The organism is Massilia niabensis (assembly GCF_042655085.1).
GTDB classification, from domain to species: Bacteria; Pseudomonadota; Gammaproteobacteria; order Burkholderiales; family Burkholderiaceae_D; genus Telluria; species Telluria niabensis.
Map to the genome: position 1 here is coordinate 55728 of NZ_JBHSMU010000003.1, position 461373 is coordinate 517100.

General features: G+C 64.3%; 385 protein-coding genes, 1 tRNA gene, 1 other RNA gene and 1 riboswitch (2 of these 388 running past the window's edge). Of the genes, 141 read left to right on the forward strand and 246 right to left on the reverse strand.

From position 1 onward, the window contains the following. The 12 genes from truB to ACFPN5_RS00575 form a co-directional block, all read right to left on the reverse strand. Window positions 1-59: the start of a tRNA pseudouridine(55) synthase TruB gene (gene truB / locus ACFPN5_RS00520; RefSeq protein WP_379779003.1), read on the reverse strand. Its footprint begins 859 nt before the window's first position; only the first 59 of its 918 coding nucleotides appear in the window; it begins with the start codon at window positions 57-59; its stop codon lies off the left edge, out of view. Further along, window positions 56-496, reverse strand: a complete 441-nt coding sequence (rbfA, locus tag ACFPN5_RS00525) for a 30S ribosome-binding factor RbfA (protein ID WP_379779005.1) — start codon at window positions 494-496, stop codon at window positions 56-58. The genes truB and rbfA overlap by 4 nt, the downstream gene beginning before the upstream one ends. 130 nt (window positions 497-626) lie before the next feature. After that, complete coding sequence (gene infB, locus ACFPN5_RS00530) at window positions 627-3449, reverse strand: translation initiation factor IF-2 (RefSeq protein ID WP_379779007.1); 2823 nt, start codon at window positions 3447-3449, stop codon at window positions 627-629. A gap of 46 nt (window positions 3450-3495) precedes the next feature. Continuing rightward, on the reverse strand, window positions 3496-5061 hold the full coding sequence (gene nusA / locus ACFPN5_RS00535) for a transcription termination factor NusA (protein WP_379779009.1): 1566 nt from the start codon (window positions 5059-5061) through the stop codon (window positions 3496-3498). Then, window positions 5058-5546, reverse strand: coding sequence for a ribosome maturation factor RimP (rimP, locus tag ACFPN5_RS00540; protein ID WP_379779011.1), 489 nt, complete (start codon window positions 5544-5546; stop codon window positions 5058-5060). Before rimP ends, nusA begins: the two co-directional genes overlap by 4 nt. A 301-nt stretch (window positions 5547-5847) precedes the next feature. Next, the gene (gene rluB, locus ACFPN5_RS00545; RefSeq protein WP_379779782.1) at window positions 5848-7818 is read right to left on the reverse strand and encodes a 23S rRNA pseudouridine(2605) synthase RluB; all 1971 of its coding nucleotides are present in this window, start codon (window positions 7816-7818) and stop codon (window positions 5848-5850) included. Beyond that, window positions 7805-8542 carry an SMC-Scp complex subunit ScpB gene (scpB, locus tag ACFPN5_RS00550; RefSeq protein WP_379779013.1) on the reverse strand — a complete coding sequence of 246 codons (738 nt, stop codon included), beginning with the start codon at window positions 8540-8542 and terminating at the stop codon, window positions 7805-7807. The genes rluB and scpB overlap by 14 nt, the downstream gene beginning before the upstream one ends. Before the next feature lie 440 nt (window positions 8543-8982). Next, window positions 8983-9996, reverse strand: coding sequence for a glucokinase (locus ACFPN5_RS00555; RefSeq protein WP_379779015.1), 1014 nt, complete (start codon window positions 9994-9996; stop codon window positions 8983-8985). A 129-nt stretch (window positions 9997-10125) separates the two neighbouring features. Then, complete coding sequence (locus ACFPN5_RS00560) at window positions 10126-11055, reverse strand: DedA family protein/thiosulfate sulfurtransferase GlpE (protein ID WP_379779017.1); 930 nt, start codon at window positions 11053-11055, stop codon at window positions 10126-10128. Between the two features lie 78 nt (window positions 11056-11133). Beyond that, a complete protein-coding gene (locus ACFPN5_RS00565) occupies window positions 11134-12837 on the reverse strand; it encodes an ABC transporter ATP-binding protein (protein ID WP_379779019.1) in 1704 nt (567 codons plus the stop codon). A 7-nt stretch (window positions 12838-12844) separates the two neighbouring features. Further along, the gene (locus tag ACFPN5_RS00570; protein ID WP_379779784.1) at window positions 12845-13816 is read right to left on the reverse strand and encodes an ABC transporter permease; all 972 of its coding nucleotides are present in this window, start codon (window positions 13814-13816) and stop codon (window positions 12845-12847) included. A gap of 40 nt (window positions 13817-13856) precedes the next feature. Then, window positions 13857-14795, reverse strand: coding sequence for an ABC transporter permease (locus ACFPN5_RS00575; protein WP_379779021.1), 939 nt, complete (start codon window positions 14793-14795; stop codon window positions 13857-13859). A gap of 425 nt (window positions 14796-15220) precedes the next feature. Between ACFPN5_RS00575 and ACFPN5_RS00580 the strand changes: the two genes are divergently transcribed. Then, window positions 15221-18079 carry a TonB-dependent receptor plug domain-containing protein gene (locus tag ACFPN5_RS00580; protein WP_379779023.1) on the forward strand — a complete coding sequence of 953 codons (2859 nt, stop codon included), beginning with the start codon at window positions 15221-15223 and terminating at the stop codon, window positions 18077-18079. A gap of 69 nt (window positions 18080-18148) precedes the next feature. Here ACFPN5_RS00580 and aroG read toward each other — a convergent pair whose 3' ends face one another. Then, complete coding sequence (gene aroG, locus ACFPN5_RS00585; RefSeq protein ID WP_379779025.1) at window positions 18149-19207, reverse strand: 3-deoxy-7-phosphoheptulonate synthase AroG; 1059 nt, start codon at window positions 19205-19207, stop codon at window positions 18149-18151. Window positions 19208-19695: 488 nt separating this feature from the next. Here aroG and ACFPN5_RS00590 point away from each other — a divergent pair, with 488 nt between their 5' ends. Further along, the gene (locus tag ACFPN5_RS00590; RefSeq protein WP_379779027.1) at window positions 19696-22557 is read left to right on the forward strand and encodes a TonB-dependent receptor; all 2862 of its coding nucleotides are present in this window, start codon (window positions 19696-19698) and stop codon (window positions 22555-22557) included. A gap of 307 nt (window positions 22558-22864) precedes the next feature. Then, the gene (locus tag ACFPN5_RS00595; RefSeq protein ID WP_379779029.1) at window positions 22865-25531 is read left to right on the forward strand and encodes a TonB-dependent receptor; all 2667 of its coding nucleotides are present in this window, start codon (window positions 22865-22867) and stop codon (window positions 25529-25531) included. A 93-nt stretch (window positions 25532-25624) separates the two neighbouring features. Here the strand turns inward: ACFPN5_RS00595 and tldD are convergent, their stop codons facing one another. The 3 genes from tldD to ACFPN5_RS00610 all read right to left on the reverse strand — a co-directional run bounded on the left by tldD (window position 25625) and on the right by ACFPN5_RS00610 (window position 32195). Further along, on the reverse strand, window positions 25625-27085 hold the full coding sequence (gene tldD / locus ACFPN5_RS00600) for a metalloprotease TldD (RefSeq protein WP_379779031.1): 1461 nt from the start codon (window positions 27083-27085) through the stop codon (window positions 25625-25627). Between the two features lie 114 nt (window positions 27086-27199). Beyond that, window positions 27200-27997, reverse strand: a complete 798-nt coding sequence (locus ACFPN5_RS00605) for a carbon-nitrogen hydrolase family protein (protein ID WP_379779033.1) — start codon at window positions 27995-27997, stop codon at window positions 27200-27202. A gap of 4 nt (window positions 27998-28001) precedes the next feature. Further along, a complete protein-coding gene (locus ACFPN5_RS00610; protein WP_379779035.1) occupies window positions 28002-32195 on the reverse strand; it encodes a YhdP family protein in 4194 nt (1397 codons plus the stop codon). 232 nt (window positions 32196-32427) lie between these two features. Between ACFPN5_RS00610 and glnE the strand changes: the two genes are divergently transcribed. The 5 genes from glnE to map all read left to right on the forward strand — a co-directional run bounded on the left by glnE (window position 32428) and on the right by map (window position 45764). Beyond that, window positions 32428-35157 (forward strand): bifunctional [glutamate--ammonia ligase]-adenylyl-L-tyrosine phosphorylase/[glutamate--ammonia-ligase] adenylyltransferase, encoded by a 2730-nt coding sequence (gene glnE / locus ACFPN5_RS00615; RefSeq protein ID WP_379779786.1) that lies wholly within the window; start codon window positions 32428-32430, stop codon window positions 35155-35157. 310 nt (window positions 35158-35467) lie between these two features. Further along, window positions 35468-38368 (forward strand): TonB-dependent receptor domain-containing protein, encoded by a 2901-nt coding sequence (locus tag ACFPN5_RS00620; RefSeq protein ID WP_379779037.1) that lies wholly within the window; start codon window positions 35468-35470, stop codon window positions 38366-38368. 402 nt (window positions 38369-38770) lie between these two features. Further along, entirely contained in the window at window positions 38771-41653 is a 2883-nt protein-coding gene (locus tag ACFPN5_RS00625; protein WP_379779039.1) for a TonB-dependent receptor domain-containing protein, read from the forward strand. A 347-nt stretch (window positions 41654-42000) separates the two neighbouring features. Beyond that, entirely contained in the window at window positions 42001-44853 is a 2853-nt protein-coding gene (locus ACFPN5_RS00630) for a TonB-dependent receptor plug domain-containing protein (protein WP_379779041.1), read from the forward strand. A 146-nt stretch (window positions 44854-44999) separates the two neighbouring features. Continuing rightward, window positions 45000-45764 carry a type I methionyl aminopeptidase gene (gene map, locus ACFPN5_RS00635; protein ID WP_379779043.1) on the forward strand — a complete coding sequence of 255 codons (765 nt, stop codon included), beginning with the start codon at window positions 45000-45002 and terminating at the stop codon, window positions 45762-45764. Window positions 45765-45966: 202 nt separating this feature from the next. Here the strand turns inward: map and gap are convergent, their stop codons facing one another. Beyond that, complete coding sequence (gene gap, locus ACFPN5_RS00640) at window positions 45967-46977, reverse strand: type I glyceraldehyde-3-phosphate dehydrogenase (RefSeq protein ID WP_379779045.1); 1011 nt, start codon at window positions 46975-46977, stop codon at window positions 45967-45969. An 81-nt stretch (window positions 46978-47058) separates the two neighbouring features. Continuing rightward, a complete protein-coding gene (tkt, locus tag ACFPN5_RS00645) occupies window positions 47059-49056 on the reverse strand; it encodes a transketolase (RefSeq protein WP_379779047.1) in 1998 nt (665 codons plus the stop codon). Between the two features lie 130 nt (window positions 49057-49186). Between tkt and ACFPN5_RS00650 the strand changes: the two genes are divergently transcribed. Next, window positions 49187-49918, forward strand: a complete 732-nt coding sequence (locus ACFPN5_RS00650; RefSeq protein ID WP_379779049.1) for a 16S rRNA (uracil(1498)-N(3))-methyltransferase — start codon at window positions 49187-49189, stop codon at window positions 49916-49918. A 113-nt stretch (window positions 49919-50031) separates the two neighbouring features. Here ACFPN5_RS00650 and ACFPN5_RS00655 read toward each other — a convergent pair whose 3' ends face one another. Beyond that, window positions 50032-52914: a TonB-dependent receptor gene (locus tag ACFPN5_RS00655; protein WP_379779050.1), complete on the reverse strand. Its 2883-nt coding sequence runs from the start codon at window positions 52912-52914 to the stop codon at window positions 50032-50034. A 655-nt stretch (window positions 52915-53569) separates the two neighbouring features. Here ACFPN5_RS00655 and ACFPN5_RS00660 point away from each other — a divergent pair. From ACFPN5_RS00660 to ACFPN5_RS00670, 3 genes are all read left to right on the forward strand, one after another. After that, the gene (locus tag ACFPN5_RS00660; RefSeq protein ID WP_379779052.1) at window positions 53570-55207 is read left to right on the forward strand and encodes an NAD(P)/FAD-dependent oxidoreductase; all 1638 of its coding nucleotides are present in this window, start codon (window positions 53570-53572) and stop codon (window positions 55205-55207) included. 67 nt (window positions 55208-55274) lie between these two features. Next, window positions 55275-56081, forward strand: coding sequence for an EamA family transporter (locus ACFPN5_RS00665; protein WP_379779788.1), 807 nt, complete (start codon window positions 55275-55277; stop codon window positions 56079-56081). A 117-nt stretch (window positions 56082-56198) separates the two neighbouring features. Continuing rightward, entirely contained in the window at window positions 56199-57344 is a 1146-nt protein-coding gene (locus tag ACFPN5_RS00670) for a GGDEF domain-containing protein (RefSeq protein ID WP_379779054.1), read from the forward strand. Between the two features lie 10 nt (window positions 57345-57354). Here the strand turns inward: ACFPN5_RS00670 and corA are convergent, their stop codons facing one another. The 5 genes from corA to glnA all read right to left on the reverse strand — a co-directional run bounded on the left by corA (window position 57355) and on the right by glnA (window position 63116). After that, window positions 57355-58323 (reverse strand): magnesium/cobalt transporter CorA, encoded by a 969-nt coding sequence (gene corA / locus ACFPN5_RS00675; RefSeq protein WP_379779056.1) that lies wholly within the window; start codon window positions 58321-58323, stop codon window positions 57355-57357. Between the two features lie 73 nt (window positions 58324-58396). Next, a complete protein-coding gene (ntrC, locus tag ACFPN5_RS00680; RefSeq protein ID WP_379779058.1) occupies window positions 58397-59860 on the reverse strand; it encodes a nitrogen regulation protein NR(I) in 1464 nt (487 codons plus the stop codon). A gap of 58 nt (window positions 59861-59918) precedes the next feature. Continuing rightward, complete coding sequence (gene glnL / locus ACFPN5_RS00685; protein ID WP_379779060.1) at window positions 59919-60998, reverse strand: nitrogen regulation protein NR(II); 1080 nt, start codon at window positions 60996-60998, stop codon at window positions 59919-59921. Next, the gene (locus ACFPN5_RS00690) at window positions 60995-61534 is read right to left on the reverse strand and encodes a DUF4124 domain-containing protein (RefSeq protein ID WP_379779062.1); all 540 of its coding nucleotides are present in this window, start codon (window positions 61532-61534) and stop codon (window positions 60995-60997) included. The genes glnL and ACFPN5_RS00690 overlap by 4 nt, the downstream gene beginning before the upstream one ends. Window positions 61535-61700: 166 nt before the next feature. After that, window positions 61701-63116, reverse strand: coding sequence for a type I glutamate--ammonia ligase (gene glnA, locus ACFPN5_RS00695; RefSeq protein WP_379779064.1), 1416 nt, complete (start codon window positions 63114-63116; stop codon window positions 61701-61703). 318 nt (window positions 63117-63434) lie between these two features. Here glnA and ACFPN5_RS00700 point away from each other — a divergent pair, with 318 nt between their 5' ends. Further along, window positions 63435-63893, forward strand: a complete 459-nt coding sequence (locus ACFPN5_RS00700; RefSeq protein WP_379779066.1) for a rhodanese-like domain-containing protein — start codon at window positions 63435-63437, stop codon at window positions 63891-63893. Window positions 63894-64070: 177 nt separating this feature from the next. Here the strand turns inward: ACFPN5_RS00700 and ACFPN5_RS00705 are convergent, their stop codons facing one another. The 4 genes from ACFPN5_RS00705 to ACFPN5_RS00720 form a co-directional block, all read right to left on the reverse strand. Then, on the reverse strand, window positions 64071-66035 hold the full coding sequence (locus ACFPN5_RS00705) for a CocE/NonD family hydrolase (protein WP_379779068.1): 1965 nt from the start codon (window positions 66033-66035) through the stop codon (window positions 64071-64073). A 59-nt stretch (window positions 66036-66094) separates the two neighbouring features. Then, complete coding sequence (locus ACFPN5_RS00710; protein ID WP_379779070.1) at window positions 66095-67414, reverse strand: TAXI family TRAP transporter solute-binding subunit; 1320 nt, start codon at window positions 67412-67414, stop codon at window positions 66095-66097. 79 nt (window positions 67415-67493) lie between these two features. Beyond that, window positions 67494-71153 carry a transglycosylase domain-containing protein gene (locus ACFPN5_RS00715; protein WP_379779072.1) on the reverse strand — a complete coding sequence of 1220 codons (3660 nt, stop codon included), beginning with the start codon at window positions 71151-71153 and terminating at the stop codon, window positions 67494-67496. Window positions 71154-71460: 307 nt separating this feature from the next. Beyond that, entirely contained in the window at window positions 71461-72306 is an 846-nt protein-coding gene (locus ACFPN5_RS00720; protein ID WP_379779074.1) for an EI24 domain-containing protein, read from the reverse strand. Window positions 72307-72504: 198 nt separating this feature from the next. Between ACFPN5_RS00720 and ACFPN5_RS00725 the strand changes: the two genes are divergently transcribed. Both ACFPN5_RS00725 and ACFPN5_RS00730 read left to right on the forward strand, forming a co-directional pair. After that, window positions 72505-72861: an FKBP-type peptidyl-prolyl cis-trans isomerase gene (locus tag ACFPN5_RS00725; protein ID WP_379779076.1), complete on the forward strand. Its 357-nt coding sequence runs from the start codon at window positions 72505-72507 to the stop codon at window positions 72859-72861. Window positions 72862-73047: 186 nt separating this feature from the next. Beyond that, entirely contained in the window at window positions 73048-73302 is a 255-nt protein-coding gene (locus tag ACFPN5_RS00730) for an acyl-CoA-binding protein (RefSeq protein ID WP_379779078.1), read from the forward strand. A gap of 27 nt (window positions 73303-73329) precedes the next feature. Here the strand turns inward: ACFPN5_RS00730 and ACFPN5_RS00735 are convergent, their stop codons facing one another. After that, window positions 73330-73611: a polyhydroxyalkanoic acid system family protein gene (locus tag ACFPN5_RS00735; protein WP_379779080.1), complete on the reverse strand. Its 282-nt coding sequence runs from the start codon at window positions 73609-73611 to the stop codon at window positions 73330-73332. Between the two features lie 155 nt (window positions 73612-73766). Here ACFPN5_RS00735 and ACFPN5_RS00740 point away from each other — a divergent pair, with 155 nt between their 5' ends. From ACFPN5_RS00740 to ACFPN5_RS00760, 5 genes are all read left to right on the forward strand, one after another. Next, window positions 73767-75320, forward strand: a complete 1554-nt coding sequence (locus tag ACFPN5_RS00740) for a gluzincin family metallopeptidase (RefSeq protein ID WP_379779082.1) — start codon at window positions 73767-73769, stop codon at window positions 75318-75320. After that, the gene (locus ACFPN5_RS00745; protein WP_379779084.1) at window positions 75317-75598 is read left to right on the forward strand and encodes a protealysin inhibitor emfourin; all 282 of its coding nucleotides are present in this window, start codon (window positions 75317-75319) and stop codon (window positions 75596-75598) included. Before ACFPN5_RS00740 ends, ACFPN5_RS00745 begins: the two co-directional genes overlap by 4 nt. 197 nt (window positions 75599-75795) lie before the next feature. Further along, complete coding sequence (gene fdxA / locus ACFPN5_RS00750; protein ID WP_379779086.1) at window positions 75796-76119, forward strand: ferredoxin FdxA; 324 nt, start codon at window positions 75796-75798, stop codon at window positions 76117-76119. Window positions 76120-76273: 154 nt separating this feature from the next. Next, on the forward strand, window positions 76274-77371 hold the full coding sequence (locus ACFPN5_RS00755; RefSeq protein WP_379779088.1) for an NAD(P)/FAD-dependent oxidoreductase: 1098 nt from the start codon (window positions 76274-76276) through the stop codon (window positions 77369-77371). A 229-nt stretch (window positions 77372-77600) separates the two neighbouring features. Continuing rightward, window positions 77601-78836 carry a polyhydroxyalkanoate depolymerase gene (locus ACFPN5_RS00760; protein WP_379779090.1) on the forward strand — a complete coding sequence of 412 codons (1236 nt, stop codon included), beginning with the start codon at window positions 77601-77603 and terminating at the stop codon, window positions 78834-78836. Between the two features lie 189 nt (window positions 78837-79025). Here ACFPN5_RS00760 and ACFPN5_RS00765 read toward each other — a convergent pair whose 3' ends face one another. Together ACFPN5_RS00765 and ACFPN5_RS00770 are read right to left on the reverse strand one after the other, a co-directional pair. Continuing rightward, complete coding sequence (locus tag ACFPN5_RS00765; protein WP_379779092.1) at window positions 79026-79229, reverse strand: hypothetical protein; 204 nt, start codon at window positions 79227-79229, stop codon at window positions 79026-79028. Window positions 79230-79317: 88 nt separating this feature from the next. After that, entirely contained in the window at window positions 79318-79761 is a 444-nt protein-coding gene (locus ACFPN5_RS00770; protein WP_379779094.1) for an RcnB family protein, read from the reverse strand. A gap of 129 nt (window positions 79762-79890) precedes the next feature. Between ACFPN5_RS00770 and rsxB the strand changes: the two genes are divergently transcribed. Together rsxB and nth are read left to right on the forward strand one after the other, a co-directional pair. Beyond that, on the forward strand, window positions 79891-80634 hold the full coding sequence (gene rsxB, locus ACFPN5_RS00775) for an electron transport complex subunit RsxB (RefSeq protein WP_379779096.1): 744 nt from the start codon (window positions 79891-79893) through the stop codon (window positions 80632-80634). Beyond that, a complete protein-coding gene (gene nth / locus ACFPN5_RS00780) occupies window positions 80631-81320 on the forward strand; it encodes an endonuclease III (protein ID WP_379779098.1) in 690 nt (229 codons plus the stop codon). The genes rsxB and nth overlap by 4 nt, the downstream gene beginning before the upstream one ends. Before the next feature lie 34 nt (window positions 81321-81354). Here the strand turns inward: nth and ACFPN5_RS00785 are convergent, their stop codons facing one another. Next, window positions 81355-81996, reverse strand: a complete 642-nt coding sequence (locus ACFPN5_RS00785) for a hypothetical protein (RefSeq protein ID WP_379779100.1) — start codon at window positions 81994-81996, stop codon at window positions 81355-81357. 324 nt (window positions 81997-82320) lie between these two features. Between ACFPN5_RS00785 and ACFPN5_RS00790 the strand changes: the two genes are divergently transcribed. Further along, a complete protein-coding gene (locus tag ACFPN5_RS00790; protein WP_379779102.1) occupies window positions 82321-83517 on the forward strand; it encodes an acyltransferase family protein in 1197 nt (398 codons plus the stop codon). Between the two features lie 115 nt (window positions 83518-83632). Here the strand turns inward: ACFPN5_RS00790 and ACFPN5_RS00795 are convergent, their stop codons facing one another. The 7 genes from ACFPN5_RS00795 to rplU form a co-directional block, all read right to left on the reverse strand. Further along, the gene (locus ACFPN5_RS00795) at window positions 83633-85249 is read right to left on the reverse strand and encodes a methyl-accepting chemotaxis protein (protein WP_379779104.1); all 1617 of its coding nucleotides are present in this window, start codon (window positions 85247-85249) and stop codon (window positions 83633-83635) included. A 247-nt stretch (window positions 85250-85496) separates the two neighbouring features. After that, the gene (locus tag ACFPN5_RS00800; RefSeq protein WP_379779106.1) at window positions 85497-85859 is read right to left on the reverse strand and encodes a nuclear transport factor 2 family protein; all 363 of its coding nucleotides are present in this window, start codon (window positions 85857-85859) and stop codon (window positions 85497-85499) included. A gap of 8 nt (window positions 85860-85867) precedes the next feature. Continuing rightward, window positions 85868-86986 (reverse strand): glutamate 5-kinase, encoded by a 1119-nt coding sequence (gene proB, locus ACFPN5_RS00805; RefSeq protein ID WP_379779108.1) that lies wholly within the window; start codon window positions 86984-86986, stop codon window positions 85868-85870. Window positions 86987-86996: 10 nt separating this feature from the next. After that, window positions 86997-87371 carry a hypothetical protein gene (locus ACFPN5_RS00810; protein ID WP_379779110.1) on the reverse strand — a complete coding sequence of 125 codons (375 nt, stop codon included), beginning with the start codon at window positions 87369-87371 and terminating at the stop codon, window positions 86997-86999. 67 nt (window positions 87372-87438) lie between these two features. After that, complete coding sequence (obgE, locus tag ACFPN5_RS00815) at window positions 87439-88554, reverse strand: GTPase ObgE (protein ID WP_379779112.1); 1116 nt, start codon at window positions 88552-88554, stop codon at window positions 87439-87441. Between the two features lie 104 nt (window positions 88555-88658). Beyond that, window positions 88659-88940 carry a 50S ribosomal protein L27 gene (rpmA, locus tag ACFPN5_RS00820; protein ID WP_379779114.1) on the reverse strand — a complete coding sequence of 94 codons (282 nt, stop codon included), beginning with the start codon at window positions 88938-88940 and terminating at the stop codon, window positions 88659-88661. Window positions 88941-88976: 36 nt separating this feature from the next. Continuing rightward, the gene (gene rplU / locus ACFPN5_RS00825; protein ID WP_082493710.1) at window positions 88977-89288 is read right to left on the reverse strand and encodes a 50S ribosomal protein L21; all 312 of its coding nucleotides are present in this window, start codon (window positions 89286-89288) and stop codon (window positions 88977-88979) included. A 285-nt stretch (window positions 89289-89573) separates the two neighbouring features. On the opposite strand from rplU, the gene ispB reads away from it, so the two are divergent. Together ispB and ACFPN5_RS00835 are read left to right on the forward strand one after the other, a co-directional pair. Next, window positions 89574-90563 carry an octaprenyl diphosphate synthase gene (ispB, locus tag ACFPN5_RS00830; protein ID WP_379779116.1) on the forward strand — a complete coding sequence of 330 codons (990 nt, stop codon included), beginning with the start codon at window positions 89574-89576 and terminating at the stop codon, window positions 90561-90563. Between the two features lie 56 nt (window positions 90564-90619). Further along, a tRNA-Pro gene (locus ACFPN5_RS00835) sits at window positions 90620-90696 on the forward strand. A gap of 177 nt (window positions 90697-90873) precedes the next feature. Here ACFPN5_RS00835 and ACFPN5_RS00840 read toward each other — a convergent pair. The 23 genes from ACFPN5_RS00840 to ACFPN5_RS00950 all read right to left on the reverse strand — a co-directional run bounded on the left by ACFPN5_RS00840 (window position 90874) and on the right by ACFPN5_RS00950 (window position 125860). Continuing rightward, window positions 90874-92772 carry a DUF4832 domain-containing protein gene (locus tag ACFPN5_RS00840; RefSeq protein ID WP_379779118.1) on the reverse strand — a complete coding sequence of 633 codons (1899 nt, stop codon included), beginning with the start codon at window positions 92770-92772 and terminating at the stop codon, window positions 90874-90876. A gap of 977 nt (window positions 92773-93749) precedes the next feature. After that, window positions 93750-94898 (reverse strand): glycosyltransferase family 4 protein, encoded by a 1149-nt coding sequence (locus ACFPN5_RS00845; protein ID WP_379779120.1) that lies wholly within the window; start codon window positions 94896-94898, stop codon window positions 93750-93752. Window positions 94899-94954: 56 nt separating this feature from the next. After that, window positions 94955-96190 (reverse strand): hypothetical protein, encoded by a 1236-nt coding sequence (locus ACFPN5_RS00850; RefSeq protein WP_379779122.1) that lies wholly within the window; start codon window positions 96188-96190, stop codon window positions 94955-94957. Between the two features lie 93 nt (window positions 96191-96283). Beyond that, window positions 96284-97357, reverse strand: coding sequence for a GNAT family N-acetyltransferase (locus tag ACFPN5_RS00855; RefSeq protein ID WP_379779124.1), 1074 nt, complete (start codon window positions 97355-97357; stop codon window positions 96284-96286). 73 nt (window positions 97358-97430) lie between these two features. Then, window positions 97431-99068 (reverse strand): GNAT family N-acetyltransferase, encoded by a 1638-nt coding sequence (locus tag ACFPN5_RS00860; RefSeq protein ID WP_379779126.1) that lies wholly within the window; start codon window positions 99066-99068, stop codon window positions 97431-97433. Window positions 99069-99154: 86 nt separating this feature from the next. Next, the gene (locus ACFPN5_RS00865) at window positions 99155-100327 is read right to left on the reverse strand and encodes a glycosyltransferase family 4 protein (protein ID WP_379779128.1); all 1173 of its coding nucleotides are present in this window, start codon (window positions 100325-100327) and stop codon (window positions 99155-99157) included. 114 nt (window positions 100328-100441) lie between these two features. Continuing rightward, window positions 100442-102499: an asparagine synthase (glutamine-hydrolyzing) gene (gene asnB, locus ACFPN5_RS00870; RefSeq protein WP_379779130.1), complete on the reverse strand. Its 2058-nt coding sequence runs from the start codon at window positions 102497-102499 to the stop codon at window positions 100442-100444. Further along, the gene (locus ACFPN5_RS00875; protein ID WP_379779132.1) at window positions 102499-103635 is read right to left on the reverse strand and encodes a glycosyltransferase family 4 protein; all 1137 of its coding nucleotides are present in this window, start codon (window positions 103633-103635) and stop codon (window positions 102499-102501) included. Before ACFPN5_RS00875 ends, asnB begins: the two co-directional genes overlap by 1 nt. Continuing rightward, window positions 103632-104669 carry a polysaccharide deacetylase family protein gene (locus tag ACFPN5_RS00880; protein WP_379779134.1) on the reverse strand — a complete coding sequence of 346 codons (1038 nt, stop codon included), beginning with the start codon at window positions 104667-104669 and terminating at the stop codon, window positions 103632-103634. Before ACFPN5_RS00880 ends, ACFPN5_RS00875 begins: the two co-directional genes overlap by 4 nt. Before the next feature lie 287 nt (window positions 104670-104956). Next, on the reverse strand, window positions 104957-106279 hold the full coding sequence (locus ACFPN5_RS00885; protein ID WP_379779136.1) for an O-antigen ligase family protein: 1323 nt from the start codon (window positions 106277-106279) through the stop codon (window positions 104957-104959). Then, a complete protein-coding gene (locus tag ACFPN5_RS00890; RefSeq protein WP_379779138.1) occupies window positions 106269-107447 on the reverse strand; it encodes a glycosyltransferase family 4 protein in 1179 nt (392 codons plus the stop codon). The genes ACFPN5_RS00885 and ACFPN5_RS00890 overlap by 11 nt, the downstream gene beginning before the upstream one ends. Before the next feature lie 49 nt (window positions 107448-107496). Beyond that, window positions 107497-108825, reverse strand: coding sequence for a murein biosynthesis integral membrane protein MurJ (gene murJ / locus ACFPN5_RS00895; RefSeq protein ID WP_379779140.1), 1329 nt, complete (start codon window positions 108823-108825; stop codon window positions 107497-107499). Window positions 108826-108945: 120 nt separating this feature from the next. Beyond that, window positions 108946-109995, reverse strand: coding sequence for an SDR family oxidoreductase (locus ACFPN5_RS00900; RefSeq protein WP_379779142.1), 1050 nt, complete (start codon window positions 109993-109995; stop codon window positions 108946-108948). Between the two features lie 66 nt (window positions 109996-110061). Beyond that, window positions 110062-111273: an MraY family glycosyltransferase gene (locus ACFPN5_RS00905; RefSeq protein ID WP_379779144.1), complete on the reverse strand. Its 1212-nt coding sequence runs from the start codon at window positions 111271-111273 to the stop codon at window positions 110062-110064. A gap of 1063 nt (window positions 111274-112336) precedes the next feature. Further along, window positions 112337-113839, reverse strand: coding sequence for a GNVR domain-containing protein (locus tag ACFPN5_RS00910; RefSeq protein ID WP_379779146.1), 1503 nt, complete (start codon window positions 113837-113839; stop codon window positions 112337-112339). Window positions 113840-113991: 152 nt separating this feature from the next. Next, complete coding sequence (locus ACFPN5_RS00915; protein ID WP_379779148.1) at window positions 113992-114969, reverse strand: LysR family transcriptional regulator; 978 nt, start codon at window positions 114967-114969, stop codon at window positions 113992-113994. A 615-nt stretch (window positions 114970-115584) separates the two neighbouring features. Next, on the reverse strand, window positions 115585-118299 hold the full coding sequence (locus ACFPN5_RS00920) for a molybdopterin-dependent oxidoreductase (protein WP_379779150.1): 2715 nt from the start codon (window positions 118297-118299) through the stop codon (window positions 115585-115587). A 23-nt stretch (window positions 118300-118322) separates the two neighbouring features. Continuing rightward, window positions 118323-119537: an NAD(P)/FAD-dependent oxidoreductase gene (locus ACFPN5_RS00925; protein WP_379779152.1), complete on the reverse strand. Its 1215-nt coding sequence runs from the start codon at window positions 119535-119537 to the stop codon at window positions 118323-118325. Next, a complete protein-coding gene (gene nirD / locus ACFPN5_RS00930) occupies window positions 119534-119884 on the reverse strand; it encodes a nitrite reductase small subunit NirD (RefSeq protein ID WP_379779154.1) in 351 nt (116 codons plus the stop codon). The genes ACFPN5_RS00925 and nirD overlap by 4 nt, the downstream gene beginning before the upstream one ends. Before the next feature lie 11 nt (window positions 119885-119895). Beyond that, complete coding sequence (gene nirB / locus ACFPN5_RS00935; RefSeq protein WP_379779156.1) at window positions 119896-122421, reverse strand: nitrite reductase large subunit NirB; 2526 nt, start codon at window positions 122419-122421, stop codon at window positions 119896-119898. Window positions 122422-122431: 10 nt separating this feature from the next. Beyond that, the gene (locus tag ACFPN5_RS00940) at window positions 122432-123724 is read right to left on the reverse strand and encodes an MFS transporter (protein WP_379779158.1); all 1293 of its coding nucleotides are present in this window, start codon (window positions 123722-123724) and stop codon (window positions 122432-122434) included. Between the two features lie 300 nt (window positions 123725-124024). Continuing rightward, window positions 124025-125203, reverse strand: a complete 1179-nt coding sequence (locus tag ACFPN5_RS00945) for a CmpA/NrtA family ABC transporter substrate-binding protein (RefSeq protein ID WP_379779160.1) — start codon at window positions 125201-125203, stop codon at window positions 124025-124027. Between the two features lie 21 nt (window positions 125204-125224). Continuing rightward, window positions 125225-125860 carry an ANTAR domain-containing response regulator gene (locus tag ACFPN5_RS00950; protein WP_379779162.1) on the reverse strand — a complete coding sequence of 212 codons (636 nt, stop codon included), beginning with the start codon at window positions 125858-125860 and terminating at the stop codon, window positions 125225-125227. A gap of 158 nt (window positions 125861-126018) precedes the next feature. Here ACFPN5_RS00950 and ACFPN5_RS00955 point away from each other — a divergent pair, with 158 nt between their 5' ends. The 3 genes from ACFPN5_RS00955 (at window position 126019) to ACFPN5_RS00965 (ending at window position 132685) form a co-directional block, all read left to right on the forward strand. Next, a complete protein-coding gene (locus ACFPN5_RS00955) occupies window positions 126019-128403 on the forward strand; it encodes a S9 family peptidase (protein WP_379779164.1) in 2385 nt (794 codons plus the stop codon). 80 nt (window positions 128404-128483) lie between these two features. Beyond that, window positions 128484-130832, forward strand: a complete 2349-nt coding sequence (locus ACFPN5_RS00960) for an RIFT barrel domain-containing protein (protein WP_379779166.1) — start codon at window positions 128484-128486, stop codon at window positions 130830-130832. A 119-nt stretch (window positions 130833-130951) separates the two neighbouring features. Beyond that, window positions 130952-132685 (forward strand): vWA domain-containing protein, encoded by a 1734-nt coding sequence (locus ACFPN5_RS00965; protein ID WP_379779168.1) that lies wholly within the window; start codon window positions 130952-130954, stop codon window positions 132683-132685. Between the two features lie 35 nt (window positions 132686-132720). Here the strand turns inward: ACFPN5_RS00965 and ACFPN5_RS00970 are convergent, their stop codons facing one another. Further along, a complete protein-coding gene (locus tag ACFPN5_RS00970; protein WP_379779170.1) occupies window positions 132721-133953 on the reverse strand; it encodes a M20/M25/M40 family metallo-hydrolase in 1233 nt (410 codons plus the stop codon). A gap of 2 nt (window positions 133954-133955) precedes the next feature. Beyond that, on the reverse strand, window positions 133956-135182 hold the full coding sequence (locus ACFPN5_RS00975) for a urate hydroxylase PuuD (RefSeq protein WP_379779172.1): 1227 nt from the start codon (window positions 135180-135182) through the stop codon (window positions 133956-133958). Window positions 135183-135317: 135 nt separating this feature from the next. Between ACFPN5_RS00975 and ACFPN5_RS00980 the strand changes: the two genes are divergently transcribed. From ACFPN5_RS00980 to ACFPN5_RS00990, 3 genes are all read left to right on the forward strand, one after another. Next, window positions 135318-136253: a LysR substrate-binding domain-containing protein gene (locus ACFPN5_RS00980; RefSeq protein ID WP_379779174.1), complete on the forward strand. Its 936-nt coding sequence runs from the start codon at window positions 135318-135320 to the stop codon at window positions 136251-136253. A gap of 96 nt (window positions 136254-136349) precedes the next feature. Then, window positions 136350-138113: an allantoate amidohydrolase gene (locus tag ACFPN5_RS00985; protein WP_379779176.1), complete on the forward strand. Its 1764-nt coding sequence runs from the start codon at window positions 136350-136352 to the stop codon at window positions 138111-138113. A 16-nt stretch (window positions 138114-138129) separates the two neighbouring features. Further along, window positions 138130-138600, forward strand: a complete 471-nt coding sequence (locus ACFPN5_RS00990; RefSeq protein WP_379779178.1) for a GNAT family N-acetyltransferase — start codon at window positions 138130-138132, stop codon at window positions 138598-138600. A 3-nt stretch (window positions 138601-138603) separates the two neighbouring features. Here the strand turns inward: ACFPN5_RS00990 and ACFPN5_RS00995 are convergent, their stop codons facing one another. The 9 genes from ACFPN5_RS00995 to aptA form a co-directional block, all read right to left on the reverse strand. Beyond that, window positions 138604-139485 (reverse strand): DMT family transporter, encoded by an 882-nt coding sequence (locus ACFPN5_RS00995; protein WP_379779180.1) that lies wholly within the window; start codon window positions 139483-139485, stop codon window positions 138604-138606. A 10-nt stretch (window positions 139486-139495) separates the two neighbouring features. Then, the gene (locus tag ACFPN5_RS01000; RefSeq protein ID WP_379779182.1) at window positions 139496-139825 is read right to left on the reverse strand and encodes a hypothetical protein; all 330 of its coding nucleotides are present in this window, start codon (window positions 139823-139825) and stop codon (window positions 139496-139498) included. Window positions 139826-139862: 37 nt separating this feature from the next. After that, on the reverse strand, window positions 139863-141104 hold the full coding sequence (locus ACFPN5_RS01005) for a Zn-dependent hydrolase (protein WP_379779184.1): 1242 nt from the start codon (window positions 141102-141104) through the stop codon (window positions 139863-139865). A gap of 26 nt (window positions 141105-141130) precedes the next feature. After that, window positions 141131-142522, reverse strand: coding sequence for a dihydropyrimidinase (hydA, locus tag ACFPN5_RS01010; RefSeq protein ID WP_379779186.1), 1392 nt, complete (start codon window positions 142520-142522; stop codon window positions 141131-141133). 16 nt (window positions 142523-142538) lie between these two features. Continuing rightward, the gene (locus ACFPN5_RS01015; protein WP_379779188.1) at window positions 142539-144023 is read right to left on the reverse strand and encodes an NCS1 family nucleobase:cation symporter-1; all 1485 of its coding nucleotides are present in this window, start codon (window positions 144021-144023) and stop codon (window positions 142539-142541) included. A gap of 70 nt (window positions 144024-144093) precedes the next feature. After that, window positions 144094-145455 carry an NAD-dependent dihydropyrimidine dehydrogenase subunit PreA gene (gene preA, locus ACFPN5_RS01020; protein WP_379779190.1) on the reverse strand — a complete coding sequence of 454 codons (1362 nt, stop codon included), beginning with the start codon at window positions 145453-145455 and terminating at the stop codon, window positions 144094-144096. After that, complete coding sequence (locus ACFPN5_RS01025) at window positions 145443-146828, reverse strand: NAD(P)-dependent oxidoreductase (RefSeq protein WP_379779192.1); 1386 nt, start codon at window positions 146826-146828, stop codon at window positions 145443-145445. Before ACFPN5_RS01025 ends, preA begins: the two co-directional genes overlap by 13 nt. 89 nt (window positions 146829-146917) lie before the next feature. After that, entirely contained in the window at window positions 146918-148420 is a 1503-nt protein-coding gene (locus tag ACFPN5_RS01030) for a CoA-acylating methylmalonate-semialdehyde dehydrogenase (RefSeq protein WP_379779194.1), read from the reverse strand. Window positions 148421-148431: 11 nt separating this feature from the next. Continuing rightward, window positions 148432-149748, reverse strand: coding sequence for an omega-aminotransferase AptA (gene aptA, locus ACFPN5_RS01035; RefSeq protein WP_379779196.1), 1317 nt, complete (start codon window positions 149746-149748; stop codon window positions 148432-148434). A gap of 330 nt (window positions 149749-150078) precedes the next feature. Between aptA and ACFPN5_RS01040 the strand changes: the two genes are divergently transcribed. The 5 genes from ACFPN5_RS01040 (at window position 150079) to ACFPN5_RS01060 (ending at window position 153084) form a co-directional block, all read left to right on the forward strand. After that, entirely contained in the window at window positions 150079-150666 is a 588-nt protein-coding gene (locus ACFPN5_RS01040) for a GNAT family N-acetyltransferase (RefSeq protein WP_379779198.1), read from the forward strand. 93 nt (window positions 150667-150759) lie between these two features. Beyond that, window positions 150760-151011, forward strand: coding sequence for a hypothetical protein (locus tag ACFPN5_RS01045; protein ID WP_379779200.1), 252 nt, complete (start codon window positions 150760-150762; stop codon window positions 151009-151011). A gap of 2 nt (window positions 151012-151013) precedes the next feature. Next, window positions 151014-151904, forward strand: coding sequence for a sensor histidine kinase (locus ACFPN5_RS01050; RefSeq protein ID WP_379779202.1), 891 nt, complete (start codon window positions 151014-151016; stop codon window positions 151902-151904). Next, the gene (locus ACFPN5_RS01055) at window positions 151904-152665 is read left to right on the forward strand and encodes a LytR/AlgR family response regulator transcription factor (protein ID WP_379779204.1); all 762 of its coding nucleotides are present in this window, start codon (window positions 151904-151906) and stop codon (window positions 152663-152665) included. The genes ACFPN5_RS01050 and ACFPN5_RS01055 overlap by 1 nt, the downstream gene beginning before the upstream one ends. Before the next feature lie 32 nt (window positions 152666-152697). Continuing rightward, window positions 152698-153084: a VOC family protein gene (locus tag ACFPN5_RS01060; protein WP_379779206.1), complete on the forward strand. Its 387-nt coding sequence runs from the start codon at window positions 152698-152700 to the stop codon at window positions 153082-153084. Window positions 153085-153180: 96 nt separating this feature from the next. On the opposite strand, the gene ACFPN5_RS01065 is transcribed toward ACFPN5_RS01060, so the two are convergent. The 9 genes from ACFPN5_RS01065 to xapA all read right to left on the reverse strand — a co-directional run bounded on the left by ACFPN5_RS01065 (window position 153181) and on the right by xapA (window position 165552). Beyond that, the gene (locus ACFPN5_RS01065; protein WP_379779208.1) at window positions 153181-153918 is read right to left on the reverse strand and encodes a hypothetical protein; all 738 of its coding nucleotides are present in this window, start codon (window positions 153916-153918) and stop codon (window positions 153181-153183) included. Then, complete coding sequence (locus ACFPN5_RS01070; RefSeq protein ID WP_379779210.1) at window positions 153906-154475, reverse strand: hypothetical protein; 570 nt, start codon at window positions 154473-154475, stop codon at window positions 153906-153908. Before ACFPN5_RS01070 ends, ACFPN5_RS01065 begins: the two co-directional genes overlap by 13 nt. A 447-nt stretch (window positions 154476-154922) precedes the next feature. Further along, a complete protein-coding gene (locus ACFPN5_RS01075) occupies window positions 154923-157919 on the reverse strand; it encodes a type VI secretion system Vgr family protein (protein ID WP_379779212.1) in 2997 nt (998 codons plus the stop codon). A 258-nt stretch (window positions 157920-158177) separates the two neighbouring features. Then, the gene (locus ACFPN5_RS01080; protein ID WP_379779214.1) at window positions 158178-158582 is read right to left on the reverse strand and encodes a cytidine deaminase; all 405 of its coding nucleotides are present in this window, start codon (window positions 158580-158582) and stop codon (window positions 158178-158180) included. An 8-nt stretch (window positions 158583-158590) separates the two neighbouring features. Continuing rightward, complete coding sequence (gene deoA / locus ACFPN5_RS01085) at window positions 158591-159916, reverse strand: thymidine phosphorylase (protein ID WP_379779216.1); 1326 nt, start codon at window positions 159914-159916, stop codon at window positions 158591-158593. 205 nt (window positions 159917-160121) lie between these two features. Then, on the reverse strand, window positions 160122-162512 hold the full coding sequence (locus tag ACFPN5_RS01090) for an aldehyde dehydrogenase family protein (protein ID WP_379779218.1): 2391 nt from the start codon (window positions 162510-162512) through the stop codon (window positions 160122-160124). Window positions 162513-162530: 18 nt separating this feature from the next. Continuing rightward, entirely contained in the window at window positions 162531-163487 is a 957-nt protein-coding gene (gene deoC, locus ACFPN5_RS01095; protein ID WP_379779220.1) for a deoxyribose-phosphate aldolase, read from the reverse strand. Then, window positions 163484-164677 (reverse strand): phosphopentomutase, encoded by a 1194-nt coding sequence (locus ACFPN5_RS01100; RefSeq protein ID WP_379779222.1) that lies wholly within the window; start codon window positions 164675-164677, stop codon window positions 163484-163486. Before ACFPN5_RS01100 ends, deoC begins: the two co-directional genes overlap by 4 nt. A gap of 20 nt (window positions 164678-164697) precedes the next feature. Next, the gene (gene xapA / locus ACFPN5_RS01105; protein WP_379779224.1) at window positions 164698-165552 is read right to left on the reverse strand and encodes a xanthosine phosphorylase; all 855 of its coding nucleotides are present in this window, start codon (window positions 165550-165552) and stop codon (window positions 164698-164700) included. A 317-nt stretch (window positions 165553-165869) separates the two neighbouring features. On the opposite strand from xapA, the gene ACFPN5_RS01110 reads away from it, so the two are divergent. Genes ACFPN5_RS01110 through ACFPN5_RS01120 form a run of 3 tightly spaced genes read left to right on the forward strand, consistent with a single transcriptional unit; the run spans window position 165870 to window position 168812 of the window. Further along, window positions 165870-166967: a carbohydrate kinase gene (locus ACFPN5_RS01110; protein WP_379779226.1), complete on the forward strand. Its 1098-nt coding sequence runs from the start codon at window positions 165870-165872 to the stop codon at window positions 166965-166967. A 12-nt stretch (window positions 166968-166979) separates the two neighbouring features. Then, window positions 166980-167897: a pseudouridine-5'-phosphate glycosidase gene (locus tag ACFPN5_RS01115; protein WP_379779228.1), complete on the forward strand. Its 918-nt coding sequence runs from the start codon at window positions 166980-166982 to the stop codon at window positions 167895-167897. A gap of 12 nt (window positions 167898-167909) precedes the next feature. Next, window positions 167910-168812 (forward strand): LysR family transcriptional regulator, encoded by a 903-nt coding sequence (locus ACFPN5_RS01120; RefSeq protein WP_379779230.1) that lies wholly within the window; start codon window positions 167910-167912, stop codon window positions 168810-168812. 2 nt (window positions 168813-168814) lie between these two features. Here the strand turns inward: ACFPN5_RS01120 and pcp are convergent, their stop codons facing one another. From pcp to ACFPN5_RS01135, 3 genes are read right to left on the reverse strand one after another with little or no spacing between them, the layout of a single operon-like run. Then, entirely contained in the window at window positions 168815-169471 is a 657-nt protein-coding gene (gene pcp, locus ACFPN5_RS01125; RefSeq protein WP_379779231.1) for a pyroglutamyl-peptidase I, read from the reverse strand. 13 nt (window positions 169472-169484) lie between these two features. Further along, the gene (locus ACFPN5_RS01130) at window positions 169485-170468 is read right to left on the reverse strand and encodes a DUF979 domain-containing protein (protein WP_379779233.1); all 984 of its coding nucleotides are present in this window, start codon (window positions 170466-170468) and stop codon (window positions 169485-169487) included. Then, window positions 170465-171157: a DUF969 domain-containing protein gene (locus ACFPN5_RS01135; protein WP_379779235.1), complete on the reverse strand. Its 693-nt coding sequence runs from the start codon at window positions 171155-171157 to the stop codon at window positions 170465-170467. The genes ACFPN5_RS01130 and ACFPN5_RS01135 overlap by 4 nt, the downstream gene beginning before the upstream one ends. Window positions 171158-171435: 278 nt before the next feature. Between ACFPN5_RS01135 and ACFPN5_RS01140 the strand changes: the two genes are divergently transcribed. Further along, complete coding sequence (locus ACFPN5_RS01140) at window positions 171436-172617, forward strand: SMP-30/gluconolactonase/LRE family protein (protein ID WP_379779237.1); 1182 nt, start codon at window positions 171436-171438, stop codon at window positions 172615-172617. A gap of 10 nt (window positions 172618-172627) precedes the next feature. Here the strand turns inward: ACFPN5_RS01140 and ACFPN5_RS01145 are convergent, their stop codons facing one another. Further along, window positions 172628-172930 carry a YciI-like protein gene (locus ACFPN5_RS01145; RefSeq protein WP_379779790.1) on the reverse strand — a complete coding sequence of 101 codons (303 nt, stop codon included), beginning with the start codon at window positions 172928-172930 and terminating at the stop codon, window positions 172628-172630. Between the two features lie 175 nt (window positions 172931-173105). Between ACFPN5_RS01145 and ACFPN5_RS01150 the strand changes: the two genes are divergently transcribed. The 5 genes from ACFPN5_RS01150 (at window position 173106) to ACFPN5_RS01170 (ending at window position 179037) form a co-directional block, all read left to right on the forward strand. Then, complete coding sequence (locus tag ACFPN5_RS01150; RefSeq protein WP_379779239.1) at window positions 173106-173975, forward strand: alpha/beta hydrolase; 870 nt, start codon at window positions 173106-173108, stop codon at window positions 173973-173975. A 352-nt stretch (window positions 173976-174327) separates the two neighbouring features. Beyond that, window positions 174328-175323, forward strand: a complete 996-nt coding sequence (locus tag ACFPN5_RS01155; RefSeq protein WP_379779241.1) for a BMP family lipoprotein — start codon at window positions 174328-174330, stop codon at window positions 175321-175323. 127 nt (window positions 175324-175450) lie between these two features. Next, complete coding sequence (locus ACFPN5_RS01160; RefSeq protein WP_379779243.1) at window positions 175451-176980, forward strand: ABC transporter ATP-binding protein; 1530 nt, start codon at window positions 175451-175453, stop codon at window positions 176978-176980. Window positions 176981-176985: 5 nt separating this feature from the next. Further along, window positions 176986-178071: an ABC transporter permease gene (locus tag ACFPN5_RS01165; RefSeq protein WP_379779792.1), complete on the forward strand. Its 1086-nt coding sequence runs from the start codon at window positions 176986-176988 to the stop codon at window positions 178069-178071. Window positions 178072-178074: 3 nt separating this feature from the next. Continuing rightward, window positions 178075-179037, forward strand: a complete 963-nt coding sequence (locus tag ACFPN5_RS01170) for an ABC transporter permease (protein ID WP_379779245.1) — start codon at window positions 178075-178077, stop codon at window positions 179035-179037. Window positions 179038-179082: 45 nt separating this feature from the next. On the opposite strand, the gene ACFPN5_RS01175 is transcribed toward ACFPN5_RS01170, so the two are convergent. The 11 genes from ACFPN5_RS01175 to puuE form a co-directional block, all read right to left on the reverse strand. Next, the gene (locus ACFPN5_RS01175; protein WP_379779247.1) at window positions 179083-180453 is read right to left on the reverse strand and encodes a hypothetical protein; all 1371 of its coding nucleotides are present in this window, start codon (window positions 180451-180453) and stop codon (window positions 179083-179085) included. A gap of 121 nt (window positions 180454-180574) precedes the next feature. Then, entirely contained in the window at window positions 180575-181435 is an 861-nt protein-coding gene (locus tag ACFPN5_RS01180; RefSeq protein ID WP_379779249.1) for a MipA/OmpV family protein, read from the reverse strand. 160 nt (window positions 181436-181595) lie between these two features. After that, window positions 181596-182648 carry a S1/P1 nuclease gene (locus tag ACFPN5_RS01185; protein WP_379779251.1) on the reverse strand — a complete coding sequence of 351 codons (1053 nt, stop codon included), beginning with the start codon at window positions 182646-182648 and terminating at the stop codon, window positions 181596-181598. Between the two features lie 24 nt (window positions 182649-182672). Further along, window positions 182673-184373: a bifunctional metallophosphatase/5'-nucleotidase gene (locus ACFPN5_RS01190; RefSeq protein ID WP_379779253.1), complete on the reverse strand. Its 1701-nt coding sequence runs from the start codon at window positions 184371-184373 to the stop codon at window positions 182673-182675. Between the two features lie 168 nt (window positions 184374-184541). Beyond that, window positions 184542-187946, reverse strand: coding sequence for a TonB-dependent receptor (locus ACFPN5_RS01195; RefSeq protein ID WP_379779255.1), 3405 nt, complete (start codon window positions 187944-187946; stop codon window positions 184542-184544). A gap of 538 nt (window positions 187947-188484) precedes the next feature. Next, a complete protein-coding gene (locus ACFPN5_RS01200) occupies window positions 188485-189993 on the reverse strand; it encodes an adenosine deaminase (RefSeq protein WP_379779257.1) in 1509 nt (502 codons plus the stop codon). Window positions 189994-190346: 353 nt separating this feature from the next. Then, window positions 190347-191657 carry a guanine deaminase gene (guaD, locus tag ACFPN5_RS01205; protein WP_379779259.1) on the reverse strand — a complete coding sequence of 437 codons (1311 nt, stop codon included), beginning with the start codon at window positions 191655-191657 and terminating at the stop codon, window positions 190347-190349. Then, complete coding sequence (gene xdhC / locus ACFPN5_RS01210) at window positions 191657-192661, reverse strand: xanthine dehydrogenase accessory protein XdhC (RefSeq protein WP_379779261.1); 1005 nt, start codon at window positions 192659-192661, stop codon at window positions 191657-191659. The genes guaD and xdhC overlap by 1 nt, the downstream gene beginning before the upstream one ends. Then, window positions 192661-195012 (reverse strand): xanthine dehydrogenase molybdopterin binding subunit, encoded by a 2352-nt coding sequence (gene xdhB / locus ACFPN5_RS01215; protein ID WP_379779263.1) that lies wholly within the window; start codon window positions 195010-195012, stop codon window positions 192661-192663. The genes xdhC and xdhB overlap by 1 nt, the downstream gene beginning before the upstream one ends. 10 nt (window positions 195013-195022) lie before the next feature. After that, entirely contained in the window at window positions 195023-196516 is a 1494-nt protein-coding gene (gene xdhA, locus ACFPN5_RS01220; protein ID WP_379779265.1) for a xanthine dehydrogenase small subunit, read from the reverse strand. A 107-nt stretch (window positions 196517-196623) separates the two neighbouring features. After that, complete coding sequence (gene puuE / locus ACFPN5_RS01225; RefSeq protein ID WP_379779267.1) at window positions 196624-197571, reverse strand: allantoinase PuuE; 948 nt, start codon at window positions 197569-197571, stop codon at window positions 196624-196626. A 108-nt stretch (window positions 197572-197679) separates the two neighbouring features. On the opposite strand from puuE, the gene uraH reads away from it, so the two are divergent. From uraH to ACFPN5_RS01250, 5 genes are all read left to right on the forward strand, one after another. After that, window positions 197680-198033, forward strand: a complete 354-nt coding sequence (gene uraH / locus ACFPN5_RS01230) for a hydroxyisourate hydrolase (RefSeq protein ID WP_379779269.1) — start codon at window positions 197680-197682, stop codon at window positions 198031-198033. Between the two features lie 82 nt (window positions 198034-198115). Further along, the gene (locus tag ACFPN5_RS01235) at window positions 198116-198673 is read left to right on the forward strand and encodes a ClpP family protease (protein ID WP_379779271.1); all 558 of its coding nucleotides are present in this window, start codon (window positions 198116-198118) and stop codon (window positions 198671-198673) included. Between the two features lie 321 nt (window positions 198674-198994). Then, entirely contained in the window at window positions 198995-200680 is a 1686-nt protein-coding gene (pilB, locus tag ACFPN5_RS01240; RefSeq protein WP_379779273.1) for a type IV-A pilus assembly ATPase PilB, read from the forward strand. Window positions 200681-200689: 9 nt separating this feature from the next. After that, on the forward strand, window positions 200690-201925 hold the full coding sequence (locus ACFPN5_RS01245; protein WP_379779275.1) for a type II secretion system F family protein: 1236 nt from the start codon (window positions 200690-200692) through the stop codon (window positions 201923-201925). A gap of 249 nt (window positions 201926-202174) precedes the next feature. Beyond that, window positions 202175-203530 (forward strand): transposase, encoded by a 1356-nt coding sequence (locus tag ACFPN5_RS01250; RefSeq protein WP_379779277.1) that lies wholly within the window; start codon window positions 202175-202177, stop codon window positions 203528-203530. Window positions 203531-203865: 335 nt separating this feature from the next. On the opposite strand, the gene ACFPN5_RS01255 is transcribed toward ACFPN5_RS01250, so the two are convergent. Beyond that, the gene (locus ACFPN5_RS01255; protein ID WP_379779279.1) at window positions 203866-204372 is read right to left on the reverse strand and encodes an outer membrane beta-barrel protein; all 507 of its coding nucleotides are present in this window, start codon (window positions 204370-204372) and stop codon (window positions 203866-203868) included. Window positions 204373-204929: 557 nt separating this feature from the next. On the opposite strand from ACFPN5_RS01255, the gene ACFPN5_RS01260 reads away from it, so the two are divergent. Together ACFPN5_RS01260 and ACFPN5_RS01265 are read left to right on the forward strand one after the other, a co-directional pair. After that, window positions 204930-205712: a class I SAM-dependent methyltransferase gene (locus ACFPN5_RS01260; RefSeq protein WP_379779281.1), complete on the forward strand. Its 783-nt coding sequence runs from the start codon at window positions 204930-204932 to the stop codon at window positions 205710-205712. A 940-nt stretch (window positions 205713-206652) separates the two neighbouring features. Beyond that, window positions 206653-206787 carry a hypothetical protein gene (locus ACFPN5_RS01265; protein ID WP_379779283.1) on the forward strand — a complete coding sequence of 45 codons (135 nt, stop codon included), beginning with the start codon at window positions 206653-206655 and terminating at the stop codon, window positions 206785-206787. A 287-nt stretch (window positions 206788-207074) separates the two neighbouring features. Here the strand turns inward: ACFPN5_RS01265 and ACFPN5_RS01270 are convergent, their stop codons facing one another. Then, entirely contained in the window at window positions 207075-207305 is a 231-nt protein-coding gene (locus ACFPN5_RS01270; RefSeq protein WP_379779285.1) for a DUF2798 domain-containing protein, read from the reverse strand. 24 nt (window positions 207306-207329) lie between these two features. Beyond that, window positions 207330-207806 (reverse strand): DUF2938 domain-containing protein, encoded by a 477-nt coding sequence (locus ACFPN5_RS01275; RefSeq protein ID WP_379779287.1) that lies wholly within the window; start codon window positions 207804-207806, stop codon window positions 207330-207332. Between the two features lie 80 nt (window positions 207807-207886). Between ACFPN5_RS01275 and ACFPN5_RS01280 the strand changes: the two genes are divergently transcribed. Together ACFPN5_RS01280 and ACFPN5_RS01285 are read left to right on the forward strand one after the other, a co-directional pair. Continuing rightward, entirely contained in the window at window positions 207887-208282 is a 396-nt protein-coding gene (locus ACFPN5_RS01280) for a helix-turn-helix domain-containing protein (protein WP_379779289.1), read from the forward strand. Between the two features lie 526 nt (window positions 208283-208808). Continuing rightward, window positions 208809-209237, forward strand: coding sequence for a thrombospondin type 3 repeat-containing protein (locus ACFPN5_RS01285; protein ID WP_379779291.1), 429 nt, complete (start codon window positions 208809-208811; stop codon window positions 209235-209237). Between the two features lie 67 nt (window positions 209238-209304). Here the strand turns inward: ACFPN5_RS01285 and ACFPN5_RS01290 are convergent, their stop codons facing one another. Further along, on the reverse strand, window positions 209305-210480 hold the full coding sequence (locus tag ACFPN5_RS01290; RefSeq protein ID WP_379779293.1) for a pyridoxal phosphate-dependent aminotransferase: 1176 nt from the start codon (window positions 210478-210480) through the stop codon (window positions 209305-209307). Window positions 210481-210558: 78 nt separating this feature from the next. Then, a complete protein-coding gene (locus ACFPN5_RS01295; protein ID WP_379779295.1) occupies window positions 210559-211488 on the reverse strand; it encodes a LysR family transcriptional regulator in 930 nt (309 codons plus the stop codon). 133 nt (window positions 211489-211621) lie between these two features. Here ACFPN5_RS01295 and ACFPN5_RS01300 point away from each other — a divergent pair, with 133 nt between their 5' ends. Genes ACFPN5_RS01300 through leuD form a run of 3 tightly spaced genes read left to right on the forward strand, consistent with a single transcriptional unit; the run spans window position 211622 to window position 214713 of the window. Then, window positions 211622-212581: a Bug family tripartite tricarboxylate transporter substrate binding protein gene (locus ACFPN5_RS01300; protein ID WP_379779297.1), complete on the forward strand. Its 960-nt coding sequence runs from the start codon at window positions 211622-211624 to the stop codon at window positions 212579-212581. 19 nt (window positions 212582-212600) lie between these two features. Beyond that, window positions 212601-214001, forward strand: coding sequence for a 3-isopropylmalate dehydratase large subunit (gene leuC / locus ACFPN5_RS01305; RefSeq protein ID WP_379779299.1), 1401 nt, complete (start codon window positions 212601-212603; stop codon window positions 213999-214001). Further along, entirely contained in the window at window positions 213994-214713 is a 720-nt protein-coding gene (leuD, locus tag ACFPN5_RS01310) for a 3-isopropylmalate dehydratase small subunit (protein WP_379779301.1), read from the forward strand. The genes leuC and leuD overlap by 8 nt, the downstream gene beginning before the upstream one ends. Here the strand turns inward: leuD and ACFPN5_RS01315 are convergent. After that, on the reverse strand, window positions 214650-215333 hold the full coding sequence (locus ACFPN5_RS01315; RefSeq protein WP_379779303.1) for an RES family NAD+ phosphorylase: 684 nt from the start codon (window positions 215331-215333) through the stop codon (window positions 214650-214652). The genes leuD and ACFPN5_RS01315 overlap by 64 nt on opposite strands. Further along, window positions 215326-216000, reverse strand: a complete 675-nt coding sequence (locus tag ACFPN5_RS01320) for a hypothetical protein (protein ID WP_379779305.1) — start codon at window positions 215998-216000, stop codon at window positions 215326-215328. The genes ACFPN5_RS01315 and ACFPN5_RS01320 overlap by 8 nt, the downstream gene beginning before the upstream one ends. A 238-nt stretch (window positions 216001-216238) precedes the next feature. Between ACFPN5_RS01320 and ACFPN5_RS01325 the strand changes: the two genes are divergently transcribed. From ACFPN5_RS01325 to yacG, 4 genes are all read left to right on the forward strand, one after another. Next, entirely contained in the window at window positions 216239-217102 is an 864-nt protein-coding gene (locus ACFPN5_RS01325; protein WP_379779307.1) for a prepilin peptidase, read from the forward strand. 4 nt (window positions 217103-217106) lie between these two features. Then, a complete protein-coding gene (gene coaE / locus ACFPN5_RS01330; protein ID WP_379779309.1) occupies window positions 217107-217736 on the forward strand; it encodes a dephospho-CoA kinase in 630 nt (209 codons plus the stop codon). Between the two features lie 78 nt (window positions 217737-217814). Continuing rightward, window positions 217815-218570 carry a cell division protein ZapD gene (gene zapD / locus ACFPN5_RS01335; protein WP_379779311.1) on the forward strand — a complete coding sequence of 252 codons (756 nt, stop codon included), beginning with the start codon at window positions 217815-217817 and terminating at the stop codon, window positions 218568-218570. A gap of 15 nt (window positions 218571-218585) precedes the next feature. Next, window positions 218586-218777 (forward strand): DNA gyrase inhibitor YacG, encoded by a 192-nt coding sequence (gene yacG, locus ACFPN5_RS01340; RefSeq protein ID WP_379779313.1) that lies wholly within the window; start codon window positions 218586-218588, stop codon window positions 218775-218777. A 55-nt stretch (window positions 218778-218832) separates the two neighbouring features. Here the strand turns inward: yacG and ACFPN5_RS01345 are convergent, their stop codons facing one another. Beyond that, window positions 218833-220134 (reverse strand): D-amino acid dehydrogenase, encoded by a 1302-nt coding sequence (locus ACFPN5_RS01345; RefSeq protein WP_379779315.1) that lies wholly within the window; start codon window positions 220132-220134, stop codon window positions 218833-218835. A 32-nt stretch (window positions 220135-220166) separates the two neighbouring features. Beyond that, complete coding sequence (locus tag ACFPN5_RS01350) at window positions 220167-220577, reverse strand: NUDIX domain-containing protein (protein WP_379779317.1); 411 nt, start codon at window positions 220575-220577, stop codon at window positions 220167-220169. Window positions 220578-220751: 174 nt separating this feature from the next. On the opposite strand from ACFPN5_RS01350, the gene ACFPN5_RS01355 reads away from it, so the two are divergent. Then, window positions 220752-221636 carry a YihY/virulence factor BrkB family protein gene (locus tag ACFPN5_RS01355; protein ID WP_379779319.1) on the forward strand — a complete coding sequence of 295 codons (885 nt, stop codon included), beginning with the start codon at window positions 220752-220754 and terminating at the stop codon, window positions 221634-221636. Here ACFPN5_RS01355 and ACFPN5_RS01360 read toward each other — a convergent pair. After that, window positions 221600-222484, reverse strand: a complete 885-nt coding sequence (locus tag ACFPN5_RS01360) for an ATP-binding protein (RefSeq protein WP_379779321.1) — start codon at window positions 222482-222484, stop codon at window positions 221600-221602. The genes ACFPN5_RS01355 and ACFPN5_RS01360 overlap by 37 nt on opposite strands. 7 nt (window positions 222485-222491) lie before the next feature. Further along, window positions 222492-223730 (reverse strand): bifunctional glutamate N-acetyltransferase/amino-acid acetyltransferase ArgJ, encoded by a 1239-nt coding sequence (gene argJ, locus ACFPN5_RS01365; RefSeq protein ID WP_379779323.1) that lies wholly within the window; start codon window positions 223728-223730, stop codon window positions 222492-222494. Window positions 223731-223922: 192 nt separating this feature from the next. On the opposite strand from argJ, the gene ACFPN5_RS01370 reads away from it, so the two are divergent. Beyond that, a complete protein-coding gene (locus ACFPN5_RS01370) occupies window positions 223923-225509 on the forward strand; it encodes a DUF945 family protein (RefSeq protein ID WP_379779325.1) in 1587 nt (528 codons plus the stop codon). A 280-nt stretch (window positions 225510-225789) separates the two neighbouring features. Here ACFPN5_RS01370 and secA read toward each other — a convergent pair whose 3' ends face one another. Continuing rightward, window positions 225790-228570: a preprotein translocase subunit SecA gene (secA, locus tag ACFPN5_RS01375; RefSeq protein ID WP_379779327.1), complete on the reverse strand. Its 2781-nt coding sequence runs from the start codon at window positions 228568-228570 to the stop codon at window positions 225790-225792. A gap of 265 nt (window positions 228571-228835) precedes the next feature. On the opposite strand from secA, the gene ACFPN5_RS01380 reads away from it, so the two are divergent. Then, entirely contained in the window at window positions 228836-229306 is a 471-nt protein-coding gene (locus tag ACFPN5_RS01380) for a DciA family protein (RefSeq protein WP_379779329.1), read from the forward strand. A 6-nt stretch (window positions 229307-229312) separates the two neighbouring features. On the opposite strand, the gene lpxC is transcribed toward ACFPN5_RS01380, so the two are convergent. The 19 genes from lpxC to mraZ form a co-directional block, all read right to left on the reverse strand. Next, complete coding sequence (gene lpxC / locus ACFPN5_RS01385; protein WP_379779331.1) at window positions 229313-230248, reverse strand: UDP-3-O-acyl-N-acetylglucosamine deacetylase; 936 nt, start codon at window positions 230246-230248, stop codon at window positions 229313-229315. Between the two features lie 60 nt (window positions 230249-230308). Further along, entirely contained in the window at window positions 230309-231151 is an 843-nt protein-coding gene (locus tag ACFPN5_RS01390; protein ID WP_379779794.1) for a DMT family transporter, read from the reverse strand. A gap of 71 nt (window positions 231152-231222) precedes the next feature. Continuing rightward, the gene (locus ACFPN5_RS01395; RefSeq protein WP_379779333.1) at window positions 231223-231672 is read right to left on the reverse strand and encodes a GNAT family N-acetyltransferase; all 450 of its coding nucleotides are present in this window, start codon (window positions 231670-231672) and stop codon (window positions 231223-231225) included. Window positions 231673-231727: 55 nt separating this feature from the next. After that, window positions 231728-232231 (reverse strand): peroxiredoxin, encoded by a 504-nt coding sequence (locus ACFPN5_RS01400; RefSeq protein WP_379779335.1) that lies wholly within the window; start codon window positions 232229-232231, stop codon window positions 231728-231730. A 150-nt stretch (window positions 232232-232381) separates the two neighbouring features. Beyond that, complete coding sequence (gene ftsZ / locus ACFPN5_RS01405) at window positions 232382-233575, reverse strand: cell division protein FtsZ (protein WP_379779337.1); 1194 nt, start codon at window positions 233573-233575, stop codon at window positions 232382-232384. Window positions 233576-233734: 159 nt separating this feature from the next. Further along, the gene (gene ftsA / locus ACFPN5_RS01410) at window positions 233735-234967 is read right to left on the reverse strand and encodes a cell division protein FtsA (RefSeq protein WP_379779339.1); all 1233 of its coding nucleotides are present in this window, start codon (window positions 234965-234967) and stop codon (window positions 233735-233737) included. Window positions 234968-234978: 11 nt separating this feature from the next. Further along, window positions 234979-235800 (reverse strand): cell division protein FtsQ/DivIB, encoded by an 822-nt coding sequence (locus tag ACFPN5_RS01415; RefSeq protein ID WP_379779341.1) that lies wholly within the window; start codon window positions 235798-235800, stop codon window positions 234979-234981. Window positions 235801-235804: 4 nt separating this feature from the next. After that, window positions 235805-236758, reverse strand: coding sequence for a D-alanine--D-alanine ligase (locus ACFPN5_RS01420; RefSeq protein WP_379779343.1), 954 nt, complete (start codon window positions 236756-236758; stop codon window positions 235805-235807). Beyond that, window positions 236755-238161, reverse strand: coding sequence for a UDP-N-acetylmuramate--L-alanine ligase (murC, locus tag ACFPN5_RS01425; RefSeq protein ID WP_379779345.1), 1407 nt, complete (start codon window positions 238159-238161; stop codon window positions 236755-236757). Before murC ends, ACFPN5_RS01420 begins: the two co-directional genes overlap by 4 nt. Window positions 238162-238163: 2 nt before the next feature. Then, a complete protein-coding gene (murG, locus tag ACFPN5_RS01430; protein WP_379779796.1) occupies window positions 238164-239243 on the reverse strand; it encodes an undecaprenyldiphospho-muramoylpentapeptide beta-N-acetylglucosaminyltransferase in 1080 nt (359 codons plus the stop codon). A 20-nt stretch (window positions 239244-239263) separates the two neighbouring features. After that, on the reverse strand, window positions 239264-240478 hold the full coding sequence (gene ftsW, locus ACFPN5_RS01435; RefSeq protein ID WP_379779347.1) for a putative lipid II flippase FtsW: 1215 nt from the start codon (window positions 240476-240478) through the stop codon (window positions 239264-239266). Further along, entirely contained in the window at window positions 240478-241995 is a 1518-nt protein-coding gene (murD, locus tag ACFPN5_RS01440) for a UDP-N-acetylmuramoyl-L-alanine--D-glutamate ligase (RefSeq protein WP_379779349.1), read from the reverse strand. The genes ftsW and murD overlap by 1 nt, the downstream gene beginning before the upstream one ends. A 6-nt stretch (window positions 241996-242001) precedes the next feature. Further along, window positions 242002-243171 carry a phospho-N-acetylmuramoyl-pentapeptide-transferase gene (gene mraY / locus ACFPN5_RS01445; RefSeq protein WP_379779351.1) on the reverse strand — a complete coding sequence of 390 codons (1170 nt, stop codon included), beginning with the start codon at window positions 243169-243171 and terminating at the stop codon, window positions 242002-242004. Between the two features lie 2 nt (window positions 243172-243173). After that, complete coding sequence (locus ACFPN5_RS01450) at window positions 243174-244556, reverse strand: UDP-N-acetylmuramoyl-tripeptide--D-alanyl-D-alanine ligase (protein WP_379779353.1); 1383 nt, start codon at window positions 244554-244556, stop codon at window positions 243174-243176. Continuing rightward, window positions 244556-246109 carry a UDP-N-acetylmuramoyl-L-alanyl-D-glutamate--2,6-diaminopimelate ligase gene (locus tag ACFPN5_RS01455; protein ID WP_379779355.1) on the reverse strand — a complete coding sequence of 518 codons (1554 nt, stop codon included), beginning with the start codon at window positions 246107-246109 and terminating at the stop codon, window positions 244556-244558. Before ACFPN5_RS01455 ends, ACFPN5_RS01450 begins: the two co-directional genes overlap by 1 nt. After that, complete coding sequence (locus ACFPN5_RS01460; RefSeq protein WP_379779357.1) at window positions 246106-247884, reverse strand: peptidoglycan D,D-transpeptidase FtsI family protein; 1779 nt, start codon at window positions 247882-247884, stop codon at window positions 246106-246108. Before ACFPN5_RS01460 ends, ACFPN5_RS01455 begins: the two co-directional genes overlap by 4 nt. Next, window positions 247881-248156 carry a cell division protein FtsL gene (gene ftsL, locus ACFPN5_RS01465; protein ID WP_379779359.1) on the reverse strand — a complete coding sequence of 92 codons (276 nt, stop codon included), beginning with the start codon at window positions 248154-248156 and terminating at the stop codon, window positions 247881-247883. Before ftsL ends, ACFPN5_RS01460 begins: the two co-directional genes overlap by 4 nt. Continuing rightward, window positions 248153-249151: a 16S rRNA (cytosine(1402)-N(4))-methyltransferase RsmH gene (gene rsmH, locus ACFPN5_RS01470; protein WP_379779798.1), complete on the reverse strand. Its 999-nt coding sequence runs from the start codon at window positions 249149-249151 to the stop codon at window positions 248153-248155. The genes ftsL and rsmH overlap by 4 nt, the downstream gene beginning before the upstream one ends. Continuing rightward, the gene (mraZ, locus tag ACFPN5_RS01475) at window positions 249138-249566 is read right to left on the reverse strand and encodes a division/cell wall cluster transcriptional repressor MraZ (RefSeq protein WP_379779361.1); all 429 of its coding nucleotides are present in this window, start codon (window positions 249564-249566) and stop codon (window positions 249138-249140) included. The genes rsmH and mraZ overlap by 14 nt, the downstream gene beginning before the upstream one ends. Window positions 249567-249989: 423 nt before the next feature. Between mraZ and ACFPN5_RS01480 the strand changes: the two genes are divergently transcribed. After that, a complete protein-coding gene (locus ACFPN5_RS01480) occupies window positions 249990-250940 on the forward strand; it encodes an AAA family ATPase (protein WP_379779363.1) in 951 nt (316 codons plus the stop codon). A 45-nt stretch (window positions 250941-250985) separates the two neighbouring features. Then, window positions 250986-251687, forward strand: coding sequence for a fumarylacetoacetate hydrolase family protein (locus ACFPN5_RS01485; RefSeq protein ID WP_379779365.1), 702 nt, complete (start codon window positions 250986-250988; stop codon window positions 251685-251687). Window positions 251688-251694: 7 nt separating this feature from the next. On the opposite strand, the gene ACFPN5_RS01490 is transcribed toward ACFPN5_RS01485, so the two are convergent. From ACFPN5_RS01490 to rnpB, 3 genes are all read right to left on the reverse strand, one after another. Further along, window positions 251695-252216 (reverse strand): PH domain-containing protein, encoded by a 522-nt coding sequence (locus tag ACFPN5_RS01490; RefSeq protein ID WP_379779367.1) that lies wholly within the window; start codon window positions 252214-252216, stop codon window positions 251695-251697. 148 nt (window positions 252217-252364) lie between these two features. Then, on the reverse strand, window positions 252365-253852 hold the full coding sequence (glpK, locus tag ACFPN5_RS01495) for a glycerol kinase GlpK (protein WP_379779800.1): 1488 nt from the start codon (window positions 253850-253852) through the stop codon (window positions 252365-252367). Window positions 253853-253901: 49 nt separating this feature from the next. After that, window positions 253902-254253: RNase P RNA component class A (rnpB, locus tag ACFPN5_RS01500), an RNA gene on the reverse strand. Between the two features lie 146 nt (window positions 254254-254399). Here rnpB and ACFPN5_RS01505 point away from each other — a divergent pair. Then, complete coding sequence (locus ACFPN5_RS01505; RefSeq protein WP_379779368.1) at window positions 254400-256109, forward strand: thiamine pyrophosphate-binding protein; 1710 nt, start codon at window positions 254400-254402, stop codon at window positions 256107-256109. 12 nt (window positions 256110-256121) lie between these two features. Here ACFPN5_RS01505 and ACFPN5_RS01510 read toward each other — a convergent pair whose 3' ends face one another. Next, entirely contained in the window at window positions 256122-256658 is a 537-nt protein-coding gene (locus tag ACFPN5_RS01510; RefSeq protein WP_379779370.1) for a hypothetical protein, read from the reverse strand. Window positions 256659-256750: 92 nt separating this feature from the next. Between ACFPN5_RS01510 and ACFPN5_RS01515 the strand changes: the two genes are divergently transcribed. The 3 genes from ACFPN5_RS01515 to ACFPN5_RS01525 all read left to right on the forward strand — a co-directional run bounded on the left by ACFPN5_RS01515 (window position 256751) and on the right by ACFPN5_RS01525 (window position 258235). Next, window positions 256751-257173: a lysozyme inhibitor LprI family protein gene (locus ACFPN5_RS01515; RefSeq protein ID WP_379779372.1), complete on the forward strand. Its 423-nt coding sequence runs from the start codon at window positions 256751-256753 to the stop codon at window positions 257171-257173. A 94-nt stretch (window positions 257174-257267) separates the two neighbouring features. Next, window positions 257268-257810, forward strand: coding sequence for a nuclear transport factor 2 family protein (locus ACFPN5_RS01520; RefSeq protein WP_379779374.1), 543 nt, complete (start codon window positions 257268-257270; stop codon window positions 257808-257810). 44 nt (window positions 257811-257854) lie between these two features. Then, a complete protein-coding gene (locus tag ACFPN5_RS01525) occupies window positions 257855-258235 on the forward strand; it encodes a GNAT family N-acetyltransferase (RefSeq protein WP_379779376.1) in 381 nt (126 codons plus the stop codon). A gap of 6 nt (window positions 258236-258241) precedes the next feature. On the opposite strand, the gene ACFPN5_RS01530 is transcribed toward ACFPN5_RS01525, so the two are convergent. Then, the gene (locus ACFPN5_RS01530) at window positions 258242-258688 is read right to left on the reverse strand and encodes a nuclear transport factor 2 family protein (RefSeq protein WP_379779378.1); all 447 of its coding nucleotides are present in this window, start codon (window positions 258686-258688) and stop codon (window positions 258242-258244) included. 257 nt (window positions 258689-258945) lie between these two features. Between ACFPN5_RS01530 and ACFPN5_RS01535 the strand changes: the two genes are divergently transcribed. Continuing rightward, on the forward strand, window positions 258946-259752 hold the full coding sequence (locus ACFPN5_RS01535) for a DUF4261 domain-containing protein (RefSeq protein ID WP_379779380.1): 807 nt from the start codon (window positions 258946-258948) through the stop codon (window positions 259750-259752). A gap of 21 nt (window positions 259753-259773) precedes the next feature. Here ACFPN5_RS01535 and ACFPN5_RS01540 read toward each other — a convergent pair whose 3' ends face one another. Next, a complete protein-coding gene (locus tag ACFPN5_RS01540) occupies window positions 259774-259971 on the reverse strand; it encodes a hypothetical protein (RefSeq protein ID WP_379779382.1) in 198 nt (65 codons plus the stop codon). 259 nt (window positions 259972-260230) lie between these two features. On the opposite strand from ACFPN5_RS01540, the gene ftsY reads away from it, so the two are divergent. From ftsY to rpoH, 4 genes are all read left to right on the forward strand, one after another. Further along, entirely contained in the window at window positions 260231-261364 is a 1134-nt protein-coding gene (gene ftsY, locus ACFPN5_RS01545) for a signal recognition particle-docking protein FtsY (RefSeq protein ID WP_379779384.1), read from the forward strand. A gap of 19 nt (window positions 261365-261383) precedes the next feature. Next, entirely contained in the window at window positions 261384-262142 is a 759-nt protein-coding gene (locus ACFPN5_RS01550) for a cell division ATP-binding protein FtsE (RefSeq protein WP_379779386.1), read from the forward strand. Next, window positions 262139-263059: a permease-like cell division protein FtsX gene (ftsX, locus tag ACFPN5_RS01555; RefSeq protein WP_379779388.1), complete on the forward strand. Its 921-nt coding sequence runs from the start codon at window positions 262139-262141 to the stop codon at window positions 263057-263059. The genes ACFPN5_RS01550 and ftsX overlap by 4 nt, the downstream gene beginning before the upstream one ends. A 482-nt stretch (window positions 263060-263541) precedes the next feature. Next, entirely contained in the window at window positions 263542-264432 is an 891-nt protein-coding gene (gene rpoH, locus ACFPN5_RS01560) for an RNA polymerase sigma factor RpoH (protein WP_379779390.1), read from the forward strand. A gap of 159 nt (window positions 264433-264591) precedes the next feature. Here the strand turns inward: rpoH and pstS are convergent, their stop codons facing one another. Continuing rightward, window positions 264592-265620, reverse strand: a complete 1029-nt coding sequence (gene pstS, locus ACFPN5_RS01565) for a phosphate ABC transporter substrate-binding protein PstS (RefSeq protein WP_379779392.1) — start codon at window positions 265618-265620, stop codon at window positions 264592-264594. A gap of 192 nt (window positions 265621-265812) precedes the next feature. Here pstS and ggt point away from each other — a divergent pair, with 192 nt between their 5' ends. Then, window positions 265813-267585 (forward strand): gamma-glutamyltransferase, encoded by a 1773-nt coding sequence (ggt, locus tag ACFPN5_RS01570; RefSeq protein ID WP_379779394.1) that lies wholly within the window; start codon window positions 265813-265815, stop codon window positions 267583-267585. 1 nt (window position 267586) lies between these two features. On the opposite strand, the gene ACFPN5_RS01575 is transcribed toward ggt, so the two are convergent. The 3 genes from ACFPN5_RS01575 to ACFPN5_RS01585 are packed head-to-tail and all read right to left on the reverse strand — an operon-like array spanning window position 267587 to window position 270149. Next, entirely contained in the window at window positions 267587-269011 is a 1425-nt protein-coding gene (locus tag ACFPN5_RS01575; RefSeq protein WP_379779396.1) for a hypothetical protein, read from the reverse strand. Continuing rightward, window positions 269008-269754 (reverse strand): ABC transporter ATP-binding protein, encoded by a 747-nt coding sequence (locus tag ACFPN5_RS01580; RefSeq protein WP_379779398.1) that lies wholly within the window; start codon window positions 269752-269754, stop codon window positions 269008-269010. The genes ACFPN5_RS01575 and ACFPN5_RS01580 overlap by 4 nt, the downstream gene beginning before the upstream one ends. After that, complete coding sequence (locus tag ACFPN5_RS01585) at window positions 269751-270149, reverse strand: GntR family transcriptional regulator (protein WP_379779400.1); 399 nt, start codon at window positions 270147-270149, stop codon at window positions 269751-269753. The genes ACFPN5_RS01580 and ACFPN5_RS01585 overlap by 4 nt, the downstream gene beginning before the upstream one ends. A gap of 125 nt (window positions 270150-270274) precedes the next feature. On the opposite strand from ACFPN5_RS01585, the gene ACFPN5_RS01590 reads away from it, so the two are divergent. Then, the gene (locus ACFPN5_RS01590) at window positions 270275-271159 is read left to right on the forward strand and encodes a dienelactone hydrolase family protein (RefSeq protein ID WP_379779402.1); all 885 of its coding nucleotides are present in this window, start codon (window positions 270275-270277) and stop codon (window positions 271157-271159) included. 139 nt (window positions 271160-271298) lie between these two features. Continuing rightward, window positions 271299-272321: a Fe(3+) ABC transporter substrate-binding protein gene (locus tag ACFPN5_RS01595; RefSeq protein ID WP_379779404.1), complete on the forward strand. Its 1023-nt coding sequence runs from the start codon at window positions 271299-271301 to the stop codon at window positions 272319-272321. 75 nt (window positions 272322-272396) lie between these two features. Here the strand turns inward: ACFPN5_RS01595 and ACFPN5_RS01600 are convergent, their stop codons facing one another. Beyond that, complete coding sequence (locus ACFPN5_RS01600; protein ID WP_379779406.1) at window positions 272397-274037, reverse strand: ABC transporter permease; 1641 nt, start codon at window positions 274035-274037, stop codon at window positions 272397-272399. A 55-nt stretch (window positions 274038-274092) separates the two neighbouring features. Here ACFPN5_RS01600 and ACFPN5_RS01605 point away from each other — a divergent pair, with 55 nt between their 5' ends. Then, a complete protein-coding gene (locus ACFPN5_RS01605) occupies window positions 274093-275142 on the forward strand; it encodes an ABC transporter ATP-binding protein (protein ID WP_379779408.1) in 1050 nt (349 codons plus the stop codon). Between the two features lie 45 nt (window positions 275143-275187). On the opposite strand, the gene ACFPN5_RS01610 is transcribed toward ACFPN5_RS01605, so the two are convergent. The 5 genes from ACFPN5_RS01610 to ACFPN5_RS01630 form a co-directional block, all read right to left on the reverse strand. Beyond that, a complete protein-coding gene (locus ACFPN5_RS01610) occupies window positions 275188-277233 on the reverse strand; it encodes a TonB-dependent receptor (RefSeq protein ID WP_379779410.1) in 2046 nt (681 codons plus the stop codon). 248 nt (window positions 277234-277481) lie between these two features. Continuing rightward, window positions 277482-278063 (reverse strand): TerD family protein, encoded by a 582-nt coding sequence (locus ACFPN5_RS01615; RefSeq protein ID WP_379779412.1) that lies wholly within the window; start codon window positions 278061-278063, stop codon window positions 277482-277484. A gap of 24 nt (window positions 278064-278087) precedes the next feature. Beyond that, window positions 278088-278783 carry a TIGR00266 family protein gene (locus ACFPN5_RS01620; protein ID WP_379779414.1) on the reverse strand — a complete coding sequence of 232 codons (696 nt, stop codon included), beginning with the start codon at window positions 278781-278783 and terminating at the stop codon, window positions 278088-278090. 62 nt (window positions 278784-278845) lie between these two features. After that, window positions 278846-279421 carry a TerD family protein gene (locus ACFPN5_RS01625; protein ID WP_379779416.1) on the reverse strand — a complete coding sequence of 192 codons (576 nt, stop codon included), beginning with the start codon at window positions 279419-279421 and terminating at the stop codon, window positions 278846-278848. A 205-nt stretch (window positions 279422-279626) separates the two neighbouring features. Continuing rightward, a complete protein-coding gene (locus ACFPN5_RS01630; protein ID WP_379779418.1) occupies window positions 279627-280694 on the reverse strand; it encodes a DUF475 domain-containing protein in 1068 nt (355 codons plus the stop codon). A 104-nt stretch (window positions 280695-280798) separates the two neighbouring features. On the opposite strand from ACFPN5_RS01630, the gene nhaR reads away from it, so the two are divergent. The 4 genes from nhaR (at window position 280799) to ACFPN5_RS01650 (ending at window position 285606) form a co-directional block, all read left to right on the forward strand. After that, window positions 280799-281707 (forward strand): transcriptional activator NhaR, encoded by a 909-nt coding sequence (gene nhaR, locus ACFPN5_RS01635; RefSeq protein ID WP_379779420.1) that lies wholly within the window; start codon window positions 280799-280801, stop codon window positions 281705-281707. Between the two features lie 47 nt (window positions 281708-281754). After that, window positions 281755-283113, forward strand: coding sequence for a hemolysin family protein (locus ACFPN5_RS01640; RefSeq protein ID WP_379779422.1), 1359 nt, complete (start codon window positions 281755-281757; stop codon window positions 283111-283113). Between the two features lie 112 nt (window positions 283114-283225). Then, on the forward strand, window positions 283226-284029 hold the full coding sequence (locus ACFPN5_RS01645) for an alpha/beta fold hydrolase (RefSeq protein WP_379779424.1): 804 nt from the start codon (window positions 283226-283228) through the stop codon (window positions 284027-284029). Continuing rightward, window positions 284026-285606 (forward strand): hybrid sensor histidine kinase/response regulator, encoded by a 1581-nt coding sequence (locus ACFPN5_RS01650; RefSeq protein ID WP_379779426.1) that lies wholly within the window; start codon window positions 284026-284028, stop codon window positions 285604-285606. The genes ACFPN5_RS01645 and ACFPN5_RS01650 overlap by 4 nt, the downstream gene beginning before the upstream one ends. 56 nt (window positions 285607-285662) lie before the next feature. Here the strand turns inward: ACFPN5_RS01650 and ACFPN5_RS01655 are convergent, their stop codons facing one another. After that, complete coding sequence (locus ACFPN5_RS01655; protein WP_379779428.1) at window positions 285663-287885, reverse strand: hybrid sensor histidine kinase/response regulator; 2223 nt, start codon at window positions 287883-287885, stop codon at window positions 285663-285665. Between the two features lie 170 nt (window positions 287886-288055). Here ACFPN5_RS01655 and ACFPN5_RS01660 point away from each other — a divergent pair, with 170 nt between their 5' ends. Further along, a complete protein-coding gene (locus ACFPN5_RS01660; protein ID WP_379779803.1) occupies window positions 288056-290200 on the forward strand; it encodes an ATP-binding protein in 2145 nt (714 codons plus the stop codon). A gap of 1 nt (window position 290201) precedes the next feature. Here the strand turns inward: ACFPN5_RS01660 and ACFPN5_RS01665 are convergent, their stop codons facing one another. Genes ACFPN5_RS01665 through ACFPN5_RS01690 form a run of 6 tightly spaced genes read right to left on the reverse strand, consistent with a single transcriptional unit; the run spans window position 290202 to window position 295325 of the window. Then, the gene (locus tag ACFPN5_RS01665) at window positions 290202-291275 is read right to left on the reverse strand and encodes an AI-2E family transporter (protein ID WP_379779430.1); all 1074 of its coding nucleotides are present in this window, start codon (window positions 291273-291275) and stop codon (window positions 290202-290204) included. A 30-nt stretch (window positions 291276-291305) separates the two neighbouring features. Next, window positions 291306-291905 carry an SCO family protein gene (locus ACFPN5_RS01670; protein WP_379779432.1) on the reverse strand — a complete coding sequence of 200 codons (600 nt, stop codon included), beginning with the start codon at window positions 291903-291905 and terminating at the stop codon, window positions 291306-291308. Window positions 291906-291920: 15 nt separating this feature from the next. After that, window positions 291921-292811 carry a heme o synthase gene (cyoE, locus tag ACFPN5_RS01675; RefSeq protein ID WP_379779434.1) on the reverse strand — a complete coding sequence of 297 codons (891 nt, stop codon included), beginning with the start codon at window positions 292809-292811 and terminating at the stop codon, window positions 291921-291923. Then, window positions 292808-293956: a COX15/CtaA family protein gene (locus ACFPN5_RS01680; RefSeq protein WP_379779436.1), complete on the reverse strand. Its 1149-nt coding sequence runs from the start codon at window positions 293954-293956 to the stop codon at window positions 292808-292810. The genes cyoE and ACFPN5_RS01680 overlap by 4 nt, the downstream gene beginning before the upstream one ends. 3 nt (window positions 293957-293959) lie before the next feature. Next, the gene (locus ACFPN5_RS01685; protein WP_379779438.1) at window positions 293960-294529 is read right to left on the reverse strand and encodes an SCO family protein; all 570 of its coding nucleotides are present in this window, start codon (window positions 294527-294529) and stop codon (window positions 293960-293962) included. Window positions 294530-294566: 37 nt separating this feature from the next. Next, window positions 294567-295325, reverse strand: a complete 759-nt coding sequence (locus ACFPN5_RS01690) for an SURF1 family protein (protein WP_379779440.1) — start codon at window positions 295323-295325, stop codon at window positions 294567-294569. A 38-nt stretch (window positions 295326-295363) separates the two neighbouring features. Between ACFPN5_RS01690 and ACFPN5_RS01695 the strand changes: the two genes are divergently transcribed. Further along, window positions 295364-295564: a twin transmembrane helix small protein gene (locus ACFPN5_RS01695; RefSeq protein WP_379779442.1), complete on the forward strand. Its 201-nt coding sequence runs from the start codon at window positions 295364-295366 to the stop codon at window positions 295562-295564. Between the two features lie 66 nt (window positions 295565-295630). On the opposite strand, the gene ACFPN5_RS01700 is transcribed toward ACFPN5_RS01695, so the two are convergent. From ACFPN5_RS01700 to ACFPN5_RS01725, 6 genes are all read right to left on the reverse strand, one after another. Then, window positions 295631-296512, reverse strand: coding sequence for a cytochrome c oxidase subunit 3 (locus ACFPN5_RS01700; RefSeq protein WP_379779444.1), 882 nt, complete (start codon window positions 296510-296512; stop codon window positions 295631-295633). A 58-nt stretch (window positions 296513-296570) separates the two neighbouring features. Beyond that, window positions 296571-296792: a DUF2970 domain-containing protein gene (locus tag ACFPN5_RS01705; RefSeq protein ID WP_379779446.1), complete on the reverse strand. Its 222-nt coding sequence runs from the start codon at window positions 296790-296792 to the stop codon at window positions 296571-296573. Beyond that, complete coding sequence (locus tag ACFPN5_RS01710) at window positions 296792-297346, reverse strand: cytochrome c oxidase assembly protein (protein WP_379779448.1); 555 nt, start codon at window positions 297344-297346, stop codon at window positions 296792-296794. The genes ACFPN5_RS01705 and ACFPN5_RS01710 overlap by 1 nt, the downstream gene beginning before the upstream one ends. A 116-nt stretch (window positions 297347-297462) precedes the next feature. Continuing rightward, window positions 297463-299064 carry a cytochrome c oxidase subunit I gene (ctaD, locus tag ACFPN5_RS01715; protein ID WP_379779450.1) on the reverse strand — a complete coding sequence of 534 codons (1602 nt, stop codon included), beginning with the start codon at window positions 299062-299064 and terminating at the stop codon, window positions 297463-297465. A gap of 33 nt (window positions 299065-299097) precedes the next feature. Next, window positions 299098-300285 carry a cytochrome c oxidase subunit II gene (coxB, locus tag ACFPN5_RS01720; RefSeq protein WP_379779452.1) on the reverse strand — a complete coding sequence of 396 codons (1188 nt, stop codon included), beginning with the start codon at window positions 300283-300285 and terminating at the stop codon, window positions 299098-299100. A 394-nt stretch (window positions 300286-300679) separates the two neighbouring features. After that, window positions 300680-301570, reverse strand: a complete 891-nt coding sequence (locus ACFPN5_RS01725; RefSeq protein ID WP_379779454.1) for a methyltransferase domain-containing protein — start codon at window positions 301568-301570, stop codon at window positions 300680-300682. 116 nt (window positions 301571-301686) lie between these two features. On the opposite strand from ACFPN5_RS01725, the gene ACFPN5_RS01730 reads away from it, so the two are divergent. Both ACFPN5_RS01730 and trmL read left to right on the forward strand, forming a co-directional pair. Then, on the forward strand, window positions 301687-302418 hold the full coding sequence (locus tag ACFPN5_RS01730; protein ID WP_379779456.1) for a phosphoribosyltransferase family protein: 732 nt from the start codon (window positions 301687-301689) through the stop codon (window positions 302416-302418). Window positions 302419-302470: 52 nt separating this feature from the next. Further along, window positions 302471-302941, forward strand: coding sequence for a tRNA (uridine(34)/cytosine(34)/5-carboxymethylaminomethyluridine(34)-2'-O)-methyltransferase TrmL (trmL, locus tag ACFPN5_RS01735; RefSeq protein WP_379779458.1), 471 nt, complete (start codon window positions 302471-302473; stop codon window positions 302939-302941). A gap of 59 nt (window positions 302942-303000) precedes the next feature. Here the strand turns inward: trmL and ACFPN5_RS01740 are convergent, their stop codons facing one another. From ACFPN5_RS01740 to ACFPN5_RS01760, 5 genes are all read right to left on the reverse strand, one after another. Then, a complete protein-coding gene (locus tag ACFPN5_RS01740) occupies window positions 303001-304311 on the reverse strand; it encodes a DUF4382 domain-containing protein (protein ID WP_379779460.1) in 1311 nt (436 codons plus the stop codon). Between the two features lie 74 nt (window positions 304312-304385). Then, entirely contained in the window at window positions 304386-308231 is a 3846-nt protein-coding gene (locus tag ACFPN5_RS01745) for a TonB-dependent receptor (protein WP_379779462.1), read from the reverse strand. A gap of 294 nt (window positions 308232-308525) precedes the next feature. Further along, the gene (locus tag ACFPN5_RS01750; RefSeq protein ID WP_379779464.1) at window positions 308526-309272 is read right to left on the reverse strand and encodes an alpha/beta hydrolase; all 747 of its coding nucleotides are present in this window, start codon (window positions 309270-309272) and stop codon (window positions 308526-308528) included. 71 nt (window positions 309273-309343) lie between these two features. Further along, on the reverse strand, window positions 309344-309820 hold the full coding sequence (gene rfaE2 / locus ACFPN5_RS01755; RefSeq protein ID WP_379779466.1) for a D-glycero-beta-D-manno-heptose 1-phosphate adenylyltransferase: 477 nt from the start codon (window positions 309818-309820) through the stop codon (window positions 309344-309346). 20 nt (window positions 309821-309840) lie between these two features. Beyond that, entirely contained in the window at window positions 309841-311028 is a 1188-nt protein-coding gene (locus ACFPN5_RS01760) for a PilT/PilU family type 4a pilus ATPase (protein WP_379779468.1), read from the reverse strand. A gap of 183 nt (window positions 311029-311211) precedes the next feature. On the opposite strand from ACFPN5_RS01760, the gene ACFPN5_RS01765 reads away from it, so the two are divergent. The 3 genes from ACFPN5_RS01765 (at window position 311212) to ACFPN5_RS01775 (ending at window position 313511) form a co-directional block, all read left to right on the forward strand. Continuing rightward, a complete protein-coding gene (locus ACFPN5_RS01765; RefSeq protein ID WP_379779470.1) occupies window positions 311212-312153 on the forward strand; it encodes a hydrogen peroxide-inducible genes activator in 942 nt (313 codons plus the stop codon). 115 nt (window positions 312154-312268) lie between these two features. Further along, a complete protein-coding gene (gene ubiA, locus ACFPN5_RS01770) occupies window positions 312269-313123 on the forward strand; it encodes a 4-hydroxybenzoate octaprenyltransferase (protein WP_379779472.1) in 855 nt (284 codons plus the stop codon). 70 nt (window positions 313124-313193) lie between these two features. Further along, a complete protein-coding gene (locus ACFPN5_RS01775) occupies window positions 313194-313511 on the forward strand; it encodes an ElaB/YgaM/YqjD family protein (protein ID WP_379779474.1) in 318 nt (105 codons plus the stop codon). A gap of 104 nt (window positions 313512-313615) precedes the next feature. Here the strand turns inward: ACFPN5_RS01775 and proC are convergent, their stop codons facing one another. Both proC and ACFPN5_RS01785 read right to left on the reverse strand, forming a co-directional pair. Beyond that, window positions 313616-314422, reverse strand: coding sequence for a pyrroline-5-carboxylate reductase (proC, locus tag ACFPN5_RS01780; RefSeq protein WP_379779476.1), 807 nt, complete (start codon window positions 314420-314422; stop codon window positions 313616-313618). A gap of 9 nt (window positions 314423-314431) precedes the next feature. Further along, window positions 314432-315133 (reverse strand): YggS family pyridoxal phosphate-dependent enzyme, encoded by a 702-nt coding sequence (locus tag ACFPN5_RS01785; protein ID WP_379779478.1) that lies wholly within the window; start codon window positions 315131-315133, stop codon window positions 314432-314434. Between the two features lie 79 nt (window positions 315134-315212). On the opposite strand from ACFPN5_RS01785, the gene ACFPN5_RS01790 reads away from it, so the two are divergent. Genes ACFPN5_RS01790 through ACFPN5_RS01800 form a run of 3 tightly spaced genes read left to right on the forward strand, consistent with a single transcriptional unit; the run spans window position 315213 to window position 317928 of the window. Beyond that, on the forward strand, window positions 315213-316256 hold the full coding sequence (locus tag ACFPN5_RS01790) for a type IV pilus twitching motility protein PilT (protein WP_379779480.1): 1044 nt from the start codon (window positions 315213-315215) through the stop codon (window positions 316254-316256). A gap of 8 nt (window positions 316257-316264) precedes the next feature. After that, a complete protein-coding gene (locus ACFPN5_RS01795; RefSeq protein ID WP_379779482.1) occupies window positions 316265-317401 on the forward strand; it encodes a PilT/PilU family type 4a pilus ATPase in 1137 nt (378 codons plus the stop codon). A gap of 44 nt (window positions 317402-317445) precedes the next feature. Then, window positions 317446-317928: a glutathione peroxidase gene (locus tag ACFPN5_RS01800; RefSeq protein WP_379779484.1), complete on the forward strand. Its 483-nt coding sequence runs from the start codon at window positions 317446-317448 to the stop codon at window positions 317926-317928. Window positions 317929-317934: 6 nt separating this feature from the next. Here ACFPN5_RS01800 and ACFPN5_RS01805 read toward each other — a convergent pair whose 3' ends face one another. The 8 genes from ACFPN5_RS01805 to ACFPN5_RS01840 form a co-directional block, all read right to left on the reverse strand. Then, a complete protein-coding gene (locus ACFPN5_RS01805; RefSeq protein ID WP_379779486.1) occupies window positions 317935-318954 on the reverse strand; it encodes an alpha/beta hydrolase family protein in 1020 nt (339 codons plus the stop codon). 102 nt (window positions 318955-319056) lie between these two features. Next, window positions 319057-321096 (reverse strand): glycoside hydrolase family 97 protein, encoded by a 2040-nt coding sequence (locus tag ACFPN5_RS01810; RefSeq protein ID WP_379779488.1) that lies wholly within the window; start codon window positions 321094-321096, stop codon window positions 319057-319059. A 177-nt stretch (window positions 321097-321273) separates the two neighbouring features. Beyond that, window positions 321274-321705, reverse strand: a complete 432-nt coding sequence (locus ACFPN5_RS01815; RefSeq protein WP_379779490.1) for a hypothetical protein — start codon at window positions 321703-321705, stop codon at window positions 321274-321276. A 167-nt stretch (window positions 321706-321872) separates the two neighbouring features. Next, a complete protein-coding gene (locus ACFPN5_RS01820; protein ID WP_379779492.1) occupies window positions 321873-322559 on the reverse strand; it encodes a pentapeptide repeat-containing protein in 687 nt (228 codons plus the stop codon). 16 nt (window positions 322560-322575) lie between these two features. Then, complete coding sequence (locus ACFPN5_RS01825) at window positions 322576-322890, reverse strand: hypothetical protein (RefSeq protein ID WP_379779494.1); 315 nt, start codon at window positions 322888-322890, stop codon at window positions 322576-322578. Window positions 322891-322928: 38 nt separating this feature from the next. Next, on the reverse strand, window positions 322929-324179 hold the full coding sequence (gene glcF / locus ACFPN5_RS01830; protein ID WP_379779496.1) for a glycolate oxidase subunit GlcF: 1251 nt from the start codon (window positions 324177-324179) through the stop codon (window positions 322929-322931). A 3-nt stretch (window positions 324180-324182) separates the two neighbouring features. Then, window positions 324183-325250, reverse strand: a complete 1068-nt coding sequence (glcE, locus tag ACFPN5_RS01835) for a glycolate oxidase subunit GlcE (RefSeq protein WP_379779498.1) — start codon at window positions 325248-325250, stop codon at window positions 324183-324185. 10 nt (window positions 325251-325260) lie between these two features. Beyond that, window positions 325261-326754: an FAD-linked oxidase C-terminal domain-containing protein gene (locus tag ACFPN5_RS01840; protein WP_379779500.1), complete on the reverse strand. Its 1494-nt coding sequence runs from the start codon at window positions 326752-326754 to the stop codon at window positions 325261-325263. 73 nt (window positions 326755-326827) lie between these two features. On the opposite strand from ACFPN5_RS01840, the gene ACFPN5_RS01845 reads away from it, so the two are divergent. The 3 genes from ACFPN5_RS01845 to cphA all read left to right on the forward strand — a co-directional run bounded on the left by ACFPN5_RS01845 (window position 326828) and on the right by cphA (window position 331208). Then, complete coding sequence (locus ACFPN5_RS01845) at window positions 326828-327382, forward strand: cob(I)yrinic acid a,c-diamide adenosyltransferase (RefSeq protein ID WP_379779502.1); 555 nt, start codon at window positions 326828-326830, stop codon at window positions 327380-327382. A 9-nt stretch (window positions 327383-327391) separates the two neighbouring features. Next, the gene (locus ACFPN5_RS01850) at window positions 327392-328447 is read left to right on the forward strand and encodes a rhomboid family intramembrane serine protease (protein ID WP_379779504.1); all 1056 of its coding nucleotides are present in this window, start codon (window positions 327392-327394) and stop codon (window positions 328445-328447) included. A 139-nt stretch (window positions 328448-328586) separates the two neighbouring features. Continuing rightward, complete coding sequence (gene cphA, locus ACFPN5_RS01855; RefSeq protein WP_379779506.1) at window positions 328587-331208, forward strand: cyanophycin synthetase; 2622 nt, start codon at window positions 328587-328589, stop codon at window positions 331206-331208. A 19-nt stretch (window positions 331209-331227) separates the two neighbouring features. On the opposite strand, the gene ACFPN5_RS01860 is transcribed toward cphA, so the two are convergent. Beyond that, window positions 331228-332160 (reverse strand): LysR family transcriptional regulator, encoded by a 933-nt coding sequence (locus ACFPN5_RS01860; protein ID WP_379779508.1) that lies wholly within the window; start codon window positions 332158-332160, stop codon window positions 331228-331230. A 93-nt stretch (window positions 332161-332253) separates the two neighbouring features. Between ACFPN5_RS01860 and ACFPN5_RS01865 the strand changes: the two genes are divergently transcribed. Then, window positions 332254-333153 (forward strand): DMT family transporter, encoded by a 900-nt coding sequence (locus ACFPN5_RS01865; protein ID WP_379779510.1) that lies wholly within the window; start codon window positions 332254-332256, stop codon window positions 333151-333153. Between the two features lie 52 nt (window positions 333154-333205). Next, window positions 333206-333901: a 2OG-Fe(II) oxygenase gene (locus ACFPN5_RS01870; protein WP_379779512.1), complete on the forward strand. Its 696-nt coding sequence runs from the start codon at window positions 333206-333208 to the stop codon at window positions 333899-333901. 2 nt (window positions 333902-333903) lie between these two features. Here the strand turns inward: ACFPN5_RS01870 and ACFPN5_RS01875 are convergent, their stop codons facing one another. The 5 genes from ACFPN5_RS01875 to ACFPN5_RS01895 all read right to left on the reverse strand — a co-directional run bounded on the left by ACFPN5_RS01875 (window position 333904) and on the right by ACFPN5_RS01895 (window position 336510). Continuing rightward, a complete protein-coding gene (locus tag ACFPN5_RS01875) occupies window positions 333904-334221 on the reverse strand; it encodes a hypothetical protein (protein ID WP_379779514.1) in 318 nt (105 codons plus the stop codon). A gap of 5 nt (window positions 334222-334226) precedes the next feature. Further along, complete coding sequence (locus tag ACFPN5_RS01880) at window positions 334227-334604, reverse strand: hypothetical protein (RefSeq protein WP_379779516.1); 378 nt, start codon at window positions 334602-334604, stop codon at window positions 334227-334229. 64 nt (window positions 334605-334668) lie between these two features. Then, a complete protein-coding gene (locus ACFPN5_RS01885; protein ID WP_379779518.1) occupies window positions 334669-335277 on the reverse strand; it encodes a PH domain-containing protein in 609 nt (202 codons plus the stop codon). Between the two features lie 173 nt (window positions 335278-335450). Further along, the gene (locus ACFPN5_RS01890) at window positions 335451-335954 is read right to left on the reverse strand and encodes a hypothetical protein (RefSeq protein ID WP_379779520.1); all 504 of its coding nucleotides are present in this window, start codon (window positions 335952-335954) and stop codon (window positions 335451-335453) included. A 19-nt stretch (window positions 335955-335973) separates the two neighbouring features. Beyond that, window positions 335974-336510 carry a hypothetical protein gene (locus ACFPN5_RS01895; RefSeq protein ID WP_379779522.1) on the reverse strand — a complete coding sequence of 179 codons (537 nt, stop codon included), beginning with the start codon at window positions 336508-336510 and terminating at the stop codon, window positions 335974-335976. A 296-nt stretch (window positions 336511-336806) separates the two neighbouring features. Here ACFPN5_RS01895 and pepA point away from each other — a divergent pair, with 296 nt between their 5' ends. Next, a complete protein-coding gene (pepA, locus tag ACFPN5_RS01900) occupies window positions 336807-337664 on the forward strand; it encodes a flocculation-associated PEP-CTERM protein PepA (RefSeq protein ID WP_379779524.1) in 858 nt (285 codons plus the stop codon). A gap of 147 nt (window positions 337665-337811) precedes the next feature. On the opposite strand, the gene dxs is transcribed toward pepA, so the two are convergent. Genes dxs through ACFPN5_RS01915 form a run of 3 tightly spaced genes read right to left on the reverse strand, consistent with a single transcriptional unit; the run spans window position 337812 to window position 340837 of the window. Continuing rightward, complete coding sequence (gene dxs, locus ACFPN5_RS01905; protein ID WP_379779526.1) at window positions 337812-339686, reverse strand: 1-deoxy-D-xylulose-5-phosphate synthase; 1875 nt, start codon at window positions 339684-339686, stop codon at window positions 337812-337814. Further along, window positions 339687-340580, reverse strand: coding sequence for a polyprenyl synthetase family protein (locus ACFPN5_RS01910; protein ID WP_379779528.1), 894 nt, complete (start codon window positions 340578-340580; stop codon window positions 339687-339689). Further along, complete coding sequence (locus ACFPN5_RS01915) at window positions 340577-340837, reverse strand: exodeoxyribonuclease VII small subunit (protein ID WP_379779530.1); 261 nt, start codon at window positions 340835-340837, stop codon at window positions 340577-340579. The genes ACFPN5_RS01910 and ACFPN5_RS01915 overlap by 4 nt, the downstream gene beginning before the upstream one ends. Before the next feature lie 367 nt (window positions 340838-341204). Between ACFPN5_RS01915 and ACFPN5_RS01920 the strand changes: the two genes are divergently transcribed. The 4 genes from ACFPN5_RS01920 to ACFPN5_RS01935 are packed head-to-tail and all read left to right on the forward strand — an operon-like array spanning window position 341205 to window position 344541. Beyond that, complete coding sequence (locus ACFPN5_RS01920; protein WP_379779532.1) at window positions 341205-342305, forward strand: aromatic ring-hydroxylating oxygenase subunit alpha; 1101 nt, start codon at window positions 341205-341207, stop codon at window positions 342303-342305. Window positions 342306-342307: 2 nt separating this feature from the next. After that, window positions 342308-343231 carry a DMT family transporter gene (locus ACFPN5_RS01925; protein WP_379779534.1) on the forward strand — a complete coding sequence of 308 codons (924 nt, stop codon included), beginning with the start codon at window positions 342308-342310 and terminating at the stop codon, window positions 343229-343231. 18 nt (window positions 343232-343249) lie between these two features. Then, window positions 343250-344119 carry a sulfurtransferase gene (locus ACFPN5_RS01930; RefSeq protein WP_379779536.1) on the forward strand — a complete coding sequence of 290 codons (870 nt, stop codon included), beginning with the start codon at window positions 343250-343252 and terminating at the stop codon, window positions 344117-344119. Window positions 344120-344172: 53 nt separating this feature from the next. After that, window positions 344173-344541: a Fur family transcriptional regulator gene (locus ACFPN5_RS01935; protein ID WP_379779538.1), complete on the forward strand. Its 369-nt coding sequence runs from the start codon at window positions 344173-344175 to the stop codon at window positions 344539-344541. Here the strand turns inward: ACFPN5_RS01935 and ACFPN5_RS01940 are convergent. From ACFPN5_RS01940 to ACFPN5_RS01965, 6 genes are all read right to left on the reverse strand, one after another. Then, entirely contained in the window at window positions 344538-344930 is a 393-nt protein-coding gene (locus tag ACFPN5_RS01940; protein ID WP_379779540.1) for a MerC domain-containing protein, read from the reverse strand. The genes ACFPN5_RS01935 and ACFPN5_RS01940 overlap by 4 nt on opposite strands. Then, window positions 344930-347011 (reverse strand): TonB-dependent receptor domain-containing protein, encoded by a 2082-nt coding sequence (locus ACFPN5_RS01945; protein WP_379779542.1) that lies wholly within the window; start codon window positions 347009-347011, stop codon window positions 344930-344932. The genes ACFPN5_RS01940 and ACFPN5_RS01945 overlap by 1 nt, the downstream gene beginning before the upstream one ends. Window positions 347012-347249: 238 nt before the next feature. Next, complete coding sequence (locus ACFPN5_RS01950; protein ID WP_379779544.1) at window positions 347250-347834, reverse strand: putative glycolipid-binding domain-containing protein; 585 nt, start codon at window positions 347832-347834, stop codon at window positions 347250-347252. 270 nt (window positions 347835-348104) lie between these two features. Beyond that, window positions 348105-348791, reverse strand: coding sequence for a ZIP family metal transporter (locus ACFPN5_RS01955; protein ID WP_379779546.1), 687 nt, complete (start codon window positions 348789-348791; stop codon window positions 348105-348107). A 163-nt stretch (window positions 348792-348954) separates the two neighbouring features. After that, window positions 348955-349839, reverse strand: a complete 885-nt coding sequence (locus ACFPN5_RS01960; RefSeq protein WP_379779548.1) for a dienelactone hydrolase family protein — start codon at window positions 349837-349839, stop codon at window positions 348955-348957. Between the two features lie 149 nt (window positions 349840-349988). Next, window positions 349989-351212, reverse strand: a complete 1224-nt coding sequence (locus ACFPN5_RS01965) for a DUF4382 domain-containing protein (protein ID WP_379779550.1) — start codon at window positions 351210-351212, stop codon at window positions 349989-349991. Window positions 351213-351584: 372 nt separating this feature from the next. On the opposite strand from ACFPN5_RS01965, the gene ACFPN5_RS01970 reads away from it, so the two are divergent. Further along, entirely contained in the window at window positions 351585-355052 is a 3468-nt protein-coding gene (locus ACFPN5_RS01970) for a bifunctional diguanylate cyclase/phosphodiesterase (RefSeq protein ID WP_379779552.1), read from the forward strand. 52 nt (window positions 355053-355104) lie between these two features. Here the strand turns inward: ACFPN5_RS01970 and polA are convergent, their stop codons facing one another. Beyond that, the gene (polA, locus tag ACFPN5_RS01975; protein ID WP_379779554.1) at window positions 355105-357858 is read right to left on the reverse strand and encodes a DNA polymerase I; all 2754 of its coding nucleotides are present in this window, start codon (window positions 357856-357858) and stop codon (window positions 355105-355107) included. 178 nt (window positions 357859-358036) lie between these two features. On the opposite strand from polA, the gene ACFPN5_RS01980 reads away from it, so the two are divergent. From ACFPN5_RS01980 to ACFPN5_RS01990, 3 genes are all read left to right on the forward strand, one after another. Next, a complete protein-coding gene (locus ACFPN5_RS01980) occupies window positions 358037-358600 on the forward strand; it encodes a DUF2782 domain-containing protein (protein WP_379779556.1) in 564 nt (187 codons plus the stop codon). Window positions 358601-358696: 96 nt separating this feature from the next. Beyond that, a complete protein-coding gene (locus ACFPN5_RS01985) occupies window positions 358697-359662 on the forward strand; it encodes a homoserine kinase (RefSeq protein ID WP_379779558.1) in 966 nt (321 codons plus the stop codon). Between the two features lie 5 nt (window positions 359663-359667). Next, complete coding sequence (locus tag ACFPN5_RS01990) at window positions 359668-360441, forward strand: BPSS1780 family membrane protein (RefSeq protein WP_379779560.1); 774 nt, start codon at window positions 359668-359670, stop codon at window positions 360439-360441. Window positions 360442-360504: 63 nt separating this feature from the next. Here the strand turns inward: ACFPN5_RS01990 and ACFPN5_RS01995 are convergent, their stop codons facing one another. Further along, window positions 360505-362820 (reverse strand): UvrD-helicase domain-containing protein, encoded by a 2316-nt coding sequence (locus tag ACFPN5_RS01995; RefSeq protein WP_379779562.1) that lies wholly within the window; start codon window positions 362818-362820, stop codon window positions 360505-360507. A gap of 379 nt (window positions 362821-363199) precedes the next feature. Here ACFPN5_RS01995 and ACFPN5_RS02000 point away from each other — a divergent pair, with 379 nt between their 5' ends. Next, window positions 363200-363745 carry an SRPBCC family protein gene (locus ACFPN5_RS02000; RefSeq protein ID WP_379779564.1) on the forward strand — a complete coding sequence of 182 codons (546 nt, stop codon included), beginning with the start codon at window positions 363200-363202 and terminating at the stop codon, window positions 363743-363745. An 89-nt stretch (window positions 363746-363834) separates the two neighbouring features. Here the strand turns inward: ACFPN5_RS02000 and ACFPN5_RS02005 are convergent, their stop codons facing one another. Continuing rightward, window positions 363835-365919 (reverse strand): M13 family metallopeptidase, encoded by a 2085-nt coding sequence (locus ACFPN5_RS02005; protein ID WP_379779566.1) that lies wholly within the window; start codon window positions 365917-365919, stop codon window positions 363835-363837. 218 nt (window positions 365920-366137) lie between these two features. Between ACFPN5_RS02005 and ACFPN5_RS02010 the strand changes: the two genes are divergently transcribed. Continuing rightward, a complete protein-coding gene (locus tag ACFPN5_RS02010) occupies window positions 366138-368777 on the forward strand; it encodes a PKD domain-containing protein (RefSeq protein ID WP_379779568.1) in 2640 nt (879 codons plus the stop codon). A 110-nt stretch (window positions 368778-368887) separates the two neighbouring features. After that, window positions 368888-369223 (forward strand): YnfA family protein, encoded by a 336-nt coding sequence (locus ACFPN5_RS02015; RefSeq protein ID WP_379779570.1) that lies wholly within the window; start codon window positions 368888-368890, stop codon window positions 369221-369223. A 16-nt stretch (window positions 369224-369239) separates the two neighbouring features. Here the strand turns inward: ACFPN5_RS02015 and ACFPN5_RS02020 are convergent, their stop codons facing one another. Then, window positions 369240-369446 carry a hypothetical protein gene (locus tag ACFPN5_RS02020; protein WP_379779572.1) on the reverse strand — a complete coding sequence of 69 codons (207 nt, stop codon included), beginning with the start codon at window positions 369444-369446 and terminating at the stop codon, window positions 369240-369242. Between the two features lie 210 nt (window positions 369447-369656). Between ACFPN5_RS02020 and ACFPN5_RS02025 the strand changes: the two genes are divergently transcribed. Beyond that, a complete protein-coding gene (locus tag ACFPN5_RS02025; protein ID WP_379779574.1) occupies window positions 369657-370259 on the forward strand; it encodes a PEP-CTERM sorting domain-containing protein in 603 nt (200 codons plus the stop codon). 46 nt (window positions 370260-370305) lie between these two features. On the opposite strand, the gene ACFPN5_RS02030 is transcribed toward ACFPN5_RS02025, so the two are convergent. Next, a complete protein-coding gene (locus tag ACFPN5_RS02030) occupies window positions 370306-370941 on the reverse strand; it encodes a YidC/Oxa1 family membrane protein insertase (protein WP_379779576.1) in 636 nt (211 codons plus the stop codon). A 140-nt stretch (window positions 370942-371081) separates the two neighbouring features. On the opposite strand from ACFPN5_RS02030, the gene ACFPN5_RS02035 reads away from it, so the two are divergent. Next, the gene (locus tag ACFPN5_RS02035; protein WP_379779578.1) at window positions 371082-372869 is read left to right on the forward strand and encodes a DUF885 domain-containing protein; all 1788 of its coding nucleotides are present in this window, start codon (window positions 371082-371084) and stop codon (window positions 372867-372869) included. 9 nt (window positions 372870-372878) lie between these two features. On the opposite strand, the gene ACFPN5_RS02040 is transcribed toward ACFPN5_RS02035, so the two are convergent. Then, window positions 372879-373532, reverse strand: a complete 654-nt coding sequence (locus ACFPN5_RS02040) for a YggN family protein (protein WP_379779580.1) — start codon at window positions 373530-373532, stop codon at window positions 372879-372881. Window positions 373533-373648: 116 nt separating this feature from the next. Beyond that, window positions 373649-374755, reverse strand: a complete 1107-nt coding sequence (locus ACFPN5_RS02045) for an S-(hydroxymethyl)glutathione dehydrogenase/class III alcohol dehydrogenase (protein ID WP_379779582.1) — start codon at window positions 374753-374755, stop codon at window positions 373649-373651. A gap of 360 nt (window positions 374756-375115) precedes the next feature. Here ACFPN5_RS02045 and ACFPN5_RS02050 point away from each other — a divergent pair, with 360 nt between their 5' ends. Beyond that, window positions 375116-376672, forward strand: coding sequence for a S8 family serine peptidase (locus ACFPN5_RS02050; RefSeq protein ID WP_379779584.1), 1557 nt, complete (start codon window positions 375116-375118; stop codon window positions 376670-376672). A 245-nt stretch (window positions 376673-376917) separates the two neighbouring features. Here the strand turns inward: ACFPN5_RS02050 and ACFPN5_RS02055 are convergent, their stop codons facing one another. The 7 genes from ACFPN5_RS02055 to thiC form a co-directional block, all read right to left on the reverse strand. Then, the gene (locus tag ACFPN5_RS02055) at window positions 376918-377583 is read right to left on the reverse strand and encodes an ion channel (RefSeq protein ID WP_379779586.1); all 666 of its coding nucleotides are present in this window, start codon (window positions 377581-377583) and stop codon (window positions 376918-376920) included. Between the two features lie 127 nt (window positions 377584-377710). Beyond that, on the reverse strand, window positions 377711-378190 hold the full coding sequence (locus ACFPN5_RS02060) for a chemotaxis protein CheW (protein WP_379779588.1): 480 nt from the start codon (window positions 378188-378190) through the stop codon (window positions 377711-377713). A gap of 107 nt (window positions 378191-378297) precedes the next feature. Beyond that, entirely contained in the window at window positions 378298-378915 is a 618-nt protein-coding gene (gene thiE / locus ACFPN5_RS02065) for a thiamine phosphate synthase (RefSeq protein ID WP_379779590.1), read from the reverse strand. A gap of 9 nt (window positions 378916-378924) precedes the next feature. Beyond that, window positions 378925-379686, reverse strand: coding sequence for a bifunctional hydroxymethylpyrimidine kinase/phosphomethylpyrimidine kinase (thiD, locus tag ACFPN5_RS02070; protein ID WP_379779592.1), 762 nt, complete (start codon window positions 379684-379686; stop codon window positions 378925-378927). Continuing rightward, window positions 379683-380480 (reverse strand): thiazole synthase, encoded by a 798-nt coding sequence (locus ACFPN5_RS02075; protein ID WP_379779594.1) that lies wholly within the window; start codon window positions 380478-380480, stop codon window positions 379683-379685. Before ACFPN5_RS02075 ends, thiD begins: the two co-directional genes overlap by 4 nt. 10 nt (window positions 380481-380490) lie before the next feature. Continuing rightward, window positions 380491-380709: a sulfur carrier protein ThiS gene (thiS, locus tag ACFPN5_RS02080; RefSeq protein WP_379779596.1), complete on the reverse strand. Its 219-nt coding sequence runs from the start codon at window positions 380707-380709 to the stop codon at window positions 380491-380493. A 3-nt stretch (window positions 380710-380712) separates the two neighbouring features. Next, complete coding sequence (gene thiC / locus ACFPN5_RS02085; protein WP_379779598.1) at window positions 380713-382638, reverse strand: phosphomethylpyrimidine synthase ThiC; 1926 nt, start codon at window positions 382636-382638, stop codon at window positions 380713-380715. Between the two features lie 62 nt (window positions 382639-382700). Next, a riboswitch (TPP riboswitch) is annotated at window positions 382701-382802 on the reverse strand. A 138-nt stretch (window positions 382803-382940) separates the two neighbouring features. Between thiC and ACFPN5_RS02090 the strand changes: the two genes are divergently transcribed. The 4 genes from ACFPN5_RS02090 to ACFPN5_RS02105 all read left to right on the forward strand — a co-directional run bounded on the left by ACFPN5_RS02090 (window position 382941) and on the right by ACFPN5_RS02105 (window position 388832). Next, window positions 382941-385751, forward strand: a complete 2811-nt coding sequence (locus ACFPN5_RS02090; protein WP_379779600.1) for a valine--tRNA ligase — start codon at window positions 382941-382943, stop codon at window positions 385749-385751. Between the two features lie 148 nt (window positions 385752-385899). After that, window positions 385900-386349, forward strand: a complete 450-nt coding sequence (locus tag ACFPN5_RS02095) for a DUF2147 domain-containing protein (protein WP_379779602.1) — start codon at window positions 385900-385902, stop codon at window positions 386347-386349. Window positions 386350-386416: 67 nt separating this feature from the next. Next, window positions 386417-386758, forward strand: a complete 342-nt coding sequence (locus tag ACFPN5_RS02100; RefSeq protein ID WP_379779604.1) for an SMR family transporter — start codon at window positions 386417-386419, stop codon at window positions 386756-386758. A gap of 52 nt (window positions 386759-386810) precedes the next feature. After that, window positions 386811-388832, forward strand: a complete 2022-nt coding sequence (locus ACFPN5_RS02105) for a hybrid sensor histidine kinase/response regulator (RefSeq protein ID WP_379779606.1) — start codon at window positions 386811-386813, stop codon at window positions 388830-388832. Between the two features lie 25 nt (window positions 388833-388857). Here ACFPN5_RS02105 and ACFPN5_RS02110 read toward each other — a convergent pair whose 3' ends face one another. Further along, window positions 388858-389229 (reverse strand): response regulator, encoded by a 372-nt coding sequence (locus ACFPN5_RS02110; protein WP_379779608.1) that lies wholly within the window; start codon window positions 389227-389229, stop codon window positions 388858-388860. A gap of 56 nt (window positions 389230-389285) precedes the next feature. Next, complete coding sequence (locus tag ACFPN5_RS02115; protein ID WP_379779610.1) at window positions 389286-390500, reverse strand: ATP-binding protein; 1215 nt, start codon at window positions 390498-390500, stop codon at window positions 389286-389288. A 324-nt stretch (window positions 390501-390824) separates the two neighbouring features. On the opposite strand from ACFPN5_RS02115, the gene ACFPN5_RS02120 reads away from it, so the two are divergent. Beyond that, window positions 390825-391034, forward strand: coding sequence for a cold-shock protein (locus ACFPN5_RS02120; protein ID WP_056443212.1), 210 nt, complete (start codon window positions 390825-390827; stop codon window positions 391032-391034). Window positions 391035-391213: 179 nt separating this feature from the next. Here the strand turns inward: ACFPN5_RS02120 and ACFPN5_RS02125 are convergent, their stop codons facing one another. The 15 genes from ACFPN5_RS02125 to tyrS all read right to left on the reverse strand — a co-directional run bounded on the left by ACFPN5_RS02125 (window position 391214) and on the right by tyrS (window position 404803). Next, window positions 391214-391780, reverse strand: a complete 567-nt coding sequence (locus tag ACFPN5_RS02125) for an MgtC/SapB family protein (protein WP_379779612.1) — start codon at window positions 391778-391780, stop codon at window positions 391214-391216. 114 nt (window positions 391781-391894) lie between these two features. Further along, window positions 391895-392500 carry a response regulator transcription factor gene (locus tag ACFPN5_RS02130; RefSeq protein ID WP_379779614.1) on the reverse strand — a complete coding sequence of 202 codons (606 nt, stop codon included), beginning with the start codon at window positions 392498-392500 and terminating at the stop codon, window positions 391895-391897. An 8-nt stretch (window positions 392501-392508) separates the two neighbouring features. Next, on the reverse strand, window positions 392509-393624 hold the full coding sequence (locus ACFPN5_RS02135; RefSeq protein ID WP_379779616.1) for a sensor histidine kinase: 1116 nt from the start codon (window positions 393622-393624) through the stop codon (window positions 392509-392511). 21 nt (window positions 393625-393645) lie between these two features. Next, on the reverse strand, window positions 393646-395454 hold the full coding sequence (locus tag ACFPN5_RS02140) for a CIA30 family protein (RefSeq protein WP_379779618.1): 1809 nt from the start codon (window positions 395452-395454) through the stop codon (window positions 393646-393648). Between the two features lie 99 nt (window positions 395455-395553). After that, window positions 395554-396009, reverse strand: a complete 456-nt coding sequence (locus tag ACFPN5_RS02145) for a YaiI/YqxD family protein (RefSeq protein ID WP_379779805.1) — start codon at window positions 396007-396009, stop codon at window positions 395554-395556. A 16-nt stretch (window positions 396010-396025) separates the two neighbouring features. Continuing rightward, entirely contained in the window at window positions 396026-397087 is a 1062-nt protein-coding gene (gene ruvB / locus ACFPN5_RS02150) for a Holliday junction branch migration DNA helicase RuvB (RefSeq protein WP_379779620.1), read from the reverse strand. 28 nt (window positions 397088-397115) lie between these two features. Then, window positions 397116-397694 carry a Holliday junction branch migration protein RuvA gene (gene ruvA, locus ACFPN5_RS02155; protein WP_379779622.1) on the reverse strand — a complete coding sequence of 193 codons (579 nt, stop codon included), beginning with the start codon at window positions 397692-397694 and terminating at the stop codon, window positions 397116-397118. A 20-nt stretch (window positions 397695-397714) separates the two neighbouring features. Further along, complete coding sequence (gene ruvC, locus ACFPN5_RS02160) at window positions 397715-398251, reverse strand: crossover junction endodeoxyribonuclease RuvC (RefSeq protein WP_379779624.1); 537 nt, start codon at window positions 398249-398251, stop codon at window positions 397715-397717. A 250-nt stretch (window positions 398252-398501) separates the two neighbouring features. Next, on the reverse strand, window positions 398502-400088 hold the full coding sequence (gene purH / locus ACFPN5_RS02165) for a bifunctional phosphoribosylaminoimidazolecarboxamide formyltransferase/IMP cyclohydrolase (RefSeq protein ID WP_379779626.1): 1587 nt from the start codon (window positions 400086-400088) through the stop codon (window positions 398502-398504). 86 nt (window positions 400089-400174) lie between these two features. Then, window positions 400175-400408 (reverse strand): helix-turn-helix domain-containing protein, encoded by a 234-nt coding sequence (locus ACFPN5_RS02170; RefSeq protein ID WP_379747209.1) that lies wholly within the window; start codon window positions 400406-400408, stop codon window positions 400175-400177. A gap of 112 nt (window positions 400409-400520) precedes the next feature. Further along, window positions 400521-401543, reverse strand: a complete 1023-nt coding sequence (gene dusB / locus ACFPN5_RS02175) for a tRNA dihydrouridine synthase DusB (RefSeq protein WP_379779628.1) — start codon at window positions 401541-401543, stop codon at window positions 400521-400523. A 132-nt stretch (window positions 401544-401675) separates the two neighbouring features. After that, the gene (locus tag ACFPN5_RS02180; RefSeq protein ID WP_379779630.1) at window positions 401676-402332 is read right to left on the reverse strand and encodes a histidine phosphatase family protein; all 657 of its coding nucleotides are present in this window, start codon (window positions 402330-402332) and stop codon (window positions 401676-401678) included. Window positions 402333-402363: 31 nt separating this feature from the next. Further along, window positions 402364-403029, reverse strand: coding sequence for a YbhB/YbcL family Raf kinase inhibitor-like protein (locus ACFPN5_RS02185; protein ID WP_379779632.1), 666 nt, complete (start codon window positions 403027-403029; stop codon window positions 402364-402366). A gap of 53 nt (window positions 403030-403082) precedes the next feature. After that, window positions 403083-403541 (reverse strand): D-aminoacyl-tRNA deacylase, encoded by a 459-nt coding sequence (gene dtd, locus ACFPN5_RS02190; RefSeq protein WP_379779634.1) that lies wholly within the window; start codon window positions 403539-403541, stop codon window positions 403083-403085. Beyond that, complete coding sequence (tyrS, locus tag ACFPN5_RS02195) at window positions 403538-404803, reverse strand: tyrosine--tRNA ligase (RefSeq protein ID WP_379779636.1); 1266 nt, start codon at window positions 404801-404803, stop codon at window positions 403538-403540. The genes dtd and tyrS overlap by 4 nt, the downstream gene beginning before the upstream one ends. A 149-nt stretch (window positions 404804-404952) precedes the next feature. Between tyrS and ACFPN5_RS02200 the strand changes: the two genes are divergently transcribed. Both ACFPN5_RS02200 and ACFPN5_RS02205 read left to right on the forward strand, forming a co-directional pair. Next, complete coding sequence (locus ACFPN5_RS02200) at window positions 404953-406317, forward strand: M23 family metallopeptidase (protein ID WP_379779637.1); 1365 nt, start codon at window positions 404953-404955, stop codon at window positions 406315-406317. Between the two features lie 138 nt (window positions 406318-406455). Continuing rightward, the gene (locus tag ACFPN5_RS02205) at window positions 406456-407571 is read left to right on the forward strand and encodes an anhydro-N-acetylmuramic acid kinase (RefSeq protein ID WP_379779639.1); all 1116 of its coding nucleotides are present in this window, start codon (window positions 406456-406458) and stop codon (window positions 407569-407571) included. A 98-nt stretch (window positions 407572-407669) separates the two neighbouring features. Here ACFPN5_RS02205 and erpA read toward each other — a convergent pair whose 3' ends face one another. The 6 genes from erpA to rplM form a co-directional block, all read right to left on the reverse strand. After that, window positions 407670-408038: an iron-sulfur cluster insertion protein ErpA gene (gene erpA, locus ACFPN5_RS02210; RefSeq protein ID WP_379747225.1), complete on the reverse strand. Its 369-nt coding sequence runs from the start codon at window positions 408036-408038 to the stop codon at window positions 407670-407672. 55 nt (window positions 408039-408093) lie between these two features. After that, a complete protein-coding gene (locus tag ACFPN5_RS02215) occupies window positions 408094-408492 on the reverse strand; it encodes a bactofilin family protein (RefSeq protein ID WP_379779641.1) in 399 nt (132 codons plus the stop codon). 145 nt (window positions 408493-408637) lie between these two features. After that, complete coding sequence (gene argC, locus ACFPN5_RS02220) at window positions 408638-409675, reverse strand: N-acetyl-gamma-glutamyl-phosphate reductase (RefSeq protein WP_379779643.1); 1038 nt, start codon at window positions 409673-409675, stop codon at window positions 408638-408640. 55 nt (window positions 409676-409730) lie between these two features. Next, entirely contained in the window at window positions 409731-410777 is a 1047-nt protein-coding gene (locus ACFPN5_RS02225) for a patatin-like phospholipase family protein (protein WP_379779645.1), read from the reverse strand. 179 nt (window positions 410778-410956) lie between these two features. Beyond that, window positions 410957-411349 (reverse strand): 30S ribosomal protein S9, encoded by a 393-nt coding sequence (gene rpsI / locus ACFPN5_RS02230; RefSeq protein WP_027865814.1) that lies wholly within the window; start codon window positions 411347-411349, stop codon window positions 410957-410959. 9 nt (window positions 411350-411358) lie between these two features. Continuing rightward, window positions 411359-411787, reverse strand: coding sequence for a 50S ribosomal protein L13 (gene rplM / locus ACFPN5_RS02235; RefSeq protein WP_192053289.1), 429 nt, complete (start codon window positions 411785-411787; stop codon window positions 411359-411361). A 332-nt stretch (window positions 411788-412119) separates the two neighbouring features. Between rplM and ACFPN5_RS02240 the strand changes: the two genes are divergently transcribed. The 4 genes from ACFPN5_RS02240 to ACFPN5_RS02255 are packed head-to-tail and all read left to right on the forward strand — an operon-like array spanning window position 412120 to window position 415966. Next, on the forward strand, window positions 412120-413565 hold the full coding sequence (locus ACFPN5_RS02240) for an alpha/beta fold hydrolase (protein ID WP_379779647.1): 1446 nt from the start codon (window positions 412120-412122) through the stop codon (window positions 413563-413565). Between the two features lie 11 nt (window positions 413566-413576). Further along, complete coding sequence (locus ACFPN5_RS02245; protein WP_379779649.1) at window positions 413577-414308, forward strand: ABC transporter ATP-binding protein; 732 nt, start codon at window positions 413577-413579, stop codon at window positions 414306-414308. Next, window positions 414305-415501 carry an ABC transporter permease gene (locus ACFPN5_RS02250; RefSeq protein ID WP_379779651.1) on the forward strand — a complete coding sequence of 399 codons (1197 nt, stop codon included), beginning with the start codon at window positions 414305-414307 and terminating at the stop codon, window positions 415499-415501. Before ACFPN5_RS02245 ends, ACFPN5_RS02250 begins: the two co-directional genes overlap by 4 nt. Before the next feature lie 39 nt (window positions 415502-415540). Further along, entirely contained in the window at window positions 415541-415966 is a 426-nt protein-coding gene (locus tag ACFPN5_RS02255) for an OsmC family protein (RefSeq protein WP_379779653.1), read from the forward strand. Window positions 415967-416010: 44 nt separating this feature from the next. Here ACFPN5_RS02255 and coq7 read toward each other — a convergent pair whose 3' ends face one another. Further along, window positions 416011-416655, reverse strand: a complete 645-nt coding sequence (coq7, locus tag ACFPN5_RS02260; protein ID WP_379779655.1) for a 2-polyprenyl-3-methyl-6-methoxy-1,4-benzoquinone monooxygenase — start codon at window positions 416653-416655, stop codon at window positions 416011-416013. Between the two features lie 259 nt (window positions 416656-416914). Here coq7 and ACFPN5_RS02265 point away from each other — a divergent pair, with 259 nt between their 5' ends. From ACFPN5_RS02265 to ACFPN5_RS02275, 3 genes are read left to right on the forward strand one after another with little or no spacing between them, the layout of a single operon-like run. Then, entirely contained in the window at window positions 416915-417808 is an 894-nt protein-coding gene (locus tag ACFPN5_RS02265) for an ABC transporter ATP-binding protein (RefSeq protein ID WP_379779657.1), read from the forward strand. A 3-nt stretch (window positions 417809-417811) separates the two neighbouring features. Continuing rightward, window positions 417812-421354, forward strand: coding sequence for an ABC transporter permease/M1 family aminopeptidase (locus tag ACFPN5_RS02270; protein WP_379779659.1), 3543 nt, complete (start codon window positions 417812-417814; stop codon window positions 421352-421354). Between the two features lie 52 nt (window positions 421355-421406). After that, on the forward strand, window positions 421407-421607 hold the full coding sequence (locus ACFPN5_RS02275; protein WP_379779661.1) for a hypothetical protein: 201 nt from the start codon (window positions 421407-421409) through the stop codon (window positions 421605-421607). 169 nt (window positions 421608-421776) lie between these two features. Here the strand turns inward: ACFPN5_RS02275 and ACFPN5_RS02280 are convergent, their stop codons facing one another. From ACFPN5_RS02280 to ACFPN5_RS02295, 4 genes are all read right to left on the reverse strand, one after another. Then, window positions 421777-424434: a DNA topoisomerase III gene (locus ACFPN5_RS02280; RefSeq protein WP_379779663.1), complete on the reverse strand. Its 2658-nt coding sequence runs from the start codon at window positions 424432-424434 to the stop codon at window positions 421777-421779. Window positions 424435-424754: 320 nt separating this feature from the next. After that, on the reverse strand, window positions 424755-425219 hold the full coding sequence (locus ACFPN5_RS02285) for a Smg family protein (RefSeq protein ID WP_379747256.1): 465 nt from the start codon (window positions 425217-425219) through the stop codon (window positions 424755-424757). 209 nt (window positions 425220-425428) lie between these two features. Next, the gene (gene dprA, locus ACFPN5_RS02290; RefSeq protein WP_379779665.1) at window positions 425429-426556 is read right to left on the reverse strand and encodes a DNA-processing protein DprA; all 1128 of its coding nucleotides are present in this window, start codon (window positions 426554-426556) and stop codon (window positions 425429-425431) included. Window positions 426557-426563: 7 nt separating this feature from the next. Next, window positions 426564-427655 carry a LysM peptidoglycan-binding domain-containing protein gene (locus ACFPN5_RS02295; protein ID WP_379779667.1) on the reverse strand — a complete coding sequence of 364 codons (1092 nt, stop codon included), beginning with the start codon at window positions 427653-427655 and terminating at the stop codon, window positions 426564-426566. Window positions 427656-427945: 290 nt separating this feature from the next. On the opposite strand from ACFPN5_RS02295, the gene def reads away from it, so the two are divergent. Both def and fmt read left to right on the forward strand, forming a co-directional pair. Further along, window positions 427946-428488, forward strand: coding sequence for a peptide deformylase (def, locus tag ACFPN5_RS02300; RefSeq protein WP_379779669.1), 543 nt, complete (start codon window positions 427946-427948; stop codon window positions 428486-428488). Window positions 428489-428496: 8 nt separating this feature from the next. Beyond that, the gene (fmt, locus tag ACFPN5_RS02305; RefSeq protein ID WP_379779671.1) at window positions 428497-429444 is read left to right on the forward strand and encodes a methionyl-tRNA formyltransferase; all 948 of its coding nucleotides are present in this window, start codon (window positions 428497-428499) and stop codon (window positions 429442-429444) included. Between the two features lie 66 nt (window positions 429445-429510). Here fmt and ACFPN5_RS02310 read toward each other — a convergent pair whose 3' ends face one another. Beyond that, window positions 429511-429741: a BrnA antitoxin family protein gene (locus ACFPN5_RS02310; RefSeq protein ID WP_465263161.1), complete on the reverse strand. Its 231-nt coding sequence runs from the start codon at window positions 429739-429741 to the stop codon at window positions 429511-429513. Window positions 429742-430003: 262 nt separating this feature from the next. On the opposite strand from ACFPN5_RS02310, the gene metH reads away from it, so the two are divergent. Both metH and ACFPN5_RS02320 read left to right on the forward strand, forming a co-directional pair. Beyond that, on the forward strand, window positions 430004-433783 hold the full coding sequence (gene metH, locus ACFPN5_RS02315; RefSeq protein WP_379779675.1) for a methionine synthase: 3780 nt from the start codon (window positions 430004-430006) through the stop codon (window positions 433781-433783). A 94-nt stretch (window positions 433784-433877) separates the two neighbouring features. Continuing rightward, window positions 433878-434246 carry an SPW repeat protein gene (locus ACFPN5_RS02320; protein WP_379779677.1) on the forward strand — a complete coding sequence of 123 codons (369 nt, stop codon included), beginning with the start codon at window positions 433878-433880 and terminating at the stop codon, window positions 434244-434246. Window positions 434247-434329: 83 nt separating this feature from the next. Here the strand turns inward: ACFPN5_RS02320 and ACFPN5_RS02325 are convergent, their stop codons facing one another. The 8 genes from ACFPN5_RS02325 to rsmB form a co-directional block, all read right to left on the reverse strand. Continuing rightward, window positions 434330-435616, reverse strand: a complete 1287-nt coding sequence (locus ACFPN5_RS02325) for an EAL and HDOD domain-containing protein (RefSeq protein WP_379779679.1) — start codon at window positions 435614-435616, stop codon at window positions 434330-434332. A 108-nt stretch (window positions 435617-435724) separates the two neighbouring features. Continuing rightward, window positions 435725-436492 (reverse strand): class II glutamine amidotransferase, encoded by a 768-nt coding sequence (locus ACFPN5_RS02330; RefSeq protein WP_379779681.1) that lies wholly within the window; start codon window positions 436490-436492, stop codon window positions 435725-435727. 188 nt (window positions 436493-436680) lie between these two features. Next, entirely contained in the window at window positions 436681-436938 is a 258-nt protein-coding gene (locus ACFPN5_RS02335; RefSeq protein WP_192053224.1) for a BTH_I0359 family protein, read from the reverse strand. Between the two features lie 96 nt (window positions 436939-437034). Further along, entirely contained in the window at window positions 437035-437478 is a 444-nt protein-coding gene (locus tag ACFPN5_RS02340) for a GTP-binding protein (RefSeq protein ID WP_379779683.1), read from the reverse strand. Next, window positions 437475-438197: a response regulator gene (locus tag ACFPN5_RS02345; protein ID WP_379779685.1), complete on the reverse strand. Its 723-nt coding sequence runs from the start codon at window positions 438195-438197 to the stop codon at window positions 437475-437477. Before ACFPN5_RS02345 ends, ACFPN5_RS02340 begins: the two co-directional genes overlap by 4 nt. A gap of 86 nt (window positions 438198-438283) precedes the next feature. After that, on the reverse strand, window positions 438284-440572 hold the full coding sequence (locus ACFPN5_RS02350) for a sensor histidine kinase (protein ID WP_379779687.1): 2289 nt from the start codon (window positions 440570-440572) through the stop codon (window positions 438284-438286). Between the two features lie 3 nt (window positions 440573-440575). Beyond that, window positions 440576-441139 (reverse strand): DUF4390 domain-containing protein, encoded by a 564-nt coding sequence (locus ACFPN5_RS02355; RefSeq protein WP_379779689.1) that lies wholly within the window; start codon window positions 441137-441139, stop codon window positions 440576-440578. A gap of 199 nt (window positions 441140-441338) precedes the next feature. After that, window positions 441339-442883, reverse strand: a complete 1545-nt coding sequence (gene rsmB, locus ACFPN5_RS02360) for a 16S rRNA (cytosine(967)-C(5))-methyltransferase RsmB (protein ID WP_379779691.1) — start codon at window positions 442881-442883, stop codon at window positions 441339-441341. Window positions 442884-443060: 177 nt separating this feature from the next. Between rsmB and argS the strand changes: the two genes are divergently transcribed. From argS to ACFPN5_RS02395, 7 genes are read left to right on the forward strand one after another with little or no spacing between them, the layout of a single operon-like run. After that, window positions 443061-444836, forward strand: coding sequence for an arginine--tRNA ligase (gene argS, locus ACFPN5_RS02365; protein ID WP_379779693.1), 1776 nt, complete (start codon window positions 443061-443063; stop codon window positions 444834-444836). 6 nt (window positions 444837-444842) lie between these two features. Beyond that, window positions 444843-445559 carry an SPOR domain-containing protein gene (locus ACFPN5_RS02370; RefSeq protein ID WP_379779695.1) on the forward strand — a complete coding sequence of 239 codons (717 nt, stop codon included), beginning with the start codon at window positions 444843-444845 and terminating at the stop codon, window positions 445557-445559. 18 nt (window positions 445560-445577) lie between these two features. Then, window positions 445578-446264, forward strand: coding sequence for a thiol:disulfide interchange protein DsbA/DsbL (locus ACFPN5_RS02375; RefSeq protein WP_379779697.1), 687 nt, complete (start codon window positions 445578-445580; stop codon window positions 446262-446264). Then, the gene (locus tag ACFPN5_RS02380) at window positions 446261-447052 is read left to right on the forward strand and encodes an SDR family oxidoreductase (RefSeq protein WP_379779699.1); all 792 of its coding nucleotides are present in this window, start codon (window positions 446261-446263) and stop codon (window positions 447050-447052) included. The genes ACFPN5_RS02375 and ACFPN5_RS02380 overlap by 4 nt, the downstream gene beginning before the upstream one ends. Next, window positions 447049-447840 carry a biotin--[acetyl-CoA-carboxylase] ligase gene (locus tag ACFPN5_RS02385; RefSeq protein ID WP_379779701.1) on the forward strand — a complete coding sequence of 264 codons (792 nt, stop codon included), beginning with the start codon at window positions 447049-447051 and terminating at the stop codon, window positions 447838-447840. The genes ACFPN5_RS02380 and ACFPN5_RS02385 overlap by 4 nt, the downstream gene beginning before the upstream one ends. Next, the gene (locus tag ACFPN5_RS02390) at window positions 447840-448625 is read left to right on the forward strand and encodes a type III pantothenate kinase (protein WP_379779703.1); all 786 of its coding nucleotides are present in this window, start codon (window positions 447840-447842) and stop codon (window positions 448623-448625) included. Before ACFPN5_RS02385 ends, ACFPN5_RS02390 begins: the two co-directional genes overlap by 1 nt. After that, window positions 448625-449359, forward strand: coding sequence for an SPOR domain-containing protein (locus ACFPN5_RS02395; protein WP_379779807.1), 735 nt, complete (start codon window positions 448625-448627; stop codon window positions 449357-449359). The genes ACFPN5_RS02390 and ACFPN5_RS02395 overlap by 1 nt, the downstream gene beginning before the upstream one ends. A 4-nt stretch (window positions 449360-449363) precedes the next feature. On the opposite strand, the gene ACFPN5_RS02400 is transcribed toward ACFPN5_RS02395, so the two are convergent. From ACFPN5_RS02400 to ACFPN5_RS02425, 6 genes are all read right to left on the reverse strand, one after another. Further along, complete coding sequence (locus ACFPN5_RS02400; protein WP_379779705.1) at window positions 449364-450365, reverse strand: septal ring lytic transglycosylase RlpA family protein; 1002 nt, start codon at window positions 450363-450365, stop codon at window positions 449364-449366. A 15-nt stretch (window positions 450366-450380) separates the two neighbouring features. Further along, window positions 450381-451496 carry a rod shape-determining protein RodA gene (gene rodA, locus ACFPN5_RS02405; protein ID WP_379779707.1) on the reverse strand — a complete coding sequence of 372 codons (1116 nt, stop codon included), beginning with the start codon at window positions 451494-451496 and terminating at the stop codon, window positions 450381-450383. Window positions 451497-451506: 10 nt separating this feature from the next. Beyond that, a complete protein-coding gene (gene mrdA / locus ACFPN5_RS02410) occupies window positions 451507-453435 on the reverse strand; it encodes a penicillin-binding protein 2 (RefSeq protein ID WP_379779709.1) in 1929 nt (642 codons plus the stop codon). Window positions 453436-453487: 52 nt separating this feature from the next. Continuing rightward, window positions 453488-454006: a rod shape-determining protein MreD gene (mreD, locus tag ACFPN5_RS02415; RefSeq protein ID WP_379779711.1), complete on the reverse strand. Its 519-nt coding sequence runs from the start codon at window positions 454004-454006 to the stop codon at window positions 453488-453490. Next, entirely contained in the window at window positions 454006-455301 is a 1296-nt protein-coding gene (gene mreC, locus ACFPN5_RS02420) for a rod shape-determining protein MreC (RefSeq protein ID WP_379779713.1), read from the reverse strand. The genes mreD and mreC overlap by 1 nt, the downstream gene beginning before the upstream one ends. Window positions 455302-455417: 116 nt before the next feature. Then, a complete protein-coding gene (locus ACFPN5_RS02425; RefSeq protein WP_193687199.1) occupies window positions 455418-456461 on the reverse strand; it encodes a rod shape-determining protein in 1044 nt (347 codons plus the stop codon). Window positions 456462-456802: 341 nt separating this feature from the next. On the opposite strand from ACFPN5_RS02425, the gene gatC reads away from it, so the two are divergent. From gatC to gatB, 3 genes are read left to right on the forward strand one after another with little or no spacing between them, the layout of a single operon-like run. Next, window positions 456803-457102: an Asp-tRNA(Asn)/Glu-tRNA(Gln) amidotransferase subunit GatC gene (gene gatC / locus ACFPN5_RS02430; RefSeq protein WP_379779715.1), complete on the forward strand. Its 300-nt coding sequence runs from the start codon at window positions 456803-456805 to the stop codon at window positions 457100-457102. Between the two features lie 24 nt (window positions 457103-457126). Further along, window positions 457127-458602 carry an Asp-tRNA(Asn)/Glu-tRNA(Gln) amidotransferase subunit GatA gene (gene gatA, locus ACFPN5_RS02435; RefSeq protein ID WP_379779717.1) on the forward strand — a complete coding sequence of 492 codons (1476 nt, stop codon included), beginning with the start codon at window positions 457127-457129 and terminating at the stop codon, window positions 458600-458602. A gap of 23 nt (window positions 458603-458625) precedes the next feature. Next, window positions 458626-460104: an Asp-tRNA(Asn)/Glu-tRNA(Gln) amidotransferase subunit GatB gene (gatB, locus tag ACFPN5_RS02440; protein ID WP_379779809.1), complete on the forward strand. Its 1479-nt coding sequence runs from the start codon at window positions 458626-458628 to the stop codon at window positions 460102-460104. An 83-nt stretch (window positions 460105-460187) separates the two neighbouring features. On the opposite strand, the gene pyrE is transcribed toward gatB, so the two are convergent. Both pyrE and ACFPN5_RS02450 read right to left on the reverse strand, forming a co-directional pair. Then, a complete protein-coding gene (pyrE, locus tag ACFPN5_RS02445) occupies window positions 460188-460850 on the reverse strand; it encodes an orotate phosphoribosyltransferase (protein WP_379779719.1) in 663 nt (220 codons plus the stop codon). A gap of 72 nt (window positions 460851-460922) precedes the next feature. Beyond that, on the reverse strand, window positions 460923-461373 hold the 3' portion of the coding sequence (locus tag ACFPN5_RS02450; protein WP_379779721.1) for an ATP-binding protein. Its footprint extends 1715 nt past the window's final position; the window shows 451 of its 2166 coding nt (coding positions 1716-2166); its start codon lies beyond the right edge, outside the window — the gene reads right to left on this strand; it ends in the stop codon at window positions 460923-460925.

A 461373-nucleotide genomic window follows, 5' to 3' on the forward strand; every position in this document is an offset into this window, starting at 1 on the left:
TCGAGCAGCAGTACGCCGTCGACCAGGTCACGCGGCTTTTTGGGCGGGCGGGCGTTCACTCTGCGTCTGCATCCATGTCGATGCCAGGGGTCGTATCCGCCTTCGGCGCGTCGTCCACGAAGTCGGCGGCGCGTACCGCGTTCGCCTGGTCGATCAGGGCCGACATCTGCAGGCCGCGCGAGGTCGAGGTGTCATGCACGAAGTGCAGCCGCGGCAGCGTGTGGATGTGCAGGCGCTTGCCGAGCATGTTATGCAGGTAGCCAGATGCTTTATTCAGGCCTTCGAGCGTCGATTTGACTTCTTCCTTGCTGTCTTTCAGCAGGGTGAAGTAGACCTTCGCGTGCGCGTAGTCCGGCGTGAGCTGGACTTCGGTCAGCGTGATCATGCCGACGCGCGGGTCCTTCAGCTCGAAGGCGATCAGTTCCGACAGGTCTTTCTGGATCTGGTCGGCAACGCGCAGGCCGCGCTGGGGAATGGTTTTGCTGTGTTTTGCCATGGTGATATCTAGGTATTTTTCTGGTGATGGTACATCTATCGGGTGCGGGCGGGCGCAAATCTGGCCAATCAAAAAAAACGCCATCGGCTGGGCGTGAGCCCGGCGGATGGCGCTTTTGGCGTCGCTTGGATTACAGCGTACGGGCCACTTCGGTCACTTCGAACACCTCCAGGACGTCGCCGACCTGGATTTCGTTGTTGTTCTTCAGCGAGAGGCCGCACTCGAGGCCGGCGCGCACTTCTTTCGCATCGTCCTTGAAGCGCTTGAGCGAGTCGATTTCGCCGGTCCAGATGACGATGTTGTTGCGCAGCAGGCGAACCGACGAGGTACGCTTGACGACGCCATCGGTGACCAGACAGCCCGCAATCGCGCCGACCTTCGACACCAGGATGACCTGGCGAATCTCGACCTGGCCGGTGATGGTCTCGCGCTTTTCCGGCGCCAGCATGCCCGACAGCGCAGTGCGGATTTCGTCGATCGCATCGTAAATGATGCTGTAGTAACGAATGTCCACGCCGTTGGCCTCGGCCAGCTTGCGGCCCTGGGCGTCGGCACGGGCGTTGAAGCCGATGATGACTGCCTTCGAGGCCACTGCCAGGTTGACGTCCGATTCCGTGATGCCACCAACAGCGGCGTGCACGACCTGCACACGCACTTCCGAGGTCGACAGCTTCTGGAGCGAGCTGACCAGTGCTTCCTGCGAACCCTGCACGTCCGTCTTGATGATCAGCGGCAGGTTCTTCACCTCGCCCTCGGCCATCTGGTCGAACATGTTTTCCAGCTTCGCTGCCTGCTGCTTGGCCAGTTTCACGTCGCGGAACTTACCTTGACGGAACAGACCGATTTCACGCGCCTTGCGCTCGTCGGCCATGACCATGACTTCTTCGCCGGCAGCCGGCACTTCGGTCAGGCCCTGGATCTCGACCGGGATCGACGGACCGGCTTCAGCCACGGCCTTGCCGTTTTCGTCCAGCATTGCACGGACACGGCCATAAGCCGAACCGGCCAGTACCACGTCGCCACGGCGCAGGGTACCCGACTGCACCAGGATCGTCGCAACCGGGCCACGGCCCTTGTCGAGGCGGGATTCGACCACCAGGCCACGGGCCGGCGAACCGACCGGTGCCTTCAGTTCCAGCACTTCGGCCTGCAGCAGCACTTGCTCGAGCAGGTCGTCGATACCGGTACCGATCTTGGCCGACACTGGAACGAACGGCGAATCGCCACCGTATTCTTCCGGCACCACGCCTTCGGCGACCAGTTCCTGCGTCACGCGGTCGGTATTCGCGCCCGGCTTGTCGATCTTGTTGATCGCCACGACGAGGGGAACGCCGGCAGCTTTTGCGTGGGCAATCGCTTCCTTCGTTTGCGGCATCACGCCGTCGTCCGCCGCCACCACCAGGATGACGATGTCGGTGGCCTTGGCACCACGGGCACGCATGGCGGTGAACGCCTCGTGGCCCGGGGTATCCAGGAAGGTGATCATGCCGCGCGGGGTGTCCACGTGGTATGCACCGATGTGCTGGGTAATGCCGCCGGCTTCGCCCGCAGCCACTTTCGCGCGGCGGATGTAGTCCAGCAGCGAGGTCTTGCCGTGGTCGACGTGGCCCATGACGGTCACGACCGGTGCACGCGCGGTCGACTCGAACTCGGCATGCTCGCCCTGGTCGGCCAGCAGCGCTTCCGGATCGTCCTCGGCGGCAGCGAAGGCTTTATGGCCCATCTCTTCCACCACGATCATCGCGGTTTCCTGGTCCAGCACCTGGTTGATGGTGCACATCTGGCCCAGCTTCATCAGTTGCTTGATGACTTCCGATGCCTTCACCGACATCTTGTGGGCGAGTTCGGCCACGGTGATCGTTTCAGGAACGTGGACGTCCTTGACGATCGCCTCGGTCGGCGCCTGGAAATTGGTTTCGCGATCGTCGTGCGAGTTGCGACGGCCACCGCTGCGGCCGCCACTACGCCAGCCGTCACGGCCGCTCGGCGCGCTCGGGGCGCCACGGCCCTTCGCACCGCTTGGCGCGCCACGCTTCTTGGCGTCGTCCGACCAGGTCGAGGACACGTTCGCCGACTTGATCGACTTCTTGTCGGCCGGCTTCTTGTCGCCCGGCTTGGCATCGGCAGGCTTCTTGTCGGCAGGCTTGTGCAGCGTGCCGGCAGGTGCGGCCGGCTTGGCCACGACAGGTGCAGGAACCGGTTCCGGCGCCTTGATCACGCGGCGCGGCTGCGCCATCATGAGCTTGATCTGTGCCACTTCGTCGGCCACGGCCTTGCGTGCCTTCTCGGTGGCGGCAGAGCGCTCGGCGGCTGCCTTGGCAGCTTCCTCGGCCTTGCGCTTGGCGTCGTCGGCGGCGGCCTGCTTGGCCTGCTCGCCGGCAGCCGAACTGGCTGCGGCCGCTGCTGCGGCGTCGCGCTTGGCTGCTTCCGCAGCGTCGCGCTTGGCCTGCTCTTCGTCGGCCTTGGCCTGCTCGGCGCGTTCCGCCTCGAGCTTGGCCAGGCGTTCCTGCTTTTCACGCAGGTCCGCTTCCTGGCGAGCGACGAGCTCGGCATGACGGCGCGACTCTTCCTCGCGGCGTGCGATTTCGGCGGCATCGACGACAGGAGCAGCCGCTTCAGCGGGTGCGGTAGGCGTCGTTGCTACCACGTCATCGCGCTGCACGAAGGTGCGCTTCTTGCGCACTTCGACCTGGATCGTCCGCGACTTGCCTGACGCGTCAGCCTGCTTGATCTCGCTCGTTTCCTTGCGGGTCACCGTGATCTTCTTTTTCTCGGTCCCTTCGCCGGCGCCGTGGGTACGGCGCAGGTGATTCAGCAGCTTGTCCTTATCATCCTTTGACAAGGGATCTGACGTCGAACTCTTGTCGACGCCGGCAGAACGCAGCTGCGTCAGCAGCAAATCTGCAGGCATCTTCAGTTCGGTGGCAAATTGGGCTACGTTGTTACTCGCCATTCAGTCCTCTTTTCTATGTGTCGCGGAGATGATAAAGATTTGCAAATTATGCCTTGGCCGTTTCTGTCAGGCTCCAGGCTTTCGCCTGCAGCGCCTTGACGCGGTCATCATATTTACTGTCGACCAGCTTCATCTCATCGTCGGTCACATCATTAAATTCATTCTTGATCAGTTCACGGGCGCGGTCCGACGACAGGGCCAGGATGGCGCCGAATTCGTCGTACGCGAGACCAGCGAAGGCTTCCACCGTCTTGATGCCGGCCAGTCCCAGCTTGCCGGCAGTGGTACGGTCCATGCCTTCGAGGTTGACCAGTTCCTCTTCCATGCCTTCCAGGCCTTCTTCCGAAGCGATTGCCTCGGTCACCAGGGCGTCGCGGGCACGGGTACGCAGTTCGTTGACGGTTTCTTCGTCAAACGATTCGATTTCCAGCATTTCGGAAATCGGCACGTAGGCGATTTCTTCCAGGCTCGAGAAACCTTCATCCGCGAGGATGTCCGCCACTTCCTGGTCGACGTCGAGCTTTTCCATGAACAGCACGCGAATCGCTGCCGTTTCCTGGGCCACCTTGTTGGCCGATTCCTCGGCCGTCATGATGTTGATCTTCCAGCCGGTCAGCTCCGACGCCAGGCGCACGTTCTGGCCCGAGCGGCCGATCGCAATGGCCAGGTTCTCTTCGTCGACGACGACGTCCATCGCATGCTTTTCTTCGTCAACCATGATCGACGACACGTTCGCCGGCGCCAGGGCGCCGATCACGAACTGGGCCGGATCGTCCGACCACAGCACGATGTCGACGCGCTCGCCGCCGAGTTCGCCGGTTACGGCCTGCACGCGCGAACCGCGCATGCCGACGCAGGTACCAATCGGGTCGATGCGCTTGTCGGACGTGAACACGGCAATCTTGGCGCGCACGCCGGCATCACGGGCCGCCGATTTGATTTCCAGCAGGCCCTGCTCGATTTCCGGCACTTCCAGTTCAAACAGCTTCATGATGAATTCCGGCGCGGTACGCGACAGGATCACCTGCGGGCCGCGCATGTTGCGGTCCACGCGCAGGATGAAGGCGCGGACGCGGTCACCGATGCGCAGGTTTTCTTTCGGGATCATCTGGTCGCGCGGCAGGCGCGCTTCGATCTTGCCCGACTCGACGATCGCATCGCCGCGTTCCATGCGCTTGATGGTGCCGGTCACGAGCGAGTCGCCGCGCTCGAGGAAGTCCTGCAGGATCTGCTCGCGTTCGGCATCGCGCACGCGCTGCAGCACGACCTGCTTGGTGTCCTGGGCGAAACGGCGGCCAAAATCGACCGATTCCACCGGCTCTTCAATGTATTCGTCGACTTCGATGTCGGGAATTTGCTCTTTTGCTTCGAAATGCAGGATTTCCTGGTCCGGCAACTGCATGCCGGCTTCATCGGGTACCACGTGCCAGCGGCGGAAAGTTTCGAACTCGCCCGTGTCGCGATCGATGTTCACGCGAATGTCGACCTCGCCTTCATAGCGTTTTTTGGTGGCCTGGGCCAGGGCGAACTCGAGCGCCCCGAACACCACTTCCTTATCGACATTCTTTTCGCGCGCAAGCGCATCAACCAACAACAAAATTTCGCGACTCATGCTTTGCGACTCCTAAAATCCACCTGCGGCACCAACCGTGCCTTGTCCAATTCGGCCAGCGTAAATTCCAACAACGCGGGCCCATCTTTACCTTCAAATTCCAGACCGATCTTGTCGCCTTCCGGCGCCACCAGGATTCCCGTATAGGTTTTCCGGTTCGCGCTGCCAGGCATGGCGACGCGCAGCTTTACCGTGCATTCGTGGCCGGCAAAGCGCTCGAAATCGGCCAGGGTGCGCACCGGACGGTCGAGCCCGGGCGACGAAATCTCGAGACGTTCGTAATCGACGTTCTCCACGGTCAGCACGTGTGACAACTGGTGACTCACCGTTGCACAGTCCTCGACCGTAATAAGGCCCTTCTCTTCCGCGACGGCAGCGGGAAAATCGATAAACACGCGCAGAACCCCGCGCTCGCCCCGTTCAACATCAACGAGTTCGTAGCCCAGGCCACCGACTGTCTTGGCGATCAAATCAAACTGCTGCACGACGCTTCTCCACGGTGCTAAAACGATTTACCAAAAAAAAAATGGGCATCTGCCCATCTTTTTGTATTTACAACCCAACCAGATGAAAGCACTTGCACCAAATTAATACTCGGGAAGGACTTCTATTAGGCTGCGGATTATAACGTATTCGAGGGCACGCTGCAATCGCCATACCATTTTATGAGCAAGCAAACAACAGCCGCGCACGGTAATGCAAGGTTGACGACGATACAACGGCCAGCTCGGCTTTACGTGGGGTGGCCGGGCGGCGAACCGCTCTTGAACCCACCCTGCAAAAACCTTAACCGCGGCGGCCGCGACGCGGCGCGCCCGGCTCGGCGTTGCGCGGACCCTGGCCGCCACGACGGGCGCCGCCAGCGTTGCCGAAGCCGAAGGTCGTCTGCAGCGGATCGGGCTGGCGCGGACGGCTGCTGCCGCCGGCGTTGCTGCCCGGACGGCCCGAGGAGGCGCCACCGGCGAAGCCGCCGCGGCCCTTGCCGCCGGGACCACCGGCACCACGGCCGACCGGCGCGGCGCCGCCACGCGGTGGCGCACCGACGCGCGCCGCCTGCGGGCCGAACGGATCGACGTTGCGATTGGCGTCGGCGCGGTCGATGCGGTTGCCGTCGGAACGGCGCGGGTCAGGCTGCCCCCCTTGTCCACCCTTGCCCTGGCCCTTGCCGGCGGGACCGGCGGCCCCACCCTTCTTCTCGATGCCGAAGGCCGACATGAAGCTGCGCACGTCGTTTTCTTCCAGCTCTTCCCAGCGGCCGCGCTTCAGGCCCGACGGCAGCGTCATCGCGCCATAGCGGGTACGGATCAGGCGCGAAACGGTCAGCCCGACCGCCTCGAACATGCGGCGCACTTCGCGGTTGCGGCCTTCGCCGATCACCACGCGGTACCACTTGTTGATGCCTTCGCCGCCGCCGTCGACGATCTTGGTGAAGTTCGCCATGCCGTCATCGAGCTCGACGCCGGCCAGCAGCTTCTGGCGCATGCCCTCCTCCAGCTCGCCCAGCGTACGCACGGCGTATTCGCGGTCGATGTTGTAGCGCGGGTGCATCAGGCGGTTAGCCAGGTCACCGGAGGTAGTGAACAGCAGCAGGCCTTCGGTGTTGAAGTCGAGACGGCCGACGGCCAGCCACTTGCCGGTCTTCATGGTCGGCAGGCGGTCGAACACAGACGGACGGCCTTCCGGATCGTCGTGGCTGACGATTTCGCCGGCCGGCTTGTGGTACACCAGCACGCGCGGCGGCTTGCTGCTGTTGACGCGGCGCTGGATGAGCTTGCCGTTGATGCGCACGGCGTCGGTCGGCAGGATGCGCTGGCCGATGTGGGCCGGCTCGCCGTTGACCGACACGCGGCCGGCGACGATCAGGTCTTCCATGTCGCGGCGCGAGCCGAGGCCGGCTTCGGCGAGCACCTTGTGCAGCTTCGGTGCGTCGTCGTCGGCGGTCAGGTCGCGGCGTGCCGGCTTGGCCGGCTGGCCACGGCCGCCTTCGTTCGCGTCGAACGCGTCCGAGGTGACGAACGAGAACACGGCATCCGCATCACTCGGCTTGCCGGCGCCCGGCTTGCCCGGATTCTGGCGGCCGTTCTGCTTGGCGCCCTTGCCCTGCTGGGGACGGTTGCCCTGCTGGGGATTCTGCTGGCCATTCGGCTGCGCGCCCTTCTGGTTGCGTCCCTTGCCCTTGGCCTGGCGGCCGTCGCGGCGTGCTTCGCCCTGGACCGGAGCCTGGACCACGCCGGCGTCACCGCCTTCGGCCGGCGCCTCGGGCGCTGCGGCCGGTGCAGCCTGCGCCACTGGCGCCGGCTGGCGTGCTTCGCGCACGGCGCGCTGTTCGCGCATCTGGCGCGGACCGCGCGGCTTGCGCGCGCCGGCCTCGGCTTGCGGCGCATCTGGCGCGGCAGCGGCTGCCTGGGGCGTCGCCTCTACCGGCTGCGGCCAGGTTTCCATGGTTTCCGGCGCAGGTGCTGCGGCCGGCTTTGCCTTCGTTGCGCGCGGCTTGCGCGGCGCTGCGGCGGCAGGCTCGTTCGGCGCGGCAGCGGCGGGCTCGACCGGCGCGCTGGCGGCGGGTGCAGCGCCGGCATCGGTCGCGGCAGCAGCGGCCTTGGTGCGGCGCTTTGGCTTGGCTTCCGCCTTGGCGGCGAGTGCGGCGTCGCCCGTGACGGGCGCCGTTGCGGCTACCGCCTTGGTGCGGCGCTTCGGCTTGGCCGCGTCGTCCTTGCCCGGCTCGGCGGGAATGGTCTCGGTGGTGTCAGTTGGATTCATCATTCGTTTCGTTGTTGTGCTGACCGGGTACCGAGCCAATGGCCGGTTGCGGGTCATGAATTGGTACTTCAACGGGTGAAGTAACTTGTTCGTCGTCGGCGGGCGCTACGGCATCCGCCTTGTCAAAATTCTGTTGCAGCGCCGCTTCCAGCGCTTCGAGGCTGCGCCCGTCCTGGGCGTCGGCAATGCTTTCCAGCGGCGGCAACCCGCTCAGCGAGGCCAGGCCGAGGTCGTCGAGGAACTGCTTCGTCGTGCCGAGCAGGGCGGGCCGGCCAACCACTTCGCGGTGGCCGACGACATCGATCCAGCCGCGGTCTTCCAGCATCTTGACCGTCTGCGAGTTCACGGCGACACCGCGGATCTCCTCGATGTCGCCACGCGTCACCGGCTGCCGGTAGGCAATGATGGCAAGCGTCTCGAGCGTCGCGCGCGAATACTTCGGCGGCTTCTCGGGCGTGATGCGGTCCAGGTAGGGCTTCATCTCCGGCCGGCTCTGGAAACGCCAGCCCGATGCCAGGCTGACGATTTCGATGCCGCGGTCTTTCCAGTCGTGGCGCAATTCTTCAAGCAGCAGCTTGATGGTATCGAGTCCCACCCCGGGGCCGACCTGGCGACCGCCGCCGTCGACATCGGCGAACAGCTTCTTCATGCCGTGCAGCGACATCGGCTCGCGTGCACACAGCAAGGCGGTCTCGAGGACTCGCTTGGCCTCATCAGTCTTCATTCTCGATGTCGTCAGGCTCGTGCCAAGAAAATATCAAACAAACATTGTTCAACGATCCGCACGCACAAGGCCCGGCGGTTCGGTTCGAGGCATACCGGCAGCCGTCGCGACGGATAGGGCTCGCGCTGGCGGCTCGCGGGTGCTGCTCGTTGAAACAGGAATCAGTGGCCCGCGCTTGGACGCGACGGGCGGAATACGATGGCGGGACAGGACCCGGCCACAGGGCTGCCTGCGTGTCAGGCGGGCTGCCGATTGGTGATTTTCAAGCGAAATTTCAACCGAAACGCGGGCTCGGCATGCGGCTTGGAGGCGTGGCTCGTGGGCGCACCATGACGGCAATCGACATCGTTTCTTCCAACTGCCAGTCATTGTACCCGATAAAACACGGGAACGGCCATTTGCGCAAGGGGTGCGCGGCCACGTGGGCTCAAGCCGACACGTCAAGACGGAAATTTGTCAGACAAAATGGCAGACACGCCAAGGAAAGCCGGATACTCGGCCGTGATCACATAGGTCGGCACCGAGGACAGGTAGGACTGGAACCGGCCCTTCTGTTCGAAGCGGGTCCGGAACGGCGACGCGGCGAAGCGTTCGCCCAGGCGCGGGACGATGCCGCCGCCGATGTACACGCCGCCCTGGGCGCCCAGCGTCACGGCCAGGTTGCCAGCGACACAGCCGAGCATGCCGCAGAAGATGTCGAGCACCTGGCTAGATACCGCGCACTCGCCCGCCAGGGCACGGCGGGAAATTTCCGGCGCGGACAAGGTGCTCGGGGCCAGGCCCTGGATGTGCACCAGCGCCCGATGGATCAGCTCCACTCCGGCGCCCGAGAGGAAGCGCTCGGCCGACACATGCTCGAACTCGCGCCAGGCGTATTGCAGGATGGCCACTTCGAGTTCGTTACATGGCGCAAACGTCACGTGGCCGCCTTCGCTGCTCAGCGCGGTCCAGCTCGTTCCCGCAGGAATCAGGCCCGACACGCCGAGACCGGTGCCGGCGCCCAGCAGGCCGAGCGGCGCACCGGCGCGCGCTCTGCCGCCGCCGACCTGGACCTTGTCGCCGTCATGCAGGTGCGGCAGCGAACGCGCCAGCGCGTAGAAATCGTTGACCACCAACAGCGTCTCGAAGCCGACCTCCTGGCGCAGCGCCTCGATCGAGAACTGCCAGTGGTGGTTGGTCATGCGGATCTGGTCGCCATCGACCGGATTGGCAATCGCCACGGCCGCATGCCTTACCTGCCCCGCAGCGGCAACTTCCGGCATCGCCAGGTAGGCGCGCACCGCATCGGCCAGCGTTGGATAGTCGCCACAGGCCAGCACCTGGACACGCTCGAAACACCCCGGCGCCAGCTCGAGCGCAAAGCGCGCGTTCGTGCCGCCCACGTCGGCAAGCAGGCGTGGAGCGTCGAATTGGCTGGCGGCGGAAGCGATGGTTACGGGCAAAGAAGCAGTCATTGCAGGACACGTGGCTGGGGATGTCCAAGCTTACTGGATTTCTTTACGGACTTACAAGGGAATTTTGTAGTTTAGGTACACAGCATGGGAGTAAATACCACGCTAACCCTAGCAGCTTTAGTAGTACAACTACGCTGCCATTTGATCTCCATGATGGGCGCGCCAGGCGTCGAGCCCGCCCTGCAGCGGCCGCGCCCGGTGGAAGCCGTTGGCCAGGAAGGCTTTCGCTACCTGCGCCGCCGTCACGTCGTTCGGGCAGGAACAATAGACGACGATATGCCGGTCCTTGTCCAGGCCGGCCATCAATTGCCCCGGTTCGCACTCGCTGTACAACAAGGCGCCGGGAATGGCGGACTCGAGCGCCTGTGCCGTGACGCTGCGCGCGTCGATGACGAGCGGATCGTGGCCGCCGTCCATCAGCGCCCGCAGTTCGGAAACGCCAATGCGCGGCACGGCCAGGTTGGCGCGATGGCGTTTGCGCTCGATATATTTATAGAGGACAAACATTCCCAGCAAGATGCCCAGCACGACCAGGGCCGTGCTGCCCAGCGTTTCCAGGGTCGTGAGCACGCGCTCGACGCTGTCGCTGAAAATCGCGCCGACGGCAAGACCGGTGCCGCCCCACAGCAAGGCGCCGGTGGCGGCAAAGCCGAGGAAGGCGCGCGGCGGCGTGCCGAGCGCACCCGACATCGGCGCGGCAATGGTATTGAAACCGGGGATGAATTTCGACACCAGCAGGGACTTGGCGCCGTAACGGCGGAAGCGGTCTTCGGTCTGGTTGACGCAGGAATCGGGCGACAGGGAAATACGGCACAGCAGGCGCAGCACGCGCTTGCCGTAGTAGCGGCCGGCGCGGAACCAGAAGATGTCGCACACCAGGCAGGCCAGCACCACGGCCAGCAGGCACAGCTGCCAGCTGGCGCCGCCCTGCATCGCCATTGCCCCCGCCACCACCAGCACGGGGAAGGCCGGGATCGGCAGGCCGAACTGTTCCAGCAGCACCGTGCCGAAAACGAGCAGGGCACCATGGTTCTGGATCAGGAGCGAGAGCTGGGACATCCGCTCATGGTAGCCGAATTGGCCGTTTCTGGCTGGCGGGTGGCGGGTTTATACAACGGTTGTGTTGCCAAGGCGGCGCTACGCGCCGCGCGGAATCGCCGCCAGCAGGCTTCGGGTGTACGGGTGCTGTGGATTGCGGTACAGCTCGTCGGAATCCGCCATCTCGACCACGCTGCCCTGGTGCATCACCATGACCCGGTCGGCGATATGGCGCACCACCGACAGGTCATGCGAAATGAAGATATAGCTCATCTTGTATTCGTCCTGCAGGTCCTGCAGCAGATTGAGCACCTGGGCCTGCACCGATACGTCGAGCGCCGAGACCGATTCGTCGCAGACGAGGATGTCCGGCTTCATCGTCAGGCAGCGCGCGATCGCGATGCGCTGGCGCTGGCCGCCGGAGAACTCGTGCGGATAGCGGCCGAACGCGGCTGCCGGCAGCCCGACCCGTTCCAGCAAGGCATGCACCATCGCGGTGCGCTCCTTGTCATCGCCGCCGATCCGGTGGATGCGCATCGGTTCCAGCAGAATCTGCCCGACAGTAAACCGGGGATTGAGCGATGCATACGGATTCTGGAAGATGATCTGGATGCGCCGCTTGTAGGCCGCGTAGTCGCGGTCCGGCATGGCGAGCAGGTCGCGCCCCTCGAACAGCACGCTGCCGCCGGTCGCGCGGTGCAGCCGCAGCAGGGTCAGCCCGACCGTGGTCTTGCCCGAGCCCGACTCCCCCACCACGCCCAGTGTTTTCCCGCGCGGGAGCGTAAACGACACATCCTTCACGGCGCGGAACTCGCGCTTGCCGAACAGCCCCTCGCGTAGCCAGAAGCTTTTTTGCAGCTTGTTTACAACCAGTACGTTTTCATCATCAGGCGCATACCCGCGCGTGCGCTGCGGCAGGATGATCTGCGGCTCGCTGCCCGCGTTCAGGAAATCGTCGATGGTCGGCAGGCGCAGCGGACGTTCGCCCAGCTTCGGCCGGCAGTGCAGCAGTGCCTGGGTATAGCAGTCGCGCGGGGCGCCGAATACCTGGGCGGCGCTGCCCTCCTCGCGCACTTCGCCATGGCGCATCACGATCACGCGGTCGGCAATCTCGGCCACCAGCCCCAGGTCGTGGGTAATGAACAGCACCGACATGCGGTGCTTCTTTTGCAGGGACGCGATCAGCTCCATGATCTGCTTCTGGATGGTCACGTCGAGCGCCGTGGTCGGCTCGTCGGCGATGAGCAGCTTCGGTTCGCAGGCAATGGCCATGGCGATCATGACGCGCTGCTGCTGCCCGCCCGACATCTGGCTCGGATAAGCATCGATCTTGCTGGCCGGGTCGGGAATGCCGACCTCTTCCAGCAAGGCCAGGGTACGGGCACGCGCCATTCTCTTGTTCATTCCCATGTGCAGGCGCAGTACCTCGCCGATCTGGAAGCCCACCGCGAACACCGGGTTAAGCGAGGACATCGGCTCCTGGAAGATCATGGCGATGCCCTTGCCGCACAGCGCACGGCGCGCGGACACGGGCATGCTCAACAGCTCGCGGCCCTCGAACAGCACGCTTGAACCCGGATGCACAATGCTCGTATCGGGCGGCAGCAGGCCCATCACCGCGAGCGAGCTGACCGACTTGCCGCTGCCCGATTCGCCCACCAGCGCCACGGTGGAATCGTATGGAATGTCGAACGAGATGCCCTTGATCGCATCAAGCGTGTTCTTCTTGTCGACGCGGAAGGCGATGCGCAGATTGCGTACCTGCAGCAGCATGTCTGGGTCTGGCGAATTTGGCTGATGCATGGCTGCCTTATTTCAGTTTCGGGTCGAGCGCATCGCGCAGCGCATCGGTGAACAGCGAAAACGCGGTCACCAGCAGCGCCATCGCGCCGGCGGCGGCGGTCAGCTGCCACCATTTGCCAAGGATTAGTTCGTTCTGCGCCTCGTTCAGCATGCTGCCCCAGGACACCGTCCCGACCGGCACGCCGAAGCCGAGAAAGGAGAGGATCACCTCCGCCTTGATGAAGCCGACGACCAGGATCGACAACTGCACCAGCGCCACGTGCGACACGTTGGGGAAAATGTGCGAGAACATCTTGCGCCAGCTCGATGCCCCGATGGCGTCGGCCGCCATCACGTATTCGCGCGCCTTGTGCTTGATGTATTCGGCGCGGATCAGGCGGTACGGCCCGGTCCAGCCCGTCAGGCCCAGGATCAGCACGATGGTCATCACGCCCTTCTGTTGGAGCACGGCGGCCACCGTCAGGATCATCAGGATCGACGGGATCGAGGTGAAGATGCTGTAGAACCAGTTGAATACGTCGTCCACCAGCCCGCCGAAAAAGCCGGAGATGGCGCCGAACAGGGTGCCCAGCGCCACCGCGACGAAGGCCGCCACCAGCCCGACCACGATCGAGGTTTCGCCGCCCTTGATGGTTTTCTTGAGCACGTCGTGGCCCCATTTGTCGGCCCCGAACGGCAGGGTCAATGCCTTCGGCCGGGGCGGATGCGCCGCCCTGACCTCGGCCTTGAGCGCCTCGAGTTCGCTTGCTAACGGATCGAAGGCATTCGGCAGCACCGGCCGCGGCGGCTGCGCCAGCGCCGCTAGCGCCGGGTCGGCGCCAACGAAGCCCGGCGGCGCGTAGTTGACGGCGACCTCCTCTTCCCAGTCGGCGGCCAGCAGTCCGCCCATCGAGGCCGCCAGCATCAGCAGGAACAGCCCGACCACGGTCAGGGCCGCCATCGCCACCCGGTCGGCGCGCAGGCGGCGCCAGGCCAGCATCCACAGGCCGGGGGAAACCGTATTGTTCGTCAAACCGCCCTCACTTCAGTTGCACGCGTGGGTCGACTGCGCGGTACAGCAGGTCGGCCAGCAGGTTGAACACCATCGTGGCGGCGGCCACGTACACGGTAATGGCTTTGATCACGGGAAAATCGCTGCGCTCCACCGCCAGGATCACTTCGCGCCCGATGCCGGGAATGCCGAAGAAGCGCTCGAGCAGGAAAGCCCCGATCAGGAGCGCCGGCAGGTTGGCCATCACGTGGGTGATGATGGGAATGGCGGCATTCCTCAGCACGTGGACCCAGACGATGCGCCGCTCTCCCAGGCCCTTGGCACGCGCGGTGCGCACGTAGTCCTGGCCGACCTCGTCGAGGACAAAACTGCGATACAGGCGCAGGGTCGGCGCGATCGACACCGCCAGGCCAATGATGATCGGCAGCAGCGCATAGCGCAGCAGGTTTTCGCCCAGGCTATTGCCCCAGCCCTGGACCGGAAACAGGCCGAGCTTATAGGCAAAAAAGTACTGGAACACGATGATGTAGACCAGGATCGAGATCGACATGCCGACCGTGCAGGCCACCATCACGGCGCGGTCGGTGAGCGAGCCGCGCACGAAGGCAATGGCGAGCGCAAGCGCGATGCCGAAGACGGTTTCAAGCAAGGTGAGCGGCACCAGCACCGTGAGCGACGGGCCCAGCCGGCTGGCGATGATCTGCGCCACCGGTTCGCCCGTGCTCCAGGCGTTGCCGAAGTCGAAGCTGACGATCTGCTTGACGAAAATCCACAGCTGCACCGTGTACGGCTGGTCGATGCCGAGCTGGGCGCGGATGTTGGCGATCGCCGCTTCGTCCGCCATCTTGCCCGCCAGCAGATAGGCCGGGTCGCCGCCCACCCAGTTGAACAGCAGGAAGACGAGCACGATCACGCCCGCCATGGTCGGCAGCATCTGCCACAGCCGACGAAATATGTAAGCCAGCATCAAGGAATCCAGTGAGCGTCCACTCCCGCGGCCAGGCCCCTGCCCGTCCGCTCGGCGGTATCGAAAAGGCGTAACGATAGCGCACATCCGGGGCAAGGCGCTGTGCAAATTTGTGCGGCCCGGCTTTCCAATCCCCCCGCGTAACACGCGTGTAACTTTTTGTAAAACCGTTTCTTTAGCTTTAGCGCAACAGTTGTATTTTCACCAGCGCAACCTTCGTCCGATTGACAACATGTATGTACGAATGTTTGTATTGACATGCATCAATTGATGTCGTTGTTTTTACCGAAAACGACAATGTTATCGAAACAACTGCGCATTCCCTACAGGGTAGCGCAGCGCTCACTGGAAAGATCACGATGATGGTTGAAACAGTTTTATCCCGTTCGGTTCGGTTGATATTTGCCGGCGGCATGGCCGTCGCAATGGGTTCGGCATCTGCACAGCAAACCCAGGACACGGCTGCGGCCGCCCCTGAAGGCATGCAGCGCGTCGAGGTGACCGGTTCGCGCATTCCAAGCGCCAACCTGGAAAGCACCAGCCCGATTTCGGTCGTGAGCGCCAAGGAAATCAAGATGGACGGCGTGCGTTCGGTCGAGAACCTGCTCAACAACCTGCCCCAGGTCTTCGCCGACCAGGGCGGCACGATCTCGAACGGCTCGACGGGCACCGCGACGGTCAACCTGCGCAACTTCGGCGCCGACCGCACCCTGGTGCTGGTCAACGGACGCCGCCTGCCGTCGGGCAGCCCGCGCAATACCGCAGCCGACCTGAACCAGATCCCGGCGCCGCTGATCAAGCGCGTCGAAGTGCTCACCGGCGGCGCCGGCGCCATCTACGGCTCGGACGCAGTGGCCGGCGTGGTCAACTTCATCATGAACGACTCGTTCCAGGGCGTCCAGATCGAAGCCAACCACAGCTTCTACAACCACCAGCAGAACGATGGCCCGGCAGCCCAGGCCGCCAAGCGCCGCAACTACCCGGTCCCGGGCGACAAGGGCGCCGACGGCAGGATCAGCGACGCCAGCCTGCTGATGGGCGGCAATTTTGCCGACGACAAGGGCAATGCCGTCGTGTTCTTCGGCTACAAGAAGGAAGACGCATTGCTGCAGTCCCAGCGCGACTACTCGTCCTGCTCGCTCGACGGCTTCAGCTCCGGCAACACCTTTAACTGCGGCGGTTCCGGCACCAGCTTCCCGGGCCGCTTCTTCACCGCGACCGGCCAGAAGACGGTGGCCGACGCCAACGGCGGCGTGCGCAATTACGTTGCCGCCACCGACCAGTACAACTTCGGCCCGCTGAATTACTACCAGCGTCCTTCCGAGCGCTACACCTTCAGCTCGTTCGCCCGCTACGACATCAACGACACGATGCGCCTGTATGCCGAAGGCAGCTTCCACGACGACCGCACCGTGGCCCAGATCGCACCATCCGGCCTGTTCGGCCTCGATGCTTCGGGCGCGAATGCGATCCGCTTCGAAAACCCGTTCCTCTCGAACGCTTGGCGCAGTGCCCTCGGCCTGACCGGTCCGGGAACCACCGCCGATGCGATCATCTTCCGCCGCAACGTCGAAGGCGGCGGACGCCAGGACGACCAGCGCCACACCTCCTACCGCGGCGTGGTCGGCGTCAAGGGCGAGATCGGCAACTGGAACTACGACATCTTCGCGCAGATGGGCAAGGTCATCTACTCAGAAAACTACCTGAACGACTTCTCGATCAGCCGCAGCGCACGCGCCATCGACGTCGTTGCTGACGCCAACGGCAACCCGATTTGCCGCAGCGTCGTCAATGGCGTCGACCCGAACTGCGTGCCTTACAACATCTGGTCACTGGGCAAGGTCACGCCAGAGGCACTGGCCTACCTGCAAGTGCCTGGCTTCCAGAAAGGCAGCACCTCGCAAAGCGTGCAGGGCATCAACCTGGCAACTGACCTGGGCGAGTACGGCATCAAGCTGCCGACCTCGACGCAAGGCATCGGCATCGCTTTCGGCGCCGAGCACCGCACCGAGAAGCTGGAACTGGCCACCGATTCCGCATTCCAGACCGGTGACTTGGCCGGCCAGGGCGGTCCGACGCAAGGCGTTTCCGGTCAGTTCAGCGTACGCGACTTCTATGCCGAAGCGCGCATCCCCGTGCTGGAAAAGCAGCCGTTCGCCGACCGGCTCAGCCTGAACGCCAGCGCCCGCAGTTCCGACTACTCGACCGGCCAGAAGACCGAGTCCTATGGCCTTGGCATCGAATGGGCGCCGATCGAGATGGCCAAACTGCGCTTTTCGTACCAGCGTGCAGTCCGCGCCGCCAACGTTGTCGAACTGTTCACGCCGCAAGGCCTGGGCCTGTTCGGAATGTCTAGCGATCCATGCGCCGGTGCGGCGCCGACAGCCACGGCCGCTGCCTGCGCCCGTAGCGGCGTCACGGCGGCGCAGTACGGCCGCATCGAAGACAGCCCGGCGCAGCAGTACAACGCCCTGTTTGGCGGCAATGCCAACCTGGCTCCGGAAACGTCGGACTCCTTCACGCTGGGCATGGTGCTGACGCCGATGCGCAACCTGAGCTTCACGGTCGATGCCTTCGACATGAAAGTCAAGGACGTGATCGGCGGCCTGCCGGCATCGACCACGCTGGCGCAGTGCCTGGAGACCGGCGACCCGACCTTCTGCTCGCTCATCACGCGTGACCGCCTCGGTACGCTGTGGGCCCTGCCGACCGCGCAGGTGGTGGCCACCAACCAGAACCTGGGCCTGATGTCGACCAAAGGCATGGACTTCAGCGCCAACTATGGCGCCAAGTTCGGCGCCTACGGCGGCCTGGACTTCAACTTCAGCGGTACCTGGCTGAAAGAATTCCTGCAGGAAGACTTCCCTGGCTCGGGCGTGTACGACTGCGCCGGCCTGCACGGCACCTCCTGCGGCACGCCGATGCCGGAATGGCGCCACAAGCTGCGTGCTACCTGGAGCACGCCATGGCGCGGCGTCGAGCTGGCTGTGACCTGGCGCCACATCGATGAGGTCAAGCTGGACGCCACCAGCAGCAACCCGCTCCTGTCGACCGACTTCGAGCCGGCTGACGAGAAGCTGGCATCACGCAACTACCTTGACCTGGCCGGCAACTGGCAGATCAACAAGATGTTGGCACTGCGCGCCGGCGTCAACAACGTGCTGGACAAGGACCCGCCGATCACCGGCGTGGTGGCCGCCGTCTACGGCAACGGCAACACCTACCCGCAGGTCTACGATGCGTTCGGCCGCCGCGTGTTCCTGAACCTGACCGCCACGTTCTGATCCGTCAGGTGTGGTAACAACGAAAACGGCGGACCTTGCGGTCCGCCTTTTTTTTACTTTTCCCCCCGCCTACTCCTGGCGCAGGCGGCGCTGGCGCACTGCCGCGGCCAGTCCTTCCAGCACCCCGACGCTGGTTTCCCAGTCGATGCAGCCGTCGGTGACCGACTGGCCATAGGTCAGCTCGGCGCCCGGCACCAGGTCCTGGCGCCCGCCCAGCAGGTGCGATTCGACCATCACGCCGACGATGCGCCCGTCGCCGCCCGCGACCTGGGCGGCGATGTCGGCGCAGACCGGCACCTGGTTCTCGGGCTTCTTCGAGCTGTTCGCGTGCGAGGCGTCGATCATCAGGCGCGACGCCAGGCCGAGGGCGGCGATCTGGCGGCAGGCCTCCTCGACGCTGGCGGCGTCGTAGTTCGGCGTCTTGCCGCCGCGCAGGATGATGTGGCAATCCTCGTTGCCGGCGGTCGACACGATCGCCGAATGCCCACCCTTCGTCACCGACAGGAAATGGTGCGGCTGCGAGGAGGCCTTGATCGCCTCCACCGCGATCTTGATGTTGCCGTCGGTGCCGTTCTTGAAACCGACCGGGCATGACAGGCCCGAAGCCAGCTCGCGGTGCACCTGCGACTCGGTGGTCCTGGCCCCGATCGCGCCCCAGCTCACCAGGTCGGCGACATACTGCGGGCTGATCACGTCGAGGAATTCGGTCCCGGCCGGCAGGCCCATCTCGTTGACGTCGCGCAGCAGTTCGCGTGCCATGCGCAGGCCGTCGTTGATGCGGAAGCTGTTGTCCATGTAGGGGTCGTTGATCATCCCCTTCCAGCCCACCGTCGTACGCGGCTTTTCGAAGTACACCCGCATCACGATCTCGAGGTCGCCCTTCAGGCGCTGGCGTTGCTCGGCCAGGCGCCGCGCGTATTCGAGCGCGGCTTTCGGATCGTGGATCGAGCAGGGGCCGATCACCACCATCAGGCGGTCGTCCTGGCCGTGCAGGATGCGGTGCAGCGCAATCCGCGCCGCGCTGGCTGTTTCCTCGGCCGCCGGGGTGACCGGAAACTCGCGGATCAGGTGCGAGGGCGGCGTCAGTTCCTTCATTTCGCGGATGCGTAGATCGTCGGTGCGGGGCATGCGGTACTCCGTTTGCGTGGGTAAAAAAAAACCGCCATCGCTGGCGGTTTTCGGTATCTCGGTCTGGTCGCTGGTACGTCAACCCGCCGCTATTCCACCGCCTGAAGGCCGGAATGGCTAAACCAAAAATAGCGGGTAAAAAAAGCTGCGTTGCGCATGTGCAGATCCAAGTGAGGTCGAACTGACTATAACGCCAACCTGTGAAGATTGGCAAGCTCTTTATCCCGCACTGCACCAAACCCCTTTCCGCCTTGTAAACGGGTCGTTTGCAGCGAGTGGTTGCTTCAAACAGACAGCCTGTCGGCGCGTACGTCTGACCATTGACAGATATCAGACATCCCGTTGTCAGTAATGCAAAAGTCTAGACAAGCCCCCGTCCGGTCTGCACACGTCTTGTACAAGGTCAATTTCCTTCTGTCCAATGTATGAGGTAACGCAAGTGGCAGTTCATTGGACAGGGATCTCACTATGACCCTTGGAGTCCGGACATGATTGAAACTCTGTTATCCCGATCGGTGCGCCGCATGTTTGCCGGCGGCGGCGCGATCGGCCTGGCCCTGCTGTCCCAGCCGCAGGCCGTTGCGCAGGAAGCGGCGGAGCGGCCGATTGCGCGTGTCATCGTTACCGGCAGTAACATCCGCCGGGCCGAAGCCGAAACCGCCTCGTCGGTGCTGACCGTCAACCGCGCCGACATCGAGCGCTCGGGCAAGAGCACGGTGTCCGAACTACTGCAAACCCTGGCGGTGGACAACCAGGGCTCGGTGCCCACCTCCTTCAGCAACGGCTTCGCGGCCGGCGCCTCGGGCATCTCGCTGCGTGGCCTAGGCACAGCCTCGACCCTGGTACTGCTCAACGGCCGCCGCATGGCCCCGTACGGCCTGGCCGATGACGGCCAGAAAGTGTTCTCCGACCTGAACGTGATCCCGACCGACGCCGTCGACCGCATCGAGATCCTGAAGGATGGCGCCTCGGCCATTTACGGTTCCGACGCCATCGCCGGCGTGGTCAACATCATCCTGCGGCGCGATTTCAAGGGCACCACCGTGCGCGGAGTCCTGGGCATCACGGAGGAATGGGACGGCGAAGAACAGAACCTCGCCATCACCCACGGCTTTGGCGACCTCGACGCCGATGGCCACAACGTACTGCTCAATTTCGAGTTCAAGCGCCTCAACGACATCTGGCTGCGCGACCGCGACGACCGCCGCTACATCGGCCGCATCGACCTGCGCAACTGGGGCTTTTCCGCGCAGGAGGCGCTCGGCGGCACCGGCGCCATTACCGGCCCGAATGCCGCCGGCAGCGCCATCAACGGCAACGTGCGCAACCCCGTCACCAACAACTACTACAACCGCGGCAGCCTCGACCCGGCCGCCGGCTTCACCCGCACTTTCCCGGGCGCGGCCTGCTCGAACTTCACCAGCCAGCCGCAGGGCGACCCCGGCGGCGGCTGCCTGATCGACTCGACGCTGGCGTACAACCAGATCCAGCCGGAACAGGAAAACTACAGCATCTTCGGGCGCGGCACCTTCCGCATCACCCCGGCGATGGAAGGTTACACCGAGCTGAACCTCTACAGCAGCAAGTCCGCGTCGTCGACCACGCCGAACAACGTGAGCGCCAACGTCGGCTTTCCGGGCGGCCCGGTCAGCAATGCGGCGGTGCAGCTGGGGCCGGCGCACCCCGACAATCCGTATTTCGGCACGGCCGCGCGCCTGCGCTACCTGGCCGGCGACGTCGGGCCGCGCAGGTCGAAGATCGACTCCTTCTTTGTCCGCGCGCTGGCCGGCGTGAAGGGCACCCTGCTCGGCTGGGAATACGACACCTCCCTGCTGTTCTCGCGCAGCACCGTCACCAACGAGCGCTACGGCTACCTGCAGCGCGACGTCACCTTCGCCATGCTGGACCCGAGCCCGACCAATATCGCTGCCGCGCTCGGCACCAGCCCGGCCTATGCGGCGCTGCCGATCGGCACCGTCTGGCGCATCGCCGAGAACGCGGGCCTGAACAGCCCGGGAGTGTACGCGGCACTCTCGCCGATGATTGCGAACGATGCCCAGACCAAGATCATCCAGGGCGACGTCAAGGGCACGCGCGAGTTCGGCAAACTGGCGGGCGGTGCGATCGGGGTGGCGGTCGGCGCCGAATGGCGGCGCGAGGAAACCGAGCTGAACCCCACCACCGGCACCGAGCGCGGCAATGTAATCGGCCTCGGGTATTCGGCCTACAGCGGCGCGCGCAACGTGTTCGCCCTGTACGGCGAGGTGCTGGCGCCGGTGCTGCCGGGCCTGGAGGTCACCGGCGCGCTGCGCTTCGACGACTTTACCGACGTCGGCCGGTCCTGGACGCCGAAGGCCGGCGTCAAATGGCAACCGGCACGCCAGCTCGCGGTGCGCGCCACGTTTGCGAAGGGCTTCCGCGCCCCGAGCGCGGCCGAAAACGGCGTCGGCGGCCTGGCCGCCTTCTCCACCGCCGCCGACCCGCTGCGCTGCGGCCTGGGCGTCCAGGCCGCCTGTAATCCGGCCTCGATCGCCCTGATCACCTCGCCCAACCCGAACCTCTCGCCCGAGCGCTCGAAGAGCTATAACGTCGGCGTCATCTGGGACCCGCTGCCGCGCACCAGCATCTCGGTCGACTTCTGGAGGATCAAGCGCAGCAACGAGATCAACCAGGAGCTGGTCGACGCGGCCATTGCCGGCGGCCGCGTGGCGCGCGACCCGTCGACCGCCCAGCCGGGCACCGCGGGCGACCCCGGCGCCATCACGGCCGTGCTGACGAACTACGTCAACTCGGCCTCGACCGAGGTGCAGGGCATCGACATCGACGCCCGCCACACGGTGCGCCTGCCTAACGCCTGGGGCAATATCCTGCTCGACGCGAAATGGACCTTCCTCGACAAGTGGGAGCGTACCGAACAGGACGGCACTTCGCGCGACTTCGCGGGCACCCACGGCAACTGCGACGTCAGCAACTGCGTCGGCACCCCGGACCACCGCGCCAACCTGCGCGCGGCCTGGGACCGCGGCGACTGGCGTGTGGCGCTCAATGCCAACTACCGCGGCGCGATCGACAACGTCCTGTTCAAGGGTGACCCCGAGGGCTGCGCCAGCCACTTCGCCAATGGCGACGACGCGCCGACCAACTGCAAACTGGCGTCGTTCACGACCTTCGACCTGGTGGTGCGCTGGAAACCGCGGCCTGGCTGGGAGGTGTTCGGCACGGTCGAGAACCTGTTCGACAAGGTGGCCCCGCTCGACCCGCTGACCTATGGTGCGCAGGCCTACAATCCGCTCGATTTCCTGGGCGCGGTTGGACGCAGCTTCACACTCGGAGCGCGCTACACGTTCTGATGCGGTGGTGGCCGCGTGCGCCTGTCCGGCGCTCGCGGCCCTTCGAGGCCCAGCCCCCTTCCCTGCCTGGTGCGGATACGGTTGTGGCGCCCATCCGGCGCCCGCCCGGCAGCGCTGCCTGTCGAGTCGCAGTTATTCCACAAAACCTGATTCTTTTGGCCGAAATCACCCGCACTGGAGCCTGCAGTGCAAGACTTGTTTCACCAACCCGTCCAACCACGCTTGTTCATGCTAACGGTCAATTGCTTTGGATGGAAACCTGATCTTCTGCAGCAAGGAATACACAACCCGATACCAGGAGCCGGAAATGAATGAAACACTGTTGTCCCGTTCCGTGCGCCGGCTGTTCGGCGCCGCCGCCGGTTTGGGCCTGCTGGCCTGTCCGTTCGCAGTGGCCCAGGACACGACCGGCCAGCCGATGCAGCGCGTCGAGGTGACCGGCTCGTCGATCAGACGCATCGCTGCGGAAAGCTCGCTGCCGATCACCACCATCCGCGCCGCCGACTTCGCCAAGCAGGGCCTGGCCACGGCGCAGGAAGTGCTTAATACCATTCCGATGAACCAGTCTTCCGAAATCGGGTCGTCCGCGGTCGGCTCCGGGACCGGCGGGCGCTCCACGGCCGACCTGCGCGGTCTCGGCGGCGACAAGACGCTGGTGCTGCTCAATGGCCGGCGCCTGGCCAACCACCCCTACTTCGCCGATACGGTGGACCTGAACATCATCCCGATCGCGGCGCTGGAACGGGTCGAGGTGCTGCGCGACGGCGCCTCCGCCATCTACGGCAGCGACGCCATCGGCGGCGTCATCAACTTCATCACCAAACGTTCGGTCGAGGGCGCAGCCCTCACTTTCGAGGGCTACGAGCCGCTGCGCCGGGGCGGCGGCAACGAGCAGCGCCTCAACCTGTCCGGCGGCTGGGGCAACCTCGCCACCGACGGCTGGAGCATGTTCGGCGTGCTCGACTACCACCAGCAGAGCGACCTGCAAGCCACCGACCGCAGCTTCTCGCGCACCGGGGTGCGGCCCGATCGCGGCATGAACGAAGTCAGCCGCACCACCTTCCCGGCTAACTTCTTCTCCGACCTTGGGGTCGCCGGCAACCCGTATTACGCCAGTGGCTGCAATGTGACCGGCACCTCGCGCGACACCGCGCCGGCGGCAGACGACCCGGTCTGCGAATTCGACTACACCCAGTATGTGGACAACATTCCCAAGACGCGCCAGTACAGCGCGATGGGCAAGTTCAACCGCCAGTTCACCCCCGATCACCTGGGCAGCATCGAGTTCATGTGGAGCCGCAGCACCAATGAATCGCGCGTGGCGCCGCCGCCCATGTCGAACCTCGGCATCACCATGACGGCCGCCAGCCCGTATTACCCCGGCAACGGCACCGTACCGGCCTTTCCCGGCCTGAGCGGCGAAAACCTCGACATCAGCTGGCGCCCGATCGAGTCCGGCCGCCGCGTGAACTACGACAGCAGCCAGAGTTACCGCCTCCAGGCCAGCCTGGAAGGCACCCTGGCCGGGTGGGACTACAACACCGCGATCTCGCACTCGCTGGGACGCGCACGCAGCTCTTTCCGTGGCGGCTACCTGGTCGACCAGCGCATCATCGACGGCATCGGCGCCGGCATCCTCAACCCGTTCGGCCCGCAAAGCCCGGCGGGAGCCGACTTCCTGGCAAATTCCCTGTTGCTGGGCGAATACCTGCATGCGCGCATCAACAGCAGCGCCATCGATGCCCGCGCCAGCCGCGAGCTGATGGCGCTGCCCGCCGGTCCGCTTGGCTTTGCCGTGGGCACCGAGTTCCGGCGCGACCGCGCCAAGTATTTCGTCAACCGGGCCCTGGCCGGGCAGGCGTCCAGCTCGGGCTATGCCGATGCCCAGGACCAGGCTGGCCAGCGCAGCATCGCCGCCCTGTTCGCCGAACTGAACGTGCCGGTCATCAAGGACATGGAACTCAACTTCGCCGGCCGCTACGACCACTACAGCGACGTCGGCGATGGTTTCACCCCGAAGGTGTCGCTGCGCTACCAGCCAACAAAGCAGGTGCTGGTACGCGGCTCCTTCAACAAGGGCTTCCGCGCGCCGACGCTGTTCGACCTGTACGGCCCGCAATCGACCACCAACACGTCGGACTCCTATGACGACCCGGTGCTGTGCCCAGGAGGCGCGGCCATCCCGGGCGCCAACCCGAGCATCGTGTGCGGACAGCAGCAGTTCGTGCGCCAGGGCGGGAACGTCAACCTCCAGCCGGAGCGTTCGCGTACCTACAGCGCCGGCATCGTGTTCGAGCCCATCCCGTCGCTGACGCTGTCGGCCGACTACTGGGACATCAGGCTCAAGGACAAGATCGAGACGCTGGACGAACAGATCATCTTCGGCGACTTTGCACGCTACCGGAACCAGTTCGTGTACGACGCCAGCGGCACGCGCCTGAACTACGTGCTCAACATTACCAACAACCTCGGCGAAGTGCGCACGCGCGGGCTTGACCTGTCGATGCTGTACCGGCTGCCGAGCAATCCGTTCGGCAGGCTCAGCCTCAGCATCGATGGCACCTATGTCGACAAGTACGACTTCCAGAACGAACGAGGTGGCGCGTTTACCAAGAACGTCGGGCGCTATGTCGGAGAAGGGCCGGTGTTCCGCTGGCGCCACAACCTGCTGCTAACCCTCGTGCGCGGCGACTATGCGATCAACCTGGCCAACCGCTACATGTCGCACTACGAGGACCAGAACACGGCGGTGGCGCCCGAGTTCGCCAACAACGTCGAGCACTACTCGATCTGGTCGCTGTCGTCGACCTATACCGGCAACAAGCAGTTCGAGCTGACGGCCGGGATCAAGAACCTGTTCGATGAAGAGCCGCCGTTCACCAACCAGGTCACCAACTTCCAGCTGGGCTACGACCCGCGCTTCACGGATCCGCTGGGGAGGACGGTGTATATGCGGTTGACGTACAAGTTCTGAGGAGGCCAACGGTCAAGCGCACACGTTTGCGGGAATTCACGCAAAAAAATGCCCGGCAACGCCGGGCATTTGTTTTCAACGCAGCAGCAACGCTTACGCCGTACCACCCACCGTCACGCCATCGATGCGCAGCGTCGGCTGGCCGACGCCGACTGGCACGCTCTGGCCTTCCTTGCCGCAGACGCCGACGCCGGCGTCGAGCGCCATGTCGTTGCCGATCATCGAGATGCGGTTCATGACATCCGGGCCGTTGCCGATCAGGGTGGCGCCCTTCACCGGGTAGCTGATCTTGCCGTCCTCGATCATGTAGGCCTCGCTGGCCGAGAACACGAACTTGCCGTTGGTGATGTCGACCTGGCCGCCGCCGAAGTTCACCGCATACAGGCCGTTCTTCACCGAGGCGAGGATTTCCGCCGGGTCCTTGTCGCCCGCCAGCATGTATGTATTGGTCATGCGCGGCATCGGCAGGTGCGCGAACGATTCGCGACGGGCGTTGCCGGTGATCGGCATCTTCATCAGGCGCGCGTTCATCGTGTCCTGGATATAGCCCTTCAGGATGCCGTCCTCGATCAGCGTCGTGCACTGGGTCGGGTTGCCTTCGTCGTCCATGTTGAGCGAACCACGGCGGTCCTGCAGGGTGCCGTCGTCGACCACGGTGACGCCCTTGGCGGCCACGCGCTGGCCGATCATGCCCGCGTACGAGGACGAGCCCTTGCGGTTGAAGTCGCCTTCCAGGCCATGGCCGACGGCTTCGTGCAGCAGCACGCCGGGCCAGCCCGGCCCGAGCACGATCGTCATCGGGCCGGCCGGCGCCGGACGCGCATCGAGGTTGACGAGCGCCGACTTGACTGCCTCGTCGGCGTAGCGCTCGAGGATGGCGTCGTCGAAATAGCCGTAGTCGAAGCGCCCGCCGCCGCCGGACGAACCGGTCTCGCGCCGGCCGTTCTGCTCGGCGATCACGGTGACCGACACCCGCACCAGCGGGCGAATGTCGGCCGCCAGCACGCCGTCGCTGCGCACCACCAGCACCACGTCGTATTCGCCGGCCAGGCCTGCCATCACCTGCACCACGCGCGGGTCCTTGGCGCGCGCCATCTTTTCGACGCGCTCGAGCAGTTTCACCTTGGCGGTGGCATCGAGCGAGGCGAGCGGATCGCGCGGCAGGTAGAGCGAGCGCCCGCCGGTCGGCTGAGCGGAGCTTGCCACCTTCACGCGGCCGGCGCCAGCGCGCGCGATGGTGCGCGTGGCCGCTGCCGCGTCCAGCAATGCGCTCTCGGAGATTTCGTCGGAATAGGCAAAGGCGGTCTTGTCGCCGGAGATGGCGCGCACGCCGACACCCTGGTCGATCGAGAAGCTGCCGGTCTTGACGATGCCCTCTTCCAGGCTCCAGCCTTCGCTCTTGGTGAACTGGAAATACAGGTCGGCATAGTCGACCTTGTGGGTAAACATCGTTCCGAGCGTGCGCAGCAGCTTGCCTTCATCGAGGCCAAACGGCGTCAGCAGCACATCGCGGGCGACGGCCAGGGAGGAAAGGTTCGGTTCGAATGGGATCATTTTGCGTATTAGCTCGTGTGGATTCGGGCATTGTGCCATATCCGCCCCGATCATACCGGTGCGGGCACGGGCGGGGCGCAGCTTGCCAGCCCCAGGTTCGTGCGGGCGCTATGATTACATCTTGCGATGCCGCAAGGCCGGCAAACTCTCGCGCACCTTTGCCACGAAAGCTGGATCGAGCTCGCCGCTGACGACGCCCTCGCCCTCGGGCAATACCGCCTTCACCTCGCCCCATGGGTCGACCAGCATGCTGTGCCCGAAGGTACGGCGCCCGTTCGCGTGCAGCCCGCCCTGGGCCGAGGCCAGCACATAGCACTGGTTTTCGATGGCGCGGGCGCGCAGCAGCACTTTCCAGTGCGCCTGGCCCGTGGTGTGCGTGAATGCGGCCGGCACCACGATCAGGGCGCACTCGCCCATCGCCCGGAACAGTTCCGGGAAGCGCAGGTCGTAGCAGATCGACAACCCCACCCGGCCGAACGGCGCCTCGAAGCTGCCGACTGATTCGCCAGGCACGATGGTGCGCGCCTCGTCGTAGGATTCGCTGCCCTTGTTGAAGCCGAACAGGTGGATCTTGTCGTAGCGGCCGATGGCCGAGCCTTGCGGGTCGTACACGAGCGTGGTGTTGAGCACGCGGCCGGCGTCGCTCGAAACGAGGGGCAGCGTGCCGCCGATCAGCCAGATGCCGTGTTCGCGGGCGAGCTCCGCCAGGCAGTCCTGGATCGGACCGCTGCCCGGCTGCTCGGCGTGCGCGACCTTGTCGGTATCCGTCATGCCCATGATCGGCCAGTATTCGGGCAGGGTCACGAGCGTGGCGCCGCCGGCGGCGGCCTCGGCCACCAGCCGGCGCGCGGTGGCAATGTTCTGCTCAACAACAGGCGTGGACACCATCTGGACTGCGGCAACACGTGTCATGTGATTATCCCTCTTTCGCTTTGGCGGCCACCGGGCGTGGCGGCGGATTGTCGATCTTGGTAATGGTAGGCGATTTCCACGGCCCCGTGATCCGCATCTGGTAGGTCAGCGCCTTCATCACCGGCGCGCGCAGAAACAGCTGCGCCAGGAAGGAGCCGAGGCCAATGACCGGATTGACCGCCAGGCCATAGACCAGGGGGCCGGTGCCGAGGTTGAACTCGGGAATCACCACGACGCGCAGGTTGGTCGATTCGTTCGCGATGTCGGCCGTGCCGTCCATCAGGATGGTGGCGGCCACGCCGTGCATTTTCAGGTTGTCGGTCTTGACGACGCCGCGCGTGATCATGGCGTTGGCGCTGATGCCATCAAACGCCAGGCCTTCGGAAAACACGTCGTGGAAATCGAGCTTGAGCAGGCGCGGCAGCGCTTGCAGGCTGAGCACGCCAAGCAGCTTGGCCGCGCCCGGGTCCTGTTTCAGGAACTGGCCGCCGCCCACGTTCATCTCGATCTGGCCCGACAGCGTCGGGATGTCGAGCGAATACGGCAGGCCGTTCCAGGAGATGTCGCCCGACATCTTGCCTTTGCCGCGGCGCAGCGTTTCCGGGAACCCCAGGCGGTCGAGCAGGCGTCCGGCATCGATGATGTCGAGCGTGAAATTCATCCCGGTATTGCTCTTGCCGTCTTTCGTCAGCCAGCGCCCGGTCGCCTTCAGCTCGCCGTCCGGGTTGGCCAGCGTCAGGCGGTCGATGTGCCACTCCTTGCCCGCCAGCGCCGGCACGTTGCTCGCTTGCAGGTCCAGGCGCCCGAACTGCTTGTTGAACAGCTCGAAGCGCTCGGCTACGATGTCGAGCGCCGGAATGGTGGCGCTGGCGCCGCGGCTCGATTCGAGCAGGTCTTTCACCTCGGCGGCCGACGATGCCGGAATCACGAGCGAGGCCAGGCGCGCCGTGACCTTGCCCACCCCCTGCCCCTGGCCCTGGGTCCAGGTGAGGTGGCCGGAAGCCTGGCGCGAATTCAGATTGGCTTGCCAGGCGCTGCCGCGGTGCGAAGCGCCCACCACCACGTCGGCCATGCGCCGCTCGCCGATGAACAGTTCGGTGGCGCGCGCCGCGATCGTCGTCGGCATGATGTATTGCGCGAAATTCGGGCCGGAGGAGCCAGCGCCAACGCTGCCCGCGCCAGGGGCGCCGGCAGCGGCGCTTTCCCCGGTGATCGCGCGCCCGGCCGCCAGCCAGGCGTCGACATTCAGTGACTTCATGTCGACGTTGATGCTCATGCCCTCGTCCGGCTCGGGGGCCGGCACGTTGACGCCGATGCCGCCGCGCTCCACCAGCCAGCCGCTGCGCGGCTGTCGGCTGCGCAGGTAGCGTGCGGCCACCGCATTGCCCAGGGAGAGGCGCAATTCGTCGCGCCCGACGCCATCCACCGCAGGCGCGCCATCGAGCACGAAATGCAGCGGCAGGCTGTCCGCCTGCGGCTTGTTCAGCGGGGCCGGCAGTTCCAGTCCGAGTCCGGCAAGGCTGGAATCGATCGTGACGCCCAATCGGCGCTCGCGCACCGTAATGGCACCCGTGTAGCGCGTGCTGCCCGACAAACGCGTGGCCAGGCGCGCCAGTCCGGGAGGGGCGCTGCGCCCCATGCCGTCGGCCGACAGGGTACCGGCGAGGCGGATGGCGATCGCGCCGTCGCGTCCGGTGCCGCCGGCAAGCGACAAGGGGCCGCCCAGGAAACTCGCGCCGATCCCGTTCAGGTTGAAGCCATGCTCGGTGAACTCGACTTTGCCCAGGGCGGCCTGGAGCGGTGGCAAGTCGGGGAACAATTGAACGTCGTTATTCTGCAATTGCAGCGCGCCCTGCACCTTGGTGTCGACCAGGTTCGCCAGCGGCATCTGCAGCTTCAGGTCGAGATGGGCGTTGCCGCTGCCCTGGGTGTCGTCGGTGAAATGCCCGATCCAGCCGGGCACCGGGCTGGCCGCCACGTAGCGCAGGAAATCCTGCAGCGCGCCGCTTGCGGTGCCATGGATGTCGAGCATCATGCCCTGCCCGCCGAGGTTCGGGATCACGGCGCGTACGTCCTTCAGTTCGAGGCCGAGCGTGCGCAGCGTTTCGCCATGGATTTCCATGCGCGCGCGGTCGAACACGATGCTGCCGTCGATGCCTTCGGCAAGCGGCCACTTGGGCTTGTTCTCGGGCGTGCGGTGGCCCGGCGCATATTCAAGGATTGCACCGGCCAGGCGCCCGGCGACGCGGAACTCGCCGCGCGCGCGTTCCGACGCGCTGTCGGCACGGAACGGGAAGTCGGCGAGGTTGCCACGCAGCCGCAGGCGCACCTCGTTCAAGGTGCCGCCCTGCAGGGCCGAGGTCAGCCAGCCGTGCAGCCCGGGGGGCGTGGCCAGCGGCAGGAAGCGGCCCACCTGTGCAATCTGGAAGCCGTCGAGCGTGCCGGTGATGTCGGCCACGCCGGGGCCGTGTCCGGGTCCCAGGGGCAGTTGATGGCGTCCGGACAGGCTGCCGCGCAACTGCCCTTGCGCGAACTCCAGCTTGTCCACCTCGACCAGCAACTGTTGCCCCGGCTGGTAGCTCCAGCGCGCGCCCAGCGCCAGCCGGTCGAGCGGCATCGCCGGCTCGGCGAACCAGGCCGGCATGCGCAGCGCCAGGTCGTGCGAATCGAGCGTGACGCTGCCGCCCTTGTCCGTGGCGTCGATGCTGCCCGACAGGTTGTCGAAACCCGGCAGGGCCGGCAGGGCGGCCTGCGCAGGACTACCGGGCGCCGCGGCCGTTGCGGCGCGCGCCGGACGCGGCTGCAGGCCCAGGCCCGCCACCCTGCCCTTGACGCGATAGCCCGCCAGGCGCGGATACTGGCCATCCCAGGAAGCGGAAAAATCGAGCAACTGGCCGCGCGGCGCGAAACCGGCGAGCGCCCCCCGCTGCATGGCCGAGAGCGGCAGCTGCATGGCCAGCTCGGCCAGTGCGGCGAGGTCGACCTGGCGCGCCTGGATGTCGACCCGTTGCGGCTTGCCGGCCCGGGCCGGGGTAAAGGTTTCGGTGAAGGTGGCCGGCGGCAGCGCGCGTCCATCGCGGGTAACAACCCGGAAATTGTCCAGGCTCACCGTGTGGCCGTGGATGCCGAAGGTCGGCTTGCCGTCCGCCTTGCCGGGCACGAGCGTCTCTTGCGCCGACAGACGGCCCGACACGCTGGCAAAGCGCAAGGCCGGCAGCTCGGGCTTGACGCGCGTGGCGACGCCGGCCAGCGCCAGGTCGGCGGTGAAACCGGCCAGGCGCGCCCGGTCGAGCTGCATCCAGGCGCGCACCGAGCCGCGCCCGCTGCCGACCTGGAATGGATAGTCGAGGTATTGGCGCCAGGCGGCCAGGTCGGCCTCGCGCAGGTCGGCATACAGTTCGCCCTTCCACAGCGCGATGTCGGACGAGCGGCTGCCGAAACGCGGATGGGTAAAGCGGGCACGCACGTCGAGCGGTTGCGCCAGCGCCGCAGGGGGCGTCGCCTTGAGCGCGAAGCGGTGCGTGGTCCAGCGGTTCTGCAGCACCACCGTGACGTCACGCAAGGCCAGTGGCGCCGCGCCGCGGTGGGCGTCGAGCCAGTCGACCCGGCCCTGGCGGATCAGGATCTCGCGCTGGCGAAACGCCCAGTCGCCACCCGGGCCGCCCTTGTCCTCGTCCCGCGGGTCGAGGCGCATGCCGGCCACGTGGATGACGCCGCCCGCGTCGCGCCGCACCTCCAGTTGCGGGCGGATCAGCTCGAGCGTCTCGAAACGCGGCTCGGCCGCCACCAGGCTCCACCACGACAGGGTCGCCGACACCGACGGCAGCGCCAGCACCTGGCGCCCGGCCGCGTCCGTCAGCGTGACGTCGCCCAGGAACAGCGAGGGATTCAGGCCGCTCCAGGACGCGTAGATGCGCGCGATCGCAACCTGGTTGCCAAGCGCGCGGCTGGCCAGGCGCTCGATGTCGTCTTTATACAGGTCGATGTTCGGAAGGACGGCGTAGCGCAGCGCCAGGAACAGCAGGGCCAGCGCGAAATACACGACCAGCACCAGCTTGACGGTAAAGCCGAGCACGTGATGCGAGGCCAGGTTCGCATAGCGGTAGGTCGCACGCAGGCGCCGCCAGCGCGCCGTCAGCAGCTTCTGCGGCACGTGTGCGTCGATTGCGTCAGCCTCCTGCGGTTCCGGATTGTGCATCAAGGTGCTAATAAAAAAGGCTCGCCGTAAGTGAATCTAAAAGTGGATCTGCAGTGAATATATAAGCAAGGCAAATAAGCAACGGAATTCTTTGAAAGAAGAGCGCTTGCTAGGAATGCGGCGTCTACCTTACCATCGTGCTAACCGGGGAGGCACGGCGGGCAATTTTACCGCAAGCATGCCTGCCGGACCGCTTTTACACTCCTGCCGGACCCGCCTCATGCCGCCTCCTATGCCCCCTGCTTCCACCGCCTGTGCTTCCCGTTTCTACCAACGCTGGATCGATGCGGCGCCCGGCCGCGCCGAGCGTATCGATTCCCTGTCCAGATTATCGCTGGCTTGCCCGGATTTCGGCGCGTTATTGGAACAGGAGTTGTCCGCGGGCATTGGCTTGCCGCGCGCCATGCGGCGTCTGCGCAACCTGGTCGTCTGCTGCCTGATCCGGCGCGACCTCGAGGGGCAAGCCGACCTCGACGAAGTCGTGAGCGCCATGACGGGCCTGGCCGATTTCGCGATCCGCACCATGCTCGCCGACCTGATGGCCGAGCTGGTGGCCGCCCACGGGACGCCGATCGGTGCGGAGTCAAGCCTGCCCCAGGAAATGCTGGTGCTGGCAATGGGGAAACAGGGTGGCGGCGAACTGAACGTCTCTTCCGACATCGACCTGATCTTCGTGTATCCGGAAGATGGCGAGACGGCCGCCGGCCCCGGCCAGCGCCAGCTCTCGAACCATGAATTCTTCATTCGCCTCGGGCGGCGCCTGATCGGCGCGCTGTCGGAAGTCATCGAGGATGGCTTCGTGTTCCGGGTCGACATGGCGCTGCGTCCCAACGGCAACTCCGGCCCGCTCGCCGCCAGCCTCAACATGGTCGAGGAATACCTGATCGTGCAGGGCCGCGAATGGGAGCGCTATGCCTGGGTCAAGGCGCGCGCCGTCACCGGAACGCCTGCCGACATCGCGGCCCTGGACGCCATCGTGCGCCCCTTCGTGTTCCGCCGCTACCTCGACTTCGGCGTGATCGACGCGATCCGCAACATGCACGCCCAGATCCGCGCCGAGGTCAACCGCCAGGAACGCCTGCACCCGGACCGCAGCCACAACGTCAAGCTCGGCCGTGGCGGGATTCGCGAAATCGAATTCCTGGCCCAGGTGTTCCAGTTGATTCGCGGTGGACGCGATCCGGCCCTGCGCGAGCGTTCCACGCGCCAGACGCTGCGCCTGGTGGCCGAGCGCGAGCTGATGACGCATGACACGGTCGAGCGCCTGCTGGACGCCTACAGTTTCCTGCGCAACCTCGAGCACCGCCTGCAATACCTGGAAGACGCGCAAACCCACACCCTGCCCGCGCAGGACGCCGACCGCCTGGTGGTGGCGCAGATGATGGGCTTCCCGGACGTGGCCACCCTCTTCGCCCGCCTGGAGGAACAGCGCGCCTTCGTCGCCGCGCAGTTCGACGACATGTTCGCCGACAAGAGCGCGCCCGTCGACGAGGAGCGTGCCGAACTGGAAGCGATCGCGGCCGACCCGGAGGCGATCAAGGCAATCGAAACCCACCTTGCCGGGCTCGGCTACGACGACCCGGCGGGCAGCGCGCGCCGCCTGGCCGGCACCTGGAACGCCCCGCGCCTGCAGGGCCTGCCCGACGCCAGCCGCGTGCGCCTGCTGGCCCTGGTCAACATGGCGCTGCCGCAGGTGGCCGAGATGGTGGCCGAAGCCAAGGCGGGCGGCAATCCGGGCAGCCACGGCGCCACCCTCGGGCGCCTGCTCGACTTCCTGGAGGCGATCGCGCGCCGCTCGGCCTACCTCTCGCTGCTGACCGAATACCCGCACACGCTCGAGCGCGTGATCCGCATGATGCATGCCAGCGGCTGGGCCGCCACCTTCCTGACTCTGCACCCGATCCTGCTCGACGAACTGCTGGACGACCGCGGCAGCGGCATCGACGAGCCGGCCACGCTATCGGCCAGCCTCGACGCCACATTGCTTGAAGCCGATGGCGACACCGAGCGCCAGCTCGACATCCTGCGCGAGACCCACCACGCCCAGCTGTTCCGGCTGCTGTCGCTGGACCTGGCCGGCGAGCTGTCGGTCGAGCGCCTCGCCGACCATCTGTCGGCGCTGGCCGACGTGGTGGTGGCCGCCACGGTGCGCTGGGCATGGCGCACGATCGCCACCCGCCACATCGAGGAGCCGCGCTTTGCGGTCATCGCCTACGGCAAGCTCGGCGGCAAGGAGCTCGGCTATGTGTCCGACCTCGACGTCATTTTCCTGTTCGACGACGAGGACGACATGGCGCCGTCGAATTACGCGAAGCTGGGGCAGCGCTTCATCACCTGGATGACGGCGCACACGCCGGCCGGCATCCTGTTCGACATCGACACCGCCCTGCGCCCGGACGGCGCCAGCGGCATGCTGGTGAGCTCCCTGCAGGCCTTCGAACGCTACCAGCACAACGCGGCCTGGGTGTGGGAGCACCAGGCGCTCACCCGCGCCCGCTTCTGCGCCGGCGACGCCGCCATCGGCGCGCGCTTCGAGGCGATCAGGGAAAGCGTACTGCGGCGCGACCGCAGTACCCAGGCCGAGGAACTGAAGGCCGAGGTGCTCAAGATGCGCACGCGCATGCACGAGGCCACTCCGAACCGCAGCGCGCTGTTCGACCTCAAGCAGGATGCCGGCGGCATGATCGACGTCGAATTCATCGTCCAGTACCTGGTGCTGCGTTACGCGGCGATGCATCCGCAACTGACGGCGAATGCCGGGAATATCGCTTTGTTGCACCGCAGCGCGGAACTCGGCCTGATCGATGTCGAGCTGGCCCGGGGCGCCGCCGATGCCTACCGCGCGATGCGCAAGCTGCAGCACCAGCTGCGCCTGCAAGGGCGTGAAGCGCGCATCGAACCGGGTGTGGTACGCGCTTATTCAGCCCAGGTCGGGCGTCTCTGGCAAGCCTGTTTCGGCTAAAAACCACGCTGCCAAATTTGGCGGATGCCGCCCTGGCTCAGGGCGACATTCGCCCGAATTCGGTGCATTTCGGCCCGAATCGGCCGAAATCTGCACACTTCGCGGGCGACCAAACGTATGTATCCCATTGCTGACTTTACGGTCACTTTTCTTTGCACTTCGGCATGTTGTTTTCCATACACACAACACTCCTGCCGGATATTGACATTAATCAATATTCAATGCTTTCATAGGGTTGCGTCATTACATAACGCATCGTTGCAGTTTGTAGAAACAGCCGTCACGAGCGGCAAATAAATCCGGAGAGCACATGCAACAACGTACCAAGATCGCGCTGGCCGTGGCGATCGCCCTTCAGTCCATGGTGTCGGTGGCCCAGGCCCAGGACAGCATGCAACGCGTCGAAGTGACCGGTTCGCGTATCCGCACGGTCGACCTGGCAACCTCGCAGCCCATCCAGGTGATGACCCAGGCGCAGATCCAGGCCACCGGCCTGGTCACCGTCGGCGACATCATCAACAACATGTCGTCGGCAGGTTCGCCAGCGTTCAGCAAGGGCGGCGCCCTGACCTCGAACCGCGAGAACGGCGGCCAGTACGCCAACCTGCGCAACCTCGGCGGTCAGCGCCTGCTGGTGCTGGTCAACGGCAAGCGCTGGACCCAGTCCGTCGCCGGATTCACCGACATGTCGACGATTCCGTCGTCGATGATCGACCGCATCGAAGTCCTGAAGGACGGCGCTTCGGCGATTTACGGCTCGGACGCAATCGCAGGCGTCATCAACTTCATCCTGAAGAAGTCGATGGAAGGTGGCCAGCTGAGCGTGTACGCCGGCCAGAACGAAAAAGGCGACGGCAAGAACCGCGACTTCTCCCTGAGCTACGGCGCAGGCAACGACAAGGCATCGCTGATGTTCGGCCTGTCGCACACGGAAGCCGGCGCTGTCTGGGCACGTGACCGCGAGATCACCGCCTACTCGCGCGGCCCGAACTACCCGCTTGAAAACCTCGGCGGCGGTCCATGGGGCCGTATCCGCCAGGTCGGCGCCAGCGGCGGCGCGACCGGCTTCGACAAGATCCTGAACCACACCGGTGGACAGCTCGGCGACGGCACGGGCGCCGATGCGCGCAACCCGGCCAACTACCATGATGTGGCGGCCCTGACTCCGGTCGCGGCTGACCTGTTCAACACCACCCGTCAGATGGTGTTCCAGATGCCGAACAAGCTCGACACCCTGTTCACCAAGGGCGAGCTGGAGATGCCATTTGACACGCGCCTGGTAACGACTGCAATGTACTCGCAGCGCAAGAGCCTGTCGACCACCGCAGGCTACCCGCTGCAGTCCGGCGCACAGAGCAAGTTCCCGGTCTACATCGACAAGGACAGCTTCTACAACCCGTACGGCAACCAGGTTGCCGGCGCCGGCCTCGGCCAGGACCTGTTCTTCTACCGCCGCACCATCGAAGTACCACGCACCACGGAAAACACCAACCGCGCCCTGCATATCGACGCGACCCTGGAAGGCGAATTCAACCTGCGCAACCTGCCGTGGAACTGGAGCATCGGCTGGAACCACAGCAAGAGCGACGGTGGCACCAAGGGCACCGGCAACACCAACCTGCTGAACCTGAAGCGCGCCCTCGGCCCGTCGTTCCGCAATGCGTCGGGCGTGGTCCAGTGCGGCACCGCAGCCGCCCCGATCGCGCTGGGCGAGTGCGTACCGTTCAACATCCTGGGCGGCCCATCGGCTTCGACCCCGGAAGCGCTGAAGTACATCCTGTCGACCGGCCAGGCCACCTACGGCAGCAAGATCGACAGCGGCACGATCGACGTCGGCGGCGAAGTGTGGACCCTGCCAGCAGGCGCGCTCGGCGTTGCCGCGGGCCTGGAACACCGTACCGTGCGCGGTTTCGACCAGCCGGGCCAGTTCGAGCAGTCGGGCTACTCGACCGATCTGGCCGGTAACGCCACCTATGGCGACTACAAGGTCAAGGAAGCGTACGCCGAGCTGAACATCCCGGTTCTGAAAGGCCTGCCGTTCGTCGAATCGCTGAACTTCAACCTGGCTACCCGTTATTCGGACTACAGCAACTTCGGTTCGACCAACAACAGCAAGTTCAGCTTCACTTACCGCCCGACCAAGGATCTCCTGACCCGCGGCACCTGGGCTGAAGGCTTCCGCGCACCGACCGTGGGCGACACCTTCGGTGGCGGCCAGCAGAGCTTCGATACCGGCTGGCTCGACCCATGCGACACGGCCTTCGGCGCTGCCGCCGGCAGCCCTGCCACGCTGGCACGCTGCACCGCCGGTTTCGGCGGCGTGGTCGGCACCCCGGCCGGCTACCGCCAGCGTATCCAGAGCGGTGCGGTGATCACCTCGAGTGCCGGCGCGCAGACGGCCTACCCGTTCAACGCCAGCGCCGGCAATGCCTTCCTGCAGCCGGAAACCGCGGTCACCAAGACCCTGGGCCTGGTGTTCAACCCGAGCTTCGTGCCTGGCTTCTCGGCAGCCGTCGACTGGTACAGCATCGAGATCGACAACCGCATCACGGCTGTCTCGTCGAGCTACGTCGCACGCCAGTGCTTCGAAGAAGGCCTGGCCGAGTTCTGCTCGAGCATCGTGCGTGACCGTGTTACCGGCCAGGTCATCGGCCTGTCGCGCGGCAACGCCAACCTCGGCAAGATCAAGACCGAGGGCGTCGACCTGGAACTGCGTTACCGCCTGCCGCGCACCACGTTCGGCCAGTTCAACGTGCGCAGCGAAACGACCTACTTGGACGAGTACTCGACCCAGGCGTCGGCAACCGCACGCTGGATCGACTACTCGGGCGAGTACGACCTGCACCGCTGGAAGTCGAACCTGACCACCGACTGGTCGCTGGGCAACTGGACCGCAACCTGGGGCATGCGTTACATGAGCGCGGTCCAGGACGCGTGCCTGAGCCGTCCGCGCGGCTGGGAGTGCAACCTGCCGGATACCGTCCGCCCAGGCTTCACCGCACCAGGCGCGAACCGTCTCGGCTCGCTCACGTACCACGACTTCAACGTCGGCTACAACACTTCGTGGAAGGGTCGCATCCTGGTTGGCGTGAACAACGCGTTCAACAAGGCGCCGCGCTTCACCCTGGACGGCGCTTCGTCGGCCACCACGGTGGACGCCGACCTGCCGATCGACCGCTTCTTCTACGTGCGCTACAACCAGTCGTTCTGATTCCGAACGCCTGACTGAAAAGCCCGCTTCGGCGGGCTTTTTTTTGCCCGTCGATATGGGCCCTGCTCCCGCTTGCCGCTTTTCCCGCCGCGTCCTGTGCACGGATTCGCGCCACGAATGACAAATATTCGCCTTTAGAGCATGAGCCCCGAATCGTCAAGAGTGATTCGTTACATCAACTTGATGTAAATACGCATGTTTGCAACAATGACAGAATTTCAAGCGGATTGATTGACAGAATCATTGCGCGGATGCTTCCATGCATCCTGCAAGTCATGCAGAGGTCATAAAGATCTGCTGGTTTTGATCGATCGCGTCACGCGATACTATTCGTCGCGGTAGTGCTGTGCTCAACACGCCGCGTTTTCACCCTAGGAGTTTTGCAAAATGATGGAAACAATCTTGTCCCGGTCGATCCGTACGATCTGCCTGGGCGGTATGGCCCTCGGCATGACCGCCGCGTACGCACAAGAAGCCTCCGCGCCACTGCAGCGCGTTGAAGTTACCGGTTCGCGTATCCGCCAGGTCGACCTGGAAACGGCCCAGCCGATCCAGGTGATGAGCCAGGAACAGATCCAGAAGACCGGCCTGGTTACCGTCGGCGACATCCTGAACAACCTGTCGTCGGCCGGTGCGCCTGACTTCAGCCGCAGCGGCTCGCTGACCTCGAACGCCGAAGCCGGCGGCCAGTACGTCAGCCTGCGCAACCTCGGGGCGAACCGCCTGCTGGTGCTGGTGGACGGCAAGCGCTGGACCCAGACCGCGGCCGGTTACACCGACCTGTCGACCATTCCGTCGGCCATGATCGAGCGCATGGAAATCCTGAAGGATGGCGCTTCGTCGATCTACGGCTCGGATGCGATCGCCGGCGTGATCAACATCATCCTGAAAAAGAACATGGAAGGTGGCCAGCTGTCGCTGTACACCGGCATGAACCAGGAAAAAGACGGCAAGAACAAGGACTTCTCGCTGAGCTATGGCGCAGGCAGCGACAAAGCGTCGCTGATGTTCGGCCTGTCGCACACCGAGCAAGGCATCGTCCGCACCGGCACGCGTGCCATCACGGCAACGACCTACGGTCCCGCCCATCCGTTCGACGGCCTCGGCGGCGGCCCATGGGGTCGCATCACCCCGGTCAGCGCTTCGGGCGGCTCGAACACCTCGGCAGCCAACGGCGGCTTCAACCGCATCCTGAACCACACCGGCACCTATGACGGCGTCGGCGTCGGCCAGGATTCGCGCAACCCGAACAGCTATCACGCGTTCACCGGCGCGCCTGAGGACCGCTACAACTCGAGCCAGGACATGGACCTGCTCTCGCCGAACAAGCTCGACACCCTGTTCGTCAAGGGCGAAATCGCGCTGCCGCGCGACCTGCGCCTGAAGACGACCGCGATGTACTCGCAGCGCCAGTCGACCCGCACGATCGCCGGCTACCCGCTGCAGTCGACCTCGCAGGCCGCCTTCCCGGTCTACATCAGCAAGGACAGCTACTACAATCCGTTCGGCAATCAAGTCGCCGGCGCCGGCCTGGGCCAGGACCTGTTCTTCGCACGCCGCACCATCGAAATGCCGCGCGTCACCGACAACGAAAACCGTACTCTGCACCTCGATGCAGCACTGGAAGGCGATTTCACGGTCCGTGACCTGGCGTGGAACTGGAGCGTCAGCTACAACCACAACAAGGTTTCGGGCACCCAGCAGGACACCGGCAACATCAACCTGCTGACCCTGAAGAACGCCCTCGGCCCGTCGTTCCGGAACGCTTCCGGCGTCATCCAGTGCGGCACCCCGGCCGCGCCGATCGCGCTCGGTTCGTGCACCCCGTTCGACATCCTGGGCGGCCCGTCGGCCTCGACCCCGCAGGCGCTGGCCTACGTCAACACCATGGGCACCAAGACCTACGGTTCGACCATCAACAACGCCAACGCCGACCTCGCCGGCGAACTGTTCCAGCTGCCAGCCGGCGCGCTGGGCCTGGCGGTCGGTATCGAGCACCGCGAAGTCCAGGGCTACGACATTCCTGACCAGTTCTCGCAGTCGGGCTACTCGACCAACCTGTCGGGCCAGGCTACGATCGGCAAGTACAGCGTCCGTGAAGCCTACGCCGAGCTGAACATCCCTGTGCTGAAGAACAAGCCGTTCGCTGAACTGCTGAGCTTCAACCTGGCGACCCGCCACTCCGACTACAGCAACTTCGGCGTGACCAACAACAGCAAGGCCAGCTTCATGTGGAAGCCGGTCAAGGACGTGCTGTTCCGCGGCACCTGGGCTGAAGGCTTCCGCGCCCCGACCGTGGACGACGTCTCCGGCGGCGGTTCGCAGTCGTTCGACACCTTCCTCGATCCATGCGACACTCGCTTCGGCGAAGCATCGCGTAACGCAACGGTGCAGGCGCGCTGCGTCGCCGCTGGCACGAATGCCACCTACCGCCAGCTGCAGCAGGCAGGCACGCCAATCACCAGCACCGGCGGCACCCAGGGCCTGGTCGCGTTCAACTCGGGCGCCGGCAACCAGTTCCTGACCCCGGAAACCGCGGTCACCAAGACCGCCGGCCTGGTCTACAGCCCATCGTTCGTGCCTGGCTTCACGGTCGGCCTGGACTGGTACAACATCGCCATCAAGAACCGCATCACCGCGATTGGTGCGGGCTATGTTGCGAACCAGTGCTACATCGAAGGCAGCCCGAACTTCTGCAGCGTGATCCGTCGTGACCCAATCACCGGCCAGATCAACCAGCTGTCGCGCGGCAACGCCAACCTGGGCGAGATGGAAACCGAAGGCCTGGACCTGGCGCTGAACTACCGCCTGCCACGCACTGCCTACGGTCAGTTCAGCCTTCGTAGCGAAACCTCGTACACCGACAGCTTCCGCACCCGCGGCACCGCCGATTCGGAGTGGAACGAGTACGCCGGCGAGTACTTCTACAACCGCGTGAAGTCGAACAATTCGGTCGACTGGTCGATGGGTAACTGGAGCGCCAACTGGGGCTTCCGTTACTACAGCCCGGTCAAGGACAGCTGCTGGGACACCGACATCGAGTGCAACATGCCAACCGCCGACACCACCTTCGGCACCGGCGCCAACAAGCTCGGTTCGGTCACCATCCATGACATGAGCGTCGGCTACAAGACCTCGTGGAACGGCCGCATCCTGGTCGGTGTCAATAACGTCTTCAACAAAGAGCCACGCATCGTGTACAACACGCAAGCATCGGCTTCGTCGGTCGACGCTGACATGCCACTGGACCGCTTCTTCTACGTCCGCTACAACCAGTCGTTCTAATGGATGAGGCCCGCAAGGGCCTCACCTGAGGAAGGCACCCAAGGCCCGGCCCCTGTACTCAGGGGCCGGGCTTTTTCATTGGCGAGCGCCTTGTAACTCGCCGGAGGCATGGCGCCAAACCGTATGCGGCACGAAGGCAATGTCAATACGCAAATTAACAACATTATCGATTGCTACCCTTGATGAATTGACAAGATCAGACGCTGAATGATTCCATTGCCCAGTTGTATAGCGCAGTCACGCGCATACGAACAATTTGTGCTGTCGATTCGTAACGAAGAGCCAGTGTCAATCGCAGACATTGCCCGTTTTTTACTGAGGAGTTTTGCAAAATGATGGAAACAATCTTGTCCCGGTCGATCCGCGCGATCTGCCTGGGCGGTATGGCTTTCGGCGTCAACGCCGCGTACGCGCAGGAAGTGTCGCAGCCGCTCCAACGCGTCGAGGTCACGGGTTCGCGTATTCGCCAGGTCGATCTGGAAACAGCCCAGCCAGTCCAGGTCATGACCCAGCAGCAGATCCAGGCAACCGGCCTGGTCACCGTGGGCGACATCCTGAACCAACTCTCCTCGGCAGGTTCGCCGGACTTCAGCAAGGGCGGCTCGCTGACCTCGAACCGTGAAAACGGTGGCCAGTACATCAACCTGCGCAACCTCGGTTCGCAGCGCCTGCTGGTGCTGGTCGACGGCAAGCGCTGGACCCAGACCGTCGACGGCTTTACCGACATGTCGACCGTTCCATCGTCGATGATCGACCGCATCGAAGTGCTGAAGGACGGCGCCTCGTCGATCTACGGCTCGGACGCGATCGCCGGCGTGGTCAACATCATCCTCAAGAAAAAACTGGAAGGCGGCCAGCTGAGCGCCTATATCGGCGCCAACGAAAACCACGGCGACGGCAAGAGCAAGGACTTCTCGCTGAGTTTCGGCGCGAACAGCGACAAAGTCTCGCTGATGTTCGGCCTGTCGCACACCGAGCAGGGCGTGGTCTGGGCCCGCAGCCGCGACATTACCCGCTTCCCGCGCACCCCGAAATACCCGACCGAAGGCCTCGGCGCCGGTCCATGGGCGAACATCTTCGATGATGCAGGCACCTTCGACCTGGTACTGAACCACACCGGCAGCGAGATCGGCGACGGCGTCGGCGCCGATTCGCGCAACCCGGCGAACTACCACGACTACAGCAGCAGCATCGCTGCAGACAAGTTCAACAGCGCGTCGCAGATGATGTTCCAGATGCCGAACCGCCTGGACACGATCTTCACCAAGGGCACCGTCGAACTGCCATACGGCATGCAGTTCGCCACCACCGCGATGTTCTCGCAGCGTAAGTCGAGCGCGCAGATCGCCGGCTACCCGCTCAACAGCTTCAGCCAGCCGGCCTTTCCTGTGTATGTCGACAAGGACAGCTACTACAATCCTTTCGGCAGTTCGGTGGCCGGCGCCGGCAACGGCATTGACGTAGGCTTCGTCCGCCGCACGATCGAACAGCCGCGCGTGACCGAAAACACCAACCGCACCTTCCACGTCGACGCCACCCTGTCGGGCGACTTCAACCTGCGTTCGCTGCCATGGAACTGGAGCGTCGGCTACAACCACAGCGCCGTCAACGGCTCGACCTTCGGCACCGGCAACCTGAACCTGCTGAACCTGAAGCGCGCCCTCGGCCCGTCGTTCCGCAACGCCTCGGGCGTGGTCCAGTGCGGCACGCCGGGCGCGCCGATCTCGCTGACCGAATGCACCCCGTTCAACATCATCGGCGGCCCATCGGCCTCGACCCCGGCGGCGATCGCCTACGTGATGTCGACCGGCCAGGCCACCTATGGCTCGACCATCAACAGCGCCACCGCCGACCTCGCCGGTGAACTGTTCACCCTGCCGGCCGGCGCCATCGGCATCGCCGGCGGTATCGAGCATCGTGAAGTGCGCGGCTATGACCAGCCGGGCCAGTTCGAGCAATCGGGCTACTCGAGCGACCTCGCCGGCAACCCGACGCGCGGCCGCTACACCGTGCGCGAAGCCTACGCCGAGCTGAACGTGCCGCTGCTGAAAGGCGTGCCCTTCGCTGAACTGCTGAGCGTCAACCTGGCAACGCGCCACTCGGACTACAGCAACTTCGGCGTGACCAACAACAGCAAGGCCAGCTTCATGTGGAAGCCGGTCAAGGACGTGCTGGTTCGCGGTACCTGGGCGGAAGGCTTCCGCGCACCGGCGGTGGGCGACACCTTCGGCGGCGGCCAGCAGACCTTCGACGACTACCTGGACCCGTGCGACTCGCTATATGGCCAGCGCAGCGCGCCGGGCGTGGAAGCGGCTTGTACCGCGGCCGGCGCCGGTCCGGGCTTCCGTCAGTTCGCACAGACCGGCCCGATCGAAAGCGCGGCCGGCGACCAGTCGCCGTATCCGTTCGTCGGCGGCGCCGGCAATGCCTTCCTGTCGCCTGAAACGGCCATCACGAAGACCGCCGGTTTCGTCTACAGCCCATCCTTCCTGCCAGGCTTCTCGGCTGCGCTGGACTGGTTCAACATCAAGGTCACGAACCAGATCACCGGCATTACCGCAAGCGAAGTGGCGGAATACTGCTACGTGCGCGGCCTGCCGTCGTTCTGCGGCGCGCTCAAGCGTGACCCGGCCAGCGGCCAGATCATCTCGCTGAACCGCGGCAACGCCAACAAGGGTGCCCTGGAAACCGAAGGCCTGGACCTGTCGCTGGGCTACCGCCTGCCGCGCACTGCCTATGGTGCGTTCAACATCCGTTCGGAAACCAGCTACGTCGACAGCCTGCGCGACCAGGCCGAGACCGGCGCTGAGTGGGTCAACTACGAAGGCGAGTACTTCTACAATCGCGTGAAGTCGAACCTGTCGCTGGACTGGAGCCTGGGCAACTGGAGCAGCACCGTCACCGCGCGTTACTACAGCCCGGTGAAGGATCACTGCTACAAGGTCAACGCAACCGAGTGCAACAGCATCGGCGGCACGGCGAGCTGGGGCACGAACTACAACAAGCTCGGCAGCGTGACCTACACCGACCTGAGCGTCGGTTACAAGACGGCCTGGAAAGGCCAGATCCTGGTCGGCGTGAACAACATTTTCGCCAAGGAGCCACGCATGACCGTGGACGGTGCAGCTTCGTCGTCGCTGGTCGACGCCGACTTCCCGCTCGACCGTTTCTTCTACGTGCGTTACAACCAGTCGTTCTGATGGCTGGGGCCCGCAAGGGCCTCTCTTGACGAAGGCTGGTCCAGCCAGGATGCCTGCCGGGGTTTGCCCCGGCGGGCATTTTTCATTCCGGGCTGCGGTATCATGGCGGATTGAGCGGCGCGGCCGCTTTATCGACTACACGAACAATGGCAATCAAACTCAAGAACGACAAGGACATCGCCAAGATGCGCGTCGCCGGCCGCATGGCCGCCGAGGTGCTGGAGATGATCAAGGAATACGTGCAGCCCGGCGTCTCGACCGAGGAGCTCGACCGCCGCTGCAACGAATACATCCGCAAGGTGCAAAAGGCCACGCCGGCCAACGTCGGCTACCACGGCTTCCCGAAGACCCTGTGCACCTCGGTCAACGGCGTCGTCTGCCACGGCATCCCCAGCGAAACCGATATTTTGAAGGACGGCGACATCGTCAACATCGACGTCACCGTCATCAAGGACGGCTGGCACGGCGACACCAGCCGCATGTACTACGCCGGCACCCCGAGTCCTGAAGCGAAGCGCCTGGTCGACACCACCTTCGAGTGCATGATGGCGGGCATCCGCGCGGTGCGCCCCGGCGCGCGCCTGGGCGACGTCGGCCACGCGATCCAGAAGCTGGCGGAAAGCGCCGGCTACTCCGTGGTGCGCGACTATTGCGGCCACGGCATCGGCCGCGTCTACCACGAAGACCCGCAGGTCCTGCACTACGGCCGCCCGAACACGGGCCTGCTGCTCAAGGAAGGCATGACCTTCACGGTCGAGCCGATGATCAACGCCGGCGACGACGAAGTGGCCCAGCTCGAGGACGGCTGGACCGTGGTCACGCGCGACGGTTCGCTGTCGGCCCAATGGGAGCACATGATCGCCGTGACCGGCAATGGCTTCGAGATCCTGACGCCCTGGCCGAAGGGCTGAGGCGTTCCGATGTTGGTTTCGCGGTGTTCTTAGGGTGGGCTCTTGAGCCCACGCGGTACGGCCTTTGATCACAGGTTGCCGTTGCGATCGAGCCGCATGGTATCCACTGCTGAGACCGCGTGGGCACAAGTGCCCACCCTACAAAAAAACCCGCCGATCGGCGGGTTTTTTGTACCTCAGTGACCTACCTGAGTGACGAGAATTACTTGGCGTTCATCAGCGCGACGGTGGTGTCGAGCATGCGGTTCGAGAAGCCCCACTCGTTGTCGTACCACGAGGACACCTTCACCAGGCGGCCCGAGACTTTTGTCAGGGTCGAATCGAAATTCGACGAGGCCGGGTTGTGGTTGAAGTCGATCGAGACCAGCGGTTCGGTCTGGTACGTCAGGATGCCCTTCAGGGCGCCTTCCGAAGCCGTCTTCAGGATCGCATTGACTTCGTCCACGGTCGTGTCGCGCTTGGCGATGAACGACAGGTCGACCAGCGACACGTTGATGGTCGGCACGCGGATCGCGAAGCCGTCCAGCTTGCCGTTCAGTTCCGGCAGCACCAGGCCGACAGCGGCAGCGGCGCCGGTCTTGGTCGGGATCATCGACTGGGTGGCCGAACGCGCGCGGCGCAGGTCTTCGTGCATCACGTCCGACAGCACCTGGTCGTTGGTGTAGGCGTGCACGGTGGTCATCAGGCCGGTTTCCAGGCCGATCGCATCGTTCAGCGGCTTGACCAGCGGGGCCAGGCAGTTGGTGGTGCAGGATGCGTTCGAGATGACCGTGTCGGTCGCTTTCAGCACTTCCTGGTTGACGCCGAAGACGATCGTTGCGTCGACGTCCTTGCCGCCTGGCGCCGAGATGATGACTTTCTTGGCGCCGCCCTTCAGGTGGGCCGAAGCCTTCTCTTTGGTGGTGAAGAAGCCGGTGCACTCCAGGACCACGTCCACGCCCAGCTCGCCCCATGGGATTTCGGCCGGGTTACGCTGCGCGAACACGCGGATCGAATCGCCGTTGACGATCATGTTGTCGCCCTCGACCGTGACGGTACCCGGGAACTTGCCGTGGGCGGTGTCGTAGCGGGTCAGGTGGGCATTCGACTCGGCATTGCCCAGGTCGTTGATGGCGACGATCTGGATGTCCTGCTGTTTGCCGCCTTCGTAGAAAGCGCGCAGGATGTTACGGCCGATGCGGCCGTAGCCGTTGATTGCAACTTTGATGGTCATACTCTTTGCTCCTGATTAAAAAAAACCGTTAGCAGGCGGGAAGGGACCAGCCTCTCCCGCGACCTTATTGTGTGCTTGTTCTTAGCCTGCGATGACCGCTTTGGCCTTCGCCACGACGTTCTCGACAGTGAAGCCGAAGTGCTTGAACAGTACGGGCGCCGGTGCCGACTCGCCGAAGGTGTCGATGCCCACGACCGCGCCTTCCAGGCCGACATACTTGTACCAGAAGTCACTCACGCCGGCTTCAATGGCAACACGTGGCGTGCCGCGTGTCAACACGCTGGCTTTATAGCTTGCGTCCTGGCGCTCGAAGACGTCGGTCGACGGCATCGATACCACACGTGCGGCAACGCCCTCGCCTGCCAGCGCATCGGCGGCCTTCATGGCCAGTTCGACTTCGGAGCCGGTGGCAATCAGAATCACGGCCGGGTTTTCCGCATCCCGCAGCACGTAGCCGCCCTTGGCCACGTTCGACACCGTGGCGGCGTCGCGTTCCATGAACGGCAGGTTCTGGCGCGAGAAGATCAGGGTCGACGGGCCGTCGCAGCGCTGCACTGCCGCGCCCCAGGCAACCTGCGATTCCACGGTGTCGCACGGACGCCAGTTGTCCAGGTTCGGGATCAGGCGCAGCGAGGAGACGTGCTCGACCGACTGGTGGGTCGGGCCGTCTTCGCCCAGGCCGATCGAGTCGTGGGTGAACACGAACAGCGAGCGGATCTTCATCAGGGCGGCCATGCGCAGGGCATTGCGGCTGTAGTCCGAGAAGGTGAGGAAGGTCGCGCCGAACGGGATGAAGCCGCCGTGCAGGGCAACGCCGTTCTGGATCGCGGCCATGCCGAATTCGCGCACGCCATAGTTGACGTGGTTGCCGGCGATGCCGGAACGCACGGCGACGCATTCTTTCCAGTTGGTGAGATTCGAACCGGTCAGGTCGGCCGAGCCGCCCAGGAATTCCGGCAGCACCGGCGCCAGCGCCTGGATCGCATTCTGCGAGGCCTTGCGGGTGGCGATGGTTTCCTTCTTGTCGATGCAGGCGGCGATCGCCGCGTCCAGCGTCTGCTGGAAGTTGCCCGGCAGTTCGCCCTTCATGCGGCGCTCGAGTTCGGCAGCCATGTCCGGGTGCTTCGCCGCATATTCGGCAAACATCGTGTTCCAGGCCGATTCCAGCTCGGCGCCGCGCGCTTTCGCGTCCCATGCGTCGTAGATTTCGGTCGGGATGTCGAACGGGATCGGATCCCATACCAGGTGCTGGCGCACGGCCGCGATTTCCTTGTCGCCCAGCGGGGCGCCGTGGACCTTGTCGCCGCCCTCGAGGTTCGGGGCGCCCTTGCCGATGATGGTCTTGCAGCAGATCAGGGTCGGACGGTCCGACGCCTTGGCCTGCTCGATCGCTGCCGAGACGGCCGCGACGTTGTGGCCGTCGACCTTCGGGATCACGTTCCAGCCATAGGCTTCAAAACGCTTCTGGGTGTCGTCGGTGAACCAGCCTTCGACCTTGCCGTCGATGGAAATGCCGTTGTCGTCGTACAGCCAGATCAGCTTGTTCAGGCGCAGCGTGCCGGCCAGCGAGGCGACTTCGTGCGAGATGCCTTCCATCAGGCAGCCGTCGCCCAGGAATGCGTAGGTGTAGTGGTCCACCACCTCGAAGCCCGGGCGGTTGAATTCATAGCTCAGCAGCCACTCGGCCAGCGCCATGCCGACCGAATTGGCGATGCCCTGGCCCAGCGGGCCGGTAGTCGTCTCCACGCCCGGCGTGATGTGCACTTCCGGGTGGCCCGGGGTCTTCGAGTGCAGCTGGCGGAAGTCCTTCAGGTCGTCCATCGACAGGTCGTAGCCCGCCAGGTGCAGCAGCGCGTAGTGCAGCATCGAGCCGTGGCCGTTCGACAGCAGGAAGCGGTCGCGGTTCAGCCAGCCCGGGTTGGCCGGGTTGTGGCGGTAATGTTTGTCCCACAAGGCGACGGCAATTTCCGCCATGCCCATTGGCATGCCAGGGTGGCCGGAGTTGGCTTTCTGGACAGCGTCCATTGCCAGCGCGCGGATCGCGTTGGCCATCAAGGTAGTGGTTTGCATAGATGTCATGAAAAACGTGGTCTGGATTGAAGGCGGAGGCGATGCGGCTGGCCGTAACCCGGTATTTTACCAGAGCACTCCCTTGCCCAATCGCTGCCGAATTAAAATGCAGGTTTTGCCTGTTTATATAAGGAGCCGCATGCCCCGCTTTTACTGTCCCCAGCCGCTCACGGGCGGCGCCCTCGTCGACCTGCCGGAATCCGTTGCCCATCACTTGCACGTCGTCAGGATGCAGCCGGGCGCCGAACTGACGCTGTTCGACGGCCATGGCGGCCAGTACGGGGCAACGCTGGTCGACATCGGCAAGCGGCGGGCAAGCGCCAGCGTGGGGGCCCATGAGCCGGTCGAGGTCGAACTGCCCTACGCCGTGACCCTGGCCCAGGGCTTGCCGGAGGGCTCGAAAATGGACTGGATCATCGAAAAGGCGGTGGAGCTCGGGGTAGCCGCCGTGCAGCCGCTGGCAGCGCAGCGCAGCGTGGTGCGCTTGTCGGGCGAGCGCGCGGAGAAGCGCCACGCGCACTGGCAGGGCGTGATCGTGGCGGCGTCCGAGCAGAGCGGGCGCAACCGCTTGGCCGCCCTCTCCCCGCTGGCGGACTTCGGGCGCTGGCTGGGCACGGCGCCGGCCGCGCCGCAGCCACGCATACTGCTCAGTCCGCGGGCCACGCAATCGCTGGCGGGATGGGCGCAGGCGAGCTCCCCGCAACCGCTCACGCTCCTGGTCGGCCCCGAGGGCGGTTTTACGCGCGAGGAAGAAGACGCGGCGCTGGCGGCCGGCGCCCTGGCGCTGTCGATGGGCCCGCGCGTGCTGCGCACCGAGACCGCCGCGCTGGCGGCGCTGGCGATGCTGGGCGGGATCTGGAACGGTATATAAACAAGCGGCTGCCAGCATTCGCTACACGAAAAAAACCCCGGTCGCAGGAATCCCTGCTACCGGGGTTTTGTATTCAAGCGGCAGCATCGCTGCCGCCGCATCACATCAGCCGATCAGAACTGGTAAGCCAGTCCCAGGCTGTAGAAGCGGCCGATGGCGCCAGCCTGGTGCAACGAAGCGTTGTACGAGGTCTGCGCACCGGCGTTGCCGTAGGTGCCGACGTCATACGGTGGCTCCTTGTCGAACAGGTTCAGGACAGCGGCGCGCAGGGTCAGGTTCTCGCTCAGCTTGTACTGGACGTTCAGGTTGGTCGTGGTGAACGACGACACGTCGCAGTACGCCAGAGGCTGGGGAAGACCCTGGAAGTAGGTGCGGCCACCGACGTTGAGAGCGGTGCTGTTGCAATCCACGGCGTCGTGCGACGGATCCTTGGTCGAGAAGCCGCTGGTGTAGTTCACCGTCGCGGTCACATCCAGCGGGCCACGGTTGTAGCCGAGGGCGAGCTGGGCACGGTTTTTCGGGTTGCCGGTGGCGCCGCCGACCGACGACGGACCCTGGGTGCCGGCCAGCTGGTAGGTGGTGCCTGCCACGGTGGTTTCATAACCGAAGGTGTGGGCCGCGCTCAGGTTTGCCGTTACGGCGCCCAAGTCGTTCGCCAGGCGCCAGCGGTAACGCACGTCCGCTTCGATACCGTGGGTCTGGGTGCTACCCGCGTTGATGTACGGCGACTCGCCGTACAGGATCGGGCCGACGATCGGGGTTGCCAGCGTCGTGGCCGTGCCGCCAGCCGACACCGTGGTCGGCACCGCCGCGCCGCGTACCCATTGGGGCACGTAGGTCGGATCGTTACCAGCGCGCGTCACGATCAGGTTGCTGATCTCGATGTTGTAGTAGTCCAGGCTCATGTTCAGGCCGCGCATCGGCTCGACGATGATACCGAAGGTGTACGACTTCGATTTTTCCGGCGACAGGTTCTGGTTGGTCGTTGTCTGGACGTACGGCGGGTTCTGGCCGCAGGCCGCGATGACGTTGCCGGCGGTGCTGGTCAGGCCGTTCGGGCACAGGATCGGGTCGTTGATCGCGTTGAAGGTGAAGAACGAACCTGCATTGCCCACCTCGGACGGATTCGGCGCGCGGAAGCCGCGTGCGAAGTTACCGCGCACGCCGACCTGGCGGATCGGGGTCCACTTGAAGTTGGCCGACGGCGTGAACGAGCGGCCGTAGGTATCGTAGTGGTCGTAACGGCCGGCGACGCTGACTTCGAGGTTCGTGATCGGGGTCGCGCGGATTTCGGCGAAGGCCGCGCTGTTGGTCTCTTCGCCGATGGCGAAGGCCGAGGTGCTGGCCACCGCGCCGTTCAGGGTCTGGCTCGACGGCGGCGCGTTCTGCTTCAGGTTGTGCCAGTGGACGCCGGCCGCGACGGCCAGTGGGCCTGCGCCCAGTTGCATCAGCTCGCGCGAACCGGACAGGTCGAAGTAATTGAGGGTGGTTTCCAGCCTGTTGCTGAACGTCGGCGAGACTTCCTGGATCAGCTCAGGCGAGTTCGGGCCCAGCACATTCCAGCGACCCTGGTTGATGGCGTTGTACAGGGCTGCACGGTTGACGTAGCCGCTGTATTCCGCATCGACCTTGACGCGGGTGGCGCCGACGGCGGCGTTGACGTCCCAGCCGTAGGCGCTACCGGTCAGGTCGGCCGAGAAACGCGTGCTCTTCGAGGTGTTGTCCGTGGTGTTGAGTGGAGCGAGTCCCGGGATATAACCGTACAGCGAGGCGGCCTGGCCGAACGGATTGGTCCGCCCAAAGCCGACTGGCGCGCCCGGTGCGAAGCGGGTATTCGCAATGCGGTTCACGCCACCGGTCAGCACGCCGTTGACGAGGGTGGTGCTGCCGGCGAAGTTGTTCGGCGAATAGGCCCCGGGGACGCCACGGTTGTTGATGCTGTCGCGCTTGAACAGCGAGCCCTTGAACGCGATTTCCCAGTCGTCGCTCAGCTTCTTGGTCATGCCGATCACGACGTTGAGGTTCTCGGTTGCAGGCTGGATGTTGGAGACTTCGTCGCGCACCGCGCAGCCGCCGGCGCGGTACAGCTCGTAGTTGCACTTTGGATCCAGGAAGCGGAAGTTGGCCGGGTTGGTAGCACCGGGGTTCGGGTTACCCTGGGCAGCCGTCGCGGAGTTGTACAGGAACGGGGTACTGGCCGCGGTCAGGCCGCCGTTCAGGCTGGTCGGCACGCCGAGGGTCAGGTCGTTACCCCCACGCGAAAGCCAGTTGCGGTTGGCCCAGCCGTACTGGTCGCGCTGTGCAACCTTGATCGCCTCCTGCTCACGCCACTCGGCGGTGATGAAGGTATTGTAGCCATCGGCGTCGATGTCGCCGATGCCGGTGCTGAACGAGGTGCGCCGGGTCCTGCCGCCGCCGCGATCGGTGTCGCCGTATTCGGCGTTCAGGCGGGTGCCCTTGAATTGCTTCTTCAGCTTGATGTTGACCACGCCGGCAATCGCGTCCGAACCGTACAGCGACGATGCGCCGCTCTTCAGGACTTCGATGCTTTCGATGGCGTCGAACGGGATCGACGACACGTCCACGAAGGAGCGCTGTGCGTCATCCGACAGCGGGTACGGAGACATGCGATGGCCGTCGATCAGCACCAGGGTGGCGCCGACGGTCAGGCCGCGCAGCGAGATGCCCGATGCGCCGTTGGCGAATGCGCCGGAGAAGCCGGTGCCCAGGGTGCCGGCGCCGTTGGCGGCCAGGTCGGTCAGCAGTTCGGCGACCGAAGTCTTGCCGCTACGCTGGATGTCTTGCGCGGTCAGCACCTGGACCGGGGTCGGGGTTTCAGTGTTGGCACGGCTGATCAGCGAGCCGGTCACGACGACGCGCTGCATGGCGGCTGTTTCAGGCTGCTGCTGCGCCATCGCCGGATTCATGCCTGCCAGGGCGCCTGTGGCTGCCAGGATCGCGATTGCGTGAGGCATCGACTTCAACTTGAACGTCATGGATACTTCTCCTTCTTGGGCTTTTTTAAAGTGGTTTTTTTCATTCAGCATTCCCGCGGCAAATACCGGGGAAAACTGTCTGTCTCTCTCGACCGTGACGCCCCTTGCGGCGCATCCCTGCCTGTCCGCGCTGACGCGGGCGGCAGGTGAAGTATGTTTGCGGCAAAGCGGCCGAAAATAAGGCAACTGGTTTTTACCGCTTTGCATGCCTGCTGTTTTTTTAGGCCTGGCGGGTTAGCACAGGCACTCTCAATTAACGCTTGAATCAAATCAAACATTATCTGAATGAATACATAAAACCATACCAAAAGTCCGGGTGTCAACAAAACGCGACAGCCCGCTTACATAGAAACAACAGGTTAAATCCAACGCTTTTTTATGGTGCGTCGCAGCAACTGCTGCGCTATCGAAAGAGGCACGCCTGCACCAAAACCGAACATTCTGTCGCGGCGCGCCAAAATGGCGCAATCATCTGCCTCCGGGTGTTAAATCATTGATTTCTTTTTAACTATGCGACTGCAATAAACGCCTGCCGAGGCAGGAATGTCTGTTTCCCACCCTGCGCCGGCGCTTACGGCTCCCCGCCCTGCCCTATGCCTTATACTTGCGCATTACACCGATTCGCCCTCCTCGCGCGGGCGCACCCCTGACTCATATGCTGCGAATTAACGAACTCAAACTTCCCCTCGACCACCCCGACCACGCCCTGCGCGACGCGATTCTCAAGCGCCTTGGCATCGAGGCCGGCGACCTGATCGACTTCAATGTCTTCAAGCGCAGCTACGATGCGCGCAAAAAAGCGGCCATCGTCCTGATCTACGCGATCGACGTCGAGGTCAACAATGAGAAAGCGGTGCTGGCGCGCCTGAAGGGCGACCAGTACATCCTGCCCTCGCCCGACACCGGCTACAAATTCGTCGACGCCGCGCGCCCGCCGGCCGGCACGCCGCGCCCGGTCGTGGTGGGCACCGGCCCCTGCGGCCTGTTCGTGGCGCTGATCCTGGCCCAGATGGGCCTCAATCCCCTGGTGCTGGAACGGGGCAAGATCGTGCGCGAACGGACCGTCGACACCTTCGGCTTCTGGCGCAAGCGCAAGCTCGACACCGAGTCGAACGTGCAGTTCGGCGAAGGCGGCGCCGGCACCTTCTCGGACGGCAAGCTGTACAGCCAGATCAAGGACCCGAAGCATTACGGGCGCAAGGTGCTGACCGAATTCGTGAAGTCCGGTGCGCCGGAAGAGATCATGTATGTCAGCAAGCCGCACATCGGCACCTTCCGCCTGGTGAAAATGGTCGAGCAGATGCGGGCCGAAATCATCTCGCTGGGCGGCGAAATTCGGTTCCAGACGCGCGTTGACGACATCGTCGTCAGCGAGGAAAACGGCGTGCGCCAGGTACGCGGCGTGGTGCTGGCCAATGGCGAACACATTCCGACCACCCACCTCGTGATGGCGGTCGGCCACAGCGCGCGCGACACCTTCGAGATGCTCTACAAGCGCGGCGTGTATGTGGAAGCGAAACCGTTCTCGATCGGGTTCCGGGTCGAGCACCCGCAGTCGCTGATCGACGTCTGCCGCTTCGGCCCGAACGCCGGCAACAAGATTTTGGGTGCGGCCGACTACAAGATCGTGCACCACGCCGCGAACGGGCGCTCGGTCTACAGCTTCTGCATGTGCCCGGGCGGCACGGTGGTTGCCGCCTCGAGCGAGGAAGGCCGCGTCGTCACCAACGGCATGAGCCAGTACTCGCGCAACGAGAGGAATGCCAACAGCGCCATCGTGGTCGGCATCACGCCCGAGGATTATCCCGGGCATCCACTGGCCGGCATCGCCTTCCAGCGCGAGCTCGAGTCGCGCGCCTATGTACTGGGCGGCAGCAACTACGACGCGCCGGGCCAGCTGATGGGCGACTTCGTGCGCGGCGTGCCGTCAACAGAGTTCGGCTCGGTGATCCCGTCCTTCCGCCCGGCCGTGCACCTGACCGACCTCGCCCCTTCCCTGCCCGAATACGCGATTAGCGCGATGCGCGAAGCCTTTGTCGCTTTCGACAAGCAGATCAAGGGCTATTACAAGGAAGACGCGGTGCTGACCGGCGTCGAGACGCGCACCTCGTCGCCGATCCGCATCAAGCGCCGCGACGACGACCTGCAAAGCCTGAACACGCGCGGCCTGTTCCCGGCCGGCGAAGGCGCCGGTTACGCCGGCGGCATCATGTCGGCGGCGGTGGACGGCATCCGCGTGGCCGAAGCGGTGGCGCTGGCGATGGGCGTGCAAGTGCCCGCGCTGCAGGCTTAACTTGCCGCCGGCGGGTGTGGCGGGCGCCGGCCCGGCCCTCGGGCCGGCATTGGCCATCCTGGCGTCGATGGTATCAGTGAACGTCGGCGCGGCCTTTGCCAAAGGACTGTTCCCGCTCGTCGGCAGCGCCGGTGTCACCGCGCTGCGCGTCGGCCTGGCCGCCCTCCTGCTGCTCGCCTTCTGGCGCCCCTGGCGCCGGCTGCCCGGCCGCGCCGACGCCCTCAACCTGCTCGTCTACGGGCTCATGCTCGGCTGCATGAACCTGACCATCTACGCCGCCTTTGCGCGCATCCCGATCGGGGTGGCGATCGCCATCGAAGTCACCGGCCCGCTGGCGCTGGTGCTGCTGTCCTCGCGCCGCCCGCGCGACGTCGCCTGGGTCGGCTGCGCCGCCGTGGGCCTGTGGCTGCTCTCGCCCCTGTATGGTGGCGCTTCGTCTTCGGCGCTCGACCCGGTCGGCGTCGCCTGGGCGCTGGGCGCAGCCTTCTGCTGGGCCATGTACATCGTGTTCGGCAAGCGCGTCTCGACGCTGGAGGGCGGCCATGCGGTCGCCTGGGGGATGCTGGTGGCCTCGCTGTGCGCCGTGCCGGTGGGCGTGGCGCAGGCGGGCACGGCGCTCTTTGCGCCAAGCGTGCTGGCGGCCGGGCTGGCGGTCGCCGTCCTGTCGAGCATCCTGCCTTATTCGCTCGAGATGGGCGCCCTGGCGCGCCTGCCGCGGCGCGTGTTCGGCATCCTGGTCAGCGCCGGCCCGGCCATCGGCGCGCTGGCCGGCTATTTCGTGCTCGGCGAGCGCCTGTCCGGCGTGCAGTGGGTGGCGATTGCGCTGATCATTGCCGCCACTGCAGGCAGCGCGGCCACGGCCGGGCGAAATTAGCGGCGGTCCAACCAAAAAAAGACAGTCGAGCACGAAAAATCGGGACCAACTTACATTTCCAAACGGCAACATCCTATAATGTTTGGTTCTACTCTTCTCGGTTATTCGGTGACAAATATGGAGCGGTTGACTAAATTCCTTCAACACAGCTACTTGTCCTTGCTTGCGCGCGTCACGCCGCCCGAAGTCGACCCGAATTCCGAGGAAGCGGACGACATTGCCAGGCTGCTCAACCTTGCGCTGCTTGCGGTGCCGGTCCTTGCTGGTTTTGTAGCCGAGTTTGCATTTTTCGGGATCTGGCAGCTTGCCTTGTCCCTTGCCCTGGCCGGCGTCGTGATGGTCGCTTCTCCCTGGATTTACTGGAAGAGCGCCAGCCTCGCGGTCGCACGGGAGAGTTTTCTGATCAGTTTGTTCGTGTTCAAACTGTTCGAATCGATGTTCCTGGCAAGTGTCAGTTCTCCCGGCAGCATGTGGTTCATCGCCATGCCGACAATCGCTATCCTGCTTGGAAGTGTTCTCTCGGGAGTGTGCTGGCTCGGCATTACGACCGCCAGCCTGCTCGTTTTATATCACCTGTACGGTGGAACTGTGAGCATGTTCGGAAACGTCCAGCAGAACATGGATTTCATGTACACCTTCAGTATGATCTTCCTGAGCGTCGGCATTGTTTGTTTTGTTGCCATGGTCGACGCCTCGAGGAAGAAGGCATTCCGGCGGCTGCAGGATGCCAACGCCGTCATTCGGCAGCTCGCCATTCGCGATCCGCTGACAGGCATCTTCAATCGCCGTTACATCTGGGAGCGCATGCAGGAGGAGGAGCAAGGCGCGCAGGGGAACGCCGGTACTTTCCATATCTGCCTGATCGACCTCGACCGATTCAAGCAGATCAACGACACCATGGGTCATGCCGCGGGCGACCTGGTCCTGCAAGCGGTCGCCAAGTCCATTCAGAGCGAGGTACGCGAGGAAGACTGCTTCGGCCGCTATGGCGGCGAAGAGTTCATCCTGATACTGAAGAGCTGCGACAGCTTCAACCCTGGAGCGTTTGCGGAAAGAATCCGCCAACGCGTGGCGGCGCTGTCGCTGGGCGAGCTTGGCGCCAAGATCCAGGTGACGGTTTCCATGGGCATTGCCCAGTTCCGTCACGGAGAAAGCTTTTCGGAAACGATCAATCGCGCCGACAGCGCCCTGTACACCGCCAAGGCCTCGGGGAGAAACCGGGTCGTTTCCGCAGAGGCAGCACCGCTGCCCCTGTCCGCCTGAGGTGTTCGCGCTATAACCAGCCCGATTTCTTGAAGCGGTAATACAGGTAGCCGCACACGCCGAACATCATCCCGACGGCGGTCGGGTAGCCATACTTCCACTTCAGCTCCGGCATGAACTCGAAATTCATGCCCCATACGCCGGCAAAGGCAGTGAACACGGCGAAGATCGCGGCATAGGCGGCGAGCTTCTTGTTGATGTCGTTTTCCTCGATGGTGACCATCGACAGCGTGACCTGGATCGCGGTGGCGATGGTGTCGCGGATGGTGTCGAGCCGGCCCGAGATGCGCAGCAGGTGGTCGTGGACGTCACGGAAATATTCCTGGGTATTGCAGGCAACCGTTGGCACCCGGCCGCCGTGCAGGCGCCCGACCGCGTCCATCAGCGGAATGACGGCATGGCGCAGCACCAGCGTATTGCGCTTCAGGTCGTACAGGTGCTCGATGTTGTCGCGCTGCGCGCCCTGGCCGCCGAAAATGCGGTCCTCGATCGATTCCAGGTCGGACTCGAGCTTGTCGACGATCGGAAAATAACGGTCGACGACCGCGTCCATCAGCGCGTACAGCACGAAGCCGGAGCCCATTTTCAGCAAGCGCGGATCGCGTTCAGTGCGTGCCCTGACGCCGAGAAATCCCTGCGATGAATCACGCCGCACCGACAGCACGTAGTTCGGTCCCGCGAAAATCGCCACCTCGCCGGAACACATTTCGTCGCCGTTCAGATTCACGGTATGCACGACCGTAAACACGGAATCGCCGTATTCCTCGAGTTTCGGACGCTGGTGGCCACGCGAGGCATCTTCGACGGCCAGTTCGTGCAGGCTGAATTCCTCCTGCATCTTGACCAGCTCACCAGGGTCCGGATCGCGCAAGGCGACCCAGACAAAGCAGTCCGGTTGTTTCAGGTACTCGCTGATATCCTCGACCGGGATATCGGACAGTTTTTTGCCTTCCTGGTAGGCGACGCAGTTGATCAGCATGGGAGTTGCAATGGATGGGACGGCGGATGCGAGAGCTTACACTATCCGCCGCATATTACTGCAGGGTGGGCGACTACTCTTCCCGCGCCCCGTCGATCCCCAGCTCGACAATCTTGCGCGTGATCGTGTTGCGCCCGATCCCGAGGCGCATCGCGGCGTCGTTCTTGCGGCCGTGCGTGTGCTTCAGGGCGGCCTTGATCAGGACCGACTCGAACTGCTTGCCGAGCGTGTCCATCACCTCGAACTGGCCGGCGCTGAGCATGCTCGCCGCCTGCAGCTCGAGCAGGCCAATCCAGCCGTCCGGCGAAGGCGCGCTCGCCAGCGAGACAGGCAGGGGAGCCGGGCCGTCCATCGGCGCCGCAGCAGGCATGGCGCCGGCTGGCGGCGCCTGGGTCAGGTCGCGCGGCAGGTCCTTGATCTCGACGGTCTGGCCGGGGGCCATCACGGTGATCCAGTTGCACAGGTTTTCCAGCTGGCGCACGTTGCCCGGCAGCTCCAGGCCGGAGAGGAAGCGCATCGCGCTCTCGCTCATGCGCTTCGGTTCGACGCCCAACTGGTGGGCACTCTGCACCAAAAAGTGGCGCACCAACAAGGGGATGTCCTCGCGCCGCTCGCGCAGGCTCGGCAGGCGCAGGCGGATCACGTTCAGGCGGTGATACAAGTCTTCGCGGAACAGGCCGTCGCGCACGCGCTGTTCCAGGTTCTGGTGGGTCGCTGCGATCACGCGCACATTGGCTTTTACGGGCTGGTGTCCGCCGACGCGGTAGAAGTGCCCGTCCGAGAGCACGCGCAGAAGCCGCGTCTGCAAATCGAAGGGCATGTCCCCGATCTCGTCCAGGAACAGGGTGCCGCCTTCGGCCTGCTCGAAGCGGCCGCGCCGCATCGCCTGGGCCCCGGTAAACGCGCCGCGCTCGTGGCCGAAGAGTTCGGACTCGAGCAGGTCCTTCGGGATGGCTGCCGTGTTGAGCGCAATGAAGGGTTGCTGGGCGCGCGGGCTGTGCTTGTGCAGGGCGCTGGCCACCAACTCCTTGCCGGTGCCCGATTCGCCGGTAATCAACACCGTCACGTTCGACTGCGACAGGCGGCCAATGGCGCGGAACACTTCCTGCATCGCCGGCGCCAGGCCCAGGATTTCCGGGGTCTCGGCGGGCGCGGCTTCCACGCTCGCTTCGCGCAGGCTCTCCTCGAGCGCGCGCCGGATCAGGGAGACGGCCTTGTCGATGTCGAAGGGTTTTGCCAGGTAGTCAAAAGCGCCGCCCTGGAACGAGGCGACCGCCGAATCGAGGTCGGAAAACGCGGTGATGATGATGACCGGCAGGCCCGGATGGCGCGCTTTCACGGCCTGCAGCAGGTCGATGCCGGATTCGCCCGGCATGCGGATGTCCGACACCAGCACCTGCGGCGTGTCGGTTTCGAATGCGGTCAGCGCGTCGCGCGCGTTGGAGAAGCTGCGTGTCTCCAGGTTTTCGCGCGCCAGCGCCTTTTCCAGCACCCAGCGGATCGATGCATCGTCGTCGACAATCCAGATTGGTTTCATGTAAGTCGTGCTTTCCGCAGTAGATTCGTCGTGGACACGGCGGAAACACGGCCCCTTCTTATGGAAGCGGCAGCAGGATCCGGAAATCCGTCAGTCCAGGCCGGCTTTCGCACTCGATCATGCCCAGGTGCTGCTGCACGAAGGTTTGCGCCAGCGTCAGCCCCAGGCCGCTGCCGCCATCCCTGCCCGACACCAGCGGGTAGAAGATACGGTCGCGGATCTCCGGTGCGATGCCCGGTCCATTGTCGATGATATGCAAGTCTAATGCCAGCCCGTAGCGGACCTTGGCCAGGGTCACCTGGCGCGCCACGCGGGTGCGTAAAACGATCTCGGCGTCGCCCGCGGCGATGCGCTTGGCCAGGGCCTGCGCGGCGTTGTGGACGATGTTGAGCACGGCCTGGATCAGCTGCTCCTTGTCGCCCCGGAACTCGGGAATCGAGGCGTCGTAATCGCGCCGGATGGACAGGCCGTTCGGGAACTCGGCCAGCACCAGGCTGCGCACGCGCTCGCAGACTTCGTGGATGTTGACGTCGCCGACGATGTGGGGCTTCCTGTGCGGCGCCAGCAGGCGGTCGACCAGGGTCTGCAGGCGGTCGGCTTCCTTGATGATCACCTGCGTATATTCTTTCAGCTCGCCCAGGTGCAGCGGCGGCAGCTCGAGCTCGAGCAGCTGCGCCGCGCCGCGGATGCCGCCCAGCGGGTTCTTGATCTCATGGGCCAGGTTGCGGATCAGTTCCTTGTTGGCCTGGCTCTGGTCGAGGAATCGCTCCTCGCGGTCGAGTTTCAGCTGCTGGACGTTCTCGCGCAGTTCGATCAGCACTTCGCCATCGCCCAGGGCGCTGGCGATGCTGTGCACATGCAGGATCTCGCGCCCGGGACGTTCCAGTGCCAGGTCCTGGCGCAGGTCGGCGTACTGATGGGCGCGCGCCTGCGCGCACAGCGCGGCCAGCTCTTCGCCGTTGGAAAACAGCGCGCCCAGGGTCTGGCGCGACAGCGATTTGAGCGAGGCGTCGAGCAGGTTCTCGGCCGCCGGGTTGGCGTAGCAGACGCGGTCGGACGGGTCGACCAGCAGCACGCTCGAGGCCAGCAGCTCCAAGCCTGCAAAGCGGGCCGGCTGCGCGCTGGCTGGCGTGCTCATCGGACGTTCGCAATCTCGCGCCGCAGCGCTTCGATATTGCGCTCGGTGCGGTTGATATCGTCGCGCATCTGGCCCACGCGCTCCAGGTATTTGGCGTAGTTGCGCTCGTTGCCCTGACGGTCGGGCTCGCCGTTCTTGAAGACCGCTTTCAGCTCGGCCAGCTTCTTTTCTTCCGCACGCAATTCTTCGTTCAGGATGGCGCGGCGGTCGTCGTCGCGCACGCGCTGCTGCGAGGTGTCCACGCGCGGGAAGTTGGACGGGCTCGGCGTGGCCGCCGTTGTCCCGCCGCCGGTGCCGGACGCGGCCGCTGCCGGATTGCCGGGGCGCACGGCCGGGATCAGCGGGGACGCCGCCGGCGGGCGCGGCGCGACGGGCGCGGACTCGATCAGCTCGCAATTGCCCTTCTTCATGTCGGTGTACAGCTTGCCGCCGTTGGCATCGGTACAACGGTAGACCTGGGCCTGGGCTGCCGCGGCAAACTGCAGCGCCAGGCCGCCCGCCAGGAGAGCCGCGCCGCGGCGAAAACCAGTGTTCATCGTTCGCATCGGTAGGAGCAGCACGGTATGCCGTGCAAGTGAAAGTTGAGCCGAATATACCGCATCCAAATAAAAACGCGGGGAAAGCCACTGGCCTTCCCCGCGTTTGTTACCTCGGCTTACAGCTTTTGATGCCGTAGCGCAACAGCTCGGTATTTTCTTCCGATTACGCCGAGTAGTACATGTCGAATTCGACCGGGTGCGGGGTCATGCGCATGCGCTGCACTTCCTGCATCTTCAGTTCCAGGTAGGCATCGATCATGCTGTCGCTGAAGACGCCGCCGCGGGTCAGGAACTCGCGGTCCTTATCGAGCGCTTCCAGCGCTTCTTCGAGCGACGAGCAGACCGTCGGGATCAGCTTGTCTTCTTCCGGCGGCAGGTGGTAAAGGTCCTTCGAGGCGGCTTCGCCCGGATGGATCTTGTTCTGGATGCCGTCCAGGCCCGCCATCAGCAGCGCCGCGAAGCACAGGTAGACGTTGGCCAGCGGGTCCGGGAAGCGCACTTCGATGCGGCGGCCCTTCGGGTTCGGAACGTGCGGGATGCGGATCGAGGCCGAACGGTTACGGGCCGAGTAGGCCAGCTTCACCGGCGCTTCGTAGCCAGGCACCAGGCGCTTGTACGAGTTGGTGCCCGGGTTGGTGATCGCGTTCAGTGCCTTGGCGTGCTTGATGATGCCGCCGATGTAGAACAGCGCCGTTTCCGACAGGCCGGCATAGCCGTCGCCCGCGAACAGGTTCTTGCCGTCTTTCCAGATCGACTGGTGCACGTGCATGCCCGAGCCGTTGTCGCCGTTGATCGGCTTTGGCATGAAGGTGGCGGTCTTGCCGTAGCTGTGGGCGACGTTCCAGACCACGTATTTCAGGTTCTGGGTCCAGTCGGCGCGCTCGACCAGGGTCGAGAAGCGGGTGCCGATTTCGTTCTGGCCGGCGCCGGCCACTTCGTGGTGGTGCACTTCGACAGGGATGCCGAGCGATTCAAGGATCAGGCACATTTCCGAGCGCATGTCCTGGAAGCTGTCGACCGGAGGCACTGGGAAATAGCCGCCCTTGACCGCTGGACGATGGCCGCTGTTGCCGCCTTCGGTTTTCGCGTCGGTCGACCACGAGGCTTCGTCCGAATCGATCTTGACGAAGCAACCCGACATGTCGACTTTCCAGCGGATCGAATCGAAGATGAAGAATTCTGGCTCCGGACCGAAATAGGCGGTGTCGCCCAGGCCGGTCGACTTCAGGTAGGCTTCGGCGCGCTTGGCGATCGAGCGCGGGTCGCGGTCGTAGCCCTTGCCGTCCGACGGTTCGATCACGTCGCACTGCATGAACATCGTCGTCTCTTCCATGAACGGGTCGATGTTGGCGGTGTTCGGGTCCGGCATCAGGATCATGTCCGATGCTTCGATGCCCTTCCAGCCTGCGATCGACGAGCCGTCGAAGGCGTGGCCCGACTCGAATTTGTCGAGGTCGAAGTGCGACACAGGAACGGTGACGTGCTGCTCTTTACCACGGGTGTCCGCGAAACGGAAATCCACGAACTTGACTTCGTTGTCCTTCACCATCTGTATCACATCTGCGGCGGTCTTTGCCATGCGTTTCTCCTGAATGAAATGGGTTGCTGCTGGTAGCGAGGTTTCCAGAAACCGATCAGCTTGCCTGCAGCCTGCTTGCTACCGTTAATGCAGGAACTGTGCCAGCTCCCCAGCATGAACAAATACGCAATCGTTCTTTGGCAACACGAGAGTTTAACCATAAAATCTTGCGGAGTACGGTTTTCCATCGCGGTGCAGCCAACTCATCTTTTGCACCTTTTTGGTGCGGGCTGGACAAAGCGCACCATTTTGAAGCACCACGCACCGTTTCAGCAAGACCGACCCAATTGGGTGCGGATTCACCGAACAGGGAACACCATGACGACGATTGACGACATTCTCGCAACAGCACGTACCCGCACGCCGGGCCAATCCTATGCCGGTGCCGTGACCCCGCAGGAAGCGTTTGCACTGCTTCAGGCCGACCCGAGGGTCAAGATCGTCGACGTGCGCACCAATGCCGAGCGTGACTGGGTGGGCCGCATCGCGGTCCCGGACACCCAGCATGTGGCGGTGCAGTGGGCCACCTACCCCGGGGGCCAGCCGAATCCCCAGTTCGGCGAGCAACTGGCCCAGGTGGCGAACCCGGACGAAATCCTGCTGTTCCTGTGCCGCTCCGGCGTGCGCTCGCGCCACAGCGCGCGGGTGGCGACCGAACTGGGTTACGCCAATTCGTTCGATATCCTGGAAGGTTTCGAGGGCGACCGCGATGGCGAAGGCCACCGCAAGACGCTCGGCGGCTGGTGCAAGGCGGGGCTGCCCTGGGTCGGGGCGTAAAAAATGTAGGGTGGGCGGCTCTGCCGCTCACGCGTTCAGCCATGGGTGATCCGCCGCGAATGATCAACCGAGCGTTGAACGCGTGGGGTGACGCGGGCTAAATGCCCGCGGAACGCAACGCAGGCGTTCGAGCAGCGTGAACGCCAACGTTCGGGTATAGCCGCACACCCTACGTCATCAGCGGGGCAGCACCAGCACCTGCACGCCCGACGCCGTGCCTGGCGCGCGGTACACGCGCTGGGTTGCCTTCTGGAAGTCTTCGGGGCGCGCTTTCGGGATGTGCGTAAACGTCTGCGGGTTCAGGTCGACCAGCGGGAACCAGGAACTTTGCACCTGCACCATGATGCGGTGGCCACGGCGGAAGGTGTGGTTGACCTGGCCGATGTCGAAATTGACTGCCTCCACCTTCCCCGGCGTGAACGGCGCCGGCTTCTCAAAGCTGTTCCTGAACTTGCCGCGCAGCGGGTTGCCGCGCACCAGTTGCTGGTAGCCGCCCATCTCGAGCGTCGGCACGGGCACGTCGCTGCCCTTGCGTTCGTGCGGCGCTTCTGGATAGGCCGCCGGATACACATCGATCAGTTTCACCACCCAGTCGGCGTCGGTGCCGGTGGTGGAGACGAACAGCTTCGGCGTCACGGGGCCGGCGAGCGTCACGTCCTCTTCCAGCACCTCGCTCTGGTAGACCAGCACGTCGGGGCGCGTGGCGGCGAAGCGCTGGTCGGACACCATGTATTCCTGCGGCACGCCGGTGGCCGGGTAAGCGATGAAGGGCACGGGTTTGCGGGGATCGGCCAGGTATTCATCGTACGCCGCACCCGCTGTGGCCGCCGGCTGTTTCCACTCCAGCTTGCCGTTGGGGCCGAAGTACAGCGTAAGGGGCTTGGCCTGCACCGGTGGCCAGGCCGTGTAGCGGCGCCAGACGTTGCTGCCGGTCTCGAAGGCGGTGACCTCGGCAACGCCGGCGGCCGGCTTGACGCCTTTCAGGTGCTGCTCGAAGAACGGGAACTGCAGCTCCTTGCGGAAGTATTCGGAGGTCTTGCTATCGAAACTCACATGCCCGAGGCGCGCGCCCTCGCCGCGCGCCCAGCCGCCGTGCACCCAGGGGCCCATCACCAGGCTGTTCTGGATGCCGGGGTTCTGCTTCTCGATCGCGCCATAGGTCGTGAACGGGCCTTGCGGGTCTTCCGCATCGAACCAGCCGCCGACCGTCAGCACGGCCGCCTTGACATTCTTCATGCGCGGACCGATGGCGCGCGACTGCCAGAACTCGTCGTAGGTGTCGTGCTCGATCGTCGGCACGAGCAGCGCACGCTGCTCTGCGGTCATGGTGGCCAGGATGTTCGGCAGGGTGAGGCGCTTGAGGAAGAAGTCGTAGCCGTCGGTCGTGCCATAATCGAACCCGGCGCGCGTCTTCGGCAGCGGCGTCGGGTTCGGGGCCTCGGTAAAGGCGGCATAGAAGTCGAAGTTCGCTGCCAGCATGAAGGCGCCGCCGTGATAGGAGTCGTCGCCCATGTACAGGTCAGCGATCGGCGCCTGCGGCGAGGCGGCCTTGATCGCCGGGTGGGAATCGATGATGCTGGCCGCCGTATAAAAGCCCGGATAGCTGATGCCGTGGATGCCGACCTTGCCGTTATGGTTCGGCACATTCTTCAATAGCCATTCCACGGTGTCATGCATGTCCTGGCTTTCCTCGCCCTCGCCCGCCTGGCGCTTGGCCTTGCCGTGCGGCGTCATCTCCTGCCACTTCCCTTCCGACATGAAGCGGCCGCGCACGTCCTGCTTCACGAAGATATAGCCGGCGTCCTCGAACTCGCGCGATGGCCCGATCGATTCCGGAAACCAGTCGACGCCGTAGCGCAACTCGCCCTGCGCCTGCACGCCGGCGCTGTAGGGAGTGCGCTGCATGAGGAAGGGATAGGTCCGGCTGCTGTCCTTCGGCACATACACCGCCGTGAACAGCTTGACGCCGTCGCGCATCGGGATCTGGTACTCGTACTTGGTGTAGGTCGCGCGCAGGTTGCGTTTTGCGGCCGGTGCGTCGCTTGCCTGGGCTGCCAGGTTATTCGCCAGCGCAAGGGGAGAGCCGAGGGAGCTGAACCCCAGCGCAATGCTCAGGGCCAGGAGGGGAAGCGGACGGCGCATCGTGAATTCTTTCGGAACGTACAGGGGCCGCCAGTGTAATCGGATTCCCGAGAGAATTGTTATTCGGCCAACCCGCCCGCCGGCAGTGCGGCAGGATCAGCTGCAACCCGCTGGCGCACGATATTGATATGCCCGCGCAGGCCATACAGGCCGTCGGCATAGGCCAGCGGAATCGAGATGTGGTTGACGCTCTCCTCGATCTCGTCGAGCCGGCGCAGCAGATCGGCGCGCACGATTTCTCGTTGTTCGTCGACTACGCCCTCCCAGGCCTGCTCGACCGCGCGCAGTTCGCCGTACCAGCGGTAGACGCGCGAGCGCACGCGCCACACGTACAGCGGCGGCACGATCTTCGACAGGGGGATCACCAGCGCCGCCAGCGCGACCACCACGACCCACAGCCGGTCGAACAGGTTGGCCAGCCAGAAGCTCATGTAGCGCTGCAGGAAAGGCGGGCCGTCGCGATAGTATTTGGCCGCCTCGTCGGACACGGGAATCTCGGTGTACTTCGGCGACGGGAACTGCCCCTGCTGCTGGAACCACCCTGCCCCGCCGTGGATCTCGACGGCCGCCTTCACGAACAGGTCGACCAGCGCCGGATGCAGGTCTTCGCGGGCGACGAGCGTCGCTGTCGGCGCAATCAAGTGATAGTCCTGGGCCGGGATGTCGCGCCCGAGGTCGACGATCGCGCGCGGCAGCGTCACATGGGTGAGGAAAGGCAGGCGCCGCGTATAGGCTTCGGCCTGGCTGAAGTTGAACAGCCGGATGCCGGGCGTTTGCAGCAGCATCTGGATCAGCGGCGCTTCCGGCGCCGAGCTGAAGACGAGCCCGTCGATGCGTCCGGCCAGCAGCTCGACCGTCGCCGGCGTGTTCTCGAGCGCGCCGATGGTCAGCTCGTTCGGTTCGACGCCATTCACCGATAACACCTGGCGGAACAAAGTCGGCACACCCGTGCCTTCCGGCCCGAGGTTGATGCGCAGGCCGCGCAGGCCGGTCAAGTTGTTCGTTTTGACCGTATCGCGCAGGAACAGCCACACCGGTTCCGTGAACAGGCTGCCCAGCGACACGAGGCCGAGCTTGCCGGCCTGCTCTTCGCTGGTCGAGCCGCTTTGCACAAAGGCGATGTCGGCCTGCCCGCGCTGCAGGCGTTCGAGGTTTTCCTGGGAGCCGAGCGAGGGCTGGAGACTGACGACGATGCCGTCGCGTTTCAGTTCCTTCGCATACTGGGTCCCGAAGGCTTCGTAGGCGCTGTGTTCCTGGCCGGTGGCGAGGCGCACCTGGCGCGGGGGCGCCGGGTCGACCAGCAGGTAGGCGACGAAGCAGGCGATGCCAACCAGGAGAATGGTCGGCCCTGCCGCGACCAGCAGATCGCGCAGGGACACGAAACTGAAATTGCGGATGCGGGAAACCGCACGCCGGCTAGCCTGGCGCGCGCGTTCGCCCGTGGGTGTTCCCCTCACCTCAGAACAGGGTCGACTCTGAGCGCGGAGGCTGCGCCTGCTGCTTCGGTTGCGCCGTCTGCGACTCCACCGGTTGCGCCTTCGGCTTCAGCTCCGCCGCCTTCGGGTGCGACTCGGCCGCCTTCGGCTTCGGCTCTGCCGCCTTCGGCTTCGACTCTGCCACCTTCGGCTTCGGCTCTGCCGCCTTCGGCTTCGGCTCCGCCGCCTTCGGCTTCGGCTCTGCCGCCTTCGGCTTCGGCTCTGCTGCCTTCGCCTCCACCGCCTTCGGCTTCGAGTCTGCAGGCTGCAGCTTCGGCTCCGCTGGCTGCGCCTCAGCAGACTCCGGCTGCGATTCTGCATGCTGGGCGAACTGCGGCGCCGGCTTTTGCGGTTTCGGCTGTAGCAGCTGCGCCGCGACGCCGCCCCGGGATGCTTCGATCATCGGCATCAGGCTCGGCGCCAGGGACGTGAGCAGCTGCACCGGCAGCGCGCTGGTGAAGTCGTAGTTTTCCGACTGCGGGCCATGCACATAGGCCGTCATGCTGCCGAAGAAGCGTTCGCCGATGTTGAAGACAAAGGTCGCCGAACGGTTCACGTAGCGTGACTCGATCAGGCGTCCGCCCCGGGCGTACACGTCGAAACGCTGGTCGCCGGTACCGGTCTTGCCGCCCAGGGCAACGATGTTGCCGTCGGCCATGGCAAACGCCGTCTTGACGCGCTTGGCGGTACCGTCCGAGACCACGCCGCGGATGGCGTCGGCCACGGTGCGCGCCACTTCTGGCGACAGCACCACTTCGTGCTCGACTTTGCTTGAGCGCTTGACCAGGGTCTCGTAAGGCGTGTTCTTGGCGAAGTGCAGCGAATTGATGCGCTCGACAGGTTTCCTCACGCCGCCGTTGATGATGATGCCCATCAGTTCGGCCAGCGCGGCCGGACGGTCGGCCGAGGCGCCCAGGGTCGTCGCATACGACGGCACCAGCGAATCGAACGGGTAGCCCATCTTCTTCCACTGCGCATGGATCTTCAGGAAGGACTCGACTTCCAGCAGGCCGGCGATGCGCTTGTCCTGGGCGTTCTTGCGATTGGTCTTGAACAGCCAGGAATACACTTCCTGGCGCTCCTTCACGCTGGCGGCGACTGCTTCGCTCCAGGTCGCTTTCGGGTGGTTGCGCAGGTAACCCACGAGCCACAGTTCCAGCGGGTGGGTCGAGGCGACGTAGCCGCGGTCGGCCAGCGACATGTTGGCAGGCGCGTACATGTCGTACATCTTCTCGATGCGTTCCTGGTCCACCTCGTTGGTCGGCAGCGACTGGTTGATGAAGGCGCCGAACTGCTGCAAGGTCGCGTTCGGGGCGATCGTGCGGTGTGCCGCCGCCAGCTTCGAGGCTGCCGGACGGATGCCGGCCAGCAGCAGCGCATTCACTTCGGCCGGGGTCTTGCCCTTGTACTTGTTCCAGAACTTCGCCAGGAAGGTCTTGCCTTCGCTGTCGGCGAAGCGCGCCAGGTACTGGGCGCGGCGCGGGTCGTCGGCGTCGGCCAGCAGGGCGGCCGAGGAACCCGGCAGCTGGAACATGTAATAGCGGGCCACGTCGCGCATCATGCGCACGAACACCAGGTTCGTGGACTGCTGCAGCGCTTCCTGCACCGTCATGATCTTCGAGTTGTCGAGCTTGCTGAAGTTGCCGAAGTAATGCAGGCCGCCGCCGGTGAAGAAGCCCTCGCCCGGGTTGGCCGAATACTTGCGCTGCATGGCCGCGTCGAGCATTGGCTTCAGGCTGCGGTCGGCATTCGCCGGCAGCGTCAGGAAGTACTCGACCGCCCACTGGCTCATGCGGTCCTTCGGATCGATGCGTGCTTCGCGCAGCGCCTTCGCGTCGAGCGGCTCGTAGCGGCGGTACAGCTGGTCGACGATGTCGAGGTAGGTGACGAGCGTGCGCAGCTTGGCGGTGGAGCCGAGATCGAGCTTGGCCTGCTCGTTGATGTCGAGCGGCTGGTCGTAGTTGTCGGTCTGGATGCGCAGGTAGTTGACGTTGTCGCCACGCTCCATCAGCGTGAAGCTGTAGATCACCTTGGCCGGGTCGCCGTTGCCGAGCAGGCCCTTGCCGGTGAGGCCGGCCGCTTCCGCCGCCTCGGGCGTGGTGAGCTGGCGCAGGACGCTGGTGACGGCCTGCTGTGCCTGGCCGTCCAGCGTCGACACGACCGACATGTCGAGGCGGTCGAGGTTGTACAGGCGCGATTCGCCCAGCATGTAGCCGAGGTGGTTGCGCACCGCGTTGGCGGCCTTGCGCGAGACGAAGGCGTTCGCCGCCGGCGGTTCGACGCCGGACGAGAGGGCCGGATGCAGCTTCGCCCTGAGGGCGGCGTCGCGCAGCTGCGGCGTGATCACGCCGGACTGGGCCAGCACGCGCAGGTGGCTGTCGGTGAGCGTTTCCAGGTCGGCCTTGCCGGCGCCGAGGTAATAGGCCGGACGGCGCTGCGCGATCATCAGCGACAGCGCTTCCTTGTAGATGAGCACGGCTTCGGGCGTGTCGAGGCGGCCCTTCAGGGCGGCGCTCACTTTCGCGAAATCGCGCCCGTACCAGACCCACATGCCGTCGCCGATGCCGTTCACTTCGCCGTAGCCGGGCTTGGCCGACAGCGGCACCGTGTTCAGGTAGTCGAGCACGATCTGGCGCCGGGTGCCGGTGGTGTCTTCGCCGTCGCGGTAGGCGCGCAGCGTGGCCGAGGCCATCTGGATCAGCTTGTCCTCGAGCGAGGCGGTACGCCCTTCCGGAGAGTGGCGGTATTTTTCGATCTGGGTAGCCAGCGTGGAGCCGCCGGCGACGCGCCCGCCGCCGCCAATGCCGACCGAGGACAAGGCCTTGTCGAACACGGCTTTCGAGAAGCGGTCCCATTCGACGGCCGGGTTGCGTTTCGGGTAAGCCGGGTCGAGCAGCTCGCGGTTTTCGATGAACAGCAGGCTTTGCACCAGCAGCTGCGGCGTGTCGTCGAAGCGCTCGTAGGAGCGCTCGGGGAAGCGCGTGCCGAACAGCGGCTCGCCACGGAAATCGAGGATTTCCAGGCCGGTGCGGGTCTTTTCCTGATAAGTGGCGAACAGGCCGTGCTCGGCCAGTTCGAGCATCTTCGGCGACATGCGCGCCTGGGACTCGACGACGTAGTCGCGCGCCTGCAGCTTGGCCAGGTAGGACGGCATGTGCGCGTAGCCGAGGCGCGCGTCATAGGGGCTCATGGCCGGGAAGCGGATGGAGTCGCTCGGCCCCTTGGCCATGCGGAAGTTCACCTCCTCCATCATGTCGGCGAAAATCTTGGCCTGCAGGGTCGAGGTGCGGGTTTCGTAGACGGCATAGGCCGAGCCGGCGGCAACGACCACCAGCAGCAGGCCGAACAGGAGCCGCTTGCCGCGGCCCGTGCCGCGCGGCGGCTCGCCTTCGCGCTCGGGTTCGCTCGCCGGAGGCTCGCCTGCGCCGCCGGGCACAGGGTCGGTGACGACCGCGGCAGCGGCCGTCGCCGAGCCGGTTCCTGACCCTGTCACCAGCGACAGATGGGGGACGGTGTCGTACTGCGCTGCCTCCTGGCCCCCCGCGTCCATGGCGGGCGCGGCATTGCCGTCGGAGCGGGTGCGCAGGTTGCGCACCGCCTGAAATACGTTACGAGGCCGTTTGAAACGGCGAGTGCTTTCCATGATGGCTTAACCGGTTTGAATCGTTTTTCCTGCAATGCCTGTCAACCTGCTCGCCATCCCTGCTACCGGTCTGTTCGAGTGTTCGAGGTCGTCGTTGGTTCACGTTTTGGGCGCCGTAAAACAACTGCAAAATGCTGCGGATTTCACCGCGCCCAAGCCACCATTCCACCACATCAACAGGTCTTGCATGAAGCCCTGTTCAACAAATTTGACCTGCCCTGATTTTTTTCGCAAAAAAACAACGGCAGAGTTATCTGGATGGCATTGATGCCTACAGGCATGGGTATTCGACTCCTACACGGCCGGGTTACAAGGCCCTGTCGCCGTGCATGGGCGCCGGCACTGATCCAGCCGGGCTCGCCAGGCGCAGCTCTTCCAGGGCTTGCAGGCAGTAGTACTGGTACCACAGGCCGGTGAACAGGAAAATCACGAGGTAGAGCCAGGCCGACAGGATCGCCAGGATCGGGAACAGCACCACCGCCAGCACCGCGCCGCCGATCCACGCGATGCCTGGCAAGGCGCCCAGCGCACCCGAGGCCATGCCGATCGCCAGCAGCGGCCAGCGGTGCTTGTGCATGAGGGCCTTGCGCTCGGCCTCGCTGGCGTGGGCGGCCAGCGCGTCGTAGCTCATCACGCGCGACGCCACCCAGCCCCACAGCGCCGCCTGCACCACCACCGCCAGCGGGGGAATGGCGTACAGCGGCACGGTGCACAGCCACAGCAGCGCGAACACGGCCACGCTCGACAGGTTCATCCATACGCTGCCGGCGAAACTGCCGCCCTCCTTCTGCTCGAGCTTCGGGTAGTCGCGCCGGCCGACATGGCGCTCGATGGCGGGCATGGCGAAAATGCCCATGAACAGCAGCGAGGAGGCGATCATCAGCGGCAACAGCAGGATGATCGCCACGATCGGCACCACGATCACCTTCAGCGCGCCCAGGCCCAGGGTCGACAGCATGCTGTTGCTCGACTGGAACCAGCCGTATTCGACGAACAGCGCGTGCAGCCAGTCGAGCAGGCCCGGCAGGAAGGCCCACAACAGGCCGCCCCAGGCCAGCAGCGACAGCAGCAGCGGAACGAAGGAGAGCATGAGCATGCGCCGCGAAAACTGGGCGCGCAGCGCGCGGCGCCAGGCGCGGGCGACGCCGCTCATGCGCGCCTCCCGGGGATGAACGGAACAGGTGCTGGCATGGTGGGACGCTCCCGATAGCAAAAGCACATTGTAGTCAGAATTCACGGGGCCGGTGCCCGCAAGCGGGAGCCGCAAGCGGATGCCGCAAGCGGGTATGAATGGCACGTTGTGAAACCTTGCACTACAATCGCCCCTCAACCCGAATATTGAAGGAAAATCATGACCACTACTACCACCGCTTCCGGCCTGCAATACGAAGACACCGTCGTCGGCGAAGGCGCCGAGGCGAAAGCCGGCGCTTACGTCACCGTCCACTACACCGGCTGGCTGCGCAACGACGACGGTACGCCTGGCGCGAAGTTCGATTCGAGCAAGGACCGTAATGACCCGTTCCAGTTCCCGCTGGGCGCCGGCCACGTGATCCGCGGCTGGGACGAAGGCGTGCAGGGCATGAAAGTCGGCGGCCAGCGCCGCCTGACCATCCCGGCAAACCTGGGCTATGGCGCACGCGGCGCCGGCGGCGCCATCCCGCCGAACGCAACCCTGATCTTCGACGTCGAACTGCTGGCGGTGTAATCATCGCTCCATGCGATGTCAAGCGGCGCCTGCGGGCGCCGTTTGCGTTTCAGGGGCCGCCATGGTCGAGCATGCCCTCTAAAGTGCGGCGCGAAACCGCATGATCCACGGCAGCGTCGGCTAAGATGGCTGGGTGCATTGCCTTAGCATCAATGCTTACTGAACAACCAGCCAACAGGAGTTTTTATGAGCTTGCAAGACCAGTTTACCCAGGCCCAGGCCGATTCGAAGAACCTGCCGGAACGCCCGGACAACATGACCTTGCTGAAGATTTACGCGCTGTTCAAGCAGGCGTCCGTGGGCGACGCCAGCGGCGAGCGCCCAGGCTTCACCGACATGGTCGGCCGCGCCAAGTTCGACGCATGGGATGGCCTGAAAGGCACCTCGAAAGAAGACGCGATGCAGCAGTACATCGATTTGATTGAAGAGCTGAAGGGCTGATCAGCCGCGCGCGCGGCGTGGCACCCCTCACGCCGCCGCGAACACCCGGCGCATCTTGTCGGCCACCTTCGCCTCGATCGCCGGCCCGAACGCACTCATCAGGAACCCGAGCTTGATCCGCAGCGCCGCGCGCTGCTCGCCCAGGGTCAGGGCGCCCTCGACCCCGCTGCGCTCGAAACGCAACACGTCGCCATCCCAGCGGCAGGCCATGCCGAATTCGGTGGCCACCTTGTCGGCCACCTGTTGCGCCGCGGCGCGTGCCCGCTCCGGGCTCAGGTTGTGTTCCTGGACGATCTGGATGTCGGCCATCTGTGTTTCCTTCCTCTGCAAACGCAAGACAATCCGCCATGATGCCAGTTGCATGGGAGAGATACCAGTCCACTGTGCAATTGACGTGGGTCAAAACTCGATCCGCCGGGGGCGCGAGTATCTGCTGATGTATCTCAATCACGCGAGGATGCGCAATGAATCAGAAACGAGCCCTGCTGCCGGATGACCCTGTCACTTTCGAACGCGACCAGCCCCCGGTCGCCTTTATTCCCACCCCAAGCGCGCCCTACCGCGAACACCGCAAGGCGACCAAATTGCTCGACCAGCCGGGCATACCCCGCGCGGTCGACGCCCCGCCCGACTCAAGCGTCCCCCTGCCCTATGCCTTTGGCGCGCGCGTGCTGATGTGGAAGCAGGATCCGTCGGTGCTCGACATGGGCACGCGCAAGGCCTTTTTGCCGGGCATCGTGCTGGCCGGCCCGCGCGACGCCCGCATCGCATCGGGCGATCCGGGAATTTCCCCGGTCGAGCCGAATGCCTTCGGCGACTTCGTGACCATGCCCGACACGCCGCAGTTCGACGCCGTGCACACCTTTGCCGTGGTACGCCAGACGCTGACCATGTACCAGCGCTCGCTGTCGTCGAGCGGCAGTGAGATGCCGTTGCCGTGGCAATGGAACAGCAGTATCGACACGGCGCCGCTGCAGATCTTCCCCTACGGCCTGCCGAACGTGATGAACGCCTTCTACAGCCGCACCCAGAATTGCCTGAAGTTCGGCGACTTCGTGCCGTCCGGCCAAACAGAGCGGGTGTTCACCTGCCGCTCCTTCGACATCGTCGCCCACGAGACCGGCCACGCCGTGCTCGACGGCCTGAAGCCCCACTGGCTGCTGGCCGACGCGCCGCCCCAGACTGGCGGCCTGCACGAAGCCTTCGGCGACCTCACCGCCATCTTCCTGGCGCTGTCGCAGCTGGACCAGTGCGAAGCCGTGGTGGCGCAGACCAAGGCGCGCCTGCACGACAAGACCTTCCTCGCCGACATCGCCGAGCAGTTCGGCCTGGCGCTGGGCGGCACCACGGGCCTGCGCAATGCCGACAACGACCTGACGCTGTCGCAGGCCGGCACCCAGGTGCATGCGATTTCGCAGGTGTTCACCGGCGCCGTGTACGACATCCTGGCCGATCTCTTCGCGCTCGAGCGCAACCCGGCGCTCGAGGACGACGCCGCCGTGCTGCACCGGGTGGCGGCCTGGCTGCGCGGGCTGGTGCTGCGCGCGCTGGTGGCGGCGCCCGACATTGCCGCCACCTATGCCGACGTGGCCAACGAGATGCTGCGCCTGGCGATCGAGGACGGCAAGCCGGCAAGCTACGGTGACGCGATCCGCCACCAGTTCACCATCCGCGAAGTCGTGGCGGAACCGGACTATTCCGGCGAAGCCCCGGCCCCGGTCGACCCGACGGACGCGGCAACGCCGGCACTCAAGCCTCGCTTCAAGCGGCTCGCCGCTGGAGTCTGCGACGCACCCGGCGCCATGCAGGACCGGCGCGCCTGCTGCGGCACCATGAACCTGGCCGAGTACTACAACATCGAACGCGTACTCGAGGCCGAAGCGCAGGCACTGGCGCGCTGGTGCGCCGAACGCGGGCGGAACGGGCCGGCCGGCGAAGGCACAGCGGAAGCGCCGGCGCCCGACGAGTCAGGCGCGCTGGCCGCCGCGGCGATCGCGGCGGCGGCGGACCGGCCGTGAAGATCAGGGCGACCATGGGAGGCGGCTTTGCCGGCCTGGCGCGGCAGGTCGAGCTCGACACGGCCTGCATCGCCGGCGGCCGCGACCTGGAGGCCTTGCTGCACCGGGTCGACTTCTTCGGCGCGCCGCCGCCCTGCGCGGTCGGGGCGGACCTGCCGCGCTGGGAAATCACTGTGGAGGATGGCGGGCGCTGCAAGTCGGTGGTGCTGGCGGACGACGGCTCGCTCGGGGCGACGGAATGGCAGGGGTTGCTGGCGCATTTGCGTGGGGCGGTGTAGGAATGGGTTCCGTCCTTCGGCGTGCGATGGTGCATAACACGTCTGAATCGGGCGTCACGCTCCTCATTTGCTTATGTATATTGTGTCTAAGCGTAATTTGTAGGAAAAGCTGAATTGCCCTAAAATACAGTGCTTTGCCATGTTGGCGGCCTCACCTCGCGCTGACGCCGCGGCACCCCACCATAGATAGGACTGTTATGACCCACGTTGTCACCGAATCGTGCATCCGCTGCCGGTATACCGACTGCGTCGATGTATGCCCGGTCGATTGTTTCCGGGAAGGCCCGAATTTCCTCGCAATTGATCCTGACGAGTGCATCGACTGCGCCGTCTGTGTGGCCGAGTGCCCGGTCAATGCGATCTATGCCGAGGAAGACGTGCCGGGCGACCAGCAGCAATTCATCAAGCTCAACGCCGACCTGTCGCGCGCATGGCCTTCGATCACCAAGACCAAGCCGGCCCTGCCCGATGCGGACGAGTGGAAAGACGTCAAGAGCAAGCTGGAACAGCTGGCCCGCTAAGAAGCAAGCAGCCGCAGCGCCTGCTGGCCGGTTTTCGGCCTTTGCCAGCAGGCTCACGTCATCCATGGCACACTAGCGGCCATCGCACGAACAGGCCCGCATTCAACGGGCCTACCTGCAGCGCCCTCTATTCAAAATCAACAGGATTTAGCGCATGACTATCAGTGCCACCCACGATGCGGGCAGCATCGCCCCTAACAGTTCGTTCGCCGGCGCCATCGACGCCGACGCCGTCATCATTGGCGCCGGTCCCGTTGGCCTGTTCCAGGTCTTTGAACTCGGCCTCCTCGAGATCAAGGCCCACGTCATCGACTCGCTCGCGGCCGTCGGCGGCCAGTGCGTCGAGCTGTATCCGGACAAGCCGATCTATGACATCCCTGCCGTGCCGGTGTGCACCGGCCAGGAACTGACCGACAACCTGCTCAAGCAGATCGAGCCGTTCGAGCCGACCTTCCACCTGGGCCAGGAAGTTACCACCGTGCAGCGCCGCGAAGACGGCCGCTTCAACGTCGAAACCTCGGCCGGCACCCGCTTCATCACCAAGACCATCTTCATCGCGGCCGGCGTCGGTTCGTTCCAGGCGCGCACGATCAAGGTCGATGGCATCGACAAGTTCGAAGGCAGCCAGCTGCACTACCGCGTCAAGGACCCGTCGCTGTTCGAAGGCAAGAACCTGGTCATCTGCGGCGGCGGCGACTCGGCCCTGGACTGGGCCCTGAATTTCGTCGGCAAGGCCGAATCGGTCGTGCTGCTGCACCGCCGCGAAGACTTCCGTGCCGCCCCTGCTTCGGTGGCCAAGATGAAGGCCCTGTGCGAAGAATACGAAATGCAGCTGATCATCGGCCAGGTCACCGGCTTTGACGAAACTGACGGCAAACTGAGCGAAGTGAAGGTCACCGGCGCCGACGGCGTCACCCGCCGCGTCCCGCTGGACATGCTGATGGTGTTCTTCGGCCTGTCGCCGAAGCTGGGCCCAATCGCCGAATGGGGCCTCGACATCGAGCGCCGCCAGCTGAAGGTCGTCGATACCGAAAAGTTCGAGACCAATGTGCCGGGCATCTTCGCCGTGGGCGACATCAACACCTACCCGGGCAAGAAGAAGCTGATCCTGTCGGGCTTCCACGAAGCAGCACTGGCTGCCTTCGGCGCGGCGCCCTACATCTTCCCGGACAAGAAGATCCACATGCAGTACACGACGACCTCGCCGAAGCTGCACAAGATCCTCGGCGTCGAGACGCCGGTCTTCGATTGATTCGTCCAGTATCTTGAAAACCACACTGCCCCGCCTTTGCGGGGCATTGTTTTTTATGTGCGTCGCATCACTGACGCCGTAACAAAAAGGGGTGTATAACCCCGTTAAGCGCACATCAAACGCAGTCTGCCCGGGAACAGATATTTCCACTGGCCAAGCGACTTACCCTATAATGATTTGATGAAATATCGCGTATCAAACGCGACGCGCTCGACAACGAAGGAATACTATGCTCTACCAATTGCACGAGATGCAACGCTCCTTCCTGACCCCGCTCATGCAATGGGCGGATGCGTCATCGAAGTTGTTTTCGAATCCGGTTTCTCCATTCGCCCACACTCCGTTCTCACAGCGTATCGCCGCCGGGTATGAACTGATGTACCGTCTGGGCAAGGATTACGAAAAGCCGGCGTTCGGCATCCCCACTACCACCATCAAGGGCGAGGAAGTCGGCATCGTCGAAGAGGCTGCCGTCACCAAGCCATTCTGCAAACTCGTACATTTCAAAAAAGACCTGCCCGAGGCGGCGATAACAAGCCTGGCGCAGCCGACCGTGCTGCTGGTTGCGCCGCTGTCCGGCCACCACTCCACGCTCCTGCGCGACACGGTGCGCGCCCTGCTGCCCGACCACGACGTCTTCATTACCGACTGGATCGACGCGCGCATGGTTCCGCTGTCCGACGGCGCCTTCCACCTGCACGACTACATCTATTACGTGCAGGACTTCATCCGCACCCTCGGCCCGGACGTGCACGTCATTTCGGTGTGCCAGCCGACCGTGCCGGTGCTCGCCGCGATCTCGCTGATGGCGTCGAACAATGACCCGAAGCTGCCGAAGACGATGACGATGATGGGCGGCCCGATCGACCCGCGCAAGTCGCCCACGGCCGTGAACGACCTGGCCGTCGAAAAGCCGTTCTCGTGGTTCGAGAATACGGTGATCTACTCGGTGCCGGGCAATTACCCGGGCTTCGGGCGCAAAGTGTATCCGGGCTTCCTGCAGCACGCCGGCTTCATCGCGATGAATCCGGGCCGCCACGCCCAGAGCCACCGCGAGTTCTACCAGCACCTAGTGCGCGGCGACGATGATTCGGCGGAGAGCCATCGCCAGTTCTACGACGAGTACAACGCGGTGCTCGACATGCCGGCCGAGTACTACCTCGACACGATCAAGACCGTGTTCCAGGAATTCCGCCTGCCGGCTGGCACCTGGGACGTCGGCGGCCAGCTGGTGCGCCCGCAGGACATCAAGACGGTCGCGCTGTTCACCATCGAAGGCGAGCTCGACGACATCTCGGGCGCCGGCCAGACCCAAGCCGCGCACGACCTGTGCAGCAGCATTCCGGAACACATGAAGCGCGACTTCGTGGCGCCGAAAGCCGGCCACTACGGCATCTTCTCGGGCCGCCGCTGGCGCGAGACGATCTGCCCGAAGATCGGCGAATTCATTCGCGAATTCCGCTGATCGAATGCAGTAGAAACGACAATGCCGCGCCTTTGCGCGGCATTTTTTTATCCGGTTTGGTTCCTGCTACAGGTTCCATCATACCCGTAGGGTGGGCGGCGTCATGGCCGCGGGCCAGGCCAGCACCCGGTCGAGCCGCTTACCCTACGTCCTGCTGCACGCTTCTCGATTACCGCACGCGCCGCCGGCTCAGGGCACGTCCTCGCGCCGGTCTTCGCCGCGCGCGAAGTCGGTGTCGACTTCCTCGTCGTGGTTATCGCGCCGGTCGCCATGACGGCGCTCTTCCTCGGGCTCGTCCTGCTTGTCCCTGGCCACCTCGCTGCCGTTGTTGCCGGGACGGTGTGTCGCCGTTCCATCGGCAGCCACCAAGGGGGCGATGATCCATTCGTTCATTATGTTCTCCGTTATAGGCAAAGGCCGCAGCCATGACATATCGCCATCATAGCAGCGGCCTTCGTAGATGCCCGCTTCAGTTGCCTATTCAGTTGCCAAGCAGGACATTGGCGATGATGCCGGTGGCGATCGCGGCCAGAACGTAGTCGTTCCCGACCTGCACCCAGTGGTGCCCGCGCGGCGGCGCGCTCAGGCGGTGGGAGCGCCAGTTGTCGACCACGTAATGGCGGGTGTGGTACCTCGGTGGCAGGCGATGGCCGCGATACAGGTCGTGGCGCGGGCCGGCGCCCCGGGCCTGGCGGTAGTCGCGGCGGTCGTCACGGGCATCGCGGCTCGCTTCGCGGCGATCGTCGCGGTAGTCGCGGCGTGCGTCTCGCTGGTCGTCGCGGTACTCACGGCGGTCCTCGCGGTAGTCGCGGCGGTCTTCGCGGCGCTCCTGGGCGCGTTCATAACCGCGGTCCTGCGCGACGGCAGGGAAGCTCCCCGCGAGCGCGAGGGCAATCATTGCCTTGGCAATCATGTTCGACTTCATGGTCTTCCTCCCGGAGGTGTTCGGGCCGCGTGCCCAATACCGCTAGTTAGCCATGGATTGTGACCCCGTTCTGTACGTTCCGCCGCCTAAGTGCAGAGCTCGCTTCAGCACATCGCAGGTGTCGCGCTTTTGTCGCTCATTTATTGGATAATGGCGGCTTTAACCCGCCGCCCCGCCGTGACCAAGACCCTTGCCGACCTGATCGAAGACCAGCTGCCGCAGACGCAATGCACCAAGTGCGGCTATCCGGCCTGCCGTCCCTATGCGGAAGCGATCGCCAGCGGCGAAGCCGAGATCAACCAGTGCCCGCCCGGCGGCATGGAGGGCGTGCGGCGCTTGTCGAGCGTTACCGGGCGCCCCGTCATTCCGATCAATCCGGCGAACGGCATCGAGCGCGCGCGTCCGGTCGCGTTCATCGACGAGTCGCTCTGCATCGGCTGCACGCTGTGCATCCAGGCCTGTCCAGTGGACGCGATCATCGGCGCGGCCAAGCAGATGCATACCATCCTGCCGAGCCTGTGCACCGGCTGCGACCTGTGCGTGGCGCCCTGCCCGGTCGACTGCATCAGTATGATGCCGGTCACCGGGGACCTGACGGGCTGGGCCGCCTGGTCGCAGGAAGCAGCCGACGCGGCGCGCGCGCGCCACGATTTCCGCACCGAACGTTTGACACGCGAACGCGAGGAAAACGATGCGCGGCTGGCGGCGAAAGCCGTCGAAAAAATGCGCGCCGTCACCGCCGAGGCGACAAATTCGCCCGAGGAACTGGCCGAGAAGGAGCGCAAGCGCGCCATCATCGCCGCTGCCATGGAACGGGCACGCCTGCGCGCGGCGGAAAGTGCGCCGCCTCCTCCAGACAAGACTGATTCATGAATCCGGCAAAACGTTTAGAAATATTCACGCGCTTTCGCGCCGCCAATCCCCATCCGACCACCGAGCTGGAATACACGACGCCGTTCGAACTGCTGATTGCCGTGCTGCTGTCGGCACAGTCGACCGACGTCGGCGTCAACAAGGCCACGCGCCGACTGTATCCGGTGGCGAACACGCCGCAGAAGATCCTCGAGCTCGGTATCGACGAGCTCAAGACCTATATCTCCACGATCGGCCTGTACAACAACAAGGCGAAGAACGTGATCGCCACCTGCCAGATCCTCGTGGACCAGTACGACGGTGAAGTGCCGCATTCGCGCGAAGCCCTGGAAGCCTTGCCGGGCGTCGGCCGCAAGACCGCCAACGTGGTGCTCAACACGGCCTTTGGCGAACCGACGATGGCGGTTGACACCCACATCTTCCGCGTCTCGAACCGGACGAAAATCGCGCCGGGCAAGAATGTCGACGAAGTGGAAATGAAGCTGCTGAAGGTCGTGCCGAAGGAGTTCCTGATCGATGCGCACCACTGGCTGATCCTGCACGGCCGCTACACCTGCGTCGCGCGCCGGCCGCGCTGCTGGAACTGCGTCATCCAGGACCTGTGCGAGTTCCGCGACAAGACGCCGGCGCCGGATGGGCTGATTGCGCCGGAAGGCACCGAGTCGCCCGTCCTCCCCGAAGGCTGAAACCTGTCCTCCCGGCCGAACTGACCGGCCGGTGTTATGGATACACTATGCTCAGCAGTATCAGGCACCACAGCAGGCCGCCAGCGATCATCCACGCATAGTTAGCCGTGCTGAATGCTGCGTTGCCGCTGCCTTGCGGATCGCCGCAGCTGATGTTGATCATTTCCTGCGCCTGCAGCAGCTGGTGAGCCAGCGGCAGCAGGATCAGCAGCGCAAGGATATCCGTCGTCGGCGAACCCAGCGATTTGTTGGCCGCCCGGTCGAGCCCGTTCGACAGCAGGAGCAGTACGACCAGCACCGTCGCATGGGAACGGTCCTGCCAGGCGCCGACCTCCAGCTTCACGCTGCCGTATGCCTTGATCTTGGCGAACAGGGAGTGGACGAAAAAGACCGCAAACACCGCGCGTGGCAGCGGCCAGACCCCATTTCCGGCCTTCGATGCATGGGGCGAAATCTTGTTGTAGCGGGCCCAGTTCTTGTAGAACCAGTACGCTCCGTACATGCCGAGGGTAGCCAGGTAGAGCAGGACAAACTTGCGTTTGGAGACCACATAAAACAGCGGTTCCTCCTCCAGCGCAATGGCGTCTATCTCGTCGAGGGTCGCTGCGTGGTGAAAATCGGTCATGGCATATTCTCGGGTTGATGCCGGTGGGCGCTGTGCAGCGGGAAGCGTCATGCCATGCGGGTGGCCGGCTGATATTTCTAAAACGAAATATGATACCGAAGAAAACTCTACTTCTGGTGAAATAGTTACGGCAACTGCCGCTGAGGTTGTTGCTCGGCCGCAGGCAAAGGGGGCGTGCCCAGGCGATGGCATGGATGAACAGCGTCGTGGCAAATTGGCATGCCTCCCGCTCGATCTGCCCCGGAGCAAACTGAGCGGACTGAGCAATAAAATTGGATGCATACAGTTTAATTTCAGTAACTTTTTGTACTAGAATGCTTGCGACTGGCGCTCAAGCCGCTCCGCCAACCGGCGACAATCACAGAAAGTACGTACATGGACGGATCACGGCGCCTGCATTCCTTCGATAACCTGCGCGCCATGATGATGTGGCTCGGGATCGTCATCCACGTGGCGATCAACCACATCACCGGCCCCTCCGCCCTGCCGTGGCGCGACACCCAGACGACTCCGATTGCCGACCTGCTGCTGGTCTTCATCCACGCCTTCCGCATGCCCGTGTTCTTCATCCTGGCCGGCTATTTCGTGGCCCTGCTCGTCGCACGGCGCGGCGCCAAGGGCATGCTGGTGCACCGCATGCGCAGGCTGGCCCTGCCCTTTGCCATCTTCTGGCCGCTGCTGATCGTGTGCACGTCGGTATTGATGCTGGTCTATCTGCACCTGATGGCCTACGGCACCTTCGGCATCGACCCGTCGTTGCTGGCGAAGAAAACGGAGGCGACATCCCCGTTCAACACCATGCACATGTGGTTCATTTATTACCTGATCTGGTTCTGCGTTTTCACGGCAGTCCTGGCGCCGCTGGCGTCAAAAGTACCGGCCGGAGTGCGCAGGGCCGCCGACGCCGGCTTTCGCGCGCTGGCGGGCAAATGGTGGGGAGCATTTGTGTTGGCCATCCCGCTTGCGATCATCGGCTCGTCCTACCGGGCCGGCGTGCTGGCGGCGAACGGCTCGTTCATCCCGAACCTCGGCGAGCTGATACACAACGGGATGTTTTTCGTTTTCGGCCTCTACCTGTACCGCCATCAGGATGGCCTCTTTCCGCTGCTGACGGCGAGGTGCTGGCGCAACACGGTCGCAGGCTTCGTGCCCTTCGTACTGGCGCTCGCCGCCTTCAAATCATTTACCGCCAATCCGCAGGGAATCGCGCATATCGAAGCCGTGATCGCCTTCCTCTACAACCTGACCACCTGGCTGTGGAGCTTCGCCCTGATCGGCCTGGCGCTGCGCTACCTGCCGACGCAGAACCGGATCATGCAGTACGTGTCGGACAGCTCGTACTGGGTCTACCTGGTGCACATGCTGGGAACGATCGGCTTCGGTGCGCTGCTGTACGGCCAGCCCTTCGGGCCGCTCACCAAAATGTCCCTGAACATCCTGGCGACGACGGCCGCCTGCCTGCTCAGCTACCAGCTGCTGGTGCGCTACACGCTGATCGGTGTCTTGCTGAGCGGGCAGCGGCGGTCGAAACCGGTGCGGGCGACCGCGCCGGAGGCGGTGGAACCGCAGTAAAGCGACCGTCCAGCTGGCGCCCGCACTATCGCTGCGCCCGCGCCAAATGGCAAAAAGCCGCCGCGCCGGACGGCGCCGCGGCCAAGGAGCATGTTCCGCGCCTGCGTGCCGGTGGTCAGGTGATGTGGACAGGAAGGAAGCCGCCCGGGGTGGTGGCGTGCGCCTGGCGTTGCGCACGCCGCGCCACGGCGCCTGCGACCGCCGCGTCCTCATCGAGCTTGAACACGCTCACCACCCCATTGAGCGCGCTGGTCTGCTCGCGCAGGGCCTGTGCCGCTGCGGCGGCTTCTTCGACCAGTGCGGCGTTCTGCTGGGTCGCAGCATCCATTTCCATGACGGCCATGCTGACCTGTTCGATGCCGGCACCCTGCTCCGCCGTAGCGGCACTGATGTCGGACATGATGTCCATCACCCGTTTCACGCTGGTGACAATGTCGGCCATCGTCGCACCCGCCTCGTTGACGAGCACGCTGCCCGCTTCGACGCGCTCGACCGAGGCGCCGATCAGGGTCTTGATTTCCTTCGCCGCCGTGGCTGACCGCTGTGCCAGGTTGCGTACTTCCGCGGCCACGACGGCAAAGCCGCGGCCCTGCTCGCCGGCGCGCGCCGCTTCCACGGCCGCATTCAGGGCCAGGATATTGGTCTGGAAGGCAATGCTGTCGATGACGCCGATGATGTCGACGATTTGTTTGGCCGATTCATTGATTGATGACATCGTCGCCACAGCACGCTCGACCACCTCGCCACCTTTTACTGCCACGTCGCAGGCGGAAATCGCCAGTTGATTGGCCTGGCGCGTATTGTCCGTATTCTGCTTGACGGTCGAGGTCAGCTCCTCCATCGAGGAAGCCGTTTCCTCGAGGGCGCCAGCCTGCTGCTCGGTACGGCTCGAGAGGTCCATATTGCCCTGCGCGATTTCGTTCGACGCCACGGAGATCGTTTCGGCGCCGCTGCGCACTTTCGTCACGATGGCCTTCAGGCTGGTATTCATCGCGTTCAGCGCGGCCAGCAGCTGACCGGTTTCGTCGTTCGACGTAACCTCGATCCGGGCGCGCAAATCGCCGCTCGCAACGGACTGGGCCACTTCGACGGCGCGGCCCAGTGGACGCACGATCGAGCGCGAGACAAGCACGCCGGCCAGGATCGCAGCGGCGGAAACCGTCACCATCGCCAGCAGGCTCAGCAAGGTAGCGCGCTCGCTACTGGCGTTCGCCTGGGCGACGTTCTTTTCGGTCGTGGCAACGATCTGCTTGCGTACTTTCACCAGCAGCTCGGACGGCGCGCGGTCCTTGCCCTTGACTGCCCCGTCGCCGGCGGCGGGATCGAATCCAGCAGCCTCGAATTCGCCATAGCCCTTACGGTAATCCTGGCCCATCTGCGCATGCGCGCGGCCGAACTCTTCGAGCACCTCGCGCTCCGGGCCGGCCGGCAAACCCTTGACCAGCTGCGCGACTTCGTCCGCGACCTTCCGTTCGCCGTCCTGGAAGGCTTGCCAGTACTTGGCGCGCTGGGCTTCGTCCTTGCCGCGCAGGAGCGTGTTCTTCCACTCCTGGATCTGGGTCTTGAAGCTCGACAGCAAGGTTTCGACCCCCTGGGCCTGGCTGTAACTGGCGACCGCGCCTTCATAGGTGGCGATGGAACGGTTCAGCTCCCACAGGCCGAAGAAACCGGCACAGGCAACCGCCAGGGCAACGGCGGCAAAGCAGAGGGGAAGTTTACGGCTCAGTTTCATACACGCTTTCTTGGGCTGCCAGTCCCGGACAGGATCGGACCACCAGCGCGCAGCAATCGACCCTCCCCGGCAGGCAAATATATTGAGACAGGAATAACAGATAGTCTACGTGACCCGTGTCTTTACAGCAACGAAAATTAGGATATGGAAAGGCTTATGTGGGGCGCCTGTCCGCGCACCGCAACACAATTAAACGAAGAATATCGAAGTTGTTACGCAGGCCACAGATGTGGCCGGGGCCGGAAGATCAGCCTGCGTACAACGTGGCGGGACCGACGGCGAACGAGGCCCGCGCGATGCGGCCCTCCACCACTTCATAAATGCACAGCATCTCGACCGCGCCCTTCCCTTCCGGGAAATTGCGGGTCACGACTTCGAGGTCGATGACGATATTGCCCAGCACGGTACGGCTGAGCAGGCGGGCATGCAAGTCCGGCTCCGCAAAGCGCGCGACGTAGCGCGGCCGGATCTGTTCACTCCCCTCGGCCAGCAGCGGCCCGTGCAGCGTGAACTGCTGCGCATCCGGCGCATAGGTGCCCATCAGGGCGTCGATGTCCTTGGCGTTGTAGGCGTCGAGCTGGGCCTGGACCACGGCGGCGGGAGTTGTCATGTGTGCTTTCAGAGAAGGACCAGGTTATCGCGATGCACGAGTTCAGGCCCTTCGATATAGCCGAGGATGGCCTCGATCTCGTTCGAGGAATGGCGCATGATCCGGCGCACTTCGCTGCTGGTATAGCTGGAGAGCCCGCGCGCGACGGCGAGGCCGGCTTCGCTGACGCAGGTGATGAGCTGGCCGCGCCCGAATTCGCCCTTGACCGCGATGACGCCGATCGGCAGCAGCGACTTGCCTTCCCGGGTCAGCTTCTGCACGGCGCCGGCGTCGAGCACGACCTCGCCCGCCGTGTGCAGGTGGTCGACCATCCACTGGCGCCGTGCGGTCAGGCGCGTGGTGGAGGCGTTCAGTTGGGTGCCGATCGCCTCGCCCTGCGCCAGGCGCGTGAGCACGTCCGGTTCGCGGCCCCAGGCAATCACGGTGTGGGCGCCGGAACGGGCGGCGCGGCGCGCGGCCAGCACCTTGGTCAGCATGCCGCCACGCCCGATGCTGCTGCCGGCGCCGCCGGCCATCGCCACCAGGCTGTCGTCGCCGGCCTGCGCCTGTTCGATCAGCTTTGCGGCTGGGTCCTTGCGCGGGTCGGCGGAATACAGGCCGCGCTGGTCGGTCAGGATGACGAGGGCATCGGCTTCGATCAGATTGGCGACCAGGGCGCCCAGCGTATCGTTGTCGCCGAACTTGATTTCGTCGGTGACGACGGTGTCGTTCTCGTTAATGATCGGCACCACGCCCAGGCGCAGCAGGGTCGTCAGGGTGGCGCGGGCGTTCAGGTAGCGCTCGCGGTCGGCGAGGTCGGCGTGGGTCAGGAGGACTTGTGCGGTCTTGACGCGATGTGCTTGAAAGCTTGTCTCGTAGATTTGGGCCAGGCCCATCTGGCCGCAGGCGGCGCAGGCCTGCAGTTCGTGGATGTCGTGCGGGCGGGCGGCGAAGCCGAGGCGCAGCATGCCCTCGGCAATTGCGCCGGAGCTGACCAGCACGACTTCCTTGCCGAGTGCGCGCAGCGCCGCGATTTGCGCGGCCCAGCGGGCAATGGCGCCGTGGTCGAGGCCGCGGCCCTCGTCGGTGACGAGCGAGGAGCCGACTTTCACGATGATGCGGGCGGCTTGCTGAATGACGGAATTCATGGGGCGAGTCTCATGGTGCAAGGCTGATCTTCCGCGGGCGCAGCGCCAGCAGGGCCAGGCCCACCAGCAACTCGATCCCGCATACGATGAACAAGACCCCGCGCGGCAGGCCGATCGCGAATGCCGCGACCAGGCGCCCGGCCGGCTGGGCCAGCAGGAATAGTGCAACGAGATCGCCGAGCAGGGGCTGGTCGCTCCGGCTCGCCGCCAGCCATGCCAACCCCGCGGTAGCGAGGCGCATGCCAACATAGATGGCGTAGAACTGGCTGTAGCCGTTCACGCCAACGAGAAACAGGCCCATTGCCGCCGCGACCCGGTCCGGGTCGAGCATGGCAATGAGCGCCGCCAGCGAACTGACGGTGGCCACCAGCTGCAGAAGCTTCACGCGCGCCCAGGCGCTCGTGAAGCGTTGCCCCGTACCATTCACCGGGCGCTGCCTGGGGAGGTGATCCTTAGTCTTCAAGGATCTTGAAACGAGGATCGTCCGGGTCGATTGAGGTGATGCCGCGCGCTTCCTCGGTCATCTGGATCGACTCATCCACGCGCAGGTCGGAAGCGCGCTTCGTTTCCAGGTGCAGGTAGATGGCATTGATCAGTTCCTGGCAGCCTTCGCGGTTCAGGGCCGAAATCTCGAAGTAAGGTCCCTTCCAGGCCATCTTCTTGATGAAGTCCTTGACGCGCTTCTTGCGCTCTTCTTCCGGCACCACGTCGAGCTTGTTGAGCACGAGCCAGCGCGGCTTGTTGAGCAAGTCCTCGTCGTATTTCTCGAGTTCCTTGATCAGGGCTTTCGCTTCCTTGACCGGGTCGACCGTGGCCTCGAAGGGCGCCATGTCGACAATGTGCAGCAGCAGACCGGTACGCGCCAGGTGGCGCAGGAACTGGTGGCCGAGGCCCGCGCCTTCGGCGGCGCCTTCGATCAGGCCCGGGATGTCGGCGATGACGAAGCTCTTCTCGTGCGACACACGCACCACGCCCAGGTTCGGATGCAGGGTCGTGAACGGATAGTCGGCGATCTTCGGCTTGGCGTTCGACACGGCCGTAATGAAGGTCGACTTGCCGGCGTTCGGCATGCCCAGCAGGCCCACATCGGCCAGCACCTTCAGTTCCAGGCGCAGTTCGCGGCGTTCGCCTTCTTTACCCTCGGTCTTCTGGCGCGGCGCGCGGTTGGTCGAGGTTTTGAAGTGGATGTTGCCCCAGCCGCCCTCGCCGCCCTTGGCGAGCAGTTCGGTCTGGCCGTGTTCGGTCAGGTCGGCAATGATTTCGCCATTGACGTTATCAATGATCAGCGTGCCGACCGGCATGCGCAGATAGACGTCGTCGGCGCCCTTGCCGTAGCAATCCGAGCCGCGGCCCGGTTCGCCGTGGCGGCCATGGTGGGTTTTCGAATAGCGAAAGTCGACCAGGGTGTTGATGTTACGGTCCGCAATCGCCCAGATCGAGCCGCCCTTGCCGCCGTCGCCGCCGTCGGGACCGCCGAATGGACGGAACTTCTCGCGCAGGAACGATGCGCAGCCGTTGCCGCCGTCGCCCGCGATGACTTCAATTCTTGCTTCGTCGATAAACTTCATTTTGACCGCCAAAAAACTAAAAAGGCCCTACCGTGGGCAGAGCCTTTCGATGGAAGGCTTGCGCCTTACAAGGATGCGCCGCACGAAGCGGCGCTTTACGTCAATTACGCTGCGACTGCTTCAGCAGCCTGGGCAGCAACGACGGTGACGAATTGCTTCGAGCCGACGCCTTGCTTGACGAATTTCACAGTGCCGTCGACCAGCGCGAACAGGGTGTGATCCTTGCCGATGCCGACGTTGGTGCCTGGACGCACTGGGGTGCCGCGTTGACGGATGATGATGCCGCCGGCGTTGATCGCCTGGCCGCCGTACACCTTCACGCCGAGGCGCTTGCTTTCTGAATCGCGGCCGTTACGGGTAGTGCCGCCGCCTTTTTTGTGTGCCATTTAAGTACTCCTTGATGACTTTGAAGAGAGGGGCAATTAGCCGTTGATTGAAACCACTTGGATTTCGGTGAAGTTCTGGCGGTGGCCCTGACGCTTCTGGTAGTGCTTACGACGGCGCATTTTGAAAATGCGGACCTTGTCGTGGCGACCATGGGAAACGACCTTCACCAGAACCGTTGCACCTTCGACCAGTGGAGCACCAAACTTGATGCTTTCGCCCGCGCCAACGGCGAGGACCTGATCGATCGTGAGTTCGGAACCAATGTCTGCCGGTATCTGTTCTACTTTAAGTTTTTCGCCAGCGACAACTTTATACTGCTTGCCACCGGTTTTTATGACCGCGTACATGATTGAAAACCTCATCAATTGTTTAATAAAAATCCCTGCGGCGACGCTTGCGTCGTGCTTCTCTGGTGCCGGGGAACAGGGAATTATACACGGTTCGATCTGATGCGTCAAAAGCCGGCTCCGTCCGCAAGATGGCGTGGCATCGCGGCAACGAAGCCGGCCAGCCCGGCAGGACGGCGGCGGCACCGGGGGCGTGCGCACCGCTTGGTGAAATGGCACGGCTTATGCTTGCATGTCGTATAATCGCCCCACCCTCCGCACATCAACGTCTATTGCAGGTTCGCCTTGTCCGCCGCTACCCCTCCAGCACAACAGAACAACATTACCCAATCGATCGCCGCCGACATGGACGCGGTCAACACGGTGATCCGCCAGCGCCTGCATTCGGAAGTGAGCCTGGTTAACCAGATCGCGGAGTACATCATCAGCGCCGGCGGCAAGCGTATCCGCCCGGTCCTCGTGCTGCTGCTGGCCAATGCCTACGGCTATCGCGGCACTGCGCACCACGAGCTGGCCGCCGTCGTCGAGTTCATCCACACCGCGACCCTGCTGCACGACGACGTCGTCGACGAGTCCTCGATGCGGCGCGGCCGCCAGACCGCCAACGCGCTGTTCGGCAATGCCGCTTCGGTGCTGGTCGGCGACTTCCTCTACTCGCGCTCGTTCCAGATGATGGTCAGCCTGGAAAACATGCGCGTCATGCAGATCCTGTCTGACGCGACCAACGTCATCGCCGAAGGCGAAGTGCTGCAGCTGTTGAACATGCACGACCCGGACGTGTCCCACGAGAGCTACCTGAAGGTGATCCGCTCGAAGACCGCCAAGCTGTTCGAAGCGGCCGCCGAGCTCGGCGCGCTGGTGGCGGGCGCGAGCAATGCGCAAGTCGCCGCGGCCGGCGAATTCGGGCGCTCATTGGGTACCGCTTTCCAGCTGATCGACGATGTGCTCGACTACGCCGGCGACGCCACCGAGATCGGCAAGAACGTCGGCGACGACCTGCGCGAAGGCAAACCGACGCTGCCGCTGATCTACCTGATGGAACACGGCACGCCGGAGCAGCGCCAACTCGTGCGCACCTGCATCGAGCAAGGCGACGAGCAGCATTTCGACGCCGTACTGGCCGCCGTCACGGCGAGCGGCGCGCTCGATTACACCCGCCGCGAAGCCGAAACGGCCGCGCGCCGGGCCGCCGAATCCATCACGGACCTGCCCGACAGCGTGTACAAGCAAAGCCTGCTCCAGCTGTGCAGCTTCGCTGTTGACAGGAACCATTGAGAAAATTATGATTATGCCTATCCCGAGACGTTCGGATCGAGCGTCTCAAACCCAGTCGGGGTGTAGCTTAGCCCGGTAGAGCGCTACGTTCGGGACGTAGAGGCCGGAGGTTCGAATCCTCTCACCCCGACCAGAATCCTCGCATATTCCTCCAGACAGCCGGTCACAGCCCGGCTGTTTTGCTTTCTGCGTCCCCTGCGGTGTCAACGCAAAAAGGCCGGCTCTGTGAGCCGGCCTTTTGCTTGACGGTCCCGGACCAGGTGGGGCGGACAACTGCATCCGCCCTGCCGGTCCCCGCCGCTGGCGCCGCTTAAGGAGCGATGCCGACGGTGTGGTTCAGGTTGTTAAAGCCCGTCGAGGCTTCCCAGGTGCCGGTGTTGGCCAGCTGGATCGAGTACTCCGGACGGCTGTTGAGCGAAGCCATCGGATCTGGCAGGTTCAGCAGCAGCGAATACGTACCCTTGACCATGCCGGCCGGCAGCGTCACGGTCTGGCTGATCGTGGTCGTCTGGTTGGCGGTCCAGCGGCGTGGATCGGTAGCCAGCTTGACGCGGTAGAGTGCGCCGCTTGCCGTGTTACGGAACACCAGTTCCACGTTACGAGCGTTGAACGGTGCAGCCCAACCCGCGTTCTGCACCTGCAGGTTCACGGTGAAACCACCACCCGGCTTGGCGCTGCTCGAGTACGAACCGGTCTTCAGGACAAAGCGATAGCCCAGCTTCTGGTCGACTTGTGCGAAGCAACCCTGGCTTCTCCACTTGTCCAGCACGGTGGTGTTGTAGTCCAGGTTCAGGTACGACCAGTGGAAGCGGGTCATTTCGCTGATGGCGGTCGGGCAATCGCTGCGCGGCGCCGAGTAGCCACAGGTTTCGCCGCCCGAGGCAACATAGTTGGTCTCGGTCACCAGGTACGGGAACTCGACCGACGGATTGATGTAGGTGCCGTAGTCGGACGAATTCGACAGGAAGCAATCGTTGTGGTGTCCCAGGCGTGCCTTGGCCGTGCCGGTGAAGGCTTCAGCTGCGGTCAGCGCGGTTGGGGTGTACAGCTTGGTCTTGAACAGCGGCATGCGCAGCTGGACCATACGTTCGGCAGGCACCACCGCCAGCAGCTTGTCCACCACCGACTTGCGGTCGGCGATGTTTTTCGCCGTCATGTTGTAGCTGTCGCCGTAGTTGTTCGTATTGCCCCACTCGCCCCAGGCGCCGATCAGGCCGGCTTGCACGACGGTGATGACGTCCTTGTTGGCCGCGAGGTAGGGAGCGAGCTGGGTCAGGTGGGTGTTGACCATGGCAGGCGTCGCATCGACTGGCGAATTGGCATCGTTATAGGCGAAACGGATGATCGCTTTCAAACCGGCCTTGCGCACCGTGTCCATTTGCGTCTGGAACAGGTTCAGCGTGGCCTGGTTGATCGGCGAGTTCACGAAGTTACGGAGGTAGAACACGCACAGCATCAGCGATTCGCCGCCCGAGGTGCGGAAGCTGGTCAGCTGGCTCTGGCTCAGGGGCGACTCGCAGCCGACGTGACGATAGAAACCGCGCTCAGGATTGGTGATGATCGCCGTGCTGGCCGTGTAGTTGACCGGGACCGAAGCACCTGGAGGAGCCGTTGGGGTCGGCGTAGGCGTAGGCGTAGGCGTAGGCGTCGGGGTTGGCTCTGGCGTCGGGGTCGGGGTCGGCTCTGGCGTCGGGGTTGGGGTTGGGGTTGGGGTCGGCGTCGGTGTTGGCGTCGGCGTTGGCGTTGGCGTTGGCGTTGGGGTCGGCGTCGCCGTAGTGAATGCCAGACGAATGACAGGCGACACGACCGACGGTGCATCGGTTTGCGTGATGAGGTTCAGGCCAGTGGAAGTGGCAGAACCGATATCGGCGCGAGCCACGGTCACGGCAGCCAGGCCATTGCCCGACGTGTAAGCCAGCGGTTTCACAAAGGTCCAGGCCCATGCGCCCCGGGTACCCGAATAGCGGTACAGGCGGCCATTTTCAATCAAGTAGTTGGCGCCGATGCCATTCATCGGAAAACCGCTCGTTGCGACCCGGTCCGTATCAATGAACACCCGCACCCAGGCCGGAGCGCCGGAATAGCGGATATTGACGGACACATTGGTGCTGTTGCTGGTGGCCGTGGACTGCGCCGTTTGGGCTACTGCAGGAGTGGAAATAGCAGACAGCGCGAACGGGGTGGAAATCAGTCCGGCACAGACCAGCATCAGATTGATTGGGCGGCGAACGAAAGGTGCGGAAAAAGATAACATTTAAAATGGCTTCTATATAAAAGTGCTGAACATTCAGAGCGTGACAATCCAGCTGCCCTCGCAACGCAAGTGGCAGGAATAATCCGCAGGAACCAGTGCGTGACAACCCGACCGCCCACTCGCAGTGCAAGTGGCAGGGATAATCCGCAGGATTACTAAAAGAAACTAACTGATATCTATTTAGTCAGTTAGCGGCGGGAGCGCTTATTCGAGCGCCATGGTGGGTAATTGACGATGTCGAACCAGGAATGTCTCTCCACCACGCGATGCAATAAACATCACGAACGAGACCCTTGAAAAGGATTTTCCGGTGGGCTGAAATGAGTTGCGTTTTGTCACGAAAGTCCTCAATTTCTAAACTGCTGAACTCGTTTGAGTTGCCGGTAGGCGATTTAGTTCCGCAAATCAAATAAAATATTTTCTTCGTGAAACATCAAATGTTGCCGTAAAGAAGCAACCACCTCCAATGTATGTCTACTTGATCACTTCTCCTGACCACTTGAGCTTTTCCAAAAAGCGCGTCGCAGCCGAGCCGATCAGTAACTTGGAGGGTTGCTTCCAGGGATTAGTTCCGCAAATCAAAAAAAATATTTTCTTTGTGAAACATGTAATATTGCAACAAATAGGAAATTGGTTGCCCTGGACCAATTATTTAGAAGGATAAGCGGCGCGCGGGACGTGGCCACGCGCGCTCCGCGTCGCGTGGCAAATGCGTGTATATGAAGGGGGACGAGCCGAGACCGTTAGACTCGACAGAGTGTTGACGGCATCAGTGGCTGTGTGATGGGAACAGCGCAGCGCGCTGGAAGGGTAGCTGGCGGGGAGCGGGCTGTAGCGCCCTGCCCCGCGCAGCTTGTTCGGTGACTGAATCAGGAGCGGCTGGATGCAGGGCCGAGGAGCCGTGGCAAAAGACCAGGGTGAAGTGGGCCGGACTAGTCCAGTGACTGTTTCAATTGATATGGGTACGGCGCGGGCTCAGGCATGAACAAGTTTTCCCACATGCATGAAACCTTCTTCATCGAAAATCGTTCCCTTGCTTCCTTGGCACGAAGGCCGCACCCTGCCCTCAACTGCTCGTCCGCCATGAGCTTGTCGAGCGCGGCCGCCATCCCGTCCGCATCGCCTGGCGGCACCAGGAACCCGTCGACATCGTGGCGGATGATGTCTCGCGGACCGGTGTCGCAATCAAAGCTCACTGCCGGCAGGCCATACGCCATCGCTTCCACCAGCGTATTCGGAAACCCCTCGAAGTGGGAACTCATGGCATATAGGGCCGCGCGCTCGTACCAGTCGCCCATGTTGCCGACGCTACCAGGCAAGAATATACGTTGTGCGAGTCCCGCGGCCTGCACCTGCGCCGTCAATGCCTGGCGCTCGGGGCCCTCGCCAAGGATGACCAGATCCCAGTCCGGATGCCTCGGTGCGAGCCGGGAAAAAATATCGATCAGTGCTGCGAAGTTCTTCTCCTCGCTCAGGCGCCCGACGCCAAGCAGGATCTGCCGCCCGGCCGGACAAGATGCCGCGGGAAGAACGCGTGGCTCATTGCTCGACAGTGGCCAGGCAACGGGATTAGGAATGACCAGGATGCGCTTGGCGTAAGAATGGGCGCCGAGCCAGTCAGCGCATTCCTGCGTCAATGCGACCACGGCCGTCAGCCGGCCGTAGGCATGGCGCCGCAGCGTTTCCCAAATGATGCCCATCGGCGCTTTTGGAGGGAAATTATGCTCCGATCCAATCGTACGCAGGCCAGGCAATCCGCGCGCCGCCAGGGACAGGATGACGTTCGCCGTATGCATGGCCGACAGTGCAACGTCCGGCTGCACGCGCTGCAGGATGCGGCGCAAGGCCTGCGCCCGCCGGGCGGTGCGCGCAAAACCGGCCAGCACATTGCGGCTGCTCCCTGTGAGATCGAGGCACATGCGCGTGACGGTCGGATCGAGCACATAAAAATCGGTCGACTGCGAGGCCACCGTCACGACCGTGATATCCCATCCGATCGAGGCCCAATAGTTGGCAAGGTTGGAGACAACACGCTCGGCGCCACCATTCTCGAGGGAATGAATATAGATAAGTATTCGCATATGAAAGTCAGGTTAGGTTTTCGACACCGACACCAGCGTCACAGCGCGCCACGCTCTCAAGGGGAGCGCACACGAAAGCCGGCACCAAGGACATCCATCTTTCCCATCTCTGTCAGGTTACGATCCAGATATACCGTGCCGGGCGAGGTACTCACGGACCTGTTCGATATCACCCTTCCCGTGAATCTCCCGGTAACGCTTCCATGCAACGAGATACGGTCCCATATCCGTGCAGTTTTCGCCTGTACGCCATCGGTTTCATGGTCGAACACGAACAGGTCCTGCACCGAACTCGCATTGATGACATTGACGGTGGCGTCGATGTCGCGCATATGGCCTTCTCTTTCCGAGCCCTGATGGTAGAAATGCACATAGCTGCTGTGTATGCACTCGCCTGACACCTCCACCCTGACCCGCACGTTTTCCACGTTACCCGTGCTGGCCCCGCCCGAGACAAGCGCCACCAAGCCATTGCTGCCCGGCCAATCCGAAGTGCTGGACGCGACTACCCGGATGGCGGCATTTTTCAGTGAGTAGGCAATGAAGGCGCGCCTGACATTGTGACAAACCAGTTCGACGTGCACCTGCTCCCGGATGAAATTCGCGCCCACTCCATAGTATGCGTGGCGCACTTCGCCATGCACGCTGATGTCCGAAAGGTGCTTACGGCCCGCCGCATTGTTATGGGACGCCAGCAAGCCGACTACCCTCTCCGCACGGCAGTCCACGATCCTCAATCCGCTGCTCGACTTATCGGCCTGAATGCCGACGCAGTACATTCCTTTCCAGTTAAACCACGGGCTGAAGCCCCGGTCGATGAAGCTTGCGCCGGCAAGCGTAATGTTATGGAAATTGAAGAAATAGAAAAAATTCGGCACGACCCTGGCCGTCGTGGTCACCATGAACGTAGCCCCATACGCCGAGATAGCGATGTTGCGCAAATCGCGGCATAAAATAATATCGGCGGCATCTGCATAGCTGCCGAAATCATAGACGCCGGCCGGAACCAGCAAGGTTCCTCCGCCGGCCTCAGTCAGGGCAGCGAAGGCACGGCCGAAGGCGCTGACCAGCACGGCCCGCCCTGCCCCGGGCTTGCCGCCATAGTCGGCGAGACTGACGGTGGCGGGCGGCACCCGGGCATCGCCGCTCCCCCCAGGACTGCCGCTCCGCATCATGCCTGGCGGCGCTTCGGCAAGGTGCACCGGCGCCAGGCCTGCAACGCAGGCGCCCACGCCGCCGAGCAGAAGCGCACGCCGACGCGCAGCACTGCCCGTCCTCCTCTTGATGCACATGTGCGCCGCCTCTCGATCGGGAACGATGATTCTTGGGAGCCTTGCATTCTTCGCGCCGGACTCGTGTACTGCCGTCGACAATGCCGCCGCCACCTATTTCGCCAGCTTATTGCTCAAAAAATAAAACGATTTGAAGATAGCCCTGGCCCACATCTCCTGCTTATGCTGGTGCAAATGCTTCTTCAGACGACCGACATACCGGGCGGCAAACGTCCTTGCCACCCTGTCGAGGTTAACCAGCATTTTGAAGTACGAGCGGTAGATCTGTAATTCATCCATGCTGAGGATGACGCCGGACATCTTGCTTTTGAACTCGAACACCCCTCCGCCCAGGTAAAACCTGGTGCCGCCCCGCGCAATACTTTCGCAAATCGTATGATAGGCCCCCAGTTTTCCGAGGGCGTATTTCTCGTATTCGGGGTCATACCCCGTTACGTCGCCAAAATAGCTCGACCCGATCCGGTAATTCACCGAACCCGCGCAAACACGGCCATCGATCAGCAGCACGTGGATGAACCCGCACATCCGCGCCAGCGCAATGATACGGTCCACATCATGCGAAAGCTTTACCCCTTTGGAATTTATCTTGCGTTCGCTGAATGCGATAATTTCGCGGACATGCTCCTCGCGCACCTCTTCATTGACAAAGAATTGCGAGGTAAACGAAGGGAAATCCCTCAACACGTTCCGCGTCTGGCGCCGTATGTCCGCCCGTGTCGACTTCGCAATACTCTCGGTATATTCTTCCGCCGTTCCGGGCAGCGCAATCACATAGGTGTCCTTCGAACTGTGCCTCTGGACTGGAAAATCAGATTCATGCACGGTCGTCTTCAAGGCCTTGAAACTGATGATGTCCACCTGTTCGAATCGCGTAAAAACATAGCGCGCAAAACAATCGACTTCCGATTGCTCGATCTCGATCATCTCGTTCAGCACATCGATCCGTTTATTGCGGAAGGTGAATAACAGAACGGTCTTCGGATGGCCCTTCCGCTCGCGGACATAACAGTTCACACCGTCGATCGACCTGTACGTCTTAAAGAACGGCAAGGAGGAATGCAGTGTTTCGTATGACTTGACCAGCTCCGCCTCGATAAACGACGGAATCTCATTCAGATAACAAGAAATAGATGTTTCGCCAGCCTCAGCCAATTCATTCATATTCATGATCGCAGTTCCCACAGCGTGAAATGTCACTACTTCCCCAAGGTCCGGCATACGGTTACCAACGGCCGGACCGCTACTTCGCTTCATCGACGAATCCACATCGCTCCACCACCGTTTGCAACTCGTCGTCCAGAGCGCCGCGGTAGAGCACTTCCGCGTCGGATTTTTGTTTTTTCAGCTCAAGCAATATTTGCTCGACAAAACGCTGTACCAGTTCCTTGTTCTCCAGGCGGCGATGCACGTACAAATCGAATAGAACAATGGAATCGGCAGGAGCTGCCGATTCCTGCGCCGGCTGTTGCGAGGCGCGCTCGGCAGTACAGGTCCGCGCCCAGCAAAACATCCGGAGCTGATCCTCGTGTACAAAGGAGTACAAATCGCTGGACCTCTCCATCCGTTTCATCACAAGGTCCGAAAACGCGCGGAACCTGGCTGGAGAGCCCTGCGAATCGAACTTGAATACGTCGTGCAAGCGGTTCTTGGAGATCGGCAGCCTGTCTGTCATGGCGGGCGGCGCGCTGCGACGGTAGCGCAATTCGCATGGCCGCGAATTCGTCGGCAGGCGCAGCTTTCCCAGCAGCTCCCGCCATCCCGATGGCCTGAACCCTTTGACTTTTTCGATCACCGCGAGCACATCGGCGGGACGGTACCCCGCCGTTTGCAAGCTTTTTTTCGAGTACCTGATGACGCTCAGCGTCGCCTCCGTCTTCAGGCGCCGCTTCGTATTGCTGTAAACAGTCAGCTCGCCTACCGCATCGTGCTCCGTGGCGAAGTGTTCCTTGTAGCCGTCTCCACCCGGCGTCAGATCGAGGATGGGCATCTGCTCCGTAGCAAGATGCACCCCGAGCATCGCCAGGAGCAGATTTCCCGGCGAATGCGCGGCAAGCGCGGGGTCGTAGGTATTGATCCCGAGGTGGACCGCGCAGCCCTCGCTCAACAGGCCTATATGGGAAGCCGCCACTTTGCCGCCCACGGTCAGTATCGTTACGTGCAACAAGCCGTTTTTATGCAGCTCGAGGTAAAACGGTTTTTTGGCGGGGTCGCTCGCAAAGGGCATGGTCCGGTAGAGCGCCGCTTGCCTGAAATCGTATTGACGGCATATCTCGTCGAAAACACGAATGAACTGCTCGTGCTCGACGACGCGCTCGAACCTGACTTCGCCCAGCCTTTTCAGCCGGTTATAGTTCTGCCGGTGGTTTTTCTTGTTTCTTTGACGGTCCATTGCGGCCGCATCGATGCGCATCACCGGCCGGACGTGGCTGCGCAGGGAGCAGAATTCTCCGTAATGTCCCTTCTCATCGATCCAGTCCAGGGGAATCCCGGGGGGCAGGTATTTCAGGCAAATATCAGCGCGGGGCAACCGCACCCGGATTTCCCGTATCGCATTGACAATGAAGCTGCTGCCGGCCTCCCCTGCCTGGATCCATCCCTGGTACTCCGCCTGCTGCTCTCCCGCCCCCGTCAGCTTCGTACCATTGCGGCGCAGGGCGAGCGTCAGGAGCCCGGTCAGGGAACCGTCGTCGGCAGTCTCCATGACCACAACGGGCAGGAACCGGGAGTGGTAAAGCCGGTACCAGGGCGCCACGAAATCAGGGTGCAGCGAGCCTGCAGCCCAGGGACAGCGGCCATAGAGCGCCTTCCACTTCGACTGAAATTCTTCCGAATTGACGCGCTCAAGCGCGTCGTCTCCGGTCAGCAGCTCCAGATGCATGTTTACTCCGTTGAAGACGATGAACCGCAGTCGGCTCAGGGTCGTGCAGTGTGCAAGGTAATCCAGGAGGCAGAGGCGGCCCGGCCTTATTCCAGGCTTTCCACAGTGGCCTTCAAACGCTGTACCGAACGCCCCTTGCCGGCGACCTCGAGCTGAGCGATGGCGTTCAGGTATTTGCCAATGACGATGTTCTCGTCAAATTGGGAAATCGCTTTTCTTCTTCCTTGCGCCCCCATTTCCAGACGCTGCTCGTGCGGCAGGGCGACCATTTGCATCATTTTTTCCGCCAGATCGGTGGGGTTCTTTACCTTGCACAGGAAGCCGTTGGAATCATGGTCAACCACATCCTTGCAGCCGACGACATCGGTGGTAATGATGGGACGCCCGATCGCGGCTGCCTCGAGCAGCGAATGCGGCACTCCTTCCCGATAAGATGGCAACACAATGCAATCGGCGTCCGCCATGAACGGGCGTACGTCATCGGTCTCGTTCAAATACTGGACAAGGCCGCTTTCTTCCCACTGCCTGATCCTTTGCAAGGAAATCGAGTTGGGGTTTTTCGCGTCGACAGGGCCGAGCAACTGGAACTGGACGGCGGGTAGAACCCGGCGCACAATCTCCGCGGCCGCGGCGAACTCTTCAACTCCCTTATCCTTGAGCATCCTTGCGACAAGCAGGAAGCGGAAGGGCCGGCCCTGCAGCGGCGCCAGTGGCAGCGGAAGAAAATGCTTCAAGTCGATTCCCGACCCAGGCAACACGTCGGCCACGCTTTCTTGCGTCAAGCCGGCCTGGACGAAGAGGTTGCGATCGTCGGAATTTTGGAAGAAAACCCGGTTGGACCTGCGCAGCGATGTGCGGTACAGCCGCTTCACCACGCAGGTCAACACCGTCCTGTTGATGAATGTCGTACCCAGTCCCGCAATATTGTTGATTACGGGAATATCGAGTCCGTGCGCGGCAATCGACCCGTAGACATTCGGCTTGATCGTATAGCCCAGGTAAACAAACGGCCGCACAGACTGGAATACGCGCCAATACTTGACCAGCAAGGCAAGATCGCGCCCCGGGCTGGTGCCATTGTTATCCATCGAAAGCATCTTGAAACGACAGCCCAGGGGTGCCAGACGCCGCGAGTATTCATCGTCGGGCGCCATCACCATGACGTCGTAACCGTGCCGAGTGAGGGCTTTGACCAGTCCTGCACGAAAATTATGGATATTCCATGCGGTATTCACCGACATTACGATCTTCTTGTTCATAATCTACCGTCCTCGATCAGATGATTTCACCATCGCTTGTAACCAATGCGCTGCGTCGACAATGTCGGAAAGACCGTGCTGATACCGGGGTGATACGAATCTGAGGCGAACCGATCATGATGTTCGCGTTGCAACTTCGGGCATTGGGTGCATGTCATCCGGGCGGATGCGTTCGATGGAAGGGGCGTGATCGCCCCGGTGATCGAGGGACTGCTGTTCGATCCAGGACTGGAACATCAGGACATCCCACAAGTGGTACTGCCAATTACGTTGGCCGGAAAGGTGTTCCTGCCATTTTTTTCTTAACTGGACCGGGTCGAAGAATCCCTCGCGACGCAACCTTGACTCGGCCAGCAAGGCCTCGGACCACTCCCGCAAGGGACCACGCAGCCAGGCGCCGATTGGCACGGCGAATCCCATTTTGGGGCGCTCAATCAGCGCTTTGGGGACGTATTTGTATAACACCTGGCGCAGCGCCCATTTGCTGACGCCGTCCCGCAGTTTGATCGACTGAGGCAGTCTCCAGGCAAACTCGACCACGCGATGGTCCAGGAAGGGAACGCGCGTTTCCAGCGACACGCTCATCGCCGCGCGGTCCACCTTGACCAGGATATCGTCCGGCAGATAAGTCAGCAGGTCGAGCGCCATCATGCGCTGGATGCCGTCCAGTCCGGCAAACGCCGGGGCATTGCCTGTCAACAGGGTGGATGGTTCAGCGCCGCGGAGCACGAGTGAAGCCGGATCCGCCCAATGCGAGGCCAGCCCCAGATACAAAGCATCCAGTGTCGGGCTGGCGATGACCCCGGCGCCTTTGTGCAGTTTGTCCCCGGCGTTGGCGAACCGCATCGAGCGTGGCAAGCATCGCGCCAGCATCCGCGCGATCCTGTTCCAGGATTCGACCGGGACGCCGGTGAGTCCCTTGGCAACGAGCCTGCGCAGGGGCATGGGCACGGCGTTGATGGTGTTCCAGAGACTCGAGGCGAATTGATAGCGGCTGTATCCGCAAAACAGTTCGTCGCCGGCGTCGCCGGACAGCGATACGGTGACGTGCTGCCGGGCGAGCTGGGATACCAGGAAGGTCGGCAACTGGGACGAGTCGGAGAACGGCTCGTCGTACATGGAAGGCAGGCGCGGGATGACCGCCAGGGCCTGCTCGGCGCTGACATACAGCTCGGTATGATCCGTTCCCAGGTGGCGGGCCACGGCCTTAGCATACTCCGCCTCGTTATATTCGGCTTCATGGAACCCGATCGAGAAGGTTTTCACCGGGCGCGAGGACTGCGCCTGCATCAGGGCCACGATCGTCGACGAGTCGACCCCGCCGGACAGGAATGCGCCAAGCGGGACGTCGGCGATCATCTGCGCACCGACGGCTTCTTTCAGCAATTTCTCCAGATCGTCTACGGCCTGGTCCGCCGTACCACGAAACGGCGCAGCGGCCCCGGCCACCATGTGCCGTGCGCCTGACCAGTAGCTTGTCAGCGCCGGTTCGGGTTGCTCCATGGAGACGGTCAGCAGGCAGCCTGGCGGCAACTTGGCGATGCCGTGGTAGATCGAATACGGCGCCGGAATATAGCTGTGCCTCATTTGCAGGCAGAGTGCTCCACGGTCGATGACGTTTTCGAACACAGGATGCGCGCGCAAGGCTTTCAGTTCCGAGCCGAACAGGAAAACGGCCTTGCTCCCCCGCCCCTGCCATCCGTAGTACAGGGGCTTTTCGCCGATCCGGTCGCGCCCGAGCGTCAGCGTGCGGGTTTGCCGGTCCCACACGGCAAAGGCAAACATGCCGACGGCACGTTCGACCGTGCCCTGCACACCCCAGGCATCGAAGCCGGCAAGCAGCGTTTCGGTATCGGAGCGACCGCGCCACGCGGGGGCGTTGCGGCCCGATTCCAGCTCTTTTCGCATCAGCAGGTGGTTATAAATCTCCCCGTTGAATGCAATTACATACCGGCCAGACGCTGAGTGCATCGGCTGTTCGCCTGCCGGAGACAGATCGATAATCGAGAGGCGACGGTGCCCGAGTGCGATTCCAGGTTCGGCGTCGCACCAGTAGCCGCCGCTGTCCGGGCCACGATAGGTAATCGCATCCGTCATGCGCTTGAGTAAAGCTTTGTGTTCTCCCTTTGCTTGAAACGGGGTCGCACCCAGAAAGCCGGCAAGTCCGCACATCAGATTTCCCCTCTCGCCATGACGTTTTCATAAATGAGTTCAAACTGTTGCCGCACACAGGCCATGGTGTACGTCGCGCGAATGCGCTCCCTGGCGCGTTCCCCCAGCTGCCTGCGGTAATCCGGACCGCGCGCCAGTAACTGGGCCACTCCTTGCGCAAGCGCATCAGGGTTAGCCTTCGGCACAAGAACACCCGTGTCGGCCATCAGTACGGCAACGTCTCCGACATCGGTGGCCACGCAAGGCAATCCCATCGCCATCGCTTCGCCCACCACATTGGGAAAAGCTTCCGTCCTCGAGGAGAGACAGAAAATATCCATGGCCGACAGGCACACGGCGGCATCCTTGCGTTCGCCCAGCAGCACGAACCGATCCGCGTATCCCGTTTCATCGATCCAACGCATGAGCTCGGTGTTGCCGGAATCGAGGTCTTTGCCGACCATCAGAAACCGCACACGATCATGCCGTCGAGCGAGCTGACCGGCCGCTTGCACGAAGTTGGCGTGGTCTTTGTCCAGGTTGAACCGGCCCAGGGTACCGAGCACGATGTCGTCCGCGCCGAACCCGCACTGCGCGCGCAACCCGTGTCGCTCGGCCTGGCTTGCCGTCAGCGCCGACAGGTCAAAGCCGTTACCGACGACCACCATGCGGTCCTGGTCGTAACCGATCAGGGAATGCGAGCGGCGCGCCGCCTCCGCGACGCACACGATGGTCTGCGGGACCCTCCGCGACAAGGAGGCACAGAGTTGGCGCACGACCGATGTCGCGCGTGCGCAGCCGCCGTCGACATCGGTGGTCCGCAGACCCCAGATGACGTTGCGGATCCCTGCAATGCGGGCAGCGAGTCCGCCAAAAAAATCGGCGTGGTACATCCAGGTGTGCACGATGTCGGGCCGCAACGACCGCACCAGCCGATACAGCCGCACGAGCTGCGAAACCGGGGAATGCCTGACGTCCAGGACAATCAGTTGGATCCCGGACTCGGTAAAGCGCGGACGCATGCCGCCTTCCGAGGTCAGTGCGATGACCGTATGGATATATGCGCTACCGCGGAACTCGAGGATGAGCCGATAGAGCGCCATTTCGGCACCGCCGACTTCCAGACCGGTAATCACATGCAGGACGTGCCGGCTCATGAACGATCCCCTTGCATGGAATCACCGGCGGCGACCGCCATGTCGGGCAGCGCGCTGCGGCCAGCGTCCCGACTTGCGGGACCTGCCGATGGTGCAAATTCCCCCATGCACTGGGACTGCATCCCGTAGATGTCGGCCACAATGCGGTAGTGCCGGAGAACTTGCTCCAACATCGCCAGGTTCTGTTCAATGTTCACACCAAAATTGTGCGGGTGCCACCAAAGGTGGAAGATGCTGCCCGTCTGTGCGGCCCTCGTTATGCCTTGCTTCAAGCGGTGCAAGCGCATGGTCGACAATGCCCGCTGCCTTGGAGACCAGGGGTACATGAACAGGCTCGCCGGCACATTCACCAGTCCGCAGCTGTGCTGTGCGCGAACGCTGCGTTGACCGCTGAGGGAAATGCAGGCATCCGCAAACCGGGCAACGCGTCCGGCAATCCCGCCGGCCACGGCATCGCCGTTTTTGTACAGCCAATGCTCGGGGTTTCCGCGGTACACCTGGATTCCGGCCCGCGGCAATACGGACAGGCATTTTTCATCGATCTGATTACGCGGCAATACGATGCTACGCAATTTCACCCCCATGTCCGCTGCAATGGTTCGGGCACAATCCAGGTCTGCCGAGAATTGATCAGGGGTGGCGCCTGCTTCCTTGCAATAGAAATGACTGTAAGTATGCGTCGCCAGCTCCTGCCCTTTTGTCGCCAGTATTTGTTCCACCAGGGGCCGGGCAAAAAACAGCTTGGCATTTTCCCTGACCAGGCCGTCTTTGAAATAAGGCGAGATATTCGCGCGCATATACCCTGGCAGGATCGCTGGCCGCAGGTCGCGCCACTGTTTGTAATCGCGGCACATCAGCATTCCGACAGTTGCCCAGGTCACGCTGACGCCATGCCGGGAAAACAGGGCCAGCAAACGGGGAATTGCCTGCCATTCGCCAAGCACATTCTGGCCATAACCAGCAACCGTCTGTGTATCGCTGACTCCCCAAAAAAGCTCGAAGTCCAGCGAGATGACAAATTTTGCAGTACTCATGGTTGTTCACCTAACGCTTGATTCTTCAAGGTGTCCTGGCAGGCGGCATGCGAACGCCTTACGAAGCGCATTCCGGGGATTGCCCCGTCAAATCGGAGAAATCTTTGCAGGGCCGCTATCCATATTACTGAGGCGGGCCATTCGCGACTTGACAGAGATGAATGTTGCTACGAAATTAACGCAGCACCGTCGCCCGATTTCCGTTCCCCGAGCCGCGTGGATTGCCGGAAAATCGATCCAAAGCGAAAAGTCCTGATCATTCTCATGGAATGCCTGCTTTGCTCAGTTTATTTTCGCGCCCGTTCGGACGATGGAGGATTAGTTTTATTTCCTCTGATTGAAATCAATGCAAAAGTCGCCAACCAGTAAAATGCGGAATCAAACATCTGGTGCGTGAACAGCGACATGAATACAAACAGAAACGTCATCGCACACTGCAATCCCCTGTCCTCGAAGAATGTGCCCTTCCACAGAATGACCAGCAGTGACACCCATAGGCCAATACCGCCGATGCCGTACTCCGCGGCAAGCAGCAGCAACTGGTTGTGGGTGCTTCCCCTCTCCGACCAGAACTGCGTGGCGCCAGCCCCTGCCCCGAACACCGGGTTTTGCAAAAAAAGCTCCCACCCGGCTCTGATCACATCGGCGCGCTCTTCGGAGCTATCGTCATCGAAGCTAAAACTCGAGAAGAAATTGAGCCGCGACAGAATATTGCCGAACGCAGCGTCCAGTTCTTCGCGCGAATGAAGATACGTTTCGAAGGTCCCCAGGAAAGCCAGGGCAATCCCGACGACCATCGCCGTGGCGACGATTGCCGTTCTTGGCAATGTCTTCTTCAGGATCAGGATGGCCAATATCAGCACCCACGCGATGATGGACGAACGGGAGAACGTCGCGATTACCCCGGCCCCGGCAAGCAGGAAGAGCGGGACGCGATATTTCATTCTCGTCACCGCGCAACCAAGCAAAAACACGAGCAGGACGGCCTCCCCTGCCATGGTGGGATTGATGAACATCGCCGCGGCGCGGCCAAGTACCGCGCCATCGGTTTCTATGGGATACAAAACGCCAGGCTGAGCGAAGTCGAATATGACTGCGCAGGGAAGCAAAACCATCAGAAAAACCACGAAGTACAGATAGGATTTCGTGGTACTCGTATAGGCGCCGAATCCCAGGACCATCGAGAACAGGATGTATTGAACGCGCGTCGCAACAAGCGAACGCTGGGCCTGCATTTCACTGTCCTCGACATAAATCCCGCCGATATCGCTACTCTGGGAAAATCCCGCAAGGTGAATCAGGTTGAGAACCAAAAATAATGCTGCACATGCAAAGAACGGCGAAGCCAGGTATGCCGGCCAGGCCCGATACTTAATGAGCACCAATGGCATCATCAGGAAAAAAATGCCAAAAAACGCATATTTCGGGAGCAAGCCAGGATTCAGGACGTAACCATAAATTGGAAGATTCGAATAAATAACGGCGAGCGCGATGCCCAGGACCAGGGTGTGGTACCAGACAAGAAAGCTGCTACCTGATCGTGGCGTCGACCGCGAAGCGTGCTTCTCCAGCGAATAAAGATCTGGCTGGGAAAAGAACTTAGAACTCATGGCCCCCGCCTTTCGTCGCCGGAACGTTGTTGGCCAGCTTCGGCAACACGCGGGTATCAGAAAGTTCAGCGAATAGCTCTTCCCACATTCCTGCTATCTTTTCGATGGAGAAACGCGCTCTTGCCTCGGGGGCCCTGGCTGCCAGCTGCTCCCTCAGGTTCGCGTCGCCCATCACACGATCCAATGCCTCCGTTAACGCGGCAGTGTCGTTAGCCGGCACGAGCAGCCCATCCACACCGTGCCGGATAATGTCCCGCGGCCCCGTGTCGCAGTCGAAGCTCACCGCCGGCACCCCGTGTGCAAGGGCCTCTGCGAGGGCCATGGGAAAACCCTCGGAGCGGGAAGTCATCACGTATAAATCGGCGCGTGCATACCATTCGCCAACATTCCCGGCTATTCCGGGAACAAGCACGCGCGTACCCAGCGCCCTGGCACGGATAGTCGACTCAAGCGATGCGCGTTCCGGGCCTTCTCCGAGGATGACAAGGTCCCAGTCCGGATGCTTCCCGGCGAGCTGCGCAAATGCGGCCAGGAGCGCTTCGTAGTTCTTCACCACGTTCAATCGGCCCACTGCAAGCAAGACTTTGCGTTCCGGAGAGCAGAGCGAATGGGGAAGAATTTTTGGCGAGCTATCGGGCAACGGCCAGGTCGCGGCGTTTGGAATGACCGACACGTGTGGCGCCGACGAATGCGTCGCAATCCATTCCGCGCACTCACGCGTCAATGCGACAACCGCGGATAATTTGCCGTACATCCGGCTGCACAAGGTGCCCCAAATTCGCCCTAAGGGCGCATGGGGAGGATAGCAATGCTCGGAGCCGACCGTACACAAATTGGGGATGCCGCGGCTGGCAAATGCCAGCAGGACGTTCGGCGTGCTCATCATCGAAAGGGCCACGTCCGGACGCACCTGCTTGATGACCCGCCGTAGCGCCAGAACGCGCCGTCCATTCTGGCGCAGGGCATCGAACACGTTGGCGCTGGCGCCGGAAAGGTTCAATGTCACCCGTTTGACGGAGGGATTGAGGACGTAAAAATCCTGGCTCTCGGGATCGAGCGTGACGACCGTCACATCCCGGTTTTGCCGGGCCCAGAAGTTGGCAAGCGTGGCGGCCACCCTCTCGGTGCCGCCGCCAGCGAGGCTGTTGGTGAAAATAAGGATTTTCAATTGAACCACTCCATTAGCAAGCATCATTGGAAGAGCCTGTGGCGGAACGTCATCGCGGACGTCTCAAAGTCAAGCAGAAGAAGAGTGCGTTGAGCCCATAGACAAAAATTGTTGCGAGAGCGATGCCATTAATTCCAAGAAGCGGAACCAGCAGCAGATTTCCCACGATTTTTCCCGCGCAGCCGATGACGCCCGACCAGAAAATCAATGTGTATCGACGTTGGCTCAGTGCGTAGCTCACCAGGACCATGCATGAGAAATAAAACGGGAGTTGCGGCAGGCCATAACGAAGCGCCTCGGACACGATCACGGTGTCTTCAGGGAGAAACTGGCCACGTTCAAACAGCAGCTTTACTATCCAGGGCGCGGCCACATAGCTGACCAGCATGACCCCGATCCCAAGCACGAACATCAAGCGTGCCCAGTAGCTGGCGACCGTATACACATCCCCTGCCCCCTCGGGCCTGGACTGCGAGAACACTGGCAGCGTGGCGCGCGACACTGCGACGGCGGCCAAACCAAGGATCAGTGACAGGACGCGATTTGCGTAACCGAGCGTGGCGACCGATCCGGTCCCCAGGCCCACTGCGTAAAACTGGTCGATAATGACGGTAAAGCTGATGAGCGCCTGCCCGCCGAGCATGATCCCGAAGCCCTGCCAGAACCCCCGCCACTGGAGCGAAGCGCGGGTGAAAACAGGTGCCTCAAGCTCCTTGCGCCGTGCGCTGGGGATCAGGAGCGCAATCAGATGAAAGACAGAGCCGGCGACCGTGCCCCACACGAGCGGACCGATACCGCCGCTGGGGAAGACCAGGATGGCCGCAGCGATAAAAAACGTCGGTACGCTGTCCAGCAAGGTATTGACATGCCTGCGTGCCGAGAGCATCCAGGCTGACTGCAGAGCAACGAGCATTCCCAACGGAAGCAGCAGGACCAGGCCGGGAAGCGCGGCCAGCGCGAACTGGGCCGAATTCGGTGGCAATCCGCTGCCGCCAAGCGCCAACATGGTCCGGATGGCCATCCATCCCAGCAGGGCCATCGCGAGCCCCAGCAGAAGTGCAAATCCAAACAGCTCCGAACGAAAATGCGGTATCGCTTCCTTGTCGAGCTCGCGCATCCGCGTTGCCAGGGGCACCAGCACCGCAGTGAGCACGCTGCACCAGATACCGAGCGGCCAGGACACCAGGTTATAGACAAAGTGATAGGCGTCGACCTCTGCAGCCAGTCCATAACGGTAGGCCACCACCATCTCTTTTGCCGCGCTCATCAGCTTGCCAAGCAAAGTGAACAAGGCGACGGTCAACATGCCTTTCACGATGGCCGAATGATGCGGATCGGCCGTCCTGAATCGCGTACTCAGGGTAGTCAGGAAACTCACTTGATCCTCTCGCACGGCATCGTTCGCACAACCGTATCTCGGCCCAAATCTTGTCCGACGATGGGATTCCTGGCGCCGACGATGGCGGCGCCGAGGGTCACGTAGCCCACCGGAAGGCAGTTACTGGCCCGCTTCCAGCGCAGCTTCTTTGCTGATTCGCTGGACGTACCAAGGTATGGTGGCCTCGAGTCCGTCATAAATGCGGCACTCCGGCGCATAGCCGAGTTCCCGCATGGCCTTGTCCACATTCGCCTGGGAATGCCGGACGTCACCGTCGCGAAACGCCCGGTATGCCGGGCTCTTGGTCACGGTGATGCCGTTCGCATTCAAGATCGCTTTCAGATAATCGAAAAGCTGATTCAGGGTGGTGGCATCGCTGACGGCGACGTTGTAAATGCCGCTAGCCGGGCCGTCTGGATTCATCGCCGCCAGCAGGTTCGCCTGGACTGCATTCGCGATGTAACAGAAATCGCGGCTGGTGCTGCCATCCCCGTTAATGACGACCTGTTTGTCCGCGACCATGGTGGCAATCCACTTGGGGATCACAGCGGCATAGGCGCCGTTGGGGTCCTGCCGCTTTCCAAAAACATTGAAATAGCGCAGGCCGGTTGTCCGGAATCCGTAGCACCGTCCGAATACTTCGGCGTACAGTTCGTTCACATATTTGGTCACCGCATAGGGCGACAAAGGCCGGCCAATGCGGTCCTCCACCTTGGGCAAGCCGGGATGGTCGCCATATGTCGAGCTCGAGGCCGCATACACGAATGACTTGACCGATGCGTCTCTTGCGGCGACCAGGATGTTCAGGAAGCCGTTGATGTTCGAATCATTTGTGAGGACCGGATCTTCGATGGACCTGGGGACCGACCCTAAGGCCGCCTGATGCAGGACATGATCGATTCCTGAGACCGCCTGCTTGCAGGCTTCGCTGTCGCGAATATCGCCGCGAATGAAGCTGAAACGTTGCCACTGGCTTTCGCTCACGAGGCTGCGGACTTCGTCCAGATTGTGCTGGTGCCCGGTCGAGAAATTGTCGAGTCCGACGACCGTCTGATCCAGCTTCAACAGCGTCTCGAGCAGATTGGAGCCGATAAATCCGGCACAGCCTGTGATCAGCCATTTCCGTGGATTACTGCGAAGGACCGATTGGATTCGTTCAAAGTTATTCATGAGCCTGTGCCTATGATGTTACAGCTGGAACCAAAAGATATTCGGACGAGAAAGTACACGGAGTAATTAGATAGATCGGCTCCTGTATTGAGGCCGCAATCCAAGAATTACCGCGGGATTCCGGCAGCGGCCCCAATGTCCGCGGACCAGGCGCATATAGACAGCCACGTAGATCAGGACCTGCGCTAATACCAGCGAGACGGCGCCAGGTATGGTGTTACCGACCAGGACAGCAGTAATCGTTGCTGTGGTAAGCCATGCGGCCACGAAACAGGCAACGCCGGCGTTGCGGCTCCACGGATATTTTTTTGCGCTGATCCGCTGGCAGGCAACGCGACGATAGAAAAGGGAGTGAAGATGAAGACGGTCAGGAGCGCCCACCAGCGTGTTATGCAGGATCTTGCGGCGGTACATACTGAACAGTACTTCGATGACGGGATAGGCGTAAATTGCGAGAACTTGCCACGCATTGATCCCGGGATTCCTGACAATCGTGAGCACCGCCACTTCCGCCGCCCAGAAGCCGATAAAATATGCGCCGCCATCCCCCATGAACAGGCGTCCGGTAGGATAGTTCAGCAACAGGAAGCCGATGGTCGCACCGATCCCGGCGAACGCGAGCTGCGCAACCAAAGCATCCCCTCCCCTCCAGGCCAGGTACCCGGTTCCGGCCAGCGCAATGGCGACGGTCGCGCCGGCCACGCCATTGAAGCCATCGATGATATTGATCGAATTCGTTACCCCTACCACGGCAAATGCGGTAATCGCGACGGATATCGGAATCCAGGCAAGCGCGCCATCCAGAATCCATATGTCGAGGCGCGGCAGATGGGCACCCAATAGCCAGGCAGCGAGAACCGCGCTGGCAAAAATCGAGCATAAACGCGTTCGCACGGAAACTTTTTTGGTCAGGTCCTCGATGATCCCCGCACCGAAAGCGGGAATCGCCGCCAGCAGGAGTTTTAATATGACGATTCTGGTTTCAGCCTGGAGCGACACCGAGAGGTACGCGAAATTCCCGAATACGGCAACGGCGAGCACTCCGGACAATAAGGCAATTCCTCCGGTTCGCGGCACCACGTTTTTATGGACTTTCTGGATGCCGCGCACGTCGAGGTCGAAAGAATAGCGCCCATGCCAGCGCTCAGTAACAATATTGATTGCACACGCTGCCAGGCTGACCAGCAATGCCACCAGAAGAGTTTCCAGGAACGCCCAATCCCGCATTTCAGACATAGTTAATTGATACCCCCGATAGAGTATTTCTTGAACAGCCATGGCAGACTCCATTCTGACGTAACAAAATCTTCGCTTTCGCGTTCACGAAAAATATCAGCGCAATGCCCTCCGTACGATTATTTCCCGGAGGCGATCGAAGCCCGGCTTGGCGCAAATGTTTTTAAATTGTCCACAGGGTTCTTACTCTAACAAATCCCCTTCTTTTATAAGGTTGGAAAAATCGATGCTTATTCGCCAATTCTCCCGCTTCACATGTTTTTTTATAATGAATTTCGCATAAGAAAATATTTCCTATAGGCGACGCTAATTATTTCCCTTATGAATCACAGCATCTGTTACCTGATTTATTGGATAAAAAAGTCCGACTGGAAATTAATATGCGGGCGTGGCCCGGCAACTATGTATTTCGCCGGTAGAGACGATGTTTGAAGCGTGGCGATACCCGGAGGGAGGCGATCAGGCGGCAGGCGGAAGCGCTACGGTGCCGACGGAACCGCTTGCACTTGGGGGATGGAATGGGTGAGGGAGATAAGGTGAAGCACTGAACTTGAGACAGGCAGGCGCCGGGGACTACAGGCTTGTCTGGGACACAGCCGTTGCGGCGCGCCCAGGCCGGCAAGGTCAGTGCCTGGTTTCGGCAGTGAATGCCTTGCCCGTCGTCGGCTCGCGGACATGGGTGCACCCCGACGACCCGCTCAGCCTGCTGGAGGAAGAAGCTTCTTCGCAGCAGTGTTGCTTAGGTAGCTCTGCGGCCGCACCGCAGCCTAGCTGTGCGTGACGGAGGACTGAGCGTGCCGGATTCCTGTGCGGTTCACAGGATGCCGGTGCAGTGACGAGCGATCGAAATGGGCAATATTCAGACTTGTCCGGATCGCTGACTGACCAGCTTCTGGACCTGGTGTCGGAACGAGGATGCAGAATCGGTTCCACCGGACGCTGGGCCTGGCCGGTCCCGCTCAAAAAGAGGCGTCAGAAACGCACAGCGGCCCTTGATTGGGCCGCCATGTTGCCGCTGGACGCCGTGCCGACGATCCCCGCAACGGGAGTGGAGACGAAGGGTTGGCGCTTGGAGGAAGTACTGGAATCTACAGAAGCCGTCGCCTCAGCTTTCGGTAGATTTCTTGTCCGCCCTATTATCGACTTCATAGTTCGGATTACCCGCGCTGATCATGATGCGGCGCACGCTCTCGACTCCCTCGGCGCCTTGATGTCGTCCAACAATGGCATTTTTCAGCATCGAAGCGAGGACGCCCAGGACCAGCCCAAGCAGGCAGGCGGTGACAATCATGACCGATAGCTTCAGCGTCACTGGCTGCATTGGCACTTCGGCGCGATCCACCAGCCGTACATGTACATTGTTATATTGCGTCAACGCGTCGAGCTTCTGGCGTGTATTCAAGAGCGCGACGTTCATTTCGCTATTGATCTGTTTATCGCGGTTGAGACTGATAATTTCCTGCTGTGCCGCAGCGATGACCTGCCGTTTCGCTTCGATCCTGCTCAAATCACGACTGGCATCCTCGATGTTCCGCGTTGCCGTGATGATTTCCGGATGCAGTTCTGCAAAGCGGCCCAAGAGTTCGACTTTCTTCTGCTCCTTCTCAGCCAACTTCGTTTGCAGCGCAACCGATTGCTCGGCGAGCGTTCTTGCTTCCTCGCTCAAGTCGGAGGTCCCGTGACGGCGCAGGACCTCGGCCAGCCTGGCATCGAGTTTCTGCAATATTTTTTTCGATTCTTCCGCCTGCTGATTGTAGAAAGCAAGCGCCTTCTTCGCCTCGCCAGATTTCTCCGCGACTTGCTGGCGGACGTACTCGCTGCCGAGCTCGTTCAGGATCCTGCTGATCAGTTCCGGTTTCGAACCCCGCAGCGAGACCCCGATCACATTCGACTGCCTTCCTTTTTCCGAAATAGCCAAGGATTTTTGCAAGCCCGCGACGACCTGGGATGCGGGAATCCGACTCACCACGAATTGCGCGCCCGGCTTTGCCGACGTCTCCGAAACAAGAATTTCTATCAGTCCGTATTTTGTATGTGCTCTCGCCATGTTGGCGATCTGTCCTCTCATCCTGATGGCCAGCTCTTCCTGGGTAAGCGTAAATTCGTGGTTATCCGCGATGGTCAGTACGAATGGCTTCCTCATCAGCGGAGCCGGCATGTTGAATACGGATATCCGGGCAAATTCCGAGCCCCATACATAGCCACCGAGTCCGAACAGCCCTGGATTCGATACTTTCTTGTTCTTTTTCGCGATGAACGAACCTACAACAGGAAATAATTTCGGTTCAACAGTAATGTCCAGCTTCAAGCTGTTAACGACGCCGGACAGTATCGAACGTGACCGAAGGATTTCGATTTCGGTGGCAGCAGGCGTTTCCGCCTGATTTTCCCCGGGCAGCGAAGCGTTGCGCTTTATTTCGATCAGCATGTTCGACTCATAGACCGGGGTCATGGTCAGCGCATAGATGATTCCGAGCGTGGCGACGATGATTGCAACGCTCACGATCAGCCAACCATTACGCAAGATACTCCCGAGTTGAAATATCGAGTCGGATGCCCCCTTCCCATCTTTGCTATCTTTCCGCAGCTGTTGGAGGTATCTGTTCATTTTGCTGTACTTGATTGGCATCATTTCTTTACAACCTAAATGTTGAGGAGATTACGGGCACCAACAGGATCTACATCCTTCCATTGTGGATCGGCGACCTGCGAGCCCGGCGTGATCGGCCCAGGCCGGGCGCAACAACCGCCTATCGCAGTTCAGAAAAAGCATTCGCTACAAGAATGAAGCGCCTGGGCAAACTTCTCGGCAACCGAGTCTGCAGCGGGAGGCCTCCCGAAAATGAGGTGCAACTTCGTCTTGTGACTCGATCCGCCAGCAAGCGGCAGGATACGGACGTGATTTCCGTCGAGCCATCGATGCACCTGATATTTCGGTAGCCAGGCGTAACCCTGACCCTGCCTCAGTACGCCAATCGCCCTGTCGAGGCTGCTTACATTCCAGGTGCGTGGATAGCGCGGCAAGCGGTAGTTGGCGTCGGCGGCAACATAATCGTCGACACCGGAAATCGCGACCTGGAATTGCGTCTTGAGGTCGTCAAACGAAATTTCCCTCTTTAATCCGAACAAAGGATTTTCCGGATGAGCGACCGCAACGTGTTCGATCTCAATCAATTCCCTGCCATCGAAGCCAAATGGCACCTGGCTGCTGATTGCCAGCTCGACGGTGCTATCCTGGAGCGCCTGCTTGGCCTGGTCGAGCGTCACCTCTTTGGCGGCCAGCCGGATCCTCTGCGGGGAGGACGACAGTTTGCGTAGCGCGAGCATGAGCAGGTCGGGAGGGAAGCTGGGGTCGATTGCAAGACGAATCTCCGGCCCCCACCCTTGCCGCAGGTTCTCGGCAAGCTCCTCGAGTTCGACGGCGTTCCTGACCAGGTCGCGCGACCTCTCGAGTAAGATCCTTCCTTCCTCGGTGATTTGGGCCTTGCGGCCCTTCAATGCAAGCAGGGGCACGCCCAGTTGTTCCTGGAGTTTCGCAACGGCGTGGCTGATGGTTGACTGAGTGACGTGCAGGCTATCGGCGGCGCCGAAGAACCCATCGAAATCGATCACCGCATGGAACATTTTCCACTGCTTCAGGCTGATGCGTAGATTTCTGGATTTCAGTGACGTGGATTCCACGCTCATCGATGAGCCATCGAGCTCCCGTAATTTCCCGGGGCTCAGGACACCATCCATTGGTCCGGTCATTTTCACTGTTATACCCGCCAATAGTAATGAGTTCGCGATACTTCTTTCGTGCACTCTTGATTGTCAATCGGTTGTCGCGCAACCAGCCACCGCCAGAGCATTTGCCGAATGGGCCAGCCTTTCTTCAGGCGGCAAGGGGTCATGCCGAGTTGCGCACTACGATGGTTGTCGGGCGCCATTCACTGATTGCGAGACTTGCCGCAGGCTGTTCGCCAGCGCCGGCGTTCCACGGACAGGTACGGCAGGTGCTTCCACTTCCACACTGGTGATACCGGAATGGCGTTGAACGTGCGAAAATGGCATCAGAGTTACCGTAAAGCACATTCCGTTTCCACTATATTAAGCAAGCGGCCTTACACAGGCACTGCGCACGCTCAAGCAGGCCGTTCGATGAGGGCTCCGCAAGGTGGATTTTCGGTGGGAACGTGCTTATAGGAAGAGTGGCAGGATACTGCGGTGGTGTCGGCTGTTCCACGGGGCAGGCTGGTACTCGCCCATCGTGGGGGCCGTAAAGGGAGGTTCGAGCGGGCCGGCGGGCCCTGGCAAGGCGTGCGGGAATGAATGCCGCCGCGTCCCCGCAAACGGGCGGCATTCCTGCGCGGGCTAGGACGCCGTCGCTTCTCCACATTTGGCCAGCGCCAGCAGCTTGCCGATCTCCGGTACGCAGGAGCCGCAATTGCCGCCCGCACGCACGCAGGCCGTCACCTGCGCGGTCGTCTCGAGGCCGTGCTCGCGGATCGCGATCTGGATCGTATTGCGGCCCACGCCGAAGCAGGAGCAGACCGTCGGTCCCGGGTCCGGGCCCCGTTGCGGCGCGCTTCCGGCCAGCAGGGTGGCGCGATCGCTTGCGGCCAGCTGCTGCGCGGCGAACAGGCCGGCGAGCCAGTCGCGCGGCGGCAACCGCAAGCCGCGCGCGACGAACACGCAGGCTTCCAGCCGTCCCTCGACCAGGTGCGCCGCGCGGTAGGCGCCCAGGCCCTCGTCTTCGTAATCGATCCAGTCGGCCGCTTCACCGGCCCCCAACAGCGCGCGCGCCCAGTCCGGGTCGACCGGGCCGCGCCCTGCCATCTCGTAACGCACGAAGCCCTCGCCCTGGATGCGGGTCCAGTGGGCAACGCTGTCGAGCGCCAGCGATTCACGGCTGAGCACAAAGGCGTGCCACTCGACGACAAAGGGCGCCACCGCCACCGGCGTGTGCTTGAATTCCGGCTCGCCCGACACCGGATCGACCTCCGGGTTGACGAGCGCGCCCACGCGCGCGTCCGACGCCGTCTGGCCGCTCCAGTGGATCGGCACGAACACGCCTCCGCGGGCAATCCCGCCGCTATGCGTGACGCGCGCGACCATCGCGCCCCAGCGGCTGGTGACGCGCGCCAGTTCGCCCTCGCGCACGCCGCACAGCAGCGCATCATTCGGGTGCAGGTCGATAAACGGTTCCGGGGAGTGGCTGCTCAGGCGCGGCGACTTGCCCGTGCGCGTCATGGTGTGCCACTGGTCGCGCATGCGGCCCGTGTTCAGCGCCAGCGGGAAGTCGCCATCGACCGCATGCACGGGCGCGCGCGGCGTCGTAGGAATGAAGCGCGCCCGCCCGCCCGCATGGGCGAAGCGCCGGTCGGCGAACAGGCGCTCGGTCGCCACCGGCTCGCCGCCGGCTCCGCGCACCACCGGCCACTGGATCGGTTCGAGCGCCTCGTACGCCCCCTGCCCGATCCCGATCAGCCCGGACAGGTCGAACACGCGCCGCCCTGCCCCATCTTCGCCGTTGCGCCAGTTCGACAGGCGCGCATGCTCGTCGAAAATGTCGTGTGCGCCGGCGTAGTCGAAGCCTGCGAAACCCATGCGCCGCGCGACCTCGCACAACGCCCACCAGTCGGCGCGCGCCTCTCCCGGCGCGGGCAGGAAGGCGCGCTGGCGCGAGATGCAGCGCTCGGAATTGGTCACCGTGCCATCCTTTTCGCCCCAGCCCAGCGCCGGCAGCAGCACGTCGGCATGAAGCGTGGTGTCGGTGCCGTGCACGATGTCGCTGACGACGACGAGTTCGCATTTGTCGAGCGCGCGCCGTACCTGGTCGGCGTCGGGCAGGCTGACCACGGGATTGGTGGCGATGATCCACACCGCCTTCACGCTCCCCTCTTCGACGGCGCGGAACAGGTCGACCGCCTTCAGCCCGGGCCGGGAGGCGATCCGCGGCGCGTCCCAGAACTCGCGGACGGCGTCGCGCTGGACCGGGTTGTCGAGGTCCATGTGCGCGGCCAGCATGTTGGCCAGGCCGCCGACTTCGCGGCCGCCCATGGCATTCGGTTGGCCGGTCAGCGAGAACGGCCCCATGCCGGGCTGGCCGATGCGGCCAGTGACGAGGTGGCAGTTGATGATGGCGTTGACCTTGTCCGTGCCGCTGGAGGACTGGTTCACGCCCTGCGAGTAGGCCGTCACGACTTTCGCCGTGGCTGCGAAACCTTCGTAGAAGGCGAGCAGCTGGGCCGGGTCGACGCGGCAGATGCGGGCCACCGCGGCCGGGTCGGCGCAGTCAGCGTCGGCGATCGCCAGCGCCGCGTCCAGCCCTTCGGTATGCGCCGCAACAAAGGTGCCGTCGACGCCGCCATGGCGCGCCAGGTAGCTGAGCAGCCCGTTGAACAGCCAGACGTCGGTGCCCGGCTTGATGGCCAGGTGCAGGTCGGCCAGTTCGCAGGTGGCGGTGCGGCGCGGGTCGATCGCGACCACCTTCAGCCCTGGCCGCGCTTCCTTGGCGCGCAGGATGCGCTGGAACAGCGTCGGGTGGCACCAGGCCGTGTTCGAGCCGACCAGCACGATCATGTCGGCCAGCTCGAAATCCTCGTAGCAGCCGGGCACCAGATCTTCGCCGAAGGCGCGCTTGTGGCCGGCCACGCTGGACGACATGCACAGGCGCGAGTTGGTGTCGATGTTGGCGCTGCCGATGAACCCCTTCATCAGCTTGTTGGCGACGTAATAGTCCTCGGTGAGCAGCTGGCCCGAGACATACAGCGCCACCGCATCGGGGCCATGCTCGGCGACGACCGATGCGAAGCCGGAAGCGACCCGCTCCAGTGCTTCATTCCACCCTGCCTGCCGCAAGGTTCCGCTTTCGCGGAGCATCGGATGCAGCAGCCGCCCATCGAGGTCCAGCGTTTCGCCCAGGGCCGCGCCCTTCACGCACAGGCGGCCGCGGTTGGCGGCGTGCTGCGCATCGCCCGCGATGATCGGGATGGTGCCGGGACGGACGGTGGCGGTCACGCCGCAGCCGACGCCGCAATATGGACAGGTGGTGCGCACGGTGGGCGCGGGGAGGGACATGTCCATGGTGCTTCCTTTGCAGATGTAATCTAAACAGCAGGCATGCAGAGCGCCTGCCCGAACAGCAAGCGGTCGCGGAAGCCTGATACGTCGGCGCCGCGGCCGATCAGGTCGAAATACCAGGGGCCGTCGGCCACGTCGCCGACCAGCACGGCGCCGGTCAGGCGCGCGCCCTGCAGGACGAGACGCTTGTAGACGCCGCCCCTGCGGTCGCGCAGCACCAGTTCTTCACTGTCGGCGCTGCCGGCAATGTTCCCGGCCGAGTACAGGTCGATGCCGGTCACCTTCAGTTTGGTGGCAAGGGCGGCCTGCACGTAGCGCCGGTGCCCGTTCCGGGCCAGGTGGGCGGCGCACACGCGCGCCTGCTCCCAGCTCGGCGCCACCAGCCCGAAGGTGGCGCGGCGATGCTGGACGCATTCGCCCACGGCGTAGATGCGCGGATCGTAGGTCTGCAGGGTGTCGTCGACGACGATCGCACGCTCGCAGTGCAGGCCCGCATCGCGTGCCAGCGCCGTGTTCGGCCGCACGCCAGCCGCCATCACCACCAGGTCGGCCGGCAGCTCGAGGCCATCGGCGAAACGCACCGCCTCGACCTTGCCCTCGCCAAGGATGGCCGTGGTCGAGGCATCGAGCAGGATGCGCAGGCCTTCGCGTTCGAGCGACTCCTTCAGCAGGCGGCCTGCCTCGAAGTCGAGCTGCTGGTTCATCAGGCTGGCGGCCACGTGCACCACCGTGACCGCCATCCCGCGCCGCATGAGCGCATGCGCCGCTTCCAGCCCGAGCAGGCCGCCGCCGATGACGACCGCTGCGCCGCCGCGGCGCGCTGCCGCCAGCATGGTGTCGACGTCGGTCAGGTCGCGAAAGCCGACCACGCCGTCCAGGGTATTGCCGGGCACCGGCAGCATGAAAGGCGTCGAGCCGGTCGCCAGCAGCAGGCGGTCGTACGGCGCCTCGAGGCCGGAGCGGGCGACGACGACGCGGCGCTTGCGGTCGATGCGCACCACCGGGTCGCCCGCATGCAGCGCGATGCCGTTTTCACGGTACCAGGCGCGCGTATGCAGCATGATGTCGTCGATCTGCTTGTCCCCCGCCAGCAAAGGCGACAGCAGCACGCGGTTGTAGTTCCCGTGCGGCTCGGCGCCGAACACGGTGATGTCGTACAGGTCCGGCGCGAGATTGAGCACCTCCTCGACCGTGCGCATGCCGGCCATGCCATTGCCGACCACGACCAGGCGGGGTTTCATGTCGCTACCCATACCGTGCCGTTCTCGACGCGCACCGGGAAACTGGCCACCGAATGCGCCGGCGCTTCCAGGCATTCGCCGGTGCGCAGGTCGAAGTGGTGCTTGTAGATCGGCGATGCGACGACGATGCGCTCACCCAAGCTGCCCACCAGCCCGCGCGAGAGCACGGCCGCGTTGGCGTTCGGATCGTAGTTATCGATCGCGAACAAGTCCTGTTCGCCGACGCGGAACACCGCCACCTGGCGCCCTTTCAATAGCGCGCACACCCCGGTGTCGGGCACGATCTCGTCGACGGCGCAGACCGCGCTCCAGTGTTGCAATTTATTCAAATGCGTGTCTCGGTGCATGGTGAACTCCTTCAGGTTACGACGACAATCGGGATCGTGCGGCGGCGTTCTTCGATCGTGGCCGGACGCACCTGGCCGCGTTCGGGCATGAAGACGACGTTGTCGTCCTGCGCCTCGCTGTTGACGAAATGGCGGAAGCGCTTGCGCACCGCCGGGTCTTCGACTGCGTTCTTCCACTCGCAGGCGTAGGTATCGACCACGGCCTGCATCTCCGCTTCCAGCTCGGCGCCGATGCCCAGCGTGTCCTCGACCACGACGCGCTTGAGGTAGTCGAGCCCCCCTTCGAGGTGTTCGCGCCAGGTGCTGGTGCGCTGCAGGCGGTCGGCGGTGCGCACGTAGAACATCAGGAAACGGTCGACCAGCTTCACCACCGTCGCCTCGTCCAGGTTCGAGGCCAGCAGCTCGGCGTGGCGCGGCTTCATGCCGCCGTTGCCGCACACATACAGGTTCCAGCCCTTGTCGGTGGCAATCAGGCCCACGTCCTTGCCCTGTGCCTCGGCGCATTCGCGGGTGCAGCCGGAGACGCCGAACTTCACCTTGTGCGGCGTGCGCAGGCCCTTGTAGCGGTGCTCCAGCGCGATCGCGAAGCCCGCGCTGTCGCCGACGCCGTAGCGGCACCAGGTCGAGCCGACGCAGGACTTCACCGTGCGCAGCGACTTGCCGTAGGCATGGCCCGATTCGAAACCGGCGGCAATCAGTTCTTCCCAGATCGGCGGCAACTGGTCGACTCGCGCGCCGAACAGGTCGACCCGCTGGCCGCCCGTGATCTTGGTGTAGAGGCCGTATTTCTTGGCGATCATGCCGACCGCGATCAGGCCATCGGCCGTCACTTCGCCGCCAGGCATGCGCGGCACCACCGAATAGGTGCCGTCCTTCTGGATATTGCCGAGGAAGTAGTCGTTCGAATCCTGCAGGCTCGCGTGCTCGGGCTTCAATACGAAATCGTTCCAGGTCGAAGCCAGGATGTTGGCAGCGACTGGTTTACAGATGTCGCAGCCGAGGCCCGTGCCGTGACGCGCCAGCAGCTCGCCGAAGCTGCGGATGCGCCCGATGCGCACCAGGTGATGCAGTTCCTGGCGCGAGTGCGCGAAGTGCTCGCACAGCGCGCGGCTCACTGCCACGCCCTGCTTCGCCAGCTCGGCGTTGAGCACTTGCGTGACCAGCGGCACGCAGCCGCCGCAGGCGGTGCCGGCGGTGGTGCACTTCTTCAGTGCGCCGATGCTGGTCGCCCCATCCTGCACCGCCGCGCACAAGGCGCCTTTCGAGATGTCGTTGCAGGAGCAGATCTGGGCGCTGTCCGGCAAGGCATCGACACCGAGGCCACGCTTCGGCGCGCCGTTCGACTGTGGCAGGATCAGGCTTTCCGGCGCCTCGGGCAGGTCGACGCCGTTCAGGGCCATCTGCAGCAGCGTGCCGTACTCCGCCGCGTCGCCGACCAGCACCGCGCCCAGCAGGCGCTTGCCGCAATCGGATACAACGAGCTTCTTGTAGCTCTGGCGCCGCTCGTCGAGGTACTGGACGCTGCGGCTGCCCGCTGTCGTGCCATGGGCATCGCCAATGCTGGCGACATCGACACCCATCAGTTTCAGCTTGGTGCTCATGTCGGCACCCAGGAAGCCGCCCGGCGCACCGAGCACGTGGCGCGCTGCGGTGCGCGCCATGTCGTAGCCCGGCGCCACCAGGCCGAACAGCTGGCCATTCCAGGCCGCGCATTCGCCGACGGCATAGATGTCCGGGTCCGACGTCATGCAGTTGTCGTCGATGGCGATGCCGCCGCGCGTGCCGAGCGTCAGCCCGGAGGTACGGGCCAGCTCGTCGCGGGGGCGGATGCCGGCCGAGAAGACGATCATGTCGGTGTCGAGGTGGCTGCCGTCGGCGAACTGCATGCGGTGCGTGCCGTCCTCGCCATCGACGATGGCGAGCGTGTTCTTGCCGGTGTGGACCGCGACGCCGAGCTCCTCGATGCGGCCGCGCAGCACGCGCGCACCAGGATCGTCCACCTGCACCGCCATCAGGCGCGGCGCGAATTCGACGACGTGGGCCTGCAGGCCGAGGTCGCGCAGGGCCTTGGCGCACTCCAGGCCCAACAGGCCGCCGCCGACCACCACGCCGGTGCGCGAGCGCGCGCCGCACTCGCGCATCGCTTCCAGGTCTTCGATCGTGCGGTACACGAAACAGTCGGCGCGCTCGCGCCCCGGGACCGGCGGCACGAAAGGCGAGGAACCGGTGGCCAGCACCAGCTTGTCGTAGGCCAGCACCTCGCCATCGGCCAGGGTCACGCTGCGCGCGGCGCGGTCGATGGCCACGACCTTTGCATTCAGCTTCAAGTCGAGATTGGTGCGCTCAAAAAAGCCCGGCGCGACCAACGACAGGTCGTCCGCCGTCTTCCCGGCAAAGAATTCCGACAGGTGCACGCGGTCGTAGGCCGGGCGCGGCTCTTCGCCGAGCACCGTGATGTGCAGGTGCGGAGCGGCAGCAGCGAGCGTTTCGACGAATTTGTGGCCAACCATGCCGTGGCCGATGACGATGATGTTCATATTTGACTCCTTAAGCACGGGCCGCCGCGGCGACCGTGGCAGTGCTGCTGAAACGCGCGCCCAATGCGCACAGGCTGGCGACGACGACCAGGCCTCCCAGGATCATCAGGGTCTGGCGGATGTCGCCCGTCCCCTTCATCAAGAAGCCCGCCGCCACCGCACCGACATTGCCGCCGGCGCCGACGATGCCGGCCACGCCGCCCAGCGCCCCTGGCGCCACGAAGGGCACCAGCGCGTAGGTGGCGCCGCAGGCCATGTGGGTGAACAGGCCGAAGCACAGCATGGCGATCAGGGCAAAGGCGACGCTGTCGGCGTTTGCGAACCAGAGCAGGCCGAGGCCCTCGCCGATCATCAGCACGAACAGGATGGTGACGCGGCTGTTCAGGTCACCGCGCAGGGCGCTGCGGTCCGACAGCCAGCCGCCCAGGGCGCGGGCGAACAGCGCCAGCAGGCCGAAGCTGCCCGCCGCCAGGCCGGCCGCGCCGAGCGACAGGCCGAAGCGGTCGACGTAGTAGACGGCGGCGATGTTGTGGATGAAGATCTCGATGCCGAAGCAGGCGCCGTAGGTAACGAACAGCAGCCAGGCGCGGTGGTTGCGGCAGGCGGCCTTGAAGCTCGCCCAGCCGCCCTTGCCGCCACCCTCGAAGGGAATGCCGGCGGCGCGCAGCTCGCTGAAATTACCGGCCGGGCAATCCTGGGTGTAGCGCCAGTAGACGACGGACATTATCAGCATGGCCACGCCCGGCACGATCAGGGCGATGCGCCAGCCCAGCGTTTCGCTCACGCCGGCCATGACCAGGGCTGCCAGCAGCAGCGGCATGGCCGCCTGGGCCGCCCCGCCGCCGGCGTTGCCCCAGCCGGCCGCGGTAGCGTTGGCGGTGCCCACGACCTTGGGCGCGAACATCACCGAGGTGTGGTACTGGGTGATGACGAAGCTGGCGCCGACCGCGCCGATGCCGAGCCGGAACAGGAGAAAGCTTTCGTAGCTCTGCGCGAAGGCCACGCCGAGCACGGGAATGGCGCCCAGGGCCAGCAGGCCGGAATAGGTCTTGCGCGGGCCGTAGCGGTCGCACATCGGGCCGACGATCAGGCGCACCAGGATCGTGATCGCCACCGCCGCGATATTGATGTTGGCGATCTGCGCGACCGAGAGGCCGAATTCGCCTTTGATCACCGGCATCAGGGGTGCGCAGGCGAACCAGGCGAAGAAGCAGATGAAGAAGGCCACCCAGGTCAGGTGGAAGGCCCGCATTTGCGGGGTACTGAAATTAAGAAGCGTGATGCTGTTCGCTTTGCTGGCCATGTCATCCCTCGATGTCGAAAACAAAAAGGCGTCCGCGTCCCGAGGCCAGGAGCCAAGGGAGGCGGACGCCGTTGTCCGGGTGCCAGCCCATCGTTGGGCCGGCAATGTGTGAAGGGATCGCCGTTGATCCTGATGGAGTAATTGCAGGAACCGTGCCAGCTGGGGTGCGGGGCTGGAGGGGCGTTTGGTGCCGATGAGTGCGCTACATTGCAGTGCACCATGCGCGAAAATGAGGCGGGAAAGCGCACTGGGATGGTATTCGGGCAGCGTGAGCTTGACCCGCCCACCCTACGGGTCTGATCAAACGTCGGAGAGTGCAACCGCCTCGCGCCGGTGAATTGCAAACGACGCCGCATACCCCGCCGGATCGCGCCCGTCCCACACCTTGCCATCCATCAGCGTGCTGCTGCGCATGACACCCCCAGGCACGTCCACCCCAGCCAGCAGCGCCGCCTCGCGGTACAGGTCGACCTGGTTCACCGCCCGCGCCACCGCCAGGTAATCGGGATCCTCGCGCAGCAGGCCCCAGCGCCGCTGCTGGGTCAGGAACCACATGCCGTCCGACAGCCACGGGAAGGTCGCGGCGCCGCCGCCGAAAAAGCGCAGCTCCGGGAAACCGGAGCGGCGCGGCAGCAGGCAGGCGCGCAACACGTCGCTGCCGGTATTGACGTAGGCGGGGCTGGCCAGCACCTCGGCGGCCACCTCGCGGTTGGCGGGCGAGGCATCGAGCCAGCGCGCTGCATCGAGCAGGCAGGCCACCAGCGCGCGGCAGGTGTTCGGATGACGCGCGGCGAAGTCCTGGCGGGCGCCGAGCGCCTTGCCCGGGTGGTCCGGCCAGACCTGGCTGCTCTGCCCCGCCAGCACCCCGCTGGCCTCGCACACGGCGCGCCGGCTCCAGGGCTCGCCGGCACAGAACCCATCCATGTGGCCGGCCTCGAGATTGGCCGCCATCTGCCCCGGCGGCAGGGTGACCAGGGTGGCGTCCGTCGTCGGGTCGATGCCGGCGGCAGCCAGCCAGTAGCACAGGAACATGGCGTGGTTCCCGGTCGGGAAGGTGTGAGCGAAGGTGTAGCGGCGCGGCTGCGCGGCCATCAGCGCGGCCAGGCCCCGTCCATCGCCCACGCCGGCGGCGGCCAGCGCGCGAGAGAGCACGATCGACTGGCCGTTCTGGTTCAGGTTCATCAGCACCGCCATGTCGCGCGGCGCGCCGCCGACGCCCATCTGCAAGCCGTACAGCAGGCCATAGAGCGCCTGCGCCGCATCGAGCTCGCCGTTCGCCAGGCGGTCGCGCATGGCCGACCAGGAATGCTGTTTTTCCAGCACCAGCCGCAGGCCGTAGCGCTCGTCGAAGCCGAGCACGGACGCCATCACCAGCGGTGCGCAATCGGCCAGCGGCATGAAGCCAATCCGCACGCTGGCTTTTTCCAGACGGTCCGATCCCGCCACGTACCCGCCTGCGCTACCCTCGAAGCCTGCCATACCATCCTTCCCGCGCCGGGCCTAGCCCAGCAAATCCTCGATGTCCAGGATGCGCTGCGCAATCTCGGCCAGTCTCAGGTTCTTGTTCATCGCCATGCTGCGCAGGCGTCCGTAGGCTTCTTCCTCAGTGAGCTTGTAGCGCGCCATCAGCAAGCCCTTGGCACGGTCGAGGGTCTTGCGCTCGACGAGCTGCTGGCGCGTGTCGGCCAGTTCGCCGAGCAGCTTCTGCTCGCGCCTGAAACGGGCCAGCGCGACGTCGAGCACCGGCCGCACCCGTTCGGCGCGCAGGCCGGCCACGATATAGGCCGACACCCCGGCGTCGACCGCCGCCTCCATCGTCCCGGGCCGGTCGTCCTCGGTAAACAGCACGATCGGGCGGCGCGCCTCGCGGGTGGCGATCACGATGTGCTCGAGCACGTCGCGGGCATCCGATTCGCTGTCGATGATGATCAGGTCCGGCTGCAGCTGGGCGATGCGCTCGGGCAGGTAGACGTCGGGCGGCAGCGAGGCGACGATGTCATAGCCCGATTCCAGCAGCCCGGCCCGCAGCGCCGCGCCGCGCCGGGCCTGGGCGGCAAGGCTTGCGTCGTCGGTGTGCAGCTCGCCGCTGTTGACGACAACGATGCGCAGGCTGCGGGGCTGGTCGGCTGGGTTCATGCGGGGAACTGATGCAAGAATCGAGCCAAGACCGTATGTACACGGCCGCCGACCGCGATAATTTAACCGGAACCACCCACTTCGCATGGCGGCTGGGCTAGAATGCATTCGCATTTTTCTAGCCGGAAAGCTATCCCTTTCACCCACCAGACATCACGATGCGACTTCCTGCACTGACTTTCCTTACTGCCTTGACGACGCTGACCGCGCTGCCGGCAGTGGCCGTAGCCGCTCCCACCCCGACGCCAATCAGCCTCGACCAGGCCATGGCCCACCCGGACTGGATCGGTAACCCGGTCGAACAGGCCTGGTGGAGCTGGGACGCCAAGAGCGTGTACTTCAAGCAGAAGCGCACCGGCTCCCCGCTACGCGATACCTTCCTGGCGAGTACGCGCGGGCCGCGCAAGGTAGCGGACAGCGAACTGGCCAAGCTCGACAGCCCGGCCGTGGTCTACGACCGCAAGCACACACGCACCATCCTGGTGCGCAATGGTGACTTGTTCGAGCGCGACCTGAAAAGCGGTGCGCTGGTCCAGATCACGCGCGGCGTGAAAGCCGAAGAACCGCAGTATTCCAGCGACGAGCGCGCCGTGCAGTTCCGCGTCGGCCATGACTGGTTCAGCTGGGACCGCGCCAGCCGCCTGCAGGCGCCCACCGCCCTGCCGCGCGCCGCGAAAGACCCGGCCGTACAAGAACCTGACGCGCTGCGCGATATGCAGCTGCGCCTGATCGCCACCTTGCAGCGCGCGAAAGACGACCGCGACGCCGGGCGTGCCCGCAGCGAGGAAGAGCGCCGTGCCGATCTGACCCGCGCGCCGGCCCCGGTCTACCTGGGCGACAAGGTCACCATCGAAGACAGCGCGCTGTCCCCGGATGGGCGCTGGCTGGTCGTGGTGACCGCTGCCAAGGGCGGCGACAAGGGCCGCATCGGCAAGATGCCGCGCTACGTGACCGAATCGGGCTACGAAGAAGCCGACGACGAGCGCACCCGCGTTGGCCGCAACAACCCGGCTCCGCATGCGTTGAAATTGATCGAGCTGGCGACGGGCACGGTCCAGGACCTGCCTTTCGACACCCTGCCCGGCATCGCGGTCGACCCGCTGGCGCAGCTGCGCGCCGCCGCCAAGCTCGATCCATTGAAGGGCAACCGCGCGCTGCGCATCGCCGACCGGACCGACGCCGTGCGCTGGACGCCGGACGGCAAGCTCGCGGCCGTGATGCTGCGCGCCGTCGACAACAAGGACCGCTGGATCGCCACCATCGGCCTCGACGCCGGCCTGGCCGCGGCCAAACTGAAACCCGTGCACCGCCTGACCGACGAGGCCTGGGTCAATCACGACAACAGCGATTTCGGCTGGCTGCCGGACAACCGCACGCTGTGGTACCTGTCCGAGGAAAGCGGCTACGCGCACCTGTACACCCAGGATGCCGCCGGCCGGGCGCGCGCGCTCACGAGCGGCAAGTGGGAAGCCGGCGACGTGCAGTGGAGCTTCGACGGCAGCACGGCCTACCTGCTCTGCAACCGCAAGAACCCGGGCACCTATGAAGTGTGCGCGGTGAATGCGAAGGATGGCACTACCCGCGAAGTGACGGGCCTCGAGGGAGTGGAACGTTTTGCGCTGTCGCCGGACGAGCGCAAGCTGCTGGTGCACTACTCGTCGAGCTACATGCCGGCGCAGCTGGCCACCGTACCGGTGATGGGCGGCGCGCCTTTGAGGCTGACCGACACCCGCACGCCCGAGTTCAAGGCGCGCACCTGGATCGAGCCCGAGTACGTGGCCGTGCCGTCGAGCGACGGCGGCGACCCCGTCTGGTCGAAACTCTACCGTCCTGCGAAGATGGAACCGGGCAAAAAATACCCGGTCGTGATGTTCGTGCACGGCGCCGGCTACCTGCAGAACACGAGCAAGCGCTACCCGGTCTACTTCCGCGAGCAGATGTTCCACAACCTGCTGGTCGAAAAGGGCTATGTCGTGCTCGACATGGACTACCGCGCCTCGAAGGGTTACGGCCGCAACTGGCGCACGGCGATCTACCGCCAGATGGGCCACCCGGAACTGGTCGACTACCAGGACGGCGTGAAGTACATGGCGGCGCACCACCAGGGCGATACGGCGAACGTCGGCATCTACGGCGGCAGCTACGGCGGCTTCATGACCTTCATGGCGCTGATGCGCGCACCGGAGATGTTCAAGTCGGGCGCTGCCCTGCGTCCCGTGACCGACTGGACCAGCTACAACCACGAGTACACGTCCAACATCCTGAATACACCGGACCTGGATCCGCAGGCGTATAAAGTCTCGTCGCCGATCGAATATGCCGACAAGCTGCAGGGGAACCTCCTGATCGCGCACGGCATGGTCGACGACAACGTGTTCTACCAGGACTCGGTGCGCATGGCCCAGCGCCTGATCGAGCTGAAGAAGGATAACTGGGAACTGGCCAGCTACCCGCTCGAACGGCACGCCTACACGCAGCCGGAAAGCTGGTTCGACCAGTACCGCCGGATCTACAAGCTGTTCGAGCGCACGCTCAAGCAGTGATGTAGAACGCCAAGCGAGCGCCCTCCGGGGCGCTTTTTGTTTTACTGTGCACTCATCCGTACCAACTTTCACGCGCCCGCATGCATCCAGCTCCCGCTTCAGTCCGTACCCGTCTCGCTCTTTGCCTGCTTGCCCTCGCCTCCACCGGCGTGCAGGCGCAGGACAGGAAGACCTCCAGCGATGATCCCGGCTTCGTCGGCCTGCCCACCACCGGCAAGCTCGATTCCAGCCGCGTGCTGGGCGAGCGCCACGGCGCGGAGGCGCAGCCGCAGGAGCCCCCTGCCAGGAAGGCGGCCGAGGCCAGGCCGAAGCCCGACAGCCGGCCCGCCGGCAAGCGCCGGAGCGATACCGGAGACGAGGACGAGGACCAGGGCAACCCGGCGCCAAAGCGCCGCGCCAAAGAGGCGTCCAGGGACGACACACCGGTCGCCAGGCCCACTCTCGCGATCCCGGCCGGCGGCATTACCGGCGTCGTCATCGAAAGCACCGGGCGCGGCGAACAGTCGAAGGTGCCGGTCACCTTCGGCCAGGTATTCGCAACCGGCGACGTTGCGCGCGGCACTGCGCTCGCCGCCAAACTGGCTGACGGCACCCTGCTGCCGCTGCAGATGGACGTCAAGGCCTCGCACCCCGACGGCTCGGTGCGCCATGCGGTGCTGTCGCTGCTGCTGCCGCGCCTGGCGGGCAAGGATGTCGGCCTCGCCCTGGTGAAGGCGCCCAGGAAAGCGGATGACCCGGGACCGGCCAGGGCGGGACTCGGTGCCGACGCCACCGTCAGCATCACGGAAGGCGGCGAGCGCTATACCGCGTCCAGCGACGCGCTGTTCAAGGCCCAAAAGGCGCAGGTCTGGCTGCACGGCCCGATCGTGACCGAACTGCAGGTGGCCGCGCCCCTGCGCAACGCCCAGGGCGCCGAGCATCCGCACCTCGCGGCGCGCTTTGCCGTGCGCTGGTATGGCGAGGCGAAGAAGGCGCGGGTCGATGTCGCCATCGAGAACAACTGGGCATTCGAACCCGATCCGCGCAATATCATCTATGACGTCGAGCTCACGGCCGGCGGCAAGCCGGTGTATGCGAAGCAGGGCTTCACCCACTGGCACCACGCCCGTTGGCGCAACCTGGCCTGGGTCGGGGCGGCGCCGGCGCTGCACCTGCGCCACGATCCTGAATATCTCATCGCCACGCGGGCACTGCCGAACTACGACCGCTCGGTCGTGGTGTCAAGCGCGGCCCTGGCGTCCCTGGCCGCGAGATGGAAAGGTCCGGCGGCCGAGCCGATGGGTGTCGGTGTCGCCGCGCGCGCCATGCCCGGGACCGGCGGGCGCATGGATATCGGCCTCTTGCCGGGCTGGGCGGCGATGTACCTGCTCAGCATGGACGCACAGGCGAAAGACATCACGCTGGGCACCGCGGACCTGGCCGGCAGCTGGTCGATCCACTACCGCGACAAGCGCACGGGCATGCCGGTGGGCCTGATGGACTATCCTTACATGACCCTGCTGGGCCAGCGCTCCGATACGCGCAACCCGCAGACCGGCAAGCTGGAAGCCTTTCCGCCCTGCGACAAGCAGGCATGCAAGACGCCCAACAGGGCAGACGTCGCGCACCAGCCGGGCTTCGCCTACCTTCCCTACCTCGTCACCGGGGACCACTACTACCTGGAAGAGCTGCAGTTCTGGGCGATGTACAACGTGTTTACCGCGCCCCCCAGCTACCGCAAGAACATCCAGGGCCTGCTGGCGCCGCACCAGGTGCGCGGCCAGGCCTGGGGCCTGCGCACCCTCGGCCAGGCCGCCTACATCACGCCGGACGGCCACCCGCTCAAGCGCCAGTTCACCGCGATCCTCGCCAGCAACCTCGACTGGTACAACGCCGAGTACAGCACCAACCCGGCGGCCAACAAGCTGGGTGTGCTTACCCACGGCCGGGCTGCCGTCTACAGGGGAAAGACCAGCGTGGCGCCCTGGCAGGACGACTTTTTCACATCGAGCGTTGGCCACGTGGCGGAACTCGGCTTCAAGGGCGCCGAACCGCTCCTCAAGTACAAGGCGCGCTTCCCGCTTGCACGCATGCTCGGACCGGGCGCCTGCTGGATGACGGCGGCAAACTATACCTATGCGGTGCGCGCCTCGCCGACGGCGCCCATCTTTGAGACGATCGCGCAGGCCTATACCGCAACCGTCGGCCCCGAGATAGCGGCCCTGCCCTGCGGCAGCGACGCCCTGGCGGCCGCTACCGAGCGCAAACCGGGCGACATGGGCGGTTATTCGCACGCTCCCGCCGGCTTCCCGTCGAACATGCAGCCGGCGCTGGCGTATGCGGCGACCGCCGGCGGCGAAGCCGGACGCAAGGCCTGGGCCCTGTTCATGGCGCGCAGCATCAAGGCCGATTACAGCAAGGGACCGCAGTTCGCCATCGTGCCGCGCTGATGCCCTGGCCGGGGCGGTCCCATGCGCATCGGGTAAAGAATTACAACTTGTAACGGCCATTGCAACACCGTTGTTACTGTAGCATCTTGTACGAACAACAATTCCTACACGGTGATGTCGTGAGATGCTTCGACCGCACGCTGCCTGTCCTGGCAGCGGCCTCCCTCCTGCTGGCCGCCTGCAGCACGGCGCCGGAATCGGCTCCCCAGTCGGCGCCCGCATCTTCGCCGACAAGTGCGCACCCCGGTGCCCCCCTCGCCATCGCTCCCCCGCCCCCCGCTCCGGCGCCCCAGGTGTCGCAGCGGATTGCCGTGACCGGTTCGTCCATCGCACCCTTCCACAGCTACGCACCGATAGCTGGCGTGCCGAACTATTCGGTGATGGCGCCGCCGCTGATCCTGATGCGCAGCGAGGACAAATTTCCCGACAAGGCGGCCAACGGTCTTGTGCTGGTCGAGGAGCAGCCCGTCTCCACCTTCAGTTCCGACGTCGACACGGCCTCCTATGCCTATGTGCGGCGCCAGTTGAACTCCGGCCGGGTGCCGCACGCCGGCGCCGTGCGCGTCGAGGAAATGGTGAACTACTTCCCCTATGGCTATGCCCGTCCGGCCGCACGCACGCAGCCGTTCGCGGTAACGACCGAGGTGATGCCGAGCCCGTGGAAGGCCGGCAACCAGCTGGTCCACATCGCCGTGCGCGGCTTCGACATGGCGCCCGCCGAGCGGCCGGCGATGAACGTGGTGCTGCTGGTCGACGTCTCCGGCTCGATGGCCATGCAGGACCGCCTGCCCCTGCTCAAGCAGGGCTTCCGGCTGTTCGCCGAAGGCCTGCGCCCCCAGGACCGGGTCGCCATCGTTACCTATGCCAACGGCACCGCCGTGGCGCTCGAGCCCACCACGGGCCAGGAGAAGCACAAGATCCTCGCCGCCATCGACGCCCTCGGCGCGGGCGGCGGCACGGCCGGCGCCGAAGGCCTGCAGCGCGCCTACGCGCTGGCCGAGCAGCACTTCGACGCGAAGGCCGTGAACCGCATCATCCTGGCGACGGACGGCGATTTCAACATCGGCATCCAGGACCCGCGCCAGCTGGAGACCTTCATCGCCGGTAAGCGCAAGAGCGGCGTCTACCTGTCGATCTTCGGCGTCGGCAGCGGCAACCTGAACGACGCGCTGATCCAGCGCCTGACCCAGTCGGGCAACGGCAACGCGGCCTACATCGACTCCCTGCTCGAGGCGCGCAAGGCCCTGCAGGAGGAACTCGGCTCGACCATGTTCCCGATCGCAAACGACGTCAAGATGCAGGTCGAGTTCAACCCCGCCCAGGTCGCAGCCTACCGGCTGATCGGCTACGAGACGCGCATGCTGAACCGCCAGGACTTCAAGGACGACAAGGTCGATGCCGGCGACATGGGCGCCGGCCACACCGTCACCGCCATCTACGAGATCACGCCCGCGGGCGCCGCCGGCCGGCTGGTCGATCCGCTGCGCTATGGCGAGGGCAAAGGGACGAAGGCGGCATCGCAAGCCAAGGGCGACGAGCTGTGCTTCGTGCGGGTGCGCTACAAGCTGCCGGGCGAATCCAGCAGCCGCCTGGTCGAGCGTCCGGTGCTGGCGAAGTCGGCGCATGCGACGCTGGAGTCAAGCCCGCCTGACCAGCGCTTCGCGGTGGCCGTGGCCGCCTTCGGCCAGCGCCTGCGCGGCGAGCAGCAGGTCGCCGACTACAGCCATGCCGAGATTGCCGAACTGGCCAACGCGGCCCGCGGTGCGGACCTCGATGGCTATCGCGCCGAATTCGTCAAGCTGGTGCGGATGGCGGAATCGCTGAGCAAGGCGGGGGCGGCAGGACAGCCGTAACCCGCAGTCGGTAGCGTGAGCACCCTGTGCCCACGCTACTCTCTCAATAAATCCAGCAGCGTCAAGGCCACTACCTTGGTCGCCTTGCGCAAATCCTCCAGCGCCAGCCGCTCGTCCGCCTTTTTCGCATTCGATTCCGGCACGGTACGCGGTCCGGCGCCATACATCACCGCCGGGATCCCGCGCTCGCCATACAGCCGCGCGTCCGCGTAGAGCGGCGTGCCATGCGCCGGAATCGCTTCGCCCAGCACTGTTTGCGCATGGCGCTGCAGGCTCGCCGCCAGCTTCTCCGAACCCGGCAAAGGACGCAGGGCCTGCGATAGCAGCAGACGGCGGATCTCGACGCGGATGCCGGGCAAGTCCTTGACCGCATCCTCGATCAGCGCGCGCACCCCGGCTTCGACCGCGACCGGGTCTTCTTCCGGGATCATGCGGCGGTCCATTTTCAGCACCACCTTGCCCGGCACCACATTGGTATTCGTCCCACCATCGATGCGACCGACCAGCATGGTTGGCGAGTCGATGCCTGCTACCCCCGACTTGATTTTTTTCAGTTCCGGCAGCTGGCCATAGATCGCGTTCAGGACGCGCGTGGCGGCCTGCAGCGCATCGACCGCCGTCTCCGGCATGGCGCCATGGCCGGCCTTGCCATGCACCGTCACTTCCAGCTGCAGGCAGGCGTTGTGGGCGGTGACGATGCCGTAGCTGAAACCGGCGGCAATGACCAAGTCGGGCTTGGTAAGCCCCTGCTCGAGCAGCCATCCCGGCCCGAGCAGGCCGCCGAACTCCTCGTCGTAGGTAAAGTGCAGTTCGACCCCGCCCTTCAAGGGCGCGCCGAGCGCTTCGAGCGCGCGCACGGCGAAGATGTAGGTCGCGAAATCGCTCTTCGAGACCGCCGCGGCGCGTCCGTACAGGAAGCCATCCTCGATCTGCGCGCCGTACGGTGGCCTGGTCCAGCCCTCGCCCGGCGGCACCACGTCGCCATGGGCGTTCAGGGCCACCGTCGGGCCGCCTGCGCCATACGCCAAGCGCACGATCAGGTTGGTGATGCTTTCCATGCCGTAGCCAAGGACAAGCTGCTGCGGCACGGCGTGGCGCTCGGCTTCCCAGCCAAAGGCTTGCACCATGTCCGCCACGGCGTCGGCGTGCGGCGCGTTGTTGCCGGGCGGGGTATCGGTCGGGATACGCACCACGCTCTGAAGGAAGGCGACTTCCTCGTCGAAGTGGGCATCGATCCAGTCGAGGAGCTGTTGCTGGGCATCGGTCATGATCATTGTCCGGTTTTTGCGCCGGCTTCGAACCAGGCGCCGACCTGCGCCCGTTCGGCATCGGTCATGTGGGTGAGGTTCGCCAGCGGCATGGCTTTCAGCTGCACGGTCTGCTGGTAGATGCGCGCGGCGTGCTGGGCGATGTGCTGCGGCGAATCGAGCAGCACGCCGGCCGGCGCCGTGGCAAAGCCGGGCTGGGTCGGCTGCGCCGCATGGCAGCTCACGCAGCGCTGGTCCATGATCGCGCGCACTTGCGTGAACTGGGCCACGTGGTCGACGCCCGGCTGGGGGGCCTGCGGCGCCTTCGGCGCAATCAGCACCGCCAGCACGGCGAGCAGCGCCACGCCGGCGGCCGGGTACTTCCATTCGACGCGGCCCTTGTGGCGCAGGTTGAAGAAATGGCGGATCAGCACGCCGGCCGCCATCACGATCGCCAGCACCGCCCATGCATGCCGGTGGTTATAGGTCATCGCATAGTGGTTGCTGATCATGAGGAACAGCACCGGCAGCGTGAAGTAATTGTTGTGGACCGAGCGCTGCTTGGCCTTGATGCCGTAGCTCGGGTCAGGCTGCTGCCCCGCCATCATCGCGTTCACCATCTTGCGCTGGCCGGGGATGATCACGTGCGCCACGTTGGCGACCATGATGGTGCCGATCATCGCGCCGATGTGCAGGTAGGCCGCGCGGCCGCTGAGCAGATGCGTCAGCACATAACTGGCGCCAACCAGGAAGGCGAAGATCACGAGGCCAAAGGCCAGATCGCGCTTGCCGAGCGGCGACTTGCACAGCACGTCGTAGACCAGCCAGCCCACCACCAGGCTGCCCAGGCCAATGCCGACCGCCTGCCAGCTGGAGAGCTCAAGCACGCTGCGGTCGACCATCATCGCCTGCGCGTTCAGGTAATACACGATGACGAGCAGCGCGAAGCCCGAGAGCCAGGTCGAGTAGGCTTCCCACTTGAACCAGTGCAGTTCCTTCGGCAGTTCGGCCGGGGCGACCAGGTATTTTTGCGGGTTGTAGAAGCCGCCGCCATGCACTGCCCACAGCTCACCGGCAACGCCCTTTTTCGCCAGCTCGGAACCGAGCGCGGGCGGGCGGATGGTGTTGTCCAGCCAGACGAAATAGAACGAGGCCCCGATCCAGGCGATGCCCGTGATGATGTGCAGCCAGCGCACGAGCAGGTTGAGCCATTCGAGGCCGTAAGGAGCCAGGTATCCGAACACGTCCATGCACAGTCCTTGTAGCGTTATGGGTGGCACTATCAATCGTGGTATCTGAGCGAAGATAAACCGATATCATTTTGTACAACATGAAAGATAACGTATATTCGACATAACCGAACGGATATACGCCAATAATTCAAGATGTCCGCCCTGCCCCAGCACCTGGACCTGCACCTGATCCGCATCCTCTACCTGCTGCTGGTGGAGAAAAACGTCTCGCGCGTGGCGCTCAAGCTGAACCAGCCGCAGCCCTCGATCTCGGCCTCGCTGCGCAAACTGCGCGAGCTGACCGGCGACCCGCTGCTGGTACGCGGCGCGCGCGGCATGGTGCCGACCCAGCACGGCGAAAGCCTGCTGAAACCCGCCAAGCGCATCCTTGACGAGACCGAGAGCCTGTTCATCAAGAAGTCGCCCTTCGTGCCCGAGGACGCGGCGCGCACCTTCCACATCGCCGCGCCGGACTACCTCGACACCCAGTTCCTGCCGAACGTGGTGGCCGCCGTGCGCCGCGGTTCGCCGAACAGCCGGGTCGCCATCCACGGCATGGGCGCCGGCGCCGACTACCTGCGCATGCTGTCCGATGGCGACATGGATTTAGTGATCGCCAACTGGGACGAGCCGCCCGCCCACCTGCACATCTCGAAACTGTTCGAGGACCCGATCGTCTGCACCATGCGTGCCGACAGCCCGTACGCGCGCAGGACAGGCGTCGACGCCATGACCGTCGAAGACTATCTCAGCCTGCCGCATGTGGCGCCTTCGCAAACCCTGCCCGGCTACCACGGCGTGATCGACGCCTTCCTCGCGCGCTCCGGGCTACAGCGCAAGATCGCGGTCGAGTCGCCCTATTTCGGGCTGATCCCGTACATGCTGACGCAAACGGACCTGGTGCTCACCACCGGCCGCCAGTTCATGCGTTTCTACGAGAAGACGCTGCCGCTGAAAACCTTCACGATGCCGCTCAAGTTTCCGCCGATGCGCTTCTACCAGCTCTGGCACCAGCGCGTGCACGGCTCGCCGGAACACAAATGGCTGCGCGACCAGGTCAGCCAGGCGGCGCGGGCGCTGGTGAAATAGGTATATGCGCGGGCCGAGGCGGCGCATCGGCCTGGGCATATACATGCAGCGCCTTGCAGGATTTATCATTGAGTGCTCCATCGAGGAAGTCCTTTCATGACCACGCTTGCCAGCCTGAACACCATTGACGCTCCCGCCTTCGTGGCGGCACTGAACGGCATCTATGAACATTCACCGTGGATTCCGGAACGGGCCGCCGGCAAGCGTCCCTTCGCAAGCCTCGCCGCCCTCAAGCTCGCGCTGCAGGATGCAGTGGACGTGGCCAGCATGGAGGAACGCCTCGCGCTCCTGCGCGCGCACCCGGAACTGGCGGGCAAGGCGGCGATTGCGGGCGAGCTGACCGCGGAATCGACAGGCGAACAGGCCGCCTCGGGCCTGAACCTGTGCAGCCCTGATGAGTACGCGCGGCTGCATCAGCTCAACTCGGAATACAACGCGAAGTTCGGTTTCCCCTTCATCCTCGCGGTCAAGGGGCCGACCGGGCGCGGGCTCACGCGCACGGCCATCATCGAGACCTTCGCGCGGCGCCTGAAGAACACCCGTGCCGACGAGCTGGCCGAGGCCTTGCGCCAGGTGCACCGCATCGCCGAAATCCGCCTCAATGCCCTCCTTGGCATCATGCCGGAACTCGGCGCGCTGGTGATGGAGTGGTGCGACACCATCGGGTCCTGGAGCGATACCGAGCCCGGCCTCACCTGCGCCTACCTGACCCCGGCGCACTGCCGCACCGCGGCGCAAATCGCCAGCTGGATGCAGGAAGCCGGCATGGAGGCGCATATCGACGCGGTCGGCAACGTGGTCGGGCGCTACGCGGCAAACACCCCGAACGCGAAGACCCTGATGACCGGCTCGCACTACGACACCGTGCGCAATGGCGGCAAGTACGACGGCCGCCTCGGCATCCTGCTGCCGGTTGCCATCGTACGGCACCTGCATGCACGCGGCGAGCGCCTGCCCTTCCATCTCGAGGTGGTCGGTTTCGCGGAAGAGGAAGGCGTGCGCTTTCGCAGTACGTTTTTAGGCAGCAGCGCCATTTGCGGCCGTTTCAACCCGGCGCTGCTCGACACCGTCGATGAGGCGGGTACGACGATGCGCGCGGCCATGGTGCAGGCCGGCCATGATCCGGAGGCCATTGCGGCGCTGGCCCGCCGCCCCGAAGACCTGCTCGGCTTCGTCGAAGTGCATATCGAACAGGGACCGGTGCTGCTTGAACGCGGCCTGCCGGTGGGCGTGGTGACGGCCATTGCCGGCAGCTCTCGCTACCTTGTCGAATTGACGGGCGTGGCCAGCCATGCCGGCACGACGCCGATGGGCATGCGGCGCGACGCCGCCGCCGCAGCAGCCGAAGTTGTGCTGCTGGTCGAGGGGCGCTGCAGCGGCGTCGCCTCGCTGGTCGGCACCGTCGGCCAACTGGAAGTCCCAGGCAGCTCGGTGAACGTGATCCCCGGCACCTGCAAACTGTCGCTCGACATCCGCGCTGCCGACGACGCCGTGCGCCTCGCGGCCGTGGACGACATCCTGGCCGGGATCAGCGCCATTTGCGCGCGGCGCGGCATCGAGGAAAAGCTGTGGAAGATCGTGGAGGCCGAGGCGGCGCCCTGCTCGCCCTGCCTGATGGACCTGTTTGGTGCTGCCGTGGAACGCCAGGGCGTGCCGCGTTTCGACCTGCTGTCCGGCGCCGGCCACGACGCGATGCAGATGGCGCAGATGACCGACGTCGCCATGCTGTTCACCCGCTGCGGCAACGGCGGCATCAGCCACAACCCGCTGGAAACGATGACGGCCGACGATGCCGAGCTGGCGGCGCAGGTGCTGCTCGACTTCTTCCGTCACCTGGCCGAACGCCCGGCCTTACCCTGAAGCAGCGAACACTGCCATGATCGCATTACGCCAGGCCACGCTTGAAGACATCGCGCTGCTCTGGGACCTGCGCACGCGCGCGGTCGCACACGGCTGCCCCGCGCATTACACGCCAGAGGTGCTGGCGGTCTGGCTGGCGTCGCCGGCACCGGCCTCTCTGGGACGGCACATCGAGCACGGCGGCGGCCTGGTGGCCGTCGAGGACGACGCGATCATTGGTTATGCCGTGCTCGATCCCTTGAGCGGCGAAGTGGACGCCGCCTTTGTCGACCCGGCCTGCCAAGGCCGTGGTATCGGCCGGGTCCTGCTCGACACGCTCGAGGCGAACGCCCGTGCAGGGGGCATCGAACGCCTGTTCCTGTCGGCGTCGCTGAACGCCCTTCCCTTCTACCAGCGCGCCGGCTTTGTTGCCCTGCGCGAGGAGCTGTACCCGCACCGCTCCGGCATCGGCATTCCTTCGGTCTTCATGGAGAAAGTCCTCGGTTGAGGATCAGGGCTTGGGTGCCGGCGCCACCGCGCGATGCCTCAGCACCAGCGCAATGCCACCCAGGATCGCAATCGAGGCCACCAGCAGCCGCAGGGTGACGGCTTCGCCCAGCCACAGGACAGCGCCGAGCGCGGCCAGCGGCGGCACCGATAACTGCACGGTCGCCGCCCGCATCGCAGTCAAGCCGCGCAGCGCGGTATACCAGAGCGCATAGCCGACGCCCGAGGTCAGGGCGCCGGAGACGACGGCAAGCAGGATGCCCCTGCCATCGGCACGCGCCACGCCGGCGAAGGGCAGCCAGAGCACCAGGGCGAACGGAGTGGCGCAGAGAAAATTGACGGCAGTGACGCCCAGCGGGTCGGCGGCGCCGCGTCCGCGCAGCGAATACACACCCCAGGCCGCGCCGGCGGCCACCATCAGCAGCGTGCCGGCCAGCGGCGGCGCGGCGACGCCCGGCAATACGAGGTAGACGAGGCCGGCGCCGGCGATGGCCAGCCCGATCCAGCCGGGCAGCGGGAAGCGCTCACCGCGATGCAGCCCCACGCCGAACATCGTCAGCTGGACGGCGCCGAACAGCACCAGGGCGCCGCTGCCCGCCGGCAGGCTGACATAGGCGAACGAGAAAAAGGCGACGTAGGCGAACAGCATCGCAGCCGACCACCAGTCGCTGGGCACGGCCGGGCGTCCGCCGCGCCGCATGCGGACAATCAGCGCCAGCGCCAGCGCGCCGGCCACCACCCGCACCGCGCCAAAGCTGGCCGGGTCGATGCCGCCCTGCTGCAGGGCGAGCCGGCACAGCAGCGAATTGGCGGCAAACGCAAGCATTGCCGCCGCCGTGAAGGCCAGCGTCACGAGCGGACGAGGGCTGGCGGCGGCGTCACGCATGGCTCTCCAGTCAATCGAACTCGGGCGGCGGCTGGCGCTTCGCGCTGGCACGGCTCCTGAGCCAGTCGCGGCCGCCCCGGTCGAGCGCGCGCTCGATCACGGCCGGCGGCAGGCTGTACACCGTTGCCCAGGTGGCGCGGCCATCGGCGGCATTCGACGGGAAGCTGCTCGTTTCGATCGGCCAATTGTATTTGCGTTTCAAGGTGCGGACGATGGCGGCCAGGGTGACGCGGCCGCGCAACGGCTCGGTGCCGGTCTGGTCTTCGTTCGACAGCAGCACGGCCAGCACGGCGCCGCGCGCGGTGAGCGGGCCGGGATAGGTAGGGGTTTTGCTCGGCATGCAGCCATTTTAGCTGCGTTTCCGCGTGCCCATTGTTTCAGTCGGCGACCCGTGCCCGCTCCAGCATGGCGTGCAGCAGCACATTGCAGCCGGCCTCCAGGTGCGCCGGCTGCGCGTCCTCGATCTCGTTGTGGCTGATGCCATCCTTGCAGGGCACGAAGATCATGCCCGACGGTGCGACGCGCGCAGTGTAGATCGCGTCGTGGCCAGCGCCGGAAACGACGTCCATCGTCGAGTAGCCCAGCTTGTCGGTTGCGGCGCGCACGGCGTTCACGCAGTCGGGATGGAAGGGGCATGGCGGATAGTAGGACACGCGTTCGACCTCGATGCCCAGGCCCGTCTCGGCGCGCGTCTTCGCGACAAAGGCCAGCATCTCCTCGTGCATGGTGTTGAGCAGCTCCTCGTTCACGTTGCGCAGGTCGATGCTGAACTTGACCTGGCCGGGAATGACGTTGCGGCTGTTCGGGAATACCTGCACCATGCCGACCGTGCCGCGTCCGTAGGGCGGGTAGCGGTTCGCGATCGCCACGGTTTCCTGCATGATGGTGGTGGCCACCTGCAGCGCGTCGCGGCGCAGGCCCATTGGCGTCGGGCCCGCGTGCGCTTCCATGCCGCTGACGATGCAGTCGTACCAGGACAGGCCCATCACTGCCGGCACCACGCCGATCACCTTGTCGGCGTCTTCCAGCACCGGGCCCTGCTCGATGTGGGTCTCGAAATAGGCCCCGATCGGGTGCTGGCCGGGCTCTTCCTCGCCGAGGTAACCGATGCGCTCCAGTTCTTCGCGCACGGTTTTACCGTCGACATCCTTCGCTGCATACGCGGTCTCGAGGCTGAAGGCGCCGCAGAACACGCCGGAACCCATCATCACCGGCACGAAACGCGAGCCTTCCTCATTGGTCCAGAACGCCACTTCAATCGGCGCTTCGGTGGCGATGCCGTGCTCGTTCAGGGTGCGCACGACTTCCAGGCCGGCCAGCACGCCGTAGTTGCCGTCGAACTTGCCGCCGGTCGGCTGGGTGTCGATATGGCTGCCGGTGACGATCGGCGGCAGGCTGTTGTCGCGGCCGGCGCGGCGCATGAAGACGTTGCCGATCTTGTCGACGGTGACGGACATGCCGGCTTGCTCGGCCCAGCGCACGATCAGGTCCCGGCCCTGGCGATCGAGGTCGGTCAGCGTGAGGCGTTTGACGCCGCCCTTTTCGGTGGCGCCGATTTGCGCCAGTTCCATCAGGGAGTCCCACAGGCGTTGGCCGTTGATGCGCAGGGTGTCGGGCATGGTTGTTTTCCGGTGCAGGGTGATGGTTACGCCGTTTGGACAGCAAAGGCCGGGCGGTCGATGTGGCGGCCGGCGCCCTCTTCGGCGCGCAGATCGCCGCGCTCGAAAACCAGTTTGCCGGCGGCGACCGTGTGCGTCGGGATCCCGCGCACGGTGCGGCCCTCGAAGACGTTGAAGCCGCCTTTCGCGAACTGGGTCTTGCTGGAAATCGTGCGCGAGCCGTTCGGGTCCCAGACGACGATGTCGGCGTCGGCCCCGATGGCGATCACGCCCTTGCGCGGGTACATGTTAAAGATCTGGGCGGCGTTGGTCGAGGTGACGCGCACGAATTCCGACGGCGTCAACAGCCCGCTATTCACGCCGCCATCCCAGACCACGGCCATGCGTTCCTCGACACCGCCGCAGCCGTTCGGGATGCGCGTGAAGTTGTCCTTGCCGGCCGCCTTCTGCTCGGCGCAGAAGGTGCAGTGGTCAGTGGCGGTGGTGTGCAGGTTCCCGCCGCGCAGGCCCTGCCATAGCGCCTGCTGGTGGTGCTTGCTGCGAAACGGCGGGCTCATGACGTGGCCGCGCGCAAAATCCTCGTCCTCGCTCGCATACACGCTGTCGTCGATCACGAGGTGTCCCGCCAGCGCTTCACCATACACGCGCTGTCCCTTTGCGCGGGCGCGGGCGATGGCGTCCAGCGACTCGGCGCAGGACACGTGGACGATGTAGACCGGGGTACCCAGCACGCTGGCAATCGCAATCGCCCGGTTGGCCGCTTCCGCTTCCACTTCAGGCGGGCGCGACAGCGGATGCGCTTTCGCCCCGGTCACCCCTCGGCGCAGGAGGTCCTGCTGCAATTGATAGACCAGCTCGCCGTTCTCGGCGTGCACGGTCGGGATCGCGCCCAGTTCCAGCGCGCGGCTGAAGCTTTTTACCAGGGTTTCGTCGTCGGCCATGATGGCGTTTTTATAGGCCATGAAATGCTTGAAACTGTTCACGCCATGCTCGCGCACGAGGGTGCCCATCTCGGCATGCACCGACTCGTCCCACCAGGTCACGGCGACGTGGAAGGTATAGTCGCCGGCCGACTTGCGCGCCCAGCCGCGCCAGGTGCCGTAGGCGTCCACCAGCGACTGCTTCGGGTCGGGGATCACGAAGTCCATGATGGTCGTGGTGCCGCCCGCCAGGCCGGCCGCGGTGCCGGTGAAGAAGTCGTCCGCGGTGACGGTGCCCATGAAGGGCAGCTGCATGTGGGTGTGGGTGTCGATCCCGCCCGGCATCACGTACTGCCCGCGGGCGTCGATGACGACCGCGTTGGGCGGCGCCTCCAGGTTGTCGTCGACGGCGACGATCTTGTCGCCGAAACAGAGCACGTCGCCGCGGAAGGCGCGGTCGGCGTTCACGATGGTGCCGCCGCGGATGAGCGTCGTCATGGGTTCTCCAGAGGTTTTAGGAATGAGCAGCGGGCTGGAGCGCCGGCAGCGCCCGCCCCTTCATCATCAGCCCGTACACGACGCCGGAAATGAGCACGCCGACGAACCAGGCATAGGTGTAAATGGTCTTGAAGGTCTCGCCCACGCCCGGGAACGCCGCCGGGAAGGCCGCGTTCAGGAAGCCCGGGATGTTCGGCGCCACACCCAGCACGAAAGCGACGATCGCCGCCACGTTCCAGCCGCTGCCGTACGAATAAATGCCGCCATGCCGGTACAGCTGGTCGACGTCGAGCGTCGTCTTGCGGATGAAGTAGTAGTCGATGATCATGATGCCGGCAATGGGCCCGAGCAGCGCCGAGTAGCCGATCAGCCAGGTGAAGATATAGCCCTGGGTCGTCTCGAGGATCTTCCACGGCATCATGACGAGTGCGATGCCGGCCGTCAGGTAGCCGCCGGCGCGGTAGCTGATGCTTTTCGGGGCCAGCGCCGAAAAATCGTAGGCCGGGCCGACCAGGTTGGCCGCCAGGTTGACGCTGACGGTATCGATCAGGAGCACGATCAGGGCGACCAGCACCGCGATGCCGGTCATGCGGCTGGCGACGTCGACCGGGTCCCACAGCGCCTTGCCGTACAGGACCACGGTGGCCGAGGTAACGATCACGGCCAGCGCCGCCAGCAAGCCCATCGGTGCCGGCAGGCCGATGGTCTGGCCGATGACCTGGTCGCGCTGGGTCTTCGCAAAACGCGTGAAGTCGGGAATGTTCAGCGCCAGCGTGGCCCAGAAACCGACCATGGCGGTCAGCGAAGGCCAGAAGGTGCTCCAGAACTGGCCCGCCTTCTTGCCGCCTTCGACGAATTGCGAAGGCTGGTCGAGCAGCGGGCCGAAGCCGCCCACCTTGTTGTATACCCAGCCGAGCAGCACGAAGCAGATTGCGATTTTCAGCGGCGCGGTCCAGGTCTCGAGTTTGCGGATCGATTCCATGCCGTGCACGATGAAATAGAACTGGATCGTCCAGAACCCGAGGAAACAGAGCAGCTGCCCGAGGTTGATCCCGAGGCCCGCGATCGGCTCCCCGCCCACCGGTTGCCCGGCCATCACGCCCAGCAGCGTGTAGATCATGCTGCCGCCAAACCAGGTCTGGATGCCGTACCAGCCGCAGGCGACGATGGCGCGCATCAGGGCCGGCAGCTTGGCGCCGGAGGTGCCGAACGAGGAACGCGCCAGCACCGCATACGGAATGCCGTACTTGGTGCCGGCGTGCCCGATCAGCAGCATCGGCAGCAGCACGATGGCGTTCGCCAGGAACACCGTCCACACCGCCTGCCAGCCGGACATGCCGCCTTCGATCAGGCTGGCCGAGAGCGTATAGGCGGGGATGCACATCACCATGCCGACCCAGAGCGCGGCGAAGTGGTACCAGCGCCAGGTGCGCTGGGCGGCGCTGGTGGGCGCCAGGTCGTGGTTCCAAAGATCGTTGCTGGCAGCGCGGTGTTCCGTCACAGTGGGCCTCTCCAGTCGGGTTGCAGACGCAACCCAGTGTAGCGCAAACGTATTGACAAGCGTGGGTGAATCAGACGGGTAGCTCGGCCGCTGTCGTGGCAATGGCGGTGGCAGGGGCAGTGGCAACCTCGGCCACCGGCTCCGCGACGAATCCGGCTGCCGGCACCTCGGCACGGGGATTGCGCGGGTCCTGCGTCCAGTTCATGGTCGGCTTGCCGGTTTCCTGCGGCACCATCGTGATGCAGGCCTCGACCGGGCAGGTGATTTCGCACAGGTTGCAGCCGACGCATTCGTCACGGATCACCTCATACCGTCGCCCGCCCTTGTCGCCAATCAGCTGGGCGATAGCCTGGTGCGAGGTATCCTCGCAGGCGATGAAGCATTTGCCGCAGCCGATGCACTTGTCCTGGTCGATATGCGCAATCGTCTGGAAGTTCATGTCCAGGTATTTCCAGTCGGTCGTATTCGGCACAGCCTTGCGCGAGAACGCGGGGATGTTCGCGTAGCCCTTTTCGTCCATCCAGCGCGACAGGCCATCCTTCATCTCCTCGACGATCCGGAAGCCATGCAGCATCGCCGCCGTGCACACCTGCACCGACCCGGCGCCGAGCGCAATGAACTCGGCCGCATCGCGCCAGTTGCCGATGCCGCCGATGCCGGAGATCGGCAGCCTGCTGGTCGCCGGATCGCGCGCGATCTCGGCCACCATGTTCAGCGCAATCGGCTTCACCGCCGAGCCGCAATAGCCGCCGTGGGTGCTGGCGCCACCGACGACCGGGAAGGCAATCATGCGGTCGAGGTCGAGGTGGGTGATGGAATTGACGGTGTTGATCAGGGACACCGCATCGGCCCCGCCGGCCAGCGCCGCGCGCGCGGGTGCGCGCACATCGGTAATGTTCGGCGTGAGCTTGACGATGACCGGCAGGTGCGTGTGCTTCTTGCACCAGCTTGTGACCATCTGCACGTACTCCGGCACCTGCCCGACCGCTGCGCCCATGCCGCGTTCCGGCATGCCGTGCGGGCAGCCGAAATTGAGTTCGATGCCGTCGGCGCCGGTGGCTTCCACCAGCGGCAGGATCGCCGCCCACGGCGCTTCCTCGCAGGGCAGCATGAGCGACACAATCATCGCGCGGTCCGGCCAGGCCTTTTTCACGGCCGTGATCTCGCGCAGGTTGATCTCCAGGCTGCGGTCGGTGATCAGCTCGATGTTATTGAAACCGATGACTTCGCGGTTCTTGCCGTAATGGGCCGAATAGCGCGACGAGACGTTGACCGCCGGCGGGTCTTCGCCGAGGGTCTTCCACACCACGCCGCCCCAGCCCGCCTCGAACGCGCGCACGACGTTATAGGCCTTGTCGGTCGGCGGGGCCGAAGCCAGCCAGAATGGATTCGGAGAACGGATGCCGCAAAAATCGATGCTCAGGTCGGCCATGCTGCCTCCGCTGCAAAGTTGTGGTTGACCAGCGCGTTGTGGATGGCCAGTGCGGCCAGCTTGCCGTGCTGGACGGCTTGCACCGTCAGGTCCTGGCCGAGCGAGACGCAGTCGCCGCCAGCGTAGATGCCCGCTACTTTCGTCCGCAGCCCAGCGTCGACGGCGATCCGCTCGCCGCCCTGCCACAGGCCCTGGGCGATTTCGTCGGCTTCCGGGGGCGCCTCCATCGCTTGGCCGATCGCCTTGAACACGGCGTCGGCCGCGATGTCGATAAAGGCGCCGGTGCGCGCCAGGCGGCCGTCATCCATGCGGGTCTCCTCGAAGCGCATGCCGACCACGCGGCCATCCTCGCCCAGCAGCACGGCCAAAGGCGACGCCCAGGTGCGGATGCGCACGCCGTTGAGCTTGGCGATCTCGATTTCGTGGCCGGTCGCGCTCATGGCGTCGAAGCCGCGGCGGTAGACCAGCGTGACCTCGTCGGCGCCCAGGCGCTTGATCTGCACCGCCATGTCGATGGCGGTATTGCCCGCCCCGATGATGACCGCGCGGCGCGGCACCGGCAGGGTCGATAGGTCGCTTGCCTGGCGCAGCGCGGCGATATAGTCGGTGGCCGCCAGCAGGCCCGGGGCGTCTTCGCCCACCAGGCCCAGCCGGCGGCTGGCGCCCAGGCCGAGGCCGAGGAAGACGGCGTCGAAGCGCGCGTGCAGGTCGCTCAGCTGGAGGTTGTCGCCCAGCGCCTGGCCGTACTGGATGTCGATGCCGCCGATGGACAGCAGGAAGTCGACCTCCTGCTGGGCGAATTGCCCGGGCAGCTTGTACTTGGCGATGCCGTATTCGTTCAGGCCGCCCGCTTTCGGCCTGGATTCGAACACGACCACGTCGTGCCCGAGCATGGCCAGCCGGTGCGCGCAGGACAGGCCGGCCGGACCGGCGCCGACGACGGCTATGATCTTGCCGGTGGCGGGGCCACGGGCGAACGGGTGGCCATCAAAGCTTGCGTTGTCGATCGCATGGCGCTGCAGCAGGCCGATCTTCACCGGCTCGCGCTCAACGGCATTGTTGCGCACGCAGGCGTCTTCGCACAGGATCTCGGTCGGGCAGACGCGCGCGCAGCTGCCGCCGAAAATGTTCTGCTTGAGGATGCCGATGGCGGCGCCGTTGATGTTCTGGTCGTGGATGTTGCGGATGAAGCTGGCGACGTCGATGCCGGTCGGGCAGGCTCGCATGCAGGGGGCGTCGTAACAATACAGGCAGCGCGCCGCTTCGATGGCCGCCTGGCGCGCTGTCAGCGGTGGCGCCAGGTCCTTGAACTGCGCCGCGAGCGTGCCGTGCGAATCGGCGGCCGGCGGCAGGTGCTGGAGAGTCTCGATCATGTGCATCCCTGGTTTTTGTTGGAGTGCTGGTGTTCGACTGCTTCGTTACCTGTTGCTGTTGCTGCTACCTTTCTGCCAAAACCGTGGCCCTACTTCATTTGCGGAAACGCGAACTCCACGCCGGCGCTGGCCGTATTCGGCCAGCGCTGCATCACCGCCTTGTGCCGCGTATAAAAGCGCACGCCTTCCGGCCCGTAGGCATGGTGGTCGCCGAACATGCTGCGCTTCCAGCCGCCGAAGCTGTTGAAGGCCATCGGCACCGGCAGCGGCACGTTCACGCCCACCATGCCCACCTGGATCTGGCGCACGAATTCGCGCGCCACGCCGCCGTCGCGGGTGAACACGGCGACGCCGTTGCCGTACTCGTTGGCATTGATCAGTTCGACCGCGCTGCCCACATCCGGCAGGCGCACCACGCACAGCACCGGCCCGAAGATCTCTTCCTGGTAGATGCTCATCGACGGCAGCACATGGTCGAACAGCGTGCCGCCGATGAAAAAGCCGTTCTCGCGGCCTTCGACCTTGTAATTGCGGCCGTCGACGACCAGGGTCGCGCCCTGCTCCACGCCCTCGCCGATCAGGCGCTCGATGCGCTGGCGGGCGGCCTGCGTCACCACCGGGCCCATCTCCGCGCCCTCGCTCATGCCGTCGGCAATCTTCAGCCTGGCCGTGCGTTCGGCCAGGCTCGCTACCAGCTTGTCGCCGGCATCGCCGATGGCCACGGCCACCGAGATCGCCATGCAGCGCTCGCCGGCGGAACCATAGGCCGCGCCGATGAGCGCATCGACTGCCATCTCCATGTCGGCGTCGGGCATCACGACCATGTGGTTCTTGGCCCCGCCCAGAGCCTGCACCCGCTTGCCGTTGGCGCTGCCGCGGGCGTAGATATACTCGGCGATTGGCGTCGAGCCGACAAAGCTGATTGCCTGCACCTCGCGGTTATCCAGCAGCGCGTCGACGGCCGTCTTGTCGCCCTGGACCACGTTGAACACACCGTCCGGCAACCCGGCTTCCTTCAGCAGGCGCGCATGCAGCAGCGACGGCGACGGGTCGCGTTCGGACGGTTTCAGCACAAACGTGTTGCCGCAGGCGATGGCGACCGGGAACATCCACATCGGCACCATCACCGGGAAGTTGAACGGCGTGATGCCCGCCACCACGCCCAGCGGCTGGCGCATCGACCAGGCATCGATGCCGCGCGCGATCTGGTCGGTGAACTCGCCCTTGAGCATCTGCGGGATGCCGCAGGCGAACTCGACGACCTCGATGCCGCGCGCCACTTCGCCTTGCGCGTCGCTGAAGGTCTTGCCGTGCTCGCGCGTGATGAGCGCGGCGAATTCGTCGGTGTGCTGCTGGCACAGCTGCAGGTACTTGAACAGGATGCGCGCGCGCGCCAGCGGCGGCGTGGCCGACCAGGCCGGGAAGGCTGCGCTTGCTGCGAATACGGCGGCGTTGACTTCGTCGACGCTGGCGAGCGTGACGCGCGCGCAGGGCTCGCCCAGCGCCGGGTTGAAGACGTCGGCGTAGCGTTTGCCCGCGGTGTCGACGACGTGGCCGCCGATGAAGTGGCCGATGATCTGAAGGTTGTCCATGCTGTGTCTCTTTAATCCAGGTTGTTCAGTACGCCAGTGAGCTTGCCGAACAGTTCGTCGATGTGCTGTTTCTCGAGGACGAGGGGCGGCGACAGGGCGATGATGTCGCCCGTGGTGCGGATCAGGATGCCCTCGGCAAACGCCTTTTTGAATGCCTGGTAGGCGCGCGCGCCCGGCTTGCCGGCAATCGGCTCGAGCTCGATCCCGGCGACCAGGCCGATCGTGCGCAGGTCGATCACGTGCGGCAGGCCCTTGAGCGAATGCACCGCGTCTTCCCAGTAGGGCTGGATCGCTTTCGCATGATCCAGGATCTGCTGCTCCTTGAACACCTCCAGGGTCGCCAGCGCGGCAGCGCAGGCCACCGGGTGGCCGGAATAGGTATAGCCGTGGAACAGCTCGATTCCCGCCGGCGCCTCCATGAAGGCGTCGTGGATGAAGCGCCTGGAAAACACGGCGCCCATCGGGATCACGCCGTTGGTCAGGCCCTTCGCGGTCGTCATCATGTCCGGCTCGACGTCGAAATAATCGGTGGCGAACGGCGTCGTCAGGCGCCCGAAGCCAGTGATCACCTCGTCGAAAATGAGCAGGATGCCGTGCTTGTCGCAGATCTCGCGCAGGCGCTTGAGGTAGCCTTTCGGCGGCACCAGCACGCCGGTGGATCCGGATACCGGCTCGATGATCACGGCAGCAATGGTGGACGCATCGTGCAGGGTGACGAGGCGTTCGAGTTCGTCCGCCAGTTCGACGCCGAAGTCCGGCTCGCCGCGCGAGAACGCGTTTTTCAGCAGGTCGTGCGTGTGCGGCAGGTGGTCCACGCCCGGCAGCAGCGGGCCGAAACTCTTGCGGTTGGGGCCGATGCCGCCCACCGACAGCCCGCCGAACCCCACGCCGTGATAGCCGCGCTCGCGCCCGATCAGGCGGGTCCGGCTGCCCTCGCCGCGCGCCTTGTGGTAGGCCAGCGCAATTTTGAGGGCGGTGTCGACCGCTTCGGAGCCGGAGTTCGTGTAGAACACGTGGCCGAACTTGTGGCCGGTGTAGTCCATCAACCTCTCGGCCAGGTCGAACGCGGCGGGATGGCCCATCTGGAAGGTCGGTGCAAAGTCGAGCTGCCCGATCATCTCGCGCACCGCGCCCACGATCTTCGGCTGCCCATGTCCGCAGGGCACGCACCACAGGCCGGCGGTGCCGTCGAGGACCTGGTTGCCGTCCACGTCCTTGTAGTACATGCCTTCGGCCGACACCAGCAGGCGCGGATTGGCCTTGAAGTCGCGGTTGTTCGTGAAAGGCATCCAGAAGGCAGACATCGACTGGGGTCTGGACTCGTTCATGCGGACTCTCCCTTGTTTGCACCCATGTTTGGACCGAAGGCTTTCCTGGCAATGTGCGCGTCCACGCCCCGAATGTAAAGCGAGGCGAAGCCGGACCCGGCGGGACACTTTGCCATGCGTTGCAAAAATGCAAAAGACGTCTGCCGATCCGGTAATATAAACGCACGCCGTGATGCCGTCATATCATTTTGCGTATATGCGAAGTCAACAGCGGTAAATGGACAATGCTAAAGCACTCGGTTAGCTACCAGTGCGAGAGTGCCAACACCTTTGATCTAACGCAAACTCAGCCATCGGGGCACGATGAGCCTGATGCTGACGGAGACCACCATGCCTGATTCGTTGCCGCCCATCCTGCATACCCCGCGCCTGAGCTTGCGTCCACTGGCGGAGGGCGACGGCCCTGCCCTGTTCGCGATCTTTTCCGATCCCGCGGTCGTACGTTACTGGTCGCGCAGCGCCTGGACCGAGATGGCACAGGCCGAGGACATGCTGGCCGCCGCTGCCGCCGGGTATGCCGACGGTAGCGGCCTGCGCTATGGCATCGTGGTGACTGCCAATGGTGAGCTCGTCGGCGTGGCCAGCCTGTTCGCCTTCGACCACGGCAACCGCCGCTGCGACCTCGGCTATGTACTCGGGAGCAGGCATTGGGGACAGGGTTATGCTACCGAGGCGCTCGTGCCGGTGCTCGACCATGCTTTCGGCGCGCTCGGCATGAACCGGATCGAGGCCGACATCGATCCGCGCAACATCGGATCGCGCCAGGTGCTGGAAAAGCTGTCATTCCGACGTGAAGGATTCATGCCGGAACGCTGGATCGTGCACGGTGAAACGGCGGACACCGAATTTTACGGACTGCTCAAGCGTTATTGGGAGGAGCGCGCAGCAAGCCGTTCGTCGGCTGGCGCTGCCGGTTAGCCCATGAAATGCGCGCTTCGTCGCAGTACGCTCGCGTCAGCTGCCAGGTGGGCCTAAAGTAGCCTCATCGACATACCCACCTGAGGAGCACGCATGAAAACCACGACCTTCCAATCCTTCGCCGCCGAGCTTGAGGACGCTGCCCAGGCCTGCCTGCGTACCCTGCGCGGTGGCCTGCGCACCTTCTCGGCGCTGCCATGGCCGGCCCGGCTGCTCGCTGCCGTGCTGGTGGCCTGCGCGATCACCGTGATTCCGCTGGCGCTGATGCTGTTCGCCACCTTCCTCGCCATCAAGTACGCGGTGCTGGCGATTAACAAAGACAAGACCACCCCGCTCGGAGACTGAACGTGCAGGCAAGCCAGATCAACCGGACGCTCGACTCCTTGCGTGAAGTTCTCAAGGAGGTCGGCAAGCTGTGGTGGGCCTTTTTCGACTGGGTCGCCGTGGTCGACTGGCGCAAGCTGGCCGTTACGTGGCTTCTGGCGTTCGTCTTCCTCGGCATGTTGAATACACCAGAGCCCGCGGTCTGGTATTTCTTTCTCTCTTTCGGCATCAAGGTGCTGGCCGGCGGCAAGCGCCGCGCCGACCTGGTGGCACGCGACGCCACCCTGAAAGCCGACGTCGCCACCCTCGAGCGACGCCTGACCGAAGCGCAGATGGCCGCGCTGCAGGCCCAGGTCGAGCCCCACTTCCTGTTCAACACGCTGGCCCTGATCGGCCGCCTGATCGAAACCGATCCACCCGAGGCGGCCAGGGTGCACGCGCACCTGATCGCCTACCTGCGCTCGGCGCTGCCGCAGATGCGCGCCTCCGGTGGCGCCACGCTCGGCAAGCAGCTCGAACTGTCACGCGCCTATCTTGCCATCATGCAGGCCCGCATGAAGGAGCGCCTGGCGGTGCGCTTCGAGGTGCCGGACTTCCTCGGCAGCTCCCCCTTCCCGCCAATGATGCTGCAGACCCTGATCGAGAACGCCATCAAGCACGGGCTCGAACCGAAAATCGAGGGCGGCACCATCACGGTCCGCGCCCGCGTCGACGGCGCCACGCTCGTCGTGGACGTGTGCGACGACGGCGTCGGCATCAATCTCCATGCGGACGAAGGCGTCGGCCTGGCGAATATCCGCGAACGCCTGCAGCTGCTGTACGGCACCCAGGCTGAACTAGTCATCGAAGCGCCGCCCGGCGGCGGCGCCTGCGCCTCGGTGCGCATTCCCTACAAGATGATGGAGGACGCGTAATGGCCGTGACCGCCCTGATCGCCGACGACGAGGCGCCGATGCGCGAACAGCTGCGCGCGCGCCTGCTTGAGGTCTGGCCCGCGCTCGATGTCGTCGCAGTGGCCTCGAACGGCATCGAAGCGGTGGAACTGGCCGCGCGCCACCGGCCGCAGATCGCCTTCCTCGACATCCGCATGCCCGGCATGGGCGGCATCGAAGCCGCGCGCCAGCTCTACAACCGCTGCCACATCGTGTTCGCCACCGCCTACGACCAGTACGCGGTCGACGCCTTCGAGGGTGGCGCGATCGACTACCTGCTGAAACCCGTGACCGCCGAGCGCCTGGCAACCACCTGCGAACGCCTGCGCCGCCGCCTGCCGCAGGCGCCCCAGGACATCGGCGCCCAGCTCGCGCAACTGGGCAGCCTGCTGCAGCAAGGCACGGCCCCCAAACGCAACTACCTGCGCTGGATCCAGGCCCAGGTGGGCGGCAGCCTGCGCATGGTGAGCACGCGCGAGATCCTGTTTTTCCAGTCCGACGAAAAGTACACGCGGGTGCAGACGGCAACTGCGGAACTCCTGATCCGCAAGACGCTCAAAGAACTGGCGGACGAGCTCGACCCCGACGAATTCTGGCGCATCCACCGCTCGACCCTGGTGCGGGTCGACGCCATTGCCGAGGTCTCGCGCGATATCCGCGGGCGGCAGATGCTCAGGGTGCGCAATTACCCTCATGAGCTGGAGGTGAGCCGGAACCATTCGCACCTGTTCCAGCAGATGTGAACAGACAGCCGAATCGCTGAAAGGAAAAAGTCATGTCACGCGCCATGCTTTTCGAAATCCACGCCTCGAATCCGCAGTCGCTGATCGATTTCTATAGCAATCTCTTCGGCTGGTCGTTCAGCAAATTTCCCGTCGGCGAATACTGGACGATTAATACCGGGCCGGACAGTCAGCCCGGCATCAACGGCGGCCTGCTGCCGCGCCCCGCGCCGGCGCCTGGGCCGATGGCGTCGCCGAATGCGTTTGTGATTACGGTCGATGTCGACAACCTCAATGCGTCGATGACCAAGGTGCAGGGTGGCGGGGGCATGCTGTGTGTGCCGAAGATGGCGATTCCGGGGATTGGGTGGCTTGCCTACTTCAAGGACCCGGATGGGAATATATTTGGGATGATGCAGATGGATGCGAGCGCGGCTTAAGGCGATGCAGACCAGGTGAAATCGCATTGTCGTGCGCTCGACTAGCTTACTCTTGCGAGGGTATGCGTAACGCGTATGCTCTGCACTAAATACGCTTCAGCAAAGCTTAGGACGGATGGGCTCCCCTATTTCCTTCTCGATCTCAGCTACTTTTATTGCCTGAGCGACTCTCATTGCAATTATCTGAATCAGAGCTGATGAGCCAATAACACACGGTATACCCCATGCAAAAATACTGAAAACTGGGAATACCTTCCTCAGGTTTAGTCCAGCGATCATGGACAAGATCAATAATAAAGATAAGACCGGCTCGACCCATTTAGGCGCCCCTGGAATAAAAAACGAGGTAGATAGATGTAGCGAACCCACGAGCTTTTCCCAGTCAAGAATACGTTCCCTCGCTTTATAGTACTTATTCACTGAGGGTGATTTTTTCTTCCAGCTTTCCTCAAAACTTCGCAGGCCCTTGAAGGCATTGGCAAAGAATAATAAAAGCGCGAATGCAGCAATGGAGGATTTCGTGACCAGCCCGACTTCTCTCATCCAGAAAATTGGCAAAAACAGGCATAGCATCATCCATACTAACGAAAGCCCAAACATTGCGAGAAATATAAGTCTTCGAATTAAGCTCTCGCCAGACGCGACGAAGGCCGACAGTTGCGCGACGAAGATGATCGTGGCTGCGAACCCGGAAAATTGCAGGAAATTGACACTCTCGTGCGATCCGACCAATTTCGAGACGATAGCCCACCCAAAGGCACTTCCTGCACACAGTAGAAAAAAGGACATAAACAGAGCGCTGTAATTTGTCTTTCCCATTTTTATCGTGCCCATTTAGCGACACTCTCCTTGACGTTGAAACTCTCGTCGATCGTATCAACAAGCATCGCCGCGCCTATAAAGCCCACTACCACAATTAAAGCCAAAATCGCTATTGGAAGGGCGCCTGCCACGAGCGCTGAGAGACCTGCGACACCAACCGCGGCGATAGCACTACCAATTGCCGCAGTCGCTCCGGCCTTGATAATTGAGACACCTGCTCGCCCTAGAAATTCGGAAAGATCCCGACTTCCTTTTTCGTAAAAATATACTGCATTAACGTCGACAATTAAATCAATCACCGTTCCGATTGCCTGAATCTTCATTCCTTTGCTGAAGTTTTCTGCGCTCGTAATCATAATACGCTTGAAGCCACCATAACCAGCTTTTCCGGTCTTTCCAAAACCGCCGTCAACAAATGCGCTCCTACCGGAGCCAAGCGGGACATTGATATGAGTAGGCTTCAGTTTGGCAACCTTGCCCCGAATTTTTCCCAAGACATCAGATGCCAGATATCCTTTCAAGGCGACTCGATATTTCCCTTTTATTTTCTTTTCGATATGCACGCTCACAGGGCACTGGAACTAACGACTTTTTTTGTCCCATGACGACCATGAGCGGTTCGGGTTTTGTTTTCGGGTCGCCTCCGTAGGTTGTGGTGTCGAGCTGATCGATTTGATAGGTTCCCAAAATCCGACCGTTCATCTTCAAAACAAGTGCATCTTTGAACTCCCGGCCTACCCAGACGTGACAGGGACTCCCATCCAGAAACTCGACTTTTCTGAGCAATTTTTTCAGAACCGGACAGTAGAAAGCGCTCCTGGATTCGACTGAGTAAAGTGCCCCGGGTTGCAAGCTGATGTGAAAGATGACGTCTCGGTGTTTTCGCAATACCACTCTTACATTGTCACTTGATCGCCAGCACTGCACAGTCTCACCGGGAAGATCAATGCAGACGTCTTGTACGGTTGCAGAAGCGGGTTTTTTTGTTGCAGTCGTAGCAGCCATCAATATTCCCCTCATTTGCGTCGAGGTTGTTTGGAACGAAACTGCCCCATGGGTACGTTCTTTAGCGTCGCTTTTCCGTCACCATCCAGGCTTACCTTTTTCTGGAGGCCATCTGAAAAATAAAATTCGATTGGCTCATCGGCTAGGACATTGCCGTCTGCGTCTACATACTCAATTTCAAGGTCACGCTTCATATTGAGTTCGGGAACTTTCATGGCGATGTCGGTGCTCGGCACGCTCACCGGTCCAGCTAATTCCTTCTTGCTCGCCTTGAACTCCACCTTCCCCGGCGCGTGCACTTCGATATTCCCACCCTCCAGCTTGATATACGCACCCTGCGCAGTCAGCAGCACATGCTTTTTCGTTGCCGAAATCGCCAACGTCTTGTTTACACTTGCCACGGTCACGGCCTTGTCAGCGCCCAACGAAGTCGTACCAGACTGACTCTGACTGCTCACCTTCCCGCTCGCCGCATGCAACTTGATGCCAAGCTCTTGGTTCGGCTTCGACTTGCTCCCCGCCTTCCCATAGGTGAACAGGCTGATGCCAGCGACAACCGCCGTGAATGCATTCCCCTGCGCTGCAAAATTGATGTCCTGCCCGGCAACGATGCTGCCGCTAAGCTCAGCAGACAGGACGGCATCGGCCGGGGTCGCGGCCACGATGCCGGCAGGGCTCGACAGTTGCAGGTGCGGTTCGCTGTATGCGGTCACCTGGCCCTGCCCGCCGCCGCTGTCGGTGCTCGCGACAACCTCAACGCTGTGGCCCATCTGCTTCAGGGCCACGAGCTCCGCTGGCGAAGGTTCATCCTTCAGAAGCGCATTGTGCTTCTGCGCCTGCGTAGCGATGTCAACCTGCAGTTGCCCGCTCTCCTCGATTTGAGACACGGCCTCGCGCGAGTCAAGCTGGCTGCCGCTGGCGCCGCTCCTCGCGTCCGATGACAGCAGCAGCCCCTGCCCCGCACGAATCGCTGCGCTGTCGGCGGTTTTCAGCTCCGCGCCAAAGCCGGCCGGATCCAGGCGCGCGTTGTCGCTCTGGTGACGCAGGTGTCCGAGGTTCAGTTCCGCCGCGCCGTCATGCGATTTCGCGTGGTGCTGCAGGGCGATGCGCGACTGGCCCGCGTTGTCGTCGAACACCAGTTGGCTGTACGCGCCGGCGCCGCTCTGGCTGTCCCCCATTGCCTGCGTCTTGATCCCTGACAGCACGGCCGGGTGCGCATGCCCGCCGCCCTCGCCGGGAAACCAGGGCGGCGCGTTGCCGGTCGCCGCGCAAGCGCCATGCGCATGCTGGTTATGTTGTGCATCCAGCTGCCCTCGCCCGTTGTACAGGCTGCCAATGACCACTGGCCGGTCGATATCGCCCTCCAGGAAATCGACCAGCACTTCCTGGCCCACACGCGGAACCATGTTGCTGCCCCAGTTCGCGCCGGCCACCGGCGTGGCGACGCGCACCCAGGTGCCGGCGGCGTCGTTGCCCGGTGCGCCGGTATGGCCATCCGGGAAGGGATGGCTCAAGCGGCTGTGGCTGGCAGCGCCGCGCTGCCAGTGGAACTGCACCTTGACCCGGTGATCGCGGTCGGTGTGGATCGTTGCGCCCGGCGGGCCGACGACGATCGCGGTCTGCTGGCCGCGCACGGTCGGGCGTGGATGCAGGATGCGTCCGTGCTCGTCGCTACCGCTGCTGCGGTAGGGCACGCGCGCCAGGATGGCGTCCACCCGGTTGCGGTACAGCGGGCGTTCGCCGCCAGTGTCGCGCGCGGGGGTCATTTCCGGTTCGCCGGCCGCCGCCTGCGCGATGCTGCCCTGCCCCAACAGTTCGCTCACGGCGCCGAGCATGTCGGCGCCCAGGTTGTTGTGCATCAGGTGTACCGCGCGCACGATGGCGAAAGTGCGGCCGTCGTCGCGGTCGGCCTCGTCGAACCGGGCATGGCCGTGGAGGGTAAAGGTCGTGCCGGGCGCGAAGCTGCGTACGGTTCCCGCTGCAACGTGCACCTGCGATGAGGCTTCCAGTGCCTCGATCTGGTTGGTGGCGATGCGCTCGCCCTGCACGCGGCCCTGCCAGGCATAGATGCCGGGCGTGTCGCGGCTGGTCAGTTGTGGCGCATTTCCGTTAGCATTAGCGTTGATGCCGGCGGCAGCCACCTGCCGCTGGCGCACGGTGCGGTAATCCCAGCTGCCGACCTCGATTGCGCTGGTTCGCACACGATATTCGGTGCGCCAGCGGTCGATGCTGTCGGCGCGCATGACCGCGCCTGGCCGGGTGAACGCGACCGCCGCCTGGACGTTCGGCTCGAATGCGCCGTTGTGGTCCGCGATCACCATGGTGTGGCCGCCCAGCGATGGGCTGTCCGGGTCGCCGCTGTGTTCAAAGAAATAGAACAGGCCTTCCTCGCACATCAGGCGCCGGGCAAACGCCAGGTCGCTTTCCTGATACTGGGTCGTGACGCTGCGGCGGGGGTAAACGGATTGGTCGGCAAGCTCGAACCGCCACTGCGGTGCAAGCCTGCCCTGCCCCGCGTAGCGCTTGAAGACGGCGTCGAGGATGTCGACGACGGTCATGTCCTGGAACACGCGGCTGTCCCGGCCGAGCGAAAGGAACGCGCTCCAGGGTTCGAGCGTAAGGACATAGCGCGCGAAGCCGCCGTTCGCGCCGGTCATCTCGGCTGCGGTAATGTAGCCGTGGAAGGGACGCCGCTGGTCGATGCTGGTGGCGGTGAGCAGTTGCAGCAGCGCCGGCTGGCCGACCAGGATCTTAAGTGGGAGATGCGCGTCCAGGCACAGGGCATCGATCCTGAAGCTGTAGCCGCCGCTGATGGCTTCTTCGCCACGCACGCATTCGACCAGCAGGTCTTCGCCCAGGGGTGTCGTCAGCCTGATCAGGCGGGTGTGCTGGGTAAAGCGGCTGAAGGCTCCGAGAAGACCGGCGACATTGCAGTACTCTGACATCCATCTCTCCCTGGGGCGTGACACCAACTCGACGTGAGGCGCAATGATGCTGCGCAGGTGCAACGAGAACCCAGCGATTACACGCCGGGATCGCAATCTTGCTCTTGAGGAAGATCACGCTGTTGCCGCCGAGAACGCAATGTCATCGGCACTGCATGCGAATCGGGAAAGATGGGAAGTATCGGTTCGGAATGGTCCGACGGGAGACGGCGGAATCCAAGATAGAAAGCGCTGCCACTTACTTACGTGTGCAGCGCTTTCTTTGATGGCGGGCGGCGCAGGCGCGTGCCTGGTCACGCTGCCCTGCCCTGATGCGACGGCTTACTTGTTCAGGTCCCAGTCACCGAACGCGTTCGGCAGCTGGGCGGCGGCCGTCGTCTCGTGGATGTCGCCCTTCAGGTTGGTCAGCACGACCGGCAGCGCGTTGCCGCCGAGTTCGAGGATGACCTGGCGGCAGGCGCCGCATGGCGCAATCGGGCCGTCGGTCTGGCCGATCACGACCAGCGCCGTGAAGTCGCCCGGCTTGTAACCGTGGGCAATCGCCGAGAAGAAGGCGGTGCGCTCGGCGCAATTGCACAAGCCGTAAGAAGCGTTTTCGACGTTACAGCCGCGGAAGATACGGCCATCCTTGCATTCGAGGGCTGCGCCGACCTGAAACTTGGAATATGGCGTATACGCCAGTTCACGCGCGGCGCGTGCTTCGTCGATCAGTTTTTCGTATTTCACGTGCTTCCTTATTCTGGACGGATGGTACGGTGGATCATCGGCGCGGCAGCTGGCTTTTCAAAACCGATCTGGTAGGCAGCCTGCACCTGGCGCACGGCCTGCGCGGCGGCCTCCGGCGTGCGGGCGTGGACCATTGCCAGCGGCTGGCCGACCTCGATCCTGTCGCCCAGTTCGACCAGGCCGGTGAGACCGACGGCGAAATCGATCGCATCCTGCGGACGCACGCGGCCGCCACCCAGCGCCACGACTGCCAGGCCAAGGCCACGGGTGTCGACGCTCGCTGCGTATCCGGCCTGCAAGCTTGGGGCCGGCACGATGACCGGCGCGGTCTCGAGGTAGGCGTCCGGCTTGTCCATCAGGTCGGCCGGGCCGCCCAGTGCGGCGACCATGCGCGCGAAGCGCTCGGCGGCTTCGCCGGAATCGAGGGCGGCCTGCAGCTTGGCGCGGGCTTCACCGTCGTTCGACGCCAGGCCCGAAATCACCAGCATCTCGGCGCACAGCGCCATCGTCACTTCGTGCAGGCGGCTTGGCCTCGACTTGCCGGTCAGGTAGTCGATCGCAACGCGCACCTCCACCGCATTGCCGGCCGCATGGCACAGCGACTCGTCCATGCCGGTCAGGATGGCGGAGGTGCGGGTGCCGGCGCCGTTGCCGACGCTGACGATGCTCTGCGCCAGTTCCAGCGATTTTTCCGGGGTCGGCATGAAGGCGCCGCTGCCAACTTTCACGTCCATCACCAGCGCGTCGAGGCCGGCCGAGAGCTTCTTCGAGAGGATCGAGCCGGTGATCATCGCCACCGATTCCACGGTCGCCGTGGTGTCACGGATGCTGTAGAAACGCTTGTCGGCCGGCGCCAGCTGGGCTGTCTGGCCGATGATGGCCACGCCGACTTCCTTGACGATCTTGCGGAACAGTTCAGGTTCGGGAACGGTGCTGTAGCCGGGGATCGAATCGAACTTGTCGAGCGTGCCGCCGGTGTGGCCCAGGCCACGGCCCGAGATCATCGGGACAAAACCGCCGCAGGCAGCGATCATCGGTCCGAGCATGAGCGACACCACGTCGCCGACGCCGCCGGTCGAGTGCTTGTCGACCACCGGGCCTGGCAGGTTCAGGGATTTCCATTCCAGGACCTGGCCGGAATCGCGCATCGCCAGCGTGAAGGCGACGCGTTCGTCCATGCTCATGTCGTTGAAGTAGACGGCCATCGCGAGCGCGGCGATCTGGCCTTCGGTGACGGTGTTGTCAGGAATGCCGCGAACGAAGAACTGGATCTCTTCGGCGCTCAGGGTGCCGCCGTCGCGTTTTTTGCGGATGATTTCTTGGGGGAGGAACATGGGTGCTCTCTTTAAAAATTTGGTAGTGCTCAGCCGCTGACACATGAATAAAACGACGTAGGGTGGACGGCTCTGCCGTCCACGCGGTGATCGTTATCGGCTCCGCGTTCGTGCTCGAACCGGCATACGCCAACTACCACCGCGTGGACGGGGGACCCGTCCACCCTACCGGTCACGTTTTACACGTGACGGTCTTCATTTCAACTTAAACGCCGTATGGGATCCAGACATTCTTGACCTGGCTCGCGTGCTGCAGCACGGTGCGGCCGCAGGCCTGCTTCGCATCGAACCAGTCGCGGCCCTTGCCGCCGCCGACCCAGGTGCGCTTCAGGGTCTCGGACGACAGGCGCTCGACTTCGGCGCAGCCCTCGGCCGAACCGTCGTGGCGCCACACGGCATCGACGTCGCCGTGCGTCGCCAGCGTGCGCGCCAGCTCGTCAGCCGAACCGGTGACGATGTTCAGCGCGCCGCCCGGCAGGTCGGAGGTGTCCAGCACCTGGTACAGATCGAGCGCGGACAAAGGATGGGCTTCCGATGGCACAGCAACGACGCGGTTGCCCAGCGCCAGCGCAGGGGCGACCAGCGAGATGAAGCCCAGCAGCGGGTTCTCGTTCGGGCAGATCACGCCAATGACGCCGACCGGCTCGTTCAGCGCGACAGTGATGCCGTGCATCGGCGGCTGGTGGGCCTGGCCGTCGTACTTGTCGGCCCAGGCGGCCCAGTAGAACAGGCGCTCGATCGATGCCGCGACTTCGCGCTGCGGGTCGCGCACGCCGGTCATGGCGGCCAGGCGCGCTGCGAATTCCTCGGCACGCACGGCCAGGTTTTCGGCGATGTAGTACAGCACTTGGGCGCGGTTGTGTGCGGTGGCCTTCGACCAGCCGGCCGCCTTGTGCGCGGCTTCCACGGCGTTGCGGATGTCCTTGCGATTACCCTCGCCGATATCGGCCAGGAAAGCCCCATTCGCGCCATGGATCGCGCGGCTGTAGGCGCCGTCAGGGCGGGCCTGCTTGCCGCCGATGTACAGCTTGGCGGTGCGGTCGACGGCGAACGGGTTGCTGCCTTCGCTCTGGCGAACTTCAGCGCGGGTCGAACCGACTGCGGCAATGACCGGTGCGCTTGGGCGCGCATCTTCCGACAGCGGCGTCAGGTACTCGTACATGCCCTCTTTGCCGCCTTCGCGGCCAAAACCCGATTCCTTGTAGCCGCCGAAGCCGCAGGCCGCGTCGAACTGGTTGGCGGTGTTGATCCACACCACGCCGGCCTTGATCTGCGGCGCCACGTCCAGCGCCAGCGAAATCGATTCCGACCACACGCAGGCGGCGAGGCCGTACACGGTGTTGTTCGCCAGTTGCACCGCTTCGCCCGGGGTGCGGAAGCTCATGGCCACCAGCACTGGTCCGAAGATTTCGGTCTGGGCCACGGCGGCCGAGGTCGAGGCGCCGGTGATCAGGGTTGGCAGGTACCACGAGCCGGCAACCGGCGCTTCGCGGGCCGGCTGCCAGATTTCACAGCCTTCCGCACGGGCGGCTTCCACCAGGCCGTGGATGCGCTGCTGCTGCACCGGGTCGACCAGGGCGCCGATGTCGTTCGACTTATCGAGCGGCGAGCCGACGCGCAGGTTCTGCATGCGGGTCTTGACCTTGGCGATGAAGCGGTCGTAGATCGATTCCTGCACCAACAGGCGCGAGCCAGCGCAGCACACCTGCCCCTGGTTGAACCAGATCGAATCGACCAGGCCTTCGACGGCCGCGTCCAGGTCGGCGTCGTCGAACACGATGAAGGGCGATTTGCCGCCCAGTTCCAGCGACAGTTTCTTGCCGCTGCCCGCGGTGGCCTTGCAGATGATGCGGCCGACTTCGGTCGAGCCGGTAAAGGCCAGCTTGTCGATGCCAGGATGGTTCACGATCGCTTCACCCACGCGGCCGTCGCCGGTGACGATGTTGACCACGCCGGCAGGCACGCCGGCCTGCTGGCAGATCTCGGCGAACAGCAAGCTTGTCAACGAGGTGTACTCGGCCGGCTTGAAGACGATGGTGTTACCGGCGGCCAGCGCCGGCGCGATTTTCCATGCCAGCATCAGGACCGGGAAATTCCAGGGGACGATCTGCCCGACCACGCCCACGGCGCGGTAGTCGGCGAATTCTTCCGACTGCAGCTGGGCCCAGCCGGCGTGGTGGTAGAAGTGGCGCGCGGCCAGCGGCAAATCCGCATCGCGCGTTTCGCGGATGGTCTTGCCGTTGTCCAGCGTCTCGAGCACCGCGAACAGGCGCGCGTGGCGCTGCAGCAGGCGCGCGATCGCGTACATGACTTTCGCGCGGCCGTGGCCACCCATGGCGACCCAGCCCGGCTGCGCGCGGCGCGCGGCTTCCACTGCGCGGGTGACGTCGTCGCCCGTGGCTTGGGTCACCTGGGCCAGCTCGGAGCCATCGGCCGGGTTGTTCGAGGCGAAGGTCTCGGCGCCGTCAACCCACGCGTTGTCGATGAAGAGGCCGAAGCGGCGTCCATGCTGGTCCAGCCACGCCTGTGCTTCTTTGGTGCTTTCAGGTGCGGGGCCGTAATCCATAGTTTGCAAAATCTCGTTAATAGTTGGCATGACGAATCCGTTCGGTATTTAAGGTTGCGCGTGGCGATGTGCGGCCGAGTAGGCGCCGGTCACGTAGTGCTCGAGCTGGCGCTCGATGTCGGTCATCAGGCTCGAGGCGCCGATGCGGAACAGGTGCGGCTGCAGCCAGTCGTTGCCCAGCTCTTCCTTCATGACGGTCAGGTACTGCAAGGCGGACTTCGCGGTCGAGACGCCGCCGGCCGGCTTGTAGCCGACCTGGAAGCCTGTCTGCTCGTAGTATTCGCGGATCGCGCGCACCATCACCAGCGACACGGGAATCGTGGCGTTCACGCCTTCCTTGCCGGTCGAGGTCTTGATGAAGTCGGCGCCGGCCATCATGCAGACCCACGAGGCTTTCGCCACGTTGTCCAGCGTGACCAGATCGCCGGTGGCGAGGATGGCCTTCACGTGGGCGTCGCCGCAGGCCGCGCGGTAGGCCACCATCTCGTCGTACAGCGCCTGCCAGTTACCCGTCAACACATGCTGGCGCGTGATGACGATGTCGATCTCGGTGGCGCCCGCGGCAACCGACAATTCGATTTCGCGGATCTTGGTCTCGAGGCTCGACAGGCCGGCCGGGAACGCGGTCGACACGGCGGCGATCGGCAGGCGGCCCTGCAGGATCTTGACGGCCGGGGTGATCATCTCGTGGTAGACGCAGACGGCGCCGGTGGTCAGCGATTCCAGGCCCAGGGCCTGCATCAGGTCGGCGCGCAGCGGGCGCATTGCCTTCATGCACAGGCGCTCGACGCGGCCCGGGGTGTCGTCGCCACCAAGGGTGGTCAGGTCCATGCACTGCACGGCGCGGATCAGCCAGGCGGCCTGGTATTCCTTTTTCACCGTGCGGCGGTTCGCCAGGCTGGCGGCGCGGCGGTCGGCCGCATTGCGGTTGACCTTGATACTGTTCACCCAGCCGAGGTCGAGGCCGACGGCGGTATTACGTTTGAAGTCCAGGTTCTGGGTCATAGCAGTGCGGTTCCGTTGGAAAGGGGTTTGACGCCGAGGTGCTTGGCAAGCGTGGCGCCGATGTCGGAGAAGGTGTTTGCGATCGGCAACGCCTGCGGCGCCACGTTCGGGCCGAAGAAGATCATCGGGATGTGTTCGCGCGTGTGGTCAGAGCCGGGCGCGGTCGGGTCGCAGCCGTGGTCGGCGGTGATGACGACCAGGTCGCCATCCTTCAGTTTTGCCATGAACTCGGGCAGGCGCGCGTCCAGCTCGTGCAGGGCGTTCGAATAGCCGGCGACGTCGCGGCGGTGGCCGAAGTGCATGTCGAAGTCGACGAAGTTCACGAAACTGAGCGACTTGGCTGGCGCCTCGTCGGCCACTTCCAGCAGGCGGTCGAACAGCGCCATGTTGTCCACGCCTTTTACCAGGCGCGTGACGCCCTGCGCGGCGAAGATGTCGCTGATTTTGCCCAGCGCGATGACTTCGCCGCCTTCGTTTTTCACGTGGTCGAGCAGCGTCGGCGCGGTCGGCGGCACGGCGTAGTCGTGGCGGTTCGAAGTGCGCTTGTACTTGCCGTTCTCGCCGAGGAAGGGACGCGCGATCACGCGGCCGATGTTGTACGGCTTGACCAGCTCATAGGCTGCTTCGCAGACTTCGTACAGGCGATCGAGACCAAAATGCTCTTCGTGCGCGGCGATCTGCAGCACCGAGTCGGCCGAGGTGTACAGGATCGGCTTGCCGCTGGCGACGTGCTCGTCACCGAGTTCGTCGATGATCGTGGTGCCCGAGGCGTGGCAGTTGCCGAGCCAGCCGGGAACGCCAGTGAGCTCTTGCAGCTTGTCGGTCAACTCTTGCGGGAAGGACGGCACCGTCTTCGGAAAATAACCCCAGTCGAACAGCACCGGCACGCCGGCGATTTCCCAGTGGCCGCTCTGCGTGTCCTTGCCGGTCGACTGTTCGCGGGCGACGCCCCAGGCGCCGGTGAAGCCTTCGCGCTTTTCAAACCCGGCGGCCCATTCGCCGCTGGCCTTGTGGGCGGCAGCAGCCAGGCCCAGGCGCTCGAGGTTCGGCAGCAACATCGGCTTGCCTTCTTTCGCGGCCCATTCGGCGATGTGGCCGAAGGTGTTGGCGCCGGTGTCGCCGTATTTGTCGGCGTCGGGCAGCGCGCCCAGGCCGAACGAGTCAAGCAGGAGGATGAATGCGCGTGACATGTGTGCTCGCCTTGAGTGAATTAAGCCGCGACCGGGTTTGCAGCACGTGGAATCGAACCCAGGCGCTCGGTAAACGAGTGGATCAGGGTGACCAGGTCTTTCGCGGCGATGGCCGCGTACTTCAGGGTCTGCTCGTGCGACAGCGCGAACGGGCTCAAGCCTTCTGCCAGGTTGGTGATCGCCGAGATGCCGACGACCTTCAGGCCGCAGTGGCGCGCCGAGATCACTTCCGGCACCACCGACATGCCGACGACATCCGCGCCGAGCGTGCGGAAGGCGCGGATTTCGGCGGCGGTCTCGAAGTTCGGGCCCGGCGCTGCCAGGTAGACGCCTTCGGCGACGGCGATGTTCTTCTCTACCGCGGTGGCCTTCACCAGCTCGCGCAGTTCGGCGTCGTAGGCGTTGGCCATGCTGAAGAAGCGCGGGCCGAAACGGTCGTCGTTCGGGCCGGCCATCGGGCTGCCAGGCAGCAGGTTGATGTGGTCGGTGAGGACGACGACGCTGCCTGCGTCGACTTCCGCGCGCAGCGAGCCGGCGGCGTTCGTCACCAGCAGCATCTCGCAGCCAAGCAGTTTGAAAGTGCGCACGGCGGAAGTCATCACGTTGGCGCCGTAGCCTTCGTAGAAGTGGCCGCGGCCCTTCATGCAGACCACCGGCACGCCGGCCAGGGTCCCGAGCACCAGTTCGCCCGCGTGGCCGTGCACGGTGCTGATCGGGAAGCCCGGCAGTTCGCTGTAGCTGATCGAGACCGCGTCCGTCATCTGCTCGGCCAATACGCCGAGGCCGGAACCGAGGATCATCGCCACGCGCGGCGCAAACCCTGGCTTACGGGCGCGAATGATGTCGGCGGCTTCGAATGGAGTATTGCTGGACATGAGGTTTCCTTCTGTTGAATCTGGTCGATGAATTGGGCAATGAGGAGGCGGTCGTGCGGGCTGCTGCGGCATCGGCCCGGCACCGCGAGAGACGGGCGCCGATAAGCCATGAATAACCTGAACTATGCATTATCCCGGATATGTATGGCAAATACCATTTCTCTTGCTCATTTATACGACACGCAAATAAATGGCCATAAATTTAGCGTAGCGCTCGGTAGACAGATGGCTACAATCAGGTAAAGCTGACAAATGTGTGGACGGCAACTAAACATTTGTCTATGATCATATAACATTTGTTGAATAGTGCCCCGACCGTGACTGAACTCTCGAAAAAAGAACAGTTGTACGAGCTGATCCGCGCCAATCCTTTCATTGCGCAGCAGGATCTCGCCGCCGAACTCGGCCTCTCGCGCTCGGCGGTGGCGGGCTATATCGCCACCCTCGTGCGCGAACGCCGCCTGCTGGGGCGTGCCTATGTGCTGCCCGACCAGCGGCCGATCCTGTGCGTGGGCGCCGCCAACCTCGACCGCAAGCTGCGCGCCACCGGCCCGCTGGCGATGGGCAGCTCGAACCCGGCTTCCGGTATCGAGTCGTTCGGCGGCGTCGCCCGCAACATCGCCGAGAACCTGGCGCGCATGGGCGCGGCGGTCTCGCTCATTACGGCGGTCGGCAACGATACGTCCGGGCGCGCCCTGCTCACCCACGCCGAGAGCGTCGGCATCGATGTACGCGGTGCCCTGAAACTCGACGACGCCGGCAGCGGCACCTACACGGCGGTGCTCGATGCCGACGGCCAGATGGTCGTGGCGCTGGCCGACATGGCGCTGTACGGCCGCATCACCCCGGCCTTCCTCGACATGCGCCAGCAGCAGCGCGCCGGCGCCTCGCTGATCGTGGCCGACCTGAACCTGCCGATGGAGGCCATCGCCACGCTGCAGCGCGATGCCGCGCAGGGCGGCGTGTCGGTGGTCCTGGTCGCGGTCTCGGAACCGAAGATGAACCGCCTGCCGCAGTCGCTCGAAGGCGTACGCCTGCTGATACTGAACGCAGGCGAACTGGCCGCGCGCGTTGGCCGCACCTTGAACGACGACGCCGGGCTGGCCGCGGCCTGCCGCGAACTGCAGGCGCAAGGCGCACAGGACGTGATCGTCACGCTGGGCGTGCGTGGCGTGCTGTTCACCTGCCCCGGCGGCGTCGAGCATCTCGCGGCGCCGCCGGCCTCCGTGGTCGACGTCACCGGCGCCGGCGACGCCTTTGCCGCCGCGGTGTGCCTGTCGCTGCACGGCGGCGGCAACGACCTGACGCTGGCCTGCCGCCGCGGCCTGCAGCTCGCCGCGATGACCATCGCCTGCCGCGAGACGGTCTGCCCGCAACTGGCGCCCGATACCTTCGGCGCCCTCACCCCAGCCTAATTTGGATTCACCATGCAATCGTTCCTCCTGTTCTCCCCCGAAGTGGCCGCCGCCCGTAACGCCGGCCTCCCCGTCGTCGCCCTCGAGTCGACCATCATCTCGCACGGCATGCCCTACCCGCAAAACGTCCAGACCGCGCGCGAAGTCGAGCAGATCATCCGCGACGCAGGCGCGGTGCCGGCGACGATCGCCATCATGGACGGCAAGATCTGCATCGGCCTGTCCGACGAGCAGCTGGAACAGCTCGGTACCGCTCCGGACGCCATCAAGGTGAGCCGGCGCGACCTGGCCTATGTGCTGTCGCAGCGCCTGTTGGGCGCGACCACGGTGGCGGCGACCATGATTTGCGCGCAACTGGCCGGCATCGAGGTGTTCGTCACCGGCGGCATCGGCGGCGTGCACCGCGGCGCAGAGACCAGCTTCGACATCTCGGCCGACCTGCAGGAACTGGCACACACCAGCGTGGCGGTCGTGTGCGCCGGCGTCAAATCCATCCTCGACATCGGCCTGACCCTCGAATACCTGGAAACCCACGGCGTGCCGACCGTGAGCGTTGGCCAGCCGGGCTTCCCGGCCTTCTTCACCCGCGAAAGCGGCTTCAACGCCGACTTCCAGCTCGACAGCGCGGAGAGCCAGGCGAACTTCATCCGTACCAAGTGGCAGCTGGGCATGGCCGGCGGTGTGGTGCTCGCCAATCCGGTGCCGGAGCAAGCCGCGATGCCCAAGGAGGAGATCGACCGCATCACCGAGCAGGCGCTGCTTGAGGCGGCGCAGCAGGGCGTGGTCGGCAAGAAGGTCACGCCCTTCCTGCTGGCACGCATCAAGGAACTGACCGCGGGGCGCAGCCTCGTCACCAACATCGCGCTGGTCAAGCACAACGCGCTGGTCGGCTCGCGCCTGGCCGTGGCCCTGGCGGCGCACGCGGCTTAAGACGCTTACTCCATGTCGATCGACCTGAAACAGCTGAAATACTTCCTCGCCGTGGCCGAGGAAAAAAGCTTCAGCCGCGCCGCCGAGCGCCTGCACATTTCGCAACCGCCCCTGTCCCAGCAGATCATGAAGCTGGAGTCCGAACTCGGCGTGCGCCTGTTCGCGCGCACCACGCGCAGCTTCGAGCTGACCGTGGCCGGCAAGGCGCTGATGGTGGAAGCGTCCGAGCTGCTGGGCCGCATGCGCATGACGATCGACACCATCCGCCAGATCGACCGCGGCGAAGTCGGGCGCCTGCGCGTGGGCATCGTCGGTTCGGCGATGTGGGGCCCGATCCCGAGCCTGCTGGAACGCTTCCAGACCGAATTCCCGCGCGTGACCTGGACCCTGCACGAATCGGGCCCCGACCAGCAGTTCGAGGCGCTGCGCTCGAAGCAGATCGACGTCGGCTTCTGGCGCGAGCCTCGTCTCGACGACGAGGACCTGAAGGCCGCCAACCTGCGCCAGGAACTGTGCTTTCGCGAGAACGTCTGCGTCGCCGTGCACAAGGGCCACGCGCTGGCGCGGCGCGATGCGATCGAGCTGATCGACATCGCGCAGGAACCAATGCTGTCCCTGCACCTGAACCAGTCGGCCGAGCCGCGTTACCTGATCGGGTGCTGCATCAACGCCGGCTTCCAGCCGGCCATCTTCCAGGAAGCGGCCGAGCCGCAAACTTTATTGGCGATGGTCGGCGCCGGGCTGGGCGTGGCCCTGATGCCGGAGACGACCAGCCGCATCGGCTGGCCGGGGGTGGTGTTCCTGCCGATCCGGACCAATCCGCCGTCGGCAAATTTGTACATCAGCTATACGAGCCAGGACGATGCGCCGGTGGTCAGGGCGTTTTTGAAGATTTTGAAGCCGGACGGGGATTGAGGTTAGTGGGTAGCTCCACCGCCCACAGCCACGTCATTCCCACCCCGCACCGCCACCTCCACCGCCACCCGCAACCCTTCGACGATCTCCGCCAATGGCATCGACGGCGCGTCAGGAAACGCCGCCGCCTGCTCGGGCAGGTAGGGCACGTGGATGAACCCGCCCGTGATCTTGCCCGTGAGCGCGCTGCCGTCGATATGGTTCATCAGCCCGTAAAACACGTGGTTGCACACGAAGGTGCCTGCCGTCTGCGAGACCGAGGCCTTCAGGCCGCGCTCGCGCATCGCGGCGACGATGGCCTTGACCGGCAGCGTCGCAAAATAGGCCGCCGGCCCGCCGGCCACGATCGGCGCGTCGACCGGCTGCTGCTTGTCGTTGTCGAGGATCGGCGCGTCGTCGACATTGATCGCCACCCGCTCGACCGTCAGGTCGGCGCGCCCACCGGCCTGGCCGACGCAGATCACGATACTCGGCTTCATCTCGTCGATCGCGCCGCGCAGGACGCGGTTGGCCATGCCGAACACGCACGGCAGCTGCAGCACTTCCACGAAAAAGCTGTCGCCGTTCCAGCCCTTGAGCGCGCGCACCGCTTCCCAGGCCGGGTTGATGGTCGCTCCATTGAACGGCTCGAATCCAGTCAGCAGCACAGTTTTTTTCATGGCTATCGCTTAGTTAAGAAAAATTCATGAGGAAGTAGAGGAGGACGATGTTGGCTGCCAGCAGCGGCAGCGCCGTCGGGATTTGCGCCTTGATCACAGCGTTTTTGTCGGGCAACTCCAGCAAGGCCGCGGGGACGATATTAAAGTTCGCCGCCATCGGCGTCATTAAGGTACCGCAATACGCACTGAACATTCCGATGGCAGCCATCACTGCCGGGTTCGCATCGTACTGTCCGACCAGCACCGGCACGCCGATACCGCTGGCAATCACGGGGAAGGCGGCAAAGCCATTGCCCATGATGACCGTGAACAGCGCCATGCCGATGCAGTACAGCGCCACGGCCGTGAACCGCGAGTCGGCGTCGAACCAGGTGGTCGTCACCGCGGCCACTGCCTTGCCGACGCCGGCTTCAGTAAACAATAGCCCGAGCACGGCCAGCATGTGTGGCAGCGTCACCGCCCAGCTCATGGCGTCGACCAGGCGCCGCGCTTCGCGCAGGCTTTGCACGGGGGTGGCGCGGGTCAGCCAGCAGGCCGCGCCGATGGCCAGCAGCGAACCGAGGCCCAGGCTGGCCAGCGTCAGGTGCGCCTTGTCGAACAACGCCAGTTCGCCAATCTGCACGTCTTTCAGCAGCGTCGCGCCGAGCACCGTGACAACCGGGATCACCAGCGCCGGCAGGAACAGGCGATTGCCCAGGCGCGCGGCGCTGGCGCGGCGCTCGGGCTCAGCCAGGGTGCCGTGCTTGCCCGGTTTGACGAGGCCACAGCCGGCCAGCAGCGCCATCGCCAGCATGATGGCGCCGGCCAGCGCCGGGGCCATGAAGTCGCCGAGCAGATACACCGAGGCATACAGCCCCCAGAACAGGCTCGACGTAAAACGGCGCGGATGGGCGCGGTCGAAGGCGGTGAGCAGCGCGACGAAGGCCAGCAGCAGGCCGACCAGCAGGTACAGGAAAGGTAAGGAAAAGATCGAAGACGGGATTGGCAAAGGCGTCACTTGCCTTCCCCTTCGCGGCGAATCGCCACATCCAGCCGGCGCAGGTTCCAGCTATGGATGATGAAGGCGCACACCGCCGTCGGGATGCCCCACATCGCCATGTGCAGCGGATCGACTTCGATCCCTTCGGCGCGCAGGATGGTCTGCATCAGCACGATCGCCCCGAAAGCCACGAAGATGTCCTCGCCGAAGAACAGGCCGACGTTGTCGGTGGCCGCCGCCATCGCGCGGATGCGGTAGCGCAGCTTGTCGGAGATCTTGCCGTTGCGGGCCTCGGCGGCGCCTTCGGCCAGCGGCGCGACCAGCGGACGCACCATCGATGGTTGACCGCCCAGACTGGTGAGGCCGGCCGCGGCCGAGGTCTCGCGCAGGAACAGGTAGACGATCAGCAAGCGCCCGCTGGTGGCCGAGCGGATCTTCGCGATGCTGGCCATCGCATGCTCTTTCAGGCCGAAGCGCTCCAGCAGGCCGACCGCGGCCAGCGGCAGCAGCAGCACCAGCGGCAGGTTGCGGGTTTTCAGGAAAGCCGTGCCGAGCGACTCGAGCACGTGCATGAACGGCATCGCGGCGGCGGCGCCGGTCACGCCGCAGGCAGCGACCACCACCAGCACGGGGTTGGCACGCAGCAGGAAGCCGGCGGCGATGACGGCCACGCCCAGCAGCGGCCACAGGTTGACAACGGTTTGCATGCACTCTCCTGCCCGGATTGAATAGCCGGGCAAGTGTAACCGAAGGGAGCTTGCAGCTGCGAAACAAAACGGCCGGCTACGCCGTGGACCGGACTCGCAGCGCAATGCGACTCGCCAAGGCGGTACGCATGGACAGATACAGGACATGTGGCGTACGCTTGTCGCGTGTTCCACACGTCCACCTGCGCACGCTTGATCGGGCTCATATATTGCGGACACCTGCTGATTAATCTCGGTGGAATAAAGGCGGGATGCCCTGCCACTTTCAAGGAGACGCCATGCCCCTCCCAACTGTGCTTCAGGCCCTGCGCCGGTCTGCGTTGCGGCTTTCCCGGCGGCTCGGTCCCCTCATGCTGTGCGCCGCGCTGGCTGCCTGCGGTGGCGGCGTGTCGGTCGGCCTCGGCTACACCGATTTCGATGATGACGACGACAGGCCGCACGGCCCGGGCCCCGACCGCCCGCCTGCCGAGACGGGCGTCTTCCTGATTGCCGGCGGCTTGTGCCCGCAGTGCGGCGGCTCGCAGGACGGATCCGGTTCGAACGCCCGTTTCGACGGGCCCGAAGGCATCGTCGCCGCTCCCGACGGCAACCTGTACGTCGCCGAAAGGAACAGCGCCACGATCCGCAAGGTGTCCGAGCAAGGGGTGGCGGTCACGCTGGCGGGCATTGCGGGTGCCATCGGCAGCCAGGACGGCGCCGGCTCGGCAGCGCGCTTCAACACGCCAACCCGCCTCGAGGTGGATGCCGGCGGCAACCTGTACGTGACCGACACCGGCAACTCGACGATCCGGCAGATCAGCGCCGCCGGCGCCGTGACCACCCTCGCCGGTGCGCCCGGCCAGTGCAGCAGCCTTGATGGCAATGGCGGCGCTGCGCGCTTCTGCTCGCCCCAGGGCATCACGCTCGACCGCCAGGGCAACCTGTACGTGGCCGATACGCTGAACCACACCATCCGCCGCATCGACCGCGCCAACAACGTCACCACGATCGCCGGCGTCGCCGGTTCCTGCGGCAGCAGCGACGGCCGCGGCAATGCGGCGCGCTTCTGCGAGCCGCAGGATATCGAGGTGGATGAAGACGGCTGGCTGTACGTGGCCGATACGGCCAATTCGACGATCCGCGAAATCTCGCCCTCGGGCGAGGTGCGCACCCTGGCCGGGGCGGCCGGGCAATGCGGCAGCGCCGACGGCGCACCCGGGGCGGCGCGTTTCTGCCGGGCGGCGGGGCTGACGATCGACGGCGCCGGCAACCTGTTCGTGGCCGATACCGGCAACGGCACCATCCGGCGCATCGGCACCAACGGGGCGGTCAGCACGGTCACCGGGGTGGCGGGCAGCCAGAGCAACGTACTCGGCCCCCTGCCCGGCGGGCTGAATGCTCCGCGCGGAATCGCCGTCCTCGGCGCCAATACGCTGGCGGCGACCACGCAGCACCTGGTGTTGAAACTGGTGCCGCGCTGATCCCTGGCCGTTAGTCCGGGCGCACCGGATTGGTGGCGATGTCGCCCACCGTCGTATTCCAGCGACGCACGTGGAAGGCGCGTACGAGACCGTTGGTCACATAGGGGTCTTTTGCTGCGAAGAGTTGGGGCGTCTCGGCGCTGTCGCAGTTAAACAGCAGCAGCGCCCGGTCGGCGGGGTCGTCGAGCGCACCGGCGAGCACCATCTCGCCGCGCTCCTGTGCTTCCCACGCCAGTTTCAGGTGCTCGTTGCGAAATTCGGCGCGGCGTTCGAGGTAATCGGGGGCGAGATCGTAGGTCAGCAGGAAATGCACGGCGGTTCCTTGTTGGATGAGCAATGAACCAGCAATCTTACCTGAACCAGGCGCGCGCACACGACGAACGGAGCCTGTAGTAAAAAGCATACTTTCGCACCGACCAACACTCATGCTGCAATGCATGGCGACATGGCGCACAGAACGTTTCGTACTGCCGCGTTAGACTGGGGCCATGAACACTTCCAAAAAAATGGCGGCGGGGATGGCGGGCTTTGCCAGCGTGTTGTGGCTGGGCCTGACGGCTGCGATTGCCGCCAACCAGCGCCGCCTGGTGTTCAACCCGACCATCGTCCCGGAAGTGGCCAGTCCGCGCAGCGCCGGCCACCGCACCCGCCCGATCGTCCTGCGCGCCAAGGACGGCACCCGCCTGTGCGGCTGGCTGATGACGCCGCGTACGCCCGGCCCCCGCCCTGCGGTGCTGTATTTCGGCGGCCGCTCCGAAGAAGTCTCCTGGGTCGTGCGCGATGCCGGCAACCTGTTCCCGAACATGACCGTGCTGGCAATGAACTACCGCGGTTACGGCAATTCCCACGGCGACCCGGCCGAAACCCTGATGATCGACGATGGCTGCACGCACTACGACTGGCTCGCCTCCCTCGGCCAGGTCGACGCCCGGCGCATCGCGATCGTCGGCCGCAGCCTGGGTTCGGGCGTCGCAGTGCAGGTTGCCAAGGAACGGACGGCGCACTCGGTCGTCCTGATCACGCCATACGATTCGATCCTGGCCATCGCCAAGCGCAAGTTCCGCGCGATGCCGATCGAATACATGCTGCGCCACCGCTTCGAATCGATCAAGCATGCCCCCTCGCTCATGGTGCCCACCTACGTGCTGCGCGCCGAGCGTGACGACATCGTGCCGCATTCGCATACCGACCAGCTGTGCGAAAAGCTCGCCAACCTGATCCTCGACGAGATCGTGCCCGGCTCCGACCATCTCACCATCCCCTACCTGGAAGCGACGCAGACCCGGATCGCGGCCTTTCTCGCGATGCGTTTCAGCGCCCCGCTGCTGCCGCCCCAACTGATTGAAACTGTGGCTTGATGGAAAAAAATTGCCGAAACTTGTAGGCATTTATATTTCCACCGAATAAATAGCCAAGTAAAATCGTATTTGCCTTGCATCCGTGGACTGATGCATATTTGGCAGGCTGAGCTCCGTGGTGCCCTACAGCCCTTGGCTGGCACTTTTCTCGACGCTTGCTGTTGCGATGACGCGACATCCGCGCACGCACTGGCGCCCAGGAAGGGCTTCGATACAAATGGTAACCGTATGAAATGTCCCGGGCTGACACAATCCGGACGGCAGCGCCGCCGTATCGAGCCTTGCCTCTAGGCCGCCCCTCCCAACGCAGCCGTTGCGCCGGGTACAATATCGAAATTCCAGGAGCTAATTCATGAAATTCAAGCAACTCAGCATGACCATTGCGGCGCTGTGCGTCGCCGGCGGCGCAGTCGCAGCGAATCCGAAACTGGCCATCGTCTATGACGCCGGCGGCAAGTTCGACAAATCGTTCAACCAGTCCGCTTTCGAAGGCGCTGAGCGCTTCAAGAAAGAAACCAAGGTGTCGTACATCGAAGTCCAGGCCAACAGCGACACGCAAGCGGAGCAGGTAATGCGCGGCCTGGCGCGCAAGAAGGTCGACATGATCGCCGCGATCGGTTTCTCGCAAACCCAGGCCGTGGCCAAGGTCGCCAAGGAATTCCCGAACGTGAAGTTCGTGCTGATCGACTCGATCGCACCGGGCGCGAACGTGAACTCGATCATGTTCAAGGAACAGGAAGGCTCCTACCTGGTCGGCGTCGCCGCGGCGATGGCCTCGAAATCGAAGAAGATCGGTTTCGTCGGCGGCATGGACATCCCGCTGATCCGCGCGTTCGCCTGCGGCTACGGCCAGGGCGCCAAGGCGCAGCAGCCGAAGATCGAGATCATGCAGAACATGGTCGGCACCACCAGCGCTGCCTGGAACGACCCGGCCAAGGGCGGCGAGCTGGCACGCCAGCAGTTCGACCGCGGCGCCGACGTCGTGTTCGCAGTGGCCGGCGGTTCGGGCATGGGCGCCTTGCAGATGGCCAAGGAAAAAGGCAAGCTGGCCATCGGCGTCGATTCGAACCAGAACTACCTGCATCCGGGCTCGATGCTGACCTCGATGGTCAAGCGCGTCGACCTCGCCGTCTACGACTCGTTCATGCAAGTCAAGAACGGCACCTGGAAAGCCGGCGTCACCCACAAGGGCCTGAAGGAAGGCGGCGTGGACTGGGTGCTGGACAAGGACAACCGCAAGGTCGTCAGCCCGGAGATCGAAAAGCGCGTCAATGGCGTGAAGGCCGACATCATCAATGGCAAGATCAAGGTCATCGACTACCGCGCCGCAAGCCGCTGCCCGGTCTAATTTTTCCCTGGTTTTTAGCTAAAAGCGCGCCGCGTCGGATTTCCGGCGCGGCGCGCTTTTAAATGCATTCATCGTGAATGCATTGATCCTTAAATAAATACATTCACTTTCTTCACTACTGATCGCTATGCAGCCAGCCGTAGAATTTCGCAACATAAGCAAGGCCTTCGGGCCGGTGCAAGCGAACGCTGACGTCAGCTTCTCGATCGCCAAGGGCTCGATCCATGGCGTCATCGGGGAGAACGGCGCCGGCAAATCCACCTTGATGAGCATCCTGTACGGCTATTACAACGCCGACAGCGGCCAGCTCCTGATCGACGGCCAGGCGCGCACGATCCGCACCAGCCACGAAGCCATCGATCTCGGCATCGGCATGGTGCACCAGCACTTCATGCTGGTCGAAAACATGACCGTGCTCGACAACGTGATGCTCGGCGCCGAAGGCGGCTTCAAGCTGGCAGGCAAGCGCAAGGAAGTCGAAAAGGAGTTGCGCGAGATCTGCACGCGCTACCGCCTCGATGTCGACCCGCTGGCCACGATCCACGACCTGTCGGTCGGCGCCCAGCAGCGCGTCGAGATCCTGAAACAGATCTACCGCAGTGCCAACATCCTCATCCTGGACGAGCCGACCGCCGTGCTGACGGCCCAGGAAACGGCCTCGCTGTTCGAAATCCTGCGCCTGTTCAAGGACCAGGGCAAGACCATCATCCTGATCACCCACAAGCTGCAGGAGATCATGGACATCACCGACCAGGTGACGGTGCTGCGCGCCGGCCGTGTGTCGGGCGCCGTCGCGACCCGCGACACCTCGAAAGAGCAGCTGGCCAACATGATGGTCGGCCGCCCGATCGAGGGACATTTGCCGCGCAAGCCCTTCAACCCGGGTGCGCCGGTGCTGAAGGTATCGAAGCTGCAGCTGCAGGACGCGAATAAAGTCCAGCTGCTGGCCGATATCGACCTCACCGTGCGTGCCGGCGAGATCGTCGCCATCGCCGGCGTCTCCGGCAACGGCCAGAGCGAGCTGATGGAAATTCTGTCGGGCATGCGCCTGCCGACTTCCGGCCAGGTCGAACTCGAAGGAAAAGCCCTGCACGACAAGCGCCGCGCCAATGCGGACGGCCTGCCCGCCACCTTCCGCGAGCTCGGCATCGGCCACGTGCCGGAAGACCGCCTGCGCGATGGCGTGATCAAGGACTTCTCCGTGATGCAAAACACCGTGTTCGGCTACCAGGAGCGCGTGAAGAACCGCTGGGGCCTGTTCGACTTCGACGCGATTGCCAAGCGCTGCGCTCACCTGCTGCAGGCTTTCGATGTGCGCCCGAACAATCCGGACCTGCGCATCGGCCTGCTCTCTGGCGGCAACCAGCAAAAGGTCGTGATCGCGCGCGAGGTGTCGGCCCAGCCGAAACTGATGCTGGTCGGCCAGCCGACCCGCGGCGTCGACATCGGCACCATCGAATCGATCCACACCCAGCTGCTGCGCCTGCGCGACGAAGGCGTGGCGATCCTGCTGGTGTCCGTGGAGCTGGAAGAAGTGCGCGCCCTGGCCGACCGCATCGTAGTCATGTCGGGCGGGCGCATCACCGGCGAACTGAATATCGACGAATTCGACACCACCCGCATCGGCCTCCTGATGGGCGGCATGCACAAGTCATGACACAGATGAAAACCACCGAACTCCCACGCTGGGCGACGGGCATCGCCCTGCCGCTCCTGAACCTGCTGTCGGCACTGCTGGTCGCCGCGCTGGTGATCCACCTGCTCGGCGAAAGCCCGCTTGAGTCGATGCGGATCCTGATCGATTCGGCCATCGTCAATCCGGAAGGCCTGGCCTACACCCTGTTCTACGCCAGCACCTTCATCTTCACGGGTCTCGCCGTGTCGATCGCGATGAAGGCCGGCCTGTTCAACATCGGCGCCGAAGGCCAGATGTACTTCGGCGGCCTGGGCCTGACGCTGGCGGTACTGGCCTTCGATGCCACCCTGTCGCCCTGGCTCATGATCCCGCTGGCCATGTTGGGCAGCGCCCTGTTCGGCGCGCTGTGGGCCTTCCTGCCGGGCTACCTGCAGGCCAAGCGCGGCAGCCACGTGGTGGTCACGACCATCATGTTCAACTTCATCGCCGCCAGCCTGATGAACTTCATTATCGTGAAGTACCTCATTCCCGAGGGCGAGCAGAATCCGGCAAGCCGCGTGTTTGCGGACTCCGCCGCCCTGCCGACCCTGAACACCTGGTTCCCCTTCTTCGGCGACACGCCGCTGAACATCGGTTTCCCGATCGCGATCCTGGCCCTCGTCATCTACGGCGTTGTCGTCTCGCGCTCGACCTGGGGCTACCAGCTGCGCGCCACCGGCCTGAACCAGCACGCCGCCCACTACGCCGGCGTGCGCATCAGCCGCATGATCATCGTCGCCATGCTGATCTCGGGCGCGCTGGCGGGTCTCGCCGCCGTCAACTCGATCATGGGCTCGACCCACTACCTGAGCCTGAACTTCCCGGCCGGCGCCGGTTTCGTCGGCATTGCGATTGCCCTGATGGGGCGCCAGCACCCGGTCGGCATCTTCCTGTCGTCGGTGCTGTTCGGCGCGCTGATCCAGGGCGGTTTCGACCTGTCGCTGGAAAAGCCGAACATCCCGGTCGAAACCTTCGTCTTCATCCAGGGACTGATCATCCTGTTCTGCGGCGCGATGGAAAACTTCTACGCCAAGCCGCTCCTGAAACTGATCAACGCAACACGCAAGGGATAAGCCATGGACTTTGATATCGCCAATATCGTCGTCTCGACGATCCGCAATGCGCCGGTGCTGATGTTCGCCGCGCTGGCCGGCCTGTTCGCCGAACGCAGCGGCGTGGTCGACCTCGGCCTCGAGGGCAAGATTCTCGCCTCGGCCTTTGTCTCGGCCGCCGTCGGCTACACGACCCAGGACCCATGGTTCGGGATCGCCGCCGGCATCGCCGTCTCGGTCGCGCTCGCGATGGTGCAGGCCTTCGTCTCGATCACCCAGAAGGGCAACCAGCTGGTCGCCGGCATCGCGATCAACATCGCCATGAGCGGCCTGACTTTTGTCGTCGCCCAGTACATCTTCCAGCAGGGCGGCCGTACGCCAGACCTGGGCGCGGCGCGCCTGTCGAACGTGATCCTGCCGGGCACCGAGCTTCTCGCCGGCGTGCCGGTCCTCGGCTGGCTGTGGGGCAGCGTGCTGGGCGGCCACTCGCCGCTGGTCTACCTGGCCTTCCTGCTGCTGCCGGTCGTGCACTGGACCGTCTACCACAGCCGCTTCGGCCTGCGCCTGCGCGCCTGCGGCGAAAACCCGCACGCGGCCGATGCCGCCGGCGTCTCGGTCGAAAAGACGCGCTACCTGGCGATGCTGGTGGCCGGCGTGCTGTGCTCGTTCTCGGGCGCCTACCTCTCGATCGTCCAGAGCGGCTTCTTCTTGCGCGACATGTCGGCCGGTGCCGGCTACCTGGCCCTCACGGCGCTGGTGTTCGGCAACTGGCGCCCACTGCAGACGGTGCTCGGCTGCCTGATGTTCGGCTTCTTCTCGGCGGTGCAGATCCAGCTCGAAGGCGTCGACCTGCCGGTCGTGGGCCGCATCCCGGGCTCGCTGATCCAGATGATCCCGTACGTCGTGACCGTGGTCGTGCTGGCCGGCCTGATGGCCAAGTCGGTGGCGCCGAAGGCGGTGGGCAAGCCGTTCGTCAAGTCGCGCTGACCGGCGTTCGCACGAACTGAAGGGCGGCCTGCGGGCCGCCCTTTTTTATTGGATTGTCGCGCCACCGGCATCGAGCTTTTGCAGCGTATGCACCTTCCCCGTCGTCGCCGCATGCCAGGCCGGCAGCACGCGGAAGGTCAGCGCCAGGTCATAGTCGCCGGCGATGCTGCCGGCATCCATGGGAACGTTCCCGGCCCGGTTCTGGAACCAGCGCAGCCACTCCGCCGACCCCGGCCTGGGCGAATTCAGGTAGGGCGCGCCGGCATTCGGTGCCGCTCCCGGCTCGGGCGGCGCCAGCGGCATCATGAACGAGGCCATCCCCTTGCCCGGATTGGCGGCGTTCCACTGCGAGCTGCCGTGGCAGCCCAGGCAGGACGAGTTGGGCGCGTTGCGGATCAGGCGGCGCGTGCCCTGGCTGGCCACCGAGATGTCATTCACGCCATGGTCATTCGGCCCGGACAGGCGCCCGCCCCAGCCCAGCGTCTCGGTCGCGTACAGCGGCGCCTTCGGGTTGATCCAGGTTTCGCGCAAGGCGGCGCCGGGATGGAGCGCGCTGTTCACCGACGGGTCATTGCCCCATTGCGCGCCCAGCGGCACCATCCGGTCCCACACGCCATGCGGTCCCGGCCGCGCATCCTTGTCGTACACAAAGGTCGTGAAGACCCAGCCCGTCTGCGGGCTCGATTGCGTGTCCTTCACGGCGATATCGACCTGCATCAGGTAGCCCCTGGAGATCGCCGGCCGGTCGAAGTGGCCGGTGGTGGCGTTCGCCGTCATGGCGATCGGCCAGCCGAGTGCGCCCTGCATGGCCGGCCACTCGGCCGGGCCGGCGGTCGTGAACGCGAGTTTTACCGTCACCGCGCCTTCGGCATACTGGGTCGCGCCCCCCGCTAGCTGCGGCGCATGCGGATTGCCCGCCCAGATCCGGCCGATCGTCTGCGCACCGATGCGGTTGTAATACGTGATGACGTAGGTAGTAAAGGGTTTGCGCAGGCCGCTCTTCGGGAACAGGTTGCTGTCGACGCGCTCGATCCCGACCAGCATGCCGTGCAGCGGCTCGCGCTGCGCGCCCAGCCAGGGGTCGTTGTACCAGCCGCGCTCGGCCGCATTCCAGCGGCCGTCATTGGCCAGCAGCGCCACCATGTCACGCGCCACGCTCTCTTTCAAGGCGGCAGTGTAGGCGGCGGCATTGCCGGGGTCGAGTGGCCGGTTGCCGGCGGCGCTGCGCCAGGGCATGGCCGGCGCCGGCAACCCGGCCGGGTAGTCATGGCTGAGTTTGAACAGCGCTCCCGTGTACCCGCTTGGCACCCGGCCATGATGATCGCGGTAGGGATCAGGCGCCGCAACGGCGGACTGGCTGCACAGGGCGGCAGCAATGGACAGGCAGAGACAGAGGCAGGCATCGCGGATGAGCATTTTCGTTGACTCCGATGGAATGCGAACTGCCCATTCTTCCGCGCTGCCGATGCCTCCTTTTTGTGCACGAACAATGGATTGCGATTAGGAAACAATTCCTAGGCGCGGGTCAGCCGTAATCCTACTCGCCCGCCAGCGCCAGCGAGCGCTTCCAGGTCCATGCGAGCCCTACCCCTGCCGACAAGCCGTTGTCGCGCCGGTGCAGGGGACTGTTATCGTTCGCACCAAGGCCATAGTTCTCGGCACGCAGGAAGCCATACACGCGCAGGTCGCGGTTGACTACGCGCGCCGCGAACACGCCGACCCTGGCCAGGATCAGGCCGGATTCGGCCGCATAGGCAGGCCGGGTGCTGGTGGCGTATTCGGGGCGCACCTCGTAGAAGTAGCGGTTGATCTTGCCGTCGCCCACCACCGCGGCGACATGGCCCTCGAAGCGCCACTTGCCGTCGCTGCTGCGCTCTTCATAGGCCAGGCGCGGCTCGAAGGTATAGCCCTGGTGGCGCACGCCGCTGCGTACCTCCAGCACGGCGCGCAGGGGGAATTCGGCACGGATCGCGCGCCGTTCGCCCAACTGGGCGAGCCTCACCTTCAGGCGCGGGCCGAATTCGGCCAGGCCGCCCAGGTCAGGCATGCCGGCCCGGGCCGCCACGTCATCGGAACGTGCTGGAAGCGAAGCGGCCAGGCCGATGTCGAGCTCTGCTACATCGCTGCGGAACACCCGTGCGCCGATGCCGCCCTGGTCCGCGCGGAAGACCTTGCCGCGGTAGATCAGTGTCGGCAGCGCGAGGGCGCGCGTCTCGCGGTCCTCGGCACCGGGATAGGACGGCGTACTGATGACGCCGCCCGCCACGCCGATCTCCCACAGGGGCTGACCCGGCGGGTCGGCCGGCTCGACCGGAGGCGCGGCAAGGGCGGGAGCAAGGAGTGCGGGGATGGCAAGCAGGCAGGCGAGTGCCGCCCTGGAGAGCAGGTAATTGTTCATGCGGGAGTAAAAGGGCAGCGCGGCGCGCCGGGACCTCCATTCTAGCCGCGGCGGGTCCTGCGTGGCGCGGCGAAAAAAAGGCGCCGCAGCAAGCCGCTGCGGCGCCATTCTCGGCCAAGGGTGCATCCCTCGCCTGCTCTGGCGCAAACGCGCCCCGGTGTTAACCGTAGATTGCCTTCAGGATTTCGGCCAGCTTGTAGCCGCCCTTGATCAGCTGTTCCTTGGCGATCTGCGAGCTCGGCACCGGATAGTTGGCCGGCACTTCGAGCGTGAAGGTGTAGTAGATCTCGCCCTTCTTGCTGGTCTGCGGCACCAGCTTGCCCGGCACCACATCCTTGTAGGCTTCCTTGGACACGAGCAGCGCGTCGTCGGCCCACTGGTAAGGCCAGGTGGCGAGGTCGCCGCTGTTGGCCTTGATGGCTGGCTTGCTGGCGATCGCCGCGTCGGCAAACTGGCCCGGGGTCTTGGTGCGGATGCGGCGGAACGCGTAGTCGACCGTGGTGCTGTCCCAGTACGAGTGGAAGGGCTTGGTCAGTGCCTGCGGCACGCCTTCGCGGACCGGCTTCGGCTCGCCTGCCGGAATCAGTTTGGCGCTCAGCTCGGTCAGCTTCTGGTCGTCCAGCAGCAGGTTGTTGCCGCCGCGCGAATCGAAGATCGCGACTTCATCGACTTCCGCGTGCGACTTCGGCACCACGAACTTGCCGTCCTTGCTGACAAAGGCCGCGCCCACGTGCAGGGGCTGGTGGATGTCGCCGGTCATGTGCGCCAGGATCATCAGCGCCTGGCGCTTGGTGAACTTGTGCGGGTTCAGCGCCGGGTCGGTCTTGCCCTGCAGTACGGCAATCGCCTGCTTCAGCGTCTGCACGATGTCTTCGTCGAAGGTGCCGACGCCGTGGTCGTGATAGCGCGCCAGCTGGAAGGGCACGTCGGTGTAGTGGTAAGTGCTGTGCTTCGGGTTGCCGTTCACGTACTCGACCATCTCCGGCGTCTGCGGGCCGCAATAGGTGCCCTTCACGCAGTCGGCCCAGTTGGCGATCGACTCGAGCGATTCGCCCGGCAGCAGGAGCGCGGCGATCTGCTTCTCGGCGTTGGTGCCCTTGAGCAGTTTATCGGCGATGGCGCCGACAGCACGGTGGCCATCGTTGCCCCACGCAAGCGCATCCATCGACAGGAAGGCGCTCGACAGCGCCAGGACACAAGCCAGTTTTTTCATGATTTCTCCGTACTGCGATGGTATTTATTGACGCATCTTGTCGATGCGCACGGATGGGGCCATTCCGGCAGTCGTGCCGCCGGCGCCAGGATTCTTTGCAATAAACGCACTCAGGGCGTCGAGGTCGACGATCTGGGTGTCAACACGATTGGTTCCCTTGGCAAACTCCGGGAAATGGTCGCCGCCTTCGGCCAGGAAGTTGTTCGCCACTACGCGGTAGGTCTTGGCATCCTCGACCGGTGCGCCATTGAACTTCAGGCTGCCCGGCACGATCCGGTTGCCCACTGGACGCTTCTCGTCCCAGGTATAGCTCAGGCCCTGCGACACTTGCAGGATGGTGGCGCCCGATGCGCTTGGGCGCTGCCATTGCTGCTCGAGCAGGCGTTTGAGCTGGGCGCCGCTCAGGTCCATGACCACCAGCCAGTTCCCGAAGGGCAGCACGGCCTGGGCATGGCCGAAATTGGTGGTCAGGGCGGCGTCGGAAGTTTCCAGGTCCTTGCGGATGCCGCCATTGTTCATGAAACCGATCTGGGCGCCATGCGCGCGGGTGGCGGCCAGCACGGCGTCGGCGATCAGATCGCCGAGCGGCGATTGACCGGCATCGCTGGCCTTGCGCGCGACGCTCGGCGCGCCGAGCTTGCCCAGCGGGCGGGCCAGCAGCGCGCGGCTGCGTTCCTTGACGCCGGCCAGGAATGCCGTGACTTTTGGATCGGCCGGGAACTGTTCCGGGTTCATCACCACGTTGCGCACCTGAATGTCGGTCACCGCGCCGCTGGTGGGATCGACCTGCAGCGCAATGCGCGACAGCAGGTGCCCGGCGGCATCGGCCTGGGTGACCACGCGCCCATCCACATTGCACAGGTAACCCTGGTGCGAGTGGCCGGTAATGACCAGGCGGATTGCCGGGTCGAGTTTTTTGACGATGTCGACGATGCCGCCTTTCAGCTTGCTGCAGGCCGGCTGGTCCGGCGCCTCGTCGGTCTTGCCGCCTTCGTGGATCAGGGCGACGAAAACCTTGGCGCCGTCCGCGCGCATGCGCGGCAGCTCGCGGTTGATGGCCTCGGCCTCGCCGATGAAGGAGAGCCCGCTGATGGCGGAAGCGACGGCAACCGACGCGGTACCTTCCAGGACGGCGCCGACCACGCCGACCTTCACGCCCTTCACTTCCTCGATGCGGTAGGCTGGCATGAAGGGCTTGCCGGTCGCCTTGTCGAGCACGTTGGCTGCCAGGTAGGTAAAGCGCGCACCGGCGTAACCCGGCATCAGCTTGCAGGCCTTGGCAGGGCGTGGCGAATCGCAGCCGCCGGCCTGCTGGCGCAGCAGTTCCTTGCTGCCCGCGTCGAATTCGTGGTTGCCGACCGAGGACAGGCGCAAACCAAGCAAGTTCATTGCCTCGATGCTCGGCTCATCCGCCCACATCGACGACAGTGCCGGGCTGGCGCCGATCAGGTCGCCGGCGCCGATGAACAGCAGGTCCTTGTCCTCTTTACGCCACTGCGCCAGGGCGCCGCTGAGCGCCTCGATGCCGCCCGCGCGCAGGGTTTCGGTCTTGCCGGTGGCGGCGCTGGTGTAGGTGTACTTGCTCGGTTCCAGGTTGCCGTGGAAGTCGTTGATCGCGACCAGGTTCAAGGTGACCGGGCCACGCGGCGCGGTAGTGCAGCCAGCGGCGGCCAAGGCGAGCGCCAGCAGGGAAATACGGGCGCACGCGCGCGGGGAAACGGTCATGACTTACCTTTACTAAAAATACGGAACGCACCGCATGGGCAGACAGAATTATTGCACGTAGGCCAGACGACGGCCATCTTTACAGCGGCGCCCTGCCCTTACTTTAAGAATAAAAAAACGGCCGGTGTTGCCACCGGCCGTTCTTGTCATCGCGACGAATTCAGATGCTTAGAATTCGTACTTGACGGTCGCCTGGATCGCCCACTGCGACTCGTTGCGCTGCTGCTTGATCGTCACGTCGTCAGCCTTGTTGCGCACCGCGTAGACATAACGGCCCTGGGCATCCAGACCGGCATAGTCGACGAAGCCGCGCTGGTTACCGCCGGTCGACGAGAATGGCACTTCTTCGATGTGGCCCCACTTCTTGTTCAGCAGATTGCCGAAGTTCAGGAAGTCCAGCGTGAACGTTGCCTTGTTACGCTTGAAGATGCCTGGAATTTCCTGGCTGATACGCAGATCGAAGGTGTTGGTCCACTTCGAGAAGCTCTCGTTACGGCCAACGACGCCGCCGGCGGCTTCACGCAGCTCGTCCTCGCTGTTGACGATGTCCCAGAAGCGCGCTTCGGTAGCAGCGCGCTCTGCCGCAGTAGCGCCAAAGAAGGCTACTTCGCCCGAACCTGGGGCCGATGGGATGTACATCAGGTCGTTGCCGGCAACGTTGTCACCGTTCAGGTCGTTCTTGTAGGTCCAGCTGTACGGCTTGCCCGAACGGCCTTCATAGAACACGCCGATACGGGTGTTGTAATTGCCGATGAACTTCTGCTGGAAGTTGGCCAGCGCATTGACACGGTCCTTGACCAGGTAAGCCGAGTTGGCAGCGACTTCTTCGTTCGGGTTGAACGCCGAACGGGCGCGGAAGTTCGAGTTCGACACCGACGAGGTCAGTGGCGAGACTTCGGTTGCCTCCGTGCGGGTATAGGCAACCGACCAACCCAGGCCCTTGGTCAATGGACGCGACAGCGACACGGTCACCAGGTTGCCCTCGCCTTTGCTCGAGTTCTTCGCCAGCAGCACGTCGGCGAACGCTGTGTTGTTACGCGAACGCGCAGTCGTGGTCACGCCCGATACCGTGTTGACGGTGCCGTTGCTGACGGTGTAGCTGGCAGCCGACAGGCCTGCCGCATTCCAGAACATCTGGCGGCCGTCGCTGCCGGTACGGGTAGGGGCACCCAGGTTCAGGTGCTCGTAGAAGATCGACGACTTGTTCTTGGTATGCAGGAACTCGGCGCCGAAGACCAGGCCCTGCCATGGCAGTTCGGTATCGAAGGCCAGGTTGGCTTTCCAGATCGACGGCTGGCGCAGGCCTGGGTCGAGGATGTCGACGTTGGCTGCCGGCGGGGAGCCGACATTCGTAGGCTGGTTGTCCGGATTGGCGCTGAAGATGCCCGCGCCGGTGGCCGGGCAGCGGTTGCTGCCGGTACCGGAGCAAGTGATGATGCGCGTGGCAATGCCCGGGTTCGAGAACGGGTTCGACATCCAGACCGTTGCAGCGGCGCCCTGGAACAGGCCGGCGCCACCGCGGAGCTGGGTCTGGCGGGCGGTATCGAACTTGTAGTTGAAGCCGAAACGTGGCTGCCACAGTTTCTGGCCGTCGACGGTGACGGTGTTGTCGTAGCCGAAGCCGCCGGTCTGGCGACCGGTGGTGCCGGCGCCGGCGATGACTGGCGCGGCGGCAGCGGCGTTACGCAGCGGCGTGCCGTCGACACCAGTCCGGTCGACACGCACGCCGGCGCTCACGGTCAGCTGCTTGTTGATGGTCCAGGTGTCCTGCACGAACAGCCCGGTGTTGTTCATCGTGAACTGGGCAACCGCGTTGTCCAGCGACGAACCAGGTGCCGCGGTCTGCAAGGTGTACGAAGTCGGACGGCCGTTGCGGAAGTTGCTGAGCACCGCAGCTTCGATTTCCGCGGTCGTCACGCCGGTACGGTTGCACAGGCCGGAATTGATCGTGTTGTCGCAAGCGAAGGTGTAGTTGCCGTAGATGTTCTGCAGGAAGGCGTTGTATACCTCGTTCTTGCTGTGATCCAGGCCGAACTTGACTTCGTGCGCGCCCAGCGTCCAGTTGGCGCCGCCGAAGTAGTCCATCGTCTTCGTGCCAAGGATATTGCGCTGGCGCGAATTCTCGGTACCGAAGTTGACAGAGCGCGAACCAACCTGGGTACCCGCTGGCACACCTGCCGGAAGCGGGCCGCTGAACGACAGGCGCATCGAAGGCAGGCGTGCATTGTTGTCCGGGATGGAGTCGTAGTCGCGCATCGAAACGCGCGCTTCGGTCGAGAAGGTCGGCGTCCAGTCCGAGAAGACCTGGGCGACGGCCGTTTCGATGGTCTTGTTGTTGCGGTAGTACGACGACTCCAGCGCTACGCTGTCAGCGAAGAACAACGGATAGACCGGCTCGACCTGGTCGGTCTTGCCATAACGGAAGTTCGCGCGGTGATCGTCGTTGATGTTCCAGTCGACTTTCAGGAGCTTCTCTTCCGATTCGAGCTCACTGCCAGACGTCGGAATGCCGCCGATATTCAGGCCATAGACTTGCTGGGCGATCTGCTGGGCGCCAGCGATGGAGGACGCGGTGACAGGCACGATGGTGCCGGCGTTCGCGCCGACGATGCCGAAGTCGGGAATCGCACGGGTGCTCTTCGATTTTTCGGTCAGGGCGTAGATGAAGAGTTTGTCTTCAATCAGCGCACCGCTGGCCCAGATGCCTTTGGTGTGTTCCTTGAATTCAGGGACGTCGCTGTAGGTGTCGGCGATGTTGTTGTAACGCTTGCCGGCCATGCGGTCGTCGCGGTACACGTAGTAGGCGCCGCCCTTCCAGGTGTTGGTGCCCGACTTGGTCACGGCGTTGACGTTCGCGCCGGTGTAGCCTTTCTGGGTGACATCGTAGTTGGCGACGTTGACCTGCACCGACTGGATCGCTTCGATCGACAGTGCCTGGCGCGCGGTCGGGCTGCCGTTCGACTCGAGGCCGAAGGTGTCGTTAATGGCGACGCCGTCGACGGTGATCGAGTTGTAGCGCGAGTTCTGACCGGCGACGGACATTTCGCCGCGTTCCTTGTCGGTCTGCGAAACGCGTGGGTCCGAACGGGCGTAGTCCTGCAGGTTGCGCTGGATCGATGCCTGGGTTGCCAGTTCGGTCGCGCCGATGCTGGTGACCGCGCCCATGGTGGTGCGGTTGAAACGCTCCGAGCGGTTGGCCGAGCCGGTGACGGTCACGGTCTGCATGGCGGCGCCCAGGGTAGCGTCGATCGACGCGGTCTCGGCCAGCTGGACGAAGACGTTCTCGCGTTTTTCCGAGATGCCGTTCTTGGTGATAATGATCGTGTACGGACCACCCACGCGCAGGCCGCGCGCAACATAGCGGCCTTCAGCGTCGGTGACAACGTTGCTGACAGAACCCGACTCGGTGTGGACGATCTGCACCGTCGCACCAGCTGCCGGCGCACCATCCGCACCCGAAACCCGGCCGCCGATGGCCGAGGTGGTGTTCTGTGCGAACGTCGGCGCCGCCGACAACGCAATCGACAAAGCCAGCGCCAGCTTGGTCAGCCGGATCTGTTGTTGAGTGATCATTGTTAAAACCCCAAAATAGACTTAATAGTTATTTGGGCGTCTGGTGGACGCCCCTCTTTACAAGTACTGCAACCCTGGCAATTGCGAACCGCAGCGGCGTACAGCCGGCCTTCCGTGGACCGGGCGATTGTAAGGAGGAAATATGTCATCCCCGTTACGAACCGCCCTTGAAAAAACCTCTAGCAAATTGAGCAACGACGCCAAATATGCATGAGTGCCACAGACGAGACAAATACGTTTTTAGTTAGCTATTCAGATGGCTTTCCTCTGAATCGCCCGAAAAACGTGCATCTGGCGCGCCGTGCGGGGGTTTCCCCGAGCAAAATCACAAGGCGGGATTATAAGGGGTGCATTCTCTACTGAAATATTTTGGTAAATATTTTCAGTGATCGCCCTGACGGGCACGACAATCTGTGGTGACGCGGCCACAGAAGTTAATTCGAAGCCAACTTTCATTCGCCCCGTTTTGATGCGTCGCGTGGTGCGTTCGCAACAACGGCAGCATTGCGCTGCCGTTGCGAATTTACTGTTGATCGTCTTATTTACGTGGCGGCGAAGCGACACCTTTCGCCAGTGTCGCCATCCTGGCCTCGAAAGCGGCGAAGCGAGCGTCGAGCTGGCGCGTCAGGCGCGCCTTCTCAGGCGCGGGAAGGAAAGCGTAGCGCACGCTGTTGTACGAAGTCTTCTTCATCTCCGCATAGTCCGGCTTGTAACGGCTGGCGAAGAGCACGTACTCCTGCGACAGCGTGTGGCGGGTGACGCCGGCGTCGTCGGTCGAGATCACGTAGGGCACGCCGTACTTGCGGTACAGCGTCACCGGATGGTTCGCGCCTTCGATGCCGCTGATGAAAGCGTTCGAGGTCAGGTTGATCTCGACCGGAATGTCATCCGCGCGCATCTTGCCCAGGATCTGCACCGCGTTCGACTCGTGCGCCAGGTCGATGCCATGGCCGATGCGGTCGGCGCGCGCCACGCTCAAGGCCTGGTCGATGTGGAACTTCAGGCCTTCCGGCGGCACGTCGCCCATGGCCAGTTCGCCCGCGTGCATTGCCACTTTCACTTTCGGGTAGACCGACTTCAGGAAGCCGAACATCTTCATGTGCAGTGCGTAGTCGCGCATCGACACGTGCGTGCTTTCCTGGCCGACGATGTTCACGCCGACTACCTTGCCGCCCGTGGACGCCGATTTGAACGCGGCCAGCATCGACGAGAACACCTGCGACGGGTTGAGCAGGCGCAGCACGTAGGTCTGGTAGCGCATCGTGAAGTGCTCGTCGTCGATGCCCTGCGCCGCATCCTCGATCCTGGCCACGAAGTCGGCGATCGATTTGGCAAAGGCCGGGTCGCGGTCCAGCGCTTCCATCGCGCGGCGCATCTCGGCTTGCAGGGCCGCGTCGTCGTTTGCCAACTGCCAGGCGCGCGCGTCGAATTCCGGGTTGGCGATCGCGGGCGCCATCTTGAACATGGTCTCGATATAGCTCACGTTCTCGGCGATCGCGCGCTTCTTCAGCGTTTGCAGGCCTTCCGCGAAGTTCGCGTTCGAGACCGGGCCGAAGTAGCCGAAGGTCTGGAAGAACAGGCGGTCCGGCGGTAGCTGCATGGCGCCGTGGTTGTTGAAGTCCTTGTTCGACCAGCGCTGTACCAGCTCGCGCCAGGTGTGATCGTCGGCATAGACTTCGGCGCTCGACAGGCAGTTGCGCTCCTTGGCGGGTTTCGCGCGCTCCGCGGCAATGGCCGCCTTGTCGGTCTCGATGCGGTAGGTCTGCTTGTTGACGCACAGCCCCTGCTTGTCGAGGAATTCGAGGTACTGCTCGACGTAGATCGAACCGGAATAGTGGTGGTGCAGGTCACCGCCCTTGGGCATCTGCGTAAAGAACATGGTCAGCTCGGACAGCTTCGGCTCGCTGCCTGCGACCAGGCTGGCGTAGTGGCGGGCGGTGGCCGCTTCGTTGGCCTGGCGGCTTGCCGCGGACGGTTCTTTGGCGGCGGCCGGCGCGCTTGCCAGGGCCAGGGCGATCAGCAGGCTGCTGCTGAATGTGTTCTGCATGACGGGTCTTTCGTATTGGGTTGACGTTGTCGCGGCGGGCGCATCAAGCCGCCTCGTCTGTGGGGCGCGACCGCGCAACTCTAACGGGTTCGTGAATGGTTGGCAATGTGGGGGCACGCGAGGGAACGTGGGGCTGTTGCCTGGGCCGGTATTGTGTGCTTGATCCGCGTGGGCACGGAGTGCCCACCCTACAAGAGGCGCTACTGGCGAGATCCGAAAAAGACCCCGAACCGTTCCGGGTTCTTTCGCCGAGGCCGAAGGCCGAATCTCCGGCGTATTCCGTAGGGTGGGCACTCCGTGCCCACGCGGATTGGAGGCACCAATAACGGATCAGGCAACAGCCCCACCCTGCCTCATGCCCCGCGCTCGTGCACCTTCGCGCCGGCGGCATACGTCGCCCGCACCGCCCGGTCATCCCCCAGCAGCGCCAGCGCGAACAGCTGCTCTTCGAGCGAATTGCAATGCGAACTGCGGCGCGCCAGCAGTGGCGTGCACTTCGGGTCGAGCACGATGAAATCCGCCTCGGCGCCGAGCGCGAAACTGCCGATCGTGCCTTCCAGGTCCATGGCGCGCGCCGCGCCCAGCGTGGCCAGGTAAAACATGCGCAGTGCCGGCAGGTAGCTGCCCTTCAGGCGTGCCACCTTGTAGGCTTCGTTCATTGTCTGCAGCATCGAGAACGAGGTGCCGGCGCCCACGTCGGTGCCGAGCGTGACAAGCGCGCCGGCGCCGTCGGCCTTTTCGAAGTCGAACAGGCCGCTGCCGAGGAACAGGTTCGAGGTCGGGCACACGGACGCTGCCGAGCCGGTCGCCGCCATGCGCGCGAAGTCGTCGTCATCGAGCCAGATGCAGTGGCCGAACAGCGCGCGCGGGCGCATCAGGCCGTAGCCGTCGTACACGTCGAGGTAGCTGCGCGCGTTCGGATACAGCTCGCGCACCCAGCCTACTTCGTCCTTGTTCTCGGACACGTGGGTCTGGATGAAGGTGTCGGGATAGGCCTTCGCCAGTTCCGCGATCGCCCCCAGTTGCGCTTCGCTCGAGGTCGGGGCGAAGCGTGGGGTGATCGCGTACAGCGAGCGCGCGTGCTTGTGCCACTTGTTGATCAGCGCTTCGCTCTCGCCCACCTGCCCTTCGGCGTCGCGCAGGAAGTCCGGGCAGTTGCGGTCCATCAGCACCTTGCCCGCGACCATGCGCAGGTTGCGCGCTTCGCTCGCCTCGAAAAAGGCATCCACCGATTCGCGGTGCACGGTGCAGTAGACCACCGCCGTGGTGGTGCCGCAGCGGGTCAGCTCGTCGAGGAAGAACTCGGCGGTCGCGCGCGCATGCGCCGGGTCGGCGAACTGGCGCTCGGTCGGGAAGGTGTAGGTCTCCAGCCAGGGCAACAGGCCCTCGCTTGGCGAGGCGATCATGTCCGTCTGCGGGTAATGCAGGTGGGTATCGATGAAGCCGGGCGTGATGATCTGGCCGCGGTAGTCGACAGGTTCCACGCCTGGCGGCAGCGTGGCGGCCAGCTGCGCGTAGTCGCCGGCTGCCTGGACGCGGCCGTTTTCGATGACGAGCAGGCCGTCCTCGATCCAGGCATGGGCGTTCTCGTGGAAGGCCGGGTCGGCGTGGAAATGCAGCAAGCTGGCACGGTAGGCTTGCACGGTCTGTGGTGCGGTGGACATCAGTTGGATTCCGAAGAAACTTGGAGGGAGCCGGGGGCGCCAGTGTCGAGCGCCTCCCAGACGGTCAGCAGTTGCGCCGCGCTTGATGTGGCGATCACGGCCGGGGCCTTGCCGGCAATGCCGGGCAGGCCGATCGGGCAGACCATGGCGTCGATGCGGGCATTATCGATACCGCGTTCGCGCAGGCGGTGCTCGAACTGGCGGCGCTTGGTATCGGAACCGATCAGGCCGAACCAATCCGCCGATTGTGTCGATGCGGGCCGCGACAGTATCGCGATTGACAGGCGCAGGTCAAGTGCATGGCTGTGGGTCATGACCAGGAAGGTCGTGCCAGGCGCGGCGGCGTCGACCAACGCCTCGGGCGTGTCGGTCGCTTCGACCGTGACGTTGGCCGGGACGCCAGAGGGGAACATGTCGTCGCGCTCGTCGACCCAGGTGACGCGGCAGGGCAGCTCGGCGAGCGCACGCACGATGGCGGCACCGACGTGGCCGGCGCCGAACAGCATCAGGTGCGCGCGTGGCGCCACGACGGGGTCGACCAGCCAGCGGCGGCCGGAGGGGTCGTGCATCACGTGGGTGCCGAGGGTGCCGTCGAAGGCCGGGACGGGGCCGCCGGCGAGTTGAGTACCGTCGCCGTCGAACAAGGCCCATCCCCCATCCAATGCGACCACGCGGATCGTATCCAGGTTGCGGCGCGTATTCAGCAGCGCCATCTGGTCACGGTCCGCCACCTCGAACATCAGGTGCGCAATTCCGCCGCAGCACTGCCCCAGGCTTGGCCCCAGGGCAAACCGTTCGAGTCGGGGCGTTCCACCCTCTTCCAGCATCGCGCGCGCCATCTCGATCGCCCGATGCTCCAGGTGACCGCCCCCAATGGTGCCGGCAAAGCCGTCGCGCATGACGAGCATCTTCGCGCCGGGTTCGCGCGGCACGGAGCCTTCGACGATAGCGACCGTCACCAGCACGGCCGGCGCACGCAGCGCAGCATTCAGCCAGTCGTCCATCACGCTTGTTGTGCAACCAGTGATGCAGTGGCCGACTCCACGGCCGCGATGGCGTCGAGGATTTCCTCGCTCGTTGCCGGCGCATTCAGGGGAGGATGTACCTTGTGCCCGCCCACGCTCGAGACCGCGTTGCGGATGGCGAAGAACACCGAGAACGGCAGCAGCAGCGGCGGCTCGCCCACTGCCTTGGAGCGGTGGATGCTGTCCTCGACGTTGCGGTTTTCGAACAAGCGCACGCGAAAATCGCGCGGGCAGTCGGACACGCCGGGGATCTTGTAGGTCGACGGTGCGTGCGTCATGAGTTTGCCGCCCGGGTTCCACCACAGCTCTTCCGTCGTCAGCCAGCCCATGCCCTGGATGAAGGCGCCTTCGACCTGGCCGATGTCGATCGCCGGATTCAGCGAATTGCCGGCGTCGTACAGCACATCAGCCCGCAAGAGCTTCCATTCGCCGGTGAGCGTGTCGACCACGACTTCGGACACCGCGGCGCCATAGGCGAAGTAGGAGAAAGGCCGGCCGTTCATGGTCTTTGCGTCCCAGGACAGGCCGGGCGTGGCATAGAAGCCGTCGGACCAGAGCTGCACGCGCGCCAGGTACGCCTTCTGCACCAGCGCCGGGAACGGCACTTCCATCTCGTTCACGAACACGGTATCGGCCGCGAAGCGCACCTCGCCGGCATCCCCGCCATACTGCGCGGCGGCGAAAGCGGCCAGGCGTTCCCTGATCTGGCGCGCCGCGTCCTGCGCGGCCTTGCCGTTCAGGTCGGCGCCGGTGGAGGCGGCCGTGGCCGAGGTATTCGCGACCTTGCTGGTGTTGGTGGCGGTGGCGCGCACGCGGTCCATGTCGACGCCCAGTTCGTGGGCCACGACCTGCATTACCTTGGTGTTGATGCCCTGCCCCATCTCGGTGCCGCCATGGTTGACCATGATCGAGCCGTCCACATACACGTGCACCAGCGCGCCGGCCTGGTTCAGGTGGGTGACGTTGAAGGCGATGCCGAATTTGACGGGCGTGAGTGCCAGGCCTTTTTTCAGGACCGGGCTGGCGCGGTTGAAGTCGTCGATGGCTGCGCGCCGCGCGCGGTATTCGCTGGAGGCTTCCAGCTCGGCCACCAGTTCGTGGATGACGTTGTCGACCACCGCCTGGCCATAGGGCGTGACGTTGCGCTCATCCTTGCCATAAAAATTGCGCTTGCGGATGTCGAGCGCATCGACGTTCAAATTGCGCGCGATCTCATCGAGCACATATTCCATCGCAATCGCCCCCTGCGGGCCGCCGAAGCCGCGGAAGGCCGTATTCGACTGCGTATTGGTCTTGCCGCAGGCGGCGCGGATGTCGACATCAGACAAGTAATACGCATTGTCGTAATGGCAGACCGCGCGCGTGGCGACGGGGCCGGACAGGTCGGCCGAATAGCCGGCGCGCGAGACCATGTCGACTTTCGCGGCCAGGATGCGGCCCGTGTTGTCGTAGCCGACCTCGTATTCATAATAGAAGCAGTGGCGTTTTCCCGTCACCAGCATGTCGTCGTCGCGGTCGGCGCGCAGTTTGACCGGGCGCTTGAGCTTGGCGGCAGCGATGGCAGCGGCGGCTGCCCACAAGGCCGACTGCGATTCCTTGCCGCCGAAGCCGCCTCCCATGCGCCGGCACTCGACCACGACATGGTGCGAATGCAGGCCGAGCGCATGGGCGACGACGTGCTGCATTTCGCTCGGGTGCTGGGTCGAGCATTGCACCAGCATGCCATTGTCTTCGCCGGGGATCGCGTAGGCGATCTGGCCTTCCAGGTAGAACTGTTCCTGCCCGCCGACATACAGTTTGCCGGCGACCTTGCGCGGCGCGTTCGCGAACGCAGTCTCGGCGTCGCCGCGCGCCAGGCGCATCGGCGGCACGACATAGGATTTTGCGGCGTGCGCTTCCTGGGGCGTGAGGATGGCCGGCAGCTCGTCGTATTCCACCTTCGCCAGGCGCGCGGCGCGCCGTGCATTGTCATGGGTGTCGGCGACGACGATGAAGATCGGCTGGCCGACGTATTGGACCAGTCCGTCGGCGAGGATCGGGTCGTCGTGGATGATCGGGCCGCAGTCGTTGGTGCCGGGGATGTCGCGCACTGTCAACACCGAGACGACGCCGCGCGCGGCGCGCACGGGCGCGAGGTCGAGCGAGACGATGTTGGCGTGCGGCTTGGCGGACAAACCAAGGGCCGCGTGCAGCGTGCCCGCGACCTCCGCGATGTCGTCGGTATAGGTGGCCTGGCCGAGTACATGCAGCGTAGCCGACTCGTGCGGCCGGGCGCGGCCGACCGCGCTCCACGCCGCCGCTTTGAATGCTGGTGCGCCTGCGTCGTTCATGATGTTCTCCTTACGCGCGCGGCACGCATGCCGCGCCTGCGAATGCGTTGACGGAAGTCGCGGGCAGCGGGTTGTCGCTGCGGGTCTCCAGCCAGAAGCGGCGCAGCAGGTTTTGCGCCGTCTTCATGCGGTAGCTGCTCGAAGCGCGCATGTCGGACAGCGGCGCGTAATCCTGGGCCAGCGCGCCCATCGCCTCCTGCAATGCAGGCTCGCTCCAAGCGCGGCCGGTGAGCACAGCTTCCGCAGCGGCGGCACGTTTTGGGGTGGCGGCCATGCCGCCGAAGGCGATGCGCGCCTCGACGACGATGTCGTTCTCGACGCGCAAGGCAAACGCCGCGCACACGGCCGAGATATCCTGGTCAAAACGCTTGGCCAGTTTATAGGTGCGGAAGCGCACGCCCTCGCGTGGCAGCGGCACACGCAGCGACGCCACGAACTCGTCGGGCCGCAGGTCCTTTTGCTGGTAACCGAGATAAAAATCTTCCAGCGCCAGTTCGCGTTCACCTTGCGGCCCACGCAGCACCAGGCGCGCGCCGAGCGCGATCAGCCAGGGCATCGAGTCGCCGATCGGCGAGCCGTTGGCGACGTTGCCGCCCAGCGTGCCGGCGTTGCGGATCGGGAGCGAGGCAAAGCGCTGCCACATCTCTTTCAATTCGAGCGGATAGTAGCGGCACACGACCGCGTAGGCGTCCTGCAGGGTGACGCCAGCGCCGATCTCGAGCATGTCGCTGGTCTCGCCCACTGACTTCAGCTCTTCCACTTGGCCGAGGTAGATGATGTCGTTCAGCTCGCGCATCTGTTTCGTGACCCACAGGCCGACGTCGGTCGAGCCGGCGAGGATCAGCGCCTGCGGGTAGGCCGTGCGCAGTTTTACCAGTTCGTCGAGCGTGCGCGGCGCGTGGAAGCTGCGGTTTTCGAAGGTATAGGTATGGGTTTCGCCACGCTGCAGGGCGCGCAGTTGCCCGGCCACGGCTTCGCGGTCGAACTCGGCGCGCGGCAATTCCACCATGCGCGCGGCGGCGTCGATGATCGGGCGGTAACCGGTGCAGCGGCACAGGTTGCCCGAGAGCGCATCGTCGACCTGGCAACGCAGGGGTGGCTGACCTCGCGCCTCGCCTTCCTGTTTCAGGTACATGCCCCACAGCGACATCGCGAAGCCCGGCGTGCAGAAACCGCATTGCGAGCCGTGGCATTCGACCAGTGCCTGTTGCACCGGGTGCAGGCGCCCGTCGGGCAGCTGCAGGTCCTCGACCGTGAACAAGGCCTTGCCGTCGAGCGTGGGCGTGAACTGGATGCAGGAATTGACCGCCTTCAGTTCGAGCTGCCCATTTTCGAGAGAACCGACCACCACCGTGCAGGCGCCGCAGTCGCCTTCGGCGCAGCCTTCCTTGGTGCCGGTGCAGCGCAAATCCTCCCGCAGGTGCTGCAGGATGGTTTGCGTCGGCGCCACGTCCGTCACTTCATGGACGGCGTTGCGGAAATAAAAGCGGATCGGTTCGGCCATGCTTGTCTCGGATTTAACCCAGCGTGAAGGATACTCCCTGGGAGCGTCGACCCACTATGATTGACATCAGATATTGCTTATCATCGAATGAATATAATCGAACGGGATCAGCCCTCGTACGGATGGGTCGCCCGCCAGTGATTGGCGATGTCGATGCGGCGCGTGATCCACACATGCTTGTGCCCCATCACGTAGTCGAGGAAGCGCGCCAGCGACGCCGCCCGCGCCGGACGTCCCGCCAGCCGGCAATGCAGCCCGATCGAGAGCATTTTAGGCCGGTTCAGGCCATTCGGGTCGCCTTCCGCATACAGCACGTCGAAGGCGTCCTTCAGGTAATCGAAGAACTGGGTGCCGGAATTAAAACCCTGCATGGCAGCAAAGCGCATGTCGTTGGTGTCGAGCGTGTAGGGAACCACCAGGTGCGCCCGTTCGGCGGGCGCGCCGTCACTCCCCGTAAAGGCAACGTTTTGCCAGAACGGCAAGTCGTCGCCGTAATGGTCGGCATCGTAGGCGAAGCCGCCGTGCTCGACCACCAGGCGGCGCGTGTTGGGCGAATCGCGTCCGGTGTACCAGCCCAGCGGCGCCTCGCCCGTCAATTCGCGCAGGATCGCCACCGCCTCGCACATGTGGGCACGCTCGGTAGCCTCGTCCATGTTCTGATACGAGATCCAGCGCAGGCCGTGGCAGGCGATCTCGTGGCCGAGTTCGCGGAACGCCGCCACCGCCTCCGGGTTGCGCTGCAAGGCCATCGCCACGCCAAAGACGGTCAACGGCAGGCCGCGCGCTTCGAACATGCGCAGCAGCCGCCACAGGCCGGCGCGCGAGCCGTATTCGTAGAGCGACTCCATGCTCATGTGGCGCATCGGGAATGCCTGGGCCCCGACGATTTCGGAGAGGAAGGTTTCCGAGGCCGGGTCGCCATGCAGCACCGAGTTCTCCGCGCCCTCCTCGTAGTTCAGCACGAACTGCAGGGCGATGCGCGCCTCGCCGGGCCACTCGGGATGAGGAGGATTGCGGCCGTAGCCGACCAGGTCGCGCGGGTAGTTGGGATCCATGGCACAGTCGAAAAATGAAAGGTATATCGCCGATCTTATATTGACTCAAGTACAACGGTATATCATCCCATGAATACGCACCTTCAACCTGCTCGTATAGGAGAACCGATGGGCAAACTCAGTACCCACGTGCTCGACACCGCGCACGGGCGCCCGGCTGCTGGCGTGGCCATCGAGCTGTACGCGGTCGAAGCGGACAGCCGCACGCTGCTGGCCCAGGCGGCGACGAATGCCGACGGCCGCTGTGACGCCCCGCTGCTCGAGGGCAGCTCGCTGGCCGCCGGGCGCTATGAACTGGTGTTCGCGGCCGGCGACTATTTCGCTGCGCAGGGGGTGGCGCTGCCTGAGCCGCGTTTCGTCGACCGGGTGACGATCGCCTTCGGCGTGGCCGATCCTGCCCAGAACTACCATGTGCCGCTCGTCGTGACCCCCTGGTCGTATTCCACCTACCGAGGCAGCTGAGCCACACTGGATACAAAAAACCGCCAAGCGCGGTTGCATTGACGCAAGAACTTGCTATCCTGAGTTTTCAGGAGGAACGCCAATGTCCTTGCATATCGTTCATTTCATCGGTCCGATCAACCACAATTCCGCCTGCTGCGTGCGCAACCTGTGCCTGCAGGCCCTGCAAAGCGGGGCCAGCGAGATCGAGCTGCACATGTCGACCGAAGGCGGCAACATGACGGCCGGCTTCGCCTTGTACTTCTTCCTGAAGTCGCTGCCGGTGCCGCTCACCACCTTCAATATCGGCAGCGTCGAATCGGTGGGCGTCGTCATCTTCCTGGCCGGCGGCAAGCGCTTCGCCTGCCCCGGCGCCCGCTTCCTCGTCCATCCGCTGCACTGGGGCTTCGGCAACCTGGTCGCGGCCGACCATTCGCGCGTGTCGGAGTGGCGCGAATGCCTCGACTTCGACGCCGAACGCTATGCCAGCATCTTCGACGACGCCACCCGCGGCGCCCCCGAAGCCGGCGACATCCGCCCCCACCTGTTTGGCAATGCACGCATCTACACGGCCGAACAGGCCGTACGCGCCGGCCTCATCCACGAGGCCGTCCAGGCCCGCCTGCCCGCCATGGGCGCCACCTCGCACTGGTGGAATTGACTACGCGCGATTGAGCGACATCGAACCGGCGCATCAGTCCGCCGGTAATGTAGCTCTGGTCAAGCCGACAACACCCCTTAACGTCCCGCCAACAATGCCTTACCCACGGGGCGTCATGCCATTTCGTCTACGTGGCGAGAACGCATCTTTACCCTGTTGAAAGGCTTTACAAAATTGATGCCTGTAGGCATCATCCGAAAAGTCCGCGGCTTCAAAAAGCCCTGCGCGGCCTTCCTGTTGTTCCTCTAATCACCGGCTCCGCATTTGCTTATGGCAGCAGTCCTCCCAAGCACGACTTCAGGCACAGCGATGTCGGCGCCTATGTCCGGACTTGCGCGCGCGCTGGTGCAGGCGGGCCGCCTGAGCGTGCCGCAGGCCGACGCCTTCCAGAAAAAAGCCGCAGCGGACCGCACCAGCTTCATCGACGCCCTCCTGGCCGGCGGCGCGCTCGACGCAGGGTCGCTGGCGGCATTCTGCGCCGAGACCTTCGGCTATCCGCTCTTCGACCTGTCGACCTTCAGCCCGGATGCGCTGCCCGCCGGCGCGATCGACACCAAGCTGATGGCGGCGCAGCGCGTGATCGCACTGGCCAAGCGCGGCAACCGGCTGTCGGTGGCGATCTCCGACCCGACCAATACCCAGGCCCTCGACCAGATCAAGTTCCAGAGCGAGGCCGCGGTCGAGCCGGTGATCGTGGCGCACGACGCCCTGCTCGCCCTGCTGGCCACCCTGACCAGGAGCGCCGAGCAGAGCCTGAACGACCTGGCCGGCGACGACGCCGAGATCGAGTTCGCCGAGGAAGAAGCGGCAAGCGTGCCGCTGGAATCGACGAACGAGGTCGAGGACGCGCCGATCGTGCGCTTCCTGAACAAGATCCTGATGGACGCGGTGAACCTGGGCGCCTCGGACATCCACTTCGAGCCCTACGAAAAGTACTACCGCATCCGCCTGCGCGTGGACGGCGTGCTGCGCGACCATGCGATGCCGCCGCTCTCGATCCGCGACAAGCTGGTCTCGCGCATCAAGGTGCTGGCAAAGCTCGACATCTCGGAAAAGCGCGTGCCGCAGGACGGCCGCATGCGCCTGATCCTGTCTCCCACCCGCACCATCGACCTGCGGGTCAGCACGCTGCCCACGCTGTTCGGCGAAAAGACCGTCATGCGTATCCTCGATGCGACCCAGGCCCAGATGGGCATCGAGTCGCTTGGCTACGACCCGGACCAGCGCGCGCTGCTGATGGACGCGATCTCGCGCCCTTACGGCATGGTGCTGGTGACGGGGCCGACCGGCTCCGGCAAGACGGTCTCGCTGTACAGCTGCCTGAACGTGCTGAACAAACCCGGCATCAACATCTCGACCGCGGAAGACCCGGCCGAGATCAACCTGCCCGGCGTCAACCAGGTGAACGTCAACGACAAGGCAGGCCTGACCTTCCCGGTGGCGCTGAAATCCTTCCTGCGCCAGGACCCGGACATCATCATGGTCGGCGAGATCCGCGACCTGGAGACGGCCGACATCGCCATCAAGGCCGCCCAGACCGGGCACATGGTGTTTTCAACTTTGCACACCAACGACGCGCCCTCGACCCTGACGCGCCTGATGAACATGGGGGTGGCGGCGTTCAACATCGCCTCCTCGGTGATTTTGATCACGGCGCAGCGCCTGGCGCGTCGCCTGTGTAACTGCAAGCAGCCGCTCGAGATGGGGCGCGAGGCCCTGCTGGCGGCCGGCTACCGCGAAAGCGACCTCGAGGGCGACTGGAAGCCCTGGGGCCCGGTCGGCTGCGAGCGCTGCCTCGGTTCCGGCTACAAGGGGCGGGTCGGCATCTACCAGATCATGCCGATCAGCCCGGCGATCGAAGCCTTGATCCTGGCACACGGCAACTCGATGGAGATCGCCGCCCAGGCCGAGAAGGAAGGCGTGAACTCGCTGCGCCGCTCGGGCCTGATGAAAGTCAAACAGGGGCTGACCAGCCTCGAAGAAGTGCTCGGCTGCACCAACGAATAGGATTCATAAATGGCAACTTCCCTCACCACCCGGGGCCGCGGCGGCGCGCAAATCAAGGAAGCGGTCTACGCCTGGGAGGGCAAGGACAAGGCCGGCAAGACCGTGCGCGGCGAACTGCGCGCCGGCGGCGAAGCGATCGTCAACGTGACGCTGCGCCGCCAGGGCATCATGGTCACCAAGGTCAAGAAGAAGGTCTACCGCAGCGGTAAAAAAATCACCGACAAGGACCTGACCATGTTCACGCGCCAGCTGGCGACGATGATGAAGGCCGGCGTGCCGCTGCTGCAGGCCTTCGATATCGTCGGCAAGGGCCATGCGAACCCGTCGATGGCGAAACTCGTGCTCGACCTGCGCGCCGACATCGAGACCGGCACCAGCCTGAACAACGCCTTCCGCAAATACCCGCGCTACTTCGACCCGCTGTTCTGCAACCTGGTCGGCGCCGGCGAACAGGCCGGCATCCTGGAAGAGCTGTTGCACCGCCTGGCCATCTACAAGGAAAAGACGCTGGCGATCAAGTCCAAGATCAAGTCCGCCCTGACCTACCCGATCGCCATTCTCGCTGTCGCCTTCATCGTGGTCGCCGTGATCATGATCTGGGTGGTGCCGGCCTTCAAATCCGTGTTCGAAAGCTTCGGCGCCGACCTGCCCGCACCGACACTGATGGTGATGGCGATATCGGATTTCTTCGTGCAGTGGTGGTGGCTGATCTTCGGTTCGATTTTCGGCGCGATTTACTTCTTCTTCCAGGCCTGGCGCCGCTCGCTGAAGATGCAGCAGACCATGGATCGCATGCTGCTGCGCCTGCCGATCTTCGGCGCCGTGATCCGCAAGGCGACCATCGCGCGCTGGACGCGCACCCTGTCGACCATGTTCGCCGCCGGCGTGCCGCTGGTCGAGGCGCTCGATTCGGTCGGGGGCGCTTCCGGCAACGCGGTCTACCTCGAGGCCACGCGCCGCATCCAGACCGAAGTTTCAACCGGCACCAGCCTGACGACGGCAATGCAGAACGCCAACGTCTTCCCGAGCCTGGTGACGCAGATGGTCGCCATCGGCGAGGAATCCGGCGCGCTCGACGCCATGCTGGGCAAAGTCGCGGACTTCTTCGAGGGCGAGGTCGACGAGGCCGTCGCCGCCCTGTCGTCGCTGATGGAGCCGCTGATCATGGTCATCCTGGGCGTGCTGATCGGCGGGCTGGTGGTGGCGATGTACTTGCCGATCTTTAAGCTGGGTTCGGTGGTCTAAGCGGGGCTGGCTGGGCCGGTGCCGGTTCTCAGAATACTTCACAGCGTTTCAGAAAAAATCGCAGTGAATTCGCAGTGGTTCCTACGTAGTTCGCAGTAGCTCTACATCTGTCTGCCGTAGAGCTACTGCCTGGCTTGGTACGGGCGAGTTGAACGTCCGCTCCCGACCTATTGCGTTGAAAAACTCCGCTTGAGTTCGCGATCTCGGCGACCTGTCGCTGTCTAACTGGTCGCGGATACGGAGGTCGCGATGATGGGACGCCAAGCAACTAAACGGGAGCTATTCGTATCGGTCAGTCTAGACGAATATGTTCCCGAAGACCACTTGTTGAGGGCGGTAGACCGCTACCTCGACCTCAGCGAATTTCGCGCGAATCTCGCTGATTCATACAGCCATACCGGCCGGCCATCGATCGATCCCGAACTCATGGCGCGTATGCTCATCATCGGCTACTGCTACGGGATCCGGTCGGAACGCCGGCTGTGCGAAGAGGTCAGCATGAACCTGGCGTACCGCTGGTTCTGTCGCCTTGGCCTCAAAGACAAGGTGCCGGATCACTCGAGCTTTTCCAAGAATCGGCATGGTCGCTTCCGCGATCGCGACGCCTTTCGCCAGCTGTTCGATTCGGTGCTTCGACGCTGTATGGCCGAGGGTTTGGTGCAAGGCGAGGGTTTTGCGACCGACGCCAGCATGATCAAAGCCGACGCCCGGCGACAACGTTCTTGCCCAGGTAATGTCGCTATCGACTGGGGTGATCCGGAGCAGGCAACCCGGCCGGTGCGCGAATATTTGACCGCGTTGGAACAGGCTAATCCGGTGTCACCCTCGCCAAAAAGAATCTCCCTGACTGACCCGGCATCGACCTGGACTGCCGCCGCCGGGCCGGCTATTTTTGCTTACTCGACAAATTACCTGATCGATCTGAAAGCAGGGCTGATTGTCGACGTCGAGGCATCGGCCGTGAACAAAATGGCCGAAGTCGAAGCGACCAAAATCATGATCGATCGCGTCGAAGAAAAGTTTGCGATCAAGCCGCAGCGACTGGTGGGCGATACGAATTACGGTGTCGCTGCAATGCTGGGGTGGCTGGTCGATGAAAAGAGGATCGCGCCGTACGTTCCGGTATGGGATAAATCCGAGCATTACGACGGCACTTTCAGCCGTACCGATTTCTTCTTCGACGCCGAGAACAATCGCTATGTTTGCCCGGCCGGTAAGTACCTCAGGCCGCCTCAACGCGGCCAAAAGAAAACACTGCTCCGCTATCGTGCCAGCGTGTACGACTGCCGGGTTTGCGATTTGAAGCCGAGGTGCTGTCCCAACATGGTCGCGCGAAAGATCGACCGCAGCCGGCAGGAGCCTGCTCGCGATATTGCGCGTGCTCTCGGCAAAACCAAGGAATATCGCCAATCACGAAGGGAACGAAAGAAGGTAGAGATGCTGTTTGCCCACCTCAAACGCATCCTTAAACTCGGCCAATTGCGCTTGCGGGGCCCCAGCGGTGCCCATGATGAGTTTCTGCTAGCAGCAACAGCCCAAAATCTTCGGCGAATGGCCAAAAGACTGCTTCCGACAAAACAAAACATGCAACTAGTGATCAGTTGAGCACCCCGGCATCGGCTACGTCACGTATCTTTTATGTACAGTTACTTCATCAGGACTGCTCTTGCCCAGAGTTTTTCAACGCAATAGACCCGAAGCGGACACTTTTACGGTTGCGAATTTCGCGTCTTCAGAACCAGTCTGTCCTTGGCCTGACTCGTGTATTGAACGAGACCGGCAAAGTCAGTCATGACCATGATTCCTTCAGCGAGATATGTTTCACAATATCTTCCGCTATTCATTCCATTCAGGGCCGCGCCCAGAACGACAATGCCCGGCATAAGCCGGGCATTGTCGTTCGCGCTACGCAGGCAGTTACACGTCTGCGAAGCCGATCCTTAGAATTGGTAAGCGAGGCCGACGCTCACGTTCTGGGAGTCGCTTGATGGCTTTTGAAATTCCAGGCGGGCCGAAATTGCCGGCGTGAAAGCGTAGCTGACGCCAAGGCCAATAATGCCATTCGAGTCCGACTCCTTCAAGTCATTCCCGGCAACCTTGGTTTCGGCTTCTACATGGCTATAGCCGAGGCGTCCCAGCAGGCTGAAGCCGCTGCTCAGTGGAAGGGTACCCACGACCGACAGCGAGGCCTGGTTCAGGTCAATTTCGCCAATGAGGCCGGGAAATGTGTAGTTAATACTGGCCAAGCGCCGATAGCCGGCTTCGATGGCGACATTTGGGAGAACGTTGTAGCCGGCAAAAGCGCCGGCGCTGGTTCCCCGGCCGGGAATATCGTCGATCTTGGTACGGCCAATGTCAACGCCGGCATAAAAGCCGTTCGGCTGCGCGGCAAACGCGGTGGACGAAGAGATAACGAGGACAGTTATGATTGCGATTTTTTTGAACATGTTTGCCTTTATTGTGGTGGTGCACTGGGCAATATCCCGAGCGCGCTGCAATTATTACCCAACTCACAATATTGAGTAACTGCAATCTTCCTGAATTATTGTATGTAGATGTAACAAATTATGCATATCTCAATTGCCATGCGCACTCACTCTGGCTTGATATCTGGCAGACGCTATGGAATTAGACTTGGGCTATTTCGTTAAGCGGCGATATTCTAGTTCGTTGAAGTCAACTTGTATTCTAGGTCTGTCCAAACTTCGTCCTCACAAACATACTGGCTCGCGTAAACGCATCGAATGGTCCGCTTTTGGCCGATTCCGACCGGTCGATTCAGCATAACAGGTTGCCAATGCGAAAAACTCGCCAACTGTCACGCCAGACAGCTTCGGACACAGTCAATCCGATCCGCGGCAACTGCTCAGCCAACGCGACATAACCAGGAAATTCTGATGTAGCCAACGCACGTCGGGGAGCCAACGCCGCTACACTGATCATTTCCTTTCACCGCGAGCCTGCCGGCGCCATTGCAGGCAGCGACTTCTTACGGAAACCGATCATGCTCCGCACCCGCACCCGCTCGCGCAATTGCCGCACCTCCCACACTCACCGTATGCTACCCATCCTGCTGGCCTGCCTGTCGGCTCTGGCGCTGCTATCATCCGCTAGTCTCGATGCCGCGGCACAGGCAGTGGCCGCCGATACGCGCTATGAACGCGTCGTACCCAGCCCGGATGGCATCGGCAAGCGCCACATGGGCCGTGAGATCGCCGGCGTGATGGGATGGGAGGGCGCGCAATGGCTCGAGCGCGAAAGCCGCGCACGCGAGGAGCGCCCGGAATTGCTTCTGCGGGAACTGGCGCTGGCGCCCGGCATGACGGTGGCCGACATCGGCGCCGGCACCGGCTACTACACCTGGCAGCTGGCGAAACAGGTCGGGCCCGGCGGACGCGTATATGCAGTTGACGTGCAGCCGGAAATGATTAGCATGCTCGACAGCCAGATGGTAAAGCGCGGCGTGCGCAATGTGGTCTCGGTGCTAGGCAGCGAAACCACCGTCAAACTGCCACCGGCTAGCGTCGACTTGGCAATCATGGTCGACGTCTATCACGAGCTCGCCTATCCCGCGGAGGTCCTCGACAGCATCGTCAACGCCCTGAAGCCGGGTGGGCGCGTCGTCTTCGTCGAATATCGGGCCGAGGATCCGGCAGTCGCGATCAAGCCGCTGCATAAGATGAGCGAGCGGCAGGTACGGCGTGAAGCCACGGCGCATGGCCTGAAGTGGGAACGCAGCATCGAATCGCTGCCGATCCAGCATGCGATCGTGTTTCGGAAGCCCTGAGCGCAGATTTTCTTGCCGTTGCTATCAATGAGTAGCGGCCCGAGGGCTGAAGTGGCATGGCACCTTCTGCCGCTGAGCAGACGTGGCTGGCAGGATGCGATTGCATGGCTGAAAGCCACTGCTCGCTCGTGAGCAAGGAATCGGGTATCGCCGAGGCCAGTCGGGGCATCTGCCATGCCGACGCACACTGCTCAACCAGCGGGTTATGCATCAGTTCTCGATTCAAAACATGTATCGGATCCGAATCGTTTCAGGCCCGGCGGTTGCCGTTATATATGAGTAGCGGGCAACCGGCAGGTTTCAGGGCGCGCCGAGTTTACCTGCCTTGGCAGCGGCGGCCGCTCTTTTATAATAGGCTTGTGCTGCAGGGGAGATGTCCGGACCTGTCGCGCCGGTGAACCTCAGTCGTTTCGTCAGTACCCAACCTGAAAAATCTTTTCCACTCCTGGCCCTGTACCTCACTAAGGTCCACTCTCCCTCGGGCCCATAGTCGGAATACGCCACTAATGAATCGCGCGGTATAACGAACAGGCGCTTGTCCGCACACCTCTTGTCCGGCGCTTTGTGCAGATGGAGGCGACCAGTACCGGCTACTTCATAAGAATAGCGATGTGGTAGGGGTGTGTCCTGAGGCGCAACATCGCATGCAGGTCCTGCCGCATGCACAGCATTTGCGATGAGCAGAGCCAAAGCCGAGCTGTTTAATGTCTTGAACATAGGTTAAGGATTCGGGCTCCAGGCGTAGGCCGATCTGTCGCGTTCATAACCCAGTGCTGGAATTGGCAAAGGCCACAACACTAGGAGCTAACAGTAACGTAATGCAGCGCAGTGAAGCGCGACGTTACCGTTACGACATGAACTTCAGCACCCCTCACTGGCGTGAAAAGGTGGCGGAACGGATGCTGGCGGCTGAGCTGCGAGCACTTGGCGAACGAGGAAGATGTGGGCAACCATCGCGACGGCAACCTTGCGCCTAAAAATCAGCGATGCAGGCACGGTCAAGAAGAAGGCGGTGTACCTGGCCCTGGCGTACCCGCCGACGCGCTCAAGCGCTTATGGCACGGCGGGGGAGTAGCCTTAGCGTTTCCCTCGCCTCGCCTGTGGCCTTTCGGGCAAGCGGCCTTTTCCTGCTCACACTTCAAAAAGTGCGAAGTTTTGTGAAGAAAAGCACTGCGAGCTACTTGAGAAGCACTTCGAGATCAAGGGGGAACTCTTGCGAGATGTCGTGAGTTCCTACAGCTGGTGTAGGTTCTCAGAATACTTCGACTAGAGGTGCACGATGGATTGCATGTCTGCTGCTGGCGGTCGCTCTGGAGCTCATTGGCATGATTGCGGGCCGTGCCTGGGTGAATCCGTAGGTAGCTAGACTTGTCTGGTGAGCCTGGCGACCAGCTTACGCACCACTGGCGCGACGATCGCGACAGTGGGAAACGCAACCGGCCAGATGGTTAGACAACTGCGCACCCACTGCCCGGGAAGTCCGGGGTGCAGGCCCTGTGTATTGAGCAGTACGAACGCCGAGACGATACTGACCATGATCGCCGACAAAATGGCGCTGAAGAGGATTGGTGCGAAGCGGGCCTGAATTTGCATGGTGACTCTCCTGGTTGAAAATGATTAATGTGTTAGCCAGGCGCTGGCGTACAGCCCAAGGCCGAACACTGCATGGGTGAGGACGCTTTGCAAGCGCGTATAGGCCGGGCGCGGCGCCCTCGCGGCCGCGATGCCGGCCCCCATACCAGGCTGCATCAAGAGAAACGGCGCCAGCACAGTTCCGATGCCAAACAACAGCGCCGGACCGATGGTGGGTACGGCTAACCAGCCAGGGCCGGTGACGGCCAGCAGTAGCGCGGCAAACGCGATGCCGATCAGATAGTGGGCAATCCAGCCGATCACCGCCTCGCCCGGATACTGCGCAGCCGCAGCGATCGACTTGTGCAGGAACTGGCCCCGGGTCATGTGCCCCAGCCAGCGCCCGAGGTGTCCATAGTTCGGCCGGGGCACGCCCAGCAACAGTTGGCGGACAACAGCCCATACGTCGACTGTCCAGGTGGCGCCCACACCCATGACGAGTACTGCGAATGTCAGTTCCATAATCTTCTCACTGGTTTGCGTTTGTCATGCAGTACTGGTAGCGTACGACTTCAAGTCAACTTGAAGTCAAGGGAAATAACATGGACATTGGGGAAGTGGCGCGGCGTTCCGGAATATCGACCTCGGCACTGCGGTTTTATGAGGAGAAGGGTTTGATCAGCTCGGTTGGAAGACGGGGCCTGCGCCGGTTGTTCGGCAATGATGTGCTGCAGCGGCTGGCCCTGATCAGGCTGGGCCGTGCCGCCGGTTTTTCATTGGACGAGATTGCAACGATGTTCAGGCCCGATGGTGGACCCCAGATAGACCGCGGCATGCTCAGCAGCAAAGCGGATGAACTCGATGTCACCATCCGCAAGCTTACCGCCATGCGCGACGGCTTGCGTCACGCCGCCGCCTGTCTGGCGCCGACTCACATGGAATGTCCAACCTTCCAGCGCCTGCTGGGGCTGCAGGGCGCTGCCAGACTCAATAGATGACTATCCGAGCGAATCGACTCCCCTGCCAGCGGCGCAGCCGCGCACATTGATGAATCGTCACGGCGATTGTAGACACTCCTGAGCCATAATTGACTTCCCTCAGTTCGGTCGACGAATCAGGCACATCGACCGTAAATTCCCGATTCAGGCGACTCGGAACGATGATCGAAGGCCGTCCTGCAATCTGGAGTGGGCGAAGTCGAATTGACGCTGGAAGCCCAACTGCGTGATCTCAGGGGACGTTCCGTGATCGCCGACACGACAAGTACCTGCGCATCCTTGGCACGGAAGGGAGCTGCGAAGCGTCGAACCTTGGCGCCGGATAGCACGTTATGTAACGCCTCGCCGAAAAACTGCGAAGTTTTATGAGAAAAAGCGCCTTGGCCCACATCCGCGGCAACCCCGCGCGCCGAATTGCCCGAGAACTGCGCAATTTGTTTCATCTGTAAGAAGATGAATCAGTGCTACCAGGCGACTCGCAGGCAGTCCTATAGTTGAACCATAGTAGTTCAACTGGAGACCTGACATGAAACGCTTCCTCAGCATTGCAGTACTTGCCGCCGTGGGTGCCGCCGCTGTGCCCCTCTCGGCTGCCGCCCAGACCCGCGTCTACCTCAACGTCGGGGAGCCTGCCCCGGTATACGTCCAGGAGCGCTACTACGTTCATGACCGCTATGCGCCCGAGCGCCAGTACCGCGGCGGCTATGCCTACGCGCCAAGTGGATGGGATACGCGGCATGGGCGTTACGTCGAGTCGCGCCGCTGGGTCGACCGTAACCGCGACGGCATGCACGATCGCCGTGGAGGCCGCGACTTCGACCGCGACGGTGTACCGAACCGCTACGACCGCGACCTCGACAACGACGGTATCGCCAATCGTTACGACCGCGACGTGGACGGCGATGGAGTCCGCAACCGTCGCGACCGTCGCCCCGAGAATCCGTACGCTTACTGATAATCTTACTTCGGGGCCGGGCCCCCTGGTTTCCGGGACGCGATCCAGCGATCGCTCCCGGGCAATTTCATTTCACAAGGCGATCCATCAAGCCTCCCAGCCTCCTGATCGCCTCCATCAGGTTCCCTGCGCTGGCCGCATACGACAGCCGCACGTAACGGCCCGCCCCGCAATGGCCAAAATCCTTGCCGGGCGTCAGCGCCACGTGCACCTCGTCCAGCGCCCGCTCGCAGAACTGCCAGGACGTCAGTCCCGTCCCGCTCACATCGAAGTACACATAGAACGCCCCGTCCGGCGGCACCGGAACCGGCAGGCCGATCCCCGAGAGACCGGCTAGCACCAGCTCCCGGCGCCGGGCAAACTCCACGCGCCGCTCTTCGCAGATCGCCAGCGACTCCGGCGTAAAGCATGCCAGCGCCGCTTGCTGCGATACGTTGGATGCGCAAATATAGTAATTCTGGGCCAGGCGCTCCATCGTCGGCACCATCGCCTCCGGGACCACGGCCCAGCCAAGGCGCCAGCCGGTCATGCCGAAATACTTCGAGAAGCTGTTGATGACGATGGCGCCATCGTCAAAGGCCAGCACCGTCTGCGGCGCGCGGCCTGCCTCGTCGCGGTCGCCCAGGTTCAGGTAGATCTCGTCGACGATGCGCCACGCATCGTGCTCGCGCGCCCACGCGCAGATCGCGCGCAGCTCTTCCGGAGTTACCGAGGTTCCCGTCGGGTTCGACGGCGTCGCGATCATCAGTCCTTTTGTGCCGTCCGTCCAGTTGGCGCGGACACTGTCGGCGCTTAACTGGAAACGGCTGTCCGCATCGGTCTGCACGAGTTTGACCTGCGCGCCGAAGCTGCTGAGGAACTGGCGGTTGCACGGATACGAGGGGTCGCCGACGATCACTTCGTCTCCTGGATCGACCAGCGCAGCAGTCACCAGCAGCAGCGCCGCCGAGGCGCCGGCGGTGACGATGATCCTGCTTGGGGCGATCGTGACGCCATGCTCGCGCAGATAAAAGCCGGCGATCGCCTCGCGCAGGGCCGGTATGCCCAGGGCCGCGGTGTAGGGCAGCGAACCGCCGACCGCCGTGCGCGCTGCCTCCAGCATGGCGGGAGGCGGGCCGAAATCGGGTTCTCCCAGGCTGAGCTTGATGACGTGGTGGCCCTGGGCTTCGAGGGCGGCGGCGCGTTTGCCGAACTCCATGGCGAAGAAGGGATCGATTGCCTGGGCGCGTTGGGATATTTTCATGGTGATTCCGATGGTGGGCTGTCCGTAACGAATTCTATACGTCCGGCCAGGATTGGTGCCCGGCGGCGCTCCCTGCCTTCACCATAACAAGTCGCCCCCGGCGGATCGATCGATCCTCCGTTTGTCCGCAAAGGCGTCGAGCATGAAGTCGACCATGGCTCGTGTTTTTGCCTGCAAGTGGCTCTTGGTAGGGAAAAGAATATAGATGTCGGCCGGCAGCGCGGTCCAGTCCGGCAGCAACAGGCGAAGGCGGCCGGAACGCAGGAACGGGGCGACGTCCCACTCCGAGCGCAGCACGATCCCATGTCCATCCAGTGCCCAGGCGAGCGCGGCCTCCCCGTCGTTCGTGCTGAGCTGGCCCCTTACCTTGACGGTCTCCTGCTTCGTTCCGGAGCGGAACTGCCAGTTGCCGAAGATTTCATCGCTCTCCCGCAAGACAATGCAACTGTGATTGTGCAAGTCGCGCGGCAAGACCGGGGCGCCGTGTGCGGCGAGATAGGACGGCGACGCACACAGGAAGCGGCGGTTGTCCGCCAGCTTGCGTGCCGTAATCCGTGCATCTGGTTGTTCACCAAAACGGATGGCCAGGTCGAATGCCTGTTCCACCAGGTTCACCGGGCGGTCGGTCAAATGCAGCTGCACATCTACCCCCGGATACTGCAAAGCGAAGCGGGAAAGCTGAGGCGTCACGTACCTGCGGCCGAAGCCCAGGGTCGCGCTGATGCGCAGCAAGCCCTGCGGGACGACACTTCCACCCGAGATCTTGCGTTCCAGCGCTTCGAGTTCGGCCACGAGCCGTTCGCCTTCCGCCAGGTAGGTCTCCCCTTCCGGCGTCAGGCTCATGCGCCGGGTGGTCCGGTTGAGCAGGCGCACCCGCAAGCGCGCTTCGATGGCGGCAAGCCGCTTGCTGACCGCGGGAGGCGTAATGCCGAGCGACTGGGCCGCCCCGGCGAGGCTTCCATGCTTGACCACCAGCGCAAAAAACGACAAATCGTTGAGACCATCCATTCGTAACCTGAGCGACCTAATGAAGTGCGAAAAGGTGAATTATACGGTGCGTTTTTTTGAATATGATAGTCGCACCGAGATCGCCGGCACATCCTGGCAAATGCAGTCCACAACTTGAACATCGGAGGAGACCATGAAACTGAAAATCGCACTCATTGCCGCAGCGTCCCTTGTATCGACTGCCGCGCTCGCGGATAGCTATCCGTCCCGGCCCATCCGCCTGGTGGTACCGTATGCGCCTGCCGGCAGCGCAGACATCGTCGCGCGGCGGATTGCGGACGAATGGGCAAAAGCTATCGGCGGCAACATCTATGTCGAGAACAAGGCTGGCGCGGGTGGCAATATCGGCGTCGATGCGGTCGCCAAGTCCGCACCCGATGGCTACACCATCGGTCTCCAGACAGTTTCGCTGGCCATCAATCCTTCGCTGTTCCCCAAGCTTCCGTATAACACGCTGAAAGACCTGGCGCCGATCGGCATGGTGGCCGCGTCCCAGCATGTACTGGTGGTCAATCCGAAATTCCCGGCCAAGGACACCAGGGAGCTGCTCGCCGCGACCAAGGCCCAGCCAGGCAAATTCAACTACGGTTCGGCAGGCCCCGGGAGCACCTTCCACATCGCCGCCGAACTGTTCAAGGATGTGAGCCGGACGGACATTACCCACATTCCCTACAAAGGTGGCGGCCCGGCACTGGTCGATACGATGGCGGGCATGGTCGACATGAGTTTCCCCGTCTTGTCCGCCGCCGTTCCGCATGTCCGCGGCGGCAAGCTGCGCGCGATCGGCGTGACCGGCCCCAAGCGTTCGCCCCTGTTGCCGAACGTCCCGACACTCCAGGAATCGGGCCTGTCCGGATACAACTTCGAGACCTGGTTCATGGTGTTCGCACCGGCCAATACGCCGAAGCCGATCATCGACAAGCTCAATGCCGCGCTCAACAAGACACTTGCTTCACCTGCGCTGAAGGAAAAACTGGTCAGCGACGGATTCGACCCGACCCCGTCGACGCCGGCGCAAGCCCAGGCGCGGCTGGTGCAGGAGCTCCCGGTGTGGAGCAAGCTGGTCAAGGAACGCGGGATCAGCGCCGAATAACCCCAACCGACAGACCAAGATGAGCAAGACACTTTACCGAAAACTCGTGGATTCGCACACGGTCGCGCAACTGGACGAGGATAACGTCCTCTTGTACGCCGACCTGCACCTGATGAACGAGTACACCAGTCCCCAGGCCTTCGCCGGCCTGCACGAGCGCGGCCTGGCGACCTTGTACCCGGGGCAGAACGTTGCCACCGTCAGCCATATCATTCCGACGCATCCGGACAAGTTCCGGATCATCGGTGACGCGGACTCCGCGCTGCAGGCGAGCAATCTCAAGCGCAACTGCGACAAGCACGGCATTCCCCTGTTTGACACGAACGACCGTTGGCAGGGCATTGAGCATGTCATCGCGCCCGAGCACGGCATGATCAGGCCGGGCATGGTGGTCATTTGCGGAGACAGCCACACCACGACCTACGGCGCGCTCGGCGCCCTTGGCTTTGGCATCGGCACCACGGAAGTCGAGCACCTGCTGGCCACGCAGACGCTGGTGTACCGCCTGGCCAGGGACATGCGCATCCGGATCGACGGCGCGCTTCCGGCCGGAACCACCGCGAAGGACCTGGTGCTGATGGTCATCGCACGCATCGGCGCGCAGGGAGCGCGCGGCTATGTCGTCGAATTCTGCGGCAGCGCCATTGCCTCGCTCAGTACCGAGGCGCGCTTCACGCTCTGCAATATGGCGGTGGAGGCAGGCGCGCGCGGGGCACTCATCGCGCCCGATGAGACGGCCGTGCAGTACGTGCTGGCCCATTGCCCGGACCTGGCCGGCGACGCCGGCTTGAAGGCGCGCGCCCTCGCCCACTGGCAGACACTCTTCAGTGACCCGGACGCGCGCTTCGACATCGAATATGACTTCGACGCGTCCGGTCTCGCCCCCATCGTGACCTGGGGAACCAGCCCGGACCAGGCAGTACCGGTGACGGGCGTCGTTCCGGAAGCAGCCAACGCATCGGAAGCACGGGCACTGCAATACACCGGCCTGGCCAGCGGCATGCCGCTGGAAGGGCTCACGATCCAGCACGTGTTCATCGGTTCCTGCACCAACGGCCGCATCGAGGACCTGCGGGCGGTCGTCGATGTGATTGGCGAGCGCAAGGTTGCACCCGGAGTGCGGGCCATGGTGGTGCCCGGCTCGGGCGCGGTGCGCGACCAGGCCGAACACGAGGGCATCGCCGCGAAGCTGGTCGCCGCGGGATTCGAATGGCGCAAGCCCGGCTGCTCGATGTGCCTGGCCATGAATGACGACGTGCTGGCGCCGGGCACACGCTGCGCCTCCACCACCAACCGCAATTTCGAAGGCCGGCAAGGACGCGGGGCGATCACCCACCTGATGAGTCCCGCAATGGCGGCCGCCGCCGCGGTCACCGGAACAATCACCGACGTAAGAAGGCTTTTGGCAGATCATGCGTAACAATATAAGTAACAGCGCCATCATTGAGGGCATCGCGGCGCCGCTCCCCATCGCCAATCTCGATACCGACCAGATCATGCCGAAGCAGTTCTTGCGCGGCATCGACAAAGCCGGGCTGGACCGCGGGGTGCTGTACGACCTGCGCTTCGACGGACAAGGCAGTCCACGCCCGGACTTTGTCCTGAACCTGCCGGCGTATGCCGGCGCGCCCATCCTCCTCGGTGGCGCGAATTTCGGTTGCGGTTCGAGCAGGGAGCACGCGGTCTGGGGACTGCAGCAGGCCGGGGTACGCGCCGTGATCGCGTCGAGTTTCGGCGAGATTTTCTACTCGAACGCCATGAACAACGGCCTGATGCTGGCGACCGTATCGGAAGAGGACATGGGGCACCTCTTTGCGGAAGCGGCGGCATCAAGCTCACCGCTGCGGGTGCGCATCGACGTGGAACAGCTCCAGGTGGCGAGCGCGACAGGTACGGCGAGCTTCACGCTGAGCGACCGGCACCGCCGCATGTTCATGGACGGCCTCGACATGCTGGGCGCATCGCTGCTGCACTTGCCTGCGATCGAGGCATTCGCAGAACGGTGGCACGAAGCGAATCCCTGGCTGAAGAATGTGGCATCCTTAGCCAGGGCCAGGATCGACGGTGATCAACTCCGCCCAGGCACGATATCCACGCCGATCAGTTCCGCCAGCGCCAGCAGCTCTCCATAGGCCACTGCATCGCCCGCCAGGCTGCGTGAAGGCGCCGCCTCGCGCAAGACGTCGCCATCGATCCGGTCGCCAAACAACACGACCGCCCGTGCGCTGTCGTCCTGGCGCGAAATCCAGCACAAGCCCTGCACCTGCGGGCATTGCGCATGGATCGCCTCGGCCCACAGCCGGGTCACCGGATACTGGTCTTTTTCGGTGTCGATCAGGGCGTTGCGCTGCACGCCGAGCTTGCGCAGGGCCTTGCTGCCCAGGTCGGCCAGCAGCAGGTCGGTTGCGGTGTCGAAGCGGGAATGCACATGGCCGTCGAGCTTGGCCTTGTCATAGGTCTTGTAGCCGGCGGCGAAGGGGACGTCGTGAAAGACGCTTTCCATCGCCGCGCAGGCAAAGCTCGAGCCGCCGTAGAGGGTCGGTATCGGCTTGCCTTCGGTGTTCCTGATGGGGCTGAAGCGGGCGTTGCCCTGCACGCCGGGGTTGAATTGCACCCCGCCATACTGGCCGTGGTGAACCCGGTGGATGGTCGTCCCAGCTGGCCAGGTGGTGGTGGAGATATGCAGTAAGGATGGTGGCGGGCTTGCGATGTCAGTGTTGGTGCGCGGCTTGTGGGCCGGCGTCTTAACCATGCAGCGCGCCTTCGAGTTCGTCTGCTGCGGCCGCGATCACGCGCTCGGGGTCGAGGGCGAGGAGCTCGCGTGGCGTCTTGCCGCCCAGGTAACTGTTGGCGGACATGAACCAATAGGACAAGCCCCAGCTGTCCTTGGCGTCGCCGAAGGTCCTGATGACTTGCGCCAGCGCCTTGCGCGGCCGGTAGCCGGCCTGGGGGTCGAGCCCGTAGCTGGGGAAATAATCGATGCCGTTGTGGCGGATGGCGAAAATGGCGCCGTCGCGCTTCCATTTGTTGGGCTGGGCGCTGGGGTTGGTGGCGCTGAAATTGGCTGCCGAGGCGATTTCGGCCGCCGTCATCCAGTCGCCGCTGTCGATGACCGCGGTGCGGGCGCGCGCCAGCATGGTGGCTTCCTTCAGCTCGTTCGGCGTGGGCGGCACCTTCGGTACCAGCGCCTCGACGATCGCTTCGAGCGATTCGCGATGGTGGTTGCCGACCAGGGTTTTGACGAGCTCGGCGATGCTGGCAAAGGTTTGCGCAATCGCCGCCGCTTCGCGCGGAGTGGCATGGGCCAGTGCCACGGCCACCACCTGTTCGGCATCGACCTGGTGCAGGCCCTTGCTGACCTCTTCGGGGTCGCCTGCAAGGGTCGAAATACCCGGCACCTCATGTTCCAGTGCGTACATGGCCCCTCCTGATGAGATTATGCTGGCTAACTTTATTCCATCATAACCCATATAATCAATTCGCACCACGAACGGGTTAAGGAGGCGGAAAGAAAGCCGCCGCCGGACCACGGATGCGTACTTGCCACAACACAACAGGCGCAAAGGGCAATGGACGCAAGCTTCCTTCGCAAAATAGGGCGAAACACCCTAAAATACGTTGATCTACGGAACCATTCTTCACTTCGGAAGCCCGCCTTTGGAAACTCTTCTCTTCGCCGCCCCGGCATCGCTTGCCCCTGCCCTGGTCGCCGGTCTGTTCGGCCTGCTCATCGGCAGCTTCCTGAACGTGGTGATCCACCGCATCCCGAAGATGATGCAGCGCGAGTCCGACAATTACGTTGCCCACGAAAGCGGCAAGGAATTGCCGCACACGGACCGCTACAACCTGATGGTGCCGCGTTCCGCCTGCTCGCACTGCGGCCACCAGATCGGCGCGCTCGAGAACATCCCTGTCGTCAGCTGGCTGGCGCTGCGCGGCAAATGCCGCAAATGCAAGGCGCCGATTTCGCCACGCTACCCGGCCGTCGAACTCCTGACCGGCCTGCTGTCCGCGCTGCTGGTGTGGACCTTCGGCAGCGGCGTCGCGGGTCTGGCGACCCTGCTGTTCGCTTACCTCCTGATCGCGATGACCTTCATCGACGTCGACACCCAGCTGCTGCCCGACGACCTGACCTTCCCGCTGCTGTGGGCCGGTTTGCTGGTCAACCTGGACGGCACCTTTGTGCCGCTGCACGACGCCGTCATCGGCGCGGCCGCCGGCTACTTCGTCCTGTGGGCCGTATACTGGCTGTTCAAGCTCGTCACCGGCAAGGAAGGCATGGGCTACGGCGACTTCAAGCTGCTCGCGGCGCTCGGCGCCTGGCTCGGCTGGGCCATGTTGCCGACGATCATCCTGCTGTCCTCGGTCGTCGGCGCGCTGGTGGGCATCAGCCTGATCGTGTTCGCCAGGCGCGGGCGCGACAAGCCGATTCCGTTCGGCCCCTACCTGGCCGCCGCCGGCATGATCGCCCTGCTCTACGGCGAGCGGATCGGCGCCGTGTTCCAGGGCTACCTGGCCTAAGCGCATGACAGCCCAGGCCACCGCATTCTCCGTCGGGCTGACCGGCGGCATCGGCTGCGGCAAGACGACCGTCGCCGACATGTTCGGCGCGCTTGGCGCCACGCTGGTCGACACCGACGCCATCGCCCACGCCCTCACCGCGCCGCACGGGGCCGCCATGCCGGCGATCCTCGCCGAATTCGGCGTGGACTTCGCGACGCCCGGCGGCGCGCTGGACCGCGCGAAGATGCGCGAACTGGTGTTCGCCGACCCCGGCGCCCGCGCCCGGCTGGAAGCGATCCTGCATCCGCGCATCCGCGATGCGACCGCGGCTGCGGCGGCGATTGCCAGCGGCCCTTACGTCATCTTCGTGGTACCGCTCCTGATCGAGTCCGGCACCTGGGCCGGGCGCGTCACGCGCGTGCTGGCGATCGACTGTTCGGAAGAGACGCAGATCGCGCGCGTGATGGCGAGAAATAACCTGCTTGAGCCCCAGGTACGTGCCATCATGGCGGCGCAGGTGACCCGTGCGGAGCGCCTGGCGGCGGCCGACGACGTGATCCTGAACGACGACGGCGTCGAGGCGCTGGCACCCCAGGTCGAACGCCTGCACGCGTTTTACCTGGCCGAGGCCGCGCGCATGGCGCATCCATAATGCGGGATTTGTAATTTTGCTCCGCATGGTTCAGAATCACGGGGTTGCTCGCCAGCCCACTTCCAGGGGAATGTCACTTTGATCGTCTACGAATATCCTTTCAACGAGCGGATTCGCACGTTGTTGCGGCTGGAGGACCTGTACGAGAAATTCAAGTTCTTCGTGCAACAGGAACACCCCATGCAGCACCACGTCGCGCTCGCGACGATCTTCGACATGCTGGAAGTGGCCGGCCGCGCCGACCTGAAATCCGACCTGCTGCAGGAACTCGAACGCCAGAAGCAAAGCCTGCTGGCCTACCGCAGCAACCCGGCCGTGGCGGCCGAGGCCCTCGACGCCATCCTTGCCGAGCTCGACCAGGTCAGCAGCGCACTGGGCGCTGCCCAGGGCAAGACCGGCCAGAACGTGCGCGACAACGAGTGGCTGATGAGCATTCGCGGCCGCACGATCATTCCGGGCGGCGCCTGCGAATTCGATTTGCCCTCGTATTACGCTTGGCAGAAGCGCCCGTTCGACCAGCGCCATGCCGACATCATGGGCTGGTTCGGTCCGCTTGCGCCGCTGTGCGACGCCCTCGCCCTCGTGCTGCGCCTGCTGCGCGACTCCGGCCGCCCGACCAAGATGATCGCGGCGTCCGGCAGCTACCAGCAGATGTTGCAAGGAAAGATTTACCACATGCTGAGGCTCGGCCTGGACGAGTCGCTGGGCGCGATCCCCGAGATTTCCGCCAACAAGTACATGCTGTGGGTGCGCTTTACCACCCAGGGCGGCGACCTGAAGCCCAAGTCGCTGGAAGAAGACGTGCCGTTCGAGCTGACGCTCTGTAATTTTTAAGTTTGACGACCTGCCATGACCGTTGTTGCCTGCCCTACCTGCTCCCGGAAAGTCGAATGGACGACTGAGAACAAGTATCGCCCGTTCTGCTCGGAGCGCTGCAAACAGATCGACCTGGGCGCTTGGGCCGAAGAGAAATACACCATCCCGGGTGCTGCGCCGAACGAGTTGCAGGACAATCCGCTGGACGAAGACGACAAGCACTGAGTCGGGGGCGTAGGGTGGGCACTTGTGCCCATCCTACGAAAGCGAAACCGCCCTGTTACGCCGTTACGCTGATACCGCCCGGCACCAGCACCGGCTTGTTGCGGCGCCCGTAGCGGTCCATGAACAAGCCTTCCAGGCCGATCTCCGGCTGGCGGCCCGAGACCATGTCGGCCAGCACGCGGCCAGAACCGCAAGCCATCGTCCAGCCCAGCGTGCCGTGGCCCGTGTTGAGGAACAGGTTGCGGTACGGGGTCGGGCCGACCACCGGGGTGCCGTCCGGCGTCATCGGGCGCAGGCCGCACCAGAACTCCGCCTTCGACACGTCGCCGCCCTGCGGGAACAGGTCGGTGACCGAGTGTTCCAGGGTGTCGCGCCGGGCCTGGTGCAGGCTCAGGTCGTAACCTGCGATCTCGGCGGTGCCGCCCACGCGGATGCGGTCGCCCAGGCGGGTGATCGCGACCTTGTAGGTCTCGTCCATGATGGTCGATTCCGGCGCGCCGGCGGGGTCCGTGATCGGCACCGTGATCGAATAGCCCTTGACCGGATAGACCGGGATATGGATGCCGACCTGCTTGAGGATGACCGGCGAATAGCTGCCCAGCGCCAGCACGAAGGAATCGGCCTTCAGTTCGCCCTGCGAGGTCACCACGCCGGTAACCTTGTCGCCTTCAACGACCAAGCGCCGGATCTCGACGCCGTGGCGGAATTTGACGCCCAGCGCTTTCGCCATCTCGGCCAGGCGCTGGGTGAACTTGAAGCAGTCGCCGGTCTCGTCGTTCGGCAGCAGCAGGCCGCCGACGAACTTGCCGCGCACTTTCGATAAGGCCGGTTCGTAGGCTTCGCAGCCGGCCGGGTCGAGCACCTTGTACGGCACACCGTACTGCTCGAGGACGGCGATGTCGGTCGCGGCGCCGTCGACCTGCTTCTGGGTGCGGAACAGCTGCAGGGTGCCCTGGCTGCGCTCGTCGTAGGCGATGCCGGTGTCGGCGCGCAGCTGCACCAGCACGTCGCGGCTGTACTCGGCCAGGCGCACCATGCGGCCCTTGTTGATGGCATAGCTCTTGTGGTTGCAGTTGGCCAGCATCTGCAGCATCCAGCGCCATTGGGTGAGGTCGAGCTTCGGGCGCACCACGAGCGGGCTGTGCTGCATCATCAGCCACTTGACGGCTTTCGCGGGCACGCCGGGGCCGGCCCATGGGGACGCATAGCCAGGCGAGATTTCGCCCGCGTTGCCATAACTGGTTTCCATGCCGGCGGCCGGCTGGCGGTCGATGACCGTGACGTCGTGCCCGGCTTGGGCCAGGTAATACGCCGTGGTGGTGCCGATGACACCACTACCCAAGACGATGATTTTCACAAGGATCCTTCAACAGATTGATTGACTGCTTTTTACCCTGCAAAGCGCAGCTGATCGAGCCACTCGAGCAAGGGGATGGTGGCGGGCAGCAGCGGGGTAACGCCGACTGCCCCTTGCCACGCAAAGGCCTGGCCTTCCAGGCTTTGCGGTTCGCCGCGCCAGTCGCGGCTGATATAAAAATGGAGCCGCACATGGGCGTGCTCGTAGACGTGTTCGACGCAGCACCACTCGCTGGCGCTGACGATCTGCACACCCAGTTCCTCGACGAATTCGCGCTGCAGGGCGGCAAAAATGGCCTCGCCCGGCTCGACTTTACCGCCCGGGAATTCCCAGTAGCCCGCATACGGCTTGCCTGCCGGGCGCTGGCCCAGCAGCACGTCGCCGTTCGGGCCCATCAAGATGCCGACCGCCACATCGATCGGCTGGGTCTTCGCTTCCTGCATGGCTGGCCCGTCTGGAAAATCCGATATTGTACGCCAGCCTGATCCGCAAGGCATCGCTGCTGTTGTGCCCGACGATACAAAAATGAGAGGGGAAATAACCTGGGCGAATGGGATCTGCGCGGCGGTGGGCATATGATGGCGGTTCCGGTACAGCGATGTAAGGGAGAGCAGCGCATGAACATTCCTGGATTAAAGGGCATCGGTCTCGGCACGGTCCTGCTGTCGGCGGCAAAGAACTTCGTTCGCAACGACATGGCCACCTACGCCTCGGCGCTGGCCTACCAGCTGCTGTTCTCCCTGTTCCCCTTCTTTATTTTCCTGATCGCCCTGATCGGCACGCTCAACCTGCCCGATTTCATGGCCTGGCTGCGCCAGCAGGCCGCGATGCTGTTGCCGCAGCAAGCCATGGGCCCGCTCAACCAGGTGCTCGACCAGTTGCAGCAGCCTCCGGGAGGGCTGATGTCGGTGGGGGCGATCATTGCCTTGTGGACGGCTTCGGCGGGCGTGCGCGCCACCATGAACGCTTTCAACGTCGCCTACGGGATCCGCGAAACCCGGCCTGCATGGCTGCTCTACCCGCTGTCGGTGCTGTACACGCTGGCGGTGGCGGCATTGCTGATCGCCTCCGCCGCCCTGCTGCTCATCGGACCCACGGCGATCGCGTGGCTGGAAGCGCAGATCGGCTTCGGCCAGGCATTGGTGAGCTTGTGGACGTGGATGCGCTGGCCGCTGGCGGTGATCCTGCTCATCCTGTGCGCAGGGCTGGTGTACTACTCGGCGCCGGCCGCCCAACCCAGGTTTCCCTTCGTGACGCCGGGCGCCGTGGTGGCCGTGCTTACCTGGCTCCTTGGGTCGCTCGGGTTTGATGTCTACGTACGCAATTTCGCCGATTACAACGCCACCTACGGCAGCATGGGGTCGGCCGTCCTGCTGCTGCTGTACTTCTTCATTTCAGCGGCCGTGCTGCTCTACGGCGCGGAGATCAATGCCTACGTGGCAAGCCAATCGGAGAAGAAAGGCATTCACGCAGTGGAGGAGCCTGGCAGCTTGCCCGCGTAGTCCTTGGCAAACTGCCACGCCACCCGGCCCGAGCGCGAGCCGCGGCCCAGCGCCCATTGCAGTGCCAGCGGCCGCGCGGATTCGATCTGCTGGGGCGTGCAGCCAAAGCTCGCCAGCCAGTGCGCCACGATCTCCAGGTAGTCGTCCTGGCGGAACGGATAGAACGACAGCCACAAGCCGAACCGCTCCGACAGCGAAATCTTCTCTTCCACCGCTTCGCCCGGATGCAGCTCGCCCTCGTCGCTGTGCGAAAAGCCCGCATTGTCCGACATCTTTTCCGGCATCAGGTGGCGCCGGTTCGAGGTCGCGTAGATCAGGACGTTGTCCGAGGGCGTGGCGATGCTGCCGTCGAGCGCCACCTTCAGCGCCTTGTAGCCCGCCTCCCCTTCCTCGAACGACAGGTCGTCGCAAAAGATGACGAAGCGCTCCGGCCTGCCTGCGACCAGGTCGACGATGTCGGGCAGGTCCGCCAGGTCGGACTTGTCGACTTCGATCAGGCGCAGGCCCTCACCGGCAAAGCCGTTCAGGCAAGCCTTGATCAGCGAGGACTTGCCGGTGCCGCGCGCGCCGGTGAGCAGCACGTTGTTGGCCGGGCGGCGCGCGATGAACTGGCGTGTGTTCTGCTCGATCTGGCGTTTTTGCGCTTCGACGTGCTGCAATTCCTCGAAGCGGATCGTCGCCGCGTGCAGCACCGGCTGCAGGAAGCTGCCACCGGAGGCGCGGCGGCGCCAGCGGAAGGCGGTCGCCCGCTTCCAGTCCGGCTCGCGCGGGATCACAGGCGGCAATACCGCCTCGACCCGCGCCAGCAAGCTCTCGGCGCGGTGCAGGAACTGTTCGAGCGGCGTCATTGCCGCCTCAGGAACGGTAGTCGGCGTTGATGCTGACGTAGTCGTGCGACAGGTCGCAGGTCCACACCGTGGCGCTGGCGTCGCCGCGGCCCAGCGTCACGCGCACCAGGATCTCGGCCTGCTTCATGACGCGCTGGCCGTCCGCTTCCTGATAATCTGGATTGCGCCCGCCCGCTTGCGCGACCAGCACGTCGTCCAGGTACAGGTCGAGCTTGGTGACGTCGAGGTCGTCCACGCCGGCGTAGCCGACGGCGGCCAGGATGCGGCCCAGGTTCGGGTCCGATGCGAAGAAGGCGGTCTTCACCAGCGGCGAGTGGGCGATCGCATACGCGATCTTGCGGCACTCCTCGAGCGTGCGGCCCTGTTCGACCGTGATGGTGATGAACTTGGTGGCGCCCTCGCCGTCGCGGATGATCTGCTGCGCCAGGTTGCGTGAAATGTCGGTGACGGCATCGCGCAGGGCTTCGTACTCGGCGCCGCTCGCTTCCTTGATTTCCAGGCTGCCGGCGCCGGTGGCGATCAGCATGAACGAGTCGTTGGTCGAGGTGTCGCCGTCGATGGTAATGCTGTTGAACGAGCGGTCGGCCGCGTACTTCACCAGTTGATCCAGCACCGGCTGCGCCACTTTGGCGTCGAAGGCCAGGTAGCCCAGCATGGTCGCCATGTTCGGCTTGATCATGCCGGCGCCCTTGCTGATGCCGGTCATGGTGACCGTGTGGCCGCCGATGGTCACCGTCCTCGATGCCGCCTTGGGCTGGGTGTCGGTGGTCATGATGGCTTCGGCCGCATTGAACCAGTTATCGGGCGTCAGGTTGGCAACCGCCTCGGGCAGGCCGGCGACGATCTTCGCGATCGGCAGCTGCTCGAGGATCACGCCGGTCGAGAACGGCAGCACCTGCCCCGCTTCGCAACCGAGCAGGCGCGCCACTTCCGCGCAAGTGGCCTGGGCATTGGCCAGCCCCGTCTCTCCGGTACCCGCATTGGCGTTGCCGGTATTGACCACCAGCGCGCGGATCGGCGCAGCGCCGTTCGTCACCGCGGCCAGGTTGGCCTTGCTGACCTGCACGGGCGCGGCGCAAAAACGATTCAGGGTGAAGACGCCGGCGACGGTCGCGCCCTCGGCGAGGCGCATGACCAGCACATCCTTGCGGTTGGGCTTCTTGATGCCGGCTTGGGCAAAACCGATCTCGATGCCGGCAACCGGTTTCAGGTCGGCGGCGACGGGCAGGGGGGAATTCACGGCCATGGTGGTCTCTGGAAAGATTGTCGAATTCGATATTGTACTGCGCGAGCGAGGGGACGGGCGCGGGAGGCGTGCAGCGGCAGATGGGCTTGCGTTTTGTCTTTTCTGCAACACAGCGTCAGCGGTGTGGATCGGCCAGTGACTTTCGGTAATGCATCATTGATAATTAGAAACTTGCTTACCAAAAGGCCCTTCGTGAAACCTGCCCTGATGCGCCGCGTCCTTGCGGCAACCCTCGTTGTTATCCCCGCCGTCATCTCCTTCGCCCATGCCGATGACAAGCCCACGCGCCAGCAGCCGCTCGTGCTGCGGGCGATGACCGCCGCCAGCCATGAGATGCAGGCCGCGATGGAGGATGGCGCCAGCCTCAACAAGAATTTCGAGAAGCTGATCAATTTCCAGCATTCGCCCGACACCGTCAAGCTGCTGGTCGAAGCCTTCGGCACCGATCGTCCGTGGTCGATGGAAAAACGCGGTATCGAGCAGGGCAAGACGGCCTGGCACTGGCGGCTGAACCCGCTGCACCAGGGCACGGCCGATGGCGGCACGCTGGTGTGGAGCGAGCTGCCGGTCGACCTGTGGGTGGACAAGCCGGGCAAGGCCGTGGACTTCCGCGGCGCCTGGCCATCGCTCTCGTACGAGGACAAGGACGCCCGCATTTCCCTGCACGACGGCACCCTGTCGGGCACGCAGTACCGTGGTGCCGGCAACATCTGGTATGGCAGCATGCAGGGCGGCTTCGGCAGCATGCAGGTCGAAGGCAAGGCCAAGCCCCTGGCCTTGTCGATGCGCGAGCTGAGCTTCAGCGGCAAGATGGAGGAGCGCCCGAGCACGGTACAGATGACGCAGTCGTTCGGCATCAAGGCCATCGAATTCGCGGGCGAACGGGTCGACGACTTCACGGTTGCCATGCGCTTCGTGAACATCGAAAAAGCGGCGCTGGTCGCCATGCAGGCTACCCAGAAGAAGCTGAGTGCAAAACAGGCCGCCAGCCGCGACGACCTGAGCGCGATGATGCCCATGTTCAAGAGCTTCTTGCGCGGCGCCACCAGGCACAAGACCGCGCTGGTGATCGATGAGATGAGCTTCGCCTTTCACGGCCACAAGGCCATGCTGAGCGGCCGCGTGGGCATCGACGGGACGGCCGGCGCCAACACGGGCGACATGGCGGCCCTGTCGAAGCGCATCAACGCGCGCTTCGAGATCAAGGTGCTGGTGGCGCTGGTGCGCGAGGTGGCGCTGGCCGCGGCGCGCCAGCAGGCGTCCAGGGCCGACAACGCGCAGGCGAAGGCGGTGCTGGCGGCGCCCGAGGCGAGCGCCCAGAACGTCTCCGATGCGATCATCGGCAAGCTCCTCGGCAACGGCTACGCGCGCCTGGAGAACGATATGCTGGTCTCGACCATCGAGTTCCGCGGCGGCGTGCTGCGCGTCAACGGCAAGAAGATCGACCTGCCCGCGCCCGGTAAAGGCCCGGCACCGGCCAAGGCCGCGAACTTCATGCAGGCGCGCCGCATCAGCGACTCCTGCACCCTGCCCGAGTACCCGCAGGACGTCGTCGAAAAAGATGCCGCGCTCACATTGACGCTGCAATTCGTGGTCAATCCGGCCGGGCAGCTGCGCGACCTGAAGCTGGCTGAGGCGAGCAGTCACCCCGAGTACGACACCGCCGTGCTGGCGGCGTTTGCCGGTTGCCGGTTCATTCCTGCCCTGCGCGACGGCAAGCCGGTCGAGCACACGCTCACCCACACGCTGTCGCGCGAACCGGGCAGCGCGCGTCCGTAAGTTTCCTTCAGCACCCGTCCCCTCCCACCCCTGGCCCGCGTAAGCCTGGTGTGAAACCGCCCCACCCCGGCCTTCGCCAAAGGGACGGAGGGTAGGCGGCGGTGACGTTAGGGTTCGCCAAGGCCGCAGGTAGAGCCGCACCGGTGAACCCGTCATTGAGGCCATTGGCCTCAATGACCCCTACGGGTCTGTGCATCCTTATCGACACGAATGGCTGAGCCAGAATGCAGCCAATAAAAAAGGCGTCCCGCAGGACGCCTTTTCATTTACCGCAAGTGGCTTACGCCAGCTTGCCGTGGCACTGCTTGAACTTCTTGCCGCTGCCGCAAGGGCATGGGTCGTTGCGGCCGACCTTCACGCCGAGGTAGGTGCTGTGGTCTTCCGCTGCCACCGGAGTGGTCGACGGGGTAGCCACTGGCGCCAGCAGTTCCTCGGGCGCGGCCGACGGGTTGAAGTCGGAGTGCTGGTAGTTGATGTTTTCCAGCTGCGCGTGCTGCGCCGCCATGGCCGCTTCCGCCGCCTCGACTTCCTCACGCGACTGGATGCGCACCGTCATCACGGTGCGGATGACTTCGTTCTTGATCTGGTCCAGCATGCTGCCGAACAGTTCGAAGGCTTCGCGCTTGTATTCCTGCTTCGGGTTCTTCTGGGCGTAGCCGCGCAGGTGGATGCCCTGACGCAGGTGGTCCAGCGCGGCCAGGTGTTCGCGCCAGTGGGTGTCGACGCTTTGCAGCATGACGTTGCGCTCGAAGCCACCGAAGGAATCCTTGCCGACGATGTCGATCTTGGCATTGTACGAGGCGTCGGCCGCGGCCAGCACCTTTTCCAGGATGTCGTCGTCGTTCAGGTTCGGCTCGTCGACCAGCATCTGCTCGAGCGGCAGGTGGATCGCCCATTCGCTGGCCAGGGTCGACTGCAGCGACTTTATGTCCCACTGCTCTTCGATCGATTCGGCCGGCACGTGGGTGCGCACCACGTCGGTGTAGACACCGGTGCGCAGCGAGGCGATCAGTTCCGAGATGTCGACCGCTTCCAGCAGTTCGTTACGCTGGCCGTAGATCACCTTGCGCTGGTCGTTGGCGACGTCGTCGTATTCGAGCAGCTGCTTGCGAACGTCGAAGTTGCGCGCTTCGACCTTGCGCTGGGCGGTCTCGATCGAACGGCTAACGATGCCCGCCTCGATCGGTTCGCCTTCCGGCATCTTCAGGCGTTCCATGATGGCGCGCACGCGGTCGCCTGCGAAGATCCGCAGCAGCGAGTCATCAAGGCACAGGTAGAAGCGCGAGGAACCCGGATCGCCCTGGCGGCCCGAACGGCCGCGCAGCTGGTTGTCGACCCGGCGCGACTCGTGGCGCTCGGTGCCGACGATGTGCAGGCCGCCGGCGTTCACGACGTGGTCGTGCAGCGACTGCCATTCGTCGCGCAGTTGCTGCGACTGGGCCGCTTTTTCCGCTTCGGACAGCGTATCGTTCGCTTCGATGATCTGGATCTGCTTTTCGACATTGCCGCCGAGGACGATGTCGGTACCGCGGCCGGCCATGTTGGTGGCGATGGTGATCATCTTCGGGCGGCCTGCCTGGGCGATGATTTCCGCTTCACGGGCGTGCTGCTTGGCGTTGAGGACGTTGTGCGGCAGGCCGGCCTTGGTCAGGATGCCCGACAGCAGTTCCGAATTCTCGATCGAGGTCGTGCCCACCAGCACGGGCTGGCCGCGCTCGTAGCAATCCTGGATGTCGATCAGCATCGCGTTGTACTTTTCCTGCGCCGACTTGTACACCTGGTCCTGGCGATCCTTGCGCTGGGATGGGCGGTTCGGCGGGATCACGACGGTTTCGAGGCCGTAGATTTCCTGGAATTCGTAGGCTTCCGTATCGGCGGTACCGGTCATGCCGGACAGCTTGGTGTACATGCGGAAGTAGTTCTGGAAGGTGATCGAGGCCAGGGTCTGGTTCTCGTTCTGGATGCGTACGCCTTCCTTCGCTTCCACGGCCTGGTGCAGGCCATCGGACCAGCGGCGGCCCGTCATCAGGCGGCCGGTGAATTCGTCAACGATGACGACTTCGCCGTTCTGCACCACGTAATGCTGGTCCTTGTGGTACAGCACGTGGGCGCGCAGCGCCGCGTACAGGTGGTGGATCAGCGTGATGTTGGCGGCGTCGTACAGCGAGGCGCCTTCCGGCAACAGGCCCATCTTGGTGAGGATGGCCTCGGCGTTCTCGTGGCCGGCTTCGGTCAGCAGCACGGTGTGCGCTTTTTCGTCCTTGATGTAGTCGCCCGGGACTTCGATGACTCCCTTGCCGTCCGGGGTTTCTTCGCCAATCTGCTGGACCAGCAGCGGCGGCAGTTCGTTCAGGCGATGGTACAGGTCGGTATGGTTCTCGGCCTGGCCAGAAATAATTAACGGTGTCCGCGCTTCGTCGATCAGGATCGAGTCGACCTCGTCGACCACGGCGAAGTTCAGGCCGCGCTGCACGCGCTCGCGCGCTTCGTAGACCATGTTGTCACGCAGGTAGTCGAAGCCGAACTCGTTGTTGGTACCGTAGGTGATGTCCGAGCCGTAGGCGGTCTGCTTGGTGTCGTGGTCCATCTGCGACAGGTTCACGCCCGTCGTCAGGCCCAGCCAGCCGTACAGCTTGCCCATCGAGTCGGCGTCACGCTGCGCCAGGTAATCGTTGACGGTAATGACGTGCACGCCCTTGCCGGACAGCGCATTCAGGTAGACCGGCAGGGTTGCCATCAGGGTCTTGCCCTCGCCCGTGCCCATCTCGGCGATCTTGCCCTGGTGCAGGACCATGCCGCCGATCATCTGGACGTCGAAGTGGCGCATCTTGAGGACGCGCTTGGCAGCTTCGCGGCAGACGGCAAACGCTTCCGGCAGGATGTCGTCGAGCGTTTCGCCCTTGGCGACGCGCTCCTTGAATTCGGGAGTTTTTGCCTGGAGCTCGGCGTCGGACAATGCCTCCATCTGCGGCTCGAGCGCGCTGATCTGACGCACGGTTTTTTGATATTGCTTGAGCAGCCGCTGGTTGCGGCTACCGAAAATCTGGGTCAGTAATGACATGCTAGGTTTCTTAAAAAGACGCCGCAAAAAGAGCCAGGAATGATATCAAACGATACCTAACCAAGACCGACGGTGGCAAAAAGCGAGTGATTTTATCATGCGATGCGGCCACACTTGGGGCTTACACGCCCGATAACAAGTGTAGTGCACGAAAGAATGTTATCAAATTGCATTGAAACCACAGGATAGGTGCCGCATTGGCGCACCCTGCGGGCGCTTGTGGTATGTTGTGCCCTTCCAGCTCCCCCTTCTGTTTTCGACTCCGATGCACATCTACGGCACCCGCAACCGCCCTACTTCGTTCGAAGCGACCAGCTTCCTGCGCTCGAACGAGCGCATGGCAAGCCTGTTGCCGACCGCGATGCGCATGGCCGACCTGCAGCGCGACGTCGGCCTGGCGCTGCCCTCGGTCGGGGGCAATTGCGACGTGCTGTCGTTCCAGGACGGCGTGCTGGTGCTGGCGGTGCCCAGTTCGGCGGTCGCGGCCAGGCTGAAGCAGAGCCTGCCGAAACTGCAGGGCACCCTGCAGGCGCGCGGCTGGCAGGTGACCTCGATGCGGCTGAAGGTGCAGGTGACGCGGGCGATGCCGGAACGGGTCGAAATGCGCAATCTGGAGCTGCCGCCGACCGCCGTCGACGCCTTCGAGGAACTGGGCGAGAGCTTGCCGGACACCCCGCAGAATGCGGCGCTGGTGGCGGCGATCAAGCGGCTGGCGGCGAAACGGCGGGCGGGATAACGCCCCTCAGGTCTGCGCCCACTCCTGGCGCATCTGCTTCAGGTACGACGCCGGCGCGCCCTCCACCCCATCGAACGACACGATCTCGTACGCATCCGGCCGCGCCAGCAAGGCGCGCAGCAGCTCGTTGTTGAGCGCATGCCCCGACTTGTGCGCCTCGTAGGCCGCCAGCAGCGGATGCCCCACCAGGTACAGATCGCCGATTGCATCGAGGATCTTGTGGCGCACGAACTCGTCGTCGTAGCGCAGGCCGTCCGCGTTCAGGATGCGGTACTCGTCCATCACGATCGCGTTTTCCAGCGAACCGCCGCGCGCCAGGCCCATGCCGCGCAGGCTTTCCACGTCTTGCATGAAGCCGAAGGTGCGCGCACGCGCCACGTCGTGCACATACGATACGTGAGCGAAATCGACCGACGCATTCTGCATCGTGCCGTCCACCGCCGGGTGGTTGAATTCAATGAAGAAATCGAGCTTGAAGCCGTCGTGGGGTTTCAGGCGCGCCCACTTTTCGCTATTGCCGGTGCCGTGGCGCACTTCCACTTCCTTCAGCACGCGGATAAATTTCTTCGGCGCCGCCTGGTCCTGTACCCCGGCCTGTTGCAAGAGGAACACGAAGGACGAAGCCGAGCCGTCCATGATCGGGATTTCCTCGGCCGTGACTTCGATATACAGGTTGTCGATGCCCAGGCCCGCGCAGGCCGACATCAGGTGCTCGACGGTGGACACGCGCGCGTCGTTCCTGATCAGGACCGAAGCCATGCGCGTGTCGCCCACCACTTCGGCGCTCGATGGGAATTCGACGACCGGGTCGAGGTCGACGCGGCGGAACACGATGCCGGTATCGACGGCGGCCGGGCGCAGCGTCAGTTCGACCTTGCGGCCCGAGTGCAGTCCGACGCCGGTCGTGCGCACCAGTTCTTTGATGGTTCGTTGTTTGAGCATGAAACGATTATATATGCGCCGCAAAATCGGTGCCGGGCTCGGCTTTTGCAGCTCAGCAACTCAGGGATGCTCGGCTTCGACGTGAACCTTTTCGTGGCGGATCAAATAAATGCCGCTGCCGATGATGATGGCTGCGCCGATCAGGGTGTACTCGTCGGGCAGGGTTTGCCACAGCAGCCAGTCGATCGCCACGCCCCAGGCCAGCGCCGAATACTCGAACGGCGCCACGACCGACGCCTCGCCATGGCTGAACGCCTCGGTGATGGCGAGCTGGCCAAAGAAGCCGCTCACCGCCAGCCCCAGCAGGAGCGGGATGTGGACGGCGTCGACCGCCACCCAGGCGGGCAGCGCCAGCACGGTGGCCCCAAACGCCATCATCAGCATCAGCCAGAACATGATCTGCGCGCTGCTGTCGCTGCGCGCCAGCACCCGCGCGCCGATCGCCGAGATCGCGTAGCACACGGCCGAACCGAGGATCGCCAATCCGCCCAGGGTCAGGAAGCCGCCCCCTTCCGGGCGCAGCACGACCAGCACCCCGGCCAGACCGACAGCGATGGCAATCCAGCGCGCCAGGTTCACTTTTTCCTTCAGCACGAACACGGAGAGGGCCGTGATCAGGGCCGGCGCGATGAAGAAGATCGAATAGGCTTCGGCCAGCGACAGATTTTTCAGCCCGTACGCAAACAGTGCCAGCATCGCGATGCCGACCACGGCGCGCAGCAGCTGCAGCGACCAGCGTACCCGCAGCATGGTGGAAAAACCGCCGCGCCATGCGACATAGGCGCACACCAGCGGCAAGGATGACAGCGAGCGCAGGGCCGCGACCTGCATCGCCGGATAGTGCGCGGCGAGCAGCTTCATCGCCGTGTCCATCAGCGAAAACATGAAGACGGCGATCATCATCGCGTAGATGCTGCGCAGGTTGCCGCTCAGTTTGCGCACCGGCTTACCCACTGGGTTGCTCACTGATTTACTCAAAGCGGCATCTCCATGCACACTTCCAGCGGGTCGGCGCCGTTGCCGCCATAGGGCGCGCAGCGGATAAAGCCGAAGCGCTCGTACAGGGCGAGCGCCGCGTGCTGGTGCACGCCTGTCGTCAGCTTCAACAGGCGCACGCCGGCGGCCCGCGCCTGCAGCACCAGCGCCTCGAGCAGCGCGCTGCCGACGCCCTGCCTGCGCGCCGCCTCGTCCACGACCATGCGCCTGAGCTCCCCATGCTCGCCACGCAGCACCAGGGCGACGCAGCCGACCGCGCGGCGGCTGTCATCGCGCGCGACGAGGAAGCGCACCTCGGGTTGCAGCATCGACGCGAGCGGCAGCGCTGTGCCCGCGGCGGCCGGATAGAGCCTGGCATGCAGGTCCTGCAACTGCGCGAACAGGGCGGCGACGTCGGGCTGGTCGGGGGTTTCGATCTGGATGTGCATGGGTACAGAAGAAAAACGGCGCCGCAGCGCCGTTGGTATGCAAGGGGCCAGCGTCTTAGCCCAGTTGCGCGAGCATGGTTTCAGCGTTCGATACCTCGAAGCCGCCCTGCTCCACATTGAGTTGCTTGACGACGCCATCGTCGACAAGCATTGAATAGCGCTGCGAGCGCGTGCCCATGCCGTGCTTCGAGAAGTCGGCGTCCAGGCCGAGGGCCTGGGTGAAGGACGCGTTACCGTCGGCCATCATGCGCACGATGCCGGTCGACTTCTGCTCGCGGCCCCAGGCGCCCATGACGAAGGCGTCGTTCACCGAGATGCACCAGATTTCGTCGACGCCCTTGGCGCGCAAAGCGTCCGCATGCTGCACATAACCCGGCACGTGCTTGGCCGAGCAGGTTGGCGTAAAGGCGCCAGGCAGGCCGAAGATCGCGATCTTCTTGCCCTCGGCAAGCTTCGTCACCTCGAACGTATTTGGACCCAGCGCGCAGCCTTCGGTTTCGGTGTCGATGAATTCGGCCAGGGTGCCTTCCGGCAGGCGGTCGCCAATCTTGATGGTCATGCAGTACTCCTCAGGTGTTATTTTGGTAAGCGTGCAAGTATGCCTGATGTGGCGAGGGTCTGCACGGCGCGGCCCCGCCGGGTCCGCCCATAAAAAAACCGGGACCGGCGCCGAAGCGCCGATCCCGGTTCTTGTTTCAAGCTCTTGAGCTTAGTCAGCCTGCTTGCGCAGGAACGCCGGGATGTCGTAGGTCTCGACGCCGTTGTTCTGCATTGCACGCACCTGCTCGGATGCCTGCTCGCGGCGCCACACGGCCGGCTGCTTCATGCCGTCGTTGCCGCCGCTGGCGTGGCCCTGGGTCACGCCGGCCGTCAGCGTGGTCGCGCCACCCATCATCGGCGCGTTGTAGGTACCGGTGCGCAGCACCTGCTGCGGCTGCACCAGCTGCATCTTCTTGGTTTTGCCCAGGCCCGTCGCGACCACGGTCACGCGGATCTCGTCGCCCATGGCGTCGTCGTAGGCGATGCCCTGTGCGATCGACGCGTCCGGTGCGGCGAAGGCGCGCACGGCGGCCATGACTTCCTTGATTTCCTTACCCTTCAGGCCACGGCTGGCGGTGACATTCACCAGCACGCCCTTGGCGCCCGACAGGTCGATACCGTCGAGCAGCGGCGAAGCGACGGCCTGCTCGGCGGCGATGCGCGCGCGGTCCACGCCCGACGCGGTCGCGGTGCCCATCATGGCCTTGCCCTGCTCGCTCATGATGGTCTTCACGTCGTTGAAGTCGACGTTGATGTGGCCCGGTACGTTGATGATCTCGGCGATACCGGCAACGGCGTTGTTCAGGACGTCGTCGGCGTGCTTCATCCAGTCGAGCATCGATTCATCTTCGTAGATGTCTTCCAGCTTTTCGTTCAGGATGATGATCAGCGAATCGACGTGCTTCGACAGCTCTTCCAGGCCTGCTTCGGCGATGTCCATGCACTTCTGGCCTTCGTACGAGAACGGCTTCGAGACCACGGCCACCGTCAGCGCGCCCATCATCTTGGCCACTTCGGCCACGATCGGTGCGGCGCCGGTGCCGGTGCCGCCGCCCATGCCGGCAGCAATGAAGACCATGTGCGCGCCGCGCAGCGAGTCTTCGATGCGCGAGCGGGTCTGCTCGGCCAGCTGGCGGCCGACTTCAGGACGCATGCCGGCGCCCAGGCCCGACTCGCCGATCTGGATGATGTTGTTCGCACTCGACACGGCCAGCGCCTGGGCGTCGGTGTTCGCGGCGATGAACTCGACGCCGGAAACACCCTTGTTGATCATGTGCTGCACCGCGTTGCCGCCTGCACCACCCACGCCGACGACCTTGATCACCGTTCCCAGTGCTGCGTTATCGACCATATCGAACTCCATGATGTGACTCCTAATTTTCAGTGTGCCGTATCCAGGCACCAAACCTCATAAGCCTATCAGGCCTGGGGCATGGATACTGCTTAGTATTGTAAAAATATGTGTTTTGTACCGAATCAAATACGCTCAGTTACCTACGCCTGAGCTACGTTCAATTGCTGCTTAGAAATTCCCTAAAAACCATTCCTTCATACGCTGCCACACCGCCTTTACCGAGCCATCCTGCCTGGTGACGATGTGGCCCCGCAAATACTGCTTTTTCGCTTCCAGCAACAGGCCGAGCACCGTCGCGTAGCGGGGGCTGCGCACGACGTCGGCCAGCTGGCCGCGATAATCCGGCGTTCCCAATCTCGTCGGTTTCAAGAACATGTCTTCCGCCATTTCGATCATGCCCGGCATCATCGAGGTGCCGCCGGTGAGGACGATGCCCGACGAGAGCACGCCTTCGTAACCGGATTCGCGCACCACCTGGTGCACCATGGCGAACAGTTCCTCGACGCGCGGCTCGATGACGGCGGCCAGTGCCTGGCGCGAGAGCGCGCGCGGGCCGCGGTCGCCCAGGCCCGGCACTTCCAGCGTCTCGCCCGGATCGGCCAGTACCTGCTTGGCCACGCCGTAGCGTAGCTTGATTTCCTCGGCTTCGCCGGTCGGCGTGCGCAGCGCCATCGCGATGTCGCTGGTGATCTGGTCGCCGGCGATCGGGATCACGGCCGTGTGGCGGATCGCGCCGTCACTGAACACTGCGATGTCGGTCGTACCGCCGCCGATGTCGATCAGGACCACGCCGAGTTCCTTCTCGTCGTTGGTCAGCACGGCGTCGGCCGAGGCCATCGGCTGCAGGATCAGGTCCGACACTTCCAGGCCGCAGCGGCGCACGCACTTGACGATGTTCTGCACGGCCGACACGGCGCCGGTGACGATGTGCACCTTGACCTCGAGGCGGATGCCGCTCATGCCGATCGGCTCGCGCACGTCTTCCTGGCTGTCGACGATGAATTCCTGGGGCACCGTGTGCAGCAGCTGCTGGTCGGTCGGGATGTTGACCGCTTTCGCCGTCTCGATCACGCGGGCGACGTCGGTGCTGGTGACTTCCTTGTCCTTGATCGCCACCATGCCGCTCGAATTGAACGAGCGGATATGGCTGCCGGCGATACCGGCATACACGTTGCGGATCTTGCAGTCGGCCATCAGCTCGGCCTCCTCGAGCGCGCGCTGGATCGATTCGACGGTGGCCTCGATGTTGACCACGACGCCCTTCTTCAATCCTTTCGACTCGTGCTGACCGAGGCCGATCACCTCGTGGCGTCCGTCGGACATCACTTCGGCCACGACCGCCACCACCTTCGAGGTGCCGATGTCGAGGCCGACGATCAGGTTTTTCGCGTCTTTTGTCATTGCTCGCCTGCTTAGATGTTCTTTGTAGTCTTGTTAGTAGGAGTTTTCTTTTTTGCCGCGGCCTTCACAGGCTTGGTGGCATCCGCCGGCACCGTCAAGGCCGCGGAAGACAGCGCCAGCCCGTTCGGGTAGCGCATGTCGATCGTATCGATGCGGCCTTCCTGCAGCCGGGCGACCAGCTGCGGGTAGACCGCGACCAGGCGCTGCACGCGCGCCTTGATCGTATTCTTGTTCGGCTCGCGTCCCAGCTCCACGCTCATGCCGTTGTCCAGCTTCACGGTCCAGGCATAGCGCGACGACAGCGACAGCTGCTGCGGCACCAGCTTCACCGGCGCGAACCAGGCGCGCAGTTCGGCAAAGCGCGCCAGCACTTCCCTTTCGCTGCCGGCCGGGCCCACGAAGGCAGGCAGCTCGTGGTCGTCGTCGGCCTCGGCCAGGTTGGCGGTGAAGACATCGCCCTTCACCGACAGCAGGCGGCCTTCGCCCCAGGTGCCGAGCGGCTCGTGTTCTTCGACTTCCACGATCAGCCGGTCCGGCCATTCGCGGCGCACGGTTGCACGGCGTACCCAGGGCACGGCCTCGAAGGTCGTGCGCACCTGGTCGAGGTCGGTCGTGAAGAAATTCCCGCGCAGCTTGCCAAGGACGCTGTTCCGTACCGTCAGCTCGTTCACGTGTTTCAGCTGCATGCCATACAGGCTCTCGACACGCACTTCGCGCAGGGTGAACATCGGCCGCTGCGACAACCACCACACCCCCGACGCGATCGCGGCGAGCAGCGTCGCCGCCAGCAGTGCGCTGGCGGTGGCGTTGAGGGTGCGTACGTCATGCCACATATGCTTATTGCGCCTTTACCATCTTGCAGCGCGCCGAGCGCAGGATCTCGATGCACAGGTCTTCATAGCTGATGCCCACCGCGCGCGCCGCCATCGGCACCAGCGAGTGGCTGGTCATGCCCGGCGAGGTGTTCACTTCCAGCAGGAACGGGCGCATGTCGCTCTCGCGCACCAGCACGTCGACCCGGCCCCAGCCCTCGCAGCCGAGCGCGCGGTAGGCGTCGACCGCGTGCTTCTGGATTTCGGCAGTCAGTGCGTCGTCCAGCTTCGCCGGGCAGTGGTACTGGGTGTCGTCCGTAAAATACTTGTTCTGGTAGTCGTAGTTGCCTTCCGGGGCGACGATCTCGACGATCGGCAGCGCGCGCGCATGCTTGCCCGAGCCGAGCACGGCGACGGTGAACTCGCGGCCGGTGACGAATTCCTCGGCCAGCACGGTCTCGTCGAAACCCGCGGCCAGCGCCACGGCGGCTTCGAACTCTTCGGCCTGTTCCACCTTCGTGATCCCGATGGTCGAGCCTTCCAGCGGCGGCTTGACGATCAGCGGCAGGCCGAGGTCAGCGACGATGGCCTCGAGGTCGTCGCCCGGCGCGACGGTCGCGTAGCGCGGGGTCGGGATGCCTTTCGAGAGCCAGATGATCTTGGTCGTGATCTTGTCCATGCCGACCGAGGACGCCATCACGCCGCTGCCGGTGTACGGAATGCCGAGCTGCTCGAGGGCGCCCTGCAGGCTGCCGTCTTCGCCGTAGCGGCCGTGCAGCGCGATGAAGACGCAGTCGAATTCTTCGGCGGCCAGCTCCGCGATGCTGCGCTCGGCCGGGTCGAAGCCATGGGCGTCGATGCCGCGGCTCCTCAGGGCCTGCAGCACGCCGGTGCCGGACATGATCGAAACGTCGCGCTCGGCGGAGCGGCCGCCGAACAGGACGCCGACCTTGCCGAAATTGGTAATGGTGTCGCTCACGATGAAACCTTTTGAGTAGTCAGTTGCGCAGTTAATTGTTGTGGAATACCGCTGATCGAGCCCGCGCCCATGGTGAGGACGACGTCGCCGTTCCTGACCACCTGGCGGATCGCATTAGGCATCTCGGCGATCGTTTCCACGAAAATCGGTTCGACCTTGCCGGCGGCGCGCAGCGAGCGTGCCAGCGCGCGGCCGTCGGCGCCGATGATCGGCGCCTCGCCTGCCGGGTACACATCCGCCAGCAGCAGCACGTCCGGCTCGGCCAGCACCTTGACGAAGTCCTCGAACAGGTCGCGCGTACGGCTATAGCGGTGCGGCTGGAAGGCCAGCACCAGGCGCCGGCCCGGGTAGGCGGCGCGCGCCGCCGCCAGCGTCACCTCGGTCTCGACCGGATGATGGCCGAAGTCGTCGACCAGCGTGAAGCTGCCGCCGCTTGCCAGGGCCACTTCGCCGTAGCGGGTGAAACGGCGGCCGACGCCGCGAAATTCCAGCAGGCCCTGGGCGGTGGCTGCATCGTCGATGCCGATCTCGCGTGCGATCGCAATGGCCGAGCAGGCGTTGAGCACATTGTGCATGCCGGGCTGGTTCAGCACGAATTTCGTGTCCGGATAGCCGTCCTGGCGCACCGTGAAGTGCATGTGCACGCCGTCCGCGTAGGCGTCGAATGCGCGCACCTGGGCGTCCATCGCGAAACCGTAGGTGGTGACGGGTTTCGTCACCTGCGGCAGGATCGAGCGCACATGGCGGTCGTCGATGCACATCATCACGCGGCCGTAGAACGGCAGGCGATGGGTGAAGTTCACGAACGCGGCCTTCAGTTTCTCGAAGTCGTGCTCGTAGGTCTCCATGTGGTCGGCGTCGATGTTGGTGATCACTTCGATCATCGGCGACAGGTTGAGGAAGGAAGCGTCCGACTCGTCGGCTTCGGCCACGATGTAGTCGCCGGTGCCCAGCTTGGCGTTGGCGCCGGCGCTGGTCAGTTTGCCGCCGATGACAAAAGTAGGGTCCAGCCCGCCCTGGGCCAGGACGGAGGCGACCAGGCTGGTGGTGGTGGTCTTGCCGTGGGTGCCGGCAATGGCGATGCCGCGCTTCAGTCGCATCAGTTCGCCGAGCATGATCGCGCGCGGCACGACCGGAATCTGGGCGGCGCGGGCGGCCATCACTTCCGGGTTGGCTTCATTGACGGCGGTCGAGGTGACGACGGCGTCCGCGCCCAGGATGTGCTCGGCCGCGTGGCCCAGGTAGACGCGCGCGCCCAGGTCCTTCAGGCGGTTGCTGGCCGCGTTGCTGCCCAGGTCCGAGCCCGATACCTTGTAGCCGAGGTTGAGCAGGACTTCGGCGATGCCGCTCATGCCGCTGCCGCCGATGCCTACGAAATGGATATGCTTGATCTTGTGTTTCATTGTTATTGTTTATTCTTCGCCAGTTGTTCGAGCACGTTGGCAATCGCCTCGTTTGCGTCACGTTTGCCTACGGTTTGCGCCGCCTGCGCCATGGCCAGGCAGCTCGCGCGGGAGGTCGATTGCAGCAGTTGCGCCACTCGCTGCGCGGAGAGTTCCCCCTGCGGCAGGTGGAGCGCCGCTCCCTGTTTATCCATCCAGACCGCGTTGTCGCGCTGGTGGCTGGTGGTGCTGGCGACAAACGGCACCAGTACGCTGGCCACGCCGGCCGCCGTCAGCTCCGACACGGTAATCGCGCCGGCGCGGCAGATTACCAAATCCGCGGCGGCATAGGCGGACGCCATGTCATCGATGAAGTCGACCACGTTCGCTTCCACGCCGGCGGCGGCATAGGCCGCGCGCAATGCGTCGATATTTTTCTTGCCCGACTGGTGGGTCACGACCGGGCGCACATTGGCGTCGATCAGGGCGAGACCGGCCGGCACGCTGTCGTTGAGCACCTTCGCGCCCAGGCTGCCGCCCACGACCAGCACGCGCAAGGGGCCGCTGCGCGCGGCGAAACGCTGGGTGGGCGCCGGCAGGTCGAGGATCGCCTGGCGCACCGGGTTGCCGGTGACGACCGCCTTGCCGGCGGCGCCGCCGAAGTCGGCCGGGAAGCCGAACAGCACGCGCGCGGCCAGGGGCGCGAGCGTCTTGTTCGACAGCAGCAGCGCGGCGTCGGCATTGACGAGGGCCAGCGGAATGCCGCGCGCGCGCGCCATCATCCCGCCCGGCACGGTGACATAGCCGCCCATGCCAAGCACGACGTCGGGTTTGCGCTGGCCCAGGTAACGCAGGCAGGCGGCAAACGAGGCCGCCATCTTGAACACGCCGCTGACGGTGTGCCCGATGCCCTTGCCGCGCAGGCCGGCGAAATCGATGGTGTCCATCGGGATGCCGTGTTTTGGAACGAACTCGCGCTCCATGCCGTGCGCGGTGCCGAGCCAGCTCACATCCCAGCCACGCTCGCGCATGGTCTGGGCGATCGCCACGCCAGGGAAGATATGGCCGCCGGTGCCGGCAGCCATGATCATCAGCTTCTTCAAGGGCTGCTTCACAGTCTTACTCACAGGCGCCCTCCCCGCATCAGGACTCGGTTTTCGTAGTCGATGCGCAGCAGGATCGCCAGGCCGACACAGTTGATCAGCACGCCCGAGCCGCCATAGCTCATCAAAGGCAAGGTCAGGCCCTTGGTCGGCAGCAGGCCGAGGTTCACGCCCATGTTGATGAAGGTCTGCACGCCGATCCAGATGCCGATGCCTTTCGCGGCCAGGCCCGCGAAGAACTGGTCGAGGGCGATCGCCTGTCGGCCGATGTCGAAGGCGCGCTTGACCAGCCAGTAGAACATCGCCAGCGTGATCAGGACGCCGATCAGGCCCAGCTCTTCGCCAATCACGGCCATGATGAAGTCGGTATGCGCTTCCGGCAGGTAGTGCAGCTTCTCGACGCTGTTGCCCAGGCCCACGCCGGTGATCTCGCCGCGCCCGAAAGCGATCAGGGAATGGGTCAGCTGGTAGGCCTTGTCGAGCGCATTGTCTTCCTGCCACGGGTCGAGGTAGGCGAACATGCGCGCGCGGCGGAAGGGCGAGAGCGCGATGATTGAGGAAAACACCACGACCAGGATGGCGCCGATGCCGCCGAACCAGATCATGTTGAAGCCGCCCAGGAACAGGATGCCCATGGCGATGCAGACGATCACGCCAAAGGCGCCAAGGTCGGGCTCGAGCAGGAGCAGCATGCCGACCACGCCGACGGCAAACGCCATCGGCATGAAGCCCTTGGTCAGCTTGTGCATGTACTGCTGCTTGCGCACGGTGAAGTCGGCCGCGTACAGCACGACGACGATCTTCATGATTTCGGACGGCTGCACCTGGAACAGCTTGAACGACAGCCAGCGCCGCGCGCCGTTGACGACCACGCCGATGCCGGGAATGAGCACCAGGATCAGGAGAATCAGGGTGCCGACGAACATCAGCGGCGCCAGTTTCTGCCAGGCGGCGACCGGGAAGCGGAAAGCGACATACGCAGCCACGATCGCGGCGATGATGAAAGCGGCCTGGCGGTACAGGAAGTACTCGTGGCGCCCGTTCAGGTTGGTGAACTTCGGCGAATCGGGCAGCCCGATCGAGGCCGAATACACCATCACCATCCCGAACAGCATCAGGATCAGCGTGATCCAGACCAGCGGCTGGTCGTAGTCCATCATTTTCGACGGGCGCGAACGCTCGGCAACGGCATCGTTGCTGGAACCGGAAAACTTGAACGGAATCTGGAAGGCCATCAGATCTCCACTCCCTTGTCCAGTGCGATCTCGCGCACCGTGTCGACGAACACCTGCGCGCGGTGCGCGTAGTTGGTGAACATGTCGAGGCTGGCGCAGGCCGGCGACAGCAGCACGCAGTCGCCGGTGCGCGCCAGGCCGGCCGCGCGGCGCACGGCCTGCGGCAGGTCATCCATGTCGAAGCACGGCACGCCCGACGGTTCGATCGCGGCGCGCACGGCCGGGGCATCTTTGCCGATCAGCAGTACGGCGCGCACATAGCGTGAAACCGGTTCGGCCAAGGGGGTGAAATCCTGGCCCTTGCCGTCGCCGCCGGCGATCAGCACGATCTGCTGATTGTCGCCGACAAAGGCTTTGCCGAGGCCGAGCAAGGCGGCCACGGTCGCGCCGACATTCGTGCCCTTGCTGTCGTCGTAATAGTCGACGTCGTCGATGGTGGCGACCAGTTCCACGCGGTGCGGCTCGCCCGCATACTCGCGCAGGCCGTGCAGCAGGGGCGCCAGCGGCAGGCCGGCGGCGCGGCAGAGGGCCAGCGCGGCCAGCGCGTTCGAGGCATTGTGGATGCCGCGGATTTTCAGGGCGTCGGCCGGCATCAGGCGGTTGACCGTGATCTCGACGGCGGGCGCCACTTCACCGCGAGGGCCTCCGTGCGGCCCTCGCTTGAGTTTCTTCTCTACGGCTTCGCCGGCGACGGCGGTAGAGAGCCACAGCACGCCGCGTTCGTTCACCAGGCCCATGGCGCCCGGCGCATCCGGTTCGCCGGTGCCAAACGTGACGCTCTGCGCCCCTGGCGCGGCCATGCCCATGACGGTTGCGTCGTCGCGGTTCAGTACACGGACCGTGTCCGCGCCGAAGATGCGCGCCTTGTCCGCCGCGTAGGCAGCCATGTCGCCATGCCAGTCGAGGTGGTCCTGGGTGATGTTCAGGACGGTCGCTGCATCCGGGTTCAGGCTATAGGTCGTGTGCAGCTGGAAGCTGGAGAGCTCGAGCACCCAGGCTTGCGGCAGCTTTTCCTCATTGATGGCTTCGCGCAGCACGTCGAGCGCGGCCGGGCTGATGTTGCCGGCGACGCGGGCCTCCAGACCGGCGCGGCGGCACAGCAGGCCCGTGAGGCTGGTGACGGTGGTCTTGCCGTTGGTGCCCGTGATGGCGATGACTTTCGGCGCATAGCCGCGCTCGGCCTTCAGCGCGGCCAGGGCCTGGGCGAACAGCTCGATCTCGCCCCAGACGGGAATGTTCGCTGCCTGCGCGGCCGGGATGATCTGCGCCAGCTCGCGGTTCGGGGCCAGCCCCGGGCTGACGGCGACGAAGTCGGCACCCTCGACCAGCGCGGCAACAAAGTCGCCGTCGAAGAATTCGGCGCCCGGCACGGCTTCGCGCAGCGCCGGCAGGCGCTGTGGCTCGGCACGCGTGTCGGCCACGCGCACGCGCGCGCCGCAACGGTGCAGCCATTGCGCCATCGCGAGCCCGGATTCCCCGAGCCCCAGTACCAGTGCGAGTTTGCCTTCGTAGTTCATCGTCGATTAACGCAGTTTCAAGGTGGACAGGCCGACAAGGACCAGGACCATCGTCACGATCCAGAAGCGGACCACGACCTTGGTCTCCTTCCAGCCTTTTTGTTCAAAATGGTGGTGCAGCGGCGCCATCAGGAATACGCGCCTGCCGGTGCCGTAACGCTTCTTGGTGTACTTGAACCAGGACACCTGGATGATCACCGACAGCGTTTCGGCGACGAACACGCCGCCCATGATGAACAGGACGATTTCCTGGCGCACGATGACGGCGATGGTGCCGAGCGCGCCGCCCAGGGCCAGCGCCCCGACGTCGCCCATGAACATCTGCGCCGGGTGCGCGTTATACCAGAGGAAGGCCAGGCCCGCGCCCGCCATCGCGCCGCAAAAGATCAGCAGTTCGCCGGCGCCGGCGATATGCGGAATGAACAGGTATTTCGCGAACGTGGCGTTACCGGTCAGGTAGGCGAACAGGCCGAGGGCGCCGCCGACCATCACGGTCGGCATGATGGCCAGGCCGTCGAGGCCGTCGGTGAAGTTGACCGCGTTCGAGGAGCCGACGATGACGCAATAGGTCAGCGCGATGAAGCCCCACACGCCCAGCGGATAGCTGATGGTCTTGAAGAACGGGACGATCAGGTCGGCCTTCGGCGGCAGGTCAAGCGAAAAGCCGGACTGCACCCAGGCCCAGAACAGCTGGGCCACGCCCCATGGCGAAGACGCCGAAACCGAAAACGCCAGGTACAGCGATGCAGTCAGGCCCACGAGCGACATCCAGAAGTATTTCTCGCGCGAGCGCATGCCTTCCGGGTCCTGGTAGACCACCTTGCGGTAGTCGTCGACCCAGCCCACCGCGCCGAAACCAAGCGTGACGACCAGCACCGGCCAGATCAGGCGGTTCGACAGGTCGCACCACAGCAGCGTCGAAATCGCGATCGAAATGAGGATCAGCACGCCGCCCATGGTCGGGGTGCCGTGTTTTTTCAGGTGGGTCTGCGGACCCTGGGTGCGCACGGCCTGGCCCACCTTCATCTCGGTCAGTTTGCGGATGACGGCCGGGCCCGTGAACAGGCCGAGCGCGATCGCGGTGATCGTCGCGCCCACTGCACGGAAGGTAATAAAGTTAAACAGACGCATCGGACCGATATAGTCCTGCAGGTATTGTGCAAGCCAGAGAAGCATAGTTAATGGGCATCCTTGCCAGTGTTTGTGGAACCTATCAGGTGATTGACCACGCGCTCCATCTTCATGAAGCGCGAGCCCTTCACCAACACAGTTGCATCAGAATTGCCGCCCAGTTGCTTGTCCAGTGCTGCCAATAATGCGTCAAACTGCTCAAAATGTTGGAACTGCTGTGAACCTCCGCTCGCCACCAGGTGGCGCGACAGTTCACCCGTCGCCAGCACCGTGTCGATGCCGCGGCTGTGCGCGTAGGCGCCGATCTCTTCGTGGAACTCGCGGCCCTGCGTGCCGACTTCGCCCATGTCGCCGACCACCAGGATGCGCGGCGCCGGATAAGCTGCCAGCACGTCGATCGCGGCGCGCATCGAATCCGGATTGGCGTTGTAGGTGTCGTCGATGACGGTCGCGCCTTGTGCGGCCTGCTTGCGCTGCAGGCGCCCGCCCACCGGCGCGAAGCTTTCCAGCCCGCGCACGATCGTGTCCGGGGCGATGCCGGCGGCCAGCGCGCAGGCTACCGCGGCCAGCGCATTGCGTACATTGTGCTCGCCGGCGGCGGCCAGTGTCAGTTCAAACGCGCCGTCCGGCGTCGTTACTTTCAAATTGTTACCGAATCCGGTACTGACATAAGTCGCACGCACGTCGCAGGCATCCGTCAGGCCGAAGGTCATGCTGCGGCAAGCCGCCGCCAGGCCCTGCCACAGCCCCGTATAAATATCGTCGCCGGGATAGACGGCCACGCCGTCGGCGGGCAGCGCCGCGAAGACCGAACCGTTTTCCAGCGCCACCGCTTCCACGGTGTGCATGAATTCCTGGTGCTCGCGCTGGGCATTGTTGACCAGGGCGACGGTCGGCTGGGCGATGGCGGCCAGGCGGGCGATCTCGCCCGGATGGTTCATGCCCAGTTCGACCACGGCTGCACGGTGCGAGGCTTCCAGGCGCATCAGGGTCAGCGGCACGCCGATCTCGTTGTTCAGGTTCCCTTGCGTCGCCAGGCGGGCGTCCGCGCCGACAGCGGCGGCCAGGATCGAGGCGATCATTTCCTTGACCGTGGTCTTGCCGTTGCTGCCGGTGACGCCGATCAGGGGGATGTCGTACTGGCGGCGCCATCCATTGGCGATCTGGCCCAGCGCCACCAGCGTATCCGGCACCAGGATCGCCGGCAGGGTCCAACCCTCCGGCAGGCGCTCGGCCACGACCGCGGCGGCGCCATTGGCGGCGACCTGCGGCAGGAAGTCGTGGGCGTCAAAGGTTTCGCCGCGCAATGCGACAAACAGCGCGCCGGCGTTTGCCGTACGGCTGTCGGTCGACACCGAGTCGAAAGCGGCGTCAGCGGTTACGCTGGCGCCTGCGATAGACGCAGCTACTTGTTCGAGCGAACCGCGCATTAACTAGTCCTCATCATGGTGAGCCGCGCGCTCAAGGCAAGCGTGGCGTGGTCGGCGTCGGAAAACGGCATTTTTTTGCCCTTGATTTCCTGGTAGGGCTCGTGGCCCTTCCCGGCCAGCAGGATCACGTCCTGTTTGCCGGCATTCTTCACGCTCGACAGGATCGCGGTGGCGCGGTCTTCGATGGTTTGAAAACGCGAGCGCGGGTGCTCCGGGTTCATGCCGGCGACCACCTGGTTGATGATCGCGCCCGGCTCTTCGCTGCGCGGGTTGTCGCTGGTGACGATCACCTGGTCGGCCATTTGCGCGATCGCGCCCATCTGCGGGCGCTTGCCCGGATCGCGGTCGCCGCCGCAGCCGAACACGCACCACAACTGGCCGTGGCGCTCATCAGCCACCTGGCGCAAGGCGTCGAGGGTTTTTTCCAGCGCGTCCGGCGTGTGCGCATAATCGATGACGACCATCGGCGCATCCTGGCCGCCGACCTGCTGCATGCGGCCCGGGGCCGGCACCAGCGCTTCGATGGCCTCGACCGCGCGCTTGAGTTCCACGCCCTTCGCCAGCAGCGCGCCCAGCACGGCCAGCGCATTGCTGATGTTAAAGTGGCCGACCAGTTGCGTTTTTACCAGCGCGCTCCCGAACATCGATTCAAGCTGGAATTCGCTGCCCGCCGGACGGCTGCGCTTGTTCGTGGCGCGCAGGATGGTCACGCCATCCATGGCAGGCTGGGTGGCGGCATCGTGCAGCGTGTAGCCGGTGATCGCCAGACCAGAGGACAAACCGGCACCCGCCTTGTCGCGCAGTTGCGCCACAAGGCGTGCGCCGGCCGGATCGTCGAGGTTGATGACGGCGTGCTTCAGATCGGGCCAGGCGAACAGTTTCGCCTTGGCCGCTTCGTAGCTCGCCATGTCGCCGTGGAAGTCGAGGTGGTCGCGCGTCAGGTTGGTAAAAATCGCGACGTCGAAATGCATGCCGGCGGTACGCCCCTGCTCCAGGCCGATCGAGGAGACTTCGATGGCAAGGTTGCGAGCGCCCGCTTCGCGCACGGCGGCCAGGCGGCTTGCCAGCAGCACCGCGTCGGGCGTGGTGTAGCCGGTCTCGATGAATTCAGCATCCAGGCGGCCCTTGAACATGCCGACGCCCAGGGTACCAATGACGGCGGCGGTCTCGCCCAGTTTCGCAAAGGCCTGGCCGAGCCAGAAGGCGCAGGAGGTCTTGCCGTTGGTGCCGGTCACGCCGACGGTGAACATGTCGGCGTCCGGCTGGCCGAGGCAGGCGTGCGCGATGGTGCCGGCTTGCGGCTTCAGGTCGGGCACGGCGAGGTGCGGCACCGTGAGTGCCGCGTCCCAGTCGAAACCGAGCGGATCGTAGACCACGGCGGCGGCACCGGCAGCGACAGCAGCAGGAATGAAGCGCCGGCCATCGGCGGTGTCCCCGGGATAGGCGAAGAAGACGTCGCCGGGTGCTACCTGGCGCGAGTCGGAAACGAGCTTGCCGCCTGGTGCGGCGGCAACGACCCAGTGGCAGATGTCGTGGTGGTTTTGCGGCGTCACAGGCTCTCCTCGAGTGGTTCTTCCGGAATGATGATGTCCGTGACCGTTGAATCCGGCGCGACGTTCGCGGCCCGCAGCGCATTCGCCGCCAGGTCGGCGGCGGTCGGCGCCGCGACGTTTCCGCCTTGTCTCAGCGCGCCCCTCGGATTGTCGACCATGACGGCAATAACGAAGCGCGGCTTGGACATTGGCGCGATGCCGACGAAGTAGCCGATGTTGTCGGTGCGCGAGTAACGGCCGTTGACGATCTTCTCGGCGGTGCCGGTCTTGCCGCCCACGCGGTAGCCCGCCACCTGGGCCCTGGATGCCGTGCCTTCCGGACCAACCACCGATTCGAGCATCGTGCGCACCTGGGCCGCGGTCTTCGGCGAGATCACCTGCTGGCCAGCCGGCTCCTCGTTCACCTTCACGAACGACAGCGGAATGATGTCGCCATTGCGGGCGAAAATCATGTACGAGCGCGCCATCTGCAGCAGCGACACCGACAGGCCGTGGCCGAAGGCCATGTTCGCGTATTCGATCGGCTTCCAGGATTTCCATGGGCGCACGCGGCCGGCGGTTGGGCCGGGGAAGCCGAAGCGCGGCGCCTGGCCGTAGCCGACCTTGGTGTACAACTCCCACATTTCCTGCGGCGGGATCATCTGAGCGATCTTGACCACGCCGATATTCGACGACTTCTGGATGATGCCGCTGGTGGTGAGCATGGGCTTCGGGTGCAGGTCGCGGATCGGGCGGCCGCCGACGACGATACGGCCGGCGCCGGTGTCGAACACGGTATTCGGGGTGATGCGCTTCGTTTCCAGGCCGAGTGCGACGGTCAGCGGCTTGATCGTCGAGCCGGGCTCGAAGGTGTCGGTGATGACGCGGTTGCGTAGCTGGGCGCCGGTGAGCTTCTTGCGGTCGTTCGGGTTGTAGGTCGGGTAGTTGGCCATGGCCAGCACCTCGCCCGTGTGCACGTCCAGCACCACCGCGCCGCCGGCGTCGGCGTTGAATTTCTCGACCGCGTTCTTCACACTGGTGAAAGCGATGTACTGCAGCTTGCTGTCGACCGACAGGGTCAGGTCCTTGCCGTCGTGCGGCACGCGCACGATGCCCAGGTCCTCGACCACGCGCCCCAAACGGTCCTTGATGACGCGGCGGCTGCCTGGCGCGCCGACCAGGTTCTTCTGCTGGGCCAGCTCCATGCCCTCCTGGCCCACGTCTTCGACGTTGGTGAAACCGACCATGTGGGCCATTACCTCGCCCTGCGGGTAGAAGCGCTTGTATTCTTTCCTGGTGTCGATGCCGGTGATCTTCAGCTTTTCGATCCTGGCGATGACGTCCATCTCGACCTGGCGCTTCAGGTAGACGAAGGTGCGGTCCGAGTCGAGTTTCTTGCGCAGCTCGCGCTCGGGCATCTCGAGCAGGCGCGCCAGTTCGGTGATCTTTTCCGGCGGCGAGGCCAGCACGTCTTCCGGCAGGGCCCACACGGCTTTGACCGGCAGCGAGGACGCGAGCACCTGGCCGTTGCGGTCCATGATCTTGCCGCGCGTGGCTGGCATGTCGAGCGTGCGCTCGTAGCGGCTCTTGCCCTGCTTTTGCAGGAAGGTGGTCGACATCGCCTGCAGCCAGACGGCGCGGGCGCCAAGCGCTGCAAAGGCCGCGAACAGCACGAACAACATCACGCGCGAGCGCCAGTCCGGCAGGCGCACGGCCAGCACCGGGCTTCTTGAAAAGGCCATGCCTTTCGAGGCGGCGACGCGGCCGCCGTTGCTGAAGGGTTTGTCGCGCTTCATGGCGCACCCTCGGTCAGGTATTGGGTGCGCGCGGGCGTAAGCGGCGTCATGTTCAATTCAGTGCGCGCGATCTGTTCGATGCGCTCGTTCTTGCCAAGGGTGGACTGGTCCAGCTGGAGCTGGGCCCAGTCGATGTCGAGCTGGCGCGACTGCCCCTGCAGGCGCTCGAGCTCGGTGGTCAGGTGGCGCAGCTGATAGCGGGCGTTAACCAGGGTCAGGCCGCAGGCGATCAGGCCCGCCGCCAACAGGATGTTGAGCTTGTTGCTGCTCATGTAGCCATACCCTTCGCCACATCCTCCAGGCGCTCGGCCACGCGCAGCACTGCCGAGCGGGCGCGCGGGTTGGCGGCCACCTCGGCATCGGACGGCTTGATCTTGGCGATCAGCTTCATCTGCGGCTGCGGCAGGTCGACCGCGCGGATCGGCAGGCGGCGGTCCGGCTGCGGCACCTTGGCCTTACTGGCCAGGAACTGCTTGACCATGCGGTCTTCGAGCGAATGGAAACTGATGACGGACATCCGCGAACCGGGACGCAGCATCGCGTAAGCGGCGCTCAGCCCAGCCTCGAGGTCCTCAAGCTCCTGATTGATGAAAATCCGGACAGCCTGAAAGGTACGGGTGGCCGGATCCTTGCCCTTTTCCCGAGTCTTGACCGTGTCTGCCACGATTGCGGCAAGCTGTCGTGTGCTTGAAATCCGTTCGACTGCCCGGCGAGCAACAATCGCCTTTGCAATCTGAAAAGCAAACCGTTCTTCCCCATAATCGCGTATTACCTTTTCCAGTTGTTGTTCGGTTGCCGTGGCAATCCATTCGGCAGCCGAGATTCCTCGGGTCGTGTCCATGCGCATGTCGAGCGGGCCGTCGTTACGGAAGCTGAAGCCGCGCGCGGCGTCGTCCACCTGCGGCGACGAGATCCCGAGGTCGAGCAGGATGCCGTCGACATAGGTGATGCCCTGGGCGGCCAGGCTGGATCCCATGGTGGCAAAGCTGTCATGGACAATCGAAAATCGTGGGTCGTCGATCTGCTGCGCGGTGGCGATGGCCTGCAGGTCCTTGTCGAAGGCAATCAGGCGGCCACTGGCGCCCAGGCGCGACAGGATCAGGCGGCTGTGGCCGCCGCGGCCGAAGGTGCCGTCTATATAGATGCCGTTTTTGCGCTCACCCTCATCGAGGTTGAGCGCATCTATCGCTTCGTCAAGCAGCACCGTGCGATGCAGCAGCTCTGGCACCGTATTGGCAATCGTCATCGGTGCCTCAGAAAGAGAAATTGGAGAGTACATCGGGCATGCCGCCGCCCACGGCCGCGGCTTCGTCGGCGGCCAGCTTGGCGGCGTCCCAGATTTCGAAATGGGTGCCCATGCCGAGCATCATCACTTCTTTTTCCAGGCCGACGGCGGAGCGCAGTTCAGGCGAAATCAGGACGCGCCCCGCGCTGTCCATCTCGACATCGCAGGCGTTACCGAGGAAAATGCGCTGCCACGCACGTGCCGACATCGGCCAGGCGGCGATCTGGTCGCGGTGGGTTTCCCACACCGGGCGCGGGAAGAACAGCAGGCAGCCGTGCGGGTGGCGGGTCAGCGTGAGGCGGCCTTCGCATTGCAGCGCGAGGGCGTCACGATGCTTTGCCGGTATCGACATCCGGCCTTTCGCATCGAGATTGATCGCTGACGCGCCTTGAAACACGTAGGTACCTAGCTTTGGAGGGTTATCAGTTTAGTTGTTTTACACGCCGGGAGACCTGAACTTCTCCCACAAAACTGCACTTTTTCACACTGTTTCCCACTTTAGAGGAAGGGTTGTGTCTGGTCAAGCGAATTCCAGTAGGAAAAACCTGAAATTTACTAATGAAATGAAGGACTTAGCACGCTTCCCTTAAGCCAGGTGAAAAGAAAATATCCCGGAAAATTAAGCACTTAGCTTAAACAGTGAATGTGTAACCTCATCCGGGTAGCGCAGGTAAAGCTTTGCTTTCAGGAAAAATTTGTCTTTACAAAGCATGTTTTTGGCAACAAGCGGACCGCGCACCTTGCACGGCCAAAAATTGCGTATTCATGCCTGACGGGTTACGATTTCCACGTAAGCGTTTGCCCGCACTGGAGACCTAACGTGAGCATTACCATCGCCCGAACCCGCGCCGTCTACGACCTGCTCGACGTGCAGGAGGCCCTCGAGCGCAGCCGCGGGCGCTCGCCCGAGCTCGAAGCGTTTTACGAGCGCATGCTGGGCGCCGGTCCGGAACGCTTCGTCACCACCCCCTCCTCCCTCGACGCGCTCGACCCCCTGTTCGAGGAATGCCCGAATTTCGACGACGTGCTGGATGACCTGGCGCGCTACCTGCGCCTGGCGCATGCGGGAAATAAAGGTTTTAACGTGATGCCGATCCTGCTGCTGGGTGGCCCGGGCGTGGGCAAGACCCATTTCGCCAAGCGCCTGGCGCGCGCGATGGGCACCGAGTGCGAGCTGATCAGCATGAATGCGCTGTCGGCCGGCTTCGTCATCACCGGCAGCTCGGCCAGCTGGCGCGGCGCGAAATGCGGCAAGGTCGCCGAGCGCCTGGTGCGCGGCCAGTACGCGAACCCGGTGGTGGTGCTGGACGAAGTGGAAAAGGCGAGCGGCTCGTCGCAGTCCGATCCGCTGGCCGCGCTCTACCAGTTGCTCGAACCCGAAACCTCGCGCGCCTTCCGCGACGAATTCATCGACGTCGAGATCGACGCCAGCCAGATCTTCTGGGTGCTGACGGCGAATTCGACCGAGGGCATCCCGGCGCCCTTGCTCAACCGGATGGCGGTGTACGAGGTGCCGGCGCCGACCGTGGAACAGGCGGCCGGCATCGCCCAGCGCATCTATGCGTCGCTGCTGGGCGAACTCAATCTCGGCGGCTTCGATGCCCGGCTGGCCGACGCGGTGCTCGATCGCCTCTCGAGCGTATCGCCGCGCGACCTGCGCAAGACCCTGCTCGACAGCCTGGGCTATGCGGTGGCCGACGGGCGCGGGCACGTGCTGCTCGAGGACGTGCGCCTGCGCCAGGCGCCGGGACGGGGGCGGATCGGCTTTTAGGCGCCCTGCGCTAGAATGGGATCACTTTGTCAACATGAGAACCCCATGAGCGAATTCGCCTTTACGCCCCCTGCCACGCCCTCGCTCGCCGTCTTCGGCAGCAACCTGCGCTTCCCGATCCGCCGCGTCTTCTGCGTCGGCCGCAATTACGCAACCCACGCACGCGAAATGGGCAGCGATCCGGACCGCGAACCGCCGTTCTTCTTCATGAAGCCGGCCGACGCGGTGGTGCCGGCCGAAGGCGCGCTGCCCTATCCTCCGGCGACACAGGAGCTGCACCACGAGATCGAACTCGTGGTGGCCCTGCGCTCGGGCGGGGCCGATATCCCGGCGGACGAGGCACTGACGAAAGTCTGGGGCTATGGCGTGGGCCTCGACCTGACGCGGCGCGACCTGCAGGCCGCGGCCAAGGAAGCCGGCCGGCCATGGGACATGGCCAAGGGTTTCGACGCCTCCGCGCCCTGCACCCCGCTGCGCCCGGTGAGCGCCTTCGGACATCCGTCCCCCGGCGCCTGCATCCGCATGACGGTGAATGGCGAGACCCGCCAGGACGGCTCGCTCGACGAAATGATCTGGCCGATCGCCGACATCATCAGCCACCTGTCGCGCCTCGTGACGCTGGCGCCGGGCGACCTGATTTTTACCGGCACGCCGGGAGGCGTCGGCGCCTTGCTGCCGGGCGACCGGGTGCATGGCGAAGTGGCGGGGGTCGATGAATTCGACCTGGAGATCGTCGACAAGTCCTGACTCCCGATCACGCTCCTTGCGCGCGCAAGCTGGCCAGGAAGCGCTCCGGCTCCTCGACGCTGAACAGCAAGTCCGGCCCGGTCCTGGCCGGCAGCCAGACGACCCGGCTGCGGTCGGTCAGCAGTGCAAACACGGTCGATTTGCCCGGGCCGGAAAAGCGCCCCGCCGCGTAGCCCGGCAAGCCGACGCCGTTCCTGCGCAGCCCGAGCCGGGCCTCGCCGATCGCCGCATAATCGCCGGCGCGCGCCCGGGCGAGGTCGAAGTCGGCTATGGGACGGTCCTGTTCGTAGAAATGCGCCGCGCGCAGCACGATCCTGCCGCCGTCGACGCGCAAGTCGTTGTCCGAGACGGTATAGCCCAGCGTGCCCATGACCGGCAGGATCAGGAGCGCCGCCAGCGCCACATTTTTCCAGGTGCGCGCAGGTCCGTCGCGCCGCAGTACCAGCAAGGGCGCCGCGCACGCCAGCAGGGCGATCGCGAACAGGGCGCCGTACACCATATTGTCGACTGCCGGAATTGCAAAGGCCATGCCGCTCCCTTCGTGATGGGTTTCGGGACTTCGAAAAACCGTAGCGAGCGGCAGCAATGTTGGCCGAGACGCGCAGCTGTACGGAGGTACAGCGAGCATCGCAGGCCAACAGTACAACGCGCAGCAGGTTTTTCGAGGTCCCGTTGGGTCAGTGCTCGATCCAGCCCTTTGCATGCTCGACGGCACGCGCCCAGCGCCCGCGCAGTTCGGCGCGGAGATCAGCCCCCATCGCCGGCTCGAAGCGGCGCTGCGCGCGCCACAGGGCGCCGATCTCCTCGCGCGAGGCCCAGAACCCCTGCGCCAGCCCGGCAAGATAGGCGGCGCCAAGCGCCGTTGTTTCGGTCACCGCCGGGCGCACTACCGGCACGCCCAGCAGGTCGGCCTGGAATTGCATGAGCAGGTCGTTGCGGGCCGCGCCGCCGTCGGCACGCACCTCGCGCACCGGGCAGGCGGCGTCCTTCTGCATCGCCGCCAGCAGTTCCGCGCTCTGGTAGGCGATCGCCTCGACCGCCGCGCGGGCGATGTGGGCCGCCGTGGTGCCGCGCGTCATACCGACAATGGTGCCGCGCGCATACGGGTCCCAGTGCGGCGCCCCTAAACCGACAAAGGCCGGCACCAGCATCACGCCGCCGGCATCCGGCACCGAGGTGGCCAGCGCTTCGACATCGCTCGACTGCTTGATGATGCCGAGTCCGTCGCGCAGCCACTGGACGGTGGCGCCGGCCATGAACACGCTCCCCTCCAGCATGTAGTCGGTGCGCCCGTCCACTTTCCAGCCGACGGTGGCAAGCAGCCGGTTGCGCGAGACCGGCGGCACATAGCCGGCGTGCATCAGCATGAAGCAGCCGGTGCCGTAGGTATTCTTGACCATGCCCTTGTCGTAGCAGGCCTGGCCAAAGGTGGCGGCCTGCTGGTCGCCGGCGATGCCGGACAAGGGAATCGGGCCGCCGAACCAGCCGGCATCCACTACGCCGACCTGCTCCGAGCTGCGCACGACTTCCGGCAGCATCGCGCTTGGGACGCCGAACAAATCCAGCAGGGCCGGATCCCAGCGCATCGAGTGGATGTTGTAGAGCATCGTGCGCGAGGCGTTGCTGACGTCGGTGACGTGGCGCCCGCACAGTTTATAGGCGAGCCAGCTGTCGATGGTGCCGAAGCACAATTCGCCGCGTTCGGCCCGTTCGCGCGCGCCGGGGACATTCTCCAGCAGCCATTGCAGTTTGGTGGCCGAGAAATAGGCGTCGAGTTCGAGGCCGGTGCTGCGCCCGACAAGGCGCGCATGGCCCGCCTCGCGCAGGCGGTCGCAGGCGCCGGCGGTGCGGCGGTCCTGCCAGACGATGGCGCGCGCAATCGGCTCGCCCGTCGCCCGGTCCCAGACCACGGTGGTTTCACGCTGGTTGGCGATGCCGATGGCAGCCACCTGCCTTGCGCTGACATTGAATTCGCGCAGCACCTGGCGCGCGCAGGCAAGCTGGCTGTTCCAGATATCGAGCGGGTCGTGCTCGACCCATCCGGGCTGCGGAAAGTGCTGGGGATATTCCTGCTGGGCGCAGGCCACGACCTGGCCCTGGCGGTCGAACAGGATGGCGCGGGAACTGGTCGTTCCCTGGTCGAGCGCCAGGATGTATTGAGGCAGATTTTGAGGCACTGAGGTCCCCCTGCGCTGTGTTTCAGTATGAAATTCAGTGTAAAGCAGGCCGATAGGCCGGATTCTGTGTAGTGGTTTCCCTTGCGGGACGCCCCTATGACAGCCATTCCTCTAGGCGCCGAATTACTCCGGCGCTCAAGCTTCCTACCCGCACGCTCCGCGAGCAACATCAACGCGTGCCTATTTGGAATTGCTCCGAGTGGAGGTTACCGCGTTTCACCGTAACTTAATACGCTCGTCTCTGTGGCCCTATTCCTCGCCTTATACCCTCGGTTTGCACCGAAGGCTTTCAGCGGACGGCCGTTAACCGTCACCCCGCTCTATGGAGTCCGGACCTTCCTCCCGCCAGCACCTTGAGAGTGCCAGCCAGCGGCTGTCTGGCCTGCTTCACGGGGTGCATTGTAACCGATGGCGGGCAGCGATGCGCTTTGGGTAGTGACCGCGATTTCTGAAATTTGGTGTCGCCATTTGGAAAGCCCTGCTCGGCCCGATTGCATAGAATGCCACGATGCCTACCAATGAGGATGACCGACACATGACGCACCCTTCCCGTACCGGCGGCCAGATCCTGGTCGACGCACTGCACATCCACGGTGTCGACACCGCCTTCGGAGTGCCCGGCGAAAGCTACCTCGACGTGCTAGACGCGCTGCATGATTCCAGCATCCGCTTCGTCATCAACCGCCAGGAAGGGGGCGCGGCATTCATGGCCGAGGCCTACGGCAAGCTCACCGGCAAACCGGGCATCTGCTTCGTGACGCGCGGCCCCGGCGCCACCAACGCCTCGATCGGCGTGCACACGGCCTACCAGGATTCCACGCCGATGATCCTGTTCATCGGCCAGGTCGGCAGCGACTTCATCGACCGCGAAGCCTTCCAGGAAATCGATTACCGCCGCATGTTCGGCGAAATGGCCAAATGGGTGACGCAGATCGACCGCGCCGACCGCATCCCGGAATACATCGCGCGCGCCTTCCAGGTCGCCACCAGCGGCCGCCCCGGCCCGGTCGTACTGGCGCTGCCCGAGGACATGCTGATCGACACCGCCGCGGTCGCCGACACCCGCCGCCATGCACCGGTGCAGGCCGCGCCGTCGGCCGCGCAGATCGACACGCTGCGGACGATGTTGGCGGAAAGCCAGCGCCCCCTCGTGCTGCTCGGCGGCGGCACCTGGAACGCCCAGGCCTGCGCCGACCTGCAAGCCTTCGCCGAAGCGAACGCGCTGCCGGTGGCCTGCACCTTCCGCTTCCAGGACCTGCTGGATAACGCGCACCCGAACTACATCGGCGATGTCGGCATCGGCATCAACCCGAAGCTGGCTGCGCGTGTGAAAAACGCCGACCTCATCATCGCCATCGGCCCGCGCCTGGGCGAGATGACGACCGGCGGCTACACCCTGCTCGCCTCCCCGGTGCCAAGCCAGCGCCTGGTGCACGTCCACGCCGACCCCGAGGAACTGGGCAGCGTCTACCAGGCCGACCTGATGATCGCCAGCGGTGCGCCGCAGGTCGCCAGCATGCTGGCGGCGATGGAACCCGTTGACGCCAGCGCCTGGCGCGATACCGTGCTTGAAGCCAAGGCGGAACTGGCCGCGTACCAGGAGCAGCCGCCGATTTTCCGCGATGCCGACCCGTCCATCGCGCCGCTCGACCTGTGGCAAGTGGTGCAGGACCTGATGGCCGCCCTGCCCCGCGACACGATCATCACCAACGGCGCCGGCAACTACGCATCCTGGGCGCACCGCTTCTGGCGCTATGGCGGCATGCGCACGCAGCTGGCGCCAACCAACGGCGCCATGGGCTATGCGGTGCCGGCGGGCGTGGCCGCGAAAATCATCGACCCAAGCCGCACCGTCGTCACCTTTGCCGGCGACGGCGAATTCATGATGACCGGGCAGGAACTGGCCACCGCCGTGCAATACGGCGCGGGCGTGATCATCATCGTCTTCAACAACAGCATGTTCGGTACCATCCGCATGCACCAGGAAAAGACTTATCCAGGACGCGTATCGGGCACCGGCTTGCACAACCCCGACTTCGCCGCGCTGGCGCGGGCCTATGGCGCGCACGGCGAGATCGTGGAGAAGACGGCGGACTTTGCGCCGGCGCTCGAACGCGCCGTGCTTCATGCCAACGGCCGCAAGCTGCCGGCCCTGATCGAACTGCGATACGACGGCAACCTGATCACGCCGAACGCCACGCTGGATATGATGCGGGCGCAAGCCGAGGCGGCGAAGGCTGGCTGACGCCGGCCGTTGTCAGTCCAGGAGCCCCTGCATGCCGGGGGCCTTGTCGTTTTCCGGCACGCCGAACAGGGCGGCATACAAGCCGGGGATAATGTCCACCTCCGTGAACTTCGACACCGGGACCACCCGCAATCCCGGCCGTGGCTTCTTGACGCCCTGGGCGTCGCCTTTCGTATGCATCGCGACCTTGAATCCGTCCAGCGGCGGCAGGGCGATGCCCGGCTCCGAGCCAAAGAACAGGAAAGGCCCGAGCGTCATCTTTTCCGGATCGAAGCGCATCCACACCACGCACCCGGATGGTTTCTGGCCAAGCCCAAGGTGCACGTTCTGCCTCATCGTCCGGGCAATCGTCGACGACGTCTTCAGCTGGACATGGCGGGTAATGCCGTTCGCTTCCAGCACGATATCGTGGCCCGAGCGGTCGATAGCCGGCTGCGACACTTCGAGGGAGGCATCATGATGCAACCAAGCGTATTTCAACAGTTCACCGATGAGCAGGTGCTCGAGCAGCTTTTCACGGTAGACGGACTGCCAGGAATCGACGGACATACGATATTCACAAAGGATGGACAGATGGCCATATTATCGCCTGCTGCGGCCTGCCCGAAAATTCCCTGCAATACGCTTTGCCTTGACCGCACATGAAAATGAAAACAAATCCGACGAACACTGTAGTAACGCGTGTCCTTGTCCTGTTGCTGCTATCAGCACATGCCGGACCTTCGTTTGCCCTCGACTGCAACAAGAGGCTCACCACAGTGGAACTCAATGAATGCGCATCGAAAGAAAAAGATAAGGTCGAGGCGAAACTCAATAGCACCTATCAGCGGATCATGAAATCGCTCAGCCGTCCGGATCCGGATACGGATTCCGAGCAGCGCTCCAGAATGAAGAAGAGTCTCATTTCCGCGCAGCGTGCGTGGGTGACGTTTCGGGAGGCGGATTGCGATGCCGTTTATGAAAAGCATGCGGATGGAACGATTCGGAATCTGATGTACATCAGCTGCCTGCAGCGCCACGCTGAGAAGCGCGTCAAGGATCTTGAAAGCTTTGAAAGGGATTGAGCCGCGGCTGTTTCCAGAAGCGCAGCGTCGTTACTTTTGGAGGATTTTCGAGGAATGTGGTCCACTATACTCATCGGTTTCCATGGGAGACACGATGAAAACCGCATTGTCCGCCGTCCTGCTTGGCACCGCCCTTTTCTTTTCGGTCCCACAGTCAGCCATGGCGCAGAGCCTGGCCGACAGCCGCCAGAAGATCGACGCGCTTATCGAAACCTTCCGGCAGGCGATCATCAACAAGGACACCGCCGGCTTCATGCAGCTGTTCCTGCGCGAGGACATCACGTGGACTGCGGTGTATAGCGACGGCAGTGTCGACCGGTATAACGCCAGCTTGAAAGATCCGAAAGAACCGCGCGGCACGAAAATCCAAAACAGCAGTCCGCGCAAGTTTATCGAAAGTATCGCCAGGGCGAAGGAAACCATGGCCGAAACCTTTTCCAACGTGCGTATCGACACCGATGGCGACGTGGCCCAAGTCTGGTTCGATTACACCTTCATCGCGGGCGACTACAAAAACAACTGGGGCAAGGAAAGCTGGCAACTGGTCCGGACTGAAGCGGGCTGGAAGATTGCTGCCGTTGTCTGGTCGGCGGAAGAAAATCCGGTCCCGCGTGTCCTCCCGAAGGGCGCGAATTGACCTGCCCAGTTTTTAGAAGGGCAATCAGCGCCGACATCCCTGTCATGTCGCGTATTCGCTTGTCGGTCACCGAAAATGTGCTGTCCGACCCCGGCCGCGTTACCGCCAGCATGTACGAAGATTATCTCGAGGAAGCGGGGCGCGGCTGGGTTGCGGAGATCGACGGCGTCATTGTCGCCTTCTGCTATGCCGCGAGAGAGGACGGTTCGATCTGGGCGCTGTTTGTACGCCCGGGCAATGAAGGGCAAGGCCTGGCGAAGCACTTGCTGGGCCTGGCGGTGGACTGGATTTTCGAGCTGGGCCATGCATGTGCCAGGCTCGACACAACGGCAAACACGCGGGCTGACCGCTTTTATGCCATGCAGGGCTGGGAACGAAAGCCGGTGAGCGAAACAAAGGTCGAATACATCCTGCAGAAGCACTGAGCCCGCCTATTGGCTCGACCAGACCTTCATGGTCTGGTTCGCCAGCAGCTTGCACGCCCCACCGAGATTGACCCAGGTGCGCATGAATTGATAGCGGTTGGTGCGCCAGGTCTTGCCGTCGGCGTTGAATTGCTCGACCGAACTGAGTCCGCGCAGCACAACCGTGTCGCCGGAGATGTGGCCCCGGACCTCCGACGTCGTGCGGCTCTTCGGCACCACGCCTGGCTGCGCCAGGCGGGCCAGGAGGTTCGCCCGGGTTTCGATCTGCGAACCCAGCGAGTGCACCCAGACATAATCGTCCGCGAGCGAGGTGGCCAGGAAGGCGGTGTCGCCGACGCGCAGCGCTTCCTCGTACTGCCGGTCGCGTTCGATCAGCTCGCCCAGCGGCAGGCAGGGTGCGCATAGCGCTGCCGACGGGAATGCCACGCATAGCGCAGTGAGTAATGTTTTCATGCTGAAGCGGGACTCCTTGAATGACAGGCTGGACGAGCGGGCAAGGCGAATGACTGCCCCATACTAAAGCTGGGCTGTACGAATGACAATCCCGGCGCGCGCGATTGTCCGTTACGGGCTCGATGCAGCGTGGGTAGAACGGCGACGGCCCGGCGGATACGCTATGCTGCTCAGCAAGCGGCCCGATGAGCACCGCACTGCATGACAACTACCTGCACCCACAACGGGTGCCGACACGATTTAGGAGACGAAGTACCGTGAATGACACCCCAGAACTGGTCTTGTGTATCCCCGGACCCTGGCGGGACCGCGCCGAGCTGGTGGAGAGCCTGGTCGTGAGCGAGACCGGTTACCTGCTCGTCGGCGGTGCACTGCGCGACACGCTGAGCGGCTTTGCCTGCGATCTCGTGCTCGAGGGCGCGGACCCGGACCTGGCCGCGGCGTTCGCCAAGGCCGGGCCGCACTGGGCCGCATCGAACGCCATGGCGGCGGTGGCCGATCATGACTGCGTCGTCTACCTGGTCGGCAAGGGCGGCTCGCTCGAGGCGGCCGAGGCGATGATGCGCGCCGCCGGCGCACTGGTCGAGGCCGGCGGGCTGGGGGTAAAGGTGGACAGCACCGGCATCGCCCACGGCCCGGCCTACTGGTTCGACATCTGCGACAAGCTGGAGCAACTGACGGCCCACCGGGCCCTGGTCGTGTACGTCATGGGCAAAGAGGACGTTTTTTCCTGCGGCATGCACAACTTCGGCCTGCCGGACGCGATGACGGGCGCCCTCGACAAGCCGGCCGCGGCGGACATGCTGCGCACCTTCACGCGCTACCTGCTGGAACGGGGACCGGTGTTCGCGGACGGGCATACCTTCTCGGTGAGCGAGGGCGAGCCGGTCTACCGCGTGCGGAAAGTACCCGCGCGTGACTACGGCCCCGACTCCCTCTTCAATAATCCGTATGGCGCCTGGCGCCTCGAATTGGAGCAAGCCGAAGCCCGGCGGCCGGAACCCGTGGCCGAGCGCGGGCAGGCGGACAAGCAGCACGGCTGGTGGGGCAGGATCCGCTCGTAAGGAGGGCAGCGCGACCCTGGCTCAACGGGAGTAGCTTGGCTCCAGCCCGAGCTCTGGCGGCAGCGGCACCGGTCCGTCGAACAGGCTGTGCTGCTCGGTCAGGAACAGCGCCACCAGGGTAATGAAAATCCAGACCACGGCGTTGCGCATGGCGGCGGCGCCGCGGTCACCGGGCTTGTCGCCGCCGATCAGGCGGCGGAGAAATCGTGGAAGTTTCATCTGCGGTCCTGTCGGTCTGGATGAGCATAGGCCGAATCTACCTTCCTTGCGCCTGCGCTGCCAGTGCGCACAGCCGGGCGAGCCAGGCTACCCGAATGACGGCCGGCCGGACGGCGGAACTGTCGCGTTTCCGCACGCCGTGTTCGCCTGGGCCTTGCCGATTCGTCAGTACGTCCCTCTGGTAGAATACGCGCGACCCTTTTCGTCGTGCCGGCTGCCAAAGCCGGCATGTGCATGCACTACCCGCCAACACACATCCATGTTTAGTTTCTTTAAAAGAAAAAAAGCCCCTGAGACGCCGGCTCCGGATACCGCGCCTGCGGATACCGCGCTGCTGCCTGAAGTCGCCAAGACCGTCGCTCCGCCTCCGGCGCCTGCCGCCGCGCCTGCAGCGCCGGCCCTGGCACCAGGCCCCTCGCTGGCACCCGCCCCCTTGCCTGAAGTCGAGCTCTTCATCGAAGAGACGGCCGAACGCCCGACCACCGAGGCCGAGAAGAAAAAGTCGTGGATGACGCGCCTGAAGGCCGGCCTGTCCAAGACCTCGAGCAACCTGTCGCTGCTGTTCGTCGGCGCGCGCATCGATGAAGACCTGTACGAGGAACTCGAGTCCGCCCTGCTGATGTCGGACGCCGGCATGGATGCGACCCAGCATTTGCTCGACAGCCTGCGCCGCAAGGTCAAGGACGAGAAGCTGCTCGACGCAGCCGCCGTCAAGGCCGCGCTGAAGGAATTGATGGTCGAGATGCTCGCGCCCCTGCAAAAGCCGCTCGAACTGGGCCGCCACGAGCCGCTGGTGATGATGATTTCCGGCGTCAACGGCGCCGGCAAGACCACGACCATCGGCAAGCTGGCCAAGCACATGCAGCGCTCCGAGCAGTCGGTGCTGCTGGCCGCCGGCGACACCTTCCGCGCCGCCGCGCGCGAGCAGCTGATGGTCTGGGGCCAGCGCAACAACGTCACCGTGATCTCGCAGGCCTCGGGCGACCCGGCCGCGGTCGCGTTCGACGCGGTCCAGTCGGGCAAGGCGCGCGGCGTCGACGTCGTCATGGTCGATACCGCCGGCCGCCTGCCGACCCAGCTGCACCTGATGGAAGAACTCAAGAAGATCAAGCGCGTGATCGGCAAGGGCATGGATGGCGCCCCGCACGAGACCCTGCTCGTCATCGACGGCAACACCGGCCAGAACGCCCTGGCCCAAGTCAAAGCCTTCGACGATGCGCTGCAGCTGACGGGCCTGGTGATTACCAAGCTCGACGGCACTGCCAAGGGCGGCGTGCTGGCCGCGATTGCCCGTACCCGCCCGATTCCGGTGTACTTCATCGGCGTGGGCGAAAAGCTGGACGACCTGCAGCCATTCGATGCTGAAGAATTCGTCGAAGCGCTGCTGGGTTAAGAGATAAGAGTCGCCGCCGATGATCGAGTTCCATTCCGTTTCCAAGCAGTATTCCGCCGAGGCCACCGCCCTGCGCGAGGTCTCCCTGAACATCGACAAGGGCGAGCTGGTGTACCTGGCCGGCCCGTCCGGCGCCGGCAAGTCGACCCTGATGAAAATGGTCGCCGCCATCGAGCGCCCCAGCAGCGGGCGCGTGATCGTCTTCGGGCAGGACATCGGCAAGCTGAAAAGGCCGAGCATCCCCTTCCTGCGGCGCAAGCTCGGGCTGATCTTCCAGCACCAGCGCCTGCTCAACGACCGCAATATCCTGGCCAATGTCATGCTGCCGCTGTTGGTGTCAGGTGCGCCCATGGGCCCGGCCGAGGGCCGCGCCCGGGCAGCGCTCGACAAGGTCGGCCTGCTCGACCGCGCGCGTGCGCATCCGCTCGAACTGTCGGGCGGCGAGCAGCAGCGCGTGGCGATTGCCCGCGCGATCGTCAACCGGCCGCAGATCATCCTGGCCGACGAACCGACGGCCAATCTCGACCGCGTGGCGGCCGACAAGGTGCTCGACGCCCTGCGTGCCTTCAATTCGGTTGGCGTCACCTGCGTCATCTCGACGCACGACGAGCAGGTGCTCGATCGCGCTGCGCGCGTGATCCGGCTCGAGCACGGGCAACTCGTGTCTGCCGGTGAGGCCGGCGACCATGTCCTGGCCGAGCGCGCCGCTACCGACCGCCGCATTGCCGACCGCGCTGCTGCCGACCGTGCCACTGACGGCGTCGGAGGTGCCGTATGAGCCCGTGGATCCGCCACCACCGTTTCGCCTTCGGCGCGGCGTTCTCGCACCTGCGCAAGTCGCCGGGCAGTTTCCTGTTCAACGTGCTGGTCGTCGCCGTCGCGCTCGCCCTGCCCTTCGCGGGCATCACCCTGCTCGACAACGTGCGCCCCATGTCGGAGCAACTGTCGGTCGACCCGGAGGTGAGCCTGTTCGTCAAGCCCGAGGCCTCGCGCGAGGACGCGCAGGCGCTCGAGCCGCAGCTGCGCCAGATCCTGCAGGGCAGCGGCGCGCGCATCGTGTTCGTGCCGCGCGAGCGGGCGCTGGGCGACCTGAAGGAACGCAGCGGGCTGTCGGCCGCTCTCGACACCCTGGGCGAGAATCCCCTGCCCGACAGCTACATCATGAAGCTCGAGGGTTTTTCGAACAATGCCGATGCGGCGCGCATCGACGGCATCGTCGAAAAGATGAGCGCGCTGCCGCAGGTCGATACCGTGCAGGTGGATTCCGCCTGGGTCAAGCGCCTGGCCGCCCTGCTGGGCATCCTTCGCCTGGCGCTGCTGCTGCTGGCCATTACCCTGAGCGTGGTGGTGATCGCCGTCGTGTTCAACACGATCCGCCTGCAGGTGCTGACCCAGCGCGAGGAAATCGCCGTCTCCAAACTGCTGGGCGCAACCGACAACTTCATTCACCGCCCGTTCTATTACACGGGCGCCCTGCTCGGCCTGTGCGCCGGCGCCGTGGCACTGGGCGCGGTGGCGCTGGCCCTGAACCCGCTGAACGCGGCGATTGCGGAGTTTGCGCGGCTGTACGCGTCGGAATTCCAGCTGGCGCCGCTGGGGGCGCTGGAACTGGCTGGATTGCTGGCAATCAGCGCGGGGCTTGGCTTGACCGGGGCGATGCTGTCGGTGCAGCGCCATCTGGCGCGGCTGAGCTGAAGACTTCATAAAGTGGGCACGTACTTGAGGCCATTGGCCTCAAGTACCCCATCCGACGTTTCACCACAAACACTTCTTGTAGTCCTCCACGCCGCGACCACGCGGGAATTTGTCGCACAGGCTGCCGAACTTCGCGCAGGGTGCGCCAACTAACAGAAAACGGGGGTGCTGTCCCCGTAACCTGCGGTCTAAACGCTGGCACAAGCCACACATTTGAGGTCTATCAATAATTTTGCAAGGTTCTGCTCTACAGTAAATCTGATCTTTTTTTAAATACTGATAAGCAATACTTTAAGCAGACTTAAACGTTCCTCTCCTATGAGGGGGCCGCTAGCACTCACCCCTAGAGAGTGCTAATATATGTCCTCAAGTGAAGGTATACAAGGCTTGTACCGCATCAGGCACGATGGTGTGCAGTCAGCTCCGGGGTGTCCCGGCAAACGTTGACGATGCAGCAAAGACGACTCTACGAGGAAAACATAATGTCCGCACAATCCGCATTGGTTCCAACCAGCAATCGTGCTCTGGGACTTGGCTTCACCGGCAATCTCGGTAACATCGACGCGTATATTTCCGCGGTGAACCGCCTGCCGATGCTGACCCACGAGGAAGAAGTCTCGCTGGCAAAGCGGCTGCGGGAAGCGAACGATCTCGACGCCGCACAGAAACTGGTGCTGTCGCACCTGCGCCTGGTGGTGTCGATTGCGCGCGGCTACCTCGGCTACGGCCTGCCGCACGCCGACCTGATCCAGGAAGGCAACATCGGTCTGATGAAGGCAGTCAAGCGCTTCGACCCGAACCAGGGCGTGCGCCTGGTGTCGTACGCCATGCACTGGATCAAGGCCGAGATGCATGAATACATCTTGAAGAACTGGCGCCTGGTAAAGGTCGCTACGACCAAAGCCCAGCGCAAGCTGTTCTTCAACCTGCGCAGCAACAAGGTCGGCCTCGATGCGATGACGCCGACCCAGGTCGACGACCTGGCGAAGATGCTCGACGTCAAGCGCGAAGAAGTGATCGAGATGGAAACGCGCCTCTCGGGCCGCGACATCGCCCTGGAAGCGCCAACCGATGACGAGGACGACAAGTTCTCGCCGATCGCCTACCTGTCGTCGGACCAGCAGGAGCCGACCAAGGTGCTCGAAGCCGAGCAGGTCACGCGCCTGCAGTCCGAAGGCCTGGAAACCGCGCTCGGCAAGCTCGACCCGCGTTCGCGCCGCATCGTCGAAGCACGCTGGCTGGCGAACGACGACGGCTCGGGTGCGACGCTGCACACGCTGGCTGAAGAGTTCGGCGTATCGGCCGAGCGGATTCGCCAGATCGAATCGGCGGCCCTGAAGAAAATGAAAGGCGCGCTGGCGGCGTTTGTATAAGCCAGGGCTTGTGCAGGACAGGCGGCCCCGCGAGGGCCGCTTTTTTATTGTTGAAGGCGGCGTAACGTAGGGCACGCGGCCGCTAACGAAAAAAAACGGCGGCCCATGAGGACCGCCGCCAATTACCGGTAATTCAACGGGCCTTCGCCCATTCGTGAATCAATAAATCGCCGCGCCCGACGCGTCCTTCAGCTGCCCTTTCCACGCGCCCTGCACCAGCTTGACGACCGATGCCGGCATCGGCACGTAGTCCAGCTCGGCTGCGGCGGCGGCGCCGTTCTTGAAGGCGTAGTCGAAGAACTTCACGACTTCCTTGCCCTTGGCCGCATCAGCCTGCGCCTTGTGCATCAGGATGTAGGACACACCCGTGATTGGCCAGCTGTTCTTGCCGGCGGTGTCGGTCAGGATCACGGCGAAGCCCGGGGTCTTGGTCCATTCGGCGCTGGCGGCGGCGGCCTTGAAATGTTCGTCGTCAGGCTGCAGGAACTGGCCATCCTTGTTCTTCAACTGGGTGTGCGACAGCTTGTTCTTCTTGGCATAGGCCCACTCCACATAACCGATCGAGCCCTTGATGCGCTGCACGTTGGCGGCGACGCCTTCGTTGCCCTTGCCGCCCACGCCCGTCGCCCACTTGACCGAGGTGCCGGCGCCGATTTTCGTCTGGAATTCCGGGTTCACTTTCGACAGGTAGTCGGTGAACAGGAAGGAGGTGCCCGAGCTGTCGGCGCGGTGCACGACGGTGATGTTCGCGTCCGGCAGTTTCACGCCCGGGTTCAGCGCGGCGATCGCCCCGTCATTCCACTTGGTGACTTTGCCGAGGTAGATGTCGGCCAGGACCGGGCCGGTGAGCTTGAGCTGGCCCGGGTTCACGCCTTCGACGTTGACGACGGCGACCACGCCGCCCATGATGGCCGGGAACTGCATCAGGCCGGCTTCCTCGAGTTCCGCCGCTTTCAAGGGCATGTCCGAAGCACCGAAGTCGACGGTCTTGGCCTTGATCTGCTTGATGCCGGCGCCCGAGCCGACCGACTGGTAGTTCATGCTGTTGCCGGTGGCGGCCTTGTACGATTCGGCCCACTTGGCGTAGATCGGGTACGGGAAGGTCGCGCCAGCACCGGTCACATCGGCGGCGAAGGAGGAAGACATCACCATCGCTGCGGCGGCGCCGGCGATCATCGTTTTGAACATGTGCTGGATTTTCATTTTTGTCGTGGTCCGGGTTGGAGAGCTTGGTTAAGTGACCAGCGCAGTCTAGTCATGGAGTGTGACCGGCGTGTGACCGCCATGTGACGGCTATATGACTGGCGATTCGCGCATTGCCGTGGCGTTTTTGCTATGCTCGCCAGACACATCCGCTCCCTACCCTTTCCGATTGCGCCCATGACCAGACCCGCCACTGCCCTCGCCTGCGGCCTCACCCTGTCGATCATCCTGCACGCGCCGCTCGCGCTGGCGAAAACGCCGGTGGCCACGGGTACCGGCGGCGCGGTCGCCACCATCAGCGAACAGGCCTCGCAGTCGGCGCTCGCCATCCTGAATAAGGGCGGCAACGCGATCGACGCCGCGGTGGCGGCCGCCGCCACGCTGGGCGTGACCGATCCCTTCAGCTGCGGCATCGGCGGCGGCGGCTTCATGGTGATCTACCTCGCCAAGGACAAGCGTGCCATCACGATAGACAGTCGCGAAACGGCGCCCGCCTCGTTTACGCCGGCGGTCTTCCTCGAGAACGGCAAAGAGCTCGATTACGAGAAAGCCATCGCCAGCGGCGCGGCGGTCGGCGTGCCCGGCACGGTGCGCGGCTGGCACGAAGCGCTCGAACGCTATGGCAGCATGAATTTCAAACAGGTGCTGGCGCCGGCGATCGACGTGGCCACGAAAGGCTTTACGGTGAGCGACACGTTCTCCCATCTGACGCAGCAAAATGAAAAAAAATTCCAGCAATTCGGCACGACCAGCGCGCTCTACCTGAGGGGCGGCAAGGCAGTAAAACCGGGCACGCTGCTGCGCAACCCGGACATGGCGAAAGCCTACCGCGAGATTGCCGCGCGCGGACAGCGCGCGTTCTACGAAGGCCCCATGGCACGTGCCATCGTCGACGCCGTCAACCGGCCGCCGGCGGCACAGGGCGTCAGCGTACGGCCCGGCAGGATGACGCTGGCCGACCTGGCCAACTACGAAGCGCGCATCCGCCAGCCGGTCGTCAGCACCTACCGCGGCTATGAAATTGTCGGCATGCCCCTGCCGAGCAGCGGCGGCGTCACCGTCGCCGAGGCCCTGAACATCCTGGAAGGCTACGACCTGAAAGCGATGCCGCGCGCCCAGGCCGAGCACCTGTACCTGGAAGCGAGCCGGCTCGCCTTTGCCGACCGCAACGCCTACCTGGCGGACCCGGAATACGTGGAGGCGCCGGTTGCCGGTTTGCTTTCGAAGGAATATGCGAAGGGGCGCCGCGCCGCGATCGACATGCAGCGCGCGGCACTGAATGTGGCGGCCGGCGACCCGTATGCGTTTCAGCAGGACCCGAGCGTCCCGCTGCGCCCCCAGCTCCCGCAACGCAGGCTGGGCCAGGAAAGCGCGCATACGACCCACTTCACCGTCTCCGACAAGGAGGGCAATATCGTCTCCTACACCTTCACCATCGAATCCTGGGGCGGCAGCGGCATCGTGGTGCCGGGCTACGGCTTCTTGCTGAACAACGAGATGACCGACTTCGATTTTTCAGGCCCGCACCCGAACGTGCCGGAAGCGGGCAAGCGCCCGCGCAGCAGCATGGCGCCGACCATCGCGTTCAAGGACGGCAAGCCGGCATTCACTATCGGCAGCCCGGGCGGATCGACGATCATCACGACGGTGCTGCAGACGATCGTCAATCACATCGACTTCGGCATGCCGATGGACCAGGCGCTGAACGCGCCGCGCCTGTCCGAGCGCAACGGCGCCACGACCTCGGTGGAGCCGGGCTTCCCCGGCAGCGCGCAGGCGCGGGCCCTGGCGGCCTTCGGCCACAAGTGGGCGAATGGACCCGAGCACCCGCCCGAGGAGATCGGCGCCGCCAACGCCATCGTGTTCAATCCGGACGGCACGGTGACGGCGGTTAGCGAGGGCAAGCGCCACGGCATTGGCAGCGCGCTGGTGCAGAAGCGCGCGCACTGATTCACGCCAGGCGGCCCACCGGGAAGGCGTGCGGCGCGGCGGCCAGCCGGCGCCAGCGCCAGGCCACGGCCACGCCCGTCCACACTACTGCCGCAAGCACAGCCGCCAGCAAGGTCGATGTGCCCAGCATGCGATGCATGAGCGCACCGGCCAGGAGGCACACGCCCAGCGAAACGAGCAGCCATACGAACGGCCACCAGCCTCCTGTCACACTGCGGCGGGCATGGTTGCGTAGGCTTGACGCGGCCAGCGGCAGGGTCAGGAAGCAGAAGCAGGCGGACACCACGCGGATCGGCGCCGGCACACCGATCAGCGCCAGCAGCAAGAGGACCGCGGCCGACACCATCACCCATTCGCCCAGGCCGGCCAGCAGCAGGCGCCCCCCGAGCCGGCGATTAAACCGGTCGGCGGCGCCAGGCATGGCGGGGGCCAGCCTCACCAGGTTTTGCTCGCCGCCGGTCAGCGACAGGCGCATCAGGCGGCGGTGGTGGTCGAACACCTGCACGAACAGCGCCGATGAAACAACGACCCAGCTGCCGGCAGCGAGCGCCTTCAGCATGCCCGCCGGGGCGAAGTGGCGCGCGACGGCCATCACAAGCGTCGCCGTCGCGACGAACACGACCATCGGCAGGAAGCGCTGGGTCCAATGCGTGGCCGGTCCGAGCACGTGCATCAGCAGCGCGCCTGCATCACGGCGAGCACAGTCGCGCGCCAGGGAGGCCCTGTAGGCCCAGAGGCCGAGGCGGGAAACGTGCGGCTGCCTGAACTGCTCCTCGCCGCTCATCCGGTTCGTTGCCAGCGCCTGCGCCGCGCGCTGGCGAAAATGACGGTCGCCGCCGCAAGGGAACATGGTCTTGACCGTATATGCGCCCAAGGCCAGCATCAGCAGACTTGCCACCACCACCACGGGGGCCTTGGCGAACCATGCTATCCAGTCGACAGGGAAGGCTCGCGAGATGTACGCCATCGGGAGCAGGAACAGGAATCCCATGCCGGCCTGATGGCCGCTACAGAAGAGGCCGAAGCCGACGATCCAGAGCCCCACGGCAAGGAAGGCGATCTGCACAGGGACGATCGAGCCCGAAGCCAGCAGCGTGCCCATCACGGTAGCAAACAGCCATACCAGCACTGTCAAGCCCATCAGGCGGCGGCGCAGGCGCGGCACCAGCACTGCATTTGCCGGGGTATTCATCTTGACCGCGGCCGGTACGAACACCACCAGTCCGGCGAAGGCGATGATGCCGAACACGGCGCGCAGGCAGTTGGCCACGACCGCAAACGGGTCGGAGGTCTTCATCCACGTAAGCATCCCGACGAACAGCGCAAACAACAGCGCCAGGCAGCACAGCACTGCATAATTGCGTGCACGGAATTTCGCGAGCGCTATACGGTACAGGAGCGCATAGTCGCGCAGCGCCGCGTTCATTGCGTGACCTCGATGAACAGGTCTTCCAGGCTGAGCGGCTCGGCGCGCGTACCGGCCTGGCCCCGCGCGCCTTCCAACAAGTCGTCGAGATGGCCTTGCAAGGTAATCTTGCCGTCCTTCAGGAAGGCGATGTCGAGGGCGACCCGTTCCAGGTCCGACAGGATGTGGGTCGAGAACACCACCGTGGTGCCATGCTCGATGACGCCGTCGATCAGCTCGCGCAGGAAGTCGCGGCGGCCGACCGGGTCGAGGCTGGAAACCGGCTCGTCGAGGATCAGCAGTTCCGGATCGGGGCCGAGCGCGCGGATGATCGACAGGCGCTGCTGCTCGCCGCCCGACAGTTTACTGATCGGCTTGTTCTGCATGAGCTTGTCGAAGCCCCAGCGCGCGAGCAGCGCGTCGACCTTGGCATCGTTCCAGCGCGGGTACAAGGCCTTGAAGTAGTCGAGCATCTGGCGCGGCGTGAGCCAGTCGAACAGGTCGGACTTCTGCGGCACGTAGCCGATCCGGGCGCGCGTGGCGTCGGACAGGTTGCGCACGTCCTCGCCGTAGATGCGCACCGAACCGCCATCCGTTTCGCGCAGGCCGAGCAGGCATTCGAGCAGGGTCGACTTGCCGGCGCCGTTGCGGCCCAGCAGGCCGATGATCTGGCCCGGGCGTACTTGCCATTCGAGGCCGTTCAATACGGGTTGGCTGCCGAAATGCTTGCTGATCGAGGAGATCTCGACGATCGGGGTGTTCATGCTTGTTCCTTCAGGATTTGGATGAAGAGGGAAACGACGGTGTCTGGATCGAGTTCGAGCTGGCGCGCCTCCAGCGCGGCACGCTCCAAGGTCGGGCGCAGCAGCGCGGCGCGTTCAAGCAGGCTGTGGCTGGCGCCGGCGCGCTCGGCGACCAGCATGCCCATGCCGCGGCGGCGCGCCAGCACCCCTTCCATCTCGAGCAGGCCGTAGGCTTTCGACACGGTCATCGGGTTCAGGGCGAGCGCCTGCGCGACGTCGCGCACCGAGGGCAGCGCGTCGCCGGGCGCCATCTGGCCGGCGGCGACCAGGCGCCGCACCTGCTCGACGAGCTGGCGGTAGATCGGCTCGGGAGAGCCGGTGGTAATCGAGAATAGCTGGGCGGAGTGGGTGGTCATGGCGTCTACTGTATTAGTTAATTAATACAGTAGACTGATTTTAATCTGATGTCAACGTGAAATGTTGACCGATCCAATTCGGGGGTATGCTAGCGAAATAACTCCAACCTCGAGAGGCCACCGGCATGACCCGACTGACAGCAAAGGATTTCGATCCCGAGGTACTGCAACTATTCGACGGCTATGTGCATGGGCGCCTGTCGCGCCGCGAATTCCTGGCAAGCGCTTCGCGTTACGCAGCCGGTGGCTTGACAGCGGCGGGCTTGCTGGCCCAGCTGTCGCCTTCATTCGCCGCGCCCCTGGTCACGCCGTCGGACAGCCGCCTGAAGACGAGTTACGAACAGTTTCCCTCTCCGCTGGGTTACGGCACGCTACGCGGCTATATGGCCGCTCCCGCCAATGCCAGGGACAAGTTGGCCGCGATCCTGGTGGTACACGAAAATCGTGGCCTCAATCCCCATGTCGAAGATGTCGCGCGCCGGCTGGCGCTGGAGGGCTTCATCGCTTTCGCTCCGGACGCGCTGCATCCGCTGGGTGGCTATCCGGGTGAGGAAGACAAGGCACGCGCGCTGTTCCAGAAGCTGGACCAGGTCAAGTCGCGGGCCGATTTCCTCGCCGCAGCGTACGCGCTCAAGGGGCTCGCGCAGTCGACGGGCAAGGTCGGGGTGGTCGGGTTCTGCTATGGCGGCGCCATCGCGAATTACTTGGCCACGGTCCTGCCGGACCTGGCCGCGGCCGTGCCCTTCTATGGCAGCCAGCCGAGCGCCGACGATGTGCGCAGGATCCGTGCGCCGCTGATGATCCACGACGCCGGCAAGGATGCGCGCATCCTGGCTGGCTGGCCCGCGTACGAGGCGGCGCTCAAGGCGAACAAGGTGGACTATCAGCACTTCGTGTACGAAGGCGCCGAGCACGGCTTCCATAACGACACGACGCCACGCTATGACGAGGCGGCGGCGAAGCTGGCATGGAGCCGCACGCTCGGATTCTTCAAGGAAAAGACGGCGTAATACCGTCATCGTTGACCCTTGCCGCCATGCTTGCGGTGTTCAGTTTATCGGAATCTGGTTCTTTCAACGATGATGCAAATGAGTGTCATTTGCATCTGCCGGCTCGTTTTGTTACCCTGCAGTTTTGATTAACTACTGGATGATCGTGAGCCCGCACAAAATCGCAGCCCTTTCCTTGGCCTCGCTGGTGGCCTTGCCTGCCTTGGGCCAGGACAAAGTACTGAACCTGTATTCCGCACGCCATTACCAGACCGATGAAGCGCTGTACACGGATTTCACCAAGCAGACCGGAATCAAGATCAACCGCATCGAAGCGGGCGAAAACGAACTGCTCGAGCGTCTGCGCAACGAGGGCGCCTACAGCCCGGCCGACGTCTTCTTGACAGTCGACGCGGCCCGGCTGGGCAAGGCCGAGGAAATGGGCTTGTTCGCACCGGTCAAATCGGCGGTGCTGACGCAGCGTATCCCGGCGCACCTGCGCACCGACACATGGTTCTCGTTCTCGCAGCGCGCGCGCGTCATCGTCGCCAACAAGGCGCGCGTGAACGCGGCCGATGTCCAGACCTACGAGAGCCTGGCCAATCCAAAGCTCAAGGGCCAGGTGTGCGTGCGTTCCGGCGCCCATCCGTACAACCTGTCGCTCGGCGCCGCCATCCTCAATCACCACGGCGAGCAAAAGACGCAGGCCTGGGCCAAGGGCCTGGTAGAGAACTTTGCGCGCGCGCCGAAAGGCGGCGACACCGATCAGATCAAGGCCGTCGCTGCCGGCGAGTGCGGGGTTGCCCTGGCAAACTCCTACTATGTCGCGCGCATGCTGCGCTCGGACAAGCCGGAAGACAAGAAGGTCATGGAAAACGTGACGGTCATCTGGCCGAACCAGAAGGCCACGGGCGCCCATATGAACATTTCCGGCGGAGGCATGCTCAAGACTGCGCCGAACAAGGAATCCGCGGTCAAGTTCCTGGAATACCTGGCATCGAACCAGGCACAGGTGTATTTTGCTGACGGGAATAACGAGTGGCCTGTCGTCGCCAGCGTCAAGACCAGCAATCCCGGCCTGGCCGCGATGGGCACCTTCAAGGCCGATACCGTGAAAGTTCGCGCCCTGGCTGCGAAGCAAGCCGAAGTCCAGAAGATCTACGACCGTGCCGGCTGGCGCTGATCCGCTTCTGCACAGGCTGCCAGCAGGTTCTCGAATGCCGTCCGGGTCGCACCGCACGGCAATGTTCGTTTCAAGCTAGCGCGCATGGCGGCTGCGCGCGATCTCGCGGGTCAGCACCATCAGCGGCAGCACGCCGACGGCGACGATCGCCAGCGCCGCCGTCGAGGCTTCGGTCAGGCGTTCGTCGGACGCGAGCACATAGGCCTGGGTGGCCAAGGTGTCGAAATTGAAGGGCCGCATGACCAGGGTTGCCGGCAGTTCCTTCATGACTTCCACGAACACCAGCAGGCCGGCCGTCAGCAGGCTGCCCCGCAGCATGGGGATGTGGATACGCCAGAGCGTGGCCGGCGCGCCGTGACCGAGCGAGCGCGCGGCGTCGTCCATCGACGTGGTGATCTTGCCCAGGCCCGCCTCCACCGTCTGCAGCGAGACGGCCAGGAAGCGCACCAGGTAGGCGTACACCAGCGCTGCGATGCCGCCTGTTAGCAGCAGGCCCGGGTTGACCCCGGTCAGCTGCATCCAGGCCGAGGCCAGCCAGGTATCGAGACGGGTCACCGGCAGCAGCACTCCCACCGAGATGACCGTGCCCGACAGCGCATAGCCGAGCCCGGCCAGGCGGTTGACGTTGCGGTGCAAGTTGCCGCGTGCGGTGCGCGCCGCATACGCCAGCAGCACCGCGATCGCCACGGCCAGGACCGCCGCCAGCGCGGCCAGCACGAAGCTGTTCCGGGCAAGCACAAGGAAGCGTTCGCCGAACTGGGCGTCGCCGCTAGTGAGGGCCATCTGCAGCAAGACCGCGGCGGGCAGCAAGAAGCCGGCAAGCAACGGAACGCTGCAGAACACGACGGCCGCCGCCGCGCGCAGGCCCGTCAGGCGGTCGCCGGGATGGCTGGTTTGGCGGGTGCCGGCGACGTCGAAACGGGCGCGGGCGCGGCTGAGTTGCTCGATCAGGAGCAGCAGCGCCACAAAGCCCAACAAGGCCGCAGCCAGCTGCGCCGCCGCCTCGCGGTCACCCAGGGAAAACCAGGCGCGGTAGATCCCTGTCGTGAAAGTTTGAACGCCGAAATACGAGACCGCGCCATAGTCGGCCAGCGTTTCCATCAAGGCCAGCGCGGCGCCGGCGGCAATGGCGGGACGCGCCAGCGGCACGGCGATCATGAAGAAGCGCCGCCATGGCCCCAGTCCCAGCGAACGTCCGACGTCGAGCATGCCGCCGGCCCGCTCGAGGAAGGTCGAGCGCGCCAGCAGGTACACATAGGGATACAGCACGAAGGTGAAGATCACGGCGGCGCCGCCGAGGGTGCGTATGTCGGGAAACCAGTAGCTGCCTGGCGTGAGCGCAAACGTGGCGCGCAGCCAGGTCTGGACCGGCCCGACGAACTGGAACAGGTCGGTGTAGGTGTAAGCCATCACGTAGGTCGGCACCGCCAGCGGCAGCACCAGCGCCCACTCGAACAGGCGCCGCCCAGGAAAATCATGCATCGTGACCAGCCAGGCGGCGCCGGTTCCGATGACGACCGTACCGGTGCCGACGACCGCGCACAGGTACAGGGTGCTGAGAATATACGACGCGAGCACGGTGTCGGCCAGGTGGGCCCAGGTCGCGCCGCCGGCGCCGGGCAGCAGCGACGCCGCCACGGTCAGCAAAGGAACCGCTATCAAGACCGCGACCACCAGTGCCGCCGCTTGCAGGGGGTTGAACGCCGATTTCGCCACGATAACCTAAGGAAATAAAGGAATTATAATGGGTCCTTTACTCCCCCGAACCACCATGGCGCTTCTTGAACTGCAGCAGCTTTCTCATGCTTACGGCGGTCATCCTGTCGTCGACGGCCTGTCGCTCGATCTGGCGCCCGGCACGATCGGCTGCCTGCTCGGACCGTCCGGCTGCGGCAAGACCACCGTGCTTCGCTGTATTGCCGGATTCGAGCGCCCCGATGCAGGTACCATCCGGGTCGGCGAAGAAGTGGTCAGCGCGCCCTCCGGCCATGTGCCGCCCGAGCGGCGCCGCATCGGCATGGTGTTCCAAAATTATTCGCTGTTTCCGCACCTGAGCGTGGCGGCCAACGTCGCCTTCGGCTTGCAGGCCCTGCCCTCGGCCGAGCGCAAGGCCCGTGTGCACGCCTTGCTGGAACTGGTCGGACTGCCGAGCCAGGCCGGCAGGTATCCGCACGAGCTCTCTGGCGGCCAGCAGCAGCGTGTCGCGCTGGCGCGCGCCCTGGGACCGCGGCCGCGCCTGCTGCTGCTCGACGAACCATTTTCCAGCCTCGATGTGGATCTGCGCGAACGCCTGGCGGCCGAAGTCGGGGCCATCCTGCGCGCCGAGGGCACCACGGCAGTCCTGGTCACGCACGACCAGCACGAAGCGTTTGCGATGGCCGACCAGGTGGGGGTGATGCACGGGGGGCGGATCCAGCAGTGGGACACCCCGTACAACCTGTATCACCGGCCGGCCAACCGCTTCGTGGCGGACTTCATCGGCCAGGGCGTTTTCGTACCCGGCCAGGTACTGGCGGGCGGCGCGATCGGCATCGAGCTGGGCGCGCTGCGCAACGCCGCGGCAGGCAGCGCGTGCGCGTGGCAGCCTGGGGAGGCCGTCACCGTCCTGCTGCGCCCGGACGACGTCGTCCATGACGACGCCAGCCCCGTGACCGCCGAGGTAGTGGCAAAGGCGTTTCGCGGCGCCGAATTTCTCTATACGCTAAAGCTCGGCAGCGGACAGGAAGTGCTGTCGCTGGTCCCGAGCCACCACGACCACGCGCCGGGCGAACGGATCGGCATCCGCCTCGACGTCGACCACGTGGTCGCCTTCCCCGCCTGACCGCTGCCGGCCCCTCGCGAGGCCGGCGGCAAGTGCCCAGGCAGGTTAGAAGCTGGCGAACAGCGACAGTTTCACGCTGCGCGGCGCACCGGGCGTGATGTTGTTGTCGTTGTGGGCCGAGGCCCAGTACTTCTTGTCGAACAGGTTTTCCACGTTCAGCTGCACGCGGTACTGCTTGCTGAAACGGTAGAAGACGGCGCCATCGACGCGGGTGAACGAGGGCAGCATCACCGTGTTCGAAGTCGAGGTGTACAGGCTGTCGCGATACACCACGCCCAGGGACGCGGCCAGCGGTACGCTGAAGTCGTAGCGGCTCCACAGCGAGAACGTGTGCTTCGGCACCATCGCCAAGCGGGCGCCGGAACGCACCGTGGCCGACTGGTCGGCGGTCAGCACCGCGTCCTGGTAAGCGTAGCCGCCCATGACGCTGAGTGCTTGCGTCACGCGTCCCGTCAGATCGAGTTCGACGCCCTTGCTGCGCTGGCCATCGACCAGGATGCTGGTACCGGCCACCGCGCCAGGCACGACGACGTTGCTGCGGTCGAGCTGATAGACGGCGGCGCTGGCGGCCAGCAGCGGGGTCACATCCCACTTCACGCCGAGTTCGACATTGTCGAATTTCTCAGGATCGAAAGCACGGTTGCTTGCGGTAAGCGAAGTGAGCTGGTCACCGGCGCGCGGCAGGTAGGCGCGGCTGTAGCTGGCATACAGCGACATCGCTTCCACCGGTTTGTAGATCAGGCCGAAACGTGGCGAGACCGGCGTATCGGTCACCTCGAACTGGCCATTGCTGGTGGCAAGGCGATTGTTGAAGTCGACGCTGAAGCGGTCGTAGCGCAAGCCCGCCACTGCCTGCCATTGGGGCGAGAAGATGATCTGGTCCTGCAGATAGACGGACGCGACCTTGGCCTCGCTGTAGTTGCTGGTGGTCGCCGTCGGGAAGCTGACGCCGCCGGTATAGATCGGGTTACTGGCGAGAACACTCGCGGGGGCCGCGAACACACCGCCGCGGCGCGCGTTATCGGTTTCCTGGCGGCCGAGCTCGACACCGGCGGCGATCTTGTGGGTGATGCTGCCGGTCGCCAGCGCGTAACTCAGGTCGGTCTGATTGAACAGGTTGTTGCGTTCGGTCGTATCCAGATAGGCGCCCACGGCGAGACGGCCGGTGGCTGCGTTGACAGCGCTGTTGGCATACACGTTCTGGTAGTACTTGTCATACTTGGCGACGCGTGTGCGGTTGCGCAGCATGAAGCCATTGCCGGCATCGTGTTCGACGTAGGCCGAGAAGGCATCCACGCGCACGGCGGTCGGGCTCAGCTCGGCATTGCCGAAGAAGGTCGATGCGTCGGTGTCGAATGGACGGCCATTGAACGAAGGCACGCCACGGTCGGCGATACGGTCGTCGCGGAAATGCTCGTAGCCGAGGCTGATGCGGGTATTCCCGCCGGCGCGCAGGCTCATGGTCGGATTGATGCCCTTGCGTTCGAGCGTGACGCCGTTGCGGTAGCTGTCCGACCGCTCGGCCATGGCATTGACGCGCACGGCTACATCCGTGCTCACTGCCCCGCCGACATCGACGGCGGCGCGCTTGTGGCCATACGAACCGACGGAGAGGTTGACATCCGCCACGGGCGCCCAGCGCGCCTGCTTGCTGACGCGGTTGATCACACCACCCGAGCCGCCGCGACCAAAGATCATGGCATTGGCGCCCTTGATTGCCTCGAGGCTGTCGATGTTGTAGAAGTCGCGGTAGTACTGCACATCGTCGCGCATACCGTCGATAAAGAAATCGCCGGTCGAGCTATTGCCACGGAAAACGGCTGCGTCGCGATTACCTTCACCCTGGGCTGTGACAATCCCCGGCACGTAGCGGATCGCGTCGGCGATGCTCTGCATGGCCTGGTCGTTCATCAACTGGCGCGTAATGACCGTCACCGACTGGGGCGTATCGCGCAGCAGTGTATCGGTCTTCATGACACTGACCGACGCTTTTTCAGCATACCCGCGGTCGGCGGCGCCGAGCACTTCGACGACCGCCACCGGGGCAGGCTGCTGGTCTTCGTTTGCGAATGCTGCACAGCTCAGGAGCATACCTGCCACGGCAAGGGCGATGGGAGTCGGACGGAAGAATGTTGAAGAACGCATGATTGGCAAATAATTTGTAAATGTGAATGAGAATGAGAATAGTTCCCAATACTATTACGGTAGTGACTTATCTGCAAGAAAGATTTTTCGGCCAATAGTGAGACCGTGTGAAGGTCGTGGCGCCGCCAGGGCTTTGGATGTAAACGAAAAAAACCGGGGACATGTCCCCGGTTCATCTCACGCTGACTTAACGATTACAGGTGCGGCGTAATCGACGGCATCAGGTCGTCGAAGGTGCGGCCGCTGGCGTTTTCGCCGATGGCGTGCATCTTCCACTCGCCGTTGTGGCGGTACAGCTTGGCCATCACCTGGGCGGTGTGGGCGCCCTGCACCGACAGGTCGTAGCGCGCCACTTCCTTGTTGCCGGATGCGTCGAGCAGGCGGCAGTAGGCGTTTTGGACTTGCGAAAAGTTCTGACCGGTGAAGCTGTTCACCGTGAACACCAGCGACTTGACGTTGCCCGGCACGGCCGAGAGGTCAACGTTGATCTGCTCGTCGTCGCCATCGCCGGCGCCGGTACGGTTGTCGCCCGTGTGGACCACGCTGCCGTCCTTGCTCTTCAACTGGCGGAACCAGACCGTGTCCACCGGGCGGTTCGACTCGTCGAACATCACGACCGAGGCGTCGAGGTCGACGCTTTCGGTCTTGCCGCCGAAGCCGAGGAAGCCCTTGGATTTGATGGCGTCCCAACCGAGGCCCATCGTTACACGGGTCAGTGCACCGCCGCCCTCTTTCGAGAGCGAGATTTTCTGGCCTTTTTGCAGACTGACTGTCATTGCGTTACTCCTTAATGAGCGGAATTACTTGGCGGGCGTTTGCATCCAGGCTTTGAAGGCATTGCGGTTACGCGAACACACGTAGACCTTGCCCTTGCCGGAAAAGCGCAGGACCATGCCCTCGCCGCTGGTTTGGCTGTTGATCAGGTTACCCAGGAAGCCACCGCTGGTGCCGGTCGTGATCGAGATCTCGTAGCGCAGCGTGCTGTCCCAGCACACGACGTGCGCGTTGTCGATGATCGCATCCTTGCCCGGTTCGACTTCCAGCATCGACATCGAACCGAAGCCCGACACCACCACCTGCCCCTGGCCACCGGTTTCGGTGACGAAGAAGCCGCCGCTGTTGGCGAAGAGCGCATTGCCGATGTTCTGGGTACGCACCTTCAGCTCGACGCCGGACGAAGCGGCCACAAAAGCGCCGTCGCTGATGATGTAGTTGTTCGGGCCGACGTCAACGATCTGCATCGCACCCGGCAGCGTCGGCGACAGCAGGCAGTCGCCGTTGCCGCGCGCCGCTTCGATGTGCTGCTGGAAGAACGACTCGCCGTTGGCGAAGGTGCGCATCAGCGCGCTGCCGAGGCCGCCGCGCATCTTGCCTTTCAGGTCGAGGGTCGATTCCATCATGACCATCGCGTCGGACTCGCAATAGATGGTTTCGCCCTGCCTCATCGACACATGCAGGAAGGGATCGACATCCCCGGTCACGGTAAAAGTTGGCATCTTGAAATGGCTTCCTAAGGGTTTGGACACGGTCCCCGGTCAGGAGACCGGAGACCTTCTTTTTAAACGTTGACGCCGTAGTTCTTGGCGAGTGGCCCCAGGCCGCCCTGGAAGCCCTGGCCGATGGCGCGGAATTTCCAGTCGGCGCCGTTACGATACACCTCGCCGAAGATCATTGCCGCTTCGGTCGAGCCGTCTTCCGACAGGTCGTAGCGGGCGATTTCCGCGTCGCCACTGGCGTTGATGCAGCGGATGAAGGCCTTGCCGACCATGCCGAAGTTCTGGCGGCGGGTTTCGGCGTCGTGGATGGTCACGGCCAGCACGATCTTGTCGACGTCGGCAGGCACCTTGGTCAGGTCGACCGAGACGACTTCGTCGTCGCCTGCGCCTTCGCCGGTCTTGTTGTCGCCCGAGTGCACGACCGAGCCGTCGGCCGACTTCAGGTTGTTGTAGAAGATGAAGTCGGCGTCCGAACGGACCTTGCCCGACGAGGTGAGCATGAACACTGCGCCGTCGAGGTCGAAGGCGGCGCCATCGGTGGCGCGGGTATCCCAGCCGAGGCCGACCTTCAGGTTGGTGAGGCCAGGGGCTTCTTTCGACAGGTTGACGTTGCCGCCTTTTTGCAGACTGATTGCCATGATGTGTATCTCCTAAGTGGATAACTTATTGTTGAACACCGGTAAACCGTTTGTTCGCCGGGTATCTAGCCCGGCTCACTAACCACGCGCAGCGAGCTGGTGTTCTGCCGCTCGCCGTGCGGTTCGTTTGCGGATGACTGTAGCGATCCGCGAAATTCTTTATCAAGCCGTAGGGCAGACGGCGGAGCCGTCCACCCTACGTTATTTACGCCAACTCTTTCGCGCCATGCCCTTCCAGCGCAGCATGCTTCTTCTTGTACTGGATCGACGACCACAGCGAGGCAACGATGAACGCCACACCCGTCAAACCGGTCACCAGCTCAGGCACGTGCATCTTCATACTGACCAGCATGATCACGGCCAGGATACCGATCGCGTAGTGCGCGCCGTGCTCCAGGTACACGAACTCGTCGAGCGTGCCCTTCTTGACCAGGTAGACCGTCATCGAACGCACGAACATCGCGCCAATGGCCAGGCCCAGCATGATGATCACGACGTCGCTGGTGATCGCGAAGGCGCCGATCACGCCGTCGAAGCTGAACGAAGCATCGAGCACTTCAAGGTACAGGAAGCCGCCGATACCGCCCTTCTTGACCATGTCGCCCACGTCGCTGTTTTCATCCGATTCGCTCTTCTCGAGCAGGCTGCTGATCATGTCGACGCCGACGTAGACCAGGATGCCCCAGATACCGGCAACCAGAACGATCATCCTTTGTACAGGCTCAACGAAGGTCGAAGCGAACAGCAGGGCTGCCAGCGACACCATCACCGAGATCGACGAGACACGGCCCAGTGCGCCGAGCTTCTTCTCGAAGTTGCCCAGCCAGTGAGTTTCCTTCTCATCGTCCAGCAGGAAGTTCAGGAAGACCAGCAGCAGGAACATGCCGCCAAAGGCCGCCACTTCGGCATGGTGCGCCGTCAGGTGTCCGGAGAACGATTTCGGGTCGTTGATGGCCAGGTCCCAGACTTCGGTGACGCCCAGGTCGGCAGCCACGGCGACAATGACCAGCGGGAACACCAGGCGCATGCCGAACACGGCGATGATCATGCCCAGGCCCAGGAACAGCTTCAGCCAGAATTCGTTCCAGCCCTTCAGTACCGAGGCATTCACCACAGCGTTGTCGAACGACAGCGAAACTTCCATGATCGACAGGATGGCGGCGACGCCAAGTGCCGTCAGCGCGCCGGACAGGCCGTTATGCTCGTAACCCCACCAGGCCGCGAGTCCAAGACAGACGATTGCGACGAGGAATGACCCTCTAAAATGTTTCATATTGACTTCCCCTCATTGTGAAATTGATAGGACGCAGTGTAAAGCATACCCAACCATTGAAAAAGCGAAGATAATCGGAGAGTTACTTCGGAAAAACGGAAGACATGAAAAACGCCAGCACTAATTTCCGGCATCTATATTACTTCTGGGTGGTCGCCAAGGAGGGTAGCATTACGCGCGCAGCCGAACGGCTGGGCCTTGCGGTGCAGACCGTCAGCAGCCAGATCACCCTGCTTGAACAGTCGGTCGGCAAGGTATTGTTCACCCAGCAGGGGCGGCGCCTGGTGCTGTCCGAGGCCGGCGAAGTGGCGCACAAGTATGCCGACCAGATTTTTCTCCTCGGTGAACAGATGCAGGAAGCGCTCGACGGCGCCGGCAACCTGCGCACCCGCCTTACCGTCGGCATCGCCGACTCCCTGCCCAAGCTTACCGCGTTCCGCCTGCTCGAAACCACCACCCGGCTCGCCTTGCCGGTGCGCCTGGTGTGCTACGAGGACCAGCACGACGCCCTGCTGGCCGACCTCGCCCTGCACAAGCTCGACGTGGTGCTGACCGACCGCGCCCTCTCCACCGGCAGCACCCTGCGCGTGTTCAGCCACATGCTGTTCGAGAGCGAAATGACCGTGGTCGGCACGGCAGGCCTGGCCGCTGCCTACGCGGAACAGTTCCCGAAAAAACTGAACGGCGCGCCTTTCCTGCTGCCAACGAGGAATAATGCCTTGCGCACGAAGATCGACGAATGGTTCGAGCTGCAGGGCGTGCATCCGGACATCGTCGGCGAGTTCGAGGACAACGCCTTATTAAATACCTTCGGCCGGCGCGGCCTCGGCCTGTTTTTCGCGCCGGCGGCGCTGGCCGTCGACCTGGCCGAGCAACTGCAGGCGGTGCTGGTGGGCCGCGTTCCGCAGGTGCGCGAACAGTTCTACGCAATCTCGAACGAGCGCAAGATCCAGCATCCGGCGGTTGCGGCCATCCTGGCCTCGGTCCACCAAGGAGAGCTCGGCAGCGGTTGAGTTGTACAATGCATATCGGCTGTACCTTTTATCAACTCACCGTTTATATGGAAAATATTTTATTTGTCGTTCTGGCGCTCTTCCTCGTTGCGCTGAACGGCTTCTTTGTCGCAGCGGAATTTAGTATCGTCACGCTGCGCAAGACCCGCGTGCGGGCCATCGCCAAGACCACCGGCCTGCGCGGACGCATCCTCTCCAAGGTCCACGGCCAGCTCGACGAATACCTCTCGGCCTGCCAGCTCGGCATTACCCTTGCCTCCCTCGGCCTGGGCTGGGTCGGCGAACCGGCCTTTGCCAGCCTGCTCGAGCCCGTCTTCGCCATGCTGGGCGTGACCTCGCCGCAGATCATCCACGGCGTCTCCTTCTTCGTTGCGTTCAGCGTGATTTCCTTTCTGCACATCGTGGTGGGCGAACTGGCGCCGAAATCGCTGGCGATCCGCATTCCCGAGGTGGTCGCGCTATGGTGCGCTCTGCCGCTGTATGGTTTCTACTGGGCCATGTATCCAGCTATCTGGGTGCTGAATAAAAGCGCCAACGCGGTGCTTCGCCTGGCAGGCCTGGCCGGTTCCGGCAGCCACGAGACCCATTACTCGACCGACGAACTGAAACTCATCCTGCGCACGAATACCAGTACCAATACCGGCGCCGGCAAGGACAAATTCACCCACGACGAGCGCCACATCCTGGCGCAGTCGCTCGAATTTTCGGAAATGGCCGTGTCCGACCTGATGCGCCCGATTAACGAAGTGATCGCACTGCACGAGGACATGTCGATCGAGGAAAACCTCGACACGGTGCGCCGCAACCGCTTCTCGCGCTACCCCTATTTCGACGCCGAAGGCGAGGAAGTGCTGGGTGTGATCCACCTGAAAGACCTGTTCTTCGCCCAGCAGGCCGGCAAGGAAATCACCGACCTGACGCAATACCTGCGCCCCGTCGAAACGATCTCGGCGAGGACGCCGGCGCAGGATATCTTCCGGCGCTTCCGCACCGGGGCGCCGCACTTCGCGCTGATCGGCGAAAAGGGCAAGCGCCCGGTCGGCTTCATCACGCTCGACAACCTGCTGGGCGCGATGGTCGGCGAGATCCGCGACGAATTCCGCATGAACGAGAACGACTGGCTGCCGCAGGCCGATGGCACCTATATCGGCAAGGCCAGCCTGCCGATCTATTCGCTCGAACGCCTGCTCGGGATCGACATCGACAACGAGGAAATGGGCCTGGACGACGTCGAATCGGTCGGCGGCCTGCTGATGGCCAAGCTCGGCGACATCCCGAAGCAGGGCCAGCGCATCGAGTTCCCGAAATTCGACGTGGTGGTGAAGAAGACGAACGGACCGCGTATCCTGCTGGTGAAGGTGATACCGCAACTGGCGCGTGGCGGCGACGACGATGAGCGGGGCTGAATGTTCAGTCCGCGAGGTACACATACCCCCATGTGCTCAACCGTGCGACCGCGCGCGGCGGCTATAATGCCCGATTCATGACATTGCCGTCTCGTTAACTTTGGAAAACAGCATGAGTGTACATACCCGCCACAACGTGTCCATTTCCGGGCGCGGCAACGCCACGATGGTCTTCGCGCACGGTTTCGGCTGCGACCAAGCTATGTGGCGCCTGATGACGCCTGCCTTCGAGGAGCGGTTCCGCATCGTCAGGTACGATCTCGTGGGCAGCGGCGGTTCCGACCTGTCCGCTTATGACCGCAACAAGTACGGCACGCTGCACGGCCACGCCGCCGACCTGCTCGAGATCGTCGACGCCTGCGCCGAGGGGCCAGTGATCTTCGTCGGCCATTCGGTAAGCGCGATGATCGGCATGCTGGCCACGATCCAGGCGCCGCAGCGCTTCGCCGCCCAGATCATGATCGGCCCGTCGCCCTGCTACATCAATGATGGCGACTACATCGGCGGCTTTGGCCGCAGCGACATCGACGAGCTGCTCGACACGATGGACTCGAATTACCTTGGCTGGTCGAGCAACCTGGCGCCGGTAATCATGGGGGCGCAGGACCAGCCGCAGCTGGCGGTCGAACTCACCACCAGCTTCTGCCGCAACGACCCCGAGATTGCCCGCCACTTCGCCAAGGTGACCTTCCTATCGGACCATCGCGCGGACGTGCCTAAATCGACGCCCCCTGCATTGATCCTGCAGTGTAGCGACGACCTGATCGCCCCGCGCACCGTCGGCGATTATCTCTACCGCCACCTGCCGAGCAGCACCCTGCACGTGATCGAAAACATTGGCCACTGCCCGCACATGAGCGCACCGAGCGCGAGTTCGCAGGCGATCAACGATTTCCTGGCCGCGAACCTGCGATGACAACTAGCGTGGCGCTGCCTGCGGTCGAGGTGCTGTACGAGCAGGCCGGCTGCGGCCTGCTCATCACCAACACAAGCGGGCTGATCCTGCGCGCCAACGCGACGCTGTGTGCCTGGCTCGGCTTCGAGTCAGACGAGCTGGTGGACCGAGTACGAATCCAGGAGCGGCTGCCGGTCGGGGCGCGGCTGTTCCACCAGACCCATTGCGAGCCGATCCTGCAGATGCAGGGCTCGCTGGCGGAGCTGCAGGTCGAGTTGTTCGACCGCCAGCAGCAGCGCGTGCCGATGCTGGCCAACATCGCGCGGCGCCGCCATGGCGACACCTTGCTCGACGAATGGGCGCTGTTCGTCGTCAAGGACCGCCGCTCGTATGAACGCGAACTGCTGACGGCACGCAAGAGCGCCGAGCGCGCCCTTGCGGCCCAGCTCGAGGCCGAACAGCAACTGCGCGCGCTGAACGCCGAGCTGTCCGATGCCGACCGCCGCAAGGACGAGTTCCTGGCGACGCTGTCGCATGAACTGCGCAACCCGCTGGCGCCCATGCGCAGCGCGCTCGAGGTGCTCAAGCTCGGCCGCACCGACGCCCCTCCACCGGCGCGCTTGCTGGCGGTGTTCGACCGCCAGCTGCATCACCTGACGCACCTGGTCGACGACCTGATGGATATTTCGCGGATCACCCAGAACCGGATGGAGCTGCGCCGCGCGCCGGTCGCGCTGGCCGGAATCCTGCAGAGCGCGGCCCACGACGCACAACCCCAGATGACGGCAGCCGGGCACGCGCTGAGCGTCACCCTTCCCGATCCGGATCTGGTGGTGAACGCCGACATCACGCGCCTGACCCAGGTGGTCGTCAACCTGCTGACGAACGCGGCCAAGTACACGCCCGACGGCGGCGCCATCGCGCTGCGCTGCTGGCACGAGGACGGACAGGCGCTGATCGAGGTACGCGACAACGGCATCGGCATTCCGCCCGAGGCGCTCGACAGCGTCTTCGGCATGTTTTCCCAGCTTAAGCCGGCACTCGACCGCTCCAAGGGCGGTCTTGGCATCGGCCTGGCCCTGGTACGCGGCATCCTCGCTCTGCACGGCGGCAGCATCGGCGCCCACAGCGACGGCGAGGGCCGCGGCAGCACCTTCACGGTACGCCTGCCGCTGGCAATCATCCCTGCGCGCAGCCAGGCCGCGACAGCGGCCGTGCCCGGGGCCACTGCGCCCTTGCACCCGAAGCGCATCCTGATTGTCGACGACAATGTCGACGCCGCCGACACCCTGGTCATGTTCATGGAATTGTATGGTTGTGCAGCGCGCGCGGTGCACACCGGCGGGGCGGCACTGGAGGCCCTTGCCGAATTCGCTCCGGAAGTAGCGCTGTTCGACATTGGACTGCCCGACATGAACGGCTATGAACTCGCGCGCCGGGCGCGCGCCCTGCCCGGCGGAGCCGGCATGCTCCTCATCGCCGCCACCGGCTGGGGCCAGGAAGCGGACAAGCAACTGGCCATGGATGCCGGCTTTGACCATCACCTGACCAAGCCCATCGATTTCGACAAGCTGCGCTCCTTGCTGGAGAACGGCTGAGGGCAGCCGGCAAATTCACCAGGCCGATGCGTTCGTCCGTCCCAGCGCGCGTTCCTCTATGCGGAAGGCGCGGTGCGTTCCAACAGCTCGTCAATCGTGGCCACCAGTTGCTCGATCGGTACCGGTTTAGCAAGGTGCCGGTCGAATCCCGCACCAAACGCCTTGTCCCGATCCATCGCCTGGCCATAACCCGTTACCGCAACCAGCTTGATCCCTGCCGTATCGGCTGACTTGCGCAGACTGGCCGCGACCTCGTATCCGGAGATGTCCGGCAGGTCGATGTCGACCAGGGCGATGTCGGGCCTGATGGCGAACGCGGCCGCTATGCCGCTTTGGCCGTCCTCGGCCACCTGGACGGCGAAGCCATGCTCCGACAGCATCAGGAACATCATCTCGCGCACATCGCGGTTGTCCTCGACGACCAGGATGCGCGCGCTGCCTTCCCGGAGGGGCGCGGCGCCCGGGTCTGCCGCCTGCGGCGCAGCGCCGGCCAGCGGAAAGCGCAGCGTGAAGGTGCTTCCCTGGTTCAGGCCGCCACTTGCGGCCCCGAGTGTCGCCCCGTGCTGTTCAGCCAGGGCATTGACCACCGCCAGGCCGATGCCAAGCCCGCCCTTGGTCCGGTTGACCACCTGCCCCTGGACGAAGACATCGAATGCGCGCTCGAGCAGCTCGGGCGTCAGGCCAATGCCGGTGTCCGCGATTTCCAGTAGCGCTGCCTCGTCCTCGATGCGTACGGTCACCGTCACCTTGCCGCCGGCCGGCGTGTATTTCAGCGCATTGTCGATCAGGTTGGCGATCATCTGCTCCAGCCGGGTCGGGTCCGCTTCAACCATCGCCGGCGCCAGTTCCGCCGCTACCTGGTGCGTCTTCATCGCGCCGCGCGCCTCGAACGAAGCCAGGCAGGCCTCGACCGCCGATGCCAGGTCGAGGGGTGTTCGGCCCAGGGTGATCTTGCCGTTGAGGATGCGATGTGCATCGAGCAGTTCGTCCACCAAGTGCGTCAGATGCTGGGTCTGGCGCCCGATGATGGCCTTGACCTTGGCCGTCCGCTCACCGTCGATGCCTGGCATGTTCAGCATGGTGACGCCGGAGGCGATGGCGGCCAGCGGGTTGCGCAGTTCATGGCCAAGCATGGCGAGAAACTCGTCCTTGGCCCGATTCTGTTCTTCCGCGATTTTCTGTGCACGCTCGGCATGGACGCGTGCGCTCCTGGCTTCTTCCAGGCTCTGCTGCCTGACAGCTTCTCCCGCCACCAGCATGTTGCCCGCCCGGTGCAGCGCCAGTTGCAACACGTTCATCTCGTCGACACGCAGGTCGACGACAGGCGGCACCCGGTAATCCGGCAGCGATCTGGCGGCCGCCGATGCGTGGTCGATCGCGCCCACCAGCCGCCGGCTAAACAGCACGGCGCCGCCGACGGCGAGCACGATGGCGATGATGAACCCGGCCGCGGTCAGCAACACGGTATGCACGGCCGTTCTTTCGATTTCGCTGACCGGAACGCCGACGCCGACCGTCCATCCCGTGATGTCCGAGCGCTCCCACGCGCCATACATCTCGATGCCATCTCGGGTATAGGCGCGCGACAGGCCTTCGAAGCCGGCCAGGATGGTTTTCAGCCGTTCTTGCCTGGGTGGCAGGCCGACGAATTTTTCCGGGCTGATGTTGCGCGCGATCGTGATGCCCTGCTTGTCGAAGGCCGAGATCAGCCAGGAAGCTGGAATGTTTCTTGTCGGGAGAATCCTGGTGAGCTGTTCCGTATACATCCACTCGTTTACGACAACGCGCCGCCCGTCGCGCAGGGTCACCGGAAATTCCACGCTGACCACATACTTCCCGGTCGCGCTTCCTTTGATGAGGTCGCTGTACACCGGCACGCCCCCAGCGATGACCTTCCGAACGCGCTCCTTCGCAAGCGCATTCGGCGCCGCGATGCGCGTACCGTAAGGGCGCACCGTGTTGAATACCTGCTGTCCGTTCTCGTCCAGCAGCGCCGCATGGATGGCGCGGTTCTGGTTGGACGCTTTGGCCTGGGCATAGAATGCTTCGAACTTGCCTTCGTACAGGTTGCGGGAAGTGGCCAGGGTTTGTGCCGTCGCCATGGCGAACGTCGCCTCGCGGTCCATGACATTGACCGATGCACGGGCGAGTTCCTGCATGCTGCGCAGCGCCGCCTCGCGCTCGGCCGTTAACAGCATGTTGAGCACGACGGCGGAGAACAGCACTGTCGGCACGAGGATGGCCGTCACCAGCAGTGCGATATGCGACCTGACTTTCATGGATTCCAAACAAAAGATACTGGCGAGAAAAGACAGCCATTATTGCAGAGTGCACGCGTGCTCGTGCATACAAATCCTCCTGCCTGGCATTGCTTTTACCCTTATCCAACGGAAACAGGATGCCCGTATATCCAAGGGTATAATCTGCGACCATTCATGAAAGCTTGACCGTGCCTTCCTCGATCCGCCCCCCGCTCCTTTCGCATCTCCAGGACGTCTGCGACAACGCGACCGTTGCCCTGTTCGTCATGGACGAACGGCAGTGTTGCGTATACATGAATCCTGCGGCGGAGGCACTGACGGGATACCGTCTCGACGAGGTCCAGGGCGCTCCCCTGCACGATTTCGTGCACCATACCCATCCGGATGGGACCCCCTACCTGCTCGAGGAGTGTCCTATCGATCGGGCAGCGCCGAAAAACATGCAGGAGCATGGAGAGGAAATCTTCGTGCACCGGGACGGCTCGTTCTATCCCGTCAGCTTCACGGCCAGTCCCGTGCGCCGCGACGGAAAAGTGGTCGGTACGGTCATCGAGGTGCAGGATGCGCGCCCACACCTGCAGCAGGAACGGGAACGGGACGCGTTGCACGCCATCGGCTCGCTGATCCTGCAGGAACTGAGCCACGAAAAGATCGTGCAAGCGGTGACCGAAAAGGCAACGGAGTTGACGGGCGCGCAGTTCGGCGCCTTCTTCTACAACGTCCGCAACGAAGAGGGGGAAAGCTATACCCTCTACACAATTGCCGGCGTGGCGAAGGAGCACTTCGACAAATTCCCGCTGCCTCGCGCTACCCACTTGTTCGGGCCGACCTTCCGGGGTGACAAGGCCATCCTGAGCGGCGACATTCGCCTCGACCCGCGTTATGGAAAGATGGCGCCTCACTACGGGATGCCCGAGGGACATCTGCCAGTGCGCTCTTACCTGGCTGTGCCGGTCAGTCTCGGCAATGGCGAGATTGTCGGCGGCCTGTTTTTCGGTCATGCGGAACCCGATCGCTTCACGGAAAGCCATGTTCGCCTGGTGGAAACCCTGGCAGCCCAGGCTGCCATCGGCCTGAACAAGGCGTCGCTGTACCAGGAGGCCCTGTTTGCCCGCCGCCGCGCCGAACAGGATGCGCTGGAAAAGCAGAAGCTGTATGAAGAGGCGGCGCGCGCCAACGAGGCGAAAGACCATTTCCTGGCCACCGTCTCGCATGAATTGCGCACGCCCCTGACATCCATTCTCGGGTGGGCGCAGATGCTCACGTCCGGCAAGCTCGACGGGCCGATGCGGGAGCGGGCCATCACCACGATCGAACGCAATGCACGGATGCAGGCGCAGATCGTCGAGGACCTGCTCGATATTTCCCGTATCGTGAATGGCCAGCTTCGCCTGAACGTGCAGCTGTTCTCGCCGCACATCTCGGTCGATGCGGCGATCGAGGCATTGCGGCCGGCTGCGGTTGCAAAGGACATCGACCTGCGCCAGATTATCGATCCCTCGGCCAGTCCCATTTCGGGGGACCCGGAGCGGCTGCAGCAGATTGTCTGGAACCTGCTGTCGAATGCGATCAAATTCACCCCGAAAGGGGGGCATGTCGAACTCACGCTGAAGAAGGTGGACTCGAACGTCCAGATCCTCGTCAGCGACAATGGCGCCGGTATTCCGCCCGACCACCTGTCCCGCATTTTCGATACCTTTACGCAAGTCGATCCGAGTGCGACACGCAAGCATGGCGGCCTGGGCCTGGGCCTGGCGATCGTCAGGAAGCTCGTCGAGCTACACGGCGGACACGTGCAGGCCTCCAGCGCAGGCGCAGGCAGCGGCTCGGTATTCACCGTGAGCCTGCCCCTTGCGGCCATCACTGCAGAAAGCCATGCGCCCGCCAGCCCGGAGCCGCCCGGCCAGTTCGCACTGCCGGCCGATACCACTGCATTCGGTCTGGCCGGCGTCACCATCTTATTGGTGGAAGACGATGACGATGCCCGCAACATGCTGGCATCAGTTCTCCTCAGCGCCCATGCCAATGTCGAAACTGCTTCAAGTGCGCAGGAAGCGCTGGCGCTCTACGACGCCCTTCGGCCCGACCTGGTCGTGAGCGATATCGGCATGCCGGGAATGGATGGGTATGAGTTCATTGCGGAGTTGCGCAGGCGCGAGCGGACGACGGGACAAGCCAGCGTCCCCGCCGTGGCGCTGACCGCGTATGCCAGGGTACAGGACCGGATGCGCGCCTTGACTTCCGGGTTCCAGATGCACGTGGCCAAACCTGTCGAGCCGGCGGAATTGCTGACGGTGGTGTCGAGCCTGCGGTCCTGGAAGCTGCCCCAATAAGCTAGGCTTCCTGCTCGCCCTGCGGCTTCACGATCGGATCGCGCGTCCCGGTCCATTCGCTGATCAGCGAATACCCCACGGCCAGAAGCACCGGCCCGATGAACATCCCGACGAAGCCGAACGCGATCACCCCGCCTAGCACCCCCAGCAGGGTAAGCAGGAAGGGCAGGCTCGTGCCGCGGCTGATCAGCATCGGCCGCACCACGTTGTCGACGCCGCTGATCAGGAACACGCCCCAGACGATCATGAAGATGCCCCAGCCGGTGCTGCCCTGCGAGAACAGCCAGATCGCCGCCCCGCCCCAGATCATCGGCGGGCCGACCGGAATGAGCGAGGTCAGGAACACCAGCACCGACAGCAGCGGCACCGCCGGCACGCCGGCAATCGAAAAGCCGATCGCCGCTACCAGCGCCTGCGCCAGCGCCGTGCCCAGCAAGCCGTACATGACGCTGCGTGTGGTCTGGCCGACGATGTCCGATACCGCCTGCGCGCTCTCTCCCATCGCCTTGGTCATCATCGCCGAGGTGACGGTAATCAGCGAGTGGCCGTCGCGGTACAGGAAGAAGCTGACAAAGGCCGCCAGGCTCATCTGCACGACGCCGCCCCCTAACATCAGGCCGCCCGCCATCAGGTACTTGCGCGCCGGCTCCACCATGCGCTGCGCCAGTTCCAGCATCTGGTCGCGGCTGGCCACGAGCTGGCGCAGGTAGGTGTCGAGCGTTTCGCCGACGAAGGGCACCTGGCGCACCCACTCGGGCGGCAGCAGCTCGCCGTGCTCGATCGCATCGCGCATGTGGCCGAAGGTGGTGGCGACATCGTCGGCCAGGTTGTAAGCGACGCTGGCCAGCGGAATGATGACCAGCAGGGTGAGACTGAGCGTCATCGTCAGGGCCGCCAGCGAGCGGCGGCCCTTCATCCAGAACAGGACCCGCAGGTACATCGGCCAGGAAGAGATGACGACGGCAGCGGCGAACAGGATCGCCGGCAGGAAGGGTTTTAAAACGAAGAGGCAGCCCAGCGTGAGCAGGACGACCGTGGCGATGCGGGTGTAATTGCGGCCGGGGCGCTGTTCCATTCCTTGGACGTGCGTGATGTATTTACACCATCATAACAGCTGGCGCAGGTCGTGGACGATCGGTGCCGGGCCCTGGCCGTGGCGCAGGAACAGGCGCACCCTGCCCTCGCGGTCAAACACATAGCTGCCGGCCGTGTGGTCGACCGTGTAGCTGCCCGGTTCCGTGCCCTTCACCTTCGCCACGAACACCTTGAATTCCTTGGCCGTCTGCGCCGTCTGCTCGGGCGTGCCGCGCAGGCCGAGGAAGCGCTTGTCGAAGGCCGGCACGTATTCGGCCAGCAGTTGCTGGGTGTCGCGCTCGGGGTCGAGGGTGACGAACAGGACCTGTACCTCGTCGGCGGACGGTCCGAGTTCCTTCATGACGGCGGCCATCTCGGCCATCGTGGTCGGGCACACGTCCGGGCACTGGGTGTAGCCGAAGAAGAGCACGACGAGCTTGCCCTTGAAATCGGCCAGGGTGCGCGGCTTGCCGGTATGGTCGGTCAGCGAAAAGCCCTTGGCGTAATCGAGCCCGGTCAGGTCGGTGTTCTGGAAGGCAGGCGGTTTCGAGGACAGCTTGTCGCAACCGGCGGCCAGCAGGGCCAGCGAGAGCATCCCGGCGGTCGCCAAGGCGGAAATCAATTTTTTCATGTCAGAACCGGCGAATTAAAACCGAAAATAATGGTCGACGAGGAGCGCCGCGAACAGCAGCGACAGGTAGACGATCGAAAAAGCGAAGGCCTTGCGCGCCGTCTGGTCGGTGTAGTGCTTGTGCACGCGCCAGGCATGGCGCAGGAACAGCACATTGAGCACGACTGCCGACACCAGGTAGATCAGGCCGCTCATGCGCACCGCGAAGGGCAGCAAGGTGGTCGCGAACAGCGCCAGCGAGTACAGCCACACCTGGTGGCCGGTATAGGCCATGCCGTGGGTGATCGGCAGCATCGGCAGGCCAGAGCGCGCGTAATCGTCGCGCCGGTACATCGCCAGCGCCCAGAAGTGCGGCGGCGTCCAGACGAAAATGATCAGCACCAGCAGCCAGGCTTCCATCGGCACCTCGTTGGCGACCGCCGCCCAGCCCAACGCCGGCGGCATGGCGCCCGACAGGCCGCCGATGACGATGTTCTGCGGCGTGGCCGGTTTCAGGTAGATGGTGTAGACGACCGCATAGCCCACAAAGGTGACGAAGGTCAGCCACATCGTCAGCGGATTGACGAGCGTGTACAGGACCAGCATGCCGAGGCCGCCGATGATGCCGGAGAAGACCAGCGTCTGGTTGCGCGTCAGTTCGCCGGTGGAGGTGGCGCGGCGCGCGGTGCGCGCCATGCGTGCGTCGATCTCGGCCTCGATCAGGCAGTTCACCGCAAAGGCGGCGCCGGCCAGCAGCCAGATGCCGGCAGTGCCGGCGATCAGCACGCGCCAGCCGGGGAAGCCGTCGGTAGCGAGGAACATGCCGATGACGGCGCAAAACACGGCAAGCTGGGTGACCCGTGGCTTGGTCAGCGTCCAGTACTGGGCAATGCGGCTTAGCGGTTGGAGGGCGGTCTGGGTGGTCATCGATACGAGTTCGCAAGGGCGTCCGCATTCGCGGGACGGCGCTGCGACACTTCGAGTAAGGTCTTGACCTTGTAGTTTAACATGGTCACCAGCACGACAAGGACAGCGGCCCCGGCGTTATGCAATACAGCAATGGCGAGCGGGAAGTCGAAGAACACTGTCGCCACGCCCGTGAAGAGTTGCGCCAGCAGGGCCAGCGCCAGCAGGCGCCCAGTGCGCCGCAGCGCCGGCTCCTGCCATGCACGCCAGGCCGCCCAGCCCAGCACCAGCGTCACCAGAATCGCGAAGTTGCGGTGCACCCAATGAATCGCCACCAGGGCCGGAAACTGCAGGTAGTCGCCGGCCGCCGTCATGCCGAGTTCGCGCCACAAGGTAAAACCGTGCTCGAAGTCCATTTGCGGCACCAGCTGGCCGTCGCACAGGGGGAATTCGTCGCAGGCCAGGGTGGCGTAGTTGGTGCTTACCCACCCGCCGAGGGCGATCTGCACCACCAGCACGACGGCGGCCAGCAACGCCAGCGTGCGCAGCCCACGCAGGCTGGCCGGTGCACGGCTCGGCGCCAGGGGCGTCAACAAGCGGTTCTCGTGCTCGCCCAGCCACACCAGCATGGCCAGCAGCAGCATGCCCAGCAACAGGTGGATGGTGACGATGACCGGCTGCAGCTTGAGCGTGACGGTCCAGGCGCCGAAGGCGCCCTGGATGCAGACGAACACGAACAGCGCGATCGGCATGGCCGGGGCGAAGGCTTTCTGGTGCGTCTTGCGCCACTGGCGGATAGCCTGGAACATCAGCGCCATGATCAGCACGCCGATGCCCATCGCCAGGTAGCGGTGGATCATCTCGATCCAGGCTTTTACCTGCGTCACCGGCCCGGTCGGCATCGCCGCTTCCGCCGCCGCGATCTGCTCGTGGGCGATGAAGGGATTCGCCGCGCCATAGCAGCCCGGCCAGTCCGGGCAACCCAGGCCCGAGTCCGTCAGGCGGGTAAAGGCGCCGAACACGATCAGGTCGAAGGTGAGGAAGGCCATCACCCAGACCAGCTTGCGGTACTTGTTGGCGTCGGCAGATAACCAGACCATGGTCAGCGGAATGCTGGCCACGAACAGGCCCATCAGGGCCAACTGGAACAGGGTGCTTGCTGCCATGCTTTATCCGATCGCCGAGGCTTTGAGCAGCTTGGCGAGGTCCTTGTGCACGCGGCGCGGGTCCGGGTCTTTCGGGAAGCGCATCATGAGGTTGCTGCGCGGGTCGATCAGGAAGATGTGGTCTTCCAGCTTGCCGCCCTGCTCTACCGGCAGCCACCTGGTCAGCGCCTCGGGCGGCACGCGCAGCATGTGCATGTCGTCGTACTGGCGGATCAGCATGGTGTCGACCGGTTCCTTGTCGGTAATCAGCCAGACCCGCTCGACGCGGTCCATGTTCTTGCCCTGCATCGTGCGCCACTGGCGCATCGCGAACAGCTGCTTCAGGCAGGCCTCGTCGCAAGCGCCGCCGCCGACCTTTACCATGACCCATTTGCCGGCGTACTGCTCGAGCGACTCGGGACGGCCGTCGAGCGTGGTGCTGGCCAGCTTCGGCATCGGATGCGCGCGCTGGTCGATGAAGGCGCCATAGTTGGTGCGCCCGGTCGGCTTGATGATGTAATAGGTGACATAGGAAGCGATGATCGGCGCCGCGCACACCAGCAGCAGCGCCAGCAGCTTCAGGCGCCCCGACATGCGCCGCCGTTGTGGATTCCCACTGCTCACTTCATGCTCAGACAACTTGTTTTCTTCCACTTCTGAATCCCGTTATCACGAAAAATAAAAGGGCCATCGCCGCCAGCGCATACCACTGGAAGGCATAGCCATGGTGCTTGTCGACACCGCTGGCAGGCAGTGGCCAGTCACGCGCCACCAGGTCGCCCGGCGCGCTGCCGCCCGTCTGCTGCACGAAGAAGGACTGCAGGCGCAGCCCGCTTGCGCGCGCCACCTCGTCGACCGTCAGGTTCTGCACGATGGCGCCGGGTTTGAGCGCGCCGGGCGTACCGAGCTGCATGACATTGCCGGCGCTGGCCGTGGCGAGGCCCTCGATCGTGGTCGTTCCGCCCGGCGTGGCAAAGGCCGGCAGGCGCGTGTACTCGGTCGGGTCGCGCGGCAACCAGCCGCGCAGCACCAGCACATGTGCGTCCGAACCCGCTATTTTAAACGGCATTGCAAGGTAGAAACCGGCCCGCCCATTCTGCGGTCGGTTATCGAGGAACAGCGGCCAGTTCGCCACCCATTCGCCCGTTACCCGCACCCGTCGGTATTCGATTTGCGTCGGGTGGACTCCTGAGTCCACGCGGTCGTACCCAGGCACACTACCATCGCCAAGCACCAAGGGAGCCGCCGCCGCCCGCTCCGCCATGCGCTGGGAAATCGCCAACTTCTCGTCAGCCCGCCGCATCTGCCAGTTCCCCAGGGCTATCCCCAGGGCCACCAGCAGCACCGTTGCCACAAACGGAATGGTCCTAAAACGAAATGCCAAACGCATTACAATGAAACCCCATTTTCGATACCGCCGGGCCGACCATGAAAATCCTCGTTGCCATCGCCTTCATCCTGATCATCGCCAGCCTCGGCTCGGCGCTGTTCTTCCTGATGAAGGACAAGGGCCGGAGCAACCGCACGGTGCACGCCCTGGCAATGCGCGTCGGCCTGTCGATCACCCTCTTCCTGATCCTGCTGGCGTCCTACAAGATGGGCTGGATCCAGCCGACCGGCATCCGCTAACCACCAATAACACGGGGACAGCCACTGGCGTGGACTGTCCCCGCTTCAACCTGCACGACAGCTAAATTACAGCCAGTACACGACGACGTACAGTCCCAGCCACACGACGTCGACGAAGTGCCAGTACCAGGCCGCGCCTTCGAAGCCGAAGTGGTTGTCAGCCGTGAAGTGGCCGCGCAGCACGCGGTACAGGATCACCGACAGCATGATCGCACCCAGGGTCACGTGGAAGCCGTGGAAGCCGGTCAGCATGAAGAAGGTCGAGCCGTAGATGCCCGAGGTCAGCTTCAGGTTCAGGTCCTGGTAGGCGTGCATGTATTCATAGACCTGGAAGCCCATGAAGATCGCGCCGAGCAGGATGGTGGCGGCCAGCCAGATTGCCGTGTTGCGGCGGTGGCCGGCGCGCAGCGCGTGGTGCGAGATGGTCAGCGTCACGCCCGACAGCAGCAGCAGCGCGGTGTTGATGGTCGGGATCGGGAACGGGCCCATCGTGTTGAAGCTTTCAACCACGCCGGCCGGGCCGGTGTTGCCCCACTGGCCGGCGAAGTCGGGCCACAGGACCTTGTGGTCGAGGTCGGCCAGCCAGGGCATGGAGATCGCGCGGGCATAGAACAGCGCGCCGAAGAAGGCGGCGAAGAACATGACTTCCGAGAAGATGAACCAGCTCATCGACCAGCGGAACGAAAGGTCGATGTTGCGGCTGTACTGCCCCGATTCCGACTCGCCGATGGCCTCGCCAAACCAGAAATACAGCACGGTCAGCATCGCCACGATGCCGGCGATGCAGACCGCCGGCCCCCAGGATGCGCTGTTGACCCAGGCGGACGCGCCGACCATCGTCACCAGCATCGAAATGCCGCCGGCCATCGGCCACATGGAAGGGCCCGGCACAAAGTAATGCGGCGCGCTGTGTGGCGCGGAATGCGGCGCGGTGTTTGGCAAACTCATCTTCATCTCCTAAATCAATCTTCTTTGAATTGGGCTGCTGAAAAAACTTGTTGATGCTTTACTGCGCGACCGCCACCCTGACCAGCAGCACCAGCACGCCGATGAAAATTGCCAGGCCCAGGAAGGCGGCGATGATCACGTGGAACGGACTCAGGTTCGCTGCGTCATCCTCGTAATCGCGGCGCTTGCGCACCCCGAAAAACGACCAGAACACCGCTTTCATCGACGCCAGGAACGATGCCTTGCGGCGCGTTTGCGGCGGCTGCTTATCCGTGTCCATCAGTTGGCCGCCACCGCGCCGCCGATTTCAAAGAACGTGTACGACAGGGTGATCGTCTTCACTTCCTTCGGCAGCTTCGGGTCGATGAAGAATACCACCGGCATCTGGCGCGCTTCGTTCGGCTTCATGGTCTGCTCGCGGAAGCAGAAGCACTCCACTTTCTTGAAGTGCGGCGTCGCCGACTGCGGCGCATAACTCGGGATCGCCTGTGCCTTCACCGCGCGCGGCTGGGTGTTCACGACTTCATACATGACGGTGGCCAGCTCGCCCGGATGCACCTGGATACTGCGCGTCGTCGGGCGGAAGCGCCACGAGCCTTGCGAGTTGCCGTCGAGCTCTACCGTGATCGTGCGGCTGGTGTCGACCTGGGTATTCGCCGGACGCTCGACCGTGCCGTCCTGCTGGGTCAGCACGTTGATGCCGAGCACTTCGCACATCTGCCGGTAAACCGGCACCAGCGCATAGCCGAAGCCGAACATGGCGACCGCCACCACCACCAGCTTGCCGAAGGTGGAGCGGTTCAGGCGCAGGCGTTCGCTGGCGGTGTAGCTCATGCGTAGCTCACGTCACATCCAGAGGCGTTTGAGGATGACCGCCGCGAAGAAGAACGCGGCAATCACGCACAGCACCAGTGCCGTTTTTCGGTTGTTGGGCTTCCTCGAGGGATTCATCACTTCACCAGCGGTGGATTCTCGAAGGTGTGGAACGGCGCCGGGCTCGGCACGGTCCACTCCAGGCCCTCGGCGCCTTCCCATGGTTTCGCTTCGGCCTTGGCGCCGCCGCGGATGGTCGGCAGCACCACCGCGAACAGGAAGTACACCTGCGACAGGCCGAAACCGAAGGCGCCCACCGAGACGATCATGTTGAAGTCGGTGAACTGCACGGCGTAGTCGGCGTAGCGGCGCGGCATGCCGGCCAGCCCGAGGAAGTGCATCGGGAAGAAGGTCACGTTGAAGGTGATCAGCGACAGCCAGAAGTGGATCTTGCCGCGGCCTTCCGGATACATGTGGCCGGTCCACTTCGGCGCCCAGTAGTAGAAGCCGGCGAACAGCGCGAACAGCGAGCCGGCGACCAGCACGTAGTGGAAGTGCGCCACCACGTAATAGGTGTCATGGACCTGGATGTCGATCGGGGTCACGGCCAGGATCAGGCCGGTGAAGCCGCCCATCGTGAACACGAAGATGAAGCCGACTGCGAACAGCATCGGCGTCTCGAAGGTCATCGAGCCCTTCCACATCGTGGCCACCCAGTTGAACACTTTCACGCCGGTCGGCACCGCGATCAGCATGGTGGCGTACATGAAGAACAGCTGCGAGGTCACCGGCATGCCGGTGGTAAACATGTGGTGCGCCCAGACGATGAAGGAGAGCACGGCGATCGAGGCGGTCGCGTAGACCATCGAGGCGTAGCCGAACAGCGGCTTGCGGGCAAAGGCCGGGATGATCTGCGAGACGATGCCGAAGGCCGGCAAAATCATGATGTAGACCTCGGGGTGGCCGAAGAACCAGAAGATGTGCTGGTACATGACCGGGTCGCCGCCGCCGGCGGCGTTGAAGAACGAGGTGCCGAAGTGGCGGTCGGTCAGGGTCATGGTGATCGCGCCTGCGAGCACCGGCATCACGGCGATCAGCAGGAAGGCCGTGATCAGCCAGGTCCAGCAGAACATCGGCATCTTCATCAGGGTCATGCCGGGAGCGCGCATGTTCAGGATGGTGACGATGATGTTGATCGAGCCCATGATCGACGAGGCACCCATGATGTGCATCGCGAAAATCGCCATGTCCATGCCAGGGCCCATCTGGGTCGACAGTGGCGCGTACAGCGTCCAGCCGGCGGCGGTGGCGCCGCCCGGCGAGAAGAACGAGCCTGCCAGCAGGAGCGCCGCTGGCGGCAGCAACCAGAACGAGAAGTTGTTCATGCGCGCGAACGCCATGTCGGACGCGCCCACCTGCAGCGGGATCATCCAGTTGGCGAAACCGACGAAGGCCGGCATGATCGCGCCGAACACCATCACCAGGCCGTGCATGGTGGTGAGCTGGTTGAAGAACTCCGGACGGAAGAACTGCAGGCCGGGCTGGAACAGCTCGGTGCGGATCATCAGCGCCAGCACGCCGCCCGAGAGCAGCATGATGAACGAGAACCAGAGGTACAGGGTACCGATGTCCTTGTGGTTGGTAGCGAACAGCCAGCGCCGGGCGCCGGTCGGCATCTCGTGCGCGTGGTCGTGCCCGTGATGGTCGTCGTGAGTATGGTCGAGAGTGCTGGTAGTCATGTCAGTATCCTGGAAACAATCTTACTTGCTACGTTACTTGCTACGCGCAGCCAGAACCTCGGCCGGTTGAACGATGTTTTCCGCAGCCTTGTTCGACCAGGTGTTGCGGGTATAGGTGATGACGGCGGCAATCTCGCTGTCCGACAGCTGCTTCCAGGCTGGCATGGCCGAGGCGTAGCGCGGCGTGTCCTGGCCATTGAGCAGCACGTCGATCTGCGGATGCTTCGGACCGTTGACGATTTCGGCACCGTCCAGCGGCGCGAAGGCGTTCGGCACGCCCTTGCCGTTGGCCTGGTGGCAGGCCACGCAGTTGGCGGCGTAGACCTGCTCGCCCTTGGTCTTCAGTTCGTCGATGGTCCAGACCTTGGTCGGATCGTCCGCCAGCGCGGCCATCTTTTTCTGCTCGCCGGCAACCCAGGCGGTGTAATCCTCGGCGGAGACGACACGCACGACGATCGGCATGAAGGCGTGGTCCTTGCCGCACAGCTCGACGCAGTTGCCGCGGTAGACGCCGATCTTCTCGGCCTTGAACCAGCCGTCGCGCACGAAACCGGGAATCGCATCCTGCTTGATGGCGAAGGCCGGAATGGTCCAGGCGTGGATCACGTCATTGGCGGTGAACACCATGCGGATCTTCTTGCCGACCGGGACCACCATTTCGTTGTCGACTTCCAGCAGGTAGTTTTCGCTGCGTGCTTCGGTGGCCGGCACCCCCGGCTCGCCGACCTGGGTGCGCGGGGTGGCCAGGTTCGACAGGAAGCTGATGCCCGCGCCTTCGCCGTTCAGGTAGTCGTAGCCCCATTTCCACTGCATGCCGGTCGCCTTGATGGTGAGGTCGGCGTTCGAGGTGTCCTTCAGCTCGATGACGGTCTTGGTGGCAGGCAGGGCCATGCCGATGACGATCAGGAAGGGCACGATGGTCCAGGCGATTTCGACGAAGGTCGATTCGTGGAAGGTGGCAGCTTTGTGGCCGCGGGACTTACGGTGCTTGAACACCGAGTAGAACATGACGCCGAAGACGGCGACGAAGATGACGAGGCAGACCAGCATCATCAGGTTGTGCAAGTCGTAGATGTCCGCGCCGATACCAGTTACCGGAGTCTGCATATTCAACTGGTATTCCACCGGCCGCCCCGTGATTTCCGGGGCTGCCAGTGCCGGGATACTGGTCGATACCGCGAGACCGAGCATCAAGGCGTGAAGTCGCTTTGCATATGTCATGAATTGTCCCCAACCACCAAATATAAGAATATTCTTAAACGGTCAGCAATTCCATGAACGAACCGCCGCCGCTCCGAAACCAGTGCAAGCATGGCTCCCGACGGCGCGGCGTGTGGACGCGCAGCAGGTTGAACCATGTGCGTCCACCAGCAACTGCAACACACTGATGGGGCGCGAAACTTGCTGATGCTGCTTTTTTCAATTTTCTATTTTCTTGGCCGTTTTGCCTAGTTCTTAAGCGTTTTAGGCGGTGCGGGGCGAAAAAATAGTCATTGATTATACTCAAATCGCTAATTTTTATTCAAGGAAAATTACTGCCACACACGTGTTATTTCGTGCGTTCGGGCATCGGCTGTTGCCATTAGGGTGCTAATGCCTCGTAGGGTGGACCACCCTACGGCTTACGCGGCTGGAACCGCACGATCGACTCCCCTGCCGCCGTCGTCTTCGGCACCGGCCGGAACGCGTGCCCGTAAATCACCTCGAAGGTCAGCGGGATTTTCCCATCAGCCCCGCGCCCGGCTTCGAGCGCATCGACCATCCGCGCCCAGGCCGCGCGCCCGATCAGTCCGCGGCGCCGCGTTGCCAGGGGATTGCCGCCGATTGCCCGCACGTCCGCCAGCAGCGCCTCCACCGTGCCGTAGGTGACGGTAATGCGCTCGGCATCCATCACCGGCGTCGAGAAACCGGCCTCCACCAGCTGGTCGCCGAAGTCGTGCATGTCGACGAAAGGCAGCGTATGCGGCGTTTCGTCCAGCGCGGCAAAGGCGGCGCGCAGCTCCTTGAAAGTATCGGGACCGAAATTCGAGAACATCAGCAAGCCGTCGACACGCAAGGTGCGGCGCCATTCGGCGAACACGCGGTCGGGCTGGGGATGCCAGTGCAGCGCCAGGTTGGACCATACCAGGTCGAGCGAGTTCGGCCCGAATGGGAGGGTACCGAAGTCGCCGCACACAAGATCGACGCCGGCCTTGGCCGGCATCAGGCGGCTGAGCATCTGGTTGAGCGAGCGCAGCGCGGGCGCCGGGGCCTTTGCACCGGCCAGCATGCCTGCCGAGGCATCGAGCCCGACGATCTGGGCTGCCGGATAGCTCTTCTGCAAGGTGGCGAGGTCTGCCCCGCCGCCGCAGCCGGCATCGAGCACGCGCTGCGGCACGATTTTTACGATGCTCAGCCGCTCATGCATGCGTTCCGCGATCTCGCGGCGCAGGAAGTCGGCCGCGGCCACGCGATCCGGTTCCGCAAACAGCGCACGCACGCGCTGCCCGTCAATCGGTGCGCTCATTTTCGATGGGGACGAGGGAGAAGCCATATTCCTGTTGCGTTCAAATGAGATAATGGCGGGAGTGTACATGTTTGTAGGGATGCGAGCCGATGCCGGGGCACCTGGAACGATGGACGATGCGCTGGCCGCCCGCGCTGACACGCAGACTGGTGAATGCGCTGCTGCCCTGCTCCTGCGCGCTGTGCGGCGAACTGGCGGCGCATGTCGTCTGCGTCCACTGCCGGGAGCGCTACGCCGCCCCAGGCGGCTTGCGCTGCGCCTGCTGCGCCAATCCGCTCGGGCCTGCAGCAACTGCCGGGCAGCGTTGCGGCGGCTGCCTTGCCGAGCCGCCCGCATTCGACGCCACCGTTGCCGCCGTCGACTACGGGGCGCCGCTCGACGCGCTGGTGCGTGGCCTGAAATTCGGCGCCCAACTGCCGCTGGCGCCCTGGTTCGGCCAATTGCTGCGCGATGCCGTACTGATGCAACCCGGCATGACGCTGCCGGAGGTGCTGTGCCCGGTGCCACTGGGACCGCGCAGGTTGCGCGAGCGCGGCTTCAACCAGGCGCTCGAGATCGCCCGGCCGCTGGCGAAGGCGCTCGCCATCGAACTGCAGCCGCGCCTGGCGGCGCGCGTCGTTGAAACGGTAGCGCAGTCGGGCGTAGCGCCCCGTGAACGCGCCGGCAATATCCGCGGCGCGTTCGCGGTGCCGCCCGCCATGGCGCACCTGGTGCATGGCCGCCATGTCGGCATCGTCGACGACGTCATGACCAGCGGGCATACACTGAACGCGCTGGCGGCCGCACTGAAGGCGGCCGGCGCGGCGCGCGTCTCGAACCTGGTGTTCGCCCGGACGCCGCCGTCTTGACGACGTCTTGACGCGCCGTCCTGACGCCATATTCATTATTGAGGAGAGTTACTTGTTTCACGTCGTCCTGGTCGAACCCGAAATCCCGCCCAACACGGGCAACGTCATCCGCCTGTGCGCCAACACCGGCGTGCAACTGCACCTGATCGAGCCGCTCGGCTTCCCCCTCGACGACGCGAAAATGCGCCGCGCGGGGCTGGACTACCACGATTACGCGACCATGAAAGTGCACAAGGACTGGGACGCGTACCTGGCTGACGCCAGGCCCGACCCGTCGCGCATGTTCGCGCTGACGACCCACGGCTCGGCGCCATTCGCGCAGGCGGCGTTCCAGCCGGGCGACGTCTTCGTGTTCGGCCCCGAGTCGCGCGGCCTGGCCCCAAGCCTGCGTGAAAGCTTCCCGCCCGCCCAGCGCATCCGCCTGCCGATGATGCCGGACAACCGCAGCCTGAACCTGTCGAACACGGTGGCGGTGGTGGTGTACGAGGCCTGGCGCCAGAACGGCTACGCCGGCGGCGCCTGATCAATAAAAACCCCGGAAGCCGCACGGGCCTCCGGGGTTCGGTCACTGAAGCTCAACGATCAATAGAAGATGATGTTGGCATTGGTGACGTTGCCGGCGCTGGCGTTGACGTCGCTCGTCGCGGTCGCGATGGGCACCCCGGTCGAGTTGGTACCGAAGGTGGTGACCCTGCTGTAGCCGGTTGCCACCGCTTCGACCCGGTAGCGGCCCGCAGCCGGCGTGGTGGCGGCGTTGGCGAAGGTCAGCGGCAATGCCGGCTTGTACAGCGCGTAGCGCAGCGACGAGCGCGGCAGGTCGGTCAGCGTGTAGTTGCCGCTTGCCTGGTCGACCGGTTGGAAGCGGTAGGTGACGACCGTCACGGGAATGCCCGTGGCCGCGTTGGCATTGATCGACTGCGAGGCCGCCACGTAGGTGCCGGTGTCCGGCGCCTGCTTGCCGGCCGCATAGCCGATATTGCCCGAAATCGTGCTGGTGACGCTGGTCGTCGGCGCGATTGGCGCGGCGACCGTGGACACCGCGACCGTGGTGCCCGCAGTGACCGGCACCTGCCCAACCACGGTCGTCGTACGCCCCTTGGCGGTGACGACGACGTCATAGTTGCCGGCCGCCAGGCGCGGCAGCATGAATTCGCCAGTGGTCGGATTCGGCACGGTGGTGGTATGGCTGATGCCGCCCTGCTGCGCGGTGATGACCACGTCGCTGGCCAGCACCGCCTTGTCGATGTAGCCGGTGATGCCGTTCAGTGCGCTAGGAACGACACGTGGGCTTGGCCGCAGCAAATAGGCCGTCCCGCGCGGCTGGACCGCAGTGCAGGCGTCGAAGTCGAACACGACATTGGCCTTCTGGCCCGATTCGATCTTCAGGTCGATCGGCATCTTGAGGCCCTCGCTCGACAGGCTGGCCGGGGTTTCCAGAATCAGAGGCGCGGCGCTCGCGGCGGCGCCCCTGAGCTTGATGGTGTTCGGATTCTGGTTGGCGGCGACCGGGGTCTCGATTACCAGGCGCATCTGCGTATAGATGCCAGGCGGCAGCGCGAGGTCGCCGAAGTTGATGGTGGCGCCGCTCAACACGCTTTGTGCGTTGAGCAGGTTGACCTTCCTCGCCGGCGAGAAGGTCAGCTCGGTCCAGCCGCTCGAGGCAGCCGTTGCCTGGAAGTCCTGGTGGAAGCGGATGCGGGCGATGCTGACATTGACTTCGTCCAGTCCGCAGGATGGCGCATCGGTCATGGCGGCGACGTTGATCGTCCCTGCGGTCGCAAGCGGGACTTCGATCGGCGCATCGTCGCTGCCACCGCCGCAGGCGGCCAGCGCGGCTGCGGCAATCGCAGTCATGGCGACGGTACGGGAATAACGGAAGAATTGTGGTTTCATGAGTGTCTCGTCTGTTTTAGCTGTTGTAGTGCCGCCGGGGCCGCGCGCTCACGCCGGCCCCGGCGGCAATCCTCTTACTGCCCGCCGAACTTGAAGTTCACGCCTGCCATGTAGGTGGCGCCGGCGAACGTGTCGTTGTACACGTTGGGCGTACCGTCGGCGAATTGCGAGTAGCCGCCGGTGTCGCTGCCGGTATGGATCTTGCCCAAGTTGCGTGCCTCGGCGAACAGCTCGACGCCGTTCTTGAACTTGTAGGCGATCTTCGCATCGACGTAACGCGTGTCCAGGCGGAACACCGGTGTGCCCGGGAAGTAGGGCGGGAAGCGCACGGTGGTCATGCCAACGGCCGGATAGTTGTTGATCGATGAACCGTTGCAGCCGGACGTGCACGAGAAGGTGCTTGCCTTGATCTGCAGGCCGACGCGCATCGACAATGCGCCATCGTCATACCAGACCGACGCATTCCACGAGTGGCGGGGTTCGCCAGCCACCGGCAGGATATCGCCGGTGATCAGGTCACGCATCGCCGCGCCTTCCAGGGACGACTTGTTGCGGGTGTAGTTCGCATCAAGGCCGGTATAGCGCAGGTACCACGGCAGCGCGGTGAAGCCCAGCTTGGTCGACACCTCGAAGCCCTTGCGGGTGAACGGCAACTGGTTGGTCCAGCGGCGCATCGCGAACGGAAGATCGGCCAGCGAGGTGCCGGTCTGCGGGTCGATGGCGTTGGAACCGGCAAACGGATACACCTCGTCGAGCGTTTCGATCAGGTTCGGGAAACCGATGATGCCCTTCTGCTCGTAGATCGAGCCGGACACCATGATGTCCTTGTTGGCATACCATTCCAGCGACAGGTTGCGGTTGTAGTTGGTCAGCGGCTTGAGCTCCGGGTTACCCATGATGTCGGTGCAGCGCGTCAAGGCATCGCCTTCGGTGCCGTCTTCGTCGGCCTCGACAGTGCCACGGCCGTCGTATTCGCAGGTGCCGTTCGGAATCAGGCGGCCGCCAGGCGGACGACCGATGGTCTTGCCCCAGTTGTAGCGCAGCACCAGTTTGTCCGGAATGATCCAGGTGTTGAAGTTCAGCGATGGCAGATAGTCAGTCGTGGTCGCATTGATCGCGGTTTCCCTGCGATAGATACGGGTCGAGATGCCCGCCGCGTTATTCCGATCCAATGGATTGTAGGAAGCGGTCGGCACGATCGAGCGGAAGGTCAATTGACCGCTGCCCACCACCTTGGTCTTTACGGCACGCACGCCGAGGTTACCGTCGAACGACACGCCGAATGGGAACGCGCGCTGGGTGAACGGCAAGCGGTCGACTTCGAAATTGGTCATCACGTAGCCGGCGTCGACCTGCTCCATGATCGAGTTCTTCGGCTGGTCGTAGACCTTGCCGTCACTGCCCACGCAGGACTTGATGCAGTCGAGGTTGTAGTTCTGTACGCCGAGGATCGAGTACGCCTTGTCGATGTCGAATTCGGTCCAGCCATTGATCAGGCCTGCCGGACGATCCGGGTCGCCTTCGTAGAACTGCGCCGTCGGCTGCTTCGTGTAAGACTGCTGGAAGAAGTCGCGGTACTGTTCCGGGGTGAGCACGATCGTGCCCTGGCGCGAGTTGCTCGGGTTCGTGCTTGGGGTGTAGCCGTACTGGCACGGACGGCCACCCGGAGCCAGTGAACCCGGCGTGTCCTGGCAGACCTGGAAGTTCGAGCGCAGGTTGTTGGTCGACAGGTAGATGCCAGGGGTATAACCGGCGGTGCCGAATGTGCCGACCGGGTCCTGGATCGTCGGGCCGCCAGTGTTCCAGGCATCGTAGCCGCTCTTGCGCCGGTTATAGCCAACCTTGATCGACGGAACGAATGGAATGTACTCGTCCGTGGCGATGATCAGGTCGAGCTTGGCGGTCTTTTCGTAGGACTCGTTGATGCGCGGATTCTGGAACAACAAGTTCGTCGAGTTGCCCGTGAGCGGCAACTGGGCCCCGGTATAGGCAGGGCTGGCCGGCGCGGTGGCGCTGGCGGCGGAAGCTGCCACGCCGGCCGACTGGGCCAGGCTCAGCCAGTTGTTCGGGTTGCTCAGGTCTACCGAGTTGTCTGGCGTGTAGTTCCAGATACCGTTCGGCAGCACCTTTGCCGTCGTCGGGCCAAGGTAGGCACTCTGGCTCAGGCGCTTTTCGTAGCGGTAGAAATCCGACTTCGAATCGCCCAGCATGAACTCGGCGCGCAGGATGCCCTTCTTGAACGTGCCGCCGGCCTGGGTATAGCTGGATTTGGTGCCGGTGGTGATCGTCGTGTTATCGACGCCAAACAGGCCGTCTGAAATCTGGAAGCTGGTGAGGTGATGGTTCGCATCCACCACAACCGAGCCCGGATTAATATTCGACACGGCGCCATTCAGTCCAGGGGTCGTGATGACGCTGCCCGACGTACTGCCACTGCGGTAAGTCAGCTCGTTGGGATAGAGGAAGTAGCCGGATGCCGGGTTGGCGGTGCGGACGCCGCCCGTGCCGTTAGGCTGCACTGCCGTCGTGTCGATCGAAGGTCCGCCGTTGAAACCGTTCGGCCCGCGCACAAATGCGTTGTTCGCCGCAGACACGCCAGGGCTGCCGTAATTCATGTTGGTGCTGTACGAGACGACGTCGCCCTTGCTGCGGCTGTGCTTGGCATAGACGGTCAGGTTGTCGTTGACCTTGAAGTCCAGGCGGATATCGCCGCTGACGCGGTCATCGTTCCAGCGGTTGACGAAATAACGGGTGTTGTTCGGTACCCAGTCGTTCCATTGGCCCAGGCAGCTCTGCAGCGCTTGCAGCGTGATGTTCTGGGCATTGGTGCGGCCGTTATTGCCGGTGCCAATCAAGGCAGCCGTCGCTGCAGGAAGGATAGGGAATTTCTGATAGCACTCGGCCTTGGTCTTGGCGGCAGCCGACCCTTCGAGCACGTCCTTCGGGGTCATGCTGACCCAGCTGCCCAGTGCCGTATTACTGTACGGCGAGGTGTAGAACGGCGTGGTGGATGCCGCGTCGTTCAGGTTGAGGGTATCGGGCCGCAAGGCGACGGTTTTTTCCGGCGAATTGTCGAAGTCCATCGGCCGGGTCTGGCCAACCTGACTATTGGTGCCGCCCTGGTCGATCTTGTGGGCTTCCTGGTTGACGCTGCTCTTCGAGACGTTCACGAGCACGCCCAGGCGGCCATCCATGAACTTCTTGACGCCGACCAGGTTCAGGTTCGGGTTGACCTTCTTGTTGAGCGAATTCTGCTGGCCTGCCACGCGCACCGACAGATAGTCCTTCTTGAAGTCGAGACCGCTACGGGTCGTGATCTTCACGCCACCGCCGAGCGAACCTTCGGTCATGTCGGCGGTCGATCCCTTGATCACGTCCACGCTCTTGATCAGGTCCGAGGAAAGCTGGCGCATTTCGACCGAGCGGCCGCCCGAGGTGTCGGCGCCTGCGGTGATACCGCCCAGCATGTCGGCGCCGCCGGCCTGCTGCACGCCCTGGCCGTCGAGTTCGACGCGGGTCAGTTCCGGTCCATTGCCGCGGATCGACACGCTGATGCCCTCGCCGAAATCGCCGCGGTCGACGGCCACGCCGGCGACGCGCGAAATCGCGTCGGCCACGTTACGGTCGGGGAAGGCGCCCACGTCTTCGGCAACGATCGAATCCTGCGCGGTATCTGCGCGTTTCTTGCGCGCGATGGCGCTGCGCTGCGATTCGCGCGCGCCGATCACCAGTACCTGCTGCACACCCTCAGCGGCGGCCTCGGAGCCTGCCGCCGCGGTTGCGGTCCCGGCAGTTGATGTCGCCGCAGGCGCGGTTTGTTGTGCAGCCGCCGGGCCACTGGCCACCAGCGTGGCCAGGGCCATCGCGACAGCCTGGGTCAGGCGTTTTATCGGAAATACATCATTGGAATACGGCGTCATCTCCACTCCTCGTCGGTATCGTTATGGTGCGCCTGGCTTGTTAAGGGCTCGCCAGCGTCTTTGAAACTTGTTGCCGGCAATCGCATGCATGCACAACAACAATTCATCGACGACGATTGTATTTCCTGTAATGAAGATATTTACGGCGGGCTATCGTGATTGGCGGAAACGGTCAGCATCTTGACCGTTTCCCCTGCCAGATTGACGAAGATGAGACAGTTGCCGATATGCCGGATCGATCGGACTCGGCCGGACAGGCATATGGCGGGGAAGCAGATGAAATCGTGGGCCTGGTTATTTCGCCCACTGCAGCGCCGGAATATAGGCAGGGCTCTCGGAGATCCCGTTATGCCCCGCACCATCGATGATGTTGATGGTCGCGACCCCGCTTGCGAAGCGCGAGAACAATTGCGTGCTGCTCCGGACCGGGATGATCTCATCCTGCCCGGCCACGATCAGCAGGGTCGGCGCCGTGACCCGTGGCGCATGGCGCCAGGATTCGTACTTATCCTGCAGCAGCCAGCGCACCGGAAAGAACGGGAACTGCCGGGCAGCAAGCGCGCCCAGGCTGTCAAACGGTGTCACCAGCACCAGCCGGCTGACCGGGCGCAGCGCCGCCACCTGCACGGCGACGCCGGTGCCCAGGCTGCGACCGATGACCACGATGTCGCTGTGGCCGCCGCGCACCTGGTCGAACAGCGCCAGCGCATCGGAGACGAGCGCTTTCTCGGTCGGCTTGCCCGAGCTGCCGGCGTAGCCGCGGTAATGCATCAGGTAGAGGGCGTGATCGGGAAACGCGCTGTCCAGCAAGGGCAGACTGGCCGACACGTCTTCGGCGTTCCCGCCCAAATAAATGACTGCCTTGTTTCCCTGCCGCGGCCGCTCCGACACCTTCACTTGCGCGCCCGGCACGGCCAGCGTCGACGTGCGTGGCGCGAGCACGGAGGGAGTTTGCGGTGGGAAGTAGATGAACGAGCGCTGGGCAGCAAACAGCAGGAGGCAGGCGGCCGCATAGCCGGCGATGACGATCAACAGGATCATACCGAGGCTCCTTTGCATGACGCTCCTGATCCTTCAGCCGCCACCAGTCAGCGGCACTAACGCGCTCCCTCTCAGGTAGCGCGCACCTTCGTCAGCAGCTTGGTCGTCGACCGGTCATGCTCAAAATCGATGGCCACTGCCTGCCCGCCATAGGCGAGCACTGCCTGCCCTTCGGGAATCGCATCCATCCGGTAGTCGCCGCCCTTGGCATAGATGTCCGGCCGGGCTTCGAGCACCGTTTCCAGCGCCGTGTCCTCGTCGAATTCCACCACCAGGCTCACCGACTCCAGCGCCGCCAGCACCGCCATGCGGTCGTGCAAGGTATTCAGGGGCCGGTCGTCGCCCTTCCCCAGCCGCTTCACCGAGGCATCGGTGTTCGCGGCCACCACCAGCGAGGCGCCCAGTTCGCGCGCCTGTGCGAGATAGGTGACGTGCCCCCGGTGCAGGATGTCGAAGACGCCGTTGGTCAGCACGACCGGTTTCGGGAGGGCGGCGACGCGCGCCTTGAGCTCGGCGCGCGAGCAGATCTTGTTTTCAAAATTCGGCATAAGGTTTGGCTTGAACTGAGTCACGTAGGTGTTGCGGGATCTTCCGGTTGTTCTTCGAGCATCATCGACAGCGACGAGGTCGCGCCCGCGCTGCCGTCCTCCAGCTCGCGGCGCTCGCCCGACAGCTTGATCTGCAGGCGCAGGCCATTGGCCGAGTCGGCATTGCGGATCGCCTCGTCGTAGCTGATGTAGCCCTTGTTGTACAGCTCGTACAAGGCCTGGTCGAAGGTGCACATGCCCAGTTCGCGCGACTTGTGCATGATCTCCTTGATGCTGTGGAAGTTCCCTTTCAGGATCATCTCGCCGATGGTCGGCGTGTTCAGCAATATTTCGATAGCGGCTTTCCGGCCCTTGCCGTCTTCGGTGCGGACCAGGCGCTGCGAGACGATCGCGCGCAAATTTGCCGACAAGTCCATCAGCAGCTGGTTGCGCCGCTCTTCCGGGAAGAAGTTGATGATCCGGTCCATCGTCTGGTTGGCATTGTTCGCGTGCAGCGTGCCCAGGCACAGGTGGCCGGTTTCGGCGAACGCGATTGCATGCTCCATCGTTTCGGTGTCGCGGATCTCGCCGATCAGGATCACGTCCGGCGCCTGGCGCAGGGTGTTCTTCAGCGCGTTGTGCCAGGAATGGGTGTCGACGCCCACTTCGCGGTGCGTCACTAGGCAGTTCTTGTTCTTGTGGACGTATTCGACCGGGTCTTCGACCGTGATGATGTGGCCGGCCGAGTTGCTGTTGCGGTAGTCGATCATGGCGGCCAGCGTGGTCGACTTGCCGGAACCGGTGCCGCCAACCACCAGCACCAGGCCGCGCTTGGTCATCACCACGTCCTTCAGTACTTCCGGCAGCTCGAGCTTCTCGAAATTCGGGATTTCCGACGCAATCGTCCGCACCACCATGCTCACGCTTTGCTGCTGCACGAAGACGTTGACACGGAAGCGGCAGACGTTCGGCAGCGAGATGGCGAAATTGCACTCCATTTCAGCCTCGAACTCGGCCCGCTGGCGGTCGTTCATCAGCGACAGGGCGAGCGCGCGCGTGACTTCGCCGGTCAGCCGTTGCTGGCTCATCGGTTTCATCGCGCCCTGGTGCTTCATGCTCGGCGGAAAGTCCGCGGAAATGAAAAGGTCGGAACCGCCCTGCTGGTGCATGACGGTGAGCAGCTTCTGGATATAGGCCAGGGCCTCGGCCGGGCCGAAGGAAGTGGACATGGTTGCCTTTCAGGACGATGCGGACGGTATCATGGACGATGTGATATGCGATATCCAAGCGATATCCGCCGCCCGGCAATTATATCGACTGGATTCCCGGTAAAATACACTTTCTCGGCAGTGCAGGCCGGGAGCGTGGCAGATTTATCATTGCACCCCTGCAATTCGACTGGCCATACGCCTATGACACTCACCGAGCTGAAATACATCGTCGCCGTCGCGCGCGCCAAACACTTTGGCCACGCCGCCGAATCGTGTTTTGTTGCGCAGCCCACCCTGTCGGTCGCCATCAAGAAGCTCGAAGACGAGCTCGGTGTCACGCTGTTCGAGCGCGGCGGATCGGAGGTGTCGGTCACGCCGATCGGCGCGCAGATCGTGGCGCAGGCCGAGCGCGTGCTGGAACAGACCGCCGCGATCAAGGAACTGGCCAAGCAGAACAAGGACCCGCTGGCCGGGCCCCTGCGCCTGGGCGTGATCTACACCATCGGGCCTTATCTCCTGCCGCCGCTGGTGAAGAACCTGATCGACAACGTGCCGCAGATGCCGCTCGTGTTGCAGGAAAATTTCACGGTCAAGCTGCTGGAACTGCTGCGCCAGGGCGAACTCGATGCCGCCATCATGGCCTTGCCGCTCCCGGACCACGGCATGCTGATGCAGACCCTGTACGACGAGCCTTTCGTCGTGGCGGTGCCGAAGGCCCATCCCTGGGCCAAACGCCGCGACATTCCCGCCGACGACCTGAAGGCGGAAACCATGCTGCTGCTCGGCAGCGGCCACTGCTTCCGCGACCAGGTGCTGGAGGTATGTCCGGAAATGGCGCGTTTCGCCTCGCCCGGCCACGGCATGCAGCGCACCTTCGAGGGCTCGTCGCTGGAAACGATCCGGCACATGGTCGCCAGCGGCATCGGCGTCACGGTCCTGCCGCGCGCCTCGGTGCGCGACATGGAAGACCCGAACGGAATGCTCGCCTTCGTGCCCTTCTCGACCCCGGCCCCATCGCGGCGCGTCGTGATCGTGTGGCGCAAGAGCTTTACCCGGCGCGCGGCCATCGAGGCGGTGTGCAATGCGGTGGCCCAGTGCGCATTGCCGGGGGTGGATATGCTGGCCTTGGACAAGGCAGCGTAGGCATTATGTAGGGTCGGCACCGCGTGGGCACGGAGTGCCCATCCTACGAACGGCAACAAACCCGGTAAAATCGCTGTCTTGTACACAATATTCTTGCGCGACAAGAAGCGAATCCATGAACAAGCTGGCGCTCTACTTCCGGCTGGTCCGCGCTGACAAGCCGATCGGTATCCTTCTCCTGCTGTGGCCGACCCTGTGGGCGCTGTGGATGGCCTCTGGCGGCCGGCCCGACCCGGCCGTCGTCTTCATCTTCGTCCTCGGCACCGCGCTGATGCGCTCGGCCGGCTGCGCCATCAACGACTACGCCGACCGTGACTTCGACCGCCACGTCAAGCGCACGGTGGACCGCCCGCTGACGAGCGGGCGCATCAAGGGCTGGGAAGCGCTGATGGTCGCCGCCGTGCTGGCGATCGTCGCCTTCCTCCTGATCCTGCCGCTCAACACGCTGACCAAGCAGCTTTCCGTGCTGGCCGTGATCGTCGCCGGCACCTACCCCTACTTCAAGCGCTTCTTCGCGATTCCCCAGGCCTATCTCGGCATTGCCTTCGGCTTCGGCATCCCGATGGCGTTTGCCGCCATCCAGAACGCGGTGCCCGCGATCGCCTGGTGGCTGCTGGTGGCGAACGTGTTCTGGGCCATGGCCTACGACACCGAATACGCGATGGTCGACCGCGACGACGACCTCAAGATCGGCATCCGCACCTCGGCCATCACCTTCGGCCGCTTCGATGTCGCCGCCGTGATGCTGTGCTACGGGATTGCGCTGGCGATCGACCTGGTCTGCGGCTGGCTGATCGGCCTGCGCTGGTGGTTCGTGGGCGGCGTGGTGGTGGCCGCCGGGATGGCGCTTTATCACTACACCCTCATTCGCGACCGGGACCGCATGCGGTGTTTTGCCGCGTTTCGTCACAACAATTGGTTAGGTGCGGCACTATTTCTTGGTGTCGCGTTAGACTATGCGCTAGGATAATATTGTCCGAATTGCATGTCCCGTCGCCGTCCACAAGATGGCGGCCCATTTTCATAGAAAGAGGTCCCCCATGATGGAAAAAATCCCGACCCAGACCGGCTCCCGCGATCAACTGCTGGCTGACCTGAAAACCGTGCTCCAGGACGCCGAAGCCTGGCTGCGCCACGGCGGTTCGCTGACCGGCGAGCAGCTCGAGGTGGCCAAGGCCAAGTTCGAGAATGCCATCACGACCGCCAAGGAAGGCCTGGCCAACCTGGAAGTCGTGGAAAAATCCAAGGCTGCCGCCAAGGCAACCGACGTATACGTCAAGGAAAACCCGTGGAAAGCGGTCGGTATCGGCGCCGCTGTCGGCGTCGTGCTGGGCTTGCTGATCAACACCCGTCGTTGATGGCCCGCTGCCGGGCCATGCGGGCTGGAGGCTGCTGCCGCCGGCCTGCCGAGCGCCCGGCCGCTTCGCTTTTAATCCCCTGCTAATCCGCTGCTCATCCGCCCCTAATCCGCCCCCAGCTCGTCACCCAGCTCGCGCCCACGCGCCGCCGCTGCCTTCATCGCGTCGACGATCGCCGCCTTCACGCCCGCCCCTTCCATGCTGCTGATCGCCGCATGCGTCGTGCCGCCTTTGGACGTTACGCGCTGGCGCAGGGTTTCCAGTGATTCATCCGACTGCGCCGCCAGCTGGGTCGCCCCGGCGAAGGTCGCCAGTGCCAGCTGCTTGCCCTGCTCCGCGTTCAAGCCCATCTCGGTTGCCGCCGCCTGCATCGCTTCCAGGAAGTAGAACACATAGGCCGGGCCGCTGCCCGATACTGCCGTCACCGGGTCGATCAGCGCCTCGTCATCGAGCCACACGGTCTGGCCGACCGCGCGCAGCACGCTGTCAGCGGCGGCGCGCTGGCCCTCGGTTACGCCAGGCATCGCCACCATGCCCGTGATGCCCTGCTTGATCAGCGCCGGGGTATTCGGCATCGCGCGCACGATGGCGCCATAGCCGTTTATCCAGCGCGACAGGTCCGCGCTGCGAATGCCCGCCGCGATCGACAGCACTAGCTGCGAACCCAGGTGGGGCGCCAGCCTGGACGCGACCTCGCGCATCTGCTGCGGTTTCACGGCCAGCACGATGACGTCAACGCTGGCCAGTTCGGCGTCGATCCCTGATGCGGTGGACACGCCGTAGTCGGCGGCCAGACGCGCCAGCGCGTCCGGATTCGGGTCCACCACGTGGAACTGATGTGCGGCCTGCGTGGCCAGCCCGGCGATCAAGGCGGTGGCCATGTTGCCGCCGCCGATAAAAGCAATCTTCATTAAATAGTCCTAATCGTAGTTGCGGTTGCCGAAGATGGCGCTGCCGACGCGCACGATGGTCGCGCCCTCGGCGATGGCCGCTTCCATGTCGCCCGACATGCCCATCGACAGCGTGTCGATGGGCAAACCGTCGTCGCGCAAGTCCTCGGCCATCTGGCGCAGCTTCGCGAACGCGGCGCGCTGCAGGGCCGGATCGGTCTGCGGTTCGGGAATGGCCATCAGCCCGCGCAGGCGCAGGTTCGGCAACTGGGCCACCTGGCGCGCGAGCTCGCGCAATTCATCCGGCCGGGCGCCGCTCTTGGTGGCCTCGCCGCTGACGTTTACCTGCAGGCAGATGTTGAGCGGGCCCATCTCCGGCGGACGCTGTTCGGACAGGCGCTGGGCGATCTTCAGCCGTTCGACCGTGTGCACCCAGGCGAAGCTGGTCGCGATCGGCCGCGTCTTGTTGCTCTGGATCGGCCCGATGAAATGCCATTCGACCGGAGTACTCGGTTGCGCAAGAGCAACGTCAGCAATCTTTTCAACCCCTTCCTGCAGATAGTTTTCGCCGAAGGCGCGCTGGCCGACGGCCATGGCTTCGAGCACGGCTTCCGCCGGGAAGGTCTTCGATACGGCAAGCAATTGAATGGTCGAGCGCGGCCTCGCGGAGGCCGCTGCCGCAGCGGTGATTGTCGCTTCGACAGCTTGCAAGTTAGCAGCGATTGTGGACATAATGTTTTTTGTGGGAAATATTCAGGACGATGCCAGCGCGCACGCCGGAGAGCTACCCATCATGGCACAGGGATTATAAATGGACATCTCAGAACTACTCGCCTTCTCGGTCAAGAACAAAGCCTCCGACCTGCACCTCTCGGCCGGCCTGCCGCCGATGATCCGCGTGCATGGCGACGTACGCCGCATTAACCTGCCGCCGCTCGAGCACAAGGACGTGCACGCCATGATCTATGACATCATGAACGACGGCCAGCGCAAGCAGTACGAAGAAGTGCTCGAATGCGACTTTTCGTTTGCGATTCCGGGCCTGGCGCGCTTTCGCGTCAACGCCTTCAACCAGGAGCGCGGCGCGGCCGCCGTGCTGCGTACCATTCCGTCGAAGATCCTGACGCTGGAAGAACTCAACGCGCCGAAAATCTTCGGTGAGCTGGCCCTGAAACCGCGCGGCCTGGTGCTGGTGACCGGCCCGACCGGCTCCGGCAAATCGACCACGCTGGCGGCGATGGTCAACCACCTGAACGAGAGCGAATACGGGCACATCCTGACGATCGAGGACCCGATCGAATTCGTGCACGAGTCGAAAAAATGCCTGATCAACCAGCGCGAAGTCGGCCCGCATACCCTCTCCTTCAGTAACTCGCTGCGGTCGGCGCTGCGCGAAGACCCGGATGCGATCCTGGTGGGCGAACTGCGCGACCTCGAGACCATCCGCCTCGCCTTGTCCGCCGCCGAAACCGGCCACCTCGTGTTCGGCACCCTGCATACCTCGTCGGCCGCGAAGACCATCGACCGTATCGTCGACGTGTTCCCGGCTGAAGAGAAGGAGATGGTGCGGGCGATGCTGTCCGAATCGCTGCAGGCAGTCATCTCCCAGACCCTGCTGAAAACCAAGGATGGTTCGGGCCGCGTGGCGGCGCACGAAATCATGATCGGCACGCCGGCGATCCGCAACCTGATCCGTGAAGCGAAGATCGCCCAGATGTACTCGAGCATCCAGACCGGCAGCAACGTCGGCATGCAGACGCTCGACCAGAACCTGACAGACCTCGTGCGGCGCAACGTGATTTCCAGCGCCGCTGCTCGCTCCGCTGCCAAGATCCCCGAAAACTTCCCCGGTTAAGGACAGCAATGGAACGCGACCAGGCATCCAAGTTCATGTTCGACCTGCTGCGCCTGATGCTCAGCAAGGGCGGCTCGGACCTCTTCATTACCGCCGGCTTCCCGCCGGCGATCAAGATCGACGGCAAGATGACGCCGGTCTCGAACCAGCCGCTCACCGCCGCCCACACGGCGGACCTGGCGCGTTCGATCATGAACGACAAGCAGACCGCCGGCTTCGAATTGACCCGCGAAGCGAACTTCGCGATCAGCCCGGGCGACCTGGGGCGCTTCCGCGTCTCGGCTTTTGTCCAGATGAGCAGCGTCGGCATGGTGCTGCGCACGATCACGACCAAAATCCCGAGGTTCGAAGACCTCGACCTGCCGCATGTGCTGAAAGACGTGGTCATGTCCAAGCGCGGGCTGCTGATCATGGTCGGCGCCACCGGTTCCGGCAAATCGACGACGCTCGCGGCGATGGTCGGCTACCGCAACGAGAACAGCTACGGCCACATCATCACCATCGAGGACCCGGTCGAATTCGTCCACCCGCACAAGAACTGCGTGATCACGCAGCGCGAAGTGGGCGTCGACACCGACAGCTTCGAAGCGGCCCTGAAGAACTCCCTGCGCCAGGCGCCGGACGTGATCCAGATCGGCGAGATCCGCGACCGCGAGACGATGGAACACGCGATCGCCTTTGCCGAGACCGGCCACCTGTGCCTGGCCACCCTGCACGCCAACAGCGCCAACCAGGCGCTGGACCGCATCATCAACTTCTTCCCCGAAGAGCGCCGCCAGCAGTTGCTGATGGACCTGTCCTTAAATTTGCGCGGGCTCGTATCGCAGCGCCTGATCCCGAAGAAGGAAGACAAGGGCCGCGTGGTTGCGATGGAAATCATGCTCAACTCGCCGCTGATCTCGGACCTCGTCTTCAAGGGCGAAGTCCACGAGATCAAGGAGATCATGAAGAAGTCGCGCGAACTGGGCATGCAGACCTTCGACCAGGCCCTGTTCGACCTGTACGAGGCGGACAAGATCAGCTATGAAGACGCGCTGCGCAATGCGGACTCGGTAAACGACCTGCGCCTGAACATCAAGTTGAACAGCAAGAACGCGAAGGACCGCGATTTCTCGGCAGGGACCGAGCACCTCGGACTCGTTTAATCGTATCAACCGGATGATGCTCGCAGTCGCGGTATCATCCGGACATGAACGTTTTCGACTTCCACGCCAACGCACTCGACGGTGCACCGCTCGACCTGTCGCGCTACCGCGGCAAGGTGCTCCTCATCGTCAACACGGCCAGCGAGTGCGCCTTCACGCCGCAGTTCGCCGGCCTCGAAGCCCTGTACCGCCAGTTCCATGCGCGCGGCCTGGAAGTGCTGGGCTTCCCCTGCAACCAGTTCCGCGGCCAGGAACCGCTCGACGAAGCGGGCATTGGCGCGTTCTGCGAGCGCAACTACGGCGTCAGCTTCCCGATGTTCGCGAAGATCGACGTCAACGGCGCCGATGCCCATCCCTTGTACCGGCACCTGAAGTCCGAGGCGCGCGGCTTGATGGGCACCCAATCCATCAAATGGAATTTCACCAAGTTCCTGGTGGCGCCCGATGGCAGCGTGGTCAAACGCTACGCGCCGAAGACGACACCGGAGCAGATCGCCGGCGATATTGAAGCGCTGCTCGGCCGATAGTTCCCTTCAGCGCCGCTCGAACCACGTTATGAAAGCATCGAATTCCTTCTGTGCTTCCGTAACTGGCCTGCCCTCCGGTGCCAGGTTGTGGCCCGCCCCTGGCACGCGGCGGAAGGTGACATCCCTGCCCTGGGCACGGAGCTGAGCGTACATTGCTTCCGTTGACAGGATGGGCACGCTGTTATCCTGCATCCCGCTGGCGAGGTAGACCCGCGCCTTCGAGTGCGTCAGGTTCTCAGCCGTGGATTGCGCGAAAAAACTGCTCCAGCGCAGATAAGGGTGCCCCCAGGCGAACTTCCCCGTGCTCTTCGGATCAGCGCTGATGGCGTTGAAGATGGCGTCGAGCTCCTGCAGGCGCTGCAGCTTCACCTCATCGCTATCGCTCGAGCGGTAGATATTGGCGGCGAAGTCGTACAGCTGCGTCGGCCCATTGGCGCCAAGCAGAACGACGTCTGTCACCTCGGGAAACGCGCGCGCCAGGCCGGCGGCCATCGGCGCGCCCTCGGAAGAGCCCACCACCAGCACGCGCGCCGGATTCACCTCAGGCCGGCGCAAGGCGTGACGCAGGGCCTGCTTCAGTGTGGCCAGCCAAGCGTCATACGAAAAGTGTTGGTTGAATGCGCCGGCGCATCCGATGGCCGAGCCCCGCTCGCCCTTTTGCGATTCGTCCGACTGGTAAGGCTTGTCCACCGCCAACACCGCGTAACGCCCTCCCTGCGCCAATGGTATCCAGGAATAGAGGGTCGAGTAGCGGTTGGGTGTGCCCAATCCGACAAAAGGCGGGGTGCAGCCCGAGCCCTGGATGTACAGCACCAGCGGCGACTTCTTTGCGGGCCGGGACAGGTAGTACCGCACCGGCGCGCCGCCTTCTCCGGGCAGGGTCACGCGCATTATCGCCAGCGTATCGACGAGGCTGAAGACCTCTTCCTGTACAGCGGGAACAGCCAGGGCCGCGCCGCAGGAGCTACCCGCCAGCAGCAGGCCGGACAGGAGGATGGTCGAGAGTCGTGGCATGAACCGGGGCATGGCTTTCCTGGGCTAGGGTAAAGCCTGCGATAGTGCCATGGAAGCGGGGCCGGAAAGCTCTCCAATACTCACGGCCCTTTCCCTACCCTCTATCCCTGCCCGTTATTGCTGCTGCGTAAAGCGGATCGCCTGCCCGCCGCCCGGCGCCAGGCGCAGCTGCAAGGCATCCTTCGCCGTCACGCTGCGCTTCTCGACGACGAGGTCGAAGCGGCGCTCGCTGCGGTAGTCGGCCCCGTCGCCGTCGCGGTAAATCTCGGCGACATAGGTCTTGCCCGCGTCGAGGAAGGACAGGGGCAGCGCCAGCGTGCGCGCCTGGGCGTCGGTCACGGCGCCGACGTACCAGTCGCTCGAGTTGCGGTCGCGGCGCGCGATAGTGGCGTACTCGCCCACGGCGCCGTCCATCACGCGCGTGTCGGCCCAGTCGGTCGGCACGTCGCGGATGAACTTGAAGGCGGCCGGGTACTTCTCGTAGTTCTCCGGCAGGTCCGCCGCCATGGCGAGGGGCGAATAGATCACGACAAAGTTCGCCAGCTGCTTGGCCTGGGTCGAGTTGAAGGTCTTGCCGTCGGCACCGACCAGGCTCAGGACGCCTGGCGTGTAATCCATCGGGCCGCTCAGCATGCGGGTAAACACCAGCTTGGCCTCGTGGTCGACGCTGTTGGGCGGGTTGCCCCAGGCGTTGTACTCCACGCCGCGCGCGCCTTCGCGCGTCATCCAGTTCGGGTAGGTGCGGCGCAGGCCGGTGTCCTTGACCGGCTCGTGGGTGTCGATGGCGATGCGGTATTTCGCCGCCTCGGTTACGGCCTTCTGGAAGTGGCGCACGCCATCCTGCGAATCGTAGTGGCCGTAGCGCGGCTTGCCGTCGCGCCCGGTGAACAGCATGCCGCCCGCTTCATGCACATAGCCCGACTTGACGCTGTCGATGCCGTGCTTCGCGTACAGCTTGTAGGCCGCATCCATCTGTTTCTCGTAGGCCGGCAGGTTGCCGCCGGTTTCGTGGTGTCCGATCAGGCGCACGCCCTTCGATTTCGCATACGCGGCCAGGCCCGCCAGGTCGAAGTCCGGGTAGGACCTGGTGAAGCTGAAATCGGCGCCGCCGTGGCCCCAGTCGCTCTCCCAGCCCAGGTTCCAGCCCTCGACCAGCACGCCGCGGAAGCCGTTCTTCGCGGCGAAGTCGATGTAGCGTTTTGTATTCGCGGTATTCGCGGCGTGCTTCGGTCCCGCGTTCCAGGTGCCTTTTTGCAGGTGCATCTCCCACCACACGCCCACGAATTTCGAGGGTTTCAGCCAGGAGACGTCGCCCAGCTTGTTCGGCTCGTTCAGGTTGAGCACCAGGTCCGACATGTACAGGCCGGCCGCATTGTCGGCGATCTGCATCGTGCGCCATGGCGTGCTGAAGGCGCCCTTGCGCACCACCGCCGGGCCGTAGGAAGACGGCGCCAGCATCGCGCGCAGCTTCTGGCCGGCCACCTTGCGCAGCCACATGGTGGCGTAGTCGACCAGGGCCGCCTCGTGGAAGGCGATGTGGGTGCCGTCATCCAGGCGCAGGGTCAGGGGTGTATTGGCGATGCCGATTTCGGCGAGCGGCGCCTTGCGGATCTCTTCTTCCAGGCCCGGCAGTTCAGCGGCCGGGATCCACCATGCGGTCGCCGGCTTGGCGACCGTGAATTCGGTCAGCTCGTCGGTGATTTCGACCTCGCGCAGCTGCGGCTGGTCCGGGAATTCGTAGCGGAAGCCCACGCCATCGTCATAGATGCGGAAAACAATGGCCAGGCGGCGCCGGCCCTGCTTTTTCTGCTCGACTTCGACCCGCAGCTCGCGGTAGCGGTTGCGCACGAACTGGCGCTCGCCCCAGGGCTGTTCCCAGGTCGAGTCGTGATCCGTCACGGCTTGACGGTGCAGCGTGAAACCGCCGTCGAGCTTGTGCGCATTGGCGAGATTGAAGCCGAGGCGCGACAGGCCAATGACTTCCTTGCCCTTGCGCTTGACCGCGTAGCCGAGCTTGCCGCCGCCGTCGACCTGTACCTCCACGTCGATGAGCTTGCCAGGGGACGCCGCGCTGGCGATCACCTGTTGTGCCCATGCATTGAAGCTGAGCGTGAAGGAAGCTGCCAGGACGGCAGCAATGCGGCAAATGGTCATGCGGTGGTCTCCTTGTCGCTATCCCCGCCCGAGGTAGCAAAACTACGAATTATGGGTAAGCTGAACGGGGATGATATGACAAAACTTGTAACTCGACTACCAATGCATGACTGTGCAAAAGCGCCAGGCGAAAAAAAGCCCGCGACTTGCGCGGGCCTGGTTCCTGCCTGATAACGCTTACTTGGTCTGGGCGGTAGCCGAGACGTTAGCGCCATGGTTGGCGTGGTCGGCGTGAGCGTCCACCGATGCCTTGGCTTCCTTGGCGTCGGCCTTGACTTCCGCCTTGGCATCCTTGACGTCGGCCTTGACTGCTGCTTTCGCGTCCTTGGCATCGGCCTTCACCTTGGCCTCCGGCTTGGCGTCCGCCTTGGTATCAGCCTTCTTCGCGGTTTTTGCAACAACCTTGGCCTTGGTGTCGGCCGTTGCCGCTTTCTGGGCTTCCTTGGTAGCACCCTTCAGGTCAGCCTTGGCATCCTTGGTGTCCACCAGGACGGCGGTCTTCGTATCCTTGGTCTCGACAGTGGTCTTTGAAACAGTCGAATCCGGGACTTGTGCGAAAGCGGTGGTAGCGAACAGGCCGGCGATCAGGGTGGCAGTGATTTTTTTCATGGTGCAGCTCCTCGGTTTAGTTGTCGTCTCAGGACACGTTGTACATGTCACTGAGCGATTAACGGGGCTCAGCCGGAAGCAGTTGACCGGTTTAACAATTTCTTACATCGCTGGCAATTACTTACAAGTCATAGGATGCCTGTTGCAAGCGCTGTCGCGGCTGCCCTTCATGCGACATTCAGGCCCATCGCGCGCACCAGTTCGGCGGCCTGGCGGGGCGAGATCGTCGCGCCCGCGAACAGTTTGGCATTCACGAGCTTCAGGCCGCCGAGGTCCGCCTCGCGCAGGTCGGCGCCGTTGAAGCGCGTGTCCTCCATATGCGCGCCGCGCAGGCTGCCGCCTGCGAACACGGCGTCGCGAAAATCGCAGCCGGACAAATCGGCGTCGGCGAAATCGAGGCCGACCAGCGTCATCTTGCGGAAGGACATGCGGCGCAGGTCGGCGCCGATGAGCAGGCTGTCCTCGAAGGCCAGGCCGAGATAGCTGATTTCCTCGAATGCCGCGCCGGTCAGTTTACAGCTGCGGAAGGTGCCGGACGCCAACTTGGCGCGGCGCCACTTGGTGTTGTTCAGGTCGGAAGATTCGAACAGGGCGTCCACCAGGTCGCCTGATTCGAAATCGGCATGCCCGGCCCGGCAGCGCTGCCAGCGGGTGCGCGACAGGTTGGCGGCGTAAAACGAGGTCTCGGCAAGCAGGCAGTTGCGAAAGCTGGCGTCCTGCAGGTTCAGGCGCGAGAGGTCGGCGCCTGAAAAATCGCAGTCCTCGAAAGCGAGGGTGGCGTCATCCGCCAGCAACTGTTCGATGCGGGAACGGTCCAGGGATTCGTTGGTGAGGGTAATGGTTTGACGTGGCATGGGCGCTTGGGTGGCGTCAGCGCGTTTCGATCTGCGCCGTGCCGTGGATGACGCAGGCGCGGTTGACGTCTTCCAGGAAGCGGATCGCTTCGCCCTGCGACAGTGACGACGGAATCAGGCGCGCCAACGCCGCCTCTGCGCTGACGCGGTCGAGCCCGTAGGCGATGCTGCGCGAAACCTCGCGCGCGGGTTTGCCGTCGCTGTTGTACAGCGAATCGTAGACGCCTACCTCTTCCCACAGGGGGACAAAACCGGGGCTGGTGGAATCCTCGAACACGACGACGGGGGCGTCCCCGCCCTCTTCGCGCACGAGGCGGAATACAAAACTCATTGCTCTCTCTTGTGGGTTACGGATGGGGAGAAATGCTATCACGGCGGGTTGCGCCGCGTCGGCACAGGACCCTGCAACGCCCGATCCACCAGCTCGATCCAGTGCGTCACCGGCGTCTGCGTCCCCGACTGCAAATGCGTCATGCACCCGATATTCGCCGATACGATCTCGCTCGCCCCGGTCGCTTCCAGGTTGGCCAGCTTGCGGTCGCGCAGCTCATGCGCAATCTCGGGATGCAGCACCGAATAGGTGCCGGCCGAGCCGCAGCACAGGTGGCTATCGGCGCACAACACCACGTCCACGCCGGCGGCGCGCAGCACGCCTTCGACCTTGCCGCGGATTTGCTGGCCGTGCTGCAGCGTGCACGGCGGGTGGAAGGCCACGCGCTTCATGATCTTGCCGCGCAGGCTGGCGGCGAGCGGCTCTTCGAACTCCGGCATGATTTCGGACAGGTCGCGCGTCAGCATCGAAATGCGTGCGGCCTTGGCCGCATACGCCGGGTCCTGCGCCAGCAGGTGCCCGTATTCCTTGACCGTGACGCCGCAACCGGATGCGGTCATGACGATGGCTTCCACCTGATCGACATACGGCCACCATGCGTCGATATTGCGGCGCATGTCGGCCAGGCCGCCAGCCTGGTCATTCATGTGATAACGCACGGCGCCGCAGCAGCCGGCCTTGGGCGCGCGCAGCAGCTGCACGCCCAGGGCATCGAGCACCCTGGCGGTGGCGGCATTGATGTTCGGACCCATCGCCGGCTGCACGCAGCCTTCCAGCACCAGCATCTTGCGGGCGTGGGTGCGTGTCGGCCACTGGCCGGCGGCGCGTGCCGGCTGCAGCTTGTCCTGCAGCGCCTTCGACAGCAGCGGCCGCACGGCGCTACCCGCCCGGAATCCCGTCTTGAACAGCGCCGTGCGCGGCAGCATCTCCTTCAGCATGGTTCGCTTGAGGCGGTCCGCGGGTTTCCGCGGCACGCGCTCTTCCACGACCCGGCGCCCGATGTCGACCAGGCGCCCGTACTTCACGCCCGACGGGCAGGTCGATTCGCAGTTGCGGCAGGTGAGGCAGCGGTCCAGGTGGAGCTGGGTCTTCTCGGTCGGTTCGGCGCCTTCCAGCACCTGCTTGATCAGGTAGATGCGCCCGCGCGGGCCGTCGAGCTCGTCGCCGAGCAGCTGGTAGGTCGGGCAGGTGGCGGTGCAGAAGCCGCAGTGCACGCAGGCGCGCAGGATCGCTTCGGCCTCGATGCCGTCCGGGGTGTCCTTGATGAAATCGGCCAGATTGGTTTGCATGGTTCAGGCCATCCTTCCGCGATTGAAAATGTGCGACGGATCAAAGGCCGTCTTCAGGCGCTCGTGGATGCGCGCCACGGCGGGGGCCAGCGGCTGGAACACGCCAACTCCCTTGTCGCCGCCACGGAACAGCGTCGCGTGCCCGCCTGCGGCAGCGGCGGTGCGGCGGATGCTGTCGGCCGCATCAGGACCGGCGCGCAGCCAGCGCTGCGCTCCGCCCCACTCGATCAGCTGCGCGCCGCCGAGCACGATCGCGCCGGTGCTGGATGGCACCGACAGGCGCCAGAGCGCCGTCTCACTACGAGCATCGCCACCAAAGAAAACATGGCGCTGCTCGCGCAAGTCCGCCCAGAAGGCGTCGGCATCCTGCATCACCTGCCCGCCCAGCGATGTGACCGCCGCCTCCACCGCGGCCCGCGCGCCCGACAGGCGCAGTGCCAGCACGCCGTCGTTCCAGCAGCTGCCGGAGATCGGTAAAGGCTGGCCGCCCCACTCGTTGAGCTTGCGGATCGCATCGATCTCGCTCATGGCAAACTGCAGCGTGCTCTCGGCAACTGTCCGCGGCAGCACCTTGACCGACATCTCCAGCATCAGCCCGAGCGTGCCCAAGGACCCGGCCAGCAGGCGCGAGACATCGTAACCGGCCACGTTCTTCATGACCTGGCCGCCGAAACGCAGCACTTCGCCCTTGCCGTCCATCATGGTGACGCCCAGCACGAAGTCGCGCACGCCGCCGCTGTTGGCGCGGCGCGGGCCGGATAATCCGGAAGCGATGGCGCCGCCGAAGGTGGCACAAGAGGTGGCACCATCGCCAAAATGCGGCGGCTCGAAGGCCAGCATCTGGTTGCGCTCGGCCAGCACCGCTTCGATCTCGCGCAGGGGCGTGCCGCAGCGCGCGGTGATGACCAGCTCGGTCGGCTCGTAGTCGACGATGCCGGCGTGGCCGCGGGTATCGAGGATCTCGCCCTCGAGGGGGCCTCCGTACCAGTCCTTGGTGCCGCCGCCGCGGATGCGCAGCGCCGTGTTGCTGGCAGCCGCCGCGAGTACCTGCTCCCTGAATTGTTCGATCATGTCCAGCTTTCTAGAACCGCGGAAGATCCGGGAACGGCACCTGGCCCTGGTGCACATGCAGCTTGCCGAATTCGGCGCAGCGGTGCGGGGTCGGGATGGCCTTGTCGGGATTGAGCAGCATCGGCACGTCGAATGCACGCTTGACCGCAAAGAAGGCGTCGAGTTCGGGGCGAGCGAACTGCACGCACATCGAGTTGATCTTTTCCATGCCGACGCCATGCTCCCCGGTGATGGTGCCGCCCACTTCCACGCACAGCGCGAGGATGGCCGCGCCAAAGGCTTCGGCGCGCTCGAATTCGCCCGGCTGGTTGGCGTCGAACAGGATCAGGGGATGCATGTTGCCGTCGCCCGCATGGAACACGTTGGCACAGCGCAGTCCATAGGTGCTTTCCATCTGCTCGATCCCCAGCAACACCCGCGCCAGGTGCTTGCGCGGAATCGTTCCATCCATGCAGTAGTAATCCGGCGAGATGCGCCCCGCCGCCGGGAAGGCGTTCTTGCGCCCCGACCAGAAGCGCAGGCGCTCGGCCTCGCTTTGCGACACGGCGATCGCGCTCGCCCCGGCCGTCTCCAGCACGGCCCGCATGCGTTCGATTTCCTCGGCCACTTCCAGCGGCGTGCCGTCGGCCTCGCACAGCAGGATGGCGGCGGCGTCGAGGTCGTAACCGGCGTGCACGAAGGGCTCGACCATGCGCGACGAGGTGCGGTCCATCATTTCCAGGCCCGCCGGAATGATGCCGGCGGCAATCACGCTCGCCACCGCATTGCCGCCGGTAACGACGTCATTGAACGACGCCATGATGACCTGGGCGACGGCCGGTTTCGGCACCAGTTTCACCGTCACCTCGGTGACGATCCCGAGCATGCCTTCCGAGCCGATGAAGACGGCCAGCAGGTCCAGCCCCGGGGCGTCAAGCGCCTCGCTCCCGAGTTCGATGATCTCGCCCTCGATGGTGGCGACGCGCACCCGCAGTACGTTGTGGACGGTGAGGCCATATTTCAGGCAGTGCACGCCGCCCGAATTCTCGGCCACATTGCCGCCGATGGTGCAGGCGATCTGCGAGGACGGATCGGGCGCGTAGTACAGGCCGTACTGGGCCGCCGCTTCCGAGATGGCGAGGTTGCGCACGCCGGGCTGGACGACGGCGGTGCGCGAATACGCGCTAATTCCCACGATGCGGTTCAGGCGCGCGGTCGACAGCACGACGCCGTCATGAATCGGCAGCGCGCCACCCGACAGGCCGGTGCCGGCGCCGCGCGGCACGATCGGCACCCCCAGCTCGCGGCAGACGTTCAGGATCTCCAGCACCTGCTCTTCGTTCGTCGGCAGCGTGACGATCATCGGCAACTGGCGGTAGGCGGCCAGGCCGTCGCATTCGTAGGGGCGGGTGTCTTCGGGGTCGTGCAGGACGACGCCATGGGGCAGCCTGGCGCTCAGCGCCGCGGCGACCTGTTGCCGCCGCTCGATTGGCGCACTGAGGGATACGTTGGGAGGGGCGCTCATCCTCCAATTGTAAGCACAATCACATCGTTTTGCCGTATCCTCGGGCTATCTTTTTTAAGGGCTGGACATAATCATGGGTAATCGACTTTCCAAAATCGCCACACGCACCGGGGACGACGGCAGCACGGGCCTAGGTGACGGCAGCCGCACCGGGAAGGACAGCGCGCGCATCCACGCCCTGGGCGAAGTCGACGAACTCAATTCCTTCGTCGGCCTGCTGCTGTGCGAAGACATGCCGCAAGACCTGCGCGAGGAACTGGTCTCGATCCAGCACGACCTGTTCGACCTCGGTGGCGAGCTGTGCATTCCCGGCTACCAGATGATCAAGGACGAGCACGTGGCGCGCCTGGATGACTTGCTGGAAAAGTACAACGCCGACCTGCCGGTGTTGAAGGAGTTCATCCTGCCGGCCGGCTCGCGCGCGGCCTCCCTCTCCCACGTCTGCCGCACGGTCTGCCGCCGCGCCGAGCGCGCCATCGTGGCGCTCTCGAAAGAGGACACCATCAACCCGCAGCCGCGCCAGTACGTCAACCGCCTGTCGGACCTGATGTTCGTGCTGTCGCGCGTGCTGAACCGCTTCGCGGGCGGCAGCGACGTGCTCTGGAACCACGAACGCCAGCGCGGCTAAGGCGGGTCGATGGCAGGCAGTACAGACACTGAGCTGTTCGACGTTCGTTTCTACACGGCTGGCGCAAAGTGGCCCACCAATCCCTACAGCTTCCGCGGCCAGGGCACGCTCGAGTTCCAGCCGGACTTCGTGTTCCTGCGCGGCTGCAGCCAGCGTTCGTTCCGCCTGCCTCAGCGGCGCGAAGAGCGCATCCGCATGGTCGACATCGTCAACGCCTATGCCAACGGCCAGGACGTGCATTTCGATGTGCTGGGCGTGAAAGGCGATGTGACGGTGGGCTTTTCCGTCGCGGACGCGGACACGGCGAAGCGCATCGTGTCGCTGTTGCCGACGCGCCAGACCGAGGCGTTCGTGCGCGAGCACGAAGAGAATGAAATCTTCCATGACCGGATCGATTACTGGAGCCCGTCGACGCCGGTGATCTGGGGCTTGCTGGCGGCGAACATCGGCATTTTTGTCCTGATGTGGCTGGCACGCCGGCATTACCAGGCGTCGCTGGAGGGGCCGCTGCGCGAATTCTTCGCGCTGCATCCGAACGTGTCGGCCATGCTGCATGCGCAGCAACTGGTGGACTGGGGATCGAACTACGGCCGCCGCACCCTGAACGGGCAATGGTGGCGCCTGGTCAGTTCGATGTTCCTGCACGGAAGCATCTGGCACCTGGGCTTCAACATGCTGGCGCTGTGGCAAGTGGGACGGGTTACCGAGCGCATCTTCGGCAGCACGCGCTTCGTGGGCCTGTACCTGCTGGCGGGCCTCGCCGGCAGCATCGCCAGCGTGCTGTGGAACCCGCAGGTCAACAGCGTGGGCGCCTCGGGCGCGATCTTCGGCATCATCGGCGGATTGCTGGCCTTCCTCGGCCGCCCGGGCAGCGGCGTGCCGCCCACGGTCGTCTCCGAGCTGCGCTCCTCGCTGGTGCCGTTCCTGCTGTTCAGCTTGTGGATGGGCTTCATCTATCCGCACACCGACAACGCCGCCCACATCGGCGGCCTGGTCGGTGGCTGGCTGGCTGGACATTTGCTGGCGCGCTCGATCCACCTGCCGGGCCAACGGCAGGCGGCATAGAAGCAGGGAAATGGTGGACAAAAGAAAGGCTGGGCCGGCCTGATCCCGGACAGGTCCCGCCGATGTGCTTCGCATATTGTTGAGCTTGGTTTTAACCGGTTTTCCGGTCTTACCCTGATTCAACCTGCGAGGTCCGTCCATGTTTCCACGACACTTGAAGATCCACGAAAAGCGTTTCCTGCGCGGCCCCAACCTGCATGCGGTGACGCCCTGCCTGATGGTCTTCCTGGAGGGCGGCCCGGCCATGACCGAGGACATCCGGGCGCGCCTGCCGGCCATGCTGCCCGGCCTGAGGGCGCCGTCCGGCTTGCATGCTTGCGACGGGACGCTCCTGCTCGAGTGGCTGGAACCGGTCGTGATGGAACTGCAGCGGCTGGCTGGCGCCCCGGGGCAATCGAGCCGCACGCTGATGGTGCCGGGATGCCCGGACGCGCGCCGCATCATCTGCGGCTACGCCTTCGAGCAGGTGGCGGGGGCTGCGCTCACGGCGGCGCTTGACCTGCTTGGCGCGCTGTCGCGTGCTGAAGCGTACGATCTGGAAGCTGCGGTTTCCGCACTGCAGGAAGTCGCCGAGGACCACGCGATCGGCACCAGCACCGGCGCCGTGCTGGCCGCTGCGCACCGCCGCGGCATTCCGAGCATGCGCCTGCAGGAGGACGCCAACCTGTTCCAGCTCGGCTGGGGAGCGCGCCAGCGGCGCCTGCAGGCGACCATCACGGGCGCCACCAGCTCGATCGCGGCCAGCATCGCCAGCGACAAGCAGCTGACCAAGACCCTGCTCAACCAGGCCGGTGTGCCGGTGCCCGCCGGGTCCACCGTGACGACCGTGGAGGAAGCCCAGCATGTGGCGCTTCGCCTCGATGGCCCGGTGGTCGTCAAGCCGCTCGACGCCAACCAGGGCAAGGGCGTAACGACGATGTGCGCCGGCCCGGACGAAGTGGCGCGCGCATTCGCGCACGCGCGCCGCTACAGCCGCCAGGTGATCGTGGAACAGCACTTCGCCGGCCGCGACTACCGCGTGCTGGTGACCGGAAAGAAGGTGGCGGCGGCCTCCTGGCGGCGCCCGCCCCATGTCGTCGGCGACGGGCTCTCGACCATCCGCGAACTGGTCGAGCTCGAGAACCTCAACCCGGCGCGCGGCGAGGGCCACACCAATATCCTCACCAAAATCCCGCTGGACGACATCGCCGAAGCGGTGCTGGCCAGGCAGGGCTATGGCTGGGACGCGGTGCCGGGTCCCGGTGTGAGCGTCGATTTGCGCGGCAACGCCAACCTGTCCACCGGCGGCACCGCCGAGGACGTGACCGACCTGCTGCCCGAAGAAACCCGCGCGACCTGCGTGCGCGCGGCGCGCACGGTCGGGCTGGACGTGGCCGGCATCGACATCGTCTGCGAGGACATCTCGCGGCCCCTGCGCGAGCAGGACGGCGGCATCATCGAAGTGAACGCGGCGCCCGGCATCCGCATGCACCAGTACCCCAGCCGCGGCAAGGCGCGCGATGCCGGGGACGCGATCGCCGAGGCGCTGTTCGGCACGTCCGACGGCCGCATCCCGGTGGTGGCGGTAACGGGCACCAACGGCAAGACCACCACGTCGCTCCTAGTGGCGCACTGCGCGCGCGAGGCGGGCCTGGCCACCGGCGTCACGACGACCGAGGGCATCTACATCGACGGCCAGCTGACCGTCGCCGGCGACTGTACCGGCTACCACTCGGCGCGCAGCGTCCTGTCCTCGCCCGAGGTCGAATTCGCCGTGCTCGAGACCGCCCGCGGCGGCATCCTCAAGCGGGGCCTCGGCTTCGACCGCTGCGAGGTGGCAGTGGTCCTGAACGTTACGGCCGATCACCTGGGACTGGACGGCATCGAGACGGTCGCGGAACTGGCCAGGGTCAAGGCGGTGGTGGCCGGGCGCGCATCGAAGGCCGTGGTGCTCAATGCCGAGGATGAGCACTGCATCGCCATGGCAGCCGGCCTGGCCGAGGGCGTCGAAGTGATCTACTTTTCGCTGGACGCCGACAACCCGGTCCTGCTGCGCCACCTCCAGCGCGGCGGCGGGAGTGCACATGGCGCGCGGGGAGTGTACCTGCAGGACACGACGGTGGTGCTGGCGGACGGCGAGCGCCACCAGGCGCTGCTGGATGTGCATGCCATGCCGGTCTCGCTCGGCGGCTGCGCGCGCTACAACATCGCCAATGCGCTCGCCGCCGCCGCCGCGCTGGCCGCCGCCGGCTTCGGGCGCCCCGAGATTGCGGCCGGGCTGGCGAGCTTCGTCTCCGACAACAAGCACAACCCGCTGCGCTCGAACGTGTTCGACGTCGACGGCGTGACCGTGATCGTCGATTACGCCCACAACGCGGCAGCCTATGCGGCGGTGGCGCAAACGGCGCGCGCCATGACGCGCGGCCGGGTGGTCGGCGTGGTGGCGGCGCCGGGCGACCGGCGCGACGCGGACATCGTCAACATGGGCCGCGTGTGCGGCGCCGGATTCGACGAGCTGATGGTGTTCGAGGTCGTCAACCGCGGCCGTCCCGACGGCGAAACCGCGGCGCTGCTTGCGCGCGGCGCGCGGCGCGCGAGGATGGAGCGGCGCCACGTGCGGATCGAACTGCATGTGCACGAGGCCCTGCGCCGCGGCCTGGCGCTGTGCCGCAGGGGAGACGTGCTGGTGTACGCGAGCGCCTCCTCCATCCTCGACCTGGCCGAGGCGCTGCGGCCGACGAAATGGGAGATCGCGCAGTGGATCGCGGCCCAGGCGACGTGAAGGACGGCTCCCGGCTGCGTCAGAATGCGTCCCAGTACGGGCGCTCGCCGATCCGCTCCACCAGGTAATCGATGAACACCCGTACCTTGGGCGGCAGGAAGCGGTTTTCCAGGTACACGGCGTAGATCCGGTCGCCGAAGGTCCCGACCGGATCAATATGCGGCAGCAACTGCACGGCCTCGCCGCGGCGGATGTCCTCGCCCACGACAAAGGTCGGCAGCAGCGCGATGCCGCCGCCGCGCAGCATCGCCAGGCGCAGCGACGGGCTGCTGTTGGCGGACATGACGCCGTCCACCCTGACCCGCGCCCGCTCTCCGCCCGTGACGAATTCCCAGATGGCAGGCGCGCCCGTGGTGCCGAAGGTCAGGCAGCGGTGGCCTGGCAGGTCTTCGATGCCGGCAGGGACGCCGTGCTTCTCGAGGTAGCCTGGTGCCGCAACGAGCACGTAATGGAGCGGCGCGAGCGGGCGCGCCACGGCGCTCTGCATGTCGATGCGGGAGGCGAAGCGCAGCGCCACGTCGATGCCCTCCTCGACCAGGTCGACGTAGCGGTCGGTCATCGTCAACACGACCCGGATGTCCGGATACCGCTCCAGGAACGCGGGCAGCAGCCCGGCCAGGTGGGTGTTCCCGAACGCCATCGACGCGCTCACGCGGAGCAGGCCGCCCGGCCCCGCCTGCATGCCGGCGGCAAGCGCTTCGATGCCCTGCGCTTGCTCGACCATGTGCAGCGCGTGCTGGAAGATCGCGCGCCCAGCCTCGCTCAGGCCCAGCTTGCGTGTCGAGCGGTTCAGCAGTTTTGTCGCCAGCGTCTTTTCCAGGCGCGCCACCGCACGGCTGAGGTTCGCCTTGGTCGTGCCCATCCGGCGCGCGGCCTCGGAGAAGGAACCGGCCTCGACGACGCGCACGAACATCCAGATATCGGGCAGGTCGCGGCCCTGGAGCATCTCCATCGTATCTCCTGTGGAAACAATGTGTTGTCGTTTTGATGGATTGTATCGCAGGGCGCCCGGGCGCAGACTGGTGGGACACCACAACCGGAGACCATGATGGCGTCGACCAGGCTTGCATCCCCTGCAGTATTTTTCACCGGCACCTTCGCCCTGCCCCTGCTGTTCATCGTCATGTGGAGTTCGGGCTATGTGGTCGGCAAACTCGCCGTGCCCTACGCCGGTCCGTTCACCGTGCTCACCCTGCGCTTCGGGGTGGCGGCGCTGCTGCTCCTGGTGCTGGCGCTGGCGGCGCGCGCGCCCTGGCCGGGCAGCGCCCGCCAGCTCGGTCACCTGGTCGTCGTCGGGCTCCTGATCCAGGCGCTGCAGTTTTCCGGCCTGTACACGGCACTGAAACTCGGCGTGCCGGCGGGCGAATCGGCCCTCATCTGCGGCACCATGCCGGTGCTCACGGCACTCGGTGCGAGTCTGTTCCTGGGCGAGAAGACGCAGGCCAGGCAGTGGCTCGGCATGGCGGCCGGGGTGCTCGGCGTGCTGCTCGTGGTCTGGCACAAGCTGGGCCCTGGTTCCGCCGGCGCGGGCGCCTACGCGGCCGCCGTCGTGGCGCTGCTCGGCATTACCCTCGGCACGCTGTACCAGAAGAAGTTCTGCTCCGGGATGGATTTGCGCACTGGCGGCTGCGTGCAGCTCGCCGTCGCCACGCTGGTGGCGCTGGCGCCGGCGCTGCATCTGGAGGGGTTCGCGGTGCAGTGGACGCCGACCTTCGTGTTCGCCTCAAGCTGGCTGTCGATCGTCAACTCGATCGGCGCGACCAGCCTGCTCTTCATCCTGATGAGGAAGGGCGAAGCCGGCAAGGTGGCCAGCCTGTTCTACCTGATCCCCGGCGTGACGGCGCTGCTCGCCTTTGCCGTGCTGGGTGAAACCCTGGGGCCGCTCTCCTTGGTGGGCTTCACGGCGACGGCGGGCGCGGTCTGGCTCTGTACGCGTTCCCGTTAAGGATCCGGCAGGTTACACTTGCGTGCGAACATCACAGCGAAAAGGATCGACGTTGAACGACTTCATCGGCATCTACGACGGCGCCCTCGCGCCTGAACAATGCGACGCCATCGTCGCGCGCTTCGACGCCAGCGACAAGGTGGTGCGCGGGCGCACCGGCGGCGGCGTCGACACCAGCAAGAAGGACAGCTACGACCTGACCATCGGCCAGCACCAGGAATGGCATGACGTGGGCAACCTGATGATGGGCGCGGTCGCGCGGCACCTGGCAAGCTATATCGACCAGTACCGCGCGCTCGTGCTGGGCGCGCTGGCGCCGATGGTGGCGCACCCGCAGACCGGCCAGCCGACCGCGCTGTCGCTGGCCAATTTCGACGTATGCGGCACGCCGCACCTGGCTGCGCTGCTGCAGTCGATGTACCGCTGCGGCGCGATCAACCTGCAAAAATACCTGCAGGGCAGCGGCGGTTACCACCACTGGCATTCCGAGGTGTATCCGCAGAATGCCAGTTGCGAGACGCTGCACCGGGTGCTGCTGTTCCAGTTCTACCTGAACGATGTGGCGGAAGGCGGCGAAACCGAGTTCCTGTACCAGGGCCGCAAGGTCGAGGCACGCAAGGGGCGCCTGATCATCGCGCCGGCCGGGTTCACGCATACGCACAAGGGGCATGTGCCGGCGAGCGGCGACAAGTATGTGGCGACCTCGTGGATTTTGTTCCGGCGGGCGGAGGAGTTATTCGGGAAATAGTATTACCCAGCCTGATCGCTGTCGAGATAGATTTTTTCTGTGGCCTTTTTAAGCTCAGCGTGAGGTAAAAACGGATCGGCGATCGTCAGGATGGCGTGCAGATTATTCTTGAGTTGGTCCAACTCGATGGTCCCTGGCTTGAGCGCTGTCTGCAATAAATGAACGGCCATATCCGCCAATAGCAGGCGCCGTTTATCCATCCAATGGTCGACGCTGCGCTCCCCTTCCTGGGGAGCTGGGTAGGAAAGATAGCTTTCTTCGACAAGGCCATGTATGTCCCAGCCCATTTGTATTACTTCGGATCTCTTTGACTCATCCATTTTTTTCAGTCCAGGGCACCATTGCGCACTGTCGGGCCTGAGAATGATTTGTCCTTTACGCATTCCTTCACGCTTCCGGGGTAGGAACGGCCACGCACAACGATGGTGCAAATCTCCGCTTTGTATTTTTTCTTCGCCGCACAAGCCCTGAGCTCAGGAACTTCAGGTTGCTTGTCGAAGCACGCGACGACATCCGGGTGTGCGACGTCGTCCGTTGCCGCCCTGGACATGCAGAAATCCGCAGCCCATTGGACTACGTCGCCCTGAACAGGGCATTCGGCAGGAGCAGCAAATGCGAGCGCACTTGCAAGCATTGGAACGACGGCCAAAAGGCAACCTGAAAGATTTCTCATATTACTAAACATCACAGCGAGCTTGTCCATTTGCCTGGTTTCCGACCAAGCGCCCGCCTCCGAGACCTGGTCACACCTGGCGCGTAATGAGGGTTCAGTTGTGAATATATTTGGCAAACACGTCACTGAAATCGCGCTTGGTGTGCGTCTCGAACATGGCGGTATTCAGGGCTGCCAGCAGCTGGTTGTATTGGGTGACGAGGCCCCCTTCACCTGGAGCGAGATTGAGCTTGTGCACGGAGGCAGTCGCGTCCAGGGCACGCAGCGCGTTGTCGCGGCACACCGCATCGCGGTGCTGCTGCTTTCCGATCGAGATCAGGGCCTTGTAAATGTCTTTCAGTTGTTCGATGAAGGTTTTCCTGACGTCGATGGAGAACTGCGTGTTGTCCAGCTTGAACTTGAGTTCGATATCCATATCCAGGGTACCGGCGGTCTCGATGCTGACGCCCGAAACCTGGTGCGACGCATAGTCGTAGCGTTTGATCGAGCGCTTCGAGGACACGGCCGAGTCGCCGTCCACATGGATCAGCGCGAGGTTGGTAAAGCAGTACTCGTCCTTCTTGCTTTTGATGAGAAAGAAAATCTGTTCGCCGTCTTCGCTGAACAGGTAATCGTCCGCATCGACCTTGCTGTAGTCCGCGGGCCCGACGATGACGCCGATATCGCTGATGCCCAGTGCTTCCGCCGCCAGTTTCTTGAACATGATCCCCTCCGTGTGATGAAAGTAATTACATTGAATACCACAAATATTTTCCGAGTTCCGGTCCGAGAAGCGCTGCGACAGGCCTAACGCCGCTCCTCATGCGTCACGATCCTTCCAAGACGATCCTGGTCGACCGGAAAACGTTTATCGAACTCGGCCGGCCCATCAAACGTTCATTCACAACGGCCGGGGTCAGTCTCTTTCCCTGACGAATAGCACACCTCCGTCTCCCGCCCGCGCCATGACCTGGAGCCATCGCCAACCGTGAAGCGCGTGATGAAAGGAAGCTGGTTGCAGCTGCTGCCGAAAACGACGTCCGAGAGAAACGCGGCGCCGTTGCGCGTAACGGACAAGAAGACCTCGGGCGAGCCGCCGCACATCCGGTTGGAAGTCGCATCCTGCTCGGCCGAGATCACATACGTGACCTTTCCGAGTACGCAAGTGAACTTCAGGCCCCGCGGATCGTGAAAGCCGGCCTGTAAAAGGGCCTTGTTTCGTTTTTTGTCCTGGTGGCTGCGAGCGCCAGCGACGCTATCGTGCAGATAACGATTTTCCACATCGAGCATGCCGGCCGCGGGCACGCAGGCAATCCGGACAAAATCTTTCGACGTATCGGCATGGGACTCACGGCACAGCGAGATACCGAGCAACAGGGCGAATGCGAACAGGATTTTCATGGCATCTCCCGAACCTGACTCAGGGCGCCGGGGCTTTCGCCGGCGGCACCGGGTTCATTTCCTGCGACCAGACGACCGCCGCGATTTTCCAGCCGCTCTCGGTGCGCACCATCTGCCAGCTTTCCTTGCCCCAGTTCTCCCTGTAATCACCGAACATGAAGCTATAGTCGAACCAGACCTGGGCGACTTCGCCGTCGCTGTCGATGCGCACATTCGAGAAGGTCTCTTCCATCCGTACCTTTTCCTTCACGATCATATCGATGAACTTGCGCGGGCTGCTGCTGAAACTCTTCTTCGGGCGCGGCAGCTTGGGATCGGGCCGGGTGGCGTAAAGCCGTTCGATGCTCGCATCCGTCGTGACCCCGGCCCAGGTGATGTCTTCTTTCAGGAACAGCTTCAGGAAGGTGTCCTGGTCCTTGTCGATGATCGCCTTGCGGAAGGTCTCGATGACGCGTTCGATCTCCTGTTTGCCGGCGGCGTCCTGGGCAAGGGCCGGTTGGGGAGCTGCTAGCAGCAGGGCGAGGGAAAGGCAGGCGGCGGCGAATGGCTTCATCATGTCTCCTGAGGGGAAACATGAGTATAGGAAATAGAAAGGTGAACAGGTTCACCAAATGTAACGACGCGGATGCGCAGCGCACAATAAAAAAAGCGGCGCCTCCGGGCCGCTAGCGCCCATCTGGGGTCGTTGCCTGGCCGCACCGGAATAAATCGGAATTCTTTACACTTGGCTCATCAAAAATTTAACAATTTACACAAGCGCTTGATTATAAAGAACAATTTATTCCTGGCACGCATCGTGCATATAGTCCAGTACTCGGCTGAATTGCCTTCCTACTGTAAAGATTACGAATCATGAAATTTCTGAAAAAACTTGCTTGCGCCGCAGCTGTTGCAGTTTCCTTCGCTGGCGCCGCTAGCGCTGAAGTCGTGCTGAACGACTGGGTCTTCAATCCAGCCGGCACCGGTTTCACGAGCGGCCAAGTCGTCAACGAATACCTGGACGTGAACGGCAACGCCTTCATCCAGCTGACCCCGACCGGCACAAACAGCTTCTCGTTCACCGAACATGCTGTCTTCAACATTGTCCAGGCTGACAGCAACGGCCAGCTGTTCCCAGTGAACTTCCCAGGCGGCAACATCAGCGCAACCTTCGAAGCCACCGGCACCGGCAACTTCGGCGGCGCGTTCAGCTTCAGCAGCGGCACCATTCGCCTGTACCAGAACCCGACCAACGGCCAGTACGGCACCACCACCGGTGTCTATGGCGCGAACCTGGGCGAAGAAATCGCCATGTTCAACGTGCTCGCTGGCGGCGGCGGTAACGTCGATGCAAGCGGCTCGCCAATCAACAACGGCCAAGTGACCGTGCTGGCAAAAGCGGAAGCTGGCGCCCTGGATGCAGGCTACTTCTTCCGTGCAAACGGTGAAGACCTGTCGATGGATGCGGTTCTTGCCTTTGCCTTCACCAACGCGAACACCGTTGGCGAGCCAACCAACCGCCTGGTGAGCGAAGTGGCTTGCCAATACGCTGGCTTCACCGGCAACGGCTGCAACGGTACCGCCTACAGCAACACCCCTGGCGCATTCTTCGTCTCGAACAATGGCCAGTTCAAGCTGGCTGAAGTGCCTGAGCCGGGTTCGCTGGCCCTGTTCGGTATCGCACTGCTGGGCGCCGGCGTCGTCAGCCGCAAGCGCGCCAAGAAGGCGTAATTGCCTCCTGCACGCAGCTTGGCCGGTTGAAAAAGCCGGCTTGCTCTGATTAATGCCAGTCAACTATGCTGACTGGCATTTTTTATTGGTGGGGGCGCATAAAAAAAGCGGCGCCGAGGCGCCGCTTCTTCATGGAGCTGAATCAGCTCAGGTATTGTTCACCACCAGCCGCGGCTCGCCCGCCGCGCCGAAGCGTGCACGGATCGAGGCCGCGATGCCCTTGGCGTCCAGGCCGACGGAGGCGAGCAGCGCCGCTGGGTCGCCCTGGTCGATGAACTTGTCGGGCAGGCCCAGGATCAGCAACGGCTTGACGATGCCGGCGCCTGCCATCGCCTCGGCCACTGCCGCACCGGCGCCGCCCATGGTTGCGCCCTCTTCCACCGTCACGAAGCAGTCGTGGTCCTGTGCCAGGCGCTTGACCAGCTCGACGTCGAGCGGCTTCACGAAGCGCATGTTGGCGACCGTGGCGTTCAGGTCGGCGCCCGCGCCCAGGCTCGGCGCCACCATCGAGCCGAAGGCCAGGATGGCGATCTTCTCGCCAGTGCGCTTGATCTCGCCCTTGCCGAGTTCGATCGAAGTGAGCTCTGCCTGGATCGCCGCGCCGATGCCGGCGCCGCGCGGATAGCGCACCGCGGCCGGACCCGGGTAATGGTAAGCGGTCGTCAGCATCTGCCGGCACTCGTTCTCGTCGGATGCCGCCATCACCACCATGTTCGGGATGCAGCGCAGGAAGGCGAGGTCGTAGTTGCCGGCGTGGGTGGCGCCGTCGGCGCCGACCAGGCCGGCCCGGTCCAGCGCGAAGGTCACGTCCAGGTTTTGCAGCGCCACGTCGTGGATCAGCTGGTCATAGCCGCGCTGGAGGAAGGTCGAGTAGATCGCGACCACCGGCTTCATGCCCTCGGTCGCCAGGCCAGCGCCAAAGGTCACCGAGTGCTGCTCGGCGATGCCGACGTCGAAATAGCGCTCCGGGTACTGCTGGTGGAAGCGCACCATGCCCGAACCCTCGCGCATGGCCGGCGTGATGCCGACCAGGCGATGGTCGATGGCGGCCATGTCGCACAGCCAGTTGCCGAACACTTCGGTATAGGTGATCTTGCCCGGCGCCGTGGCCGGAATGATCCCTTCGGTCGGGTTGAACTTGCCGGTGCCGTGGTACAGGATCGGCTCGGCCTCGGCCAGTTTATAACCCTGGCCTTTCTTGGTGACCACATGGAGGAACTGCGGTCCCTTGAGCTTCTTGATGTTTTCCAGCGTCGGGATCAGCGAATCGAGGTCGTGGCCGTCGATCGGGCCGATGTAGTTGAAGCCGAATTCCTCGAACATCGTGGCCGGGACCACCATGCCCTTCGCGTGCTCTTCCAGGCGGCTGGCCAGTTCGCGCAGCGGGCCTGGCAATACCGTCTTGCCGACGGTCTTGGCGGCGGCGTAGAACTGGCCGCTCATCAGGCGCGCGAGGTAGCGGTTCAGCGCGCCCACCGGCGGCGAGATCGACATGTCGTTGTCGTTCAGGACCACCAGCACATTGCAGTCGTGCTCGACGCCCGCGTTGTTCAGCGCCTCGAAGGCCATGCCCGCCGTCATGGAGCCATCACCGATGACGGCGATCGCGTGGCGGTGCTCGCCCTTCAGTTTGGCGGCGGCGGCCATGCCCAGGGCGGCCGAGATCGAGGTCGACGAGTGCGCGGTGCCGAAGGTGTCGTATTCGCTTTCGTCGCGCTTCGGGAAGCCCGACAGGCCGTTCAGCTGGCGCAGCGTGTGCATGCGCTCGCGGCGGCCGGTCAGGATCTTGTGCGAATAGGTCTGGTGGCCCACGTCCCACACGATGCGGTCGTGCGGCGTCTCGAACACGTAATGCAGCGCGATGGTCAGTTCCACGGTGCCGAGGTTCGACGACAGGTGGCCGCCGGTCTTGGCGACCGACTCGAGCAGGAACTGGCGCAGCTCGTTCGCGAGCGGCGTCAGCTGGGGGCGCGACAGCTGGCGCAGGTCCGACGGGTCGTTGATGGTTTCTAGCAGTTTCATTTATGCCTTCCGCTGCACGATCAGGTCCGCGAGTTCGCGCAGCCGCAGTGCTTGTTCTCCAAATGGCGCCAGCGCATGGATCGCCTCGCGCCGCAATTGCTCCGCCAATGCCCTTGATTCCTCCAGCCCGAGGATCGACACATAGGTCGGCTTGTTGTCGGCCGCGTCCTTGCCGGCGGTCTTGCCGAGCGTGGCCGAATCGGCCGTGGCGTCGAGCACATCGTCCACTACCTGGAACGCGAGGCCCACGGCCTTCGAGTAGGCCGCCAGGGCTTCGAGTTCCGGCGCCGTCAGGTCCTTGCCGCACAGCGCGCCCAGCAGGACCGAAGCGCGCAAGAGCGCGCCGGTTTTCAGCTGGTGCATGCGCTCGAGCTGCTCCAGGTTCAGGGACAGGCCCACGCTGTCGAGGTCGATCGCCTGGCCGCCGCACATGCCGCCCGAGCCCGCAGCTTGCGCCAGCAGGCGCAGCATGCCGACGAGGCGCGCCGGCGGCAGCGAGTCGGCACTGGCCAGTACCTCGAAGGCCTGGGCCTGCAGCGCGTCGCCGACCAGCAAGGCCGTCGCTTCGTCCCAGGCGACGTGCACGGTTGGCTTGCCGCGGCGCAGCTCGTCGTCGTCCATGCAGGGCATGTCGTCGTGCACCAGCGAATAGGCGTGGATCATTTCCAGCGCACAGGCGGCACGCGCCAGCGTGGCCGGGTCGGCATCGAACAGCGCGCCGCTGGCGTATACGAGCAGCGGGCGCACGCGCTTGCCGCCGCCTAGCACCGTGTAGCGCATGGCCGCATGCAACTTCTGTGGCACGGCTTCAGGCGGTGGCAGGAAGTCGGACAAGGCGTCTTCCACTTGCGCCTGCACGCCCGCCATCCAATGGGCGAACGGGAGGTTCGTCATCGATCGCCCTCGCCCGCGCCGTCGGCGTTGAACGGTTTGAGCATGTCGCCTTCCAATACCTTGACCTGCGACTCGACCCGGTCGAGCTGGGCTGCGCAATACTTCACCAGCTCGGAACCGCGTGCATAGGCGGCCACCGACGCTTCCAGCGGCAACTGGCCGCCTTCCATCTGGGTGACGAGCTGGGCCAGTTCGGCCATTGCCTCTTCGAACGAGGCTGGCGGCGTTGGCGCTCCAGCGTTTACATTGTTTGCCATAGTGTCTTGTTGTGTTGTGCCGGCGATACTGTCTCCAGGCGCAACTTGTGCGCCGCGGGGAAGTCCAATCGCGTATTTTAAAACAATCCTAACCCCAGATGTGGTCTGCGCGAATGCCGAGCTTGTCCGAGAGGACTTCATTCGGAGCGCAACCGTCTGCATTTCAATGAAAACGATGCCCTTCCGGCACGCCCTGTGCCATTGTGCGCCACAATCCCGCGCCGGGCCGCACGCTGAGACCCGGTAGAGCTCGTTACCCGGTATAATTGCCGGTTCTGTCCGAAACACCGTATCTCTGCAGCCAGAATACTGGTCCTAGGATTCTTATTCTCTTCTTTGGCTTGATGCTTTTATAAGGGGGGTTGGGATGTCCGATCTGGCTACCCACGCCAAGCTGGCGCGCTCGTGCGCTCAGCTGCCGGTCAATGTTTACTTTGACAACGCGCTCTTGCAGCGCGAAATCCAGCACCTGTTCAAGAATGGCCCGCGCTACGTCGGCCACGAACTGATGGTGCCTGAAACGGGCGACTTCGCCACGCTGGCCTCGGAAAACGAAGGCCGCATGCTCGTGCGCAACGCGAATGGCATCGAGGTGCTGTCCAACGTCTGCCGTCATCGCCAGGCGCTGATGTTCAATGGCCGCGGCAATGCGAACACGATCGTCTGCCCGCTGCACCGCTGGACCTATGACCTCAAGGGCGAGCTGATCGGCGCGCCGCATTTCGCGGAAACGCCCTGCCTGAACCTGGCCAGGACGCCGCTGCAAAACTGGAACGGCCTGCTGTTCGAGCAGAACGGCTACGACGTCATGGACAAGCTGCGTGGCATGTCGGTGACCAAGGACCTCGACTTTTCGGGCTACCTGTTCGACCACGTCGAGATCCACGATATCGACTACAATTGGAAGACCTTCATCGAGGTCTACCTCGAGGACTACCACGTCGAGCCCTTCCACCCGGGCCTGGGCAATTTCGTCAGCTGCGAGGACCTGACATGGGACTTCGGCCGCGACTACAGCGTGCAGACCGTCGGCGTCAACCGCGGCCTGCAGAAGGCCGGCTCGCCCACGTATAAAAAGTGGCAGGAGCAGGTGCTCAAGTTCAACGGCGGCAAGGCACCGAAACAGGGTGCGATCTGGCTGACGCTGTACCCGAACATCATGGTCGAGTGGTATCCGAACGTGCTGGTCGTGTCCACCCTGTGGCCGCTGGGTCCGCAAAAGACGCGCAACGTGGTCGAGTTCTACTATCCGGAAGAAATCGCCCTGTTCGAGCGCGAGCTGGTCGAGGCCGAGCGTGCCGCCTACATGGAAACCTGCGTCGAGGACGACGAGATCGCCCAGCGCATGGATGCCGGCCGCAAGATCCTGTTCGAGCGCGGCGTCAACGAGGTTGGGCCCTACCAGTCGCCGATGGAAGACGGGATGCAGCACTTCCACGAGTGGTACCGCAGCAAGATCGAGTTATAGGCATGCCTTCACTCTGGATGCTGTTTGCCAGCTTTGCGTTCGCCGCCATGGGCGCGGGCGTGAAGCTGGCGTCCGAGTTCTACACGACCTCCGAACTCCTCTTCTACCGGGGCATCATCGGTTCCGTGGTGCTGCTGGCCATCGTGCGCCAGCAGGGCGGCACCTTCCGCACCCCGTTCCCCAAAGAGCATCTCGTGCGCAGCCTGGTCGGCGTGGTCTCGCTCTGGCTGTGGTTCTTCGCCATCGGTAAACTCCCGCTGGCCACCGCCATGACCCTGAACTACATGGCGCCGATCTGGATGGCGGCCGGGCTGTTCTTCGCCGGCTGGTGGTCGCGTACGAATACCGTCGAGTGGCCGCTGCTGGTGGCCGTGGGCGCGAGCTTTTTCGGCGTCACCCTGGTGCTGCAGCCGGCTTTTGAAACCAACCAGTGGCTCGGCGGCCTGGCCGGCGTTGCCTCGTCGGTGATCTCGGCGATGGCCTACATGCAGGTGCGCAAACTCGGCCAGATGGGCGAGCCGGAATACCGCGTCGTGTTCTATTTTTCGATGACGACCACGATCGTGGGCCTGGTGGGTGTATTGAGCGGCGACGGCCAGCAGACCGGCCTGCCCTTCCACAGCCATACACCGGGCGGCGCCGTGCTCCTGCTCGGCATCGGCTGCGCCGCGCTGATGGCGCAGATGGCGATGACGCGCGCCTACCGTGTCGGCAAGGTGCTGGTGGTGGCGAACCTGCAGTACACCGGTATCGTGTTCTCCAGCCTGTGGGGCCTGGCCTTGTGGGGTGACCGTTTCAACTGGTACGTGTGGATGGGCATCGGCGTGATCCTCGCTTCGGGTATCGCGGCGACGTTCTACAATACGCGCAAGACGGCGCGCGGCGCCGCCATGGAAAAGACCGATCCGATCGCAAGCGAACTCTGAAAGAAGGCAAACTGCGCCATGTACACGACCCTGATCTCGGCCAGCGAGCTGGCAACGCACATCGACGACCCAAACTGGGTCGTCGTCGACTGCCGGCATGACCTCGTCAACCTCGCCTTCGGACGCGACGCCTACGCCGCCGGCCACCTGCCGGACGCCGTGTTCGCGGACATGGAAACCGAGCTCTCGGGCGCGAAGCGCGGCGAGGACGGGATCTTCCGCGGGCGCCATCCGCTGCCGGAAAAGGAAGCGCTGGTCGCCACCTTGCGCGGCTGGGGCGTGAACGACGGCACCCAGGTCGTGGCCTACGATGCGCATGGCGGCATGTACGCCGCGCGCCTGTGGTGGCTGCTGCGCTGGATCGGGCACGAGGCGTCGGCGGTGCTCGATGGCGGCTTGCCGGCCTGGCAGGCGCTCGGACAGCCGGTGGTGACCGACATTGTGACGAAACCGCGCGGCACCATCCAAGCACGTGCGCCTTTTGTCCCGACGGTGACCGTGGCCGAGGTGCTGGAGAACATCGAGAGCGCAAAGCGCACCGTGGTCGACGCACGCGCGGCCGACCGCTTCCGCGGCGAGAACGAGACCATCGACCCGGTGGGCGGCCATATCCCGGGCGCGAAGAACCGCTTCTTCAAGGACAACCTGCAGGCTGACGGACGCTTCAAGGCGCCGGCGCAGCTGCGCGAGGAATTCGAGGGCGTGATTGGCGCGCCGTCGGACGCGATCATGCAGTGCGGCTCGGGGGTGACGGCGTGCCATAACCTGCTGGCGCTGGAAGTGGCCGGGATGCCTGGGGCGGCGCTGTATCCGGGGTCGTGGAGCGAGTGGAGCAGCGATCCGGCGCGGCCGGTGGCGACCGGTGCAATGAAACAGGCAGAAGGTTAACAATGAAGAACCCGTCAGCGGCAGGCGCACTGCGCGCGCACAAGTAGGCAGACATGGAAAGAAATACCCGACAGCGCAAGGCCATCCAGCAGTGCATCGCCGATGCGGGGCGTCCCCTGGCCCCCCAGGAGATCCTGGAGCATGCCCAGGGCGCCGTTCCCGGCATCGGCATGGCGACGATCTACCGCAACATCAAGTCGATGCTCGAAGCGGGCGAGATCACCACCGTGTCGCTCCCGGGCGGCGGCGACCGCTACGAACTGGCCGGCCACCACCACCATCATCATTTCCACTGCCGCTCCTGCGATAAAGTCTACGAAGTGCATGCCTGCCCGGGCGACATGCAAAAGCTCGCACCGGAAGGCTTTGTGCTCGAATCGCATGAGCTGACCCTGTACGGCTTGTGCAGCCAGTGCCGCTAGGCTCCCTTGGCGGCGCAACGCCGGCAGAAGCGATGGTTGCGCACATGCGCGGTGATCAACAGCACGCTGCTGGCTGCCGCTACCACGGTCTCGGCCAGCTCGCCAAAGCGCGGGCCGACGGCGAAAACCGCTAGCAGGAACGCTGCCAGCCCTGCGATCCCCAACAGCAGCGCCGCCGGGTCGCGGTGCGCGAGATAGCCCGGCACCAGCGCCAGCAAGACCGGGAGGGTAACTGCGGCGAGCAGGGCGTCATGCAGCCCATGATGGTCGCTGCCGAGGCCGAGTAGCGGAAACGCTGCTACCAGGAGCGGCATCGCAAGACAATGGGCCAGGCAGAGTGCCGACGCTGCCATGCCGGCATAGTCGGCGAAGGTGGTCAGGTGCTTCATCAGAACGTGAAGCGCACGCCCGCCGTCAGGTTGCGGCCTGTGAGCGGCGCCGCGCGCTTGATGAACGACGTATGGCTGAAGGCCAGTTCGTCGGTCAGGTTGTTCAGGCGCGCGTACAGCTGTGCCGGCACGCCCCCAATGCGCGTCGTGTAGTGCGTCCCGATGTTGAGCATATTGTAGCCGGCAGTCGGCGTCTCAAACGCGGCCACGTCGTCCTGGGTGCCCACCCGGTACAGCTCGACCATGCCGTGCCACGACTGCCAGTGCGCGTTCAGGCGTGTGCCGATGCGGTGCGGCGCCATGCGCGGGATGTTGCGGCTGCCTTCGCCATCGTCGAAGCGGGCGCGCACATAGTCACCGAACAGCGTCGCTTCCAGGTTGCGCGAGAGCTTGTGGCGCACTTCCCCTTCCAGCCCCATGAACGTTGCGTCGCGCTGAGCATACTCGACCAGCTGGAAGCCTTCGTGGTTGTCCAGCGTGTTGGCGTAGACGTAGTTGTCCATGCGGTTGTGGAAGGCGCTCAGCGAGAAGGTCGTCGCGCCGGCGAACTTGCGCAGGGTAAGGTCAACGTTATTCGAGGTTTCCTTGCCCAGGTTCGGGTTGCCGATCTCCCAGGTGCTGGTGGCCAGGTGCACGCCGTCCGCGTACAGTTCTTCCGCGGTCGGCAGGCGGTGGGTCCGCGCGGCCGAGGCGCGCAGCGAGTACTCGGGCCCGAACTTCCAGACCGCGCCAAGGGCGACCGACGTTCCGCGGGCGCTCGTGTCCTGCTGACCGCCTTCTACGGCAATGTCCTGCCACTCGTGGCGGGCGCCCGCTTCAAAGCGCCAGTCGCCCAGCTTGTACTCTTCCGTCACGAACAGCGCATGGCGCTTCGTGATCGATGGCGGTACATAGGCTTCCTCGCCGGCAGCGGCGAAATCGCGGCGCGTGGTCTGGGCACCGACGACGCCGCGCCAGCCCGCTACGGGAGCGTGTTCCAGCTCGACGCGCGCGTCATGCGCCTTGTTGGTGAAGCGGGTGGCAAGCTCGCCTTCCTCGATTTCGTCGTGACGGTAGTCGGTGAACGATGCACGCACGCGGGCCTTGGTGATGCCGACCACCGGGTTGCGGTACTCGCCGCGCACATCCCAGCGATCGCTGTCGAGCTTGACGAACGGCACTTCCTCAGCCCCATGGCCGTGCTCGTGATCATGCCCCTCACCCTCCTCTTCGTGGCCGTGGCCGCCGCAATGGAGGTGGTCGCCATGCGGGTGGCAGCTGCCGAACTCGTGATTGTGGCCAGGAATGCCGTATTCAGCGCGCTCCTTTGTATAAGCTGCTCCCAGGTAGCCACGCTCCCCCACCCAGGACAGGCCGACGCTGCCGGTCTCGGACTTCCGGTAACTGCCCGCGACGCGGCTGCCCTCTTTCCAGTCGCTGCCGACGCGGTAGGCATCGGCGTCGCGCTTGACGCCTTCGGCGTGGATGGCGAAGTTGCCTGCGCCACCGGTCACCTCGAAGGCACCGGTCTTTTCGCGGGCAGCCGAGTTGCCGCGCAGCTCGGCACTGCCTTCGACGGCCTTGTCCGGCGTCCGGGTCGGGATCTTGCGGTCGATGATGTTCACCACGCCGCCGACGGCACCGCCGCCATAGGCCAGCGCGGACGGGCCGCGCAGCACTTCGATGCGCTCGGCCAGCACCGGCTCGAACGCCACCGCATGGTCGGGGCTGATGGTCGAGGCATCCTGCACCTCGGCGCCGTCGGACAGGATCTTGACGCGCGGGCCGTCCATGCCGCGGATGACCGGGCGGCTGGCGCCGGCCCCGAAATGGCTCGACGTGATGCCGGGCTGGTTGTTCAGGGTTTCGCCCAGCGTCGATTCGCGTGCGCGCACCAGCTCGCCGCCGGAGAGCGAGGTCACCGGGGTGATCATGTCGTCGCCCACCAGGCCCAGCACGCTGGCCGAGATCACCACCGTCGGGATGCTGTCCGGGTCCGCGTGCGCGCGGCCGCTGTCCGTTTGGGCATGGGCGAGCGGGGCGCCGAAAGCGCACAGGAGCGCCAGTGCGAGCGGTGTCGGTTTGCAGGTCAGGACAGGCATGTTTAACTTCCTTTTCGATGAAATGGAGCGCGTCGGCCGGGCGAAGGCATGCGCCCGGATCTTCTATCGGTAATGATAAGTCATTCTCATTAAATGTTCAAGAACCCGTTTCTTCGTTACCGCGGTCGCAACAACGCTCACCAGCGACCGATCCGGAAATGGCAACCGTGCGAATGAGGGGGGGACGGTTTGCACCTGCACTGCCCGGGAAGGCTGGCTTCGCGCAGCGCCGGAGGACTTAGCCTGGTGGAGCGAGAGGTTCGGCGCGCCGGAACAGCCCCGGATAATGGAGCACGAACCCGTCGTCGTCGACCGTCAGGTCGGCCTGAAAGCCGGTGTCGACGCTCTCGAAGCGGTACAGGTTCCTGGCGCAGCGGGTATAGGCCTGCCTCGCCGTTTCCACGGTCACCCCGGGAATCGATACATAGGCAACCGCGATTTCCTGCCGCTCCCCCAACGCATCACCGAGGCGGCGGATCGGCAGCGTATTCGTGAAACAGCTTGCGCTGAGGTCGATGTCGATGCAGCCGGCCAACGCATCGAGCGGTGTGCCGTCGGCCTTGCGCCAATGGCCTTCGCCATCGGCGAAGAGTTCAAGCCGTCCGCCGCCCGCCACGCCAATGGTGGCGTGCCGGACGCGCCAGGCCGCATCACAGGAGAGGACATAGCTGGCACCGAACCCGGCTTCAAACCCGGTTTCAAGCCCAGCGTCGCCGCCGCCGCCGATTACCAGCCCTTGCGCGGTGATCGACTGGCCGTGCCGGCTGATGGTCAGGTGTTCCAGCCCGATACCGGATTCGGGTATCCAACGATAGGTATGCATGACAGTGCCCTTTCGCCGACGGGGCCGGGCATGCGTGACATCAGGCAGCCCTGGCGTGAAGGATGACGGTGATGTGACAATGATACCGCGCGCGTAGCCGCGCTCCTGCGCGTGGGCGGCGCTCGCGGCAAGGGTGGTGGCGATGAAGGCGGCAGCGAAGACGATCTGGTCTGGATTCCCGTTCTGGTTGGATCGCGGCGCCGGCGAGGTGCCACGAGCACAACCATTATCGGGACGCGCCTTGGTGCGCGCATGTGCCGAAAATCAGGGTCAGTGCCCCGCCGTCAAAAACAGCACGACCGCCACGCCCAGCCCGATCAGCAGCACCTGCGGAATCGACTCCTTTACCGTCGCCCTCCTCTGCATCTGCGGCATCAGGTCGCTCACCGCGATATAGATGAAGCCCGAGGACGCAAACACCAGCACATACGGAATCAGGCCGCTGGCCTGGTCGAGCGTGTAATACCCGAGCAGGCCGCCGGCCACCGACAGCAGGCTGCACAGCAGGTTGAACACATACGCGCGCAGGCGCGAAAAGCCAGCATTGAGCAGCACGATGAAGTCGCCGATCTCGGTCGGGATCTCGTGGGCGACGATGGCCAGCGCGGTGACGATCCCCAGCTCCGGGTTGGCCAGGAAGGCCGCCGCGATCAGGATGCCGTCGACGAAGTTGTGCATGCCGTCGCCGATCAGGATCATCCAGCCCGACTTGCCCGCCTCGCGCGCATCGTGGCCGTGGGCGTGGTGGTGCCCGTCGCCTTCGTGGTGGTGCGAGTGGCGCAGCAGCGCCGCCTTCTCCAGCAGGAAAAAGGTCAGCAGGCCCGCCAGCAGCGTGGCGAACAGTTTATGGGCGTCGGCGCCCGATTCGAAGGCTTCCGGCAGCGCATGCAGCAGCGTGGTCGACAGCATGATGCCGACCGACAGGCTCACCAGCCGCTCCACCATTTTGGAGAGCATCGTGAACGAAAACAGGGCCGCGGCCGAGATGCTGACGATGCCGGCGATCAGGGTCGCCAGCAGGATGGAGAAGAGAATGGGGTCGATGTGAAGCCTCTTGTTCTTGTCGGGCAGTGCGTGGCAAGCCGGGCATTGTACAGGTCCCGGCCGCCACGGGTGTTACTCAAGCAACGCCGTGGCTGTGGAACCAGTCAATCGCACGCTTCCAGCCATCCCTGGCGTCAGCTTCATTGAAGCTCGGGCGGTAATCGGCATGGAAGGCGTGCCCCGAATTCGGGTAGACCACGAACTCGGACTTGCTGTTGCCCTTGGCCAGCGCGGCCTTCATGCGCTCGACCGATTCGAGCGGGATGCCGGTGTCCTTGGCGCCGTACAGGCCCAGCACGGGCACCTTCAGGTTCTGGGCGATGTCGACCGGGTGCTTCGGCGAATTGGCGCTGGCCTCGCCGACCAGGCGGCCGTACCAGGCGACGCCGGCCTTGACCTTCGGGTTGTGGCTTGAGTACAGCCAGGTGACGCGCCCGCCCCAGCAGAAACCAGTGATGCCGAGTTTATCCGTGTCGCCACCGCGCTGTCTGGCCCAGGTGACGACGGTGTCGAGGTCCGACATGACCTGTGCATCCGGGGTCTGGGAGACGATGTTCTTCATCAGGTCGGCGATGTTGGCGGCCTTGGTGGCGTCCCCGGCGCGCACGAACAGGTCGGGCGCGACGGCCATGTAGCCCTGCTTGGCGAAGCGGCGCGCCACGTCCTTGATGTGTTCGTGCACGCCAAAGATCTCGGAAATGACGAGGATGACCGGCGGGTTCTTCTTGCCCTCGGGCTGGGCGCGGTAGACCGGCACGTCCTGGCCGTTGATGACGATGATGTGGTCGGCGCTTGACAAGCCCGCGGTGTCGGTCTTGACCAGGGTCTGCGCCTCGACCGGCAGGGCCGCGGCCGCAAAGCCGGCTCCCAGTGCCGCCGTCAGGAAGACGCGGCGGTCGACGCCGTCCTGGAACTTGCTGGCGGCGGTGAGGCTGTCGCCGTCTTGTACGAGATCCTTCATGTGCATCCCTCCGGTCGTTGGTTGTCAGATGGCTATCTTAACAGCGACTCGGCGGCTTGCGCATTCGCAGCACATGCATAAGGGACTTCACTGCTGACCAGCACTACCGGCAGCACTGCGGGCGCCGGTCAGCAGGAGAATGCGAACGCTTACGGCGTCAGCGTGAAGTTCACCCCAAGCGCGTTCGCGGTGGCGATGCTGACCGCGTCCACGCCCTTGGCGGTGTAACCGGCGGCCGACGCTTCGACGCGGTAGGTGCCGCCCGTGACGTTGGCGGCCGGCGCAAAGGCGAGCGGCAGCGTCGCGCTGTAGGTGGCGTACTGGGGCGCGGCGACCGGCAGGTTGGCGATCGTGTAGGCACCGCTCGCCAGGTCCGCGCCCTGGTACCTGATCGTCACTGCCTGGCCGGCGGCGAAGCTCTGCTTGGCCGCCACATAGGCTGCCTCGGTGGTGCTCGGCGGCGTCATCGTGACCATGCCGGCAATCGAGCCCATGGTGCTCGGGGCCAGCATCAGCGGTGCAGCGGCGGTGCTCAGGGCGGTGTTGCTGCTGGTGGTGGCAACCGGGACCGCGCCGACCACTGCGGCGCCACTGTCGTTGGCGGTGATGACGACGTCGTAATTGCCCGGCGCCAGGCGCGACAGCAGGAACTCGCCCGTGGTGGCGTTCGGGGTGGTGGCGCTGACGATCGTGCCGTTCTGCTGCGCCGATACCGTCACGTTCTTGCCCAGCACGGCCGGGCTCACAAAGCCGGAAATGCCGTTGATCGCGCTCGGCAGCATTTTCACGACCGGCTTGAGCGCATAGGCGCCTTTGCCGCGGGTGACGACCGATTTGCAGGCATCGAAGTCGATCACGACGTCGGCGCGCTGGCCGGCCTCGACATTGAACGAACCGACCAGCTTGATGCCGCTCTGCACCGCGCTCGGGGTTTCCAGCGGCCGCTCGACCTTGGTGTCGCTCGGGACCACCGTGTTGGCAGTACCGTTCGCGTTCGCGTCGAGCACCAGGCGCAGCTGGTTGTACTGGCCTGCCTCGAGCGAGGTCTGGCCCAGGGTTTCCAGTACGCCGTTGGTCAGGTTGAGCAGGTTGACCTTTTTTGGGTTGCTAAGGGTGATGTCGGTCCAGCCGCCATCCGCTTCATCCGCGCTGGCGCTCTTGTTGACGCGGACTTTGGTGACGGTGACGTTGACCGCGTCGAAGCCGCAGGCCGGGGCGTCGGTCAGGCCCACGCTGAGGGTCCCCATCGTCGAAACGGGCGCCACCGGGGCTGCCGGTGCGGAGTCGCCCCCTCCCCCGCCACAGGCGCCCAGGGCCGCTGCGGTGAGCAAGCCGCCAAGAAGGAGAGAGGGACGATTCGGACTGGAGTGCATGGAATACCTTTCAAATAGTTCGCCGGACGGGCATTGAAGCGATCCTAACATTCCACATGGAAACTCTTTCGTGAAATGGCGCACCTTGAAACGTTTCATTACAACTGAAACATTTAACTGTTGCGGAGATACACTTGTACTCTATTTCAACCTCCGTTGCGAATAAGCAACTCACAGCAACGTTCCCGCTTCCCTTCCTCCCTCGCCGTGGAGTCTTTTTCGACGCATTCCTGAACTACAAGGTATATTTCTTTCTAGTAGGAATCTTCCTACAAAATGTTAAACAAGTAAAGTTTCCTGATAAACAATAAAAGACGGCGGACAGGTGGATCGCCTTTGTCTCAATCATCACGCGGCACTTGCTGTTCTAACATGACTACCTTATCGCCCATTCTTGAGTCTGTACTCCATGAGTTTCCCGGCATCGCCTACCGTTGCCTGAACGATCCATGCTGGACGGTGCAGTACATCAGCTCCGGCGTGACAGCCCTGACCGGCTACATGCCTGAAGTCTTCACTGGACACCAGCCCTTTACTTATTCAGACATTATTCTTGTTGACGATCGTGAACGGGTGCAACAGGAGATCAAGCACGCCCTGAACGCGGGGACTGGTTTCGTCCTGACTTACCGCATCGTGACCGCGCATGGCAAGATCAAGTTTGTAAACGAACACGGCAACGCCATCCGCGACGGCGATGGCCGTATCGTGGCGCTCCAGGGATTTGTGACGGATGTGACCGCCGCGCGGCAGATGCAGCAGGCTCTTAACGAGGTGACACAGCGTTTCAAATGGATCGCCCAGGCGACAAACGACAATACCTGGGATTGGAATCTGCAGACGAACGAAATATGGCACGGCGACGATGTCCGTGGAATGTTCGATTGCCCTTCCGATACGACCAGCCGGGAGAGCGATTGCTGGTCGACCCGTATCCACCCGGAAGACAGGGAGCGCGTGCTGGCCAGCATGAAAGCAGCCATCGGAAGCACCGCTGGCGACTGGTCGGCCGAATACCGGTTCCAGCGCAAGGATGGCAGCTATGCCGAGTTACTGAACCGCGCCGTCATTATCCGTGATCCGCACCATGCAGCCATTCGCATGGTCGGTGGCATTTCGGACCTCACGGAGCGCAAACAGTCCAGGCTCCACCTGGAGCGATTGGACCGGGCGCTTCGCATCCTCAACCAATGCAGCCAAAGGCTGGTGCGCGCTGACGATGAGCACGGCCTGTTGAAGGATATCTGTGAACTCGCCGTCGAGGTGGGCGGATACCAGGCCGCGTCAGTCAGCGTCGTCAGCGACGCGCGCTGGCCGCTGCAAGACGGTGCGAGCCATGGCGCCCATTTCCAGCGGCTGATCTACCCGGATATCCCTCTCGGCGCAGACGAGAGCGGCGACAGCCTTGCCGCTGCTGCAATGAGCAGCAACGAGCAGGTCGTCTGCAGCGATATCGCAAACGCTCCCCTGACGGCCGGCTTGCGGGAAGAACTGCTCGGACGTGGCTACCGAAGCGCCATCTGGCTGCCGATCACCCACGGCGGCCAGGGAATCGGGGTCATGACAATCTATTGCAGCGCCGTGGCACCATTCGACGCCGAGGAAATCCAGCTGCTTCGCACCCTTGCCGATAACATTGCTTTCGGCATCGTCAACATACGCTCCCGGGAAGACCGCAAGCGCATCGAGTTAGCTGCGGTAAAGATCGTCGCCGGCGTCTCGGCCAACACCGGCGAGGCGTTTTTCGAGCATCTCGCGCGCAACATGGCGCTGGCCGTGGGAGCCGATGGTGCCTTTGTCGCCCGCTTCCGGGATGACGCATTACAGTCGGTCCATACCATCACGGCTGTCCTGGACAACGCCGCCCTGCCGAACTTTGACTATGAGATTGCCGGGTCCCCCTGCGAAAAACTGGTCACATCGCCCGGCTGCGTCGTGCTCGACGATGTGGCTGGCTGTTTTCCTGCATCCGGGGCGGTCAGGATGGGCATGCGCGGCTACGCCGGCTGCCGCCTCGACAGCATGACAGGGCAGCCCCTGGGACTGCTGTTCGTGCTCTTCCGCGAGCCGGTAGCACAACCCGACTTCGTCACGCGGATTATCCAGATTTTTGCCGCCCGGGCAGGGGCTGAACTGGAGCGTCAATTATCCGATGCACGCATCCTCGAACAGGCGTCGCTGCTCGACAAGGCCAAGGACGCCATTGTTGTCCACGACGCATCGAACCGCGTCACTTACTGGAACAAGGGCGCGGAACGGCTGTATGGCCTGGCGGCCGACAAGGTGCTCGGTATCCCTGTGATCGAGGCCGTCTACGGGGATGCGGAGCGCTACCAGGCGATTTCCACGAGCCTGGCCGCGCACGGTGAATGGCAGGGCGAAATTATCCGTCGCCGCGAGGACGGCGGCGAGCTCGCGCTCGACATCAACTCGACCCTGGTACGCGATACCGCTGGGCAGCCGAGCTCGGTGCTGTCCATCATCACCGACGTTACCCGACGCAAGGCCGCCGAACACGAAGTTGCCAAGCTGGCGTTTTACGACCGCCTGACAGGTCTGCCGAACAGGCACTTCCTGGAGAAACAGCTGCAGGATTTCCTCGATGGCGGCGCTGCGACCGGTAACGAAGGCGCGCTGTTGTGGATCGGCCTGGACCGCCTCAAGAGCCTCAACGACACCCGCGGGCACGGCATCGGCGACCTGCTGCTGCAGCAAACGAGCGAACGGATCACGGCTTCGATTGGCGCCGGCGATGTCGCCGCCCGTTTCGGCGGCGACGAGTTCGTCGTTCTCATCAAGGGACTCGGTCACGCACCAGGCAAGGCAATCGCGGTGGCGAGGGCCTTGCTGCAGCGGCTGAACGAGCCCTTCGATCTCGACGGTTACACGCACGGCTGTTCGGCGAGTATCGGCCTGGCCTATTTTCGCAGTGACAAGGACGCGGCAACCGAGATATTCAAACGCGCCGACATCGCCATGTACGAAGCGAAAGCCGCCGGTCGGAATACCCTGCGGCTCTTCGATACCCGGATGCAGAAATGTGCGGAGTCGCGTGCCGAACTCGAGAGCGACCTGCGCCGGGCGCTCGAACGCGATGGGCTGCACCTCGCCTATCAGCCCCAGGTGTCGGAAGCCGGTCATGTGACCGGTGTCGAGGCCTTGCTGCGCTGGAATCATCCGACCCGCGGTCCAGTCTCGCCAGCCGAATTCATTCCAATTGCGGAAACGTCCGGCTTGATCATTCCTTGCGGGGAGTGGGTGCTGGACCAGGCATGCAGGCAACTGAGCCGTTGGGAAACCAATGCGCTGACCCGGTCGCTGAGCATCGCGGTCAATGTCAGCGCACACCAGCTACGGCACCCCGGATTTGTCCATCAGGTCAAGAATGTGTTGCACCACACAGGCGCCGATCCACGCAAGCTGAAACTGGAATTGACAGAAAGCTGCCTGGTGACGGATACCGACGCCACGGTCGAGAAAATGAAAGCGCTCAAGGCAATCGGGATCAGTTTTTCCCTGGACGATTTCGGCACCGGATTTTCATCGCTGTCGTATTTGAAACGCCTGCCGCTTGACCAGCTCAAGATCGACCGTTCCTTTGTTTCCGACGTGACCAAGGATGCGAATGCGGCGGTGATCACCCGCTCGATCATTGCACTCGGACAAAGCCTGAGCCTGGAAGTGATCGCCGAGGGGGTGGAAACCGAGTGCCAGCACCGCTTCCTTGCAATGCATGGGTGCGGCATTTACCAGGGCTATCTGTTCAGCCGGCCGGTCAGTGTCGAAGGCGTGGAAGAATATCTTCTGCACAGGTCGGAGCGAAGTGCAGCGCTTGCATAACACATCGCCATAACGATGACCGGACCAGCCACAGGCTGGTCCGGTCAGGCGCTTAGTGCGCTTCTTCCCAGTTGCTGCCCACACCCGTCTCGGCCACCAGCGGCACCTTCAGTTGGGCGACACCGGCCATCAGTTCCGGCAGCTTGCCCTTCACCAGTTCCAGTTCGGCTTCCGGCACTTCCAGCACCAGTTCATCGTGCACCTGCATCACCATGCGCGTGGCCAGCTTTTCCGATTCCAGCCAGCCCTGCACGGCGATCATCGCCAGCTTGATCAGGTCGGCGGCCGTGCCCTGCATCGGCGCGTTGATCGCCGCCCGTTCGGCGCCGGCGCGGCGCGGGCCGTTCGGCGAATTGATTTCGGGGAGCCACAGGCGGCGCCCGAACACGGTTTCGACATAGCCGCGGGCCTTGGCGGCGGCGCGGGTTTCGTCCATGTACTGCTTGACGCCCGAGAAGCGCGCGAAATAACGGTCGATGTAGCTGGCCGCCGCCGCGCGCTCGATGCCGAGGCGCGCCGCCAGGCCAAAGGCGCTCATGCCGTAAATCAGGCCGAAGTTGATCGCCTTGGCATAGCTGCGCTGCTGGTTTTCCACTTCGTCGAGCGCCACGCCGAACACCTCGGAAGCCGTCGCCCGGTGGATGTCCTCGCCCTCGGCAAACGCGCGCAGCATCGCTTCGTCGCCCGAAATATGGGCCATGATGCGCAGCTCGATCTGCGAATAGTCGGCCGACACAATCACATTACCCGGCGCCGCGATGAAGGCTTCGCGGATGCGCCGTCCTTCGCTGGTACGGACCGGGATGTTCTGCAGGTTCGGGTCGTTCGAGGCCAGGCGGCCGGTGATGGCGACGGCCTGCGCGTAATTCGTGTGCACCCGTCCCGTGTCCTTGTTGACCATGGTCGGCAGCTTGTCGGTATAGGTTGACTTCAGCTTGGCCAGGCCGCGGTGTTCGAGCAGCACTTTCGGCAGCGGGAAGTCCTCGGCCAGCTTTTGCAGCACTTCCTCGTCGGTCGACGGCGCGCCGGTGGCGGTCTTCTTGATCACCGGCAGGCCGAGCTTGACGAAGAAGATTTCGCCGATCTGCTTCGGCGAGCCGAGGTTGAACGGGCCGCCGGCCAGCTCATAGGCTTGCGCTTCGAGTTCCATCAGGCGGGCGCCGATTTCACGCGATTGCGCGCCCAGTTTTTCGGCGTCGATCAGCACCCCGTTGCGCTCGATCTTCTGCAGCACGATCTGGGTCGGCAGCTCGATCTTCTCGTAGATATAGGTCAGGCCCGCGTCCTCCAGGACGTGCGGCAGCATCGTCTGGTGCAGGCGCAGCGTGATGTCGGAATCCTCGGCCGCGTATTCGGTGGCGCGGTTCAGCTCCACCTGGTCGAAGCAGATCATGTTGGCGCCCTTGCCGCAGACGTCGACAAAGGGGATGGTCGTGTAGCCGAGGTGGCGCATCGCCATCGTGTCCATGTCGTGCGGCTTGTGGGACTCGAACACGTACGACTGCAGCAGCGTGTCGTGGACGATGCCCTGCAAGGTCACGCCATGGTTATTAAAGATGTGCATGTCGTACTTCAGGTTCTGGCCGAGCTTGGGCTTGGCCGGATTTTCCAGCCACGGGCGCATGCGTTCCAGCACCTCTTCGCGCGGGAGCTGCTCCGGCACGCCGGCGTAGCGGTGCGCCACCGGGATGTAGGCGCCCTTGCCCGCCTCGACCGACATCGAGATGCCGACCATCTGCGCCGTCATCGGGTCGAGAGAAGTGGTTTCGGTATCGACCGAGGTCAGTTCGGCGGCCTCGGCCAGCGCCAGCCATTTGTCGAGCTGCTCCCAGGTCGTGACCAGTTCGTACTCGCCCTTGATGATCGGCATGCCTGGCAGCGTATCCTGCGTGCCTTGGGTACCATGGGCGCCTTCCGGTGAATTCATGGGTGCGCCGCCGCCATTACCCTGCGACAGTTCGCGCAGCATGGTTTTAAAACCATAGCGTTGGAAGAAGTCGCGCAGCGCGTCCTTGTCTTCGGGGCGGCCGACCAGGGTTTCCTCGATCGACACCACGTGTTTCACGAGGTCGCAGTCGGTCTTCACGGTGATCAATTGACGGCCCTGGGGCAGCCACTCGAGCGCCGAGCGCAGGTTCTCGCCCACTGCCCCGCCGATGCTGTGCGCGTTCTCGATCACGCCGTCGAGCGAGCCGTGCAGCGACAGCCATTTCAGGGCCGTCTTCGGGCCGCACTTGTTCACGCCGGGTACGTTGTCGACCGTGTCGCCGATCAGGGTCAGGTAGTCGATGATGCGGTTCGGCGGCACGCCGAACTTCGCCAGCACGCCGGCTTCGTCGAGCTTTTCGTTGCTCATCGTATTGATCAGCATGACCTTGTCATTGACCAGCTGCGCCAGGTCCTTGTCGCCGGTGGAGACGATCGTGTTCATGCCCCGGGCGGCGGCCTGCACGGCCAGGGTGCCGATCACGTCATCCGCTTCCACGCCCTCGACCATCAGGATCGGCCAGCCCATGAGCCGCACTACTTCGTGGATCGGCTCGATCTGCTTGGCGAGGTCGGCCGGCATCGAAGCGCGCGTGGCCTTGTACTCGGCGTACATGTCGTCGCGGAAGGTTTTACCTTTCGCATCGAACACGCAGGCGATGTAGGCCGCCGGATAGTCGGCGCGCAGGCGGCGCAGCATGTTGACCATGCCGTGCATTGCCCCGGTCGGGTGGCCGTCGGGGCCGCGCAGGTCGGGCAGCGCGTGGAAGGCGCGGTAAAGGTAGCTGGAACCGTCAACGAGCAGCAGGGTATTTTGCATAGGAATGAGTGGTAGAGCCGGCGGCGAGCCAAAGTACAGGCATTATCGCAGAATCCGGAATGGTGAAAGCGCAACAACGGCGTTGCGGTACAGCTCGTATATATGGGCGATCGGTACACTTTTCACTGGGAGGGGTGTCTGTTTGTTACAATGGTCCAAACGATACAAGGTGACCATCATGCCGCGCACACTTCCCCGCCTGACCCTCTCGCTCGCCCTGCTTGCATGTGCCGGCAGTGCGGCCGCGCAAACGGCCTCGTCTACACAATCGCCTGCCCAACCGCCGGTCACGGAACCGATCGAGGCCGGCAGCGACGAGCCGGCTACCCGCATCGAACCGCGCCGCGGCACCCGGATCACTGAAAAGCGCAACAACGGCCAGGTCACCGAAATCGAAGTGCAAAGCGGCAAGAGCCGCTACATCATGCGCCCCAACCAGGCCGCCGGCAACGCGCAGGCGGGCGACGCCCAGAGCAGCGCCTTCCGCGCGCCGCAATGGCAGGTGATGGAATTCGATATGAACGCCAAGCGCAAGGCCGCTGCGGAGGCCGAAGCCGCCGCAGCCGCGGCCGCCGGGACGTTCCCGGCACGCGCCAGTGCGGCAGCTGCAGGTGCGGCAGCCAGGCCGGCCGCAGCGGCGCCGGCCACGGGCGCAAGCCCTGCCAAAGCACCGCCGGCAACGGTACCGATGCTGCGTCCGGCGGACGTGCCGCCACCGCCGCCGCTGCCGACGAGCCGCTGACACTTATAATCATGTAAAAATCGCTGCTGATCCGGGCGCAGCCGCCCTGATCAGTACTTCCGCCACTTCTCGCCGACCTACCTCGTTACTCGCATAATGGCAGTTTTCACCGCGGTCACGCTCGATGACCTCACCCAGTGGATGGATCAGTTTCCCCTTGGCCAACCACTGGCCCTCAAGGGCATTGCTTCAGGAATCGAAAACAGCAATTTTTTCTTGACCACGGAGCGCGGGGAGTATGTGCTGACGGTGTTCGAGAACCTCGGTTTCGAGCAACTGCCCTTCTACCTGCAACTGATGCGCCATCTCGCCGAGCGCGGCATCCCGGTGCCGGCGCCGGTCGCCAACGCACGCGGCGAACTGGTCGCCGCCTTGCAGGGCAAGCCGGCCGCCATCGTCAGCAAGCTCGACGGCAGTTCGCAGATGGACCCGCAGCCGGTGCACTGCTTCGAGGTCGGCACCATGCTGGCCCGCATGCACCTGGCGGCGCATGACTTCCCGCTGGCGCAGCCGAACCTGCGTGGCCTCGACTGGTGGCAGGCCACGGCGCCGCGCGTCCTGCCGTTCCTGGCGCCGGAGAACGCGCGCCTCTTGCAGGACGAGATCGCTTACCAGTCCGACTTTGCCGGCACAGACTCCTACGCCGGGCTGGCGCGCGGCCCCGTGCATGCCGACCTATTCCGCAATAACGTGATGTTCGTCGGCGAGCGCCTCTCCGGCTGTTTCGATTTCTATTTCGCCGGCGTCGACACCTGGCTGTTCGACCTGGCCGTGACCGTCAACGACTGGTGCATCGACCTCGAGACCGGCAAGCTCGATGGGCCGCGCGTGCGCGCCCTGCTCGATGCCTATGCGGCGGTGCGCCCGTTCACCCGCGACGAGGCAAGCGCCTGGCAGCCGATGCTGCGCGCCGCTGCGCTGCGCTTCTGGCTGTCGCGCCTGTACGACCTGCACGTGCCGCGTGCCGCAGAAATGCTGACGCCGCACGATCCGACCCATTTCGAGCGCATCCTGCGCGACCGCATTGCCAACCCGGCGCCGGGCCTGGCCAACCACGAATGAATAACATGCCCGCAATTACTGGCTGGAACTGGCTGAAGGAAGGTACCGGCCTGTTCCGCAAACAGCCCGCCGCGCTGACCACCCTGCTGTTCGCCAACATCCTGATCAGCCTGCTGGTCAGCGCTGTGCCCTACCTTGGCCCGATGCTGGCCTTCATCCTGATTCCGTCGTTCTCGATGGCCTTCATGAAGGCCTGCCTGATGATCGAGAACGGCGAGCGCGTGACCCCTGTCGTGCTGCTGACGGGCTTTCGCAAGCCGGTGATCGGGGAGTTGTGCAAGATCGGCCTGATCTACCTGGGCGTGTCGGTGCTGCTGACGCTGCTCGCGCGCTTCTCCATCGATCTCGAACTGATGCGCCAGGTTGCCCAGCCGGACGACCCGAAAAACGTGCCGCAGGTCGCTGGCTGGGAGTTCGTCAAGATGTTCGCGCTATCGGCCCTGAACGTGAGCGTGCTCATCGCCCTGTCCTTCGCCGCGCCGCTGATCTACTGGCAGCGCATGTTGCCGGGCAAGGCGATCTTTTACAGCTTCTTCGCCGTCCTGCGCAGCGCGCGCGTGTTCCTGGTGCTCCTGATGAGCTGGTTCGGCATCCTGCTGGCGCTGTCCGTCGTGGTCGCCATGCTGATGGGCGGCTCGGTCCTCGGGCGCGTGCTGGTGATGTGGTTGATCTTCCTGTTCATCCTGCTGCTGCAATGCGCGATGTATGCGGGGTACAGGCAGATTTTCGGGAAGCCGGTCGAGACGGCGGACAATGGGCGCGTGAACATGGAGAAGTAGGCCATTCGCCATTCGGTTTTGCCGGGTGGGGCACGGAGTGCCCCACCCAAGCACACACCACGATCAGCGGCTGACCCGCTCCAGCTTCGCCACCGACAGATCCAGCACCTTGATCCCCGACGGGCCGAAATTGATCTGCGCCCGGGCCGCGCCCGCCCCACCCTCGATATTCACGATCACGCCTTCGCCGAACTTGGCGTGCGCCACCGTTTCGCCGATGCGCCAGCCCGAACTGCTGCTGCCTGACTTCTGGGTGAGCTGCTGGGCGATTTTATTGTCGCTGCCGGCATTGCGGAAGGCGGCGTCGTCCCAGGCGTTGGGCGCCTTCTTGTTGGCGAACCAGTGGCTCTGCACGCGCGGCGAGAGCCACTTCAATGCCTCTTCCGGCAGCTCGTCGAAGAAACGCGACTTCATGTTGTAGCGCGTCTGGCCGTGCAGCATGCGCTGCTGGGTAAAGCTCATATATAGCCGCTTGCGGGCGCGGGTGATCGCCACGTACATCAGGCGCCGCTCCTCGTCCACGCCGTCGAGTTCGCGCGCGCTGCTTTCGTGCGGGAACAGGCCCTCTTCCAGGCCCGTGATGAACACGGCGTCGAACTCGAGGCCCTTGGCGGAGTGCACCGTCATCAGCTGCATCGCGTCCTGCCCGGCCTGGGCCTGGGCGTCGCCCGCTTCCAGCGAGGCATGCGACAGGAAAGCCGACAGCGGCGACATGACCGAGGGCAGCGGCGCGTCGGCGTCCAGGATCTCAATGCCATCCTGGTACACGACGGCGTCCCCAACTTGCGCCTGGGACGGCGGACCCAGGTGGGCCGGGGCGAACTGTCCAAAACCTTCTTCCTGCACGAACTGGGTCGCCGCGTTGACCATCTGCTCCAGGTTTTCGATGCGGTCGGCGCCTTCCTTTTCGTTGGCGTAGTGCGTCAGCAGGTTGCTGCGCTCGAGCACGACGCGCACCATTTCCGGCAGCGCCAATTGTTGCGTCTCGAAACGCGCGCCCTCGACCAGCTTCACGAAAGCGCCCAGCGAGGTGCCCGCCTTTCCGGTCATGTAGGGGACAGCCGCATACAGCGAGATGCCATAGGTATCGGCCGCCATTTGCAGCTGCTCGATCGAGCGCACGCCGATGCCCCGCGTCGGGAAATTCACCACGCGCAAGAAAGCCGAATCATTGTGCGGGTTGTCCATCAGCTGCAGGTAAGCAATCGCATGCTTGACCTCGGCGCGCTGGAAGTAGCGCAGGCCGCCGTAGACGGTGTACGGAATGCCAGCCGCAAACAGGGCATGCTCGATGACGCGGCTTTGCGCGTTCGAGCGGTACAGGATGGCGATTTCGCTGCGCGCCACGCCCTCGCCCATCAGGCTCTTGGCTTCCTCGATGATCCACTGCGCTTCTTCGAGGTCGGAGGACGCTTCGTAGATGCGCACCGGCTCTCCCTGCCCGGCGTCGGTCCGCAAATTTTTACCCAGGCGCTTCGTGTTATTGGCGATCAGGAAGTTGGCGCTGTCGAGGATGTGGCCGTGCGAGCGGTAGTTCTGCTCGAGCTTGATGAGGTTCTGCACGCGGAAGTCGCGCTCGAAGGCCTGCATGTTGCCGACATTGGCGCCGCGGAAGGCATAAATGCTCTGGTCGTCGTCGCCGACGGCGAAGATGACGCCGCCCATGCCTTCGTTATGGCCGGCCAGGAGTTTCAACAGGTTGTATTGCAGGTCGTTGGTATCCTGGAACTCGTCGACCAGCACGTGCTTGAAGCGCATCTGGTAATGCTGGCGCAGCGGTGTGTTGCGCGACAGGAGCTCGTAGGCACGCAGCAGCAGCTCGGCGAAATCGACCACGCCCTCGCGCTGGCATTGCTGGTCGTACAGCGCGTAGAGCTCGACCATCTTGCGTTCGATCGGGTCGTAGGCCTCGACCTTGTCGGCCCGCAGTCCCTGGTCCTTCGCATTATTGATGAAGTACATCAGGTTCTTGGCCGGGTACTTCTCGTCGTCGACATTCGCTGCCTTGAGCATGCGCTTGATCATCGAGAGCTGGTCTTGCGAATCGAGGATCTGGAACGATTGCGGCAGCGCGGCGTCACGGTAGTGCGTACGCAGCAGGCGGTTGCACAGGCCGTGGAAGGTGCCGATCCACATGCCGCGCGTGTTCACGGGGAGCATCGTCGACAGGCGCGTGAGCATCTCCTTCGCGGCCTTGTTGGTGAACGTCACCGCCATGATGCCGGCGGGCGACACCTGCCCGGTCTGGATCAGCCAGGCGATGCGGGTCGTCAGCACGCGGGTCTTGCCCGAGCCGGCACCGGCCAGGATGAGAGCACTTTGCGACGGCAGCGTAACCGCGGCCAATTGTTCGGGATTGAGATTGTGAAGGAGATTCATGCGGCCATTATACCGCCGCGATTTACTGTATGCCCATCCAGTCCGGCGACGAAAGACGGGATCGGCACAAGAATCGTGAATAAATGCGCATGCATTTACCCGCAATAATTAAAAGGTTTCTTCTACTAAAAGTTGCATGTCGGATGACATCTCGCGGCAACTTCATTTAACTCAGCAGTAACAGCACGCAACTTCTCCCGCGCGCCACCTGTTCAGAAATTCGCTTAACTTAACGACAAATACGCGAACTATTGCGTGGCCCGCTTCGACCCAACCATATCAAGCCCCGGGTCTGTACGCGCTTCGGGTCGGGCCTGTCGTTTGTCGTAGCGTGCAGACCTAGTTTTGTTAGCCCTATTCATCGCTAAAGGAGAGACACATGCTTAATCGAGTGGTTACTGTCGCCGCACTTGCAGTCGGCGGAATGATGCTGTCGAAGAAAATGAAGCAGAAGAACAACTCGAGCGGCGATTCGTCGATTATCGAGTCGATCGAGGTGAATGTTCCGGTGCGTACTGCCTACAACCAGTTCACCCAGTTCGAGGACTTCCCGCAGTTCATGAAGAGCGTGAAAGAAATTCGCCAGCTCGACGACAAGCGCCTGCACTGGAAAGCCAACATTGCCGGCGAAGACAAAGAGTGGGATGCGGAAATCACCGAGCAGGTCCCGGACAAGCGCATCGCCTGGCGCAGCATCGGCGGCGTGCACAACGCCGGCGTCGTGACCTTCCACAAGATTTCGGATTCGGTCACCCGCGTGACGCTGCAAATGGACTACAAGCCGGAAGGCGTGCTGGAAGCCATCGGCGACGCCCTCGGCGCCGTGCGCATGGAAACCCGTGCGAACCTGTCGAACTACAAGGAAATGCTGGAAGCGCGTGGCTCGGAAACGGGTGCATGGCGCGGCAAGATCAACACGCACTAATGCCCCAGGCCGCTTGATGCGGCCTGATGCAGGTAAATTCCGATGCCGCCCGGGATCTCCTGGGCGGCATTTTCATTTCAAGTCCGCCGTTACCACACCCTGCAGCGCTTGGCAGCCACCATCGGCTGGCCCTTCTTGCACTGGAATGCCTGCTCGAATTCCGGCATGTTGATCACGACCCCGTTCACCCGGTATTTGCCCGGCGAGTGCGGATCGGTCACCGCGGTCACGCGCAGGTTTTCCGGACGATCGTTTTCGCAGGCCCATTGTGCGTAGCCGACAAAAAAGCGCTGCTCCGGCGTGAGGCCATCGCGCAGCTCGCCCTTTGGTTGGGCTTGCTGGGGCATGCTCGCCATCTGCGCCTTCCAGGCCATCCAGCCGAGGATCACGCCGCCGAGGTCGGCCACGTCTTCGCCCAGCGTCAGCTTGCTGTTGATCTTGATATTGTCCACCACCGTATAGCCGGCGTACTGGTCGGCGATGCACTGGGCGCGCTCGTTGAACTCCTTGCCATCCTTTTTCGTCCACCAATCCTTCAGGTTGCCTTTGGCATCGAACTGGCGCCCCTCGTCATCAAAAGCATGGGTCAGTTCGTGGCCGATGGTGCCGCCGGTGTTGCCGTAGTTCGGCGCATCGTCCATCTTCGGGTCGAACAGCGGCGGCTGCAGCACGCCGGCCGGAAAATTGATGTCGTTCATCTGCGGGTTGAAATAGGCATTCACCGTCGGCGGTGTCATCAGCCACTCGCTGCGGTCGAGCGGCTTGCCGATCTTGGCCAGCTGGCGCCGGTTCTCGAACAGCGTGCCGCGCACGACGTTCCCGGCGAAGTCATTGGCGCGCACCTCGTAGGCCGTGTAGTCACGCCAGGTGTCCGGGTAGCCGATCTTGTTGACGATGGCGTCGAGTTTTTCGCGCGCGCGCTTCTTGGTCTGGGCGCTCATCCATTCCAGTGACTCGATATCCTTCGCCATCGCCTCCTCGACCTGGCGCGTCATGTGCAGCGATTTCGCTTTGAGCTCCGGCGAGAATGCGCGGCTGACGAATTCCTGGCCGAGCGCTTCGCCGAGCTGGGCGTCGACCAGCTGCACGCAGCGCTTCCAGCGCGGCTGCTGGCGCTCGACGCCGCGCAGCGTCTTGCTGAAGAAGGCGAAATGCGGCTCGTCGAACTGGGGCGACAGCGCCGGCGCCATGCTTTCCAGTACGTGCCAGCGCAGGTAGGTCTTGATGGCCGCCAGGTCGTTGGTGCGCAGTTGCTGGCCGAATGCCCTGAAGAATTTTGGCTCGGTGACGTTGAACACCGCCAGGCCCGGCTGGCCGATCTCCGCCAGGTACACCTTCCAGTCGAAGCCCGGCGTCATCTGCTGCAAGCGCTTCAGGTCTGCCTTGTTAAACAGTTTATATGGATCGCGCTTCTCGACCCTGGTCAGCGAGGCTTTGGCCAGCGCCGTTTCGATGCGCATCACGGTCGCCGCCGAGCGCTTCGCCACCGCCGACGACTCGCCTACCAGGCCGAACATGGTCGCCAGGTGGGCGGCATACTTCGCCCGGATCGCCTTCGAGCGTGCATCGGTCTTCAGGTAATAGTCGCGGTCCGGCAGGCCCAGGCCACCGCCGCTGGCAAAGGCGATCACGCGGGTCGAATCGCCGAAGTCCTGGTTCGAGCTGAAGCCGAAGAAGAAATCCTCGTTCGACAGGGTGAGCTGCAATGCCGCCAGCAGGCGCGGCAGTTCCTGCTTCGAGCGCATGGCGTCGATCTGCGCAAGCCAGGGTTGCAGCGGGGCCGCGCCGCGTTGCGCGATGGCGCGCTCGTCCATGCAGGCGCCGAAATAGTCGCCGATCTTTTGCTGGGTGGCGTTGCGGCCGGTCATTTGCCGTGCCAGCCCGTCGAGGATGCCCCACAGGTAGCGCTGGTTGTCCTGCGCCAGCTTGCTGTAGACCGACCAGCGCGCCTGGTCGGCCGGCACGGGGTTGTTCTTCATCCAGCCGCCGCAGGCGTACTGGTAGAAGTCGACGCAGGGGTCCGCGCTCTTGTCCATCGACTTGACGTCCAGGCCGGGCGTGTAGGGGAAGGAGGTGGCCGGGCGTTCCGGCGCGGTCTGGGCGGAGGCGGGGGCAAGCGCGGCGGCGCCGCCAAGGATGGCGCCCGATAGGGCAAGACGGGTGAATCGATGCATGGGATAGGCTTCAGAAGGTGATGCCCCATGCTGACATAGAAATATTAACGAGGCAACTTCGTGACAAAGTGCGCATTTTCCCCTGGAAATTTTTGGTAGCCTTCGAAGCGCAGCAATACTTGTGCACCAGTTGACATCAACAATTGGCAGGTTTGCAAAATATCAATACACCGGCACAGATAAAGCCGGCAATGAAAATGACCAGGGAAAACTCCTCAATGAGAACGACGATGTGGCGCAGCATGCGCACCCACGCGGGCGCTGCTGCGCTCCTAGTTAGTTTGCTCGCCGGCTGCGGCGGTGGTGGCGGTAGCGATACCCCAACCCCGCCACCGGCGCCGGTGGCCAATGCCGCGCCCCTGCCGACCCTGACCCTGTCGGGCCAGGTGGCCGTGGGTGCGGACGCCGCCGACGTCTCGACCTTTACCGGAAGCAATGTCGTGCTCGACGCCGGCGCCAGCAAGGACCCGGACGGGGACGCGATCAGCCACACCTGGACGCTGGTATCCAAACCGGCCGGCAGTAGCCTCGTCGTGCCGGCCGCTCCGGCCTCGCAACTGGCCTTCAGGCCCGACCTGGCCGGCACTTACGTGCTTGGCTTGCGCGTGACCGACAGCCGTGGCGCTTTTGCCGAACGGCAGGCGACGATCGTGGTGCGCCAGAATGCGGCCCCGACCATGACGCTGTCGATGAGCGCCAGCTACAGCGCGGTGCCGACCGTGCTGCCGACGCGCGGCGTGACGGTGGGCGCGATTGTCCTGCTCGACGGCAACGGCAGCTTCGATGCCGACGGCGACCCGGTCACCACGGTCTGGGACCTGGTCGAGCGTCCCACGGCAAGCCGTACCAGCCTGACCATCGGCAGCGGCACCGCGCGCCTGGTCACCGATGCAGTGGGCCTGTACAAGGTGCGGGCCCGTGGCACCGATCCATCCGGCGCCTACAGCGAAACCGTCTACCCGATCGAAGCGCTCGGCAACGCCCCGCAAACGGTGGTACTCGGCACGGTCACCAACGTGACGGCGGACGCCGGTTCGAATACCGTGCAGGCGGCGGTCGGCTACCTGGTCGGACTGAGCAGCGCAACGAGCCGCGACCCGGACGGCGGCACGCTCAGCCATGCATGGACCCTGGTATCGAAGCCTGCCACGAGCGCGGCCACCCTCACTTCCGCGACCGGCGCCTTTAGCCAGCTGACCCCGGACGTGCTGGGCGACTACGTGGTCAAGGTCGTCGCCACCAACCCGAATGGCGCCTCGAGCAGCTACCAGACCACGGTCTCGGTGAAGAACCAGCGCCCGGTTGCCGCGATCACCAGCAACGCGACCCCGATTGCGCTGCCGGCCGGCCCTACCCTGCGCATGCCGCCGAACACCACGCTGACCCTGCGCGGCACCACCAGCCTCGACGCGGATGGCGATGCCATGACCTATACCTGGACACTCGACGGGAAACCGGCGGCAAGCACGGCTGCGCTGACGGCGACCACCGGCTCGACCGTACAGCTGACCACGGACATCGCGGGCAGTTACCAGGTGCGCCTGCGCGTGACCGATACGGCCGGCGCCTATTCGGAAAAACTGCTGAACATCGAGAGCGGCAATGCGGCGCCGATTGCCGTGATCGACAAGAACCGCGTGTCCGTCTTGTCGGGCAACGCCGTCACTGCATCCGCCACGACCAGCCATGACGAGGATGGCGACACCCTGACCTACAGCTGGGCAATCGATGGGCGCCCAAGCGGTTCGAACGCCACGATCGCGGCGCCTGGCAGCGCCCAGCTCGCCTTTACGCCCGACGTCGCGGGCACCTACGTTGCCTCGGTCACCGTAAGCGACGGCAAGAGCGCCAGCATCGCCTACCTGACGATCAGGGCGCTCAGCAGCGTCACCAGCAATGTGGCACTGCCGTTCGTGCCCCTGGAATGGCGCTACAGCCGCGGGCTCGACCGTTTCGTTGCTGTGGCGACCAACCCGAACGCGCTGCACATCATCGACCCGTTCACCGGCACGATGCGCCAGGTGTCCTTGCCGCTGGGCGTCAAGGCATTCAGCCTCAGCGCCGACGGCAAGCTGGCGGCAGTGCTGCATGAAGGCGTGGTCAGCCTGGTCGACATCGACAGCGCCACCCTGCTGCGTTCGTCCGCGACCGGCGGCTCGCAAACGGATGCCTTCGTCACCAATGCCGGGCTGATCTACATGGTCGGGCAGACCGGTGGCCAATGGGTCAGCCCGTCGGTGTACATCGTCAACGGGCGCACCGGCGCCGACCTGTCGGCGACCGGCTCCTACGGGTTCGGCTATTTTTATGGCACGCTGCGCGGCATTTTCGCGGCCAGCAAGAACAAGGGATTCGTGATCTCGAACGGCCTGTCGCCGGCCGACATCAGCTACTTCACGCTCGATGGCAGCGGCGCGGTGAGCGCCGTCGGTGACTCGCCCTATCACGGCGATTACTCGATGAACGCACCGTTCTACCTGAGCAGCAACGAGGACCTGCTGTTCACCTCGAACGGCAATTACTTCCGTACCGATACGCTGCGCTATGGGGGACGCCTGCCAATCAGCGACAACATCATGTCGATGAGCCATTCGGGAACGGCCGACGAAGCGATCGTCATGACCGGTAACGCGGGCTACACCTATCCGTACACCCCGTCGTATACATCGAGCTACCAGCGCTTCACCGGCGCCCTGTTCTTCCCGGATACGGCGATCACCCTGCCGTCGATCGGCGGCCAGCAGAGCTACGGCCTCGGCATCTTCCACAGTGCCAACAACAACCACGTGGCCCTGGTCCAGACCGGAAGCGCGGTGCCGAACGCCACGGGCATCAAGTACTATCTGGTAACGCGCTAAGCGTGCCGGCGGTACAGGGACGGGCTCCACGCGTCCCTGTACCGCCGCTTTATCCTGCGTCTCACCTTCCCTCATTCCGGCAGGCGTTCGCCAGCTCAGCTCAACAACCCATGCCTGAACTCCTCAAGTACGCAAGCCTGTTCGCCCTCACCGCGCTGGCCGAAATCATCGGCTGCTATCTGCCCTGGCTCGTGCTCAAGGCGGGCAAGCCGCCCTGGCTGCTGCTGCCCGCGGCCGTGTCGCTGGCCCTGTTCGCCTGGCTGCTGACGCTGCATCCGGCCGCCGCCGGCCGCACCTACGCGGCCTACGGCGGCATGTACATTGCCGTGGCGCTGCTGTGGCTGCGCTTCGTGGACGGCATTCCGCTCAGCCGCTGGGACCTGTCCGGCGCGACGCTGGCGCTGGCGGGCATGGCGGTCATCGCCCTCCAGCCGCGCGGGGCGTGATCGCTACCGGTCAGCGTCAGTCTCCCGGTCCTTCTCCCGGCATGGTATCGGCCATCAGGCGCAATTCTTCCGGGGTCAGGTCTTCGGGCTTCTTGTTTGCCAGGCCGTCGGTCGTATCGGCCTGGGCGCGCTCGGCTTGCTGTTGTTGCGCATGCTGTTGCTGATCGTCTTGCGCGGCTTGCGCGGATTGCCGTTCCTGCTGTTGCTGCTGATCGGTTGCCATGCTGTGCTCCTCAACGAAATGAAGAAGCAAGTTTGACATAGGGCCTTTCCCCATGGCGCTACGCAGCATGATTGTAAAATCTCCTGTCGGGAATATTTACACACCATCGCGAGAACCGCGATCGAGATTCCAGCTGCTTTTGTAATTCAAGGACTTAGCATTCTGGCCCATTAATTGCTTTTAGAAAAAAACCAGAACTAAAGGGTAGAAATGAACATAAAGTCTTACCTTGCCGCCGCCGGCTTATGCTTGCTTCCTTTGCTCAGCCATGCAGGTATCATCTATGAATGGACCGGGACGAACGCTCAAACCCCGTCCGGCATCACGCTCCAGCTGGAGTTTGACCACCGTACGGTCCAGGCCGGCAGTTTCCAGCTCGACTTCGATCATCTCGACGGAAATGTCAAAGCGCCGAAGCGCGGCCTTCTCAGCCTGCGTTATACCTTCCCCGGCATGGACCAGCTGATGGATTACTCTGCCAAAGGCGGCCGCGGGTTCGATAACAATATGGGCTTCATGCGAATGGACCTGACATTCGAGGACGGCTTCCTGACCGGCAGCATCCACGCAAACGATCAATTCCATCATGTCGATATGGCCTCGACTGGACGGGAATTTACGGTTATCGATGCCAACAGCGATGAAGGCATGCCGGGCGCCGAATGTGGGTGGCAGGATGACATTGTCTGCCAGGGCGCTACCGGCTACCTCCAGCGCGTCCGGGAGACCGAGGTTCCCGAGCCGGCGAGCATTGCATTGCTGGCTGTCGGGGTTGCGGGCCTGGCCAGCGCACGCCGGCGCAAATCTGCCTGAAGACCTTGCGCGCAGGTAGGTCGGCGCGTGCAGGACAAGGACGCAATCACGCGGCAGCGGCCATCGCCATACGGCGCCGTTCGTGGCGCAGCACAAAGGTTTGTACTGCGCCGACCGATGCCGACGCGACCCAGTACAAGCCCAGGCCGGCCGACAGTTTCCACAGGATAAACGCGGTGACCAGCACCTGTACCACGAGCATGAACATGGCCGGTGCGCCTGCTGCCGATGGAAAGTAATACGCCGAGATCGCGGTCAGCAGCAGGACAATCGCCGTTACCGCGGCATCGGGCGATGCCAGGCTTTTTATCCACAGGAATGGCCCGCTGCCCGAACTGGCATTGCTGATGGCTTTATACAGCAGGCCGAATACCGGCAGCTGGACCAATAAGCCGATCACACTGGAACGATCCATGATGTGCGCGCCATTCGCCTTGTATAAAGCCGAGATGGCCCCGAGCATTTCCGCCGGTTTTACGGCGAGGCGCGCCTTGATCGCCTCCACTTCCGGTTGCAGTGCTTTGATTTTCTGCTGGTTCGACAGCATCCTGCGCGACAGGTGCAGGGTCAATGGAAGCAGCGCCAGCCGCACCGTGAGTGCCAGTACCAGGATCGCCCAGCCCATGTTCCCATCGAACAGCATCGCAATCCAGGACATGCTTGACGCCAGGAATTCGTTCATTTCACGCTCTCTCGTTGATTAATAAAGAATTATTGGTCATGATTCTACTCAGGTATTGTTACTAGAAAACTTGTAATTACCGATGAGTTACTTCGGTTTTTTAGAAGTCATTTGGAAGATCACCACAACAGAGGAATCGAATGCTGCCTGCCCGTCCCTTCGCCCGAACCGTTTTGTGCGGCCTGCTCGCCGCGGCGCTAAGCCTGCCCGTCATCGCCGCCGAGCCGGCCTGGGTTACGAAGAGCAATACCAACGCCAGGGTGCTGCTGAACGTCCTGGCCAAATACTCGCCCGAAAGCGCCAGCAACCTCGGCGTGGACGGCTATGACGAGCAGATCATGGACCTGTCGCGCGACCAGTTCGAGGCGACCAACCGCGACATGCGCGCCGCCATCGCCGAGCTGCAAAAGCGCCTGCGGGTCGAGACCGACAGCAAGGTCAAGCAGGACCTGCAGATCCTGATCGACAAGGCCCAGGACCAGCTCAAGACGAGCGCCCTGCAGCGCAAGTACTTCATGCCCTACCACGACCTGACCCGCATGATGTTCGGCGTGGTGCGCGCCACGCTCGACCCGCGCATCCCGAAAGCGCGCCAGCAGGCGCTCCTGGTGCGGCTCGACAAATACACGGGCCTGGCCAAGGGCTACCGCCCGGTGACGGAACTGGCGCAGGAACGGTTGCAGGAGCGCTTAAAGGCGAACAAGAACCTGCTGGGACCCTACAAAGGCGAAATCGAACAGTCGATCAACGACGCCCCCACCCTGCTCAAGGGCATGCGCGAGCTGCTCGCCAAGAGCGAGTTGAAAGGCTGGGAACCCCGCTTCGATGCGCTGGAAAAGCAGCTCACGGCTTACAACGCCCGCGTCAAGACGGAGATACTGCCGCGCGCCCGTAGCGACCACCGCCTGCCGCCCGAAGTCTATGCGGACAACCTGAAGAATTTTGGGGTCGACATCAGCCCGCAGGAACTGATCTCGAAATCCCTGACCTCGTTCGCGGAAATCCGCAACCAGATGCAGATCACCGCCAACCTGATCGCAAAAGAGCGCGGCTTCAGGAACGCGGACTACCGCGTGGTCATGGCGGAACTGAAAAAACAGCAGATCCCGACCGAACAGGTCATGCCGCTGTATGCCGAGCGCCTGGCCGCGCTGGAGGCGGCCGCGCGTCAGCAGAAAGTGGTGACCCTGCCGGAGCGCAAGGCCGTGATCCGCCTGGCGACGATGGCCGAGAACGCCGCGCAGCCGGCGCCGCACATGAGCCCTCCGCGCCTGATCGGCAATACCGGAGAATACGGCGAATTCGTGCTCACCACCGGCATGCCGCCCGACGCCAGCGGCAAGCGCCTGGTGTTCGACGACTTCACCCACCAGGCGGGCACCTGGTCGATCACGGCACACGAAGCGCGTCCGGGCCACGAGATGCAGTTTGCGAAGATGATCGAGACCGGCGTGTCGACGGCGCGCGCGGTGTTTGCCTTTAACAGCGTCAACGTCGAAGGCTGGGCGCTGTATGCGGAAGCGGAAATGCAGCCCTACGAGCCGCTCGACGGCCAGCTGTTCGCGCTGCAGGCGCGGGGCATGCGCGCGGCGCGCGCCTTCCTCGACCCGATGGTCAACCTGGGCGAGATCACGCCCGAGGGCGTGAAGGTTTTCCTGATGCAGGATGTCGGCCTGTCCGAGGGCATGGCAACCCAGGAGGTACAGCGCTACACCTTCCGCGCGCCGGGCCAGGCCACCTCGTATTTCTACGGCTACCAGCGGCTGATGGAAACGCGCCAGGCGGCCGAAGTCGCCCTGCGCGGCCGTTTTGATCGCCAGAAGTTCAACGACTTCGTGCTGGCGCAGGGACTGGTGCCGCCTGCCCTGTTGCGCAAGGCGGTGATGGAGGAGTTCGTGCCGGCGCAGCAGAAGGGAGCGGCGAACTAAACGACCGTATCAGCCGCGGCGTGGCGCCGGACGGGCCACGCCGCTGGTTACGGCTTCGTTGATGATGGCGCGCACCGTGCGGTCGGCCTGCGCGTGCTCCGCTTCCATCCGCTTGCCGAGCGCTTCCATCTTCTCGCCGAGCGCCTCCATCGGCTTGCCGGCGTCTTCCATCTGCTTGCCGATGGCTTCCATCTTCGTGCGGTTCAGGGACACGGAGGCCAGCGCCATGTCGTTGCCGAGCGCCCCCATGGCCTTGCCGTGGCGGCCCATTTCCTCGCCGTGCTTTTCCATCTCGCGACCGAGCTTCTCAGTCGGCTCCCAGGCCTGGCGCACGCGGTCCAGGGTCGCTGCGTCCTGCACGATGTATTCCTTGCCGTCCTTGCGGAACCAGAAGAATTCGCCCTGCACGCTGCGCTTGATATCGTCGAGATTGCCTTGGCCTAGCTTGCCGCCGCTCGTCACGCCGCCACGCGAACCCGGGCGCACCAGCGCATACGGCTCGCCGCCCTCGAGGCGGTGGGTGCTGCGCACCTCCTCCAGCGCCTTGCCAGGCGGCGCGGCATTCACGGCCAGCAATGGCGCGGCGCAGGCGGCAGCGGCGGCGCTGAGCAGGAGTACGTGCTTGATCGTGCGGGATGAGAAAGGAAAGCGGGTTGTCTGCATGATGTCCTCCAGGAGCCGGGTGGCGATGGAAGGACTGTAGAAGAAGCCCGCGCCGCCCGCCCGCGCTGTGCGACAGACCGTCGCATTGGCGGAACAGGCAGCAAAAAACGGGAGGATCAGTACACCACGACCGAGCGGATCGACTCGCCCGACTTCATCAGGTCGAAGCCTTCGTTGATGCGATCGAGCGGCAGGTGGTGGGTGATCAGGTCGTCGATGTTGATCTTGTTTTCCATGTACCAGTCGACGATCTTCGGCACGTCAGTGCGCCCGCGCGCGCCACCGAAGGCCGAGCCCTTCCACTCGCGGCCCGTGACCAGCTGGAACGGCCGGGTCGAGATTTCCGCGCCCGCCTCGGCCACGCCGATGATGATCGACTGGCCCCAGCCCTTGTGGCAGCACTCGAGCGCCTGGCGCATGGTGGTGACGTTGCCGATGCATTCGAAGCTGTAGTCGGCGCCGCCGTCGGTCAGCCCCACGATCGCGTCCACCACGTTCCCGACCTGGGTCGGGTTGACGAAATGGGTCATGCCGAACTTGCGCGCCATTTCCTCGCGCGCCGGGTTGATGTCGACGCCAATGATCTTGTCGGCGCCGACCATCCGGGCTGCCTGAATCACGTTCAGGCCGATGCCGCCCAAACCGAACACGACGACGTTCGCGCCCGCCTCCACCTTGGCGGTGAAGATCACGGCGCCGATGCCGGTGGTGACGCCGCAGCCGATGTAGCAGATCTTGTCGAAGGGCGCGTCCGAACGCACTTTCGCCAGCGCGATTTCCGGCACCACGATGTAGTTCGAGAAGGTCGACGTGCCCATGTAATGGTAGATCGGCTGGCCGTCGAGCGAGAAGCGCGACGTGGCATCCGGCATCAGGCCGCGGCCCTGGGTCGAGCGGATCGCCTGGCACAGGTTGGTCTTTTGCGACAGGCAGAATTTGCACTGGCGGCATTCGGGGGTGTAGAGCGGAATGACGTGGTCGTCGCGCTGCACGCTGGTCACGCCTGGGCCGACCTCGACCACCACGCCCGCGCCTTCATGGCCAAGGATGGCCGGGAACAGGCCTTCCGGGTCGGCGCCCGAGAGCGTGTAGTAATCGGTGTGGCAAATGCCGGTGGCCTTGACTTCGACGAGTACTTCGCCGGCCCGTGGGCCGTCGAGTTCAACTTCCTCGATCGTCAGCGGCTGACCCGCCTTCCATGCAATCGCTGCCTTTGTTTTCATCGTGTTTCCTGTCATGAGATGGAGCGCGCCATCATACCAAGGCCAGGAAAACCCCGCTGCCCCCTGCGCTGGCAATGCGAAGCCGCAAAGCGCCATGCATACCCCAAAAATGCTGCATATGCACAACACTGAGGGCCAAAAATATAGCACTAAATAAACGAGTCATACGGTTTTCAATTGTGCGGATGTGCAACATTGCAACACCGCCGAGCACGATTGATTTGTCAATTGCTCACCGTCAGGTTTCGTGCCTACACTAGGTCAGCCGTTCAATTACGGCACCAAGCGTTTTCAATAAAAACGTGCACGCGGTCACAGATATCGCGGCATATCGATAGGCTTTTATACGGAGAAGTAAACATGACTCGTGCTGCAAAAAAGACTTTCAGCCTGTGTCTGGCCGCTGCCGCGGTCGGAATGCTCTGCAACGCCGCCTATGCGGCCGCTCCTGACACCACCCGTATCATCGTCGCCTTCAAGCCGGGCGCGAAAGCAGCAGTCAAATCAGCCGTCACCGTTGCCAAAGGCTCGGTGAAGCACGAGATCTTCGGTATGAACGCGATGTCCATCGAAGTGCCGCGCACCGCCCTCAAGGGCCTGGAAAACAACCCGAACGTGGAATACATCGAAGAAGACGTGATCCGCAAGCCGTTTGCGCTGACCACCCCGTCGACCGGCACCCCTTACCTGAGCGGCCAGCAAGTCCCTTACGGCATCAAGCAGGTGCAGGCTGACCAGCTGAGCGACTCGCTCGCCGGCAACCGCAAGGTCTGCATTATCGACTCGGGCTATGACCAGAAACACGAAGACCTGGCCGCCAACCCGGCCACCGGCGAATACGACAGCGGCACCGGCTGGTGGTACACCGACGAGAACAGCCACGGCACGCACGTGGCCGGCACCATCGCCGCGATCAACAACAGCGGCACCGGCGTCGTCGGCGTCAACTCGAACAAGGCACTCAAGCTGCACATCGTCAAGGTGTTCGGCGCGGCCGGCTGGGCCTATTCGTCGACCCTTGCAACCGCTGCCAACAAGTGCGGCGCAGCGGGCGCCAACGTGATCAGCATGTCGCTGGGCGGCGGCCGCTCGAGCCGTACCGAGCAGAACGCCTTCGACAGCCTGCAATCGAAAGGTGTCCTGAACATCGCCGCTGCCGGCAACGACGGCAACACCGTGATCTCGTATCCAGCAGGCTATGCCAGCGTGATGATGGTCGGCGCCGTCGACGAGAACAAGCAGTGGGCTACCTTCTCGCAGTACAACAGCAAGGTCGAGCTGGCCGGTCCTGGCGTCAGCGTCCTGTCCACCGTGCCGACGGGCACCGGCCAGGAAGCCGTCCTGACGGTTGGCGCGAGCACCTACGCTCCGGGCGCCATGGAAGGCTCGCCAGTGAAAACCGCCAGCGCACCGCTGGCTGACTTCGGCATCGGCGACGCCGTCAACACCGCCGTCTCGGGCAAGGTCTGCCTGATCGCGCGCGGCACGGTCGACTTCGCGACCAAGGTCTCGAACTGCGAGAAGAGCGGCGGCCTCGGCGCCGTGGTGTACAACAACACCGCTGGCGCCTTCGGCGGCACGCTGGGCACCACCGTGACCAACATCCCGTCGGTCACCGCGACCGATACCGATGGTGCGGCGATGAAAGGCCAGCTGGGCCAGACCGCCACCGTCGGCATCAAGGCATCGAACTATGCCTACTTCGACGGCACCTCGATGGCAACCCCGCATGTGTCGGCAGTGGCCGCACTGGTGTGGAGCTACTTCCCAACCTGCACCGGCGCGCAGATCCGCACCTCGCTGGGCAAGAGCGCGCTCGACCTGGGTACCGCCGGCCGCGACACCAAGTACGGCTTCGGTCTGGTCCAGGCAAAAGCTGCCTATGACCGCATCAAGGCACTGGGCTGCGGCATGTAATTCACTTCACGCCGTAAAAGAAAAAAGGACGCTTCGGCGTCCTTTTTTTCGTTTGCACTGTCACCCGATACGTCCGCACGGGACGTAGGGTGGTCGGCTCCACCCGGGTGACTGCATCCACGCGGCAGTGACGCCGCCCACGCGTTCAAGCTGCAGATGAGGCGACGCGAGGTTTCGCGAGCCGGTTGAACGCGTGGCGGCGCACAGGCCGCGTAAATGCCGATTACCGGGTGGAGCCGACCACCCTACTTGTGCGGCTGCATGGTGAGCCCGATCAGCCTTGCCACCACCGCCGCCAGGTACATCAGGCCGGCGAACATTTCGATGCTGGCCAGCGAACGCGCGTGCACGGTCAGCGGAATCACGTCGCCGATGCCGGTCGAGGACAGCAGCGCGAAGCTCAGGTAATTGAGTTCGGTCCAGCTGCGCGGCAGCTCGGGGTTCACCGCCGCCGCGAAGGATCCGGGCGCCAGCGCCTGCACCACCAGGTAGAGGTGGGTGAAACCCCAGGCCAGCAGGGTAAACGTGGCGCCGGCCGCGAACAGCTCGTCGGTCGTCACGCGCCGGTCGGCCAGCATGTACATGATCAGGCTGGCGGCGGCATAGAAATAGAACACCGCCTCGATCCCCGAGGACCAGGGCTGCAGGTAAGGCATGTCGAACAGGATTTGCGCCGACAGCAGTGCGATGATCGGCACCGACATCGCCACGCTGAACCAGGTGTGGCCCGGCGTGCGGCGCACCATGCGGATGGTGAAGGTCAGGATCACGATGCCGAAGGCGTTGAACGCGACGTGGCCGTAGCGGGTGTCTTCCAGGAACGGGTACAGGACCATGCCGAGCAGTTGGGCCAGCAGCAGGATGGCGGACGGGTGACGCCGGGTGTGGACGAGCAGGCGGAGCAGGCGCATCGTGTTCTTCTCTTGGTGGATGTCGATGACGCTATTGTAGGCAGAAGCGTGGCCGTGGCGTGCACGGCGCGCGCCGGCATGAAAAAACCCGCCTCGCGGGCGGGTCGGGAGCGGCGGCGGCGGGCGTTCAGGCAGTGGCGGCGCTGTCGATGACGCCCATTTCCTCGGACGACATCAGGCGGTCGATGTCGACCAGGATGATCATGCGTTCGTCGACCGTGCCGAGGCCTACCAGGTAGTCGGTGTTGAGCGCGCCGCCCATGTCCGGCGCGGGCTTGATCTGCTCGGCCGTCAGCGAAATCACGTCCGACACCGAATCGACCACCATGCCGACCACGCGGTCCTGGATGTTCAGGATGATCACGACGGTGAACTGGTTATAGGTCGGCTCGCCGAGCTTGAACTTGATGCGCATGTCGACGATCGGGACGATCGTGCCGCGCAGGTTGACCACGCCCTTGACGTGCTCCGGGGCGCTGGCGATGCGGGTGACCGATTCGTAGCCGCGGATTTCCTGCACTTTCAGGATCTTGATGCCGTATTCCTCGTTGCCGAGCTTGAAGGCGAGCGCTTCGTACACGCCGTCGTTCATCAAGGTAGTGTCCATGGTGGTTCCGTAGGTCAGAGAGAAGAAGATTCCCGCATTATATGATTTTGCCGCACGGCAATAAATAGCAGACCATCCCGAATCGTTGCGCTGTCTCGCCGCTACAACTATCCGGCCACGCCGAACAAGGCAGCGAAGCGGCGCGCGGCCTCCTCCGGCTCCGGGTCGCCGTACACGGCGGTAATGGCGGCAACCATGCCCGCCCCACGCGCAACCAGCGGCGCCGCGTTCGCCGGTGTCATGCCGCCGATGACCACGATTGGCACGGTAAGGAAGGTGCGGGCGGCCTCGAGCAGCGACGGCGGCGTGACGAAATCGTATTTCTTCACGAGCGACGGATAAAAGCCTCCGAAGGCGACGTAAGTCGCGCCGGCGACCTGGGCCGCCTGCGCGAGACCGGGGTCGCCGTAACAGGAGGCGCCGACGATCTTCCCGGGGCCCAGGAGCGCGCGCGCGTCCGCCAGCGCCAGGTCGGAGGCGCCCAGGTGCACGCCTTCGGCGTCGAGCCGCAGGCACAGGTCCATATGGTCGTTGATGACAAGCGGACGGCGGTGGCGCCGGCACAGCGCCAGCAGCGCAGCGCCCTGCTCGCGCCGCAGCGCGTCGTCGGCTTCCTTGTTGCGGTACTGGACCATGGCCGCGCCGCCGCGCAGGGCGGCCTCGGTCGCCGCCAGCAGCCTGTCGGTGTCGTTCCAGTTCGGGGTGACGAGATACAAGCCTCGCATGGCGTCCTTTCAGGTGGATGGGTGGATGAAGCGGCGCGGGATGCGCTGCCCCGGTGCAATCGCGAACGATTGCGCCAGCGTGGCGTGGCAGTAGGCCTGGGCCGCGCTCAGGGCCTCGAACATGCCCTCGCCCAGCGCCAGCCGGGCCGCCAGCGCCGCCGCCAGCGTGCAGCCGCTGCCGTGGAAGGCGCCGGCCAAGCGCGGGCGGCGCCAGCGGTGCACCAGCCGGCCACCGGCATACCAGCAGTTGGTGACGAACCTGCCGTCGCCATGCCCGCCCGTGACCAGGAGCTGGGCCACCGGCAAGCCGGCGATGGCGCGCGCTTCCGGTTCGTTCGGCAGCGCGATGGTGGCCACGGCCAGCAATGCGGCCATGGCTTCCAGCGGATCGCCCTCGCCGAGCGGGTCGCCATGGCCGCTCGCCAGCACCGGGTCGAGAACGACCGGCACTCCCGGCTGGCGCTCGCGCAGCCGGCCCAGCAGGCCGGCGATGGCCAGCGCGTTGGCGCGGTTGCCGGGGATGCCGATCTTCACCGCGCGCACGTCGCAGGTGTCGAGCAGCGCCTGCGCCTGGCCCAGCACGCAGGCCGTATCGACCGGCGCCACGGCATGGACCCGGTTGTTGTCCTGCACCGTGAGCGCGGTGGCCACCGGCAGCGCGTGCGCGCCCTGGGCGGCGATGGCCAGCACGTCGGCCGCGAGACCGGCGCCGCCGCTGGGATCGAGCCCGGCAAAGACCAGTACCGCGGGCACACGGGCAGGCGCCGTCACGCGACGCGCCCCTCGGTGGGCGACGAGGGCGAAGCCGTAAATCGCTTCGGCATGCGCCCCGCCAGATACGCCTCGCGCCCGGCCTGCACCGCCAGCTTCATCGCGCGCGCCATGCGCACCGGCTCGCGCGCGCCGGCGATTGCCGTGTTCATCAACACGCCGTCGCAGCCGAGCTCCATCGCGATGGCCGCGTCCGACGCCGTCCCGACGCCGGCGTCCACCAGCACCGGCACCGTCGCCTGCTCGACGATCAGCGACAGGTTCCACGGGTTGAGGATGCCCATGCCCGAACCGATCAGGGACGCCAGCGGCATCACGGCCACGCAACCGATCTCCTGCAGGATCTTCGCCTGCACCGGATCGTCGCTGCAGTAGACCATCACCTCGAAGCCGTCGCGCACCAGGGTCTCGGCCGCGATCAGGGTTTCCGGCATGTGCGGGAACAGGGTCTTCTCGTCGCCCAGCACTTCCAGCTTGACGAGCTTGTGCCCGCCCAGCAGCTCGCGTGCCATCTGCAGCGTGTAGACGGCGTCGCGGGCGTTGTAGCAGCCGGCCGTGTTGGGCAGGATCGTGAACTGGTCCGGCGGCAGCACGTCGAGCAGGCTCGGGGCATGCGGGTCCTGGCCGATGTTCACGCGGCGGATCGCCACCGTCACGATCTCGGCTTCGGCGGCCAGGGTGGCGGCGCGCGTCTCGTCGAGGTCGCGGTATTTGCCGCTGCCCACCAGCAGGCGCGAGCGGTAGCGGCGCCCGGCAATGGTCAAGTAATCGTCGCTCAATAATTCGTCGTTCATATCATTCCTTTCAGCCGCCACCGATGGCGCGCACGATGTCTACCCGGTCGCGCGGCAGGAGCGCGCGGCCGGCCCATTGCTGGCGTGGTACCACTTCGCGGTTGACCGCCAGCGCCACCGCCTGCTGCCCGACGCCTAGCGCTCGCACCAGGTCGTCTAGGCTCTGCCCTGCCGCCAGGCGGTAGGGCTGGCCATTGAGTTCGATCTCGAGGGATTTCATGGAAAGCATGGGTCACACCTCGCGGTAGAGTTGGGCGCCGCCGCGCACGAATTCGACGGCCTTTTCCTGCATGCCGCGCGCCAGCGCCTGCCCCTCGTCGACGCCATTGGCGGCCGCGTAGGCACGCACCTCCTGCGTGATCTTCATGGAACAGAAATGCGGCCCGCACATTGAACAGAAGTGCGCGACCTTGCTCGATTCCTTCGGCAGCGTCTCGTCGTGGAAGGCGCGCGCCTTGTCCGGGTCCAGGCCCAGGTTGAACTGGTCTTCCCAGCGGAATTCGAAGCGCGCTTTCGACAGGGCGTTGTCGCGGATCTGCGCCCCCGGGTGGCCCTTGGCCAGGTCCGCCGCATGGGCGGCAATCTTGTAGGTGATGATCCCGTCTTTCACGTCCGCCTTGTCGGGCAGGCCGAGGTGCTCCTTCGGGGTCACGTAGCACAGCATGGCTGTGCCGTACCAGCCGATCGTGGCCGCCCCGATGCCGGAGGTGATGTGGTCGTAGCCGGGCGCAATGTCGGTGGTGAGCGGTCCGAGCGTGTAGAACGGCGCCTCGCGGCACTCGGCCAGCTGCAGGTCCATGTTTTCCTTGATGAGGTGCAGCGGCACGTGGCCCGGGCCTTCGACCATGGTCTGCACGTCGTGCCGCCACGCGATTTGCGTCAGTTCGCCGAGCGTCGCCAGTTCGGCCAGCTGCGCCTTGTCGTTGGCGTCGTAGATCGAGCCGGGGCGCAGGCCGTCGCCCAGGCTGAAGGCGACGTCGTAGGCCTTCATGATGTCGCAGATTTCCTCGAAATGCGTGTACAGGAAGGACTCCCGATGGTGCGCCAGGCACCACTTGGCCATGATCGAGCCGCCGCGCGACACAATTCCCGTCAAGCGTTGGGCCGTCATCGGCACATACGCGAGGCGCACGCCGGCATGGATGGTGAAGTAGTCGACGCCCTGCTCGGCCTGTTCGACGAGCGTGTCGCGGTAGATCTCCCAGGTGAGCTCCTCGGCTTTGCCATTCACTTTTTCCAGCGCCTGGTACAGCGGCACGGTCCCGATCGGCACCGGGCTGTTGCGGATGATCCATTCGCGCGTTTCGTGGATGTGCTTGCCGGTCGAGAGGTCCATCACGTTGTCGGCGCCCCAGCGGATCGCCCAGGTCATCTTCTCGACCTCTTCCCCGATCGACGAGGTCACCGCCGAATTGCCGATATTCGCGTTGATCTTGACGAGGAAGTTGCGGCCGATGATCATCGGCTCGCTCTCGGGGTGGTTGATGTTGGCAGGGATGATGGCGCGTCCGCGCGCCACCTCCGCGCGCACGAATTCGGGCGTGATGTCCTGCGGGAGGTGCGCGCCGAACGACTGCCCCGGATGCTGGCGGCCCAGCAGTTCGGCGGTGCGCCGGCCCATCGGCCCGCTCGCTTCGAGCCCGGCCAGGTATTGCCTGCGCTGCAGGTTTTCGCGCAGGGCGACGAATTCCATCTCGGGCGTGATGATGCCTTGCCGCGCGTAGTGCATCTGGGTGACGTTGGCGCCCGCTTTTGCGCGGCGCGGCTGGCGTTGCAGCTCAAAACGCAGCGCGTCCAGGCCCGGGTCGAGCAGGCGCCCTGCGCCGTAGGCCGAGCTGGGGCCGGACAGCTGTTCGGTATCGCCGCGCTCCGCGATCCAGCCGGCGCGCATGGCCGCCAGGCCGCGCCGGATGTCGACCCGGGCCGCGGGGTCGGTGTAGGGACCGGAGGTATCGTAGACGAAGACCGGCGGATTGGCTTCGCCGCCGAAGCTGGCCGGCGTGTCCGCCTGGGCCACCGCGCGCATCGGCACCCGGATGTCAGGCCGGCTGCCTTCGATGAAGACCTTGGTGGAATTGGGAAACGGGGCGATCGCGGCGCTATCCACCTCGGCGGTGGCGGCATCGAACGTTAGCGGGGAACTAAGTGGGGCATTCATGTGGCTCCTTTGCGGAGCCAGCAAAGGAGTCGGAGACACAGGGCAGGCGCATGCGCGCACCCCGCAACTTCTCGAAGCTTCCCTTCGCTGGCATTATCCAGATCAGGTTCAGAGGGTATTTCTCACCCGCGTTTCAATGAAACGCAGGACCCCTAGCGGTTGCTGCCATGGCGGCAGCGGGCGAATTATAGCGCGTCGGCCGGCGTTGGCAAAAAAGAATGTAAAGGGACGGCGGGACCGCGACCGCATCTTTGCCCTCCTCCTCTATAATGTTCTTTTTCGCACATCACACCGCCCCTATCATGGAATTAGCCAAGTCTTTCGAACCAGCCGACATCGAACAATACTGGCGCGCAGAGTGGGAAGGGCGCGGGTACTTCGCCGCCACCCTCGACGCCGACAAACCGTCGTTCAGCATCCAGCTGCCACCGCCGAACGTGACTGGCACGCTGCACATGGGCCACGCGTTCAACCAGACCGTGATGGACGGCCTGACGCGCTACTACCGCATGCGCGGCCATAACACGGCCTGGATCCCGGGTACCGACCACGCCGGCATCGCAACCCAGATCGTGGTCGAGCGCCAGCTCGACGCCCAGAAGATTTCGCGCCACGACCTCGGCCGCGACGAATTCATCAAGAAGGTCTGGGAGTGGAAGGAACAGTCGGGCAACACCATCACCGGCCAGATGCGTCGCATGGGAGCGTCGGCCGACTGGGACCGCGAGTACTTCACGATGGACGAAGCGCGCTCGAAGACCGTCTCGGAAGTGTTCGTGCGCCTGTACGAGCAGGGCCTGATTTACCGCGGCAAGCGCCTGGTGAACTGGGACCCGAAGCTGGGCACCGCCGTGTCTGACCTGGAAGTCGATTCGGTCGAAGAAGACGGCTCGATGTGGTACATCCAGTACCCGCTGGCCGACGGCTCGGGCCACCTGACGGTGGCGACGACCCGTCCTGAAACCATGCTGGGCGACGTCGCTGTGGCGGTCGACCCGACGGACGAACGCTATACCCACCTGCATGGCAAGATGCTCAAGCTGCCGCTCACAGGCCGCGAGATCCCGGTCATCGCCGACTCGTACGTCGACAAGGAATTCGGCACCGGCTGCGTGAAGATCACGCCGGCCCACGACTTCAACGACTACGCCGTCGGCCAGCGCGCGGGCCTGGCGCCGATCACGGTCATGACGCTCGACGCGAAGATGAACGAGAACGCGCCAAGCCAGTACCAGGGCCTGGACCGCTTTGCCGCGCGCAAGCAGATCGTGGCCGACCTGGAAGGCCTGGGCCTGCTCGAACAGGTCAAGCCGCACAAGCTGATGGTGCCGCGCGGCGACCGTACCGGCGTCGTCATCGAGCCGATGCTGACCGACCAGTGGTTCGTCGCCATGACCAAGGCGGCGCCGGAAGGCACCTTCAATCCGGGCAAGTCGATCACCGAAGTGGCGCTGGAAAAAGTCGCCAGCGGCGAAATCAAGTTCGTGCCCGAGAACTGGACCTCCACCTATAACCAGTGGCTGGGGAACATCCAGGACTGGTGCATCTCGCGCCAGCTGTGGTGGGGCCACCGCATCCCGGCCTGGTTCGATGAAGCCGGCAACATCGTCGTCGCGCGCGACGAGGAAGAAGCCAAAGCCAAGGCCGCAGCCCAAGGCATCACCGGCGAATTGCGCCGCGACGAAGACGTGCTCGATACCTGGTTCTCGTCCGCCCTCGTGCCCTTCTCGACCATGGGCTGGCCTGAACAGACGAAGGAGATGGAGATGTTCCTGCCGTCGTCGGTGCTGGTGACCGGTTTCGACATCATCTTCTTCTGGGTCGCGCGCATGGTCATGATGACCGCGCACTTCACCGGCAAGGTGCCGTTCGAGACCGTCTACGTGCACGGCCTGGTGCGCGATTCGAGCGGCCAGAAGATGTCGAAGTCGAAGGGCAATACGCTCGACCCGATCGACCTGATCGACGGCATCGACGTCGAGTCGCTGGTGGCGAAACGCACCGCCGGCCTGATGGACCCGCGCGCCGCCGAGAAAATCGCGAAAGCCACGCGCAAGGAATTCCCGGCCGGGATCCCGGCCTTCGGCACCGACGCCGTGCGCTTCACCATGGCGAGCTACGCGTCGCTCGGCCGCAACATCAATTTCGACCTGGGCCGCGCCGAAGGTTATCGCAACTTCTGCAACAAGCTGTGGAACGCGACCCGCTTCGTGATGATGAACACGGAAGGGAAAGATTGCGGGGCGCCGGATGAAGCCGACCTGTCGCAGGCCGACCGCTGGATCATCTCGCTGATGAACCGCGCCGAGCTCGAAGTGGCAAAAGGTTTCGAGGACTACCGCTTCGACAACATCGCCAGCACGATTTATAAATTCGTCTGGGATGAGTACTGCGACTGGTACCTGGAAGTGGCCAAGGTCACGGTCCAGCAAGGCACCGAGGCGCAGCAGCGCGCCACGCGCCACACCCTGCTGCGCGTGCTGGAAGTGATCCTGCGCCTGGCGCATCCGATCATCCCGTTCGTGACCGAAGCGCTGTGGCAGGCGATCGCGCCGATGGCCGGCAAGACCCCGAGCGCGGACCGGGCGAGCATCATGCTGCAGCCCTACCCGATCGCCAACGAAGCGCTGATCAGCGAATCGGCCGAAGGCTGGATGGCCCAGCTCAAGGACTTGACGAATGCAACGCGCAACCTGCGCGGCGAGATGAAGCTGTCGCCGTCGGTGCGCGTGCCGCTGATCGTCGAGCCGGGCAACGACGCGGACCGCGCCAACATGGCAGGCTTCGCACCGTTCATCCAGTCCCTCGGCAAGCTGGCGGAAGTGCAGATCGTCGACGCGCTGCCGGAGTCGCCGGCGGCCGTGTCGGTCGTCGGCACGACCAAGCTGATGCTGAAGGTCGAGATCGACGTCGCCGCCGAGCGCGAGCGCCTGTCGAAGGAGATCGCGCGCCTCGAAGGCGAGATCGGCAAGGCCACCAACAAGCTGTCGAGCGAAAGTTTTGTCGCGCGCGCGCCGGCCGCGGTGGTGGCGCAGGAGAAGGAACGCCTGGCGAACTTCTCGGCAACGCTCGACAAGATGCGCGAACAGCTGGGCAAGCTGGCAGCGGCTTAATCACCCTGCATGATGAACGCGGCCCTGGTGGCCGCGTTTTTTTTGACCTGGGGGCGCTGAAACATCCAGCAACCTTTTTATTGCCAAGATGCGCACAGGGTTTGCTACACTCCCCTTCAGCGTAACTACAACAACGGAGACTCCAAAAATGCGACCCCTGATCAAAGCCAGCCTCATCGCTACCATGCTGTTTACGTCCGCCGCCGCCTGGGCACAGAATACGTCGCCAGTCGGCCTGTGGAAGACCATCGACGACGAAACCGGCAAGCCGAAAGCGCTGGTGCGCGTCACCGAGGAAAACGGCGCCCTGCAGGGCAAGATCGAGAAGCTGTTCCGCGGCCCGAACGAAGACCAGAATCCGAAGTGCGTCGCCTGCACCGACTCGCGCAAGAACCAGCCGATGATCGGCATGACCATCGTGTCGGGCCTGAAAAAGGACGGCGACGAGTACACCGGCGGCGAGATCCTCGACCCGGCCAAGGGCAAGGTTTACAAGAGCAAGGCAACGCTGCGCGACGGCGGCCAGAAGCTCGAAGTGCGCGGCTACATCGGCGCGCCGATGTTCGGCCGCTCGCAAGTCTGGCATCGCGAAGGCTAAGACCCTCCTGCTTCATCCGAAGCGGCCCGCGGGCCGCTTTTTTATTCCCTGTCTCGTCCCGGCTACCATGACTCTCACCCAAAGCTACCTGTTCCTCGGCCTTGCCATCGTCGTCGAGGTGATCGCCACCACGGCCCTGAAGGCGACCGACAATTTCACCCGGCTGTGGCCAAGCGTGCTCACGATCGTCTGCTACGCGGCCTCGTTCTACCTGCTGACCTTCAGCCTGCGGGTGCTGCCGACGGGGATCGCGTATGCGATCTGGTCGGGCGTGGGGATCGTCCTGATTTCGGTGGTGAGCTGGTTCGTGTACAGGCAGAGCCTGGACCTGCCGGCGCTGATCGGGCTGGGGCTGATCATTGCCGGGGTGCTGGTGATTAACCTGTTTTCGAAGAGCGTGGGGCATTAGGCGGCGGCACCGTGCTACCTTTTCCGAGCAACCACCATCACAGAATGACAGAATGCCTGAATTGACCCAGAGTCCCCTCGACGAGCTCGCCATGTACCGGTTCCTGCTGGCGCTGGACGATGCGATGCGCCCCTTGCTGGCGCCCCAGGACATCACGCAGACCGCCGCTGCCATGCTGGGCGATTTCCTGAAGGTCAACCGCTGCGCGTACGCCCATGTCGACGAAGAATTCGGGACGTTTACCCTCACCGGCGATTACACGGCGGACGTGCCCAGCATCGTCGGCCGCTACCGGAGCGAAGACTTCGGTTCCGAATTCGTGCGCCTGAGCCAGCTCGGCATCACATATGTGGTGCAGGACGCCGAGAGTGACCCGCGGGTTGCCGATGTTCGCCCCTCGTACCGGGCCGCGCAGATCCGCGCAGTGGTCAGCGTGCCCGTGCTCAAGGCGGGGCGTTTCGTTGCGGGCATGGCACTGCACCAGGCCGAGGCGCGCGTCTGGCATGCGCAGGAAATCAAGCTGCTGGAACTGGTCGCCAACCGCTGCTGGGAGTCGATCGAGCGCAGCCGGGTCACCCAGGTGTCGCTCGAGAGCGAGGCCAAGTTCCGCACGATCGCCAACGCCATGCCGCAGATGGTGTGGTCCACCCTGGCCGACGGCTTCCACGATTACTTCAACCAGCAGTGGTACGACTTTACCGGCGTGCCCCAGGGCTCGACCGACGGCGCCGGCTGGAACGGCATCTTCCATCCGGACGACCAGAACGCCGCGTGGGCGCGCTGGCGGCATTCGCTGGCCACTGGCGAAACCTACGAGATCGAATACCGGCTGCGGCACCATTCCGGCCAATACCGCTGGGTGCTGGGACGCGCGTTGCCGGTGCACGACGAGAACGGCGCCATCGTCCGCTGGATGGGCACCTGCACCGATATCCACGCCCAGAAGCAGGCCGAGGACGACCTGCGCAACATGAACGCGCGCAAGGACGAATTCCTGGCCATGCTGGCGCACGAACTGCGCAACCCGCTGGCGCCGATCGCGTCCGCCGCGCACCTGCTCAAGCTGGTCAAGGCCGACCCCGCGCGCGTCGAACAGGCCAGCGACATCATCGCGCGCCAGGTGCGCCACATGACGGCCCTGGTCGACGACCTGCTCGACGTGTCGCGCGTGACGCGCGGACTGATCGAGCTGGAGAAGTATCCGGTCGACCTGGGGTCACTGGTCGCCAGCGCCATCGAGCAGGCGCGTCCGCTGATCAAATCACGCGGGCATGTACTGAACCTGCGCATGCACGCATCGGACCCGGTTGTGCAGGGTGACCGCACGCGGCTGGTCCAGGTGGTGGCCAACCTGCTCAACAATGCCGCCAAATATACGGCGCAGGGCGGCGAGATCACACTGGCGGTCGAACTCCACGGCAGCCAGGCACGGATCGTGGTGACGGACACCGGTATCGGCATCGAGGACAAGCTGCTGCCGCACGTGTTCGACCTGTTTACCCAGGGTGCGCGCACGCCCGACCGCACGCAGGGCGGGCTGGGGCTGGGCCTGGCGCTGGTGAAAAGCATCGTGACCCTGCACGGGGGCACGGTACAGGCTGAAAGCGCCGGGCCCGGCAAAGGCAGCCGCTTCACCATCGCGCTGCCGGTATTGGCCGAGGAGGCCGCGGCGCACGAGGCTGCGGCACCGGCCGCGCTGCAAGTGCGTCCGGCGCGGCTCCTGATCGTCGACGACAATGTCGATGCGGCGGAATCGCTGGGTGTGCTGTTGCGGGCCGAGGGCCATGCGGTACGCGTCGCAACCGACCCGTTCCAGGCACTCGGCATGGCGCTGGCGGACCCGCCCGACCTGTACGTCCTCGACATCGGCCTGCCGAATATGGATGGCTACGAATTGTCGCGCCGCCTGCACGCACAACCCGCAAGCGCGGACGCGGTCTTCGTCGCGCTCACCGGTTACGGCCAGGCGCACGACCGCGTGTTGTCAAAAGCAGCGGGATTCGACCATCATTTCGTCAAGCCGCTCGACATGGCCAGGTTCCACGCGATCCTGGCCGGCCTGCCGCAGCGCTGACCGGGCACTGCCCTGCCCCAGGCAACTACGAACACAGCAGCCTGAGGATGGTTTCGATCCGGTAGGGTTTGGCCGCGTAGGGGTAAGACCGGTGGCCCACCATCAGTGCGGGCGCCGTAAAGCCCGACGTCAGCACGACCTTGACCTTCGGGTACAGGCACTTGACCATATCGGCCAGTTGCAGCCCGGTCATCCCGGGCATCATCACATCCGAAAACACGGCGTCAATGTCCGGATCGGTTTCCAGGATCTGCAGCGCTTCGCGCGCAGAATAAGCCACCCTCACCTCGAGCCCATGACCGCATAGCAGGGCTTCGGCCAGGTCGGCCAGGTCGCGCTCGTCGTCGACCACCAGCACCTTGCACGGTGCAAGGCCGGCGGCAGGTGCTTCCTCCATTGCAGGGAAGAGTCCGGGCGGGGGGCGCCCGCCTCCCGCGGCACTACACAAGCGGTTCAATGGGCCGCCTGCGGGCCGGGAGGGCTGCTTGCGGTATCGCCGGGATGAGATCCCGATTGGAATCCTTTCGGCAGGCGCGGCATTGTCACCGTGAAGGTGGTGCCGTCGGCGTCCGTGGACGCCAGGCTGACCTGCCCCCCGTGCGCATGGACGATTTCGCGCGAAATGAACAGGCCGATGCCCAGGCTGGTGCGTTCGGTGTAGTCGTTGTTGCTGGCGTTGACGCTGGCGGCAATACGCACCATCGGGTCAAACACGCTCGACAGCTTGTCGGGCGCGATGGCCTTGCCGCGGTTATTCACCGCAATCACGACATCGGCGTCGCTGGCCGTCACCCGGACCGTGACCGGCGCCTCGGCGTCACCGTACTGGATGGCATTGCCGATCAGGTTCGACAGCACCTGGGCGATGCGGCTCTCGTCGAAAATGGCGTCCAGCTGGGGTGGATGATGCAGTTCGATCATCTGCTCGGGATGGAAGGTACGCAGTTCGTTGACCACTTCCTCGCAGACGGCGACCATGCTGCCCTGCTTGACGCGGATCGGAATGCCGGGGCCGAGGTGGGTACGCGTAAAGTCGATCAGGTCGTTGATCAGTTTGCTCATGCGTTTGGCGCTGTTGAACATCCGGGTCGCCACGAGGACGTACCGCGGCGGGATGTCGTTTGCCTGCATCATGAAGCTCGCCCCGGTCACGACCGTGCCCAGCGGATTGCGCAGGTCGTGGCCGAGGATCGCCAGGAACATGTTCTGCGACTGCTTTACCATGAACTCATAGCGCGCAACCGACTCGGCCAGGGCCTGGTCGACCGCCTCGTTGAAGCGCGTGACGTCGCGCATGTTCGTGACGTGATTGGATTCGGTATCGGCGGCCCAGAGCGTGAGCACGCTCGAGCGCAGGGCGCGGTATTCGGAGACCAGCTGGACCACGGTGTAGCCCGACAGCAGGCGCGCTTCGGCGTGGGTTTCCGCGGCCGTGTCATCCTGTCCGCGCTTGCCCAGGCCCTTCGATTTGGCGACGCTCTCATGCTCGGATTGCGGTGTTTCCAGGTCTGCCGCGAAGGCCACCAACATCTGGCGCGCGTGGTCGCGCAGCTCGGTGTCGTCCATGGTCAGTGCCGGCGGCTCGATGGTGCGCGCGAAATCTTCCCATGCCTGCAGGATCTGCTCCATATTGTCGCGTATGAAGCTGCCCAGTCGGTATTCTGTCATTGTGTTTACAACCTCTATATTCCCCGATTCAACGAGATTCGCTTAGAACGGGTTTCTTCATAATAACAGTCATTGCCGGCATTTACCGGAAGACGGGGAAATACACAAGGACCAAACCAAATGGACAATAAGTCAGAAATAATTAGGTGAATCGGGAAAATCCCTGTATCTTCCATCTCGCACTACATCAAGCCGTTGTTATTGTTGGTCTTTCTTTCCCGTCTTGCCGTTCCGGCAGTCCTGTTTGATTTCCTCCCGTTACACCCACTCTTGGTCGAATGTGCACCGGGCATTGTTGCCCATGCAAATTTAAAAGGAATGTACATGACTACTCAAACCGGCACCGTCAAATGGTTCAACGACTCCAAAGGCTTCGGCTTCATCACGCCTGACGCAGGCGGCGGCGACCTGTTCGCCCATTTCCAGGACATCCAGTCGGAAGGCTTCAAGAGCCTGGCCGAAAACCAGCGCGTGTCGTTCGAACGCTCGACCGGCCCTAAAGGCGAAAAAGCTGGAAACATCCGCGCGATTTAATCAGCCAGTCTGATTATCGGCGCGCACCACGCAGATAGCGTGGGCGAGGCCGCAGCGAAAAAAAGCCCGCCAATTGGCGGGCTTTTTGCATTGGCAGGTAATAAGAATAGCTACTCTAGATAATATCGGCAGCCGGTTTCATTAGTAAATCCGGAATATTGCCGAAACTATTGCCTGAACTATTGCCGAGAAACGTTTGTCTCCTGATACGACTCGTCTTTCGCGGCGCTGCGCTGCTGGTCCGGTTCGCCGGCCAGGGCGATGCGCCGCTGCTCGCGGCCTCCCTTCGGCATGATGCGCAGGATCTCGAGGATCGCGAGCGCGAACAGCGCACTCAGCACCGCCGTCGCCTCGCGGCCCATGCCCGCGGCAATGCCGACGGCGGCCGTCAGCCACACGCTCGCCGCCGTGGTGAGTCCCTTGATATCGCTCTTGTCGGTCTGCTTGAGGATGGCGCCAGCGCCGAGGAAGCCGATGCCGGCGGTGACGCCCTGCAGCACGCGCGACAGGTCGCTGACTTCCATGCCGGCTTGCAGCGGGATCAGCACAAACATCGCCGACCCGAGCGAGACCAGCATATGCGTGCGCAAGCCGGCCGAAGCGCCGACCGATTCGCGCTCATAACCCAGCATGCCGCCAAGGATCATCGCCACCATCAGGCGCACGACGATGCGCGTGATGTCCTCGACATTGCCGAGGTCCGAAAATTCCTGCTGTATCGTGATCCAACTTTGCTCCAACCACACGTTGCTGCTCCTCTCGCGAATTCACGAGCATCATCGCAGATAAGCGGACTGGACGGCGCTAGGCTGGGCAGGCACCCGGAGCCGCAAACGGTATTGCCGGTTTCCGCAAACGGTTTACAACCAGCCTGCATCACGGGCCATGCGGTAGGCCTCGATCCTGTTGGTGGCACCAAGCTTGCTGATCGCTTCCGACAGGTAGTTGCGCACCGTGCCTTCGGACAGGTGGACCTGGCGCGCGATGTCGGCGCTGCTGCGGCCCTCGCCCGCCAGGCGCAGCACCTGCCGCTCGCGTTCGGACAGCGGGTCCTGGGTCCCGCCCCAGCCTTCCAGCGCCAGTTCGGGCGCCACCGCCCGCCCGCCGCCGTGCACGCTGCGGATGGCGGCGGCCAGGGTGTCGGCCGGCGCATCCTTGAGCAGGTAGCCGCGCACGCCGGCGGCCAGCGCACGGCGCAGGTAGCCGCTGCGCGCGAAGGTGGTCACGATCACGACACGGCTGCGGGCACCCTGCTCACCCAGGCAGGTGGCCAGCTCCAGGCCCGTCATGTGCGGCATTTCAATATCGGTCAGCACGATGTCGGGCGCGAGCTGCCCGCACAGCGCCAGCGCCTCCCTGCCGTCGGCGGCTGTCGCCACCACGTCAAAGTCGGGCTCGAGCTTCAGGAGCGCCGCCAGCGCACCGCGCACCAGGGCCTGGTCTTCAGCAATCAGGATGCGAATCATGTCACCTCTCATGCCGGGACCCTTAGCTCGAGCGCCAGCCCGGCCCCGACCCGCAGCGCCAGCCTGCCGCCGAGCGCCGCCACCCTTTCCTGCATGCCCGACAGCCCGTTGCCGTGGCGTAGTTCGGCGCCGCCGCGCAGGCGCTCGCCATCGTCGGCGACGCGCAGCACCACGCTGCCGCCTTCGAGCGCGAGCGACAGCGTGCAGCGGCGCGCACCCGCATGCCGCACGACGTTGGTGACGGCTTCGCGCAGGGCCAGCGCCACGACGTGTTCGGTCGCCGGCGCCAGGAGGATGCGCTCGACCCGCTCGTCGAGCTCCACGCTGGCCGCGGCCAGGCTGGCGCGCGCACCCGCCAGGGCATGGGCCAGGCCGCTCTCGCGGTAACCACTGACGGCGGCGCGCACCTCGGCCAGGGCCTGGCGCGCGCTGACCTCGATGTCGCCGATCTCGCGCTCGCATGCGCCGGCATCACGGTGCACAAGCTTGCGCGCCAGTTCCGCCTTCAGCGCAATCAAGGACAGCGAATGCCCGAGCAGGTCGTGCAGGTCACGCGAAATGCGTTCGCGCTCGGCGATGGTGGCCATGTGCTCGACTTCTTCCTGCTTGCGCAGCAGCTCCTGGCGCGAGCGGCGCAGGCGCGCATCCATCATGGAGCCCATTCCCACGGGCAGGCTGATGGTCAGGATCGGCATCAGGAACAGCCAGCGCATCTGCGTCTGTTCGATCAGCAGCGAGACCAGCACGCCGAACAGCATCACGCCGGCGATTGCCAGCATCGCGCGCCGCGCCTGCATGATGCGGGCGGCCATGGCGCAGGCGAAGATGAAGAAAGTGCCGGCGCCGGCGTTCCAGGGCGCCCAGGCGGCGCCGATCAGGCAGCCCGCCAGCATGCAGGCGGGTACCTGCCAGCCGCGCGCCCAGTAGCTGGCGCAGTACAGCGGGAAGAAGACCACGAAGGTCAGCACCAGCAGCGCCACCTCGGCGGCGCCCGGCGCCACGTAGGCGTACTTCCAGAACATGTAGCTCAGGCTCAGCAGCCAGAAGTACGGCATCCTGCCCTGCTCAGGCGGGATCAACGGCCGCGCCCATAATGTTTTGACGCCCTGGCTGATCCTGTTCATCGCTCTTTTCGTCGGTCGTGATTATTGTGGGAGCAGGCGGACGTCGACGATCTCGAAGCGGTAGTCACCTGGCTGCGGGCCGGCGTTGAATCCTAACATGGTGACGGCCGCAGGATCGATGCCTTTCAGGTCGCTGAAGGGAACGGTCACCTCGCTCCATTCCGGTCCCGCGGTGAAGGGCTTCGCGCCAGGGATCTGCAAGCCCTGCGACATCGCGATCACCTGGTAGGACTTGCCGTCGCCGCGCACTCGGAAGCGCACCGCCTTGGCGGCGGAGAGGTCCACCGGTTGCATCTGCGCACTTCCCGGCATGAAGGCCACCCCGGCCCAGGCGAAGGGCAGGCCCGGCGCCACCTTGGCGGCGATCGCGAGCGGCACCTGGCCATCGGGCAGCGCCGGCCCGGCCGCCAGGGCGACGGTCGACTTGCCGCCAACAAAACCGTCGGTCGATGGTCCCCATCCCATGCCGAAGGGGCTGGCCAGCTGCTTCTCGCTGAACTGGCTGATGCGCCCGCCTGCCGGCAGCGCGAGGGGTCCCTTCGCCGCCTGCTGCGCCGCCCTGGCAACCTGCTGGCGCTGGCCCTCGCGCAGGCCGTTCGCGCTCTCGCCCTCCTTCCACACCTCGACGATCCGGCGCGTGGCCAGGATGTCCGCCACCGGGTTGCCCTCGACCAGCAGCAGGTCGGCCTTGTAGCCCTTGTCGATGCGACCGCGCCGGCCCAGCTTGAACACGTCCGCCGGCACGCTGGTCGCTGCCGCCAGCGCCTGCGCCGGGGTAAGGCCGGCGTCGACCAGCGCCGCCAGTTCGCGGTGCATGCTCGCGCCGTATTGCGTGCCCGGGTTGCCGGCGTCGGTCCCGGCCAGCACGGGGACGCCGGCCTCCATCATCGCCCTGGCGACGGCCTTCGGCGCCAGCAGCCTCTCCGGGCGCGACGTGTTGCCGTAGCGTGCCTTGAGCGGGGCCTGCGCATCCTTGTCGAGCAGGCTGGCAAAGGAAGGAATGGCAAGCAGGTCGTCGCCGCGCCAGCCGGCCATGCTCTCGAGCACGGCGAAGGTGGGGATCACGAAGGCTTTCTTGCTGCGCGCCAGTTGCGCCAGCCCTTTGGCATCGGCGGACTCCCCGGGGAACAGGTGCACCAGCCCGTCCGCGCCCGCTTCCAGCACGGCGCGCGCATCCTTCTCGTTGCCGATGTGGACCACGGCCAGCTTGCCGCGCGTGTGCGCCGCCGCGATCACGGCCTTTGCCGTCGCCAGGTCGAGCGAATGAAAACCGTAGCCGGTTTCCATGACGATCTTGATGAAGTCGGAGCCTTCGGCGATGCGGGCGTCCACAAAGGCCTGGGCCTGCTCCGGCTTCGTGATGGTGGGGATTGGGATGCCGAACTGGGTGCCGTGGCCGTTCGGGGCGGTGACCAGGGTGCCGGCCGAAAACAGGTCGGCATGGTGGTGGTTGCCGCCCTGCGCCATCGCCTGCTTCGCCTTCTTCATCAGGCGAAGGTCGGTGAACATGTCGACCTGGGTCGTCACGCCGAACAGCACCGGCAGTTCCTGCGAACGGAAGGCGTGGGTGTGGGCGTCGATCAGGCCCGGCAGCAGCGTGCGGCCGCCGCCTTCGACCACGCGTGCACCATTCGGCGCCGCGCCGCGATAGTCGGCATCGACGATGACGCCTTTGTCGAACAGCACCGAGCGGCGCTCGTGCACGGTCTTGCCGTCGAAGACGCGCACGTCGCGCACGAGCGTGGCGGCGGCCAGGGCAGCCTGTTGGTAGCCAATGAGGCAGCCCATGCCGGCAAACAGGAACAAGGTTTTCAGGACGGTCGGTTTCATCGGGCTCTCCCAGGTTGGTATGAGCCGAGTATCCGAATTTGCCGGCACCCGCGCCAGAAGCGGGTGCCATGACATTCACCTGACAAATGTCATATGAGGTCAGGCACGCGGGCGCTGGCGGGCCAGGTGCCGGTCGAGGGCGTTGGCGAAGGCCTGGCGGTCGCCCTGGTTGAAGGCCGCCGGGCCGCCGGTATCGACGCCGCCGCTGCGCAGTTCTTCCATGAAGGCGCGCATCGTCAGCTGCTGGGCGATGGTGTCCTTGGTATAAAAATCGCCGCGCGGATTGAGGGCAAAGCCGCCCCTCTCCAGCACCAGCGCCGCCAAGGGGATGTCGCCGGTGACGACCAGGTCGCCGGGGCTGAGGCGCTCGACGATCTCGGCGTCGGCGACATCGGCGCCGCTGGGCACCTGGAGCGCGCGAATGTATTTCGAGCCTGGCACGCGCATCAACTGGTTCGCCACCAGCGTCACGGGGATCTGCGTGCGTTCGGCAACGCGGTACAGGATGTCCTTGATGACGGCCGGGCAGGCGTCGGCGTCGACCCAGATCTGCATGCTCGGGGACGTAGGCTCAGCCAAGGTTGTCCCACAGGTCGCCCGTCGGGCTGATGCGCGGCGCGGCGACGCCGAAGTGCTGATAGGCCGCCGGCGTCGCGATGCGCCCGCGCGGGGTGCGCTGCAGGTAGCCCTGCTGGATCAGGTAGGGCTCGAGCACGTCCTCGATGGTGTCGGCCGCTTCGCCGATCGCCGCGGCGAGGTTGCCGATGCCGACCGGCCCGCCGCCGAACTTGAACAGCACCGCTTCCAGGAGTTTACGGTCCATGACGTCAAAGCCGACCGAGTCGACGTCGAGCATTTTCAGGGCCAGGTCGGCGATGTTTTTCGTGATTTCGCCATTGCCCTTCACTTCCGCATAGTCGCGCACGCGGCGCAGCAGGCGGTTGGCGATACGCGGTGTGCCGCGCGCGCGCATTGCCACTTCCCTGGCGCCGTCTTCATTGATTGGCGCCGCCAAGAGCGCCGCGCTGCGGGTGACGATCTTGGTCAGTTCCGCGACGTTATAAAACTCGAGGCGGGCGACGATGCCGAAGCGGTCGCGCAGCGGGTTGGTCAGCATGCCCGCGCGCGTGGTGGCGCCGACCAGCGTGAACGGCTGCAGGTCGAGTTTCACGGAACGGGCGGCGGGGCCCTCGCCGATCAGGATGTCGATCTGGTAGTCTTCCAGCGCCGGGTACAGGATTTCCTCGACCACCGGCGACAGGCGGTGGATCTCGTCGATGAACAGCACGTCGTTCGGCTCGAGGTTGGTGAGGATGGCGGCCAGGTCGCCGGGGCGCTCGAGCACCGGGCCCGAGGTCTGGCGCAGGTTCACGCCCATCTCGCGCGCGATGATGTGCGCCAGCGTGGTTTTACCGAGGCCCGGCGGGCCGAACAGCAGCGTGTGGTCGAGCGCTTCCTTGCGCTTGCGTGCCGCGGAGATGAAGATTTCGAGCTGGTCGCGGATCTTTTCCTGGCCGACGTATTCGTCGAGCTGCTTCGGGCGCAAGGCGCGCTCGATCGCCTCCTCGTTGGGCGAGCTTGGGGTGGCGTCGATGACCCGGTGCTCGGTGAAATTGTCGGTCTGGATGCTCATTATTTAATCTCGAAATACGACTGGTGCTTCATGGCTTCGACAGCGCTTTCAGGGCAAACTTGATGCCGTCGGACACGGTCGAGCCGGCCGGCAGGTTCTTGATGGCCAGCAGTGCTTCCTTGTCAGAATACCCCAAAGACTGCAGTGCGTTGAGCACGTCGGCCTGGGTATCGTCGCGCGGTGCGCCGCCCACGATGCCGAGGTCGGCGCCGATCTTGCCCTTCAGTTCCAGCAGCAGGCGCTCGGCCGTCTTCTTGCCGATACCCGGCACCTTCACCAGGCGTCCCGCTTCCTGCATGGTAACGGCCTGCGACAGGTCGGCCACCGTCATGCCGGACAGGATCGCCAGCGCGGTACGCGCGCCGACGCCGGTGATCTTGATCAGCTGGCGGAACAGGGCGCGCTCGCTGGCGCTGCCGAAGCCGAACAGCAGGTGCGCATCCTCGCGGATCGCCAGGTGGGTGAACAGCACCACCTTTTCGCCGGTGTGCGGCAGGTTGTAGAAGGTGCTCATCGGCACGTCGACTTCATAGCCAACGCCCTGGCAGTCCACCAGCAGTTGCGGGGGGTTCTTTTCCAGCAGGGTTCCGGAAATGCGACCAATCATGGTTGACCTTTTTTTCTGGTTTAGACGAGGCGACCGCGCTTCATGCGCAGCGTGGCCGTTTGCGGGGTGAGCGCATTGAGCAGCGACAGCGTGTCATGGGTGTGGGCGTGGCAGATGGCAACGCCCAGCGCATCGGCGGCATCGCTGCCAGGCAGGCCGGGGAGTTTCAACAGGCGCGCGACCATGTCCTGCACCTGCGGTTTGGCGGCCTTGCCGCTGCCGACGACGGATTGCTTGATCTGGGTCGGCGAATATTCCGCGACCTCGAGGTCGGCGCCCACCAGCGCACAGATCGCCGCGCCGCGCGCCTGGCCGAGCAGCAGCGTGGATTGCGGATTCACGTTGACGAACACTTTTTCGATGGCCGCGCAGTCCGGGCCATAGGTGGCGACGACTTCGCGCACGCCAGCGAGGATGATCTTCAGGCGTGGCGGCAAGGCGCCCTCCAGGCCAGCCTTGATGGTACCAGAGGCGATGTAGCGCAGTTTGCTGCCGTGTTTTTCAATAACCCCAAAGCCGGTCGTGCGCAGGCCTGGGTCGATGCCGAGAATAATCATTATCGAATGTTATACCGGCCAGCAACGATCGTGGGAAAAATACTGTGCAAAAACACAGTTGAGCTGGTGTTTGCGCAACCGTTACGTCGAGCGGAGGGACGTAGGGTGGACGGGTTCCCCGTCCACGCGTTCAACCAGCCCATGCAAACAAGTGATTCGATTATCACCCGTGCGTTGAACGCGTGGACGGCAGAGCCGTCCGGTGAACCCGTCATTGAGGCCATTGGCCTCAATGACCCCTACGAGTCAATCAATGGCGGAAGTGACGCGTCCCCGTGTACAGCATCACCACCCCGCGCTCATCGGCCGCGTCGATCACTTCCTGGTCACGCATCGAGCCGCCCGGATGGATCACGCAGGTCGCGCCCGCATCGACCACCACGTCCAGCCCGTCGCGGAACGGGAAGAAGGCATCCGACGCCACCGCCGAACCGCTAAGGGACAGCCCGGCGTTCTGCGCCTTGATCGAGGCGATGCGGGCCGAATCGATGCGGCTCATCTGCCCTGCCCCGACACCGAGCGTCATGCCGTTGCCGCAGAAGACGATGGCGTTCGACTTGACGAACTTGGCGACGCGCCAGGCGAACATCAGGTCCTGCAATTGCTGCTGGGTTGGCTGCTTCTTGCTCACCACGCGCAGGTCGCCAATGCCCACATTCTTCGCGTCCGGCGCCTGCACCAAGAGGCCGCCGCCGACGCGCTTGACGTCGTAGGCGTTCTGGCCGTTGCCAAGGGCGATTTCCAGCAGGCGCACGTTCTGCTTGGCCGCCATGATCTGGCGCGCTTCCGGCGTGAACGATGGGGCGATCAGCACTTCGACGAACAGCTTGGCCAGCGCTTCGGCCGCACGGCCGTCGACTTCCACGTTGAAGGCGATGATGCCGCCGAAGGCCGAGGTCGGGTCGGTCTGCAGGGCGCGGGTGTAAGCGTCGAGCGCGTCAAGGCCGATCGCCACGCCGCACGGGTTGGCGTGCTTCACGATCACGCAGCCGGCCGGGTGCTGGAAGCCGCCCAGCGACTTCACGCATTCCCAAGCCGCATCGGCGTCGGCGATGTTGTTGTATGACAGTTCCTTGCCCTGCAGCTGGCGGTAGTTCGCCAGCGCGCCGTCGACCGGCGCCACGTCGCGGTAGAAGGCGGCGCCCTGGTGCGGGTTCTCGCCGTAGCGCATGTCCTGCACCTTCTCGAAACTCATGTTGATGGTGTGCGGGTAGCTCGAGCGCGTGGCGTGCTGCTTGTCTTCGCCCAGGCTGGTCAGGTAATTCGTGATAGCGCCATCGTATTGCGCGGTATGGGCGAACACTTTCTTGGCGAGCTTGAACTTGGTGTCGTAGCTGACCGTGCCGGCCACCTCACCGGTACCTTTCATCTCCGCCAGCACCACGCCGTAATCGAGCGGGTCGACGATGACGACCACGTCGCGGTGGTTCTTGGCCGCGGAGCGCAGCATGGTCGGGCCGCCGATGTCGATGTTCTCGATCGCGTCTTCCAGCGAGCACTCCGCCTTGGCGACGGTCTGCTGGAACGGGTACAGGTTGACCACGACCATGTCGATCTGGGGGATGCCGTGTTCCTCGAGCTTGGACACGTGCTCGGGGAAATCGCGGCGCGCCAGGATGCCGCCATGGACTTTCGGGTGCAGGGTCTTGACGCGGCCGTCGAGCATTTCCGGGAAGCCGGTGTAGTCGGCGACTTCCGTCACCGGCACGCCGTTCTCCTGCAACAGCTTGGCGGTGCCGCCGGTGGACAGGATGTTTACCCCGAGTGCAGACAGCGCGCGTGCAAAATCGAGCACGCCGGTCTTGTCGGAGACGGAAATGAGAGCTTGTTTGATCATGGGAGTGGCCACTGTTGATGGAAATTTGTGCGGAATCCGGCGCGCCTTACTGGCCGCGCCCGCGCACGGCCACTCGCCGGCGGAACTTAAAGCAGTCCGTGTTCTTGCAGTTTCTTGCGCAAAGTATTGCGGTTGATGCCCAGCATCTGGGCCGCGTGCGACTGGTTGCCGTCGGCGCGCGTCATCACCACTTCGAGGATTGGCTTTTCAACCGTCATGACCATCATGTCGTAGATGTTCGACGGCTTTTGCTCGCCCAGGTCATTGAAATAATCCTCGAGGCTTTTCTGGACAACTTCCTGGATACTCTCTTTGCTCATGTCTGCTGCTTCATCCTGGTTAGTGATTGCTCCGCCGGCACAACCGGCGGTGTCCCCAAATCGTTTTTATTGTTTTACGACTGTTTTTCTACTTCTGTTTTTTACTACCTGTTCACGCCGCGATCGCTTCAACGGGTTGCGCGGGCCGGTATTGTAACCGCTCGCCATGGCGAAGTTGCGATTGGAAAAAATTATCAACAGCCGCCAATTGTTCGCTAGTCGATTCCAGCAGATTCATCCGCTGGCGGAATGCTTCGCCGCCCGGCAAGTCTTCCACATACCAGCCGATGTGCTTGCGCGCACTGCGCACGCCGACGTAGTCGCCATAGAAGGCGTAATGCGCCGGCAGGTGTTCGTTCATGAGGGCGCGCACCTCTTCCACCATTGGCGGCGGCAGGTGTTCGCCTGTTCGCAGATAGTGGTCGATCTCGCGGCAGATCCAGGGCCGGCCCTGGGCCGCGCGGCCGATCATGACGGCATCCGCACCCGTGTAGTCGAGCACGAATTTCGCCTTTTCCGGCGTCGTGATGTCGCCGTTGGCCACCACCGGGATCCCGACCGCCGCCTTCACAGCGCGGATCGTGTCGTATTCGGCGTCGCCCTTGTAGCCGTCGGCGCGGGTGCGCCCGTGCAAGGTCAGCATCTGGATGCCGGCCTCCTCGGCCATGCGCGCAATGGTCAGCGCATTCCTGTTCTCGCGGTCCCAGCCGGTACGGAATTTCAGGGTGACCGGCACGTCCACGGCCGCAACAACCGCATGCAGGATGCGCTCGACCAGGTCTTCATGCTGCAGCAGCGCTGAGCCGCACCAGCTGTTGCAGACCTTCTTGACCGGACAACCCATGTTGATATCGATGATCTGGGCGCCGCGTTCGACGTTGTGGCGGGCGCAATCGGCCAGGTCCTGCGGGTCGGCGCCGGCGATCTGCACGGCTTTCGGTTCCATCTCGCCCGCATGGTCGGTACGGCGGCTGGTCTTTTCGCTGGCCCACAGGCGCGGGTTCGACGCTGCCATCTCGGACACGGCGTAGCCCGCACCCAACTGCTTGCACAGCTGGCGGAACGGGCGGTCCGTCACACCCGCCATGGGTGCGACAAAGACATTATTTCGCAGTGTATAAGGGCCTATTTGCACAGCGGGAACACGATAAGAATGGACGGGAACCCGCTATTTTACCTGAACCCCTGCTCAATTAAGCGGCAATATTTTTGCCGAACTGTCGCGAACGGGATATATCGCTATGGACAGGAGGAAAAGAAGGGGTTATCAAACGTCGTCGAGCACAGCTTGCTGCAGATGGTCGACCTCGCCCCAGCTGACGAGTTCAAGCTTGCCGTCCTGCACGATGAAGCGGTTGATGCTGGCGTTGAGCACCTTGAAGTCCCTTGGCGTTTCCAGCGACAGGCCGAGCGCGGCGCGATAGGCGCATTCGAGCACGCCGCCGTGCGCTACCAGCACCAGCGATTTGCCGGGGTTGTCCGCGGCCCAGCCGAGGATGGCGGGGATCACGCGGTCATGGAATTCGCGGAAGCTTTCGCCGCGGTTCTGGCCCGGCGGCAGCGTGCCATCGACGTCGCGTCCCTGCCAGGCGGCGAACTCGCGAGGGTAGCGCTCGGCGATTTCCGAGTAGAGCAAGCCCTCGAAACCGCCATAGCAGCGCTCGCGCAGGCGCCCGTCGATAAACAGGGGCAGATGCAACACCTCGCCCAGCGCTTTCGCGGTCTGGGCGGCGCGCGCCAGGTCGCTCGACACCAGTACATCGACCTGCTCGCCGGCCAGCGCGGCAGCCAGCGCCACTGCCTGGCGCCGGCCTTCGTTGTTCAAGTCGATGTCGAGGTGGCCTTGCAGGCGGCGCTCGGCGTTCCAGGCGGTCTCGCCATGACGGATCAGGGCGATCCGGGTAATGGTGTTGTTCTTGTGCATGAGGTCCAAAAGCCCGAACCTCTGGGCGAAATTACGTAGAAAGCGTGGGCGCGATTTCCGGATTGAGCGAATAAATGCCGAAGATCCGGGCTTCGTCGAGAATATGGCCCATCAGCCCCAGGCGCGCTTCCTGGCCGGTGAAACGGCCGTCGACCGGCAGCTCGGGAATGTCGAGTGCGTAGATTGTAAACACATACGTGTGGACGCGCTCGTCGTTCCAGGGCGGGCATGGGCCATCGTAACCGTAGTAGTCGCCGGCCATGGCGGGATCGCGCGCGAACCAGCCGGTGTAGTCGTTCACGCCCTGGCGCAACTGGTGCTCGGTGCCGTTCTTGACGAGGAAGGAGACGTTCGGGCCGGATTTGCCGTGTGGCGTGACCATGTCGGAAAACTGGCCTTCGGCGATGGACTTCAGGCTGGCCGGGATATCGACCAGCGTCCAGTGATAGAAGTCGGTGCGTTTCGCCCCTTCCGGCACGACCCTGCCTTCCTTGTTGACGTCGGTGCCATCGGCAGGAACGTCTGCGTCATGGCACAGGATGACCAGCGACTGGGTGCCGGCTGGCACATCGTCCCACGCGAGGTGGGGATTACGGTTGTTCGACAAGCGCACATGCGATTTCGGGTCAATGACCGCGAACGCGCACTCAGGCGGGATCAGCCCGCCTTCGGTAAACGAATCACTCCAGATATTCATCGCAGACTCCCGGTGGGCCCCACTGATATTGACCGCACGGGGCGGTACGGGTTTCAACGTGAAATATCGACCGGATCAATATGCAGCCAGATCGTTACCGGACCGTCGTTGGTCAGCGTCACCTGCATGTCGGCGCCAAATTGACCCGTTTCAACTTTTTCATGGCGAACCCGGGCCTCGCGCACGAAATGCTCGAACAGGCGCAGTCCATCGGCCGGGCTGGCGGCCGGCGAGAACGACGGCCGGGTGCCGGAGCGGGTGTCGGCGGCCAGCGTGAACTGCGGCACCAGCAGCAGCGCGCCGCCGGTATCGACCACGCTGCGGTTCATCTTGCCGGCGTCGTCGGAAAACACCCGGTAGCCGAGCAGCTTGGCCAGCAAGGCGTCGGCCTCGCGCTCGGTATCGCCCTTTTCGGCGCAGACCAGGACCATCAAGCCGGCGTCGATAGCACCGATCGTGTGGCCATCGACGACGACCTTTGCCGCGCTGACGCGTTGCAGCAGCCCGATCATGCGCTAAAAGTAACTCGCGCGAACTTGCGCTTGCCCACTTGCAGCACGAAGCTGCCGGCATCGACCTGCAAGTTCTTGTCGCTCACGACGGCGCCATCGATGCGCACGCCGCCCTGGTCGACCATGCGCATCGCTTCCGACGTCGACGCGCACAGGCCGGCCGCTTTCAGCAGCTGGGCCACGCCCAGCGGGGCGCCGGCGACGGTCACTTCGGGCACGTCGTCCGGAATGCCGCCCTTCGAACGGTTGACGAAGTCGGCCAGCGCGTCGGTCGCGGCCTGGCTCGAATGGAAGCGGGTGACGATTTCCTGCGCCAGCGCCACCTTGGCGTCGCGCGGGTTGGCGCCGCCTTCGACAGCCGCTTTCAGGGCCGCCAGCTCGCTCATCGGGCGGAACGACAGCAGCTCGAAATAACGCCACATCATCACGTCGGAGATGCTCATCAGCTTGGCGAACATGGTATTTGGCGCCTCGGTGATGCCGATGTAGTTGTTCTTCGACTTCGACATTTTCTCGACGCCATCGAGTCCCTCGAGTAGGGGCATGGTCAGGATGCACTGGGGATCCTGTCCGTAATCTTTCTGCAGTTCACGGCCAACCAGCAGGTTGAATTTCTGGTCCGTTCCACCTAGCTCAAGATCGGCCTTCAAAGCAACCGAATCGTAGCCTTGCATGAGCGGATAAAGGAACTCGTGCACTGCGATCGGTGTCCCACTCTTGTAGCGCTTGGTGAAGTCGTCGCGCTCCATCATGCGTGCCACCGTGTAGCGCGAGGCCAGCTGGATCATGCCGCGCGCCCCGAGCGGGTCGCACCACTCGGAGTTGTAGCGCATTTCGGTGCGCTCGGCGTCGAGGATCAGGGCGACCTGACGGAAATAGGTGTTCGCGTTTTCCTCCACCTGCTCGCGGGTGAGCGGCGGGCGCGTGGCGTTGCGGCCCGACGGGTCGCCAATCATCGATGTGAAGTCGCCGATCAGGAAGATCACCTGGTGGCCGAGGTCTTGCAGCTGGCGCAGCTTGTTCAGCACCACGGTATGGCCCAGGTGCAGGTCCGGGGCGGTCGGGTCGGCACCTAACTTAATACGCAGCGGCACGCCGGTCGCTTCCGAGCGGGCCAGCTTTTGTGCAAATTCGCTTTCGATCAGCAGTTCGTCGACACCCCGTTTCGTGATGGCGAGCGCCTCCTGAACTTTGTCGGAAAGCGTCTTGCCAGGGACTGGGGAAGCGGAGTTGTTATTACTACAAGACACGGAGTCTGTCATAAATTTTTTGTAGGAAAATGGCTAAAGCAGTTGTAGGTGTGCGTATTTTGGTACAATAACCGATCCCATCAATCTTGCCGCAAGAAAACTTTTCACAATAACAAGAAAAACAGCACCCTAAGTTGAAGCGGTAAATTTTAACTGATTGCATGAACCCTATCTATAAAATCACCGGTAAGATCTCATCCAGCCTGGCAAATACGAGCCGTAAAGCACGTATCGTCGGCGCTGGCGCCCTCGGCCTGGCACTGTGCGCATTCGGCGCTGTCGCTACAGCCCCGATCGCCCAGGACGATGCCAGCGTGCCAGTCAAATCGGTCGCTGAAGACCTGGCCCTGCCCAACCTCTCCGACCAGATCGCCGCTCTCCAGCAGGACGAGCAGCAATTCATCCACGAAGAACGCGTCCGCGCCGGCGACTCCCTCGGTACGATGCTGGGCCGCCTGGGTGTCGAAGATGCGGAAGCGCAAAAGTTCATCCGCTCGAACAAGGTCGCGCGCCGCATCCTGACCCTGAAAAACGGCAAGCGCCTGCAGGCCGAGACCGACGAGAACGGCCTGCTGCTGTCGCTGCGCGCCTCCCTGGTCGACAAGAACAAGGCGCCGACCACCCTCACCATCTTCCGCGACGGCGACAGCTTCACCGCCGTTGAAGCCCCTGCCAAGCTCGAGCGCCGCGTCGAAATGCGCTCGCGCGAAATCACCAGCTCCTCCCTGTACTCGGCCACCGACGCGAACGTCGACGGCGGCTCGATCCCGGACTCGGTGGTCGGTGAAATCGTCCAGATGTTCTCGACCAACATCGACTTCCGCGGCGACCTGAAACGCGGCGACCGCTTCAACGTCGTCTATGAAACCTTCTGGCTCGACGGCGAACTGGTGAAAACCGGCCGTATCCTGGCGGGCGAATTCATCAACCGCGGCGTCAGCCACCAGGCCGTGTGGTTCGAAGACCCGGTCACCAAGCAAGGTAGTTACTATAGCCTCGACGGCAAATCTCTGAAGAAGGCTTTCCTCAAGTCGCCGCTGGAATTCTCGCGCGTCTCGTCGGGTTTCTCGAACCGCGTCCACCCGATCTCCGGCCAGTGGAAAGCGCACAAGGGCATCGACTACGCCGCTTCGACCGGCACCCCGATCCGCGCTGCGGGCGATGGTACGGTCGAGTCCATTGGCGTTTCTGGCGGCTACGGCAACATGGTCGTCATCAAGCACTGGTCGAACTACAGCACTGCCTACGCCCACATGAGCCGTTTCGGCAGCGGCCTGCGCAAGGGCACCAAGGTCAGCCAGGGCCAGGTGATTGGCTACGTCGGCTCGACCGGCTGGTCGACCGGCGCCCACCTGCACTACGAATTCCGCGTCGGCAACGTCGCGCGCGATCCGAACACGCTCAAGAACCTGATGGCCGCTCCCCTGAATGCCGGCGAAATGGCCCGCTTCAAGATGGCCGCCGCGGACATGAACCACCGCTTCTCGCTGCTGACCCCTGGCGGCAACGCAATGGCCGCCCGCTAAGCAACGCACCACAGCATCTGCTGCAAGACTCGACGCCTTCCCCGCTTCACCGCGCGGAAGGCGTTTTTCATTGGGGGCGCCAGTTCGCCGCGTGGCCCAGCCTTCCGGTGCCCACCCGCATGCTTTAAGATGGTGCACATGACGACCTCTTCCTCTTCCCTCGCATCTTCCCTGTATATTGGCCTGATGTCGGGCACCAGCCTCGACGGCGTGGATGGCGTGCTGGCCGACTTCGGCAATGGCGGCATCAGGACCATCGAGGCCGCCTTCGTGCCCTTCCCCGACGCCTTGCGCGCCGAGCTGATGGCCTTGCAGGCGAATGGCGACAACGAGATCGAGCGCGAAGCAATGGCCGCAAACGGCCTGGCGCACAGCTATGCGGCCTGCGTCGACGCCCTCGTGGCGCATGCGAACGGCCCGGTCGCTGCGGTCGCAGTGCACGGCCAGACGGTCCGCCACCGCCCTGAACTGGGCTTTACGCGCCAGACCAACAATCCCTCGCTGCTGGCAGAACTGACCGGCATTGACGTCATTGCCGACTTCCGCAGCCGCGACATCGCCGCCGGCGGACAAGGAGCCCCGCTGGTGCCGGCTTTCCATGCGGCGGCCTTTGGCAAGCCGGGCACGACGCGGGTGGTGGTCAATATCGGCGGCATCGGCAACATCAGTGTGCTGCACGGCGACGGCCGCGTGACCGGCTACGACACCGGGCCGGGCAATGTGCTGCTGGACGGCTGGATCGGCCGCCACCAGGGCAGGCAATACGATGAGGACGGCGCCTGGGGTGCCAGCGGACGCGCCGACCCGGCCCTGCTGGCCGTGCTGCTGGACGAGCCCTATTTCCACCAGCCGGCACCGAAGAGCACCGGGCGCGACCTGTTCCACCTGGCCTGGCTCGACGCGCGCCTCGCGCGCATGCCTGCGCTGGCGCCGGCCGACGTGCAGGCGACGCTGGTGGAGCTGACGGCGCAGACGATTGCGCGCGCTATCCTCGATGAAGGTGTGGCGGTGGACGCGGTATACGTGTGTGGCGGCGGCGCCTATAACGGCGCCCTGCTGCGCAGCCTGGCGACAGCGCTGGGCGGGAAGGTGCCCGTGGAATCGACGGTGGAACTCGGCATTGCACCGAACCGGGTCGAGGCGCTGGCGTTTGCGTGGCTGGGGTATCGGTTCAGCCAGCGCCAGCCGGGCAATATGCCGGCCGTGACGGGGGCGAAGGGATTGCGGATTCTGGGGGCGCTTTACCCGGCGTGAACATCCCTCCGGCGAACGTTAACGGAACACAAAAAAACAAATCCGGGCAGCGCCCGGATCTGATCTTCACGCCCGGCAGCGCCGGGCTGTGCCCCAGCTTACGCCGAGAACGACGAACCGCAGCCGCAGGTGCTGGTCGCGTTCGGGTTCTTGATGACGAACTGGGCGCCTTCGAGGTCGTCCTTGTAATCGATTTCGGCGCCGACCAGGTACTGGTAGCTCATCGAGTCGATCAGCAGTTGCACGCCGTTCTTCTCCATGGTGGTGTCGTCGTCGTTCACGATTTCGTCGAAGGTAAAGCCGTACTGGAAGCCCGAGCAGCCGCCGCCCTGCACGAAAACGCGCAGTTTGAGGTCGGGATTGCCCTCTTCCTCGATCAGCTGGGCCACTTTTTCGGCAGCGCTGTCGGTGAAGACGATCGGGGTCGGGATGGTGTCAAAGTCAACTACTTCGGCCACTGCGGTCATGGGATAAACTCCTGATTGGATTCAAATTTATTCCATTATAGACTGTTAGCGCCGCTCACGCTCCCGATGCTTCCGCCACTGCCAGGTGGAACACCGGTTCGCCTGCCGGCTGGTGCGTCAGCTTGCCTGTCACGAGCGCGCCGCCGTGCATTTCGAGCAGTTTGTAATGGACATCTCCATGTATGCGGCCTTTCGGCTGCAATTCAAGCAGTTCCGTCGAATGCACCGAACCGGCGATGAAACCGTTCACCACCAGGTTGGCACAGCGCACCTCGCCCTCGATGCGCGCGTGCTCGGAGACGATCAGGACGCTGTCCGCGCCTTCGGCGGCGATCACGTTGCCGTGAACCTCGCCGTCAATGCGCAAGCCGCCGCTGAAAGACAGGTCGCCCTCGATGCGGGCGGCTATGCCGATCAGGCTGTCAATTTCGCTTTTTGCGTTGCGACCGAACATGGTGGCACCCCTGTGAGAGAGAAAAAAAGACCGATACACAAACCAATCGGTGCATCGGCCAATTTACCGTTCTCAACAGTTACCGCCTTGATCTAGCTCTGCTCTGGCCATGCACGTAGGAAACGCAATCGTGCTAGCTTTTTGCTCACGGCAGGAGAGCGATCTGTTCCAACCCCATGGTTTCCTCAAAGCCAAACATCAGGTTCATGCACTGCACGGCCTGGCCCGAGGCGCCCTTGACCAGGTTGTCCTGCACCACCAGGATGACGACGGTGTTGCCGCCGTCCGGGCGGTGCACGGCCAGGCGCAGCATGTTCGAGCCGCGCGTCGAGCGCGTTTCAGGGTGCGAGCCGAAGGGCATCACGTCTACGAAAGGCGCGTCCGCGTATTCGGCCTCGAACAGCGCCTGCAGCGCGGCATCGTCGATCTCTTTCGTCAGGCGCGCATACAGGGTTGCATGCATGCCACGGATCATCGGCACCAGGTGCGGGGTGAAGATCAGGCCGACTTTCTGGTCGGTGAAGCGCTGCAGCTGGGCCGAGGTTTCGGGGGTGTGGCGGTGGCCGGCCACGCCATAGGCCTTGAAATTGTCGCTCGACTCGGAGAACAAGGTGCCGATCTCGGCCTTGCGGCCGGCGCCCGAGACGCCCGACTTGGCGTCGGCGATCAGGTTGCCGGCGTCGATCAGCCCGGCCTTCAGCAGTGGCATGAAGCCGAGCTGCATCGTGGTCGGGTAGCAGCCGGGGTTGGCGATCAGGCGCGCGTTCTTGATGTCTTCACGGTTCAGTTCCGGCAGGCCGTAGACAGCCTCCTCGATCAGGTCGGGCGCCGTATGCTCGATCTTGTACCACTTCTCGAAACTGGCGCGGTCCTTCAGGCGGAAGTCAGCGGCCAGGTCGATGACCTTCACGCCGGCGGCAAGCAGCGCCGGGGCTTGCGCCATCGCCACGCCGTGGGGCGTCGCGAAAAAGACCACATCGCATTGCGTCAGGTCGGCCTTGTCCGGTGCCGAAAAGGCCAGGTTCACGCGTCCGCGCAGCGACGGGAACATGTCGGCCACCGGCAGGCCGTCTTCCTTGCGCGAGGTGATCGCGGTCAGCTCCACGCCGGGGTGGACAGCCAGCAGCCGCAGCAATTCCACGCCCGTGTATCCGGTTCCGCCAACGATGCCAACTTTGATCATGTCTAATCCTTGAAAAAATGGTGCCCGGTGCGGGCGGAGGATGCAATTTTAACAGTCAGGCGTCGGTCCCGGTCAGGAGCTCGGCTTCGTGCACCGGGATCGGGTCGAGCGTCGACATCTTGCCGATGTGTTCAAAGTTCTCTTTCAGCCAGCGCTCGGCGGTCGCCACGCCCAGCCCATGCAGGCGCAGCAGGAATGGCAGCTCGGTGTTGAACTTGCTCGACAGGTCCAGTTTCTGCAATGCCTCGTTGCCGCTGATCAGGTGCAGGCGTACGGCCGCCGTCTGCACCACGCCGCTCTCTTCGGCATCGACGATGGCGCCGACGTTGCGGATGGCGCTGACCTCGCGCACGAAACTGATGTTGAAGGCAATCTCGCTGGTGCGGCTCTGGATATCGCTCATCGTCATCGGCAGGCCGGGCCGCGCAATTGGATTGTTCTGGACGATCACGATGTCGGCCGGTCCTTCCCCGACCAGCGGCGAGAGCGACGGATTGCCGACAAAGCTGCCATCCCAGTAGGCTTCGCCTTCGATCACGACCGGCGAGAACACATACGGCAGGCAGGCCGAGGCGGCGATCACGCGCGCGTCGAGCTCGTCGCGCGTAAACACCTTGCCCTTGCCGCTGCGGATGTTCGTGGCCGGGATATACAGGTCGATCTCTTCGCAGGCGCGCACGCGCTCGAAATCGATCAGTGTGCCCAGCAAGGGAATCATCGGGTTCATGGACAGCGGCGAGGCCGGTGGCGCCAGCACGCCGCTGAACAGTTGCATCAGCTGGTAGCCGGGCGAGGTGGCCAGGGTGCCGCCGCCCATCGCCCAGTCGACCAGGGTCGGCCGCGCCGGGCTGAAGGTCGAGGCGGCCGCGCTCAGGCCGCGCCAGAAGCGCCCCAGCGCCGCGCGTGCGCCTTCGCGGCCGCCGCCCCGGGCATAGCCGTCCGCCACCACGGCGGCATTCACGCCGCCCGCGCTGGTACCGCTGATCGCAGCAATCTCGAGCCGCTCCTCGGCCAGCAGCCGGTCGAGCACGCCCCACCCGAAGGCACCCAGCGAGCCGCCGCCCTGCAGCCCGAGGCTGATTCGTTTGATTCCGATTGCCATTTACTGCTCCCGCGTTATGTCCAAGGGGTAGTTTATCGTGGCAGGCGCAGCCGCGCCGTACGCTACCGGGAATCAACTAATGCTGCATGGCAATGAAATGAGTACTGACCAGGAAATAAAAAAAACCGCCCGAAGGCGGCTTTCCTGTCCAGCAGTCGCAGCCCGGAGGCTGCCAGCGATTAACGCTTCGAGAACTGCTTGGCGCGACGTGCTTTACGCAGGCCGACTTTCTTACGCTCGACTTCACGGGCGTCACGGGTGACGAAACCGGCACGTGCCAGGTCGCCCTTGAGGCCTGCATCGTAGTCGATCAGAGCGCGGGTGATGCCGTGACGGACGGCGCCAGCCTGGCCCGACTCACCGCCGCCGTGCACGTTGACTTTGATGTCGAAACGCTCGACGTTGCCGGTCAGTTCCAGCGGCTGACGAATGACCATCAGGCCGGTTTCGCGCGAGAAGTATTCGTTCGCAGGCTTGCCGTTCACGACGATCAGGCCGGTGCCGGCTTTGATGAACACGCGAGCGACTGCACTCTTGCGACGGCCGGTGCCGTAGTTGTAGTTACCGATCATGTCAGTTCCTTAGAGGGTCAGTGCTTGTGGTTGCTGTGCTGCGTGCGGGTGCGAACCTTCCGCGTACACTTTCAGCTTCTTGATCATTGCGTAGCCCAGCGGGCCCTTAGGCAGCATGCCCTTGACAGCCTTCTCGAGCGCGCGGCCGGGGAAACGCTGTTGCATTTTCAGGAAGTTGGTTTCGTAGATACCACCCGGGTAGCCCGAGTGACGGTAGTACGTTTTGTTGGTGGCTTTCGTGCCGGTCACGCGCAGCTTGCCTGCGTTGACGACGACGATGTAGTCACCGGTATCGACGTGCGGAGTGAATTCTGGTTTGTGTTTGCCGCGCAGTCGGAGTGCCACTTCGCTGGCAACACGTCCGAGGACCAAGTCCGTCGCGTCAATCACGAACCAGTCGCGCTGGACTTCATGGCCCTTAGCGGAAAAAGTTTTCATGTTGACTTCCTAATAGGTAATAAATGCTCAAATGGTGGTTCCGCAATGGTTACTGCGGACTCTGCCTTATTGTCTTTCCAGAGCAAATGGAAAGCCGACGATCATACCCCATCCGTCCATGGCCGGTCAAGGCGCCTGCCCGCTTCCTTCCCCTGTCTGTCGCATCCGTGCTGCAATCCCCGTACTTCCAGCAGGCCCCAATAAAACTTGCGTTTTCGCAACTAATTGTTTGCGTGGCTGGCTAGACTCGCTCAGTCATTCCCCGACGAAACTATCAGTTGACCACGGAAACGATGCGAATTTACTATGGGTGAATTGCCTGAGGAGTCTTCGTGAAAACCAGCCCCATCCTGCCCGCCCTGCTTGCGCTGCTGTTCTCAAGCAGCGCCAACCTGGCTGCGGCCGCCCCTGCTCCCGCGGCATCGAAGGCCAGCCCGCGTTCCTGCCACCTGCCGGGCGAAGAAGACGCGCTGCGCTGCCTCGCCATCAAGGTCCCCCTCGATTACACCAGGCCCGGCGCCGGCAGCCTGCCGCTGCACGTGACGATCGCGCCGGCTTTTCGCGAGGGGGCCAAGGCCGACCCGCTGTTCGTGCTGGCCGGCGGGCCCGGCCAGGCCGGCAGCGAGGTGATCCGGCTGCTGTCGGCTGCGTTCAAGCGCGTACGCGCCACGCGCGACATCGTCTTCATCGACCAGCGCGGCACCGGCCTGTCGGGCAAGCTCGATTGCGAGAGCCGGCCCGAGCACGAGACCATGAGCGATACCGAACTCGCAGCGGAAGTGCGGCGCTGCATCAGCACCAGCAAGGCCGTGTTTTCGGCCTACACCACGGCCAACGCCGCGCGCGACCTTGAGCAGGTAAGGCGCGCGCTCGGCTATGGCAAGGTCAACGTCTGGGGCGGCTCCTACGGCACCCGCCTCGGCCAGGCTTACGCGCGCGCCTTCCCGGCCAGCGTGCGTTCGCTGATCCTCGACGGCGTGGCCGCACCCGACCAGGTGATCCCCGCGGGCGGGCGTGACGGCACGGCCGCGCTCGACGGGCTGTTCGACGCCTGCGCGGCCGACACTGCCTGCCGCAAGGCCTATCCCGAGCTGCGCGCCGAATTCGAAACGCTGGCCGCGCGCGTCGCACCCGGCCTGAAGCTGGCGATCGCCGATCCGCGCACGGCCAAGCCGACCACTTTCACGATGACCGAGCCGCGCTTTTTCGGCACCATCCACAATGTCCTGTATTCGCCGGCCGACGCGCGCCGCCTGCCCTTCCTGATCCACAGCGCCTATCACGGCCGCTGGGAGCCCTTCATCGCGCGCCACAACATCGCGGGCGACTTCGGCAGCGACGGCGCGAGTGCGATGCTGCTGCACCTGGCGGTGGTCTGCGCCGAGGACATGCCGCGCCTGACCCCGGCGCTGGCGAAGGAAGAGGCGTCCCTGCTCACGCGCCCGCTTGCCGGGCTGATGCCGGCCATGTGCAAGACCATGAACGTGCCGGCCGCGCCGCACGCCGCCCCCGCGCAAATCGTGGCGCCGGCCCTGCTGCTGTCGGGCGCGCTCGACCCGGTGACGCCGCCGCGGCGTGCCCAGGCGGCCGCGCGCCACATGCGCAATGCGCAGCAGGTGGTAGTGGCCAACGCCGGCCACGGCGTCTCGCAGCTCGGCTGCGCGCCGCGCCTGCTGCGCGAATTCCTCGACCATCCGACCGCGCAGCTCGACGCCAAATGCCTGGCCGAGATCCCGGCCCCGACCTTCCAGCTCGGCAGCGCCGGGCCGCAACCCTGAATCGAGCTCCCATGATCGAAGTGCACGATGTACGTAAACAGTTCGGCGATGTCAAAGCCCTCGGCGGCGTCAGTTTCAGCGCGCGCGACGGCCAGATCACGGCCCTGCTCGGGCCCAACGGCGCCGGCAAGACGACCCTGCTGCGCACCCTGGTGGGCCTGCTCAAGCGCGACCACGGAACGATCGCCGTCGACGGCGTCGACCCCGAGAAGGATCCGCTGGCGGTGCGCCGCAACATCGGCTTCCTGACCGACCAGTTCGGGCTGTACGAGCGGCTCTCCACCCGTGAATACCTCACCTATTTCGGTGAGCTCAACGGCATGGGGGGCGCCTCGCTGCGGGCACGGATCGAGGAAGTGTCGGAATTGCTGTCGATGGACGACATCCTGGCGCGCCGCACCAAAGGCTTCTCGCAGGGCCAGCGCATCAAGGTGGCGCTGGCGCGCACGCTCCTGCACCGCCCGCGCAACCTGCTGCTCGACGAACCGAGCCGGGGCCTGGACGTGATGAGCACGCGCGCGCTGCGGCGCGCCCTGTCGGCGCTGCGCGAGGACGGCTGCTGCGTCATCATGGCGACCCACGTGATGCAGGAAGTGACGCACCTGTGCGACGACGTGATCGTGATCGCCAACGGACACACGGTGGCCCAGGGCTCGCCCCATGAACTGTGCCGCCGCACCGGCATCGCCAGCCTCGAAGATGCCTTCGTGAGCCTGGTCGGCGAAGAAGGGATTGCCGCATGAAGCCGCGCTTGAAACCTGCTTTCCTGACCATCTTCATCAAGGAATTGCGCGAAACCCTGCGCGAAAAACGCACCGTCGGGCTGCTGGTGCTCGTCACCCTGATGTACCCGGTGATGTTCGGCATCCTGATGCAGCAGCTGATCGACCGCGCCACCCGCTCCGAGCGCGAGGGCGTCGAGCTGGCCGTCATCGGCCCGGGCAAGGCGCCGACGCTGATGGCCCAGCTCAAGCAGAAGAACATCACGGTGCGCGACACCGCCCCGATGGACGAACCGGCCATCGAAGCCCTGCTCCAGAAAGGCAAGGTCGTCGGGGTGCTGCGCCTGTCCGACAAATTCGCCGAGAACTACACGGCCATGCGGCCCGCCCGCATCGAGCTGTGGTACGACTCCGCGGCCGAGAAGGGAGCGCAGCGGCGCGAAGTCGAGGACGTGCTGCAGGCCTACAGCAGCAACGTCGCCAGCGCGCGCCTGCTGGCGCACGGGGTGTCGCCGGCCACCCTGGCGCCGATCGAGGTGCAGCGCTACGACACCGGCACCAACGCCTCGCGCTCGGCCGGCCTGATCGGCGGCATGCTCAGCATGCTGTTCTTCCCTGCCTTCTTCTGCGGCATGTCGGCCGCGGTCGACAGCACCGCCGGCGAGCGCGAACGGCGCTCGCTCGAAGTGCTGATGGCGCAACCGGCGCGCGCATGGGAAATCGTGACCGGCAAGTGGCTCATGGCCGGCACCCTGGCCGTGGCCGGGCTCACGCTCGAGCTGATCCTGGCGCACGTGGTGCTGTCCTGGATCCCGCTGGAAGAACTGGGCATGTCGTGGAGCCTGAACTGGTTCGACGTCACCCTGGTCTGCATCGTCGCAGTGCCGCTGGCGCTGCTGGCGGCCGCCCTGCAGATCGCGCTGGCGATGAACGCCAAGTCGTTCAAGGAAGCGCAAAGCGTGCTCAGCATCGTGCTGCTGCTGCCGATGCTGCCCGGTGTCGTGGTGTCGATGATGGAGCTGAAGACCTCGCTCTGGATGTATGCGGTGCCGATGCTGTCGAACCAGACCCTGCTGCGTGAAATGTCGAAAGGGGTGGAGGTCGGCGCCCTGCCGTTCCTGCTCACGTTTATCAGCGCGGCGCTGCCGGTGCTGGTGGTGGTGGCGTTTGCCAGCTGGCGCATGAAGAGCGAGCGCTACGTGCTGGCGGTCTGACGATTACAATACCGCCACCACCACATTGGAGAAACGCACATGGAAGTCAAAGTCAGCTGGAACGGGCCCTCGGGCATGAGTTTTCGGGCCGAGACCGGAACCGGCCACATGGTGGCGATGGACGGCGCACCGGAGGCGGGCGGCCACAACCTGGCGCCGCGGCCGATGGAGATGCTGCTGGTCGGTACCGGCGGCTGCACCGCCTTCGACGTGGTCCTGATCCTGCAGCGCGGGCGCGAGAACGTGCTCGGCTGCGACGTCACGCTGCAGGCCGAGCGCGCCGAGACTGACCCGAAGGTGTTCACGAAGATTAATTTTCATTTCGTGATCAGCGGCCGCAACCTGAAGCCGGCGGCGGTCGAGCGCGCGGTTAAGCTGTCGCACGAGAAGTACTGCTCGGCCTCGATCATGATGGCCAAGACGGCGGAGATGACGTATTCGTTCGAGATCGTGGAAGCGGTTTAAATCGCAACCACGCGGCTATTACCACGCGGTTATTACCGCGGTTATCACACGTAATACGCCGTCGTCGTCATCACCTTCGCCATCGCCCGCATGGCGAGCTTCACCGGCACCGGCATCTCTTCCGCCCCCAGCGCCTGCGCGGCCGAGCCGTGCGCGACCTCGTCCTGGCGCATCTGCTCGACGATCGCGCGCGACTTGGCGTCGGCAGCCGGCAGCGAATCGAGGTGGCTGTTCAGGTGCGCCTCGACCTGGCGCTCGGTCTCGACCACGAAGCCGAGGCTGCGCGCGTCGCCCAGTTTCGCCGCCACCGTTCCCATCACATACGCCCCGGCATACCAGAGGGGATTGAGCACGCTTGGCTGCGAACCCAGTTCCGTCAGGCGCTGCGCGGTCCAGGCCAGGTGGTCTTCTTCCTCGCGGCCGGCCTGCGCGAACTGGGCGCGCATGCCCGGGTTTTGCGCGTGGCGCGCCTGCGAGTCGTAGAGCGCCTGCGCGCACACCTCACCAACGTGGTTCACGCGCATCAGGCCGGCGCTATGGCGCTGCTCGCGCTCGTCGAGCTCGCAGTCGACCGCATGCGCCGCCGGGTTCGGCCGCGAAGACGCAGCCACGCCGCCGACCACGCGCAGCGCCTTGTCGAAGCCGACGATCAGGTCGTCGAGTGGGCTGATAAAACGGTTCGCTCGCATAGGATTCCAGTTATTCTCGGAAAAACACCATTATATGCGCCCGCTCCGGACGCTTGCCGCGCGTCTGCTGCGACAGAGGCATCGCACGCCCGCGTAGGGCGCCCCGCGCCCTACGCCGCCGATTCCGCACTCTGGAGGGCGCTATGCGCAATGCGTCGCATCGACCCGCCGAAGCCAGCCGTTAACGCATACAATGCAGGCGTCAAAAAGGCTTGGCGGAAACGAAACTGCGCCCTGCAAAAGTTCATCTGGAGTCCGCATGGAATTACGCATCCGCAATCTGTCCAAGACCTACGCCAATGGCGTGGTGGCGCTGGACAAGGTCACGCTGAACATCCCGCCCGGGATGTTCGGCCTGCTGGGGCCGAACGGCGCCGGCAAGTCGACCCTGATGCGCATCCTTGCCACGCTGCAGGAGTGCGACAGCGGCTCGGTCTTCGCCGGCGATATCGACGTGCTCGACGAAAAGGACGAAGTGCGCCGCATGCTCGGCTACCTGCCGCAGGACTTCGGCGTCTACCCGAAGGTCACGGCCTGGGAGCTGCTCGACCATTTCGCGCAACTGAAGGGCATCGCCGGCAAGGGCCGCCGGCGCGAAGTCGTGGACGGCCTGCTGCAGCAAACCAACCTGTTCGAGGTGCGCCACCAGAAGCTGGGCACCTTCTCGGGCGGCATGCGCCAGCGCTTCGGCGTGGCCCAGGCCCTGATCGGCGACCCGCAGCTGATCATCGTCGACGAGCCGACCGCGGGCCTGGACCCGCAGGAACGGGTGCGCTTCCATAACCTGCTGGCCGACATCGGCGCCGACAAGACGGTGCTGTTATCCACGCATATCGTGTCGGACGTGGCCGACCTGTGCGCCAACATGGCGATCATCAACAAGGGCCATGTGCTGCTGTGCGGCGAGCCGGCGCGCCTGATCGACGGCATCGAGCCCTACATCTGGACGCGTTTCGTCGACAAGGCCGAGCTCCCCCTGTTCCAGCGCCAGCACACCGTGATCTCGACGCGCCTGCGCGCCGGCCGCACGCTGATCCACGTGTACGCCGAGAACGACCCGGGCATGGGTTTCGAGCCGGCCCAGGCCAGCCTGGAAGACGTGTACTTCGCCACCATCGCCGGCCGCCACAACTTCCAGGCAGGGAACTGCTGAGCGATGGACGCGCTCTTCGCGATCGCCCGTTTCGAGGTGCGCCAGCGCGCGCGCGCCCTGTCGACCTGGCTCTGCCTGGCGGCCTTCATCGCGCTGGCGATGCTGTGGACGGCGGCCGCCGGCGGCGTGTTCAAGGACACGGTCGTAGCCTTTGGCGCGCGGGTGCTCATCAACGGGCCGCGCCAGGTGGCGCTGTCGACCGCTTTCCTCGGCTGCGCGGCCGTGATCGTGGTCGCCGCCATCATGGGCCGCGCCGTGCAGCAGGACTTCGAGCACGGCATGCACCACTTCTTCTTCAGCGCGCCGATCCGCAAAAGCGCCTACGTCTTCGGGCGCTTCCTCGGCGCCTTCGCCGTGCTGGCCCTGGTCTTTGCCGGCATCGTGCTCGGCTTGTGGCTCGGGACCTTCGTCCCCGGCATCGATCCGGACCGGCTGGGCAGCAACCGCGCCGCCACTTACCTGCTGCCCTGGCTGCTGACGCTGCTGCCCAACCTCTTCATTTTCGGCGCCATTTTCTTCGTGCTGGCGGCGCTCTCGCGGCGCATGCTGCCGGTGTACGTGGCCAGCATCGTCCTGACGATCGGCTACACGATCGCGCCCTCGCTGGCGCGCGACTTCGACTACAAGCTGCTCGCAGCGCTGATCGACCCGTTCGGCACGACCGCGCTGGTCCACCTGACCGAATACTGGCCGATCGCGGAACGCAATGCGCGCCTCGTCACACTGGAAGGCGTCTACCTGGCGAATCGCCTGGCCTGGTGCGGCTTCGGCCTGGCGGTGCTGCTGCTGGGCTACTGGCGCCTGCACCTGGTGGGCATCATGGAAACGCGCGGGCGCGATCCGCGCGGCGAAGGCGAGGCGGCCCCCAGCCTGTCGCAGGCGGCGGTCAACACGCGCGAGCGCCCGGACTTCGCGCGCCGCAGCCTGGCGCGCCTGGCGCTGCGCGAAAGCATCCTGCACCTGCGCCAGTCGGTCGCCACGCTCCCCTTCGCGCTGATCGCGCTCTCCGGCATGGCGCTGGTGGTGACCGGCAGCTTCGACACCGGCATGCTGCATGGCGCCAGCACCCACCCGGTCACGTACCAGATGCTGGAACTGATCCGCGACGTGTATGGCGCCTTCGTCCCGCTGGTAACCGCCTTCTACGCCGCCCAGCTGGTGTGGCGCGAACGCGATGCCGGCACCTCCCAGCTGTTCGACGCACTGCCGGTGCCGGGGTGGCTGGCGCCTGTCTCGAAGACGCTGGCGCTCGTTGCCATGCAGGCGCTGCTGCTGCTCCTGGCCATGCTGTGCGCGATGCTGGGCCAGGTATTCCGGGGCTGGTTCGCGCTGGAACCCGGTTTGTATTTCCAGTATCTGTTCACGCTGCTGTTGCCGCACTACGCGCTGCTGGCGGTGCTCGCGATCGCGGTGCAGGTGCTGTGCGGCCGCAAATACCTCGGCTACGCCGTGCTGGCGGCGATCCAGGTCGCCATCCTGGCTGCCCAGGGCCGCGGCATCGACCATCCGCTGCTGGGGGTGTTCCCCCAGCTCGATTACTCCACCATGAACGGCTTCGGCCACCACCTGCTGCGCGCGCGCGTCCTGCAGCTGTACTGGGGCGGCGCGGCACTGCTGCTGCTGGTGCTGTGTGTGGTGCTGTGGCCGCGCGGCGTGAACGCGGAACTGCGCAGCCGCTGGCGCTCGGCGCGCCAGCAGCTGACGCTGCCGGTCCTGGGCGCCTTCGGCGCCGGCCTGCTGCTGTTCGCGGGCAGCGGCGCGCTGCTCTGGTACGAGCTGGACGTGGCCGGCAACTACCGCATGACGCGCAGCAGCGAGGCGGCGCGCGCCGGATACGAGGCGCGCTACGGGCGCTTCGCCAGCCTGCCCCAGCCGGCACTCAGGGCGGTGGCGCTGCGGGTCGACATCCTTCCGCGCACGCGCACGCTCGCCGTCAAGGGGCGCTACGAGCTCGAGAACCCGGGATGGAGGCCGCTGGCGGACCTGATCCTGTACCAGGCGCCCGGCCTCGATCTCGTGGCGCGCATGTCAAGGCCGGCGCAACTGGTCACCAGCGACCGTGCGCGCGGCTTCTTCCACTACCGGCTGGCCACACCGCTGGCGCCGGGCGCGCGCATGGTTTTCGAGTTCGATCTCAGCCAGGCGCCGGGCGGGCTGCTCGGCATCGGCAGCGACACCCTGGCCGCCGCCAACGCAACCTGGTTCACCCACGAGGCGCTGCCGCGCATCGGCTACCAGCGCGCGGTCGAGCTGGTCGATGCGCGCGACCGCCGCCGCCATGGCTTAGTTGCACGCTCAGCTGCGCAGGCAAGCCTGCAGGCGGCGCCCCTGTCCAGCAACCGCATCGCTTTTTCGGCCGTGATCAGCACCGCCGCCGACCAGATCGCGGTGGCCCCGGGCGCGCTCGAACGCGAATGGGTCGCGCTCGGGCGGCGCCACTTCCACTACCGGGCGGAGGCGCCGATCCTGGACAACTACGCGATCGCCTCGAGCCGCTATGCGGTGCGCCACGAGCGCTGGCAGGACGTCGCCATCGACGCCTATTTCCAGCCGCAGCACGAGCGCAACGTCGAGCGCCTGCTGCGCGGCGCCAGCGCCGTGCTCGACTACGGCACGCGCCATTTCGGCCCCTACGGCCTGCACGACCTGCGCCTGGTCGAAACCCCGCGCTCGAGCGGGGAGGCGCGCGCCTTCCCCGGCATGCTGGCGCTGCCCGAGGATGGCGCCTTCATTGCCCGCCTCGACGCTGCTTCTAGCCTCGGCATCGACTATCCCTTCTACATGGGTGCGTGGACGACGGCGCGCCAGTGGTGGGGCCAGCAGCTGCCCGATGGCGTGCTGGCCGACAGCCTGGCCGAGTACACGGCGCTGATGGCGGTGCGCCGCAGCCTCGGCGCTGCCGCCGTGCGCCCCTACCTGCGCCACGACCTGCGGGCCTACCTGATGGGCCGCGCGCTGGCGACCGGCCGCGAACTGCCGCTGGCACAGGCGGGGCCCGCCACCGAACCCTGGCTCGGCCAGCGCAAGGGCGGCATGGCCTTGTACCTGCTGCAGGATGTGCTGGGCGAGGACCGGGTGAACAGCGTACTGCGTGAGCTGCTGCGGGACCTGTCGGCTCGACAGGGCACAACAGTGCCAGGCATGCCCGAGCTGGGCACTGCCCTGCGCGCGGCCGCCCCCCGCGACAAGGCCTACCTGGTGGACGACCTGTTCCAGGCCATCGTCTTCTACGAGAACCGCGCCGACAGCGCCGTCGCGCGCCTGCGCGCCGATGGCAAATACGAGGTGACGCTGCGCGCCAGCGCCGCCAAGCTGCGCACGGGCGGGCCTCTTGAGCAGCCGATGCCGCTGGCGGACAGCATCGAATTCGGCGTCGACGACCGCGACGGCAAGCCGCTGCTGCGCGAGCGGCGCCTCGTGCGCGCGGGGCGCCTGACCCTGACCTTCGTGGTCGAAGGCCGTCCGGGACGCGCCGGCATCGATCCGGATTTCAAGCTGATCGACAAGAAACCCGTCGACAACATGGTAATGATCGACATCCGTTAGAACTCGCGTTATGATCGAGACACAATTATCAGTGAGGCCAATGATGTCGACCATGCTTGCCGAAGTTTGCGAAAAAATTCAGCTCCTGAACGCTGATGAACGGCACGAAGTGCTGCGCATACTGTTACAGGATGCAGACGGCATGGATGGCGCGGATGCCGACGAGGCATGGCGCGAAGAAGTCATTCGCCGCGTGAAGGCAATCCGCAACGGCGAAGCGGCGATCCGCGCCCTGCAAGACTGGCAGGAGTGAGCGGCGCGACCGCCGCCGACGCGGCGCCCTGATACCGGCGAGCCTTACCCGCATCGGGTAAGGCATCGATGAAAACGGTATAAACAAAACCTGCCGTAAAACGCAAAAAAAACCGCGACCCGAAGGCCGCGGTTTTTTTTCGCCGCTTGGCGCCTTCCTTGCGCCCGCCTTACTTCTTGGCGGCAGGCGCGCGCTTGGCGGGCGCTTTCTTTGCAGCCGGCTTGGCAGCCGATTTGGCGGCCGTCTTGGCCGCGGCTTTCGCCGCCGGCTTCTTCGCCACCTTGGCCGCCACGGCCACGCCATCGCCGCCTTCCGCCTCGTCGGCGGCGCCCGCTTTCGGCTTGGCGCCCGGCTTGGCCTTGCGCTCCTCGAACTCGAAACTGATCTTGCCGTCCTTGGCGCGCACCAGGTAGGCCTTGAACGGGCGCCGCGTGCGCTGCGACACGAAACCCGGCATCAGGTCGGTCTTGCCGTCGTTGAGCAGCTTGGCCATCTGCTCGGGCAGGATTTCCTGCTGCAGGATGATGCGGCCGCTGCGGAAATCGCAGGTCTTCGGCTTGGCCACGCTCTTCTCGCACACATAGGCCAGGCCCATCTCGTAGACGCCGCCGAAGCACTTCGGGCAAGGCCCGAGCGGGGTCTGGCCGGTGAAGTCGACGCCCTCGCCGTCCTCGCCGCCTTCCTGGTCCTGGCCGAAGTCGAACTCGAGCTTGAAGTTGTTGATGTCCTCGTCGCGTACGATGCGCAGGATTGCCGCGAACGGACGGCCCATCTTCGAGCGGAAGCCCTGCAGCGGACCGATGGTGCGCTTTTCCAGCAGTTCTTCGACTTCGGCGATCTCGAACTGGCGGCTGCCCGGCGTCTTGCTCATCGAGAAGTCGCACTTGGTGCAGGCGAAGCGGCGGTAGTTTTCCTTGACCACGCCGGCGCAGTTCGGGCACGGCGCCGACAGGGTCGCGTACTCGCCGGGAATCGTGTCGTTGTTGTATTCCTTGGCGCGCTTGACGATGATTTGCGTCATCTGGGCAATCTCGCGCATGAACTCTTCGCGCGAAATCTTGCCCTTCTCCATCTGCGACAGCTTGTATTCCCACTCGCCCGTCAGTTCCGGCGCCGTCAGTTCGTTCACGCCCAGGCCGCGCAGCAGCGTCATCAGCTGCGACGCCTTTGCCGTCGGGATCAGTTCGCGTCCTTCGCGGATCAGGTATTTCTCATTGAGGAGGCCCTCGATGATGGCCGCGCGCGTCGCCGGCGTGCCCAGGCCCTTGCCGGCCATGGCGTCGCGCAGTTCGTCCGAGTCGAGCAGCTTGCCCGCGCCTTCCATTGCCGACAGCAGCGTCGCTTCGCTGTAGCGCGCCGGCGGCTTGGTCACCAGGCCGTTCGCCGTGATTTTATCCGTCAGGACTTTCTCGCCCTTCGCCACCGGCACCAGCGTGGCGCCATCCTTGTCGTCGCCGGTCGTGTCCTTGCCATACACGGCGAGCCAGCCCGGGTTGGTCATGACCTTGCCTTCGGTCTTGAACTGGTGGCCCGACACTTCGGTGAAGCGGGTCGTGACCAGGAACTCGGCCGGCGGGAAGAACACGGCCAGGAAGCGGCGCGTGACCAGGTCGTACAGCTTCTGTTCCGGCTCGGAAAGGTTCTTCGGGGCGACACCGGTCGGGATGATCGCGAAGTGGTCCGAGATCTTGGTGTTGTCAAAAATGCGCTTGTTCGGCTTGACCCAGCCGTTCTTGGTGACCTGTTTCGCGAACTGGTTGTAGTTATTCGTGTCAGCCAGCGCACCCATCGTTTCCTTGACGGTCTGGATGTAGTCTTCCGGCAGGTGGCGCGAATCGGTACGCGGGTAGGTCAGCACCTTGTGCTTTTCGTACAGCGCCTGGGCCAGGCCGAGCGTGTTCTTGGCCGAGAAGCCGAAGCGGCCGTTGGCCTCGCGCTGCAGGCTGGTCAGGTCGAACAGGGCCGGCGCCATCGAGGTGGTCGGCTTCGATTCCTCGGTGACGACGCCCTGCTTGCCGCGACAGGCGGCGGCGATCGAATCGGCGGCCGCCTTGCTCCACAGGCGCTCGGCGCGCTTCTCGGGGTCGTTCTCGTCCTTCTTGAACTTCTGGTCCAGCCAGCGCCCTTCGTAGACGCCGGCGGCGCAGACGAACTCGGCGCGCACTTCCCAGTAGTCGCGCGGCACGAACTTCTTGATCTTCTCTTCGCGCTCGACCACGATCGACAGGGTCGGCGTCTGCACGCGGCCTACCGTCGTCAGGTAGAACCCGCCCTCTTTCGAGTTGAAGGCCGTCATCGCACGGGTGCCGTTGATGCCGATCAGCCAGTCCGCTTCCGAGCGGCAGCGCGCGGCATCGGCCAGCGGCAGCATCTCTTCGTCGCTGCGCAACTGCTTGAAACCTTCGCGGATGGCGTTGGCCGTCATCGACTGCAGCCACAGGCGCTTGACCGGCTGTTTCGCTTTCGCATTCTGGGCGATCAGGCGGAAGATCAGTTCACCTTCGCGTCCGGCGTCACATGCGTTGATCAGGGTGGTGACGTCCTTGCGCTTGATCAACTTGTTGAGCACTTTCAGGCGCGACTCGGTCTTCGCGATCGGGTTCAGCGCGAAGTAAGGCGGAATCATCGGCAGGTGCGTGAAGCTCCATTTGCCGCGCTTGACGTCGTATTCTTCCGGCACCGCGATTTCCAGCAGGTGGCCGACGGCGGACGACAGGACGTACTCGTCGTTTTCGAAATACTCATCGTGCTTGGTGAAGCCGCCGAGCGTCTTGGCGATGTCATTCGCGACGGAGGGCTTCTCGGCGATGATGAGGGTTTTGGTCATAAAGTTTCTCGTCGTACTTATATTAGGTGTTTGGCCTGCGCATCATACAGGCTACGGGACCGAATCGCTGTGCGGACACTCGTGTCTTAGTGGTAACGGTCCCGAATGAGCGGCCAATGATAAGCGCGTTATCGCGCTGTTCGCAAGTAGCCTCTGCACCTTTGTTGTGCACTGCGACAAAGATTGGTAGGCGTTTGCTCAGCCATAACGCAGCAGGAGGCCCGTCGTGGCGCACACGGCGGTTCGGCTTCAAGCAGCGCGCCTGGCTACCCCGGAAATGAAAACTGCCGCAGTGGCGGCAGCTTGTGAAGGCAGTTTTGTCAGTGCAGGCAACGTGGGATCTGCTCGTCGTCCGACCCGAACAGGTCGTCGAAGATGAGCGCGTCCGGTTCCTTGTTCTGGCTCCACATCAGCATGAGGATGATGATCTTGAGCTTGCTGAGGGTGACGGGCGACTCGTCGACCGCGAGCGCGCGCTCGATGACGATTTCGCGCTGCACCGGCGTAAGCAGCTTGGCGCTTTCCAGGAACTGGATGAAACCGATCGCGGCGCTACCGAGTTCGTTGTACTCCTCGTCCACGTAATAACGAGTACCGGTGGAAGCGGTCACGTCTGCCAGCTCTTCGCCGGCCATTTCAGTAAGACCCGTAAGCCAGTCGATGGCCTCGCAAATTTCGAAGTCGTCGAAGCCGACGGCGGAAAGTTTGCGTGCCAATGCAGCCGGCTCGGGGCAGGCTTCGGGACGATAGTACGTCTCGTAGAGGTAGACCAGGATGTCGAACATAGTGTCGCTACTGTAGCAGCTAAGCTCGCACTGGTACAAGCTTGCTGCATGTGCGCGCATCCGGCGAACGAATTTCGTCGTTTTTCGGCCTTATCGGTTCATATAGGCTTGTAAGTAATATTCGATGTGACGTGCCTTTTTTCGCAGCTATCCGCGTTGCATACGGTCGGCATGAACCCTGCTGCATTCACCCTCGATTACGCACGCATTTACTGAAACACACGCTGCACCTTCCCACCCGGCAGGCGCTCGATCATGCCGGCCAGTTCCAGCGCCAATAAACCCATGCTCAGCTGGCCGACGCTCATGCCCGTTTGCGCCAGCAGGCTGTCGACATCGAAGGCGTCGTGCCCGAGCTGCGCGAGCAGTTGCGTGCATTCGGTTTCGGTCGGGACGGGCGTTGTCGATGCAGCCGGCATGGCGGCAAGCGGCGAAATGCGCAGCGATTCGAGCACCTCGCCGACGGTCTCGACCAGGCGCGCACCGTCGCGGATGAGCTTGTGGCAACCCTTGGCCAGCGGCGCGTGGATCGAGCCGGGCAAGGCGAACACTTCCCTGCCCTGTTCGGCGGCGACGCGGGCGGTGATCAGGGAACCCGATTGCGCCGCCGCCTCGACCACCAGCACCCCGCTCGACAGGCCACTGATGATCCGGTTGCGGCGCGGGAAATTGCCGGCCATGGGCGCCGTGCCGAGCGCGTATTCGCTGACGATGGCGCCCTCGATGGCGATGCGTTCGGACAGCGCGCGATTACGCACCGGATAGGACAGGTCGGCGCCGGTGCCGACCACGGCGATGGTGGAGCCCGGACCGCGCAGCGCGCCTTCGTGCGCGGCGGCGTCGATCCCGAGCGCCAGGCCCGACACCACGCAGACGCCGTTCTGCGACAGGGCAGCGGCGAAGGCGGCGGCGTTGGCCTTGCCCTGCACGGTCGCGTTGCGGCTGCCGACGATCGCCAGGCCCGGGCGTGCCAGCAGCTCGAGCCGCCCTTTTATATAGAGCAGCAGCGGCGGATCGGGAATGTTGGCGAGCGCTTCCGGGTAGGCGGTGTCGCCCAGCGCCAGCAGGTGGTTCCCGGCTTGCCCGGCCCAGGCCAGCGTGGCCTCGGCCAGGCGCAGGATGTCGGCGGAGGGCGGCTCGCACAGGCTGCGTGCGACTGCTGGTTTGACGTGGGCGGCGAGCGCCGCATGGCTGGCCTGGAACACGGCGCGTGGCGAGCCGAAGGCGGCAAGCAGCAGGTGCGCGGTGCGCGGCCCTACCCCGCTCGTGCCTTCCATGCGCAGCCAGTCGAGGATGTCATCGATGCGCCTGGCAGGGGTGGGGGCCGTGTCCTGCACGGTGGGATTACTCCGGTGAGGTCGCCACGTCGCCGACTTGCACCGGCGCCGTCACTTGCATGATCAGGCCGTAGGAAACGCGCCCGTACACTCGGAAGATGAACAGGCTGCCATACTGCTCATCGGGAAGCTTCATCGTCGCGCGGCCCAATCCGAGGAAACCCTTGCGTTCCGGGTCGGCCACCGTCTTCCCGAAATGATAGAGCTGCAAGACGGAGCCGACATCGAGTCCGTCAATCGAACCACGGTTGACAGTGACGACCTGGCTCTGGCCGGCGTAGCTCACGCCCGAATAGATCGACATCACGCGCGCATCGATGGCCGTGTGGGGTGCATGCGGCACGTAGTTGCGCGCGGCAGGCGGCGGCGTCCGCACCAGGCGGTCGCCCACGCCCATCTCGCGCACCGAGCTCGAGACGGTAAAGGTGTGCACGTCGACGCCGGGCGCAGCCGGTTTCACCAGCTTCACGGTGCCGAGGTAGGCGGCCTCATGGGCCAGCACGGCGCCGCTCTGCGGATCTTTCAGGGGACCAGTCGGGCGGAACACCTGGAATTCGGTCGCGCCCTGCAGGTCGCCACGCACATAGACGCGGTCGCCGTTGCCCAGGTATAAATGGCCCTCTTCCGAAGCGGCGATGCGCGGCGCGCCCGCCAGAGCGCCCTTCTCGATCACGAGCGGCTGGGTGAGGTAGGGTTCGATGGCGCCGACAGGAACGGAATCGACCCCCTGGCCTGCCAGTCCTTCGCTGCGCACTTGCGGCGAAAGACGCAGCAAAGGCGGTTCACCCGTGCCGGCGCTGCCCGGACGGGTCAGGGACAGGCGCCCGCGTGCGCGGTCGAAGTAAATGACCTGGCCCGGAAAGATCCAGTGCGGGTTGCGGATCTCGGCGCGGTTCAGGCCCCAGACCTGCGGCCAGCACCACGGGTGCTGGAGGAAGACACCGGAAATATCCCACAGGGTATCGCGCTTGACGACGACGTACTGGTCCGGGGCACTTGGCTTGAAGCTGCATTCGGCAGCCTGGACGGGGCCGGCCACGACACACGCAACGAGCGCCACGGCTGCAGCGCGGGTCACGACTGTGCTAAAATTTTTCATTGAAGACGTCCGTAAAGTGCGGCATTAACAAGGCAATCACGGGCTGCGCTCATTACCTCGGCCAGCCGCGGCGCAAGAGACAGCACTGGCTGAAGCTTGATCTGAAGCTCCCTTTCCGCACTGGCGGATCAAAAGGTTGCCCAACTGAATCAAATTCTGCACACAAATCCTTGAACTAGCAAGACAAACCGCGTCCTGCTCATGGGGCGATGTGTTGCATTCCTGCTCGTATCCTGCCTGCCTTGTGCTTGCGACAATCCCTAATACAAAACTATTACTGAATACCCCATATGGCCCTCTTGAAGATCCTGCGCTATCCCGATCCCCGCCTGCACAAGGTCGCCCAGCCGGTCACCGAATTCGGCGAGCGCCTGGCAACGCTGGTTGCGGACATGGCTGCAACCATGTACGACGCACCCGGCGTCGGCCTGGCTGCGACCCAGGTCGACGTGCACGAGCGCGTGGTCGTGATCGACACCAGCGAGACGCACGACGAGCTGCTGGTGTTTGTCAACCCTGAAATCACCTGGGCCAGCGACGACAAGCAGGTCTACGACGAAGGCTGCCTGTCGGTGCCCGGCATTTACGACGGTGTCGAGCGCCCGTCGCGCGTGAAGGTGCGCGCGCAGGACGTCAAGGGCGAATTCTTCGAGCTCGAGTGCGAAGGCTTGCTCGCCGTCTGTATCCAGCACGAGATGGACCACCTGATGGGCAAGGTATTCGTCGAATACCTGTCGCCGCTCAAGCGCAACCGCATCAAGGCCAAGCTGCAGAAGGAAGAGCGCGGCCTGGAACGCGAAGCGGCCCTGAAAGCCGCCGGCCGCCGTTACTAAGGCGCCGGATGAAAGTCGTTTTCGCCGGCACGCCGGAGTTCGCCGCGGTCGCCCTGCGCGCCATCCACCAGGCCGGTTTCGAGATCCCGCTGGTGCTGACCCAGCCGGACCGCCCGGCCGGGCGCGGCATGCAGCTGCAAGCGTCCAGCGTCAAGGGGGTGGCGCTCGAGTACGGCATCGAGGTGCTGCAGCCGCTGTCGCTGCGCATGGACAGCAAGGATCCGCAGCGCGCCTCGGAGGCGCAGGCTGCGCATGAGCGCTTGAGCTCGCTCGACTATGATGTGATGGTGGTGGCGGCCTATGGCCTGATCCTGCCGCGCAGCACGCTCGACATCGCGCCCTGCATCAATATCCACGGCTCCCTGCTGCCGCGCTGGCGCGGCGCCGCGCCGATCCACCGCGCGATCGAAAGCGGCGACCGCGAGACCGGGGTCACCATCATGGGCATGGAAGAAGGCCTCGACACCGGCCCGATGATGCTGGTCGAACGCGTCCCGATCGATGATGCGGACACCACCGGCAGCCTGCACGACAAGCTCGCCGCGCTCGGCGCGGCCATGATCGTGCAAGCCCTGCGGCGCATGGAACAGGGCGACCTCTCCGCCACCCCGCAGCCAGAAGCGGGCGTGACCTACGCGGCCAAGATCAGCAAGGACGAAGCGAAGCTCGACTTCAGCCTGCCGGCCGAGGCGCTGTGGCGCAAGGTACGTGCATTCAATCCCTTCCCTGGCGCGCAAGGCACGGTGAACGGGACGGCGATCAAGATCTGGCAGGCCGAACCGCTTGATGCCCAGGGTACGCCGGGCCAGGTGCTGGCGGTTGACGCCGGCGGGATTGTCGTGGCCTGCGGCGCCGGTGCACTGCGCCTGCAACAGTTGCAGAAACCTGGCGGCAAGCGCCTGGCGGCGGGCGAGTTCCTGAAAAGCTTCCCGCTGGCGGGCATGCGGTTCGAGTAATTCGCTTCCACAATCTCCAAATAAAAACGCGCCCGGCGGGCGCGCATTCACGACGAGCTTGCTCCCTTACTCGCCGAGCGGTTCGGCGGCGCGCTGCGCTGCCATATGCTCGCGCAAGACCTGGTTGATGCGGGTCTGGTAGCCTGGACCGGCTGCCTTGAACCATTCCAGCATATCCACGTCGAGGCGGATCGTCACGATCTGCTTTGCACCTGCCATCTGATGTTTCGGCGCTGCTTCCGGCACATGGCTGTGCAGTGCAGGCTGGTCCCAATCTGGTTCGTACTCTTTGTTCATGCTATCCATCCTGTGTTGATCCGTGCCACGTTCCTCATGGCATGCATTTATTGTCGCCGCTGTATGTATCCATAACATTGCGAAAGCGGCGGGATTTGTAACGTCGTGTAACAATCAGATGCATAAACACATAACGATACAATCTGCCGCTGGGTAGCGGCCCTTCAGGGGCAAATCCCGGCATTGACGTATAATTTCCGACCGCCCCAACAGTGCTACGCCAGCGTGTGATGCCAGCGTGCATGCCTCTTGAAAGCTACCGATGACTGCCCCGACCTCCTCCCGTTCCCCGATCGAAACCCAGTTGCGCGAGATCCTGTCGCGCCGCATCATGGTCCTCGATGGCGCGATGGGCACCATCATCCAGCAATACAAGTTAGATGAGGTGGCTTACCGAGGTGGCCCGGAGGGCCGTTTCGCGACCTTTGCCGCGCCCGAGAGCAGCGGAACCCGCGAGCTTTTCGTCAAGGGCAACAATGAGTTGCTGACGCTGACCCAGCCGCACGTGATCCAGGAGATCCACGAGCGCTACCTCGCCGCCGGCGCCGACCTCATCGAGACTAACACCTTTGGCGCCACCAGCGTCGCGCAGGACGATTACCACATGGGCCACCTGGCCTATGAAATGAACGTCGAGGCCGCCAAACTGGCGCGCGCCGCCTGCGACAAATACAGCAGCCCCGACAAGCCACGCTTCGTCGCCGGCGCCCTTGGCCCGACGCCGAAGACGGCCTCGATCTCGCCCGACGTCAACGACCCGGCGGCGCGCAACATCACTTTCGACCAGCTCGTTGCGAGCTACCACGAACAGGTCAGCGGCCTGGTCGACGGCGGCGTCGACGTGCTGCTGGTCGAAACCATTTTCGACACCCTGAACTGCAAGGCGGCGCTGTTCGCGATCGACCTGTATTTCGACGAGCACCCGGACACCGTGCGCAAACCGATCATGATTTCCGGTACGGTGACGGACGCTTCGGGACGCATCCTGTCGGGCCAGACCGTGCCCGCCTTCTGGAATTCGGTACGCCACGCGAAGCCGCTGACGATTGGCCTGAACTGCGCATTGGGCGCAGCGCTGATGCGTCCCTACGCCGAAGAGCTTTCGCAGATTGCCGATACCTTTGTCTGCATCTACCCGAACGCCGGCCTGCCCAACCCGATGAGCGACACCGGCTTCGACGAGCTGCCGGCCGACACCTCGGCCCTGCTGCGCGAATTCGCCGACGCCGGCTTCGTGAACATCGCCGGCGGCTGCTGCGGCACCACGCCCGAGCACATCAAGGCCATCGCGGACCTGCTGGCAACAAGCCAGCCGCGCGCGCTGCCGGACGTACCGGTCGCAATGCGCCTGGCGGGCCTGGAGCCGTTCACGGTCGACGCGTCCTCGCTGTTCGTGAACGTCGGCGAGCGCACCAACGTCACCGGTTCGAAAGCCTTTGCGCGCATGATCCTGAACGAGCAGTTCGACGAGGCGCTGTCGGTGGCGCGCCAGCAGGTCGAGAACGGCGCCCAGGTAATCGACATCAACATGGACGAGGCGATGCTCGACTCGCAGGCGGCCATGACGCGCTTCCTGAACCTGATCGCGTCCGAGCCCGACATTTCGCGCGTGCCGATCATGATCGACTCCTCGAAATGGAGCGTGATCGAGGCCGGCCTGAAATGCGTGCAGGGCAAGGCCATCGTCAATTCGATTTCGATGAAGGAAGGCGAACAGGAATTCCTGCGCCAGGCTGCCTTGTGCCGCCGCTACGGCGCCGCCGTCATCGTCATGGCCTTCGACGAACAGGGCCAGGCCGACACGTTCGAACGCAAGACCGAGATCTGCGGCCGTGCCTACAAGGTGCTGACCGAGCAGGTCGGCTTCCCGCCGGAAGACATCATCTTCGACCCGAACATCTTCGCGATCGCCACCGGCATCGAAGAGCACAACAACTACGCGGTCGATTTCATCAACGCCACGCGCTGGATCCGCCAGAACCTGCCGCACGCGAAGGTGTCGGGCGGCGTGTCGAACGTCTCGTTCAGCTTCCGCGGCAACGACCCGGCGCGCGAAGCCATCCACACCGTGTTCCTGTACCACGCGATCCAGGCCGGCATGACGATGGGGATCGTCAACGCGGGCATGGTCGGCGTCTACGACGACCTGCCCGCCGAATTGCGCGAGCGCGTCGAGGACGTGGTGCTGAACCGCCGCGAGGACGCCACCGAGCGCATGATCGAATTTGCCGGCACCCTGAAGGCCGGCGGCGGCAAGCAGGAGCAGAACCTGGAGTGGCGCAACGGCCCGGTCGAGAAGCGCCTGGCGCACGCGCTGGTGCACGGCATCACGCAGTGGATCGTCGAGGACACCGAGGAAGCGCGCCAGGCCGTGCTCGACGCCGGCGGGCGCCCGATCAACGTCATCGAAGGCCCGCTGATGGCCGGCATGGATATCGTCGGCGACCTCTTCGGCCAGGGCAAGATGTTCCTGCCGCAGGTGGTCAAATCGGCGCGCGTGATGAAGCAGGCGGTGGCCCACCTGATCCCGTTTATCGAAGAAGAAAAGGCGCGCGAGGAAGCGCGCACCGGCATCGTCGCCAAGCCGAAGGGCAAGATGGTGATCGCCACCGTGAAGGGCGACGTGCACGACATCGGCAAGAACATCGTCTCGGTGGTCCTGCAGTGTAATAACTTCGAGATCGTGAACATGGGCGTGATGGTGCCCTGCTCCGAGATCCTCGCCAAAGCCAAGGCGGAGAATGCGGACATTGTCGGCCTGTCGGGCCTGATCACGCCCTCGCTGGAAGAGATGGCGCACGTCGCGAAAGAAATGCAGCGCGACCCCTGGTTCCGCGAGCGCGGCATTCCGCTCCTGATCGGCGGCGCCACCACCAGCCGCGCGCACACCGCCGTCAAGATCGCGCAGCACTACGACGGCCCGGTCGTGTACGTGCCGGACGCCTCGCGTTCGGTATCGGTTGCCCAGTCGCTGCTGACCGAAGAGACGCGCGACCAGTACATGGCCGAGATCAAGTCTGACTATGAACGCATCCGCGAACAGCACGCCAACAAGAAGGCGCTGCCGATGCTGTCCCTCGACGCCGCGCGCGCCAACAAGGCAAAGCTCGACTTCGCCCCGGTCAAGCCGAAGTTCATCGGCCGCCGCGTGTTCAAGAATGTCGACCTCGGCACGCTGGCCCGCTACATCGACTGGGGCCCGTTCTTCCAGACCTGGGACCTGGCCGGCCCGTTCCCGGCGATCCTGACCGACCCCGTGGTCGGCGAAGCGGCCGCCAAGGTGTTCGAGGAAGGCCAGGCGCTGCTGAAAAAAATCATCGAGGGCCGCTGGCTGACGGCGAACGGGGCGATTGCCCTGCTGCCAGCCAACAGCGTGAATGACGACGACATCGAAATCTACACGGACGAATCGCGCGAGAAGGTCGCCTTTACCTGGCACGGCCTGCGCCAGCAAGGCGTAAAACCCGTGGTCGACGGCGTGCAGCGCCCGAACCAGTGCCTGTCCGACTTCATCGCGCCGAAATCGTCAGGCGTGCACGACTACATCGGCATGTTCGCCGTCACCGCGGGCCTGGGCATCGAGAAGCACGAGCAGCGCTTCGAGGCGGCGCACGACGACTATTCGTCGATCATGTTGAAAGCCCTGGCCGACCGCCTGGCCGAAGCCTTCGCCGAATACCTGCACGAGCGCGTGCGCACCGACCTGTGGGGCTATGCGACGGGCGAAGACCTGGGCAACGCCGAGCTGATCGCCGAGCAATACGCCGGCATCCGCCCGGCGCCCGGCTACCCGGCCTGCCCCGAGCATACGGTCAAGGCGGAACTGTTTAAGACCTTGCAAGCCGAAGAGGTCGGCTTGCAGCTGACGGAGTCGTATGCCATGTATCCGGGCGCTGCGGTATCGGGCTTTTATTTCGCCCATCCGGAATCGAAGTATTTCGTGGTCGGCAAGATCGGCGACGACCAGGTAGTGGATATGGCGCGCCGCCGCGGAATGGACAAGGCCGAGGTCGAACGCCACCTGGCGCCGAATTTGTCGTAAGCGGAACTTCCCCGGTTTCCAGTTGCCTAATTCCTCGGGACCCGAACGGGGTGCCCGAACGGGGAATTCTGCCCCGCGTTACACTGGAGGCATCATGGCGACGCATCTATCGGCCAAACGCTGGCAGGATGGAGTGATCCTGCTGCTGGGTGTCTGGCTTTTCGTTTCGCCCTGGGTATTCGGCTACCCAAGCGACTCGCCGCCGGCGGTCAACGCCTTTATCGCCGGCGCCATCATCGCGGCCCTTGCCGCGTTCGACCTCTATAAAACCTATGTCTGGGCAGTCCTCGTCAACATCATCGTCGGCGCCTGGGTGGCGGCCTCGCCCTGGGTGGTGGACGTCGTCGCCGACGGCCGGATGAGCATGAGCATGCTCGTGGTCGGTATCGCGACCATCGTGCTCGGACTATGGGAAATGCGCTCGGATCCCGACCTGCACCAGCAATGGGCGGGCACGGCCTGAGCAGACAGGTCAACAATAAAAAAGCGCTGCGCGAGCCAGGCGGCCGACGCAGCGCATTTTTCCCTTCCCCAGGCCCGGGAATGCTACAGCGCGTAGCGCACCACCTTGTCGCTCCACTCGAACGCGGCCATCTCCAGCTCGACCAGGTCGTCGCCGCTGTCGGCCAGCTCGTGCAGGGCCGGCATCATGCTGGCGCCGTCTTCCATCTGCTCGATCGATTCCGCCAGGCGCAGCAGTTCACCGAAGAAGCCGCGGCGGTGCAGCAGCGCGTTGGCGACTTCCTCGCTCACCGGGATCTGCTCGACCAGGTCGGCCATCGGCACGCAGAACAGCGCGTCCATTAGCGACATGATGCCGACCGTGAAAGCGATGTCGGCAACACGGGGCTGCCCCGGGCGCAGGCGCTGCGCCAGCAGCTCCAGCAGGCGTGCGCGGGTGCTGGCCAGCATCAGGAGCGGCGAGTTCGCATGGCCGCGAACATTGCCGTGAACCTGCGGTTCGGCGTACAGCATGATCTGCAGCCAGCGCTGCAACTGGCGCCGGCCGAGCACGAGCAGCGCCTGGCCGAGCGAGTCGATGCGCTGGCGCAGGCCGGCCGCCGGAGTGTTCACGATGCGCAGCAGGTTGATCGACAGCGTCACGTCGCGCTTGATGGCGCGCTCCACCTCGCGATTGTCGGCGTCGGAAGTGACCAGGGTCATCAGGTCGACCACGGCCAGCTGCGAAGGCGACAGCTTGCGCCCGGCAATGACCGAGGGCCGGGCAAAATAAAAGCCCTGGAAATAATCGAAACCGAGGTCGAGGCAGGTCCTGTACTCGGCCTGGCTCTCGACCTTTTCGGCAATCAGGCGCTTTCCCGTTCCACGCAGGCGTGGAACCAGGCCCAGCAGCGTCACCACCGGCATCGTGCGCAGGTCGACCTTGACGAAGTCGAGCAGCGGCAGCAGGCGCCCGAGGCGGTTGCCATGGGCGCCCGCTTCGGCGGCGAAGCGGAAACCATGGCCGGAGAGTTCGGCCAGGCGCCACAGCACCTGCTCGCTGGCCTCGACCGAGCCGACCAGCTCGATCACGGTGCGATCGCGCGGCAGGAAGGAGAAGATATCGCTCATCAACACTTCAGTGTCGACGTTCAGGAAAGCGGTCGCATCGCCGATCGCGCGCGGCAGGCCGAGCTGGGCCGCATGGGCCAGCACATCGGCCGTGGCGGCCAGGCCGGAGTCAATCTCGGCCGCGTTGGCCGGCGTGTTACGGAACAGCAGTTCGTAGCCGAACAGCGCCTGGTTGCGGTCGAGCAGCGGCTGGCGCGCCAGGTAGAAATTGCGCAGTTGCAGAGGCTGGGATGCCTGGTCAAGGCTGGCGCTATCGGTCATCGCGGTCCCGTGGTCGGATTGGAGCCAACCACTCTACCCCATTCCCGGCAATTAGTGGATTGCCGGCATCATTTTGAAACAAAAAAGATGCCGTAAGGTTACATCTTGTTACGAAACAGGGGCGCCGTCGATGAACAGCATCAGTTCGCCAGGCGCGAACTGGGTCCAGGTTTCGTTCGTCGTCAGGGGTTCGGTGACGATGATGGCGACCCGGTCGTTCGGAGTGGTGACCTGCGAAAAGTCAACCGACAGGTCTTCGTCGGACAGGCAGGCGGCGGTGAACGGGTATTGCCGCACCACGTAGCAGAGCTTGGTGGAGCAATGCGCGAACAGGGCTGTCCCGTCCGACAGCATCATGTTGAAGGTGCCGTAGTTCGATACCGCTTGCACCAGTTCGTCCAGGGCCGCGCGCAGCGCCGGTATGGCGGGCGGCGTATCGCCGAAGCGGCGCCGCAATTCCTGCAGCAGGAAGCAGAAGGCGGTTTCGCTGTCGGTATTGCCGACCGGGCGGAAAGCGCCATCAAGCTGCGGGCGGAATTCCTTGAGGTCGCCGTTATGGGCGAACACCCAGTAGCGGCCCCACAGTTCGCGCACGAAGGGATGGCAGTTTTCCAGCGCCACATGGCCTTGCGTGGCCTTGCGGATATGGGCGATGACGTTGGTGGACTTGATCGGGTAACGCTTGATCAGTTCGGCAATGGGCGAGACGATCGCTGCCTGGTGGTCGACGAAGTGACGCACGCCGGCGCCCTCGAAGAAGGCGATGCCCCAGCCGTCATGATGGGTATCGGTACGGCCACCACGGTGGGCGAAGCCGGTGAAGGAAAACACAATGTCGGTCGGGACATTGCAATTCATTGCAAGAAGTTGGCACATGGCGAGAAGCTTACCATGTCAACCGGATAAAAACGGGACGGCAGGCGCTATGTGTTGGTGGGGAATGCAGTGATGCGGTGATGCAGGAGAGGCACAGGGCGGAGGCGGCACCGGCCAATGCTGGTGCCTGCATCCTGTTGTCGTCCCTGGCCGTCTGTGACGTGACCTCCAGCTGTATCGGGATGGGCTTAGTGCAGCACCACCGGCTGGTTCATCATCGTGTCGTAGGAGCCGAGGAAATCGTCGATTTCTTCCATGGTCGGCTCGCTTGCAATGAGGTTGTTGACGTCGCGGCGGAACGATTGTGCCAGTTTGCCGCCAATGAACGCTTCGCGGCGGCCGGCTTTGTCGACGATTTCGTAACCGCCGAAGCGCAGGGCTTCGAGGTCGCGATCGACGCCAAATTCGACCACGCTGTACTGTTCGCTGTTGTAGATCATGTTCATGGTGACTCCTTCTCTCGATCAAGTTTTGCACCAGCTGCGCGGCGGCGGGCGGCCAGTGTCGACTTCAGTTCAGAGGTGGGGCTCGCCGGACCGATTTCAAGTACCGGGGTCGGGCGTAAGAGCCAACAGCTGATCGTATGGTGCACTGCTTAACCATGATCGCAACTGATCCAGATGCGCCGTGCCCGCGACGCCGATGAACAGGCGTGAGGGACGCTGGCGCAGCAGACGATTCAATGTAACACGCATCACCAGATTTCCCGCGCAGCACAGGCAACCCGGAGCGATGCGCGAGATCAGTAGTTCGTCGGAAGTTTCCAGGACAAGATTGCCGTCCGGGAGGCCTTCGAGGATGACGGCCACGGGGCCGTTGCGGGGCGTAGAGGAGGAATGTTCGCTCGCGATCGCGTCTGCGATCGCGGCTTCGCGGGCGCTTGCGCTGGCGCCCGTGACCAGCGCCGTAGGAATCGGATGACGCAAAGAGGAGCCGGATGAGAAAGGTTCGTAGCGGGGCTTTGGCCCGCCTTCTCCTGCCCTCATCCGCCCCGCTTGCCGAGCTTGCCCGGCTCGACGCCGAGCTGCTTGAGCTTGCGGTACAGGTGGGTACGCTCGAGGCCCGTCTTTTCGGCCACGCGCGTCATGCTGCCGCCCTCGCGGCCCAGGTGGTGCTCGAAATACATGCGCTCGAAGGCGTCGCGCGCTTCACGCAGCGGCAGGTCGAAGGACAGGGTGTAGCCCTGGGTTTCACCGTGGCCGACCACGCCCACGCGGGCGCCATTGAGGGGCGCCGGCATCGGCTGAGCCGCGTACATCGGGCTCGAGACAGGCGGCGCTTCGACGCTTGGCGGCGGCATGCTTGGCCGCGGCGGCGGGCTCGGTGCGCGCGCCACTTCCTGCGCACGCGTCAGGCCCTGCTGCACGGCCTTGAGCAGCTTTTGCAGGGCAATCGGCTTTTCCAGGAAATTCAGGGCGCCGATGCGGGTCGCCTCGACGGCGGTGTCGATGGTCGCATGGCCCGACATCATGATCACGGGCATGGTCAGCATGCCGTCGCGCTGCCATTCCTTGAGCAGGGTCACGCCGTCGGTGTCCGGCATCCAGATATCGAGCAGGACCAAATCCGGCGCACCGGACGCCCGCGCTTCGCGCGCCTGCTGCGCATTTTCCGCCAGCGTGATTGCGTGGCCTTCGTCTCCCAAAATTTCCGAGAGCAGCTCGCGGATGCCCATTTCATCATCGACTACGAGTATGTTCGCCATCTTTGCCTTCCGTCTCCGCCCGACTTAACAGTTGTGATTCACAGTTGCGAATCCTAGGTGATTCCAGCCGTGATTCTATGCCTGATTTACGCTTCGGCCAAGTTCGCCTCTTGGGCTAACTTTAACAGCAAAATGAAGACTGATGCGCCACTTCCGTCGGGGCGGTTCTGGACGTCGATGCGGCCGCCATGCTCGTCGATGATCTTTTTCACCATCGGCAGGCCAAGACCGGTGCCGCGCGCTTTCGACGTGACATACGGTTCGAAGGCGCGCGCCAGGATTTTCGGCGCAAAACCCGGTCCGTTGTCGAGGATCGCCAGGCGCACCGCGGTGCCGGCGGTGCCGTCGGCGCCCGTGTAGTGGATCACCTCGGTGAGGATATCGATCCGCGGCGACGGCGCGCCGGCGCCGCGGTCCGCCAGTGCGTCCTGGGCGTTCTGCAGCAGGTTGTGGATCACCTGGCGCAGCTGGGTGCCGTCGCCCATCACGCGCGGCAGGTCCGGCTCGAGCGCGGCGTGGATGATGTCGGAGGCGTCCTCGGCCAGGTAGAGGCTGAGGATCTCCTCGATCAGGGCGTTCAGGTCGAGCGGTTCGAGCACCGCCGGCGGCGTGCGCGCATAGTCGCGGAAGTCGTCGACCATGCGCTTCATGGCGTCGACCTGGTTGACGATGGTGGTCGTGGCGCGCGCCAGCAGCGCCGCATCGAGCGGCTCGAGCTTGCCTTCCAGTTTCATCTGCAGGCGCTCGGCCGACAGCTGGATCGGCGTCAGCGGGTTCTTGATTTCGTGGGCCAGGCGGCGCGCTACCTCGCCCCAGGCCACCGAACGCTGCGCCGAGATCACGTCCGAGATATCGTCGAACACGACGATGAAGCCGCTGCCCACGCCTACCGGCAGGCGCGAGCCGCGCGCCAGCAAGGTGGTGTCGTGGTCTTCTCCGGGGTCGCGGCGCGGGATCTCGACCTCGAGCTGCCAGTGGGTGCGCTGGCGCGAGGTGCCGGCGGCCGACTGCGCGCTCTGCGCCGAGAACGCGCGCGTGATGGCGTTGGCGAAGGTTTCCAGTCCCTCGATCCTGGAGAGCGGCCCGTTCAGGTGGCACTGCTCCATCTGCAGGATGCGGCAGGCGGCCTCGTTCGAATTGACGACCGTGCCTTCTGCGTCGAGCACCAGCACGCCGGCCGACATGTTGGCCAGCACCGATTCGAGGTGGGCCTTGGCGCTTTGCAGCGCGGCCCGGTTGCGTTCGACGGCGCTGCGCGCTTCGAACAGCTGGCCGGTCATGGCGTTGAACGATTGCGTCAGGGTGCCCAGTTCGTCGTTGGTCTCGACGATCGGGCGCGGCGACAGGTCGCCTTCGGCCACCGCCTGCGTGCCTTCGGCCAGCACCAGCAGCGGCTGCGCCAGGTTCCCGGCGATCAGCACGGCGCTGCCGATGGCGCCGAAGATGGCCAGCAGCAGGGTCAGGGTCAGCGTGTTGACGTACATGCGGCGCAGGTCGGTACGGGCCACCGAGCGCGCCTTGTATTCGGAAAAAGCGCTCCGGAGCACCGCGGCGTTCGAGGCCAGGTTGACCGGCACCGCCTGCATCAGCTGCAGGTAACGGGGCGCGGCGCCCGGCGGCTCGGGCACGGCCAGCACCACACGCTGGCGCAGGCCGGTGACGGCGTCGAGCCCGTCCGCTCCGGCGCCGGTCCCGGCGGTTTCGCGGAAATCGAGTTCGATGCCGCCCTCGGTGCGCGCATAGCCGCCGGGCATGCTGGCCTGGCGCACCATTTGCGGATTCGGCAGGTCGCCGGTCAGGTCGGCGCTGCGGTCTTCGCTGGCGCTGGCAACGAGCTTGCCGCTGGCGTCGAGCAGCATCGCGCTTTGCATGCCGTCGGTCTCGGCGACCATCTGCGACAGCGTCATGCGGGCGCTGATGTCGTCCTGGCCCGAGAGCGTGGCCGCCACGGTCTGGCCGCGGCCGGTGAGTTCGGCGAGCGATTCATCGAGCGCCGCGTGGCCCAGGTTCAGGCCGGACTGCAGGGCCGCCTCGATCTTGACGTCGAACCACGACTCGATCGAGTGCGAGACGAACTGCAGCGAGACCATGAAGATGACCAGCCCGGGCAGGATGCCGATGGCGGCAAACAGGAGTACGAGGCGCGCCATCAGCCGCGAGCCGAAGCGTCCCTCCTTGTAGCGCGAATAGAGGCGCCCGAGCGCGACCAACACCAGGATCAACAGCAGGAACGCGATCGTCGCGTTCAGTCCCAGCAGCCAGGAATAGTAGCCTTCGAGGAAGCCGGAATTATCGGAGGCCGAGGCGAGCAGGAATAACAGGATCGAGACGACCGCCCCGCCGACCACCAGCGCATAGCGCATGGCCTGGTTCACGCCTTACTCCGCACGGTAATTGAAGGTCTTCCGGTTCGAGGCGAGCTGCCAGTCCGAATTGTTGAAGGCACTGACCTGGAGCGGCTTTTGCAGCAGCTCGCGGTTCATGTACATGCGCAGGGACACTTCATAGGTCTCGCCATGCTTGAGCGCGCCCCTGGGCGCGATCAGCCAGCGGCTGGGGCGCCGGATCTGGAACATCGCCTCGTCGAGGGTCTGGTAGGTTTGCTGGACACTGCCCTGGAGCGACACGTAGTACTGGCGCAGCAGCACGTCGTAGGAAATGCTGACCGTACGCTTCGAGGACACGGCGCGGTCGTCGCGCCAGTACCAGCGAGGGCGCACCAGCTCGATTTCGGTCGTGAAGTAGAGCTTGACGCCATGCTGCAGGGCGTCCTCGAGGTCGCGGTTCAGGTCGAACGCATAGTTCGCGGCGAGGCGATAGCCTTCATCGGTGGCTTCGATTTTCGCCAGCGTGATGTCGATCCCGTCGGCCGCCTGCGCCGTTGCGCACGCGAAGACCAGCAGCAGCTGGCAGGCGAGGAGGCGGAAAAATCGTAAAGTCACAGGTGAGCCGGAACCTAAATTAATGGAGCGTAGAGGTTGTGAAAAAAACTCCAGGGGCTCTGAGTGCGGGGCACTCGGAGCAAGCGGAGCAAGGCGCATCGCCGCAGCGGCGGACCGCGAAGACAGTACGTTAGTACGGCGAGACGAATGCAACGCAGCCATGGAGGATTTTTTCGCAACCTCGTATTGTGCGGGAATGTCAGGCCCCTCTCTTCTGGAACAGGGCGTAGAACAGACCGTCATGGTCGATTTCGGCGCCACTCATTGGCAGTAGCTGGCCCGGCGCCTCAAGACGAATGGCATCGGCATGGCGCGCTGCGAACGCGGCCGCCTGCGCCTCGGATTCCTGGGGCCAGAGCGAACATGTCACAAACAACAATTTACCATCGGGCCGCAGCATCTGCCAAAGATTGTCGAGTATCTGCGCGGAAAGTGTTGTAAGTTGGCGCGTGTCGGTCTTCCTGCGCAGCCAGCGAATGTCAGGATGGCGGCGCACGATGCCCGAGGCCGTGCACGGCACGTCGGCCAGGATGCGGTCGTACTGGCGTCCATCCCACCAGTCGTTCGTCTGGGCTTCGGCCGGCACCAGGGTGGCGGACAAGCCCAGCCTTCCTAAGTTGTCGCCCACGCGCGCCAGGCGCTGCGGGTCGGAGTCGACCGACACCAGCTCGACGCCGGCCGTCTCCAGGATGTGGCCGCTCTTGCCGCCGGGAGCGGCGCAGGCGTCCAGCACGCGCATGCCGTCGCGCAGGTCGAGCAGCGGCGCGGCCAGCTGGGCGCCGGCGTCCTGCACCGAGACCAGCCCGTCATGGAAACCCGGCACCTGGGCCACGTTCACGGCCTGCTTCAGGCGCAAGGCGGTGGGGCCGATCTGTTCGGCGGCAAACCCTTCTTCTTCCAGGCGGCGCAGGTAGTCTTCCACCGAGGTCTTGCGGGTATTCACGCGCAGCGTCAGCGGCGGGTGGCCGTTGCCGGCCGCGAGGATGGCTTCCCAGTCGCGCGGATAAGCGGCGCGGGTGGCGTCGATCCACCACTGCGGGTAATTCCACTGCGCCAGCGGCTGCTTCAGCGCGATCGCAGTCAGCTCACTGCGCTCGCGCAGGAAGCGGCGCAGCACGGCGTTGACCATCGCCTTGGCATGCGCCAGGTCGGGATGGCGGCTGGCGGCCGTCACGGCCTGGTCGACCACGGTAAACGGCTCGTAGGCGGCCCGTTCTCCCTCGGGCGCGTCGAGCAGGACCAGGGCACACGACAGCAGGCCGACCAGCATCGGCACGTCCGGCGCCTTGGTCGTCATCAGGCCGAGCAGCGTGTCGGCCCGGCCCAGTCCGCGCATCGTGCGGTAGGCCAGGTCCTGGATCGCGCCGCGCGTCTGGGGCGTGGCGTCGTAGCTTGAAAATACCTGCGCCAGCGCTTGCGGCAGCGCCGTGCCGCCGCGCACCGCGGCCACCGCGCTTGCCGCGCCCAGCAGCGCCAGCGCCAGCGAGTCGCCCAGCAGGTCCGGGCGGTAGTCCTGCTGGAACTGGGGCTTGACCTCGTAGCTCGGGCGTGCCGGCACCGGTTTTGGCGCCGGGCGCGGCGCGGCAGGCTTTGCTTCAGGCTTCGCCACGGGCCGGGCCGCCTGCGCTTTCGGCTTCGCATACTGCGCAGCCGGATTGGCCGGCTTTGCCTGTGGCTTGGCTTCCGCCTTGGCGGCGCTGGCGGCCTTGGGCTGGATGGAGAGCGTGCGGCGCTTGTCGGTCATGATGGCGGGTGGGTACGGGAAAGGGGCACATTGTAACGGCTAATACCTTTGGCCCCGCTTAAACGATGACCACAGTGCGGCTCCCCGGCGGTATTCGGCGTTGCGGCAAACCAGTATAATGGCCGCTTGTTTGCCGTGGCCGCGCCACCGCCTCACCGAACTTATCGAACACACTCTATGCTCGCCCAACAAAAACAACAGATCGTTGCCCTCTTCCAGGCCGCCCTCGCGCCCATCGTCGCCGGCACCGACCTGACTCCCAACGTTGTGCTGGAACGCCCGCGCGACCCGAGCCACGGCGACGTCGCCTGCAACATCGCCATGCAGCTGGCAAAACAGCTGAAAACCAATCCGCGCGAACTGGCCACGCGCCTGGTCGCCGCCCTGCTGGCCGACCCGCAGGCCGCCGGCCTGGTCGAATCGGCCGACGTCGCCGGCCCCGGCTTCATCAACCTGCGCGTGGCGGCAAGCGCCAAGCAGTCGGTGGTGCGCACGGTGCTGGCCGAGGGCGAGGCCTTCGGGCGCGGCAGCTCGGGCGCAGGGCACCACGCGATCATCGAATTCGTCTCGGCCAACCCGACCGGCCCGCTTCACGTCGGCCACGGCCGCCAGGCGGCGCTGGGCGACGCCCTGTCCTCGCTGTTCGAGTCGCAGGGCCATGCCGTCACGCGCGAGTTCTACTACAACGACGCCGGCGTCCAGATCGCCACCCTGGCCAACTCGGTCCAGGCGCGCGCACGCGGCTTCAAGCCGGGCGACGCCGAGTGGCCCGAGTCGGCCTATAACGGCGACTACATCGCCGACATCGCGGCCGATTTCCTGGCCGGTAAGACCGTATCCGCCAGCGACGGCGAGCCGGCCACCGCCAGCGGCAATCCCGACGACCTCGAATCGATCCGCCGCTTTGCCGTCGCCTACCTGCGTAACGAGCAGGATCAGGACCTTCAAGCATTTGGCGTCAAGTTCGACAACTATTATCTCGAGTCCTCGCTGTACGCCGATGGCAAGGTGGGCGAGGCCGTGCAGGCCCTGGTCGACGCCGGCGTCACCTACGAGCAGGATGGCGCGCTGTGGCTGAAAACCACCGACTACGGCGACGACAAGGACCGCGTGATGCGCAAGTCCGACGGCACCTATACCTATTTCGTGCCGGACGTGGCTTACCATATGCAGAAGTTCCGCCGCGGCTTCGACCAGGCCATCAACATCCAGGGCAGCGACCACCACGGCACCATCGCCCGCGTGCGCGCCGGCCTGCAGGCGGTGAACATCGGCATCCCGCAGGGCTACCCTGACTACGTGCTGCACAAGATGGTCACCGTCATGAAGAACGGCGAAGAGGTCAAGATCTCGAAGCGCGCCGGCTCCTACGTGACCGTGCGCGACCTGATCGAATGGTCGGGCAACGGCGACATCACGCGCGGCCGCGACGCGGTGCGCTTCTTCCTCATCTCGCGCAAGGCCGATACCGAATTCGTGTTCGACGTCGACGTCGCGCTGGCGACCAGCGAAGAAAACCCGGTGTATTACGTGCAGTACGCCCACGCCCGCATCTGCTCGGCCCTGGCGAACTGGGGCGGCGACGAAGCGCAGCTGGAGACCGTCGACCTGTCCCCGCTCACCACGCCGCACGAGGCCAGCCTGCTGTCGAAGCTGGCGGCCTACCCCGAGGTGCTCGGACGCGCCAAGCTCGAACTCGGCCCGCACCAGGTCGCGTTCTACCTGCGCGAACTGGCCGGCGAACTGCACAGCTATTATTTCGCGCACAAGTGGCTTCTCGACGATGACGAGCCCCTCAAGCTGGCACGCCTGGCCCTGGCGACGGCCACGCGCCAGGTGCTGCGCAACGGCCTGGCCCTGATCGGCGTCTCGGCGCCGGCCAAGATGGAACGCGCCCCGGCCGAAGCACAAGCCGAAGCACAAGCCGCATCACCAGACGAACCTCAAGCATAAGCAACCATGATCGCCACCCTTCGTTTTCCGTCCTACCTGCGCCAGCGCGGCAGCACCCTGACCGGCTTCATCATCGGCCTGATCATCGGCCTGGGGATCGCGGTGGTGGTCGCCCTGATGATCACCAAGGGCGCCTCGCCCTTCACCGACCGCTCGAACAAGATGGGCCGTCCGGCCGACCTCGAGCCGAGCCTGGCGAGCGATCCGAACAAGCCGATGTACGGCAACCGCGAAGCGGCGCGCGAAGCGAGCAAGCAGCTGGCTGATCGTGAAGCCGCCAAGGCCGCCAAAGCCGCAGCCGCGGCCGCCGCGCCGAAACCGGCCCCGGCCGCCGCCGCCGAAGCCGATCCGCTCGGCCAGGCGATTGCCGGCATGAGCGAAGCGGCGGCGCCAAAACCGGCAGCCGTGGCCGCGCCGGCCCCGGCCCCGGCTGCAGCGCCGGCCGGCGCCCCGGCCGCAGCCGCCCCGTCGGCGGGCGCGGACGACAAGTACATCTACTACCTGCAGGCCGGCGCCTTCCGCGAGATCTCGGACGCCGAGGCGACCCGCGCCAAGCTGGCCCTGCTCGGCTTCGAGGCCGCCATCAGCGACCGCACCAGCGACAGCGGCGTGCTGCACCGCGTGCGCCTCGGCCCGTTCAGCCAGGTGGAAGCCGTCAACAAGGCCCGCGCCAAGCTGCTCGACAGCGGGATTGATGTAGCCATCGTCCGTAATCAAAAATAAATCCATAGGGAGAACCTGATGCAATTGCTTCGCCGCCTGCTGTGCACCACCGTCCTGCTGGGCCTGACCGGCGCCGCCTTTGCCGCGCCCGCCACCGCACCGAAGGAAGGCGAGCAGTACCAGGTACTGCCGCAGAAACTGGACACGCCGGCCGGCAAGCAGGTCGAAGTCATCGAGTTCTTCTCGTACGCCTGCCCGCACTGCAATGCCTTCGAACCGCTGCTCGAAAGCTGGGTCAGGAAACAGGGCGACAACATCGTCTTCCGGCGCGTGCACGTCGATGCCGGCCAGCGCGGCCTGGCCCAGCAGCGCCTGTACTACACGCTCGAGTCGCTCGGCCTCCTCCAGCAGTACCACGGCAAGGCCTTCGCCGCCATGCACCAGCAGCGCCTGCGCCTGGCCGACGACGAGCAGGTGCTCGCATGGGCCGCACAGGCCGGCATCGACCGCGCCCGCTTCCTGGACGCCTACCGCTCGTTCGGGGTACAGGCCAAGGTACGCCGCGCCGGCGCCATGATGAGCGAGTACAAGGTTGATCACTGGCCGCTGGTCGCGATCGACGGCCGCTTCCTCACCTCGCCGTCGATGGCGGGCGAAGGCAAGGCGCACGATCACGCGCACGGACACAACGAGGCCGAGCAGCACGCCGCCGCCCTGCAAGTGATGGACGCACTGGTGGCAAAAGCCAAAGCGGACAAGAAATGACCGCAGCGGCTGGGGCCGACCGGGTCTTCATCACCGGCGCCTCGAGCGGCATCGGCGCCGCACTGGCGCGCGAATACGCGGCGCGCGGCGCCACCCTGGGCCTGCTCGCGCGGCGCGGCGATGCCCTGGAGGCCCTGGTCGCCACCCTGCCCCATCCGGAACGCCACCGTACCTATGCGGTCGACATCCTCGACCACGCGGCGCTGGCCGCGGCGGCAAGCGACTTCCTGCTTGCCGCCGGCGGCGCCGACATCGTCATCGCCAGCGCCGGCATTTCGCACGGCACCCTGACCGAACGCCCGAACGACCTGCCGGTCTTCGATGCGGTCTTCGCCACCAACGTCAATGCCCTGGTCGCCACCTTCGCCCCCTTCGTCACACCAATGAAAGCGCACACCGGCGCGCGCCGGCTGGTGGCCATCGGCAGCGTCGCCGGTGTGCGCGGCATGCGCGGCGCCGGCGCCTATTGCGCCTCGAAAGCGGCGGTGCGCGTGTACTGCGAATCGCTGCGGCTGGAACTGAAGTCGTCCGGCATCCGCGTCGTCACCATCGCCCCCGGCTACATCGACACCCCCATGACCCGCCACAACCGTTTTCCCATGCCCTTCCTGATGCCCGCCGAGCGCTTCGCCGCCGCCGCCGCGCGCGCGATTGCACGCGGCGACAGCTACCGCGTGCTGCCCTGGCAGATGGGCCTCGTTGCCAGACTGCTCGGCGCGCTGCCGAATGCCCTGTTCGACCTGCTGTTTTCGCGGGCCCCGACCAAGGCGCCGAAGGAGGCCGCGTGAACGCCGGCACGATTGCTGCGCTGTCCGGTGCGCTGTCGGGCACACATATTGCGGTCGAAGTCGTCGAGGAGACCGGCTCGACCAATGCCGACCTGCTGGCACGCGCTGCGAATTTCCGTGAACCTCTGACTGAACCGCTATTGCTGGTCGCCCGCAGCCAGACCGCCGGGCGCGGGCGGGCGGGACGCAGCTGGCTGTCGTCGAGCGAAGGCTCGCTGACCTTCTCGCTGGCCTGGCCTTTCGAGGGCGCCCTGACCCGCCTCGCGGGCCTGCCGTTGGCCGTCGGTGTGGCGCTGGCCGAAACGCTCGAGCGGCTCGGCGTGCAGGTCGGCCTGAAGTGGCCGAACGACGTGCTGCGCGACGGCGACAAGCTGGCCGGCATCCTGATTGAAACCCAGGCGGCGCCGGGTGGCGGCACCTGGGCCGTCATCGGCATCGGCCTGAACCTCCTGATGCCCGACGAACTCGAAGCGCGGATCGGCCGCAACGTCGCGTCGCTGCCCTGGCTGGCGCGCATGGAGCGCGACTCGCTCATGGCCGCGCTGCTCGACGGCCTGGCTGGCTGCCTGCGCGAATTCGAGCGTGGCGGCTTCCCCCTGTTCGTGGCGCGCTGGAACCTGCGCCATGCCTGGCAGGGAGAGCCGGTCATCGTCCTGGATAGGGGCGCCGTGCTGCACGAAGGCGTCGCCGCCGGCGTCGACGAGTCCGGCCGCCTGCTGCTCGACACGCCCGCGGGCCGCGTCGCGGTGCTGTCCGGCGACGTATCGCTGCGCATGAAGGGCGCCTGATGCTGCTGCTGGTCGATGCGGGAAACACCCGGGTGAAGTGGGCGCTGGCGCGCGACGACGCCGCGCTGGGCGACTGGCTGGCCCAGGGAGCGGCGCTGCATGACGGTCTCGATGCGGCCGGCGCCGGCTGGATCGAGGCCGGCCGCAGTGAGACCGGAATTACGCGCGCCATCGTCTCGAATGTGGCCGGCCCGGCGATGCGCGCGCGGCTGGCCGCCCTGCTCGGCCCGATCGATACCGAATGGTTCGCGTCCAGCGCCGCGCGCGCGGGACTGGTCAATGGTTACCGCGAGCCGGAGCGGCTCGGGTGCGACCGCTTCGCCGCAGCCATCGGCGCCCGCGCGCTGCTGCCCGGCCAGGCGCTGGTGGTGGCGACGTGTGGCACCGCAACCACGATCGACGCGATCGACACCGATGGACGTTTTGTGGGCGGCATGATCCTGCCGGGCCTGGCGTTGATGGCCGGCGCGCTGGCGCGCAACACCGCCCAGCTGCCGCAAGCCGAGCCAGGGGCCACGCCGCCGCCCCTGTTCGCCGACAACACGCAGGACGCCATCGTGTCGGGCTGCCTGTCGGCACAGGCCGGCGCGATCGAGCGCGCGGTGACAAGCCACGGCGCGGCCGCCTGCATCGTTTCGGGCGGCGCGGCGCCGTTTATTGCGCCGGCCCTCAAGCTTGCGCATCGGATGGTCGATAATATCGTGCTGGTCGGGCTGCACGCGGTGCTGCTGGCCGTAACCGCAAGCGGGGGCTCAAGCGGAAGCCCAGTAGGAGACAAGGCGTGATGAGATTCGTATTCTGGGCTTTGCTGTGCGCGAACGCGCTGGTGTTCGCGTATGGGCAGGGCTTCCTGGGCAACCTCGACGGCGGGGCGCGCGAACCGGGGCGCCTGCGCAACCAGCTCGCAGCGAGCAAGCTGGTGCTGCTCACGGGCGAGCAGGCGCATGCCGTGTCCAGCGCAGGGGTGCCGGCCGAGCCTGGCGCCGAGACCGCCGCCGAGACCGCGACTGCGGCGCCGGCCGCTCCAGCCCTGCCCGTCCCCGCCATCGTCCCGCTGCTCGCCTGCATCGAGACGGATGCGTTCACGGCGGGCGACGCGCGCCGTTTCGAGTCGCGCCTGGCTAGGCTCGACCTGGGCGCGCGCCAGACCCGCCTGACCGTGCCCTTCCAGGAAGTGACCAGCCACCTCGTCTACCTGCCTCCGCAGGGCGGCAAGGAAGGCGCGGACCGCCGCAGCGCCGAGCTGCGCCAACGCGGCGTGGTCAGCTTTTTCGTGATGCAGGGCGAGTCGCCCTTGCGCTGGGCGATCTCCCTGGGCGTATTCAAGACCGACGCGGCCGCGCGCGTGCATGCGGCGACGCTGGCAAAACAGGGCGTGGAGAACGTCCGCATCCTGCCGCGCGGCCCGCAATCGCAGCGCTTCGCCTACCGCTTCCGCGACATCGATACGACTGTGCGCAGGCGTATCGCCGAGGCGGGACGGGGAATGCCGGCGGCGGCGCTGCACATTTGCAGGTGATACCCTAGCGCTTCACCACAATCGGCTTCAACCCGAACCCCGGCGGCAAGGCCTTTGCCGCCTGCTGCGCTTCCGCGCGCGAGCCGAACGGCCCGCCGTAGAGGCGGTGCACGGCGCCGGCAGGCGCCACTTCCAGGTTACCCATGGCGACACCGGCGTCGGCCAGCTGGCGGCCCATTTCCTGCGCCTTCTCGGCGCGGCTGTAGGCACCCAGCTGCAGGTAGAAGCCAGCCGCTGTGGATTTGGCAGCCGCGGCGGGCAGCGTTTGTGCGAGCGCGGCGCTGTCGGTCTGCACGCGGCCTTCCAGCATCAGGGCCGCGATTTCCGGCGACGGCGTCAATGCCTGGGCCTGCGAAGTGGCGGCGCGGCGTTCGCGCGCGAGGCGGATCGGGTCGTTCGGAAACAGGCGCTCGATCTCGACTTCGTGGCTGCCCCTGCCGAGCAGGCCGAGTTTCAGCGCCGCGGTGTACGAGACGTCGACCACGCGGCTGGCGTGGAAAGGGCCGCGGTCGTTGATCCGCACTACGACCGATTTGCCGCTCGCCACGTTGGTGATGCGCGCATACGACGGGATCGGCAGCGTCGGGTGGGCCGCCGTCATCTTGTACATGTCGTAGGGCTCGCCCGACGAGGTGCGCTGGCCGTGGAACTTGACGCCGTACCAGCTGGCCACGCCGCGCTGCACGAACGGGTTCTCGTGCAGGAAGGGCGTGTAGGTCTGGCCGAGAACGGCGTACGGCCGGTTCGCCCATTTATGGTAGGGTTCAGCGCGCACGACGGCGTCCGGGACGAGTTCCAGGCCCTGCGGGATGTTGCGCCCTGGGCCGTCGTCCTTGTAGTACCCCCCGCGGCCGGAACCGGCGGCGGGAAGTACCGGACTATGTTCGCCGGTGATTTTATGTTTCCAGGGTAGCGGAACCAGGCTTTTGTGTTCGCCAGTCGATCCGCATCCGGTCATTAATGCCGCGAGGGCAATGACCGCTGGGAGATGTCTCGGAGCGGTCATCGCATCCTCCTCCATTCAGGTCTGCACCAGCTTCCGGTGCCGTTGTATGCTCATCAATATACCGGCGCCGAGGCCCAGCGTGATGAACGCGGTACCGCCGTAGCTCATGAAAGGCAGCGGAACTCCCACCACGGGCAGGATCCCGCTCACCATGCCCATATTGACAAAGGCATACGTAAAGAAAATCATCGTGATCGAGCCGGCCAGCAGCCGCGAAAACATGTTCGGGGCGTTGGCAGCAATCATCGCGCCGCGGCCGATCAGCAACAGATAGATTACCAAAAGAAATAGGTTGCCGACCAGTCCAAATTCTTCCGAGTAGACCGAAAACACGAAGTCGGTCGTCTGTTCGGGCACGAATTCGAGCTGGACCTGGGTGCCCTGGTGGTAGCCCTTGCCCGTCACGCCACCCGAACCGATGGCGATCACGGACTGGATGATGTGGAAGCCCTTGCCGAGCGGGTCGGAGGTCGGGTCGATCAGCGTCATCACCCGCTCGCGCTGGTAGTCGTGCAGCATCGACCAGGCCACCGGCATGCCGGCGGCGGCGGCCACGGCCAGCCCGATCAGCACCTTCCAGGGCAGGCCGGCGAGGAAGATCACGTAAAAGCCGGAAGCGCCGACCAGCAGCGCCGTGCCGAGGTCGGGCTGCTTGGCGATGAGCACGAAGGGAATCAGCAGCAGCACGCCCGCCACCACGAATGACTTCCACTGCCCCGCCTTGGCGCGCTGCTGGAAATACCAGGCAATCATCAGGGGCGTGGCGATCTTCATGATTTCCGAGGGCTGGATGTCGACCCCGATGTACAGCCAGCGCCGCGCGCCTTTCTTGATGATGCCGAACATCGCCACCGCAATGAGCAAGGCGACCCCGACCGTATAAACGGGCACTGCGATGCGCATCAGCGTTTGCGGCGACAGCAGCGAGGCCACCCACATGACGACAAAGGCCAGGATGAAATTGCGCATCTGGGCTTCGACCCGGCCCGGGAATTCGGTGCCGGCAGAGGACATGGTGATCATGCTGGTGGTGACGAGCATGAACAGGATCATCGCCAGCGGCCAGTCGAACACGTTGAAATACGGCTTCAGGCGGCGGCTGAGTGAACGCCGCTCGGGATAATAGGCCATCCGGTGGCTCCTAGTGATGGGCTGCCGTAACCGCCTTTGGAGCGGCTGTGGCGGGAACGTCGGTGGCCGGCTTGGGCGGCGTGGGCCGCTTGCCGAGCAGGTAATAGTCGAGCGCCTTGCGCGCGATCGGCGCCGCCGAGGCTGCGCCGAAGCCGGCGTTCTCGACCACCAGGGCGATCGCGATGCGCGGCTTGTCGGCCGGCGCAAAGGCGACATACAGCGCGTTGTCGCGGTGACGCTCGTCGATCGCATTGGCGTTGTACTTCTGCCCTTTCAGGCCGATCACCTGGGCGGTACCGGTCTTGCCGGCCGAAATATAGCCCGCGTTCTTGAAGGCCCGGTGGCCGGTACCGTAGGTTTCCTGGGTCACGCCCACCATCGTGTGCTTGATGAAGTCGATGTTTTCCTGCTTGAGCGGGATGCGCCGGCTTTCCTTCGGTACTGTCATGGTGCGCTGGCGCGTGGCGCCGTCCTCGATCAGCTTGACCAGGTGCGGCCGCATGACCACGCCGTTGTTGGCGAGGTTGGCCACCGCGTGCGCGAGCTGGATCATGGTGTAATTATTAAAACCCTGGCCGATGCTGATCGAGATGGTGTCGCCGCCCACCCACTTTTGGGCCTGGCGGTTGCGGCGGAAGCGGTTCGCCTTCCACTCTTTTGAGGGCAGCACGCCGGTCTTTTCGTGGTCGAGGTCGATGCCGGTCGGCTCGCCGAAACCGAAGGGGCGCATGAAAGCCGACATGCGGTCGACGCCCATCTCGTGGCCGAGCTGGTAGTAATAGGTGTCGCAGGATTCGACGACCGACTTGTACATGTCGACGGTGCCATGCCCGCCTGGCTTGTCGTCGTTGAAGCGGTGCCCGCCCAGCATGAAGAAACCGGGGTCGCGGATCGCATCCGAGGGCCGGCGCAGGCCCAGCTCGAGCGCGGCGAGCGACATGAAGGGCTTGAAGGTCGAGCCCGGCGGATAGGTGCCCGAGAGCGGCCGGTTCATCAGCGGCTTGTCCAGCGAGGTATTCAGTTCGTTCCAGCTCTGGGTGTCGATGCCGTCGACAAACAAGTTCGGGTCGAAGCCGGGGCGCGACACATAGGCCAGCACGTCGCCGGTTTCCGGCTCGATCGCCACGAAGGCCCCGCGCTGGTCGCCGAAGGCCTCCTCGACGACCTTCTGCAGTTCGATGTCGATCGACAGGATCAGGTTGCTGCCCGGGACCGGGGCGCGGCGCGACAGCGTGCGGATCGCGCGCCCGCCCGCGGTCCGCTCGACCTGTTCGTAGCCGGTGGTGCCGTGCAGGTAGCTCTCGTAGCGCTTCTCGAGGCCTTCCTTGCCGATGTGTTCGGTGCCGTTGTAGTTGGCCGCGTTATCGCTCTCGGCCAGGGCATCCGATTCCTTCTGGTTGATGCGGCCGATGTAGCCGACCACGTGCGAAGCGACCTCCCCCAGCGGGTACTGGCGGAACAGCCTTGCCTGCACCTCGACGCCGGGGAAGCGGAAGCGCTGAGCGGTGAAACGCGCCACCTCGTCGTCGGTCAGGCGGGTGCGCAGCGGCACGCTGGCGAAGCTGCGCGACTCTTCCAGCAGGCGCTTGAAGCGCCTGCGGTCCTTCGCCTCGATCGCCACCAGCTTGGCCAGCTCGTCGATCACCGACTCCATGTTCGCCTGCAGCTTGGACGGCGTGATCTCGAGCGTATAGGCCGAGTAGTTGCGCGCCAGGACCACGCCGTTGCGGTCGACGATCAGGCCGCGGTTGGGCACGATCGGCACCAGGGCGATGCGGTTGTCCTCGGCCTGAGCGTGATAGGTGTCGTGCTGGACCACCTGCAGCCAGACGAAGCGGGCCACCAGGATGCCGAAGCAGACGAACACCATCCCCAGCATCACCGTCAGGCGCATGCGGAAATGGTGGATCTCGCGGTCGCTGTCTTTAATTTCTGTCATTAACTGCGTCAGTCATTACTGCGTTCGGTCATTTACTGCGCGACGAGGAACATCAGATCGGGCGGGTATGGTCGCGGTCGACCGCGCGCCGCTGCGGCGCCAGCAGCAGCCAGGTGATCACCGGCCACAAGGCGACGGCGACGGCGCTTTCGATGAAATGCAGCCAGCCGGTGAAGCGGCCGGTCGCGATGAAGTGCACCAGCACCTGGATCGCCTGGGCCAGCAGCAGCAGCGGGAACACGTGCATGGCCTGGGTCGCCACCGGGAACCACAGCACGCGGCGGTGGATCATGGTGCCCACGTAGGACAACAACGTGTAGGCCAGTGCGTTCTCGCCCAGCAGCGTGGCGTCGTGGACGTCCATCAGCAGGCCCATGCCGAAGGCGACGCCGATGCCGACCTTGCGCGGCTGGTGGATGCCCCAGAAGACCAGCACCAGCGCCACGAAATCGGGCGCGCCGGTCCAGCGCCCCCAGGGCAGCAGGTTGAGCATGAAGGCGCAGGTCAGGCTGAACGCGATGAACAGCGGGCTGACCGGCAGCAGGATGTAGTTGGGGCGGTGTCCGGGCATTACGCGCCCTCCTTGCGGGTGGCCGGCTGCGCCGGCGGGGTCAGGGCGGCGGTCGGGACGGCGGCCGGCGCACCGGTAGCCGCCGGGCCGGGCTGCACGGCGGTCGGGACGGCGGCCGGCGCACCGGTAGCCGCCGGGCCGGGCTGCACGGCGTTCGTGCCCGCGGGCGGCGCCTGGCGTGGCGCGGCGGCCGGGGCGCCTGCGCCGCGTACCGGCACCCCGGCGTTCGGCGTTGGCGTGGCGGGAACAGCCGTATTCGGTGCGGCGGCCGGGACCGGCGTCACCGTCGCGGCGGGCGCGCCCGCCACCGAACCGGGCGCGGTGCCCGGCTGCGCCGGCACACCTTGCGCAGGCAGTGGCGAGGCCGGCAGCGGGGGCAGCGGCACCGGCTCCATCTTCGGCAGGTTGCGGCGTACCGCATGCGCCGCCGGTACCGGCGCGTCCGCGGGCCTCGGCGCCTTGGCCGCTCCCGACTTGACGATCAGGAGCTGGCGGTGGCGGTCGACGCCGCCGAGCGGCTGGCAGACCACGCGCCCGAAGGCGCCGGCCGCGACCTTCTCGACCTGCATGACCTTGGCCACCGCCAGCCCGGCCGGATACATCCCGTCCAGGCCCGAGGTGACGATGACGTCGCCCACCTGGATGTCGGCATCCGGCGCCACGAAACGCAGGTCGAGCAGGCCGGAACGTCCGCGGCCGTAGGCGATGCTGCGCAGGCCCGAGCGCAGCACCTGCACCGGAATGGCCTGGTCCCTGTCGGTCAGCAGGGTGACTTCGGAGGTGAACGGGAACACGCGGGTGACCTGGCCGATCACGCCGGCATTGTCGATCACCGGCAGGCCGGGCTGCACGCCGTTGTGAGAGCCGCGGTCGAGCACGATGCGGCGCGTGGACGGGTCGCGCGCGTCGTACAGGATCTCGCTCATGATTGACCCGGTCGGCAGGTATTCGCGGGCTTCGAGCAGGCGCCGCAGGTGGGCGTTCTCGGCCATCTGGAGCTGGGCCAGCTGCATGGCCTGGGCTTGCGCCACCTGCTGGTTCTTCAGGTCGCGCACTTCATTCTGCAGGCTCGAGAGCGAGGAAAAATAGCCGCCCATGCTGGAGACGGCATCGCGCGGCATCAGCGCGGCCATCTGCAAGGGGTAGAGCACGGTGCCGGCGACCTGGCGCACGGTGTCCAGGACGTGCATGCGCGCGTCGACCACCAGCAGCACCAGCGACAGGAGGGCGCACACGGTCACCTTCACCCGCGCCGGGGCGCCCTGTTTGAATAGCGGCGGAGGACTGTAATCCATGAATTTCAGTGATGACGGCCGATGCGACGAATGGTGCGAATGGCAGCATGGGCAGGCGATCGGCTTGAAGCCGCGCGCCTGCCCATCCTTCTCACCTCTTCATACGGCCGGTCGAATTACTCGTACGAGAAGATCGAACCCAGCTTGTCGTTGTGCTCCAGCGCCATGCCCGAGCCGCGCACCACGCAGGTCAGCGGGTCTTCGGCCACCAGCACCGGCAGGCCGGTCTCTTCCATCAGCAGGCGATCGAGGTCGCGCAGCAGCGCGCCGCCGCCGGTCAGCATCATGCCCTTCTCGGCGATGTCGGCGCCCAGTTCCGGCGGGGTCTGCTCGAGCGCGTTCTTGACGGCCGAGACGATGTTGTTCAGCGGGTCGGTCAGGGCTTCCAGGATCTCGTTGCTCGAGATGGTGAACGCGCGCGGGATGCCTTCGGACAGGTTGCGGCCCTTGACTTCCATTTCCTTGACTTCCGAACCCGGGAAGGCCGAACCGATGGCCTTCTTGATCGCTTCGGCGGTCTGCTCGCCGATCAGCATGCCGTAGTTGCGGCGGATGTAGTTGACGATGGCCTCATCGAACTTGTCGCCGCCGACGCGCACCGAGCCTTTATAGACCATGCCGCCCAGCGAGATGATGCCCACTTCGGTCGTGCCGCCGCCGATGTCGACCACCATCGAGCCGGTCGCGTCCGATACCGGCAGGCCGGCGCCGAGCGCGGCGGCCATCGGCTCTTCGATCAGGAACACCTGCGAGGCGCCGGCGCCCAGGGCCGACTCGCGGATCGCGCGGCGCTCGACCTGGGTCGAACCGCAAGGCACGCAGATGATGATGCGCGGCGACGGGCGGAAGAACTTCGAATCGTGCACCATGCGGATGAACTGCTTGAGCATTTCTTCGGTCACGGTGAAGTCGGCGATCACGCCGTCCTTCATCGGGCGGATCGCCTCGATGTTGCCCGGTACCTTGCCCAGCATTTGCTTGGCCTTCTTGCCGACCGCCTGGATCGTTTTCTTGCCGTTCGGGCCGCCCTGCTGGCGGATCGCCACGACCGACGGTTCGTCCAGCACAATGCCCTGGCCGCGCACATAGATCAGCGTATTGGCGGTACCCAGGTCGATGGCCAGGTCGTTCGAGAAGTAGCTGCGTAAAGATCCAAACATGTGTGTCCTGATGCGCGTGGTCGCGCCTAAACTATTGATCGGGTGTCCTCGCCGCGTCGGCCCTGCCTGCGCCCGGCGGTCTTGTCATGCTCTTTCATGCGTCCGGGGTCGCGCTCATTCGGCGCAGACCACGCATTAGCCCGCCATTCTACCTTATAATTTACCGATTAAACGCTAAGAACAGGGGGTTTTACCCCTCAGTTCCCGAAGCGAGATCGACGGGATTAACAAGCTTTTATCGACTGTAGCAAGGCGTTCAACAGCGCTTATCGATAAACAACGCGCAATTCCGTTATCCGTCCAATCACATTTTGAACGCGGCCCATGCCGCGCTTTTTGCCATGTCCCTGACTCTTTCAGACGTAAAACGGATCGCCAACCTGGCCCAGCTCGACCTGGACGACGCCCATGCGGAGACCGCGCTGGGCGAGTTGAACGGCATTTTCGCCCTGGCCGAACAGATGCAGGCCGTCGACACGACCGGTGTTGCGCCCTTGTCGCATCCGCTCGCCGCGATCCTGGCCCTGCCGCTGCGCCTGCGCGAAGACTTGGTGACCGAAGAGAACCGCCGCGACGACTACCAGGCGCCGGCGCCGAAGGCACAAGACGGCCTGTACCTGGTGCCGAAAGTAATCGAGTAACCAGCATCCAAGAGACTGAGCACCATGCACACCAAAACCATCAAAGAGCTGTCGGCGCTGCTGCACGCAAAGCAGGTATCGAGCACGGAACTCACCCGCCATTACCTGGACCGCATCGCAGCGAGCGGGCACAACGCCTTCCTGCACGTGAACCCGGAGCTGTCGCTGGCCCAGGCCGCCGCCGCCGACCAGCGCATTGCCGAAGGCACGGCAGGCCCCCTGACCGGCGTGCCGATCGCGCACAAGGATATCTTCGTCACCCGCGACTGGCGCACGACTGCCGGCTCGAAGATGCTGGCCAACTATGTCAGCCCCTTCGACGCCACCGTCGTCGACCGCTTCAACGCGGCCGGCATGGTCACGCTCGGCAAAGTGAACTGCGACGAATTCGCGATGGGCTCGGCCAACGAGAACTCGGCCTTCGGCCCCGTGCAAAATCCGTGGGACGCGTTGGCGGTGCCGGGCGGCTCCTCGGGCGGCTCGGCCGCCGCGATCGCCGCGCGCCTGGCGCCGGCCGCCACTGCCACCGACACCGGCGGCTCGATCCGCCAGCCGGCGGCGTTCTGCGGCGTGTCGGGCATCAAGCCGACCTATGGTCGCGTGTCGCGCTTCGGCATGATCGCGTTTGCCTCCTCGCTCGACCAGGGCGGCCCGATGGCCCAGACCGCCGAAGACTGCGCCCTGCTGCTGAACGAAATGGTCGGCCACGACGAGCGCGATTCGACCAGCCTGACCTTCGAACAGGGCAATCAGCCTGAAGACTTCACGCGCGACCTCGACAAACCGCTGGACGGCCTGCGCATCGGCGTCCCAAGCGAATACTTCGGCGAAGGCCTGGCCGCCGACGTCGAAAGCGCCGTGCGCGCCGCGCTCGAACAGTTCGTGGCCCTGGGCGCGGTGTTGGTTGATATTTCGCTGCCGAAAACGGCCCTGTCGATCCCGACCTACTACATCATCGCCCCGGCCGAAGCCTCGTCGAACCTGTCGCGCTTCGATGGCGTGCGCTACGGCCACAGGGCCAGCGAGTACAAGGACCTGCAGGACATGTACAAGAAAACCCGTGCAGAGGGTTTTGGCCGCGAAGTCCAGCGCCGCATCCTGGTCGGCACCTATGTGCTGTGCCACGGCTACTACGACGCCTACTACGTGCAGGCGCAAAAGATCCGCCGCCTGATCGCCGACGACTTCCAGGCTGCATTCGCCGACAAGTGCGACGTGATCATGGGGCCGGTGGCGCCGACGGTGGCATGGGACGCGGGCTCGAAAACGAATGACCCGGTCGCCAACTACCTGGCCGACATCTTCACGCTCTCGACCAGCCTGGCAGGCCTGCCCGGCATGTCGATCCCCTGCGGTTTCGGCCAGGGCGAGAAGAACAGCAAGCGCCCGGTCGGCCTGCAAATCATCGGCAATTATTTTGCCGAAGCCAAGCTGCTCAACATCGCGCACCAGTACCAGCTGGCGACCGACTGGCACCAACGCGCGCCTGAAGGCGTCTAACGCAAACCGTGCCCGCACAGAGAATACAAAGAGAGAACACCATGCAATGGGAAGTCGTCATCGGTCTTGAGAACCACGTCCAGCTCACGACCAATTCGAAAATCTTCAGCGGCAGCTCGATCCAGTTCGGCGCCGAGCCGAACACGCAGGCCAGCCCGGTCGACCTGGCGCTGCCGGGCGTGCTGCCGGTCATGAACAAGGGAGCGGTCGAGCGCGCGATCCGCTTCGGCCTCGCGGTCGGCGCGAAAATCGCACCGCAGTCCGTCTTCGCCCGCAAGAACTACTTCTACCCTGACCTGCCGAAGGGCTACCAGATCAGCCAGTTCGAAGACCCGGTGGTCCAGGGCGGCACGGTCACCTTCGGCTACGAGAAGGAGGGCAAGCTCGAGACGAAGACCGTCAACCTGACCCGGGCCCACCTGGAAGAGGATGCGGGCAAGTCGCTGCACGAAGACTATGCCGGCATGACCGGCATCGACCTGAACCGCGCCGGAACGCCGCTGCTGGAAATCGTGTCGGAACCGGAAATGCGCAGCGCAGCCGAAGCGGTGGCCTATGCCAAGGCCCTGCACTCGCTGGTGATGTGGCTGGGCGTCTGCGACGGCAACATGCAGGAAGGCTCCTTCCGCTGCGACGTCAACGTCTCGGTACGCCCGCTGGGCCAGCAGGAATTCGGCACCCGCTGCGAGATCAAGAACCTGAACTCGTTCCGCTTCATGGAAGAAGCGATCCACTACGAAGTGCGGCGCCAGATCGAACTGATCGAAGACGGCGGCAAGGTCCAGCAGGCGACCCGCCTGTGGGACCCGGACCGCAAGGAAACCCGCTCCATGCGCTCGAAAGAGGATGCGCAGGACTACCGCTACTTCCCCGACCCGGACCTGCCGCCGCTGATGATTTCCGAGGAGTGGATCGAGCGCGTGCGCGCCGACATGCCGGAGCTCCCAGGCGCCATGCGCGCGCGCTTCACCGGCGACTACGGCCTGCCGGAATACGACAGCCTGATCCTCACCTCCTCGCAGGGCATGGCGACCTACTACGAAGCCGTGGTGGCGAAGGCCGGCAAGGAAAACGCGAAAGCCATCGCCAACTGGATGATGGGCGACGTCTCCTCGACCCTGAACCGCGAAGGCGTGGACATCACCGAGTCGCCGGTGGAAGCGTCGCAGCTGGCACTGCTCATCAAGCGCATCGCCGACGGCACGATCTCGAACAAGGCCGGCAAGGAAGTGTTCGCCGCCATGTGGGAAGCCAAGTCGACGGATGAAAACCTGGCCGACATCGTCATCGAACAGAAGGGCCTGAAGCAGATTTCGGACACCGGTGCCCTCGAGGGGATCGTCGACGAAGTGCTGGCGGCGAACGCCAAGTCGGTCGAGCAGTACCGCGCCGGCAAGGAAGCGGCAATCAACGCGCTGATCGGTCAGGCGATGAAGGCCTCGAAGGGCAAGGCGAATCCAGCGCAGGTGACGGAGCTGCTGAAGAAGAAGCTGGCGGGCTGATTTCAGCTGGTAGATACGAAAAAACCGGAGCAATGCTCCGGTTTTTTTATGCGTGAATTTTTATGCGTAATGCCCGGTAGGCCTCACACGCCGTAACGCGTCCGATACGCCGCCACCGCATCCTTGTGCTGCCCCAGCTCGGCCCCTGCCCCTTCGCCCGACAGGTAGGTGAACAGGTCTTCCAGGTTGGCGATCGAGATGACCGGAATACCGAACTCCTTCGCCACCTGCTGCACCGCCGAGCCCTCCGACAGCGCGCCATCCTTGCCCGAGCGCTCCATGCGGTCGAGTGCAATCAGCACGGCGGCCGGCTCTGCACCGGCGGCGCGGATCATCTCGACCGATTCGCGTACCGAGGTGCCGGCCGAGATCACGTCGTCGATGATGATGACCTTGCCCTGCAGTTTGGCGCCGACGATGGTGCCGCCCTCGCCGTGGTCCTTGGCTTCCTTGCGGTTGTAGGCGAACGAGGTATTGCGGCCCTTGGCAGCGAGCGCAACCGCTGTGCTCGAGGCCAGGGTGATGCCTTTGTAGGCGGGCCCGAACAGCATGTCGAATTCGACGCCCGCGTCGAGCAGCGTCTGCGCGTAAAACTGGGCGAGGCGACCGAGCGTTGCGCCGTCGTGGAACAGGCCGGCGTTGAAAAAGTAGGGAGATAGCCGCCCCGCCTTGGTCGTGAACTGACCGAACTTCAATACTTCGGCCTCGACCGAAAATGCAATAAACTCCTGGCGCAGATTGCTCACGCAGTTCTCCATCAATTCGAAAACACGTATTTTAATCCTCCCAGCCGGGCAGGAGGACCGGCCCCGCCGTTTTCAGGCGTCGCCGGCAAGCCGCGCCACCTCGTCTGGCGTGATCGGCTTGACCAGGTGCCGCGCGAACCCGGCCGCGGCGCTGCGTTCCCTGTCCGCCTCCTGCCCATAGCCCGACAGCGCCACGAGACGGCATGGATGCGCGCCCAGCAGGCGGCGCAGGCGAACGGCGAGCTCGCAGCCGTCCATGTCCGGTAGGCCGATGTCGAGCACCGCGAGGTCCGGCTGCAGCCGCTGCACGGCGTCCAGCGCGGCAGCCGGATCGTTGAAGACTTCGACCACATGGCCGTGCGCCTCCAGCAGCAGGCCGAGCGTTTCGGCAGCATCGACGTTATCGTCGACAATCATGATGCGGCGCTGCGCGAACGCCGGCGCGACCCCGAGCGCCGCAGCCGGTTCGCTGGACGCGCCGGCGCTGCGCAGCGGCAGCCGTACGACGAATTCACTGCCCTGC

What these genes read in the sequence shown, in the direction of transcription:
- dxs (WP_379779526.1), bottom strand. Translation starts at nt 339,686, where the DNA reads ATGAAACTGCTAGAAACCATCAACGACCCGTCGGACCTGCGCCAGCTG.
- ACFPN5_RS00650 (WP_379779049.1), top strand. Translation starts at nt 49,187, where the DNA reads ATGCCCCGCTTTTACTGTCCCCAGCCGCTCACGGGCGGCGCCCTCGTC.
- ACFPN5_RS01950 (WP_379779544.1), bottom strand. Translation starts at nt 347,834, where the DNA reads ATGCATACCTATCGTTGGATACCCGAATCCGGTATCGGGCTGGAACAC.
- ACFPN5_RS02040 (WP_379779580.1), bottom strand. Translation starts at nt 373,532, where the DNA reads ATGCAGACAACCCGCTTTCCTTTCTCATCCCGCACGATCAAGCACGTA.
- ACFPN5_RS01120 (WP_379779230.1), top strand. Translation starts at nt 167,910, where the DNA reads ATGTCGATCGACCTGAAACAGCTGAAATACTTCCTCGCCGTGGCCGAG.
- ACFPN5_RS01180 (WP_379779249.1), bottom strand. Translation starts at nt 181,435, where the DNA reads ATGAACAATTACCTGCTCTCCAGGGCGGCACTCGCCTGCCTGCTTGCC.
- ACFPN5_RS02145 (WP_379779805.1), bottom strand. Translation starts at nt 396,009, where the DNA reads ATGCAGATCTGGGTCGACGCCGACGCCTGCCCGGCCGTCATCAAGGAC.
- ACFPN5_RS01580 (WP_379779398.1), bottom strand. Translation starts at nt 269,754, where the DNA reads ATGAACACCCCGATCGTCGAGATCTCCTCGATCAGCAAGCATTTCGGC.
- ACFPN5_RS02060 (WP_379779588.1), bottom strand. Translation starts at nt 378,190, where the DNA reads ATGGACACTACCTTGATGAACGACGGCGTGTACGAAGCGCTCGCCTTC.
- ACFPN5_RS01690 (WP_379779440.1), bottom strand. Translation starts at nt 295,325, where the DNA reads ATGCGTTTGGCATTTCGTTTTAGGACCATTCCGTTTGTGGCAACGGTG.
- ACFPN5_RS01260 (WP_379779281.1), top strand. Translation starts at nt 204,930, where the DNA reads ATGCTCCGCACCCGCACCCGCTCGCGCAATTGCCGCACCTCCCACACT.
- ACFPN5_RS02090 (WP_379779600.1), top strand. Translation starts at nt 382,941, where the DNA reads ATGGAATTAGCCAAGTCTTTCGAACCAGCCGACATCGAACAATACTGG.
- map (WP_379779043.1), top strand. Translation starts at nt 45,000, where the DNA reads ATGGCAATCAAACTCAAGAACGACAAGGACATCGCCAAGATGCGCGTC.
- ACFPN5_RS02380 (WP_379779699.1), top strand. Translation starts at nt 446,261, where the DNA reads ATGACCGCAGCGGCTGGGGCCGACCGGGTCTTCATCACCGGCGCCTCG.
- ACFPN5_RS01880 (WP_379779516.1), bottom strand. Translation starts at nt 334,604, where the DNA reads ATGGACAAGCTCGCTGTGATGTTTAGTAATATGAGAAATCTTTCAGGT.
- ACFPN5_RS02270 (WP_379779659.1), top strand. Translation starts at nt 417,812, where the DNA reads ATGGACGCGCTCTTCGCGATCGCCCGTTTCGAGGTGCGCCAGCGCGCG.
- deoC (WP_379779220.1), bottom strand. Translation starts at nt 163,487, where the DNA reads ATGACCCAGAACCTGGACTTCAAACGTAATACCGCCGTCGGCCTCGAC.
- dtd (WP_379779634.1), bottom strand. Translation starts at nt 403,541, where the DNA reads ATGATCGGGCTGCTGCAACGCGTCAGCGCGGCAAAGGTCGTCGTCGAT.
- ACFPN5_RS00665 (WP_379779788.1), top strand. Translation starts at nt 55,275, where the DNA reads ATGGTATCAGTGAACGTCGGCGCGGCCTTTGCCAAAGGACTGTTCCCG.
- deoA (WP_379779216.1), bottom strand. Translation starts at nt 159,916, where the DNA reads ATGTTCCTCCCCCAAGAAATCATCCGCAAAAAACGCGACGGCGGCACC.
- ACFPN5_RS02215 (WP_379779641.1), bottom strand. Translation starts at nt 408,492, where the DNA reads ATGTTCGGTCGCAACGCAAAAAGCGAAATTGACAGCCTGATCGGCATA.
- ACFPN5_RS00610 (WP_379779035.1), bottom strand. Translation starts at nt 32,195, where the DNA reads ATGCACAATCCGGAACCGCAGGAGGCTGACGCAATCGACGCACACGTG.
- ACFPN5_RS01930 (WP_379779536.1), top strand. Translation starts at nt 343,250, where the DNA reads ATGTACACGACCCTGATCTCGGCCAGCGAGCTGGCAACGCACATCGAC.
- ruvA (WP_379779622.1), bottom strand. Translation starts at nt 397,694, where the DNA reads ATGATTGGTCGCATTTCCGGAACCCTGCTGGAAAAGAACCCCCCGCAA.
- glcF (WP_379779496.1), bottom strand. Translation starts at nt 324,179, where the DNA reads ATGCAAACCAATCTGGCCGATTTCATCAAGGACACCCCGGACGGCATC.
- nirB (WP_379779156.1), bottom strand. Translation starts at nt 122,421, where the DNA reads ATGAACATCATCGTCATCGGCCACGGCATGGTTGGCCACAAATTCGTC.
- nhaR (WP_379779420.1), top strand. Translation starts at nt 280,799, where the DNA reads ATGAAAAACGCCAGCACTAATTTCCGGCATCTATATTACTTCTGGGTG.
- ACFPN5_RS02050 (WP_379779584.1), top strand. Translation starts at nt 375,116, where the DNA reads ATGACTCGTGCTGCAAAAAAGACTTTCAGCCTGTGTCTGGCCGCTGCC.
- ACFPN5_RS02325 (WP_379779679.1), bottom strand. Translation starts at nt 435,616, where the DNA reads ATGACCGATAGCGCCAGCCTTGACCAGGCATCCCAGCCTCTGCAACTG.
- ACFPN5_RS00700 (WP_379779066.1), top strand. Translation starts at nt 63,435, where the DNA reads ATGACGACGATTGACGACATTCTCGCAACAGCACGTACCCGCACGCCG.
- ACFPN5_RS01800 (WP_379779484.1), top strand. Translation starts at nt 317,446, where the DNA reads ATGAACGTTTTCGACTTCCACGCCAACGCACTCGACGGTGCACCGCTC.
- ACFPN5_RS02020 (WP_379779572.1), bottom strand. Translation starts at nt 369,446, where the DNA reads ATGGCAACCGATCAGCAGCAACAGCAGGAACGGCAATCCGCGCAAGCC.
- rplM (WP_192053289.1), bottom strand. Translation starts at nt 411,787, where the DNA reads ATGAAAACTTTTTCCGCTAAGGGCCATGAAGTCCAGCGCGACTGGTTC.
- ACFPN5_RS02110 (WP_379779608.1), bottom strand. Translation starts at nt 389,229, where the DNA reads ATGGAGGAAGCACCTGCCGCCGGCCTTGCACCGTGCAAGGTGCTGGTG.
- glcE (WP_379779498.1), bottom strand. Translation starts at nt 325,250, where the DNA reads ATGATCGAACAATTCAGGGAGCAGGTACTCGCGGCGGCTGCCAGCAAC.
- ACFPN5_RS01620 (WP_379779414.1), bottom strand. Translation starts at nt 278,783, where the DNA reads ATGCCAACTTTTACCGTGACCGGGGATGTCGATCCCTTCCTGCATGTG.
- ACFPN5_RS00565 (WP_379779019.1), bottom strand. Translation starts at nt 12,837, where the DNA reads ATGCATCAGCCAAATTCGCCAGACCCAGACATGCTGCTGCAGGTACGC.
- ACFPN5_RS00875 (WP_379779132.1), bottom strand. Translation starts at nt 103,635, where the DNA reads ATGAGCCGGCACGTCCTGCATGTGATTACCGGTCTGGAAGTCGGCGGT.
- ftsA (WP_379779339.1), bottom strand. Translation starts at nt 234,967, where the DNA reads ATGACAAAAGACGCGAAAAACCTGATCGTCGGCCTCGACATCGGCACC.
- ACFPN5_RS01775 (WP_379779474.1), top strand. Translation starts at nt 313,194, where the DNA reads ATGATGGAAAAAATCCCGACCCAGACCGGCTCCCGCGATCAACTGCTG.
- thiS (WP_379779596.1), bottom strand. Translation starts at nt 380,709, where the DNA reads ATGCTTTCCATGAAATCCCTCGAGATCGAACTCAATGGCCAGCCCTAC.
- ACFPN5_RS00605 (WP_379779033.1), bottom strand. Translation starts at nt 27,997, where the DNA reads ATGACACGTGTTGCCGCAGTCCAGATGGTGTCCACGCCTGTTGTTGAG.
- nusA (WP_379779009.1), bottom strand. Translation starts at nt 5,061, where the DNA reads ATGAGTCGCGAAATTTTGTTGTTGGTTGATGCGCTTGCGCGCGAAAAG.
- ACFPN5_RS02370 (WP_379779695.1), top strand. Translation starts at nt 444,843, where the DNA reads ATGATCGCCACCCTTCGTTTTCCGTCCTACCTGCGCCAGCGCGGCAGC.
- nirD (WP_379779154.1), bottom strand. Translation starts at nt 119,884, where the DNA reads ATGCACCGAGACACGCATTTGAATAAATTGCAACACTGGAGCGCGGTC.
- ACFPN5_RS01920 (WP_379779532.1), top strand. Translation starts at nt 341,205, where the DNA reads ATGTCCGATCTGGCTACCCACGCCAAGCTGGCGCGCTCGTGCGCTCAG.
- ACFPN5_RS01380 (WP_379779329.1), top strand. Translation starts at nt 228,836, where the DNA reads ATGCACATCTACGGCACCCGCAACCGCCCTACTTCGTTCGAAGCGACC.
- ACFPN5_RS01615 (WP_379779412.1), bottom strand. Translation starts at nt 278,063, where the DNA reads ATGACAGTCAGTCTGCAAAAAGGCCAGAAAATCTCGCTCTCGAAAGAG.
- guaD (WP_379779259.1), bottom strand. Translation starts at nt 191,657, where the DNA reads ATGTCCACCGCACCACAGACCGTGCAAGCCTACCGTGCCAGCTTGCTG.
- ACFPN5_RS01195 (WP_379779255.1), bottom strand. Translation starts at nt 187,946, where the DNA reads ATGATCACTCAACAACAGATCCGGCTGACCAAGCTGGCGCTGGCTTTG.
- aroG (WP_379779025.1), bottom strand. Translation starts at nt 19,207, where the DNA reads ATGCCCCGCACCGACGATCTACGCATCCGCGAAATGAAGGAACTGACG.
- ACFPN5_RS01645 (WP_379779424.1), top strand. Translation starts at nt 283,226, where the DNA reads ATGAGTGTACATACCCGCCACAACGTGTCCATTTCCGGGCGCGGCAAC.
- ACFPN5_RS01915 (WP_379779530.1), bottom strand. Translation starts at nt 340,837, where the DNA reads ATGGCAAACAATGTAAACGCTGGAGCGCCAACGCCGCCAGCCTCGTTC.
- ACFPN5_RS01460 (WP_379779357.1), bottom strand. Translation starts at nt 247,884, where the DNA reads ATGAAGCGCGACAAACCCTTCAGCAACGGCGGCCGCGTCGCCGCCTCG.
- xapA (WP_379779224.1), bottom strand. Translation starts at nt 165,552, where the DNA reads ATGTCCAGCAATACTCCATTCGAAGCCGCCGACATCATTCGCGCCCGT.
- ACFPN5_RS02245 (WP_379779649.1), top strand. Translation starts at nt 413,577, where the DNA reads ATGATCGAAGTGCACGATGTACGTAAACAGTTCGGCGATGTCAAAGCC.
- coaE (WP_379779309.1), top strand. Translation starts at nt 217,107, where the DNA reads ATGACAGCCCAGGCCACCGCATTCTCCGTCGGGCTGACCGGCGGCATC.
- argS (WP_379779693.1), top strand. Translation starts at nt 443,061, where the DNA reads ATGCTCGCCCAACAAAAACAACAGATCGTTGCCCTCTTCCAGGCCGCC.
- ACFPN5_RS02015 (WP_379779570.1), top strand. Translation starts at nt 368,888, where the DNA reads ATGCCTGAACTCCTCAAGTACGCAAGCCTGTTCGCCCTCACCGCGCTG.
- ACFPN5_RS01235 (WP_379779271.1), top strand. Translation starts at nt 198,116, where the DNA reads ATGTCCTTGCATATCGTTCATTTCATCGGTCCGATCAACCACAATTCC.
- ACFPN5_RS00760 (WP_379779090.1), top strand. Translation starts at nt 77,601, where the DNA reads ATGCTCTACCAATTGCACGAGATGCAACGCTCCTTCCTGACCCCGCTC.
- ACFPN5_RS01990 (WP_379779560.1), top strand. Translation starts at nt 359,668, where the DNA reads ATGCCCGCAATTACTGGCTGGAACTGGCTGAAGGAAGGTACCGGCCTG.
- fdxA (WP_379779086.1), top strand. Translation starts at nt 75,796, where the DNA reads ATGACCCACGTTGTCACCGAATCGTGCATCCGCTGCCGGTATACCGAC.
- pstS (WP_379779392.1), bottom strand. Translation starts at nt 265,620, where the DNA reads ATGTTCAAAACGATGATCGCCGGCGCCGCCGCAGCGATGGTGATGTCT.
- pcp (WP_379779231.1), bottom strand. Translation starts at nt 169,471, where the DNA reads ATGAAAAAAACTGTGCTGCTGACTGGATTCGAGCCGTTCAATGGAGCG.
- ACFPN5_RS02275 (WP_379779661.1), top strand. Translation starts at nt 421,407, where the DNA reads ATGCTTGCCGAAGTTTGCGAAAAAATTCAGCTCCTGAACGCTGATGAA.
- ACFPN5_RS01415 (WP_379779341.1), bottom strand. Translation starts at nt 235,800, where the DNA reads ATGTGGCATGACGTACGCACCCTCAACGCCACCGCCAGCGCACTGCTG.
- xdhA (WP_379779265.1), bottom strand. Translation starts at nt 196,516, where the DNA reads ATGGCCGAACCGATCCGCTTTTATTTCCGCAACGCCGTCCATGAAGTG.
- cphA (WP_379779506.1), top strand. Translation starts at nt 328,587, where the DNA reads ATGTTTCCACGACACTTGAAGATCCACGAAAAGCGTTTCCTGCGCGGC.
- ACFPN5_RS01490 (WP_379779367.1), bottom strand. Translation starts at nt 252,216, where the DNA reads ATGGCCTTTGCAATTCCGGCAGTCGACAATATGGTGTACGGCGCCCTG.
- ACFPN5_RS02075 (WP_379779594.1), bottom strand. Translation starts at nt 380,480, where the DNA reads ATGAACGACGAATTATTGAGCGACGATTACTTGACCATTGCCGGGCGC.
- ACFPN5_RS01680 (WP_379779436.1), bottom strand. Translation starts at nt 293,956, where the DNA reads ATGGCAGCAAGCACCCTGTTCCAGTTGGCCCTGATGGGCCTGTTCGTG.
- ACFPN5_RS02330 (WP_379779681.1), bottom strand. Translation starts at nt 436,492, where the DNA reads ATGTGCCAACTTCTTGCAATGAATTGCAATGTCCCGACCGACATTGTG.
- ACFPN5_RS01630 (WP_379779418.1), bottom strand. Translation starts at nt 280,694, where the DNA reads ATGAAACATTTTAGAGGGTCATTCCTCGTCGCAATCGTCTGTCTTGGA.
- ACFPN5_RS01895 (WP_379779522.1), bottom strand. Translation starts at nt 336,510, where the DNA reads ATGATGAAGCCATTCGCCGCCGCCTGCCTTTCCCTCGCCCTGCTGCTA.
- ACFPN5_RS01605 (WP_379779408.1), top strand. Translation starts at nt 274,093, where the DNA reads ATGGCGCTTCTTGAACTGCAGCAGCTTTCTCATGCTTACGGCGGTCAT.
- ACFPN5_RS01740 (WP_379779460.1), bottom strand. Translation starts at nt 304,311, where the DNA reads ATGAAACCACAATTCTTCCGTTATTCCCGTACCGTCGCCATGACTGCG.
- ACFPN5_RS01450 (WP_379779353.1), bottom strand. Translation starts at nt 244,556, where the DNA reads ATGCGCGGTTCGCTCGAACAAGTAGCTGCGTCTATCGCAGGCGCCAGC.
- ACFPN5_RS01515 (WP_379779372.1), top strand. Translation starts at nt 256,751, where the DNA reads ATGAAAATGAAAACAAATCCGACGAACACTGTAGTAACGCGTGTCCTT.
- ACFPN5_RS02115 (WP_379779610.1), bottom strand. Translation starts at nt 390,500, where the DNA reads ATGACAGAATACCGACTGGGCAGCTTCATACGCGACAATATGGAGCAG.
- obgE (WP_379779112.1), bottom strand. Translation starts at nt 88,554, where the DNA reads ATGAAGTTTATCGACGAAGCAAGAATTGAAGTCATCGCGGGCGACGGC.
- ACFPN5_RS01025 (WP_379779192.1), bottom strand. Translation starts at nt 146,828, where the DNA reads ATGATCGAGACTCTCCAGCACCTGCCGCCGGCCGCCGATTCGCACGGC.
- ACFPN5_RS00730 (WP_379779078.1), top strand. Translation starts at nt 73,048, where the DNA reads ATGAGCTTGCAAGACCAGTTTACCCAGGCCCAGGCCGATTCGAAGAAC.
- ACFPN5_RS01065 (WP_379779208.1), bottom strand. Translation starts at nt 153,918, where the DNA reads ATGGGCACGATAAAAATGGGAAAGACAAATTACAGCGCTCTGTTTATG.
- ACFPN5_RS01355 (WP_379779319.1), top strand. Translation starts at nt 220,752, where the DNA reads ATGAACATTCCTGGATTAAAGGGCATCGGTCTCGGCACGGTCCTGCTG.
- ACFPN5_RS01795 (WP_379779482.1), top strand. Translation starts at nt 316,265, where the DNA reads ATGGAACGCGACCAGGCATCCAAGTTCATGTTCGACCTGCTGCGCCTG.
- gap (WP_379779045.1), bottom strand. Translation starts at nt 46,977, where the DNA reads ATGACCATCAAAGTTGCAATCAACGGCTACGGCCGCATCGGCCGTAAC.
- ACFPN5_RS01295 (WP_379779295.1), bottom strand. Translation starts at nt 211,488, where the DNA reads ATGGATGGTCTCAACGATTTGTCGTTTTTTGCGCTGGTGGTCAAGCAT.
- rodA (WP_379779707.1), bottom strand. Translation starts at nt 451,496, where the DNA reads ATGGCCTATTATCCCGAGCGGCGTTCACTCAGCCGCCGCCTGAAGCCG.
- ACFPN5_RS00560 (WP_379779017.1), bottom strand. Translation starts at nt 11,055, where the DNA reads ATGTCCCAGCTCTCGCTCCTGATCCAGAACCATGGTGCCCTGCTCGTT.
- mreC (WP_379779713.1), bottom strand. Translation starts at nt 455,301, where the DNA reads ATGGATTACAGTCCTCCGCCGCTATTCAAACAGGGCGCCCCGGCGCGG.
- ACFPN5_RS02185 (WP_379779632.1), bottom strand. Translation starts at nt 403,029, where the DNA reads ATGAATATCTGGAGTGATTCGTTTACCGAAGGCGGGCTGATCCCGCCT.
- ACFPN5_RS01850 (WP_379779504.1), top strand. Translation starts at nt 327,392, where the DNA reads ATGGCAGGCAGTACAGACACTGAGCTGTTCGACGTTCGTTTCTACACG.
- xdhC (WP_379779261.1), bottom strand. Translation starts at nt 192,661, where the DNA reads ATGGACGACTGGCTGAATGCTGCGCTGCGTGCGCCGGCCGTGCTGGTG.
- ACFPN5_RS00715 (WP_379779072.1), bottom strand. Translation starts at nt 71,153, where the DNA reads ATGGAAAGCACTCGCCGTTTCAAACGGCCTCGTAACGTATTTCAGGCG.
- ACFPN5_RS02205 (WP_379779639.1), top strand. Translation starts at nt 406,456, where the DNA reads ATGACGACCTCTTCCTCTTCCCTCGCATCTTCCCTGTATATTGGCCTG.
- ACFPN5_RS01055 (WP_379779204.1), top strand. Translation starts at nt 151,904, where the DNA reads ATGGCCGTGACCGCCCTGATCGCCGACGACGAGGCGCCGATGCGCGAA.
- ACFPN5_RS01625 (WP_379779416.1), bottom strand. Translation starts at nt 279,421, where the DNA reads ATGGCAATCAGTCTGCAAAAAGGCGGCAACGTCAACCTGTCGAAAGAA.
- ACFPN5_RS02130 (WP_379779614.1), bottom strand. Translation starts at nt 392,500, where the DNA reads ATGATTCGCATCCTGATTGCTGAAGACCAGGCCCTGGTGCGCGGTGCG.
- ggt (WP_379779394.1), top strand. Translation starts at nt 265,813, where the DNA reads ATGACCAGACCCGCCACTGCCCTCGCCTGCGGCCTCACCCTGTCGATC.
- fmt (WP_379779671.1), top strand. Translation starts at nt 428,497, where the DNA reads ATGAAAGTCGTTTTCGCCGGCACGCCGGAGTTCGCCGCGGTCGCCCTG.
- gatA (WP_379779717.1), top strand. Translation starts at nt 457,127, where the DNA reads ATGCACACCAAAACCATCAAAGAGCTGTCGGCGCTGCTGCACGCAAAG.
- ACFPN5_RS01400 (WP_379779335.1), bottom strand. Translation starts at nt 232,231, where the DNA reads ATGACCATCAAGATTGGCGACCGCCTGCCGGAAGGCACCCTGGCCGAA.
- ACFPN5_RS01315 (WP_379779303.1), bottom strand. Translation starts at nt 215,333, where the DNA reads ATGGTTAAGACGCCGGCCCACAAGCCGCGCACCAACACTGACATCGCA.
- ACFPN5_RS01815 (WP_379779490.1), bottom strand. Translation starts at nt 321,705, where the DNA reads ATGAAAAAAATCACTGCCACCCTGATCGCCGGCCTGTTCGCTACCACC.
- ACFPN5_RS02265 (WP_379779657.1), top strand. Translation starts at nt 416,915, where the DNA reads ATGGAATTACGCATCCGCAATCTGTCCAAGACCTACGCCAATGGCGTG.
- ACFPN5_RS01115 (WP_379779228.1), top strand. Translation starts at nt 166,980, where the DNA reads ATGCAATCGTTCCTCCTGTTCTCCCCCGAAGTGGCCGCCGCCCGTAAC.
- ACFPN5_RS01045 (WP_379779200.1), top strand. Translation starts at nt 150,760, where the DNA reads ATGAAAACCACGACCTTCCAATCCTTCGCCGCCGAGCTTGAGGACGCT.
- ACFPN5_RS00955 (WP_379779164.1), top strand. Translation starts at nt 126,019, where the DNA reads ATGCGACTTCCTGCACTGACTTTCCTTACTGCCTTGACGACGCTGACC.
- ACFPN5_RS02375 (WP_379779697.1), top strand. Translation starts at nt 445,578, where the DNA reads ATGCAATTGCTTCGCCGCCTGCTGTGCACCACCGTCCTGCTGGGCCTG.
- ACFPN5_RS01255 (WP_379779279.1), bottom strand. Translation starts at nt 204,372, where the DNA reads ATGTTCAAAAAAATCGCAATCATAACTGTCCTCGTTATCTCTTCGTCC.
- ACFPN5_RS00590 (WP_379779027.1), top strand. Translation starts at nt 19,696, where the DNA reads ATGATTGAAACTCTGTTATCCCGATCGGTGCGCCGCATGTTTGCCGGC.
- ACFPN5_RS01270 (WP_379779285.1), bottom strand. Translation starts at nt 207,305, where the DNA reads ATGCAAATTCAGGCCCGCTTCGCACCAATCCTCTTCAGCGCCATTTTG.
- proB (WP_379779108.1), bottom strand. Translation starts at nt 86,986, where the DNA reads ATGAATTCCGTCATTCAGCAAGCCGCCCGCATCATCGTGAAAGTCGGC.
- ACFPN5_RS01705 (WP_379779446.1), bottom strand. Translation starts at nt 296,792, where the DNA reads ATGGACACGGATAAGCAGCCGCCGCAAACGCGCCGCAAGGCATCGTTC.
- rfaE2 (WP_379779466.1), bottom strand. Translation starts at nt 309,820, where the DNA reads ATGCCGAATTTTGAAAACAAGATCTGCTCGCGCGCCGAGCTCAAGGCG.
- ACFPN5_RS00800 (WP_379779106.1), bottom strand. Translation starts at nt 85,859, where the DNA reads ATGACAACTCCCGCCGCCGTGGTCCAGGCCCAGCTCGACGCCTACAAC.
- ACFPN5_RS00995 (WP_379779180.1), bottom strand. Translation starts at nt 139,485, where the DNA reads ATGCGTGACGCCGCCGCCAGCCCTCGTCCGCTCGTGACGCTGGCCTTC.
- ACFPN5_RS01960 (WP_379779548.1), bottom strand. Translation starts at nt 349,839, where the DNA reads ATGAAGGATCTCGTACAAGACGGCGACAGCCTCACCGCCGCCAGCAAG.
- ACFPN5_RS00790 (WP_379779102.1), top strand. Translation starts at nt 82,321, where the DNA reads ATGGACGGATCACGGCGCCTGCATTCCTTCGATAACCTGCGCGCCATG.
- tyrS (WP_379779636.1), bottom strand. Translation starts at nt 404,803, where the DNA reads ATGACAGACTCCGTGTCTTGTAGTAATAACAACTCCGCTTCCCCAGTC.
- ACFPN5_RS00865 (WP_379779128.1), bottom strand. Translation starts at nt 100,327, where the DNA reads ATGAACAAGAAGATCGTAATGTCGGTGAATACCGCATGGAATATCCAT.
- ACFPN5_RS01155 (WP_379779241.1), top strand. Translation starts at nt 174,328, where the DNA reads ATGAAATTCAAGCAACTCAGCATGACCATTGCGGCGCTGTGCGTCGCC.
- rpmA (WP_379779114.1), bottom strand. Translation starts at nt 88,940, where the DNA reads ATGGCACACAAAAAAGGCGGCGGCACTACCCGTAACGGCCGCGATTCA.
- ACFPN5_RS01520 (WP_379779374.1), top strand. Translation starts at nt 257,268, where the DNA reads ATGAAAACCGCATTGTCCGCCGTCCTGCTTGGCACCGCCCTTTTCTTT.
- ACFPN5_RS01350 (WP_379779317.1), bottom strand. Translation starts at nt 220,577, where the DNA reads ATGCAGGAAGCGAAGACCCAGCCGATCGATGTGGCGGTCGGCATCTTG.
- ACFPN5_RS00845 (WP_379779120.1), bottom strand. Translation starts at nt 94,898, where the DNA reads ATGCGAATACTTATCTATATTCATTCCCTCGAGAATGGTGGCGCCGAG.
- ntrC (WP_379779058.1), bottom strand. Translation starts at nt 59,860, where the DNA reads ATGAAACCAATCTGGATTGTCGACGACGATGCATCGATCCGCTGGGTG.
- puuE (WP_379779267.1), bottom strand. Translation starts at nt 197,571, where the DNA reads ATGGATCCCAACTACCCGCGCGACCTGGTCGGCTACGGCCGCAATCCT.
- ACFPN5_RS01395 (WP_379779333.1), bottom strand. Translation starts at nt 231,672, where the DNA reads ATGCACATCCAGATCGAAACCCCCGACCAGCCCGACGTCGCCGCCCTG.
- ACFPN5_RS01280 (WP_379779289.1), top strand. Translation starts at nt 207,887, where the DNA reads ATGGACATTGGGGAAGTGGCGCGGCGTTCCGGAATATCGACCTCGGCA.
- ACFPN5_RS02425 (WP_193687199.1), bottom strand. Translation starts at nt 456,461, where the DNA reads ATGTTTGGATCTTTACGCAGCTACTTCTCGAACGACCTGGCCATCGAC.
- ACFPN5_RS02320 (WP_379779677.1), top strand. Translation starts at nt 433,878, where the DNA reads ATGGCGACGCATCTATCGGCCAAACGCTGGCAGGATGGAGTGATCCTG.
- ACFPN5_RS02335 (WP_192053224.1), bottom strand. Translation starts at nt 436,938, where the DNA reads ATGAACATGATCTACAACAGCGAACAGTACAGCGTGGTCGAATTTGGC.
- ACFPN5_RS02280 (WP_379779663.1), bottom strand. Translation starts at nt 424,434, where the DNA reads ATGACCAAAACCCTCATCATCGCCGAGAAGCCCTCCGTCGCGAATGAC.
- ACFPN5_RS00910 (WP_379779146.1), bottom strand. Translation starts at nt 113,839, where the DNA reads ATGAACAGATACCTCCAACAGCTGCGGAAAGATAGCAAAGATGGGAAG.
- ACFPN5_RS02135 (WP_379779616.1), bottom strand. Translation starts at nt 393,624, where the DNA reads ATGAACAGGATCAGCCAGGGCGTCAAAACATTATGGGCGCGGCCGTTG.
- ftsX (WP_379779388.1), top strand. Translation starts at nt 262,139, where the DNA reads ATGAGCCCGTGGATCCGCCACCACCGTTTCGCCTTCGGCGCGGCGTTC.
- ACFPN5_RS00795 (WP_379779104.1), bottom strand. Translation starts at nt 85,249, where the DNA reads ATGAAACTGAGCCGTAAACTTCCCCTCTGCTTTGCCGCCGTTGCCCTG.
- ACFPN5_RS01665 (WP_379779430.1), bottom strand. Translation starts at nt 291,275, where the DNA reads ATGGAACAGCGCCCCGGCCGCAATTACACCCGCATCGCCACGGTCGTC.
- ACFPN5_RS00855 (WP_379779124.1), bottom strand. Translation starts at nt 97,357, where the DNA reads ATGAATATGAATGAATTGGCTGAGGCTGGCGAAACATCTATTTCTTGT.
- ACFPN5_RS00660 (WP_379779052.1), top strand. Translation starts at nt 53,570, where the DNA reads ATGCTGCGAATTAACGAACTCAAACTTCCCCTCGACCACCCCGACCAC.
- ACFPN5_RS01245 (WP_379779275.1), top strand. Translation starts at nt 200,690, where the DNA reads ATGGCAACTTCCCTCACCACCCGGGGCCGCGGCGGCGCGCAAATCAAG.
- ACFPN5_RS01750 (WP_379779464.1), bottom strand. Translation starts at nt 309,272, where the DNA reads ATGATCCTGTTGATCGTCATCGCCGGCTATGCGGCCGCCTGCCTCCTG.
- ACFPN5_RS00580 (WP_379779023.1), top strand. Translation starts at nt 15,221, where the DNA reads ATGGGTTCGGCATCTGCACAGCAAACCCAGGACACGGCTGCGGCCGCC.
- argC (WP_379779643.1), bottom strand. Translation starts at nt 409,675, where the DNA reads ATGATCAAAGTTGGCATCGTTGGCGGAACCGGATACACGGGCGTGGAA.
- mraY (WP_379779351.1), bottom strand. Translation starts at nt 243,171, where the DNA reads ATGCTTCTCTGGCTTGCACAATACCTGCAGGACTATATCGGTCCGATG.
- ACFPN5_RS01840 (WP_379779500.1), bottom strand. Translation starts at nt 326,754, where the DNA reads ATGAGCGCCCCTCCCAACGTATCCCTCAGTGCGCCAATCGAGCGGCGG.
- ACFPN5_RS01810 (WP_379779488.1), bottom strand. Translation starts at nt 321,096, where the DNA reads ATGACCATTTGCCGCATTGCTGCCGTCCTGGCAGCTTCCTTCACGCTC.
- ACFPN5_RS01265 (WP_379779283.1), top strand. Translation starts at nt 206,653, where the DNA reads ATGTGGGCAACCATCGCGACGGCAACCTTGCGCCTAAAAATCAGCGAT.
- ACFPN5_RS01860 (WP_379779508.1), bottom strand. Translation starts at nt 332,160, where the DNA reads ATGGAGATGCTCCAGGGCCGCGACCTGCCCGATATCTGGATGTTCGTG.
- leuC (WP_379779299.1), top strand. Translation starts at nt 212,601, where the DNA reads ATGAGCAAGACACTTTACCGAAAACTCGTGGATTCGCACACGGTCGCG.
- rplU (WP_082493710.1), bottom strand. Translation starts at nt 89,288, where the DNA reads ATGTACGCGGTCATAAAAACCGGTGGCAAGCAGTATAAAGTTGTCGCT.
- ACFPN5_RS02005 (WP_379779566.1), bottom strand. Translation starts at nt 365,919, where the DNA reads ATGCATCGATTCACCCGTCTTGCCCTATCGGGCGCCATCCTTGGCGGC.
- ACFPN5_RS00755 (WP_379779088.1), top strand. Translation starts at nt 76,274, where the DNA reads ATGACTATCAGTGCCACCCACGATGCGGGCAGCATCGCCCCTAACAGT.
- ACFPN5_RS02025 (WP_379779574.1), top strand. Translation starts at nt 369,657, where the DNA reads ATGAACATAAAGTCTTACCTTGCCGCCGCCGGCTTATGCTTGCTTCCT.
- ACFPN5_RS01825 (WP_379779494.1), bottom strand. Translation starts at nt 322,890, where the DNA reads ATGAGTTTTGTATTCCGCCTCGTGCGCGAAGAGGGCGGGGACGCCCCC.
- tkt (WP_379779047.1), bottom strand. Translation starts at nt 49,056, where the DNA reads ATGACATCTATGCAAACCACTACCTTGATGGCCAACGCGATCCGCGCG.
- aptA (WP_379779196.1), bottom strand. Translation starts at nt 149,748, where the DNA reads ATGAACGAGTCCAGACCCCAGTCGATGTCTGCCTTCTGGATGCCTTTC.
- ACFPN5_RS02035 (WP_379779578.1), top strand. Translation starts at nt 371,082, where the DNA reads ATGCTGCCTGCCCGTCCCTTCGCCCGAACCGTTTTGTGCGGCCTGCTC.
- ACFPN5_RS01885 (WP_379779518.1), bottom strand. Translation starts at nt 335,277, where the DNA reads ATGTTCAAGAAACTGGCGGCGGAAGCACTGGGCATCAGCGATATCGGC.
- ACFPN5_RS01525 (WP_379779376.1), top strand. Translation starts at nt 257,855, where the DNA reads ATGTCGCGTATTCGCTTGTCGGTCACCGAAAATGTGCTGTCCGACCCC.
- ACFPN5_RS01170 (WP_379779245.1), top strand. Translation starts at nt 178,075, where the DNA reads ATGGACTTTGATATCGCCAATATCGTCGTCTCGACGATCCGCAATGCG.
- ACFPN5_RS00575 (WP_379779021.1), bottom strand. Translation starts at nt 14,795, where the DNA reads ATGCTGGCTTACATATTTCGTCGGCTGTGGCAGATGCTGCCGACCATG.
- thiC (WP_379779598.1), bottom strand. Translation starts at nt 382,638, where the DNA reads ATGAATGCCCCACTTAGTTCCCCGCTAACGTTCGATGCCGCCACCGCC.
- ACFPN5_RS01650 (WP_379779426.1), top strand. Translation starts at nt 284,026, where the DNA reads ATGACAACTAGCGTGGCGCTGCCTGCGGTCGAGGTGCTGTACGAGCAG.
- ACFPN5_RS02225 (WP_379779645.1), bottom strand. Translation starts at nt 410,777, where the DNA reads ATGGCAATCGGAATCAAACGAATCAGCCTCGGGCTGCAGGGCGGCGGC.
- corA (WP_379779056.1), bottom strand. Translation starts at nt 58,323, where the DNA reads ATGCTGATCAACTGCGTCGCCTACCAGGAAGGCAAAAAACTGTCCGAT.
- ctaD (WP_379779450.1), bottom strand. Translation starts at nt 299,064, where the DNA reads ATGACTACCAGCACTCTCGACCATACTCACGACGACCATCACGGGCAC.
- ACFPN5_RS01725 (WP_379779454.1), bottom strand. Translation starts at nt 301,570, where the DNA reads ATGAGCGCACCGATTGACGGGCAGCGCGTGCGTGCGCTGTTTGCGGAA.
- ACFPN5_RS00670 (WP_379779054.1), top strand. Translation starts at nt 56,199, where the DNA reads ATGGAGCGGTTGACTAAATTCCTTCAACACAGCTACTTGTCCTTGCTT.
- ACFPN5_RS01940 (WP_379779540.1), bottom strand. Translation starts at nt 344,930, where the DNA reads ATGAAGCACCTGACCACCTTCGCCGACTATGCCGGCATGGCAGCGTCG.
- ACFPN5_RS01970 (WP_379779552.1), top strand. Translation starts at nt 351,585, where the DNA reads ATGACTACCTTATCGCCCATTCTTGAGTCTGTACTCCATGAGTTTCCC.
- scpB (WP_379779013.1), bottom strand. Translation starts at nt 8,542, where the DNA reads ATGAAGACTGATGAGGCCAAGCGAGTCCTCGAGACCGCCTTGCTGTGT.
- ACFPN5_RS01910 (WP_379779528.1), bottom strand. Translation starts at nt 340,580, where the DNA reads ATGACGAACCTCCCGTTCGCCCATTGGATGGCGGGCGTGCAGGCGCAA.
- thiE (WP_379779590.1), bottom strand. Translation starts at nt 378,915, where the DNA reads ATGCGAGGCTTGTATCTCGTCACCCCGAACTGGAACGACACCGACAGG.
- ACFPN5_RS01140 (WP_379779237.1), top strand. Translation starts at nt 171,436, where the DNA reads ATGCCCCTCCCAACTGTGCTTCAGGCCCTGCGCCGGTCTGCGTTGCGG.
- ACFPN5_RS02250 (WP_379779651.1), top strand. Translation starts at nt 414,305, where the DNA reads ATGAAGCCGCGCTTGAAACCTGCTTTCCTGACCATCTTCATCAAGGAA.
- ACFPN5_RS01360 (WP_379779321.1), bottom strand. Translation starts at nt 222,484, where the DNA reads ATGACGCCGCTCGAACAGTTCCTGCACCGCGCCGAGAGCTTGCTGGCG.
- ACFPN5_RS01575 (WP_379779396.1), bottom strand. Translation starts at nt 269,011, where the DNA reads ATGAACGCGGCGCTGCGCGACTATGCGCTCCTGTACCGTATAGCGCTC.
- erpA (WP_379747225.1), bottom strand. Translation starts at nt 408,038, where the DNA reads ATGACCGCAGTGGCCGAAGTAGTTGACTTTGACACCATCCCGACCCCG.
- ACFPN5_RS01610 (WP_379779410.1), bottom strand. Translation starts at nt 277,233, where the DNA reads ATGCTCCTGAGCTGTGCAGCATTCGCAAACGAAGACCAGCAGCCTGCC.
- ACFPN5_RS01845 (WP_379779502.1), top strand. Translation starts at nt 326,828, where the DNA reads ATGGGTAATCGACTTTCCAAAATCGCCACACGCACCGGGGACGACGGC.
- ACFPN5_RS01995 (WP_379779562.1), bottom strand. Translation starts at nt 362,820, where the DNA reads ATGAATCTCCTTCACAATCTCAATCCCGAACAATTGGCCGCGGTTACG.
- ACFPN5_RS01765 (WP_379779470.1), top strand. Translation starts at nt 311,212, where the DNA reads ATGACACTCACCGAGCTGAAATACATCGTCGCCGTCGCGCGCGCCAAA.
- ACFPN5_RS02345 (WP_379779685.1), bottom strand. Translation starts at nt 438,197, where the DNA reads ATGGCGAACATACTCGTAGTCGATGATGAAATGGGCATCCGCGAGCTG.
- ACFPN5_RS00885 (WP_379779136.1), bottom strand. Translation starts at nt 106,279, where the DNA reads ATGAGTTCTAAGTTCTTTTCCCAGCCAGATCTTTATTCGCTGGAGAAG.
- ACFPN5_RS02000 (WP_379779564.1), top strand. Translation starts at nt 363,200, where the DNA reads ATGCTTAATCGAGTGGTTACTGTCGCCGCACTTGCAGTCGGCGGAATG.
- hydA (WP_379779186.1), bottom strand. Translation starts at nt 142,522, where the DNA reads ATGACGACGCTCATCCGCGGCGGCACCATCGTGAACGCCGACCGCGCC.
- ACFPN5_RS01805 (WP_379779486.1), bottom strand. Translation starts at nt 318,954, where the DNA reads ATGCCCCGGTTCATGCCACGACTCTCGACCATCCTCCTGTCCGGCCTG.
- ACFPN5_RS01730 (WP_379779456.1), top strand. Translation starts at nt 301,687, where the DNA reads ATGCGCTGGCCGCCCGCGCTGACACGCAGACTGGTGAATGCGCTGCTG.
- ACFPN5_RS00925 (WP_379779152.1), bottom strand. Translation starts at nt 119,537, where the DNA reads ATGAAACCCCGCCTGGTCGTGGTCGGCAATGGCATGGCCGGCATGCGC.
- ACFPN5_RS01820 (WP_379779492.1), bottom strand. Translation starts at nt 322,559, where the DNA reads ATGCCACGTCAAACCATTACCCTCACCAACGAATCCCTGGACCGTTCC.
- ACFPN5_RS01980 (WP_379779556.1), top strand. Translation starts at nt 358,037, where the DNA reads ATGCCGCGCACACTTCCCCGCCTGACCCTCTCGCTCGCCCTGCTTGCA.
- ACFPN5_RS01685 (WP_379779438.1), bottom strand. Translation starts at nt 294,529, where the DNA reads ATGTCGGGGCGCCTGAAGCTGCTGGCGCTGCTGCTGGTGTGCGCGGCG.
- ACFPN5_RS02140 (WP_379779618.1), bottom strand. Translation starts at nt 395,454, where the DNA reads ATGAAACCGACCGTCCTGAAAACCTTGTTCCTGTTTGCCGGCATGGGC.
- ACFPN5_RS02340 (WP_379779683.1), bottom strand. Translation starts at nt 437,478, where the DNA reads ATGAGGGCAGGAGAAGGCGGGCCAAAGCCCCGCTACGAACCTTTCTCA.
- ACFPN5_RS01935 (WP_379779538.1), top strand. Translation starts at nt 344,173, where the DNA reads ATGGAAAGAAATACCCGACAGCGCAAGGCCATCCAGCAGTGCATCGCC.
- murD (WP_379779349.1), bottom strand. Translation starts at nt 241,995, where the DNA reads ATGAACTACGAAGGCAAACTCGCACTGGTACTGGGGCTCGGGGAATCC.
- ACFPN5_RS01390 (WP_379779794.1), bottom strand. Translation starts at nt 231,151, where the DNA reads ATGATGATCGCCGTCTTCATGTTTTCGCTGATGGACACGGCGATGAAG.
- asnB (WP_379779130.1), bottom strand. Translation starts at nt 102,499, where the DNA reads ATGTGCGGACTTGCCGGCTTTCTGGGTGCGACCCCGTTTCAAGCAAAG.
- ftsW (WP_379779347.1), bottom strand. Translation starts at nt 240,478, where the DNA reads ATGGCCTTCCAGATTCCGTTCAAGTTTTCCGGTTCCAGCAACGATGCC.
- ACFPN5_RS02010 (WP_379779568.1), top strand. Translation starts at nt 366,138, where the DNA reads ATGAGAACGACGATGTGGCGCAGCATGCGCACCCACGCGGGCGCTGCT.
- ACFPN5_RS00940 (WP_379779158.1), bottom strand. Translation starts at nt 123,724, where the DNA reads ATGGCCAGCAAAGCGAACAGCATCACGCTTCTTAATTTCAGTACCCCG.
- ACFPN5_RS01060 (WP_379779206.1), top strand. Translation starts at nt 152,698, where the DNA reads ATGTCACGCGCCATGCTTTTCGAAATCCACGCCTCGAATCCGCAGTCG.
- ACFPN5_RS01925 (WP_379779534.1), top strand. Translation starts at nt 342,308, where the DNA reads ATGCCTTCACTCTGGATGCTGTTTGCCAGCTTTGCGTTCGCCGCCATG.
- coxB (WP_379779452.1), bottom strand. Translation starts at nt 300,285, where the DNA reads ATGACATATGCAAAGCGACTTCACGCCTTGATGCTCGGTCTCGCGGTA.
- ACFPN5_RS00770 (WP_379779094.1), bottom strand. Translation starts at nt 79,761, where the DNA reads ATGAAGTCGAACATGATTGCCAAGGCAATGATTGCCCTCGCGCTCGCG.
- preA (WP_379779190.1), bottom strand. Translation starts at nt 145,455, where the DNA reads ATGGCCGACCTGAGCATCGATTTTTGCGGCATCCGTTCTCCGAATCCA.
- ACFPN5_RS01160 (WP_379779243.1), top strand. Translation starts at nt 175,451, where the DNA reads ATGCAGCCAGCCGTAGAATTTCGCAACATAAGCAAGGCCTTCGGGCCG.
- ACFPN5_RS02055 (WP_379779586.1), bottom strand. Translation starts at nt 377,583, where the DNA reads ATGCGCCTGCTCCGCCTGCTCGTCCACACCCGGCGTCACCCGTCCGCC.
- ftsY (WP_379779384.1), top strand. Translation starts at nt 260,231, where the DNA reads ATGTTTAGTTTCTTTAAAAGAAAAAAAGCCCCTGAGACGCCGGCTCCG.
- glnA (WP_379779064.1), bottom strand. Translation starts at nt 63,116, where the DNA reads ATGGCAAAGACCGCCGCAGATGTGATACAGATGGTGAAGGACAACGAA.
- ACFPN5_RS02200 (WP_379779637.1), top strand. Translation starts at nt 404,953, where the DNA reads ATGAACCCTATCTATAAAATCACCGGTAAGATCTCATCCAGCCTGGCA.
- ACFPN5_RS01700 (WP_379779444.1), bottom strand. Translation starts at nt 296,512, where the DNA reads ATGAGTTTGCCAAACACCGCGCCGCATTCCGCGCCACACAGCGCGCCG.
- ftsL (WP_379779359.1), bottom strand. Translation starts at nt 248,156, where the DNA reads ATGAGCAGCAACAAGCTCAACATCCTGTTGGCGGCGGGCCTGATCGCC.
- pepA (WP_379779524.1), top strand. Translation starts at nt 336,807, where the DNA reads ATGAAATTTCTGAAAAAACTTGCTTGCGCCGCAGCTGTTGCAGTTTCC.
- ACFPN5_RS02285 (WP_379747256.1), bottom strand. Translation starts at nt 425,219, where the DNA reads ATGTTCGACATCCTGGTCTACCTCTACGAGACGTACTATCGTCCCGAA.
- ACFPN5_RS01285 (WP_379779291.1), top strand. Translation starts at nt 208,809, where the DNA reads ATGAAACGCTTCCTCAGCATTGCAGTACTTGCCGCCGTGGGTGCCGCC.
- rbfA (WP_379779005.1), bottom strand. Translation starts at nt 496, where the DNA reads ATGGCAAAACACAGCAAAACCATTCCCCAGCGCGGCCTGCGCGTTGCC.
- ACFPN5_RS02310 (WP_465263161.1), bottom strand. Translation starts at nt 429,741, where the DNA reads ATGAACAAAGAGTACGAACCAGATTGGGACCAGCCTGCACTGCACAGC.
- ACFPN5_RS00960 (WP_379779166.1), top strand. Translation starts at nt 128,484, where the DNA reads ATGCATCCAGCTCCCGCTTCAGTCCGTACCCGTCTCGCTCTTTGCCTG.
- coq7 (WP_379779655.1), bottom strand. Translation starts at nt 416,655, where the DNA reads ATGCGAGCGAACCGTTTTATCAGCCCACTCGACGACCTGATCGTCGGC.
- ACFPN5_RS01100 (WP_379779222.1), bottom strand. Translation starts at nt 164,677, where the DNA reads ATGTCACGCGCATTCATCCTCCTGCTTGACTCGTTCGGCCTGGGCGCG.
- ACFPN5_RS01745 (WP_379779462.1), bottom strand. Translation starts at nt 308,231, where the DNA reads ATGACGCCGTATTCCAATGATGTATTTCCGATAAAACGCCTGACCCAG.
- ruvC (WP_379779624.1), bottom strand. Translation starts at nt 398,251, where the DNA reads ATGATTATTCTCGGCATCGACCCAGGCCTGCGCACGACCGGCTTTGGG.
- ACFPN5_RS02255 (WP_379779653.1), top strand. Translation starts at nt 415,541, where the DNA reads ATGGAAGTCAAAGTCAGCTGGAACGGGCCCTCGGGCATGAGTTTTCGG.
- ACFPN5_RS02400 (WP_379779705.1), bottom strand. Translation starts at nt 450,365, where the DNA reads ATGACCGCTCCGAGACATCTCCCAGCGGTCATTGCCCTCGCGGCATTA.
- ACFPN5_RS00740 (WP_379779082.1), top strand. Translation starts at nt 73,767, where the DNA reads ATGAATCAGAAACGAGCCCTGCTGCCGGATGACCCTGTCACTTTCGAA.
- glnL (WP_379779060.1), bottom strand. Translation starts at nt 60,998, where the DNA reads ATGAGCACGCCAGCCAGCGCGCAGCCGGCCCGCTTTGCAGGCTTGGAG.
- ACFPN5_RS00720 (WP_379779074.1), bottom strand. Translation starts at nt 72,306, where the DNA reads ATGAGCGGCGTCGCCCGCGCCTGGCGCCGCGCGCTGCGCGCCCAGTTT.
- ACFPN5_RS00860 (WP_379779126.1), bottom strand. Translation starts at nt 99,068, where the DNA reads ATGCATCTGGAGCTGCTGACCGGAGACGACGCGCTTGAGCGCGTCAAT.
- ACFPN5_RS00735 (WP_379779080.1), bottom strand. Translation starts at nt 73,611, where the DNA reads ATGGCCGACATCCAGATCGTCCAGGAACACAACCTGAGCCCGGAGCGG.
- uraH (WP_379779269.1), top strand. Translation starts at nt 197,680, where the DNA reads ATGGGCAAACTCAGTACCCACGTGCTCGACACCGCGCACGGGCGCCCG.
- ACFPN5_RS01590 (WP_379779402.1), top strand. Translation starts at nt 270,275, where the DNA reads ATGACCCGACTGACAGCAAAGGATTTCGATCCCGAGGTACTGCAACTA.
- leuD (WP_379779301.1), top strand. Translation starts at nt 213,994, where the DNA reads ATGCGTAACAATATAAGTAACAGCGCCATCATTGAGGGCATCGCGGCG.
- metH (WP_379779675.1), top strand. Translation starts at nt 430,004, where the DNA reads ATGACTGCCCCGACCTCCTCCCGTTCCCCGATCGAAACCCAGTTGCGC.
- ACFPN5_RS00850 (WP_379779122.1), bottom strand. Translation starts at nt 96,190, where the DNA reads ATGTGCATCAAGAGGAGGACGGGCAGTGCTGCGCGTCGGCGTGCGCTT.
- ubiA (WP_379779472.1), top strand. Translation starts at nt 312,269, where the DNA reads ATGAACAAGCTGGCGCTCTACTTCCGGCTGGTCCGCGCTGACAAGCCG.
- ACFPN5_RS00620 (WP_379779037.1), top strand. Translation starts at nt 35,468, where the DNA reads ATGCAACAACGTACCAAGATCGCGCTGGCCGTGGCGATCGCCCTTCAG.
- ACFPN5_RS01640 (WP_379779422.1), top strand. Translation starts at nt 281,755, where the DNA reads ATGGAAAATATTTTATTTGTCGTTCTGGCGCTCTTCCTCGTTGCGCTG.
- ACFPN5_RS01290 (WP_379779293.1), bottom strand. Translation starts at nt 210,480, where the DNA reads ATGAAAATATCCCAACGCGCCCAGGCAATCGATCCCTTCTTCGCCATG.
- purH (WP_379779626.1), bottom strand. Translation starts at nt 400,088, where the DNA reads ATGATCAAACAAGCTCTCATTTCCGTCTCCGACAAGACCGGCGTGCTC.
- cyoE (WP_379779434.1), bottom strand. Translation starts at nt 292,811, where the DNA reads ATGACCACCCAGACCGCCCTCCAACCGCTAAGCCGCATTGCCCAGTAC.
- ACFPN5_RS01865 (WP_379779510.1), top strand. Translation starts at nt 332,254, where the DNA reads ATGATGGCGTCGACCAGGCTTGCATCCCCTGCAGTATTTTTCACCGGC.
- ACFPN5_RS02045 (WP_379779582.1), bottom strand. Translation starts at nt 374,755, where the DNA reads ATGAAAACAAAGGCAGCGATTGCATGGAAGGCGGGTCAGCCGCTGACG.
- ACFPN5_RS01165 (WP_379779792.1), top strand. Translation starts at nt 176,986, where the DNA reads ATGAAAACCACCGAACTCCCACGCTGGGCGACGGGCATCGCCCTGCCG.
- tldD (WP_379779031.1), bottom strand. Translation starts at nt 27,085, where the DNA reads ATGATCCCATTCGAACCGAACCTTTCCTCCCTGGCCGTCGCCCGCGAT.
- ruvB (WP_379779620.1), bottom strand. Translation starts at nt 397,087, where the DNA reads ATGAGCATCCAGACCGACAATTTCACCGAGCACCGGGTCATCGACGCC.
- mrdA (WP_379779709.1), bottom strand. Translation starts at nt 453,435, where the DNA reads ATGACAGAAATTAAAGACAGCGACCGCGAGATCCACCATTTCCGCATG.
- ACFPN5_RS02105 (WP_379779606.1), top strand. Translation starts at nt 386,811, where the DNA reads ATGCCTGAATTGACCCAGAGTCCCCTCGACGAGCTCGCCATGTACCGG.
- ACFPN5_RS01200 (WP_379779257.1), bottom strand. Translation starts at nt 189,993, where the DNA reads ATGCAGAACACATTCAGCAGCAGCCTGCTGATCGCCCTGGCCCTGGCA.
- ACFPN5_RS01965 (WP_379779550.1), bottom strand. Translation starts at nt 351,212, where the DNA reads ATGCACTCCAGTCCGAATCGTCCCTCTCTCCTTCTTGGCGGCTTGCTC.
- ACFPN5_RS01550 (WP_379779386.1), top strand. Translation starts at nt 261,384, where the DNA reads ATGATCGAGTTCCATTCCGTTTCCAAGCAGTATTCCGCCGAGGCCACC.
- ACFPN5_RS01945 (WP_379779542.1), bottom strand. Translation starts at nt 347,011, where the DNA reads ATGCCTGTCCTGACCTGCAAACCGACACCGCTCGCACTGGCGCTCCTG.
- ACFPN5_RS01005 (WP_379779184.1), bottom strand. Translation starts at nt 141,104, where the DNA reads ATGCCCGACACCCTGCGCATCAACGGCCAACGCCTGTGGGACTCCCTG.
- ACFPN5_RS01790 (WP_379779480.1), top strand. Translation starts at nt 315,213, where the DNA reads ATGGACATCTCAGAACTACTCGCCTTCTCGGTCAAGAACAAAGCCTCC.
- ACFPN5_RS00975 (WP_379779172.1), bottom strand. Translation starts at nt 135,182, where the DNA reads ATGGACGTGTTCGGATACCTGGCTCCTTACGGCCTCGAATGGCTCAAC.
- ACFPN5_RS01090 (WP_379779218.1), bottom strand. Translation starts at nt 162,512, where the DNA reads ATGCCAACTATTAACGAGATTTTGCAAACTATGGATTACGGCCCCGCA.
- ACFPN5_RS00900 (WP_379779142.1), bottom strand. Translation starts at nt 109,995, where the DNA reads ATGAATAACTTTGAACGAATCCAATCGGTCCTTCGCAGTAATCCACGG.
- ACFPN5_RS00990 (WP_379779178.1), top strand. Translation starts at nt 138,130, where the DNA reads ATGATCGCATTACGCCAGGCCACGCTTGAAGACATCGCGCTGCTCTGG.
- ACFPN5_RS01510 (WP_379779370.1), bottom strand. Translation starts at nt 256,658, where the DNA reads ATGTCCGTCGATTCCTGGCAGTCCGTCTACCGTGAAAAGCTGCTCGAG.
- ACFPN5_RS01320 (WP_379779305.1), bottom strand. Translation starts at nt 216,000, where the DNA reads ATGTACGCACTGGAACATGAGGTGCCGGGTATTTCGACCCTTGCAGGC.
- ACFPN5_RS00655 (WP_379779050.1), bottom strand. Translation starts at nt 52,914, where the DNA reads ATGACGTTCAAGTTGAAGTCGATGCCTCACGCAATCGCGATCCTGGCA.
- pilB (WP_379779273.1), top strand. Translation starts at nt 198,995, where the DNA reads ATGTCCGGACTTGCGCGCGCGCTGGTGCAGGCGGGCCGCCTGAGCGTG.
- ACFPN5_RS01150 (WP_379779239.1), top strand. Translation starts at nt 173,106, where the DNA reads ATGAACACTTCCAAAAAAATGGCGGCGGGGATGGCGGGCTTTGCCAGC.
- ACFPN5_RS01250 (WP_379779277.1), top strand. Translation starts at nt 202,175, where the DNA reads ATGATGGGACGCCAAGCAACTAAACGGGAGCTATTCGTATCGGTCAGT.
- def (WP_379779669.1), top strand. Translation starts at nt 427,946, where the DNA reads ATGGCCCTCTTGAAGATCCTGCGCTATCCCGATCCCCGCCTGCACAAG.
- ACFPN5_RS00705 (WP_379779068.1), bottom strand. Translation starts at nt 66,035, where the DNA reads ATGCGCCGTCCGCTTCCCCTCCTGGCCCTGAGCATTGCGCTGGGGTTC.
- ACFPN5_RS01890 (WP_379779520.1), bottom strand. Translation starts at nt 335,954, where the DNA reads ATGAAAATCCTGTTCGCATTCGCCCTGTTGCTCGGTATCTCGCTGTGC.
- ACFPN5_RS01175 (WP_379779247.1), bottom strand. Translation starts at nt 180,453, where the DNA reads ATGCTCATCCGCGATGCCTGCCTCTGTCTCTGCCTGTCCATTGCTGCC.
- ACFPN5_RS01595 (WP_379779404.1), top strand. Translation starts at nt 271,299, where the DNA reads ATGATCGTGAGCCCGCACAAAATCGCAGCCCTTTCCTTGGCCTCGCTG.
- ACFPN5_RS00915 (WP_379779148.1), bottom strand. Translation starts at nt 114,969, where the DNA reads ATGGATGGTGTCCTGAGCCCCGGGAAATTACGGGAGCTCGATGGCTCA.
- ACFPN5_RS01710 (WP_379779448.1), bottom strand. Translation starts at nt 297,346, where the DNA reads ATGAGCTACACCGCCAGCGAACGCCTGCGCCTGAACCGCTCCACCTTC.
- ACFPN5_RS00725 (WP_379779076.1), top strand. Translation starts at nt 72,505, where the DNA reads ATGACCACTACTACCACCGCTTCCGGCCTGCAATACGAAGACACCGTC.
- polA (WP_379779554.1), bottom strand. Translation starts at nt 357,858, where the DNA reads ATGCAAAATACCCTGCTGCTCGTTGACGGTTCCAGCTACCTTTACCGC.
- ACFPN5_RS01875 (WP_379779514.1), bottom strand. Translation starts at nt 334,221, where the DNA reads ATGGATGAGTCAAAGAGATCCGAAGTAATACAAATGGGCTGGGACATA.
- ACFPN5_RS01695 (WP_379779442.1), top strand. Translation starts at nt 295,364, where the DNA reads ATGAAAATCCTCGTTGCCATCGCCTTCATCCTGATCATCGCCAGCCTC.
- murC (WP_379779345.1), bottom strand. Translation starts at nt 238,161, where the DNA reads ATGAAACACAAGATCAAGCATATCCATTTCGTAGGCATCGGCGGCAGC.
- ACFPN5_RS00880 (WP_379779134.1), bottom strand. Translation starts at nt 104,669, where the DNA reads ATGAGTACTGCAAAATTTGTCATCTCGCTGGACTTCGAGCTTTTTTGG.
- ACFPN5_RS01785 (WP_379779478.1), bottom strand. Translation starts at nt 315,133, where the DNA reads ATGTCCACAATCGCTGCTAACTTGCAAGCTGTCGAAGCGACAATCACC.
- ACFPN5_RS00920 (WP_379779150.1), bottom strand. Translation starts at nt 118,299, where the DNA reads ATGGACATGTCCCTCCCCGCGCCCACCGTGCGCACCACCTGTCCATAT.
- glnE (WP_379779786.1), top strand. Translation starts at nt 32,428, where the DNA reads ATGCCCCCTGCTTCCACCGCCTGTGCTTCCCGTTTCTACCAACGCTGG.
- infB (WP_379779007.1), bottom strand. Translation starts at nt 3,449, where the DNA reads ATGGCGAGTAACAACGTAGCCCAATTTGCCACCGAACTGAAGATGCCT.
- rpsI (WP_027865814.1), bottom strand. Translation starts at nt 411,349, where the DNA reads ATGATCGGTAACTACAACTACGGCACCGGCCGTCGCAAGAGTGCAGTC.
- xdhB (WP_379779263.1), bottom strand. Translation starts at nt 195,012, where the DNA reads ATGAACGACGCAGGCGCACCAGCATTCAAAGCGGCGGCGTGGAGCGCG.
- ACFPN5_RS00945 (WP_379779160.1), bottom strand. Translation starts at nt 125,203, where the DNA reads ATGGCAGGCTTCGAGGGTAGCGCAGGCGGGTACGTGGCGGGATCGGAC.
- ACFPN5_RS00785 (WP_379779100.1), bottom strand. Translation starts at nt 81,996, where the DNA reads ATGACGCTTCCCGCTGCACAGCGCCCACCGGCATCAACCCGAGAATAT.
- ACFPN5_RS02295 (WP_379779667.1), bottom strand. Translation starts at nt 427,655, where the DNA reads ATGAAAAATTTTAGCACAGTCGTGACCCGCGCTGCAGCCGTGGCGCTC.
- ACFPN5_RS01485 (WP_379779365.1), top strand. Translation starts at nt 250,986, where the DNA reads ATGAGCGAATTCGCCTTTACGCCCCCTGCCACGCCCTCGCTCGCCGTC.
- ACFPN5_RS01135 (WP_379779235.1), bottom strand. Translation starts at nt 171,157, where the DNA reads ATGCAAACCGTTGTCAACCTGTGGCCGCTGCTGGGCGTGGCCGTCATC.
- ACFPN5_RS01670 (WP_379779432.1), bottom strand. Translation starts at nt 291,905, where the DNA reads ATGAAAAAATTGATTTCCGCCTTGGCGACCGCCGGGATGCTCTCGCTG.
- ACFPN5_RS01955 (WP_379779546.1), bottom strand. Translation starts at nt 348,791, where the DNA reads ATGCTCTCCAAAATGGTGGAGCGGCTGGTGAGCCTGTCGGTCGGCATC.
- ACFPN5_RS00985 (WP_379779176.1), top strand. Translation starts at nt 136,350, where the DNA reads ATGACCACGCTTGCCAGCCTGAACACCATTGACGCTCCCGCCTTCGTG.
- ACFPN5_RS01185 (WP_379779251.1), bottom strand. Translation starts at nt 182,648, where the DNA reads ATGAAAAAACTGGCTTGTGTCCTGGCGCTGTCGAGCGCCTTCCTGTCG.
- ACFPN5_RS01530 (WP_379779378.1), bottom strand. Translation starts at nt 258,688, where the DNA reads ATGAAAACATTACTCACTGCGCTATGCGTGGCATTCCCGTCGGCAGCG.
- ACFPN5_RS00840 (WP_379779118.1), bottom strand. Translation starts at nt 92,772, where the DNA reads ATGCTGGTCTGTGCCGGACTGATTTCCACCCCGTTCGCGCTGTCTGCT.
- rluB (WP_379779782.1), bottom strand. Translation starts at nt 7,818, where the DNA reads ATGAATCCAACTGACACCACCGAGACCATTCCCGCCGAGCCGGGCAAG.
- ACFPN5_RS02030 (WP_379779576.1), bottom strand. Translation starts at nt 370,941, where the DNA reads ATGAACGAATTCCTGGCGTCAAGCATGTCCTGGATTGCGATGCTGTTC.
- mreD (WP_379779711.1), bottom strand. Translation starts at nt 454,006, where the DNA reads ATGCCCGGACACCGCCCCAACTACATCCTGCTGCCGGTCAGCCCGCTG.
- yacG (WP_379779313.1), top strand. Translation starts at nt 218,586, where the DNA reads ATGACCGTTGTTGCCTGCCCTACCTGCTCCCGGAAAGTCGAATGGACG.
- ACFPN5_RS00950 (WP_379779162.1), bottom strand. Translation starts at nt 125,860, where the DNA reads ATGAACCCAGCCGACCAGCCCCGCAGCCTGCGCATCGTTGTCGTCAAC.
- ACFPN5_RS02390 (WP_379779703.1), top strand. Translation starts at nt 447,840, where the DNA reads ATGCTGCTGCTGGTCGATGCGGGAAACACCCGGGTGAAGTGGGCGCTG.
- ACFPN5_RS02180 (WP_379779630.1), bottom strand. Translation starts at nt 402,332, where the DNA reads ATGCACAAGAACAACACCATTACCCGGATCGCCCTGATCCGTCATGGC.
- ACFPN5_RS00905 (WP_379779144.1), bottom strand. Translation starts at nt 111,273, where the DNA reads ATGGCTGTTCAAGAAATACTCTATCGGGGGTATCAATTAACTATGTCT.
- ACFPN5_RS00765 (WP_379779092.1), bottom strand. Translation starts at nt 79,229, where the DNA reads ATGAACGAATGGATCATCGCCCCCTTGGTGGCTGCCGATGGAACGGCG.
- ACFPN5_RS01275 (WP_379779287.1), bottom strand. Translation starts at nt 207,806, where the DNA reads ATGGAACTGACATTCGCAGTACTCGTCATGGGTGTGGGCGCCACCTGG.
- ACFPN5_RS00570 (WP_379779784.1), bottom strand. Translation starts at nt 13,816, where the DNA reads ATGCTGGCCTGGCGCCGCCTGCGCGCCGACCGGGTGGCGATGGCGGCC.
- ACFPN5_RS01190 (WP_379779253.1), bottom strand. Translation starts at nt 184,373, where the DNA reads ATGACCGTTTCCCCGCGCGCGTGCGCCCGTATTTCCCTGCTGGCGCTC.
- ACFPN5_RS00970 (WP_379779170.1), bottom strand. Translation starts at nt 133,953, where the DNA reads ATGACCGATGCCCAGCAACAGCTCCTCGACTGGATCGATGCCCACTTC.
- ftsZ (WP_379779337.1), bottom strand. Translation starts at nt 233,575, where the DNA reads ATGGAGTTCGATATGGTCGATAACGCAGCACTGGGAACGGTGATCAAG.
- ACFPN5_RS01985 (WP_379779558.1), top strand. Translation starts at nt 358,697, where the DNA reads ATGGCAGTTTTCACCGCGGTCACGCTCGATGACCTCACCCAGTGGATG.
- ACFPN5_RS01540 (WP_379779382.1), bottom strand. Translation starts at nt 259,971, where the DNA reads ATGAAACTTCCACGATTTCTCCGCCGCCTGATCGGCGGCGACAAGCCC.
- ACFPN5_RS01760 (WP_379779468.1), bottom strand. Translation starts at nt 311,028, where the DNA reads ATGTCCACTTCCTTCGGCCCGGCCGAGGCCCTGGCCTATATCCAGAAG.
- ACFPN5_RS02095 (WP_379779602.1), top strand. Translation starts at nt 385,900, where the DNA reads ATGCGACCCCTGATCAAAGCCAGCCTCATCGCTACCATGCTGTTTACG.
- lpxC (WP_379779331.1), bottom strand. Translation starts at nt 230,248, where the DNA reads ATGCTCAAACAACGAACCATCAAAGAACTGGTGCGCACGACCGGCGTC.
- argJ (WP_379779323.1), bottom strand. Translation starts at nt 223,730, where the DNA reads ATGGCCGTGAATTCCCCCCTGCCCGTCGCCGCCGACCTGAAACCGGTT.
- secA (WP_379779327.1), bottom strand. Translation starts at nt 228,570, where the DNA reads ATGTCATTACTGACCCAGATTTTCGGTAGCCGCAACCAGCGGCTGCTC.
- gatC (WP_379779715.1), top strand. Translation starts at nt 456,803, where the DNA reads ATGTCCCTGACTCTTTCAGACGTAAAACGGATCGCCAACCTGGCCCAG.
- proC (WP_379779476.1), bottom strand. Translation starts at nt 314,422, where the DNA reads ATGAAGATTGCTTTTATCGGCGGCGGCAACATGGCCACCGCCTTGATC.
- ACFPN5_RS02395 (WP_379779807.1), top strand. Translation starts at nt 448,625, where the DNA reads ATGAGATTCGTATTCTGGGCTTTGCTGTGCGCGAACGCGCTGGTGTTC.
- ACFPN5_RS02170 (WP_379747209.1), bottom strand. Translation starts at nt 400,408, where the DNA reads ATGAGCAAAGAGAGTATCCAGGAAGTTGTCCAGAAAAGCCTCGAGGAT.
- ACFPN5_RS00595 (WP_379779029.1), top strand. Translation starts at nt 22,865, where the DNA reads ATGAATGAAACACTGTTGTCCCGTTCCGTGCGCCGGCTGTTCGGCGCC.
- ACFPN5_RS01000 (WP_379779182.1), bottom strand. Translation starts at nt 139,825, where the DNA reads ATGCCGAGCAAAACCCCTACCTATCCCGGCCCGCTCACCGCGCGCGGC.
- rpoH (WP_379779390.1), top strand. Translation starts at nt 263,542, where the DNA reads ATGTCCGCACAATCCGCATTGGTTCCAACCAGCAATCGTGCTCTGGGA.
- ACFPN5_RS02120 (WP_056443212.1), top strand. Translation starts at nt 390,825, where the DNA reads ATGACTACTCAAACCGGCACCGTCAAATGGTTCAACGACTCCAAAGGC.
- ACFPN5_RS01300 (WP_379779297.1), top strand. Translation starts at nt 211,622, where the DNA reads ATGAAACTGAAAATCGCACTCATTGCCGCAGCGTCCCTTGTATCGACT.
- ACFPN5_RS00555 (WP_379779015.1), bottom strand. Translation starts at nt 9,996, where the DNA reads ATGACTGCTTCTTTGCCCGTAACCATCGCTTCCGCCGCCAGCCAATTC.
- ACFPN5_RS01505 (WP_379779368.1), top strand. Translation starts at nt 254,400, where the DNA reads ATGACGCACCCTTCCCGTACCGGCGGCCAGATCCTGGTCGACGCACTG.
- ACFPN5_RS00980 (WP_379779174.1), top strand. Translation starts at nt 135,318, where the DNA reads ATGTCCGCCCTGCCCCAGCACCTGGACCTGCACCTGATCCGCATCCTC.
- ACFPN5_RS01040 (WP_379779198.1), top strand. Translation starts at nt 150,079, where the DNA reads ATGCCTGATTCGTTGCCGCCCATCCTGCATACCCCGCGCCTGAGCTTG.
- ACFPN5_RS00690 (WP_379779062.1), bottom strand. Translation starts at nt 61,534, where the DNA reads ATGAACACTGGTTTTCGCCGCGGCGCGGCTCTCCTGGCGGGCGGCCTG.
- ACFPN5_RS01585 (WP_379779400.1), bottom strand. Translation starts at nt 270,149, where the DNA reads ATGACCACCCACTCCGCCCAGCTATTCTCGATTACCACCGGCTCTCCC.
- ACFPN5_RS01655 (WP_379779428.1), bottom strand. Translation starts at nt 287,885, where the DNA reads ATGAAAGTCAGGTCGCATATCGCACTGCTGGTGACGGCCATCCTCGTG.
- nth (WP_379779098.1), top strand. Translation starts at nt 80,631, where the DNA reads ATGAATCCGGCAAAACGTTTAGAAATATTCACGCGCTTTCGCGCCGCC.
- ACFPN5_RS02100 (WP_379779604.1), top strand. Translation starts at nt 386,417, where the DNA reads ATGACTCTCACCCAAAGCTACCTGTTCCTCGGCCTTGCCATCGTCGTC.
- rsmB (WP_379779691.1), bottom strand. Translation starts at nt 442,883, where the DNA reads ATGACCGACAAGCGCCGCACGCTCTCCATCCAGCCCAAGGCCGCCAGC.
- ACFPN5_RS01030 (WP_379779194.1), bottom strand. Translation starts at nt 148,420, where the DNA reads ATGGACAACCTTCAGATCATCGGCCACTTCATCGGCGGCCACGTCGTC.